Source organism: Paenibacillus sp. J31R98, assembly GCF_056269245.1.
On the sequence record NZ_JBWDNO010000002.1, the window covers coordinates 460,186 to 921,558 of the forward strand.

The 461,373-nt window shown below is 51.0% G+C and carries 466 protein-coding genes, 4 tRNA genes, 1 other RNA gene, 1 pseudogene, 1 riboswitch and 1 other annotated feature (2 of these 474 cut by a window edge); of the genes and pseudogenes, 57 read left to right on the forward strand and 415 right to left on the reverse strand.

The annotated features are described in order from the left end of the window. The 35 genes from AC0YNX_RS10540 to sucC form a co-directional block, all read right to left on the reverse strand. Nucleotides 1-239: the 5' end (the start) of a protein-glutamate methylesterase/protein-glutamine glutaminase gene (locus AC0YNX_RS10540; RefSeq protein ID WP_475815641.1), read on the reverse strand. 1,096 nt of this gene lie to the left of the window's left edge; the window shows 239 of its 1,335 coding nt (coding positions 1-239); it begins with the start codon at nt 237-239; its stop codon lies beyond the left edge, outside the window. A gap of 25 nt (nt 240-264) precedes the next feature. Next, a complete protein-coding gene (locus tag AC0YNX_RS10545) occupies nt 265-1,146 on the reverse strand; it encodes a MinD/ParA family protein (protein WP_475815642.1) in 882 nt (293 codons plus the stop codon). After that, nucleotides 1,136-2,566, reverse strand: coding sequence for a flagellar biosynthesis protein FlhF (gene flhF, locus AC0YNX_RS10550; protein ID WP_475815643.1), 1,431 nt, complete (start codon nt 2,564-2,566; stop codon nt 1,136-1,138). The genes AC0YNX_RS10545 and flhF overlap by 11 nt, the downstream gene beginning before the upstream one ends. After that, a complete protein-coding gene (gene flhA, locus AC0YNX_RS10555; RefSeq protein ID WP_475815644.1) occupies nt 2,563-4,596 on the reverse strand; it encodes a flagellar biosynthesis protein FlhA in 2,034 nt (677 codons plus the stop codon). Before flhA ends, flhF begins: the two co-directional genes overlap by 4 nt. A gap of 35 nt (nt 4,597-4,631) precedes the next feature. Then, nucleotides 4,632-5,723: a flagellar biosynthesis protein FlhB gene (gene flhB, locus AC0YNX_RS10560; protein ID WP_475815645.1), complete on the reverse strand. Its 1,092-nt coding sequence runs from the start codon at nt 5,721-5,723 to the stop codon at nt 4,632-4,634. Nucleotides 5,724-5,739: 16 nt separating this feature from the next. Next, nucleotides 5,740-6,528 carry a flagellar biosynthetic protein FliR gene (gene fliR, locus AC0YNX_RS10565; RefSeq protein ID WP_475815646.1) on the reverse strand — a complete coding sequence of 263 codons (789 nt, stop codon included), beginning with the start codon at nt 6,526-6,528 and terminating at the stop codon, nt 5,740-5,742. Between the two features lie 11 nt (nt 6,529-6,539). Beyond that, complete coding sequence (gene fliQ, locus AC0YNX_RS10570) at nt 6,540-6,809, reverse strand: flagellar biosynthesis protein FliQ (RefSeq protein WP_475815647.1); 270 nt, start codon at nt 6,807-6,809, stop codon at nt 6,540-6,542. 23 nt (nt 6,810-6,832) lie between these two features. Then, nucleotides 6,833-7,588, reverse strand: a complete 756-nt coding sequence (gene fliP, locus AC0YNX_RS10575; protein WP_475815648.1) for a flagellar type III secretion system pore protein FliP — start codon at nt 7,586-7,588, stop codon at nt 6,833-6,835. After that, nucleotides 7,585-8,199: a flagellar biosynthetic protein FliO gene (locus tag AC0YNX_RS10580; protein ID WP_475815649.1), complete on the reverse strand. Its 615-nt coding sequence runs from the start codon at nt 8,197-8,199 to the stop codon at nt 7,585-7,587. The genes fliP and AC0YNX_RS10580 overlap by 4 nt, the downstream gene beginning before the upstream one ends. 3 nt (nt 8,200-8,202) lie before the next feature. Further along, the gene (locus tag AC0YNX_RS10585; protein WP_126016358.1) at nt 8,203-8,565 is read right to left on the reverse strand and encodes a response regulator; all 363 of its coding nucleotides are present in this window, start codon (nt 8,563-8,565) and stop codon (nt 8,203-8,205) included. 21 nt (nt 8,566-8,586) lie between these two features. Further along, nucleotides 8,587-9,813: a flagellar motor switch phosphatase FliY gene (gene fliY, locus AC0YNX_RS10590; RefSeq protein WP_475815650.1), complete on the reverse strand. Its 1,227-nt coding sequence runs from the start codon at nt 9,811-9,813 to the stop codon at nt 8,587-8,589. Then, nucleotides 9,803-10,804, reverse strand: a complete 1,002-nt coding sequence (gene fliM, locus AC0YNX_RS10595) for a flagellar motor switch protein FliM (protein ID WP_475815651.1) — start codon at nt 10,802-10,804, stop codon at nt 9,803-9,805. The genes fliY and fliM overlap by 11 nt, the downstream gene beginning before the upstream one ends. Before the next feature lie 42 nt (nt 10,805-10,846). Beyond that, nucleotides 10,847-11,329 carry a flagellar basal body-associated FliL family protein gene (locus AC0YNX_RS10600; protein WP_475815652.1) on the reverse strand — a complete coding sequence of 161 codons (483 nt, stop codon included), beginning with the start codon at nt 11,327-11,329 and terminating at the stop codon, nt 10,847-10,849. Next, the gene (locus tag AC0YNX_RS10605; RefSeq protein ID WP_475815653.1) at nt 11,326-11,553 is read right to left on the reverse strand and encodes a flagellar FlbD family protein; all 228 of its coding nucleotides are present in this window, start codon (nt 11,551-11,553) and stop codon (nt 11,326-11,328) included. The genes AC0YNX_RS10600 and AC0YNX_RS10605 overlap by 4 nt, the downstream gene beginning before the upstream one ends. Nucleotides 11,554-11,608: 55 nt before the next feature. After that, entirely contained in the window at nt 11,609-12,436 is an 828-nt protein-coding gene (gene flgG / locus AC0YNX_RS10610; RefSeq protein WP_475815654.1) for a flagellar basal body rod protein FlgG, read from the reverse strand. 92 nt (nt 12,437-12,528) lie between these two features. Continuing rightward, complete coding sequence (locus AC0YNX_RS10615; RefSeq protein ID WP_475815655.1) at nt 12,529-12,906, reverse strand: TIGR02530 family flagellar biosynthesis protein; 378 nt, start codon at nt 12,904-12,906, stop codon at nt 12,529-12,531. Beyond that, nucleotides 12,899-13,354 (reverse strand): flagellar hook capping FlgD N-terminal domain-containing protein, encoded by a 456-nt coding sequence (locus AC0YNX_RS10620; RefSeq protein ID WP_475815656.1) that lies wholly within the window; start codon nt 13,352-13,354, stop codon nt 12,899-12,901. Before AC0YNX_RS10620 ends, AC0YNX_RS10615 begins: the two co-directional genes overlap by 8 nt. Before the next feature lie 54 nt (nt 13,355-13,408). Then, on the reverse strand, nt 13,409-14,905 hold the full coding sequence (locus AC0YNX_RS10625; RefSeq protein ID WP_475815657.1) for a flagellar hook-length control protein FliK: 1,497 nt from the start codon (nt 14,903-14,905) through the stop codon (nt 13,409-13,411). Between the two features lie 54 nt (nt 14,906-14,959). Then, nucleotides 14,960-15,856: a MotE family protein gene (locus tag AC0YNX_RS10630; RefSeq protein WP_475815658.1), complete on the reverse strand. Its 897-nt coding sequence runs from the start codon at nt 15,854-15,856 to the stop codon at nt 14,960-14,962. 61 nt (nt 15,857-15,917) lie between these two features. Next, entirely contained in the window at nt 15,918-16,364 is a 447-nt protein-coding gene (gene fliJ / locus AC0YNX_RS10635) for a flagellar export protein FliJ (RefSeq protein WP_475815659.1), read from the reverse strand. 16 nt (nt 16,365-16,380) lie between these two features. Next, nucleotides 16,381-17,706, reverse strand: a complete 1,326-nt coding sequence (fliI, locus tag AC0YNX_RS10640; RefSeq protein WP_475815660.1) for a flagellar protein export ATPase FliI — start codon at nt 17,704-17,706, stop codon at nt 16,381-16,383. Then, nucleotides 17,696-18,520, reverse strand: a complete 825-nt coding sequence (locus AC0YNX_RS10645; protein ID WP_475815661.1) for a FliH/SctL family protein — start codon at nt 18,518-18,520, stop codon at nt 17,696-17,698. Before AC0YNX_RS10645 ends, fliI begins: the two co-directional genes overlap by 11 nt. Beyond that, nucleotides 18,513-19,526 (reverse strand): flagellar motor switch protein FliG, encoded by a 1,014-nt coding sequence (gene fliG, locus AC0YNX_RS10650; RefSeq protein WP_475815662.1) that lies wholly within the window; start codon nt 19,524-19,526, stop codon nt 18,513-18,515. The genes AC0YNX_RS10645 and fliG overlap by 8 nt, the downstream gene beginning before the upstream one ends. An 11-nt stretch (nt 19,527-19,537) precedes the next feature. Next, entirely contained in the window at nt 19,538-21,106 is a 1,569-nt protein-coding gene (fliF, locus tag AC0YNX_RS10655) for a flagellar basal-body MS-ring/collar protein FliF (RefSeq protein WP_475815663.1), read from the reverse strand. Between the two features lie 34 nt (nt 21,107-21,140). Further along, nucleotides 21,141-21,455, reverse strand: a complete 315-nt coding sequence (gene fliE, locus AC0YNX_RS10660; RefSeq protein ID WP_475815664.1) for a flagellar hook-basal body complex protein FliE — start codon at nt 21,453-21,455, stop codon at nt 21,141-21,143. A 26-nt stretch (nt 21,456-21,481) separates the two neighbouring features. Then, nucleotides 21,482-21,934, reverse strand: coding sequence for a flagellar basal body rod protein FlgC (flgC, locus tag AC0YNX_RS10665; RefSeq protein WP_475815665.1), 453 nt, complete (start codon nt 21,932-21,934; stop codon nt 21,482-21,484). A gap of 3 nt (nt 21,935-21,937) precedes the next feature. Further along, a complete protein-coding gene (gene flgB, locus AC0YNX_RS10670) occupies nt 21,938-22,348 on the reverse strand; it encodes a flagellar basal body rod protein FlgB (RefSeq protein ID WP_475815666.1) in 411 nt (136 codons plus the stop codon). A gap of 247 nt (nt 22,349-22,595) precedes the next feature. After that, on the reverse strand, nt 22,596-23,369 hold the full coding sequence (gene codY / locus AC0YNX_RS10675; protein WP_475815667.1) for a GTP-sensing pleiotropic transcriptional regulator CodY: 774 nt from the start codon (nt 23,367-23,369) through the stop codon (nt 22,596-22,598). A gap of 33 nt (nt 23,370-23,402) precedes the next feature. Continuing rightward, nucleotides 23,403-24,809: an ATP-dependent protease ATPase subunit HslU gene (gene hslU / locus AC0YNX_RS10680; RefSeq protein WP_475815668.1), complete on the reverse strand. Its 1,407-nt coding sequence runs from the start codon at nt 24,807-24,809 to the stop codon at nt 23,403-23,405. A gap of 42 nt (nt 24,810-24,851) precedes the next feature. Beyond that, nucleotides 24,852-25,397, reverse strand: a complete 546-nt coding sequence (gene hslV / locus AC0YNX_RS10685; protein WP_475815669.1) for an ATP-dependent protease subunit HslV — start codon at nt 25,395-25,397, stop codon at nt 24,852-24,854. 162 nt (nt 25,398-25,559) lie between these two features. Then, on the reverse strand, nt 25,560-26,906 hold the full coding sequence (gene trmFO / locus AC0YNX_RS10690) for an FADH(2)-oxidizing methylenetetrahydrofolate--tRNA-(uracil(54)-C(5))-methyltransferase TrmFO (RefSeq protein WP_475815670.1): 1,347 nt from the start codon (nt 26,904-26,906) through the stop codon (nt 25,560-25,562). 109 nt (nt 26,907-27,015) lie between these two features. Further along, nucleotides 27,016-29,121 (reverse strand): type I DNA topoisomerase, encoded by a 2,106-nt coding sequence (topA, locus tag AC0YNX_RS10695; RefSeq protein WP_475815671.1) that lies wholly within the window; start codon nt 29,119-29,121, stop codon nt 27,016-27,018. 27 nt (nt 29,122-29,148) lie between these two features. Next, the gene (gene dprA / locus AC0YNX_RS10700) at nt 29,149-30,276 is read right to left on the reverse strand and encodes a DNA-processing protein DprA (RefSeq protein ID WP_475815672.1); all 1,128 of its coding nucleotides are present in this window, start codon (nt 30,274-30,276) and stop codon (nt 29,149-29,151) included. Nucleotides 30,277-30,451: 175 nt separating this feature from the next. Next, entirely contained in the window at nt 30,452-31,381 is a 930-nt protein-coding gene (gene sucD / locus AC0YNX_RS10705) for a succinate--CoA ligase subunit alpha (protein WP_126016317.1), read from the reverse strand. Between the two features lie 58 nt (nt 31,382-31,439). Then, nucleotides 31,440-32,600: an ADP-forming succinate--CoA ligase subunit beta gene (gene sucC / locus AC0YNX_RS10710; protein WP_126016315.1), complete on the reverse strand. Its 1,161-nt coding sequence runs from the start codon at nt 32,598-32,600 to the stop codon at nt 31,440-31,442. Nucleotides 32,601-32,947: 347 nt separating this feature from the next. Here sucC and AC0YNX_RS10715 point away from each other — a divergent pair, with 347 nt between their 5' ends. Both AC0YNX_RS10715 and AC0YNX_RS10720 read left to right on the forward strand, forming a co-directional pair. Further along, complete coding sequence (locus AC0YNX_RS10715) at nt 32,948-33,388, forward strand: DinB family protein (protein WP_475815673.1); 441 nt, start codon at nt 32,948-32,950, stop codon at nt 33,386-33,388. A 129-nt stretch (nt 33,389-33,517) separates the two neighbouring features. Continuing rightward, nucleotides 33,518-35,077, forward strand: coding sequence for a YifB family Mg chelatase-like AAA ATPase (locus tag AC0YNX_RS10720; protein WP_475815674.1), 1,560 nt, complete (start codon nt 33,518-33,520; stop codon nt 35,075-35,077). Between the two features lie 40 nt (nt 35,078-35,117). Here AC0YNX_RS10720 and AC0YNX_RS10725 read toward each other — a convergent pair whose 3' ends face one another. The 25 genes from AC0YNX_RS10725 to AC0YNX_RS10845 form a co-directional block, all read right to left on the reverse strand. After that, nucleotides 35,118-35,534: a YraN family protein gene (locus AC0YNX_RS10725; protein ID WP_475815675.1), complete on the reverse strand. Its 417-nt coding sequence runs from the start codon at nt 35,532-35,534 to the stop codon at nt 35,118-35,120. After that, on the reverse strand, nt 35,531-35,833 hold the full coding sequence (locus tag AC0YNX_RS10730) for an EscU/YscU/HrcU family type III secretion system export apparatus switch protein (RefSeq protein ID WP_475815676.1): 303 nt from the start codon (nt 35,831-35,833) through the stop codon (nt 35,531-35,533). Before AC0YNX_RS10730 ends, AC0YNX_RS10725 begins: the two co-directional genes overlap by 4 nt. Then, entirely contained in the window at nt 35,830-38,037 is a 2,208-nt protein-coding gene (locus tag AC0YNX_RS10735; protein WP_475815677.1) for a flagellar hook-length control protein FliK, read from the reverse strand. Before AC0YNX_RS10735 ends, AC0YNX_RS10730 begins: the two co-directional genes overlap by 4 nt. A gap of 173 nt (nt 38,038-38,210) precedes the next feature. Then, entirely contained in the window at nt 38,211-38,834 is a 624-nt protein-coding gene (locus AC0YNX_RS10740; protein WP_475816222.1) for a ribonuclease HII, read from the reverse strand. Nucleotides 38,835-38,922: 88 nt separating this feature from the next. After that, a complete protein-coding gene (gene ylqF, locus AC0YNX_RS10745) occupies nt 38,923-39,795 on the reverse strand; it encodes a ribosome biogenesis GTPase YlqF (protein ID WP_475815678.1) in 873 nt (290 codons plus the stop codon). 15 nt (nt 39,796-39,810) lie between these two features. Further along, nucleotides 39,811-40,500 carry a signal peptidase I gene (gene lepB / locus AC0YNX_RS10750; protein WP_475815679.1) on the reverse strand — a complete coding sequence of 230 codons (690 nt, stop codon included), beginning with the start codon at nt 40,498-40,500 and terminating at the stop codon, nt 39,811-39,813. A gap of 98 nt (nt 40,501-40,598) precedes the next feature. After that, a complete protein-coding gene (gene rplS / locus AC0YNX_RS10755) occupies nt 40,599-40,940 on the reverse strand; it encodes a 50S ribosomal protein L19 (protein ID WP_116187122.1) in 342 nt (113 codons plus the stop codon). Nucleotides 40,941-41,128: 188 nt separating this feature from the next. Beyond that, nucleotides 41,129-41,875, reverse strand: coding sequence for a tRNA (guanosine(37)-N1)-methyltransferase TrmD (gene trmD / locus AC0YNX_RS10760; RefSeq protein WP_475815680.1), 747 nt, complete (start codon nt 41,873-41,875; stop codon nt 41,129-41,131). A 4-nt stretch (nt 41,876-41,879) separates the two neighbouring features. Further along, a complete protein-coding gene (gene rimM / locus AC0YNX_RS10765) occupies nt 41,880-42,398 on the reverse strand; it encodes a ribosome maturation factor RimM (protein ID WP_475816223.1) in 519 nt (172 codons plus the stop codon). Between the two features lie 83 nt (nt 42,399-42,481). Beyond that, a complete protein-coding gene (locus AC0YNX_RS10770) occupies nt 42,482-42,712 on the reverse strand; it encodes a KH domain-containing protein (RefSeq protein ID WP_090574094.1) in 231 nt (76 codons plus the stop codon). A gap of 26 nt (nt 42,713-42,738) precedes the next feature. Beyond that, nucleotides 42,739-43,011: a 30S ribosomal protein S16 gene (rpsP, locus tag AC0YNX_RS10775; RefSeq protein WP_475815681.1), complete on the reverse strand. Its 273-nt coding sequence runs from the start codon at nt 43,009-43,011 to the stop codon at nt 42,739-42,741. A gap of 48 nt (nt 43,012-43,059) precedes the next feature. Continuing rightward, a complete protein-coding gene (gene ffh, locus AC0YNX_RS10780) occupies nt 43,060-44,433 on the reverse strand; it encodes a signal recognition particle protein (RefSeq protein ID WP_475815682.1) in 1,374 nt (457 codons plus the stop codon). A 22-nt stretch (nt 44,434-44,455) separates the two neighbouring features. After that, nucleotides 44,456-44,830, reverse strand: coding sequence for a YlxM family DNA-binding protein (ylxM, locus tag AC0YNX_RS10785; protein ID WP_475815683.1), 375 nt, complete (start codon nt 44,828-44,830; stop codon nt 44,456-44,458). Between the two features lie 121 nt (nt 44,831-44,951). After that, a complete protein-coding gene (gene ftsY / locus AC0YNX_RS10790; RefSeq protein WP_475815684.1) occupies nt 44,952-45,950 on the reverse strand; it encodes a signal recognition particle-docking protein FtsY in 999 nt (332 codons plus the stop codon). Between the two features lie 106 nt (nt 45,951-46,056). Then, the gene (smc, locus tag AC0YNX_RS10795) at nt 46,057-49,632 is read right to left on the reverse strand and encodes a chromosome segregation protein SMC (protein WP_475815685.1); all 3,576 of its coding nucleotides are present in this window, start codon (nt 49,630-49,632) and stop codon (nt 46,057-46,059) included. Nucleotides 49,633-49,772: 140 nt separating this feature from the next. After that, complete coding sequence (rnc, locus tag AC0YNX_RS10800) at nt 49,773-50,465, reverse strand: ribonuclease III (protein ID WP_475815686.1); 693 nt, start codon at nt 50,463-50,465, stop codon at nt 49,773-49,775. Beyond that, nucleotides 50,455-51,696 (reverse strand): beta-ketoacyl-ACP synthase II, encoded by a 1,242-nt coding sequence (fabF, locus tag AC0YNX_RS10805; RefSeq protein WP_475815687.1) that lies wholly within the window; start codon nt 51,694-51,696, stop codon nt 50,455-50,457. Before fabF ends, rnc begins: the two co-directional genes overlap by 11 nt. Nucleotides 51,697-51,833: 137 nt before the next feature. Then, the gene (gene acpP, locus AC0YNX_RS10810) at nt 51,834-52,070 is read right to left on the reverse strand and encodes an acyl carrier protein (RefSeq protein WP_090574087.1); all 237 of its coding nucleotides are present in this window, start codon (nt 52,068-52,070) and stop codon (nt 51,834-51,836) included. A gap of 83 nt (nt 52,071-52,153) precedes the next feature. Beyond that, nucleotides 52,154-52,906 (reverse strand): 3-oxoacyl-[acyl-carrier-protein] reductase, encoded by a 753-nt coding sequence (gene fabG / locus AC0YNX_RS10815; protein ID WP_475815688.1) that lies wholly within the window; start codon nt 52,904-52,906, stop codon nt 52,154-52,156. Between the two features lie 510 nt (nt 52,907-53,416). Then, nucleotides 53,417-54,343, reverse strand: a complete 927-nt coding sequence (gene fabD, locus AC0YNX_RS10820; RefSeq protein ID WP_475815689.1) for an ACP S-malonyltransferase — start codon at nt 54,341-54,343, stop codon at nt 53,417-53,419. A gap of 54 nt (nt 54,344-54,397) precedes the next feature. Next, nucleotides 54,398-55,384 (reverse strand): beta-ketoacyl-ACP synthase III, encoded by a 987-nt coding sequence (locus tag AC0YNX_RS10825; RefSeq protein ID WP_475815690.1) that lies wholly within the window; start codon nt 55,382-55,384, stop codon nt 54,398-54,400. Nucleotides 55,385-55,392: 8 nt separating this feature from the next. Beyond that, nucleotides 55,393-56,382, reverse strand: a complete 990-nt coding sequence (gene plsX, locus AC0YNX_RS10830; protein ID WP_475815691.1) for a phosphate acyltransferase PlsX — start codon at nt 56,380-56,382, stop codon at nt 55,393-55,395. Further along, nucleotides 56,366-56,983 carry a transcription factor FapR gene (fapR, locus tag AC0YNX_RS10835; protein ID WP_475815692.1) on the reverse strand — a complete coding sequence of 206 codons (618 nt, stop codon included), beginning with the start codon at nt 56,981-56,983 and terminating at the stop codon, nt 56,366-56,368. Before fapR ends, plsX begins: the two co-directional genes overlap by 17 nt. 226 nt (nt 56,984-57,209) lie before the next feature. Next, a complete protein-coding gene (gene rpmF / locus AC0YNX_RS10840; RefSeq protein ID WP_090574082.1) occupies nt 57,210-57,383 on the reverse strand; it encodes a 50S ribosomal protein L32 in 174 nt (57 codons plus the stop codon). Nucleotides 57,384-57,467: 84 nt separating this feature from the next. Beyond that, nucleotides 57,468-57,977: a YceD family protein gene (locus AC0YNX_RS10845; RefSeq protein WP_475815693.1), complete on the reverse strand. Its 510-nt coding sequence runs from the start codon at nt 57,975-57,977 to the stop codon at nt 57,468-57,470. Between the two features lie 161 nt (nt 57,978-58,138). On the opposite strand from AC0YNX_RS10845, the gene AC0YNX_RS10850 reads away from it, so the two are divergent. Together AC0YNX_RS10850 and AC0YNX_RS10855 are read left to right on the forward strand one after the other, a co-directional pair. Continuing rightward, nucleotides 58,139-59,386: a nucleotidyltransferase gene (locus AC0YNX_RS10850; RefSeq protein WP_475815694.1), complete on the forward strand. Its 1,248-nt coding sequence runs from the start codon at nt 58,139-58,141 to the stop codon at nt 59,384-59,386. A 131-nt stretch (nt 59,387-59,517) separates the two neighbouring features. Further along, the gene (locus AC0YNX_RS10855) at nt 59,518-60,717 is read left to right on the forward strand and encodes a nucleoside recognition domain-containing protein (RefSeq protein ID WP_475815695.1); all 1,200 of its coding nucleotides are present in this window, start codon (nt 59,518-59,520) and stop codon (nt 60,715-60,717) included. 17 nt (nt 60,718-60,734) lie between these two features. Here the strand turns inward: AC0YNX_RS10855 and coaD are convergent, their stop codons facing one another. Both coaD and rsmD read right to left on the reverse strand, forming a co-directional pair. Next, entirely contained in the window at nt 60,735-61,247 is a 513-nt protein-coding gene (gene coaD / locus AC0YNX_RS10860) for a pantetheine-phosphate adenylyltransferase (protein ID WP_475815696.1), read from the reverse strand. Nucleotides 61,248-61,276: 29 nt separating this feature from the next. Continuing rightward, nucleotides 61,277-61,876 carry a 16S rRNA (guanine(966)-N(2))-methyltransferase RsmD gene (rsmD, locus tag AC0YNX_RS10865; RefSeq protein ID WP_475815697.1) on the reverse strand — a complete coding sequence of 200 codons (600 nt, stop codon included), beginning with the start codon at nt 61,874-61,876 and terminating at the stop codon, nt 61,277-61,279. 184 nt (nt 61,877-62,060) lie between these two features. Between rsmD and rocF the strand changes: the two genes are divergently transcribed. Further along, on the forward strand, nt 62,061-62,969 hold the full coding sequence (rocF, locus tag AC0YNX_RS10870) for an arginase (RefSeq protein ID WP_475815698.1): 909 nt from the start codon (nt 62,061-62,063) through the stop codon (nt 62,967-62,969). Between the two features lie 60 nt (nt 62,970-63,029). On the opposite strand, the gene AC0YNX_RS10875 is transcribed toward rocF, so the two are convergent. From AC0YNX_RS10875 to allB, 12 genes are all read right to left on the reverse strand, one after another. Beyond that, nucleotides 63,030-63,995 (reverse strand): ABC transporter ATP-binding protein, encoded by a 966-nt coding sequence (locus AC0YNX_RS10875; RefSeq protein ID WP_475815699.1) that lies wholly within the window; start codon nt 63,993-63,995, stop codon nt 63,030-63,032. Continuing rightward, nucleotides 63,992-64,990, reverse strand: a complete 999-nt coding sequence (locus AC0YNX_RS10880; RefSeq protein ID WP_475815700.1) for an ABC transporter ATP-binding protein — start codon at nt 64,988-64,990, stop codon at nt 63,992-63,994. The genes AC0YNX_RS10875 and AC0YNX_RS10880 overlap by 4 nt, the downstream gene beginning before the upstream one ends. 21 nt (nt 64,991-65,011) lie before the next feature. Then, on the reverse strand, nt 65,012-65,959 hold the full coding sequence (locus tag AC0YNX_RS10885; RefSeq protein WP_475815701.1) for an ABC transporter permease: 948 nt from the start codon (nt 65,957-65,959) through the stop codon (nt 65,012-65,014). Then, nucleotides 65,956-66,891, reverse strand: a complete 936-nt coding sequence (locus AC0YNX_RS10890; RefSeq protein WP_475815702.1) for an ABC transporter permease — start codon at nt 66,889-66,891, stop codon at nt 65,956-65,958. The genes AC0YNX_RS10885 and AC0YNX_RS10890 overlap by 4 nt, the downstream gene beginning before the upstream one ends. 81 nt (nt 66,892-66,972) lie before the next feature. Continuing rightward, nucleotides 66,973-68,610 carry a peptide ABC transporter substrate-binding protein gene (locus tag AC0YNX_RS10895; protein WP_475815703.1) on the reverse strand — a complete coding sequence of 546 codons (1,638 nt, stop codon included), beginning with the start codon at nt 68,608-68,610 and terminating at the stop codon, nt 66,973-66,975. Between the two features lie 263 nt (nt 68,611-68,873). Next, entirely contained in the window at nt 68,874-70,016 is a 1,143-nt protein-coding gene (locus AC0YNX_RS10900; RefSeq protein ID WP_475815704.1) for a peptidylprolyl isomerase, read from the reverse strand. A 129-nt stretch (nt 70,017-70,145) separates the two neighbouring features. After that, nucleotides 70,146-70,835 carry an LrgB family protein gene (locus AC0YNX_RS10905; protein ID WP_475815705.1) on the reverse strand — a complete coding sequence of 230 codons (690 nt, stop codon included), beginning with the start codon at nt 70,833-70,835 and terminating at the stop codon, nt 70,146-70,148. Further along, entirely contained in the window at nt 70,813-71,187 is a 375-nt protein-coding gene (locus AC0YNX_RS10910; RefSeq protein ID WP_475815706.1) for a CidA/LrgA family protein, read from the reverse strand. Before AC0YNX_RS10910 ends, AC0YNX_RS10905 begins: the two co-directional genes overlap by 23 nt. A gap of 3 nt (nt 71,188-71,190) precedes the next feature. Continuing rightward, a complete protein-coding gene (locus AC0YNX_RS10915; protein WP_475815707.1) occupies nt 71,191-72,147 on the reverse strand; it encodes a D-2-hydroxyacid dehydrogenase in 957 nt (318 codons plus the stop codon). A 19-nt stretch (nt 72,148-72,166) separates the two neighbouring features. Beyond that, nucleotides 72,167-73,432 carry a M20/M25/M40 family metallo-hydrolase gene (locus tag AC0YNX_RS10920; protein WP_475815708.1) on the reverse strand — a complete coding sequence of 422 codons (1,266 nt, stop codon included), beginning with the start codon at nt 73,430-73,432 and terminating at the stop codon, nt 72,167-72,169. Between the two features lie 9 nt (nt 73,433-73,441). Further along, the gene (locus AC0YNX_RS10925) at nt 73,442-74,725 is read right to left on the reverse strand and encodes a M20 family metallo-hydrolase (protein ID WP_475815709.1); all 1,284 of its coding nucleotides are present in this window, start codon (nt 74,723-74,725) and stop codon (nt 73,442-73,444) included. Further along, nucleotides 74,722-76,119 carry an allantoinase AllB gene (gene allB / locus AC0YNX_RS10930; RefSeq protein WP_475815710.1) on the reverse strand — a complete coding sequence of 466 codons (1,398 nt, stop codon included), beginning with the start codon at nt 76,117-76,119 and terminating at the stop codon, nt 74,722-74,724. Before allB ends, AC0YNX_RS10925 begins: the two co-directional genes overlap by 4 nt. A gap of 523 nt (nt 76,120-76,642) precedes the next feature. On the opposite strand from allB, the gene AC0YNX_RS10935 reads away from it, so the two are divergent. From AC0YNX_RS10935 to AC0YNX_RS10945, 3 genes are read left to right on the forward strand one after another with little or no spacing between them, the layout of a single operon-like run. Beyond that, nucleotides 76,643-78,037, forward strand: coding sequence for a spore germination protein (locus AC0YNX_RS10935; protein ID WP_475815711.1), 1,395 nt, complete (start codon nt 76,643-76,645; stop codon nt 78,035-78,037). A gap of 1 nt (nt 78,038) precedes the next feature. After that, a complete protein-coding gene (locus tag AC0YNX_RS10940; protein WP_475815712.1) occupies nt 78,039-79,193 on the forward strand; it encodes a Ger(x)C family spore germination protein in 1,155 nt (384 codons plus the stop codon). 20 nt (nt 79,194-79,213) lie between these two features. Beyond that, complete coding sequence (locus AC0YNX_RS10945; protein WP_475816224.1) at nt 79,214-80,299, forward strand: GerAB/ArcD/ProY family transporter; 1,086 nt, start codon at nt 79,214-79,216, stop codon at nt 80,297-80,299. On the opposite strand, the gene AC0YNX_RS10950 is transcribed toward AC0YNX_RS10945, so the two are convergent. Next, the gene (locus AC0YNX_RS10950) at nt 80,287-81,060 is read right to left on the reverse strand and encodes a Crp/Fnr family transcriptional regulator (RefSeq protein ID WP_475815713.1); all 774 of its coding nucleotides are present in this window, start codon (nt 81,058-81,060) and stop codon (nt 80,287-80,289) included. The genes AC0YNX_RS10945 and AC0YNX_RS10950 overlap by 13 nt on opposite strands. A 25-nt stretch (nt 81,061-81,085) precedes the next feature. On the opposite strand from AC0YNX_RS10950, the gene AC0YNX_RS10955 reads away from it, so the two are divergent. Both AC0YNX_RS10955 and AC0YNX_RS10960 read left to right on the forward strand, forming a co-directional pair. After that, the gene (locus tag AC0YNX_RS10955; RefSeq protein WP_475815714.1) at nt 81,086-81,277 is read left to right on the forward strand and encodes a YgaP family membrane protein; all 192 of its coding nucleotides are present in this window, start codon (nt 81,086-81,088) and stop codon (nt 81,275-81,277) included. A 108-nt stretch (nt 81,278-81,385) separates the two neighbouring features. Then, complete coding sequence (locus AC0YNX_RS10960) at nt 81,386-82,249, forward strand: LysR family transcriptional regulator (protein ID WP_475815715.1); 864 nt, start codon at nt 81,386-81,388, stop codon at nt 82,247-82,249. Nucleotides 82,250-82,406: 157 nt separating this feature from the next. Here AC0YNX_RS10960 and AC0YNX_RS10965 read toward each other — a convergent pair whose 3' ends face one another. The 5 genes from AC0YNX_RS10965 to AC0YNX_RS10985 all read right to left on the reverse strand — a co-directional run bounded on the left by AC0YNX_RS10965 (nt 82,407) and on the right by AC0YNX_RS10985 (nt 86,867). Beyond that, complete coding sequence (locus AC0YNX_RS10965; protein ID WP_475815716.1) at nt 82,407-82,886, reverse strand: DinB family protein; 480 nt, start codon at nt 82,884-82,886, stop codon at nt 82,407-82,409. Nucleotides 82,887-82,940: 54 nt separating this feature from the next. Further along, on the reverse strand, nt 82,941-83,972 hold the full coding sequence (locus tag AC0YNX_RS10970) for an NADH:flavin oxidoreductase/NADH oxidase (RefSeq protein ID WP_475815717.1): 1,032 nt from the start codon (nt 83,970-83,972) through the stop codon (nt 82,941-82,943). A 210-nt stretch (nt 83,973-84,182) separates the two neighbouring features. Continuing rightward, nucleotides 84,183-84,578 (reverse strand): (R)-mandelonitrile lyase, encoded by a 396-nt coding sequence (locus tag AC0YNX_RS10975; protein WP_475815718.1) that lies wholly within the window; start codon nt 84,576-84,578, stop codon nt 84,183-84,185. Nucleotides 84,579-84,600: 22 nt separating this feature from the next. Continuing rightward, the gene (locus AC0YNX_RS10980; RefSeq protein WP_475815719.1) at nt 84,601-85,797 is read right to left on the reverse strand and encodes a sugar efflux transporter; all 1,197 of its coding nucleotides are present in this window, start codon (nt 85,795-85,797) and stop codon (nt 84,601-84,603) included. 176 nt (nt 85,798-85,973) lie between these two features. Continuing rightward, a complete protein-coding gene (locus AC0YNX_RS10985; RefSeq protein WP_475815720.1) occupies nt 85,974-86,867 on the reverse strand; it encodes an AraC family transcriptional regulator in 894 nt (297 codons plus the stop codon). A 203-nt stretch (nt 86,868-87,070) separates the two neighbouring features. On the opposite strand from AC0YNX_RS10985, the gene AC0YNX_RS10990 reads away from it, so the two are divergent. Next, nucleotides 87,071-87,922 carry an aldo/keto reductase gene (locus AC0YNX_RS10990; protein ID WP_475815721.1) on the forward strand — a complete coding sequence of 284 codons (852 nt, stop codon included), beginning with the start codon at nt 87,071-87,073 and terminating at the stop codon, nt 87,920-87,922. A 48-nt stretch (nt 87,923-87,970) separates the two neighbouring features. Here the strand turns inward: AC0YNX_RS10990 and AC0YNX_RS10995 are convergent, their stop codons facing one another. From AC0YNX_RS10995 to AC0YNX_RS11010, 4 genes are read right to left on the reverse strand one after another with little or no spacing between them, the layout of a single operon-like run. Further along, a complete protein-coding gene (locus AC0YNX_RS10995) occupies nt 87,971-89,278 on the reverse strand; it encodes a hypothetical protein (RefSeq protein ID WP_475815722.1) in 1,308 nt (435 codons plus the stop codon). Continuing rightward, the gene (locus tag AC0YNX_RS11000) at nt 89,275-90,081 is read right to left on the reverse strand and encodes an ABC transporter ATP-binding protein (protein ID WP_475815723.1); all 807 of its coding nucleotides are present in this window, start codon (nt 90,079-90,081) and stop codon (nt 89,275-89,277) included. The genes AC0YNX_RS10995 and AC0YNX_RS11000 overlap by 4 nt, the downstream gene beginning before the upstream one ends. Beyond that, complete coding sequence (locus tag AC0YNX_RS11005) at nt 90,074-91,087, reverse strand: FecCD family ABC transporter permease (protein ID WP_475815724.1); 1,014 nt, start codon at nt 91,085-91,087, stop codon at nt 90,074-90,076. The genes AC0YNX_RS11000 and AC0YNX_RS11005 overlap by 8 nt, the downstream gene beginning before the upstream one ends. Before the next feature lie 13 nt (nt 91,088-91,100). Next, nucleotides 91,101-92,399, reverse strand: a complete 1,299-nt coding sequence (locus tag AC0YNX_RS11010; protein WP_475815725.1) for an ABC transporter substrate-binding protein — start codon at nt 92,397-92,399, stop codon at nt 91,101-91,103. A gap of 78 nt (nt 92,400-92,477) precedes the next feature. Between AC0YNX_RS11010 and AC0YNX_RS11015 the strand changes: the two genes are divergently transcribed. Continuing rightward, nucleotides 92,478-93,338: a copper amine oxidase N-terminal domain-containing protein gene (locus AC0YNX_RS11015; protein ID WP_475815726.1), complete on the forward strand. Its 861-nt coding sequence runs from the start codon at nt 92,478-92,480 to the stop codon at nt 93,336-93,338. A gap of 34 nt (nt 93,339-93,372) precedes the next feature. Here AC0YNX_RS11015 and AC0YNX_RS11020 read toward each other — a convergent pair whose 3' ends face one another. The 8 genes from AC0YNX_RS11020 to AC0YNX_RS11055 all read right to left on the reverse strand — a co-directional run bounded on the left by AC0YNX_RS11020 (nt 93,373) and on the right by AC0YNX_RS11055 (nt 101,799). Beyond that, complete coding sequence (locus AC0YNX_RS11020) at nt 93,373-93,741, reverse strand: hypothetical protein (protein ID WP_475815727.1); 369 nt, start codon at nt 93,739-93,741, stop codon at nt 93,373-93,375. A 62-nt stretch (nt 93,742-93,803) separates the two neighbouring features. Then, nucleotides 93,804-95,192 carry an MATE family efflux transporter gene (locus tag AC0YNX_RS11025; protein ID WP_475815728.1) on the reverse strand — a complete coding sequence of 463 codons (1,389 nt, stop codon included), beginning with the start codon at nt 95,190-95,192 and terminating at the stop codon, nt 93,804-93,806. Nucleotides 95,193-95,248: 56 nt separating this feature from the next. Further along, the gene (locus tag AC0YNX_RS11030) at nt 95,249-97,267 is read right to left on the reverse strand and encodes a Na+/H+ antiporter (protein ID WP_475815729.1); all 2,019 of its coding nucleotides are present in this window, start codon (nt 97,265-97,267) and stop codon (nt 95,249-95,251) included. A 161-nt stretch (nt 97,268-97,428) separates the two neighbouring features. Beyond that, complete coding sequence (locus AC0YNX_RS11035; protein ID WP_475815730.1) at nt 97,429-97,782, reverse strand: GIY-YIG nuclease family protein; 354 nt, start codon at nt 97,780-97,782, stop codon at nt 97,429-97,431. A 35-nt stretch (nt 97,783-97,817) separates the two neighbouring features. Then, nucleotides 97,818-98,297, reverse strand: coding sequence for a DUF6530 family protein (locus AC0YNX_RS11040; protein WP_475815731.1), 480 nt, complete (start codon nt 98,295-98,297; stop codon nt 97,818-97,820). 185 nt (nt 98,298-98,482) lie between these two features. Then, the gene (locus AC0YNX_RS11045) at nt 98,483-100,390 is read right to left on the reverse strand and encodes an APC family permease (RefSeq protein WP_475815732.1); all 1,908 of its coding nucleotides are present in this window, start codon (nt 100,388-100,390) and stop codon (nt 98,483-98,485) included. 147 nt (nt 100,391-100,537) lie between these two features. Further along, nucleotides 100,538-101,284 carry a glycoside hydrolase family 73 protein gene (locus tag AC0YNX_RS11050; RefSeq protein ID WP_475815733.1) on the reverse strand — a complete coding sequence of 249 codons (747 nt, stop codon included), beginning with the start codon at nt 101,282-101,284 and terminating at the stop codon, nt 100,538-100,540. A gap of 185 nt (nt 101,285-101,469) precedes the next feature. After that, nucleotides 101,470-101,799 (reverse strand): hypothetical protein, encoded by a 330-nt coding sequence (locus AC0YNX_RS11055; protein ID WP_475815734.1) that lies wholly within the window; start codon nt 101,797-101,799, stop codon nt 101,470-101,472. Nucleotides 101,800-101,988: 189 nt separating this feature from the next. Between AC0YNX_RS11055 and AC0YNX_RS11060 the strand changes: the two genes are divergently transcribed. Further along, the gene (locus AC0YNX_RS11060; protein WP_475815735.1) at nt 101,989-102,738 is read left to right on the forward strand and encodes an MBL fold metallo-hydrolase; all 750 of its coding nucleotides are present in this window, start codon (nt 101,989-101,991) and stop codon (nt 102,736-102,738) included. A gap of 57 nt (nt 102,739-102,795) precedes the next feature. Here the strand turns inward: AC0YNX_RS11060 and AC0YNX_RS11065 are convergent, their stop codons facing one another. The 34 genes from AC0YNX_RS11065 to AC0YNX_RS11230 form a co-directional block, all read right to left on the reverse strand. After that, complete coding sequence (locus AC0YNX_RS11065; protein WP_475815736.1) at nt 102,796-103,263, reverse strand: Fur family transcriptional regulator; 468 nt, start codon at nt 103,261-103,263, stop codon at nt 102,796-102,798. A gap of 116 nt (nt 103,264-103,379) precedes the next feature. Continuing rightward, the gene (locus tag AC0YNX_RS11070) at nt 103,380-104,738 is read right to left on the reverse strand and encodes an FtsW/RodA/SpoVE family cell cycle protein (RefSeq protein WP_475815737.1); all 1,359 of its coding nucleotides are present in this window, start codon (nt 104,736-104,738) and stop codon (nt 103,380-103,382) included. Further along, the gene (locus AC0YNX_RS11075; protein WP_475815738.1) at nt 104,735-105,067 is read right to left on the reverse strand and encodes a PadR family transcriptional regulator; all 333 of its coding nucleotides are present in this window, start codon (nt 105,065-105,067) and stop codon (nt 104,735-104,737) included. The genes AC0YNX_RS11070 and AC0YNX_RS11075 overlap by 4 nt, the downstream gene beginning before the upstream one ends. A 112-nt stretch (nt 105,068-105,179) precedes the next feature. After that, nucleotides 105,180-105,890 (reverse strand): DnaD domain protein, encoded by a 711-nt coding sequence (locus tag AC0YNX_RS11080; RefSeq protein WP_475815739.1) that lies wholly within the window; start codon nt 105,888-105,890, stop codon nt 105,180-105,182. A gap of 30 nt (nt 105,891-105,920) precedes the next feature. After that, nucleotides 105,921-107,216 (reverse strand): asparagine--tRNA ligase, encoded by a 1,296-nt coding sequence (gene asnS / locus AC0YNX_RS11085; protein ID WP_475815740.1) that lies wholly within the window; start codon nt 107,214-107,216, stop codon nt 105,921-105,923. A 35-nt stretch (nt 107,217-107,251) separates the two neighbouring features. Beyond that, nucleotides 107,252-108,454: an acetate kinase gene (locus tag AC0YNX_RS11090; RefSeq protein WP_475815741.1), complete on the reverse strand. Its 1,203-nt coding sequence runs from the start codon at nt 108,452-108,454 to the stop codon at nt 107,252-107,254. Continuing rightward, complete coding sequence (locus AC0YNX_RS11095; protein ID WP_475815742.1) at nt 108,451-109,326, reverse strand: 3-hydroxyacyl-CoA dehydrogenase family protein; 876 nt, start codon at nt 109,324-109,326, stop codon at nt 108,451-108,453. Before AC0YNX_RS11095 ends, AC0YNX_RS11090 begins: the two co-directional genes overlap by 4 nt. A gap of 111 nt (nt 109,327-109,437) precedes the next feature. Next, complete coding sequence (pcp, locus tag AC0YNX_RS11100; protein ID WP_475815743.1) at nt 109,438-110,085, reverse strand: pyroglutamyl-peptidase I; 648 nt, start codon at nt 110,083-110,085, stop codon at nt 109,438-109,440. Nucleotides 110,086-110,185: 100 nt separating this feature from the next. Further along, entirely contained in the window at nt 110,186-111,676 is a 1,491-nt protein-coding gene (locus AC0YNX_RS11105) for a sulfatase (protein ID WP_475815744.1), read from the reverse strand. 60 nt (nt 111,677-111,736) lie between these two features. After that, nucleotides 111,737-112,708 (reverse strand): formylglycine-generating enzyme family protein, encoded by a 972-nt coding sequence (locus tag AC0YNX_RS11110; protein ID WP_475815745.1) that lies wholly within the window; start codon nt 112,706-112,708, stop codon nt 111,737-111,739. A gap of 47 nt (nt 112,709-112,755) precedes the next feature. Further along, nucleotides 112,756-114,150 carry a sulfatase gene (locus tag AC0YNX_RS11115; RefSeq protein ID WP_475815746.1) on the reverse strand — a complete coding sequence of 465 codons (1,395 nt, stop codon included), beginning with the start codon at nt 114,148-114,150 and terminating at the stop codon, nt 112,756-112,758. Nucleotides 114,151-114,220: 70 nt separating this feature from the next. Next, a complete protein-coding gene (locus AC0YNX_RS11120; RefSeq protein ID WP_475815747.1) occupies nt 114,221-115,147 on the reverse strand; it encodes a TauD/TfdA dioxygenase family protein in 927 nt (308 codons plus the stop codon). 49 nt (nt 115,148-115,196) lie between these two features. Continuing rightward, nucleotides 115,197-116,525, reverse strand: coding sequence for a sulfatase family protein (locus tag AC0YNX_RS11125; RefSeq protein ID WP_475815748.1), 1,329 nt, complete (start codon nt 116,523-116,525; stop codon nt 115,197-115,199). 22 nt (nt 116,526-116,547) lie between these two features. After that, nucleotides 116,548-118,155, reverse strand: coding sequence for an extracellular solute-binding protein (locus tag AC0YNX_RS11130; RefSeq protein WP_475815749.1), 1,608 nt, complete (start codon nt 118,153-118,155; stop codon nt 116,548-116,550). Between the two features lie 37 nt (nt 118,156-118,192). Then, the gene (locus AC0YNX_RS11135) at nt 118,193-119,059 is read right to left on the reverse strand and encodes a carbohydrate ABC transporter permease (protein ID WP_475815750.1); all 867 of its coding nucleotides are present in this window, start codon (nt 119,057-119,059) and stop codon (nt 118,193-118,195) included. A 15-nt stretch (nt 119,060-119,074) separates the two neighbouring features. Continuing rightward, nucleotides 119,075-120,049 carry an ABC transporter permease gene (locus AC0YNX_RS11140; RefSeq protein ID WP_475815751.1) on the reverse strand — a complete coding sequence of 325 codons (975 nt, stop codon included), beginning with the start codon at nt 120,047-120,049 and terminating at the stop codon, nt 119,075-119,077. Between the two features lie 329 nt (nt 120,050-120,378). Continuing rightward, the gene (locus AC0YNX_RS11145) at nt 120,379-121,875 is read right to left on the reverse strand and encodes an AAA family ATPase (protein WP_475815752.1); all 1,497 of its coding nucleotides are present in this window, start codon (nt 121,873-121,875) and stop codon (nt 120,379-120,381) included. Next, a complete protein-coding gene (locus tag AC0YNX_RS11150; protein WP_475815753.1) occupies nt 121,868-122,404 on the reverse strand; it encodes a hypothetical protein in 537 nt (178 codons plus the stop codon). The genes AC0YNX_RS11145 and AC0YNX_RS11150 overlap by 8 nt, the downstream gene beginning before the upstream one ends. 158 nt (nt 122,405-122,562) lie before the next feature. Beyond that, nucleotides 122,563-123,084 carry a cell wall elongation regulator TseB-like domain-containing protein gene (locus tag AC0YNX_RS11155; protein WP_475815754.1) on the reverse strand — a complete coding sequence of 174 codons (522 nt, stop codon included), beginning with the start codon at nt 123,082-123,084 and terminating at the stop codon, nt 122,563-122,565. Then, a complete protein-coding gene (locus tag AC0YNX_RS11160) occupies nt 123,084-124,385 on the reverse strand; it encodes an amidohydrolase family protein (RefSeq protein ID WP_475815755.1) in 1,302 nt (433 codons plus the stop codon). Before AC0YNX_RS11160 ends, AC0YNX_RS11155 begins: the two co-directional genes overlap by 1 nt. Continuing rightward, a complete protein-coding gene (locus AC0YNX_RS11165) occupies nt 124,366-125,025 on the reverse strand; it encodes a redox-sensing transcriptional repressor Rex (protein ID WP_475815756.1) in 660 nt (219 codons plus the stop codon). The genes AC0YNX_RS11160 and AC0YNX_RS11165 overlap by 20 nt, the downstream gene beginning before the upstream one ends. A 12-nt stretch (nt 125,026-125,037) precedes the next feature. Further along, nucleotides 125,038-127,980, reverse strand: a complete 2,943-nt coding sequence (gene dinG / locus AC0YNX_RS11170) for an ATP-dependent DNA helicase DinG (RefSeq protein WP_475815757.1) — start codon at nt 127,978-127,980, stop codon at nt 125,038-125,040. 25 nt (nt 127,981-128,005) lie between these two features. Beyond that, entirely contained in the window at nt 128,006-128,836 is an 831-nt protein-coding gene (locus tag AC0YNX_RS11175) for a hypothetical protein (protein ID WP_475815758.1), read from the reverse strand. A 134-nt stretch (nt 128,837-128,970) separates the two neighbouring features. After that, entirely contained in the window at nt 128,971-129,354 is a 384-nt protein-coding gene (gene panD / locus AC0YNX_RS11180) for an aspartate 1-decarboxylase (protein WP_475815759.1), read from the reverse strand. Next, nucleotides 129,269-130,237 (reverse strand): pantoate--beta-alanine ligase, encoded by a 969-nt coding sequence (gene panC, locus AC0YNX_RS11185; RefSeq protein WP_475815760.1) that lies wholly within the window; start codon nt 130,235-130,237, stop codon nt 129,269-129,271. Before panC ends, panD begins: the two co-directional genes overlap by 86 nt. Beyond that, nucleotides 130,234-131,169 carry a 3-methyl-2-oxobutanoate hydroxymethyltransferase gene (gene panB, locus AC0YNX_RS11190; protein WP_475815761.1) on the reverse strand — a complete coding sequence of 312 codons (936 nt, stop codon included), beginning with the start codon at nt 131,167-131,169 and terminating at the stop codon, nt 130,234-130,236. The genes panC and panB overlap by 4 nt, the downstream gene beginning before the upstream one ends. A gap of 366 nt (nt 131,170-131,535) precedes the next feature. After that, nucleotides 131,536-132,519, reverse strand: coding sequence for a biotin--[acetyl-CoA-carboxylase] ligase (locus AC0YNX_RS11195; protein ID WP_475815762.1), 984 nt, complete (start codon nt 132,517-132,519; stop codon nt 131,536-131,538). Continuing rightward, on the reverse strand, nt 132,516-133,958 hold the full coding sequence (locus tag AC0YNX_RS11200; protein ID WP_475815763.1) for a CCA tRNA nucleotidyltransferase: 1,443 nt from the start codon (nt 133,956-133,958) through the stop codon (nt 132,516-132,518). The genes AC0YNX_RS11195 and AC0YNX_RS11200 overlap by 4 nt, the downstream gene beginning before the upstream one ends. A 30-nt stretch (nt 133,959-133,988) precedes the next feature. Then, on the reverse strand, nt 133,989-135,149 hold the full coding sequence (gene bshA, locus AC0YNX_RS11205; protein WP_475815764.1) for an N-acetyl-alpha-D-glucosaminyl L-malate synthase BshA: 1,161 nt from the start codon (nt 135,147-135,149) through the stop codon (nt 133,989-133,991). 91 nt (nt 135,150-135,240) lie between these two features. Next, nucleotides 135,241-135,936, reverse strand: a complete 696-nt coding sequence (bshB1, locus tag AC0YNX_RS11210; protein ID WP_475815765.1) for a bacillithiol biosynthesis deacetylase BshB1 — start codon at nt 135,934-135,936, stop codon at nt 135,241-135,243. Continuing rightward, the gene (locus tag AC0YNX_RS11215; RefSeq protein ID WP_475816225.1) at nt 135,933-136,355 is read right to left on the reverse strand and encodes a methylglyoxal synthase; all 423 of its coding nucleotides are present in this window, start codon (nt 136,353-136,355) and stop codon (nt 135,933-135,935) included. Before AC0YNX_RS11215 ends, bshB1 begins: the two co-directional genes overlap by 4 nt. Nucleotides 136,356-136,418: 63 nt before the next feature. Further along, nucleotides 136,419-137,225: a 4-hydroxy-tetrahydrodipicolinate reductase gene (dapB, locus tag AC0YNX_RS11220; protein ID WP_475815766.1), complete on the reverse strand. Its 807-nt coding sequence runs from the start codon at nt 137,223-137,225 to the stop codon at nt 136,419-136,421. A gap of 5 nt (nt 137,226-137,230) precedes the next feature. Further along, nucleotides 137,231-137,776, reverse strand: a complete 546-nt coding sequence (locus AC0YNX_RS11225; RefSeq protein ID WP_475815767.1) for a tetratricopeptide repeat protein — start codon at nt 137,774-137,776, stop codon at nt 137,231-137,233. 54 nt (nt 137,777-137,830) lie between these two features. Beyond that, nucleotides 137,831-138,151, reverse strand: coding sequence for a nucleotide pyrophosphohydrolase (locus tag AC0YNX_RS11230; RefSeq protein ID WP_475816226.1), 321 nt, complete (start codon nt 138,149-138,151; stop codon nt 137,831-137,833). A gap of 270 nt (nt 138,152-138,421) precedes the next feature. On the opposite strand from AC0YNX_RS11230, the gene AC0YNX_RS11235 reads away from it, so the two are divergent. Beyond that, nucleotides 138,422-139,288, forward strand: a complete 867-nt coding sequence (locus AC0YNX_RS11235) for a YitT family protein (protein ID WP_475815768.1) — start codon at nt 138,422-138,424, stop codon at nt 139,286-139,288. Between the two features lie 40 nt (nt 139,289-139,328). Here the strand turns inward: AC0YNX_RS11235 and AC0YNX_RS11240 are convergent, their stop codons facing one another. The 57 genes from AC0YNX_RS11240 to AC0YNX_RS11520 form a co-directional block, all read right to left on the reverse strand. Beyond that, nucleotides 139,329-140,249: a sporulation protein YpjB gene (locus AC0YNX_RS11240; RefSeq protein ID WP_475815769.1), complete on the reverse strand. Its 921-nt coding sequence runs from the start codon at nt 140,247-140,249 to the stop codon at nt 139,329-139,331. A 42-nt stretch (nt 140,250-140,291) separates the two neighbouring features. After that, nucleotides 140,292-140,876: a DUF1405 domain-containing protein gene (locus tag AC0YNX_RS11245; protein ID WP_475816227.1), complete on the reverse strand. Its 585-nt coding sequence runs from the start codon at nt 140,874-140,876 to the stop codon at nt 140,292-140,294. Between the two features lie 126 nt (nt 140,877-141,002). Next, complete coding sequence (locus AC0YNX_RS11250; RefSeq protein WP_475815770.1) at nt 141,003-141,881, reverse strand: c-type cytochrome; 879 nt, start codon at nt 141,879-141,881, stop codon at nt 141,003-141,005. Between the two features lie 22 nt (nt 141,882-141,903). Further along, entirely contained in the window at nt 141,904-142,575 is a 672-nt protein-coding gene (gene qcrB / locus AC0YNX_RS11255; protein WP_090574015.1) for a menaquinol-cytochrome c reductase cytochrome b subunit, read from the reverse strand. 16 nt (nt 142,576-142,591) lie between these two features. Beyond that, complete coding sequence (locus AC0YNX_RS11260) at nt 142,592-143,122, reverse strand: Rieske (2Fe-2S) protein (protein WP_475815771.1); 531 nt, start codon at nt 143,120-143,122, stop codon at nt 142,592-142,594. Between the two features lie 256 nt (nt 143,123-143,378). Continuing rightward, the gene (locus tag AC0YNX_RS11265) at nt 143,379-143,804 is read right to left on the reverse strand and encodes a DUF2487 family protein (protein WP_475815772.1); all 426 of its coding nucleotides are present in this window, start codon (nt 143,802-143,804) and stop codon (nt 143,379-143,381) included. Nucleotides 143,805-143,989: 185 nt separating this feature from the next. Continuing rightward, nucleotides 143,990-144,172 (reverse strand): IDEAL domain-containing protein, encoded by a 183-nt coding sequence (locus tag AC0YNX_RS11270; protein ID WP_090574012.1) that lies wholly within the window; start codon nt 144,170-144,172, stop codon nt 143,990-143,992. 256 nt (nt 144,173-144,428) lie between these two features. Further along, nucleotides 144,429-145,670, reverse strand: coding sequence for a hypothetical protein (locus tag AC0YNX_RS11275; RefSeq protein WP_475815773.1), 1,242 nt, complete (start codon nt 145,668-145,670; stop codon nt 144,429-144,431). A 136-nt stretch (nt 145,671-145,806) separates the two neighbouring features. Beyond that, nucleotides 145,807-146,394 (reverse strand): histidine phosphatase family protein, encoded by a 588-nt coding sequence (locus tag AC0YNX_RS11280; protein ID WP_475815774.1) that lies wholly within the window; start codon nt 146,392-146,394, stop codon nt 145,807-145,809. Between the two features lie 54 nt (nt 146,395-146,448). Then, complete coding sequence (locus tag AC0YNX_RS11285) at nt 146,449-147,051, reverse strand: anti-sigma factor family protein (protein WP_475815775.1); 603 nt, start codon at nt 147,049-147,051, stop codon at nt 146,449-146,451. Continuing rightward, nucleotides 147,048-147,644 (reverse strand): RNA polymerase sigma factor, encoded by a 597-nt coding sequence (locus AC0YNX_RS11290; protein ID WP_475815776.1) that lies wholly within the window; start codon nt 147,642-147,644, stop codon nt 147,048-147,050. The genes AC0YNX_RS11285 and AC0YNX_RS11290 overlap by 4 nt, the downstream gene beginning before the upstream one ends. Before the next feature lie 463 nt (nt 147,645-148,107). Next, nucleotides 148,108-149,199, reverse strand: a complete 1,092-nt coding sequence (locus AC0YNX_RS11295) for a prephenate dehydrogenase (RefSeq protein WP_475815777.1) — start codon at nt 149,197-149,199, stop codon at nt 148,108-148,110. A gap of 4 nt (nt 149,200-149,203) precedes the next feature. Beyond that, complete coding sequence (hisC, locus tag AC0YNX_RS11300; RefSeq protein WP_475815778.1) at nt 149,204-150,301, reverse strand: histidinol-phosphate transaminase; 1,098 nt, start codon at nt 150,299-150,301, stop codon at nt 149,204-149,206. A 204-nt stretch (nt 150,302-150,505) separates the two neighbouring features. Further along, the gene (gene trpA, locus AC0YNX_RS11305) at nt 150,506-151,321 is read right to left on the reverse strand and encodes a tryptophan synthase subunit alpha (protein WP_475816228.1); all 816 of its coding nucleotides are present in this window, start codon (nt 151,319-151,321) and stop codon (nt 150,506-150,508) included. After that, entirely contained in the window at nt 151,317-152,525 is a 1,209-nt protein-coding gene (trpB, locus tag AC0YNX_RS11310) for a tryptophan synthase subunit beta (protein ID WP_475815779.1), read from the reverse strand. The genes trpA and trpB (AC0YNX_RS11310) overlap by 5 nt, the downstream gene beginning before the upstream one ends. Continuing rightward, on the reverse strand, nt 152,522-153,199 hold the full coding sequence (locus AC0YNX_RS11315; RefSeq protein ID WP_475815780.1) for a phosphoribosylanthranilate isomerase: 678 nt from the start codon (nt 153,197-153,199) through the stop codon (nt 152,522-152,524). The genes trpB (AC0YNX_RS11310) and AC0YNX_RS11315 overlap by 4 nt, the downstream gene beginning before the upstream one ends. Continuing rightward, on the reverse strand, nt 153,199-153,993 hold the full coding sequence (gene trpC / locus AC0YNX_RS11320) for an indole-3-glycerol phosphate synthase TrpC (protein WP_475815781.1): 795 nt from the start codon (nt 153,991-153,993) through the stop codon (nt 153,199-153,201). Before trpC ends, AC0YNX_RS11315 begins: the two co-directional genes overlap by 1 nt. After that, complete coding sequence (gene trpD, locus AC0YNX_RS11325; protein ID WP_475815782.1) at nt 153,983-155,035, reverse strand: anthranilate phosphoribosyltransferase; 1,053 nt, start codon at nt 155,033-155,035, stop codon at nt 153,983-153,985. The genes trpC and trpD overlap by 11 nt, the downstream gene beginning before the upstream one ends. Before the next feature lie 5 nt (nt 155,036-155,040). Continuing rightward, nucleotides 155,041-156,588: an anthranilate synthase component I gene (gene trpE, locus AC0YNX_RS11330; protein ID WP_475815783.1), complete on the reverse strand. Its 1,548-nt coding sequence runs from the start codon at nt 156,586-156,588 to the stop codon at nt 155,041-155,043. A gap of 370 nt (nt 156,589-156,958) precedes the next feature. After that, nucleotides 156,959-157,327, reverse strand: coding sequence for a chorismate mutase (gene aroH / locus AC0YNX_RS11335; RefSeq protein ID WP_475815784.1), 369 nt, complete (start codon nt 157,325-157,327; stop codon nt 156,959-156,961). A 2-nt stretch (nt 157,328-157,329) separates the two neighbouring features. Further along, nucleotides 157,330-158,436, reverse strand: coding sequence for a 3-dehydroquinate synthase (aroB, locus tag AC0YNX_RS11340; protein ID WP_475815785.1), 1,107 nt, complete (start codon nt 158,434-158,436; stop codon nt 157,330-157,332). Next, nucleotides 158,436-159,605 carry a chorismate synthase gene (gene aroC / locus AC0YNX_RS11345; protein WP_475815786.1) on the reverse strand — a complete coding sequence of 390 codons (1,170 nt, stop codon included), beginning with the start codon at nt 159,603-159,605 and terminating at the stop codon, nt 158,436-158,438. The genes aroB and aroC overlap by 1 nt, the downstream gene beginning before the upstream one ends. A 450-nt stretch (nt 159,606-160,055) precedes the next feature. After that, entirely contained in the window at nt 160,056-160,841 is a 786-nt protein-coding gene (locus AC0YNX_RS11350; protein ID WP_475815787.1) for a CheR family methyltransferase, read from the reverse strand. A gap of 44 nt (nt 160,842-160,885) precedes the next feature. Then, the gene (gene ndk, locus AC0YNX_RS11355) at nt 160,886-161,329 is read right to left on the reverse strand and encodes a nucleoside-diphosphate kinase (protein ID WP_475815788.1); all 444 of its coding nucleotides are present in this window, start codon (nt 161,327-161,329) and stop codon (nt 160,886-160,888) included. Nucleotides 161,330-161,351: 22 nt separating this feature from the next. Next, complete coding sequence (locus AC0YNX_RS11360; protein WP_475815789.1) at nt 161,352-162,326, reverse strand: polyprenyl synthetase family protein; 975 nt, start codon at nt 162,324-162,326, stop codon at nt 161,352-161,354. Further along, complete coding sequence (locus tag AC0YNX_RS11365) at nt 162,323-163,189, reverse strand: menaquinone biosynthetic enzyme MqnA/MqnD family protein (RefSeq protein ID WP_475815790.1); 867 nt, start codon at nt 163,187-163,189, stop codon at nt 162,323-162,325. The genes AC0YNX_RS11360 and AC0YNX_RS11365 overlap by 4 nt, the downstream gene beginning before the upstream one ends. Continuing rightward, nucleotides 163,179-163,805, reverse strand: a complete 627-nt coding sequence (locus AC0YNX_RS11370) for a UbiX family flavin prenyltransferase (RefSeq protein ID WP_475815791.1) — start codon at nt 163,803-163,805, stop codon at nt 163,179-163,181. The genes AC0YNX_RS11365 and AC0YNX_RS11370 overlap by 11 nt, the downstream gene beginning before the upstream one ends. After that, nucleotides 163,799-164,674 (reverse strand): UbiA-like polyprenyltransferase, encoded by an 876-nt coding sequence (locus AC0YNX_RS11375; protein WP_475815792.1) that lies wholly within the window; start codon nt 164,672-164,674, stop codon nt 163,799-163,801. The genes AC0YNX_RS11370 and AC0YNX_RS11375 overlap by 7 nt, the downstream gene beginning before the upstream one ends. After that, nucleotides 164,671-165,390 carry a demethylmenaquinone methyltransferase gene (locus AC0YNX_RS11380; RefSeq protein ID WP_475815793.1) on the reverse strand — a complete coding sequence of 240 codons (720 nt, stop codon included), beginning with the start codon at nt 165,388-165,390 and terminating at the stop codon, nt 164,671-164,673. Before AC0YNX_RS11380 ends, AC0YNX_RS11375 begins: the two co-directional genes overlap by 4 nt. Before the next feature lie 20 nt (nt 165,391-165,410). After that, nucleotides 165,411-166,250: a heptaprenyl diphosphate synthase component 1 gene (locus AC0YNX_RS11385; protein WP_475815794.1), complete on the reverse strand. Its 840-nt coding sequence runs from the start codon at nt 166,248-166,250 to the stop codon at nt 165,411-165,413. A gap of 106 nt (nt 166,251-166,356) precedes the next feature. Further along, a complete protein-coding gene (locus AC0YNX_RS11390; RefSeq protein WP_475815795.1) occupies nt 166,357-166,914 on the reverse strand; it encodes a hypothetical protein in 558 nt (185 codons plus the stop codon). Between the two features lie 77 nt (nt 166,915-166,991). Beyond that, a complete protein-coding gene (mtrB, locus tag AC0YNX_RS11395; RefSeq protein ID WP_475815796.1) occupies nt 166,992-167,219 on the reverse strand; it encodes a trp RNA-binding attenuation protein MtrB in 228 nt (75 codons plus the stop codon). A gap of 171 nt (nt 167,220-167,390) precedes the next feature. Further along, nucleotides 167,391-167,666: an HU family DNA-binding protein gene (locus tag AC0YNX_RS11400; RefSeq protein WP_090573988.1), complete on the reverse strand. Its 276-nt coding sequence runs from the start codon at nt 167,664-167,666 to the stop codon at nt 167,391-167,393. A gap of 275 nt (nt 167,667-167,941) precedes the next feature. Beyond that, on the reverse strand, nt 167,942-169,420 hold the full coding sequence (gene spoIVA, locus AC0YNX_RS11405; RefSeq protein ID WP_475815797.1) for a stage IV sporulation protein A: 1,479 nt from the start codon (nt 169,418-169,420) through the stop codon (nt 167,942-167,944). Nucleotides 169,421-169,931: 511 nt separating this feature from the next. Continuing rightward, the gene (locus tag AC0YNX_RS11410; protein ID WP_475815798.1) at nt 169,932-170,657 is read right to left on the reverse strand and encodes a hypothetical protein; all 726 of its coding nucleotides are present in this window, start codon (nt 170,655-170,657) and stop codon (nt 169,932-169,934) included. 29 nt (nt 170,658-170,686) lie between these two features. After that, nucleotides 170,687-171,034 carry a 2Fe-2S iron-sulfur cluster-binding protein gene (locus AC0YNX_RS11415; protein ID WP_178075105.1) on the reverse strand — a complete coding sequence of 116 codons (348 nt, stop codon included), beginning with the start codon at nt 171,032-171,034 and terminating at the stop codon, nt 170,687-170,689. A 40-nt stretch (nt 171,035-171,074) separates the two neighbouring features. After that, nucleotides 171,075-171,650 carry a nucleotidyltransferase domain-containing protein gene (locus AC0YNX_RS11420; protein ID WP_475815799.1) on the reverse strand — a complete coding sequence of 192 codons (576 nt, stop codon included), beginning with the start codon at nt 171,648-171,650 and terminating at the stop codon, nt 171,075-171,077. A 16-nt stretch (nt 171,651-171,666) separates the two neighbouring features. Continuing rightward, nucleotides 171,667-171,963 (reverse strand): 2Fe-2S iron-sulfur cluster-binding protein, encoded by a 297-nt coding sequence (locus AC0YNX_RS11425; protein ID WP_475815800.1) that lies wholly within the window; start codon nt 171,961-171,963, stop codon nt 171,667-171,669. 50 nt (nt 171,964-172,013) lie between these two features. Next, a complete protein-coding gene (locus AC0YNX_RS11430) occupies nt 172,014-172,193 on the reverse strand; it encodes a DUF2768 family protein (RefSeq protein WP_475815801.1) in 180 nt (59 codons plus the stop codon). Nucleotides 172,194-172,382: 189 nt separating this feature from the next. Continuing rightward, on the reverse strand, nt 172,383-172,667 hold the full coding sequence (locus AC0YNX_RS11435; protein ID WP_475815802.1) for a stage VI sporulation protein F: 285 nt from the start codon (nt 172,665-172,667) through the stop codon (nt 172,383-172,385). Between the two features lie 113 nt (nt 172,668-172,780). Then, a complete protein-coding gene (locus AC0YNX_RS11440) occupies nt 172,781-173,806 on the reverse strand; it encodes an NAD(P)H-dependent glycerol-3-phosphate dehydrogenase (RefSeq protein ID WP_475815803.1) in 1,026 nt (341 codons plus the stop codon). 9 nt (nt 173,807-173,815) lie between these two features. Next, nucleotides 173,816-174,412, reverse strand: coding sequence for a glycerol-3-phosphate 1-O-acyltransferase PlsY (gene plsY, locus AC0YNX_RS11445; protein WP_475815804.1), 597 nt, complete (start codon nt 174,410-174,412; stop codon nt 173,816-173,818). A gap of 78 nt (nt 174,413-174,490) precedes the next feature. Beyond that, nucleotides 174,491-175,813 carry a ribosome biogenesis GTPase Der gene (gene der, locus AC0YNX_RS11450; protein ID WP_475815805.1) on the reverse strand — a complete coding sequence of 441 codons (1,323 nt, stop codon included), beginning with the start codon at nt 175,811-175,813 and terminating at the stop codon, nt 174,491-174,493. Nucleotides 175,814-175,960: 147 nt separating this feature from the next. Next, complete coding sequence (locus tag AC0YNX_RS11455; RefSeq protein ID WP_475815806.1) at nt 175,961-176,140, reverse strand: capping complex subunit for YIEGIA; 180 nt, start codon at nt 176,138-176,140, stop codon at nt 175,961-175,963. Then, complete coding sequence (locus AC0YNX_RS11460; RefSeq protein ID WP_475815807.1) at nt 176,133-177,080, reverse strand: YIEGIA family protein; 948 nt, start codon at nt 177,078-177,080, stop codon at nt 176,133-176,135. The genes AC0YNX_RS11455 and AC0YNX_RS11460 overlap by 8 nt, the downstream gene beginning before the upstream one ends. Nucleotides 177,081-177,083: 3 nt before the next feature. Beyond that, nucleotides 177,084-177,710: a YphA family membrane protein gene (locus AC0YNX_RS11465; RefSeq protein ID WP_475815808.1), complete on the reverse strand. Its 627-nt coding sequence runs from the start codon at nt 177,708-177,710 to the stop codon at nt 177,084-177,086. 137 nt (nt 177,711-177,847) lie between these two features. Next, nucleotides 177,848-179,092, reverse strand: a complete 1,245-nt coding sequence (gene rpsA / locus AC0YNX_RS11470) for a 30S ribosomal protein S1 (RefSeq protein ID WP_475815809.1) — start codon at nt 179,090-179,092, stop codon at nt 177,848-177,850. Between the two features lie 117 nt (nt 179,093-179,209). Continuing rightward, a complete protein-coding gene (locus AC0YNX_RS11475) occupies nt 179,210-179,788 on the reverse strand; it encodes a lysophospholipid acyltransferase family protein (protein ID WP_475815810.1) in 579 nt (192 codons plus the stop codon). Nucleotides 179,789-179,791: 3 nt separating this feature from the next. After that, complete coding sequence (cmk, locus tag AC0YNX_RS11480; protein ID WP_475816229.1) at nt 179,792-180,487, reverse strand: (d)CMP kinase; 696 nt, start codon at nt 180,485-180,487, stop codon at nt 179,792-179,794. 125 nt (nt 180,488-180,612) lie between these two features. Further along, the gene (locus AC0YNX_RS11485) at nt 180,613-180,789 is read right to left on the reverse strand and encodes a hypothetical protein (protein ID WP_475815811.1); all 177 of its coding nucleotides are present in this window, start codon (nt 180,787-180,789) and stop codon (nt 180,613-180,615) included. 105 nt (nt 180,790-180,894) lie between these two features. Next, a complete protein-coding gene (locus AC0YNX_RS11490) occupies nt 180,895-181,548 on the reverse strand; it encodes a flagellar brake protein (RefSeq protein ID WP_475815812.1) in 654 nt (217 codons plus the stop codon). 119 nt (nt 181,549-181,667) lie between these two features. Next, entirely contained in the window at nt 181,668-183,002 is a 1,335-nt protein-coding gene (gene ypeB, locus AC0YNX_RS11495) for a germination protein YpeB (RefSeq protein ID WP_475815813.1), read from the reverse strand. A 104-nt stretch (nt 183,003-183,106) separates the two neighbouring features. Next, nucleotides 183,107-183,265: a hypothetical protein gene (locus AC0YNX_RS11500; RefSeq protein ID WP_177182557.1), complete on the reverse strand. Its 159-nt coding sequence runs from the start codon at nt 183,263-183,265 to the stop codon at nt 183,107-183,109. A gap of 50 nt (nt 183,266-183,315) precedes the next feature. Further along, nucleotides 183,316-184,011: a glutamic-type intramembrane protease PrsW gene (prsW, locus tag AC0YNX_RS11505; RefSeq protein ID WP_475816230.1), complete on the reverse strand. Its 696-nt coding sequence runs from the start codon at nt 184,009-184,011 to the stop codon at nt 183,316-183,318. An 85-nt stretch (nt 184,012-184,096) separates the two neighbouring features. Then, complete coding sequence (locus tag AC0YNX_RS11510) at nt 184,097-185,338, reverse strand: Glu/Leu/Phe/Val family dehydrogenase (protein WP_475815814.1); 1,242 nt, start codon at nt 185,336-185,338, stop codon at nt 184,097-184,099. A gap of 161 nt (nt 185,339-185,499) precedes the next feature. Next, a complete protein-coding gene (locus AC0YNX_RS11515) occupies nt 185,500-186,105 on the reverse strand; it encodes a genetic competence negative regulator (RefSeq protein WP_475815815.1) in 606 nt (201 codons plus the stop codon). A gap of 271 nt (nt 186,106-186,376) precedes the next feature. Then, nucleotides 186,377-186,715: a hypothetical protein gene (locus AC0YNX_RS11520; RefSeq protein WP_475815816.1), complete on the reverse strand. Its 339-nt coding sequence runs from the start codon at nt 186,713-186,715 to the stop codon at nt 186,377-186,379. Between the two features lie 182 nt (nt 186,716-186,897). Between AC0YNX_RS11520 and AC0YNX_RS11525 the strand changes: the two genes are divergently transcribed. Next, nucleotides 186,898-187,929 carry a polysaccharide deacetylase family protein gene (locus tag AC0YNX_RS11525; protein ID WP_475815817.1) on the forward strand — a complete coding sequence of 344 codons (1,032 nt, stop codon included), beginning with the start codon at nt 186,898-186,900 and terminating at the stop codon, nt 187,927-187,929. Here AC0YNX_RS11525 and AC0YNX_RS11530 read toward each other — a convergent pair. From AC0YNX_RS11530 to AC0YNX_RS11540, 3 genes are read right to left on the reverse strand one after another with little or no spacing between them, the layout of a single operon-like run. After that, nucleotides 187,895-188,740, reverse strand: coding sequence for a metallophosphoesterase (locus AC0YNX_RS11530; protein ID WP_475816231.1), 846 nt, complete (start codon nt 188,738-188,740; stop codon nt 187,895-187,897). The two genes, AC0YNX_RS11525 and AC0YNX_RS11530, sit on opposite strands and share 35 nt — an antisense overlap. Nucleotides 188,741-188,786: 46 nt before the next feature. Next, a complete protein-coding gene (locus AC0YNX_RS11535) occupies nt 188,787-189,026 on the reverse strand; it encodes a hypothetical protein (RefSeq protein ID WP_475815818.1) in 240 nt (79 codons plus the stop codon). Then, nucleotides 189,027-189,617: a lysostaphin resistance A-like protein gene (locus AC0YNX_RS11540; protein WP_475815819.1), complete on the reverse strand. Its 591-nt coding sequence runs from the start codon at nt 189,615-189,617 to the stop codon at nt 189,027-189,029. It lies immediately after the preceding gene. Nucleotides 189,618-189,775: 158 nt separating this feature from the next. On the opposite strand from AC0YNX_RS11540, the gene AC0YNX_RS11545 reads away from it, so the two are divergent. After that, a complete protein-coding gene (locus tag AC0YNX_RS11545) occupies nt 189,776-190,696 on the forward strand; it encodes a hypothetical protein (protein ID WP_475815820.1) in 921 nt (306 codons plus the stop codon). A gap of 16 nt (nt 190,697-190,712) precedes the next feature. Here AC0YNX_RS11545 and AC0YNX_RS11550 read toward each other — a convergent pair whose 3' ends face one another. Continuing rightward, the gene (locus AC0YNX_RS11550) at nt 190,713-191,039 is read right to left on the reverse strand and encodes a rhodanese-like domain-containing protein (protein ID WP_475815821.1); all 327 of its coding nucleotides are present in this window, start codon (nt 191,037-191,039) and stop codon (nt 190,713-190,715) included. Between the two features lie 278 nt (nt 191,040-191,317). On the opposite strand from AC0YNX_RS11550, the gene serA reads away from it, so the two are divergent. Then, complete coding sequence (gene serA, locus AC0YNX_RS11555; protein WP_475815822.1) at nt 191,318-192,910, forward strand: phosphoglycerate dehydrogenase; 1,593 nt, start codon at nt 191,318-191,320, stop codon at nt 192,908-192,910. Nucleotides 192,911-193,153: 243 nt separating this feature from the next. On the opposite strand, the gene AC0YNX_RS11560 is transcribed toward serA, so the two are convergent. From AC0YNX_RS11560 to ald, 33 genes are all read right to left on the reverse strand, one after another. Then, entirely contained in the window at nt 193,154-194,566 is a 1,413-nt protein-coding gene (locus AC0YNX_RS11560; RefSeq protein ID WP_475815823.1) for a HAMP domain-containing sensor histidine kinase, read from the reverse strand. Further along, nucleotides 194,567-195,283: a response regulator transcription factor gene (locus AC0YNX_RS11565; protein ID WP_475815824.1), complete on the reverse strand. Its 717-nt coding sequence runs from the start codon at nt 195,281-195,283 to the stop codon at nt 194,567-194,569. 51 nt (nt 195,284-195,334) lie between these two features. Next, nucleotides 195,335-196,594: a cytochrome c biogenesis protein CcsA gene (gene ccsA, locus AC0YNX_RS11570; RefSeq protein ID WP_475815825.1), complete on the reverse strand. Its 1,260-nt coding sequence runs from the start codon at nt 196,592-196,594 to the stop codon at nt 195,335-195,337. Further along, nucleotides 196,591-198,255, reverse strand: coding sequence for a cytochrome c biogenesis protein ResB (resB, locus tag AC0YNX_RS11575; protein WP_475815826.1), 1,665 nt, complete (start codon nt 198,253-198,255; stop codon nt 196,591-196,593). The genes ccsA and resB overlap by 4 nt, the downstream gene beginning before the upstream one ends. A gap of 21 nt (nt 198,256-198,276) precedes the next feature. Further along, entirely contained in the window at nt 198,277-198,807 is a 531-nt protein-coding gene (locus AC0YNX_RS11580; protein WP_475815827.1) for a redoxin domain-containing protein, read from the reverse strand. A 103-nt stretch (nt 198,808-198,910) separates the two neighbouring features. Continuing rightward, entirely contained in the window at nt 198,911-199,651 is a 741-nt protein-coding gene (locus AC0YNX_RS11585) for a pseudouridine synthase (protein ID WP_475815828.1), read from the reverse strand. A gap of 137 nt (nt 199,652-199,788) precedes the next feature. Beyond that, nucleotides 199,789-200,322, reverse strand: a complete 534-nt coding sequence (locus tag AC0YNX_RS11590) for a spore maturation protein (protein ID WP_475815829.1) — start codon at nt 200,320-200,322, stop codon at nt 199,789-199,791. Next, entirely contained in the window at nt 200,315-201,004 is a 690-nt protein-coding gene (locus tag AC0YNX_RS11595; protein WP_475815830.1) for a nucleoside recognition domain-containing protein, read from the reverse strand. Before AC0YNX_RS11595 ends, AC0YNX_RS11590 begins: the two co-directional genes overlap by 8 nt. Next, complete coding sequence (locus tag AC0YNX_RS11600) at nt 200,998-202,224, reverse strand: D-alanyl-D-alanine carboxypeptidase family protein (protein WP_475815831.1); 1,227 nt, start codon at nt 202,222-202,224, stop codon at nt 200,998-201,000. Before AC0YNX_RS11600 ends, AC0YNX_RS11595 begins: the two co-directional genes overlap by 7 nt. A 162-nt stretch (nt 202,225-202,386) precedes the next feature. Continuing rightward, nucleotides 202,387-202,842 (reverse strand): GerW family sporulation protein, encoded by a 456-nt coding sequence (gene ytfJ / locus AC0YNX_RS11605; RefSeq protein WP_475815832.1) that lies wholly within the window; start codon nt 202,840-202,842, stop codon nt 202,387-202,389. An 83-nt stretch (nt 202,843-202,925) separates the two neighbouring features. After that, nucleotides 202,926-203,621: a DUF2953 domain-containing protein gene (locus AC0YNX_RS11610; protein WP_475815833.1), complete on the reverse strand. Its 696-nt coding sequence runs from the start codon at nt 203,619-203,621 to the stop codon at nt 202,926-202,928. Nucleotides 203,622-203,685: 64 nt separating this feature from the next. Beyond that, nucleotides 203,686-204,342, reverse strand: a complete 657-nt coding sequence (scpB, locus tag AC0YNX_RS11615) for an SMC-Scp complex subunit ScpB (protein WP_475815834.1) — start codon at nt 204,340-204,342, stop codon at nt 203,686-203,688. After that, on the reverse strand, nt 204,311-205,093 hold the full coding sequence (locus tag AC0YNX_RS11620; RefSeq protein WP_475815835.1) for a segregation and condensation protein A: 783 nt from the start codon (nt 205,091-205,093) through the stop codon (nt 204,311-204,313). The genes scpB and AC0YNX_RS11620 overlap by 32 nt, the downstream gene beginning before the upstream one ends. 79 nt (nt 205,094-205,172) lie before the next feature. Beyond that, nucleotides 205,173-205,643 (reverse strand): 6,7-dimethyl-8-ribityllumazine synthase, encoded by a 471-nt coding sequence (gene ribH, locus AC0YNX_RS11625; protein ID WP_126016001.1) that lies wholly within the window; start codon nt 205,641-205,643, stop codon nt 205,173-205,175. 74 nt (nt 205,644-205,717) lie between these two features. Beyond that, entirely contained in the window at nt 205,718-206,941 is a 1,224-nt protein-coding gene (locus tag AC0YNX_RS11630; RefSeq protein WP_475815836.1) for a bifunctional 3,4-dihydroxy-2-butanone-4-phosphate synthase/GTP cyclohydrolase II, read from the reverse strand. A 20-nt stretch (nt 206,942-206,961) separates the two neighbouring features. Further along, on the reverse strand, nt 206,962-207,642 hold the full coding sequence (gene ribE / locus AC0YNX_RS11635) for a riboflavin synthase (RefSeq protein ID WP_475815837.1): 681 nt from the start codon (nt 207,640-207,642) through the stop codon (nt 206,962-206,964). Between the two features lie 47 nt (nt 207,643-207,689). Next, entirely contained in the window at nt 207,690-208,805 is a 1,116-nt protein-coding gene (gene ribD, locus AC0YNX_RS11640; RefSeq protein ID WP_475815838.1) for a bifunctional diaminohydroxyphosphoribosylaminopyrimidine deaminase/5-amino-6-(5-phosphoribosylamino)uracil reductase RibD, read from the reverse strand. Between the two features lie 152 nt (nt 208,806-208,957). Further along, nucleotides 208,958-209,166: riboswitch (FMN riboswitch) on the reverse strand. Between the two features lie 149 nt (nt 209,167-209,315). Further along, nucleotides 209,316-209,747: a peptidylprolyl isomerase gene (locus tag AC0YNX_RS11645; protein ID WP_475815839.1), complete on the reverse strand. Its 432-nt coding sequence runs from the start codon at nt 209,745-209,747 to the stop codon at nt 209,316-209,318. Between the two features lie 19 nt (nt 209,748-209,766). Then, nucleotides 209,767-211,098, reverse strand: a complete 1,332-nt coding sequence (lysA, locus tag AC0YNX_RS11650; RefSeq protein ID WP_475815840.1) for a diaminopimelate decarboxylase — start codon at nt 211,096-211,098, stop codon at nt 209,767-209,769. Nucleotides 211,099-211,234: 136 nt separating this feature from the next. Further along, nucleotides 211,235-212,944, reverse strand: a complete 1,710-nt coding sequence (locus tag AC0YNX_RS11655; RefSeq protein ID WP_475815841.1) for a spore germination protein — start codon at nt 212,942-212,944, stop codon at nt 211,235-211,237. Nucleotides 212,945-212,980: 36 nt separating this feature from the next. Then, nucleotides 212,981-213,427 carry a stage V sporulation protein AB gene (locus AC0YNX_RS11660; protein ID WP_475815842.1) on the reverse strand — a complete coding sequence of 149 codons (447 nt, stop codon included), beginning with the start codon at nt 213,425-213,427 and terminating at the stop codon, nt 212,981-212,983. Further along, on the reverse strand, nt 213,420-214,103 hold the full coding sequence (locus AC0YNX_RS11665) for a stage V sporulation protein AA (RefSeq protein ID WP_475815843.1): 684 nt from the start codon (nt 214,101-214,103) through the stop codon (nt 213,420-213,422). The genes AC0YNX_RS11660 and AC0YNX_RS11665 overlap by 8 nt, the downstream gene beginning before the upstream one ends. A gap of 135 nt (nt 214,104-214,238) precedes the next feature. Then, the gene (gene sigF / locus AC0YNX_RS11670; protein WP_475815844.1) at nt 214,239-214,994 is read right to left on the reverse strand and encodes an RNA polymerase sporulation sigma factor SigF; all 756 of its coding nucleotides are present in this window, start codon (nt 214,992-214,994) and stop codon (nt 214,239-214,241) included. A 20-nt stretch (nt 214,995-215,014) separates the two neighbouring features. Next, on the reverse strand, nt 215,015-215,461 hold the full coding sequence (gene spoIIAB, locus AC0YNX_RS11675) for an anti-sigma F factor (RefSeq protein WP_475815845.1): 447 nt from the start codon (nt 215,459-215,461) through the stop codon (nt 215,015-215,017). Beyond that, nucleotides 215,458-215,811: an anti-sigma F factor antagonist gene (gene spoIIAA / locus AC0YNX_RS11680; protein WP_090573937.1), complete on the reverse strand. Its 354-nt coding sequence runs from the start codon at nt 215,809-215,811 to the stop codon at nt 215,458-215,460. The genes spoIIAB and spoIIAA overlap by 4 nt, the downstream gene beginning before the upstream one ends. A gap of 178 nt (nt 215,812-215,989) precedes the next feature. Then, nucleotides 215,990-217,180 (reverse strand): D-alanyl-D-alanine carboxypeptidase family protein, encoded by a 1,191-nt coding sequence (locus AC0YNX_RS11685; RefSeq protein WP_475815846.1) that lies wholly within the window; start codon nt 217,178-217,180, stop codon nt 215,990-215,992. 662 nt (nt 217,181-217,842) lie between these two features. Next, on the reverse strand, nt 217,843-219,171 hold the full coding sequence (locus AC0YNX_RS11690; protein WP_475815847.1) for a pyrimidine-nucleoside phosphorylase: 1,329 nt from the start codon (nt 219,169-219,171) through the stop codon (nt 217,843-217,845). A gap of 47 nt (nt 219,172-219,218) precedes the next feature. After that, nucleotides 219,219-219,392 carry an aspartyl-phosphate phosphatase Spo0E family protein gene (locus AC0YNX_RS11695; protein ID WP_475815848.1) on the reverse strand — a complete coding sequence of 58 codons (174 nt, stop codon included), beginning with the start codon at nt 219,390-219,392 and terminating at the stop codon, nt 219,219-219,221. Between the two features lie 105 nt (nt 219,393-219,497). Next, on the reverse strand, nt 219,498-220,322 hold the full coding sequence (locus AC0YNX_RS11700; protein WP_475815849.1) for a purine-nucleoside phosphorylase: 825 nt from the start codon (nt 220,320-220,322) through the stop codon (nt 219,498-219,500). A 51-nt stretch (nt 220,323-220,373) separates the two neighbouring features. Continuing rightward, nucleotides 220,374-221,549 (reverse strand): phosphopentomutase, encoded by a 1,176-nt coding sequence (locus AC0YNX_RS11705; protein WP_475815850.1) that lies wholly within the window; start codon nt 221,547-221,549, stop codon nt 220,374-220,376. 24 nt (nt 221,550-221,573) lie between these two features. Beyond that, nucleotides 221,574-222,479 (reverse strand): site-specific tyrosine recombinase XerD, encoded by a 906-nt coding sequence (xerD, locus tag AC0YNX_RS11710; protein WP_475815851.1) that lies wholly within the window; start codon nt 222,477-222,479, stop codon nt 221,574-221,576. Nucleotides 222,480-222,590: 111 nt separating this feature from the next. Continuing rightward, nucleotides 222,591-222,824 (reverse strand): DUF4227 family protein, encoded by a 234-nt coding sequence (locus tag AC0YNX_RS11715; protein WP_475815852.1) that lies wholly within the window; start codon nt 222,822-222,824, stop codon nt 222,591-222,593. A 105-nt stretch (nt 222,825-222,929) separates the two neighbouring features. Beyond that, on the reverse strand, nt 222,930-224,072 hold the full coding sequence (gene ald, locus AC0YNX_RS11720; RefSeq protein ID WP_475815853.1) for an alanine dehydrogenase: 1,143 nt from the start codon (nt 224,070-224,072) through the stop codon (nt 222,930-222,932). Between the two features lie 264 nt (nt 224,073-224,336). On the opposite strand from ald, the gene AC0YNX_RS11725 reads away from it, so the two are divergent. Continuing rightward, nucleotides 224,337-225,605, forward strand: a complete 1,269-nt coding sequence (locus AC0YNX_RS11725; RefSeq protein WP_475816232.1) for a S8 family peptidase — start codon at nt 224,337-224,339, stop codon at nt 225,603-225,605. 105 nt (nt 225,606-225,710) lie between these two features. On the opposite strand, the gene fur is transcribed toward AC0YNX_RS11725, so the two are convergent. The 4 genes from fur to AC0YNX_RS11745 all read right to left on the reverse strand — a co-directional run bounded on the left by fur (nt 225,711) and on the right by AC0YNX_RS11745 (nt 229,161). After that, complete coding sequence (fur, locus tag AC0YNX_RS11730) at nt 225,711-226,181, reverse strand: ferric iron uptake transcriptional regulator (protein ID WP_475815854.1); 471 nt, start codon at nt 226,179-226,181, stop codon at nt 225,711-225,713. 98 nt (nt 226,182-226,279) lie between these two features. After that, entirely contained in the window at nt 226,280-226,924 is a 645-nt protein-coding gene (gene spoIIM / locus AC0YNX_RS11735; RefSeq protein WP_475815855.1) for a stage II sporulation protein M, read from the reverse strand. 471 nt (nt 226,925-227,395) lie between these two features. Beyond that, nucleotides 227,396-228,604: an endonuclease Q family protein gene (locus AC0YNX_RS11740; protein WP_475815856.1), complete on the reverse strand. Its 1,209-nt coding sequence runs from the start codon at nt 228,602-228,604 to the stop codon at nt 227,396-227,398. Beyond that, nucleotides 228,604-229,161: an NUDIX hydrolase gene (locus tag AC0YNX_RS11745; RefSeq protein WP_475815857.1), complete on the reverse strand. Its 558-nt coding sequence runs from the start codon at nt 229,159-229,161 to the stop codon at nt 228,604-228,606. The genes AC0YNX_RS11740 and AC0YNX_RS11745 overlap by 1 nt, the downstream gene beginning before the upstream one ends. A gap of 89 nt (nt 229,162-229,250) precedes the next feature. Between AC0YNX_RS11745 and mciZ the strand changes: the two genes are divergently transcribed. After that, nucleotides 229,251-229,409 carry a Z-ring formation inhibitor MciZ gene (gene mciZ / locus AC0YNX_RS11750; RefSeq protein ID WP_475815858.1) on the forward strand — a complete coding sequence of 53 codons (159 nt, stop codon included), beginning with the start codon at nt 229,251-229,253 and terminating at the stop codon, nt 229,407-229,409. Nucleotides 229,410-229,525: 116 nt separating this feature from the next. Here the strand turns inward: mciZ and AC0YNX_RS11755 are convergent, their stop codons facing one another. Next, nucleotides 229,526-230,659: a M20/M25/M40 family metallo-hydrolase gene (locus AC0YNX_RS11755; RefSeq protein ID WP_475815859.1), complete on the reverse strand. Its 1,134-nt coding sequence runs from the start codon at nt 230,657-230,659 to the stop codon at nt 229,526-229,528. Nucleotides 230,660-230,738: 79 nt separating this feature from the next. Between AC0YNX_RS11755 and prli42 the strand changes: the two genes are divergently transcribed. Then, on the forward strand, nt 230,739-230,837 hold the full coding sequence (gene prli42 / locus AC0YNX_RS11760; RefSeq protein WP_177182554.1) for a stressosome-associated protein Prli42: 99 nt from the start codon (nt 230,739-230,741) through the stop codon (nt 230,835-230,837). Here the strand turns inward: prli42 and lipB are convergent. The 5 genes from lipB to lpdA all read right to left on the reverse strand — a co-directional run bounded on the left by lipB (nt 230,805) and on the right by lpdA (nt 236,574). After that, nucleotides 230,805-231,530 (reverse strand): lipoyl(octanoyl) transferase LipB, encoded by a 726-nt coding sequence (gene lipB / locus AC0YNX_RS11765; RefSeq protein WP_475815860.1) that lies wholly within the window; start codon nt 231,528-231,530, stop codon nt 230,805-230,807. The genes prli42 and lipB overlap by 33 nt on opposite strands. A gap of 18 nt (nt 231,531-231,548) precedes the next feature. Further along, nucleotides 231,549-232,916, reverse strand: a complete 1,368-nt coding sequence (locus tag AC0YNX_RS11770) for a dihydrolipoamide acetyltransferase family protein (RefSeq protein ID WP_475816233.1) — start codon at nt 232,914-232,916, stop codon at nt 231,549-231,551. 52 nt (nt 232,917-232,968) lie between these two features. Next, on the reverse strand, nt 232,969-233,952 hold the full coding sequence (locus AC0YNX_RS11775) for an alpha-ketoacid dehydrogenase subunit beta (RefSeq protein WP_475815861.1): 984 nt from the start codon (nt 233,950-233,952) through the stop codon (nt 232,969-232,971). A gap of 1 nt (nt 233,953) precedes the next feature. Continuing rightward, nucleotides 233,954-234,988 carry a thiamine pyrophosphate-dependent dehydrogenase E1 component subunit alpha gene (locus tag AC0YNX_RS11780; RefSeq protein ID WP_475815862.1) on the reverse strand — a complete coding sequence of 345 codons (1,035 nt, stop codon included), beginning with the start codon at nt 234,986-234,988 and terminating at the stop codon, nt 233,954-233,956. Between the two features lie 158 nt (nt 234,989-235,146). Continuing rightward, nucleotides 235,147-236,574 carry a dihydrolipoyl dehydrogenase gene (lpdA, locus tag AC0YNX_RS11785; protein ID WP_475815863.1) on the reverse strand — a complete coding sequence of 476 codons (1,428 nt, stop codon included), beginning with the start codon at nt 236,572-236,574 and terminating at the stop codon, nt 235,147-235,149. 158 nt (nt 236,575-236,732) lie between these two features. On the opposite strand from lpdA, the gene AC0YNX_RS11790 reads away from it, so the two are divergent. Next, the gene (locus AC0YNX_RS11790; protein WP_475815864.1) at nt 236,733-237,029 is read left to right on the forward strand and encodes a DUF2627 domain-containing protein; all 297 of its coding nucleotides are present in this window, start codon (nt 236,733-236,735) and stop codon (nt 237,027-237,029) included. Nucleotides 237,030-237,080: 51 nt separating this feature from the next. Here the strand turns inward: AC0YNX_RS11790 and clpP are convergent, their stop codons facing one another. The 29 genes from clpP to AC0YNX_RS11935 form a co-directional block, all read right to left on the reverse strand. Next, a complete protein-coding gene (gene clpP, locus AC0YNX_RS11795) occupies nt 237,081-237,665 on the reverse strand; it encodes an ATP-dependent Clp endopeptidase proteolytic subunit ClpP (protein WP_475815865.1) in 585 nt (194 codons plus the stop codon). A gap of 23 nt (nt 237,666-237,688) precedes the next feature. Beyond that, entirely contained in the window at nt 237,689-238,366 is a 678-nt protein-coding gene (locus tag AC0YNX_RS11800; RefSeq protein WP_475815866.1) for an RNA polymerase sigma factor, read from the reverse strand. An 81-nt stretch (nt 238,367-238,447) separates the two neighbouring features. Then, complete coding sequence (locus AC0YNX_RS11805; protein WP_475815867.1) at nt 238,448-239,635, reverse strand: MFS transporter; 1,188 nt, start codon at nt 239,633-239,635, stop codon at nt 238,448-238,450. A 95-nt stretch (nt 239,636-239,730) separates the two neighbouring features. Then, entirely contained in the window at nt 239,731-240,546 is an 816-nt protein-coding gene (gene spo0A, locus AC0YNX_RS11810) for a sporulation transcription factor Spo0A (protein ID WP_475815868.1), read from the reverse strand. 226 nt (nt 240,547-240,772) lie between these two features. Then, on the reverse strand, nt 240,773-242,098 hold the full coding sequence (gene spoIVB / locus AC0YNX_RS11815) for a SpoIVB peptidase (protein ID WP_475816234.1): 1,326 nt from the start codon (nt 242,096-242,098) through the stop codon (nt 240,773-240,775). A gap of 123 nt (nt 242,099-242,221) precedes the next feature. Further along, complete coding sequence (gene recN / locus AC0YNX_RS11820) at nt 242,222-243,922, reverse strand: DNA repair protein RecN (protein WP_475815869.1); 1,701 nt, start codon at nt 243,920-243,922, stop codon at nt 242,222-242,224. Nucleotides 243,923-243,972: 50 nt separating this feature from the next. After that, nucleotides 243,973-244,422, reverse strand: coding sequence for a transcriptional regulator AhrC/ArgR (gene ahrC / locus AC0YNX_RS11825; RefSeq protein ID WP_475815870.1), 450 nt, complete (start codon nt 244,420-244,422; stop codon nt 243,973-243,975). A gap of 34 nt (nt 244,423-244,456) precedes the next feature. Further along, nucleotides 244,457-244,918, reverse strand: coding sequence for a hypothetical protein (locus tag AC0YNX_RS11830; RefSeq protein ID WP_475815871.1), 462 nt, complete (start codon nt 244,916-244,918; stop codon nt 244,457-244,459). Nucleotides 244,919-245,167: 249 nt separating this feature from the next. Further along, entirely contained in the window at nt 245,168-246,001 is an 834-nt protein-coding gene (locus AC0YNX_RS11835; RefSeq protein ID WP_475815872.1) for a TlyA family RNA methyltransferase, read from the reverse strand. A 15-nt stretch (nt 246,002-246,016) separates the two neighbouring features. Continuing rightward, nucleotides 246,017-247,915, reverse strand: coding sequence for a 1-deoxy-D-xylulose-5-phosphate synthase (gene dxs, locus AC0YNX_RS11840; protein WP_475815873.1), 1,899 nt, complete (start codon nt 247,913-247,915; stop codon nt 246,017-246,019). A 107-nt stretch (nt 247,916-248,022) separates the two neighbouring features. Further along, on the reverse strand, nt 248,023-248,934 hold the full coding sequence (locus AC0YNX_RS11845; protein ID WP_475815874.1) for a polyprenyl synthetase family protein: 912 nt from the start codon (nt 248,932-248,934) through the stop codon (nt 248,023-248,025). 12 nt (nt 248,935-248,946) lie between these two features. Beyond that, nucleotides 248,947-249,204, reverse strand: coding sequence for an exodeoxyribonuclease VII small subunit (xseB, locus tag AC0YNX_RS11850; RefSeq protein WP_475815875.1), 258 nt, complete (start codon nt 249,202-249,204; stop codon nt 248,947-248,949). Next, a complete protein-coding gene (xseA, locus tag AC0YNX_RS11855; protein WP_475815876.1) occupies nt 249,194-250,561 on the reverse strand; it encodes an exodeoxyribonuclease VII large subunit in 1,368 nt (455 codons plus the stop codon). Before xseA ends, xseB begins: the two co-directional genes overlap by 11 nt. A 10-nt stretch (nt 250,562-250,571) precedes the next feature. Further along, entirely contained in the window at nt 250,572-251,432 is an 861-nt protein-coding gene (gene folD / locus AC0YNX_RS11860) for a bifunctional methylenetetrahydrofolate dehydrogenase/methenyltetrahydrofolate cyclohydrolase FolD (RefSeq protein ID WP_475815877.1), read from the reverse strand. A 138-nt stretch (nt 251,433-251,570) separates the two neighbouring features. Continuing rightward, the gene (gene nusB / locus AC0YNX_RS11865) at nt 251,571-252,023 is read right to left on the reverse strand and encodes a transcription antitermination factor NusB (protein ID WP_475815878.1); all 453 of its coding nucleotides are present in this window, start codon (nt 252,021-252,023) and stop codon (nt 251,571-251,573) included. Between the two features lie 95 nt (nt 252,024-252,118). Continuing rightward, nucleotides 252,119-252,349: a DUF2273 domain-containing protein gene (locus AC0YNX_RS11870; protein WP_475815879.1), complete on the reverse strand. Its 231-nt coding sequence runs from the start codon at nt 252,347-252,349 to the stop codon at nt 252,119-252,121. Between the two features lie 11 nt (nt 252,350-252,360). Further along, the gene (amaP, locus tag AC0YNX_RS11875) at nt 252,361-252,924 is read right to left on the reverse strand and encodes an alkaline shock response membrane anchor protein AmaP (RefSeq protein ID WP_475815880.1); all 564 of its coding nucleotides are present in this window, start codon (nt 252,922-252,924) and stop codon (nt 252,361-252,363) included. A gap of 103 nt (nt 252,925-253,027) precedes the next feature. Further along, complete coding sequence (locus tag AC0YNX_RS11880) at nt 253,028-253,435, reverse strand: Asp23/Gls24 family envelope stress response protein (RefSeq protein ID WP_475815881.1); 408 nt, start codon at nt 253,433-253,435, stop codon at nt 253,028-253,030. Between the two features lie 141 nt (nt 253,436-253,576). Further along, entirely contained in the window at nt 253,577-254,935 is a 1,359-nt protein-coding gene (gene accC / locus AC0YNX_RS11885; protein ID WP_475815882.1) for an acetyl-CoA carboxylase biotin carboxylase subunit, read from the reverse strand. Nucleotides 254,936-254,989: 54 nt separating this feature from the next. Beyond that, on the reverse strand, nt 254,990-255,481 hold the full coding sequence (gene accB / locus AC0YNX_RS11890) for an acetyl-CoA carboxylase biotin carboxyl carrier protein (protein WP_475815883.1): 492 nt from the start codon (nt 255,479-255,481) through the stop codon (nt 254,990-254,992). Between the two features lie 209 nt (nt 255,482-255,690). Beyond that, nucleotides 255,691-256,419, reverse strand: coding sequence for a SpoIIIAH-like family protein (locus AC0YNX_RS11895; protein ID WP_475815884.1), 729 nt, complete (start codon nt 256,417-256,419; stop codon nt 255,691-255,693). A 38-nt stretch (nt 256,420-256,457) separates the two neighbouring features. Next, the gene (spoIIIAG, locus tag AC0YNX_RS11900; protein WP_475815885.1) at nt 256,458-257,105 is read right to left on the reverse strand and encodes a stage III sporulation protein AG; all 648 of its coding nucleotides are present in this window, start codon (nt 257,103-257,105) and stop codon (nt 256,458-256,460) included. Between the two features lie 15 nt (nt 257,106-257,120). Beyond that, nucleotides 257,121-257,864: a stage III sporulation protein AF gene (spoIIIAF, locus tag AC0YNX_RS11905; RefSeq protein WP_475815886.1), complete on the reverse strand. Its 744-nt coding sequence runs from the start codon at nt 257,862-257,864 to the stop codon at nt 257,121-257,123. 27 nt (nt 257,865-257,891) lie between these two features. Further along, a complete protein-coding gene (gene spoIIIAE, locus AC0YNX_RS11910) occupies nt 257,892-259,157 on the reverse strand; it encodes a stage III sporulation protein AE (protein ID WP_475815887.1) in 1,266 nt (421 codons plus the stop codon). 5 nt (nt 259,158-259,162) lie between these two features. Beyond that, entirely contained in the window at nt 259,163-259,558 is a 396-nt protein-coding gene (spoIIIAD, locus tag AC0YNX_RS11915; protein WP_475815888.1) for a stage III sporulation protein AD, read from the reverse strand. Nucleotides 259,559-259,589: 31 nt separating this feature from the next. Then, nucleotides 259,590-259,793, reverse strand: a complete 204-nt coding sequence (gene spoIIIAC, locus AC0YNX_RS11920; protein WP_090573842.1) for a stage III sporulation protein AC — start codon at nt 259,791-259,793, stop codon at nt 259,590-259,592. 15 nt (nt 259,794-259,808) lie between these two features. Beyond that, nucleotides 259,809-260,327, reverse strand: a complete 519-nt coding sequence (gene spoIIIAB / locus AC0YNX_RS11925; protein WP_475815889.1) for a stage III sporulation protein SpoIIIAB — start codon at nt 260,325-260,327, stop codon at nt 259,809-259,811. Then, nucleotides 260,320-261,330 carry a stage III sporulation protein AA gene (gene spoIIIAA / locus AC0YNX_RS11930; RefSeq protein ID WP_475815890.1) on the reverse strand — a complete coding sequence of 337 codons (1,011 nt, stop codon included), beginning with the start codon at nt 261,328-261,330 and terminating at the stop codon, nt 260,320-260,322. Before spoIIIAA ends, spoIIIAB begins: the two co-directional genes overlap by 8 nt. 132 nt (nt 261,331-261,462) lie before the next feature. Then, nucleotides 261,463-261,729, reverse strand: coding sequence for a YqhV family protein (locus AC0YNX_RS11935; protein ID WP_475815891.1), 267 nt, complete (start codon nt 261,727-261,729; stop codon nt 261,463-261,465). Between the two features lie 227 nt (nt 261,730-261,956). Here AC0YNX_RS11935 and comA point away from each other — a divergent pair, with 227 nt between their 5' ends. The 3 genes from comA (at nt 261,957) to AC0YNX_RS11950 (ending at nt 264,113) form a co-directional block, all read left to right on the forward strand. Further along, nucleotides 261,957-262,793: a phosphosulfolactate synthase gene (gene comA, locus AC0YNX_RS11940; RefSeq protein WP_475815892.1), complete on the forward strand. Its 837-nt coding sequence runs from the start codon at nt 261,957-261,959 to the stop codon at nt 262,791-262,793. Nucleotides 262,794-262,844: 51 nt separating this feature from the next. Continuing rightward, nucleotides 262,845-263,555 carry a 2-phosphosulfolactate phosphatase gene (locus tag AC0YNX_RS11945; protein ID WP_475815893.1) on the forward strand — a complete coding sequence of 237 codons (711 nt, stop codon included), beginning with the start codon at nt 262,845-262,847 and terminating at the stop codon, nt 263,553-263,555. A 96-nt stretch (nt 263,556-263,651) separates the two neighbouring features. Further along, nucleotides 263,652-264,113 carry a DUF441 domain-containing protein gene (locus AC0YNX_RS11950; RefSeq protein ID WP_475815894.1) on the forward strand — a complete coding sequence of 154 codons (462 nt, stop codon included), beginning with the start codon at nt 263,652-263,654 and terminating at the stop codon, nt 264,111-264,113. A gap of 364 nt (nt 264,114-264,477) precedes the next feature. Here AC0YNX_RS11950 and AC0YNX_RS11955 read toward each other — a convergent pair whose 3' ends face one another. The 5 genes from AC0YNX_RS11955 to AC0YNX_RS11975 all read right to left on the reverse strand — a co-directional run bounded on the left by AC0YNX_RS11955 (nt 264,478) and on the right by AC0YNX_RS11975 (nt 268,761). Beyond that, nucleotides 264,478-265,731, reverse strand: coding sequence for an aspartate kinase (locus AC0YNX_RS11955; RefSeq protein ID WP_475815895.1), 1,254 nt, complete (start codon nt 265,729-265,731; stop codon nt 264,478-264,480). A gap of 149 nt (nt 265,732-265,880) precedes the next feature. Continuing rightward, the gene (efp, locus tag AC0YNX_RS11960) at nt 265,881-266,438 is read right to left on the reverse strand and encodes an elongation factor P (protein ID WP_475815896.1); all 558 of its coding nucleotides are present in this window, start codon (nt 266,436-266,438) and stop codon (nt 265,881-265,883) included. Nucleotides 266,439-266,613: 175 nt separating this feature from the next. Further along, nucleotides 266,614-267,687: a M24 family metallopeptidase gene (locus AC0YNX_RS11965; protein WP_475815897.1), complete on the reverse strand. Its 1,074-nt coding sequence runs from the start codon at nt 267,685-267,687 to the stop codon at nt 266,614-266,616. Between the two features lie 20 nt (nt 267,688-267,707). Next, nucleotides 267,708-268,145: a type II 3-dehydroquinate dehydratase gene (aroQ, locus tag AC0YNX_RS11970; RefSeq protein ID WP_475815898.1), complete on the reverse strand. Its 438-nt coding sequence runs from the start codon at nt 268,143-268,145 to the stop codon at nt 267,708-267,710. A gap of 79 nt (nt 268,146-268,224) precedes the next feature. Beyond that, nucleotides 268,225-268,761, reverse strand: coding sequence for a YqhR family membrane protein (locus AC0YNX_RS11975; protein ID WP_475815899.1), 537 nt, complete (start codon nt 268,759-268,761; stop codon nt 268,225-268,227). Between the two features lie 267 nt (nt 268,762-269,028). Here AC0YNX_RS11975 and AC0YNX_RS11980 point away from each other — a divergent pair, with 267 nt between their 5' ends. Both AC0YNX_RS11980 and AC0YNX_RS11985 read left to right on the forward strand, forming a co-directional pair. Beyond that, complete coding sequence (locus AC0YNX_RS11980; RefSeq protein ID WP_475816235.1) at nt 269,029-269,937, forward strand: DUF1385 domain-containing protein; 909 nt, start codon at nt 269,029-269,031, stop codon at nt 269,935-269,937. Nucleotides 269,938-269,988: 51 nt separating this feature from the next. Then, nucleotides 269,989-270,279 carry a hypothetical protein gene (locus AC0YNX_RS11985; RefSeq protein WP_475815900.1) on the forward strand — a complete coding sequence of 97 codons (291 nt, stop codon included), beginning with the start codon at nt 269,989-269,991 and terminating at the stop codon, nt 270,277-270,279. 60 nt (nt 270,280-270,339) lie between these two features. Here AC0YNX_RS11985 and mntR read toward each other — a convergent pair whose 3' ends face one another. Then, the gene (gene mntR, locus AC0YNX_RS11990; protein WP_475815901.1) at nt 270,340-270,768 is read right to left on the reverse strand and encodes a transcriptional regulator MntR; all 429 of its coding nucleotides are present in this window, start codon (nt 270,766-270,768) and stop codon (nt 270,340-270,342) included. A 174-nt stretch (nt 270,769-270,942) separates the two neighbouring features. Here mntR and splB point away from each other — a divergent pair, with 174 nt between their 5' ends. After that, nucleotides 270,943-272,046 carry a spore photoproduct lyase gene (gene splB, locus AC0YNX_RS11995; RefSeq protein ID WP_475815902.1) on the forward strand — a complete coding sequence of 368 codons (1,104 nt, stop codon included), beginning with the start codon at nt 270,943-270,945 and terminating at the stop codon, nt 272,044-272,046. Between the two features lie 212 nt (nt 272,047-272,258). Here splB and AC0YNX_RS12000 read toward each other — a convergent pair whose 3' ends face one another. The 6 genes from AC0YNX_RS12000 to yidD form a co-directional block, all read right to left on the reverse strand. Then, on the reverse strand, nt 272,259-272,972 hold the full coding sequence (locus AC0YNX_RS12000) for a cytochrome c biogenesis CcdA family protein (protein ID WP_475815903.1): 714 nt from the start codon (nt 272,970-272,972) through the stop codon (nt 272,259-272,261). Between the two features lie 16 nt (nt 272,973-272,988). Continuing rightward, a complete protein-coding gene (locus AC0YNX_RS12005) occupies nt 272,989-273,795 on the reverse strand; it encodes a metal ABC transporter permease (RefSeq protein WP_475815904.1) in 807 nt (268 codons plus the stop codon). A gap of 3 nt (nt 273,796-273,798) precedes the next feature. Next, nucleotides 273,799-274,602: a metal ABC transporter ATP-binding protein gene (locus AC0YNX_RS12010; protein ID WP_475815905.1), complete on the reverse strand. Its 804-nt coding sequence runs from the start codon at nt 274,600-274,602 to the stop codon at nt 273,799-273,801. 17 nt (nt 274,603-274,619) lie between these two features. Further along, a complete protein-coding gene (locus AC0YNX_RS12015) occupies nt 274,620-275,567 on the reverse strand; it encodes a metal ABC transporter substrate-binding protein (RefSeq protein ID WP_475815906.1) in 948 nt (315 codons plus the stop codon). A gap of 126 nt (nt 275,568-275,693) precedes the next feature. Then, entirely contained in the window at nt 275,694-277,709 is a 2,016-nt protein-coding gene (gene metG, locus AC0YNX_RS12020; protein WP_475815907.1) for a methionine--tRNA ligase, read from the reverse strand. 384 nt (nt 277,710-278,093) lie between these two features. Continuing rightward, nucleotides 278,094-278,372: a membrane protein insertion efficiency factor YidD gene (gene yidD, locus AC0YNX_RS12025; RefSeq protein ID WP_475815908.1), complete on the reverse strand. Its 279-nt coding sequence runs from the start codon at nt 278,370-278,372 to the stop codon at nt 278,094-278,096. Nucleotides 278,373-278,614: 242 nt separating this feature from the next. On the opposite strand from yidD, the gene AC0YNX_RS12030 reads away from it, so the two are divergent. From AC0YNX_RS12030 to AC0YNX_RS12040, 3 genes are read left to right on the forward strand one after another with little or no spacing between them, the layout of a single operon-like run. After that, nucleotides 278,615-279,607 (forward strand): Gfo/Idh/MocA family protein, encoded by a 993-nt coding sequence (locus tag AC0YNX_RS12030; protein WP_475815909.1) that lies wholly within the window; start codon nt 278,615-278,617, stop codon nt 279,605-279,607. A gap of 33 nt (nt 279,608-279,640) precedes the next feature. Further along, a complete protein-coding gene (locus AC0YNX_RS12035) occupies nt 279,641-280,570 on the forward strand; it encodes an AraC family transcriptional regulator (protein WP_475815910.1) in 930 nt (309 codons plus the stop codon). 34 nt (nt 280,571-280,604) lie between these two features. Next, nucleotides 280,605-281,687: a Gfo/Idh/MocA family protein gene (locus AC0YNX_RS12040; protein ID WP_475815911.1), complete on the forward strand. Its 1,083-nt coding sequence runs from the start codon at nt 280,605-280,607 to the stop codon at nt 281,685-281,687. Between the two features lie 130 nt (nt 281,688-281,817). On the opposite strand, the gene AC0YNX_RS12045 is transcribed toward AC0YNX_RS12040, so the two are convergent. Both AC0YNX_RS12045 and AC0YNX_RS12050 read right to left on the reverse strand, forming a co-directional pair. Next, nucleotides 281,818-283,788, reverse strand: a complete 1,971-nt coding sequence (locus AC0YNX_RS12045; RefSeq protein WP_475815912.1) for a stalk domain-containing protein — start codon at nt 283,786-283,788, stop codon at nt 281,818-281,820. Between the two features lie 122 nt (nt 283,789-283,910). Beyond that, nucleotides 283,911-284,129, reverse strand: coding sequence for a hypothetical protein (locus AC0YNX_RS12050; protein WP_475815913.1), 219 nt, complete (start codon nt 284,127-284,129; stop codon nt 283,911-283,913). Between the two features lie 138 nt (nt 284,130-284,267). On the opposite strand from AC0YNX_RS12050, the gene AC0YNX_RS12055 reads away from it, so the two are divergent. Beyond that, complete coding sequence (locus AC0YNX_RS12055) at nt 284,268-284,921, forward strand: YktB family protein (RefSeq protein WP_475815914.1); 654 nt, start codon at nt 284,268-284,270, stop codon at nt 284,919-284,921. 65 nt (nt 284,922-284,986) lie between these two features. Here AC0YNX_RS12055 and AC0YNX_RS12060 read toward each other — a convergent pair whose 3' ends face one another. Next, a complete protein-coding gene (locus AC0YNX_RS12060) occupies nt 284,987-285,904 on the reverse strand; it encodes a helix-turn-helix domain-containing protein (RefSeq protein WP_475815915.1) in 918 nt (305 codons plus the stop codon). 165 nt (nt 285,905-286,069) lie between these two features. On the opposite strand from AC0YNX_RS12060, the gene AC0YNX_RS12065 reads away from it, so the two are divergent. Further along, a complete protein-coding gene (locus AC0YNX_RS12065; RefSeq protein ID WP_475815916.1) occupies nt 286,070-286,924 on the forward strand; it encodes a phytanoyl-CoA dioxygenase family protein in 855 nt (284 codons plus the stop codon). A 57-nt stretch (nt 286,925-286,981) separates the two neighbouring features. On the opposite strand, the gene AC0YNX_RS12070 is transcribed toward AC0YNX_RS12065, so the two are convergent. Beyond that, nucleotides 286,982-289,987, reverse strand: a complete 3,006-nt coding sequence (locus AC0YNX_RS12070) for an efflux RND transporter permease subunit (protein ID WP_475815917.1) — start codon at nt 289,985-289,987, stop codon at nt 286,982-286,984. Between the two features lie 243 nt (nt 289,988-290,230). Here AC0YNX_RS12070 and AC0YNX_RS12075 point away from each other — a divergent pair, with 243 nt between their 5' ends. The 3 genes from AC0YNX_RS12075 to AC0YNX_RS12085 all read left to right on the forward strand — a co-directional run bounded on the left by AC0YNX_RS12075 (nt 290,231) and on the right by AC0YNX_RS12085 (nt 292,716). Beyond that, nucleotides 290,231-290,962, forward strand: coding sequence for an ABC transporter ATP-binding protein (locus tag AC0YNX_RS12075; protein WP_475815918.1), 732 nt, complete (start codon nt 290,231-290,233; stop codon nt 290,960-290,962). After that, nucleotides 290,959-291,978 (forward strand): ABC transporter permease, encoded by a 1,020-nt coding sequence (locus AC0YNX_RS12080; RefSeq protein WP_475815919.1) that lies wholly within the window; start codon nt 290,959-290,961, stop codon nt 291,976-291,978. Before AC0YNX_RS12075 ends, AC0YNX_RS12080 begins: the two co-directional genes overlap by 4 nt. Before the next feature lie 66 nt (nt 291,979-292,044). Then, a complete protein-coding gene (locus tag AC0YNX_RS12085; protein ID WP_475815920.1) occupies nt 292,045-292,716 on the forward strand; it encodes a TetR/AcrR family transcriptional regulator in 672 nt (223 codons plus the stop codon). Nucleotides 292,717-292,804: 88 nt separating this feature from the next. On the opposite strand, the gene AC0YNX_RS12090 is transcribed toward AC0YNX_RS12085, so the two are convergent. Then, nucleotides 292,805-294,001 (reverse strand): MFS transporter, encoded by a 1,197-nt coding sequence (locus tag AC0YNX_RS12090; protein ID WP_475815921.1) that lies wholly within the window; start codon nt 293,999-294,001, stop codon nt 292,805-292,807. Nucleotides 294,002-294,019: 18 nt separating this feature from the next. Continuing rightward, the gene (locus AC0YNX_RS12095; protein WP_475815922.1) at nt 294,020-295,288 is read right to left on the reverse strand and encodes an MFS transporter; all 1,269 of its coding nucleotides are present in this window, start codon (nt 295,286-295,288) and stop codon (nt 294,020-294,022) included. A gap of 145 nt (nt 295,289-295,433) precedes the next feature. Here AC0YNX_RS12095 and AC0YNX_RS12100 point away from each other — a divergent pair, with 145 nt between their 5' ends. Together AC0YNX_RS12100 and AC0YNX_RS12105 are read left to right on the forward strand one after the other, a co-directional pair. Then, complete coding sequence (locus AC0YNX_RS12100) at nt 295,434-296,900, forward strand: aminotransferase class I/II-fold pyridoxal phosphate-dependent enzyme (RefSeq protein WP_475815923.1); 1,467 nt, start codon at nt 295,434-295,436, stop codon at nt 296,898-296,900. A gap of 146 nt (nt 296,901-297,046) precedes the next feature. Then, a complete protein-coding gene (locus tag AC0YNX_RS12105; protein WP_475815924.1) occupies nt 297,047-297,466 on the forward strand; it encodes a DUF1885 family protein in 420 nt (139 codons plus the stop codon). A 50-nt stretch (nt 297,467-297,516) separates the two neighbouring features. Here the strand turns inward: AC0YNX_RS12105 and AC0YNX_RS12110 are convergent, their stop codons facing one another. The 3 genes from AC0YNX_RS12110 to AC0YNX_RS12120 form a co-directional block, all read right to left on the reverse strand. After that, on the reverse strand, nt 297,517-297,819 hold the full coding sequence (locus tag AC0YNX_RS12110) for a DUF1292 domain-containing protein (RefSeq protein ID WP_126015829.1): 303 nt from the start codon (nt 297,817-297,819) through the stop codon (nt 297,517-297,519). A 121-nt stretch (nt 297,820-297,940) separates the two neighbouring features. Continuing rightward, nucleotides 297,941-298,504, reverse strand: coding sequence for a stalk domain-containing protein (locus AC0YNX_RS12115; protein WP_475815925.1), 564 nt, complete (start codon nt 298,502-298,504; stop codon nt 297,941-297,943). 162 nt (nt 298,505-298,666) lie between these two features. Continuing rightward, nucleotides 298,667-298,912, reverse strand: a complete 246-nt coding sequence (locus tag AC0YNX_RS12120) for a hypothetical protein (protein WP_475815926.1) — start codon at nt 298,910-298,912, stop codon at nt 298,667-298,669. A 120-nt stretch (nt 298,913-299,032) separates the two neighbouring features. Between AC0YNX_RS12120 and AC0YNX_RS12125 the strand changes: the two genes are divergently transcribed. After that, nucleotides 299,033-299,746 (forward strand): MBL fold metallo-hydrolase, encoded by a 714-nt coding sequence (locus AC0YNX_RS12125; RefSeq protein ID WP_475816236.1) that lies wholly within the window; start codon nt 299,033-299,035, stop codon nt 299,744-299,746. A 50-nt stretch (nt 299,747-299,796) separates the two neighbouring features. On the opposite strand, the gene AC0YNX_RS12130 is transcribed toward AC0YNX_RS12125, so the two are convergent. Both AC0YNX_RS12130 and AC0YNX_RS12135 read right to left on the reverse strand, forming a co-directional pair. Further along, on the reverse strand, nt 299,797-300,066 hold the full coding sequence (locus AC0YNX_RS12130) for a DUF3892 domain-containing protein (RefSeq protein ID WP_475815927.1): 270 nt from the start codon (nt 300,064-300,066) through the stop codon (nt 299,797-299,799). 411 nt (nt 300,067-300,477) lie between these two features. Continuing rightward, complete coding sequence (locus AC0YNX_RS12135) at nt 300,478-300,645, reverse strand: hypothetical protein (protein WP_475815928.1); 168 nt, start codon at nt 300,643-300,645, stop codon at nt 300,478-300,480. 146 nt (nt 300,646-300,791) lie between these two features. Between AC0YNX_RS12135 and AC0YNX_RS12140 the strand changes: the two genes are divergently transcribed. Together AC0YNX_RS12140 and AC0YNX_RS12145 are read left to right on the forward strand one after the other, a co-directional pair. Further along, a tRNA-Val gene (locus tag AC0YNX_RS12140) sits at nt 300,792-300,867 on the forward strand. A gap of 147 nt (nt 300,868-301,014) precedes the next feature. Then, nucleotides 301,015-301,269 carry a helix-turn-helix domain-containing protein gene (locus AC0YNX_RS12145; RefSeq protein ID WP_475815929.1) on the forward strand — a complete coding sequence of 85 codons (255 nt, stop codon included), beginning with the start codon at nt 301,015-301,017 and terminating at the stop codon, nt 301,267-301,269. 258 nt (nt 301,270-301,527) lie between these two features. Here the strand turns inward: AC0YNX_RS12145 and AC0YNX_RS12150 are convergent, their stop codons facing one another. The 3 genes from AC0YNX_RS12150 to AC0YNX_RS12160 all read right to left on the reverse strand — a co-directional run bounded on the left by AC0YNX_RS12150 (nt 301,528) and on the right by AC0YNX_RS12160 (nt 304,410). Beyond that, complete coding sequence (locus AC0YNX_RS12150) at nt 301,528-302,181, reverse strand: pentapeptide repeat-containing protein (protein ID WP_475815930.1); 654 nt, start codon at nt 302,179-302,181, stop codon at nt 301,528-301,530. Between the two features lie 286 nt (nt 302,182-302,467). Continuing rightward, entirely contained in the window at nt 302,468-303,691 is a 1,224-nt protein-coding gene (locus AC0YNX_RS12155) for an MFS transporter (protein WP_475815931.1), read from the reverse strand. An 80-nt stretch (nt 303,692-303,771) separates the two neighbouring features. Beyond that, nucleotides 303,772-304,410, reverse strand: a complete 639-nt coding sequence (locus AC0YNX_RS12160) for an N-acetyltransferase family protein (protein ID WP_475815932.1) — start codon at nt 304,408-304,410, stop codon at nt 303,772-303,774. A gap of 366 nt (nt 304,411-304,776) precedes the next feature. Between AC0YNX_RS12160 and AC0YNX_RS12165 the strand changes: the two are divergent. The 5 genes and pseudogenes from AC0YNX_RS12165 to AC0YNX_RS12185 all read left to right on the forward strand — a co-directional run. Beyond that, nucleotides 304,777-305,451 (forward strand): annotated as a pseudogene (locus AC0YNX_RS12165) (stalk domain-containing protein); the annotation flags it as partial. Nucleotides 305,452-305,547: 96 nt separating this feature from the next. After that, entirely contained in the window at nt 305,548-305,664 is a 117-nt protein-coding gene (locus AC0YNX_RS12170; protein WP_475816237.1) for an excalibur calcium-binding domain-containing protein, read from the forward strand. A 149-nt stretch (nt 305,665-305,813) separates the two neighbouring features. Continuing rightward, complete coding sequence (locus tag AC0YNX_RS12175) at nt 305,814-307,280, forward strand: spore germination protein (RefSeq protein WP_475815933.1); 1,467 nt, start codon at nt 305,814-305,816, stop codon at nt 307,278-307,280. Continuing rightward, nucleotides 307,277-308,449 (forward strand): Ger(x)C family spore germination protein, encoded by a 1,173-nt coding sequence (locus tag AC0YNX_RS12180; RefSeq protein WP_475815934.1) that lies wholly within the window; start codon nt 307,277-307,279, stop codon nt 308,447-308,449. The genes AC0YNX_RS12175 and AC0YNX_RS12180 overlap by 4 nt, the downstream gene beginning before the upstream one ends. Then, nucleotides 308,446-309,543 (forward strand): GerAB/ArcD/ProY family transporter, encoded by a 1,098-nt coding sequence (locus tag AC0YNX_RS12185; protein WP_475815935.1) that lies wholly within the window; start codon nt 308,446-308,448, stop codon nt 309,541-309,543. Before AC0YNX_RS12180 ends, AC0YNX_RS12185 begins: the two co-directional genes overlap by 4 nt. A 28-nt stretch (nt 309,544-309,571) precedes the next feature. Here the strand turns inward: AC0YNX_RS12185 and AC0YNX_RS12190 are convergent, their stop codons facing one another. Next, nucleotides 309,572-310,669: a C40 family peptidase gene (locus AC0YNX_RS12190; protein ID WP_475815936.1), complete on the reverse strand. Its 1,098-nt coding sequence runs from the start codon at nt 310,667-310,669 to the stop codon at nt 309,572-309,574. A 167-nt stretch (nt 310,670-310,836) separates the two neighbouring features. Between AC0YNX_RS12190 and AC0YNX_RS12195 the strand changes: the two genes are divergently transcribed. Both AC0YNX_RS12195 and AC0YNX_RS12200 read left to right on the forward strand, forming a co-directional pair. Beyond that, nucleotides 310,837-311,175 (forward strand): L,D-transpeptidase, encoded by a 339-nt coding sequence (locus AC0YNX_RS12195; RefSeq protein WP_475815937.1) that lies wholly within the window; start codon nt 310,837-310,839, stop codon nt 311,173-311,175. Between the two features lie 141 nt (nt 311,176-311,316). Beyond that, nucleotides 311,317-312,303, forward strand: a complete 987-nt coding sequence (locus AC0YNX_RS12200; RefSeq protein WP_475815938.1) for an S-layer homology domain-containing protein — start codon at nt 311,317-311,319, stop codon at nt 312,301-312,303. A gap of 71 nt (nt 312,304-312,374) precedes the next feature. Here the strand turns inward: AC0YNX_RS12200 and AC0YNX_RS12205 are convergent, their stop codons facing one another. From AC0YNX_RS12205 to lspA, 37 genes are all read right to left on the reverse strand, one after another. Continuing rightward, nucleotides 312,375-313,205 (reverse strand): SPL family radical SAM protein, encoded by an 831-nt coding sequence (locus AC0YNX_RS12205; protein ID WP_475815939.1) that lies wholly within the window; start codon nt 313,203-313,205, stop codon nt 312,375-312,377. Nucleotides 313,206-313,220: 15 nt separating this feature from the next. After that, nucleotides 313,221-313,919, reverse strand: a complete 699-nt coding sequence (locus AC0YNX_RS12210; protein ID WP_475815940.1) for a uracil-DNA glycosylase — start codon at nt 313,917-313,919, stop codon at nt 313,221-313,223. Between the two features lie 143 nt (nt 313,920-314,062). Next, nucleotides 314,063-315,226: a tryptophan synthase subunit beta gene (gene trpB, locus AC0YNX_RS12215; protein ID WP_475815941.1), complete on the reverse strand. Its 1,164-nt coding sequence runs from the start codon at nt 315,224-315,226 to the stop codon at nt 314,063-314,065. Nucleotides 315,227-315,331: 105 nt separating this feature from the next. Further along, entirely contained in the window at nt 315,332-316,222 is an 891-nt protein-coding gene (locus tag AC0YNX_RS12220; RefSeq protein WP_475815942.1) for a helix-turn-helix transcriptional regulator, read from the reverse strand. 18 nt (nt 316,223-316,240) lie between these two features. Further along, a complete protein-coding gene (locus AC0YNX_RS12225; protein WP_475815943.1) occupies nt 316,241-317,341 on the reverse strand; it encodes a LacI family DNA-binding transcriptional regulator in 1,101 nt (366 codons plus the stop codon). Continuing rightward, complete coding sequence (locus tag AC0YNX_RS12230; protein WP_475815944.1) at nt 317,341-317,835, reverse strand: hypothetical protein; 495 nt, start codon at nt 317,833-317,835, stop codon at nt 317,341-317,343. Before AC0YNX_RS12230 ends, AC0YNX_RS12225 begins: the two co-directional genes overlap by 1 nt. 5 nt (nt 317,836-317,840) lie before the next feature. Beyond that, nucleotides 317,841-318,152 (reverse strand): hypothetical protein, encoded by a 312-nt coding sequence (locus AC0YNX_RS12235; protein WP_475815945.1) that lies wholly within the window; start codon nt 318,150-318,152, stop codon nt 317,841-317,843. Further along, the gene (locus AC0YNX_RS12240) at nt 318,149-319,213 is read right to left on the reverse strand and encodes an ABC transporter ATP-binding protein (protein ID WP_475815946.1); all 1,065 of its coding nucleotides are present in this window, start codon (nt 319,211-319,213) and stop codon (nt 318,149-318,151) included. The genes AC0YNX_RS12235 and AC0YNX_RS12240 overlap by 4 nt, the downstream gene beginning before the upstream one ends. Next, entirely contained in the window at nt 319,210-320,286 is a 1,077-nt protein-coding gene (locus AC0YNX_RS12245) for an ABC transporter ATP-binding protein (protein WP_475815947.1), read from the reverse strand. The genes AC0YNX_RS12240 and AC0YNX_RS12245 overlap by 4 nt, the downstream gene beginning before the upstream one ends. A 14-nt stretch (nt 320,287-320,300) precedes the next feature. Then, entirely contained in the window at nt 320,301-321,467 is a 1,167-nt protein-coding gene (locus AC0YNX_RS12250) for an ABC transporter permease (RefSeq protein ID WP_475815948.1), read from the reverse strand. Next, on the reverse strand, nt 321,464-322,462 hold the full coding sequence (locus tag AC0YNX_RS12255) for an ABC transporter permease (protein WP_475815949.1): 999 nt from the start codon (nt 322,460-322,462) through the stop codon (nt 321,464-321,466). The genes AC0YNX_RS12250 and AC0YNX_RS12255 overlap by 4 nt, the downstream gene beginning before the upstream one ends. A gap of 89 nt (nt 322,463-322,551) precedes the next feature. Further along, nucleotides 322,552-324,588 (reverse strand): ABC transporter substrate-binding protein, encoded by a 2,037-nt coding sequence (locus tag AC0YNX_RS12260; protein WP_475815950.1) that lies wholly within the window; start codon nt 324,586-324,588, stop codon nt 322,552-322,554. Nucleotides 324,589-325,022: 434 nt separating this feature from the next. After that, the gene (locus AC0YNX_RS12265) at nt 325,023-326,048 is read right to left on the reverse strand and encodes a DUF402 domain-containing protein (RefSeq protein WP_475815951.1); all 1,026 of its coding nucleotides are present in this window, start codon (nt 326,046-326,048) and stop codon (nt 325,023-325,025) included. A 211-nt stretch (nt 326,049-326,259) separates the two neighbouring features. After that, nucleotides 326,260-327,684 carry a Kelch repeat-containing protein gene (locus AC0YNX_RS12270; RefSeq protein ID WP_475815952.1) on the reverse strand — a complete coding sequence of 475 codons (1,425 nt, stop codon included), beginning with the start codon at nt 327,682-327,684 and terminating at the stop codon, nt 326,260-326,262. A gap of 344 nt (nt 327,685-328,028) precedes the next feature. Beyond that, nucleotides 328,029-328,114: transfer RNA gene (locus AC0YNX_RS12275), tRNA-Leu, on the reverse strand. A 21-nt stretch (nt 328,115-328,135) separates the two neighbouring features. Beyond that, nucleotides 328,136-328,212 (reverse strand) — tRNA-Ile (locus AC0YNX_RS12280). Nucleotides 328,213-328,233: 21 nt separating this feature from the next. Further along, a tRNA-Met gene (locus AC0YNX_RS12285) sits at nt 328,234-328,310 on the reverse strand. 431 nt (nt 328,311-328,741) lie between these two features. Next, nucleotides 328,742-330,295, reverse strand: coding sequence for an ABC transporter substrate-binding protein (locus tag AC0YNX_RS12290; RefSeq protein ID WP_475815953.1), 1,554 nt, complete (start codon nt 330,293-330,295; stop codon nt 328,742-328,744). A gap of 6 nt (nt 330,296-330,301) precedes the next feature. Further along, the gene (locus AC0YNX_RS12295) at nt 330,302-331,207 is read right to left on the reverse strand and encodes an ABC transporter ATP-binding protein (protein ID WP_475815954.1); all 906 of its coding nucleotides are present in this window, start codon (nt 331,205-331,207) and stop codon (nt 330,302-330,304) included. A gap of 7 nt (nt 331,208-331,214) precedes the next feature. Further along, nucleotides 331,215-334,145, reverse strand: coding sequence for an ABC transporter permease (locus AC0YNX_RS12300; protein ID WP_475815955.1), 2,931 nt, complete (start codon nt 334,143-334,145; stop codon nt 331,215-331,217). Nucleotides 334,146-334,148: 3 nt separating this feature from the next. Further along, nucleotides 334,149-335,222 (reverse strand): efflux RND transporter periplasmic adaptor subunit, encoded by a 1,074-nt coding sequence (locus tag AC0YNX_RS12305; protein WP_475815956.1) that lies wholly within the window; start codon nt 335,220-335,222, stop codon nt 334,149-334,151. Next, the gene (locus tag AC0YNX_RS12310) at nt 335,188-335,865 is read right to left on the reverse strand and encodes an ABC transporter ATP-binding protein (RefSeq protein WP_475815957.1); all 678 of its coding nucleotides are present in this window, start codon (nt 335,863-335,865) and stop codon (nt 335,188-335,190) included. Before AC0YNX_RS12310 ends, AC0YNX_RS12305 begins: the two co-directional genes overlap by 35 nt. Nucleotides 335,866-335,989: 124 nt before the next feature. Further along, nucleotides 335,990-336,832, reverse strand: a complete 843-nt coding sequence (locus AC0YNX_RS12315; protein WP_475815958.1) for an ABC transporter permease — start codon at nt 336,830-336,832, stop codon at nt 335,990-335,992. Next, entirely contained in the window at nt 336,816-337,652 is an 837-nt protein-coding gene (locus AC0YNX_RS12320) for an ABC transporter permease (RefSeq protein ID WP_475815959.1), read from the reverse strand. Before AC0YNX_RS12320 ends, AC0YNX_RS12315 begins: the two co-directional genes overlap by 17 nt. Before the next feature lie 4 nt (nt 337,653-337,656). Then, entirely contained in the window at nt 337,657-338,652 is a 996-nt protein-coding gene (locus tag AC0YNX_RS12325; protein ID WP_475815960.1) for an ABC transporter ATP-binding protein, read from the reverse strand. Nucleotides 338,653-338,880: 228 nt separating this feature from the next. Continuing rightward, entirely contained in the window at nt 338,881-340,083 is a 1,203-nt protein-coding gene (locus AC0YNX_RS12330; RefSeq protein WP_475815961.1) for a DUF4097 family beta strand repeat-containing protein, read from the reverse strand. 15 nt (nt 340,084-340,098) lie between these two features. Further along, nucleotides 340,099-340,530, reverse strand: coding sequence for a DUF2089 family protein (locus AC0YNX_RS12335; protein ID WP_475815962.1), 432 nt, complete (start codon nt 340,528-340,530; stop codon nt 340,099-340,101). 455 nt (nt 340,531-340,985) lie between these two features. Further along, a complete protein-coding gene (gene pyrE / locus AC0YNX_RS12340; protein WP_475815963.1) occupies nt 340,986-341,630 on the reverse strand; it encodes an orotate phosphoribosyltransferase in 645 nt (214 codons plus the stop codon). Next, nucleotides 341,631-342,362, reverse strand: a complete 732-nt coding sequence (gene pyrF / locus AC0YNX_RS12345; protein WP_475815964.1) for an orotidine-5'-phosphate decarboxylase — start codon at nt 342,360-342,362, stop codon at nt 341,631-341,633. A gap of 94 nt (nt 342,363-342,456) precedes the next feature. After that, nucleotides 342,457-345,675, reverse strand: a complete 3,219-nt coding sequence (gene carB / locus AC0YNX_RS12350; RefSeq protein ID WP_475815965.1) for a carbamoyl-phosphate synthase large subunit — start codon at nt 345,673-345,675, stop codon at nt 342,457-342,459. Next, complete coding sequence (gene carA, locus AC0YNX_RS12355; RefSeq protein WP_475815966.1) at nt 345,662-346,807, reverse strand: glutamine-hydrolyzing carbamoyl-phosphate synthase small subunit; 1,146 nt, start codon at nt 346,805-346,807, stop codon at nt 345,662-345,664. The genes carB and carA overlap by 14 nt, the downstream gene beginning before the upstream one ends. A 95-nt stretch (nt 346,808-346,902) precedes the next feature. Continuing rightward, on the reverse strand, nt 346,903-348,192 hold the full coding sequence (locus AC0YNX_RS12360; protein WP_475815967.1) for a dihydroorotase: 1,290 nt from the start codon (nt 348,190-348,192) through the stop codon (nt 346,903-346,905). A 50-nt stretch (nt 348,193-348,242) separates the two neighbouring features. Further along, a complete protein-coding gene (locus AC0YNX_RS12365) occupies nt 348,243-349,148 on the reverse strand; it encodes an aspartate carbamoyltransferase catalytic subunit (RefSeq protein WP_475815968.1) in 906 nt (301 codons plus the stop codon). A gap of 18 nt (nt 349,149-349,166) precedes the next feature. After that, the gene (pyrR, locus tag AC0YNX_RS12370; protein ID WP_475815969.1) at nt 349,167-349,700 is read right to left on the reverse strand and encodes a bifunctional pyr operon transcriptional regulator/uracil phosphoribosyltransferase PyrR; all 534 of its coding nucleotides are present in this window, start codon (nt 349,698-349,700) and stop codon (nt 349,167-349,169) included. 306 nt (nt 349,701-350,006) lie between these two features. Continuing rightward, entirely contained in the window at nt 350,007-351,242 is a 1,236-nt protein-coding gene (locus AC0YNX_RS12375) for an LL-diaminopimelate aminotransferase (protein ID WP_475815970.1), read from the reverse strand. Between the two features lie 114 nt (nt 351,243-351,356). Next, on the reverse strand, nt 351,357-352,301 hold the full coding sequence (locus AC0YNX_RS12380; protein ID WP_475816238.1) for an RluA family pseudouridine synthase: 945 nt from the start codon (nt 352,299-352,301) through the stop codon (nt 351,357-351,359). Then, complete coding sequence (gene lspA / locus AC0YNX_RS12385; RefSeq protein ID WP_475815971.1) at nt 352,273-352,809, reverse strand: signal peptidase II; 537 nt, start codon at nt 352,807-352,809, stop codon at nt 352,273-352,275. Before lspA ends, AC0YNX_RS12380 begins: the two co-directional genes overlap by 29 nt. A gap of 192 nt (nt 352,810-353,001) precedes the next feature. Between lspA and AC0YNX_RS12390 the strand changes: the two genes are divergently transcribed. Next, complete coding sequence (locus tag AC0YNX_RS12390; RefSeq protein ID WP_475815972.1) at nt 353,002-353,727, forward strand: TraR/DksA C4-type zinc finger protein; 726 nt, start codon at nt 353,002-353,004, stop codon at nt 353,725-353,727. A 44-nt stretch (nt 353,728-353,771) separates the two neighbouring features. Here the strand turns inward: AC0YNX_RS12390 and AC0YNX_RS12395 are convergent, their stop codons facing one another. The 35 genes from AC0YNX_RS12395 to mraZ all read right to left on the reverse strand — a co-directional run bounded on the left by AC0YNX_RS12395 (nt 353,772) and on the right by mraZ (nt 391,630). Beyond that, a complete protein-coding gene (locus AC0YNX_RS12395) occupies nt 353,772-354,104 on the reverse strand; it encodes a DUF5665 domain-containing protein (RefSeq protein WP_475815973.1) in 333 nt (110 codons plus the stop codon). Nucleotides 354,105-354,229: 125 nt separating this feature from the next. Further along, nucleotides 354,230-357,325: an isoleucine--tRNA ligase gene (ileS, locus tag AC0YNX_RS12400; protein WP_475815974.1), complete on the reverse strand. Its 3,096-nt coding sequence runs from the start codon at nt 357,323-357,325 to the stop codon at nt 354,230-354,232. Between the two features lie 48 nt (nt 357,326-357,373). After that, nucleotides 357,374-357,646: a binding site (T-box leader), on the reverse strand. 65 nt (nt 357,647-357,711) lie between these two features. Then, complete coding sequence (locus AC0YNX_RS12405; RefSeq protein WP_475815975.1) at nt 357,712-358,212, reverse strand: DivIVA domain-containing protein; 501 nt, start codon at nt 358,210-358,212, stop codon at nt 357,712-357,714. A gap of 110 nt (nt 358,213-358,322) precedes the next feature. Next, entirely contained in the window at nt 358,323-359,105 is a 783-nt protein-coding gene (locus tag AC0YNX_RS12410) for a YlmH family RNA-binding protein (protein WP_475815976.1), read from the reverse strand. Beyond that, nucleotides 359,102-359,365, reverse strand: coding sequence for a YggT family protein (locus tag AC0YNX_RS12415; RefSeq protein ID WP_475815977.1), 264 nt, complete (start codon nt 359,363-359,365; stop codon nt 359,102-359,104). The genes AC0YNX_RS12410 and AC0YNX_RS12415 overlap by 4 nt, the downstream gene beginning before the upstream one ends. A gap of 7 nt (nt 359,366-359,372) precedes the next feature. Beyond that, on the reverse strand, nt 359,373-359,819 hold the full coding sequence (locus AC0YNX_RS12420; RefSeq protein ID WP_475815978.1) for a cell division protein SepF: 447 nt from the start codon (nt 359,817-359,819) through the stop codon (nt 359,373-359,375). 28 nt (nt 359,820-359,847) lie between these two features. Beyond that, a complete protein-coding gene (locus AC0YNX_RS12425; RefSeq protein WP_475815979.1) occupies nt 359,848-360,570 on the reverse strand; it encodes a YggS family pyridoxal phosphate-dependent enzyme in 723 nt (240 codons plus the stop codon). Further along, nucleotides 360,567-361,445 carry a peptidoglycan editing factor PgeF gene (pgeF, locus tag AC0YNX_RS12430; protein WP_475815980.1) on the reverse strand — a complete coding sequence of 293 codons (879 nt, stop codon included), beginning with the start codon at nt 361,443-361,445 and terminating at the stop codon, nt 360,567-360,569. Before pgeF ends, AC0YNX_RS12425 begins: the two co-directional genes overlap by 4 nt. 108 nt (nt 361,446-361,553) lie before the next feature. Further along, nucleotides 361,554-361,829 (reverse strand): YlmC/YmxH family sporulation protein, encoded by a 276-nt coding sequence (locus AC0YNX_RS12435; protein ID WP_090573746.1) that lies wholly within the window; start codon nt 361,827-361,829, stop codon nt 361,554-361,556. A gap of 159 nt (nt 361,830-361,988) precedes the next feature. Then, complete coding sequence (gene sigG / locus AC0YNX_RS12440) at nt 361,989-362,771, reverse strand: RNA polymerase sporulation sigma factor SigG (protein WP_090573745.1); 783 nt, start codon at nt 362,769-362,771, stop codon at nt 361,989-361,991. 155 nt (nt 362,772-362,926) lie between these two features. Further along, complete coding sequence (locus tag AC0YNX_RS12445; RefSeq protein ID WP_475815981.1) at nt 362,927-364,141, reverse strand: hypothetical protein; 1,215 nt, start codon at nt 364,139-364,141, stop codon at nt 362,927-362,929. A 14-nt stretch (nt 364,142-364,155) separates the two neighbouring features. After that, the gene (locus tag AC0YNX_RS12450; RefSeq protein ID WP_475815982.1) at nt 364,156-365,004 is read right to left on the reverse strand and encodes a hypothetical protein; all 849 of its coding nucleotides are present in this window, start codon (nt 365,002-365,004) and stop codon (nt 364,156-364,158) included. Beyond that, complete coding sequence (locus AC0YNX_RS12455) at nt 365,001-365,690, reverse strand: ABC transporter ATP-binding protein (protein WP_475815983.1); 690 nt, start codon at nt 365,688-365,690, stop codon at nt 365,001-365,003. Before AC0YNX_RS12455 ends, AC0YNX_RS12450 begins: the two co-directional genes overlap by 4 nt. After that, the gene (locus tag AC0YNX_RS12460) at nt 365,683-366,105 is read right to left on the reverse strand and encodes a GntR family transcriptional regulator (RefSeq protein WP_475815984.1); all 423 of its coding nucleotides are present in this window, start codon (nt 366,103-366,105) and stop codon (nt 365,683-365,685) included. Before AC0YNX_RS12460 ends, AC0YNX_RS12455 begins: the two co-directional genes overlap by 8 nt. A gap of 391 nt (nt 366,106-366,496) precedes the next feature. Next, nucleotides 366,497-367,351: a MetQ/NlpA family ABC transporter substrate-binding protein gene (locus AC0YNX_RS12465; protein ID WP_475815985.1), complete on the reverse strand. Its 855-nt coding sequence runs from the start codon at nt 367,349-367,351 to the stop codon at nt 366,497-366,499. A gap of 43 nt (nt 367,352-367,394) precedes the next feature. Beyond that, nucleotides 367,395-368,060, reverse strand: coding sequence for a methionine ABC transporter permease (locus AC0YNX_RS12470; RefSeq protein ID WP_475815986.1), 666 nt, complete (start codon nt 368,058-368,060; stop codon nt 367,395-367,397). Continuing rightward, nucleotides 368,057-369,061 (reverse strand): methionine ABC transporter ATP-binding protein, encoded by a 1,005-nt coding sequence (locus AC0YNX_RS12475; protein WP_475816239.1) that lies wholly within the window; start codon nt 369,059-369,061, stop codon nt 368,057-368,059. The genes AC0YNX_RS12470 and AC0YNX_RS12475 overlap by 4 nt, the downstream gene beginning before the upstream one ends. Before the next feature lie 257 nt (nt 369,062-369,318). Continuing rightward, complete coding sequence (gene sigE / locus AC0YNX_RS12480) at nt 369,319-370,041, reverse strand: RNA polymerase sporulation sigma factor SigE (RefSeq protein ID WP_090573739.1); 723 nt, start codon at nt 370,039-370,041, stop codon at nt 369,319-369,321. Next, nucleotides 370,020-371,024, reverse strand: coding sequence for a sigma-E processing peptidase SpoIIGA (gene spoIIGA / locus AC0YNX_RS12485; RefSeq protein WP_475815987.1), 1,005 nt, complete (start codon nt 371,022-371,024; stop codon nt 370,020-370,022). Before spoIIGA ends, sigE begins: the two co-directional genes overlap by 22 nt. A gap of 212 nt (nt 371,025-371,236) precedes the next feature. Next, complete coding sequence (gene ftsZ, locus AC0YNX_RS12490; RefSeq protein ID WP_475815988.1) at nt 371,237-372,367, reverse strand: cell division protein FtsZ; 1,131 nt, start codon at nt 372,365-372,367, stop codon at nt 371,237-371,239. Between the two features lie 17 nt (nt 372,368-372,384). After that, on the reverse strand, nt 372,385-373,629 hold the full coding sequence (ftsA, locus tag AC0YNX_RS12495; RefSeq protein WP_475815989.1) for a cell division protein FtsA: 1,245 nt from the start codon (nt 373,627-373,629) through the stop codon (nt 372,385-372,387). A 239-nt stretch (nt 373,630-373,868) separates the two neighbouring features. After that, nucleotides 373,869-374,633, reverse strand: a complete 765-nt coding sequence (locus AC0YNX_RS12500; RefSeq protein ID WP_475815990.1) for a cell division protein FtsQ/DivIB — start codon at nt 374,631-374,633, stop codon at nt 373,869-373,871. A 99-nt stretch (nt 374,634-374,732) separates the two neighbouring features. Next, complete coding sequence (gene murA, locus AC0YNX_RS12505) at nt 374,733-376,013, reverse strand: UDP-N-acetylglucosamine 1-carboxyvinyltransferase (protein WP_475815991.1); 1,281 nt, start codon at nt 376,011-376,013, stop codon at nt 374,733-374,735. A 15-nt stretch (nt 376,014-376,028) separates the two neighbouring features. After that, complete coding sequence (gene murB / locus AC0YNX_RS12510; RefSeq protein WP_475815992.1) at nt 376,029-376,934, reverse strand: UDP-N-acetylmuramate dehydrogenase; 906 nt, start codon at nt 376,932-376,934, stop codon at nt 376,029-376,031. A 211-nt stretch (nt 376,935-377,145) separates the two neighbouring features. Next, nucleotides 377,146-378,252, reverse strand: coding sequence for an undecaprenyldiphospho-muramoylpentapeptide beta-N-acetylglucosaminyltransferase (gene murG / locus AC0YNX_RS12515; protein WP_475815993.1), 1,107 nt, complete (start codon nt 378,250-378,252; stop codon nt 377,146-377,148). A gap of 8 nt (nt 378,253-378,260) precedes the next feature. Continuing rightward, nucleotides 378,261-379,358 carry a stage V sporulation protein E gene (gene spoVE / locus AC0YNX_RS12520; RefSeq protein ID WP_475815994.1) on the reverse strand — a complete coding sequence of 366 codons (1,098 nt, stop codon included), beginning with the start codon at nt 379,356-379,358 and terminating at the stop codon, nt 378,261-378,263. Between the two features lie 45 nt (nt 379,359-379,403). Then, nucleotides 379,404-380,840, reverse strand: coding sequence for a UDP-N-acetylmuramoyl-L-alanine--D-glutamate ligase (murD, locus tag AC0YNX_RS12525; protein ID WP_475815995.1), 1,437 nt, complete (start codon nt 380,838-380,840; stop codon nt 379,404-379,406). 479 nt (nt 380,841-381,319) lie between these two features. Continuing rightward, a complete protein-coding gene (mraY, locus tag AC0YNX_RS12530; protein ID WP_475815996.1) occupies nt 381,320-382,276 on the reverse strand; it encodes a phospho-N-acetylmuramoyl-pentapeptide-transferase in 957 nt (318 codons plus the stop codon). Between the two features lie 10 nt (nt 382,277-382,286). Beyond that, nucleotides 382,287-383,705 (reverse strand): UDP-N-acetylmuramoyl-tripeptide--D-alanyl-D-alanine ligase, encoded by a 1,419-nt coding sequence (locus AC0YNX_RS12535; protein WP_475815997.1) that lies wholly within the window; start codon nt 383,703-383,705, stop codon nt 382,287-382,289. Beyond that, nucleotides 383,705-385,189 (reverse strand): UDP-N-acetylmuramoyl-L-alanyl-D-glutamate--2,6-diaminopimelate ligase, encoded by a 1,485-nt coding sequence (locus AC0YNX_RS12540; RefSeq protein ID WP_475815998.1) that lies wholly within the window; start codon nt 385,187-385,189, stop codon nt 383,705-383,707. The genes AC0YNX_RS12535 and AC0YNX_RS12540 overlap by 1 nt, the downstream gene beginning before the upstream one ends. Before the next feature lie 105 nt (nt 385,190-385,294). Beyond that, nucleotides 385,295-387,241, reverse strand: a complete 1,947-nt coding sequence (locus AC0YNX_RS12545; protein WP_475815999.1) for a stage V sporulation protein D — start codon at nt 387,239-387,241, stop codon at nt 385,295-385,297. Between the two features lie 310 nt (nt 387,242-387,551). Beyond that, nucleotides 387,552-389,774, reverse strand: coding sequence for a penicillin-binding transpeptidase domain-containing protein (locus tag AC0YNX_RS12550; protein ID WP_475816000.1), 2,223 nt, complete (start codon nt 389,772-389,774; stop codon nt 387,552-387,554). A 10-nt stretch (nt 389,775-389,784) separates the two neighbouring features. Then, entirely contained in the window at nt 389,785-390,162 is a 378-nt protein-coding gene (locus AC0YNX_RS12555; protein WP_475816240.1) for an FtsL-like putative cell division protein, read from the reverse strand. Nucleotides 390,163-390,202: 40 nt separating this feature from the next. Further along, entirely contained in the window at nt 390,203-391,135 is a 933-nt protein-coding gene (gene rsmH, locus AC0YNX_RS12560) for a 16S rRNA (cytosine(1402)-N(4))-methyltransferase RsmH (RefSeq protein WP_475816001.1), read from the reverse strand. A 57-nt stretch (nt 391,136-391,192) separates the two neighbouring features. Continuing rightward, entirely contained in the window at nt 391,193-391,630 is a 438-nt protein-coding gene (gene mraZ / locus AC0YNX_RS12565) for a division/cell wall cluster transcriptional repressor MraZ (RefSeq protein ID WP_116187456.1), read from the reverse strand. A gap of 224 nt (nt 391,631-391,854) precedes the next feature. Between mraZ and AC0YNX_RS12570 the strand changes: the two genes are divergently transcribed. Further along, a complete protein-coding gene (locus AC0YNX_RS12570) occupies nt 391,855-392,106 on the forward strand; it encodes a hypothetical protein (RefSeq protein ID WP_475816002.1) in 252 nt (83 codons plus the stop codon). A gap of 83 nt (nt 392,107-392,189) precedes the next feature. Here AC0YNX_RS12570 and AC0YNX_RS12575 read toward each other — a convergent pair whose 3' ends face one another. From AC0YNX_RS12575 to AC0YNX_RS12600, 6 genes are all read right to left on the reverse strand, one after another. Next, the gene (locus tag AC0YNX_RS12575) at nt 392,190-393,254 is read right to left on the reverse strand and encodes a DUF4349 domain-containing protein (protein WP_475816003.1); all 1,065 of its coding nucleotides are present in this window, start codon (nt 393,252-393,254) and stop codon (nt 392,190-392,192) included. 133 nt (nt 393,255-393,387) lie between these two features. Further along, complete coding sequence (locus AC0YNX_RS12580; protein ID WP_475816004.1) at nt 393,388-394,656, reverse strand: adenosylhomocysteinase; 1,269 nt, start codon at nt 394,654-394,656, stop codon at nt 393,388-393,390. A 61-nt stretch (nt 394,657-394,717) separates the two neighbouring features. Then, the gene (bshC, locus tag AC0YNX_RS12585) at nt 394,718-396,370 is read right to left on the reverse strand and encodes a bacillithiol biosynthesis cysteine-adding enzyme BshC (protein ID WP_475816005.1); all 1,653 of its coding nucleotides are present in this window, start codon (nt 396,368-396,370) and stop codon (nt 394,718-394,720) included. A gap of 135 nt (nt 396,371-396,505) precedes the next feature. Next, nucleotides 396,506-396,901, reverse strand: coding sequence for a DUF3397 domain-containing protein (locus tag AC0YNX_RS12590; protein ID WP_475816006.1), 396 nt, complete (start codon nt 396,899-396,901; stop codon nt 396,506-396,508). A 30-nt stretch (nt 396,902-396,931) separates the two neighbouring features. Continuing rightward, nucleotides 396,932-397,894, reverse strand: coding sequence for a ketopantoate reductase family protein (locus AC0YNX_RS12595; RefSeq protein WP_475816241.1), 963 nt, complete (start codon nt 397,892-397,894; stop codon nt 396,932-396,934). Between the two features lie 140 nt (nt 397,895-398,034). Next, nucleotides 398,035-398,682 (reverse strand): RsfA family transcriptional regulator, encoded by a 648-nt coding sequence (locus AC0YNX_RS12600; RefSeq protein WP_475816007.1) that lies wholly within the window; start codon nt 398,680-398,682, stop codon nt 398,035-398,037. 272 nt (nt 398,683-398,954) lie between these two features. Here AC0YNX_RS12600 and AC0YNX_RS12605 point away from each other — a divergent pair, with 272 nt between their 5' ends. Then, nucleotides 398,955-399,191 (forward strand): DUF2626 domain-containing protein, encoded by a 237-nt coding sequence (locus tag AC0YNX_RS12605; protein WP_090573717.1) that lies wholly within the window; start codon nt 398,955-398,957, stop codon nt 399,189-399,191. Between the two features lie 98 nt (nt 399,192-399,289). Here the strand turns inward: AC0YNX_RS12605 and AC0YNX_RS12610 are convergent, their stop codons facing one another. Beyond that, complete coding sequence (locus AC0YNX_RS12610) at nt 399,290-400,480, reverse strand: class I SAM-dependent methyltransferase (protein WP_475816008.1); 1,191 nt, start codon at nt 400,478-400,480, stop codon at nt 399,290-399,292. A 123-nt stretch (nt 400,481-400,603) separates the two neighbouring features. Between AC0YNX_RS12610 and AC0YNX_RS12615 the strand changes: the two genes are divergently transcribed. After that, nucleotides 400,604-401,689 (forward strand): coiled-coil domain-containing protein, encoded by a 1,086-nt coding sequence (locus AC0YNX_RS12615; protein ID WP_475816009.1) that lies wholly within the window; start codon nt 400,604-400,606, stop codon nt 401,687-401,689. A gap of 4 nt (nt 401,690-401,693) precedes the next feature. Here AC0YNX_RS12615 and AC0YNX_RS12620 read toward each other — a convergent pair whose 3' ends face one another. Then, nucleotides 401,694-403,055: an ABC transporter substrate-binding protein gene (locus AC0YNX_RS12620; protein WP_475816010.1), complete on the reverse strand. Its 1,362-nt coding sequence runs from the start codon at nt 403,053-403,055 to the stop codon at nt 401,694-401,696. 173 nt (nt 403,056-403,228) lie between these two features. Here AC0YNX_RS12620 and AC0YNX_RS12625 point away from each other — a divergent pair, with 173 nt between their 5' ends. After that, nucleotides 403,229-403,744, forward strand: coding sequence for a hypothetical protein (locus AC0YNX_RS12625; protein WP_475816011.1), 516 nt, complete (start codon nt 403,229-403,231; stop codon nt 403,742-403,744). A 23-nt stretch (nt 403,745-403,767) separates the two neighbouring features. Here AC0YNX_RS12625 and AC0YNX_RS12630 read toward each other — a convergent pair whose 3' ends face one another. Then, nucleotides 403,768-405,099, reverse strand: coding sequence for a PhoH family protein (locus tag AC0YNX_RS12630; protein ID WP_475816012.1), 1,332 nt, complete (start codon nt 405,097-405,099; stop codon nt 403,768-403,770). A gap of 117 nt (nt 405,100-405,216) precedes the next feature. Between AC0YNX_RS12630 and AC0YNX_RS12635 the strand changes: the two genes are divergently transcribed. Then, complete coding sequence (locus AC0YNX_RS12635) at nt 405,217-405,765, forward strand: YhcN/YlaJ family sporulation lipoprotein (protein WP_475816013.1); 549 nt, start codon at nt 405,217-405,219, stop codon at nt 405,763-405,765. Nucleotides 405,766-405,836: 71 nt separating this feature from the next. Here the strand turns inward: AC0YNX_RS12635 and AC0YNX_RS12640 are convergent, their stop codons facing one another. From AC0YNX_RS12640 to AC0YNX_RS12670, 7 genes are all read right to left on the reverse strand, one after another. Further along, nucleotides 405,837-406,295, reverse strand: a complete 459-nt coding sequence (locus AC0YNX_RS12640) for a PNPOx family protein (protein WP_475816014.1) — start codon at nt 406,293-406,295, stop codon at nt 405,837-405,839. 82 nt (nt 406,296-406,377) lie between these two features. Beyond that, the gene (locus AC0YNX_RS12645; RefSeq protein ID WP_475816015.1) at nt 406,378-407,394 is read right to left on the reverse strand and encodes an LCP family protein; all 1,017 of its coding nucleotides are present in this window, start codon (nt 407,392-407,394) and stop codon (nt 406,378-406,380) included. A gap of 14 nt (nt 407,395-407,408) precedes the next feature. Continuing rightward, a complete protein-coding gene (locus tag AC0YNX_RS12650; RefSeq protein WP_475816016.1) occupies nt 407,409-407,681 on the reverse strand; it encodes a hypothetical protein in 273 nt (90 codons plus the stop codon). 2 nt (nt 407,682-407,683) lie between these two features. Beyond that, nucleotides 407,684-407,983, reverse strand: coding sequence for a YlaH-like family protein (locus AC0YNX_RS12655; RefSeq protein WP_475816017.1), 300 nt, complete (start codon nt 407,981-407,983; stop codon nt 407,684-407,686). A 188-nt stretch (nt 407,984-408,171) separates the two neighbouring features. Beyond that, the gene (typA, locus tag AC0YNX_RS12660; RefSeq protein WP_475816018.1) at nt 408,172-410,016 is read right to left on the reverse strand and encodes a translational GTPase TypA; all 1,845 of its coding nucleotides are present in this window, start codon (nt 410,014-410,016) and stop codon (nt 408,172-408,174) included. A gap of 79 nt (nt 410,017-410,095) precedes the next feature. Then, entirely contained in the window at nt 410,096-410,578 is a 483-nt protein-coding gene (locus tag AC0YNX_RS12665; protein WP_475816019.1) for a hypothetical protein, read from the reverse strand. 108 nt (nt 410,579-410,686) lie between these two features. Next, nucleotides 410,687-411,346, reverse strand: a complete 660-nt coding sequence (locus AC0YNX_RS12670) for a TerC family protein (RefSeq protein ID WP_475816020.1) — start codon at nt 411,344-411,346, stop codon at nt 410,687-410,689. Between the two features lie 141 nt (nt 411,347-411,487). Here AC0YNX_RS12670 and AC0YNX_RS12675 point away from each other — a divergent pair, with 141 nt between their 5' ends. Further along, nucleotides 411,488-412,189: a TerC family protein gene (locus tag AC0YNX_RS12675; RefSeq protein ID WP_475816021.1), complete on the forward strand. Its 702-nt coding sequence runs from the start codon at nt 411,488-411,490 to the stop codon at nt 412,187-412,189. 22 nt (nt 412,190-412,211) lie between these two features. Here AC0YNX_RS12675 and thiI read toward each other — a convergent pair whose 3' ends face one another. The 6 genes from thiI to AC0YNX_RS12705 all read right to left on the reverse strand — a co-directional run bounded on the left by thiI (nt 412,212) and on the right by AC0YNX_RS12705 (nt 417,160). Then, the gene (gene thiI, locus AC0YNX_RS12680) at nt 412,212-413,432 is read right to left on the reverse strand and encodes a tRNA uracil 4-sulfurtransferase ThiI (RefSeq protein WP_475816022.1); all 1,221 of its coding nucleotides are present in this window, start codon (nt 413,430-413,432) and stop codon (nt 412,212-412,214) included. A 10-nt stretch (nt 413,433-413,442) separates the two neighbouring features. Next, nucleotides 413,443-414,609 (reverse strand): cysteine desulfurase family protein, encoded by a 1,167-nt coding sequence (locus AC0YNX_RS12685; protein ID WP_475816023.1) that lies wholly within the window; start codon nt 414,607-414,609, stop codon nt 413,443-413,445. A 120-nt stretch (nt 414,610-414,729) separates the two neighbouring features. Next, complete coding sequence (locus AC0YNX_RS12690) at nt 414,730-415,443, reverse strand: lytic transglycosylase domain-containing protein (protein WP_475816024.1); 714 nt, start codon at nt 415,441-415,443, stop codon at nt 414,730-414,732. Nucleotides 415,444-415,961: 518 nt separating this feature from the next. After that, on the reverse strand, nt 415,962-416,387 hold the full coding sequence (locus AC0YNX_RS12695; protein WP_475816025.1) for a hypothetical protein: 426 nt from the start codon (nt 416,385-416,387) through the stop codon (nt 415,962-415,964). 6 nt (nt 416,388-416,393) lie between these two features. Further along, nucleotides 416,394-416,606, reverse strand: a complete 213-nt coding sequence (locus AC0YNX_RS12700; protein WP_475816026.1) for a DUF1540 domain-containing protein — start codon at nt 416,604-416,606, stop codon at nt 416,394-416,396. 53 nt (nt 416,607-416,659) lie between these two features. Continuing rightward, nucleotides 416,660-417,160, reverse strand: a complete 501-nt coding sequence (locus AC0YNX_RS12705) for a YpuI family protein (RefSeq protein WP_475816027.1) — start codon at nt 417,158-417,160, stop codon at nt 416,660-416,662. Nucleotides 417,161-417,330: 170 nt separating this feature from the next. Between AC0YNX_RS12705 and AC0YNX_RS12710 the strand changes: the two genes are divergently transcribed. Next, nucleotides 417,331-419,187 carry a S8 family peptidase gene (locus tag AC0YNX_RS12710; protein ID WP_475816028.1) on the forward strand — a complete coding sequence of 619 codons (1,857 nt, stop codon included), beginning with the start codon at nt 417,331-417,333 and terminating at the stop codon, nt 419,185-419,187. Nucleotides 419,188-419,268: 81 nt separating this feature from the next. On the opposite strand, the gene rnpB is transcribed toward AC0YNX_RS12710, so the two are convergent. The 20 genes from rnpB to yqfC all read right to left on the reverse strand — a co-directional run bounded on the left by rnpB (nt 419,269) and on the right by yqfC (nt 438,968). Then, nucleotides 419,269-419,662, reverse strand: an RNA gene (rnpB, locus tag AC0YNX_RS12715) — RNase P RNA component class A. A gap of 58 nt (nt 419,663-419,720) precedes the next feature. Continuing rightward, on the reverse strand, nt 419,721-420,842 hold the full coding sequence (locus tag AC0YNX_RS12720; RefSeq protein ID WP_475816029.1) for a Nif3-like dinuclear metal center hexameric protein: 1,122 nt from the start codon (nt 420,840-420,842) through the stop codon (nt 419,721-419,723). Next, nucleotides 420,806-421,597, reverse strand: coding sequence for a tRNA (adenine(22)-N(1))-methyltransferase (locus AC0YNX_RS12725; RefSeq protein ID WP_475816030.1), 792 nt, complete (start codon nt 421,595-421,597; stop codon nt 420,806-420,808). Before AC0YNX_RS12725 ends, AC0YNX_RS12720 begins: the two co-directional genes overlap by 37 nt. A gap of 1 nt (nt 421,598) precedes the next feature. Further along, nucleotides 421,599-422,426 (reverse strand): hypothetical protein, encoded by an 828-nt coding sequence (locus tag AC0YNX_RS12730; RefSeq protein ID WP_475816031.1) that lies wholly within the window; start codon nt 422,424-422,426, stop codon nt 421,599-421,601. Between the two features lie 117 nt (nt 422,427-422,543). Then, complete coding sequence (gene rpoD / locus AC0YNX_RS12735; RefSeq protein ID WP_116187488.1) at nt 422,544-423,671, reverse strand: RNA polymerase sigma factor RpoD; 1,128 nt, start codon at nt 423,669-423,671, stop codon at nt 422,544-422,546. Between the two features lie 18 nt (nt 423,672-423,689). Further along, complete coding sequence (gene dnaG, locus AC0YNX_RS12740; RefSeq protein ID WP_475816032.1) at nt 423,690-425,549, reverse strand: DNA primase; 1,860 nt, start codon at nt 425,547-425,549, stop codon at nt 423,690-423,692. A 41-nt stretch (nt 425,550-425,590) separates the two neighbouring features. Beyond that, a complete protein-coding gene (locus tag AC0YNX_RS12745) occupies nt 425,591-426,058 on the reverse strand; it encodes a YaiI/YqxD family protein (protein WP_475816033.1) in 468 nt (155 codons plus the stop codon). An 84-nt stretch (nt 426,059-426,142) separates the two neighbouring features. Next, nucleotides 426,143-426,961: a pyruvate, water dikinase regulatory protein gene (locus tag AC0YNX_RS12750; RefSeq protein WP_475816034.1), complete on the reverse strand. Its 819-nt coding sequence runs from the start codon at nt 426,959-426,961 to the stop codon at nt 426,143-426,145. A gap of 130 nt (nt 426,962-427,091) precedes the next feature. Beyond that, the gene (gene glyS, locus AC0YNX_RS12755) at nt 427,092-429,173 is read right to left on the reverse strand and encodes a glycine--tRNA ligase subunit beta (protein WP_475816035.1); all 2,082 of its coding nucleotides are present in this window, start codon (nt 429,171-429,173) and stop codon (nt 427,092-427,094) included. After that, a complete protein-coding gene (gene glyQ, locus AC0YNX_RS12760) occupies nt 429,166-430,053 on the reverse strand; it encodes a glycine--tRNA ligase subunit alpha (protein WP_116187493.1) in 888 nt (295 codons plus the stop codon). The genes glyS and glyQ overlap by 8 nt, the downstream gene beginning before the upstream one ends. Before the next feature lie 328 nt (nt 430,054-430,381). Further along, nucleotides 430,382-431,236, reverse strand: coding sequence for a DNA repair protein RecO (recO, locus tag AC0YNX_RS12765; RefSeq protein WP_475816036.1), 855 nt, complete (start codon nt 431,234-431,236; stop codon nt 430,382-430,384). 40 nt (nt 431,237-431,276) lie between these two features. Beyond that, nucleotides 431,277-431,429, reverse strand: coding sequence for a YqzL family protein (locus tag AC0YNX_RS12770; RefSeq protein ID WP_475816037.1), 153 nt, complete (start codon nt 431,427-431,429; stop codon nt 431,277-431,279). A 95-nt stretch (nt 431,430-431,524) separates the two neighbouring features. Then, nucleotides 431,525-432,463 carry a GTPase Era gene (gene era, locus AC0YNX_RS12775; RefSeq protein WP_475816038.1) on the reverse strand — a complete coding sequence of 313 codons (939 nt, stop codon included), beginning with the start codon at nt 432,461-432,463 and terminating at the stop codon, nt 431,525-431,527. 34 nt (nt 432,464-432,497) lie between these two features. Next, the gene (gene cdd, locus AC0YNX_RS12780; RefSeq protein ID WP_475816242.1) at nt 432,498-433,079 is read right to left on the reverse strand and encodes a cytidine deaminase; all 582 of its coding nucleotides are present in this window, start codon (nt 433,077-433,079) and stop codon (nt 432,498-432,500) included. Then, nucleotides 432,962-433,312 carry a diacylglycerol kinase family protein gene (locus AC0YNX_RS12785; RefSeq protein WP_475816039.1) on the reverse strand — a complete coding sequence of 117 codons (351 nt, stop codon included), beginning with the start codon at nt 433,310-433,312 and terminating at the stop codon, nt 432,962-432,964. Before AC0YNX_RS12785 ends, cdd begins: the two co-directional genes overlap by 118 nt. Continuing rightward, nucleotides 433,312-433,809, reverse strand: coding sequence for an rRNA maturation RNase YbeY (gene ybeY, locus AC0YNX_RS12790; protein WP_475816040.1), 498 nt, complete (start codon nt 433,807-433,809; stop codon nt 433,312-433,314). Before ybeY ends, AC0YNX_RS12785 begins: the two co-directional genes overlap by 1 nt. Beyond that, the gene (locus AC0YNX_RS12795) at nt 433,806-436,052 is read right to left on the reverse strand and encodes an HD family phosphohydrolase (protein ID WP_475816041.1); all 2,247 of its coding nucleotides are present in this window, start codon (nt 436,050-436,052) and stop codon (nt 433,806-433,808) included. Before AC0YNX_RS12795 ends, ybeY begins: the two co-directional genes overlap by 4 nt. A gap of 360 nt (nt 436,053-436,412) precedes the next feature. Continuing rightward, on the reverse strand, nt 436,413-437,384 hold the full coding sequence (locus AC0YNX_RS12800; RefSeq protein WP_475816042.1) for a PhoH family protein: 972 nt from the start codon (nt 437,382-437,384) through the stop codon (nt 436,413-436,415). Nucleotides 437,385-437,390: 6 nt separating this feature from the next. After that, nucleotides 437,391-438,593 carry a sporulation protein YqfD gene (yqfD, locus tag AC0YNX_RS12805; RefSeq protein ID WP_475816043.1) on the reverse strand — a complete coding sequence of 401 codons (1,203 nt, stop codon included), beginning with the start codon at nt 438,591-438,593 and terminating at the stop codon, nt 437,391-437,393. Nucleotides 438,594-438,689: 96 nt separating this feature from the next. Continuing rightward, nucleotides 438,690-438,968, reverse strand: coding sequence for a sporulation protein YqfC (gene yqfC, locus AC0YNX_RS12810; protein WP_090573678.1), 279 nt, complete (start codon nt 438,966-438,968; stop codon nt 438,690-438,692). 154 nt (nt 438,969-439,122) lie between these two features. Here yqfC and AC0YNX_RS12815 point away from each other — a divergent pair, with 154 nt between their 5' ends. Beyond that, entirely contained in the window at nt 439,123-439,422 is a 300-nt protein-coding gene (locus AC0YNX_RS12815) for a DUF5658 family protein (protein ID WP_475816044.1), read from the forward strand. A 52-nt stretch (nt 439,423-439,474) separates the two neighbouring features. Here AC0YNX_RS12815 and AC0YNX_RS12820 read toward each other — a convergent pair whose 3' ends face one another. The 10 genes from AC0YNX_RS12820 to AC0YNX_RS12865 form a co-directional block, all read right to left on the reverse strand. Next, nucleotides 439,475-440,008 carry a hypothetical protein gene (locus tag AC0YNX_RS12820; protein WP_475816045.1) on the reverse strand — a complete coding sequence of 178 codons (534 nt, stop codon included), beginning with the start codon at nt 440,006-440,008 and terminating at the stop codon, nt 439,475-439,477. A 39-nt stretch (nt 440,009-440,047) separates the two neighbouring features. Continuing rightward, the gene (gene floA / locus AC0YNX_RS12825; RefSeq protein WP_475816046.1) at nt 440,048-441,034 is read right to left on the reverse strand and encodes a flotillin-like protein FloA; all 987 of its coding nucleotides are present in this window, start codon (nt 441,032-441,034) and stop codon (nt 440,048-440,050) included. 21 nt (nt 441,035-441,055) lie between these two features. Next, complete coding sequence (locus AC0YNX_RS12830) at nt 441,056-442,411, reverse strand: NfeD family protein (RefSeq protein WP_475816047.1); 1,356 nt, start codon at nt 442,409-442,411, stop codon at nt 441,056-441,058. A 90-nt stretch (nt 442,412-442,501) separates the two neighbouring features. Further along, nucleotides 442,502-443,848, reverse strand: coding sequence for an MATE family efflux transporter (locus tag AC0YNX_RS12835; RefSeq protein WP_475816048.1), 1,347 nt, complete (start codon nt 443,846-443,848; stop codon nt 442,502-442,504). A gap of 123 nt (nt 443,849-443,971) precedes the next feature. Next, nucleotides 443,972-444,415, reverse strand: a complete 444-nt coding sequence (locus tag AC0YNX_RS12840; RefSeq protein ID WP_475816049.1) for a GatB/YqeY domain-containing protein — start codon at nt 444,413-444,415, stop codon at nt 443,972-443,974. A gap of 15 nt (nt 444,416-444,430) precedes the next feature. Beyond that, a complete protein-coding gene (gene rpsU, locus AC0YNX_RS12845; protein WP_090573672.1) occupies nt 444,431-444,604 on the reverse strand; it encodes a 30S ribosomal protein S21 in 174 nt (57 codons plus the stop codon). Between the two features lie 167 nt (nt 444,605-444,771). Continuing rightward, the gene (locus AC0YNX_RS12850) at nt 444,772-445,110 is read right to left on the reverse strand and encodes a histidine triad nucleotide-binding protein (protein WP_475816050.1); all 339 of its coding nucleotides are present in this window, start codon (nt 445,108-445,110) and stop codon (nt 444,772-444,774) included. A gap of 104 nt (nt 445,111-445,214) precedes the next feature. Further along, nucleotides 445,215-447,662, reverse strand: a complete 2,448-nt coding sequence (locus tag AC0YNX_RS12855; protein WP_475816051.1) for an EAL domain-containing protein — start codon at nt 447,660-447,662, stop codon at nt 445,215-445,217. Nucleotides 447,663-447,803: 141 nt separating this feature from the next. Continuing rightward, nucleotides 447,804-448,352 carry a hypothetical protein gene (locus AC0YNX_RS12860; RefSeq protein WP_475816052.1) on the reverse strand — a complete coding sequence of 183 codons (549 nt, stop codon included), beginning with the start codon at nt 448,350-448,352 and terminating at the stop codon, nt 447,804-447,806. A 180-nt stretch (nt 448,353-448,532) separates the two neighbouring features. Next, entirely contained in the window at nt 448,533-449,069 is a 537-nt protein-coding gene (locus AC0YNX_RS12865) for an HAD family hydrolase (protein WP_475816053.1), read from the reverse strand. Between the two features lie 242 nt (nt 449,070-449,311). On the opposite strand from AC0YNX_RS12865, the gene AC0YNX_RS12870 reads away from it, so the two are divergent. Continuing rightward, a complete protein-coding gene (locus AC0YNX_RS12870; protein ID WP_475816054.1) occupies nt 449,312-450,631 on the forward strand; it encodes an FAD-dependent oxidoreductase in 1,320 nt (439 codons plus the stop codon). 128 nt (nt 450,632-450,759) lie between these two features. Here the strand turns inward: AC0YNX_RS12870 and AC0YNX_RS12875 are convergent, their stop codons facing one another. The 5 genes from AC0YNX_RS12875 to addB all read right to left on the reverse strand — a co-directional run. Next, a complete protein-coding gene (locus AC0YNX_RS12875) occupies nt 450,760-451,371 on the reverse strand; it encodes a hypothetical protein (RefSeq protein ID WP_475816055.1) in 612 nt (203 codons plus the stop codon). A gap of 117 nt (nt 451,372-451,488) precedes the next feature. Next, complete coding sequence (locus tag AC0YNX_RS12880) at nt 451,489-455,151, reverse strand: AAA family ATPase (RefSeq protein ID WP_475816056.1); 3,663 nt, start codon at nt 455,149-455,151, stop codon at nt 451,489-451,491. Next, the gene (locus tag AC0YNX_RS12885; protein WP_475816057.1) at nt 455,148-456,374 is read right to left on the reverse strand and encodes an exonuclease SbcCD subunit D; all 1,227 of its coding nucleotides are present in this window, start codon (nt 456,372-456,374) and stop codon (nt 455,148-455,150) included. Before AC0YNX_RS12885 ends, AC0YNX_RS12880 begins: the two co-directional genes overlap by 4 nt. A gap of 20 nt (nt 456,375-456,394) precedes the next feature. Next, complete coding sequence (addA, locus tag AC0YNX_RS12890) at nt 456,395-460,636, reverse strand: helicase-exonuclease AddAB subunit AddA (RefSeq protein WP_475816058.1); 4,242 nt, start codon at nt 460,634-460,636, stop codon at nt 456,395-456,397. Beyond that, nucleotides 460,633-461,373 carry the final stretch of a helicase-exonuclease AddAB subunit AddB gene (gene addB / locus AC0YNX_RS12895; RefSeq protein ID WP_475816059.1) on the reverse strand. The gene runs 2,808 nt beyond the window's last position, so 741 of the gene's 3,549 nt are visible here — the last part of the coding sequence; its start codon lies beyond the right edge, outside the window — the gene reads right to left on this strand; it ends in the stop codon at nt 460,633-460,635. Before addB ends, addA begins: the two co-directional genes overlap by 4 nt.

The following is a 461,373-nucleotide window of genomic DNA, read 5'->3' on the forward strand; positions in this document are numbered from 1 at the left end:
ATCGGCGTTGGGCGGATGCGCATAATCCGTTCAAGAGCCTCAAGCCCGTTCATCTCTGGCATTTCGAGGTCCATCGTGATGACATCCGGTTGCTGAACACGAACGGCCTCAATCGCTTCCCTGCCATTGTTGGCTGTGCCAATAATCTCGAACTGCGGATCGAGCGCGATCAGATCAGAAAGAATTTTGCGCATAAACGCGGAATCATCAACCACAAGTACGCGTGATAAGGCAGTCATAGCTCCAGCCCTCCATTTCAAAGGATTATTTTGAGAGTCTAAACATTTTGTGTAGAAACCCTTTGACACCACTGCTGGCGATCCCTGAAGCACCTGAGACATCGGCAAATTGCTTGGCAATATCCATAATAGTCTTTGATGCAACTGAGCCTGGAAAAGCGATTGCGAATGGTACTTGCTTCTTTACCGCTTTCGACACATTCGGATCATCAGGCAAGTATCCGAGCACCGGCAGCTCGAGATTGAGGAATCGCTGGGCGACTAGACCCATCTTGTCCGCTGTTGCCTTCCCTTCCTTTGCGTCTGTCGCACGATTGACGATAAGCTTGAATTTCACATCATGCTCCATAGCGGTCACCATCTTAATGAGCGCATACGCATCTGTAATGGATGTAGGTTCAGGCGTTGTGACGATAATCGTCTCTTGAGCAGCGGTAATAAATTTGACCGTTTCCTTCGAGAGGCCTGCACCGGTGTCGAACAGAATCACGTCGTACTCACCATGCAGAAGTCCAATCTGTTCCGCGAAATAATCAAGCTGTTTCGAAGACAGATCAATCAGATCCTTAAAGCCTGAACCCCCAGCAATAAAATGAACTCCATGCGGGCCTTCCTGAATAATCTCCCAAATCGTCTTCTCCTGCTTGAGCAGATGATAGAGATTAAATGGAGAGGAAACGCCCATAAGCACATCTATGTTCGCCATCCCGATATCCGCGTCAAAAATTAATACTTTCTTACCGAGTTGCTGAAGCGCCAGAGAGAAGTTCAAACTGAAGTTGGACTTCCCAACACCGCCCTTCCCGCTCGTAACCGTTACGATTCGAGTCGCTCGTCCTTCTTCGCGCATCGCCGCATTGTTTCGAACCAAGTTTCTAAGCGCTTCTGCTTGATCGTTATTTATCATCCGAAGCCCCCAGCAATTGTTCGACATAGCTGGCTGCTTGGAATGGAGCGATGTCATCAGGAACCGTCTGGCCGTATGCGATATACGTCGGTTTCAAGCCGTGTTCAAGCACTAAGTTCAGAATCGCTCCACAAGCGTGCGTCTCATCTTGCTTCGTAAAGAGCACATGGTCAATGCCGTATTGGGCAAAATTGCTGGCAACCTTCGACATATCGCTAAACTTCCCTGTCAGGCTGAGAACCAAGTAAGTCATCGCATGACTGCTTGTTTGCAGCAAGCTATTCACTTCGGATACATAGAGCTCATTCCGGAAATTGCGTCCCGCCGTATCCATGAAGATGAGCTCGCGTTCTTCAAGTTGCTTGAACGCTCTAGTCACCTCAGCCGGAGAGAATACGACTTCAAGAGGCACATTGAGTATTGTTGCATATGTACGCAATTGATCAACTGCTGCAATCCGGTACGTATCGGATGTTATGAATCCGACTTTACGTCCGGCTTTCAATGTTTGCTCAGCGGCAAGCTTCGCAATTGATGTTGTTTTGCCGACGCCAGTCGGACCAACAAAATGAATGACCCGAGTGTCGCGACTAATTTGATTCGCTTCAAACTGGCTAAGCCAGCCAAGCAAGATTCGGCGCGCGCTGTCCCACACGAATGACGCATCTTCGACAGCTTTCACACCGTTTTCCTTCGTTTCATTCATCTTCTCTTCAATCTGTTCAATCAATTGCTCAATCCATTGCGGATCGACCTCCTGATCTTCCAGCCTGACTTGAAGCGCTTGAATGGAAGCCGGGCGCGTTTCCTGCTGCTGTTGTCGCGACATCCGCACGATCCACTGTTTCATGTCACGAATCTCGGCTAGCAGATCTTCTTCCGTCAGCAGTGGCTTACGAGGTTCTTGTTCAGCCACCACTGGAGGTGCAACAGCTGTTCGAGTAGCAATTACTGCTGATGGTTCGTTAAGAGTCGCCGTTCTTGCACCATACGCAGCGGCAGGTGATAGCCTCGGAATCTCAGGCAGTTCTTGCACCTCATGAGCCGTTGCTGCCGCTCTTGCCTGCTTCACTTCAGCCGCTTGGCTGAGCACTGCTTCAAATACCGATGCAACATCCGGTGAAGGCGCGGTGGGAACAACTGGTTTTGGCGGTTCTGATGGCATAGCAGCTGGTCTACTACCAGCCGCCGTAGTCTGCGTTCGAGTCGGAGGCTTTGCTTTCGAGCTCGTACCTGCGCCGCTGCCGCTACCAGTCTCTATAGCAGCGATGACTTCTGTCTTCTTCTTACCGAACATACCAAGAAATCCGCCTACGCGTATTTCTTTAGTGTTTAAAATTACGGCATCTACGCCCAGCTCACTTCGAATCATGGGAAGTGCCTCAGGTAAGGCATTAACGACATAGCGCTTTACCTTCATAGATTCACCACCCCAATGCTCTGTACTTCAATACTAGGTTCTAGCTCGCTGTACGAGAGAACCGGAATGTCCTGCATCGTGCGCTCAACAATTTGGCGTAGATACATCCGAATTGTCGGCGAAGCAAGTACAATCGGCTGATGGCCGGATTGAATCTGTTTGTTGACTTGTTCATTCAATTTCTGATAGATCGTCTGCGTCGACATCGGATCCATCGCTAGGTATGTACCTTGGTCAGAAGATTGAACCGATTCGGCAATCTTCTTCTCTAGCAGTGGTCCAACCGTAATGACACGCAACGTATCGCCATTATGAGAGAATTGCTGTGTAATCTGCCTGGATAACGCCTGCCTCACATATTCAGTCAGGATATCTGGATCTTTCGTATATGTACCGTGATCGGCGAGCGATTCGAAGATCGTTACCATATCGCGAATCGAGATTTTCTCACGAAGCAGCTTCGCAAGTACTTTCTGAATATCGCCGACATTCAGAATCGATGGGATCAGCTCATCCACAAGAGCTGGGTACGACTCGCGAACATTCTCGATAAGTGCTTTCGTTTCTTGACGTCCAATCAGCTCATGTGCATGGCGCTTGATAAGCTCTGTCAAATGGGTTGCCACGACTGACGGCGGATCGACTACTGTATAGCCAAGCAGCTCAGCGCGTTCTTTCGTTGCTTCATCAATCCAGAGAGCCGGTAAGCCAAATGCTGGCTCCATTGTCTCGATACCGATAATCGAATCGTCATCGAAACCTGGGCTCATCGCCAAGTAGTGATTCAGCAGCAGTTCGCCGCGTGCGACGGTATTGCCTTTAATCTTAATGACGTACTCATTCGGTTTGAGCTGTATATTGTCACGAATCCGGATAACCGGAACGACAAGACCTAGTTCAAGCGCACATTGCCTGCGAATCATGATGATCCGGTCAAGCAAATCACCGCCCTGCTGCGTATCAGCAAGCGGAATAAGTCCATATCCGAACTCGAATTCAATTGGATCGACCTGCAGGAGGCTAATAACACTCTCCGGGCTACGAACCTCTTCGATTTCTTGTTCTTCTTCAAGCATATCTTGCGCTTGCTGCTGCTTCGTCAGCGTAGATTGCATCCGGAAACCTGCGTAAACAATAATTGCTGCAAAAGGTAATGTTGCAATTGGCCCAATCGGTGTACCGACTCCAAGCAAAGTAATCGTTCCAGCTACAATATAAAGCAGCTTCGGATAACGGAATATTTGCGCTGTCAAATCATGTGCCAAGTTTCCTTCTGAAGCAGCGCGAGTTACGATAAAGCCTGTTGCAGTAGAGATAAGCAGCGCAGGAATTTGGCTAACGAGTCCGTCACCGATTGTGAGGATCGAGAAAGTGTTGAGCGATTCACTGAAGGAGAACCCATGCACAGCCATACCGATAATGAAACCACCAATTAGGTTGATGAAGAGGATAATAATGGAGGCGACTGCATCACCTTTAACGAATTTACTGGCACCATCCATTGAACCGTAGAAATCGGCTTCTTTCTCAATTTTCTGCCGGCGTTCTCTCGCGCCTTGTTCATTGATGAGACCCGCATTCAAATCCGCATCGATACTCATCTGTTTACCAGGCATCGCATCGAGTGTGAAACGAGCAGCTACCTCAGCAACACGCTCCGAGCCTTTCGTAATAACGATAAATTGCACGACAACAAGGATTAGGAATACGACGAATCCGATTGCGATCTGCCCACCGGCGACCCAGCTACCAAATGTATGTACAACTTTCCCTGCTTCGGCTTTAGACAAAATATTCCGCGTTGTCGATATATTAAGCGCGAGGCGGAATAGTGTCGTAATAAGGAGCAAGGTCGGAAAAATTGAAAATTGCAAAGCATCCTGCGTATTCATGGAAATAAGCAATACCATCAAAGCAATTGAAATATTGATGATCAAGAGCACGTCCATTAAAGCAGTTGGAATCGGAATGACCATCATAAGAACGATGCCGATGATCCCGATAAGTATGGTTAGATCTCTAGCCTTCATGACGTACCCCTCTCCACAGGTGACTTCGAATTCCGTTACTTCACTTTCTGCTTCAATTTATATACATATGCCAGTACTTCCGCCACAGCTTGGAAAAGATCGGCTGGAATCGTGTCACCAATTTCCGCCCGATCGTACAACGCTCTGGCAAGCGGCCTGTTTTCCATCATTATGACGCCATTCTCCTTCGCCACATCTTTAATCCGTAACGCTATGAAATCCATCCCTTTAGCGATTACGGTCGGAGCTTCCATCGTCGCCCCATCATACTTGAGCGCGATTGCGAAGTGAGTTGGGTTCGTGATAACTACGTCAGCTTTAGGTACTTCCTGCATCATACGCTGAATCGCTAATCTTCGCTGACGCTCTTTGATTTTACCTTTAATGAGCGGATCGCCCTCTGAATTCTTATGCTCATCTTTGATGTCTTGTTTGGACATACGTAAACTCTTCTCATGCTTATACCGCTTGTACATGTAATCAAAAATAGCTAATACGGCGAGAATGGCTCCAATCTCAATTCCGAGCTTTATTGTAACTCCTGCTACGAAACTAAAAATGCTTTCAATTGGAATACGTGCGAGATTCATAATTTGAGCTCTTTCGCTCCATAGTGCCTTATAAACAATGAGTCCGATCAAGAGCAGCTTCAATACATTTTTAATGAGCTCAATCAACGATTGCATGGTAACGAGATTCTTAAATCCACTGATCGGATTCAATTTGTCTAGCTTCATCTTGATCGGATCACTTGTGAACAGAATGCCAACCTGGGCATAATTTGCGATGAGAGCCACGACTATGGAAATAATGAAAATCGGTGCAAGAAGCATAAAGCTCTGCATCATAAGGTCAGTGAATAAAGAAACTACGTTGCTAGTAGTCACTTCCATTAACATTTTCTGCTCAAATAACAAGCCGAATAGTGATAATAGACGTGTTTTGTAATAACTACCTAAAGGGAAGAAGCTAATAAAGACAAATAAGAGAATAAGTGCTCCTGGTATTTCTTGACTCTTGGCAACTTGGCCCTTCTTGCGGGCATCATTCTCTTTCTTCGGTGTCGCTTTCTCCGTCTTTTCTTGCGAGAAGAGTTGTAGATCAAGCGTGAAACGGTATTTCAACATAATTCAGCCATCCTCCTTAAGCAGCAGGACTTTGTAGAATGGAGAAAAGCTTCTGCATCGCAGAGAACATCTGGTCAAAAATATGCTGGTAGAGCACAACCAGTCCCGGCATCAGTACACTTAACATAAGCAAGCCGACTAGAAGCTTAATCGGAATTCCGATAACAAAAACATTGTATTGCGGTGCTGTTCGGGCAAGAAAGCCGAGCCCTACATCGGTAAGAAACATCGCGACGACTAGGGGGGCTGACATTTGAAGCGCAAGCATGAAGGCTTGTACGACCATTGTCGTTAGAAACGTGGTAATGCTCCCTGATTGTACATGTGCAAACATCTCATTTGAGATCGGAATCCATTCGTAACTTTGAAGCATCGCCAGCAGCAGATAGTGATGCCCGTTAATAGTCAAGAACACCAATGTTGCAATCATACCCTTGAAGTTACCGAGCAGCGGCGCTGAAACACCTGTCATAGGATCCAGAACGTTCGCCATACTGAAGCCAATTTGCATATCAATGAAGCTGCCGGCCGTGTTCACGATTGTAAAAAATAAGTAAGCAGTGAAGCCAAGCAATACGCCAACGAGAATCTCGCGAATAATCGCCAGAATAAATTCCGCATCCGGCACAATCGTTTGCTTCAACCCATAGGTTAAAAAAACCAGTAATGATATAAGAAAGCAGAATCCCAATTTGAATGAATTTGGCACATTTCGAGTCGAAAAGATCGGCGCTACGACGAAAAAAGCGGTTATTCGACAAAAAATAAGCAAAAAAATAGGGAATCCTTGAAGAAATATCTCCATCGATCCACAGCCTATCCGATGTATTTATACAAGTTATTCAGCAGATTGTAAGTGAAATCGACCAGCGTGTTCAGTATCCATGGACCAAAAAGCAGGATAGACAGAAGAACTGCAGCCACTTTCGGTATAAAAGCAAGTGTTTGCTCTTGGATCTGCGTTGTCGCTTGAAAAATACTGATGACCAAACCGACTATGAGGCCTACCAGGAGCATCGGCGCACTGGCCTTAAGCACCGTATATACCGCCTGACCTGCTAAGGTGATGATGAAATCAGTACTCATACATATGCACTCCCTTGCAATTGCTAGCCGTTAAAGCTAAGCAGTAACGATTTGACGATTAGATACCAGCCATCTACGAGAACGAAAAGCAAGATTTTGAACGGAAGCGAAATCATTACAGGCGGCAACATCATCATCCCCATCGCCATAAGCGTACTGGCGACGACCATATCAATGACTAGGAACGGAATGAAGATCATGAATCCCATCTGAAATGACGTTCGAAGTTCACTAAGCGCATAAGCCGGAACCATCACCGTAATCGGCACATCCTCGTAAGACTTCGGCTTCTCCGTCTTCGTATATTTCAGGAAGAGCAGCAAGTCTTTCTCGCGCGTCTGATTCATCATGAATTTCTTGAGCGGAACCGCTGCTTTACTCAGCGCCTGTGTTTGTGTCAGTTCGCCTTTCAAGTAAGGCTGCAGTGCAACCTGATTCATCGTGCCCAAAGTTGGTGACATAATAAAGAAGGTAAGAAAAAGTGCTAGACCGACAAGCACTTGGTTCGGCGGCATCTGCTGCGTACCAAGGGATGTCCGAACAAATCCGAGTACAATTACAATTCGAGTAAAACTCGTCATTAGAACTAGAATGCCTGGCGCAACGCTTAGCACCGTAATAATCAGGAGCAATGACAATGCGCTCGATCCCGGTGCATCACTTCCGCTACCGCCGATGCTGACACTCACATTCGGTATCGGCTCAGCAAAGGCATGTGCATGAAAGAGTAAACCTAACAATTGAAATGCAAGAACTGTCCATACGATTTTTCTGTTCATTCATCCAACAACCGATCGTTTTGTTTTTGCTCGTGCAGTAGCTCTTCCACTTTCTGTTTCTGACCCGATTGCCGCTTCATGCCGTTGTTCAGCAGTTCCTTGAATGAAACTGCTTCTTGCCACGGCTCGCTCGTCGGCTCATCAGCCTTCTCGCTCTTGCGGAATCTGCTCAAGAAATCAGTAATCGTTGGCGAGCTCCATGCTCGTCCATTCTGCTGTTCGATTGCAGCGAGTACACTTTCAGCCACCTCAGGATCGTCGATCTTGTCGAGCAATGTGATGTCTTCACCAACACCGACGACATAGACTCTACCTGCCAGTTCAATAACTTGCACGGACTTGTTCTGCCCAAGCGGTATACCGCCTAAAGTGCGAAGCGCCCTGCTCGTTCCCCATCCGCGATTGCGGCTGGCCAGGAACTTGATAACAAGTAGTATGAGTCCAATGACGATCATCAGCGCGACGATAACCCAGACATAGTAACCAATGTTGGTTCCTATGACGACGGGTTTATCATCTTCAGCTGTCGGTTCTGCTGACGCGAGACTTGCTGCCATTAACCAGCCGGAGATGGTCAAGCCAGCAAGTCGGTATCTCTTTAAAGCTTCCATCGATTAACCCAGTGTTTTCTTGATCGCTTCAATTACGCGGTCAGCTTGGAACGGCTTAACGATGAAGTCCTTCGCACCTGCTTGAATCGCATCGATAACCATCGCTTGTTGACCCATCGCGGAGCACATAATAACTTTTGCGTTGCCGTCTAGTTTTTTGATTTCTTTCAAAGCTGCGATGCCGTCCATCTCAGGCATTGTAATATCCATCGTGATCAGGTCAGGCTTGAATTCTTTGAACTTCTCTACTGCTTGTGCGCCGTCTTGCGCTTCCCCTACTACTTCGTATCCGTTTTTCGTCAGTATGTCGCGAATCATCATTCTCATGAATGCAGCGTCGTCTACGACCAAAATGCGATTTGCCATCGTTGTGTGTCCCCCTAAGGATTATTGTAATTTTTGGATGCGATCCCATTGGCTAACAATATCTGTTACACGTACACCGAAATTCTCATCAATAACGACTACTTCGCCTTTAGCGATCAATTTGTTATTTACTAGAATGTCAACCGGTTCGCCTGCCAGCTTGTCCAGCTCAATGATTGAACCTTGAGACAACTCAAGAATATCTTTGATTTGCTTCTGAGTTCTTCCTAATTCTACTGTGACCTTAAGCGGTATGTCGAGCAATAAATTTAAATTTGAGTCCTCTGCTTGCACGTACGGCGCACCTTGGAAATTCGCGAATTGGACCGGTTGTACATTCACGTTCCGGTTAGCTGGCACTCCATAAGTTTGCGGCACATGCGGCGGCTGAGCGTACTCAGGCATCGGCGGCGGCATATAGGCTGCCGCGGGCGGCGCTACAGGAGCTGGCGGTGGTGCGTATGCCGGCTCTGGTGCAGGTGTCGGAGTATGTACAGGCGCTGCTGCAACGGCTGCAGGTGCCGGCGTGCTTACCGGCGCTGGCGTTGGCTCGGAAGTGCCTCCCATCAATGTGTCTACCATTTCTTTGGCGAACGAGATTGGGAGAAGCTGCATGATCGTCGAATCTATCAAATCACCGATAGTAAGACGGAACGAAATCTTAATAAAAGAGTCGTCCTTCGGTAACTGCTCCATCCCGTCCCCATTATTAACATCAAGAATGTCGATGCCTGGTGGCGAGATATTAACGAAGCGGTTGAAGATCGTCGACATGGAGGTAGCGGATGAGCCCATCATTTGGTTCATCGCTTCCTGTACAGCACTGATATGAATTTCGTTAAGCTCTGAACCGAGCAGCTTGCCTTCTCCGCCGAGCATCAAGTCCGCTATCGTTTGAGCATCCTTTGTCTTAATGACAAGGGAGTTGATACCTTGGAAGCCATCCACGTAGCTGACCGAAACGGCAACATGCGGTTTAGGGAACTCATTGTCAAGCTCGCTGCGCTTGATTAGCGATACTTGAGGCGTCGTAATGTCTACTTTCCGGCCCAGCAGTGTCGAGAGTGCAGTCGCTGCACTGCCGAATGTAATGTTGCCGATTTCACCTAACGCGTCTTGCTCAATCGGGCTCAGGCAATTGTTTAACTCTTTCTCACGGTCAAACGGCTCCGGCATATCGGGCTCGTCGGAAGATTGACGCAGCAAGGCATCAATTTCTTCTTGAGATAAGTAATCTTTACTCGTCATACTCTTCTTCCACTCCTTCGGTGAGAACTTCATCGATTTGAACGGCCAGACGATCCTTAACCGAACCTGGGCTGCCGATAAATTTCAGCTTATCCCCTACTTTAATATCAAGCCCTTGATCGATCGGTTTAGTAAGCGATATGACATCCCCGACCGAAAGCCCCAGAAACTCGCGAATCGAAATGCTGGATTGACCAAGCTCAGCTACGATAGGCAATTTTGCCTTGCTCACCCGCTGCTTAAGGACTTCCACTTCTTCAGGCGCCCTTGTCTTCTTCTGTGAAACAAACCAATGATGAACAGACAGACGCGGCATGATTGGTTCAATGACGACATGCGGAATACATAGGTTGATCATCCCCGTCGTATCACCGATTTTGGTGCTAAGTGAGATCAGTGCGATCGTTTCATTAGGCGATACAATCTGCATGAATTGCGGATTGGTCTCTAACGCTTCGAGCCTAGGTTGGATGTCCATGATGGTCTTCCATGCCTCTTGCAAGCTCTCAAATGCGCGGCTGAATATGCGTTCCATAATGTTCGTTTCAATTTCAGTCAGCGCACTTATCTTGGAAGGCGCCAGACCTTGTCCACCTAACAAACGATCGAGCATCGCATAAGCGACGTTCGGATGGACCTCGAGCACCATTCGACCTTCAAGTGGCTCTGCCTCAAAAATATTGAGGATCGTCATCTTCGGAATCGAGCGGATAAACTCATCGTATGGCAATTGCTCAACTTGAACTACGCTGATTTGGACAAATGTGCGAAGCTGCGCTGAGAAATAGGTGGTCAAGTATCGCGCGAAGTTTTCGTGTATCCGTGTCAAACTCCGGATATGATCCTTCGAGAAACGGACCGCACGTTTAAATTCGTAAAGACGAATTTTCTTCTGCGTCTCTTCCTTTTTCAGTTCTTCAGCATCCATCTCACCGGATGATAAAGCAGCAAGCAACGCGTCAATCTCGTTCTGCGACAGAACATCAACCAATTATCTCACCCCCTTCAAAGGAATGCGGTGTTCTTAAGATGATTACAGCTTCGTTACAATAAAGTTGGTAACTTCGACTTTGATTAACATGCCTTCCGGAAGCTCCGGATTGATCAAATTGAGCAACTTCGCGCAGAGCAAGTCTTTGCCTGCGGAACCGTTAATCTGTTCCGGCTTCATATCCGACAAAGTACGGATGATGATCGGTTTAATTTGAATTTCTTTAATTTTCTCGAAATCTTCTTTCGTCGATTTCTTATCTAGTTGAAAAGCAAGCCCGAGAACCGCGATATATTCTGGGTCCGAAAGATTGGTTTTGATATCCGTTATCTCGCTCGTTAGTTCAACGCGGTCATCTGCGGTAAGCTTCTTTGTTTCAACAGTGGCAGCGTTATTCGCAGCTTTATTAGCAGCGTTCTTGGTCTTGTCATCCCCCATAATCGAGTTGAGTAGGATAACAGCTACGATAGCGATAAGCGTGATAGCAAGCAGAATCGAGATTAGCCAGGGCAGCAATTTTTTCATTGTGATGGTCCCTCCGTTTGATCACTCTTTAAGGTCGCCGCATAGACGCCAATCGAGCGAAGATAAGACTGTATGGAGGAAATGACTTCGTTTGCTTTCTCCAACACCAGTATTTTTTTACCTGTCGTCAACGTAATTAAGGTATCAGGCGTTTCTTCTACCAGCTCAATAAGCAGCGCATTGATATGTATGGTCTTTCCATTCAGTCGCGTTACAGCGATCATGAGCTTCCTCCTTAACCTAGCAGGGAGGCGGGAAGCCTCCCTAGCGGTTATTTACCTAGTGCTTCAGGTTAACAACTTCTTGCAGAATCTCATCGGAAGTAGTGATGATCCGGGAGTTCGCTTGGAAGCCGCGCTGTGCAACAATCATCTCTGTAAATTCGGAAGTCAAGTCAACGTTCGACATTTCGAGCTGACCGGAGATAATCGCGCCCGTGCCTGCATCGGCGTCGTTCGCAGTTGTTAATGTAACTTCACCGTCAATGTTCGCATTCGGTGTCATACGGTACAGGTTACCGCCGATCTTCTCGAGACCGTTCGGGTTCGTTACTTTTACAACGCCAAGCTGAATCCCTGTGGAAGTGGCTGTACCGTCAGCGCCTACTGCGACAATCGAACCGTCTTGGGAAATCGTGAACGATTTCACTTCAGCCGGATCAAGCGTAATTGGACCGCCGTTGGAATCAAGTACGAACATGCCATCACCGTTCACGAGCTGCCCAGCTGCGTCCAGAGAGAAGTTACCTGCACGAGTCAGGTATGGCGCCTCTGCACCGTCGCCGGATGGGGATACCGCGAAGAATCCGTCACCATCAAGGCGAACGTCAGTCGGCACGTTGGTTGTCATTGCGCTACCAGGCGTATGTACAGTATCGATTGAAGCGATTGCTACACCAAGACCAACTTGCTTCGCATTCACGCCGCCTGTTGTTCCTTCTTCCGGACGCGTAACACCGGAAACCGTTTGGCTCAAAATATCTTTGAACATGACGCGTCCTGCTTTAAAGCCTACCGTATTTACGTTTGCGATATTGTTACCAATGACGTCCAGCTTTGTTTGAAAACCACGCATACCGGATACGCCAGAGTACATAGATCTTAACATCGAGTGGTCATCCTCCTTGTGTAATATTGCAGATGCATGGAGCCGCTTCCGTCATTCCACGGCTCTTCGGCTTCCTTATTAGGTCCAGCCGATTAATTCACAATGACTGCACTATCAATCTGAGTAAACACATTTCCTTGCAGCTTGTTGCCATCCAGGGCGGTGACGACCGTTCGCGTCGGTACATTAACAATCATCGCAATATCTTGATACACGACCAAAGAATCTTTGGCTCCCTTGGCAGCCGCTTGATCGATAGCACTCACGATCTTCGATAATGTCTCCGGTTTGAACGAAATACCGCGCTGAGCCATCCTTGTTTCCGCATGATGGCTAAACTTCAATACATTACGGTCCAGAACCTCTCGAAAGGACTCCGTATGTCCAGCCGTCTGTTCCTTCTGCGCTGCTTTGTGAATTTGAGCAGCAGGAGACAAGCTTAGATGGCCAATTTTCATGACATCACCCATTGGCAGCTTCACCGCCTTTGTCAGCGATAGAGACGATGTCATCGAGTTTGACATCCGTATTGCCAACTCTTGCATACTGAACTTTATCTTTGATGACAATTGAATCAACAGTGCCTGTTTGGGTAATCATATCTCCGGAATCGGAATAATCGTACCATTGCACGTCTTTGCCAATCATGCTGGAAGCCATGCCAAGGTTCTGGCGAAGGCCAGCCAATTGATCCGACATATTCACGAGCTGTTCAACTGAAGAGAACTGCGCCATTTGGGCGATAAAATCTTTATCCTCAAGCGGCTGCATCGGATCCTGATTCTGCAGTTGCGTTACAAGAATGCGCAGAAAGTCATCTTTGCCAAGTGACTTATCCTCTTCTTTCTTAGCTGCAGTTTGTACGTTGCTTTGACTGTAATAAGGCCACACGTTGGTAGTAGAAACACGATCGGACATTTTCTGTCACCTCCGTTCTATCCTGTTATGCGATATCCAGACGGTGTGTTTGATTTAAGCAATTGTATGTATACCTCGACCTAATCCCAAATCATGATCGACTGCCTGTTCAAGGGTAACCTCTTCCAGATCCGTATTAAAGTCAAGATCAGTTTCCTTGCTCGAACCACCACGTCCAGCATTACCTTGCTCTCTACCGTTTTGACCATGGCGGTCATGCTCTTGGAAGAAATTCGTTTGAGCTGCGGTCTGAGAAACTTCCAGCTTGTCGACTTGAAGCCCTTGGGATTGAAGCGTCGAACGAAGCTGTGCCATCTGGTTCTCCAGCATATCCTTCGCGGTTACGGTATCGGTCAAGAACTGTGCGGTTACGATGCCGCCATGAACGGAAATGTTCACATTCACTTGACCCAGATGTTCTGGATACAAAGTCAATTGCGCTTGCGATACACCGTTACCCGATGATACCTGGAATTGCTTGACTACGAGCCCTTGAATAGTTGTCGCGAATTGATTTACTGGAACCGGCTGCTGGATGACTTGCTTGGATGCAGCCATCTGTGATCGCTGCAAATCTTGATTCATCATGCCCGGTGGCGTAATCAGCGCGTTCAATTGCTGATCCGAATCTGCTTGTCGATTCTGCTCTTCAGCTTTCGGAACGACTTTCAGCAATCCTACATGAAGGAGCTGATGGGACATACGCTGAAGATGCGAGTTTGTCCCCACTGAAGCGGTTTGAACTGTTCGAATGGTGTCCACTTGTTCGCTGCCAGCATTTTCAGTCAGTGCTTGAATCGCTGCTTGCAGATCTGGTTTCGAACCATTAATGAGCTGTTCAGTCGCAATAAGCTGTTTGCTGATGAGTGCATTCTGATCACGTCCAGCCGCTCCTCCGTTCTTACTTTGCTGCAGCACTGTGCGCAAATCAGATAGAGCTTCTTGCAGACCAGACTTCAAAGCTGCGATTGCTTCAACGTTCGCATTCTTCACATCAGAACCATTAGTCGATTGCTCAGCAGCTTGACCTGCTACTGCTTGCGTCCCTGCGGCACTAAGCGCAGCAATAACCTCCAGCATTGTATCAGCTGTACCACCTTGATCACCAGTACTATCTGCTGGAAGGACATTTGTCAGATCGCCTTGTGCATCAGGTAACTGCTGATCAGCTACCGGCATGCCAGTCAGCAAGCTCATCAAGCTGTCCAATTGAAGAAGTGCGTCATTCAAGTTGCCTTCTGTTGTCGTTGAGGATAGTTGATCAGCATCTTTATCATCAAGCTGTTTCAAGAGTGAGTCGATTGCTGCCAGCAGATCATCCTTCGATAGATTGCCACCTAGCAACGATGCTAATAGATTCGCAGGAGCCTTCTGCGTAACTGCAGCGTCACCTGACGTCTCACCGCTTGCATTCGCCGCAGGATTACCTGCTAATGTGTTTGCAAGCGTTTGGACAAACGCTACGTTATCGCCACCTTTAGCAGCATTAGATGCAGCTGGCGATCCTGTCGGCGATGTGCTGACTGGTGCACTAGAAACGGACATTTGCATATTTTTTCACCTCCTTCACCCGAGGATCTCGAATGAATATTCGTATAGAAGTGATTACTTACCAACCATCAGCTTCGAAACGAGCTGCGCAGTAATATCTTTGTTGAGATTAGACATCTCCGCAATGATCGATGCACGAGATGCGTCTGTCACGGCATTCAAGATCCGCAGTACCTTGCTTGGACTGACATCCGCCATTTTGAGCAGCAGCTCCGCAGCCCGTTTTGGATCCATGTTCGAGAATGTTGTGTTCAGCTGCGTGTTGCTCAGAACGCTGCTCGGCTGTGTTGAAGTCGCTTCCTGCTTCTTCACTCTTGCTTGCAGTGCGGCAATTTGACGATCCTTAACTGTCTTTACATCTTTCAGCTCGATGGTAGCTTCTGCCGCTTTGGATGGTGTCATCTTCTCAAGAATCCGTACACGGTCATCCGGTTTCATTGCATCGAGAACCAACACAGTCTCAGCCATCTCCATACTCTCCAAGATTGGAGCCGCCTTGCTTGACGAGATCTTGCCATACATCGCTGCGAGTTCACTAATCTTGCTCTGATACTCGGCATCCTCTAGCTGCTTCTCGGCCCCGGCCTGCTTCAGCTGCTCTATCTCCGCCTGCAATGCCTTCACCTGCTGCGAGAGCTGCGACTTCTCATCCGTCGCTTTCGTCAGCGCGGCCCCTTTCGTAGCGACCATCGCTTTCAGCTCGGCGATCTTGGCATCGGAATTCTCTGCCTTGATCTTACCTTCATCTACGACTGTTCCTTCTTTAACAGCAGGCTCAGGCAGCACTTTATTCAAGATCGGAATCGAGCTCCCAATCTCAAGCGCCCTGTTACGTAGGTCGAAGTTGAATAGCGTAACTAGTACGCCTAGCAGAATAAGTGTGAAGAGAATCGGCGTAACGAAAAACATAAACCGTTCAAATCCGCTATATCCTTGCTTTTCCATTTCCATGTCTGCCAAAATAATTCCCTCCCTCGGGCGTCGCTCCCGATTCGCAAAGCAACATTAACGCCTATTGTGCAGCGTACATAAACCTTACGGTAGCGAGCTCATCAAGCTCGTTCTGTTCTCTTGCCATCATGTCGGCACGGAAACGATCGTGAGCATTTGACTTTGATTTCTGCCATACCTTCTCGTCCATCATCCGGTCGGATAACACTCGGCGGCCTGCCTCAACTGCAACTTCCGCTTTCTTGACATCTGCAAGCTTGCGAACAATTCTGCTGTCGAGATGTTCGATGTACTGCTGCATCGTAAGCAGCTCTGAGAGGCTCACCGCTTCATTCGAAGCGTTCTGTAACCGTTCAACCCAAGATGTCCTCTCTTCGCGAAGCTGCTTCAGCGACTGCTCCTCATTGTTAAGCTTGCCTATGACAACGGACAGCTGCCACTCGGCTTGCGATTTCTCGCTCGTCTTCAAGTCGACGATCTTCTGGTAGGCATATTGAAATCGAGCCATCTAACTAAGTCATCTCCTAGTTCATGTAGAAATCCCGGATTAATCGTTCTTTTGATTCCTCGTACCCGGCTTTTTCTGTCGTTTTTTGTCTGGTAAAAGCTTGAATGGTGTCAAAAAATTCGATAGATTGGTCAATTTTTTCATTTGACCCCCGTTGGTACGCCCCAATATTAATCAGATCTTCCGAATCTTTATATATAGACATGAGACGTTTGAGCTCATTCGCGGCATCCTGCTGCTCTTCCGGGACAATTTCCTTCATGACCCGGCTAATCGAAGCCAGGACGTCAATCGCTGGAAAATGACCTTTGTGCGCCAAAGCACGGCTAAGAACGATGTGTCCGTCAAGAATCCCTCGAACGGCGTCGGCAATCGGTTCGTTCATATCATCACCGTCAACAAGGACGGTGTAGAATGCTGTAATCGAACCTCGTTGTCCCGTACCGGCTCGTTCGAGCAGCTTCGGCAAGTTCGCGAATACCGAAGGCGTATAACCACGCGTTGCAGGCGGCTCGCCAATGGCAAGACCGACTTCACGCAACGCCATCGCATAACGTGTTACCGAATCCATCATAAGCATGACGTTAAGCCCGCGATCTCGGAAATACTCGGCAATCGTTGTGGCAATTAGCGCACCTTTGATTCGGATTAATGCTGGTTGGTCAGAAGTCGCTACGATCACGACTGATCTTGCAAGCCCTTCGGGACCTAGATCCTTCTCGATAAATTCGAGAACCTCGCGTCCGCGTTCGCCGATTAGGGCGATGACATTGACGTCAGCGGAAGTATTTCTAGCGACCATACCTAACAAGGTACTCTTACCGACACCAGAACCGGCGAAGATACCAATCCGTTGACCTTGGCCAACTGTAAGCAGACCGTCAATCGCACGAACTCCGATGCTGAGCGGATCTTTCACTCGCGGTCTTGCCAGCGGATTGCTTGGCGCATTATGAGTCGAATGATGCGGTAAGCGGGTCGGAAGATGCGAACCGTCAAGCGGTTGACCAAGCCCGTCCAGTACTTTGCCTAGTAATTCGGAACCTACTTGAACCGTTAACGGTTTGCCAGTTCCGACCACATCGCAGCCGGGGCCGATGGAAGTAAGCTCGCCAAGCGGCATTAGAATGACCTTGTTATCCCGAAAACCAACTACTTCCGCTTTAAGCGGTTTGGATGATTTGGCCGGATAGATCAAGCAAACGTCGCCGATGCTGGCATCCGGACCTTCAGATTCAACCGTCAAGCCAATAACTTGAGTTACCTTACCATTTACGCGAACCGGATCAATCGGGCGAAGATGTTCGATATAGCGATCAGCATTAAGTCTACTAGCTCTCATCGGATACCCCTCGTTCATCGGCCTGCAAGGCGAGTCCGATCAATTCTCGCTTGATTTCGGCGAGCTGTGTATCAATTCGAGCGTCAATGCTGCCGAATGAGGAGCGAATGACACAACCGAACTCTTTGACCGAAACATCGGGAACAATTTGAAGCTCGGCCTGTGAATCGATAACTAGTGACAGTTCTTCTCTTGCGGCTTGTACGAATGTCAGCTGCTGCGGAGAGACACAGAGTGTGATAACTCCTTGCTCACGCCGCCGCTCTAACGACTTCCGAATAATATCGAGCGACCAGTTTGGATCAATGGTCAGTTGCTTATTAATAATTTTCTCAGCAATCGCCGTACTCAGAGCTACTACGAATGGTTCAGCTTCTTGAATGATCTGTTCCTTCGTATCATAAGCGGAGTCTAGTATCGACCTTGCTTCTGTCAGCATGACTTCCCACTGAGCATAAACCTCTGAGGTAGCAGCGTCTCTGCCTTCTTGGAAGCCATGGCTGTAGCCATCCTGACGGATTTGTTCTTGCAATTGCTCATCCTGCAGTCGCCGCTCCAACCACCACTGGTCGATCTGGGCGTTTGCATCTTCATACATCGTCTCGATCTGTTCGCCTGTCTCTTGAATGCGCTGTTTAGCGAATTCTTCAGCGTCATCCAGGATTTGATCCCGAAGCGAAATGGTTTCTGCTGTTGGACCGACTGGAATGCTCGGCTCATCAGGTGAAGTTGCGGGTACGTACTTGTTGTACCATTCAAGCCGCTTTAAATCTTCGACGGAGATCACATGCGACGATTTATACAGCCTAGACAATGATATCATCTCCTCCGCCGCGGGCGATGATGATCTCGCCAGACTCTTCCAGTCTACGGATGGTTGCTACGATGCGAGTTTGAGCCTCTTCGACGTCACGCAGCCGGACAGGTCCCATGTATTCCATTTCTTCCTTGAACGTCTCTGCCATCCGTTTGGACATGTTGCGGAAGATGGCTTCGCGGACCTCTTCGCTCGCCACTTTAAGCGCAAGCTGCAAGTCGGCGTTCTCGATATCGCGGATAATACGCTGAATCGAACGGTTGTCGATGTTGACGATATCCTCGAAGACGAACATTCTTTTCTTGATTTCTTCTGCAAGCTCCGGATCTTGAATCTCGAGCGCATCGAGGATCGTACGTTCCGTACCGCGGTCGACACCATTCAATATTTGAACGATTGATTCAATACCGCCTGCAGTTGTGTAATCTTGAGTAACGGTTGCAGATAGCTTCTGTTCGAGAATGCGTTCAACCTGCGAAATAACTTCAGGCGACGTGCTGTCCATAAGCGCAATTCTTCGGGCAACTTCAGCCTGCTTCTCTTGCGGAAGTGACGATAGAATCTGCGATGACTGATCTGCTTGCAAATAAGAAAGGACGAGTGCAATCGTTTGTGAATTCTCGTTCTGAATGAAATTGAGAATTTGGCTTGCTTCGGCTTTGCGGGCAAAATCGAAAGGCCGCACTTGTAGCGTCGCGGTCAGACGACCGATAACTTCCATCGCCTTGGTTTCGCCGAGCGCTTTCTCCAAGATTTCACGAGCGTAAGTAATACCGCCTTGTGAAATATATTCTTGAGCAACACAAATTTGGTGAAACTCGCTCATAATGTTCTCTTTGTCCATATTGTCTACTTTGCGCACATTGGCGATTTCGAGCGTTAGCTGTTCAATTTCTTCTTCTCTAAGATGCTTGAAGATTTGAGCAGAAACTTCAGGACCAAGCGAGATTAATAATATTGCAGCTTTCTGACGGCCGCTGAATCCACCTTGATATTTTGCCATTCCGGCCACCTCTATTCATCCACCAGCCAAGTCCGAAGCAAATTGACAAATTCCTCGGGTTTGCGCTTGGCAAGTGTTTCAAGCTGTTTGCGTACTTGATTTTCATTTGTAACATTCTCGAGATCAATTGTCGGATATTCGACTTTGCCAGGCGTTTCAGCCATTTCTTGAACAAGCGCTGCTTGTCTGCGGCGTCTAACGACCATGTATCCAAGTCCACCGATAATCGCAAGAGCTGCAACTCCGATTGCTGTCAACCAGCCCTTCGAGAGTACTGCCGAAGAAGTTGCTCCACCGTTGTCGACGAATGTTTGAGCCATAATCGAAATCTTCTTCTGGATCAATGTGTCATTATTGACGTCTTGACCGGACTCAGCGAGTTGGGAGCGAATGATTGTCGATAGGAAATTGTTCATTTCCGTCTTCGCTTCAGCGCTCAAGGCGCTCTTCTCAACACCGACGCTGATAGACAAGTCTTTAATTACATAAGGTGCAGACTCGATCGAATTCAGTATCTTGTTGAAATCATAATTTGTCTTCTGGTTATTCTGCTCCGAGCTGCCGCCAGATGAATCAGTTGCCTGATAACCAGGAACATCTGTCTCGCCTGTACCAGCAACGCCGCCGGCGCCGCTGCTTGCACCAGTTGATGTACTACTCGTTGTTTCTTCACTGACAATAATACCGTTGTTATTGTTGTTCTCCAGCGGAGAAACGAGCTGTTGATCCGATTTCTTCTTATCGAAGTTAAAGGAGCTCGACACCGTTACAACCAGGTTGTTCATACCAACCATTGGCCCAAGCATTGTCTGTACCTTCTGCTTCAGATCATTCTCGAACTTGCGCTGAATTTGATAATGTTCGTCTAGCTGCTCACTTCCAAGGCCACTTCCGCCGATATTACTAGAAGGTAGCATTTCTCCTTCTGGGCTAGAGATCGTAATGTTCTCTGCCTTAATGTGCGGAATAGCTGTTTTCACAAGGTTGTAGTAACCATCGATTTCTTTCTGCTCCGGGCGATAACCAGGACGGAATGACATCGTGATAGATGCGGATGCTTCTTCCTTCTCTTCCGTCGTCATGAATGCCGATTCTTCCGGCAAATTCACGAGTACGTTGGAGCTCTTAACGCCTTGCATCACATTAAGAAGCTTCTGAATTTCGCCATTCAATGCATTGCGATATTGAATATCCATTACGCGGTCCGTTGGACCAAACATTGATCCGCTATCGTTAAATTGATCGAATCCGATCGTACCGTTACGGACAAGCCCCTGAGAACCCGCTTCAACTTTAACCTTCGCCGCATTTGCTGCTGGAACCAAAATCGTTTGGCCAGCATCCGCCAGCTTATAAGAAATCTTGTTCGTATCGAGGTATTCCATTACGGCCGCTGCATCAGTACTGTCCAATTCTTGAAACGCAACTTCATAGCTGACTCTTGAAAAGAGATATGTAAGCAATACTATTGTGAGAATCAGGATCCCCACCGAGGCTCCCAACCAAATTTTCTGTTTCTTCTCCATTGCATTCCAAAACCCAGCAACTTTCGCTCGGTATTGGGATATTTTCTCGTTCACGATTTCACCTCACCTATGTCTCTAACCACTGTCATTAGATTTGCATCCGCATGATTTCTTGGTAAGCCTCGATCACTTTATTGCGGATTTGCGACGTGAGTTGCAAGCCTAGCTCAGCTTGCTGTGAAGCAATCATGACTTGAGACACATCTACATTGCCAAGTATGTACTGATCATTCATCGTTTGTGCATTCTGTTCTTGTGTACTTACGCCGTCAATTGCATTTTTCAGAAAATCACCAAAGGATTGGGTCATTTCTGAAGGCGTCGTCTTATCCTTGATGCTGTTCGATTCAGGCAGTTTAACCGATTGGGTTTGGATCGGATTAAACGACATTGGGTTAATCAATGGAATCCCTCCGCTAATATCTCTGTTTATTTACCGATTTCAAGAGCTTTCACAAACATGCCTTTAGTCGCATTCAAAGCCGTTACGTTAGCCTCATAAGCACGCGATGCTGAGATCATATCAACCATTTCCTTCAGAACGTCGACGTTTGGCATCTTGACATAGCCGTTCTCATCAGCATCAGGATGGCTTGGATCGTACACAAGTTTATCAGGCGTCTGATCTTCAACAATCCGAGTCGCCTTCACACCAGCTGATGCATTTCCGGCTCCATTCATCTGTCCATTGAGAATATCTGCGAAATTTTGCGAAGTCGGTTGAAGAACAACCATCTTCCGTTTGTAAGGTTCATATTTGCCATTCACATATTGACCTCTTGTCGTCTCGGCATTCGCAATATTCGACGAAATGACATCCATCCGGAGCCGTTGGGCTGTAAGAGCCGATGCGCTAGCGTCAAATCCATTAGAAAGTCTCATGCTCTATGCTCTCCCTTCAATTCCGATGCGCATCATCTTGATGTCATGGTTAAGTTGCTGCACGTAATAGTTGTAACTCAATTGGTTCTTCGCGAGCAGCGACATTTCTCGATCAATATCGACATTGTTCACGTCATTGTTCATGACACTTGTTTCATCCGTAATCACTTTAGCCTCCGGGATCGAAGACGATTGCCCAATCGGGATATGCCGCGCATTCGTGCGCCGGCCGATAAATTGCGAATCTCCACTGCCCATGCTCTGTTCGAGCAGCGATTCAAAAAGGACCTCGGAGCGCTTGAATTTCGGCGTATCGACATTCGCTATATTGTTGGAAATAACGCGTTGACGCATCTCCGCCGCATTAATAGCGCCCTGTAATCGACTGAATTCCGGGCCATTCAACAAATTCACTGAAAAACCCCACTTTCCCATCTTGTGTAGTGTAATTATTCAACAGAATCACTCCCATTCCTTCTTTGTTCGACAAAGATTTATTAAAAATATGAGAGCTTTGTGTCGAAGGAAAACCGTCAAATTAATATTCCTCAACTTGCTAAATTATTACAATGAGAAAAAAGCCCTATCTTTGTCGAAGATAGGGCTTAAAACAGGGATTATTGTACTGGTTTTTGAATGATTTTGTAATATTTCTGCTCTTTTATGAATTTTTATTCTTTGCGAGCTCGGTCAAGAGTTGTGTATTCAGGATCCGAATATATGTCCCTTTCATGCCAAGTGAACGTGTCTCAATTACGCCGGCGCTCTCCAGTTTGCGGAGTGCGTTCACAATTACGGAACGCGTGATGCCGACGCGGTCCGCGATCTTGGATGCGACGAGAAGGCCTTCTTTGCCATCCAATTCTTCGAAGATATGCTCCACCGCTTCCAGCTCACTGAACGAAAGCGATCCAACGGCAACGGCTACAACTGCACGGCTTCGCGCTTCTTGCTCAATTTCCTCCGCACGCTCACGCAGAATCTCCATGCCAACGATCGTACTGCCGTATTCGGCCAGAATGAGCTCGTCGTCACCAAACGGCTCCGAGCTGCGCAGCAGAATAAGCGTACCAATGCGATCACGCCCACCGACAATAGGTACAACGGTCATTATGCCTTGTCCGGCCATCATCGAGAAGGATTCTTGAATGCCTTCGTCAGGCGTAACGTTAGTTACGGTTTCCTGCATGCTCATGAAACGTTCATTGCTCTCGAACGAGAAACGCAGTTCAGACGCTGGCAATGCGCGCAGCTGCTCGTGCTGGAACGGACCGACTGCAGCACATCCGAGCACTTTACCTTTGCGGCTAACAACAAACACATCAGCCTGTATCGTCGTGCAGAGCACCTCTGCCATCTCACGGAAATTGAGCGCCCCGCCAGCTGCACGCTGCAGCAGCCGGTTCAGCGTTCTTGTTTTTGCTAATAAAACCATTACTTTATGCCTCCTACTTTCCAATCCGATCCCTTACAGTATATATTGACTTAGATCGCGATTTTTCGCAATATTACCAAGCTTCTCGCGTACATATTCCGGAGTAATAACGAGCTCCTCAAGCGATAACTCTGGCGCTTCGAAGGACAGATCCTCCAACAGCTTCTCCAGTATCGTGTGAAGCCGGCGAGCACCGATATTCTCCGTATTCGTGTTGACTTCCGTGGCGATCGTCGCCAGTTCCTGAATCGACTCGTCCGAGAAAGTGATGGTAATGCCTTCTGTCTCAAGCAGCGCCGTGTACTGCTTCGTGAGCGCATTCTTCGGCTCCGTCAAGATCTTCACAAAGTCCTCTACGCTCAGGTTCGTAAGCTCAACACGGATCGGGAATCGCCCCTGTAGCTCCGGTATGAGATCAGACGGCTTCGCCATATGGAAGGCGCCTGCTGCGATGAATAAGACATAATCCGTTTTCACAGGACCATACTTGGTCATCACGGTAGACCCTTCAACAATCGGAAGGATATCGCGCTGCACGCCTTCTCTGGATACGTCAGGACCGGATCCGCGGGAGGAGCTGGCGATCTTATCAATTTCGTCTATAAAAATAATACCGGATTGTTCTGCACGCACAACCGATTCCGAAATCACGTCATCCATATCGATCAGCTTATTCGCTTCTTCTTGAATGAGCGCTTTGCGCGCTTCTTTCACGGCCAGCTTCCGTTTCTTCGAACGCTTCGGCATCAGCTGTCCGAACAGCTCTTGCATGTTCGCGCCCATTCCCATGCCTTCATTGCCTTGTCCTGCCAGCATATCGAGCATATTCGGGGAATTGTCCTCAACCTCGATCTCGATTGTTTCATTCTCAAGCTTGCCTGCTGCAAGCTGCTCCTTCACTTGCTTACGGCGTTCCAGAACCTGAGCACTCTCGACCGGCTCATCCTCGGAGTCATTCGCATTCGACTGGTTGCCGAACAGCATCTCTAACGGATTCTTCTGGGACTTTGGTTTCACTGTTGAAGGAACAAGCAGCGTAACAATGCGTTCATTCGCTAGCGCTTCCGCCTTATCCTTCACCTTCTCCGTCTTCTCCAACTTCACCATACGAATCGCCGTTTCAACAAGATCGCGCACCATCGACTCCACATCGCGGCCGACATAACCAACCTCGGTAAATTTGGTTGCCTCCACCTTCACGAAAGGCGCATTTACCAGCTTAGCCAGCCGTCTTGCAATCTCCGTTTTACCTACGCCTGTAGGCCCAATCATCAGGATATTCTTAGGTACGATTTCGTCACGCAACGCTTCATCAAGACGGTTTCGACGATAACGATTCCGCAATGCTACCGCGACTGACCTCTTCGCCTGCTTCTGGCCGACGATATATTTATCAAGCTCCGCAACGATCTGCTTCGGTGTCATTGCTTCATTTGCCATTATTAATCCCTCCAAATGAGTCCTTTCGTTCATAACAGGCAGTTAGCCGATTTCTTCTACTATAATATTGCGGTTTGTGAACACACAGATATCCGATGCGATTTCAAGCGCCGAACGAACCATATCTTTAGCCTCAAGCTGAGGGGCATGTTGCTTAACAGCACGTGCTGCCGCAAGCGCGAAGCTCCCGCCTGAGCCAATTGCAAGGATGCCGTCATCCGGTTCAATGATCTCGCCACCGCCGGAAATAAGCAGAAGCCCTGTCGCATCCATAACGATCATCATCGCTTCCAGCTTCCGCAGGATACGATCTGAACGCCAATCCTTCGCCAGCTCGACTGCCGCACGCTGCAAATTGCCGTGATGCTCCTCCAGCTTGCCTTCGAACTTCTCAAAAAGCGAGATCGCATCCGCAACGGAGCCTGCGAAACCAGCGATTACCTGCCCACGGTACAATCTACGGACCTTCTTCGCTGTATGCTTCATGACCATGCTATTGCCGAAAGTCACTTGGCCGTCACCGGCAATGGCGCCTTTGCCATTGTGGCGAACCGCACATATCGTGGTCGCATGAAATTGCATTTCCATTATTTATCAGCCTCGCTTTGGAAAAATATATTCTACAATTCATTTAACAATACTACTTCGTGAGAATAGCTTGAGTTTTGCAATAATTTCAAAATAAAAGTAAACAGCGGCGTAGAAAAATCGCTGCCGCTGCTGTCTACTTCAAGAGGTTATGATTTTCGATTACTCGTGTGCCGCGTCCTCAGCCGCATATCCAAGCTGTTCGACTTTAAACCGCGATAGCTGATCGAGTGCACGGTTCGCAATCGCTTCGTTCTTGTCCTTCTTGCTTCGCATCCGCTTCTCGAGCGGAGGAACCAAACCGAAGTTCGCATTCATCGGCTGGAAGTGCTTGAAATCCGCCGTCGTAATGTAGTGCGCCATACTGCCAAGCGTCGTATCTGCCGGAAGTACAACCGGCTCCAAGCCTCGAGCCAATCGGCCAGCATTGAGTCCAGCAAGGAGCCCGGAAGCTGCGGATTCAACATAGCCTTCAACGCCAGTCATTTGGCCAGCGAAGAACAGCGAATCACGGTTTATGGTTTGATAAGTCGGCCGCATCAACTTCGGCGAATTGATGAACGTATTGCGATGCATAACGCCGAATCGCACAAACTCTGCGTTCTCAAGACCAGGGATCAGCGAGAATACCCGCTTCTGCTCCCCCCACTTGAGGTGGGTCTGGAAGCCTACAAGGTTATAAAGCGTGCCCGCTGCGTTATCCTGACGGAGCTGAACAACGGCATACGGAAGCTTGCCCGTATGCGGGTTAATGAGGCCAACCGGCTTCATAGGCCCGTAAAGCGCGGTTTGCTTACCGCGGCTTGCCATAACTTCGATAGGCATACAGCCCTCGAAGTATTGCTCTTTCTCAAAATCCTTAATCTCCGCTTTCTCGGCCGTCGTCAATGCTTCATGGAAAATGTTGAATTCTTCTTCCGTCATTGGACAGTTCAGATAAGCAGCCTCGCCCTTATCATAACGGGATGCGAGGTATACCTTCGACATATCGATGGAGTCCTTCTCCACGATAGGAGCAGCCGCATCATAGAAGTAGAAATACTCTTGGCCGAGCAGCTCTTGAATCTGTGCGGACAGCTTGGGCGCCGTCAAAGGACCTGTAGCAATAATCACAATGCCATCCTTCGGAATCTCTGTCACTTCTTCCGTACGGACATCAATTAACGGATGCTCCTTCAGAATACGAGTGACGTCTTCCGAGAACCCATCACGGTCAACCGCGAGCGCACCGCCGGCTGGAACGGCGTTCCGGTCCGCGCAATCGAGAATGAGTGAATTCATTCTGCGCATTTCTTCTTTCAGAACGCCTACAGCGTTCGCCAGCCCATTCGCGCGCAAGCTGTTGCTGCACACGAGCTCTGCAAAGTTCTTCGTATGGTGAGCCGGCGTTTGAGTTTCCGGTCTCATTTCATAAAGAGTAACAGGTACTCCTTGCGATGCGATTTGCCAAGCAGCCTCGCTGCCTGCAAGCCCCGCTCCGATGACTGTTACACGTTGTATTTCTGACAATGCACTTACCATCCTTTCAAGGTAAAACCGCCCACGCTATCTTTTAGCAGCGCCACGCGTTATAAACCAAACCTATTTTTTATGCCTGCTGACATAGGGTTGGCCGGCGTTATAGTTCCGCCGGCTCCTGGTCTTCAATAACTTCTTCGCTATAGTCGCATTGCGTACAGAGAAGCTTCGCTCCGCTCTTATTGCGTTTCTCCACCATTACACTGTTGCATTGCGGACAAGGCTTGCTAACCGGCTTATCCCACGAGACGTAGTCACAGCCAGGATACTGATCACAGCCGTAGAAGTAACGGCCTTTCTTACTGCGGCGTTCGATAATCTTGCCTTCATGACATTTCGGACAAGTGACGCCGATATCCTTGACGATCGGCTTCGTATTCCGGCAGTCCGGGAATCCGGAGCAAGCCAGAAACTTGCCGAAACGCCCCATCTTGTAAACAAGGTGTCTTCCACACTTCTCGCACAGCTCATCGGAAATTTCGTCCTGCAGCTCAACTTCCTTCATCTCTTCTTCAGCGACTTCAAGCCGCTTCTCGAATGAAGTGTAGAAGTTAGCGAGTACTTTCACCCAGTCTTCCTTGCCGTCTTCCACATGGTCGAGATCATCTTCCATATGCGCCGTAAATTCTGCATCGAGAATTTCCGGGAAGAACTCTTCCATCATTTGAATCACGAGCTCACCGAGTTCGGTCGGAATAAACTTCTTCTCTTCTATCGCGACGTAACCGCGCTTCTGGATCGTCTCCAGTGTCGGCGCATACGTACTCGGCCTTCCGATACCGACTTCCTCCATCATCCGCACGAGGCGGGCTTCGGAGTAACGCGGCGGAGGCTGTGTAAAGTGCTGCTTCGGCTCAAGCGACTCTGTGCTTACAACATTACCGACTGCAAGAGGAGGCAAGAACTTCTCATCATCTGTTGTTGTACCGTCGTCATTGCCCTCTACATAGATTTTCATAAAGCCCGGGAATTTCACTTTAGAGCCGACAGCTCTGAATACCGCACTCGAACCTACTTTCAAATCTACCGTCATCGTATCGAGCACAGCCGATGACATTTGGCTTGCTACGAAACGATCCCAAACGAGCTTATACAGCCTGAACTGATCACGACTTAGAAACTCCTTCACCGACTCCGGATCACGGAATACGGAAGTAGGACGGACAGCTTCATGCGCATCCTGCGCATTGCTGTTCTTCTTCGTATATACACGCGGCTGCTCAGGAGCATATGGAGCGCCGTATTTCTCTTCAATATAATTCTTCGCTTCTTCCTGCGCGATCGTCGAAATTCGGGTCGAGTCCGTTCTCATATAAGTAATGAGACCGACTGTCCCTTCTTTGCCAAGATCAACGCCCTCATAGAGCTGCTGCGCGACCGACATTGTCTTAGACGCACGATAGCCGAGCTTACGAGCAGCTTCCTGCTGCAGAGAGCTTGTGATGAACGGCGCTGCTGGATTGCGCAGCCGTTCCTTCTCTTTCACTTCGCCGACAGTAAACGCCGAATCGCCCATCGCTTTCAAAACTTCTTGAACGTCCGCTTCGTTGCCAAGCTCGCGCTTCTCGCCATTGAGCGAATGATACTTCGCTTCGAATGTCGCGTTGCCATGCTTGAGCTGCGCCGTAATCGTCCAATATTCCTCAGGAACGAATGCTTCAATCTCATTCTCACGATCAATAATGAGCTTCACCGCAACGGATTGAACGCGACCTGCCGACAGCCCCTTCTTTACTTTCTTCCATAGAAGTGGACTAATCTTATATCCGACAAGCCGGTCCAGAATACGACGCGCTTGCTGCGCATTCACAAGGTCCATATTAATAGGACGCGGCGCTTTGAAAGCATCCTTCACCGCTTGCTTGGTAATCTCGTTAAACACAACCCGGCAAGCATCACTCTCGTTAATTTCGAGATAATGCGCCAAATGCCATGCGATCGCTTCACCCTCTCGATCAGGGTCAGCTGCGAGATATACTTTTTTTACTTTTTTGCTGGCATCCTTCAATTCCTTCAGGACGCTGCCTTTACCGCGAATCGTTATATATTTGGGGTTAAAATCATTTTCGACTTCAACGCCGATCTGGCTTTTCGGCAAATCACGGATATGCCCCATCGATGCTTTCACAATAAATTTGCTGCCGAGATATTTACCGATTGTTTTCGCTTTTGCCGGTGACTCGACAATGACAAGGGAATCTGCCATTGCTGCGCCCTCCTCTCCACTTACATGCTACATTACACTATATATGGAACCTGAATGCTGTTCAATCTTACGTTTTAAAGTTAAATTTATCAGAACTGAGTGCAAAAGTCCAAAAGGGAACGACGAAAGCTCATGAAGCTGGTCTACGGATCGCGGCTCATCGCACAAGAAACGATAGATAATCGCCTCATTCTCGCTCAGTTCGTTTACCACGTTGTCTGAAGAAACTCCCGCTTGTACGCTTGCTAGTGATTGTATTTGATCATATATCGGCAATCCGGCATATTCTTCAATAATATCTTCAAATGAAGAGACAAGCTTGGCGCCTTGACGGATCAAACCATTCGTGCCCGCACTCTTCGGTGAAGAGATTGGCCCTGGGACTGCAAACACATCCCGCGACATCTCCAGCGCTTGATCGGCCGTGATGAGCGAACCGCTACGCTCTGCCGCTTCGACAACGACGGTCCCGAGAGACAATGCGGCGATAATTCGATTGCGGAGTGGAAACAAGCCAGGATGAAAAGCCGTTCCGATTGGCACTTCAGAGAGAATAAGCCCATTCTTCGCAATGTCAGCGTAAAGCTGCCTGTTGTCAGCTGGATAGATCAACGTAACAGGAGTGCCTAGAATGGCGATCGTGCTTCCTGCGCCCTGTAATGCACCCTCATGAGCTAAAGCGTCAATCCCCCTTGCCATTCCGCTCACAACGGTCAAACCACGCTCAGAGAGCTTCCTAGCAAGCTCAGAAGCGGTCTTACGACCATAAGCAGTTGGTCCTCTTGAACCGACTACTGCAATTGAGGGCCTCTTCAGCAGTGTATCCTTACCTATCGCGTATAAAACCCATGGCGGCTGAGGTGATTCCTTTAACAATTCCGGATAGTCGTCATCCAGTCTCGTTATGACCTTAATGCCCAGCTCACTCATTCGTTCCTCTCTTGCTCTAACATTCACGCTTGAAAACGCATTCGATAAAGCGCGCGCCTGATCCACCTTTAACCCGACTGATGTCACCCACGCTTCAGGTGCATATCGCTCAAAAGCTTGCCATTCGCCGCTTTCGACAGCCTTTCTGATTGACTGCCACCCGATACCCGGTGTTTCATGTAAGGTAATTAACTGTTCTCTGCGCTTGCCAAGTTCCATGTTCATTACAGCTCCGCCCTCTCATGAGAAGGCTCGCATTCTTCTTTATTGTGCCTTTGCAGCAACGAGAATGCAAGCCGAATATGGTAAATAATGAAAAAAGCAACCTTTCGAAAGCCCTGGTGAGGGCCACTCGAAAGGTTGCTTACCTTTTCGTTATATGCAATTGGCATTACTCAGCTTAGTGAGTTTTGCACTTGTCGAGCATGCCGCGCTCTTCCAGGACGCTCACAAGCGTGGAGCCCATTTCGGAAGGCGTTGGAGCTACGCGAATACCGCATTTCTCAAGCGTTGCAATCTTCTCAGCAGCAGTACCTTTGCCACCGGAGATGATTGCGCCAGCATGGCCCATACGTTTGCCTGGAGGCGCTGTTGCGCCGCCGATGAAGCCAACAACCGGCTTCTTCATGTTCGCTTTAACCCACTCTGCCGCTTCTTCTTCCGCGGAGCCGCCGATTTCACCGATCATGATAACCGCGTATGTGTCCGGATCTTCATTGAACATGTTCAGAATGTCAATGAACTCGGAGCCTTTAACAGGGTCGCCGCCGATACCTACAGCAGAGGATTGACCAATGCCGCGAGTAGTCAGTTGATGAACCGCCTCATAAGTGAGCGTTCCACTACGGGAAACGACGCCTACATGGCCTTTTGTATGGATGTATCCCGGCATAATGCCGATTTTGCACTCGCCTGGCGTAATAACGCCCGGGCAGTTCGGTCCGATCAGGCGCGTTTTGCGACCTTCCATGTACCGTGTCACTTTAATCATGTCGATTACAGGAATACCTTCTGTAATACAGATAACGAGATCCAGTTCAGCATCGACAGCTTCCAAAATGGAGTCTGCAGCGAATGCCGGCGGTACGTAAATAACCGAAGCAGTTGCGCCAGTCTTAGCTACTGCATCAGCAACTGTATTGAATACAGGAAGGGATACTACCGTGCCGTTCTCAAGCGTAATGTCAACGTTCGTGCCGCCTTTGCCAGGTGTAACGCCGCCAACCATTTGAGTACCGTATTCCAAGGCGCCTTTCGCATGGAAAAGACCTGTTGCACCGGTAATACCTTGCGTAATGACTTTTGTATTTTTGTCTACCAAAATGCTCATCGAAACTCACATCCCCTAAATGAATTCGTATGCCGCGGAAAGTGCGACTTCAGATGTCTTACTTCACAAGCGCAACGATTTTTTGTGCACCGTCAGCCATCGAATCCGCAGCCACGATGTTCAGTCCGGATTCATTCAACATTTTCTTGCCGAGCTCTACGTTAGTGCCTTCCAGACGAACGACGAGCGGACGGTCAAGACCGAGCTCTTTCGCTGCCGAGATAACACCGTCTGCGATAATATCGCATTTCATAATGCCGCCGAAAATGTTAACGAAAATGCCCTTAACCTTCTCATCGGAGAGAATGATCTTGAACGCTTCCGTTACTTTTTCTTTCGTAGCACCGCCGCCTACGTCCAGGAAGTTCGCAGGGTCGCCGCCGTAGTACTTGATAATATCCATTGTCGCCATAGCAAGACCTGCGCCGTTAACCATGCAACCGATGTTGCCATCGAGCGCGATGTAGCTGAGGTCGAACTTGGACGCTTGAATTTCTTTCTCATCTTCTTCATCCAGGTCACGAAGCTCAAGAATGTCTTTGTGACGGTACAATGCGTTGGAATCGAAGTTCAGCTTGGCGTCAAGCGCCATTACGTTGCCGTCGCCAGTAACGACAAGCGGGTTGATCTCTGCAATCGAGCAGTCCTTCTCAACGAAAGCCGTGTACAAGGACAGCATGAATTTAGCCGCTTTGTTCACCAGCTCGTTAGGAATGTTAATGGAGTAAGCAAGCTTGCGCGCTTGGAATACTTGCAAACCAACCGCTGGATCAATTACTTCTTTGAAGATCTTCTCAGGCGTATGCTCAGCAACCTCTTCGATTTCTGTGCCGCCCTCTTCGGATGCCATCATTACGATGCGTCCAGTTACACGGTCAACAACAAGACCGATGTAGTACTCTTTCTTAATGTCGCAGCCTTGTTCGATCAAAAGGCGCTTAACCTCTTTGCCTTCTGGGCCTGTTTGGTGAGTGACAAGCACTTTACCAAGGATTTGGCTTGCGTATTCGCGAACCTCGTCCAAATTTTTGGCAACCTTAACGCCGCCCGCTTTACCGCGGCCGCCCGCATGGATTTGCGCTTTAACAACGACGACTGGCGTACCGAGTGCTTTCGCTGCTTCTACCGCTTCATCAACGGAGAATGCTACTTTACCTTCCGGCACCGCAACTCCGTATTGTTTCAGCAATTGTTTTCCTTGATACTCATGGATATTCATCTACGAAAATCCTCCTATCCGCAGTTAACTCCTACGTATGTACACAAAACCATAAGTATTGTAACACGTTTCGTCATAGCATTACTATTTTTTTAGCGCAAGATGCCATCTTTTTTGATATTAGTTTCATCTCAAATCGATATGAAAAGCGATGAAATTAAACTAAATATGATGTATGCATTGCTTTTGCACAAAAAAAGTCTCATGACGGATGGCAGTTCACGATTAGTATTACCTAACTTTTACAAAATATTGACTACGAACACAAGTTCGTATTACACTAAGCGTATCACATTCATTCTTGATTTGAGGAGTTGTTCTTATACATGCGCACGTTTTCAGAACTTATGATTACTTTCGAATCCATGATATCGTTCGCGGCATCGCTGCGCGATCTCACTGATAAGAGATGGTCTACCCCGCTCGCACTCGGCAAATGGTCGACACAGGAAGTGATGGCTCACATTATGTTATGGGACCGCCATTTCCTAAGCGAAGCGATAGCTCCAATCGCTGAAGGCGTATCATTAACGTACAAATCATGTAACTTTGATCAATTCAATCTGAATGCTTCAGCATATGCCAAGACAATCAGCCAAGAAGAGCTAATCACTTCAAGTATCGCAGTACGTGAAAATCTGGTTGCGAGGTTGAAATCATTAACTGAAGCACAGCAGACCGAGGTCTATTATGACGGAGACGGCAATCCGTTCACAATCCTAGTGTACTTGGAGGACTTTGTGGATCATGATGCGCACCATAGAGAGCAAATCGAGCAATTTATTTAATTGGAAAATTAAATCGAGTATTATTGACAATTTTTTCAACCTTGTACTATCATAAGTGAGAAGCAAGATATGATACGGACTCGTAAGGAAGCACCTTCATCCGACAACTCGGTGGAGGTGTTTTTTGTTATGTATACTCAAACTAGCAGTGGAAGCGTATATGGCGTGGAAGGCAGAATGATTGCCGTTGAAGTCGATATCGCTAGCGGGCTCCCGCAAGTAAATGTCGTTGGTCTTCCCGATCCCGCTGTACGCGAATCCGTCGAACGCGTGCGTGCTGCGATTAAGAACTGTGGATTCACGTTCCCGATGGAACGAATAACAGTAAACCTTGCTCCTGCTGACCTTCGCAAAGAAGGCACCGCGTTTGATCTGGCAATCGCAGTTGGCGTCTTAGTTGCGAGCGGGCAGCTCCATGAGGAACTGTTCCGAGGTATGATCGTACTTGGTGAACTTGCACTGAATGGAGAGGTTCGCGCGATTCCAGGCGTGCTTGCAATGGTTGAACAAGCGGGGCTCAGAGGCAACACGAAAGTATTGCTCCCTCATGCCAATGCTTCAGAAGCCGCCTGTATTGAAGGGCTGGAGCTGTACGCGGTCAACCATCTGTCGGAGTTGAAGGATGCAGATTCTGACAAGGAAGCATGGCGATCCATGAAATATCATCCCGACCATTCTCGCAGTGATCGAGGAAGCTTACTAGTCGAGAGTATTCATCAACAACATGGTGATTTCGGGGATGTTCTTGGACAGCACCACGCGAAGCGCGCGCTTCTGATCGCAGCGGTCGGCAAACACAATCTGCTGCTGTCAGGACCACCAGGCACAGGAAAGACAATGCTTGCCAAGCGGCTTCCTGGTATTATGCCTTCGCTTACAGAAGAAGAGTCGTTGCAGGTAACGAAGATCTATAGCGCCGCCGGTAAACTCCCTGGCGGTATCCCTTCATTAATGAAGGAACGCCAATTCCGAAGCCCGCACCACACCATATCTGCTGCAGGATTGATCGGCGGCGGCTCCATACCTCGTCCAGGTGAAGTGACGCTTGCACATCGCGGCGTCTTGTTTCTGGATGAGCTGCCTGAGTTTTCCCGTGCCGCACTCGAAGTGCTTCGCCAACCGCTAGAGGATCGCGAAGTGACGATAGCCAGGAGCCGCGCGGTGTTTCGGTTCCCGGCATATTTTCTGCTAGCGGCATCTATGAATCCGTGTCCGTGCGGCTATTACGGTCATGATTCGGAGGATCAACGCTGCAGTTGCAGCGAAGCATATCTCTCAAGGTACCGTGCCAAAATTTCCGGACCACTCCTTGATCGAATCGATATGCATATTGAAGTTCCCCGGCCGCCGGCGACAGCGGATTTGCAGATCGGCATGACTTCTACCCAGATGAAGGAGATTGTGTTTCAAGCTGTTAGTTACAGAGATTCACGTACAGAAGCTCTAGGAAGGCCGCTTGCCGATCTAGCTGGCGCTTCTTTGCGCAGGGCTGTTCACCTCACGCGAGAAGCCGAAGAATTGCTGCGACTTGCTTTCGACTCACTTGGCGTTAGCTTACGAGCACATGACCGGATATTGAAGCTTGCGAGAACCATCGCAGATCTGGAACAGTGTGAACGAGTGGACAGCCCGCATGTCGCTGAAGCGATAGGTTATCGTGGCTTGGATCGAAAGCTGCATGCACTGTAAAAATTAAGAAAGAGATGCCGTAGCGGGCATCTCTTATTTGTTAAAAAGCAGCTTCAATATGCTTCAGTTCAGTAATCTGATATGAGACAGGCTCGCCCAATGCCGGTACAGCCGTTATTGCAATGACATCGAATCTGACAGGTTGACCGTGCAGCTTCTGAAGCGAGAGATAAACCTCAGCTGTTGCCCGCACCTGATGCTGCTTACGGAAATCTACCGATTCCGCCGCTGTGCCGAAACGCCCGCCTTGTCTGCGAGTTCGCACTTCGATAATGACAATTGTGTCCGCTGTTTGAGCAACGATATCGAGCTCACCTGAGCGACAGCGCCAATTACGCGCTAAAACACGATAGCCCAGTTCGGTTATGAAGCGAGCAGCATGTTCCTCCCCGAACTTGCCAATCGTTTGTCGTGAATCAGGCTTCTTCGCAACACTTGACGGCCTTCTGTCGGTCACTTGTTGGCACCCGCCCTCTGATCGGAACGATAGACAAAAGACAGGATCTCAGCAACCAATGTATATAGCTCAGGAGGGACTTCTTGATCCAGATCGAGTTTCGAGAGCACTTCAACAAGCGACTTGTCCTGTTGAACCGGTACACCGTGCTCCGCTGCTTTCTCCATTATCGCTTCGGCGACTTTCCCTTGGCCTTTCGCAACGACGATAGGCGCATTCCGTTCACCTGGTTCATATTTAAGCGCAACCGCCTTCTTGTTCGGGAGAGGCTGTGGTGCCGCATTATTGTTCTCCCTCATACGCGGAAGTCCACTCCTTTATAAGGCTTCGCCGACCATTCTTGTCCATTGGACTGTGCAACCGGCGTCGTCCCGTCTGCCGCATTCATTCGAGCTGCCATCCTATCCGGCATCGGCGTCGCTTTCAGCGTAAGCAGCTGGTAGCCGTTTCTCTGCAGCGCTTCAGTCAATTCCGGTCTCGAGGACTCAGCTAGTTCTGCAGTCATGGGGTGATCGTTCCAAAGATTCACGCTCACGATCTTATCGACAACTTGCACATCAACAACGGTATCGCCTAAAGATTTCATCCGAAGATCAAAGAGCAGCCTGCAATTGTCCGCATCCAGCTCTCCTTTGCGGCCTCGGCGTGTTTGTATATGAACGGACGCAGTCTGATTGCCGTCAGCCCCCTTCATCGGGATGAACATCGTCACATGTGAGAAAAGCGAGCTCGTCTTCTCCGGCGTAAGCAGCAGCTGCTGGCCGGTAATATGCGATACCATCTGCTGCGCGGTATCTCGCAGCGCTTGCGGTACATCATCCGAGCTCGCTAATGTCATCAGCAGGCTCTTCATTGTTTCGGCAGCAGCATGTTTGACGCCTTCCTGTGGCAGGGTCGATCCCGGCACAGGAAGCTGATTCGCTTGCTGCTGTTGCTGCTGCAGCGCGCGTTCGATGACCGCGCTGCTTGCGCCGCCGCGAGCCGCTTCTTTGGCCGCGGCATCAGGTAGAGGCTGCTGCGTCTCTCGCGCAGCCTCCTGTTGTTGATGTGCCAGCTTCTGAGACGACTGAAGCTGATCATCTGCGGCGGAGGCGGCGAGCAGCCGTTCGTGGTCGACGCCGAGCCATTTCATCAGCTGCCCGACCCAGTTCTGTTGGGCGGCCGGCTGTGGGGTTTGCGTGCCCCCGGCGCCATGAGGCGAGGCTCCGGCGGCAACATCCGCGCTTCGCGCGGACACGCCCGCAGCAGCTTCGCCTGCTGCTCGCGCTGGCGCCGGCTTCGCTGCGTCGCCAGCCTCTAGCGCTTCGCGCATAAGCGCTGCGCCTTCGGCAAGCAGCGCTTGCAGCTTCGCTGCCGCTGCCTGCCCCGCTGCCTGCGGCGGCACTGCTCCTCCAACCCCTGCTTGCCCCGCTGCCTGCGGCGGCACTGCTCCTCCCGCCGCCGATTGCCCCGCTGCCTGCGGCGGCACTGCTCCACCTGCCGCTGCCTGCCCCGCTGCCTGCGGCGGCACTGCTCCACCCGCCGCTGCTTGCCCCGCTGCCTGCGGCGGCACTGCTCCTCCCGCCGCCGATTGCCCCGCTGCCTGCGGCGGCACTACTCCTCCTGCCGCCTGACTCGCGGCCTGCGGCGGCACTGCTCCTCCCGCCGCTTGCCCCGCTGCCTGCGGCGGCACTGCTCCACCTGCCGCCGCTTGCCCCGCTGCCTGCGGCGGCACTGCTCCAGCCCCCGCCTGCCCCGCTGCCTGCGGCGGCACTGCTCCCCCTGCCCCCGCCTGCCCCGCTGCCTGCGGCGGCACTGCTCCACCCGCCGCTTGCCCCGCCGCCTGACTCGCTGCCTGCGGCTGACCATTCCCTGCCGCTTCTGCCTTGACAGAGTTGCTCCAAGCGGCAAGCCCCTGCTCCAGCGAATCCAGCAGCACATGCGCTGGAGCGCCGGACTGCGTCTGCGCAAGCGCGCTAATCGTCGCGCTTGTCATTGGCAATCCACGCTTCGCCGCGAGTGCTGCCGCGTTCATCCAAGTCTTCGCATCCATACCTGGTGGCATCTCGGCAAGCGCTTGCTTGAACTGCCCTGCGATCTCTCGCGTAAGCGGAACGCCGCTCTGTTTCAGATCATTCACCAGCTGCGCGGTCCACTTCTGCTCTGGTAGCCCTGCTGCCTTCAGCCATTCCTTCATCGTCGCTTCCGACATCGCTGCTGTCTGCTGATCAACCTGCTTCAGCACGAGTGTCCCATCCATCGACTGCGGCTGCACCTGCAGCAAAGTCGATTGTCCAGGCTGAAGTGGCGTTTCCAGCTTCGCCTGTACTTGAGTTCCGTTAATTTGAATGATCCCTTCCTGATCATCCACCATCTTAACGAGTACCGCACGCACCACTTGGCCTACTTTCAGCTCCAGCGCTTTACCTTCCACAGGCTGCGAATCTCCGATCAAGCCTTTCATAAGCTGTCCTATTGATAGCGTCATTCGAATCGCATCCTTCCTGCACATGCCTTTTGCCATACGCGCAACTAAATCTATATTTCTATTATCGGTTTCCGGTAAGGCCATCTTAACCGCAGCCGAAATTTTGTCTTCATCCCCAGCTTCCCCTTACTCCTCCAAAACAAAAAAAGCCGCTGACTCCGATTATACCGAAATCAGCCGCTTAGGACATCAGCAGGCATTACTATTCATTAAAACAACAACTGCTGTTCCACTTCCTGCTCCGCAAACAGCTTACGGAGGAAGCTCTGCCTATGCATCGGGCTTGGTCCAAGCTCAAGCAGCTTCTCACGGTGCAGCTTCGTTGCATACCCTTTATGTATCGCAATGCCGTAATCCGGGTACAGATCATTCCACTCGCCTTGACAGAGTCGATCACGAGTCACTTTCGCCATAATCGAAGCTGCAGCGATTGACTGGCTCCTTGCATCGCCTTTAATAATCGCTTCCTGCGGCAAGTGAAGGTCTACCTTCTCCGCATCGACGAGCAAATACTCCGCTTGTACCGACAGCATCTGAACCGCCTGCTTCATCGCTAGTCGCGCAGCTTGCTTGATATTGATCGTATCCACGACAGATGCATCGACACACGCGACAGCCCATGCTTCCGCATGCTCCATGATGACATCGTACAGTTCATCGCGTTTCTTCTCTGTCAGCTTTTTTGAATCATCAATCCCTTCAAGCACAAGTCCTTCTGGCAAAATAACCGCTGCAGCGACCACGTCGCCGAATAAGCAGCCCCGGCCTACCTCATCAACCCCTGCAATATATCGAAAGCCTTGCGCCCATAACGGCTTCTCAAACTCCAGCATCCCCGGTTCCTCCGCTTCCCCACTCGCGTAATCCCATGAAATAATAAACGGCTCCCTCATACAATCAAGGCAGCCGTCCATGCAATTCCTATATCATATCTTCCGGTGATTCCAAAGTGATCCGTCCCAGGTTTCCTGCCCGGAGCTCACGCAGAATGATACCGGATGCTTTCTCCAGATCAACCCGACCGCCGCTCACGAGACAGCCGCGCTTGCGTCCGATATCTTCCATGACGCGCACAATCTCATCTGCATCGTCATAATCCTTCGGTGGCTGTGTCAAACCGAAACGCTCTGACATTGTATCCCAATAACGCTTCGTCAACTCTTTCACAGCGAAGAAAGCAACATCTTCAACATTGAGTACCTGCTCACGAATTGCACCAGTCATCGCCAGCTTCATGCCGACAAGCTGATCCTCGAACTTCGGCCATAAAATACCTGGCGTATCGAGCAGTTCCATCTCTGTGCCGACTTTAATCCACTGCTGACCCTTCGTCACGCCTGGACGATCGCCAGTTGCGGCGATAGCACGGCCTGCAAGCCGATTGATAAGCGTCGATTTGCCGACATTCGGAATGCCGACGATCAGTCCGCGTACCGCACGAGGCGTAATCCCCTTGGATATTTGGCGCGCAATCTTCGCATGAAGCAGCTGCTTCACTTTCACCGGAATTTCATTCACTCTTGTGCCTGTTGAAGCATCTATTGCAAGGCTTGTGTGCCCCAGATCTGCAAAATAAGCCATCCACTTGTCCGTCGTCCGGGCATCAGCCAAATCTGTCTTATTCAGCAAAATCAAGCGAGGCTTCCCTTTAAGAATGTCATCCACCATCGGGTTGCGGCTTGAGAGCGGTACTCTCGCATCAAGCAGCTCGATTGCAATATCAATCAGCTTGAGCTTAGCCTCAATTTCCCTCCGGGCCCTTGTCATATGGCCGGGAAACCAATGAATCGTCATATCGTTTTAGTCACCTCATCCATGTTTCACGAAGGAAATTTTCGCAGCTGGCCAGAAAATAATATCGGCTCTGCCGACGATCTCCTTGTCCGAAACAAAGCCGATTATCCGGCTGTCCTTACTGTTGCGGCGGTTGTCACCAAATGCGAGCACAGTACCCTCAGGCACAACATCAGTCGTAAAGTTCGCGTTCGGGAAGTTCCGATCCGTTCCTTCGTTATTAAAGATTTCGCCGTTAGCTTTGGCTTTCGCAATCGATTCTGCCAAGTAAGGCTCATCTACTTTCTTGCCGTTAATGTACAGGTTGTCGCCTTCATATTTCACTTTGTCACCTGGCACGCCAATGACGCGCTTAATGAAATCACGGCCTTCATCAGGCACGTGGAATACGATGACTTCGCCACGCTTTGGTTCTCTAATATCATAAATGATTTTATTCACGATTAACCGTTCACCGGTATAGAAGTTAGGCTCCATCGAAGGCCCGTCAACAATAAACGGAGCAAAGAGGAAATAGCGAATGACGAGAACGAGTATCGCTGCAATGGCGAGCGCTTTGACCCATTCCATTACTTCTTTCTGCGTACGGTTGCCTGAACGGCTGCTTGCAGCTACCGGGGTATCCGCACTTTCTTCAGCAGGTGTTACTGCATCTTGCTGCTGAACATCTTGTTCGTTTTCTTCCGTCCGGCGTTGTTGATCCACGCTATCCACCCTCTTCTATCATCGGAGTTAACTTTTTGAAAACATATGTAGAAAAACGAAAAGGGACTTGTTTGCGCAAGTCCCCCTCTTGACGTTCATTAGCGAATTTCTTTGATTCTCGCAGCTTTACCGCGAAGTTCGCGAAGATAGTACAGTTTCGCGCGGCGAACTTTACCACGACGAGCAACTTCGATCTTCTCGATCTTCGGCGAGTTCAGTGGGAAAGTTCTTTCCACACCAACGCCGTACGAGATTTTACGCACTGTGAAAGTAGCCGAGATACCGCCGCCGCGACGTTTGATAACAACGCCTTCGAACAACTGTACACGCTCACGCGAACCCTCGATAACTTTAACATGCACCTTCAATGTATCGCCTGGGCGAAAGTTAGGGATGTCAGTACGAAGATTTTCTTGCGCAATGATTTGCAAAAGATTCATTATGATTCACTCCTTCCACCATAGACGTTCTTATAAGCTACCCGAATCCTTCACTACAAACGAAACGGATCTTGGCTTTATAGCGGACCGTCCGAGTTAACAAAGCAACATCAGATACTATAACATATCCACACCTAGAACACAACACTACTTTCTAAAAGACTATCGAAGCACGCTAGAGGATTAGCTTATTGTTTATTGGCGCGTTCTTTAATAATTCCATCCAGCCACAGCCGTTCTTTCTTCGTCAGCTCAGCTGTTTCGAGCAGCTCCGGACGACGATCGAGCGTACGAAGAATGGACTGTTGACGCCGCCAAACCTCCACATTGGCATGATGTCCGGAGAGCAGCACTTCAGGCACTTCCCAATTGCGGAACATCGCTGGACGCGTATAGTGAGGATGCTCAAGCAGTCCCGTACTGAATGAATCGGTCACAGCAGAGTTCTCATTGCCAAGTGCGCCTGGAAGCAAACGAACGACGCTGTCAATCATTACCATCGCCGGAAGCTCGCCGCCTGTTAGCACATAATCACCAAGCGATATTTCATCGGTGACGAGATGCTGCCTAATACGCTCATCATAGCCCTCATAGTGGCCGCACACGAACACGAGATGCTCATGCTGCGACAGCTCCTCTGCCTTCTTCTGCGTGTAAGGCTCCCCTTGCGGGCAAAGCAGTATGACGCGGGGACTCTGTCCGCCTTCGGGCATAAGATCCTCTACAGCAGCGAAGAGCGGCTCAGGCTTCAGCACCATGCCTCCACCACCGCCATATGGATAATCATCAACCGTATTATGTTTATTATTCGCATAATCACGGAAGTTAATCGCGTTCAGGCTAACAATACCTTTGTCGCGCGCTTTGCCGAGAATGCTCGCACCGAATACGCCATGGAACATCTCGGGGAACAGCGTTAATACGTCAATACGCATAAGGCTAGATCAGCCCTTCCATCAGGTGTACTTGTACAGTCTTTGAGGCAATATTGACATCGAGCACGACATCGTCAATGACAGGAATGAGCACCTGTTTGCCCTTCTTCGGTTGCACGACCCATACATCGTTCGCACCTGGGGATAGAATTTCCGTAATGACGCCAAGCTCGGCGCCTTCATCCGTTACAACGGTACAGCCAATAATTTGGTGATGGTAATACTCGCCTTCTTCAAGCGCCACAAGATCTTCCTTGGACACCTTCAGCTCCCAGCCTTTGTACTTCTCTACTTCGTTAATGTCATCCCAGCCCTTGAACTTCACGATGTACATATTCTTGTGGAGCCTAGCGCTCAGAACTTCTACTTCTAATTTGCGCTTCGATTCCGGCTCAAGCAGTATCAGCACCGAGTTCGGTGCGAAGCGCTCCTCAGGAAAATCCGTCTGCGACACAATTTTCACTTCGCCGCGGATGCCATGTGTATTCACTAATTTACCGACAGATAACCACTGTTCCATTATTGTCTCCTGCCTTATTCGTAATATTAACATCGAAAAAGGGCTAGGATACGTACGTATCCTAACCCTGTCTCGATGTACGATCGCTATGAAATAATATCGACCATGACGCGCTTATGCGATTTGACGGCAGCCGATGTGACAACCGTCCGCAACGCTTTAGCTATCCGTCCCTGCTTGCCGATGACTTTCCCGACATCGTCAGGATTCACCGACAGCAGATAGACGGTGCCGCGATCGTCTTCTTTCACGTCGACACGCACGTCCTCCGGGTAATCCACTAAAGCCTTCGCTATGACAAGAATCAAATCTTTCATGACAATAGGCCCCCCGCATCGAGTAGTTATTTTTGAAGCTTAGATTCGTGAAGCTTAGTCATAACGCCTGCTTTGGAAAGCAAGTTACGAACTGTGTCAGAAGCTTGAGCTCCGCTTTGAAGCCATTTAAGAGCTTTCTCTTCATCGATGTTCACTTGAGCCGGTTGAGCAACCGGGTTATAAGTGCCGATTTCTTCAATGAAGCGACCGTCACGCGGCGAACGGGAGTCCGATACAACCACACGGTAGAAAGGTGCTTTGTGCGCACCGATACGTTTCAAACGAATACGTACTGCCATTTTGAAATTCACCTCCTTCAAAAAATATTCGTATGCTTATCTCCTTAATTAGAACGGAAACTTCATGCCTTTCGGCAGCATGTTCTTAAGACCTTTCATGCCACCCTTAGGACCTTTAGGACCCATCATCGAGGAGAACTGCTTCATCATCTTCTTCATATCTTCAAACTGCTTGATGAGGCGGTTAACTTCCGCAATGGAAGTGCCGCTTCCTGCAGCGATACGCTTGCGTCTGCTGTGATTCAGAAGTTCAGGCTTCTGCTTCTCAGCCTTCGTCATCGACTTCACAATCGCTTCAACGCGGCCAATCTGCTTCTCATCCACTTTGAAGTTCTTCATATCCTTCATTTTGCCCATGCCAGGCATCATGTCGAGCAGTTGATCCAGCGGTCCGAGCTTACGAACCTGTTCCATCTGTTCAAGGAAATCCTCGAACGTGAACTCAGCCGTGCGCATCTTGCGCTCCATCTCAGCCGCTTTCTCAGCGTCAATGGTTGAATGAGCTTTCTCGATCAGCGAGAGCATATCGCCCATGCCGAGAATTCGGGAAGCCATCCGCTCCGGATGGAAAGGCTCAAGCGGTTCAATCTTCTCGCCAGTCGCCGCGAACTTGATCGGACAACCGGTTACTGCTTTAACCGACAATGCAGCACCACCGCGAGTATCCCCATCAAGCTTCGTTAGAATAACACCAGTCAGCTCAAGTTGGCTATGGAAACTCTGTGCAACGTTGACAGCTTCTTGACCTGTCATCGCATCGACAACCAGGAGCACCTCATCCGGCTTCGTTACGTCATGAATCTGACGAATCTCAGCCATAAGCGCTTCATCAATATGAAGACGGCCCGCAGTATCGATGATGACATAATCATGTCCATTGTCCTTCGCGTGCTGGAGACCTGCGCGCGCTATGTCGACCGGCGATGTCTGATCGCCGAGCGTGAAGACCGGAACGCCGATCTGCTCGCCGAGCACTTGCAGCTGCTTGATCGCAGCAGGACGGTAAATATCGCCTGCAATCATAAGCGGCTTATGCTTGTCCTTGAGGAGCAGCTTCGCCAGCTTGGCACTGGATGTTGTTTTACCCGCACCTTGCAGACCAGCCATCAGAATGACAGTTGGCGGCTTATTCGACTTGGCTAGCTTCGATTGCGTGCCGCCCATCAGTTCTGTAAGCTCTTTGTTTACGATATCGACGACGACCATGCCTGGCGTGAAGCTCTTCATCACTTCCGCACCGATAGCCTGTTCCTTCACTTTCGCGATGAAATCCTTGACGACCTTGAAGTTAACATCGGCTTCCAATAAGGCGAGCCGTACCTCGCGCATCGCTTCGTTAACATCATCCTCGGACACTTTACCTTTGCCGCGCAGCTTGCCAAACACGTTCTGCAGCCTGCTGGACAATCCTTCAAATGCCATGATCGTCACCTCCTAGTTCTTACTATGTACCGCCATGTACTTCCTCGCGCAATCCCTTAGCGATGTCTTGAAGCTTCGTCCGAAGCTCATCATTCGGTCCCGCGATATCCGCGAGTGACTCCAGCTTGTTCAGCCAGTTCTCCGAGGCAGCGTGCTTGCGCAGCAAGCCAAGCTTGCTCTCGTAGCTCTCTAGAACCGCTCCGGCACGCTTCACATGCTCATACACGGCTTGCCTTGTAATATCGAACTCGGCTGCAATTTCACCGAGCGTATAATCATCATGGAAATAATATTTAAGAAAAGTTTGCTGCTTCTCAGTCAGCAGCTTCTCATAGAAGTCAAACAGCATATTAATACGATTCGTCTTCGCCAGGGCGTCAGATTCATGGATCATCATGCTTCCCACTCCTTTGCGTCAAGGCAATTACCTTTACACCAATTCCACGACGCCTATCATAGCGCATCTGAATATACGCTGTCAAGTAAAAAAGCTTGACGCCTTCGTCAGACCATCATGATTACGCTTGTTCCGTCTCTTCTTCTACACTTTGCAGCAGTCCACCGAACAGTGCGTGAACGAATTGCTCGGAATCAAATTCCTGCAGATCGTCCATTTTCTCTCCAAGGCCGACCAGCTTCACCGGTAGATCAAGTTCGTTGCGGATTGCGATGACGATACCGCCTTTTGCCGTACCATCGAGCTTCGTCAGTACGAGACCAGTTACGCCGCTCTTCTCGCCAAACAGCTTCGCTTGGCTAAGGGCATTCTGGCCCGTGGCTGCGTCCAGAACGAGCAATACTTCATGCGGTGCGCTTGGCACTTCACGCTGAATGACGCGGAAGATCTTGTTCAGCTCTTCCATCAAGTTATGCTTATTCTGCAAGCGGCCAGCCGTATCGCAGAGCAGTACATCAACGCCGCGCTGCTTCGCCGCATGAACCGCATCGTACATAACTGCCGCAGGGTCAGCGCCTGATTCCTGCTTGATCACGTCAACGCCAACACGCTTGCCCCATACCTCCAGCTGCTCAATCGCGCCTGCGCGGAATGTATCGCCTGCTGCAAGCAGAACGCTCTTGCCCTCGCTCTTGAACTTATGCGCAAGCTTGCCGATTGTCGTTGTCTTGCCGACTCCGTTAACGCCTACGAACAGAATGACTGTCATGCCTTGATCTGCCATGTGAAGCGCTGTTGAAGCATTGCCTTTAAGCAGATCAACAAGCTTCTCCGATAAGATCGGCTGCAACTCAGCGGCATTCTCGATTTTACGTTTCTTCACTTCTGCGCGTAAATCATCAATAAGTTCCATTACCGTGTTTACGCCGACATCCGCGCCAATTAGAATTTCTTCCAGCTCTTCATAGAACATCTCGTCAATCTTCTTGCGACGGGAGATCAAATCTTCGATCTTGCCCACGAACGCTGTCCGCGTCTTCGTTAGGCCTTCCTTGAACTTCGATGTGACCGCCTCGGTCTTCTGTGCAATGCTTTCCTTTAGCCGTTTAAAAAAACTCATTCGATGTCCTCCATCCCTTTACTTGCAAAAGCCGGGCTTCGGCGCATACAAGCTGCGGCCTAAGCTCCGGCTCTACAATACATACGTTCTTTGCTACATGCAGCAATTATGCAGATACCGCTTCTTCGTCCTCCAACCGGACTGAAACGAGCTTCGAAACGCCGCCTTCCTCCATCGTGACCCCATAGAGAACATCCGCTTCTTCCATCGTTCCTTTACGGTGTGTTACGACGATAAACTGCGTAAGTTCCGAGAATTCGCGCAAGTACTGCGCGAAACGCGCAACGTTCGCTTCATCAAGCGCGGCTTCAACTTCGTCGAGTACGCAGAATGGCACTGGTTTGACTTGCAGAATCGCAAATAGCAGCGCGATAGCAGTCAGTGCACGCTCGCCGCCGGAGAGGAGCTGCAGGTTCTGCAGCTTCTTGCCTGGAGGCTGGGCAACGATATCAATACCGCTATCGAGTACCCGATCCGGGTCGACCATGATAAGGTCAGCGCGCCCGCCGCCGAACAGCTTCGCGAATACGACAACGAAGTGGCCGCGAATCGCCTCGAACGTAGTGCGGAATCGCTTGCTCATCTCTTCGTCCATCTCGCGAATAACTTGATACAGCGTCGTCTTCGCTTCGATCAAGTCGTTCTTCTGATCGTTCAGGAACGTGTACCGCTCCTTCACGCGTTCGTACTCGTCAATCGCGCCGAGGTTGACTTCCCCTAGGATCGAAATACGACGCTTCAGATCACGGACTTCATTCTGAGCAGCCAACACATCTTCCGGAACCGGATAACGTTCCTTTGCCAGTTCGTAGCTGAGCTCATATTCCTCGCTAAGCTTGCGAAGCAAATTATCGAGCTCGACATCGAGACGATTGACCGCAATCTCGATCTGCCTGAGCTGATCTTCGATGCTGCGCAGCTGCATGCGCTGCTCCTTCGTCTCGCTCTCGCCCTGCTCAAGCTCGCGTGTAAGCTCTGCACGCTCAGCGCGTCTCAGATCTGTCTGCTCCGAGCAGGTATCCTTCTTCAGCTTCAAAGCGTTCAGCTGTTCAACCTGCTTCACGCTCTCTGCCGCATGCTGGGACGTCTCTTCCTCTTGACGTGCAAGCAAGTCGCGCAAGCCGGATAGTTCCTGCTTCGCTCGGCCAACATCCGAACGGATACGGGATGCCTGGTCCTCGAAGGACATTTTCTCCTGGTCCGTCTTGGCTAGAGCGATCTTCAGATCCGTCAACTGATCCTGCAGCTGTTCTTTGGCCGATTCTCCAGCTTTACGGCGCTCTTCAGCCACGCGAATCTCTTCTTGAAGTCGCGCTTCTTCCTTCGTCAGCACCACAAGGCGTTCTTCCGCTTCCTTCGCGGATTGGCTGAGTTGCTGCTGCTCCGACTTATGTCCGGCACTGTCCGCTTGGAACAGCTGCGCCTGATCATCCAGATGGCGCTGCTCATTATCAAGCTGCTGGAGCTCCGCACGCACGTGCTGCTCCTCGATTCGCACCTTCTCGCCTTGCGCGCGGAATTCATCGACGTTCTGATTCCGAATCGACTGCTCCTTGCGGAGGTCGCTGATCTTATCGCGAAGCTTCGTTATCTGCTCCCCTGTCGCTTTAATCTCTTCATCCAGTTGCTCGATCTGACGCGTACGTCCTAGCAAGTTGGCGCCTTTCTTTTGGATGCTACCACCCGTCATCGAACCGCCTGCATTCACGACATCGCCTTCGAGCGTAACGACACGGAACCGGTATTGGATTCTTGCTGCAATCCGGTTCGCATGTTCAAGCGTCTCGGAGATGAGCACGTTCCCGAGCAAATTCTCCGCAATCTGCGCATACTTGGCATCACATGAGACGAGCTCGGCTGCAATGCCGACGAACCCTTCCATGCCGGCAATTGTTCTGCGATCATGCTCCGGAATGCTCCGCCCGCGAATAACATCAAGCGGCAGGAACGTAGCTCGTCCAAGCTGACGGGACTTCAAGAACGCAATCGCCGCACGAGCGGACCGCTCATCGTTCATGACAACATGTTGTAGAGCGCCGCCAAGCGCTGTCTCAATTGCAACCTCAACCTTCTCCGGCACGCGGACCAGCTCCGCGACCGCACCGTGCACGCCTTCTACGCCACCAGATGTACGGCGGGACGATTTCAATATCTCACGGACGCCTTGCATGAAGCCGTCGAGGTCGTCTTGCATTTCTTTCATCGTATCCCGGCGGGAAGTGAGCGCTTCGAGCTTCTGCTCCCACTTGCGGATCGCGCCGCCAGCTTCCTCTAGCAGCTTCTGGCCGTTCTGCAGCTGCTCGGCTTCCGTAATATACTTGTTACGGAACTTGTTAATGTCAGCGAGCGTCGCTTCCAGCTTCTGCGTCAGCTCGGCACGTCTAGCCTTGAGCTTATCGTGCTGCTCCTGCCACTTCGTATGCTCATCGCCTAGCCGTTCCATCCGGCGCTGCAGCGCTTCTTCCTGCTGATTCGCATAACGAATTTCATTGCGAAGCTGAGCCATCGTGCTAAGCACATCAAGTAGCTCGCCCTTGAGCGATTCTTCTGCATCACCAGAGGTTGATGCAGCTGTACCTAGAAGCTGCGCTTCCTCCTGCGTCAGCTTATCCCGCAACGTGTTCAGATCGCTGTCCAGCGCAGCCGCCTTGCCGCGGAACTCCGCTTCTTCCTTCGTCAGCGCCTGAATCCGTTCGTTCTGTGCAGCCAGCGTCGCTTCGAGCTGCGCACGATTCTGCTCCAAGTTGCGCTTGCGCTCCTTGAGTACCTCGCCGTAGCCTTCGCATTTCTCATACTCTTCGCTATATTGCAGCATCGACTCGTGAAGACGGTCAAGCGTCTCTTCCAGCTCACGCAGCTTCAAGCGGTCCTTCTCGAGCACCGCGTCATGCTTGCTTACGACTGTGGAGAGCGCAAGCTGCTCTTCTTGCAGCTTTGCCATCTTCGCGTTCGATTCATTCCAGGATTTGTGTACGGTTTCTATGTTATGTACGTACATCGAAATTTCGGCGTGCTTGAGCTGATCACGCAGTTGCTTATACTGAATCGCTTTCTCCGATTGCACACGAAGCGGTTCAACCTGATCTTCGAGCTCCGTCACCAAATCGTGGATACGCAGCAGGTTCGTCTCGGTCTCATCCAGCTTCTTCTGTGCCTCGCGTTTACGCGACTTGTACTTCACAATGCCCGATGCTTCCTCGAAGATCCCGCGCCGATCCTCCGAACGCGTACTGAGAATCTCTTCGATCCGGCCTTGTCCGATAATGGAATACGCTTCCTTACCGATCCCCGTATCCATAAACAGTTCTGTTATATCTTTCAGTCGGCATGACTGCTTATTAATCAAATATTCGCTGTCTCCGCTTCGATGTACACGACGAGTGACCGTGACCTCGTTAAAATCAAGCGGCAACGCATTGTCGGAGTTATCCAGCGTGAGTGATACTTCGCCGAAGTTTACCGCTTTACGCGCATCGCTGCCCGCAAAAATTATATCTTCCATCTTGCCGCCGCGAAGACTCTTCGCGCTTTGTTCACCCAATACCCAGCGGATGCTATCGCTAATATTGCTCTTCCCGCTGCCGTTCGGACCAACAACAGCCGTAATACCGCGGACGAATTCCAGCTCCGTCTTATCGGCAAACGACTTAAACCCGGCTAATTCTATCCTTTTCAGGAACATCGCTTACCTTCACCTCAACGACTATTGTACCATACTTGCCGGAAAAGGACATGCGGAGCAACCTTTTCCAATTGCGAAAAAAAGCCCTTAAATGCAAAAAATCCGGTTACCAGAGGCACCAGAATTTTGGCTTAACCTTATTACTGAGCAAGCTTCCTCCAAGCTTCCGCTGCAGCCTGCTGCTCAGCCTCTTTCTTCGTCCTGCCGGCTCCTGAGCCGTAAGACGTCTCCCCGATGTACACTTCTACAACGAACTCACGGTCATGTGCCGGACCTCGTTCTTCCATGATCCGATATTCGATCGGGCCCATACTCGCATGCTGCGCTTTCTCTTGCAGCGTCGATTTGAAGTCCTTGACGAGCAAGCCGCCATCGCTGTCGATATGCGGGAACATATGGGTCGCAAGAAAAGCTCTGACGATCTCAAGTCCTTGATCCAAGTAAATCGCGCCGACGAACGCTTCGAACAAGTCAGCGAGCAATGCCTGCCGCTGCCTTCCTCCTAGCTGCTCCTCGCCGCGCCCAAGCAGGACATGCGATCCCAAATCCAGCATCTCTGCGAAACGTGCAAGTGAGGGCTCGCATACGATTGAAGCTCTCATTCGGGTTAACTGGCCTTCGGGCCTCTCTGGGAACGACCGGTATAGAAACTCCGATACGGTGAGCTGCAGAATCGCATCCCCCAGAAATTCAAGCCTCTCGTTATGCTCCATCGCGCTTTGCCGATGCTCATTCACATAAGAGGTATGGGTGAACGCCTGCTTCAGCAGGCGCACCGTACGAAATCGGAGCTGCAGACGCTGCTGCAGCTCTTCAAACTTATCATGCTTCATATTTTTTCATCACGATCGTAGCGTTATGACCGCCAAAACCGAACGAATTGGACAACGCGTATTTCACGTCTGCTTCTCTCGGTATATGAGGGACATAATCGAGATCGCATTCAGGATCTGGATTATCAAGGTTAATCGTCGGCGCAATGATGCCATTCTGAAGCGTAAGGCCAAGGATTACTGCCTCTACGCCGCCTGCAGCGCCAAGCAAGTGGCCTGTCATCGACTTCGTCGAACTGACTGCCAGCTTGTATGCGTGCTCTCCGAACGTCTTCTTGATTGCAGTCGTCTCAGACAAGTCACCAACTGGTGTTGATGTGCCGTGAGCATTGATATAGTCGATCTGAGTCGGCTCAACGCCACCATCACGGAGTGCCTTAACCATGCAACGCGCTGCGCCATCTGGGTCAGGCTCTGTCATGTGATGCGCATCGCCGCTCATGCCATAGCCGATGATCTCCGCATAGATATGAGCACCGCGTTGCTGCGCATGCTCAAGCGATTCCAGAATAAGTACACCGGAACCTTCGCCCATTACGAAACCATCGCGATCGATGTCGAATGGACGAGAAGCCTTAGCTGGCTCATCATTGCGTGTTGACATTGCGCGCATCGAACAGAAGCCTGCCATCCCCGTAGGACGGATTGTCGCTTCAGCACCGCCGCAGATCATAATGTCAGCATCGCCGCGCTGAATCATCTTGAACGAGTCGCCGATGGAGTGAGTACCCGTTGCACAAGCAGTTACCGCCGTGCTATTCGGGCCTTTCGCGCCTGTCGCCATCGACACTTGACCCGAAGCCATGTTCGCGATCATCATCGGGATGAAGAACGGGCTGACACGTTTAGGACCTTTCTCTAGCAAAATATTATGCTGGTCTTCCCACGTGCCCAGACCGCCGATACCTGAGCCGATCATAACGCCAATGCGCTCAGCATCGACATTGTTGCCGATATCAAGCGAAGCGTCCTTCACAGCCAGTTGGCTGGCTACAACAGCGAATTGAACGAAACGGTCCATGCGGCGCGCTTCTTTCTTGTCGATATTGTAATCCTCCGGATTGAAGTTCTTGATTTCAGCAGCAATTCGTGTCGGGTATTCGGAGAAGTCAAACGCATCAATAACGGAAACGCCGGACTTGCCCTCCATCAAATTGCCCCAAAACGTATTTAAATCGGAACCGAGCGAAGTCATAACTCCCATGCCCGTAACGACTACTCTCTGTTTCATTACGATTCACCTCTGATTGGAAACCCTATTGGTTAACGATATCTATAAAAACGCTAATGCGCTTACAGCTTTCATAATGGCTGATGCCTCGAATATGGAGAGAAGTCCCGCTTTGACGGGCGGGACTTATCAGTTCTTTACTTAGCTAGAGAAGATATGTAATTAACAACTTCCCCTACACTCGTAATTTTCTCTGCATCTTCATCAGAGATTTCCATATCGAACTCATCTTCCAGTTCCATGACGAGTTCTACGACATCAAGAGAGTCTGCTCCAAGATCTTCTTTAAACGAAGCCTCGAGAGACACTTCCGATTCATCTACGCCAAGGCGGTCGACAACGATGCGCTTTACACGATCATATACATCGGACATCCGGTTCACCTCCTCCATGGTATTATACGAGAATTGATTGCAAAATGCCATACTCCGCACTGCAATGCTATTTGGCTCGTTTTCTACATGTACATGCCGCCGTCTACGTGGATCGTTTGGCCTGTCATGTAAGCTGCTGAGCCGGATGCCAGGAACCGGACAGCTGCTGCAATATCTTCAGGATTGCCAAGCCTTGCGAGCGGAATATCCGCTGCAAGCTTCTCGCGCGTCTCCTGCGGCAGCTTGTCGGTCATATCCGTCTGAATGAAACCAGGCGCTACGCAGTTCACTGTAATCCCGCGGGAAGCCAGCTCGCGCGCTGAAGCCTTCGTCAGGCCGATAACGCCTGCCTTCGCTGCCACGTAGTTAGCCTGCCCCGGATTGCCGAGAACGCCGACAACGGAGGAAATATTAATGATGCGGCCTGAGCGCTGCTTCATCATTTGGCGAGTTACCGCTTTGATACCATTGAATACGCCTTTGAGATTCGTCTCAATGACTTGATCAAACTCTTCTTCTTTCATGCGCATGATTAGATTGTCACGCGTGATGCCCGCATTATTCACGAGAATGTCAATGGAGCCGAATGTCTCGACAACCTGCTTGACCATGCCGTCGAACTCATCAGTTTTACCGACGTTTGCTTTGAGCACGAGCGTGCGGCGGCCGAGTGCTTCGATAGCTTGAGCGGTCTCAGCTGCTGCTGCTTCGCTGCCGGAGTAGTTGATGGCAACGTCTGCGCCTGCTTCAGCGAGAGCGATGGCGATCGAGCGGCCTATGCCGCGGGATGCTCCCGTGACAAGGGCAACTTTACCAGAAAGATCAGCAAAATTCATATAAAAGCAGCCTCCTTTTTCTAAAGTACCCCCTAAATCCCCCTAACTAGGGGGACCCCAAGGTTCATTACCCTTCATTTGTCCCCCTCATAACTGGGGCCCCACCCGTAAAGCTCTAACGTCTGTGCTACAGAGAAGCGCTCGCGATTGTGGCTTTGGTGCTAGGCCTCACTTTCGTCCCTCGCGGGACACGCTTAACGTTTGGCGTTGTTTAGCTACCTGTTGTCCCTTACGGGACACATCGTAACGTAGCGCTTTACAGAGACGCGTGGTGAGATGGTGCGTGCTGATGCTCGCTTTCGTCCCTCACGGGACACGCTTTACGGTAGAACGGGTGGTCAGCCTGCGCCTTCGGCTGGCTTCTTGGCCGGCGGAATACCCCGCCAGCGTTAGTGTCGCCGCCTGCGCCGGCTTGTGCCTTGCGGCACCTAAAACATTGCGCTCCTGCGGCACAAAAACCAAGACCATGCTCCTGCGGCGCTAAAAGCTAAAAACCTAAAACACAAAAGCCTAAAGAGCTACTGCCTTCAGCGCTTCCAAGCTGTTGATCGAGATGATATTAACCGACTTGTCGATCTTCTTAATCAAGCCCGCTAACACAGTGCCTGATCCGATCTCTACAAACGTGTCTACGCCTTGCTCGATCAGATACTTAACGCTGTCTTCCCATTGAACTGGGGAATACACTTGCTCTGCGAGCAAGTTGCGGATTTCCTCTGCTGCTGTTACAGGCTTCGCCGTTACGTTCGCGATCACTGGGACCGCCGCGTTGTTCACTTGAACCGAAGCGAGAACCTCTGCGAGTTTCTCTGCTGCCGGTTTCATAAGAGAGGAGTGGAAGGGTCCACTCACTTCCAATGGAATAACGCGTTTCGCGCCGGCTTCTTTGCCGCGTTCGACTACGCCTTGAACACCTGCTGCTGTGCCGGATACTACGATCTGGCCCGGGCAGTTTACGTTTGCAAGCTCGACTGAGCCTACATCGGCAGAGACACTTGCGCAAAGAGCTGCGAGTGCTTCGCGCTCTGCGCCGAGAACAGCTGCCATTGCGCCTTGGCCGCTTGGCACCGCTTGCTCCATGAATTCGCCGCGAGCACGAACGGTGCGCACTGCGTCTTCAAAGGATAACGAGCCAGCTGCTACTAGAGCGCTGTATTCGCCAAGGCTATGGCCTGCGACGAAGTCCGGCTTGAGGCCGCGGTCCTTCAAAGCTTCCAGAAGAGCGATGCTTACAGTCAGCAACGCCGGCTGCGTGTTGGCCGTCTGCTTCAGCTTCTCTTCAGGACCGTTAAAGATAATATCGCTAAGCGCAAAGCCGAGTGCTTTGTCCGCCGCGTCAATGATCGCGCGCGAAGCATCTACAGCTTCATAAACATCTTTACCCATGCCAACGGCTTGTGCCCCTTGGCCTGGAAATACAAAAGCGATTTTGCTCAAACCATTGCACCTCCGAACGGACTAATATCGAACCCTATATAATGAAAGAATAAATTACCAAATGAGTACGGATGCGCCCCAAGTCAATCCGCCGCCGAAGCCGACCATAACCAGCTTATCGCCTTCCTTGACGCGGTTCTGCTCAACAGCTTCTGCCAATGCAATCGGAATGGATGCTGCCGACACATTGCCGTATTTATCAAGGTTAATCATACATTTGTCAGGTGACAGATCAAGTCGGTTGATTGCCGAATTGATGATACGAATATTCGCTTGGTGCGGAATCAGCAGATCGATCTCGCCTTTATCCATACCCGCCTTGCGAAGCGCTTCTTCAGCGGCATTGCCCATGATGCGAACCGCGAATTTGTACACTTCGTTGCCTGCCATATAGATGAAGTGATGTTTGTTCTCGATGCTCTCCGGCGAAGAAGGCATTCGCGAACCGCCTGCGCACACTTTCAATAGCTCGCCGCCTGCGCCGTCAGCGCCAAGCTCGAACGATTGGAAACCGCGGCCTTCCGGAACTTGACCAAGCACTACTGCGCCTGCGCCATCGCCGAACAGGATGCATGTGTTGCGATCCGTGTAATCTGTGATGCGGGACAAGGTCTCCGCGCCGACTACGAGCACATGCTTATACATGCCAGTTGCAATCATGTTCGAAGCTGTTGCCAGACCGTAGATGAAGCCCGAACATGCTGCGGACAAGTCGAACGCTGCCGACTTCTTCGCACCAAGCTTCTCCTGCAGCAAGCAAGCCGTCGACGGGAAGAACATATCCGGTGTAATCGTAGCTACAATGATCAGATCAAGATCCTCTGCGGTAATGCCAGCTGCTTTCAAAGCCGCTTGCGATGCATGCAGAGCAAGATCCGACGTCGCTTGCTCGGGAGCTGCAATCCGGCGCTCGCGCATGCCGGTCCGCGTCACGATCCACTCGTCGTTCGTCTCGACCATCTGTTCCAATTCCTGATTCGTCAAAATCCGCTCTGGCACATACTTGCCCGTGCCGAGAATGCCTACGGGATGTAGTTGCATAGTCCCACTCACTTCCTGCTAATTTCCGCTGCGATTGACGAAATTAAGTTGCTTTCGATTGCTAATTTCGCTTGCCGTACAGCATTTTTGACTGCTTTCACATCTGAAGAGCCGTGACATTTGACAACGAGGCCGTTAACGCCAAGCAGCGGCGCTCCGCCATGCTCTGTATAATCCATTTTGCCCCGAAGCTGCTTCATTTTCGGCAAGACGATTGCCGCCGCAAGCTTCGTCAGCAAGCTGCTCGTGAATACGCCGCGGATCGCCTTGAATAACGTCCCCGCCGTACCTTCCATCGCTTTCAGCATAATATTGCCGGCAAAACCGTCACAGATAAGGACGTCGCAATTGCGGAGCAGCACATCGCGCGCTTCCACATTGCCAATGAAATTAATCGGCGCCGATTCCAGCAGCTCGTAAGCCGCCTTCGTCAGCTCATTCCCTTTCATCGCCTCAGTACCGACATTAAGCAGTCCAACTCGGGGCTTCTCCATCCCGTTCATTTTGCTGCGATAGATACTTCCCATGATGGCGTACTGAAGCAAATGCTCCGGCTTCGCATCCATATTCGCACCAAGGTCCAGCGCGAGGCAACCTACATCATCCATCGTCGGCAGCATGGTCACAAGAGCTGGACGCTCCATGCCTTCCATACGTCCAACGACGAGCAGTCCTGTCGTCATGAGCGCGCCAGTATTGCCTGCAGAGAGCATCGCTTCCGCATGGCCTTCCCGCACGAGCTGTCCTGCCATAACCATGGAGGAATTTTTCTTCCGGCGAACAGCTTTTACCGGCTCATCTTCAGGCCCGATGACGTCATCCGCATGAACAATCTCAATATTGGAAGGCTTCTTCGCGCCAATATGCTTCTCAATCTGCGCCGTATCCCCGACAAGAATAATTCGGAGCTCCGGCCACTCCAGTGCTGCTTCGACTGCGCCTTGCACGATTAGTGAAGGGGCATGGTCGCCTCCCATCGCGTCAATTGCGATCCGCACCTTCCATTCCTCCCTCGATGACCGGCTCGCCTGCGGAACGGAAGATGACGAAATGGCCTTGAAACACCATCTCATCGCCTACGTAAGAGCAAACTTCAACCTTCGCCTTGCTGCGGCCGCCGGAGCCAGAACGCACGTATGCTTTCGCAATGCATTTCTCTCCAAGCTTAACGGAGCGAACGAACCTGATGTCTGCAGTTGCCGTGAGAGCAATCTCATCGTTAATTACTGCAACCGCGAGTGAGTTCGCTTGAGCAAAGACATGATGTCCGCGGGCAATGCCGGTTCTTGAAAATACATGTTCTTCTTTAATTTCAAATAGCGAGATGCCGCTGGAATCCAGCTGCAAATCCACAATATCCCCGATTATCTCGTGAAGCGGCAATGATCGGACAGGATCATACGAACGTTCCGCCATTAACTTCATTCGTTCCCGCAGCTCGGGAATGCCGAGCTCTAGCCGATCAAGCCGCACCGTTTGAATACTAACCTTCAGTTGACGCGTCAGCTCCTGATCCGTAATGAACGGATTGTCCTCAATCAAACTTATCAGCAGCTGGTGTCTTTGTTTCTTCGGAAGACGTTCGATGGTCCGCACCACCTTTGCCTAATGATCTAAGTATGTACCTCTGCTTATCTTCATACACCGTTACAATCAGCTATTATAACCAGGTACTAATAGTATATAGAAGAAAACGTCATCGCGCAATATTCAGTCGCCTAATTACGAATAAGGATGCTGGCTGGCGGCTGATTTTTATCAGTTGAAAGTAAGAATAAAAAAATAGCACTTCACCCTAGGATGAAGTACTATTATCAACTTAAAACTATTGCTTGATGATCTCTCTTGCTTTGTATGTTCCGCAAACTTTACACACACGGTGAGACAATTTCAACTCTCCGCATTGCTCACATTTCACCATACCTGGCACCGCCAGTTTGAAATGCGTGCGACGTTTGTCACGACGTGTTTTGGACGTTCTACGTTGTGGTACTGCCATGTTTCCCACCTCCTTAACAGAATTCGGCACAGATGCATGATTGTAATGCATCCTCGAGTATTAAGCAAGGATATCCTCCAGAGCTTAATCCCCTTTGTTAAAAAAATCTTTCAAGGCGGCGAGTCTTGGATCAATAGGATCTGTTTCACAACCGCAACTTTGCTCATTCAAGTTCTTGCCACAGGAGTGGCAAAGACCTTTGCAATCTTCTTTACAAAGCGGCACAAAAGGCAGCGCGAGCATAAGCATTTCTTCAAGAAATGGATCCAGCTCGAGCTTGTCTTCCTCCACTGGAATGATAGCTTCTTCTTCATCGCCAATTAGCTTCGACTCTGGCTTGAAACGCTCATGAAAAGGAACGACAACATGCGAGTGTGTCGACTCCAAACACCGTGAGCACGCAAGCTCAGCATCGGCGGACAGCTCACCCTCCACATGGGCAACACCGTCTTCACCCCATGTGGTCATGTTGACTGCCATCGGGCTCGTACTGATGATGTCTTTACGAACTTGCTTCAGCCATTCAGTGTCTAAGCTTTCTTGATAAGAAAGTTTCAGTCCCTTGGCTGCTAATTCTCGAACATTAATCTCCATACTATCACTCCAAACAAACAAAGTTTATTATATCGACTATTGAATCGTTTTGTCAACATTTTCACGGCATGATATTATAACAAAAGCAAAAACGATCAACACTTCAAAGAGAAAGAGCAAACCATTTTGTGCTTACATATCCTACTTTTGGAGGAAACACGATGCGGACAGTCGGGCTTATTGTCGAGTATAACCCATTTCATAACGGTCATCACTATCATTTGCAGCAATCGCTCAAAATAACGGACAGCGATGCGGTCATCGCCGTGATGAGCGGCCACTTCCTGCAGCGCGGGGAGCCGGCGTTGCTGAATAAATGGACGCGCGCCGAGATGGCGCTGCGCGGCGGCTGCGACGTTGTCATTGAGCTGCCCGTCGCCTATTCGACGCAGGCGGCGGAATGGTTCGGCTACGGCGCCGTGGCGCTGCTGGAAGCGACAGGCGTCGTGGACGCGCTCTGCTTCGGCAGCGAGGCCGGCGATATCTGGCCGCTGCGCCGGGTTGCCCAGCAGCTCGCGCATGAGCCCGCGGCATTTGAGGGGCTCATGGCGGATTGCCTCAGCGGCGGCGCGAGCTATCCGGCTGCATATAGCGAAGCCGTCCGCCGCTTCATGCTGGACGCGGGCGATGAGGAAGCCGCCGCGTTCCCGCTTGCACAGCCCAACAATACGCTTGGACTGCATTATTTGCTCGCGCTGGAGCGGCTAGGCAGCGCGATTGAGCCGTTCACGGTGCGCCGCGAGAAAGCCGGCTACTCGCAGACGAGCATCACCGATGCGCAGATCGCGAGTGCAACCGCGATTCGCGGCCTTGTCTTGGGCGATGCGGGAACCCCCGCAGACGCTGCGCCATATGTGCCCGCCTCAACGCTAGAGCTGCTGCTGCGCGACAATGCGCTCGGACGCGCCCAGAACAGCTGGGCACAGTATGAGTCGGCATTGTTCCATAAGCTCGTGAGCGAGCCTGCAGAAGCGCTTGAGCGGTATCATGAGATAAGCGAAGGGCTTGAATACCGGATCAAGCGGATGCTGCCCGAGCTAGAGGCACTTCGTTTCGAGTCGTTGCTGGACAAGCTGAAGACGAAGCGCTATACGCGCACGAAGCTGCAGCGCGCCTTGCTAGCCGTACTCCTTGGACACTCGAAGGAATTATTGTCTCGCGACAGGCTTCGCGACGGTGTTCAATACATACGCGTGCTCGGCTTTACGAAACGAGGTCAAGAGCTGCTGGGGCGAATGCGCAAGACTGCGAAGCTGCCGATCTTGACCAGCGCCGCACGAACACAGAAGGAAGATCCCTACTTGACGCTCGATGTCCAAGCGACTTCCATCTATGCCCTAGGATGGCCCGATGCATCGCCTCGCGATCTGTTCCGCGACTACTATGAGAAGCCCATAACGATTGGCTAGCTTAGCTGAATAGTTAGTTAGCGCTCAGCTTGGTCTAACTGGATGTAGACAAGCGTAACAATATAGTGGCTCTGTTTATGATGATTTGAGAGATAATCATCCCCCACTATATCTGCAATGGAGTGAGTTTTATGACGCGCACCATTATGTATGCTTGTTTATCTATCCTGCTCGTCGCTGCCATCATCACGCGCCCGGACGACGCTTTTCAAGCTTCCTTGCAGGGATTGACCATTTGGTGGAATATCGTATTCCCTGGACTTCTTCCCTTTCTCACTTTGCTTGAACTCATGCTCACTTTCGGCGCTGTCCACGCCCTCGGCGCACTGCTCCACCCGCTCATGCGGCGGCTATTCCGCCTGCCAGGCGAATCCGGTATCGCAGTGGCGCTCGGCTGGACAGGCGGCTTCCCGCTTGGCGCAGAAGCCGTCGCGTCCCTTCGCCGCAGCAAGCTTGTGACGATTGCTGAAGGCCAGCGTCTGCTTGCGCTATCGCATATGCCCAGTCCGCTGTTTATGCTGCTCGTCGTCGGCTCCGGCTTCCTTCAACGCCCGGAGCTAGGCGTCGTGATTGCAGCAGCTGTGTGGCTCTCGGCTTTACTGACTTCGTTCCTTGCAGCACATTTCTCCCCCGCCTCTTCATCCGCTCCCGTCAAAAAAGAACCGCCGCCGCCTTCCCTGCTGCTCCGCGCCTCTTCAGCGATGCAAGCAGCCAGCAAGCGCGACGGCCGCTCATTCGGCAAAGCGCTCGGCGACGCAGTCGTCGTCTCCGTCTACAAGCTAATGGCTATCGGCGGCTTCATGATCTTCGCAGCCGTTCTCGTTCGCCTCTTGCAGCCGCTCATGCCGGAGAGGATTCCTGCCTTCTTGCTTCCCGCATTTCTGGAGAGCCACATCGGTGTCTACGCCGCGGCGAAGACGAATTTCGCCGGCGGTATCCCGTGGATTGCCGCATGCTCCGCAGCTGTGCTGAGCTGGACCGGCCTCAGCGCTCTCCTGCAAGCCGGAAGCATGCTCACCGGATCCGGTTTATCGCTCGCACGACTTGCAGCGTCGCGGCTTGTACAGAGCCTGCTCGCCTTCTTCCTCACGCTGCTCGCCTGGAAGCCTGCCGGCAAGCTGATGCAAGCCATCATCCCTTCTGCTGCCCCTGCTTTTACGCAAACAGAAAAAACAGGCGCCGCCACGGCTGCTGCGATTCGCGCTAGCGATCTGCATTCCCTGTGGCCCTATACGCCTGTTATGCTTTTCAGCTTCTTCGTCGCCGTATCTGCTCTCGTCGTAATCTCCGCAGCACTAGCCGCAGTCTCGCGACCAAAAGCGACCCGTTAAGTCCGCCACGAGCGCCGTTATGGACGGTCCGTGTACTTCTTAACGAGCTCTTCCGCCACTACAGGAGGGACGAGATCCGTCACTTTCCCTTTGAAGCGCGCAATCTCTTTTACAATGCTTGAACTTAGGTACGAGTACTTCGGATTCGTCATCATGAAGATAGTCTCAATCTCGCCATCGAGCTGATGGTTCGTTGAAGCCATCTGCAGCTCATACTCGAAATCCGTAACCGATCGAATGCCTCTGACGATGACATGCGCGTCTTTGGATCGGATGAAATTGACGAGCAGATCGCGAAAGCTATCAATCGTCACATTCGGCAGATCCTTCGTCACTTCCGCAAGCAGCTCCTTGCGCTCCTCTACCGAGAAGAGAGGGTTCTTGCTTGTGTTGTTGAGCACCGCAACGATCAAATGATCGAATTGTTTGGCAGCGCGGCGGATGATATCCAAATGTCCGTTCGTAACCGGATCGAAGCTGCCCGGATATACAGCTACTTTCTGCCCGGGTAATCTCGTTGTTGCTGTCATGTTATTAGCCTCCATATGTACAGTTGGCTTTATTCGCCATCACTTTCTTCATTCTCTTCACTTTGCTGTTCTCCATCTTGCGAGTAACGGTAGATCGTCACTGCGGTATCGCCATATTGCGAACGTTTCATCTGAACGAAGCCTTCTATCGACTCCGGGTAGATGTGCTCGGCGTCATGCTCGACGACAATTTTCGCGCGAGGCGCCAGCAAGCTTCGCTCAGCCAGCTCTCCCATTAGCGCGTCCATCTCCTTCATCCGATACGGCGGATCCAGAAAAACAAGCTCGAACCGCAGACCGCGCTTCGCCAGCGCTTTCAACGCTCGCAGCGCTTCTGTCCGGTAAATCTCCGCGTTGTCCGCTACGCGCGCAGCTTGAACATTATGTTTGATCACTTCAATGCTGCCGCCGTCGAGATCTACGAAAACCCCGCGCTCCATCCCCCTGCTCAGCGACTCAATACCCAGTCCGCCGGTACCAGCGAACAGGTCGAGCACCATACCGCCATCGAAGAACGGACCGATCATGCTGAATATGGCTTCTTTTACTTTATCGGTGGTCGGTCTTGTATTCTTGCCCGGCACCGCTTTTAAAGACCGGCCTTTCGCCGATCCTGCAATTACTCTCAAAGCTGTTCAAAGCCCCTTTCATTCCGCTTGCCTAACTCTAAACTCTAAATCATATCGTAACACAATTTCTCGTTCGTGTTAAAGGATTCACATGCTCGTTTGTCATGACCTCCCATCTTGGCGCCTATATATAAGCAAACAGATCGCAAGCCTGCAGCTTCAGGCAAAAGGAGGGAAATCCCACATGAGCAAACATCGGCAGCCGGTCACTATCCTTCGCGTACCGTTCCATCACGGAGCGAGCCGTCCCGGTGCAGACGGCGGTCCGCAAGCTGTCCTGCAGGCCGGACTACTTGAAAAGCTCAAACTGCTAAAAAGGGCTGTTACGCTGCTTCCTCCACTCGAATGGCAGAAGCTATCGAAGGATCGCCGTTCCATGGAAAGGATGCGCAACTGGGGCCGCGTACAGACGATGAACGAGGACGTTGCCGAATTGGTCCTGGGTATTGCAAAGAGCGGCGCATTTCCGCTGACGATTGGCGGTGATCATAGTATCTCAATCGGTACGATCGCTGGTCTCACTCAGCATATTCAGCAGCTCGGAGTGATCTGGATCGATGCGCATGCCGATATGAACACGCCTAAGACAACGCCATCCGGCAATTTACATGGTATGGCGCTCGCAGCCAGTCTCGGCCTTGGCGACTCGCGCTTCACGAATTTGTGCGGCGCGAACCCGAAGCTGCAATCCAAGCGCGTCGTCCTCGTCGGCAGCCGTGAGCTGGATGAAGGCGAGAAGCGGAATATATACGCCAGCGGCATCAGCTGCTTTACCATGCATGACATTGACCGGATCGGCATGGCCCGTGTCATGGAACGCGCAATCGCGATTGCCTCATATGGCTCCGAAGGCATTCATGTCAGCTTCGACATCGATAGCGTCGACCCGGGTGAAGCACCGGGAACCGGGACTCCGGTCCGGGGCGGATTGAACTACCGCGAAGCGCATCTCGCGATGGAAATGCTGTATGATTGCGGGCGAGTCACCTCCGCCGATCTTGTAGAAGTGAACCCTTCGCTTGACCCAAGCGGGAGAACAGCCAGGCTAGCCGTCGAGCTCATCGGCTCTCTCCTCGGTGAACGCATCCTCTAAACACACAAAGAAGGACGTTTCGCGTATATTCGCGAGACGTCCTTCTCTTATTCATACGAATTATGCATAATGGCAAGCAGCCCAGTGATTAGGCTCAACTTCGCGGAAGAGCGGCACTTCATTCGCACATTTCTCTGTCGCAAACGGACAGCGTGTACGGAATTGACAGCCGCTTGGCGGGTTGATCGGGCTTGGCAGATCGCCAGTCAACACGATACGTTCTTTGGATTCTTCTACATCTGGATCCGGAACCGGAATCGCAGACATAAGCGCTTTGGTGTACGGGTGCTTCGGATTTGCATAGAGCTCTTCGCTTTCTGCAAGCTCGACCATTTTACCCAAGTACATAACCGCAACGCGGTCACTGATATGCTTAACCATCGCAAGGTCATGCGCAATGAAGAGGTACGTTAGACCCAAATCACGCTGCAAATCTTGCAGCAAGTTAACCACTTGTGCCTGAATGGATACGTCAAGCGCCGAGATCGGCTCGTCACAGACGATAAACTTCGGATTAACCGCAAGCGCGCGGGCAATCCCGATCCGCTGACGCTGACCGCCGGAGAACTCATGCGGGTAACGCGTTGCATGCTCCGAACGAAGACCTACACGGTCAAGCAGACGTTCTACTTGCATTTTGCGATCTTTCGAACCATTTGCAAGGCCATGAATATCAATCGGCTCCGCGATCAGGTCTTCAACCTTCCAGCGCGGGTTGAGCGATGCATATGGATCTTGGAAGATCATTTGCATTTCGCGGCGTAGCGCCTTCAGAGTCGAGCCTTTCGCTTTGACGATGTTCTGTCCTTTGAAGCTAACAGCGCCAGCCGTTGGCTCATACAAACGAAGAATCGTTCTGCCGGCAGTAGACTTACCGCAACCGGACTCACCAACCATACCGAGCGTCTCGCCTTCACGAATGCCGAAGGAAAGATCGTTAACCGCTTTTAGAAGCTTGCCATTGCCAACGTCAAAATATTTCTTCAGCTGATCGACTTCAACCAGCACTTCGTTGTTCGTTTTCATGCGCTCTCTCCCCCTTTAAGGGCCGAGTCATGCAGCCAGCATTTCGCAGTTTGCGTTTCGCTCAGTACATAAGCCTCTGGATCGTTATCTACGCAAATACGCATTGCTTCGTCACAACGCGCGCAGAATGCGCAGCCTTTAGGCGGCGAAGACATATCCGGCGGTGTTCCGATAATCGGAACAAGCGGCTCGTCCTTCTTCTGATCCAGACGCGGAAGCGAACGCAGCAGACCTCTTGTATATGGATGCTGCGGGTTTTTGAAGATTTCTTGCTTCGTACCTGTCTCAACAACTTTACCTGCATACATAACGACAACTCGGTCACACATATCCGCTACGATACCAAGGTCATGCGTGATCAGGATAATCGACGTCCCAGTCTTCTGTTGAAGTTCTTTCATCAGCGTCATGATCTGAGCTTGGATTGTAACGTCAAGCGCTGTTGTCGGCTCGTCCGCGATGAGAAGAGACGGGTTACATGCGAGCGCAATTGCGATCATAACGCGCTGGCGCATACCGCCAGAGAATTGATGCGGATATTGTTTCACACGCTCAGCAGCGTTCGGAATACCAACTAAGTTCAACAACTCAACTGCCCGATTCGTCGCTTCAGCAGAGTTCATATTCTGGTGCTTAAGCAGCACTTCAGTAATTTGACGACCTACTGTAAGCGTAGGGTTAAGAGATGTCATTGGGTCCTGGAAGATCATCCCGATCTCCTTACCACGGATGGACTCCATTTCTTTCTCTGTTTTTGCAAGCAAATCTTCGCCCTTAAACGTAATGGAGCCTTGTTTGTACTCGCCCGGAGGCGTTGGGATCAAACGAAGAATGGATTGAGCCGTTACGCTCTTGCCGCTGCCGGACTCGCCGACAATCGCAACAGACTCGCCGCGGTTAACTTCCAAGTTAACACCGCGAACGGCCTGAACCTCTCCACCGCGCACATGAAACGAGATGTGCAAATCAGAAATATTAAGAATCGGATTGCTCATAAGCTCACTTCCCAGCGCTGTTTATTTTTTCATCTTCGGATCGAATGCATCTTGCAGACCATCACCGAAAATATTGAATGCAATCATTGTGACACAAAGCAGCGATGCCGGGATCGCCATAATCCAAGGGTACAGCGTCCATGAAGACATTGCACCGCTGATTAATGAACCAAGGGATGCATCCGGCGATTGAACGCCTAGACCCAAGAAGCTCAAGAAGGCTTCCGTAAATATAGCAGACGGTACCGAAAGCGTTACAGTAACGATGATCGGTCCGAGTGTATTCGGAATTAAGTGACGGAACAGAATACGCGAGCCACTTGCGCCCATTGATTGCGCCGCAAGCACATATTCTTGGTTCTTCAGCTGGAGAATCTGACCGCGAACGATCCAGGACATCGTAATCCAGCCTGTAATCGACAATGCCATAATGATCGTGAACAAGCCGGATCCCATGACAACGCCTAGCAAAATAACGACGAGCATGTACGGAATCGCATACAGAACTTCTGCAAACTTGTTCATCGCATTACCGAGACGCTTGCCAGCAAAGCCCATGATACCGCCGTAAGCTACACCGATGATTAAGTCGATGAGCGCAGCTGTAAAACCAACGATAAGCGAGATTTGAACGCCGCGCCATGAACGCGTGAACATATCACGGCCGAGGTTATCTGTCCCGAACCAATGCTTCCAAGATGGTGGCGCATAGGTGTTGTCCAGATCGTTCGTATACGTATTATACGGAGAAAGCATCGGACAAACAATCGCCAAAATTATGATAACAATCAGGACATACATCCCGGTCATCGCATACTTGTTCTTGCGGAGTCGCGCCCAGCTTTCCTGGAAAGTCGAGCGGCTTTCTGCCGTGATAATCTCAGCTTCTTTATGACGCTGCGGAAGTTTCTCGAAGAGGGACTTCGCGTCTACGTCGTTTTGCTGAATATCTTTCAATTGAGTGCTCATTTCTTAACGACACCTCCGCTCATTTTGATACGCGGATCAATGATAATGTAAAGAATATCTGTCACGAAGCGTGCTGCCATTAGGATGACGGCATAGAAGATCGTGATACCCATGATGAGTGTGTAATCCCGGTTCGAAATACTTTCGACGAAATATGCACCCAATCCAGGCAAACCAAAGATCTGTTCGACAACAACGGAACCTGTGATAACGTTCGCTGTCATCGGTCCAAGATAAGTGACAACCGGCAAAATACCATTACGCAAACCGTGCTGCCACAGAACAGCATGAGGCGTAAGCCCTTTTGCTTTGGCAGTTCGAATATAGTCCGAGGTCAGTACCTCGAGCATGGTTGAGCGAGTCAGTCTCGCGATGAATGCAATTGGAAGCGTTGACAGCGCTAATACCGGAAGCACGTAATCGAGCGGTCCTTCCAGCCCTGCAACGGTAAAGATTTGGAATTTAACGCCTAAGAAATATTGAACCATCGCACCGACGACGAAGCTTGGAATCGATATCCCAAGAACCGCGATAAACATAAAGAAATTATCGATAAACTTCTTATGTCTTAGTGCAGACATCATACCGAGGTAAACCCCGATAATAACGGAAACGATTATCGCAATAATACCAACCTTGAAAGATGTTGAGAATGAATCTGTGATGATGCTTGTAACCGTACGATTCGAGCTCTTCATTGATTCGCCAAGATTAAATTGAAGCAAGTTCTTCATATAAATCAAATATTGATGCCAAACCGGCTTGTCCAAACCGTAATGTGCCATAATCTGCGCCTTAATTTCAGGCGGAATTGCTTTTTCTTGCGTGAAAGGGTCCCCTGGGACAGCCTTCATCAAGAAAAAGGTCGCGGTGGCTAGAATTAGCAGCGAAACGATTATGTTGAGAAACTTACCACCTATATACCGAGCCATCCCAAGCCCTCCCCAATCATAGAGAAGGGATATATATGGGAACCATATATATCCCTATACCCCTAATTTTTCTTGTTGCTATTATTTTTCAATCGTGATGTGGCTGTAGTCGATGTTACCGGAGTAGTCAACTACATAGTTCTTAACATAAGGCTTGATCAACTGCGACGAAGTGTAGTAGTACAGCGGCATGATCGCTTGGTTGTCACCGATAAGGATCTTCTCAGCTTTAGCCATTGCGTCTACACGTTTTTGTTGATCGTTTGTGGAGTAAGCTTCTTTAACGAGTGCATCGTAGTCTGCATTCTTGAAGCCGATATCGTTGTTACCGCCTTTGGAAGTGAACATGTCGATGAACGTCATTGGGTCGTTGTAGTCAGCGCCCCAACCAGCGCGTGCAACGTCATAGTTCAAGCTTTGACGGTTTTTCAGGAAGATCTTCCATTCTTGAACTTCAGTCTTAGCAGTGATGCCAAGGTTTTCTTTCCACATGTTCGCGATTGCTTCCGCTACTTCTTTGTGAAGACCTTCGTTGAATGTGAGCGTGAACTCAGGCATCGAAGTCAAGCCTTCTTCTTGAAGACCTTCAGCAAGCAATTTCTTCGCTTCTGTAACGTCTTCTTTGAAGTAATCGTCTTTCACTTCGGAACGGTACTCGCCGTTCACGCCGTGGATACCGCCGGATACGAAACCAAATGCTGGTGTTTGACCTGCTTTAGTTACTTTGTCGATAATCTTTTGACGATCAATTGCCATCGAGAGTGCCTTACGAACTTTTACGTTGTTGAAAGGTTTCTTCTCGTTATTGAAGTTGTAGTAGTAAGTGCTTGCGATCGGTTTGATTGAAAGCTCTGGGTTTTTCTCGTTGCGGAACTTCTCAAGCTGCTCGGATGGAATCGAACCAGTTGGTGCGCCTGTCCAGTCAAGCTTGCCTGTTTTGTACATGCTAAGTTCTGTATTAGGATCTTTAACCATCGAGAACTTAACGCTTGTCAGATGGATGTCTTTCTTATCCCAGTAGTTTTCGTTAGGTACGAGTTCCAGGGAGTCGCCGTGTTTCCACGTGGACATTTTGAAAGGACCATTGGAGATGTAATCTTTTGCTTCAGCAGCCCAGTTAGCGTTTGTTTGCGCCGACTTGTGAACTGGGTAAGCAGTGAAGAATGCTGTAATGTTCAAGAAGTATGGTGTTGGGTTCTCCAACTCAACTTCAAGTGTTGAATCGTCGATTGCTTTAACACCAACTTGAGCAGGATCACTAATGTGGTTAGGATTGTTCTCTTTGATGTTATAGTTTTGTGCATTTTTAATGTAGTAAAGCTGGTAAGCATAAGGTGCTGGTGGGTTTAGGCTTGGATCCAACGTACGTTTCCAAGAATATTCAAAGTCTTTAGCTGTAACAGGGTCACCATTCGACCACTTCGCATCTTTGCGCAGGTGGAATGTGTATTTCTTGCTGTCTGCAGAAACGTCCCATTTCTCAGCTACGCCTGGAACGATGTTGCCATCTTTATCCATACGCGTCAAACCTTCGAAAAGGCCGCTCAGCACAGTAAAGGATACTTGATCCTGTGCTTGTGCTACATCGAGACTAGGCGGTTCCGTTGTCAAGTTCATACGGAACGTCTGGTCGCTGCCAGATCCGCTCTTACCACAAGCTGACAATACGCCTGTGAAGACCAGGATGAGTGAAACAAGTACTAGCAATTTCTTCTTCATTACTTGAGCCCGCCTCCATGTATTTGTTTATTTTTTTAAACCCGAAGCCAATAATACAACGAATTTAAGCATTTGTAAAACATAATTTGAACACTTGTAAAGATTTACTATCCCCTTGTGTCAGATTAGTTAACACGAATGTGACTGGGAGCATGTTCTAACCGGCATGAGAAGATTCGTATTTACGTACATTGTGCCACAAAAGAAACAACCATCACCAAGCCAAATAATGGCTGGTGATGGTTGTTAGCAGTAAAAAGGGTTTATTTTGTGCTGTTGTTTGAACTGCCGTTTGTCGCTGCCTCAGGAGCTGCCGCTTCATCTTTTTTAAGCGTGTTTGTGATTTTGGATTTGGATTTCAAATCCTCGAGCCATGTCGGAGAAAGCTCCGATACTTTTTGGCGAATCAGCGTATCCTTAATATCCGCCTTCTTCTCGTCGAGAGTCGCTTCCTTAGCTGCTTTATGATCGAATACTTTAATGATATGGTAACCAAATTGCGTTTTCACCGGAGCGCTAGTCTCGCCAACTTTAAGCGCGAATGCCGCTTTTGCAAAGTCAGGATCCATCTTGTCTGCGCTGAAGTAACCGAGGTCGCCGCCAGCATCTTTGCTGCCTGGGTCCGTCGATTTCTCTTTTGCGATCGCCGCGAAATCGCCGCCGTCTTTCAACTGCTTCTCAATCGCATCTGCTTCTTCTTTTGTCGCGACAAGAATATGTGAAGCCTTCACTTGCTCAGGCTCGTTGAATGTCGCTTTATTCTCGTCATAATATTTCTTTACGTCGTCGTCTGTTACTTTAACTTGCGGCTCAACAAGCTTCGAAATACGAAGCTGCATAGGTGTTTGAGCTTTCAGATCATCAAGCGTCATCCCTGCTTGCTGAAGCGCGGCTTCGAAGTCCGCTTCTGTAGGGAACTGCTTCTTAATCTTAGCAATTTCTGCATCAACATCTTTATCGCTGATTACAATCCCTTTTTTATCCGCTTCTTGCTTCACGAGCTCATCTTGAATAAGGTTGTCCAACGTTTGCTGGCCGCCAACCTTCGCCATTGCATCAAACAGCTGATCCTTGGTAATCGCTACGCCATTAACCGAACCAACTGCTTCCTTGCCGCCGCTGCTGCCGAATGGCGACTTCACGAGGAATACGAGAAGAATAATCGCGAGTCCGATGGAGATGTACATCCATGCTCTGCCGCCGCTTGCCGCCGGCTTCGATTCCTGGCTCTTCAATTCTTCCTCTTCATCGTGTGCGTGCGCTTCAGCCGCTGCACTCACTTCATCACGGCTATCTTCAAGATCTTCGCGCGATTCTTCCGAGAAGACTCCCTCTTGCTCTTCTTTTGGGCTTGCCTCTAACTCTTCTTTCTTATCAAACTCTTTCTCTTTCTCTTTCTCGCTCAAAATTGAAGTCTCCCTTCCAACATTTGAAATCTGCCATAGCTTTACTGTGCCACTATAACAGAAATTTAGGCATTAAACCTTAAGACAAGATGAAATATGTAAAAATAGCTCGATAAATCACACTGCTTTCTATATCAACCAAGCATGAACGGGCAGCAATAACACAGGAGTAAACACGGTACATGCAGCCATCGAAAAGCCGCTCAGTCCGCCTTGTTCCTCCGATTCGGACAGCAGCCGCGCTGAACCTATGCCATGTGCAGCCGCTCCTATCGCAATCGACGCAGCGATCTTGTCATGAACACCACATAACCGCAGAAGTGGCGGTCCCGCCACACTGCCGATTAAGCCTGTCGTCACCGTAAGCGCCGCCGTCAACTCCGGCGAACCTCCTAGCCAGCGAGACAAATCAATGGCTACTGCTGCCGTTACGGATTTCGGAAGCGCCGAGTGAAGAAATGATTCCGAGCCTCCGAATAAAAGAACCGACAATGCGTTCACAAGCAACCCGAGCAAGCTCCCTACGAAAGCGCCAAGCAGCAGCGACGGCAGCAGATGACGCAGCCTCATTGCATGTTTATACAACGGCACCGCCATCGCGACTGTAGCAGGCCCCAGGAAGTAAGTCACCAAATCTCCGCCTATCCGATACGCTTCGTACGAAATACCGCCTAACTGCAGAACCATATACACCAGGATCGGCGCAGTGATTAAAGGATGCAGCCAGGTCCATCTTCGTTTCAAGAAAAGCGCTGCGCCATATGCCGCAATCGTAAGCGTAGTGCCGAATATCGGGTCAGCAATCAGACTGTCGTTCAACCTCTCGCGCCTCCTTTCGGCGGTGCGTGATAATAAACTGTGTCGCAAGACCGGTGGACAGCAATATGACAAGCGTGCCTGCCGTTAGAGAGACAACAGCTGCAAGCCATGAGTCGCCAAGTACCTTGGCAAAGGCAGTCACTCCTGCAAGGAGCGGCACGAAGAATAGCATCATATGCTTGGTCAGGAAAGTCGCACTCTCTTCCACCCACTCTAGTTTAATGACGCGCGTGAACAGAGCTGCTGCAAGCAACAGCAGCCCGAGTACATGTGACGGCAAAGGGATCCGTGCATAAGTATGCAGCAGCCATCCCAAACCATCAAAGCCCATAATGATACCGAATCCGCGCACGATCTAGTTCACCTGATTGCGAATATCAGCGTTCAGAAACCCACGCAGATTGTTCGCTGCAATTTCCACGAGGCGACTTCGCGCTTCTACTGTCGCCCACGCAATATGCGGCGTGATGATGCAGTTCGCCGCATGCAGCAGCGGATTATCCGCAGGCGGCGGCTCAACGCTCAGCACATCAAGACCCGCTCCGGCAATACGGCCGCTATTCAGTGCTTCAGCCAAGTCTGCCTCAACGACATGACCGCCTCTCGCGGTATTAATTAAGAAAGAAGAATGCTTCATGAGACTGAGCGTATCACTGTTCACGATCCCAGTCGTGTCCGGCGTTAGCGGACTGTGAAGCGAGACAACGTCTGCCGACCTGAACAGTTCTTCCAGCGGTACGAAACGAACCGCTTCAAGCCCTGGAATGAGCTTGACTGTCCGCGTATGCACGATAACTTGCATACCGAAAGCAAGCGCAGCTCTCGCCACTTGCTGGCCAATCTGTCCGAAGCCGATGAGGCCAAGCGTCTTGCCAGAAATCTCGCGCAGCGGGCTTAGCGTGAACGAGAAATCCGGACAGGATGCCCACTGTCCGCGATGAACAGCGTCGCTATGCGCACTAGCTTGAGAGGCGTGCGCGAGCAACAGCGCAAACACAAGCTGCACGACGGAATGCGTGCTATAATCCGGCACATTCGTGACGACGATGCCGCGCTTCGCAGCGGCGGCTGTATCCACGATATTGTAGCCCGTTGCGAGTACGCCGATATATCGGAGCTGCGGCAGCTTATTGATAGCCTCCGCAGATAATGGCGTCTTGTTCGTCAACACTACTTCGGCATCCGTTGCTCGTGCGACAATATCTTCTTTGGCTGTGCGCTCATAAACAACAAGCTCACCAAGAGCGCTCACTTCATCCCAATTCAAATCACCCGGATTCAGCGTATAACCGTCCAATACTACGATTTTCACTACTTATCAGCTCCTGTCCCTAACTTTTTCCATGCGATTCGATAAGTAGATCATACAGCATAAAGGACAGGATGCGAACCGCTAATGTCAAATCATGCAGCCGCACATGTTCATCCGCCCTGTGACCGTTTGCTTCTTCAAGCGTGCGAGGACCAGCGCCGAACATCACAGTTGGAACGCCAGCCTCTGTAAAATGCCTGGCATCCGCATAAAGCGGCACGCCAACCACCGGCATTTCCCCGCCACCCATGACTGCTGACCAGTTCGATCGCAGAGCACAAAGCAGCCGCTCCGTCCCTTCCACTTCAATGAAAGGACGCGCGAGCAGGACGCGGCGTATCTGTACTTCAATCTGCGGAATACGAGTAACCGTCCTCGTAATCAAATGGAGCAATTCTTGTTCCGCAAGCTCCGGGTTCTCCTCCGGAATAATGCGTCTATCCAGCCTGATCGCGCAACGATCAGGCACGACATTCGTGTTAATGCCACCTTGAATCAACCCGACTACAAGCGTAGGAGTCTCGATGCCAATGACAGACGAGCGCCGCTCAGCCAGTTCAGCACGATAATCATACAGTACCGACAACACTTGCGTCATCGCCTCGAGGGCATCAGCACCGGTATGCGGAATCGCCGCATGAGCGGAGCGCCCCTTTAACGTTATCTCCAGATGGAGGCAGCCATTATGCGAGGTGACGGCAGCGTGCGTGAAACCAGCGACAACGGCATAATCCGGCTTGATCATCCCTTGCCGGAGAAGCCGCTTCGGACCAAGCTCGCCGCCCGTTTCCTCGTCAAATGTAATGGCGAGCGCAAGTGTGCCGCCTGAATGCTGCGACTCCAACGCACCGCTATCCCGGAGTGCCATAACCGCATATGCGTACAGGGCAATATCGGATTTGGACACAGCCGCGCCGCGACCGAACAGCTTGCCAGCTTCAATCATGCCTCCATAAGGATCGCAGCTCCAACCGTCGCCAGGCGGCACGACATCGCCATGTGCGTTTAACACAATCGTCGGCCCTTGCCCCACGCCAATCCTCGCATGTGCAATGACATTGCTAACCGCGATCATCCCTGCCGCCTGAACCTCTTCGAGCGGAACCACATCCATCTTCGGCTCGAAACCTAGAGCCGACAGCTCATCGAAGACAAGCTCCGCAATTGGCTGACAATCTCCCTTTGGATTATCAGAAGGCTTCTGCACTAGACGCTGCAGAAGCGCTACCATATCGCTCTCATGCTTCTCAATCCATGACTCTAGCTTGTTGTAGGCTGCTTTCATATGGATAATCTACCCCCATTCCTCTTCATACGCGTCCAAGTATGCAAGCTCATATAGAAGATTAATTAGACATTCTATCCCCGTACCAAGCTCTGCAGGAGGGGTATATTCAAGCGGTGAATGGCTGATGCCGCCTCGGCTCGGAACGAATACCATTGCTGCTTTGCAATGCGCGGCAAACAGCTGCGCATCATGCCCCGCTCCGCTCGCCATCCGCTTCCAACGAATACCGCTGCGCGAGCAGCCCTGCTCGATTAGAAGCCTTAGCCCCGTGTTCATTCCAGCCGACGGTTCATTCATCCACAGCTCGACGGTTATTTCAACACCGAACCGGCGCGCTTCTTGTTTAGTTAACGCTACGGCTCGGTCGTAACACGCTAGAAGCCGCTCATCTGATGGATGGCGCATATCAATCGTAAACACAACTTTACCAGGGATGACATTGGACAAATTCGGTTCGACTTGCAGCGAGCCTACCGTGAATGTCAGCGGAGCCCCTGCCTCAGATGCCATAACATTCAACACTGTGATCATCGCAGCAGACGCATGCAGCGCATCACGGCGCATATGCATCGGGGTCGTTCCCGCGTGATTCGATTCGCCGACAACGGTAATCGTCGCACGCTTCTGACCGACAATCCTGTCTACAACCCCAATCGTAGCACCTCCTTCTTCCAACACCCCTCCTTGCTCAATATGAAGCTCCACGTACGCTTCAATATCACCTCTCAGTGCAGGTACAGGTGCTACACCGGTGCCAGCAAGCAGCTTATCTACTGCATATTTCATCGCATCCGAGAGAACAACACCCTCTGATTCAGATCGCATATTCGCTGCGTGCTTTAATGAATATTTTCCATGAATAGATCCAGATCCCCAGCAAGCAAGCGGAAACCGACTCCCTTCCTCCTCGCACAGCGATACGACTTCTACGGTTCGACGAGGCGCTCCATATCGTTTCTCCAGCTCGCGCAGCGCGATCACAGCCGCAATAATCCCATATGCGCCATCATATAAGCCGCCAGAAACGACTGTATCCACATGCGAACCCGTGACTATAGCTCGCAATTCAGGGATCGTTCCCCTAAGCCTTCCATACACATTTCCAACTTCATCTACCCGAACTTCGAGCGACTCGCGCGCCAACCGCTCCGCAATCCACAGCTGAGCACCAACCCATTCCTCCGTATACAGAAGCCTTGTAACTCCTCCACGAATCGTATCAACTCCGAACAACCCTAACTCACGAAGCCAACTTTCCGCTTCCTGCCCCAACCCCTCCGCATCATTCATCGCACAGCCCTCCAAGCAGTCCGCGATTCCCCCGTCGCTTTGATGAACTGTCCGATACGGTTCGCGGCAACTCCTTGGTCAGCAGAATATACGAGCTGACCCCTGCAGAAGGTCGCCATCGCTTTGCAGCCGACCTCCCGTCCCACGAATGGGCTGTGCGGATGCAAGTAGAGCAGATCTTCTTTTTCGATTGTATAGTTTTGCTTCAGATCGAATAGGGCGAAATCTGCATCCATGCCCACTTCGAGACGACCCTTACGACCGCTGAGACCGAAGCGCTCCGCAGGCTTTCCAGCGAGCAGTTCTGCCAGTAACGTAAGCGGAATGCCCCGCTTTAAATGCCCTTCGTCGATCATGAGCTCCATCCGATGCTGCGCGCCTGATATTCCGCCCCAAGCCGCGAAGAAATCATCGCCTTCCTTGAGGGATGACTCGCAAGGAGAATGGTCCGATGCAATCATATCGATCTCGCCGCGGATGAGCGCAGCCCATAACGCTTCATTATTCGAGCTCGTGCGCAGCGGAGGCGCGCATTTGGCAACCGGACCAAGCCGAGCCAGATCTTCCACAGTCAGCAGCAGCTGGTGCGTGCATACTTCTGCCGTGACATCCATGCCGCGATGGCGAGCCTCTGTAATCTTCGAGAGCGCTGCCGCACTGCTCACATGGACAAAATGAAGCTTGCATCCTGTTTGTTCCGCGTATGCAATCGCCCGTTCAACCGCAAGCACTTCCGCAATAATAGGTCTCGAAGCGGTATAGCTGAATGCATCCGTATAGCCGTCAGCTTGCGCAATGGAAGAGAGCCGCGAAACAAGATCATTATCCTCAGCATGCAGCGCAAGAATGCCCCCAAGCCGAGCAATTTCCTTCATCCCCTCAATCAGCACCGCTTCACTCGATTCACGAAAATCATCTTCAAGCGGCATGCCAGGCGAAGACATGAACGCTTTGAACCCAATGACTCCCGCTTCCGCAAGCTCATCAAGTCGATCCACAAATCCAGGCATCAGGCCGCCCCATAACGCGTAATCAACGGAAGATTTCCCTTCCGCTGCGCCAAGCTTCTGCACGAAGGCTGAAGCAGTAACAGTTGGCGGACGTCCATTAAGCGGCATATCGAAGTAAGTTGTCGTACCGCCTGCCGCCAGCGCTGCCGAGCCTGTCTCGAACCCTTCCCAATGCCCCATGCCCGGCTCATTGAAGTGAACATGCACATCGACACCGCCAGGCATCACGGTCAGTCCTGCCGCATCAATCACTGGGCAGTTGTCATTCACCAACCTTGCCTCGATAGCAGCGATTCGCCCCTCTAACACGCCGATGTCTCGCTTCGCCACGCCTTCCGGGGTAACTGCGACCGTATTTTGGATAATGAAGTCGTAAGCCGCCATGCCAACCGCCTCCATTTCGCTTTAATGTTAGTTTTATTAACATCATATAAGCGAAATGTCGGTTTGTCATCGGATTTTCACACTATTTTCTCACAATTCAGACTATAATTAACGCGGTCACGGTAACTTGTACCACCAACACCTAACTTGTGTGATCTAGAACGACAATCAGAATGGAATAAATTTATTCTGACGTATATTATCCCCTGATGTGGGCATTCTGAAGATATCGGCGTCGCGAGATGCCGTAGACAACCGCGGAGAAGACTTACGTTTCCCCATAAGCTCTTCGTCCGGTTTCTCCTCTCCCATGAAAGGGGCCCCCGAAAGGGGGCCCCGGATTTTTTTATCCGACAATATTTAAATTGAATCTATATGAGTTTCTCAGGTATAAGGCAGACTGTATCTCACTAATGATACAGCCTGCCTTTTTTTTATTTCTGGGAGGCTCTTCTTTCTGTTGCATAACAAAGTCACAATCCGCCCACCATAAACCATGAAATTGTTGGAAGGAGTGGCGGGTATGGCACAAACCGATACTGCCAGCGAAGTAAGTACAGATATTGCAGTTAACTTTACTACGCTGCAAGCAACTTTCCATCATTGTTCGGATTTCTCCTTGCGACCTTTACGGCTCTTGGACTCTCCAGGCGTTCTAATCGCTTATATCCAAGAGTTGACGGACACGGTCAAACTTGAAGCTATCATTACAGCCGCCGTCCAGAAGAGAGATATCGAGCTATTCACGAAATATGAAGCTCTCACCAGTATGACCGAGATCGTCGCCAAAATTTTGAATGGCTATACGGCCTTCTTCTTGGAAGGTTCGCAGCATGCCTATATTGCGAATTTAGTCGATTATGAACAGCGCAGCATTACTGAGCCTTCCAATGAATCGTCCATTCGGGGCCCGCGTGAAAGCTTTACGGAAGCGTTAAGCACGAATCTCAGCATGCTGCGCCGCAAAATTAGAAATCCAAAGCTGAAGTTCGAAACGCGCCAAGGCGGAACTTTATCGCACACCGAATACATTGTTGCGTATCTAGAGGATACGGTTGATTCGAAGCTGCTCGCCGAAATTAGAAAGCGCTTGGATGCCATCCATACGGATCGGTTGTTGGATTCAGGAGAGATCGAAGAGCTCATCGAGGACAAACCGTTCTCCCTGTTCCCGCAAGTGCAGAACACGGAACGACCGGATACGGTTGCAGCCTCCTTAATGGAGGGTCGCGTTGCAATCCTTGTTGACGGTTCTCCGACTGCGTTGCTGCTCCCAATGACGTTCTGGTCCGGTTTTCAAGCAGCAGAGGATCATTACGAACGCTTCGTCTATGTCACAACTGTACGGTTATTGCGCATCCTCCTTACGATTGCGTCTGGTCTTGTTCCTTCGATCTATGTAGCTTTGACAACTTTTCATCCGCAGATGATTCCACTGAACCTGATGATGAGCATAGCAGCAGCGCGTGAAGGACTCCCCTTCCCTACTGTTATCGAAACGCTGTTGATGGAGCTCATGTTTGAAGGCTTACGGGAAGCCGGACTTCGTTTGCCCAAAGCAATCGGCTCCGCGGTCAGTATCGTAGGCGCGCTCGTAATCGGTCAAGCTGCAGTTGAGGCCGGGTTTATATCCGCTCCGGTGGTGATGATTGTCGCGGGTACCGGCATCGCTTCTTTCGCGTTCCCGAGCTACAGCTTGGCGTTGCCTTTTCGAATATTGCGATTTCCTCTGCTGATTGCTGGAGGATTTCTCGGGTTGTATGGAATTGCCATCGGGGTCAGCGTTATCGTCGCCCATCTCGTAACACTCAAATCGTTCGGAGTGCCTTATTTAAAGCCAGTCGCGCCAATCGGGCCGCGAATGTGGAAAGACACGTTCGTTCGCATGCATAAACGGTTTGCCCAGGAGAGGAATTGACATGATGATGAAGAGTGTCATCACAGTCCTGTCTATCGTCTTGTTTACCTTTCTGCTAGCTGGCTGTTGGGACCGCAACGAGATTAATGAATATGCCTTTTGGATCGGTACGGCACTAGACCTAACCGATAACGGTCAAATAAAAAATAGTGCTCAAATAGCGGTGCCTTCTCAATTCATCAGCTCCAAAGGTCAAGGAACCGGCGGGCAACGCGCAAATATCGTTATTACTGAGACCGGTCCATCGATAATAAGCTCCATGCAGAAGCTCCAAGACAAACTACCTCGCAAAATCTTTCTCGGACACCGCAGAGCCGTGTTCATTGGCGAGAACTTGGCGCGCAAGGGACTAAACGATATTATGGACCAGTTTACACGCAATCCGGATACGCGCATGAGAACGGATATTTTCGTGGTCAATGGCGGAGAGGGTAAAGACGCATTGGAGATCAACAGCCCTTTCAACCAATTCTCTGCCATTGCAGCCGTTGATCAAGACCGTTATTGCCGGCTTGGAGATACTGCTTTACGCGATTTCTTGTTAGATGCGAATAGTGAGGGAATTCGCCCGTCGATGCCGATGATTGAAATCTCCCCATCTAATCAGAATGAGGTAAACAAAGTATTTTACGTAAGATCGGTGGCAATCTTCAATAAACACATGAAGATGGTCGGGGAGATTAGGGATACCGCTTCGCTCAACTTGTTCTGGATCAAGGGAGTCATGAAAGACCAATACTTGACGATTCAAACGGATGATGGCAGCTACTCCTTCTACGAATCAAATCTAAGACGAGCGATACGCACGACAATGGAAGGCAATAAACTCAAGGTCAATATTAAACTCGTCGGATCAGGCAGATTGCTTGAAAGCACGTCCAAGCTCGATATATCTCGTGACAACTTACTAAGGAGCATTGAACACAAGCTGAACGCTATCAAGAAACAAGAAATCGAATCAGATATCCAATCCATACAACGCAATTATGGGCAGGACGTCTTCGGTATTGGTGAAGCGGTCCACCGAGAACATCCCCTGCGATGGTCGGGAATGAAAGACCGTTGGGATGAGATCTTTCCCACGTTGGATGTAACTGTCGAAGTGGATTTGCATATCCAAAGCCTTGGGAAAGTCGGCAAACCCCTTCCGCTTTAGAGGAGACGATAGGTCTGAAAATATCGAATTGGCAGTTGTTTTGGATCATTCTTACGCTTGAAATTTCGATGAGCATGTGGCTGACCATATCGCCGGTCATCCAAACCGCGAAGCAGGATGCATGGTTATCGCTCATCGTGGCGGGTATTATCGGACTGGTAGTAACCTTAGTCATTATTAAGATCTGCCAGCAGCACCAATCGCAAAGCTTGATCGAGCTCAGTCAGACGTTATTCGGCAAATGGGTCGGCAAAGCGATAAGCGTTGTCTATGTCGGGACCTGGTACGCGGTTGCGTCCAATATCCTCCGTATCTTCGCCGAGTTCATTCAACAAACGCTATTCCATAATACGCCGTATTGGATCGTATCAGTATGTATGGTAGCAGCCATCACATTCATTACTTACATAGGGAGCATCGAAGCGATCGGCCGATTTAATGAGATGGCGGGACCACTGCTTCTGATTAGCATCGTGATTACATTGCTATTCAACGTGCCTAACCTGCATCCATCACTGCTCCTACCGGTCTATTACGATTCCGGGACCCCATCCATTCTGAAGGGGTCGCTGTCAAACGCGTCGTTCCTTGGCGAATCGATCCTTCTTATGATGTTGAACCCCTTCTTAGCTAAACCGCAACAAGCGCTGAGGCCAGTACTGTTAGCCATCCTCATTCCTTCCATGTTAACGGTATTGACAGCAGCCATGGTGGTCGCGACTTTCGGGAATGTAATTGGAGGGTCTATTTATTTCCCTTATTTCAGCATGGTCCGATTTATCAATATGCTCGGCTTCATCCAGAACATGGACGTATGGATCGTCTTCATCTGGATATTCAGTGTATATGTGAAGCTAGCCGTGTATCTATTTGTCAATAGCTATGGGACAGCTCAGTTACTCGGAATAAAGAAGTGGCGGCGAATGATCTTCTTCACATCTCCCGCTATCTTCGTCCTTTCCGTTCTTCCGAGGAATCTAATCGTTGCCTTGGATTTCAAGAATGAAGTATGGCTGGTCTATGTATTTCCCATTCTCATAGTAGGGATTCCGATCATTATGTTGATTACGGGAACAGTTCGCGGAAGACTTGCTCATTCGAGATAACGAGCAAGTGCATTTCGGTCTCGAATAATGATCATCCCTCTCGAAAGCTCGATGAGATTTTCCTTCTCGAGCTCTTTTAACGTTCTGCTTATCACTTCGCGCGCCGTCCCCAGTTCAACGGCCAATCGGTCATGCGTAATTGCCAAACTTTCGTGACTGCCTGATTGTTTGGCCATTCGCAATAGAAACTCCGAAATCCTCCCTCGAATAGATGTCAGATTGAGTCTATCCAGCAGATTCGACATATTCACTATGCGTTTGGCCAAAGAGAGAAAAATAAACCGACGGAAATTCTGATACCGGTCCATCCAATCCCGAAAAATGCCCACTGGAATCGCCAGCACCAAGCCGCTCGTTTCAACGCTCGCAGATGCTTCATATTCCGACTCGCCTAATATGCTTGCAGTCATCAATGGGCAACATTCACCGCCATGAATCCTGTACATCGTAATTTCTCTGCCGCTGGCACCAATTTTGTACATGCGGACCGTGCCGTCCAATATCATCATTGCGTACTCCAGAAACTGTCCTTCTTCAATAATGTAATTGGGCTCCATCTTCAAGACTTTAATCCCGTCTTGATTCCAATCCAGCTCCGTAATGTCCGCCAAGCTAGGAAATGATGCAATGATTAATGATAACTGCTCAGGCTGTATCAATTCGTTCAGCTCCTCTACCTCGATTTTTTGCAGCCGTTCTGTGATGAAGTCACGGAATCGCGATTCGCTTCTTGTTATGATAATCCCCGTTGGACCAAACAAAACTTCAATGGGAGCTGATCACGTCGTGAAAAATGTTGGCGGTGCAGATAAAACAATTCGAATCATTCTAGGTGTATTGCTTCTTACTTTGTTCTATTTTCCGGATGGATATTGGAAGTTGCTCGGTTTAGGCAGTCTCCCCTTCTTCATTACTGCATTTGCACAGCGTTGCGGAATCAATAAATTACTTGGCCGCAACACATGCAGAATTCGATAAGGTTATTAAGGATGTACTTGGACACACTACCATCATAATAATAAGCTGCGGGCTGTCTCATTTCCATTGATGCAGTCCGTTTCTATGTTTCAAAGGAGTGGCATCCAGATGAAAACGGAATCGTTAGAAGCCTTTCTCCAAACGGCGGAGCTGTGCAGTTTGACGAAGGCGAGCGAGATGCTGCATATTAGTCAGCCAGCGCTTAGCAAGCAAATCCGCGGCTTGGAGGATGAGCTCGGAACTCAATTATTGCTTCGTTCATCCACCGGCGTATCGTTAACGTCATCCGGGCAAATCTTGTTTGAACGAAGCAAACGGATCCTGGAGGAAGTGAGTGCCCTCAAGAGGGAGATCGCCCTTAACGACGGCACGAAGGTACAGCTGAATATCGGATCCTGGCCAAGCATAGCAACGGTTTACTTGCCTTCTCACATCGCGAGAAATAAGCAGAAGGACGTCCTTTCTGAATATAAGATCAGAGTGTTCTACAGTTATTATGATTTGTTGAAGAACTTAGAGAATGGGTCCATCGATGCCGCTTTATTTGATGACAGAGGCATATCTCATTCCTATTGCTCATCACCCGTGTTCACGGAGAAGTTCTTGCTATTCGTGAATCGACATCACCCCATCTTCGGCGGTCGGGAAGAAGTAACCTTCCAGGAGATTGAAGACGAACCTCTCGTGATGCTGCCTGAAGGATGCGATATTCGGATGCTGGTGGAGAATGCGTTCTCTGCAAGAGGAAAGAAGCTCCAAATCTCCTTCGAGATTGAGCTTGGGCAAAGCATTCTTGGCTTTATCGGGTCGAATCTGGGGATTGCCATTCTGCCTGAAATTTTCGTTGGCCAGACAAGCGGAGAGGTTACAGCCATTCCGATTTCGGATCTCAATCTCGTGCGGCAGATTTCGCTCCTTACACGCGAAGACGCTGTGGATCGACTATTGTTAGCGTTGTTCCATACATATTAATTCTGTCCTGCTTCATGCCACCACCCATTCCCAGAATTCCGCTTTTATTTTGGCTGGAATTCTCTTACCTTATTCAGGAAACAGCCAGAAGCGCTGCTCGCGGATCTCGGCAGCGCTTCTGGCTTGATAGGATGAATAAGTTCCCCGAGTTATTCCTTTATACGCTTAAGTCCACATAGAATGGCGGTGTTACGCCAAGCATACGGGCATATACGAATAGCTGTCCTTTATGATGCGCCTCATGGCCCACAAGACGGTGGAGAATCTCAATGACAGGTTCCGTCACTTTCAAGCCCTCAACCGTTGCGATCTGTTGCAGGTCCGATTCCGTAAAGGATGCCAGTCTGCGCTCATGTTCATCCGTTAACTGTTTCAGAAGCTCGCGAGCTTCGGTTAACGTCGCTGGAACCGGCGGAATTTTCATATCTCTCTTCTCAATTGCGGAGAAGAAGAAGTCCGGCGTCCAGGCAAGATGGTGGAGCAGTTCAATTGTAGTCATTCCGCCATCCCACGGGCGATAAGACCCGCTTGACTCAGGCATCAGCTCAACCAGTTCGAGCAGAGCATTACGGTTCATTTTCCAACGTTTCACCACTTGCTGTGCAGAAGTAAGCTCTTTAATCATTGTCGTTGTCATTATCATGACCTCCAATTGTTTAGTTGTTAGGTTATCTATACGAATGAATAGGAATTACTTCATTCCGAATCCAAGACCGTACACGCCTGGATATTGAATTTCTTTAGCTAGTTTGGCAGCAGCATCAAGTGTCCAATATGGGTTTCTTAACATACCGCGTCCAACAGCCACCAGCTCCGCATCTTCATTCCCAACGACAGCATTGGCAAGTGCAGCATCGTCCAACCGCCCAACGGCAATAACAGGCACGTTCAAGGCCTGTTTGATTTCTCTAGCCATCGGCACTTGATAAGCGACATGGGTTCCCGGCCTTCCGTGCGCAAGAATAGGTCCTTCCCCTCCGGAGCTGACATGGAACATATCGACTCCTGCGTCACGATAGGCTTTGGAGAAAGCGATGCTCTCTTCCAGACCATAGCCGCCATCGACATACTCTCTAGCGGAAATACGCATAATAAGAGGCATCGAGTCAGTAATAACGCTTTTTACCGCTTGAACGACTTCCCGGCCAAACAAAGTCAAATCTTGACCGTACTCGTCGGTACGTTTATTCGTATATGCCGACTGGAACTGATGAATGAGATAGCCATGAGCTCCATGTATTTCAATGGTATCGAAGCCTGCTTTAACGGCGCGCTCTGCTGCCAAACGAAATTTCTCTACCATTTGCTTTGCTTCTTCCGTGGTCAGCGCACGCGGCGTCTTCGATTTCTCGTCATAAGGTATTGCTGACGGCGCGACAGGAGTTTCAGCGTCTTCTGCTTTGCGTCCCGCATGGGCGATTTGAATGCCTGCCTTAGCTCCGTTCTGATGAATGGCATCGACGATGCGCTTCAAAGGTGCAATCTGATCGTCGGACCAAAGCCCAAGGTCATAGTCGGTAATCCGGCCATCGGGATCAATATCAGTCATCTCGATAATGATGAGACTTGCGCCTCCGATCGCGCGGCTGACATAGTGGTTATAATGCCAATCGTTTGCGATTCCATCCTTAGCCTTGACGGCATATTGGCACATCGGCGGCATAACGACCCTGTTCTTAAGCTCAAGACCTTTTATCTGAAACGGTGTAAACAAATGATCCACGGTATCTGCTCCTTACAATAAGTTAATCAGTGAGTAGACGGGAAGAACGGTTTGTTCCGCTTCCGTCTGTAGTATCTCACCGGCTCATTTAATTTAACACTTGGCCACCGCGAGCAGTACTACCGATAAGTTAGATGCCTATAACGGAAAGTTATTGCTACAACAAAGAGGCTCCCGCCAACAATCGCGGAAGCCCCTATTATCTCATGCTTATGACATGTACTCTTCGTCGCTTACTTTCTCCAGCCATTCAACCGTTTTCCCATCAAGCCGCTCTTGAATCGCGATATGGGTCATCGCTATAGTCGGCGATGCCCCATGCCAATGTTTCTCGCCTGGCGGGAACCAGACGACGTCACCGGGACTGATTTCTTCGATCGGCCCTCCTGCGCGCCTAACCCGTCCTTTGCCTGCGGTTACAATCAGCGTTTGGCCCAGAGGATGCGTATGCCATGCTGTCCGAGCCCCCGGCTCGAACGTAACGCTCGCTGCAACGACGCGCGCCGGATCAGCCGTTTCGATTAAGGGATCTAGCCGAACTGTGCCGGTAAAATAATCAGATGACCCTTTTCCCGAAGGTTGACTTCCAATTCTTCTGATTTCCATGATCTGAATTCCTCCATTTGAATTACGAATTAGTGTTGACCTGTGGGTGCGGCCGGATCCTCCACAGAATAACGAACGAAACAATAACAACAACCAGACTGACTGAGTAAACATCGCGAATCCCTACAAACTGTGCAACCATGCCGCCTCCTAGATTGCCAACCAATCTTCCAATAATGGTTCCGTTGTAATAGATCGCAGAGGACGTTCCCGGCGAGTTCGGCATTAGCTCTGTGAAATAGCTTAACCCATTGCCCATCACAATAGCTACAAACACCGCCTGTAATAGCTGTGCTCCGATAATCTGCCAGGAATCCATCGCGAAACTTAATATGATGTTGTACAGGATAGCAATAAAACAAGCGATAATCATCAATGTATGATTGGATACCTTCCTGCCCAAAGCGCCGAGAACCAGCATTATGGGAATTTCCAAACCCGCGCAGATGCTAACAACCAATCCGACATCTGTATGCGTACCATGAAGCTCGTTCACAATAAACAACGGCGTGATGATTCCATTAATCGCATTTACCGCGAAAAGCAGGATAAAAGCAAGTAATGGATACCAAATCCGCTTTCGGTTAATCGAAGGAACCGCTGTTCCACCTGTTCTCTTCTTCTGCGCCGCTCTTTTGCTTGGCAAATACAGAACGACAAGAGAAGCGATAACAAGAAAGATCGCAGATGTCACAAGAAAGAGCCCCTTATATCCAGCTACCCCTAAGATTATCGTTCCAACTAAAGGTCCGATCAAGAAACCTAGCGACACAAGAGAACGTAATGTAGACATCGCAAGCGTCTTGTCATCCGAATGACTTTCGTTTGCCGACTCTTGAGCATAAGCATAGATTTGAGGCATAGCCGCTGCTCCCAAACCACTAAAGAAGCTAACAATAATAAGTAAGATAATAAAATGATCAAACAGGACATACGAAGCATAGCCTGCTGCGGATGAAACTGTGGCCGTTATTATAATGAATTTCCGATTCAGATTACGGTCCGAATGCTTGCCAATGAGCGAATTTGCAAACACGCCGGTTAATGAACTTACAGCCGTGAATAAACCAAAGGATCCCGCACTCATTCCCAGTTCTTCCGTGCAATAGAGAGCTAAGTACGGCATCGTAATCGAAATCCCGAAGCCGACCAAGAGAACACAAATAACAAATAAACGATATCCTTTAATTTCAAACAATTTTCTCAATCGTGTATACAAAATGACTTCTCCTTCATATTCAGTTAGCCGACACCCATGCAGCCATACTAATTATGCGGGAAGTGCATCCGCGACCGTTATCTCATTCGTGTTGAATCATTGCCTAATCCTCTCAAGCACCTCCTAACAAAAAAGACAAGCCTGCAATGGCCTGCCTATTATTTCATCGTAACTTCCTATGCTTTCAAACGCTTTATATCTTGTCTTGGCGGATATCCGAACATCCTGGCGTACTCACGGCTGAACTGAGATGTACTTTCGTAACCGACTCTGTACGCTACTTCAGTGGCATCTGCAGACTCCGTTAGTAATAACCGCCGGGCTTCCTGCAGTCTCATTTGCTTCTGATATTGGATAGGACTCATGGCCGTTACTTCTTTAAAGTGACGATGAAACGTAGAGATACTCATGTTCGCGATTTCTGCAAGCTCCTCGATCCGGAAGGAATGCTCGTAATGGTTTACGATATGTTCGATGACATCGCGGATTTGGTTGATTGCGCTCTCCTCCATGACAAGCCCTTTCAAGATATCTCCGTTCTCGCCCTGTAACACCCTATATAGAATTTCTTTCGTAAATATCGGAGCAAGCACAGGAATCTCATTCGGATTATCTAACAACCTAGCCAATCTGAGAACTGCATCTAATAAAGAGGATTCGATCTGGCTGACATACATAGCACGTTTCGGATTTACTTTCGGTTCACCTAACAATTCCGATTGCTGTAATACCTCAATAATCTGACTGGGTTCAAATTCAAGCTTCAGACCCAAGTACGGTTTCTCGGGAGTAGCTTCAGTAATCTGAGTATTAACCGGCAAGTGTACGGAAGCAACAAGGTAATCGGCTGGGCTGTATTTGAAGCGATCCTGCGCTAACCACACCTCCTTAGCACCTTGTACAATCATACAGAAGGAAGGCTTATAGACGCCGTGGCTTGGCTCGCTCGTAGTAGACCGGCGCATGAAATACAAAGATGGAATCGCCGTCTTATGTACGCCGTCGCCAGCTGCATACCGATCAATGATATCGGTAAGTTCCTGCTGCTTGGTCATAATTAATTCAGACATTCATATCCTCCTCTTCCATCAGACTCTATAGCTCGATTATAATCCAAGACCGCATGGCATTTTAAGTGGCGTGAGAGGATTAGGCAATCATTCGAGACGATTAGGATAACGTTCCCTATGAGATGTAGAACATAATAAGTAAAGAACATGTTGGGATGCCCGAATAGCAGGTTATAACTTCGATCCGAACTGGAGGATGCAGTATGCAAAAAGTTATTCTAAATAATGGCGTTGAGATGCCGATTCTGGGTTTTGGTGTTTTTCAAATTCGGGATGAGCATGAATGCGAACAAAGCGTCTATGACGCTATTATGGCAGGCTACCGCTTGATTGATACTGCTGCCTCTTATCTCAACGAGGAAGCTGTCGGCAGAGCGATCAAACGTAGTGGTGTAGCCAGAGAAGAGTTATTCATCACCACGAAGCTTTGGGTTCAGGATACGGGATATGAGCGCACGAGGCTAGCATTCGAGAACTCATTGAAACGTCTGCAATTGGATTATTTGGATCTATACTTAATTCATCAGCCTTATGGAGATGTTTATGGCTCTTGGCGCGCCATGGAGGAATTGAATCGTGAGGGCAAGGTCCGCGCCATTGGCGTCAGCAACTTTCAAGAGGACCGCCTGATCGATTTGATCCTTCACAACGAAATAACTCCAGCTGTGAACCAGGTCGAAACACACCCATTCCATCAACAAATCGATAATTCCAAGTTTATGAAAGAGCATCAGGTTCAGATCGAATCTTGGGCGCCTTTTGCCGAGGGTAAGAATGATCTGTTTCAGAACGAGGTATTGGTCGCTATAGCTGATAAGCATAATAAAACCGTAGCTCAGGTCGTATTGCGATGGCTGACACAAAGAGACATCGTCGTTATTCCAAAGTCGGTTCGTAGAGACAGAATCATGGAGAACTTCAATATATTCGACTTTGAATTAGATCAATCAGACATGGAGTCGATTGCTTCGTTAGATACGAAACAGAGTCTGTTTTTCTCTCATCGCGATCCAGAAATGGTGAAATGGATTGGAACGCGTAAACTGGATATTTAAATGGAAAGAGGCTCCCGAGAGGGAGCCTCTTATTCTTTAACAGAATAGCTAATTTGCTTGTACCGCGGCAAAAGGAACAACGGCTCTGCGATATTTCATAAGCCCCACACAAATATCTCGAACAAGACATTCCTTGTACTCGCCATGGTCAGGATATCGCACCATATTGTCACCATTATGCACGAACACCTTGCCGCCGCTTCCATCTATTGTTGGATATTGCCATATATAATCGGCAGCGTGGTTGGCATGTGCAGCCCCTATGGATGTGAGACCCATCGCATATTCAGGTAATGGAGTAAATCCTCTTGCATACTGGCCAATAATGCCTTCCCATCCATCAAAGTCATCCGGCATATTCTTGAAAAACTCAAATGGATCGTTCTCGACTCTTACCTTGAGATTCGTAAAGGGTACAGGTGATACAGTCTGGAATGGCTTTAGAAATGGCAGCCAGCATACAGCGACTTCTATATTGAGTATAAGTTGTCCGCCGCTTCTAATATAGTCCATCATTCTATCCGTGTATTTCTGCATGTAGATTTGATCACTAATACTAGGAATATAGATAATGTCATAGCCCCACACCTCGTCTGGAATAGGACGAACACCAAAGTATTCGATTTGTCCACCAGTACCATCAAAGGTCTTAGATAGGAACGAAGGCTTATCCTCCGAGTTTATCCCCGTTGTCTGTAAATAAGCCACTTTAAACGGCTCTATCTGATTCCGATCAATGCCAAGCTCGTTATTAATCCAGGGGTAGAACTGCCCCAGCAGCTTCGTAGTTACCGGCATAAAGCGTTGGCCGTTATGATTATGAGGGTCCAGTGTTGTAATAAAAACTCTGCCTCCACCCTCTAAGTCCTGAAAATCAACGATGATGGCTTCATCCTTATCCTCTACCGCGAGCAAAGTTGTCCCGCTATGATTTCCCTTGATTGCACCATGCCAGTGCCAATGCAAGTGCTCTGGTTTTACATAATCATAGAAGGAATGCGTTAGCTGATCCGGAACGTATAGTTCGATCTTCCCCCCCGGCTTCGTCCACCATAGCCAATCCTTTGTTCTAGAATCGACACACTCGATGTTAACAACGTCTAACAGCTGATCCGCTTTATCAAACGTAAAAATCAATAGAAAGCCGCCGCTTCTGACATAATCGTTAAGCTGTTTTTTATGCGGAAGAATGTAGTCACTTGAACAACCGCAAGATAGAATCACTGCCCCAAACTGTTCGAGGTCAAAGCTCGGAAGGTCATCGGCATAAATGAATTGATCCACATAGTGCGCATAATCCCAGTAACTTATTAATTGCGAGCTTTTTCCGGTTGTAACATACGCAATTTTTGTCATCTTGTTACCTCTTCAGCAGTTTGTAGATCGATGGGCAATATCGTGGAATAGGATTTATCAGCCAAATCGTACGATAAGATTTCAGAATTGATGCCAAAGTAATGTCGTAAATTTGTTGTGTTCACGACATCCTCCGTTTTATCAAAAATATACCCGTCTTTTCCAAGGAGCAGCGTTGACTGTGCGATACGAAAAGCATGCTGAGGGAAATGAGTATTAATAATGATCGAGTATTCCCCTTGTTCATTTAACTCTTCGACAATATTCAATACTTTAAGCTGATTCCTCATATCAAGATGGGATTCAGGCTCGTCCATAATCAGGATTTGGGGCTTCTTGATAAGCGCTCTAGCAATCAACACCATTTGCAGCTCTCCGCCGCTCATGTTATTGCAATTTCGTTCACTAAGATGCTCAATCCCTAGCTTTCTTAATTGTTCATACGCTCTCTCGTAATCCTCTTTGGTAGGGAGCTTACCCATTTTCACATGAGGAGATAAGCCCATTACGGTCATTTCAAGGCCAGTAAATCCAAACGCCGCTCTCTTCGACTGCGGAACGTAGGCGACTAGTTTCCAGAACTTACTTGCAGACATGGTTTTAACCGATTCATCATTGATAGTGATATTGCCTGATTTATATTCTAGAAAGCCCAATAAGCATTTTAAAAAAGTCGTCTTTCCAATGCCGTTTGCTCCTAGAATGGCTAATGTTTCACCCTTCTTTACATGAAAGGATAAATCTTTGAATATCTCTCTTCGAGAGTTGGGGTACTGAAACTGAAGATTATCTACTCTAATCATCGAGCACTCCCCCTGTTCTTCTAAGCAGATAGATAAAGAATGGCACACCAAGAAGCGAACTCAGTATCGATAGCGGAATTTCTGAACCTGTTAAGGATCTAGCGAGTGTATCTGTAATGAGCACGAATATCGCCCCCATTATCATAGTGGCTGGTATGAGATGCTTATTATCTGTTCCGACGATCATCCGCGTAAAATGCGGTACAATAAGTCCTACGAAACTAATAACGCCAGCTATAGATACAGCCGCCGCTACGATGACCGTTGTGAAAAAAATAATAATGACACGCATTTTTTTAATATTTACACCTAAGGAAATCGCTTCATCTTCATCTAGTGAAAGTAGATTTAGCTGCCATCTGTATCTGTAGAGAAAGAACAGTGAAATCACAATACTTGGCATCGTTCTTAAGATCGTATCTTTCGATGCGCTGGCCAGTGAGCCCATAAGCCAGAAGGTGATCGCAGGAAGCTCATTTCTCGGATCCGCGAAGTACTTTAATAAGGAAACACCGGAGCCGAATACCGAGCTTGTTATGATTCCTGAAAGAACGAGCATGAGCACCGTAACGCGTCCACGCCTTCTAGCGATGATATAGGTCAAGTACATGGCTGCAAATCCAAAGAAAACAGCCAATGCTTGTGTACCCAGCGTTGTTCCAATGGTTACAATTCCAAGCGCTGCACCGAAGCTTGCTCCTGAGGACACGCCTAGAATCTCCTCACTTACAAGCGGATTCCCGAATATCGCCTGCAAAGACGCCCCAGCCACAGCTATACCCGCTCCTACAATCACTGCTAACAGCACACGAGGAATTCTAACTTCCTGTACGACTACTGGAACCGTCGGGTCAGAAATCGAATCTGGGTTAAAGAGTGCATTCAAAACATCAAGTGGAGCGATTGTGTATCTTCCGATACAAATCGCTGCCACCATGAAGACGAGCAAAGCAAGAATGGATATAAGATAAAACTTGTTTAGAAACTTACGTCTCTCTATGGTCATCCTGGGTTTCTCCTTATTGCATGAACAGATCGAAGTTTTTGCTGTTCTTGTTCTCCGCGACATTCAAGACGGAATCAATATCTTCTTCAGTTAGATCAATGTTGTATAGCAATTTATAATCCTCACGGACCTGTTTACGCATATCAAATCCCTTGAACTTGTCTGGATACGCTAATACCGAATAGAAGTACCAGTTGATTCCCGGATTATCAAGCAAAGAAGCTGTTGGGCTTTTGTACACTCTCTTCTCTTTCACCGCTCTTAAATTTTTCAGAACGGGATGCTTAAAGAAATAGTCCGGTGTAATATCCTTGGCCCATTCGCCGATAACGATCATATCCGGATCCCATTTGAGCAAGGTTTCTACATTGATATCCGCATCGATATCGGTTATTTTCCCCTTGGTAAAGGCCGCGTTTTCCACCTTATGTACTGGGGTATGAGGGAGTTCTGTTCCCCATACGTTGATTTGATTATCATTAATGGCACTTACAAAAACATGATCTTGACGCTCATTCTCGGTTAGATTATCAGTTACTTTAAGTACATCTTCTTTAGCTTTAGCCTGATGTGCAAAGACCTCATCCACGCGATCCTGCTTTCCTAGCGCCTTGCCGTATAAGGTATATCTCTCAACGTCATCATCGTAAGTACCCCAATTGACTGCGACAACATTAATGCCGGCATCCTCAAGCGGTTTAATTGCACCATCACCATGAGTAGTCCATTGATAAACAACATCAGGCGCCAGCTTCAGAATTTCCTCAACATTTGGCGCGCTTCCATCAGCCTGCATGATGTTATTATTCACTTTTAATATTTCCGGATATTTTTTTGCAACAGCGCCGCCTGCAATATTGGACTCTTGATCCCCTTTTCGCATACCTAAGAAAGGTTCAACCGATTGCGTTATAGAAAATATTTCTGTACCCTCGTTTGGAAACAGAACGAAATTTTTGGCGTATCCATTCTTAAGAACAACCTCTTTGCCTCTGCCGTCCACGATCGTTACAGGTTGATTGGCAGCATCTCCGGTTGAGCTTGTATTTGCACTTGTACTCTTACTTGTATCCCTCTGACCATTATCAGTGCTCTGACATCCTGCTATAATTAATGCTCCAATTCCAATACAACCAGTCAATACTAATTTCCTCATGACTTTCTTTCCTCCCACAATATCTCTCTTTTTAAACTCGAGAGCATCGTAGCACCATTGAGAATGATTGTCAATCTCAATGACTGGTAATTTTCCAAACCATTCTATTGCAGGACTCCCGTAGCATACTGCTCCAAAACTTAGTTCTTGACGCATTTTCTATCAAGCATAATAATAAATCAGGAACAGGAACCAGCATTCACCATACCAATAATGGAGACTATGAAGGAGATCATGATGAACAAGATTATTCATAAGACAATCATAGCCCTACTAGCATTGACTATGTTTTCATCCTTTCCGCATGCTCAAGCAGCTGGGCAACCACATATCCAAATTGAGATTAATGGTCATATGATTGCACAATCAGAATCAACTGGTTTTGCTAAAGTAGTATCTGGCCGTACGATGATCCCGCTTCGTTTAGCGGCTGAATCCATGGGATATCAGGTGACCTTGGATGACAACACACATATTGTCAAATTATCAAATGGCACTAAGACGATAACGCATCGAATTAATAGTACCTATGCGGTCATTGAAGACAGCGGAATTAAGGATATTGGCGTTCCCTCCTACGTCGATAGCAACTCAAGAGTGATGGTATCCATTCGCTTACTAGCTGAAGCCTTCGGCAATGATGTTCGTTTTAAACAAACAACCATGAATGGAACGCTAGTTAGTACTGCCGTCATTACGAGTCCAACTATTCCAACGGAAGAATCGGTATATGAAAGCATGATTGCTTTAAAGGACAAGTATCCCGAAGGTATGACCTGGACGAATGATAATTACTATAAATGGAATGGCGGCGTCTATAGTGGTGGCTATGGCTGTGTAGGGTTCGCTTTTATCTTAAGTGATGCGGCTTTCGGCAAGCTTCCGGCACGTAAACATACGGACTTTAGCAGCATTAAAGTTGGCGATATTGTGAGGATCAATAATGATACACATTCTGTGGTGATTCTAAGCATGAATGAGAAAGAAGTGACCGTGACAGAAGGGAACTATAATTCATCCATTCACTGGGGACGCAAAATCTCATTAGAGGATCTATCCAAAGGTGACTATATCATAACTAGATATCCGAAATGATAAGAAGAGGCTCCCATGCGGGAGCCTCTTCTTGTTACAGAACTGGACTTAGTGTCGGAATAAAAATAAGTTCCGACTGAGGAAGACGCTGATCCTCTGACAAATTGCCGAACTCGTCTATTCCTGTAACCGTGAACAACACATTGGACGTACTCGAGCTGAGTTGAACTTCATAAGCAACATTACCGCCAATATAAAAACTTCGAATATCAAAATGGTTCGCAGCTACTACAAATGAAGTCAAATAAGCGGTATAGAATACAGTTGAGTTAACGGAAGCAAAGATATGAACCGTTACCGTTGTGGAGCTGAATGGATCGAGATTTCTCGTGCTAAGAATGAGATTAGATGCAGCTGTACCAAACATTCTTGTATTCGTCACCGTTCCTGTTGAATAGGGCATCTCATTACACCTCTTTCTGAATAAGACATGCTCTATTCTATGAAAACAAAAACCATGAGTTACTAGATCACCCGATACCGCATCCATTTTCCACTCAAGTACCGGTAGGTGAAACAGATGAATCTGACAAACCAATCCGAGAACATGGCAATCCAAGTGCCGAAAACGCCCATATGAAAATGCTCCCCTAACAGGTAAGCAAGCACGACCCGGAATAGAAACATCGTCATCACGCCAATTGCCATCGGATACTTCGCATCTCCAGCAGCCCTGAAGGTAACGGGCAGCGTATAGGCAAATGGCCACAGGATGATGGCGACAACCCCATGCCACCAAGCAATCTGCCTTGTTAACTCCGCCGTAGCTTCTGAGAGGCCGTATATCTTCATTATGAGCGGAAGCAAGGCGATGATTAGCGAAATAAACACCAGTTGAGAGGCATAAACAATCACCATAATCTTCTTCGTGTAGTATTTGGCCTGTCCGTATTCCCCGGCGCCGATACATCTGGCAATGACAGCTGTCATCCCTAGATTAATCGCAACCCCCGGCAATACTTGAAATATCGCGAGAGAGCCTCCGATGGCATTCGCCGTAATCGCAGCCGTACCGAAAGTCGATACAAGACTTAGCACGATAATCCGTCCGATGAAGAACAAGCTGTTCTCAAGACCGAACGGAATGCCGATGCTCAGAATCTGCTTAATCATCCGCCAGTCGAACTTGTGCTTCAAGCTACGCTTCATATGCAACATATAATCAGGGTTCGTGACAACAACGATAAAGACAGCTGCCGCAACAATTCGCGACACCAGCGTCGCGATCGCGACGCCTTCCGTTCCCATATGAAACCCATACAGCAATATTGCACTGCCTGCCACATTGATCACATTCATGAGCAGCGCGACTTTCATCGAGATGACGGCGTTACCCGTAGTGCGAAAGATCGCTGCCCCTGCATTATAAATAGCTAGAAAAGGGATAGACACCGAAACGATCATTAGATACGTATCGGCGTGGCTTCGCACCTCATCGGATATCTGCCCAAACAACGTAAATAGAATGAAAGATTTCAGCGCATAGACGACAAGCATGATAACGACTGAGATTGCGCCGACGAACCAGAACATTTGCTGTGCGGATTCTCTAGCTTCCCTCACTTGTTTCGATCCGATATATTGACCAGCTATGACCGCACCGCCAGTTGCAAGCGCAGCAAATAAACTGATAAACAACGCCATGACAGACTCCACTAATGACACGCCCGACACTGCCGCCTCTCCCACGTAGGCCACCATGACCGATGAGATAATGCCGACCAGAAATTCCAGTCCCTGCTCGACGGTAAGCGGCAGGAACATCCTCAGCAGATCCCGGTTGGAGAACAAATAGCCTTTGCGGTTCACGGCAGCAGACGCGTTCTCGGTCTTGCTTAATGCGATAGGTTCCATCGTATTTTCCCCAAATCATCTTTAGTCGTTAAGATCCCGGTTATAGGGGCGATTCCTTACATAATCTCCGAAATCGCTGTTTCGCGATCGCGAATCGTCCCTCTTAGACCGCTGGCGAGCTCTCGCGTAATTTCTCCGCTTTCATACAACGACTGGACCATATCCCTCTCCGCTTGAATGGCAACCCAGTACATTTCTTTCTTCAGATCGTTCTGCTCCAGATCCTCCGAACCGCGCGAGCCTTGCAGAAGCGACAATCGGCCTAGCACCTGTTTGTATTGCGAAATCACATAGTTCGTTTCCTTCTCGATCTCCGGTCGTTTCTGCTCGCCTAACTCAGCTATCGCTGATTTGCACATACAGATTTTGAGCCCTTTCATCGCTTCACGTTCCTCATAATGATGCAAGTTTTTCTTACGGTTTCTCGCGAACAGCTTCTTCATAAACAGCTTGATGAGCACTCGCCCCATGCGGGAACGCTTCGTAAGCACAAGCTCCATCTGATCAAGCAGCTCCGTTACCTTCGCCGCTTGCACAGCATCGGCACTGCCATCCTTTACCATCTTTTCGATACATTTGCGTTCAGCAGCAATTGCCTTTAAACGAAGCTCTGTTTCTGTATCTCGGCATCTTGGCTGCCCTGAATCGTATGTATACGAGAGATACGACTCTTCTTGCACCCACTTCTGGTAATCGGTCATGACAGAGATAGCCGCGGCTTCATTCTCTGGCTTCTGTTCCGTCTTGAGTGTTTCTATTGCTGCTTGCAACACGCGAATCCGAGCTTGCTGCTCGAGCCGATTCTGCTCGGCAGGCGCTTCCTTCCTCTTCGCGAGCAGTGGCAGCAATGCGCTGGATACGACCAACGAAATCAAGATCACAATTGCAGCAATAAAGATCATCATGTCACGCTCAGGAAATGGCTGCCCGCTTCGAAGCACGTAAGGAATCGAGAACGCACCGGCAAGCGTGACAGCACCGCGAACGCCGCCAAGCGAGGTAAGCAGCAGCATTTTGTAATCGGGGATTTCCTGTCCTTGTTTCTGCTCCACGCCGAACAGCCGCTGATTGTGGGTGAAAATAAACGTCCAGACGAATCGCAACGCAACGAGCAGCAGAAAGATCAGAAAAGCATAGGTAAACACTTCCGTATTGTTGATGGAAGCATTGCGAAGCACGACGCTTGTCACATGCGGAATTTGCAAGCCAAGCAAAAGAAAGACAAGTCCATTCAGCACGTATAGCAGCACCGACCACGTATTATTTGAGACGATGTTCAGCCTAAGCATCGAGGAATCGACCCGGTCCCGTTCGATCGCATGCACAAGACCGCCAGCCACAGCAGCCAAAATGCCGGAAACACCGATCTCTTCTGCAATTAGATAGAGCAGGAACGGGGTCAGAATTTGAATCAGCATATGGAGTGTAACGTCCTCAAGTCCGCCTCTTCGCAGCATGACGCCAAACCACACGATGAATAAAGCCACAATGGCTCCTACCAGCAAGCCGCCGATCGCAATGACGAGAAAGCTGAAGATGGCATGCGTCATCGAGAAGACGCCTGTCACCGTAGCGGCAATCGCAAAGTTGAACGCGACAAGTCCAGAAGCGTCGTTCATCAGCGACTCGCCCTCTAGCAATCGAAGCAGCGTCTCCGGCATATGGATTCGTTTCGCAAGCGCACCCACAGCAACAGCGTCAGTCGGGGAGAGGATCGCTGCAAGCCCGAACGCCGCAGGAAGCGGAATCGTTGGAATGAGCCAGTGAATCGCATACCCAGCGACGAGCACCGTCACAAACACAAGCCCTACCGCAAGAAGCAGAATCGGCGCGCGAAGCCGCCACAGCTCTCTGCGAGGCGTATTTTTGCCATCATTATAGAGCAGAGGTGCGATAAACAGAATAAAGAAAAGCTCCGGCTCCATCTCCAGATGCACGCCAGACGGCAGCAAAGCGACAATCGCTCCAAGCGCAATCAAGATCAGAGGCTTAGGTATAGCGGGAATAAATCGGCTAATGACATGGGAGAACCCAACCAGGAGCAGCATAAGTAGGACTGCATGAAATAATTCCAAAGCACGGCAACTTCCTTTCCAGGTTACGGTGAGTAAACATCTTTATAAAGGATTTCCTAACCCGCCATAAAATTATATTTATACTAATACCAATTAATGGTTATGTAAACATACAAGATGGACGCTCGGGGTACAAAAAGCAAAAAAACGCCCTGAATGAATCATTCAGGACGGTTGTAGCCTCTATCTTCATAGGGCTGCAGCTTCTCAAGCCACAGCTTCTTCATCACTTTGAGTTCCCATTTGACATCCTTCACTTCCGAAGCATCTTTCTTCTCCAGTTCCTCGTAGCTGAATGCATCGGCACCAAGCTCCTTCCAATCCTTCTGCAGTTGAGCGTTTGCGAATCTGCCCATATCCAGCTGCATCTTAATCGTCATCCATTTGTTCTTTAAATTCGGATAGCTGTCGATGAACATCTTCCCGCTAACCGTATTCGTAATTTGAACGACGCCCATGAGCGTCTTGATTTCTTTATATTCTTCAAGCAGCTCTTTCCGTCTTTCCTTATCCATCTGTGATTGCTCCTTCCCGAACCAAACTTCAAACTTTAGTAACCCAATTCCTTCAGCATGCGCGACAGCGTCCGCAGCCGTTCCCCGATTAGCTCATCATCATCGCTCAGCGCCCCACTGAACAGCTTAATATCTTCGTTGATCTTGTCATTATCTGTGCATATCGCAACGGTCATAGCGTCACCTTGCAGACCGACTCGGTCAATAACAGGATTCTCCGGATCGTAGAAGTTCTCATAGCGATAGGCTTCGCGGAAGTGAGCGACCGATCGGCAGATGAGAATAGAGAGATCGAGCACTCGGTGCAGAGGAAGCTCCTCAGACTGCCTCGACCATTTCTCCCCCGTATATCGCCATACTTTCGCGGATATATCGACTTTCCCGCGGTCATTCCACTGCGCAAGACCTAACGAGAGGCCTTTCGCGTCTGTCTTGCCGGCAAGCCGTCCGTCGACTTGCTCGTAATTATCGGAAACGACGACTGGTTTATGTTTTAACGTTGTAGGTATCTTCATATTTGCACTTTCCTTTCACGCGATCGTTTATCAGTCATTCAGTTATTTAGTAAATTAGTAAATCAGTAAATTACTAAACGAGTATATCTCTAATTCCAGCTTCCGTCAATCAACGATCAACGACCGAATGCTGGCAACAACACAAAAAAGCACCAGCTGCGTGGTGCCTGAGATCTTACGACATCTTACTTCTGCAAATGATACGGAACTGTCGTAATGACGACGTCCTTATTGCGCAGAAACCAAGCGCGAATAAGCAGCGCGCTTTGGTTATGCAGCAGATTATGCCACCATTTCTTCGTCACGAATTGCGGCATGATGATATGAATGCTCGAAGGCTCGCACTCCGTCACCTCCAGCCGGTCGATGAACCGGCTAAGCGGTGCTAGAATGGAGCGGAATTCGCCCCGAAGCGTAACGAGCTTGCACGGGTCTCCCCACTCCTCCCATTTCTGCTTCATTTTGTCGACAGACTCATCATCGAACCCTACGTAGACGGCAACCGCACGGCTATCAAGGCTCTGGGCAAAAGAAACCGTGTTCAGCACAGCCCGATGTACACCGGACACGAGCACTATAGTCACAAGCTCATGCGGATGCGGCCGCGTCTCCTTCGGGTCGATTCGCAGCTCTTCTGCAATAATATCGTAATGGCGCTTCACCAACACCGAGAACGAGACTATCAGAGGCAGAATAATGAGCACGATCCATGCCCCTTCCAGAAACTTCGTAAACGCGACGACTACAGTAACTATCGCCGTGACGATGAAGCCGAACAGATTGATGGCGAGCTTAAGTTTCCACATACGCCCCTTCACCTTGAGCCAGCGCTTGCACAGCCCGATCTGAGCAATGGTGAAGGACAGGAAGACGCCAATGGCATAGAGCGGAATAAGGCTGTTTGTCTGAGCATGGAAGAGCGCAATCAGCAGTGCAGCAGCGCCTGCCAGGAACATAATGCCGTTCGAGTAGCCAAGCCGATCACCGCGATTCGTAAATGCACGTGGAAGAAAGCTGTCCAAGGCGACGATGGCGGATAACTGCGAGAAGCCGGTAAAGGTTGAATTCGCCGCCAGAATGAGCACGATGAACGTTGACCAAATAATGAGCTGATATACGATGCCATGACCGAAATACTGCTCCGCCAGCTGAGACAGCATCGTCTCGTCCTCGCTTATCTCCACGCCTTGCACATAGAGATGGTACGCGTATCCGAGCAGGGTAACTGCCGTTATTGTGCCAAGCGCAATGTATGTCTTGATTGCGCTACGCTGCTGCGGTTCCCGGAAGATCGGAACGGCGTTGGAGATGGTCTCAATGCCCGTCAGTGCGGAGCAAGCCGAGCTGAATGCCTTGAGAATGAGAAGAATCGTAATCCCTCCCGGTATCGTTCCGAAAGAAGGGGTTTGCGGCTGCACGAACCCATGCGAAAGCTCATCGATGAACCCGGCGCAAATGATCGTTATCATACTGCCCATGAAGACGAACGTCGGCCAAGCGAAGATCGTTGCCGATTCCGCCACGCCGCGCAAGTTCACAATAACGAGCAGCAGCACGCAGCATATTGCAAGCGAGCTGCTGTACGGCTTAATGACTGGATATGCGGAAGCGACGGCTTGAATCCCCGCTGATACGGACACGGCGACAGTCAGAATATAATCAACGAGCAGCGAGCTTGAAGCGACAAGGGCAGCCCAAGGCTTCTTGAAATTATCTTTGGCTATAGAGTACGCCCCGCCGCCGCTTGGATAGGCGATGATGCCCATTATGTAAGAGAGAATCAGAATAAACAACAGAATGACGGATGCTGCTGTAATCGGCAGAATGAACCATAGCGCTGATTTGCCTAGATGCTTAAGCTCTGTTAAGCCCGCTTCAGGACCATAAGCAACGGATGAATATAAATCGGCGGATAGAATAGGCAGCGCGATCATCCAGAACAGCTTGTTATGCTTCTCATGCAGCTCCCGCGAGCGCATCGGACGCCCAATGACGACTCTTTTGAACGTGCTGAAATTCACGACCGCGTACCACATCACGAACATGGCGATAACGACAAGAACAATCTCGATAAGTCGAATGTGATGGATCAAAGCTATGGTCCTCCTATTAGCACATTGTTGCCTTGTAGGATTCCCTGTTTCGGCTGGTTATACCATTAACATGGATGCAGATACGGCTCTGCACATAAGAAAGAGGTCCGCCCCCTTGTCCATGCGAACCTCCCCCTGCTCTATTCGTCAGATAAGCTTCTTCCGGTGCAGCACAGTCAGCAGCCGATAGAAATCATAGCTGCCACCGGCTGACGTATCGATTAGCTTGGCCTTGACCGCAGCGTCAACTGCGTCTTTCGCCCACGCCGGAACCGCATCCAATTGATCACGCGCCTGCATCTGCGCAGCCTCCGTTTGAAGCGCTGCTACTGCTGCCATTTGAACATTCAGCGCTGCGCTTAGCTGAGACACTTGATCCAGTAAGTCTTGAAAAGCTTTCTTCTCCTCTGCCGTCATCGGTTCATCGCCCCCATTCTTGCTGTCATATTGCGTTAACCCGCTCCCGTTAATAATCGCAATGATCTTCTTCGCATAGTCCGGATCCGTTGCATAACCGCATTCAAGCAGCATTTGCGCTTGCTCGAAGGGTCCCTTGGCCCCGCGGACCCGCGTATACCGACTGCGCGCAAATAGAAGATCTTGATCCTTGAAGAAGTTATATATACTGTCATAAGCGCGAAAAGTCGAAACGACTTCAACCCGTTTCCCGTTAATAACTTCCCACGTCTGCTTGCTCACGACAGCTCCCTTCCAATAGCCATTCGGAACACCGGAGCCAACCTTGTAGCCGCCTAAGTTGTTCCAATAGGGTATATTGCCGCCTGTCTCAAGCCAGCACTGCGCAAGCCGCACAGATGGATAGATTGGCGATCCTTCCAAGTAAAGCTGCCTGGCAATCGGGACTAATTTTGTAATAAAAGACGGTTTGTCCATCTTGTATCCACCTCCTCGAATGAACTTTATCATCAGCCGACTCAAGCTTCTCATCTACTTCTGTATATGCTAGAGTTCATAGATTGGATACGGCTCATGTGCAGAATTGCAAAAACCCGCCGCCGTGCATGGATCGCACAGCAAGCGGGTTTGCATTTTTCGTATGAATTTCATTGCGTTCAACATCAAGATTTCTCTCGGCTGCGGCCACGTAAACCAAGAAGACCTAGGAGACCGAATAAACCGAGCCAACTCGGATAGCGGCTTCGATGACTGTCCTCCTGCCCAAGAAATGTCGTTCGGAATGTCGACGATTCCGCCGAGCTGATGCCTGGCTGACGTTCAGTCACATCTGCTTCAGAATCGCTTGGCAAGGCGTGATTCAAGCCGGTCTTGGCACCGTACATATTCGTGTTGTATGTGCTTGAATTGCCAGCAGCGGGATTCGTTGTGAAGAGCATCAAGCAGACAAGCGCTGCCCCGGCGATAGATATGTATCGTAATTGCTTCCTCAAACCATATAGCACCTCCAGGAAAGCTGCATAAAGCATGTGTTCTTGGTGTCTCCTGAAGGGTTAATTTTATACCCCAATAATATATTATTGACAATATTAATGAAGTGTGATATAATAAAATATTTATTTGACTGCATAGAGTAACTTCGCTATTATTGTCGTTAGACTTAACAAGCGGAGGTTAGAAATATGCAAATACAATCGGGAATCGCCATGTTAGAAATAACGGCAACCATTATGGGACGTACCAATACGATCTGCCCGAGTGTCATCTGGAATGAGAACCATACTGTCCTCATTGACGCTGGTTATCCCGGACAAGCCATGCTTATCCAAGATGCGCTGCAGCATGAAGGCTTGCCGCTCGAACGACTCACCGACATCCTGATTACCCATCAGGATATTGACCATATCGGCAGCTTGTCTGCATTATGCGAGGCAAGCGCTGCCAAGGTTCAAGTATGGGCTTCTGCAATCGAGAAGCCATATATCCAAGGCGAGCGAATGCTCATTAAAGTGACGCAAGCGGGAATCGATCAAGCCGTTGCCTCATTGTCGAAGGAGATGCCCGAAGCTCAGAAGCAAGCATTCCGTTACGCGCTTGAGCATCCGCCGACAGGCCAAGTGAATCAGCTGATCGGATTCGGCGACAATGCGCAGCCGTTCGAGGGCATCACGGTTATTGATACGCCAGGACACACGCCGGGTCATGTCAGTCTCTACCATTCTCCAAGCCGCACCTTGATCGCTGCCGACGCGCTGATGATCATTGACGGGGAGCTGGCGCTAGGCCAGTTCAACTACGATCAAGCAGCTGCTGCGAGATCGTTGCAGCAATTTAGCACATATGATATCCGGCAAGTGATCTGTTACCATGGCGGGCTGTATCAGAGCGACGATGTGAATAGCCGTATTCAAGCACTCATTCAAGAATCATAACAACACAAACAAGGGAGCTTCGCCTCATGGCGAAACTCCCTTGTCTTCATTCATCTATTATTCCTTCTGGCACGCTTCACACACGCCATAAACTTCGAAGCGATGATTCATAATCTTGAACGAGCCCGGCAATTCAACCAATTGCTCCATCGGGCAATATTCGAACGTCAGCGTCTTCTCGCAGTTGATGCAAATCAAATGATGGTGATGATGAGACAGACAGCTCGTCCGAAACTTCAAACCACCCTCCATAAAATAAAACTGCTCCAACGCCCCCATCTCACTAAGCAGGCGCAAGTTGCGGTACACGGTATCGAAGCTAACGCTCGGATATGCTACCGTCATCTGATCGTAGACATCCTTTGGCGACAAGTAGCCTTCCGTGCGCGCGAATATCTCGGCCAGCTCTCGGCGCTGATCGGTAATGCGCCATCCGTTCTTCGTCATTACCTCGATCATCTGTTTCACGGGATCATCATTATGGTCGTGCTCATGCGAATGAGCGTGTGCATGCAGTTCTGACATCGCCTATCGTCCTTCCTTACCTTGCTTCAGCAAACATGTTCTTTCCACTAGTTTAGCATAAATCAAGGGTTCCTTGCGCATTTTCGAGCAAAAAGAAAGCTTCCTCTATCGTATCGTTAAACGTACAGGCCAGATTGCACGGAGATATCTTTGCGGCGATACATACCGAGCATATACCCGACAGCTGCCAATTCGATAATCGTAGTTGAACTCCAGTTGACAATAGGCAGCGTCAAACCGACGACAGGCAGCAAGCCCAGGCACATCAGCACGTTCCAAATGAGCTGTAAACAGATGATCGTGCCTAAGCTAATGAACAGACCACGGGAAATCCGATCTTTAATTCGCAGTCCAATGCGATACATCCGCACAATAAACAAGAGCACGAGCAGACCTGCACACCAGCCAAATACCCAGCCAAAGCTATAGATCAAATAAGAGAATACGAATTCACCTGTCCGATAGGGCAAGCGATCATTCGAAGCGTCGATGCCATGTCCCCATAACCCGGCGCTCCGTATCGCTTCTAAGGAACGTCCGGTGGTGAAATAAGCTTCCGAGTTCGGATGCAGGAAACCCGTATACCGCCAATATGCAATGCTATGGGTCATATCGTGTGTGATATACAAAAATAAGAACATGAGCAACACACCACAACATCCTACAACGATTAGTCTCCATTGTCGCGTGATGAGCAGGAGCATAGCAAGACTAAAACTATAAATAAGCAATGGAACGAGAGCTGGAGACTTGAAGTAGAGCATCATTGGTATGCCCATATAAAGCATGATTTGCTTACCTGTAATCCACCAGGATCTCCAGAGGCTCACTTGTAAAGGAGACTCCTTCTCTTGAAGAATCATACCTGCAACTGCGGTAATTAGGAGATATGGTGAGATGGAATAAACAGGGAACGCGATGTTTGCCGGTAACAGGAGCCATTGCTTCGACCCATTCATTTGTAACCCATACGTTAAGACCAACAGCATAATGCCGACCGTCCCCGCATAGAGCGGCTCTGCGAAGTGAAGGATTTTTCGATAATTGGCAAAATACATGCCGATCATCAAGGCTATGCCGATGCCTTCATACAGCAATTTGTGCTCAATCATACCGTCAACAAGTGATACTTTCACTGCGAATAACGTAACGAGTCCGAACAGAATCATGCCTGCCAAGAGTGCTATCATACCGTAATCTTTCTTCGGCTTATGCGCTTCATTGAACTGATTGCCAAGCAATTCAGCATCGCCCATCTGTATGATTGCCGCCTGAATAACTTGATCATTAGACTCCCCATCATGAACAGCTTTAGACTCGATAATGTCTAGTAAGTGGCTCATTAGCTCTTCCCGAATATCATTGTGTACTTCCTTCATGCGAATACGAGAACAGACCTGAGTTAGATACGCCTGCAGGAGCGGGTGCTCTTCCAGATTGGACATTGCTTCACGATTCGGATGATTCGGATTCATGCTTGTTCCTCCCCGATGACACGATTAACCGATAAGCTGAACAATGACCATTCCTGCTCTTTCTCCTTCAGCATCGCTTGGCCTTGCTTCGTAATTCGATAATACTTGCGTTTGCGGCCGCTTTCCTCAGCCCAGAATGACTCCACACACCGTTCCATCTCAAGCGAATGAAGGATCGGATACAGCGTCCCCTCCTTGAAAGAGAACACGCCATCGGACTTCCGTTCAATTTCCTTGATCATCTCGTAGCCGTACATTTCAGCCTTGCTAAGCAGCGATAAGATCAGGATAACGGTGCTGCCCTTCATCAGCTCTTTGTTTACTTTCATTCCACCCATCCTCCCATACCTCGTATATCTATGTATCGGATATCTATGTATCAGCATACAAGCTCACACTCAGATTTACAAGTCCTTCCATACAAAAAAACGGCCCGGGTCGTTAAGACCCGCGGCCGCCGCGAAACTTCTGCGTATGTGCTTTTGCTTCTTCTGTATTCGTCACCCTGTTCCGGCTCCACTCGAGAAGAATGCGGTCAATGTAGCGGAAGTGCAGCTTCCCTGCAAATACCGCCTCCTTCAGCGCGAAGCGGATCAGCTCGTCCGGATACCGGTCCTGATCGACCCAAGCGCTAATCGTCTCGCACTCCATCGGGGAGAGCGGACGGCCGAATTCTTGCTCGAACACGGAGAACAGATCCGACGATTGCGCAGCCATTGCCGAGTGAATGCCGCTGTTGCTGCGCTGCTTCTGCAGCTCACGCTCCACCTCGAACGCCTGCTTCGCTTCGTCCGCCAGCCATTCGGCGCAGCGGATGACGAAGCCGTTCCAGTTGTAGCGCTCTGTCTGCATGCCGCTCTCAGGGTCGATCTCATCATCAATGGCGAGCAGCCCTTCCTTCATGAGGCGGCTGAGCAGCTGATGCGCGGCCTTCGGCATTAAGCCAAGGCGCTCCGCAAGCTGCTCCGGCGTAGGAAAGTCCACACCTTCGAGCTGCCGGTACATCATCAGCTGCACCATCAGCATCATCTCGGTGTCGGATAAACCAACGCCGCGGTAAGCACGCAGCAGACCGGCAGGAACGACGACACCGCCGCCGTTCATTGCCGCCGCCATGCCTCTGGCGTAAGCTTTCCACATTTCATTTTTCACCGGTCTTTCGCCTCGCCTCTCTCTTGAAACTTATGGGTACAAGCGGTACAGCAAACGTGGGAACGGAATCGTCTCGCGAACATGTTCCAGACCGCAAATCCATGCTACCGTCCGCTCAAGGCCTAGCCCGAAGCCGGAATGCGGCACCGTGCCGTACTTGCGCAGGTCAAGATACCATTGGTACGCTTCCGTCGACAGCTCATGCTCTGCGAAGCGCTCTGCCAACAATTCCGGATCATCGATGCGCTGCGAGCCGCCGATGATTTCCCCGTAGCCCTCTGGCGCGATCATATCGGCGCAGAGCACAACTTCCGGACGGTTCGGGTCCGGCTTCATATAGAAAGCCTTGAACGATGCCGGGTAGTGCGTAATGAATACCGGACGATCGTGTGATTCCGCGATTGCAGTCTCATGCGGCGCACCGAAGTCTTCGCCCCACTGAATTTCTTGGCCTTGCTCTTGCAGGAACTTGATCGCATCATCATACGTGATGCGCGGGAACGGCGCCTGGATATTCTCCAGCTTGCTAATGTCACGACCGATCGTTTCAAGCTCCTTGCGGCAGTTCTTCACGACGTTCTGCACGACGAAGGAGACGAAGCGCTCTTGCACGCGCAGGTTCTCTTCGTGATCGACGAACGCCATCTCCGGCTCGATCATCCAGAATTCGATCAAGTGGCGGCGCGTCTTCGACTTCTCCGCACGGAAGGTCGGGCCGAACGAGTATACTTTGCCAAGCGCCATCGCCGCCGCTTCCATGTACAGCTGGCCGCTTTGCGTTAAATATGCATCTTCGTCAAAATATTTGGTATGGAACAGATTCGTCGTTCCTTCACAAGAAGAAGGCGTCAGAATCGGAGGATCGACGAGCGTAAAGCCGTTGTTGTCGAAGTACTGCTGAATCGAGCGGATAATCTCGGCGCGAATGACGAGCACTGCGCGCTGCTTCGGCGAACGGAGCCACAGATGACGACGGTCCATTAAGAAGTCGATGCCATGCTCCTTCGGCGTAATCGGATATTCCTGCGTGACTTGAATAATCTCGATGTCTTCAACCGTCAGCTCATAGCCGGACTGACTGCGCGGCTCCTCGCGCACGATGCCTTTCACATAAAGCGAGCTCTCCTGCGTCAATTCCTTCGCAGCAGCCCAAATTTCTTCCGATACTTCGCTCTTCACCACGACGCCCTGCACGTAGCCTGTGCCGTCACGCAGCTGGAGGAATTGGATTTTGCCGCTGGAACGTTTGTTGTTTACCCAGCATCCGATCCATACCGATTGACCGGCGTTATCCTTCAGCTGGCTAATAGTTGTTAATGTTTTCATTTCGATTCCGCCTTTTACAAGTATTCATGTCATCCCTAAGATGATTTCACAATTTCAAACGTATCTCTTGCGATGAGCAGCTCTTCATTCGTCGGCACGACGAGCACGCTCGTACGGGAGCCGTCCTTCGTAATGTAGCGCGCTTCTTTGGAACGCTCCAGGTTACGCTCTTCGTCGAACTCGATGCCAAGGAAGGTCAGCTTCTCGCATACCGCCTTGCGAACCGGCCAAGAATTCTCACCCACGCCTGCTGTGAAAATAACTGCATCAATGCCGTCCATTGCCGCCGCATAAGCGCCGATATACTTGCGCAGCCGGTAGGTGTACATCTCGAATGCCAGCTTCGCATGGCTGTCGCCTTCGTCCATCGCCTGAACAATCTCGCGCATGTCGCTGCTGATGCCGCTAATCGCGAGCAAGCCGCTATGCTTGTTCAGCATGGAGTTGACTTCGTTCAGCGTCAGCTCTTCCTTGTTCATCGTGAATGGCACGATTGCCGGATCAAGGTCGCCGCTGCGCGTGCCCATCATAAGCCCTTCGAGCGGCGTTAAGCCCATGCTCGTATCGAGCGTCTTGCCGTGCAGAATCGCTGCACAGCTGGCGCCGTTCCCGATATGGCATGTAACCAGCTTCAGCTCCTCGAGCGGTCTGCCGAGCACCTTCGCCGCTTGCTTGCTGACATAGTCATGCGATGTGCCGTGGAAGCCATACCGCCTAATCTTATGGCGACGATAGAGCACCATCGGAATCGGATAGAGGAAGGATTCCTTCGGCATCGACTGATGGAACGCCGTATCGAAGACGACGACTTGCGGCACGCCTGGCAAATTCAGCTCGACACCTGTAATGCCCATCATCGCAGGAGGATTATGAAGCGGCGCGAGGTCGAACAGACGTCTAATCTCTTGCTTCACCTCTTGGTTAACAAGCGTCGATTGCTTGAAGCTCTCCCCGCCGTGCACGACCCGATGACCAACTGCATTAATCTCGGAGATCGACTTTAGCACGCCATGCTCGCGGTGCGTCAGCATATCAATGACTTTGCGGACCGCTTCATTATGATCGAGAATTTCGCTCACGCGGTTCACTTCCACGCCGCCCGTAGGCTCATGCGTCAGAATCGAATCATCCATCCCGATACGCTCAACTCGGCCGACGGCGAGAACAGCCTCGGTCTCCATGTTATAAAGCTGATATTTTAACGAGGAACTCCCCGCATTCATCACAAGGATAATCATACACGGACTCCGTCCTTATCGTAGTTAAAGAAGCCTGCACCGCTCTTCACGCCGAGCTGCCCGCCGCGAACCATCTTCTTCAGAATGAACGATGGACGATACTTCAGCTCGCCGTATTCACGGAACATCCGTTCAAGCGCTGCGAGAACCGCATCCAATCCGAATCGGTCCGCCATCTCAAACGGTCCATGCTGGAACGAGTAGCCAATCCGCATTGCACTATCTATATCGTTAACCGATGCTACGCCTTCTTCAAGAACATGCATCGCTTCGTTGATGAATAGACAAATCAGTCGTGTCGTCACATAGCCAGGCGACTCGAATACCATGACGCCGTTCTTATGTATCGTGTTCTCGATAAAATTCTTCGTTTGGTTGAACGTCTCATCCGACGTCTTCAGGCCGCGCACAATTTCAACCAGATCCGTCTTGCTTACCGGGTAAACGAAGTGCATGCCAATAACCCGCTCGGGATGAGCAGTTACGCTTGCAAGCTCCGTTAAGCTCAGTGTTGACGTATTACTCGCCAAAATAACATCCGGCGCGCAAATAGCGTCCAATTCCTTGAAAATATCGAGCTTACGGTCCAAGTCCTCCGTAATGGTCTCGATGACGAGCTCGCACTCCGCCAGATCGCTCAGCTGCTCCACCTTATGAATCCGGTTCATCACAAGCTTCTTCTCTGCGGAAGTGAGCGCCCAACGCTCCATTTGCTTATCCAAGCTTTGCTCGATCATGCTGAGCGCTTGATTTAGTCTTTCTTCATCTTGTTCTACCATGTAGACGTCAAGCCCGTTGAAGGCGAGCATTTCGCATATGCCCTGACCCATCGTTCCGGCGCCGACGACGCCTGCTTTCCTTACTGCTGTCAACTTCCCACCTCCATAGTTCTGTAGTTATTATACCGTTTTTGAAAGAAAATAAGAAGGACTGGTCCCTAGGAGGCTATCGTATGGAAATCGGTTGGGAAGCCGAAGCGTCGGTTAAAACAATCGTCCTTCGGATGCTACAATATCGTGTTCCAGCTGTATGCTCGTCACAATGGCAATTTCGATCGCTCGTTCCATGTCATCCAGGCTCATGCTTGGAATATTCGGCCGTTCGGCGATTTGGGCGGGCAGGTAAGGAATATGAATGAAGCCGCCCCGGATGGCGGGATTCTCTGATTCGATGATATGCTGAAGTCCGTAGAAGAGATGATTGCATACGAATGTTCCCGCGCTGTACGAGACGGACGCAGGTATTCCAGCCTTGCGAATCGCTCCAGCTATGGCTTTTACAGGCAATGTAGACCAATAAGCCGCAGGTCCGCCTACAATAATCGGCTCATCAATCGGCTGATTCCCTTCATTGTCCGGAATGCGGGCATCGCTCAGATTGATCGCCACTCGTTCAATCGCAATATCGCTTCTGCCGCCGGCTTGACCGATACAGATAACCACATCAGGCTGCACTTCCCGAAGCAGCTGCCGAAGCTGATTCAATGACTGATGGAATACGGTAGGAAGCTGCCTGGCCTCCACTTCAACACCTGCGAGCTTCCTCTGGTGAAGTCGGTTGACCACTTCCCAAGATGGATTGATAGCTTCGCCTCCGAACGGATCGAAACCGGTAATCAGCACTTTCGTCATGGATCAATATCCCTCCAATGTTTGGAACTCCCATCACCTATCATAACAGCTATAAGCAATAAAACGGAGCCCGGGCAGCCCCGAACTCCGTTTCTATTACTTATTGGTTGCTGCGCACGGCAATCCCCAATCCCAATCGCTCAAATTGCTCTTTCGGCGCATCGTTCTCATGCATAAGCCCAATCATATGCTCGACCATCTTAGCCTCTACCTCAGGATCACTTAGTGACTCAGCCTGCTCAGGATCATGCTTCAAATCATATAAGAGCGTACCGAATTCGTGCAAATTGCCCCGCGTTTGAACCGGAATGCGAAGCGGCTTAATCTGCTTGGTGAAGGAGAAGGGCTCCGCTAACTCAAGCTGCTTCAATTCCTCGGGAGCGAAGCGGCTCCGCATGTGAGTCGGCATAAGCGTGTAATCGTACAGCGGCTGGTTGCTGCTCTCCGCTGCCGCTCGCATGTAGACGTAACGGGCATCCGTTACATTGACGTGCCCGCCGTGGATGCCGAACAACGCCGCCTCTCGAATGGGTACATCTGACTCGATCGTTTGGCGCAAAGGTTGGCCTTGCATATCCTTCGGCCGCTCAATGCCGAAATACTCGAGCAGCGTAGCCGGCAGGTCAATCATTTGCACAAGGCTCTGGCGTCGTTCGTTCCGGATGCCCGTCCGAGGATCCCATATGAATAGCGGCGTATGGGCGACTTCATTGTAGAAAGGCTGAACGCATTTCGCCCATTGCTCATGCTCTCCGAGCAAGAAGCCGTGATCTGTATTCACGATGAGCAACGTATCCTTCCAAAGGTCCAGCCGGTCCATCGTATCCAGCACTACGCCCAAGTAATGATCGCACATGGATAGCAGAGCGGCATATTCGAGCCGCATATGCCGTACATCCTCCGGCGTTTCCGTAACCGGACCGTAAATCGGCCAATCTGCTAACGGGCCTTCGTAGTCATGCGCATATCTCTCCTTAAACTCGACAGAGCTGTAGAACGGCTCATGCGGATCGAAGGTTTCGATCTGAAGATACCAGTTGTCCTCCAGATGATTGGATTCGATAAATTCAAGACCGCCCGCGAACGTGCGCGCTTGCGGAAATTGCTCTTGTTCCCGTATGTACGTTCGATTGATCCGGTCCTGGCGAACCATTCGCTTCGCAATCGGATGCAGATGATCGAAGCTCGGCCCATCCGGGTTCCTCACCTCGCCTTTCCACGGATCTCCCTCCTGTCCGCGAATAAGCTCGAACGAGTTGTATCTGGTATGATACGTCCCGCCGCCATCCTCCCAATAATGCTGATGATCCGTGACCAGATGCGTATAAATCCCAGCATCCCCAAGCAGCTCAATAGCGGAGTCGTCGAAAGGTTCAAGCGGACCCCAGCTTCGATGCAGAAAATTGTGCCGACCTGTATGCAGCTCCCTACGGGCAGGCATACAGGGCATGCTGCCGACATAACTGTTGTCGAACACAGTCGTCCGCTGCGCAAGCCGCTGAAAATTCGGGGTATGGATCCAATCCGGACCCCCGTAAGGGGATAGCATACGCCGGTTCAATGTATCGAACATGACCATAATGGCTTTCATCGTTATTTCACTCTCCCATGCCGGCCGCTTGTGGGCTGCCGGATAATTGTCACTCCTGTCTTAAGCATCGGCCGCGCAGCGGAACCCCAGATTTCCCGTCGAGCTATCAGGCGTATTGGAGCTGCGAGCAGCAACCCGATAACGGTTGCAGTAAGAGTTATGACACAAATAAGAGCCTCCTCGCATGACGCGGGAACTGCCGGTTCGCGCCCCTTTCGGATTCCTCGATCCTCCTGCAGCGGCAGGTACTCTGGTGAACCAGTCCGAACACCACTCCCATACGTTGCCTACGGTCTGGTAAAGTCCGTATCCGTTTGGAAGATAAGTTCGGACCGGTGCGGTCCCAACATAGCCGTCCGTAGCGTTGTTCTTATCGGGAAATTTCCCCTGCCAAATGTTGCAGCGATGCTCTCCGCCTGGCTTCAGCAGGTCGCCCCACGGATACCGTTTCTGCTCGAGGCCTCCCCTTGCCGCGTATTCCCATTCTGCCTCGGTAGGCAGCCTCTTGCCCGACCACTTGGCATACCGGTGCGCGTCATGCCACGAGATATGGATGACGGGATGATCCAGCCGGTCTTCTATAGAAGATCCGCCGCCTTCCGGACGATGCCAGCTCGCGCCATTCACCGCCAGCCACCACGGCAAGCCTGGAACCGGTCTTGAATCCAATTGGCGCTCCCGCTCCGGCACGAACAGATGAAACACATACGACCAGCCGAAGCGTTCTGCCTCGGTCACATAGCCCGTTCTTCTGACGAACTCGGCAAATTCAGCGTTGGTCACCGCACAGCTATCGATATAGAACGGACTAAGCTCTACCTCCCGAATGGGACCCTCTCCATCATCGGGGAATCCTTCCGCGTCCTCAGTCCCCATTAGAAAAGCTCCCCCGGGTAGATAGATCATGCTTTCCTTGGCGTCTTTCTCAAGATCCGGTTGAAGCTGAGCAGCAGCATGTTCTACTTGTGCGGATTGCGCCATGCTGCCTCGATTCATACTGCAGCACGATGGCCTACGTTCTGTTTCATTCATGGATGACTCGCTCCCTCCTGCCTGTACGAATGACGACGAGCGCAAGCTTAGCGGCTGAATGCCGGATTGCCTGTCGGGATTTTCGCTTCGATCCGCTCCCGCCACTCGCGAAGATTCCGGTGCATCTTCTCGGTTCGATCCGGCTCTTGCTCCGCGATATTGTGCTCTTCCGAGAGATCGGTTCTCAGGTTGTACAGCTCCAGCCTCCCATCCTCGAAGAATTCGATAAGCTTGTAGTCCCCATCCCTCACCGACGATCCCGGCGTTCCCCCTTGATTGCCATAATGCGGGTAGTGCCAGAATAAAGTGTCCCGGTCAAGACCCTCCGCTCCCTTCAGCAGTGGCACCAAACTAACGCCATCCTCATGCTGCTTCGGCTGCAAGGCGACTCCCGCTATCTCCAGCAGCGTCGGATAGAAGTCAGGACTGGTCACCGGAATCTCGCTGACGCTTCCCGGCTTCGCAACGCCATTCCAGCGGACGATGAGAGGCTCTCGAACACCGCCCTCGTACATCCAGCCTTTGCCTTCCTGAAGCGGACTGTTGCACGTCGGCGAACCTTCCGCCGTCGCCAAGCCGCCGTTGTCGGACGTGAACACGATCACCGTGTCGTCCAGCTGGCCTGTCTCTTCCAAGGCGTCAATCAATCGCCCGATGTTCCAATCGAGATTGTAGATCATCGCCGCGTAAGCAGGATCAGACTGAAGAATGCGCCTCTGTACGCGCAAATGCTTCTTGTGTTCGCAAGGGAAAGGCTCCCCTTCAACAAATGCTTCCAGCTGGTCCAAGCCTAGAGCTCTCGCTTTGGCTGCGAATCTCTCGGTGAGCTCTGAGCTAACCTCAATCGGAATATGTACCGCGTAATGCCACAAGTTCAGAAAGAATGGCGTCCCGTCATTTTGACGAATCAACCCAATCGCCTCGTCTGTAAGCCTGTCGGTCAAATATTCACCATCCGGTCCCTCCTCAAGCGTCTCAATGCCATAAGGGCTGAAGTAGCCATTCAGCGGCATTCCCCAACTGCAGCCGCCAATATTGACGTCAAAACCATGGTGTTCCGGGTAATGTTCTTGTCCGCCCAGATGCCATTTGCCCACATGCCAAGTCCGGTACCCGTTCTCTCTCAGCGCAGTTGCCACACTTTTCTCCTGAAGCGGAAGATGCCGTATATACGGCGCATCTATCAGTTTTCCAGCCGTCTGACCGCCGATCCAGTTGGTTACGCCGACATTCGCCGGATATTTCCCGCTCATGATGCTGGCACGAGTCGGCGAACAGACAGGAGCCGCGGCATAGGCGTCCGTAAACCGCATCCCCTCTGCAGCCAGCCGATCCAGATTCGGCGTTTCATAGTAGGTGCTGCCGTAACAGCCTAAGTCCTTCCAGCCCATGTCGTCGATTAATATGAACAGCAGATTCGGCTTTTTGTGCGAATTACTCATCCGTTTCCTCCTCTATCCTCCCAGTAATCGTGAAGAAAGCCCGCGTTAGCTCGCGGGCTCATAAGCTTTCTTAAAATGGCCTTTCGCCAACAATCGCCACTCGCTCCGCAACGCGGCGATTCGGGTAATAGTCCGAGTTCGCGTAATGCTGAGTAGCACGGTTATCCCAGAAGGCGATGGAGTTCGCTTCCCAGCGGAAGCGAACCTGGAACTCAGGCAATTGCGAATGGCGGAACAGGTACGAGAGGAGCTCTTCGCTCTCTTCTTGCTCCAGCGAGGCGATCCGGACGGTGAAGTTCGGATTGACGTACAGCGTTTTTCTCCCTGTTTCGGGATGGGTGCGCACGACCGGATGCTCGGCAGCCGGGAACTCCTCCTGTCGAATCTTCAATTCCTCGTCAGAGAGCCGTACGCCGAAGACGTGGGTAAAGTCATGAATCGCCGTTAGGCCGTCGATTCTCTCCTTTATCTCATCCGGCAAATTATCGTAGGCAGCAGCCTGGTCCGACCATAACGTCTCTCCGCCTAAAGCAGGTGCCTCCGTAACGCGCAGAACCGCTCCAAGCGCAGGCGTCAGCCGCCAGCTCACATCGGAGTGCCAGTTATTCTCATACCCGGCTTTTTTGTCATCCTTGGCGAAACGAACGACCTCATCCGATGTTCCTTGAGGCAGGAAAGGATGCGTCTCCAGTTCTCCCCATAGGCGGGCAAAGGCTTGCTGCTGCTCGCTCGTAATATCCTGATCACGGAAGAAAATCACTTTCCACTCCAGCAGCGCGCGATTCAATTCCTCTTGGAGCTCCGGCATTACAGGATTGCGAAGATCAACACCTTCGATTTCTGCACCGATAAGCGGTCCATAGGGTTTTACCTGAAACAGCGTGTACGGCTGCTCCTCAACACCTTCCGGCAGCCGGCGAATAATACGTGGACCTCCCTTAATGCCTCGGTCCGGAATTTGACGGGGACGTTCTTCGGATGCAATTGTATGGGTCATCGTTCATTCTCCTCACTTATCATTAAATGAATATTAGTCCAACTGAAACTTAATAACCTCTTGGCCATTCCCTGCCCTGCGCGGGCAGGATGACGGGAGACTTGCCTTCCACCTCGTGGATTCTCTTCAGCAGTTGTTCCCGAAGACGCGAAGCATTGTCCCGGTGTGCGGGAATACCAACGAGATTGAACAATTCATCTGGATCGGCAAACAAATCATACAAATATTCCTCTACGTAGACATCCGAGGCGGCATCCTTCCAGCCGTCCTTGTCTGGCGCGGTAACCGCATACTTCCAGCGGTCCGTGCGGATCGCCCGGCCGACATGGTCTTCGCTGATTTGAACGAATACCTCTTCCGGCCAATCTGCCTTCCCGCCGTGCAGCAGCGGAAGGATGGATCTTCCTTGCATCTCACGAGGAACTTCGATTCCCGCCGCATCAAGCAGCGTCGGGGGCAGATCGATCAAGCTGACAGGCTGCCCAATCTGACCGCCGCCCATAAATCCGGGACCTTGAATCGCGGTCGGCACCCGTATGGAGCTGTCGTGAGGCGAACGCTTATATTCTTGGTTTCTCGTCCGGAAATGGCAGCTATGATCCGACGTGTATAGGACGATGGTATTATCACTCAGAGATAAACTCTTCAAGGCGTCCAGCAGCCTTCCGAGCGCTTCATCGAGCCGTTTCACCATGCCGCAATAACCTGCGTAATGCCTGTGCGCCGTCCCGCCAAGCGCAGCAAGATCGGGAGGGAGCGGCGCACCGCGATAACGCTCCCTGTATCCGTCCGGCGCCGGGTAATTGTCGAGATGATTTTGCTGATGCGGCTCAATATAGGAGACGAAGAGATAGAACGGCTCCTCTTTGTTCTGATCGATATAGCGAATGGCAGCATCCGTCAGCGCATCCACGCGATAACCTGGCAGTTTAACCGCCCGATTCTCTTCGTCGTAGACAACAGTCCGATAGGAGTCTGAAGTATGCTCTAGGCCGTTTGCGGCAAGCCAGTATTCGTAACCGCCTCTCTGGTTTGCCGGTACGGGCTCTTCGCCCGCCAGATGCCATTTGCCGATATAGCCGGTTCGATAGCCCGCTCCGCGAAAGTGATGCGCTAAGGTTTGGGTTCCTTCAGGCAGCGCAATTCCGTTGTGGTAGCATCCGGTTGTCGTCGGATACAGGCCGGTCTGCATGGCGGAACGTGCTGGCCCGCAAACCGGCTGACAAGTAAAGGATTGATGCACATCGGTTCCCGCACGTGCCATGCGGTCGAAATTCGGCGTTAAATCGAGCGGATTGGCATGGACGCCGGTCGTATCCCATCGCTGCTGGTCGGTAAAAAACACAATGACATTCGGACGATCATTTCGTTTATTCATAGCGACCTATTCCATTCCTCCGTTATTTGCTTGCGCCTTCTTTCTTGTACTCTTCGTTAACCGCCTTCAGAATTTCATTGCCGCCTGCTTGGCGCCATTTCTCCCCGAGCTCGGCGACCCCTTTGTCGACGTCCAGCTTGCCCTTCAAGAGGTCCACGAAATATTGGTTATAGACTTCATTGACGGCTTTGCCGTATTCGATCTCAGCATCCGTCTTGCGGGTAATAAGGTTCGGTACGAAGTAGGATGAAGCGACTTTAACCGAGTCCTTGGCGCGATCAATATTCAGCTCTGTCTGCGGCAAGTAGTCTTCGTCGATCGGCCATGACACGTTCCCCCAAGCAAGCGGGTGAGCCCATCCATTCGGGGCAAATCCGTCTTTCTCGCGTTCCGCCTCATTGTAAGTAATTTTATCGCCTTGTTTCGTATAGTGAGTGCCTTCGATGCCGAGCTCCAGCAGGTCGCGGCCTTCCTTGGACAGCATGAACTCGATAAACTCCGCGGCTTTCTCCGGGTTCTTCGCCTTATTGGTGACAGCCGTGAACAATGCCGTCTTCGGACGAGTCGCCATGCCTTGCTTGCCATCTGGGCCAGTTGGCGGCGGCGCGTAACCGAGCACGCCATCCGGATTGACCTGCTTCAGACTTCCTTCAATTCGGCTCACGTGGCGGAACAAAGGACCATCCATCGAGCCTGCTTTGCCTTGGAAGAACTTCTGTTCCTTCGCCGGGCGGTCATACAAGATAAATTCGGGATCGATCAACTTCTCGTTGTACCATTTGTGAAGCTCCTCGATGCCAGCCTTGAAGGCCGGATGCTCGAAGCGTGGAATGATCTCTCCTTTATCGTTCAGGACATAGTCCGCATTAGGCAGACCGTACGCATATAGCACGAAATCAAACGCAGTCAAGGCGTCGCCGGGAACCGGCTTGTTCGTAATATAGCCGAAGGTGTCAGCCTTGCCGTTGCCGTCAGGGTCCTTATCCACAATGGCTTTCAGCGTATCTTCGAATTCATCCAATGTTTTCGGATACGTTAGACCCAGCTTATCCAGCCAGTCCTTGCGGAATTGAACGGTGTAATTCGACTTCTCCATGCCGCTTACGAAGGGATATCCGTAATATTTTCCGTCTACCGCTGTCCACTGCAAGCCATTGTCGAGCTTGGCTTTGATCGTCGGAAGCTTGTCAAAGTAATCGTTCAGCGGAAGCAGAATGCCTTCCTTGATCCACTGGGAAACAGAGGAAGAAGGATACTGTGTCGTCACAACGTCAGGAAGATCTCCGCTTGCAATCGCTACGTTAATCTTGTCGTATGAGAACTCCGGGGCAATCTTAATCGTCAGCTTAATGTTCAGCCGTTTGTTAATCTCTGCAATAATGCGATCGTTCGGTACAAGCGGCTTCGCCCCTTGGTCGCCTGTGGTCAGATAAACAAGCTCATACGGCTCTTCAGCCCCGGCCTTAGTGCCTGAATTGTTCTTGCTAGCTTCAGTTGCATTACCTGTATTCGTTGCGCCAGTTGCATTAGTCGCATCTGGTTCATTCGAGCAGCCTGTCGTTATGATTAATGCTGCTGCAACTGCCGAGACCACCCATTTTTTATTTAATTTCCCTCTCCAATGCATCATTTCTCTGCCTCCTGCTGGTTTTTTTATAGTGAAGGATTTACTCCTTGACCCCGCCGATTAAAACGCCCTTGATGAAATACTTCTGGAAAAACGGATAAATCAGCATGACCGGAATCGAAGCTGCCATGACCGTCGCCATCTTGATAGACGGCCCCAGTAGAAACAGACTGTCGCCGCCACCCGAGTATGAGGATTCGTTCTCGAACAGCATGCTGCGCAAGAACAGCTGCAACGGCTGAAGCTCCTTGTCGCTAATGAAGAAGATCGCGTTGAAGAATTCATTCCACCTTGTCACGGCATAGAACAGAGTGATGGTGGAAATGGCCGGCATCGATAACGGAATCACGATTTTGTACAGAATCCTCAGATCATTGCAGCCGTCGATTCGCGCTGCTTCAACCAAGCCGTCCGGCAGCGCGTTGAAGAAGTTTTTCATAATGATCAGGTTATACGTAGCCAGTGCGCTCGGAAAAATCAGCGCCCACACTGTATTCATCATGCCGAGGCTCTTGACCACCAGATAGGTCGGAATGATGCCTCCGCTGAACATCATCGTAAACACGAAGAGAAACATGATGACGCGGGATCCTTTCAGACCTGGTCTTGAGAGCGCGTAGGCTGCCGTAACCGTAAGGAACATACTGATCGCCGTACCCACAATCGTGACGAACATCGTCACTCCGTAAGAAGTCCATAGCTCGCTCATCGAGAATAAGTAGCGATAAGCCTCCAAGGTGATCTCTTTAGGGAATAAATGAATACTTGATCCGAGGTACTCCTCCAGCGGAATGACGGATACAACGAGCGTATCCCAGAATGGATAAACAGTAACGATAGCTACAATCGCCAAGAATGCAATATTGAACGAGTCGAACAGCTTTCCTGCTCTGCTTGTGTAATGCATAATCTACCTCCCGTATCAGTAAACACCTTGTTCTCCCAACCTCCGGGAAAGCCAATTTGCCAGAACAAGCAGCGCAAAATTAATCAAGGATTTAAACAAGCCAACCGCTGCCGCAAGACTGAACCTTCCATCTGTCAAGCCAATCCGGTACACGTAAGTGTCGATAATATCCGAAACACGGTATACACCGGGATGATAAAGCACGAAAATTTGCTCGAAACCTGCTTCCATAATGCCGCCCAGCCTAAGGATAAGGATAAGCACGATCGTGCTCCTGATCAGCGGAATCGTAAGGTACAGGAGCCGCTGGAAGCGGTTCGCTCCGTCGATGACCGCCGCTTCGTACAGATGCGGACTAATTCCGGCCAAAGCTGCTATGTAGATGATGGTGTTCCAGCCGAACTCCTTCCAGATCATCGAGAAGACAAGCGTGCTGCGGAAGTAAGCTTCTTCGCTTAGAAATCCAATCGGCGTGCCTCCGAACAGCTTAATCACGTTATTCACAACGCCGCTGTCCGTGGAGAGCAAGTTAATAAGAATGCCTCCAAGAATGACCCACGAGATAAAATGCGGCAGGTAAATGACCGTCTGTATCGTCTGCTTGAACACCCTTACCCTGACCTCGTTTAACAACAACGCAGCGATAATCGGGGCTGGAAATCCAAAGGCAAGCCGGTACAACGAGATGACGACGGTATTCTCGATAACCTGCCAAAATTTATCCTGCGAGAATAAGTACTGGAAATGCTTAAAGCCTGCCCAGTCGCTGCCCAGAATGCCTTTCGTAATGCTGAAATCCTTGAAAGCTACGACCGCTCCGTACATCGGGATGTAGTGAAAGATCAGGTAGTAAACGAGCGCAGGTACCAGCATGATATACAGGTAACGATTGAACCAGATATATCTGAGCAAAGTTGCTCTTCTGCGAACGTGCTTCAGAGGTCGAGCCGCCGCTTCTTTGAGCGCAGCCTCGCTTTTAACAAATTCCATGCTTGCATGCTCCCTTCCAAGAGAAATAAAAAAGACACAACAATGGATTCTTTTGTTGTGTCTCTGGGTAACCAGTCGACTTTTATTCATCTCAAGTACTTATCGTAATTCCCGGCCAGCTTTACTCGAACCTCTGGTCAACCAGACGAATTCCCATAAAAAAAGGAGACGCAGCGCCTCTATGGGGCACTGGTCTCCGGTGGTCCGGTAGATACTTAAATTATTCCGATGAGTTTACTGAGTTATCTTGTGACTCATATTATCATGGGAGTATTTAGCCGTCAACGGTTTTTTTGAAATGATTTACAGAATTGCATTTGTATCCTTGCTTAAGCCGCATCTGCAAGCAGCTCTCGGAAGCGATCGCCGCTTAGTGTTTCCTCGCTTGTCAGCACATCGAGCGAGGATGTGAACACTTCGCGATTGCTCTCAAGCAGCTCCTTCACACGGATCATCAGCTCGTCCAGAATGGAACGATTAATGGTCGCCCATTTGTCCGGCGTCATCATCGACTGATCAATGATGCCAAGCTCCGTAAGTCCGCACTCGACCATCGAGCGAACAATGTTCATCGCTTGATCGAAGTCGCCGCGCGAGCCTGTGCTCCGGTCGCCATAGAACATTTCTTCCGCTGCCGCGCCGCCGAGCGCAATCATAATTTGGCCTTCTAGAAACTCTTTCGTATACAAATACTTATCTTGTTGCGGATTATGACGCACATAGCCAAGCGCTTGACCGCGAGGAAGCAAGGCAACCTGCGACACGCTGCCAGGACGGACAAGCTCTGCCGCAATCGCATGGCCCAGCTCATGAAGGGCAACACGCTCACGCTCTTCATGCGTCGCTTCACGGTCTGTCCGCTCACCCATCATCACTTTGTCGATCGCCATCGACAGATGACGCTGGCTGATCGCCTCCGTGTCTTCACGCATCGCATAGATCGCTGCTTCGTTCATGACGCTCTCAAGCTGCGCGCCTGAGAAGCCGAATGACTCTTCTGCGATCTTATCGAGGTTCACTTCTGTAAGATCAAGCGGTTTATTCTTCGCATGAATATTAAGGATATGATTGCGGCCTTTCTTATCCGGCAAGTCTACCGAAATATGGCGGTCGAATCGACCAGGCCGCAGAAGCGCACTGTCGAGCATCTCTTTGCGGTTCGTTGCACCAATAAGCAGAATGCGCGGCGAATCAGACGTATGAATGCCGTCAAGTTCCGTAAGCAGCTGGTTCAACGTCTGATCATACTCGCGCTGTTGTCCGCCGTCACGCTTGCCGCCAATGACATCAATCTCGTCGATGAAGATAACGGCACTGCTTTTATTCTGCTTCGCTGCTTTCTGCCGAGCTTCCTTGAACAGGTCACGGATACGGCTTGCGCCGACACCGACATACATCTCAACGAACTCAGAGCCGGATGCGCCAAGGTAGATCGAATCCGTATATTGTGCCGCTGCCTTCGCAAGCAGCGTCTTGCCTGTTCCCGGAGGGCCGGTAAGCAGAATGCCTTTGAGCGGACGAATGCCGAACTTCGAGATCTGATCTACCTTCACGAGAAAATCAAGCGCTTCGACAAGCTCCTGCTTCGCACGCTCTTGCCCGCCGATCTGATCGAACGACATCGGCTTCGCAGGCCGCGTCTTCGTTCTGCGTTCCCCGCCAACCGTCGCCAAGTTTCCACGGGACCTTGCCATATAGAGCAAGCCGCCAACAATCGCGGCAAGCAGCACGATCGGGATCATATTCACACCTATAATAAACTGTAAAAATAAGAGAAAGACCGGCACGAAGCCGATCACGATTTCTTTCCCATACTGTTTAAACATTAGGCCACGCCCCCATCTTGTTCGGTGTGCGAGGTAGAACGACATACTTTACGGACGTATCGTCCTTCAGCGTAATATATACATTGGAATCATCCATCTCCGAAGTCGCCGTAACGGCTGGGTACTTCGCGTGGGCTTTCTCAATCGCTTGCGGGATCGATGCATATTCGCGGTGATCCATCGCCTGCGCAACATCGAACAGCATCGTCGACCATACGTCTTCTAGCTGCTTGGATGGCTTCGTATCGCCAATATTCAGCTTCAGGTCGCGATCGCCAATAATGCTTTCGCCCTCTGTCGCAATATGATCATATACATCGCGGATGTTCGCATCCCGGTCTAGCCTCATATCTATCGTAACGGTGTTCCGGTTAATAACAGGTGTCGATTCAACTACGCCAGGCGTTCCTGCAACGATTCGTTCAAGCGGCTTGACAGCTGCCACGCTGTGGTAGGTAAACCAGCCGCCAACTAACACACCAGCCGAAATAACAGCGGTCAGGACTGCAGGCATCAAACGGATTTTCATGGCAAAAAGCCCCCTTTGCTTCAACTGATTGCAATACTTTCGTCTATCACGAGCTGCTATACGAAAGTATATCACAACCTGTTTTACCAGGGGGCGTGTAATAATAGGGAACTATGGCTTAACTTGCTGACTCTGCTGTTTGCTTGCAGCAATGGCAATTAACGCGTCGGCAACTTATACGATACGACGAATGAGCCATCTCTGAATCGGTAAAATTCATAGAAATGCGTCGGCTGACCCGCTTGATTGCGTGAGTAGAATACTTCCCACACTGGCTCTCCGCCGAACAATCCGAGCTTGATATGCTCAACTATCGCATCCGGCTTGCTTTGCATGAAGCTATCCTTAACCTCTGCTTTCGTCTTGCCTTGATCTGCGCGCAGCGTTATGGATTCGTTCTTCTTCAGCCATACGTATGTCGTATCGTTGTTGTGGTCTTTGCCTATAACCACCCACACCGGCTCATCCCACACATAGTGATAAGAGCTATCCACGCTGCTCAGACTGGCAATATGCATCGCCTGGTCCTCTGCACCCCGCTCCTCGGCCCATACAGGCGACTGTACGGAGCGGTAATACACGTTAAGCGCAGCAAGAATCAGAATGATCGAGAGCGACACGAGCAGCACCCAGCGCCACGGCGTCATGTTTGACGGACGTTTCGATCGATTAGCGCGCATTAGCTGGATAACAGCCTTTCGAAGCAAGCTTGCGCTTCAGCACGGATATGCGCTTCGTCGAGGAATACGCAATCGCCGTCCTTCACGACTTGAACGCCATCTACCCATACATGCACAACGTCACGGCCAGAGCCTGAGTATACCAGGTGCGAGATGATTTCCGTCTGCGGATAGAAATGCGGCTGCTCAATATTGATGGCGATAAAGTCCGCTTTCATGCCTTCCTTCAGCATGCCGATTCGCTCTTCCTGCCAGATCGCGCGAGCGCCGTAAACCGTACCCAGCTTGAGCGCTTCCCAAGCGGGCACTGCTGTCGGATCGCCAGAGATGCCTTTGTGAATAAGCGCAGCCAGTCGAATCTCATCGAACAGATCAAGATTATTGTTGCTTGCAGCGCTGTCTGTACCAAGCGATACCGTAACGCCGGCTTTCAGCATGTCAGGCACGCGAGCAATACCGCTCGCCAGCTTCAGGTTGCTCGCCGGGTTGTGCGACACGCTTACGCCGCGCTCCGCAAGCAGCGCAATCTCTTCGTCCGTCAGGTGCACCGCATGCGCGACTAGGGACGGACGGGAGAAGAAGCCAAGCTTGTCCAGATGCTCGACTGGACGGCAGCCGTAATCATTGACGTTCTGCTGCACTTCTGCGGCAGATTCAGACATATGCGTATGAAGCGGCACATCCAGCTCATTCGCGGCATCTACGATACGCTTGATGTAATCTGGAGGGCATGTATACGGCGCGTGCGGGGACAGCATCGTGCGGATCCGTCCGTTAGCTCGGCCGTTCCAGTCCTGAACGAATTGCTTCGCTTCATTGAGCTTTGCTTCTTGAACATCCGGCGGACAGAGTCCAATTACGCCGCGTGTCAGCAGTCCGCGCATACCGGACTTCTCCACCACTTCAGCGACGATGTGCATGCGATCGTACATATCGACGAAAGTCGTCGTACCGGACTTCAACATCTCGGTAACGGCAAGCGCTGTTCCCCAGCGGCAGTCTTCATCGGTATATTTGCCTTCCATCGGCCACATCTTCTGCTCCAGCCATACTTGCAAATTCTCATCATCCGAATAACCGCGAAGCAGCGACATCGCCGCATGACCGTGCGTATTAATAAGGCCTGGCATGAACACAAGGCCTTCACCCTTGATGCGCTCTGCGCCTTCCGGTTCCGGATCCGGCGCCTGGTCGCTCAAATATAGAATCGTATCGCCTTCGATGACCATATGGCCTTTCAGCACAGGACGCTGCTCGTCCATCGTGACGAAGGTGCCGTTCTCAATCCACAATCGTTTCATCGTCTTCTTTGTCCCCTTCTTCGTCCAAATAATAAGCGAGGCTCATGAGCTCCGTTGTGAAATTCGCATAATGAATGCGCACGCGCTCTTGCACGCGCAGAATGGTTGGCGCGAAGTTCAATATGCCGTCAACGCCCGCTTCCACGAACTTATCCGCGACATTCTGCGCCTCGGGTGCAGGCACGGTAATGATGCCAATTCGGATATTCCGCTCCGCAATCGTCTCTTTGAGCTTCTCCATTGGAAGCACGGTAAGCCCATTAATCGACGCGCCAACCATCGAAGGATGAACGTCGAATACAGCCGTGATCTTCATATTATCTTTCAAATACGTATTATAATTGCACAGTGCTCTGCCAAGATTGCCGGCGCCGACCAGCCCTACGTTCAGCGGCTGGTCGAGCTTAAGAATCTGACGGATTTTCTCGATGAGATATGTCACATCATAGCCGATCCCTTTGCGGCCGAAATCGCCGAAATAAGCCAGATCTTTGCGGATTTGCGCAGGGTTCAGGTCCAGCTTGCTTCCAAGCTCCTGGGAAGATACTGTCTGCACATCACGCATATTAAGATCGTTCAGCACCTGCAAGTAAACCGGCAGCCTGCGAACGACCGCTTCGGATATTTTCATCGGCTTCATGGCGTAACCTCCCTAAATCCCCTCTTCACCTTTGGCAAGCCATTCCCGGATTCTTGGAACGATTTGATCCAGATGCATCGTCTCAATCTTCGGTCCTGGCAGCGAGTACAAGAAGTATTTTCCATAATACGTATCGATAATACGAGTATCGTAAATAAGTACGATTCCACGATCGTTCGCTGTCCGAACAAGCCGGCCGAAGCCTTGCTTGAACCGGATAACGGCTTGCGGAATAGACAGCTTCATGAATGGATTCTGATTCTGCTCCTGCAGCATCTCTGACTTCGCTTCGACAAGCGGATGATTCGGCGGTTGGAACGGCAATCGTACAATCGCCAGCGTCGTCAGCGCATCGCCGGGAATATCGACGCCTTCCCAGAAGCTGCTCGTACCAAGCAGCACCGATGCGTCCTGTTGGGTAAATCTTCTGGTTAGCTTGCTGCGGTTGCTGCTGTCTATCCCTTGACCAAGCACTTGAATGCCGTTTACGCTAAGCGCTTCTTTCAGCGGCTCATATACCTGCTTCAACATTCGATAAGATGTGAACAGGACGAGCATTCGGCCATTCGTCTCGATCGCGGTATCTGTTAAAGATTTCACAAGCATCTCGTTAAAAAGAGGATCGCCGGAAGCGCCCTTAAGCACCGGGAAATTACGCGGGATTATAACCAGCGCTTGCTCCCGATAATTGAATGGCGATGGCAGCTGAACGGTCTTTAGTTTGCCATCTCGTTCATCTGCGCTGAGGCCAAGCTGTTCGCATGCGTATTGGAACGACTTCTGCACGGATAGTGTCGCAGACGTCAGAATAACGCTCTTCTTCACTTCGAAGAAATACGTCCGAAGCTGGCTGCTCACATCTGCCGGAACAGAGTAGAGCTGAACGGACTTGGCACGAGAGTTGCTGTTTCCTTCCAGCCAATAAACCGTATCGGACTTGTCCGCTTTCATAAATTGGCGCAGGTCGTCCCTTGCTCTCGCCAAATCCTTAATCGTTCCGCTAAGGTCAGTGACGAGTGCTGCGATACCAGGGTCGTCCATCTCATCCTTGATCGCTGTGAATACTTTCTCAAGCGGCCGCACAATTTGACTCAAGTAGCCGTGAATGGCTTCTTCAATAAGCTGAGCGTCGGACCACGCTGCTGGAAGCTTTCCTCCTCGCAAGCGCAGTACATATTGGCCGGTTTCTGCTCCGCCGCTGTCAAGCGCAGCGCTCTTCGCCCCATTCGCATTGCCAGTACCGCCGAAGCCGGCTCCGCTGCCTGTTCCCATCATGGAGTAGAGCATTTCGAACAACCGATCCCATTCATCGCGCAAATCGCCGAATACCGGCACGACTTCATCAATTTCTTCGCGCCACTTCTGCGTCTTCTCAATGTTCTCGCTCGCTAATCTGCTCTTCAGATGAATGAGCTGACCGTTCCGAGCGTCTTTGCAAAGACGAAACACTGGATGCTGCACAGAGTAGTACGAAACTTGCGTACCTAGATGCTTGCCTGCTACTTCTTCCAAGTGATGGGCTTCATCAAGAATGAGATGCTCATATCCTGGCAGCAAGCGATGGTCGGCTCGAATGTCTGTGAACAGCATCGAATGATTCGTAATGACAACATCGGCGATATTCGCTTCCTGCTTCGCACGGTGATAATAACAGCGCTTGAACCAAGGACAGCTGCGGTTCAAGCAAGAATCTGTATCACTTGCGACCGTACCCCAGAAGTCAGCGCCGCGATTGCCGAAGTTAAGCTCCTCTTGATCGCCGTGCTGCGACTCGCTCAGCCATACGACCATTTGGGACGCGGTAATTCGATCTTCCGCAGGGGAAGTAAAGTCGCGCATATTCACTTTGCCTTCGAACTTGCGCAGGCACAAGTAATTGCCGCGTCCCTTGAAGACGGCGGCTTTGAACGGATATGGCATGACAGCCGCAAGGAGCGGAAGATCACGAGCCCGCAACTGCTCTTGCAAGTTAATCGTATGCGTGCTGACGACTATCTTCTTATTGTGCTGGACACCATAGTACATTGCTGGAATTAAATAGCCGAGCGATTTGCCTGTGCCAGTTCCTGCTTCGATGAGCAGATGACGCTCTTCATCAAGCGCGTCAATGACTTCCTGGAACATCATGTTCTGCGGCTCGCGCTCTTCATAACCCGGAATAATTGCGGCGATTTCCGCTTTGATATGAGCTAGAAATTGCGGGAAGGTCCAATCGGTAACCGATTGGTTATCATCATCTTTGCGCGGATGCTCTTCTTCCGTCCAATCGCCTGCTTTCATGGCGAACTGGCGGAAATAATGATACGCGTCAAGATCGATGGACGTTATCGATTCTTTGCGCTGAGCCACCAGTCCGACGAACCACCCAAGGTCGTCGATTTCATCGCCGAGCAAGCCAGCAAGCCGCTGCAGCGTAAGCAGCGGCAAGCTTTCAAGCTTGCGATAGCATTCGGCGAACAGTTCTGCTGTAGCAAGCGCATCGCTGTCCGCGCGGTGATGTGACTCATGCTCGATGCCGAACAGCTCTGTTACAGCGCCGAGCTGGTAAGTCGTCAAGGTCGGATATAGTACGCGAAGCAGATCAATTGTGTCTAGCCGTCTGCCGTCGAACGCCATATAGCCTGAGCGATCCAAGGCTGCATTCAGGAAACCGGCATCGAAGCTTACGTTGTGCGCGACTAGAACCGCATCATTGAGCAGCGGTATTAATTCGAGCAGCACCTCTTCGAGTTCAGGAGCATTCTGTACCATCGCTTCATCGATGCCAGTCAACTGTGTAATAAATGGCGGTATCGGAATCGTAGGCTTCACAAATGTGCTGTACGTTTGAATGACCGTCATTTGCTCATCCAGCAACACTAGACCAACCTGTATCATTTCATCGCTGGCGCTATGACCAGTCGTTTCCAAATCCAGTACGGCGTAATTCATCCGAATAAGTTTCCTCTCATCCAAACTAAAACTAAATCATACATCTAAATTAAAGCTGGCCGCTCCCAAAATATAACGATAAATGCCCGTTATGCTGTTCGCATGATTTCATATTGGACAGCGGATCTGTAAAGTTAGGATCGGCCTCATGCGCCCTCTCGAAATATCTGGTCGCCTGTTCCAAATTCATGCGAACCGCCTGGATACAGCCTAATGCGTTCAAGCCAAGCGCCTTCCACTTCGGATGCTCCGTCACTTCCACGAGCAGTGTGAAGTGGCGCTGCGCTTCATTCCATTCCTGCATATGCATATACGTCATCCCGAGGAACAGCCTTGCCAAGTTGTCATCCGGCGCCAGTCCGACCGCTTTCTCGAAGTGGACAGACGCTTCGCGGAACATAAACAGTTTGAAGTAACCTTGCCCCTTCGACATCGACTGGGACAAATCAATGGCTGCTTCGTCGTACCCTGCTGCAGTATGGTTGCCAGGCATGGTCGCAGCTGCACTCGAAGCGGAAGGCTGTGCTGCCGAAGCCATTGGTGGCTGCTTCATGCTGGCTGCTTGGCGCTTCAGAGTCGGGGGCGGCTGCGAAATAATCTTGGGATAGCCAGGCGCCTGCGGCGGAGCTGCATGTTCATTCTTTAATGCATGTGCTTGCGATTGCGATGGTGACTGAGCCTGCGCTACCTGCATCATATCGCGAAAATCAGCCATTTTTTCTTCAAACTGAAGCCATTGCTCAATGAAATTATCGCTGAACTGCTTAAGTGTCGCGAGCTGTTCATCCATCTGCTTGCGCTGCATGTCATCTGCACTTGGATAATGAATAATGATTTCTTGGAGCATTTCCTGCATTGTAGCAAATACGTGCTTGAACATAGTACGCACCCGCCTTCACGCCGTAGTGGTGGTGATAAAGAGTGAATTGTTATGCTCATTCTTTGCCCCGGCGCGTCTTTTCATACTCGTGCCCAAACGTTTCACAACGCTGGCATGAAGGCGGGCGGATGGGATTAAATAATTGTAGCGTGAATTTCCTCGCCAAGCACTTGAGACGGCTTATTCGCTGCATCAAGTATAACAACCTTTGGCTTATAATTTCGAGCTTGTTCTTCCGTCATCAGGCTGTATGCAATAATAATGACATTGTCTCCAGGTTGAACAAGACGCGCTGCAGCGCCATTCAAGCAGATGACACCTGAGCCGCGCGGACCAGTAATGACGTAAGTTTCCAGCCTTGCGCCGTTGTTGTTGTTCACAATTTGCACTTTCTCGTTTGGCAAAAGATCAGCAAGCTCCATCAAATCTTCATCAATGGTGATGCTGCCCACATAATTGAGGTTCGCCTCTGTCACTGTTGCTCTGTGCAGCTTCGATTTCATCATCGTTCTGAACATGTACGCCACCTCCTTGCAGTTCGAATATACGGTTATCGATTAATCGTGTGCCGCCAAATTTGACAGCAAGCGCAATAATAAGAGTACCTGATAATTGGGATAAGTCCTGTTGTGCATCAATAATAGATAAGGATGGATAAGTCAAAACTTCCGCATAATCGATCACCGCAAGCGGCGCTTTCTCAATAGAAGCCTTAATTTGTTTAGCAAGCTCTTGCGTCGACATTCCTGTCTCTTGAAGCCACAAGCCCGAATCACGCAACGTTTGAGACAAGACGACTGCCTGCTCACGCTGATCCTCGTTCAAGTAGACATTACGCGAACTCATCGCAAGTCCATCTGGTTCACGTACCGTCTCGCAGCGGACAATCTGCACGGGAATGTTCAGGTCGTGCACCATGGTTTCAATCACAGCAACCTGCTGCGCATCCTTCATCCCGAAGTACGCGCGATCCGGCTGGACGAGGTTGAACAGCTTGCTCACAACCGTACCTACTCCGTCAAAATGCCCTGGTCTCGAAGCGCCGCACAACCGGTCCGTCACATCGCTGATCAGCACCTTCGTCAGCGGCTTCGTCGGGTACATCTCCTGCACCGAAGGCATGAATAGAATATCGATCCCGTTCTTCTCTGCAATTGCCGCATCTCGCTCAATATCCCTTGGATATCGGTCAAAATCCTCATTCGGCCCGAATTGAAGCGGGTTAACGAATACGGACAAGACGTTGAATTCGCATTCTTCGCTCGCTCGTCGCATTAAGCTTGCATGCCCCTCATGCAGGAAGCCCATCGTCGGCACAAGTCCGATTCGGCCTTCAGGCGACTGCTTGCGCTGCTCAGCGAGGCGCTGTCGCAGTTCCCCAATCGTAGTACAGCGAATCATGATACGCTGCCTCCTTTGGCAGGCTGCTGCGCTTGCGATTGGGTTTGCTCGCTTGTCGCTGCTGCTGTGCTCGCGCTGCTTCCAGTGCTGCCGCTGCCGTAGAGATTGTGCAAGATCTCCTGCTCCATTGGGAACGCGTGCTCTTGCTGCGGGAATTCCCGCTCTTTGACGTCTTTGACATATGAGCCGATTGCATTACGAATCGTCGTGCCAATGTCCGCGTAGGTCTTCACCATGCGCTTAGGCAGATAAGGCGAAGCATATTGCAAAATATCATGATATACGAGCACTTGCCCGTCGCAGCCGCGTCCTGCGCCTATTCCAATGGTCGGAATCGATAGCGCCGACGTGATGGCTTCCGCGAGCGGCTCGGTTACAAGCTCGAGCACGATACAGAACGCGCCGGCCGCTTCAAGCGCCTTCGCGTCATTGATAAGCTGCCGCGCTTCGGCTTCATGCTTCCCTTGCACCTTGTAGCCGCCAAGCTGATGCACGGACTGCGGTGTGAGACCGATATGCCCCATAACCGGAATGCCGGCTCTGACACAAGCCGCCACTTCTTCCGTAATTTCCGCGCCGCCTTCCATCTTGACAGCATGCGCGCCGCCTTCTTGCAGCAGCCTTGCCGCATTGCGAAGCGTCGTTTCCTTGCCGTAATGATACGTCATGAACGGCAGGTCTGCGACGATAAATGTATGTGCAGCACCGCGAGCTACCGCTCGTGTGTGATAGACCATATCGTCCAGCGTAACTGGTATTGTCGTATCGTATCCGAGTACGACGTTGCCGAGCGAATCACCGACCAGAATGACATCAATGCCGGCTTCCTCGGCGAGCTTGGCTCCTGGGTAATCATAGGCGGTTAGCATGGAAATTGGCTCGCCGCTTTGCTTCATCTTCTTCAGCTTCGTAATAGTCAACGGTTGTTTCATTGCTCCGTCCTCCTTACAGATTGGATTTGGCGAACACCGAAGCGACTGATGCGAATGCCTACTTAAAGCTTTCGCGATCGCAAGGAGTCCTATGTGATCAACACAAAAAAACCTTCTAGCCGCCGCTAAAAAGGTTCCAATCCATAAAGGAACGTGTTGCTGCCATATATTCATATAGCTTCCTTCTGTCTCGGTCCCTACGGCTCAGAGCAGAATGCGTGACGCGAATGGACACAAGTTACATTGCCGCATGCTGAAAACCCCACTTGGTGGTGCAGTTCGCATAAGAGAAGCGATACCGCCCTTAAACGGAGCATGACTAGTAAGGCGAGTATATCAAAAAAATGGTTCGGCGTCTATGAACGCTTACCCCTGCTGAGGCACCTGTTCTGCTGAAAATATCGGGATAATTGTCCCATCTTCCTTCTGGGCCAGCAATGCGCCCTGATCGCTCAGACCAATCGGCGTAGCGGTGATTTCTCCGCCTGCGACAAGCAGCTTGCGCGGTTTATGAAGCGTAACTGACAGCGCCTCCCAGAGCGTCTTGATTGGAGCGAAGCCATCCTTCAAGTAGACGGCATACAGCTGCTGGAACTGCGCGAAGAACGCAGCGACAATCTCTGCCCGTTCCAATGTCCGTCCGAGCTCGATAGCAAGCGACGTCGCAATATCGTGCAGCTCTGGCGGATAATCATCGCGCATCAAGTTGACACTGATGCCGATGCCAGTGATGACGTAGCGAAGCCGTTCGTCTTCAGCGGTTGATTCGAGCAAGATGCCGCTGATCTTCTTGCCGCCGATAAGCAGGTCATTCGGCCACTTGATGCCGATATCGAGCGGTGCTGCCACGCTTCTTAACGCTCGGCAGAGCGCGACGGCGGTCAGCAGCGTGAGCTGCGGAGCGAATTGCAGCGGGATTCCCGGACGCAGCACATAGCTCATATAGATGCCTTTGCCCGATGGCGACACCCATTTGCGTCCCAATCGGCCTCGGCCGCTCGTCTGCTGCTCAGCGATGACAAGCGTTCCTTCAGGAGCTCCGTCTTCGGCTAGTCGCTGCACGATGTTCTGAGTCGAATCAACGGATTCGAACAGCTTGACGCTCTGTACAATCGTTGCGCCTTTGTCATGAAGCTGCTGCGTTACTTCGGACAGCGTCAGCTTCGAGGGGCGTCCAACCAGCTTGTAACCTAACCGGCGTGAAGCTTCGATCAAATATCCTTCCGACTCAAGCTTCTTGATATGCTTCCACACCGCCGTACGGCTAATTTGCAGTTCTTGGCTGAGCATCTCACCGGAAACATAGCCTTCCGACTGCTGCTCCAGCATTTGTAGAATTCGATTGTTCATAACGGCTCCTCATTGGCAGCTGCCCCTATCCCAAGCAGATGGGCAGCGTAATTAAGCAACGGCTGCTTCTCATTCGGCACCACGCCTAGCGCGGCAGCGAGCAGCAGCTCATTCATCGTTTGGCCAAGCCATGGCCCTGCCTTACGGTCCTTGTGTAGAGCCTGCACTTCGCTGCCTCTTACGGCCAAGTCTTTCAGTACAACGGCAGGGAGCTTGTCCATGCGAAGCTCTAGCTCATCTAATATTTCATTACTTTTTATCGTTAGCTCTGACTGCGACGAAGATGATGACAGCGGCACTAGCCCGGGTATCGCCCGCATGATGCGGAGCCATCCTCTTGCAGCCGCAATGCCATACTTGCCGACAATAAGCCGGACCCACTCGTCACTCCGCTGTTCATGTGACAATGACCATGTCCTTGTGATTGTACTTGTACTTGTACTTGTACTTGTACTTGTATCGCCGCCGTTAGTCAGCTTGCGATACAGTCCAATGACAGCCACAAGCTGCGCGCTGCGAACAGTCGCATATTTCAAGGAAGCGAACAGCTCCGCCCCTTGCTCTTCAGTGAAATTGAGCGCGATACAGAGCGCAGCCCACCGATCTTCCGGCTGCTCAAGCTCAATCAGCGCTCGTATCGCAGCCTGCTGCGTGGTTGTGCTAGGCTCTTCCGTTTGCCATGCACGCGAGCTGCTTATGCTTAGCTTGTCCGATCGATACTTCGCGGCAGCTGCAGCTAACGGCTCAGGCAGCTGCTCCTTCGTATACACGAGCAGCTCGCTAATGGCAAGCAGCGCCGCCGCTTGCTGCGGCCCGCTTCCGCCGACCATCTTGTCCAGCTCGAGCCCGATTCGCTCCATCGCAATATGCTGAAGCAGCCCGCGATGCCGCAATATCGCTCGCCAAGTGCCATGCGCAATCCGCAGCTTATATGCGGCTGCGAAGCGCACTGCTCTCACGATGCGCAGCGCATCCTCCTGCAGCCTCGCATCCGCATCGCCGACACAGCGGAGCACCCCGCGGCGCAAATCCGCGAGTCCGCCGAACGGATCAACGATGGTGCCATCCGCACGCATCGCCATGCTATTGATCGTGAAGTCTCTTCGCAGCAAATCCGCTTCAAGACTTGTCACGAACTGCACCTGCGCTGGGCGCCTGAACTGTTCATACGCAGACTCCGTCCGAAACGTCGTAATCTCGTATGTTTCTCCTTCATGAACGACGGTGACCGTACCGTGCTGCAGTCCTGTCGGGATCGTATGCGGGAATGCCTTGATCACTTCTTCCGGCGCCGCAGATGTCGCGATATCGACATCCTTCAGCTCCTTGCCGAGCAGTGTGTCACGAACACAGCCGCCGACGAACACGGTTTCAAAGCCGCGCTCCTCAAGCACATGCAATAGAGGGAGCGCCTTCGTCAGCGCAATACTCCATGACATCAGGCTCTCCCTCCTTTTTGACCAAACTTCTTATTCACAGACAGGGACCGGAATATCAGCTTCAATTCCGAGTACCTTGTAATAGATTTTCTCATATTCCGCAGTGATGAGATCATTGCAGAAATTGCGCCGCGCACGATTGAGGCAGGCCTCGCGGAACTGCGCGTACATCTCTTCGCTACGCAGCAGCTTGATTGCGTTATACGCCATATCGTCTGTATCGCCAATCGGCGATAGGAAGCCGGTTTCGGCATGCGTGACTAGCTCTGGAATGCCGCCAGCGATCGATCCAATCGTTGGCACGCCGCATGCCATCGCTTCCAGCGCAACGAGACCGAAGCTTTCCTTCTCTGAAGGAAGCAGCATAACGTCAGCGATAGAGATGACCTGTGCGACATCATCTTGTTTGCCAAGGAAATGAACGCGGTCTTGCAAGCCCAGTTGATTGATACGCATCTGCACTTTCGGCAGATCCGGTCCTTCACCCACGAGCAGCAGGCGGCTTGGCACTTCTTTGACGACTTTCGCGAATATATCAATGACATCATTCAGTCGTTTGACAGGGCGGAAGTTCGAGATATGCATCAGAATCTTCTCGTCCTTGCTCGCAAAATCGCTGCGCAGCGAGCTGCATTCACGCGGATAATACACCCTTTTATCGACAAAGTTATACGTCAGTTCAATCGGCTTATCAATGTCGAGCAGCTCGCGCGTTTCTTTAATCAGATCATTCGAAACAGCCGTAACCGCATCGCTCTTGTTAATGCCCATGCGGATAAGATCTTTCAGAGACTCATCCTGCGCTAGAACCGTAATATCTGTGCCGTGCAGAGTCGTAACGGTCCGCAGCCCTTCGCCGACCATCTGTTTCGCCAAATACGCGCATACCGCATGCGGAACCGCGTAATGGACATGAAGCAGATCAAGTTTCTGCATCTTCGCAACTTGAGCCATCTTGCTCGCTAATGACAGATCATAGGGCGGATAACGGAATACATAATAATCGTTAACTTCAACTTCATGATAAAATATATTTTTCTGGAATTGCCCCAAACGAAACGGCACGCTATGCGTAATAAAATGAATTTCGTGCCCCTTCTCAGCAAGAAGCTTCCCCAGCTCCGTTGCGACAACGCCGGAACCGCCTAATGTCGGATAACATGTAATGCCGATTTTTAAGCGTTTGGCCATGCTTCACACCCCCTGTTGTTACAACGCTACTGCCTATGTATATGCCAATGAAAAGGAAAAACAGCTTTACTTTCAAAAATAGAGCAGGCCTCTAAAATAAAGTTACCTCATGTGGGCGCCTAATTGCAAATCCTTCTCCATATCCGAAGCCTCTTGTCTGGCCAAGCAGCATATCTCTTGCCTCAACGCGCTGAATATAGCGGTCAGTCAGTGGAGTCTGCACACGGTCTTCACCTTCAGCAGGCGGCGCGAATTGCGAGCGGTATGCTTGCAAGGCGCGGATCTTCGTCTCCATATGCTCGCTAATGTCCGTAATCAAGCTGACATCGTTCTGGTCATTGATGTAATAGAAGTACAGATGCTCGACTTGCACCGCAGGCAGCTCCGGCAAGTAATTGCGAAGCTTCGCGTTGAAGACCGCCTCTTCGATCAGACGGCTGCAGATAACATGGTCCGGGTGACGGTCCGACCAGTATGGCGCGAAAACTAGACGCGGACGTACGCGTCGAATCTCGGTGACGATCGCAGCGAGCTGCTCGGATGAGCCTGTTAAGCCCCGATCCGGCAGTCTTAGTACGGAACGATCGGATAGACCAAGCACCGCGGAAGCTTCGGCGGCTTCCTGCCGCCTCGTCTCCACGGTGCCGTTCGAGGACATCTCCGCTTCCGTTAAGTCACATACCGCTACTTTATAGCCGGCTTGCACATGCTTGGCAATCGTACCGCCCATGCCAATCTCAACATCGTCGGGATGCGCGCCAAATGCTAATATATCCATCATGCTCATTCGTTTGCACCCGGCTTATATTTGTGGACGAGCTCCCGCCATGCAAAGTCGCCGCGCTGCAATGCGCGCACAAGCAGCTCGCCTGTTGCTACATTCGTCGCCACCGGAATGCCCTGCACATCGCAAAGGCGAAGCAGTGCAATAATGTCCGGTTCATGCGGCTGTGCCATCAAAGGATCACGCAAGAAAATAATAAGGTCCATTTCGTTCTGCGCGACAAGCGCGCCAATCTGTTGGTCGCCGCCAAGCGGCCCGGACATAAAGCGGTGGATGGACAGCTGAGTCTGCTCCATAATACGGGTACCCGTCGTACCTGTCGAATATAAAGTATGTCCTTGAAATACATGCTCATAAGCCGTGACGAAATTGACCATTTCGTCCTTCTTGCGATCGTGGGCAATAAACGCGATGTTCATTATGTCGCACCTCTCTCGTATCAGCGGTTTCTCTCTCTTTTAAACAGCTCGCCTAGCGGGATGCTGTTAGTCCATTAAATGCTCGAAGCCATAAATGAGTCCCGTATAAGTCATTACTTTCTTGCATGCAACGCTTACGCCAGGCATATATCCGGCACGCTCATACGAATCATGGCGAATCTTAAGTGTCTGGCCATATCCGCCGAACACGACTTCTTGCTGTGCGAATACGCCTGGCAAACGAACGCTATGTATACGGAATCCATTATAATAACCGCCGCGCGCACCTTCGATGATCTCTTCTTCCTTCGGATTGCCTTGGCGCAGTTCTTGACGTGTTGCAGAGATCAGCTCAGCCGTCTTAATTGACGTGCCTGAAGGCGCATCGAGCTTCTGATCGCCGTGATATTCGATAATTTCAACGTGAGGCATATATTTGGCAGCTTGCGCCGCGAATTGCATCATAAGAATGGCCCCAATCGAGAAGTTCGGTGCGATCAAGCCGCCGATTCCCTTCTCCTTGCACAGCTCGTCCAGCTCAGTGATCTGCTCCGGCGTTAAGCCCGTCGTACCGATAATTGGGCGTACGCCATGAGCGATTGCCGTTCTCGTATTGCCATATGCCGCGTGCGGGACCGTGAAATCAACAAGCACGTCTGCGTTCGCATCTGCAAGCGCCGCTTCAAGCTCTGCGCTTACTGTTACTCCGCATGGCTGGAGTCCGACCAACGTGCCTGCATCGATCGGACCAGCGGAAGGTGCTACCGCTGCAGCCAGAGTCAGCATTTCGTCTTGAAGTACCATCTTCACAACTTCCCGGCCCATTCGGCCGCTTGCTCCAATTACGGCAACGCGAATTTGATCATTTGACACAAGTTTCACCTGTTCCTTCTCCGTTTAGTTCGCCCACTCTTTGCGCGGAGCGTCCGGCTTCGGCGGTTCATATCTGCAAACAGCCTCCGGGCCGCAGAATGCTCCGGCTCCAGCCGAACGGCATCGCGCGCGCAAGCAGCCGCTTCATCGTAGCGGCTAAGCGTTGCGTAAGCTGCGCCAAGCATGAGCAGCGCTTCTATATTAAGTGGGTCCAGCCGCGAGGCTTCGTGCAGCAGCTCCAGCGCAACTTCGGTCCGCGCTGGACTGTTCGACAAGATGCCCTCCGCTTCAATAACGAGTGCTTTTGCTTTTACATTTTCCAGATGAAACTGGTATTCCATTTGTTCCGGATTGAGGCCTACAGCTTGCTCTGCAAGCGTTAGCGCCTTCTGCCATTTTCCACTGCGGGCGCATGTGATGGAGCACTTGTAATACGCCGCTCCATTCGTTGGTTCCAGTGCAATCGCCTCTTCGAAGTGCAGGATTGCCTGTTCAAAATCGCCGCTTAGGATGGCATCGTAAGCTTTCTTAATGCTGCTATCTCCGTCCACCCGCCCATCCTCCTTGTACACAGGTTGATGGTACAGCATATGTAAGGAGGCGTATTACGGTTCGACGTTTTTTCGTGTCCAGCGGTTCGCATCTCGAGTATTAAACTTACTCATTACGCGGTCATGCGCTTCTGCAAGATCAATGCCTAAAGAATTCGCGAAGCAAATTACGATAAATAGTATATCGCCGAGTTCCATCTCGATGGAGTTATCGGCTTCATCCGCTTTCTTGGGCTTCTCGCCATAGCGGTGATTCACTTCACGCGCAAGCTCGCCAACTTCTTCGCTCATTCTCGCAAGCATGGATAATGGGCTGAAGTAGCCTTCCTTAAACTGCGAAATATACTCGTCAACCTCGCGCTGCAAGTCTGCCATCGATTTCTGCGACAACGTGAAACATCCTTTCTGGACATTATATAATTTACATGCTTCATTTGTTCAAATTCATATAATGTCTCCGTGAAACGTAAGCTGTTGCCACCAGTCGACGGCGACAGCCGTTTACACTTGGACAACCAGTTACTCTTCCCATATGTTATATCAAAGCGCTTTTGAAAACAATGCTTTTGACAATCCCTGCAAAGAGACATACTATGTTATAGCCTTTATCATTTTGCCACCATTTGAAAGGAGTCATCACCTTAGATGAAAACAAACCTCTCACAGCTCATGCGCACGCTTCCGCTTGTTATGCTGGGGACTGCCATCTACGCGTTTGGCCTGCAATACTTCGTTATACCTAACCAACTCATGGAAGGCGGCGTGACAGGCGTTGCGATTCTGCTCAACTACGCGCTCGGCTGGCCATTATCCATCTCCACGCTCGTATTGAATATCCCATTGTACTTCCTCGGTTGGAAGGTCCTCGGACGATCACATACTGGCTATACGATTTTTGGATCGCTATCGCTATCGCTCTTCCTTGCTTTAATGGAGAAAATGATCTCTTCCGGTTGGATTGAGCCGTTCAAAACCTCTAACGATTACATACTTGCCGTACTGTATGCCGGGGTAACGCTTGGTGCCGGCCTTGGCATCGTCTTCCGCTACGGCGGTACGACAGGCGGTGTTGATATCATAGCCCGCATTGCCTCCAAGTTGAAGGGCTGGAGCATGGGACAATTCATCCTTGCAGCGGACATCGTCGTTATCGGACTCTCGTTATTGTATATCCCGAAGGAGAAGGTGCTGTACACGCTCGTTGCCGTCTTTATTGCGTCCAAGCTGATTGACTTCATCCAAGAAGGCGCGTATGCAGCGAAAGCCTTCTCCGTAGTGACCGATCACGGCGATGAGATGAGCAAACTCATTAATGAAACATTGGATCGAGGCGTAACGCTCTATCCGGCCAAAGGAGCATTCTCCGGACAACAAAAAGAGGTCGTCTACTGCGTCGTTGCCCGCCATGAAATCCGGCAGCTCAAAACGATTATACGCAGTATCGACCCTCGTGCTTTTATTATTATTAGCGATGTGCTTGAAGTGCTTGGTGAAGGCTTTAAGGAAGAATAGTCGTTGGAATGCCCGCATGCACGTCTCGTCTTGGCTTCGCTTACTTGAACTTGTTGCGGGATACCGGCTCACCTATATCTCGATGGATACTGTATTTGCGCCATCCTGCAAAGCCAAGCACCGCCATGACGAAAGCTGCAATGAACATCTCCACGATTTGACCACTGCTCCGCCGATATTCGCCGATTGTCGTTCCAGGCGGTATCGCTTCGGCTAATGCCGGTTGCCCGTCCGAGAGACGGAATAACCGGCTAGCCGCTGCATTAAGCCCTTCCAGTGCATATTGCACCTCTTGCGGCTTCACCGTTCCCCCATCCACTGCTGCAAAGATTCGCTCTGTGAACGTGATCTGATCTTTCAACGCTTGTATTTGACTCTCATCTCGCTGCATAAGCGCAGCTATTTCGAACCGATCCATATGATCGCGATAAATATCCAAGTTCACTTTAGCCGCCTCAATGCGGCCTTCGAGCTGGGATTGCCACGCAACCTTAATGCGGCTCTCATCATCCTTCAGCACGCCTTCATATTGCAGCCATAACGGCACTGTCGGGCGATAAAGCGCATCGCTTGCGAGCTTGAGCTTCGCTGCTTCGAGATACCACTGCTGGCTTGTCCCTTTCTCAGAGACCGCCTTCTTCAACTGCTTCACGGTCTGGTCGAACGCAGTCCAACCTGCTTCTGTGCCACTATGCCGGACAGCATCATAAGCGCTCAGTCCTTCGATCCGCTGCAGTATTGTATACACGACCTGCCGGTTCGCATCATTAGCTGCCGTGTACAGTTCATCTGTCAGCTGACTCAGCTTCGAGAGCGGACTACTGCCCTGCTTGTCCGTTGCCGAAGTCTCGACCGCGGGAGTTGGTGCTGCTGCTGCTGCAAGCGAAGCAAAGCCACCGATTGCCAATAATCCTATAATCACTGCGCTGCAGAGCAGCGCGAACAACGAAGATGCTCTCATGCTCATCCCTCCCCTATTCAATTTATGGGGGGATGTCCAATCTTAGACCTTCCGAAGCGATATAAACAGCCAAGTCAAAAGCAGACTTACGATGGAGAGACCCATCGTAAAGGATTGAATTGCGCCGAGATCATTCTCCAGCACATCCGGAAGCCATGGAAACACGAAGTAGGTATAATCAATCGTATCATTAAGAAGCAGCCACACGAGCGCCAGAAATGCAGCAAATCGGCCAAAAACGAAGAACCGAATGAACAGCAGCGCTTCTACGGCCATGCCGAGATGCGAAACCATGAGCATATAATGCTGCCATTCCAATGGATCGCCCTGCGCGCCGCCAGCCAAGATCATCGTAACCGCCCAGAATCCGTACTTAATAGAAGTAACGACACCTAGCGCTTCGATAATCGCGCGAAATCCAATATAAATCGGGGTCGGCTTCGAAAGGCGAGGGAAAAGCAGAAACAGCAGCGACAAAGTGAAAAACAAGCTTGCTGTCGGACTATCCGGCACGAAAATAACCTGCCATAGCGAATGATACGTAATCGTATATTCAATTTGCGAGCCATACCATATGTATCCGTATATCGTTCCTGCCGCGTTAACCCAGAACAGCGTCCACAGCATGAGCCGGCTCGTGAGCAGCTCCCGGCTAACCAATACACTTGCAGCGTTCACTTGCTACCAACCCCTTAAACAATTTGAAAAAAACCTGATCGCGAAGAACGATCAGGTTTTAGTTTATGCTATAAGTTATGCTTTTTTCTGCTTAGCCAGCCAAGTTGTCAGCTGATCGATTTCCTCAGGAGTCAGCTTATCCTTGAATGAAGGCATGTTGTTTTTACCGTTCGTTACGATATCAACAAGCTCTTCTTTCGAGAATTCATCACCGATTCCGTGGAACGATGGAATGCCTGCACTCTCATTCCCTTTGAGGTCCGCGCCGTGACATGCAACGCACTGCGCTTTCTTCGTAATTTCAACAGCAGGATCGTCTTTATCCACGAGCGGAACTTCCACAGCAGCTTGTTCGCCGCCACCGCCGGATTCAGCCGCTTTCTTAGCCGCTTCTTCTGCTTTCTCTTCACGAATGATATGCTCTGGAATCGTGTTCGTCAGCTTCAGCTCGTGCTCGTAGTGATCCCACGATTGTTTCGTCAGATAGAAGACAGAGATAAGCGACATGAACATCAGAATCGCCGTAATTGGACGTCTGTAGAAACGACGCTCTTTGCCAGTATCCAGGAATGGAGCCAGTAGAAGCGCGCCGAAAGCAATACCAGGAATACCGACCGTACCGAGAACGACGTAGTCCTTCGATACGTATTGCAATTTAAGGAATTGATACAGGAACAGGAAGTACCAGTCCGGCATCGGAATAAACGCAGCATTCGTAGGATCTGCAGGGTAACCAAGCGGAGCCGGCTCTGCAATCGTCAGAACTAGGAATCCGACGAGTACAACAACACCTACCATCCATTCTTTCAGCAAGAAGTTCGGAATGAATGCTTCCGACTTACCTGGGTAGGAAGAATAGTCAGGAGGGATAGACGGACCTGTCTTCGCTTTTTTACGAACCCGCGAATCACCAACGAATACGACTTTTTCGTTCGATTTGTGACCGTGTGCCATTCGCAATATGCCTCCCTTCGGCTTATAGTGGTCCCGAAATACCTTGCTTCCGGATCATAAAGAAGTGTGCCGCAAGAAGCGCAAGAAGCGCGCCTGGCAGGAAGAAGACGTGAATTGCGAAGAAACGAGTTAACGTTTCAGCGCCTACGATCTCTCCGCCTTGCATCAGTTCTTTGATATATGTACCGATATACGGCACGGATTCAGCGATTTGAATACCAACCTTCGTCGCGAAGTAGGCTTTGTTATCCCAAGGAAGGAGGTAGCCAGTGAAGCCAAGTCCGAGCATGATGAAGAAAATCAACATACCGACAACCCAGTTCATTTCGCGAGGTGCCTTATAGGAACCCGTAAAGAAAACGCGAAGCGTGTGCAGGAACATCATAACGATTACAAGACTTGCGCCCCAGTGGTGCATGCCGCGAACGATACCGCCGAATGCAACTTTGTGCTGAAGATAGTCAACCGACTTGTACGCGTTAATGATATCCGGAACGAAGTACATCGTCAGGAACATACCCGACAAAATTTGAATTACAGTGATGAAAAACGTCAATCCGCCAAAGCAATACACGAATGCGGAGAAGTGATGCGCAGGGTTAACGTGTTCCGGAACTTCGTGGTCCGCAACGTCCCTCCACATCGGCGTAATATCAAGACGTTCATCAATCCAGTTGTAGACACCTTTCATCATCTGAGCTTACGCCTCCTTATTTCACCCGTGTGTTTGCTTTAATCGGGCCAAGATAAACCCAATCATTCTCAATCTTCAAGTCATATTCGTCGAGAGGCTTCGGAGCTACAACCAAGTTTTTGCCGTCCTTCGTGTAGTGTGCTCCGTGGCACGGACAAACGTACTCGTTGTTCTTCTCCGTGTTCCAGCCAATTGTACAACCCAAGTGCTTACAGACTGGGGACAACGCGAATGCTTTACCGCTTTCATCCTTCGAAATCCAAGCCGTCAATTCCGGATCGCTGACATACCAGCCGTCCACCTGATGAATTTTGAACTTGAATTCTTGAGGTTCATTCGTAATTTTGTTAGCCTCAACTACTTTAATCCACGTTCCGCCTGCTTTCTTTTGCAGAATCGGATCAACCGCGAAACGGATCATCGGTAGTGACATGCCTGCAGCCATGAATGCGCCTGCGCCGCCAAGCGTGTACGACAAAAACTGCCGCCTTGAAATGCCACGTTTAGCCGTGCTATTCGCTTTATCCTGTTTTCCATGGTTACTCATCTTCTGTTCTACCCCCTTTGCTGAGCCATATCTTGTGTTCTGCCGGAGTAGGCAAAACAAACGTTGAACTTGGACATTACCTATAATAGCCTAGGTCATATAGAGCGTCAAGAATATGGCAGGCGATTTTGCTCATCTGTTCCAGAAGCGATCTTCATTTTGTTGTCATTTTGTCACATTTAACCTTGTCACTGGCTATGTTTTTCCCCAACCGCTGTCACCTTATGCGTATTCTGCCACGTATGGCTTCCTATACTTAAGCTCGTCCTAGCCAGAGCTGTCGAACGGCGTCGTTCACGCTTGCAGCAGCAGGCAATTCGCCTTGTTCATCCAGGCTGATTATAAGATCCGCGCCTGTCTCCGCTTGCGCCTCAGCGGTCGCTGGAATGTTCATGACAATGATCACGTATTTAAAGCCGACTTGACGCAGATTACCGGTCAATAATTGCAATTGCTTCACAAGCTCCGGCGACCATGCGCCATATTGGCAAGATGGATAAGTAACGATTCTCCCCTTGAACGGAATCTCGATCAGATCGAGGACATCCCGCAGACGTTCGAGCGCTGCCGTTGCTTCATGCGGCATCTCTGTTCCTTGCAGCCCGGTGACAGGCAGTACCGCCGTGTCCAGATAAGGGGCAAGCTCCGCCCAGCCGTCTGCGCTTAGTTCGCTAAATTTCATTATGTATTCACCAGTCCTTCTTTATGTAAACCTGTGCCAAATTGCAACACGCCTCTACCATCCTACCACAATTTCGGAACACAAAAAACAGCCTGCACCTCACGACCTTACGCGAAACTCGTCATTTCGCATACGGACGATCTGTACAGGCTTTTAGCCTAAGCGGATGTTCCTATCCGCTTCCATTATACGTATAGTGACTTCAGCTCGTCGGTCAAACGACGGAACGTATCCCGGTCGCCTGATGCAAGCGCCTCGTCAATGGCTTGATAAAGCTTATCCCTACGGAATTTGAGTACAGCTTCATCCAGCAACATTTCTGCAGCGAGCCCGAGCATCACTTCGTACGATACTTTCATTTTGTCCATAGGATACACCTCCACAACCGCGTTTAAGAGATCCTATAATCCTTCCTTAGGCGCCAATAGCTTTCCATCCGATCTGTGACGACTCCCGCAGGCGAATAAGTGAAAGCATATAGGTGGGTAACATCTGTCTGCTACCCTTCTAATACAAACCGGCTCTACGTTATCATATTCATCTTGCCAGCCACCGCTAAGGACGATGGCCCTCCTGGATGCACGAATGTGCTGCTGCCCAGGTATGACTGATCTGCTCTTCTTGTCAGCTGTTCAAGATAATCGCTTCATCATCTATGCTCAATCCCGCAACTATTGTTCGGCCAAGCGGCGTCATCCGAATAACTTGTCCATGCTCGCGGTGATCACCAATCCTCAGAAGTCCAAGATGCATCAACATGCTGATTAACCGCTGCTCGAGAATCGTTTCCGGCTGGTCGTAGTAGAACGGTTTAATGTAAGGTTTCAATGTACTGTACACCGTATCTGAACTGACCCAGCTTCTGCCGAGCTTATCGACCCAGTGCATGATTGCTCTTATGTTCGGAATCGGCCCCTTATACAGCCGCAGCCAAAACTGATACAGCTTGTCCGTAGGTTCAGCCGTGCGCAGCGCTTGCCGTTCCTTGCCCGCAGCTGTCAATTCGAGTCCGGTGCTTGTCTCCGTAATCCATCCTTTATAGTAGCAATAGTCGTAGAGGAGTGAGAGTCGGTTCGGATATTCCTTGATTCTTCTGCCATAGCCGAAGCGCCATTCTCCTTTACCGGGCAATTGCTCCTTCACCCCGAACAACTCCAATAGCTGCATGACGTTCCGCTTATACATGAAGCCTTCGCTTGTTAACGGAATTTCATTGAGGTGAACGTAAGTAAGCAGCTGGGCGACATCTTCGCCCATCAGCATCTGTTCGTCGCGATAAGCATGTGGTTCATCGCCCGCGTATACAACTTGGGAGACGAGTCTGCGCTCCATCGTTTCTTTGAATCTTTCCTTCAGGTCTGCAGGCACCTGGAACAAATATCGGTTGGGTCCGGCATAACCATTGAACAGCCAGCCGTACTGCTTGAATCTTGAGATCGTGTCGCGCGGCCCATCCTCTTGCACTTGCTTTTCCTTCGAAGCCCGGCTTTTGCTTGATAGTTTAGCAGGTTTGTTCTTTGCGGCTTCGGCTTTCTTAGAGACCGGTGCTGCTGCTTTGATTCCTTCATCCGAGCTTTGTTTCGCTTCTTCCGTAGAGCTTGCAAAGCGGCTCTGCTGCACGCGTGCGACCAGCTCTTCCAGGCTAAATGCATCCCTGGCATCAAATAAGAGCGAATTGATGAATCGCAGATCCTCCAGCTTCATCGCGCCAATCTGTGCTTCAAATACATCTCTTCGATTCACAGTCGACAGAATCGACTGGATGAGATCATTCTTCGAATTCCCGTTGCACTCACATTGATAGGTCGTCGCAATCCGGCTTAGCTGCCCAATATCCGCATAGCTAAGCATATCTGCTAAATTCATATACAGCCCTCCGTTCCAAGCGCCTGTCACAGGTTTACTACCATTATTGGAACATTGACGAAAAATATAACCTTTGGAATAAAAAAAGCCGCCAACCCTCTTAAATGAAGAGGATTGGCGGCTATACGTATAGTTGTCAACTCTGCAGCTGCTCCAGATGAAGCGTGCAGTTGTGAAGAAGCGGATTCCAGCTTGCATCGCTGCGTTCCATGATAGAGAAGGATAAATTGAGAATCGGCTTATCGGCAAGCTCCGTGCACATCGCCTTCAATAGCTGGGCAAGCAAGCTGCCATGCGTCACGACGAGAATGTTCCGATTCGGATTCGCGTTTGCCGTTTCTTCGACGAAAGCGATTGACCGATCGCGTACGGAATCATCGCCTTCTTGCCCGCAGTCGCATTTCTTCCAATCCGTGCCCCAGCGTTTCAGCCTCTCATCTTCTGTCGTTCCTTCCACCTCTCCATAGAACCGTTCCCGAAGCCTTGTATCAGGAGGAAGAAGTGGAATTTGGAGCGCCTTCGAAATAATAGATGCTGTCTCGATAGCTCTGGACAAATCGCTTGAGATGATGGCATCCCATTTCATCGATTCGTGCTGAAGCCGGTAGGCAAGCGCGTGGGCTTGACGAATGCCTTCATTATTGAGCGGGATATCGGTTTGGCCTTGTATTCTGCCAAGTGCATTCCAATCTGTCTTGCCGTGCCGAATCAGTCCGATCCTCAAGCTTACGCTCCCCTTTTCATGGCAGTTTAAATTGATATGTAAGTTGGTGAACTATTAATTTCGTGTTCGCGAGAACCAGTTAAGAATAAGCAGCGTCATAATGATACCGAGCAGTGACAACGCCACATAGTATTGCGGAACCGTTGGCACAATATTCAATACAATTGGATCGCTGATGCTTGCAACCGGTACGTCCGCGTAGAAGTCTGCGCTTATAACGGAACTGTCCGCAGCCGCATTCGCGGTCTCCAGTAAACCAGTCAGCTTGGCTACTTGTGCGGATGATGCATCGTTCGTTCCTGTTAGCAAGTAAAACAAGCCGCATACAAACATCGCCATGAAACAAGCAATGATTAACGTAACGTTTCTACGGAATGTCCTTGTGAACTGGTAACTCCGATTGGGCACAGGTATGTACCAGGATTGTTCATTATATATGCGGTCCATAACGCCATAGTTTACATGGTCAATCGGTCCGATATCGTCTGTATCTTCCGAGAAGACGCGAATCAATTGCTCGCTCTCTTCCCAAATTTGAAATTCTTCTCTGCATGCCGCACAGGTAAGGAGATGCTCATCGACGGACTTGCGTTCGATGTCGTCCTCCGGCAAATCCCAGTAGACGCCAAATAATTGCCCGACTTCAAGGCATTTCATCGCATTTTCATCCCCTCGTATTCCTCCAGCATCGGCGACTCTCCGAAATACGGTTCAAGCTGTACTTTTACACTGCTGCGCGCTCGAAACAGAAGCGATTTGACGGAGCTAACCGTCTGACCGAGAATGCTGGCAATCTCTTGATAATCCAGCTGGTCATACTCCCGTAAAATAAGCGCAGAACGCTGTTTCTCCGGCAGGCTGTTGATCGCTTCACGAACCATCGACATCCGTTCGTTCTGCAGCAGCCTGTGTTCCGGCACCGCATCAGGCGGAGCGATCGGAACGAATCCGACTTCATCAAAGGACACGCTGCCTGCTTTCTGTTTGCGCAGTTCGCTAAGTACCGTATTTCTTGCGATGGTGTACAGCCACGTAGAGAAGGAAGCGTCGACTTCCCGGAATGAATGCAGGCTGCGATATGCCTTGTAAAACGTCTCAGAGCATAGGTCCTCTGCCAACAATTCAAGCTTCGCACTCTTTAACATGTGGTAGATGAAGGCAAGGATTTTGCGTTGGTAGCGCCGCATCAATTCCGAATATAGCTGTATGTTTCCATCTTTGATTTCGCGTATAAGCTGGGAATCCGTCATCGCGGGCGACCCTCCTTGGCCTTAGGAGTGCTCCCGAATCGGTATAACATTGTACCGAGCCGAGAGTGAAAAGTTGCGCGATCCTAAACAAAAAATTAATTCATTATATAGATCACTAATAATTTCGCGAAATGAGTCCATAATCCTGCTTCTTTCGACATGATTGTCGTCCCCATTTTTTTACAATCAACACGGCAATTGTATCATGAAACCTTTTTTTAAAGGATAAATTTTTTTCAAAGCTTTGCTCCGCACATGTACCGTAGTCTTATTACCCACAACAATAAACGGATGAAACGATCGAAATGTTCCACTAAACGCAAAAAAAAGACCGCCTATAAAGGCGGCCCCGCAAATTCTGCGATGGATTTGGATAGGAGTGGAGAGAAACCATACTGTACCTTTATTATATGTATACGTTTTCATTCTGTCAATAAGCGTTTTCATTTTCGCAACATACATTTTAAAAATGAACCGAATAACCGATTTCACCCAACTTTTGGACAGCCTTGTCCAAGTCCTCCTGAGTTCGGAAACTGAGCCGCAGGACGCCTGGCACGTCTTCCCTGCTCTCAATAATCTGAACGTTGCTCAGATTGATTTTGTTGTTGCCTAGCTCAGTCGCCACTTTGCCGATAATGCCCGGATGATCCGGAACATCAATATAGCACTCGAAGATGGAATGGATCATTCCTTTACGGCGCTCCGGCAACGTGCTGCGGAATTGACCAGCCTTCTTGAACGCAGTCTCTATTCCTTCGCCGTCCTCGCTTTGCAGCATATCGATGAAAGCCGCCGTGCCCACTTGCCACTCTTGAAGCAGCTTGAGTAGGACGCCGCGGTTGTTCACCAGAATGTCGCGCCAAACAACCGGATCGCTAGAGGCGATACGCGTAATGTCGCGGAATCCTCCTGCCGCCAGCTGGCTGTACAGCGAGTTGTCATCGTTGTAGCCGCGCACAAGGTTCACAAGCGCCACCGCAATAATATGCGGCAGATGGCTGATAGCGCCGACGATCTCGTCATGCTCCTCAGGATGCACGTGAACGATATGCGCTTTTGTATAGCTGAGCAGCTCCGTCAACCGGTCTACATCATATTGCGATGTCGAAGGCTCTGGTGTCAGCACGTAGAAGGCATTCTCGAAAAGATACAAGGAAGCCGCTTCTACGCCCGAGCGCTCGGAGCCTGCCATCGGATGTCCTCCGATGAATACAGCATCTCCCAGCTTCGCATTGCGCGCCGATGCAGCGACGGAAGCCTTGGTGCTGCCTACATCCGTAATGATGCAGCCCGGCTTCAGATCAAGCTGGCTAAGCTCGTCTACGTATTGCGCTAGCGAGCCGACTGGCACGCATAGAAAAATAAAATCCGCGCCTTCAGCCGCCTCGCGAAGCGACGTCGTCGCATGATCGACGACGCCCCTCTCGAGGTACTTGGCCACGGATGATTCGCGTACGGAATGACCGACAACGGTTAAGCCCGGTTTGCCTTTGAAGCAAAGCGCGAGCGAGCCGCCGATCAGTCCGACGCCGAATATCGCGATTTTTGTCATGATGTTAACCTAGCACCGCCGCTTCCTGAAGTACTTCTTCCAAGGCGCGGATGAACGCTTCGTTCTGCTCGCGGCTGCCGACCGTAATCCGAATATGCGTCGGGTAGTAGGACCAACGCGCGCGGGAGATGATGCCTTTGCGCAGCAAACCGTCAAATACTTGCTGCGACGGGAGCTTCACATCTACCATAACGAAGTTGCCGTGCGCCTCGAAGTAGTTCAGGCCGAGTCGGTCGAATTGCTCGTACATGTACGCAATACCCTCGGCGTTGCGTGTCTTGCAGTTGTTCAAGAACTCCAGGTCAGCAAGCGATGCTTTCGCTGCAGCTTGTCCGAAACGGGATGTGTTGAACGGCTCGCGAACCTGATTGATGGAACGGATGACATCTTCGTGACCGACGCCGTAACCGATACGCAGCGAAGCGAGTCCGTACACTTTGGAGAAAGTACGCAGTACAATCACGTTCTTGAATTCAGGAAGAAGCGTAATGCCATCCGGATATTCCGCATCCAATACATACTCGAAGTAAGCTTCGTCCAGTACAACGAGTACATTCGAAGGGACTTGGCGAATGAACGCTTCAAGCTCCGTCGTGCGTACGATTGTACCTGTCGGGTTATTCGGGTTGCACACCCAGATAATCTTCGTGCGATCTGTTACTTTCGCCAGCATCGCATTCAGATCATGCGTTCCGTTGTTTAGCGGCACTTCAATAATCGTTGCGCCTTCAATCTCGCAGTTGTGCTTATATTGCGGGAATGTTTCATCCGCCATGATCGTCTCGTCGCCAGGCGTTAAGTAAGCGCGAGCCAGCATTAGAATGACTTCATCGGAGCCAGCGCCAAAAATAATCTGCTTCGACGTTACGCCAAGGTATTCTGCGAGGTCCTTCGTCAGATCAACGCTTCCGCCGTCTGGATATAGGCTGATATTATTGAGTTCATTCTGAATCGCCGTCTTGGCATGCTCGGAGCTGCCGAACGGATTCTCGTTGGAAGCAAGCTTAATGACTTCCTTGAGGCCAAGCTCTCTCTTTACTTCTTCAATCGGCTTACCAGGTTGGTACACTGGCAAATGCACAATACTTTTTTTAGGTTGCATGAATAATCACCTCATAAATAGTGGTGTAGATTAGGGAACAAACTTTATTTCAACATTGTCTCATAAGTTGCTGGCATTTAAAAGAGTACGTACGATATTTTCTTTCGCGCTTTTAAGCTTTCATGCGCAGAAGCATCTCTGCCAGCGTATAGAAAAGCCCTCTCGCTGCGTGATACGCCAGCAAGAGGGCTTCTTGGTATTCGTCTACGAGCGGCCGCTCAGCTCACTCACGAACTGGCGAATTTGATCCAGCCCTTCCTGCTTCGTATCAGGCGACTGGAGCAGCGGAACCACTTCTTCGATCTTGCGCACGATCGCGCTGCCGACGATAACGCCATCCGCTTGCTTGCTGAAGCGCTCAACCTGCTCGCGGTTCGAAATACCGAAGCCGACAGCGATTGGCGTTGTTGTCGCGCTGCGAACGGTCGCAAGGAACTCGTCGATGCCCTTGTGGAAGTCCGCACGCACGCCCGTTACGCCAAGCGACGATACGCAATAGACGAAGCCTCGAGCCTTCGCAGCAATACGTGTAACACGGTCATTCGAGGTCGGTGCAACGAGCGGAATGAGGTGGATGTCCGCATTCTCCGCCATTGCACGGAGCTCTGCATCCTCTTCAAGCGGCAAATCCGGAATGATCAATCCGCTGATCCCCTTGGTAATGATAAGGTCAAAGAAGCGCTCCAAACCGAACTGCAGAATCGGGTTGTAGTACGAGAACAGAATAAAGGGCAGCTTCACGCCAGCAGTTCTCGCTTGGTCGGCTACCTCGATTACGTCCGCCAATGAAACGCGGCCATTCGAGAGCGCCCGCTCCGATGCGCGTTGAATGACAGGACCGTCTGCGAGCGGGTCCGAGTAAGGAACACCGAGCTCGACCATATCTGAACCTGCTAGCTCAAGCGCCTTAATAATATCCACGGACGTTGCCAAGTCAGGGTCGCCAATCGTAACAAAAGGAATAAGTGCCGTACGGCCTTCCTCACGAAGCCGCTGGAATGCTGCATCAATTGCATTAATGGCCATTGCTTTCCCCTCCTCCGTTCAAGTAACCCATAATCGCCTGTACGTCTTTGTCACCGCGGCCGGAGAGGCAGACCACAACAATTTCTTCGCTGCTCAGCGTCGGAGCCAGCTTTACAACTTCCGCAATCGCATGCGCCGACTCGAGAGCTGGAATAATGCCTTCCGTACGGGACAACAGCTGCAGCGCGTCGAGCGCCTCCGCATCTGTAATCGGTACGTATTTCGCACGATCTGTATCCTTGAGATACGAATGCTCTGGACCGATACCTGGATAATCGAGACCTGCCGAGATGGAATGCGCCGGCAGCACTTGACCGTGGTCATCTTGCAGCACGTAACTAAGCGAGCCTTGGAATACGCCATGACGACCTTTCGTCATCGTCGCTGCATGCTCTTCTGTATCCACGCCGCGTCCGGCCGCTTCAACACCGAGCAGCTTCACGCTGGTATCTTTGATGAACGGATAGAACATGCCAATCGCGTTGCTGCCGCCGCCTACAGCTGCTACAACATAATCCGGCAGACGACCGGCTTCTTTCACGATTTGCTCTCTCGTCTCGTCCCCGATAATGCGCTGGAAGTCACGAACGATCATCGGATACGGATGCGGGCCGGTTGCCGAACCGAGAATGTAATACGTATCATCGACATGGCTGACCCAGTAGCGAAGCGTCTCATTACAAGCATCCTTCAGCGTGCGCGTACCGGAAGTGACCGGAACAACCTCTGCTCCCAGCAGCTGCATACGGAACACGTTCAGCTCTTGGCGCTTCATATCTTCCTCGCCCATAAACACTTTGCATTCGAGGCCGAGCAATGCCGCAACAGTCGCAGAAGCAACTCCGTGCTGTCCAGCGCCGGTTTCAGCGATAATCTTCGTTTTGCCCATCCTTTTCGCAAGAATGCCTTGCCCAATCGTGTTGTTGATCTTATGCGCGCCAGTATGGTTCAAATCTTCACGCTTCAAGTAGATTTGCGCGCCGCCAAGCTGTTCAGACAAGTGCTTCGCATGATATAGAGAAGTCGGACGACCGGAATATTTATGCAGCAATTCGCGGATTTCCGCGAGGAATTCTGGATCCTTCGAGTAGCGCTTGTACGCTTCCTCCAGCTCAAGCAGTGCGTTCATCAACGTTTCCGGTACATACCGACCGCCGAACTTGCCGAAACGGCCATTCAAATCTGGAACTTCGATCATACACCTTTCACCCTTTCCGCAAACATTCGAATTTTCTGAATATCTTTTACGCCATCTGTCTCAACACCACTGGACACATCCACTCCGCTCGGCGAATAGCTGCCCAGCAGCTCTCCGACATTATCCGGATGCAGACCGCCCGCTACATACAGCGGAACGCCGATTCGCGCAGCCGCTTCCGCATATCTGTCAATGACATGCCATGCGAAAGTCACGCCTGTGCCGCCACCGGCCGTATCAATGAGGAAGCCATCTACGACGCCGGCATAAGCCGCCAGACGAGCTGGTCCGTCAGATGCTGACTCTGCAGCTCCCTCGCTGTCTTCTGCCGTAACGGAGAACACCTTCCATACCTTCACTTTGAGGAGATTTCGTACCTCAGCGCACATTTCAGGCGTTTCTTCCCCGTGCAGCTGAACGACATCCAGCGGCGCCTCTGTGAGAATGGTGCGAAGCTCATCCAAAGTCGGATTCACGAAGACGCCAACTGATTCCGGAGCCAAACCAGTGGGCGTGCTAAGCTTCCTCACCTCGCTGATTAGTTGGCCTGCAAGAGCCGGCGACACTTGCCGCTTGCTCTTCGCGAAGACGAGGCCGATCTCGTCAACGGGCAATCCGTCCATCGCGCGTACAGTCTCGCTATCGCGCAAACCACATATTTTGACACGCGTCATTACACCTTCACCGGTCCCATCAAATGTTCGACGGCCGCACCAACATCCGGCTGACGCATGAAGTATTCGCCGATAAGCACGCCTCGAGCTCCAACCGATTGAACAAAATCAATATCAGACTGCGAGCTGAGGGAGCTCTCGCTGATAACCGTAATTCCTGGTGGAACAAGGCTAATCAACCGTTCCGTCGTCTTAATATCGGTCACGAATGTATGCAAATTGCGGTTATTAATACCGACAAGCGTCGCTTTATCCAGCTCTAGCACCGCTTCCATCTCTTGCTCGTCATGCACCTCCACCAGAACATCGAGGCCAATGGACTTCGCAATATCATAAAGCTCCGACAGCTCGGCAGGCTTCAATATTGCGGCAATGAGCAGAATCGCGTCTGCACCGATCAAACGAGCTTCATAGACTTGACGGTAGTCGATTGTGAAATCTTTGCGCAGCAGCGGCAGCTTGACCGCTTGAGATACTGCCGTTAAGTATGCGTTCTGACCTTGAAAATAATCAACGTCCGTCAGTACCGAAATGCAGTCTGCACCCGCTTCTTCGTAGATCCGCGCCAGCGTGGCGGGGTCAAAGTCCGCGCGGATGAGTCCTTTGGAAGGCGAAGCTTTCTTCACTTCTGCGATCAAGCCAAGGGGACGATTCCTTTTCTCCGTTACCGCGCGCTCGAAGCCTCTGCAAGCAGGCATCGCTGCGATTTGGCGTTCCACTGCAGACAAGTCGAACTGCGCTGCAAGAGCTTCTACTTCATTACGCTTAGTTGCTACGATTTTATCAAGAAACATGGCTCAACGCTCCTGTCGTTTCAATCAGCTGCTGCAGCTTCGCCGCTGCTTTGCCGGAATCAATGATGCTCTTAGCGACGGCCACACCGTCTTGCAAGGAATTTACTTTGCCGCCTACATAGATGCACGCGCCAGCATTCGCAAGCACGATATCGCGGTAAGCACCTTGCTCTTCTCCGCTGAAGATCGACCGGATAATACGTGCGTTCTCCGCCGCATCGCCTCCGATGATATCCGATAGCGAGCGGGTGGTAAGACCGAGCTCTTCCGGGGTAATGGTATATGTCCGCACATCGCCATTCAGCAGCTCCGAGAGCTGGGTCGGCGATGAGATACTAATTTCATCCAAGCCGTCATAGCTGCTTACAACCATCGCCTTGCTCAGGCCAAGCTCACCGAGCACCGCAGCGATTGTATCCGTCCGCGAGCGATCATAGATGCCGATCAGCTGACGATCTGCATTCGCAGGATTCGTAAGCGGGCCGAGCATATTGAAGATCGTGCGGAATCCAAGCTCCCGGCGCGGTGCAGCCGCATGCTTCAAGGACGGATGGTACAGCTGCGCGAACATGAAGCAGATGCCGATCGAATCCAAGCAGCGTGCCGCTTGCTCGGCTGTCAGCGTAATATTCACTCCAAGCGCTTCAAGCGTATCTGCGCTGCCGGATTTGCCTGACATCGCCCGGTTGCCGTGCTTAGCAACGCGGATGCCCGCTGCGGAAGCAATAATCGCCGAAGCTGTGGAAATATTGAACTTGTGCACGCCGGAGCCGCCTGTGCCGCAAGTATCGAGCAATCCGCCGCGTTCAGTGTGGACATGATGGGAATGCGCGCGCATCGCTTCGGCAAATCCCGTAATCTCATCCTTCGTCTCGCCTTTCATGCGGAGTGCAGTGGCGACGGAGCCAATCTGTGCGCCAGTAGCTTCGCCTCTCATGATAAGTTCCATTACGCCGCGCGCTTCCTCACGCGTCAAGCTCTTGCCGCCGACCAGCGTCGTCAATGCGCGCTGCATCGTAATCAATTCGCTCGTTACTGTCATACTCCTCACCCTTTCGCATCCGCATAATAGTCCATATTGATCATGTTCATGCCACGCTTCGGTTCCGTGAAGATGGCCTCAGCTGCGCGAACCGCTTTCAGCATCGCCATTGCTTTATTCACAGTTTCCATGTACTCATTCTCCGGTACGGAATCCCATACGATGCCGGCTCCAGCCTGTACGTAGGCTTTACCATTCTTGAAGATAAGCGTCCGAATCGTAATGCATGTATTCAAGCTGCCGCCGAAGCCGAGATAGCCGATTGCACCGGCATAAGCCCCGCGTGCTTCATTCTCAAGTTCTGCGATAATCTCCATCGCGCGAAGCTTCGGAGCGCCGGATACGGTGCCAGCCGGCATGCAAGAGACAAAAGCGTCGAAGAAGTCTTTGTCCTCCCGCAGCTTGCCGGAAACGTTGGACACGATATGCATAACGTGCGAGTAACGCTCTATCTCCATGTACGAATCGCAGCGTACGGAACCGAATTCAGATACGCGGCCGATGTCGTTACGTCCCAAGTCGACGAGCATCAGATGCTCTGCACGTTCCTTCTCGTCAGCGAGCAATTCTTTCTCGAGCGCAAGATCCTGCTCCGGCGTCTTGCCGCGTGGTCTTGTGCCAGCGATTGGGCGAGTCTCTACGCGTTCGCCGTCCACTTTCACGAGTGCTTCCGGCGAAGTGCCGACAATGACTTCATCATCCATTTTCAAGTAGTACATATAAGGCGATGGGTTCATTGTGCGCAGTACGCGGTACACATGGAGCGGATCGACTTCGGTTTCGATGCTGAAGCGCTGGGAGAGTACCACTTGGAAAATATCGCCTGAGCGAATGTATTCCTTGGACTTCTCAACGTTAGCGAGAAACTGCTCTTTGGTCAGGTTCGATTTCACATCGCCAAGCTCCGGATCAGCTGGTACACTGCCACCTGCAAGTGTCGCTTGCAGCGGCTGCTGCAGCCGTTCGATTGTCGACTCGATCTTGCTGACCGTCTGGTTGTAAACCGCTTCAATATCCCGATCCGTTGCTCCATGCGGGATATGTATGTTGCCAATCACTTGCAGCTGCTGTTTGAAATGATCGAAGACGATAACTTGATCGCAGAACATAAACTGCAAATCGTTCATATTCAAATCATCGACGCGGTGCGCAGGCAGCTTCTCATAATATTGAAGCAGATCGTAGCCGAAGAATCCGATCGCTCCGCCTGTAAAATGAGGAAGACCTGGGATCGATGGGCTACGGTAAGCGCGCAGCTGAGCTTTAAGCAGCTCGATCGGCTTGTCGCGAAGAATCGTTTCTTCACCATTCTTCTCAATAACCATCTCGCCGTTCTTGCCGCGGATCAGCATGAATGGGTCTGTTCCGATAAAGGAGTAACGCGCCCATTTCACGCCGCCCTCAACGCTCTCAAGCAAGAACGCGCGACGTTCTTTATAGAAGTGCTGGAAGATTCGAATTGGCGTTTCGGTATCTGCCATCACATTGCGTACAACTGGGATCAAATTATACGTGCCAGCTAACTTAATAATCTCTTGAAGCTCCTGATTCATCCTAATCTCTCCCCTGTAGGAAAAATAAAAAAACTCCTGCCGCAGCAGGAGTGTTCATGTCAGAAGATATTAATGAGCATTGATCCGAATGTAGAGAAATAACGGCAGCTGCCTGGGACACGCCTCAACCCCATCCGAAACGGAAATGGGTAGGGCAAAACAAGGCTAAATAGCTACAATCCAATCCTCTGGTCTACTCGTCTCAACTCTTACAAGCTCTAGGCTCAGCTCTGCTCATCTCTTCTAAAAAAACATCTCGTACTGCTCATCTCAAACTATGCTCTGCTCATTCTTCAAGTATGAAATCACTATACACTAGTGCAATCAGATCCGTCAATGCACTTTAAATGGCGTGCATACACTTATTCGCTTAAGCTTTGCTCAAGTCAGGACGCAGCGCTTTCGCGCCGCCTAAGTAAACATGCTCGATACTTTGTTGGGATTTATCAGTGTTAACAAGCACCATGAGACGAATGCACATCGCCAGGCTGCCCTTCACTGGTACTTCAAGCGCGCACATGAGCGGGACAAGCTCCCAGCCCGCCATCGCGCGGATCGCCCGTGCAGGGAATGTGGCGTCCAGATCTCCCGTTACCGTAACGAACACGCTCGCAATATCTTCAGGCGCTACTTGATTGGAACTTACGATAAGGTTAAGCAATTCTGCCGTTGCTTGCAGAATCGGCTGCTCCTCATTCACTTCAACTGTAATTGCTCCGCGGATTCCCCGAACACTCATCTTTACACGGCCTCCTGTTTCAATTGCTCTACGATCTCGCGAACGAGCGCAGATGACACCGATTTATTGATTTCCACGACGCCAATTGCAGTTGGGACGATGAACACCATCGTGCCTTCTTGGAATTTCTTGTCATGCATCATTGCACGCATAATTTCATCTGTATCCAGATGCTCAGGCAATCTCACCGGCAACCCTACCCGCGACAGCACACGCTTCGTCACATGATAGACCTCCTCGGGAGCGCCGAGCCTTACAGCCAGCTTGGCGGATCCAACCATGCCGATCGCAATCGCTTCGCCATGCAGCAGCTCATTGTAGCCAGCTACGGCTTCGAGCGCATGGCCGATCGTATGGCCAAGATTCAGAATGGCGCGCAGATCATTCTCGCGCTCATCCTTGGACACAACCGCTGCTTTCACGCTGCAGCCTTTGTACAGAGCATAGCCAAGCGCATCTGAATCTAGCGCAAGCAGCTTGCTAGCATTCTCGTCGCACCAGGTTACGAACTCTGCATCCCAGATCAATCCATGCTTCACAACCTCGGACAAGCCAGCTTTCACTTCTCTTTCCGGTAGCGTTTGCAAAGTAAGCAAGTCGTATAGAACGAGCTCCGGCTGATGGAATGCACCGATAATGTTCTTCGCAAGCGGATGGTTCACCGCTACTTTACCGCCGACGCTGCTATCATGCGCCAGAATGGTCGTAGGCACCTGAACGAACTTAATGCCGCGCATATAAGAAGCGGCAACGAATCCTGCCAAATCTCCGACAACACCGCCGCCAAGCGCGACAATGGTCGACTTCCGGTCAAGCCCGTGCTCAAGCGCGAGGCCAGTCAGTCGACCCAGCTCATTCAACGACTTCGACGTCTCTCCAGCCGGAACAATTGCGCTCTCCACCGTAAATCCAGCCGCTCGCAGCTCAGATTCCAAGTGAGCCAGTTGCCGCCCTGCCACATTAGTATCCGTAACGATCATTAGTGGCGACTTCTTGCTAATCCCGTGACGCTCGAACAGCTCCCCTGCCTTGTCAAGCAGTCCTTCCCCGATATAGATCGGGTAGGACCGCTCGCCAAGCTCGACGGTCAGCTCACGATGGCCGCTCATTAGTAGCTCTCCAGTTGCGCCAAGTAGTTGTTGTAGTTGGCTGTAATCTCTTCCATGGAATCGCCGCCGAATTTCTCAAGGAACGCCTTCGCTACTTCCCATGCAACGACATGTTCCATAACAACGCTCGCCGCTGGAACAGCGCAGCTGTCCGAACGTTCAACCTGCGCAGTGAACGGTTCTTTCGTATCGATATCAACGCTTTGCAGCGGTTTGTACAAAGTCGGGATCGGCTTCATTACGCCGCGAACCACGATTTGCTCACCGTTCGTCATGCCGCCCTCGAAGCCGCCCAAGCGGTTCGTTCTGCGGTGATAGCCGCGCTCCTCGGAGTACAGAATTTCATCATGCACTTGCGAGCCGCGGATCGTGCCTGCTTCGAAGCCAATGCCGATCTCGCAGCCTTTGAACGCATTGATGGATACAACCGCTTGCGCGATACGTCCATCCAGCTTGCGGTCATATTGCACATGGCTGCCAAGACCAATCGGCACGCCTTCTACGATACACTCGACGATGCCGCCGATGGAATCGCCTTCTGCTTTGATCTGATCGATATAAGCAGTCATCTTCTCTTCTGTTTCTTTATCAACAACGCGTACCGGCGACTCTTCCGTCAGACGGATAAGCTCTTCAAGCGGCAAATTGTTCGCAGGCGCTTCAATCTCGCCAATACGGATCACTTGTCCGCCGACTTTAATGCCGAACGCAGCCAAGAATTGTCTCGCTACCGCGCCGACTGCGACGCGGGCAGCGGTTTCGCGGGCGCTGGAGCGCTCCAGCACGTTACGCAGATCTTTCAAGTTATATTTCAACCCGCCGTTCAGGTCTGCATGACCTGGGCGCGGACGGTGCACGCGGCGCTTCTCTTCGTCGCTGCCTTCAATCGGCTCAATATTCATAACTGTCGTCCAGTGCTTCCAGTCATTGTTCTCAACGATCAGCGCGACTGGCGCTCCCGTTGTTTTACCGTGACGTACTCCACCGACGATGTTCGCGGTATCCTTCTCAATTTGCATCCGGCGGCCGCGGCCATGCCCTTTCTGTCTGCGATGCAATTGGAAATTCAATTCTTCGAAGTCCAGCTTCAGGTTGCTCGGCAAGCCTTCAATAATCGCCGTCAACTGTGGACCATGTGTCTCTCCTGCTGTCAAATAACGTAAACTCACAGTAAAGTCCTCCCTCATTTTGAACACCGCAAACGATGAATCCATCTATGTATGTTTGTCTTCCAAAATATCTTTTGCTCATTATAGTATAGCGTCGCCGGTTTGACAAGGAAATGAAAGCCCCCCAGAGCGTATAACTATGCATGCTCTCGCATGAAAAAAGCTGCCTGCCGCACCTTAGGCAGGTGTGACAGACAGCTCATTGCAGCTTATTCGTTAACCGTTAGCGGAATGCTGGTTCCGCAATAATTGCGGGTCCACGTTCAAATTAGGATCATTCATAAGACCTTTCATTTGAGTAGTATCGATTCCGAGAATTTGGGCGCATTCCTGGACAGTAATAAATCCACGCTTGTACGCCGTAATTACTTTTCGCTTGTCCATCTTGCACCTCCAATGCCATAACCGCCATTGCTTTAGTATTGGAGAAGATGGAAAACGATATACACGCTAAGCCTTGCGGCGATAGAAGAAAGTTTCAACCGACTCAAAATCATATTGCGACGGAGAGAAAATTTGCTCTGTGCTTCCCACGAACAGGAGGCCGCCTGGTTTAAGCGCTTTGGAGAACTTATGGTAAAGCAAGTGTTTCGCTTCTTCGGTAAAATAGATCATAACATTGCGGCAAACAATAATATCAAAGCCGGTGTCGAACGTATCATGAAGCAGATTCTGCTGTTTAAACGTAATAATCTTCTTCAGCTGAGCCGTGACCGCGAGCGAATCCTCGCCCTGCTTAACGAAATATTTGGACATATAATTGCGGGGTACATCACGTACAGAACGATCTTGGTACACGCCTTGCATAGCCTTCTGGAGAACAATATTATCAAGGTCCGTTGCGAGAATCGACGTTCGGTCATGCGCGCCGAGCTCAGCCATAATCATGGAGAGCGTATAAGGCTCTTCGCCCGTTGAGCAAGCAGCGCTCCATATCTTGACCCGGCTGCTTGTCTGCAGCGCTTCCGGGAGAAACTTCTTCTCCATCGCTTCCCATCTGCTTGGGTTGCGCCAGAATTCCGACACGTTGATCGTCATTCGGTCCAGAAACTCATTCATCAGCTTCTTGTCTTTCTCAAGCCCGTTCCAGTAAGCTGCAAACGTATCGAAGCCGTACTTCTGTCGCAAGGTCGTCAGCCGCCGCTTCATCTGGGCTTCCTTATACTGCGATAGATCGATTGCGGTCTTCTCTTTAATCTTCGTGATGAATAAGCCGAAGTCCTTATCTTCGAACATGCACGAACCCCCATTATGCCGATTCTTGTTGGCAAAGTGTCAATTTAAATCCACTGCTGAATGGTTTGGTTGTAATCAATAAGCTCATGCGGCGCAAAGAAAATACCGATCTCCCTTGCAGCGCTTTGCGGCGAGTCCGAGCCGTGAATAAGATTAAAATTCGTATGTACGGCGAAATCGGAGCGAATTGTGCCTGGAGCTGCTTCAAGGGCGTCCGTCTTGCCAATTATGGCACGCGTTAAACCGATGACGTTGTCACCTTGCCAAACCATTGCAAATACCGGCCCAGACGTCACAAATGCTACAAGCGGCGGATAAAAGGGCTTCCCGATGTGCTCTGCATAGTGGCGTTCAGCGAGCTCAGGTGTAATCATCATAAATTTGGCAGCGACAAGCTTTAGTCCTTTCCGCTCAAAGCGTGATACAATTTCTCCGATTAACCCCCGCTGTACGCCGTCTGGTTTAACCATTAGAAATGTTCTTTCCATCGAAATTCCCTCCTTGACGCAATTAGTAGTTTCGTTTTCCTACAAAATGGGCGATATCCGTTAAATTCTTCTTCGCCGGAATGTTTGGCAAACTGTTTAACGCTGCAATCGCTTTTTTGATATAACGAGTTGCCATCGCGTCAGCAGTATGTATGCCTGCACTCTTACGTATTATGTTCAACGCCCGCTTCGTTTCCCCTGCTCCATTCGACTCACGAATTTTAATAATTTCCGCGAGCAATTCCTCCGAATTTCCTGGTTCTTTCAGCGCAAGCAGAACCGGCAAAGTCATATTGCCTTGCTTGATATCCGAGCCCGGCGGTTTTCCAATCTGCTTCTCCGTGCCGAGCAGGTCCAGCAGGTCATCCCTAATCTGGAATGCCATTCCCATGTTATAGCCGAATCGGTACAAACAGTTCGAGGATTTGCGGTCCGCTCCAGCGGCAATGGCGCCAAGCTGGCAGCTAATCGCGATAAGCAGAGCGGTTTTACGGCGAATACGAAGCAAATAATTGCGCACGGTCTGATCCGTATTAAAGAAATCACGAATTTGCTCCATCTCGCCAATACACATCTGAACCATCGCATGCGATAAAATTTGATGAATTTGCGGGTTCGGAAGCTCGGTCGCGAGCGCGAGCGCTTTACCATAGATATAGTCGCCCGTGTACATCGCAATCCGGTTGTCCCACTTGGACTTCACGGTCAGCTGGCCGCGGCGCGTCTCCGCGTTGTCGATAACATCATCATGGACAAGAGAAGCCATATGTATAAGTTCAAGCGGCACGGCAACCTTCTGGAGCACATCCAGTCGGTAATCACCGAATTTCGCAGCAAGCAGCACGACAACCGGACGTATCCGTTTACCGCCCGCTTTGAGCAGATGCGTAGAGGCATCGCTAAGAAGGGCGTGATCACTCGTCACGCTGCTCGCTAGCTTAGCCTCAATGGCATCAAGATCGCTTTTCAGTTTGGCGTAAATATCAAGTAGTTTCATTTGTTCACCTTAAGGACGTTTTGGTCTTCAAAAAATTGCATCTGTACTTCATTAGGCAAGAGTCCCAGCTGATTCGCGTAATCAAAGTAAAGCGTGAGTCCCGCCTGTTCATTCGAACCGAAATCATAATGCAGCTCCTTGAAATAACGGCTCCAATATGCCGGTTCGCCTCCAAGCAGCGCACAAGCTTTCTCTATAAGCGGCGTCAGCTCTTGCAAACTCTTCTCCTTGCTAGCCATCAAAGCGCGATGGACATCAGCTACCGCTTCGGGATAAGCAGCTGCGATTTCACGGCGTACAGCCACGAGCGCGAACGTCATGCCGTAGCCTGTCCAATTGCGCCAAAGCTCACCGAGGTCGATCACTTTCAAGCCTCGCTTAGCATTCTCCCAAGAAGCATGAATCGCTGTATCTCCGATGAGAAGGGCGGCATCCGCTTCTTCTAGCATCTCATCCAGCTTCGGTTCCATTGTAATATAAGATGGCTCTGCATTGTAATAGAGCTTCATGAGTATTTTGAGTAAATTAATGCTTGTTGCTGAAGTCGTCGTTACCGCGATTCGTCCTCGCAGCACTTCCTCAAGCGGCTTCTTCAGAAACAGCAGTATCGAATTGACCCGTCCCTTAGCGCTGACTGATAAATCCGGCAGCAGCAAGTAGTTCTCCGCGTTCTCCGCATAGGCGAATGAGGACATTGAAGTAATGTCAATCTCGCCTTGGCGCAGCGCGCGGTTTAGCGCAGAAGGCACTCGCTTCTCGATCTTGAACCGATCTGGCGAGAGCTGTTCCTCCGCATAATGAAAAATAGGCCAAACGTTCGCATAGTCAATGCGACCGACGGTAATCGGGCGATTAATCCCCATGCTGTTCATCTCCCCATCTTCTGTACAAATCATGATCCAGCGGGAGCTGATCGAGCACTTTCCCAACTAGAAAATTCACCATATCGCCAATCGTTTGCGGTCCATAATAGAACGCCGGCATAGCCGGGATAATCTTAACCCCAAGCTTCGCCAGCGTAAGCATGTTCTCCAGATGAATCGCATGAAGCGGTGTTTCGCGGGGCACGATAATCAGCTTGCGCCCTTCCTTCAGCATAACATCCGCAGCGCGCGTCATCAAATCATCCGAGATACCATGCGCGATCGAAGCTAGTGTGCCCATCGAGCATGGCATGATGATCATGCCTTCTACCCGATACGAGCCACTTGCAATACTTGCGCCAATATCGGCATTCGGATGCAGCTTCAACCGCCTGCTCTCTACGAGCCCAGGAAATGCAGCCTCGATGGCTTGCTGACGCTTCGTCGTTTCCCAGCCGAGCTCTTCCTTCAGCACACGCCAGCCTGCTTCCGTGATAACCAGATGCACGTCCTGCTCTGCTTCCACAAGACTGCGAATGAGCTGGATGCCGTAGAGAGCGCCACTTGCTCCCGTAATGCCGACGACCCAGCGTTTGCGAGATGCTTCTGCTACCACTTATGAAGCACCACCAAATCAAGCAACGCGGAGACGAACAAGACGACGCTCAGCGTGCCGTTCATTGTGAAGAATGCCGTCTGGACGCGGCTCATATCGTCTGGCCGTACAATCATATGCTCATAGCAGAGCATACCAACCGAGACAAGCGCGCCGATTAAATACAACCAGCTAAGCGGCGTTAGCCAGAATAATGAGATGAATCCGATTGCCGTTAGCAAATGAAATCCGCGAGCAAGGCGCAGCGCCCCGGCTTGACCGAAGCGGGCAGGTATGGAATGAACGCCTTCCTTGCGGTCGAAATCGAAATCCTGACACGCATAAATAATATCAAAGCCGGCAAGCCAGCATACAACTGCGCCATACAGCACCAATGCGGAGGCTTCGAACTCGCCAGTAATGGCAACCCATCCGCCAAGCGGCGCGAGTCCGATCGTGAGGCCAAGCACAACATGGCACAACCACGTAAAACGTTTTGTATACGAGTAAAGCACAAGCAAGAAGACTGCAATCGGCATCAGCTTCATGCAGATCGGGTCAAGCTGCGATGCCGCAATGAACAGCACTGCGAACGAGACGGCGATAAACAATACAACCTCACCGACCTTCAACAACCCCGCTGGAATTGCCCGCTTCGCTGTGCGCGGGTTCTTCGCATCAATAACGCGGTCAATGACGCGATTGAGTCCCATCGCCGCGCTTCTTGCGCCGACCATCGCAAGGATGATCCAGCCGATTTCGGCCCAATGCGGAAGCCTGTTCTCGAGCATGACCGCTCCGAGCAGCGCACCCATGAAGGCAAACGGAAGCGCGAAGATGGTATGCTCAAATTTAATCATTTCGAGAATTATTTTCGTTTTGCGAATCATCCGTTGTCCGTTCCCTTCGTCCCCATGTGTAATGCCGCGACACCGAATACAAACGGATAAACGCGCACATTGGTCAGACCAATCTCACGGTACTTGGCCGCAAGCTGCTTCGAATCCGGGAACGTCTTCAACGATTCCGGCAGCCACTTGTACTGCTCATACTTCTTCGCTACAAGCTTGCCGATTGCAGGCATGACCTTCTCGAAGTAGAAATAATAAATGCCTTTGAACGGCTGCCACGTCGGCTTGGACATCTCCAGACAGACAACTTGTCCGCCCGGCTTCACGACGCGCATCATCTCACGAAGCACTTGCTCCAGATCCGGCACGTTGCGAAGACCGAAACCGATCGTCGCGTAGTCGAACCGATTATCTTCGAACGGCAGCGCCATCGCGTTGCCTTGTACGAGCGATATCTGATGATCAAGCCCTTCGCGCTTGACCTTCTGCTTGCCAACTTCAAGCATGTTCTGACTGAAGTCGAGACCGACTATGCCGCCGCTCACGCTTTCTCTTGCCAGCCCAATCGTCCAATCACAGGTGCCGCAGCACAGATCAATCGCTGTCGCGCCAGGTTTCATGTCCATCTTACGCATCGTAAATTTACGCCATGCTTTATGCCTGCCGAAGCTGATCAGATCGTTCATCAAGTCGTACTTCGGCGCAATGCTCTCAAATACGGCGTGCACATGTTCTTCTTTTGACTTGGATTGCACTAGTGTTCACCTTACTTTCTCTATTCAAAAGCCGAAGCTGCGGGCAATAGCGGCCGTAGAAACGACTCGCCGAGCTGCTGCAGCTCACGGGCAAGCTTATCAGATTCTAACTTGGATACAAGTGACTGTACGTGCTGCACGGACTGCTTCAGCTTCTCAGTTAGTTGCCCCTGAATGTCATACTTAGCAAGCAGTGACGAAGTGAATGCCGGCTCCATCGCTGAATCCGAAGTCAGCTTGCGCTTCTCTTCATCCGTACCGCTGTCCATGACATGCCAATAACCCCAGCTGCCTTCGAATGCTTCCGGCTTCTCGCTGCGGATCAGTTCGTCCATTACCACTTCACAACGGCCTACGCCGTGAAGCAGATCAGTCCAGATTAACGCCATCTTCTCATCCAGTACAGACGAGAATGCGTGGAACAGCTCGGTCTTAATACGCACATACTGCGATACATACTCTTCCGCAGTCAGCTTCAGCTGCTTCATACGCATATAGAAAGTGACCTTGAGCTTGTTGACTTCCGTAACACCATTGCTGATGCGGCGGATCATCTCCACCTGCCCTGCCTGCGCCAATAACTGATAGAAGCGGCTCGAGTAATAATCGCCTGCGAGCACCTTCAACTGCCGCGACCGCATCTCCTTCTCCTGAAGGCGGGCGGACTCGGAATCAATCATGTCATGCGTATCCATGCCAAACTGCACGAGTGATACGACAAGCGCATACAGCTCACTGTGCATCAGCGGTGTACGCTGATTGGCCAAAAATGTAAAGAGCAGCCGGATCCGCGATTCGGGAAATTCCGGCAGCTCCGTGTGTGCTTGAATCATATCGTATTCAATGTACTTATTAGCCATTTCAGGTATTCTATACGATTTCATTGTGGCCTAGCCTCCGAACAGTACAGCGAGAGTTGTTGCTGCTTTTTAATCTAATTATTATAGCACTATGTTAACCGTTATGCTACAACTGGGATACAGACAACCGCAGACGCTTTCGCCAATTTTCGTCATAAAACGATTCCTCGCCACTTAATTTTGACAGATCTGTGGACAGCCATGAATCTGTTTTTCTCACATCGGCCGCAGCGAGCAGCCGCAGCCTCGTCTCATCGCTTCCGACGCTCTGACGAACGGGTGTAACGAAGCGGACAAGCACTCGGCTCACATTATCGGTCTGAACAAAAGCAAGCTCAAGCAGCCGCTGCAAATCTGCCATCCATACCTCTTCAGCTTCCCCGTATCCATCCGTAGATAAGTCCACGGACAGCACCGAGCCCTTCCACGCAACACTCTTCACCTGAAGTGAGAGTCCGAGGCTTAGCATCGTGTCTACAATTACACCGGAACTCAGTCGTTTAATTGGAACGGGATGAAATACAGATACATCACCCTTGTTCTCTGAAGTGCGGTGTGCAATGAGCGGGAATACCGATATCAGCAGCGTAAGCGATAGTGTAATTGAACAAGCGATGACAAGTCTTCTCCATTGTGACGACCACCAAGAGGATCTATGTGGCATGACTGCTTCCGCCCTTCACGCATAGAATGTCCTTCTTCTCTTAGTGTACAAACTAAAAAAGCAGGCTATGCCTGCTTTTAACGTTCATCGTCCGTGTCGACGGTGCCATATTTGGTTAGCACGGTTGCTTTACCGCGAATCTTGATCGCGGACGTATGATTCGTGAACTGGCAAATGAGCACTTCGCCTCTATCAAGCTTCTCAGTATGATGAAACTTCGTATCTTGCCCGCGAGTCAAGCCAATCACCTGAACCCCTTGAGCCTTCGCTTTGATGACGATATACTCGCCGTTCATGTCCTCCATGTGCACAGCCTCCGTTTCATCAAGCTTCTTGTTTACCTTATGTATACGAGCAAGCAACAGTCTACTGGAATTGCATACCCTTGTCAATAGAGACAGGCGAGAGGGCCATCTGACGAAAAACGTCCGAATGCAGGATGCACTCGGACGTCATCAAACGGCGTTAACCGCTTCTTATTGGGAAACTTGATCCTTCAGAGATTTACCAGCTTTGAAAGATGGAATTTTGCTTGCCGGGATGTCGATCTCTTCACCCGTTTGCGGGTTACGACCTTTGCGCGCTTCGCGGCTCTTCACTTCGAAGTTACCGAAGCCCACCAATTGTACTTTATCCCCGCCTTGCAGCGATTCGGAGATGGCATCAAAAACGGCATCAACCGCTTTGGAAGCATCTTTCTTGGAAAGGTCAGTCAATTCGGCTACTTTCGCAATCAGTTCCGTTTTGTTCATTTCTTTCACCTCCCCTGACGGCAGTTCTTATGCACACCATTATCATCTTGTTTTACCGAAACCCGAAAAATTATACATGCAGGCTCTGGTGCAAAGAAATTCCGTTATGTGCAAATCCTGCATATTGAACCAATGAACAGATTTATAGTAATACAGTTAGCACGTAAATTTCAAGAGGCTGTAGGCGATTTCCTAGGCAATTCCTAGGTTTTTTATCATTTTTACCGCTTTCAAGGGCGAAAAAAAGACACGCCGCATGGCGTGCCTTCCTTCTTTTACAAGATTATGGCAATCAAACCGCCAGATCCTTCGTTGATGATTCGGCCAAGAGTTTCCTGCAATTTGTAGCGCGCGTTGTCCGGCATCATCGCGATTTTGCCCTGGATGCCTTCCCTTACGATCGAATGAAGCGACCTTCCGAAGATATCGGACTCCCAAATCTTGATCGGGTCGTTCTCGAAATCTTGCATTAAGTACCGGACGAGCTCCTCGCTTTGCTTCTCGGTTCCGATAATCGGCGCAAACTCGGACTCGACATCGACTCGAATCATATGGATAGACGGCGCAGTCGCTTTCAGGCGGACGCCGAAGCGCGAGCCTTGGCGGATGAGCTCCGGTTCATCAAGCGCCATCTCCGCAAGCGTAGGCGCTGCTATGCCGTAGCCAGTCGTCTTGACCATCTCGAGCGCTTCCGCGAACCGGTCATACTCCCGTTTCGCGTGCGAGAACTCCTGCATCAGCTGGAGCAGATGGTCTTTGCCGCGAATCTCAACGCCGACGACTTCCATCAAGATTTGGTCATACAATTCATCCGGCGCATAGAGATCAATCTCAGCGACCCCTTGCCCCATGTTCATGCCGCTCAGGCCTGCGCGCGCGATAAATTCGTATTCCATAAACTGCGACACAACGCGATCGACATCGCGCAGACGACGAATGTCCTTCACCGTATCGCGTACGGAATTCTCGTAGTTGCTGCGCAGCCAGTGGTTATCGTTCAGCACCATAACCCAGCTCGGAAGGTTCACGTTCACTTCATGCACAGGGAACTCATAGAGCACCTCGCGCAGAACGGACATGACTTCTTCTTCACCCATCGTTGCTACGCTAAGCGTAATGACCGGAATGTCATATTTCGCTTGAAGCTCATTGCGCAGCTGCAATGCCTCTTCGCTCTTCGGACGTGTGGAATTGACGATGAGCACGAATGGCTTGCCGACTTCCTTCAGCTCGCCTATTACCCGCTCCTCGGCTTCGATGTACGAGCTGCGCGGAATTTCTGCAATCGTTCCGTCAGTCGTGACGACGACCCCAAGCGTCGAGTGCTCCTGGATGACTTTGCGCGTGCCGATCTCAGCCGCTTCCTGGAATGGAATCGGCTCTTCGAACCACGGCGTCGTAATCATCCGAGGACCGTTCTCATCCTCGTATCCTTTGGCGCCGACAACGGCATAACCGACACAGTCAACGAGCCTGATATTGACATCAAGCCCCTCTGCCACCCGAAGCTGCACCGCTTGGTTCGGTACGAATTTCGGTTCGGTCGTCATTATTGTTTTGCCTGCGGCGCTTTGCGGTAATTCATCAATCGCTCTTACCCGATCGGCATCGTTCGTGATGTTAGGCAGCACAACCGTCTCCATGAACCGCTTGATGAAGGTTGATTTGCCTGTGCGGACCGCACCGACGACGCCGAGGTAAATATCCCCGCCGGTTCGTTCGGCAATGTCCTTGAAAATGTCCACTTTCTCCACTGAATATCCCCTCCCAATCGTAATTCGCCTGTACATGGACGTACCGTACTGCTGCGTTGCCTCCTGCTGTTCGTCGTCAGGTTTCGCCGCTTGCTCGCTCGTCTTGCCAGCGACGCAACTCGTACATGATTTTGGACTAGTAATAGCTTATTGCGTCCTCTTCCTAATTATGACGAATGCAGCAATGAAATCTTATAGATTTCCATAAGCCTTAACGGTTCCGGCCTTCCAAGATTGAGATATATGAGAGAAAGACGAAAGCTATGCCTTAATCGAATAAAGTTTCACTGTGAACAGTGGGAACTTTATTGCGATGAATCGAAATAAGTTTCGCTGCACAGCAGTGAAATCTTATTTGCGAGTAATCGAATAAAGTTTCGCTGTGAACATTGGGAACTTTATTGCGATGAATCGAATAAAGTTTCGCTGCACAGCAGTCAATTCTTTTTACGAGCTAATAAAAAAACTCCTGCCGAGTTAGGCAGGAGCATCAGATTAGTACGTGATTCGGTTATTTGGAAGCGGCTTGCGGCTCCCCATTCACCAGGTGGTAAACCGTTGATTTCACTGGGACAAAATCGGAATTACTGACAAGAATCTCGCGCAAATCCTCATTGGCGGCAGGCTGCTGGCTAGCTTTAGCCATAGCCTGCATGATGTCCGGGCCGTAATCAAGATAGACCATGCCTTTGGCATCCATCATCGGCGTAAGCGTGCTGCCGGAGAACATGCTGCGCAGATCCGGTTCTTTCTCATCCAGAGTCTTAAAGTCAATCGTAGAGAAACCTGGATACAGTTCAGTGCTTGCAGGCAGCTTGCCGCTATGCGCATCGCTATACGCTTTAATAGAAGCTTGCAGGTCATTCATCTGTTGATAGACCACGAGATTCATAAGTTTAACGGTAGGATCGATATCCTCGTTAATGATCAAATAATAGTAGCTGCCGCCTTTCTCATAGGCGGAGTCCGGCACGCTCGACATATACCCCATCCGCTGCAGCTTATCGAAATCGATTTTAAACTTCTCATATATCGGCGTGCTGGCTTCACTATTCTGCATAGGGAGCAAACCCGTATCTTTCTGATATTGGTCTATAACGGCTTGTACATTCATTATTGCGTCTTTCGGCGGCTTCTGATACTGGCCCAGCTCATCCTTTGGATACAGACAGCCGGACAGCATGACAGCCATACATAGCACTACAATAGCTGCAGCCGCGCTTCGAGTCCCTCTCATGGTGTGTTTATCCCCCTAGCCTCACTTAATTACCACAATTCATCTTCTTCCGCTTGACGCATCATCTGTTTCCGGACTGCTGCACGCAGCGGATCTTCCGGCACTTCTACAACGGTACGGCCGAACACTCTGGCCTGACAAGCGAGCCTTGTTCCCGAACGGTCAAGTCCTGCGAGCTTATGACGCTCATTGTCATTTAGCGGTGACAGTCCGGAAGAGCTGTTCGGAGCTGTCACTTTGCACATCAGGCATGCGGCCTTGCCGTCGCATCTCGTGCGTATCGGCACACCTGCCCGTCTTGCGGCTTCCAGCACTGTCGTCCCTGCACGTACAGTTGCACTGCGCCCGGAAGGGAGAAACGTAATCGTCACGTTCAACGTAATCTCCTCGCTTCCATATTCGTACTTACCCTTTCACTTACTGGATAAGTCGCTCAACAATCGCTATCGTCCTAGCCGATAGCTGATTACTGGAGGCAATATCATGCACTGCCTCCGCATGCTGATCCGGCTCTCGCCGAATCTCTGAAACAATAAGCGCAACGCGGTCCTCGCGTCCTCTCAGCACGTTGAACCATAGCTCGTGTCCCAGAGGAACAATACCGAGCTGATAGTCGCCTGCCTGAATGACGCTTTGGCGCGCAGCTAACGTATCTCGAACTTCAACCTTATAACAGTCTTCACCCGCTGTGACGACGAAGCCGCCGACAAGCTCGACTTGTATACCTTCAATCAGGTAATGGCTGAGCACCGAACGATAGATCGGGCTCACAGATTGTTGCTGTTCATCGATGGCGTAAGGCAGCAGCGCCTGATGGAGAGCTGCCGCATCCGCATCATCTGCGTATAGATCCAGGTCTCTGGGAAGTTTCTCAAGCTCCATTCCCCGCAGCAGCAGCCCTGTACTGCCGCCGATTAGCCACTTGGCCTCGATTCCTTCGGCCGCTTCGGCTATCTTCATAAGCGCACGGATGAATGGTGCAGCTTCGTTCATAACGATAGGTCCCTCCTCAGAAATAAGGCCGGTTCACAGCAACGATCGTGCCAGCTCCAGGCTTAATGATCGCCTGACAGCTCAATCGATAGCCTTCCTCCAGCTCATGAGGCTCAAGACGGTCCCACTCTTCATCCGTCACTTCTTCCAGAAATTCTGCGCCAGCTTCAATCTGGCAGCGGCATCTGGCACAAGTGCCCCTTGTGCATGAAAATGCAAAATCTACATTGTGCTTGATAGCCATATCAAGCAATGACATCCCTGACTCCGCTTCTACTGTTGCAAGCTTCGTACGGCCTTTCAATTCCAACATGTTAGAACTCGTCCCTTCCACTCCATAACTAGTAAGATCAAAGCTGCAAATTAAGCGATGGAGAACAGGCCGAGTAACCCGCCAATCACTAGTAACAGAAAGGCGGTCATGGAGAGAACAGCCCGCAATATGCCTTTCGTCTTCAGCCTTGCCAGCGAAATCATAACCGCTGCAATCGCCATTAAACCGATGCCTACAAAGGACACCCACATCTTCATCATTGGATCCATAATGCTTTACGACCACCTTGTGCGCCAATTATTCATATTATTATACCACTTGTACGGTTTACTCAGCTACTTTTGCTGTAAATTACGGGCATGTGCGCAGAAGGCTGTTGTATAGAAAAAAGGACTCCCGCAAGCAAGCGAGCCCGGCAGATGCCTACGGCCACGCGCTTCATGCGAAAGTCACTACCATTACTTCTTGAGCAGCATAATCTTCATAAGCGTTTCGAGATTGCCCATATTCATGCCGCTCTTCTTGACGGCTCCGACGATATCATTAACCGTTTTTTCCGTCACAGGCACTTTCGCCATCGCGGAGACGCTCATGATGAGCTTCCGAAGCTCTTCTTCACTTTGCATGGTATCTTCAGTCACGCCGCTGGCAAGCTTCTTCACGGCGCCTTCTGTGACCGGTTTGCCTGTCTTCTTGTTGACAGCGTTCAGAACATCTTTGGAAAGATCCTTCTTACCGCTCACCTTTTATTCCCTCCTCCAAGTTTTTACAGCGTTAGGTAAAAACTCGCAATCGCTAGCCACCTGCAGCGAGGTGCTCCTAGCATAATATGAGGAAGGGATTGCAATGGTGTAGGCTATACGCCTGCCATGTCTTCTGTCTCGTGTGTACGGCCGCGGGCCATCAGCGACTCAACCGCGCTGCGAGGCGTCTTGTTCTGGAAGAGCACGGCGAACAGCTGCTCCGTAATCGGCATCTCGACGCCGTAGTGATGCGCCAGCTCACGCGCTGCGCTAGTCGTGCGCACGCCTTCAACGACCATGCCCATCTTGCTTAGCACCTCGTCAAGCGAGAGTCCTTCCGCAAGCATGGAGCCCGCACGCCAATTTCGGCTGTGCTTGCTCGTACAGGTAACGACAAGATCGCCTACACCAGCTAGACCGGCGAAAGTAAGCGGACTTGCGCCCATTGCCGTGCCGAGGCGGCTGATCTCCGCCAAGCCGCGCGTCAGCAGCGCCGCCTTCGCATTGTCGCCGAAGCCGAGTCCGTCAGTAAGCCCTGCGCCGAGCGCGATGATGTTCTTGATGGCGCCGGCTACTTCTACGCCGATGACATCCTTATTCGTGTATACGCGGAAGTGACGCGTAATAAACGCATCCTGCGCCTTCTCCGCCGTTTCAATGCTGGCTGATGCTACGACGACCGTTGTCGGCAGGCGTCTAACCACTTCCTCAGCATGGCTCGGACCGGACAGTACAACGAGCCGCTCCAGCGGTACTTGCAGCTCTTCTGCAAGCACTGTCGTCATCCGCTTGTATGTAACCGATTCGAAGCCCTTCGTGGCATGGATGATGATCGCGTCAGGCTCCAAGAATGGCTGTGCCAGTCTTGCGACATCGCGCATCGCTGCGGACGGAGCTGCGAAGAGAACTAGCTCTGCTCCCGTTACGGCTTGCTTCATATCTGTCGTAGCCGAAATGCCATCTGGCAGAATGGCATCGTTCAAATACCGGCTATTCGTATGGCGTGTATTGATCTCATCGGCTTGCGCCTCGCCCCGTGTCCACAGCGCAACGTCATACTGGTTATCCGCCAGAACTGTGGCTAGAGCCGTTCCCCAGCTGCCTGCAACGAGCACAGCTACTTTACGTTTCGTCGACATAGAGACCTCCTACCCTTTTCTAGCGCCAAGCTTGTTCTCTTTACCTTGCAGCAGCTTAACAATATTCGTCCGGTGACGAACGAATGCGAGAATGCATACAATCAAGCCTGCCCACACATAGGACAACGGTTTATCGCTGACGTTCCAAATAAAGATTGGCACGAGCAGAGCAAATATAAGCGATCCTAGCGAAACAAAGCGTGTAATCGCGATAATAATAATCGCAACGATACCGGCAATAAGCGTCGGGATAAAAGCAAGCGTAGCCATCGCGCCTACCGTAGTCGCAATGCCTTTGCCGCCCTTGAAGCCGAACCATACCGGCCAGTTATGCCCGAAGATTGCCGCCAGCCCGCACAGCACTGGTCCCCAATCGCCGCCAGCCATGTAAAGACCGAGCAGCACCGCAACGACGCCTTTTGCAATATCAAGCAAGAACACTGTGATGCCTGGACCTTTGCCCAACACGCGAAGAGTGTTCGTCGCCCCTGCGTTGCCACTGCCATGCTGGCGAATGTCGATTCCTTTGACCCATTTTGCAATTAATATGCTGAATGATAGCGAACCAACTAAATAACTAATGAGAATCGCAAGGACTGTAAACACGAATAATCGCCTCTTTCTTCATAAATGCAGCAAACTGGTGCCCCGTGAACGGGACACCAGAGACGGCCGCAGCAATAATTAATCTTCGTCTGATTTCTTTCTTGTAAAGATGCGGACAGGCGTGCCTTCAAACTGGAAGGCTGCGCGAATCTTATTCTCGAGATAACGCTCATACGAGAAATGCATCATGTCCGGATCATTGGCAAAGAGCACGAACGTTGGCGGCTTCACGGCGACTTGTGTCGCGTAATTGATCCGCAAGCGTCTGCCTTTGTCCGATGGCGGCGGATTGATTGCAATCGCATCCGAGACGACATCGTTCAAGACATGCGTCGGAATGCGCAGCGCATGCTGCTCCGACACGTGCTGTACGACTGGCAGAAGCTTATGCAAGCGCTGCTTCGTCTTCGCCGAAAGGAATACAACAGGCGCGTAAGTCATGAACAAGAAGTGATCTCGAATCGTCTTCTCGAAGTTCTGCATCGTCTTGTCATCCTTCTCGACGACATCCCACTTGTTCACGACGAAGACCGCCGCTTTGCCTGCTTCGTGTGCGTAGCCGGCAATGTGCTTGTCCTGTTCAATAATACCTTCCTCACCGCTGATGAGTACGAGTGCGACATCCGCACGCTCGATCGCCTTCAAGGCACGCATGACGCTGTACTTCTCCGTCGATTCGTACACTTTACCGCGCTTACGCATACCTGCTGTATCAATAAGCACGTATTTCTGTCCATCACGCTCGAATGGCGTATCGATCGCATCGCGAGTCGTACCCGCTACGTTGCTGACAATGACGCGCTCTTCGCCGAGCAGCGCATTGACGAGCGACGATTTGCCGACATTCGGCCGCCCGATTAAGGCAACGCGAATAACATCGTCTTCATACTCGTCTTCTACTTCCTCCGGCAACTTCTCAACAGCTGCGTCGAGCAGATCGCCGATGCCCATGCCATGTGCACCAGAGATCGCAACCGGATCACCGAAGCCGAGGTTATAGAATTCATAAATATCGTCACGGCGGTTCAAGTTATCTACCTTGTTCACCGCTACTACGATCGGTTTGCGCGAGCGGAGCAGCATCTGTGCGACTTCATCGTCCGCATTCGTCAGCCCTGCTTTCGCATCAACCATAAAAATAATTACGTCCGCTTCTTCAACGGCAAGCTCCGCTTGCATGCGGACAGACTTCATAATTTCGTCTTCGCCGTCGATTTCGATACCGCCGGTATCGACAATGCTGAACGCACGGCCGTTCCATTCGCCGGAACCGTACAGGCGATCGCGGGTAACGCCAGGTTTATCTTCAACGATCGCGAGGCGATCGCCGATTACACGATTAAATATCGTAGACTTCCCCACGTTTGGCCGCCCAACAATGGCAATAATGGGTTTAGACATAGTTTCACTCCTCAAATTCACTTGCCGACTATGATGATGAGACTTAAGTGGCAACAACAACCAATTTGTTTAGTAAAGATTGGGTACCTCAAATACTCACGCCTACCATCATAGCAAAAAACAGCGGGAATGGCTAACATTTCATGATTAGTGATGACTGACGAGGATGAAACACCCGTTCTTCAAATCGTGAACGGCCGCATCTAATATTTTCTCAAGAAGGAATGCCGTCTGTTCGCGTTTCTCTTCGTCAGGCTCAACAAAGATTGGAGCGCCGCCGGCCACCTTCTCATGCTCCAACGTAACAATCGCTACAATTTTACCCATTCTGCCGTTCTCCTTCCTGCTTGTTCACGCTAGCCTCCGTCGGCATCCGCACCGCTGATTCCAGAATCGGCACCTTCTCTACGACCGCTTTCGCTTTCGACGGATCCAGCTCATGAGGCAGCAGGAAGATGGCAAGACGGCCATCTCGCATATCGAGCTTCGCAAGAGGGACGAGCGCAGGCTCCCCGTCATCCCGATGAACGCCAAGTATTGTGCACAGATCGAATAGAATCGCTTGCCGCTGGCCGAGATTGCTTAGCGTCGCCTTCCCGTTCGGGTTGAACGGCTTCAGAATAATACCGAGGCCGCGCTCTGCGATCAACTGCTGATTCACTTTAAGCCCGACGTTCATAATGTAGATATCGCCGACGAGCAAGTCCGGTCCGTTGACAACGACTGGAGCGATCTCCGCTTTCGCAATATGTGAGACAGACTTGCCCGATTTCAACTTATTGACGAGGAGCAGCGAGAGGACCCCCATAATGAGACCAAATGGCAGCCCGAGCGACAACGAAGCTAAGCTCGTGAGTAGCGCAGATAGAATGACGAGATAGTTGCGACCTTCGAATACCATCGCAATGCCTTCGATATAGGTAGACCCGCGTGAAACAAGCTCCATGCTGTCGATCTTCGTGAGCGTCTCCCGCTCCATGTTGCGTACATCTCGGAATTGCTGCGCCGCCAGCGTCAAGAACGTAATCGCCGTGAAATCTTTCTTATACATCGCAGGAACAGCTACAGCGCCAAGTGCTGCAGCGATGACGCCGAGTGCGATATGAATGATACGCCCATGCGGATACGTCGGATATTGCCGGTAGTCCGTTCGCAACATCGAGAGTCGTGCAGTGATGCCAAATGCAACACCGAGCAGAATGCCAAACAACACATGATGCGGATGGCCTGCTTTCAAGTCGGCCCATAGATGGTTAAGGTCAAACATCGGTTATGCACTCCCTCCTCTTTCCTCGCGCCTCTCCAGCATACGGAGCGTTTTCTCCTTCAGCCACTGCTTGACATTACCCGTCAACCTCGCCGCACAGAGTGCAATGACAAGGCCATCCCACCACGTCGCGGTACCGATAACTAGCGGTTTTATTACCCCGATCGGGCTCAGCAGATTACTACCTTCTGAGAGGACTGCTGCGATTACGGCAAGTACGAATTGAGTTTTAAACCGGTCTGCGAGAAGGCCTGCGAACAAGCCGGCAAGAAGCGGTCCGTCCCAACGAGGATGCAAGGCGATAAACACAGGGTCAATACCATAGATATAACGCATCCACATCCACATAAATCCGGTCAATAGAGCAGAGAACAGCACAAAGAGCATCCCGCCGAAATTCCGCATCGCAAGCAGCAGCGATGCTGCCAATGTAACTGCTAAGAGCCCGCTGCCAGTAATGCTGACTTCGCCGCCGATTGGCAGCTGAACGTAATGCAGCAGCAGCGCGAATAAGATAAAGTACACGATAGCCCGGTGCGGAATCCCATCCGCTACATGCTCCTTCCAACCAGTCATGTACAAAATAACCGCCATCGATAGCAGCCAGAACGCAATAAATCCATCATTCACGATTGGTTTCACCTCATTGCCCTATTATGCGCTGCAAATGGTGAACCTAATCCAGCGCAGGGGCAATCAGGCAGCGCATCCGCACAATAAAAAAGAGCTGCCCCAAAGGGACAGCTCTTTCAATGAACTTGTAACGATTATTTCAATTTGCTCAGCTTATCGCCGAAACGTTCAGCAAGCGTGAAGCTCATGCTCTCGTTGCTAAGCGAAACGTTCGGGTTGTTCAGCTCGACTTTAGGCTGGCGAGGTGCGCGCTCGCCACGATCGCTGCGCTCTCTCTCAGGACGAGCAGCTTGCTCAGGCGCTTCCTCAGTTTCTTTAATGCTGAGGGAAACACGCTTCTCAGCAGGGTTGAAATCAAGGATCTTCGCTTTCACTTCTTGACCTTCTTTAACAACTTCGTTCGGAGTTGCTACATGACGGTGTGCAAGTTGCGAAATGTGAACCAAGCCTTCAACGCCAGGCGCGATCTCAACGAATACGCCGAAGCTCACGATACGGCGAACTGTACCTGTTACGATATCGCCGATGTTGAATTGGCCGCCGGATTGCTCCCAAGGACCTGGTTGCGCTGCTTTGATGCTCAGGCTGATCTTGCCGTTAGCCGGATCAACTTTAAGTACTTTCACACGAACGGATTGGCCTTCTGCTACAACATCCTTCGGATGTGCAACGTGCTGCCAGGACAGCTCGGATACGTGAACGAGGCCATCGATGCCGCCGATATCAACGAATGCGCCGAACGGAGTCAAGCGTTGTACCGTACCATCAAGCTCTTGGCCAATTTGCAGGCCGCCGATGATGCTTTGTTTATTTTGTTCAAATTCTGCATCAAGCACTTCTTTCGCAGAAAGGATTACTTTGTTGTTTTCTCTGTCGATTTCTTTCACTTTCACGCGAAGCGTGCGTCCTTTGTAATCGCTGAAATCTTCTACGAAATGACGCTCCACCATGGAAGCTGGAATGAATCCGCGTACGCCAACATCGGCAACAAGACCGCCTTTTACTACGTCAGCGACAGATACTTCGAATACTTCGCCGGAATCGAAGCGTGTTTGCAGAGAATCCCAAGCGCTCTCGCTATCGATTGCTTTCTTGGAAAGTACGAGCTTTTCTTTGCCGTCGTCAATGCTAACGACTTTCAGTTGTACTTCTTGGCCAACTTGAACAGCATCTGCTGCGTTGCCAAGCTGTACGGAGGAAAGCTCGCGGAGGGGAATAACGCCGTCATATTTATATCCAAGGCTAACGAACACTTGGTTATCTTCGATTTTGACGATCGTACCATTAACAGTGTCCCCTTTTTTCAAGGACACGAAATTGTCCATCGCTTCTTGGCTTTCCTGGTTAACGGATTCTTGAACTTTTGTTTCTTCTGACATCGAAATTACCTCCTCAATTCATACCCCAACTTTATTTAAACGTGCGGCCTCAGAATGAATCACACCTTGCAGGCGCACAGTCTAAAACGCTAATAAAACTTCTTCGCTATCTTTGTCTTACCCTTCCTTCACCATCAAGCGAATTCTCGCCATGATCGTGTCGGTTACTCGTTCAAGCACATCAGATGAAGAATCATGAATAAAGGCCGTCATATCAATAGGCTTGCCATACTTAATGCGCATCTTACGGAATAAACGATAGCGACCGATAATGGCCACCGGGATTACGACAGCACCGCTTCGGAGCGCGATCATCGCGGCCCCTTTCTTGCCTGCACTGTTGTCGCCCGCGCTTCTTGTTCCTTCGGGGAAGATGCCCATCACATTGCCTTCCTTCAGAAGCGTGATCGCATTTCGGATAGCATCTTTGCTGACACCGCCCCGTTTGACCGGAAAGGCGCCAAGCGTTCTGATGAACTTGCCGAACAGCGGGACTTCGAAGAGCTCCGCCTTGGCCATATAGTGCACCTTGCGGTTCACTTTCGTGCCGACGGTTGGCGGATCAAGCAGACTGATATGATTGGAACAAAGAACGACTGGCCCTTCGGCAGGAATGTTCTCCAGCCCCGTCGCTTCAAATCTGAAACAGACGGCGTAGATGATGCGAAGCAGGCCTCGGCAGATGTTGTATATCATAGTTTACTTCGCCTCCACCGTTTTGGTTCGGCATAAGTCTAGAATAACTGTGACAACTTGGTCGATGGATAGCTCCGTACTGTCAACAACTACAGCATCCTTCGCGCAGGTTAGCGGAGATAGCTCTCTGCTCTCATCGCTCCGGTCTCGCTCGGCGATCTCCTTCTCCAATTGTTCAAGCGGTACAACTTCACTTCCGCTTAACTCTTGGAATCGGCGAAGCGCTCTTACTTGAACGCTGGCGATAAGAAACACCTTCACTTCCGCATTAGGGAGCACGTGTGAACCGATATCCCGTCCATCCATTACAATGCCCTTCAATGCTGCAAGCTGCCGCTGCATCTCAACGAGTTTAAATCGAACCGCTTCATGAGATGCAATCTCGGAGACTTGCAAGGTCACTTCCCGAGATCTGATCGCAGTCGTAATATCCTCGCCGTTCAAACGTACAAGCTGTCCGTCTGGCCCTGGCTCGAGCGCAATCTCAATTGTTGTCATGAGCTCTGACAGCCTTGCCGCGTCACTAGCCGGAATGCCGGCCTGGTTCGCAGCATATGCGACTGCCCTGTACATCGCGCCTGTATCTATGTAAACATATTCGAGTTGCTGCGCGACTTTCCGGGCGACGGTGCTCTTGCCTGCGCCTGCAGGACCGTCGATCGCCACATTAATGCGGCTGCTCAAGTTTCCCCCATCCATGCCCAACTTCTGTTAGCCTCCTTGACTGCTACCTTGCGCTAATCGCCATTAAAAAAGCAGGCTCTGCCTGCGATAGTGAAAATTATACCACAGCGCAAACCCAAGTGCAAAGAACGAGATGCTTGCTAGAAGGGGGTTCCCTCCAGCCGATCGACGCCCGTTACCCATAATCGAACCGCAGGAATTTGCAGTGCGAGCTGGCTTATGAGGATTGCGGCAAGCAGCATAATAATAATTAATTTAAGTACTTTCGTTACGTTATCTGTAATGCTCTCATACTGCCGCTGGGATCGGTAACTCATGAAAAAATAGCCTCCTCATCATTGAAGCGCTGCTTCTCGAGATTAAGGCTAGCTTTTCCACGCGTGGCAATCCTTATGCACTTTAGTTCTTGTACTATTTATGTACTATCTCTTGCGGAAATCCAGCTGTCGTTCGAAGCAATATCGAATGATGCGCTGTCTCTCGCTATCATTGATTTGCGAGAATTTCGCCATGACCTGATTCTTGCCACTCTCGAGCGGTTTGACGCGGACAACTTCCGCTTTGAACTGCGAATGATCAATCGAGCCGTTCCGGTAAGGCACAAGCAGCCAGCAATCCAGCTCCATCCCTTGCTTCACCGGCCACTTCCCATCAATGAGGAACGAAATCCCGCCGCCGCCAACATCGTCGGTCATTCCAAGAATACGGATCTGATTCGCCATCTTGACCGCGATTTCCAGATCAGCTGCAACTCGCAGGAAGTTTCGTCGCTGCACCTTCGTAATGGATTCGGCTTCCGGCTTGCGAATGCGAATCATCCTGACGCCATCTTCCTTAAAGCCTAGTACGTGGCTGTTAAAATAGTTCTTAACGCCTTCTTCGGTGACGAAGTAAGCGGATATTTCATCCCCAAGGAATAATCGTTTCAATCGTCCCGTCTTCTCCAAGATCGGTACTTCAATAAGTAATTCTTCTCCGTCAACATCAGCAATTCTGGACTTATACTCAACGGCAGCTTCCTCTTCATCGGAAGAAGCGACATGCAAGAATAGAAACTGGTTAATCTTAGGTAGCATCTTGGCTTCCCCCCTCCAATAGTTCGATTATAGCATAGGCTGTCGAAAATTGGGGAAGAGCCTCAAAATAAAGAAAGACGCGCATCCTTGCAGGAGCGCGCCTTTTGTCCTATATTTCGTTACTCCGGCATTTGCTCGATGGACTCCTCAACGCCGGTTTCCGCATTCACATAAATTTTGTACAATACGCGGTTGATATTGCCTACAAATTCATAGCAAAGCACTTCTTCGCCCAGATCATTATCAATTAACGCCATTTGCTCCTTCTTCACTTTGAACTCCGGATTCAGCACAGCGCGAGCTTCTGCGCTCATCAGCTTCGGCTTCGGCAAATTGCGCTTATGATGCTCGTAAACATAATCTGCAGCCTGCAGGCCAACCGCTTCGCCGTTGTCGAGCGCGATCTTGACCGTCAGCTTCTCCGGATAGATCAGCACGCCATTCTGATTCGTCACGCATGTGAACACCGCAGTAGAGTCATTCTTATCATACGTGATAGCTTTCATCTTCGGATATCCGTGTCTCGCTAGGAAATCAGCAGCCTTCTGCTTCGCTGTTTCAATCGAAACAATCGCTTTTCTAATATTGCGCGGATTCTCGTACCAGATCAGCTGTGCGCCGCGCTGAGTATAGTCAAGCTCTATCGGATTGTCTGCGCCGTTCTCTTTGTATGTAGCCGAATACGACTCATATTCCGTTCCTTTGCCATTCTCTACGACGCGTATGCCCTTCGGATCGTCCAGCTTCAGGAACTTCGCGGCAAGCCGTTTAATATCCTCAGGCGTATTCTTCTTGCCTGCAAGCATCTTCACCGTACGTTTCTCGTACATGCTGGCAACCGAAGGCCCCCAATTGATCTCCGGATATTCGCTTACTTTCTTATCCACAGTCTTGAAGCCATCGATAATCGTATTGTCCAGCGTTGATTTCTCAGTAGCAAGCGCAATCTCAACGTCCATCCAGCGCAGGTTGTTCGCGATAACTTTATCCTGCACGCCGTACAGCGATTTGGAGATGTCATCCGAGTCTTGGTATAACGTCTTTAGTGTCTTGAACTCAGCAGGAGACAGCGGAGTCTTACTAAGATCCCGCACTGACGTTTTATACGAGAAATTGGCGATTTTCGACAAAAACTCTTCCGTCTTGCTGAACGGCAACAGCGTAAGCGGCAGCTGGTTAATCTCGTTCTGAGCCTCGCTCGTCAGCCGCCATACATTCACAAGTCCTTTCCGGTGGAACGCTTGCGAGGTGCTGTTGACTGCCAGTGTGTTGCCAAGCTCCCTATGCAGCTGATCAACATGGTACGATAGATCATGAAATGCCCGCTGGTACTGGTTCTCCGCTTTAATCAAGATGGAGTTCTTCTCTTGGTGCTCTTGATAGCCCCAATAGATCGAACCGATGAAGAATAGCGTCATCACCGGAAAAAGCACAGCGCTCAATCGACGATACATATGGCAAAAGCTCCTTTCGTGTGCAAAACCTGGTGTTAGTTTGGTTTGCCGAAAGGAGCTTTATTCATGTTTGGGAAACATATCCTCTTCGTGGCTTGCGCCAGCTATAATGCGACCTCTTCCACGTCAAAATCATGGATGTTGTTGCATAGACACTGCTTGAAGCCAGTATCTATCTTGTCTTTCTCTCTGCGGCCGCGAAGCACGAACTTCTCTCCGCACAGATTGCACCGAATCGCCACTTTGACACGAGCCGAAATCATGGATACCTCCTGGGACATTTACGCTTTTTCCCTTATTATGGACGGAAATCCTAAAGCTTAATCTCTTCTTCGTGCCCGAGCATCCGAAACGGCGAGCCGGCGTTAGCCCGGTTCATCTTGCGAACGCCTTTAATCCATAGATAAATCATGAGCGGTACGATGAACCATACCCAATACGTCGTTCCTGAGCCCATAATCCAGTCATAGATGCCATGCTCCAGGAGCGGCACCGCAGCCGCAAAGATCAGGAATTGCAGCACCTTCGACTTCTCCACGAATTTCGCTTTGCCCAAATAGTAGCCCATCGTTACGCCAAACAAAGCATGCCCCGACACTGGTAACAGCGCGCGAATGATGAGCGAGCCGACTGTAGCTGGTTGGAACACCGCATAAAGGACATTCTCAACCGTCGCGAAGCCAAGCGAAATCGCTACGGCATAGACGATGCCATCGTAAGGTTCGTCAAATTCGGTATGATTAAAAATAATATGGTACAGCACGAACCATTTAACCAGCTCTTCCACGCCAGCCGAGATGCCGAACGAGAACAGGAACGAGCTGTCGCCAAGCCACAGCACGAGCCCTCTCTGCAGCACCATAATCGGCAGGACGATAAGGACGCCTAGCAGAAATACCCGAATAACCATATGAATCGGTTCCGCATCATAGCGATCCTTCAAGTAAAAATACGTAAGCAGCGAAATGCCCGGCGCAACCGCAGCCGTTAAAATGGAGAAGAGCAGCATAGATAGATTCACCTTCCGACGTAAAAACTTCTCGCGCAAACAGCATCCTGCTTATGAAGCAGCAAGCGGCGCGCGTCAGGATGTGTTATACCCAGCCGCGCAGCCGGACGGCTTCCGCCATTTTGCGCACGCCTACCATGTAGGCGGCAAGCCGCATATCCACTTTCTTCAGCATATGCAGCTCATATACACTATTAAAGCCACGGATCATCATGTCGCGCAGCTTGGAATCCACTTCAGCTTCAGACCAATAGTAGCCTTGATTGTTCTGTACCCACTCGAAATACGATACAATAACTCCGCCTGCGCTAGCAAGCACATCCGGCACGAGCAGGATGCCTCGTTCGGTAACGATGCGAGTCGCTTCGAGTGTCGTTGGGCCATTCGCAGCCTCAACTATGATTTTAGCACGAATTCGGTCCGCGTTGTCTGCCGTTATTTGGTTCTCGATCGCAGCAGGCACGAGCACGTCGCAATCGAGCGTCAGCAGCTCGTCATTTGAGATCGTATTCTTAAACAGATTCGTAATGGTCCCGAACGAATCGCGGCGATCCATCAAATCTTCAACATCGAGTCCTTGCTCATTATACAACGCGCCGTTCACATCGGAAATACCTATTACCTTGGCGCCTGCGTCATACATGAATTTAGCGAGATAGCTGCCGGCATTGCCAAAGCCTTGAATGACAATCCGCGAGCCTGGGAGCGGAATGCCCTTCTTCGCCATCGCTTCGTCAATCATAATGGCAACGCCCCTCGCTGTTGCGCTCTCGCGCCCCAAAGAACCGCCAAGCACGAGCGGCTTGCCGGTAATAAAGCCAGGCGAGTCAAATTCGCGGATCCGGCTGTACTCATCCATCATCCACGCCATAATCTGCGAGTTCGTCATTACGTCCGGCGCCGGAATATCCTTCGTCGGTCCTACGATTTGGCTAATCGCTCTAACGTAGCCGCGGCTTAGGCGTTCGAGCTCCCGGAAGGACATTTTGCGCGGATCACAAATAATGCCGCCTTTCCCGCCGCCATAGGGCAAATCGGCAATGCCGCACTTGATGCTCATCCAGATGGATAGCGCCTTCACTTCTATCTCATCGACATCCGGATGGAACCGGACGCCGCCTTTGGTCGGTCCGACCGAATCGTTATGCTGAGCCCGGTAGCCGACGAACACGCGCGTCTTGCCGTCGTCCATTCGTACCGGTATCCGCACCGTCATCAAGCGCATCGGCTCTTTCAATAACGCAATCATATCATCGCCATACCCAAGCTTGCGAAGCGCATCTTCAATGACCGTTTGCGTCGAGGTCAATACATTGCTATTCTCCATTCCATTCACAGGAATGTTCACCACCTTTTCCTTTGTAATATGAACGGCAAAAGGACAGGCTATGCGGTGACAGAATCAGACAAAAAAAGAGCACATAACAAACAAAAGCATCAGACCTACGGAAAAAACCGCAATCTGATGCTTTCATCGCATGGACTTGATTAGAAATGAGTGCAAATTTCGAGAACGGCTTTAGCAGGGACAATCACTTTACCGTATTCTTCAAGAACAGCGGTCGTAATTGACGTTGCCTCCCCGTACTCGGCTAGCAGCGCAATAATCGCATGGTAGCGCGGCAGCTCAAATCCAACTGGTTCGAAGGCAAGCATATATTTACCGTTGTAGGCGTATAGACGTCCATCTTCGATCAGCTCCGCAGCCTTCAGCTGCTTGCAGACCGAGATGACATCCTCGATGTCCCGAAACGCGTAAAGAACGATGTCGCTTTGTTCAAGCGTTACTTCCATCTCGTATACGTCTTCATCGTTCTCATCTTCATGGATGTGATCATCGTTCTTCCCGTTCACTTTGCCACGTGTCACGATGACGACCATTCCTTGAGCAGGCAGTGCGAACACTTCGACAGCAAGTGGTCCGCTGGCATCGAAACCGAGCTCACTGTAGGCTTGATCCATCATTTCACTGAATAGCTCGTGCACCTTCGGAATTTCGCGCCACATGTCTTCCTTCTGGATCCCCCGCTCCAGCAAGTCGTCGAACGTCAGGAATATACGTATTTTGTCTTGATTGAGCCGTTCGATTTTCATGATAGGATCCTCCTTTTCGAAAAGCATCTGCTTCGTTCTCGGAGCAAAAACTGTCTTCGAAAGCACACTGAACGCGAACGCGTATCTGTTATACACAGCGTATGAAGCAGCAGCTGTTTGAGTGATAAAATTGTGCTATGTAACTATGTTAGCATGTCTGTGGGTGGAATTCTACTCGCGGGCACAAAAAAAGAATCGCTGCCTTGTCAATTGTTTATACGCAATTGAAAGGCAAAACGATTCTCTTCACAGCACTTTATTTGAAATTTTTTTAATGAGGCTTAGCTGCTTCCGCTTTAATCTCATCGACTTGCTGCTTTACGCCTGGATCGCTATTTAGCAGCATCTCGATCTGGCTCCATGAATCCTTACCAGAACCGCTGCCTGCGGAGCCGCCTGTATGCTTTGGGACAGCATGCGACGCCTCTTGCGCAAACTGCCGGCTCATCATTGCTCCCATTGCTTTGCGCGTCACTCCGCGCGACATTCCACTAAACGCAGTACCTGCAGCGCTGCTTGCCCATGCGAACATACCGGGACGCTTTCTTGCCACATAAGCCGCGGCCGCCATACCAGCAAGACCTCCAATAAGAAAACCGGTTAATCTCACTCGTCAAACCTCCTTATGCTTGTGCTGCTGTAAGGCTCGCGTATAGCTTGCCCGGGGCAGGAACGTTCATTCCTGCACAAATAAAGGAAGTAGTAAAGTTCGTCGCAAAATCGAAATATGATACAATGAGGGCATTATTAAGGGAAGCGAAAGCAGCCATTGGCAACAGGAGGTATACTTACATGCCGAAACGACGTGCATACCAGTTCAGTCTCGTTACGATCGCGATGTTCCTTGCTTTGACCGGCTGCAGTTCCTCGGGAAACAATACGAAGACAGCAGTAAACAACCAAACGAACGAGGCAGCGGCTGATTCCGGATCGACGAATACGGAAACGAATTCGAACGCGAATAAGAATACGACTTCCGATGCGAATCAGAAGCCTGCGGACAACAGCTCAAGTGCCAACAATGCGAATCAGGGGGCGTCTACGAACCAAGGCAGTAATAGTCAAACGGGGAATTCGGCGTCGGACGAAGGGAATGCGAATACAACTCCTGCCAATGCGAACCAAACTGACACTCCGCCGGCAACCGAAGCACCTAAGAAACTGTACCGCATGAATAAGGTGTACAGCTTCGTTCCTATTGATAAGACAACGACCACGAACAAAGTCGTCTTGCTCACGTTTGATGACGGGCCGAAGGCTGACAAGACGGTTACAGCGCTGCTGGACACGTTAGATAAGCATAAAGCGAAGGCGATCTTCTTCGTGAACGGCTACCGGGTAAAGGCACATCCCCAGCTGCTCAAAAAAATAGCCGATCGCGGGCAGACGATCGGCAACCATTCTTGGGATCATATCGACTTGAAGAAAGAATCTCAAGCTTCCGTGAAGAAACAAATCGGCGACGTTCAGCAAATTGTGAAGGAGGTTACAGGCAAGGAGCCTGTCTTCTTCCGACCGCCGTTCGGCAACGGCAATGACTTCGTCAAGAGTGTCGTCCGCGATCATGGCATGCTCTACATGACGTGGTCGAACGGTTCGCTCGATTGGGACGCCAGCACGAAGGATAAGCCGGACAAAGTGATCGCGAACGTGCTCGATCAACTTCATCCGGGCGTCAATATCCTTATGCATGAGCTTCCGTGGACAACAGAAGCGCTCGATACGCTGCTAACGAAGCTCGAGGAGAAAGGCTACGGCTTCATCGATCCCGATACGATCGATCTCGAGCTTAGTTCTCCCCCTGCCGCGCAGACCGCAAAGTGATGCGGTGCAGCTCTGGCGGGGTCATAAACCGGATCGGCAATCCAGAAGTGCCGAATCCGCAACTTACGAACAACCGGGTCAGCTTAGCCCCGGTTGTTTGCTTTCTCGCAAACTCGAACCAGCCCCTCACGTAAGGCGAGTCACTCTTCCGCTTTAGGACAGGCCCCCTGAAAGGCAAGGCAATCTGACCGCCATGCGTGTGCCCTGCCAAGATGAGATCCACGGCTGCATCTTCAGGAAGCCTCGTAGCCAGAATCGGCGCATGCGCCAGCACAATGGTGCACAGCATGCCGCCATCTTCCGGCTCGCGAAGCGCTATCTGCAGCCGGTCCCGTCTTGTGCGCGGATCATCCACGCCGGTAAGCCGGATTCGGCTGCCATCCCGTTGCTCCAGCACAACCGATTCATTCACGAGCAGCCGGACGCGCTCCTCTGCGAGCATCACTTCGAGCTCCCTCATATCCCCATCATAATCATGATTCCCATAGACGAGATAGACCGGCGCGATGCGTGCAAGCTTCTGAATATTGCTGCGTGTGCGTTCAAGCGGCACATTCCGCTCTCTTAGATCGCCGCCGATCAGCACCAAATCCGCGCCTCCGGCTGCGATGCAGCTCTGTATCATTTTCTCGGGGATAATGCGGCGATGTATATCTGAGATGAATATAAGATTCGTACCATCGAATGATGCTGGAAGCCGCTCCAGCTCAGCGCTCTGCGTATCCAAGCGATACAGGTAAGACAGAATAACGAATAAGACAATGACAAGCAATCCAACAATAACTATTGCTGCAGCTGCAAACAGAAGCATCACAATCTTAGCTCTCCTTTCGATATAGTAGAGAACCGGTAAAGCATTATGAGTATTGACGGCCCCATAGGAGCAGTCCGATCATTAACAGTACAAACAGACCGATTACGAGACGGAAGAACCACTTCGTCATTTGCTGTTTATTGGATGGATGAGCCTCTCTGCGTGAAGGAAGCTCCATGTTCCCTTGTTCATCTGCTGACTGTGGTTTCGATGACTTCTTATTCTTGCTTCTAGCTGTATCCGGAACAGCATTTCGTCTGCCAAATTTCTCAACTCTGCTCATTTATGCCCTCCGAAAACGTATAACCAGGCCCATTATCAGATCAATCAAGAAATGCGCTGTTATAGGCGCCCATAAGGTACCGGTCTTAATATAGATCCAACCAAGCGCGTAGCTGATCGCGAAGACAAGGCCAGTTGGAATCCAGTGGCGAAGATAGCGTACATGGATGGTTGCGAAGATAATGCTCGTCCAATAGGGTCCGATATGATACTGCACGGCTCCGCGGAACAACGTCTCTTCACAGATCGCGACAACGAGCGATATGACAGCGATATGCCAGACCGGCCGATTGCCGAAAATCCGTTCGTTTACGCCGCCGTCATCGTTTGCTTCATCTGGTACAAACCTCGCAACAAGCAAATCTAACACGATAACAGCGGCGGCTAATCCGATTCCCCAGTACAGGTAGTGCAGATTGCTCACTGACGAGAATAAAAAGAATGGATTGCGATGCTGAAATAATAGCCAAATAAAACCGATAACTAAAGTAATCGCCTGTGTCGCGTACAAATTAATAAGCAGCATACGGTCATCCAGTTGGTCGATGCTTATGGTTTTCAGCTTTATATTTCGAATGTCGAATTTCTTCATGTTCAGCTCCTGGCATGGAAGGTTGATATTTCCTTTTCAAATCTTTTACCCTATACTTGTTTAGGACATCCGATTCATGTCGTTTGTGCTAGATTCGCAGGAAATCTATCAACCTCATTATACATATATATTTATTAATAGGACAAAGGGGATTCATAATGGAGAAACGACTCACACGTACTGAAATGATCTTTAGCCTCGGGTTCCTATTCATGCTCATTGTTGCTGTCGGCGCCTTCTTCTACGGCGTTCAGGTTGGATCAGACAAGACCGAAGCAAAGTTCGTCGAGAACACAAAGGGCTTATCTGGCAAAATCGTCAAGATCGGCAATTATCAGCAGCAAGACCTCGTATCTTTCTATCATACCGTATTTTTGCCATATCGTGAATTTCAAACTGAATGGTTCGATACGATGCGCAAGCTGTCCACCTCGCAAGTCAGCGATATCAGCTCTGCCCTGAAGGAGCTCGCGAGCATGGCGAACCAGAAATATAATGAAGCCGCGCAAGCAAGCGTCCCGAATAGCGCAGCACTGCTTCAATCGGCGCAGCTTGATCTGCTCAAGAGCCTCAAGATGTTCAGCGAGAATGCGCAGCGTGCAGCCGGCTCTTCCAAAGACATGGAAGCTGACGAGTTGCTCAAAACACTGAAGAAAGATCCTTATTATCTGGACGGCGTCAAATACGCATTGAGCGGGCAGCAGAATTACTACTCCGCCATGCAGAAGTGGGGCGCTTCCGTAGACCCGAACATCCCGAGCGACCCAACCGCTACTTCTACAATCAGCATCAAAGGCTGGAACGCGCTGCCTCTGACGATCAAGAATAAAATAATGGCCGATGAACTGAACTCGCGTAAGCTGCTTGCGCCATTCTATCCGCAAGATCTCACCGCACGCGTCGATCAATTCATCGGCTCGGGCCAAGCTGCTAATATGAATAAGAGGACGGTCACATCGGTTGTCGACCTGCTTATCCGTACAGATGCAGTTCGCCAAGGCGACTTTGCTGAGAGCAAGGCTGAACTTTACGGCAAGCAATTGCTTCCGCAGCTGCCTTTCTTCTTCCCAGAGAAATAATTACTTAGATAAAGCTTTAATCGTACTGAAAGCCTTCCAGAGAGGATACGGCAGCCATTCCGCCAAGAACATTGGTGAGGTTGCCGTATCCTCTTTCGCTTAAGTACCGGCAGACGGCAGCACTGCGTACACCATGCGCACAAATAATATAGACAGGCTTCTCTGCACTTATCCGCTCCGAGCTCTCCTCAAAGGCGGACAGCGGCATAAGCGTGCTTGAGTCGAGGTGGTAGTAGTTCCATTCTTCCAGCTCTCGCACGTCGATAATCTGATCTGCGGTCAGTTCACCCTTCTTGACCAGCTCCAGGAATGACTCCGGTTTCATATTGCTCCACTGCTCCACGTTCGTATACCCCTCCTCATTATTTGCGTAGATCATAACGAAATTTTCACAATTGAGCAAGTTTTAGTCATTGCTTTTATGGTTCTTCTTGCTATAAAATAGTAAACAATTATGCAGCCCTAGCTTCGACATTAATCCGGTTCAAACATTAGCTTGACGTGTGATCGTGTGAATTGACCCTCACCTAAGCTGCTGCGCTGTGCAATAGCTTATAGGACGAGGGTCTTTCACTTCCACTATACATCCATCATACAAACGCTTTAGGAGGCAAATCCAACATGTTTAAAGTATTGGTATCAGATCCAATCAGCGATTTAGGCATTCAGAAGCTTATGGATGCAGATGATGTCATTGTCGACAAAAAGCCTGGATTAAGTGAAGATGAGCTAGTTGCAATTATCGGTGAATATGACGCACTTCTCGTGCGCAGCCAGACACGGGTTACACCCCGTATTATGGAAGCCGGCAAAGCGCTCAAAGTTATCGGACGTGCAGGCGTCGGCGTAGACAATATCGATTTGGAAGCAGCTACCCAGCGCGGAATTATCGTTATTAACGCTCCAGACGGCAACACGATTACAACTTGTGAGCATACGTTCGCGATGATGATGTCGGTAGCCCGCCACATTCCGCAAGCTTACCACAAGACAGTAGGCGGAGAATGGGACCGCAAATCCTTCGTAGGCGTTGAGCTTCGCGGCAAGATCCTCGGCGTTCTCGGCATGGGCCGTATCGGCAGCGAGGTTGCTAAACGTGCGAAAGCGTTCGGCATGGATATTTGGGGCTACGACCCGTTCTTGACGGAAGAGCGTGCTGAGAAGATGGGCATTCGCCTCTCCAGCGTTGACGACATCGTGCGCAACGCAGACTTCATGACTGTTCATACGCCACTTACGCCGGAAACGCGTCACATGATTTCCCGCCCGCAATTCGAAGTGATGAAGAAGGGTATGCGCATCGTAAACTGCGCACGCGGCGGTATCATTGATGAGCACGCGCTTGTTGAAGCCGTGGATCAAGGCATCGTTGCAGGTGCGGCATTCGACGTATTCGAAGTTGAGCCTCCAGCAGCGGACCATCCGTTCCTGAAGCATCCGAAAATTATCGTAACTCCACATCTTGGCGCATCGACTATAGAAGCGCAGGAGAACGTTGCGATTGACGTATCGGAGCAAGTATTGAATATTCTTCGCGACCAGCCGTTCATGAATGCAGTGAACATGCCTCCAATTCCGGCAGACGTGCTGAACAAGCTGCAACCTTACTTCGCACTTGGCGAGAAGCTCGGTAGCTTCGTCTCCCAATTGATCGAAGGCGCAGTCGAAGAAATTACGGTTAGCTATGCAGGCGATCTTGCTGAAGTTGACACGCAGCCGCTGACGCGTTATGTTGTGCGCGGAGTGCTCTCGCACCACCTTGGCAAGGATCAAGTCAATGTCGTCAATTCGATGCATCTGGCAAAAGAACGTCACGTCAATGTCGTTGTTCAGAAGTCGCACGTCGCGCGTGACTTCACGAACTCGCTTACGGTCGTGCTTCGTTCCAAGACAGCAACTCGCCAAGTTACAGGCACGATGCTTACTGGCTACGGCCCGCGCATCGTTCAAATCGACCGCTTCCCAGTCGATGTTGCGCCAGAAGGCAACCTCATTCTGATCTCGCACAACGATAAGCCGGGTATCATCGGCAACGTTGGCACACTGCTTGGCAGCAACAACGTCAACATTGCAACGATGCAAGTAGGACGCGAGCTTGTAGGCGGCGCCGCAATTATGGTGCTGACAGTCGACAAGGGCGCATCCAAGGACATTATTGCAGAGCTTGTGAAACTGCCTGATCTGAATAAAGCGAAAGAAATTAACCTTCTGTAAAATAATCAGCGCCGCCCGTCTTCCGATGGGCGGCGCTTGTGTTTATTGGAGCCCTAGGCGGGCGACTACCCATGAAAATGTTTCACGACCAACAAGATTAGTCTACTTCCTTCAACAAGAACCGACTTTTTGCACAACTTTAGCTAATGCCGACAAACCGATTGAAGTCGACCACCATTCACCATCCGTCCAATCTCAAAGATCAAAAAAATGAGCCGTTCCCCATGGGAACGGCTCTGTTTCTTATTGAACGGGCAGCCGGATCGTAAATGTCGTCCCGACTCCAAGCGTACTCTCCGCCTTGATCGTGCCGCGGTGCGATTCAATGATGTTCTTCACGATCGCAAGCCCGAGCCCTGTGCCTCCGGCACCGCGCGTACGTGCTTTGTCCGCTTTGTAGAATCGCTCGAAGATGAACGGCAAGTCCTCATTCGGAATGCCCTCTCCTTGGTCCTTCACCTTCAACTCTACATATGGCTTATTGTCCACGAGAACATGTTTGGCGCGCAGTCCGATCTCGGCATGCTTCGCGGCGGTATGCCGGATTGCATTGTCGAGCAAATTCGTAAGCACCTGCTCTAGACGATCTTCATCCGCCTGCGCAATAACAAGCGGCTCATCAGACAGCTCATAGGTCAGCTGAATCTCCTGCTCCTTAGCCAGCACCTGGAACTTGCGATGCACGCGCCGCACGAGCACGGACAGATCAGTCGATTCCAGCTTCATCTCGATATGACCAGCTTCCATGCGGGCAAGATCGAGCAAGTCCTTCACGAGCCGTCCCATACGAAGCGACTCTTCGTAGATGACCTGCGCGAGCTCCTTGCGTTCTTCAGGCGAAGCCGCAATATCGTCGAGCAGCGCTTCGCTGTAGCCCTGTAGCATCGAGAGAGGCGTCCGTATCTCGTGCGAGACGTTCGCTACGAAATCTCGGCGGAGCTTCTCGAGCTTCGACTCCTCCGTTACGTTCCGCATAACGGCGACTGCTCCGCGTACGGTATCGTTCGACTTGAGCGGCGCCATAACAACCGACCATACGAAGCTCTGTACGTGGACTTTGTCCGATAAATCCTTGCCCTCTCGGAGAACTTTGCGATACAGCTCGAAGAGCGGTCCAGGCACCTGCGTCTGAGGACGATAATCTTCCGTCCACTCCAGCTCGTTCCACGTATCTACGATCTCTTGCCCGTGCGGGTTCGCCAGAATGACCTGGCCCTCTGCATCGAAGGTGACGACCGCATCAGCCATACTGCGGTGCACGCTCGCCAGATGCTCCTTCTCGTGATTCAGATCGCGGATGAGCGTATCCAGCTCAGAAGCCATGTGGTTGAACGTGTTCGCCAGATCGCCGATTTCGTCCGATGAACGAATCGGCACCCGCGTCCGGTATTCGCCTTGTGCGATCAGATCCGCCGCTTTCTTCATCTGCAGCAAGGGCTGCGTAATCTTCGTCGATAGGAAGAAGGCAAAGAACGTAGACAGCAGAAACCCTATAATAGACGTGTACACGAACAGCATCTTCACATCATGCGAATTCTTCTTGAATGCAAGATCGATATACTGCAACAGGAACATGCCCAGAATGAGCAGCACAACGGCAACGAGCGCAATAATCGTAATCCATAACTTGCCTACAACACTACGCCAAATCTTCACTTACTTCGGTACCTCAAGCTTATAGCCTACGCCCCAAACCGTTGTGATCATCATCGCCGCTTCCGGAGAAACTTTGTTCAGTTTCTCGCGCAGACGCTTCACGTGCGTGTCGACGGTACGAAGATCACCGAAAAATTCGTAGTTCCAGACGTCTTTCAGAAGCTCTTCACGCGAGAACACCTTGTCCGGGGAAATCGCGAGATAGTGCAGCAATTCATATTCTTTCGGCGTCAGGCTGACTTCCTGACCGCCCGCCATAACGCGATGCGCATCATGCTCGATAATGAGATGTGGGAATACGATGTTGTTGCTCGTGATCGCTTCCTTCGTCAGGAAGGCGGTTGCCGACGAGCGGCGAAGGATCGCTTTGACCCGGTAGATCACTTCGCGCGGACTGAACGGCTTCACGACATAATCGTCCGCACCGACTTCAAACCCTTGCACCCTATTCATCTCTTCGCCCTTTGCGGTCAGCATAATGACCGGTGTAGCCTTAATCTGGCGGAGTCTCGAGCACACTTCAACCCCGTCTATGCCTGGCAGCATGACGTCGAGCAGAATCAGATCAAAATCATTCGCCGTTGCGAGGCGGAGCGCAGTCTCGCCGTCTTCCGCTTCTTCAATGATGTACCCTTCCTTCTCCAGATACATCTTGAGCAGCCTGCGAATACGCTCTTCATCATCAACAACGAGTATACGGTGAAGTTCTTCTGACATGTCTCTCAAGTCTCCTCTCAAGTCTAAACTTTATACTACCGTTCAATGCTTCTAAACACCTGCATAGGAGTGCAAGCCGACAAGGACAAGGTTAACCCCGATCAGCGTGAACATGACAACGACGAAGCCGATAACCGCAAGCCAGGCCGACTTGGAGCCGTGCCAGCCGCGGGATAGGCGGAAGTGCAAGTAAGCTGTGTAATACAGCCATGTAATGAGCGCCCACACTTCTTTCGGGTCCCAGCCCCAGAAGCGCGACCAGGCAATATAGGCCCAGATCATCGCGAAAATCAGTGCGCCCAGCATAAAGATCGGATAACCAATCGCAATCGCGCGATAGCTGATTTCGTCAATATCATCAGCATCGATATCGCCAAGCAGCGGATTAATCGCAGCGCCAATCCGTTTGCGAAGCGCAAGGCGGATCAAGCCGTACAGAATCGTTCCGTTAATGATGGACCACGTAATCGTGTTCAGCTTGCGTGCTGCGTTGACGCCCTTCATCCAGTGCGGCGTCTCGAGCAGTGGTTCCTTCATGCCAAGGAATGTATCCATAGCAACCACTTGGCTGTTATAAGGCTTGAAGATCGGCGGAAGCGAGTACTCCACTGTCTCTGTCGTGGAATTCTCTACGCCCTTCTGGTCAATGGTGACGTTCTCCTGCGTGAACGACGCTTCATACCCAGCACCGCGGAAAGCAAATACGGAGCTGATGAACGCGATAATAATGATGATGACATACAGCGTGAATTCCACCCAGCGCTGCTCGCGTCTTGCTTTCTCGCTAGTTTGCTTGAAGTCGACCGTGCGGAGCAGGTACATAAGGCCGGCTGCAAAACCAACCGCGAAGAAGGCTTCACCTGTTGCGGCTGTTGTTACGTGAACTTTCAGCCAGATCGATTGCAGCGCCGGAATGAGCGGCTGCACTTCTTGCGGGAACACCGCTGCGAACGCAACGATGATAACGACGAGCGGCAATGTGAACAAGCCAAGCAGCGGCTTGCGGTAAATCGCGTTGACGATGATGAAGGCGAACATAATCGCCATCGCCAGGAACGTCATGAACTCGTACATGTTACTCGTCGGGATATGGCCACCACCCGCCCAACGTGTGAAGAAGAACGTCAGATGCGCAGCGAAGCCGAGCAGCGATACGAAGTATGCGATGCGCCCCCAGCGGCGCACATGCTCCTCTGGGCTGCGGTCGCTCCATTTGCGTCCGAGAGCGGTAATGCCATAAAACATAAAGCCAAAGCAGTATAGAAAGAATGCGACGATAAACGCGTCGCTGCTGAAATCAAGCAAACTCACGATCTGTTCCTCCCGTTATCGAGCGACTTCGGCTCTACGACGATGCCTATACCGCGCAGCGCGGAAGCGACCTCGGCACGCATGCCGTAATTATTCTTGTTCGTATGTGCGCCAAGCGTCACTTGTCCGTCATCGATACGAAGCCATATTCTCCGGTGATGCCAGTAAGAGCCGATGAGCAGGCCGAACATCGATATCCCTGCTCCGAACCAGATGTATGGCATCGCGCGGTCCGTACGGATATTCAGTGATGTCTCGACAGGAGCAAACTCTACGCCAGTCATAGCCGGCACTTTGATCTCAAATCGCTTGGCAAGCTCGCCGTTGATCATATCCTGGCTGAAGCGGACTTTATCGTTCTGCTTCGGAAAATACATATAAGGATCGCCTTCAGCTGCGAGGTCTGGTCCCTTCAGGACGAATACAAACGCAGGCGCATTCGGTTCGCGAGACTTCGTCGTCGGCTTGCCTTCTGCATCAAGGGCGAAGTCCATATAGGACTGCTTCAACTCAAGCGTATACGATCCGAGGTTGTACGTCAGCTGAGGGTCTTTCATATCCAGCTTGAACGGGCCGTACGTCTTGCCAGTTTTATGATCGATCAGCACCGGATTGACCGCCTTGAGCTTTGGCGTATCGTCGAATCCGAACTGATAAGCTTTCAATCCCTTATAAGAAAGCGGATCATTCACGACGATATTGTGCCGCACTACTTCTGTCAGCTGCGGATCTTTCGACGGATCATCGCAATCCGCGTCACAAGTATACAGCACTGCTCTCGTCTCATAGAGCTTCGCACGAGCTGTACCCTTGAGCTCCGCAGGCAATTCTGCATCCTTGTAATAGTCGATCGTGAATTTCTCGTTCTTGATATAGTACTTCGTGTCGGGGATCTGGACGGTCGAGCCTTCCGGTACCGTTACGTAGTTATCCATCGCCCAGCCTGGCAACGACCGGAGCAATACAGCGAGAAGGAAAACGATAAGTCCGATATGGTTGATATAAGGACCCCAGCGGCTGAACCGGTATTTCTCCGCGAGCAGCGCATTGCCTTCTTGGTGAACACGGTAATGCTTGCGCTTCAGTTGTTCGCCGAGGCTGCTTGTCCAAGCCTCTTCTGAGCTTTGGATCTCGCCAGTATATACCGTCTTCTGTCGGGTCAGGAAAGTGGCATGCTTGCGAATCTGCTGCTTATTCAGCGCCCTATAGAGCGGCAGTACCCGGTCAAGGCTGCAAATAACAAGCGAAGTGCCGATCATGACGAGCAGTAGGATAAACCACCACGACTCGTACGTATTCGAGAAGCCGAGCTTGTAGTACCACTCACCGATCCAGCCATACCTTTCTTCATAATAGGTGGAAGGATCAAACGAGATAAAGGCATTTTCCTGTGTAAAGATCGTTCCGATCATCGCGGCCAGCAGCGTAATGATAATGAGCCGGATCGCGACTTTAACCGACGAGAAGAACTTCCAGACGCGGTCAATCACATTCGGATTGGACTTCTGCGAGCGGCGGGCAATGCCGTCGTAACGCATTTCAAGCGGCTCATCGTTCTCCTGTTCACCGATTTCAAGTGGATAGCCGCAGCTTTCGCACAAGACGGTGCCAACCGGATTCTGGTGGCCGCACTCGCATTTCGTATTCTCAAAAGCTAACACTTGTAGCTACCTCCTTCATGGCTAGGACTTCAGCAGCTTCGTGATGCGCTCATCCATGTCCTTTTCCGCCATTGCACCGACGAAAACATCCATAATCGTTCCGTCTGGCTTCACAAAGAAGGTAGTGGGATACGATCTTAAACCGTATTTACGCTGTACATCATTTGCTTCGTTGCGCAGAATGGTGTAATTGATGTCGTATTGCTTCACGAAATTGTTTACAGCCATGCTGTCCTCACCTAAATTAATGCCAACCACTTCGAGCGGTTCCCCGCTATGCTTGTTGTACTGAGCGACTAAATCCGGCGTTTCTGTTACACAGCCCGGACAATATGTACCCCAGAAATTGATGACAAGCGCCTTCCCCTTATAGTCCGATAGCCGATGAGTCTTCCCGTCTGTGCCAAGAAGTGCAAACTCCGGTGGCTTGGACCCTTTGCGGGGAAGCTGTCCGTCCTTGGCTGCAAATAGCGAATTACCAATCGCATAACCGCCGAGCAGCAGGACGCCGAGGAAAATAACCAATTGAATCATTCTGCGGTTTTTTTTCATAACGTGCTCGTCTTCACCGCCTGTTCTTATGCTGCAAAATACTTCATTTGGGCTCTATTCATTATAACGAAAACTGGACGGCAATTGAGGTTGCCGCCGCTCGTTATTTTTGAATTTTATGTGTCTTGGTCGCCGATGAGCGCAGCTCCTGCACTTCCTTCGGCGTTAAATGGCGGAACTTGCCACGAGCCAGTCCGTGCAAGCCAAGCTCGCCAAAGCGTACCCTTCTCAGCAAGACGACAGGATGGTTAATGGCGTCGAACATCCGGCGTACCTGACGGTTACGACCTTCGTAGATCGTAATATTAATCGTCGCCTGATTCTTCTCTGTATTCACGTCGTGATATTCAACTTCTGCAGGCGCAGTCATTCCGTCCTCAAGCAGAATGCCCTGCTGCAGCCGCTCCAGCGCGGAGCCGTGCGGGATCCCCTTCACTGTTGCCCAATACGTCTTCGGCACGTGATGGCTCGGATGCGTCAGCAAATTGGCAAATTCGCCGTCATTGGTCAGCAGTAGCAGCCCTTCCGTATCGTAATCCAGCCGTCCGACCGGATAAACACGCTCTTTAATGCCCGGCAAGTAATCCTTAACCACCTTGCGGCCTTGCGGATCGCTTGCGCTTGTAATAACGCCCTTCGGCTTATGAAGCATTAGATAAAGCTTGCTCTCGCCCTTGATCTGGCGCCCTTTGACCGTAATGACATCCACGGCCGGATCTGCCTTCACGCCAAGCGTCGTGACCGGTTCACCGTTAACCTCGACAACACCGGACAAAATCAATTCCTCACATTTGCGGCGCGATGCGACTCCCGCCTGCGCTAAAATCTTCTGTAAACGTTCCAAATGATCTTCACCTCACCCACCATCATACCCTAAATGATACAAGGAAAGAAAGTGTACGTACGGCAAATAAGCCCTCGTCAGCGAAGAGCGCTTATTAGGCGTCGTTCCGCTCACTCAGGCTTACCCTATTGTTCCAATTATTGGAAGACAAAAAGACAAATGATAATTGCTGCGAAGAAGCCCACCAGATCGGAAAATAGTCCAACTTTAAGCGCATACTTGCTTCTGCGGATACCTACAGCGCCGAAATATACGGTTAACACATACAGCGTCGTATCCGTGCTGCCTTGAATCGTCGAGGCAATCCGCCCGATCATCGAATCGGGTCCATAGGTCTTGATCAGCTCGGTCGTGAAGGCGAGCGAGCCCGCTCCAGTAAGCGGGCGCAGCAGGCCGAGCGGCAGCACCTCACTTGGGATGCCAAGCCCGTCAAACAGCGGACGGATGAGCGACGCCATCATATCCATCGCTCCCGAAGCGCGGAACATGCTGATCGCGACCATCATGCCGACCAGATGCGGGATGATGTTGATGGCGGTACCGAAGCCATCCTTTGCACCTTCAATGAATGTTTCATAGACGGGTACTTTTTTGAATGCGGCATAAAGCGGGATGAAAACAATCATGAACGGGATCAGCCATGCTGAAATCGTCGTGATCCATTCATACAATGGCCTCACCCTTTCCTTGTCCTGCAGCGGCAGATCCAGGCGGCGCTTGCGGCATCGCATCACTATGAGGCTTTCCATAATGATCGGTCCATTTCGGCGGTTTATGCTTGTCTCGTTTGCGATACCATCGGTCAGCGAATATAGCGGCTGCGGTTGCGATTAAGGTTGCTGCAAGTGTGGTGCCGACGATTTCGGCGGGGTGTACTGAGCTGTAGGTCATTCGGATAGCAATAAGCGTAGTCGGTACGAGGGTTATACTTGATGTATTAAGCGCCAGCAGCGTACACATCGCTGCTGACGCGGTTTCTTTATCGGGATTCAGCTTCTGAAGCTCCTGCATCGCCTTGATGCCCATAGGCGTCGCTGCATTGCCGAGCCCCAGTATGTTGGCGCTCATGTTGCTCATAATGTAGCCAAGCGCCGGATGCCCTTTAGGAACATCTGGGAAGAGGAAGCGGACGACCGGTTGAAGCATGACCGCAATCTTGCGGAGCAGCCCGGCATCTTCGCCGATACGCATAAGCCCCATCCAGAACACCATGACGCTGATGAGGCCGAAACTGACTGTAACACCGCTCTTGGCGCCTTCAAACGCCGCTTCTGTCAATGCTTCCATCCTGCCATTAAAGATCGCGCAGACGAAGCTGACAGCTATGAAGAACAGCCAAATGTAGTTTACCATCTCGCCGCCTCCTTCCCTCCAAATAAGGTCGACAAGGTCGTTTTGAAAGCGTGCCAGAACGTATCTGATGAAAGCGAACCGAACGCTGCCGCGGACGAGCCGCCGCCGATTACCCACGAAGGCTTATCCGGAACTTGGATACGCTGGCTTTGCGAATCATAGACCGGTGTAGAGCCGATCTTCTTCTCACCAACGAACCAATCGATCGTCCCCCGCTCACCAAGCAAATAAGCCGTCGTCTTCTCGTTAATCAGGTTCAGCTTCGAGCGAAGCTGCTCCTTCTCTCCTTGTGCAAACGGATAGACGAGCGTCCGCCCGACTGCCAGTGGATATCCGTTGATCGGCTGCCCTTTATGAGCGACCTCGCTCAAATGATAATTGGCGAAGCCGAAATTCAGGAGCTTCTGATGATCATTCCAATCATCGCCATCATTTAATGTAACAGCGACAAGCTGCTGCCCATCGCGCGTTGCGGAGCTGACCAGGCAGCGAAGAGATTTCTTCGTATAGCCGGTCTTGACGCCGTCCGCTCCATCGTACATCGTGAGCATTTTATTCTTATTTTTCCACAGGTAGTTCCATTGATCGTTCGGATTCGGGGCAGTCTTGCTCTTCGTCTTCACGATTTCCTTGAATACGGGATTCTTCAGCGCATAGGCCGTCAGCTTCGCAAGATCATTCGCAGATGAATAATGCCCTTCCGCATCAAGTCCGCTCGGATTCATGAACTGCGAGTTCTCAAGCCCCAGCATCTGAGCCTTCTCGTTCATCATGAGAACGAACCCTTCCTCGGAGCCGCCGACATGCTCGGCAATCGCCGTCGCAGCATCGTTGCCGGACCTCAGCATGAGCCCATACAGCATATTCTGAAGCGTCATCTTCTCCCCGCGCTGCAAATAAATCGAGGAGCCCTCTTTGCCTGCCGCACGAATGCTTGTCTGTACCATATCGCTTAGATTGCCATGTTCAATCGCGACGATTGCCGTCATGATCTTCGTCAAGCTCGCGATGAGCATCGGCTTGTCCCCATTATGGCTGAATAGAATCCGTCCGGATTCAACATCAATGAGCGCCGCCCCTCTCGCGTGTGTGAACACCGTTCTATTCGGTCCTTCAGCTGCCGAAGCTGTACTCGTTGCCGCCAAAGGCAAGCCCGATAGGAAGATACAGCCGGCAGCGAACAAGCGAAGCAGACCGATGGTTATGCGGTTAAGCCTCATACAGTTCCTCCTAGTTTGCATCTGCATAGTCGCCTTACGTGAAACAGACATCCTTGTACAGTATATGAATGGGACATGAAATTATCCCAACCTGTCCATGCCCTTATCCGATTCTAAATAATAAAAAAAAGAAACCGCCCCTTGGGACGGTTCCTTCCTCCATTAATGGCCATCCATACTTTCAATGAGAACGGATTCCAATCCACTGTCGTTTTGCGACGAGTTCTTCTTGAACATGGTTTGAATTTTCTCGAACACCTGCGGCGCGGAATCAATCACTTTTTCCATAAGATGCGTCTGGTTATCGAGCGGTACAATGCGCACGCCTTGACTACCTACAACGAGGAAAGCAATTGGCGTAATGGAGACACCGCCGCCGCTACCGCCGCCAAATGGCAGCTGAACCTCTGCGTTATGCGAATCGCCCTTCGAACTATGCTCGTCGAAGCGTATGTCGCTGCCGCCTGCTACGAACCCGAAGCCAACTTTGCTTATTGGCATTATGACGCTGCCGTCAGGGGTCTGTACAGGATCGCCAACAATCGTGTTGACATCGACCATTTCTTTGATATTTTCCATTGCGGTTTGCATTAAGCCTTGAATTGGATGGTCAGTCATCGTAAGTTTCGTCCTCCTTGATCGAAGCGTTAATCTGCACCTTGCCGAATATAGCGTTCCCTCGCGCATGGCTCATTATGTAATCAGCCGCGCATCAGAATCCGCTGCAGACCCATGAATCCGCCTGGCACCTTCTGGGCTTTGCGCATCTTGATGATGAGACGTATCGCTGCAAAGATCGCATAACCAAACGTTAGCTCCGCTGTGAATTGGCCTTCTGTCTTGAAGTAAGAACGCTGATACACCGGATCGACCGACACCTTCGGCTCTGCCGTCAGCCGAATGAGCTGTGACAATACGCCAATCGCGGTTGTCTTCACCGACCAGATGAGACCTGTCAGCATAGCGGTCCACATGGCATCATCCACGCCTACCGTTGTCTGCCACTTCCATTCTGTCAACTTTACGTGAGAAAGGGTTTTTCGCACCCAGCCCATCATATCTTGCGTTTGTTTCAGCAGCAGCTGTGCCCGATCAATCGACTTCATAATGGTATGCGAATTAATATGTTTCATGAACGCATCGGAATCCGTCCCGCCTGCGTTCTCCGCCGTCATCTCTTGCTTGACCTCCACACTCGTCACCTTAAACTTAACGATCGGCAGCTGCCAGTGATAGTGGATGAGTCCAAACAGCGCACGAATGCGCAGCTCCGCATCATCATCGGTACCGATCCGCTGCATATGCCCACGAATGACAACCGGTGAAAGCGCAGCGATAAGCAGCAGCAAAAAAAAGAGACCTGCCCCGATCATCCATCCGAGCGGGTAGCCTAACATGGCGCTTCCCCCATTTCCCTTAATTGGTCGGATATAGTATGACCTTGCGGACAAATCTCATTCTTTAATCTTCATCTTCCTCATGCCGTGCGGCGCCAACTTCCAAATCAGACTCCAATTCAGGCATTGGCATATCTTCAATCGTCATCTGACGGCCTTCGAACCGTTCAAACAGCAGCTGCGTCTGCTCATCGAGCGAATCGTCTGGAAGCGATGAGGGCTCCGGAAGCGCGTCAAGGCCGGCAAGGCCAAAGTAATCAAGGAAAGACTTTGTCGTTCCGTACAGAATTGGACGTCCAATCTGCTCTGCGCGTCCTACCTCTTCAATCAAGTCCTTGTTGACGAGCGATGCAATCGCCCTGTCGCTCTTCACGCCGCGAATCTCCTCCATCTCAACCCTCGTAATCGGCTGACGGTAGGCGACAATCGACAGCACTTCGAGCGCTGCCTGCGACAAGCTCGAACGCGTTGGCGAATAAGCCATCCGTTCAAAATAAGCCGCATGCGCCGGATTCGTCGTCAACCGGTATGCCCCAGCAACGAAGGAGACTTGCACGCCGCGTTTCTTGCTCTTTAATTCCTTCGTGAGATCGCCAACCAAATCTCCCGTTATTACTGCATCCAGCTGAAGAATTTCGGCAAGCTGTTTCGTCGTGAGCCCCTCATCTCCAGCCATAAACAGCAGTCCCTCAATAATCGACCTCAGTTTCGAGAAGTCCATCTAGGGCCGCATCCCCTCTCCAGTGCACAACAATATCATCAAACAGGCTGTTCTGAAAACAGCGAATATGCTTCATCTTCATCAGCTCGAGGATAGCGAGGAACGTCACCACGATCTCGTGCCGGCTCATATCCTCGCGAATCAGCTTGGAGAAGCGGACCGTCTCGAACTCGCGCAGCACATCGACGATATCGCGAATCCGGTCTTTGACCGAAATTTCATCACGTTGTATCGTCGCAATGATATTTCGTCTCGTCGCCTTGCGAAGCGCCTTCTGGAAAGCTGCAATGAGATCGCCGACATTCAAGCCTTTTACCGGATTCTCGGGCACCACCTTCATGAAAGGCGTCAGATCCTCCGGTTCCTTCGTGTAGACAAGACTGCGTTCGAATTCCTGTTCCCTAAGCTGATCGGCGATTTGTTTATATTTGCGGTACTCCACCAACTTCGCGATGAGCTCATCACGAGGGTCCAGCCCTTCTTCAGGCCATTCCTCATATTGGTCATCATCAATGATCGGCGGCTTAGGCAGCAGCTGCTTGCTCTTGATGGAGAGCAGTGTTGCCGCCATGACGAGGAATTCGCTCGTAACCTCGAGCTCAAGCTCCTGCATCGCATTCAAATAGTCCATATATTGATCAGTAATCTCGCTGATGGACACCTCGTGAATGTCGATTTCCGCTTTATCAATCAGATGAAGAAGCAGATCAAGCGGGCCTTCGAACGATTCCAGTTTATACGTCACCGCCATGGCGAGTGCCAACTCCTAAACATAGGTGATTTGCTAATTGAACTGCCTTAAGTTCAACGAAATAGCTTGTATCAGCTTACTAGCCTTGAAGCACTTTCGTCAAATTCGCCATTTCGATTGCTGTAACAGCCGCTTCCCAGCCTTTGTTGCCAGCTTTTGTACCTGCACGCTCAATCGCTTGCTCGATCGAATCAACTGTCAGCACGCCGAAGATCGTCGGAATGCCTGTTTTGAGACCGATTGCCGCTACGCCCTTCGCCGCTTCGTTGCACACATAGTCAAAATGAGGAGTTGATCCCCGGATAACCGCGCCAAGGGTGATGACAGCATCATACTTGCCGCTCTCTGCCATCTTCTGCGCGATAAGCGGAATTTCGAATGCGCCTGGCACCCATGCTACATCTACTTCGCTATCTGCAGCGCCATGGCGCTTGAACGCATCAAGCGCGCCGCCAAGCAGCTTGCTAGAAATAAACTCATTGAAACGGCCAACTACGACACCGTAACGCAAACCTTCAGAAATTAAATGACCTTCGAATACATGTGGCATTATAGATTCATCCTCTCGTGTGTCCCTTATCTGTCGTGAAGGGCTTTACTGTTATTTGGGTTTATATGATTTAACTATTCGTTAATGACATCGTCAAACTTGAGCAGATGGCCGAGCTTTGCTTTCTTGGTGTGCAAGTAATTATTGTTGCTTTCGTTCGCATCCATCTGAATCGGAACACGCTCGACGACTTCAATACCGTAGCCTTCAAGGCCGCGAATCTTGCGCGGATTGTTCGTCATCAGGCGCATTTGGCGAACGCCGAGATCTTTCAAGATTTGAGCGCCAATGCCATACTCGCGCAGATCGGGAGCGAAGCCAAGTTTAATATTCGCATCAACCGTATCCAATCCCTGCTCCTGAAGCTGATATGCCTTCAATTTGTTAATAAGGCCAATTCCGCGTCCTTCTTGGCGCATATAGAGAAGCACGCCTTTGCCGGCTTCATCAATCTGGCGAAGCGCCGCTTCCAATTGTGGACCGCAATCGCAGCGGTGCGAGTGGAACACATCGCCGGTCAAGCACTCTGAGTGAACGCGGACAAGCGTTGGCTGCTCTGGATCGATATCGCCTTTGACAAGCGCGACATGCTCCTTATTATCCACTTCGTTCGTGTATGCAACCGCCCGGAATATCCCGAAGTCAGTCGGCATCTTCACATCGACGACGCGCTCTACGAGTTTCTCTTTCTCATTACGGTAATGGATCAGCTCTTGGATGGAGATGAGCTTGAGGCCATGCTTCGCTTTGAATTCGATCAAGTCAGGCAGCCGAGCCATCGTACCGTCTTCTTTGATGATCTCACAGATAACCGCAGCTGGTGTCGAGCCGCACATGCGTGCCAGATCAATTGCCGCTTCGGTATGACCAGCACGGCGCAGCACGCCGCCCTTCTTCGCAATAAGCGGGAAAATATGGCCAGGTCTGCGGAAGTCGTCAGCAGTCGTACGCGGATCGATTAATGCTTGAACCGTTTGCGAACGCTCAAACGCCGAGATGCCTGTCGAGGTCGAGACATGATCGACGGAGACCGTGAACGCCGTACCGTGATAGTCGGTGTTGCGCTGTACCATCGGCGGCAAATCCAGCTCCTCCGCCCGTTCTTGCGTGATTGGCACGCACACCAGCCCACGCGCTTCCGATATCATGAAGTTGATCACTTCCGGCGTCGCTTTGCTCGCCAGAGCGATCAAATCGCCTTCATTCTCACGGTCTTCGTCATCTACGACAATGACCGACTTGCCGAGTATCAAATCAGAGAGTGCTTCTTCAATCGTGTTAAATGCTTGCTTGCTCATTTCCCTCACACCCCTTATCGTTAGAAAAATCCGTTCTCAGCCAGGAACGCGGCCGTAATGCCGTTCTTTGCGGCCGGCTTGCTGCCTGCGTCCTGCGTGTCGCCGGCTCCCTTGAAATGGAGCAGATGATCGACGTACTTCCCAAGCACATCGCATTCGATATTAATGACGCTGCCCCCCTGCTTCCATTGAAGCGCGGTTTCGCGCAGCGTGTGCGGGATGATAGAGACCGAGAAACTATTATGATCCGCTCGAACGACGGTAAGGCTGATGCCATCAAGCGTAACTGAACCTTGCGGAATGACGTAGCGCATGAGCGCCGGATCATGCGGTCTGATCGTGTATACGACCGCGTTCACATCGTTCTCGCGGGAGACGACAGCACCTGTGCCATCCGCATGTCCTTGTACGATATGCCCGCCGAATCGGCCGCCCGCCTGCATCGCCCGCTCAAGATTCACCCGTTCGCCGGGACGCATATCTCTAAGGTTCGTATGGCGGTACGTCTGCGGCATCACATCGACGGTAAAAGCATTCGAGTTTAGCTCAGTCACCGTTAAGCAAACGCCATTAACGGAAATACTGTCGCCGATTGCTGCATCCGTAAGGATATGCGAAGCTTCAATGGCTAGCACCATCGCCTCGCCTTGCTTGTATGTCCGTTTCAGTGTACCGATTTCTTCAATAAGTCCTGTAAACATGTCGCGTTTCCCCCTCTCCCTTCGCTGTAGTTTGGGGTTTGTCAGCTTTAGCTGCGAGCTTCATAGGCTGGATAGCCGCTAAGCATGAAGTCTTGACCGACCCGCTCCACCTGCATATCCTTGAATGTTATCGCATCAGCCATGAGCTCGAAGCCTTGAAAATCAAATACGCCTGTCGCCTCGGCACCGCCGATCACCTTAGGAGCGATGAACAGCACCAGCTTATCGATGAGGCCTTGCTCAAGCATTGCCCCGTTCAGCTTGCCGCCGCCTTCGAGCAGAATCGAGCCGATCTCGCGCTCGCCAAGCTTCCGCATCGCTTCCTTCAGATCGACCCTGCCTCCGCTGCCGCATGCGATCACTTCAGCGCCAGCCGCTTCAAGTGCAGCCTGCCGCTCAGCGTCCGCACCATCAACAGTGAGCACGATGACCGGCGCAGTGCGGTCCTGGAGCAGCCGCGATTCAAGCGGCAAGCGCAGCTTCGAATCAACGACGATACGCGCCGGATGTACGGCTGGCACGCTTAGCCTTGTTGTCAGCTCCGGATCATCTGCCAGCGCAGTTTCCACGCCGACCATAATGCCCATGTGTTGGTGCCGGAGCGTATGCGTTACCGCCCTCGCTTCCGGCCCGCTCACATAGCGGCTGTCGCCTGTCTTCGCAGCGAGCTTGCCGTCCAGCGTCATTGCCGACTTCATCGTCACGAACGGAATCCGAGTCACAATGTACTTGTTGAACATCTCGTTCATACGCAGCGACTCTTCCTCGTGCAGCCCGACGACCACTTCAATGCCGGCTTCGCGCAACCTTGTTATGCCTCTGCCTGCCACCTGCGGATTCGGATCCGTACAGGCGACGACAACCCGCTTCGCCCGCGCTTCGATTAACCGCTCGCAGCATGGCGGCGTCCGCCCGTGATGACTGCACGGCTCCAGCGTGACATATACCGTCGCGCCTTCTGCCTGATCGCCCGCCATCCTAAGCGCATGCACTTCGGCGTGCCCTTCACCGCGGCGAAGGTGAGCGCCAAGCCCAACGATTCGGCCATCCTTGACGACAACACAGCCGACAATCGGATTAATATCTGTCTGACCTTTCGCTTTCTGCGCCATGTCTAAGGCAAGACGCATATACATCTCATCATTCAGCACTTCAATGGACATAACAAAAATCACCCCATGGCGAATAGCCAACGGGGTGATGGGTTTCAAGAAACATGAAAGGGACGAATTCGAAGACGCATTCAAACAAACTCAGCAACTATGTGAAAAAATGAACAAAGTTGGCGAGACATGAAAAAATGGAATTCGCGTAACGTCTCCTTCTCCCATCCAGACTATACTGTCGGTCCCGGATTTACACCAGGTCCACCGTTTTGCTTTGGACTACCTCCCCACAAAGGGTAGATCATCTGAAGCAACCCGGGTCACGGACTAACAAAGATTCTGGCTGCCACTCGTTTACGAATAGCACAGCCCTTTGATCACCGCCGGTTGGGAATTTCACCCGACCCCGAAGGAAAAAACGCAAATACTTTGAGGAAATGTTACCACTTACGCTTTGAAAAAGCAACTTGTTTTCACAAATGTGGGTTGAAGCACCTCTGCCTTGCTTCTCCGATCATAAAGAAAAACCCGCAGATGGCCATGTACGGCCATACTGCGGGCTATTCATTACGCGTCGAAAACTTCGACTTTTTCCATTTTGTCGCGGCCTTGGAGTGCATCAATATGCTCCATGCCTTGCGTCACTTTACCGAATACCGTGTGGCCGCCATCGAGATGCGGCTGTGGCGCGTACGTGATGTAGAACTGGCTGCCGCCTGTGTTACGGCCGGCATGTGCCATTGCTAATGCACCACGCTCATGTTTGTTCGGGTTGATCTCGCAATTAATTTGGTAGCCTGGGCCGCCTGTTCCTGTGCCGTTCGGGCAGCCGCCTTGAGCGACGAAACCAGGAATAACGCGATGGAATGTCAATCCGTTGTAGAAGCCAGAATTCGCAAGCTTCTCGAAGTTAGCTACCGTGTTTGGAGCATCCTGATCGTGAAGATCAATGTGGACTTCCGAACCGTTAGCCAGTGTAATCTTTGCTTTCTTTGCCATTGTGGAAAAGCCTCCTTGATTATTTAGCTGCAGACGCTTGCTGCATGCGTGCAGGGATAAGGTCGTTGCCGACGATATCATCCAGCGATTCGCGTTTTACAGCGAGGTCCGCTGCACCGTCTTTTACAAAGACAACTGCAGGGCGGCGAATGCGGTTATAGTTGCTCGCCATAGCATAATTGTACGCGCCTGTGCAGAATACAGCAAGTAAATCGCCGTTGTTCGCTTTAGGAAGCTCAATATCGATGATCAATTTGTCGCCGCTCTCGCAGCATTTGCCCGCAACTGTAACGTTTTCTTCAACTGGATCGTTCGCACGGTTCGCGAGAATTGCCTCGTATCTGGACTCATAGAGCGCTGGGCGCGGGTTGTCCGTCATACCGCCGTCAACCGCAATGTACTTACGTACGCCAGGGATATCTTTGCTTGTCCCCACCGTATACAACGTTGTACCTGCATCGCCGACCATGCTGCGGCCCGGTTCAACCCAAATCTCAGGAAGCGGGTAGCCTGCTGCCGAGAAGTTAGTCTTGATCGAATCCGTAATAGCTTTCACGTATTGCGAGATTGGCAGCGGAGTGTCGCCTTCCACGTAGCGGATACCGAAGCCGCCGCCAAGGTTGATAACGCGGAACAGAATGTTCAGTTCATCGCGTACTTGTACCGCGAAGCCGGCAACTTTATCAACCGCCATCACGAAGCCTTCAACTTCGAAGATCTGCGAGCCGATATGCGAGTGCACGCCAAGCAGCTCAAGGTTAGGCTGTGCAGCCGCTTCTTGAATGGCTTTGTACGCAGTGCCGTTGCCAACGTCGAAACCGAACTTGGAGTCTGTTTGGCCTGTGGAAATGTAGTCATGTGTATGTGCTTCTACGCCAGGCGTAATACGAAGCAGAATGTTTACTTTCTTGCCTTTGTCGCCCGCGAGAGCGTTCAGCAAGTAAAGCTCGTTGAAGTTGTCGACTACGAAGCAGCCGATGTTCGCGTCAAGCGCCATGTTAATTTCTTCAGGCGTCTTGTTGTTGCCATGGAAATGGATGCGTGCAGCAGGGAAGCCTGCTTTCAATGCTGTATAAAGCTCGCCGTCGGAAACGACATCAAGCGATAGATCTTCTTGTTCTGCAATCGAGCACATTGCCATGACGCTGAATGCTTTGCTTGCATATGCGACTTGGAATTTCAAGCCCGATGCGCGGAATGATTCTACATATTCGCGTGCACGTTGACGAACGAGAGCTTCGTCGACGATGTAAAGCGGTGTTCCGAATTGAGCCGCCAGTTCAGTTGTGTCACAACCGCCTATAACCAAATGACCTTGTGCGTTGATTTTGCTAGTACCGTGTAAATACATGTATTTCCCCTCCGAGTTCTCCTGGCTATACCCATAGTTAATGTTTGCACCATTTAACATCAGTATAGCGCATTCGCTCTATCCCCGAAATGGATAATTTCACATTTCATTTGCATTTTTTGCAGTGAGCCTCCGTTCACTGCTCCTCATTAGGCATTCGGTCACGCTGCTGCGGCTTCAAATAATTCGGCCTTGTACGGTTCGACAGCACCGGAACACGGATGAAAATGCTCATGAGCGCTTTGGCATCGAACGGAATAAAGGGCCACATGTACGGGCGGTTGAACGAGCGCATCAGCGACAAATAGATGACGAATAGCGTCGTAGCAATCATAAATCCCGGGACTTTGAAAAGTGCGACCGTCACAATGAGCAGCAGCCTGACGATCCGGTTGGCGAGTCCAAGCTCATAGCTCGGCGTAGCGAACATCCCTATTGCCGAGATCGCCATATAGAGCACAACCTCATTGACGAATAGCCCCGTCTTGACGGCAATATCGCCAATCAAGATTGCGGAGATCAAGGACATCGCAGTAACGAGCGGCGATGGCGTATGGATCGCGGCCATACGAAGCAAATCGACCCCGAACTCAGCGAGCAGGAACTGGGCAACCATAGGTATCTTGCCCGCCTCATGTGCTCCGATGAAGCTTAGTCCCGGCGGTTTGAGCTCCGGGCGCAGCGTGAACAGAAACCATAGCGGCAGGAGGAACAAGGACGCCATGATGCCAATAAAGCGAACCCAACGCAAATATGTGCCAATAAAAGGGGTCTGGCGGTTCTCCTCCGCATGCTGGATCAGATCAAAGAATGTCGCCGGCAGGATCATAACGCTCGGCGTCGTATCCACGAACAACGCGATATGGCCTTCCATTAAGTTAACCGCTACTGTATCGGGCCGTTCGGAATAACGGACTAGCGGATACGGATTCCAGCCGCGCTTCACCGTCGCTTCCTCCAGCTGCTTATCTGCGAGCGGAAGTCCATCCAGCTTGATCAGCCCTATTTTATCCTTGATCGACTTCAGCAACTCTTTATCAACGATGTCATCAATATATGCAATACAGATATCCGTTTGTGTACGGTCGCCGACCCGCATAATTTCGTAGCGGAGATGCTTGTCCCGCAGCCTGCGGCGCACTAAGGTGACGTTCGTCAGCATGGTCTCCACGAAGCCGTCGCGCGAACCGCGGACGACACGCTCAAGAGAAGGCTCCTCCGGATTACGGGCAGGGAATGTTTTGGCATCAATCAGAATCGCAGTCGATTCACCGTCAATGAACATGGCCGTACCGCCGGACATGACATTGGTCATCACATTATCCCAGTCCTGCTCCGCCACAACTTGAATCGCCGGGACATAAATATCGAAGAAGGAATGCAGCGCATCTGTGGATAGACTATCAGCATCCAGGAAGGTAAGACGCTTGAGAACCTCGGTCAGAATCGTGTCCTTCGCAAAGCCATTCATGAAGTAGAACGCGGTCCGCTTGTTTCCGAATGTCATCTCCCGCACGACGATATCGAAGCTAACTCTATATCCGACATCCTCCTCCAGCTTCGCGATGACATCATCAATGCTCGTCGGAATCGGCTTGACTTCTTTCTCTTGCTGCTTCTTCGGCTGTTTGTAGTGGCTAATAATCGGCTGCTCCGACTCATCGAATGGCGGTTCGGTGAACAGAATCTTACCTTGATCCTCTGCTCGATTCTCTACCACCTTCTCTGCACCCGCTCCTGGGCCCTCCGCTTTGTTCTCGCCATGCTCGTCATACCAGAATACGTGCACCGGCTTCTTGAACGGCTGGCCGGATTGGTCTTCCCCGTTCTTATCGCGATCAGTCATACGGTATCATCCTTTCATTGAAACGTTTCCTTCTGCTTACGATTCATCATCCAACCATTGAAACACGAGCCAATCAAACAGCGATCCGGTCACTTTCCCAAGCACCATCGCCATCACGAGACCGATCATATATCGGCTCAACCGCATCCGCTTCGCAAGAATCGGGAGCACATTCATCACCTCGGTCAGCGCGGCGCCGAGCATGCCGACGAATATGCCATCGAACGTTCCAATAACGGCAAGCGTCACTGTTCTTGGGAGCCATAGCCGCCATTCGAGAAAGTCAGCGAGCGACCAGAAGACAGCTCCGCTCATCACCGCGGTCTCGAACCAAATGGACTTGCGAAAAGCATAAGCAATCTGCGCGAGCCTTGGAATAATATCGAGCACAATCAAAAGCGCCACGAACGCGCTGCCGACGCCAAGCCCCCCGGCAAAGCCGAGCACAGCGACGAACAGATCGGCCGCGATCATCTTAACCATCGTCTATTCCCGCTTCCTGCTCTCGCTTATTCTGCTGCTGCTGTTGCGGCTCGCCCGGTTCGCTTTTCTTGCGCATCTCATCCGCGATGACGTAAGCGTTGACGTTCTCTTCATACATGTACAGCTCGACCTCTAGCGGATTCGGCTCTTCATTGAACCTTTTGCGGAACAAATGATTAAAGAACACCAGCATGCCAACGCCTATGCCGATCGAGTAAGGCACCTGGAACCATAACGGATGCTCGATCTTCCGGCCTGTAACCAGCTCTGTAATCCGGGTATGAACATCCTTCATATTGACATCTGTGTGAAAGTTCATGATCGCTAGCCCTGCCCCGAAGAACAGCAGCAGCCAAGCCAGCATGAGCACCCACAGGCGAGGCTTACGAGGCGCATCGGCGACAATGACGAGCACTTGCGGATCACCATACGAATCGACGACTGTCCCCGGTGCTGCGTCTCGGATCATCTTGACGATCTGGAGCAAATCGATAACGACCCGGTTGCCGTCCTGCTGCCGATGACGATGCAACACGAGCGATTCCATCTGCTTCTCAAGGGCGGAATCACTGGAAAATAAGCGGGCGGCCCGTCCGAGCGTCACATGCTCGCCTGGTCTGATTCCCACCCGTTTGCGCAGCCGCAAATAGAGACAGGATGGCTGGCCCTCATTCATCCACTCTCCCCCTTACTGTGTTCATTTCCTCGTTAGTATGATTAAAGGAGCGTCAGGATAATCAGAGCAAACGCAGCAAAAAAAGCCAAATCGCCCTTGATGGGCAACTTGGCTTTGGTTTGCATGCCGCAGCAGTCACTGCGCAATTTGGTTGCGAATGAGCTGCAATATTTTTTTCTCCAGCCGCGATACTTGCACTTGCGATATCCCGAGTCTTGCTGCGACCTCGGACTGGGTCTGATCACGGTAATAACGCAGGAAGACAATGAGCCGCTCCCGCTCCGACAAGCCGCCGATCGCCTCGTTCAGCGCGAGCTTATCGAACCAACGCTCCTGAGAGTCGTCAGCGATTTGATCCATCAGCGTAATCGGATCGCCGTCGTTCTCGAAAACGGTCTCGTGAATTGAAGTCGGCGGCTTATTCGCTTCCTGCGCGAAGACGACATCCTCCGGCGTAATGCCAAGCCGTTCCGCCACTTCTTTAATGGTCGGCAGTCTGCCAAGCACCTTGGACAGCTCGTCCTTCGTCTTGCGCACTTTATTCGCCGTTTCTTTCAGAGAGCGGCTGACTTTCAGCGTGCCATCGTCTCGCAGGAAGCGCTGGATCTCCCCGATAATCATCGGCACCGCATAGGTGGAGAACTTGACCTCATAGGACAAATCAAACTTATCGACTGACTTGAGCAGCCCGATGCAGCCGATCTGGAACAAATCCTCAGGCTCATAGCCTCGCCCCATAAACCGCTGGACGACGGACCACACGAGCCGGATATTGCATTGTACGAGCGTATCGCGCGACAGCGTATCTCCGGATTGACTAAGCGCTATTAACCGCTTTACTTCCGAATCATCCAAATAAGGCTGCGCCGTTTGTTTTATATTGACATCCATGCGGTCCAACCCCTATGCGCCTAATTAAAAAGCGCTTTTTTCGATTCGATGCGCTTCGTCATCGCAATGGACGTCCCATTGCCCGGCTGGCTGTGTACGTCGAAGCCGTCCATGAAGTTCTCCATAATGGTAAAGCCCATACCGGAGCGCTCCATCTCTGGCTTGGATGTATAGAGCGGCTGGCGCGCCAAGTCCAAATCTTCTATGCCGCGGCCTTGATCCTTGACGATAAGAGTTACCGTATCGCCATCAATCACACCTTCGATGGTAACCATGCCGCTTGGGTCGCTGTCGTAGCCATGGATGATCGCATTGGTTACCGCTTCGGAAATTGCTGTCTTCAGGTCGTTAAGTTCCTCCAGCGTCGGGTCCAGCTGGGAGACGAAAGCCGCTACTGCAACACGCGCAAACGCTTCATTCTCCGAACGGGCGGAGAACGTAAGTGTCATCTCATTTCTTCCGTTCATGAAACGACCTCCAAACTTGTGAGCGCGAGCCGCTCGTTATCGTGAATCGGCAATATTTTAAACAAACCTGACAGCTCGAACAGCCGGTGGACGCTTTGATTCACGTCACAGACGACCATCTTGCCGCCCTTGGCCTTCAGCTGTTTGTACCGGCCGAGAATGACGCCAAGTCCGGAGCTGTCCATAAACAGAAGTTCCTTCAAGCTCAGAATGACATGGGCGCTATTGCCGCGCAGAATCGCTTCCTCCATCTTGAACCGGACGACGTCCGCCGTATGATGGTCGAGCTCCCCACGCAGTCTGACAATGAGCACATTCCGGTAATGCTCCAATTCAACCTGCAGACTCATCTTGTTCACTCCTAATCTTAGTTTGCGTCGCATAGCGAGGATAGGTTAGTGTTGAACAAGCATTTCTACGTTTCGGCTGCCAATTCCTGCCCCCCGACAAAACTAGAAGAAGAGTGCTACGAGCAGACAAAATACGCTTAAACTCTGCAGATTTTGTATGCGAATGGTGCGATGTTGCTTAGGAGAACAGACTGCTGCAAGAACGTTTGAACAGCGTCCACCAGCCTGCCTTGTTCACGGACGCCGGTGAATCGACCGCAAACTCCGTCAGCACCTGATCGCCTTGGAAGACGATAAGCTTGCCGATCGGCTCATTGATCGTAACCGGCGCTTTGAGCGGATTCAGCTGCAGCTCGTAACGGATATCCTTCACGGAGCTGCCCTTCTTCAGCAGTACGCTGTAAGAATGCTTCGCTTTCAGCTCAATCGACGGCTGCACACCTTTTACAACTTGAACGTTACCCATCGTGTCGCCTTTTTTGAAGATTGTATGATTCATGTATTGAGCAAACGAGTAATCGAACATTTGAGACACTTCTGCATTGCGCGTCTTCGTGTTCGGCTCTCCCATAACGACGGCAATGACACGCAAATTGTCACGGCGTGCAGTCGCAGTGAGGCAGAATCTCGCTTCGTTCGTGAAGCCTGTCTTCAGACCGTCCGCACCTGAATAGAACCGTACCAGCTTGTTCGTATTCACGAGCCAGAATGGCTTCTCGCTCGACTTGCGGAGGTAATCCTGGTACATGCCTGTATACTTCGTAATTTCACTATGCTTGAGAAGCTCGCGCGACATGACGGCAATATCATGCGCAGACGAATAGTGCTCCGAGGCAGGCAAGCCATTGCAGTTGGCAAAATGGGTGTTCTTCAGCCCTAGCTCCTCTGCACGCTTGTTCATCATATCCACGAAAGCAGACTCCGTGCCTGCGATCTTCTCCGCCATTGCGACGGATGCGTCGTTGCCTGATGCGAGCGCGATGCCCTTCAACATCTCATCGACACTCATCTGCTCGCCCGGCTCGAGGAAAATCTGCGATCCGCCCATCGAAGCGGCATACTCGCTTGTCGCTACTTTATCCGTCAGCTTGATGCGGCCTTGATCGAGGGATTCCATGATGAGCAGCATCGTCATGACCTTCGTTATGCTCGCCGGCGGCAGTGCCGCATGGCTGTTCTTCTCATAAATAATCGTTCCGCTATCGGCATCCATTAGAATCGCCGATCGTGCGGACGGAGCCAAATCCGCGTTCGCGGACGGCGCCGCATTCGGTGCAGCCCCTTCTTTCGCCCAGCTTACTGCCGGTGCGGACAAAACCATCATCGCCGTTACGCTAATAACGAGCAGTTGCTTCCATTTGCTGTTCATTGGTTGTTCTCCTCCTGAATGGTAAGTCAAGCCGAGGCTCGGCTAAAATCTCCATTCCTATTGTGGACGAACAAAGGGGAAATTATTCCAGCGAGTTTGCTATAAAAGCGAAAACCTCTACGTTGAAGATAACCGCGCGGCTTTCGCATCGCAGTCGAATGTTCTTCCGATCGCTGTTGTACTTCGGAAACTCTTAACAATATTCAAATGTAATTTTCCAAGTACAAAGGCGACCGCTAACGCTTCTCCAGAATCATTCGACTGCTGCCGCCCCACGCTGGAATAATGAGATAAACAAAATGGCTATCCAGGCTGTATAGCCTGGATAGCCACTGGGTTCCCGAGGAAATGATTTTTACCCCAACTCGCAAGCTGCACGCGGACGCTAACGAACTCCAGAATGCTTATTTGCCACATTTGACTCGTTCTTGGAATGTAACAAACCGTAGAAACGCTAATTAGTTGAAATCAGCCACATTGGGCTGTCAAAGTAGTGAATAGCGTCTCTAGAGTTCGTTACATTATTATGATCGCTACTTCTGGACGAATAAGGTGTTTGCGGTTTGTTAGACGAGTAAGTAGCTGTCGCAGTCATCAGCAATAGACAATCAATAAAAAAAGACCAACCAGCACACGCTGGTTGGTCTTCAACTTCAAACAAACTAGAACCGCTGTACGCCGTTCTCCGTCACAACGGAGAGCAGCAATGGCGACGGCTTCACCGGCTCGCTTGAGAACGTGTAGGCGCTGCGAACCCGCTCCGCAACTTCGCTACTCGCAGCGTTCTCCTCGCGAACGTGCAGAAGCGCGAGCGTGTCGCCTTCGCTCACTTTGTCGCCGACCTTGCGCTTCATCGTAACGCCGACGGCGAAGTCGATGACCGACTCCTTCGTCGCGCGGCCTGCGCCGAGCAGCATCGCTGCGAGTCCAAGCTCTTCCGCTTGAATCGCCTGTACATAGCCGTCCTGCGCCGACTTCACTTCGAGGACAATCGGCGCCTGCGGCAACAGCGATGGATCATCCGCAACAGCCGGATTGCCTCCCTGCGCGGCAACGAACGACTTGAACTTCGCCAGTGCTGCGCCGGACTCCAGCTTCGTGCGAAGCAACGCTTCCGCCTCTTCGAGGCTGCTTGCCTCTCCGCCGAGCACAACCATATGCGAGCTTAGCGCGATACAGAGCGCCGTCAGATCTTCAGGACCGCGGCCATGCAGCGTATCGATCGCTTCCTGCACCTCAAGGGCATTGCCGATCGCATAGCCGAGCGGCTGATCCATATCGCTGATGAGCGCGGCTGTCTTGCGGCCTACTTCCGTGCCGATCTCAACCATCGCCCCAGCGAGCTTCTCGGAATCCTCCAGCGTCTTCATGAATGCGCCGCTGCCCGTCTTCACATCGAGCACAATTGCATCCGCGCCGGCTGCGATCTTCTTGCTCATGACTGAGCTCGCGATGAGCGGAATAGATTCCACCGTAGCGGTTACGTCACGCAGCGCGTACAGCTTCTTATCGGCAGGCGTCATGTTGCCGCTCTGGCCGATAATTGCCAGACCAATATCGTTCACCTGTGCGATAAACTCATCGCGAGTAAGCTCCGTGCGGAAGCCTTCCATTGCTTCCATTTTATCAATCGTACCGCCAGTATGACCGAGACCGCGGCCAGACATCTTCGCAACCGGAACGCCGCAAGACGCAACAAGCGGCCCAATAATGAGGCTTGTTTTATCGCCAACGCCGCCGGTGCTATGCTTGTCCACCTTAATGCCATGAATCGGTGACAGGTCCACCTGATCGCCCGACTCTGCCATCGCCATCGTCAGATATGCAGTCTCTTCTGCATTCATTCCGCGGAAATATACTGCCATCGCCCATGCCGAGAGCTGATAATCCGGGATCTCGCCTTTACTGTAACCTTCTATCAGGAAAGATAGCTCGTCCTTTGTTAGCACGCCGCCATTTCGTTTCTTTTGAATGATATCTACTGCACGCAAGCGTGAAGCCTCCTTAAGTCAAATCCGCATATGTACCTTTGCTTGCATTATCTCTGTGCTGCCACTCGCTTATACTTCTCCCGCTGCGCCTTTACAATCATCTGATCGAGCGCCTGACTAAGCGTAATGACATCGGGATGAAGAAAGGTTTCCTTGTCTAGCGCTGCTGCAACTAGCTTGCTGCGCAGTCGCTCAAGCCGCTGATACTGAAGATTTTCCATGTGAATCCCCGCTTATCTTATATAGATTCTCACGGACATTATACGACGATAAGAAAACAAAGAATGTCACATTGAGTCGAGGGCATTATTACAATTTTGTTACAATTAAATCAAAGTTACGACACCTTGCACGAGACCAAGGAACTGCGATTTCACTCGTTCCGTCGTCTCCATAACTTCATCATGCGAAAGCGGTTGGTCGAGAATGCCCGACGCCATGTTGCTAATGCACGAAATACCGAGCACTTCCATGCCGGAGTGTTTCGCCGCAATGACTTCAGAAACGGTCGACATCCCGACAGCATCTGCACCCAAAATCCGCATCATGCGGATTTCTGCTGGCGTTTCATAGGAAGGTCCGATGACCGCGATGTAAACGCCCTCTTGCAGAGAGAAGCCTTGTTCCTTTGCAACGCTGGCTGCCAGCTCGCGCATGCGTTTGCTGTATGGCTGGGACATATCCGGGAAACGAACGCCAAGCTCTGGATCATTCGGGCCAACGAGCGGATTGCGCCCTTGGAAATTAATATGATCGCTAATCAGCATCAGATCGCCTGGATTGTAGCTCGTATTGACGCCGCCTGCCGCATTCGTCACGATCAGCTTCGTTGCGCCGATTGCTTTCATAACGCGTACCGGGAACGCCGTCAAATCCGGACCGTAGCCTTCGTACAAATGGAATCGACCGCGCATAAGAACAACTGGACGGCCTGAGAGCGTGCCGATTAGAAGCTCGCCGGCATGGCCTTCAACTGTTGAAATTGGAAAATGCGGTATCTCGTGATACGGAATCGTTACCGGATTCTCAATATAGTCGCCAAGAATGCCAAGACCTGAGCCCATGATAAGGCCGACTTCGGGCTTGATTGAGATCTGGGCATTGATATAAGCTGCTGCTTCGTTAATATGAGTTGCTTTGATTGCTTCCATCGTAAGAAAGCCTCCTAGAAAAAGTAATGGGAAGTGCTTGGCTTGTCCCTCTTAGCGTAATTCCGCCAAGAAAGAGGTTCCGTTCGCTGGCGGCTTCACGTCGAAATTATCCGCAATCGTAGCGGCAACATCGGCGAAGGTCGAGCGAACGCCAAGCGAGCCAGGTTGCGTGAACGCTGGCGAGTACACGAGCAGCGGTACGTATTCTCTCGTATGATCCGTGCCCGCATAGGTCGGATCATTGCCGTGATCGGCAGTGATGACTAGCAAATCCTTCTCGCCGATTAGCTCTGCCAGCTTCGGCAGGCTGCGGTCGAACGCTTCGAGTGCGCCCGCATAGCCTTGCGGATCGCGGCGGTGCCCGAAGAGCGAGTCAAAGTCGACCAGGTTCGTGAAGAGCATCCCTTTGAAAGGACGGCCAAGTGCGGCAAGCGTCTTCTCGACGCCATCGTCGTTGCTCTTCGTCGGAAGCGCTTCGGTTACGCCTTCACTGCAGAAGATATCGTCAATCTTGCCGACTGCTATGACGTCTAGTCCGCTGTCCTTGAGCGTATTCAGTATCGTCGCTTCAGGAGGCTTCACGGCGTAGTCATGCCGATTCGGTGTTCTCTTGAACGCGCCTGGCTGACCGACATACGGCCTTGCAATGACGCGCCCGACGGCATAACGATCATCGAGCGTCAGCTCACGCGCAATTTCGCAGGCGCGGTACAGCTCTTCGAGTGGAATGATCTCTTCATGCGCAGCGATCTGGAATACGCTGTCCGCCGAAGTGTAGACGATCCACTTGCCCGTACGCATCTGCTCTTCGCCGAGCTCATCGAGAATTTCGGTGCCGCTTGCGGATTTGTTGCCCAGCACGCCGCGGCCTGTACGTTCTTCGAACGCCTGCAGCAGCTCCGCCGGAAATCCGTCCGTGAACGTACGGAATGGCACCGTAACTCGCAGCCCGGCTATCTCCCAGTGACCAGTCATCGTATCTTTACCTACAGATACTTCGGCCATCTTTCCATAATAGGACTTCGCTTCGCCCTCCGACTGCCAGCTGCCAAGCTCTGCAATGCGGTCAAGTCCCCAACTGCGCATATTCGGCAGCGCAAGCGCCGGCACTTCTCTCAGAATATGGCCAAGCGTATGGGAGCCCGCATCTCCGAAATCCGGAGCATCCGGCAGCTCGCCAATACCGACGCTGTCTAGCACTATTACGGCAATTCGATCAAATTTCATCGTTAGTATCACTCCGTGCTTTGTTTATTTCATTCTCGCCCGCGGATGCGCGAGGTTGTACACCTCTTTGATGCGCGGCTTCGTCAGCTGAACGTACACCTGGGTCGTGGAGATGTCAGCATGTCCAAGCATCTCCTGTACGGAACGCAAATCCGCCCCATTCTCAAGCAGGTGAGCAGCAAAAGAATGGCGCAGCGTATGCGGCGTAATGTCGCCGACGATACCAGCCTCCGCAGCGTATTTCTTAATTATTTTCCAGAAGCCCTGTCTCGTAATGCGCGCGCCTTGCAAATTCAGAAACAGCGCCTGCTCCGGCTCCGGCTTATCCTGCTTCAGCAGCTTGTCCCTAACAACGTTTATGTAAGCTTTCAACGCTTCCGCAGCAACAGCGCCTAATGGAACAATCCGCTCTTTGTCGGCAGCGCCCATACAACGAATGAAGCCGAGCGGCAAATTAATATGATCGCAATTTAACGAAATAAGTTCAGATACCCGGATCCCCGTTGCATACAGCACTTCGAGCATGGCTGAATCACGAATGCCGGCGTTGCAGCTGGTGTCAGGTGCCGTAAGCAGCTTCTCCACATCATCGATGGAGATAACCTTAGGCAACTTCTTCTCTGGCTTTGGCGTTTCCAGATGTATGGAGGGATCTGACTGCACATGACGCTCCGTGATCAAAAAATGAAAGAAAGCGCGAATAGACACCATGTGGCGAGACATCGTGGCAACCGCTCTCCCCTGCTGCTTCAATTGAAGCACATAGAGAGAAACATGGTGCTTTTGGATATCGGCTGCATGGGTCACGCCTTGTGTATGGACATATTCAATAAAATTCGACAAATCGCGTTCGTAGGAGTCTAATGTATTGCTGGATAGCCTCCGTCCTTCCCGTAAAAACTGAATAAATGTTCTCAGATGCGCTCTCATAGGTCGTTCCTTTCCCGGATCTACAGCTTAGCAGGTTATCCTGCTATATTCCACAATCGCTGCGAATCTCCTGCCAAAGGAAACCATTTTTGTCGAATATAATAATATTGTCTATTCCCCATACCAATAAAACAGCCGCAGCCTTTCATAAATACTGCTTCCATTATCCTGGTAATCATCGTTCTGAAACACTTTAAGCGCCTGCCCTTGCGGAACGCGGTACGGGTCCTGCGGCGCGATCCATACTGCAATAAACCGGCAACCGCCGTACATCGTAATTGTGAAAAAACAAAGAAGCAGCACGAACAAAATTCGTCTTAACCATCTGCGAACCGACACAACCATGCGCCCATGCTCCTCTCCGTGATACTCGTTAGGGAGTTGTCCTTTACAACACCTTATGAGCCCAGAGGTTGAAACATGCATAGCTGTGTTAGGCTGCAACGGGAGCTAGCTCAGCTTGTCAAAAGCAACGCTCTCGAGCAGCTGATCCATACTGATATATGGCATATTAACGGCTCCAGCGACTTGCGGGTGGGTAACACGCCCCTTGTAGGTGTTCACGCCTTTGCGCAGCGGTTCGTTGGCACGGACGGCATCCTCAAGCCCTTTGCCGGCAAGCTCAAGCGCATAAGGGATCGTCACATTCGTCAGAGCGAGCGTCGATGTGCGCGGAACCGCACCTGGCATGTTCGCCACAGCATAATGAAGCACCCCATGCTTCTCATATACCGGGTCTTTGTGCGTCGTCACACGGTCGATCGTCGCGATGGTACCGCCTTGGTCAACCGCAACGTCAACGATGACAGCGCCTTTCTTCATTGTTTTGACCATGTCTTCTGTGACCAAATGCGGCGCGCGGGCACCTGGAATAAGCACCGCTCCGATGAGCAAATCTGCTTTCTTCACCGCACTTGCAATGTTATATGGATTAGACATGAGCGTGCGAATACGGCCACTGAACACTTCATCTATATAACGCATCCGATCGGCGCTGCGCTCCAGAATGACGACGCTCGCTCCCATGCCAAGTGCAATTCGGGCTGCATTCGTACCCACAATACCTCCGCCGAGAATAATAACTTCCGCAGGCGGAACGCCTGGAACGCCACCAAGTAGAATACCGCGGCCGCCATAGAAGGCTTCGAGAAATTGGGAGCCGACCTGAACGGCCATCCGCCCTGCGACCTCGCTCATAGGAGTCAGAAGCGGCAAGCTGCCATTAGGCATCTGAATCGTTTCATAGGCAACTCCCGAAACGCCCTTCTCAACAAGCGCTTTAGTCAGCTCCGGCGCAGCGGCAAGATGCAAGTAGGTGAACAGCAGCAGCCCATCATGAAAATGACCGAATTCCTCCGGCAATGGCTCTTTCACCTTCATAATCATGTTCGCGCGCGACCAGACTTCTTTGACATCATCGATGATTGTTGCGCCTTCCGAGACATAAGCATCGTCCGTGAAGCTGCTGCCGACTCCTGCGCCTGCTTCCACCAGCACCTCGTGACCGGCAGCCTTCAACATTCCCGCTCCTGCCGGGGTCAGCGCAACCCGATACTCGCTTGACTTGATTTCTTTTGGAACTCCGATAATCATAAGCGCACTCCCTCTCCTACTCCTTGCTTCTTCATATGCAGGCAGAGGACGGGTTGACAGTCCTCCATGATACGTTTACCTTACATGCCTAAAAATATGTACGTAAGGTCAGCGTCTACCCATGCCCTTGTACGAATGACTCCATACATTAGGAGTAACGGTTATGCCATAGTTCCGCAAAATCGAGTTCAATTCCAAGTCCAGGTCCAGGTCCCAGTTGCAAGCAACGTCTACTGCCAAAAAGGAGGAGCATCTTTGCCAAATGTGGAACGGCTGCTGCTCAGCTGCTCAAAGAGCAAATCAACCGGGTATACGTCGCGCAAGCTAATCGGGTTCAAGCGTGACTCCGACTACAAACAGTGTGTAGAAGAGCTGTCTAAGTACGGTATCCGTCCGGTGAAAAGCATCCAGAAGAGCCGACTAATCTGCTGCCATTTGGACAGCCGCAGAACCGAACAGCTGAAGTCGCTCGCCCAGCATCCGAACATCAGCTATGTCGAGCCTGATTTCAAGATTCACGCGCATGGCTTTGTGCCAGCTGCGGGCAAGAGAAAGTCAGCACGCAAACAACCTTCCCCTTATATGCGTAAACGAGTGCAAACGAAGAGTGTTCGCATCAAAGGTCGGCGTTCCGCAACCTCATCAGACTCTAGCTCTACTCCGTGGAACCTCTCCCAGATTGGAGCATCGAAAGTATGGTCAACGACTCGCGGCAAAGGCGCGGGCATCGCGATCATTGATACCGGCATCGCAAAACACTCCGATCTGCGCATAACCGGAGGCGTGAATACGATGGGCGGATCTTCGTATTATGATGATAACGGGCACGGGACACATGTCGCTGGCATTGCCGCTGGCACTGGTTACTACAAGAGACCTGGCGTTGCACCGCGTGCGAGCTTATACGCGATCAAGGCGCTGGACGCGAATGGCGCGGGGTATGTATCCGACATCATTAAAGGGATTGACTGGTGTATTAAGAAGAACATCCCGATCATCAATATGAGCCTTGGGCTCGAAGGAGAAACAAGCAGCGCGCTGAAGGAAGCGGTACAGCGTGCGCGCAAGAGTGGTATCCTCATCGTTGCATCAGCAGGCAATAACGGCTCTGTTGGCGGCCGCATCGACCAACCTGCCAGGTATACAGATGCTCTTGCAGTAGCTGCCTCTACGCGCTATGGCAAGATCGCGAATTACAGCAGCCGCGGCTACGGCATTGACGTGACGGCGCCAGGCAGCTATATCAAATCGACCTGGCCAGGCGGCGGCTATCAAGTGCTCTCCGGCACAAGCATGTCGAGCCCCCACGTCGCTGGCGGAGCAGCGCTCTTGAAGTCGCTCCATCCGAGCATCACGCCGTATGGCATTGCGCAGCGGCTCCGCAATACGACGAAGAAGCTGTCGAGCTATGCCAAGCGTACGCAGGGCTACGGGTTGATTCAGCTCGACGATGCAGCAGCGGTTGCTGACAATGGAGCTAGTGCCGCTGCACGCACACGTTCCTTAAAACGACGTCGCCGTACAAAGTCATAGTAGATCCGCATAGAGTTGCGCAATACTAAAGAACAACACAAAAAACTCCCTTCGGGAGCAGTGCATGTTAGCATGAAACACCGCTAACTGCACTGCAGAAAGGAGTTATTGTTGTTCGGCTTTCGAACTGTCGTTCTTGCTCTTGCAGCTTGCGCACACGCCTTGGAAATCGAGGCGGTGATCCACAACGGTGAAGCCGTATTCCTTCTCAAGCCGTTCTTCAAGCGGTCCAAGCCAATCTTCTAAGATCTCGCTCATCGTTCCGCATTGTACACAGATGAGGTGATGATGATGGTGCTTATTGTTATCGGCTCTCAGGTCGTATCTTGCAACGCCATCGCCGAAATTCATCTTCTCTACGACATGAAGCTCGCTTAACAGTTCAAGTGTCCGATACACGGTCGCAAGGCCGATCTCAGGCGCTTTATCCTTAACGAGCATAAATACATCTTCAGCGCTGAGATGATCCTCTTCGTTCTCCAGAAGCACACGTACTGTCGCTTCACGCTGCGGGGTGAGCTTGTACCCCTGTGACTGGAGCTGCTGTTTCACTTTGTCAATCCGGGATTCTTCCATGGCTTCCCCTCCTACCACAACAACTAGTGCCATCACCGGAATCGGTTGCTTTCATTATAGGTGCTGGTCAGGAGCAAAGTCAATTTTTTTTAGAATGATTACAATCCAGCGCTCGTTCCTTGGACGAGAGGGGCAGCCCATTGCAGCAGCAGCGGGGTTAAATAGGACTCGATCATCGCAGCCCCGAGCAGAATGATGAGCATCATCGCAGTCTGTACGACATAGCGAATCAACGGCTGACCGAGGTTGCCAAATCGGCCAATCAGCCGATTCTTCACAATGTACAGCGTGAACGAAACTGCAGACACGCTCGCGATCAAGAATGCCGGGATCGCGATGAGGTTCGCCGGCGCAACGGATGCTAGCGAGAAGATAAGCCCTTTCCACGCGAACTGGCGCACGAGTGTGCCGACTGCAAAGCCGATAAGCACGCCTTTAAGGAAGTCTAGCGCCAGCACAAGCGGCATGCCGACAACAGTCAGACCGAGCACCCATACGAGCAGCAGCCACTTGGCGTGAAACCACGCCCGATCCCAGAACGACTCGGTGCCGCTAAGCATCGTACCATCCTGAATCCGACTGATAAACTGCTGCACGTCGACGGCAAGATCCTGCTGCTGGTCCAGCGTCAGCGCATTCACGAGCAAAGCCCCGAAGACGACGCCTACGATGAACAGAACGAATACAAAAATATATAAATTTAGCTGTTCTCTCATCATCGGCTGCATTGCGGAAGAGCGCATATCCCATACCTCCAAAAATAGCGAATGGTACAGTTTATGTACGAGCTGGGTTGTGTATGACAAGGGGACCCCAGCTCGCTACGGTACAGTCATTCCGATGATCACTCCCGTGGTCTTCGACCAAAGTCGTTCTCATTCGGAATGTCTGCGCCTTCGCTCGGCCCCCTTGCCATCCACCTTGGTGGTGGGGCAAAGAGAAAATGACTGCTTCGCCTGTTTTTAGCTGCATGCTCGTTGCTTGCAAGCGATGGGATGAGCGCTCCCGTGGTCTTCGACCAAAGTCGCTCTCATCCCATTCGCCTGCGGCGGACGCTCGGCATCCTCCACTTAAACATAAACCTAAACCTAAACCTAAACCTAAAACAGCCTCAACAACTGGAAAGATCCAGTTATTGAGGCTAAAACGGCGCATTAAACAGAAATAAATGTAAACATCCACTTATTTGAGCCAAGACCAACTAACCGAGCACCTTACTGCCCCGCACTCACCTTGCCATACCTACCCCCGCCGCCCGCTTCAAGCTGCAGCGTGCCGCGGCGGGCGCTGGCGATGATCGCTGCGGCTGGTTCGCCTGCGATCGACGCAATTGCAGCCTCCGGGACGTCGTGGATGATATTCATCTCCGTCCCGAATGCTTCGAGCAGCTTGCCCAGCTTCACTTTGCCAAGTCCCGGGATAAACTCCAGCGGGACTTGGTACACATAGCGCGGGCGATCTGCCGGCACCACAGGCTGCTCGCGGCCAGCCCGCTCCGCAAGTTCCAGGATGCGGTCGAACACGCCGCGAACCTGCTTCAAGCTGCCGCATTGCAAGCAGCGCTCGGCGTCCAGCCGCTCTTCCATGAGCGAGCCGCAATTGACGCAATAGGTGCGATGATACTTGCCGAGTACGGGATTAAGCCCGTAATTCGCTGTAATTGCCCGCCCTTCAGCCCCCTCAAGCGCGAGCTTTAGCTCGGCGAATGACGGCTCTCGCAGCAGCAGCTCATTGTATTCGCGACCGATTTTGGCAAGGGAATGGGCGTCGGAATTGGTCAAGAACGAATAGCTGTCGAGATCCGGAATATAGCCCGCCATCTCACTATCCGCACTCAGCCCAAGCTCCACTGCATCGACGAGTGCAGGGTCCAGTGTATCTCTAAGATGATCCGAACAGCTCCCAAACAGGCTCTTATGCGGCGTAAAAATATGCGCAGGGATGAACAAGCCCCCACGCACCTTCACTTCCTCCTGAAGCTCCCGACTTGGCACATACAGCCGCTGCGAGCTGAGCTGCACATTTTTCATACGCTTGCTCATCCACGCCGTAAACGACTGCATCGTTGCAAAATCCGGCATAAACGCAAGATGATGCGCCGTCCCAAAACCCGTATCGCGAACTTCAATCTCCGCACCAAGCAAAATTGTCGTGTCCCGGTACTTAATCCCGCCGCCGATAATTTCCGTCATCTCTCCGGAATCCAGCAGCGCCGCAATATCCCTCTGCACCCCAGGGGAATGGCAGTCAATGACGCCTAGAAGCTGAATTCCTTTGCGAACCGCCGCTTCGTGCGCAATGTTCCGGAAGGTCAAATCCCGGCTGCCGCTAATCTTCACCGGCTCGCCTCGCTCCGTGCGTCCGATATGCAAATGGAGGTCTGCAAAAAAACGCGTAAGCCCTCCACCTTCCTGCTTCATCATTAAATTTCTCCTGTCAGCCTATAGATGTGCCACGCGTAAACAGCTAGGATCGTCTTCGCGTCGCTTATGCGCTCTTCTCTAATATACTGCTGCGCCTGCTCGAAAGTAATCGCTTCAACCGCAAGGAACTCATCCTCATCCGGCGCGCTCTCGCCTTTCACAAGATCCTCAGCGATGTAGATATATAGCTTCTCATCCGCAAAGCCCGGCGATGTATAGAATGCGCTCAAGGGACGCAACTTGCCTGCACGATATCCCGTTTCTTCCTCCAGCTCGCGAGCAGCCGCAACCATCGGATCTTCACCGGCATCAAGCTTGCCCGCCGGAATTTCGATTTGGAACTTCTCCATCGGCTTGCGGTACTGCTCAACGACAAGCATTTTATCATCTATTAACGCCAGCACCGCCGCAGCGCCGGGATGTCTGACGATCTCGCGCGTAGCCGTTCCGCCATTAGGCAATTGGATCGTATCCACTTGCAGCGAAATGATTTTTCCCTCAAAAATCGGTTCTGTCTTCACGGTTACTTCACGGAATTGGTCTGTTTTCTCCAGCATTTTTTTATCGTCTCCTTCAGTTTGGTATGCATAAGGCAGGCAACTCTCTCATATCTATCTATCAAGTATAGCAAAAGGGGCGATAGATTATGAAACAATATGCAAAGCAGAACCAATTGGCACTTGTCGGCAAAGCTTGGGAAATTAAGCATCAGCTGAGGCTTCTGGCCAAATCCAGCTCCAAATCCGGGCTCATGGCGATTCAACCGAAACGCACGCTTCTTGAATACTTACAGTCCGCTCAATAAGCCGTGTCCGGCGAAAGAATCATCCATGCCATTCAAAGACAAAGGGGCTGCCTTGCTGTTAGAGCCGATCATCGTGATCGCCTCTGCGGCAGGTAACCCCTTTTTTATTATTCGAGTTAAGCTTTCTGTTCAGCAGCTTGCTCCACGATCGAAACAGCGAGCTCCGCTGTTTTCACAAGATCCGCTACTTTAATTTGCTCTTTCGTCGTATGGATATGCTCGTAGCCAATCGCCAAGTTCACCGTTGGAACGCCATGCCCGTTGAACACATTCGCATCGCTGCCTCCGCCGGAATGGAACAGCTTCGGTGTTCTGCCGATCTTTTCAATCGCCGCTTTTGCCAGTTCTACTACAGGATCGCCATCATTAAAGTTGAAAGAAGGATACATCAACTTAGCCTCAAACTCAGCTTTCGCGCCATACTCCGCTACAACCGCCTCAACAGCTTCACGCATCTGTTCGACTTGCTTATCAAGCTTCTCCATGACGATACTGCGCGCCTCTGCATCCAGCTTAACGTAGTCGCACACGATATTCGTCGCGCCACCGCCTTCGAAACGCCCGATATTCGCCGTCGTCTCGTGGTCGATCCGTCCAAGCTTCATGCGCGAAATCGCTTTGCCCGCCACTTGGATTGCGCTAATGCCGTCTTCCGGATTAACGCCGGCATGTGCGGATTTGCCATAGATCTTGATCGTGATTTTCATTTGGGAAGGGGCTGCTACGGCAATATCGCCGATTGGACCGTTCGAATCAAGCGCATAACCGAATTTCGCTTTCAGCTTTGAGCTGTCCAGTGCCGCTGCACCAACAAGCCCGCTCTCTTCGCCAACAGTAATAACCAGTTGAATGGCGCCATGGGGGATGTTGTTCTCCTTCAACACGCGAATCATCTCGAACATCGCTGCTAGTCCTGCTTTGTCATCGCTGCCGAGAATCGTCGTTCCGTCGCTTCTGATGTAACCATCCTCGTCCAGCTGCGGCTTAATGCTTTGGCCTGGCGTTACGGTGTCCATATGGGATGTGAAGAAAATAACCGGAGCATCCTCGCGGCCGTTCGCCGGAAGCATTGCAATCAAGTTGCCGGCGCCATGGCCTGTAATGCTCGCTGCGTTGTCCTCTTCTACCGACAAGCCCAGCTCTTTCAGCTTCTTCGTCAGCACATCGCAAATTTGGCGCTCATTCTTTGTTTCGCTGTCCACGCGGACAAGCTCCATAAATTCCTCGACAAGACGCTTCTCATTAATCATCGTCTTTCCTCCGTCCATCCTTTTCGTTTACAATACATAGTAACGTCCTTATTATTTTGCACGAAAGGAGCATGCTGACATGCGTTCCAATCCGCTTATTAAAGTATTCATCTGGGTTCTTATTGCGGCAATGCTGCTATCCACGCTACTCGTTGGTATCGGCTGGATGTTCGAATAGCCCGCCTGATGCTTCTTCCACCTCAAGCCCAAATTGCTTGCAGATAAAAGGTGTAAGCTCTAGCGCAGCCTGTTCAACACTCAGGTGAATGCCAGTCAAATCAGCGAATGAAGTGACGGCATACTCCTGAATTCCACAAGGGATGATGCCTCGAAATCCATCTTGCGCAATGCCTGCTTTCACATTGAGAGCAAAGCCATGACTCGTCACGAATCCGCGGCGAGTTCTGGCTTTATTAAATTTCACGCCGATTGCGGCAATCTTCTCATCGCGAACCCATACGCCTGTATATTCAGGTTTACGCCCGCCTTCAATGCCATATGTAGCCAACCACTCTATAATCGCCTGTTCCAGCTGTCTTAAATAGCCGTGCAAATCGAGATTCGCCCCATCGAGATAAAAGAGCGGGTAACCAACAAGCTGACCTGGCCCATGATACGTAATGTCTCCGCCACGGTCGATCTGAAAAACGCCGATGCCGCGCTTTGCCAATTCTTCCTCGGAATAAAGCAGATGCTCGGGATGCTTCTGCGAGCCGATCGTATACGTCGGCGGATGCTGAAGAAGGAGCAGCGTTTCACGGCGCTCCTCCTTGTCGATCTGTTTCACATAGCTTTTTTGCAAATCCCAAGCCTCGGCATATCCCATCATCGGAATATAGTGGACATCGAGCGCCTTCACGTTCGTTGTCATGTCTGCCTCAGCCTCTTTCTAATACAGCTTCGTGCTTTCCAGGTTGAAGCCTTCTAAATTTTCTTTCACACGCTGCAGGAATCGTCCGCAGATGACGCCGTCCAGAATACGGTGGTCGAGCGATAAGCAGATGTTCGCCATCGAACGAACCGCAATCATATCGTTGATGACGACAGGACGCTTCACGATGGATTCGCAAGTCACAATCGCTGCCTGCGGGTAGTTAATGATCGGGTACGACAGGATGGATCCGAACGAGCCGGTATTGTTCACCGTGAACGTGCCGCCTTCCATATCGGAGAGCGTTAGCTTGCCATCACGCGTCTTGCGCGCCAGCTCTTCAATCTCGCGAGCAAGCCCTGCGATGTTCTTCTGATCCGCGTTCTTGATGACTGGCACCTTCACCGCATCTTCCGTACCGACCGCCAGACCGATATGAATGTCGCGCTTGACGATGATCTTGTCGACCGCCCAGACGGAGTTCATAATCGGGAAATCCTTAATTGCATTCACGACCGCTTTCACCCAGAATGCTAGATACGTAAGGTTCACGCCTTCGCGCTTCTTGAAGTCATCCTTCAGCTTATTGCGGAGGCTGACAAGATCCGTAACGTCGACCTCCATCATCATCCAAGCATGAGGAATCTCGGTAACGCTCTGGCGCATATTACGCGCAATCGCATTGCGGACAGGGGTTACGTCGATAAAATATTCGCTGCGTCCCGGAACCTGCTGGCCTTCGATCTCTACTTTCGGAATACGCGGCGACTCAGACAGGTGAAGTCCCGTCGAACGCACCGGATCCTTCGATGTGTAGACCGGCTGCGGCGGATGCACAGGCGCGCTGCTCGCGCTTGATGTTGCTGGCGCGCTCGCTCCGCGACCGGACGCAACATAGGCAAGAACATCCTTGCGCGTAATCCTTCCGCCGATGCCTGTCCCTTGAATATGGGACAAGTTGATGCCATGCTCGGCTGCGAGCTGCTGAACCGCTGGCGAATAGCGATAACGCATGCTATCGTCGCCGCTTTCGGTCGCTCCCGATGCCGCGCCTTGAGCGCGCACCGCTGCTCGCTCGTTGCTGCCAACATTGCCTTGCGGCGCTGGCGCTGCAGCTTGTTGCGCCGAAGGAGCAGGAGCCGAAGCGGAATCGCCGGCTCCCTCTTCCTCCACTTCGATCAGACAAACCGGCGTACCGACAGGTACGGTCTCCCCGGCGCCGACTAATATTTGAACCAGCTTCCCTTGAATTGTCGAGGGCAGTTCTGCGTTAACTTTATCGGTGACAATTTCACAGATCGGCTCATACATGTCGATGACATCGCCCGGCTGCTTCAGCCATTTGTCAATCGTTGCGGAGACGAGCGATTCTGCGAGTTGCGGCATGACGACTTCCGTCACTTTCTTCAATCCGACCACTCCTTACAAAGCTTAAATTCTAGTAGAGCGCGAGTTTCTTCATCGCTTCTTTGACTTTATCTTTATTTAGCATAAAGAATTTCTCGCCTGGCGGGTTGATCGGCATTGCCGGAACGTCAGGACCGCAAAGGCGCATAATTGGCGCATCCAGCTCATAGAGCATCTCTTCCGCAATAATGGCAGAAACCTCTCCGCCGATGCCGCCGAATTTATTATCTTCATGAATGATAAGTACTTTGCCTGTACGGCGAGCAGCTTCAAGAATACCGTCCTTATCTAGCGGCTGCAGCGAACGAAGGTCAACTACATGCGCAGTAATGCCTTCTGCTTCAAGCTCCTCGGCTGCATCCATAATGAAGTGCAATGGCAAGCTGTAGCTGATTACAGTAATATCGTCACCCTCGCGAAGGACATTCGACTTGCCGATCGGCACGATATAATCGTCTTCCGGCACATCGCCCGAAACAAGCTTGTAGCATTTCTTATTTTCGAAGAAAATAACCGGATCCGGGTCGCGGACAGCCGCTTTCAAGAGGCCCTTCGCGTCGTATGCCGTGTAAGGAGCAACAATCTTCAGCCCCGGCGTTCCGAAGAATACCGACTCCGGGCATTGGGAGTGGTACAAGCCGCCAAAGATACCGCCGCCAATAGGTGCGCGGATAACGATCGGGCAGTCCCAGTCATTATTGGAGCGATAGCGGATCTTCGCCGCTTCGCTAATAATTTGGTTTGTTGCCGGGAACATGAAATCGGAATACTGCATTTCGGCGATCGGCTTCATGCCATACATCGCTGCACCGATTGCAACGCCCGCAATTGCAGATTCTGCAAGCGGCGTATCGAGCACGCGCTCTTCGCCGAACTGCGACAGCAGTCCTTTCGTCGTCGTGAACACGCCGCCCTTGTAGCCAACGTCTTCCCCAAGAACGAACACGTTCTCGTCACGTTCCATTTCTTCCTTCATTGCGAGGCGGATCGCATCAATATAATCCATTTTGGGCATGTTAGCGTCCTCCTTCGCCTTGTGAATCTTCGGCATACACATGTTTGAGGATATCTTCAGGCTCTGGGAAAGGCGCCTTGTCGCCGAATGCTGTTGCATCGTCAAGCGCAGCCTTTATCTCCTGCAGCATCACGGCTTCCTTCTCTTCATTCCAGATACCGCAATCGATCAAATATTGCTTAAATTTCGGAAGGCCGTCCTTGTCGCGGTGAGCGTCCACTTCTTCTTTGGTCCGATACGCCATATCCTCATCGGAAGTCGAGTGTGGAGATAGACGGTACATGACCGCTTCAACAAGTGTTGGTCCTTCGCCATTCGCTGCACGTCTACGCGCTTCTTTCATCACGCGGTAAACTTCCAACGGATCATTGCCGTCCACGGCTACGCCTGGGAAACCATATCCAAGCGCTCGGTCAGCGATTTTGCCGCTTATTTGCTTATGAATGGGAACCGAAATTGCATATTGATTATTCTCGCACATGAAGATAACCGGCAGCTTATGGACGCCAGCAAAGTTCGCTCCTTCATGGAAATCACCTTGGTTGCTGGAACCGTCGCCGAACGTAACGAAGGAAACAAAGTCCTTCTTCTTCATCTTCGCTGCCAGCGCGAAGCCGACTGCATGCGGAACCTGGGTCGTTACAGGACTAGATCCTGTTACAATCCGCAAGCGCTTGCTGCCAAAGTGCCCCGGCATCTGACGACCGCCGCTGTTGGGATCATCAATCTTAGAGAATAGGCACAGCATCAGCTCACGCAGCGTCATGCCGACAGACAAAACAAACGCGTAATCGCGATAATAAGGCAAATAGTAGTCTTGATCCCGGTCAAGAGCGAATGCTGCGCCAACCTGTGCAGCCTCTTGGCCGATACCGGATACATGGAACTTGATCTTCCCTGCACGTTGCAGAATCAGACAGCGCTCATCATACTTGCGGGCGGTATTCATAAGCTTATACATTTCAATGGCTTGCTCGTCCGTAAGGCCAAGTGCCGCATGTCTCGATTGCGTCACGGCGGATTCGGATTGTGTCATGAGGGATGCCCTCCTTTTAGCTGCTATTATAACCAGGTACTAAGACTTGACTATACCCATTATAACCGAGTTCCTCTGAAAAAGAAATGTTGGATCCACTGACTCATGTAAGCGATTTATTGTAAAAGGTGTTTACTATATAAAGATGCAGCAAGTGCCTAAAATGCGATTGATTTTCCATTAACAGCAAGCATTGCTTCACCAATAACTTCCGACAGCGTCGGATGCGGATGAATCACTTGTCCGACTTCCCATGGTGTTGCATTGAGCAACATCGCAAGCGAGGCTTCGGACAGAAGGTCTGTCGCGTGCGGACCGATAAGGTGAACGCCAAGTACATCGCTTGTCTTCGCATCTGCGATGACTTTCGCGAACCCTTCGGTTTCGCCCAGCACATGCGCCTTGCCAATCGCCTGGAACGGCACTTTGCCGACTTTAATATCATGTCCCTGTTTGCGTGCTTCGTCTTCGGTGAGACCGATCGAAGCAATCTCCGGTCGCGAATAAATCGCCCGCGGTATACGAGAATGATCCGGCGCTTGATCCTTGCCGCCGAGCATATGATCAACGGCTACAATCGCTTCATGAGCAGCTGCATGCGCCAGCTGAAGCCCGCCGTTCACATCGCCGATCGCATAGATATGCGGCTCATTCGTCTGGAAGAAGCTGTTCACGCGTATGACGCCTTTCTCAACGCGGACATCGGTATTCTCAAGACCGATTTCTTCGACATTCGCCTGCCTGCCAACAGATACAAGAAGACGCTCCGCATTCAGAATGACTGTGCCGTCAGCAGTATCAGCCGTAATGGAAGCTTGTCCATTACTATACGTATACGTCTCCAGCTTCAATTGAATGCCTGTTAGAATACGCACGCCGCGGCGGCGCAGCTGTTTCGTCAGCTCCGCAGAGCTCTCTACATCTTCGCCTGGCAACAAACGCGATGCGGCTTCAACGAGCGTGACTTCAATGCCGAAATCGATGAGCAAAGACGCCCACTCAACGCCGATGACGCCGCCGCCAATAATGAGCATCGAACTTGGCAGGTTGTCCATTTCGAGTGCTTCGTCACTTGTCATCAGTTGACCTGGAACCGGCTCCATACCGGGAAGTGTACGCGGACGAGAGCCTGTTGCGATGATGAGATGCGTCGGCACGATCGTTTCCATCTCGCCATCTTCAAACTCCACCGCAACGCTTCCGCTCTTAGGCGAGAAGATCGAAGGACCGATTACACGTCCACTACCTTTTATAACCGTAATCTCGTGTTTGCGCATCAAATATTGCAATCCTTTATACAATCCTTCAATCGTATTCTCTTTGCGCCGCTGCACCTTTGGAAAATCAATGCTAATCGCGCCTTCAGCTACAGCAATGCCATACGTGTCCGCATTGCGCAGTGTTGCATAAATTTCCGCGCTGTGCAGCAGCGATTTGCTTGGGATACACCCTTTATGTAAGCATGTGCCGCCGAGCTTCTCCCGCTCAACGATAATGACCTTCTTGCCCGCTTGCGCCGCTCGGATCGCGGCTGTATATCCTGCAATGCCTCCGCCAATAATGGCCAAATCGCATTGTAATGTCATGTTCGTTCCCCTCTCCAATTCACCTTGCTATACATTCCCTATTGTACCTTTTTCGCTCACTTTAGAAAACATCCCCTTACGAAATGGACAAGTCAGTGCGGAAAAAGGTATGATAATACCGTATCTGCTGCACGTGTACAGGGGGATTTTATTAACGTATGAGACAAGTCATTATTCGATTTATCGCTGTCCTATTGCTCGTTATTCCAGGACTTGGAGCCACATACGGCTTCCTGCTTATGAAGGATGCTGTATTTCATTATTTCTCATCTTTCGGGGATGAAACCACGACCGCGCGCCATTTTGAATGGTGGATGTTTCTAGGCGGACTTGTGCTGTTCTTAATCGGCGTAGCTTTCATCGGCGGCTGGACGTTCTATCGCGATCGCAAGCGCAACTATGTGTCGCCACGCTTCCGCCAGAAGCGGCCTCGTCCGCCTCGGCCAGGCGTATAATCATGCAAAAAAAGCGGGCACTCCTCTACAGGGAGTGCCCGCTTGCTCGTTCTAGCTAGCCGGTTCGATTACGCGGTCCACGATGCCGTAAGCGACTGCGTCCGATGCGCTCATGAACCGATCCCGGTCTGAATCGCGTTCGATTTGCTCCACGGACTGCCCAGTATGATCCGCAAGCAGCTTGTTAATCTTCTCGCGTGTCTTGAGAATCCAGCTCGCATGGATCTGAATATCAGATGCTTGCCCTCTTGCTCCTCCAAGCGGTTGATGGATCATAACTTCACTGTTCGGAAGCACGAACCGCTTCCCCTTCGCTCCACCAGCAAGCAGAATTGCGCCGAAGCTGGCAGCAAAACCGGTACATATCGTCGAGACATCCGGCTTGATGAATTGCATGGTGTCATAGATGGAGAAGCCGGCAGTGACAGAACCTCCTGGGCTATTGATGTACAGCTGGATGTCTTTATCCGGATCATCGGCAGCAAGGAATAACAGCTGAGCCACAATTGCATTCGCCATCTGATCCTCAATTTCTCCACTCACCATGACGATCCGGTCTTTAAGCAGCCGCGAATAAATATCATAGCTGCGCTCCCCGCGATTTGTTGATTCAATGACATACGGCATTAAATTCAATGCAATCATCCTCTCAGGCCCGTTTATGATGCCATCAGCATACTAACGGATGAGCTGATGCCCGAAGAGGTACGAAGCTGACCGATAGCCTGAACGGGGTCGATGAGCTGTTCTTCGGCGTTTGCGAGCACGATTAGCGCCTGCGGATCTGCTGAGCGGATTGCATTCACATACGCGTACAGCATGCTATCGCTGACCGGATTCTCAGCGCTGATCTGCGCTGCACCGCCTAGTTCCCGCTCCTTCAAGCGCGCAAATGCGGATCGCGCCCTGCTTAGCGCAGCTTTAACAGCACCTTCCGATGTAGACAATTTCGCAGCCACCTCTGCGCCTTTATAACCGAACAGCTCCTTCAGCAAGAACACAGTTCGCTGCAGCGGAGACAAGTGAGCGAGCAGCAGCCGTACTGCATATTCCATCTCATGCGAATCGCCATACAATCTTGTCAGAACAGCTTCATTATGCGCCAGTGCGCGTCTTGCGAGCTGTTTCCTGCGGTTATGGTCAACCGAGATATTCTTCGCAATTCGCAGCAAGTAGGCAGTTGGATTCGGATGCTCCATCTTTCCGTTCATGACCGGAAGGGCTCGCAGACATGTTTCCTGGACGATATCTTCTGCATCCCAGGTCGAATGCGTAAGCGATAAACAGTATCGGTACAGCACGAAGCGCATCTCATCCACTGTTGGCTTTGTTGTCATTTTTGGCACCTCCTCATCTGTTAGCTTGTGATGCATAACGTAAACGAACGAAGGAACGAAAAAGATACGCCTTACTAGAAATTATATTACAGTTGTAGTCTGTGTTTGTGTATTTCGACGGAACAAAGGACCAATGATCGCGAATAGCATAAATGCACTTCCGAGCATTATGAACATACTCTTCTCGGATATATATTGGATGCCATAGCCGCTGATGCTGGGACCGAGCAAACTTCCGACGCTGAAATGAATGGATGCAATCACGTTCGCGGACGGCAGCAGCTCGCGCGGAAGCAAGTCTGCCGCATAAGCCAGGCCGAGCGAGAAGAAAGATCCGATACAGCCGCCAATTAGAGCGAGCAACACGAATAGCAAAGGTGCATTATTCCCCGCCATCGGGACCATAAAGAACATAATGCCTGCTGCGAGCGCACTTGATATGAGAACCGGCTTACGTCCGATTCGATCACTGAGCATGCCAAGCGGGAACATGACGATCAGACTGCCGACTCCAAGCGCAGGAAGCAGCATGGAGATGACTTCTTTACTCAGATGGATGCGAAGTCCGTATAGCGGAAAATTACTGTTCATTGTCGCTTCCATCAAGCCGTACAGGATTGCCGGAAGCAAGGCGAACCAAGCGATCCGGTAGGTACGCAAATATCGATTCGATGAAGCAGCGAGCTTATCCGCTCTCTCCGGAAAGATCGAAGGCAACCTTGAAACAAATATCATAATGACGATAAATAAGGCCGTATTAAGCGCGAAGGGCAGCCACTTCCCGATGGAGATGAAGTTGATGCCCATTGGTCCGATACTGAAGCCGATTCCATATGCCATCCCATATAGCGAAATGTATCGCCCCCGGCTTGCAGGTGGACTGCTGCTTACAATCCAGAGCTGTGTACAGTAGTGAAGCGCACTGTCGCCTATGCCGACAGCAATTCGCAGAATAAACCAGATCCAGAGGGCGTGCATGAATGGGAACAGAATCGTCCCAACACCTGCGAGTATAATACCGAACATGATCCCGTATTTATACCCAATCTTACGGATTGGCTTCTCGATGAAGAACATTGTACTGAATGTGCCAATGTATAAGGCCATAGAATTTAGTCCATTGAGATCTGACGAGACGCCTCGCTGATCGAGCAGAATAGCAAGCAAAGGCAGCAGCAAACCTTGATTCAAGCCTGATACAAGTGTGACCGACAGCAAGATAATTAACCTCTTCAGCGAAGGAACAGGTGTGTTTACTGATGTTGTCAAAACAATCCTCCTAATAATACATCGAAATAAAAACGCCACATTCGCAGCTTGCACGAAAGTGGCGCTTCATCCGATTCGACTTATTCCTTATCCTTTCACGATACCTTATGCTCAATGCGCAGCTTGTCGGCAACCATAGCGATGAACTCGGAGTTCGTCGGCTTGGATTTGCTAATATTGATCGTGTAACCGAACAAGTGGCTGATGCTGTCGATGTTACCGCGAGTCCAAGCAACTTCAATCGCATGGCGAATGGCGCGTTCCACGCGAGAAGGCGTCGTCTTGAACTTCTCAGCAATGGCAGGATAAAGCGTCTTCGTAATGGCACCGAGAATTTCGATATTGTTATAAACCATTGTGATTGCTTCACGCAAATATTGATACCCTTTAATATGGGCAGGAACGCCGATCTCATGAATAATGCTCGTAATATTCGCGTCCAGGTTTTTGCCTTTCGCGATTGGCACAACGTTCGACTTCGATAATGCAGATGTCGCAGATGTGGATGTAAACGTCGAAGATACAGTTGGATTGCCAACGAGCTGACGGATTCGATTCGCGAGAATTTCCATGTCAAACGGTTTAAGTATGTAGTAGGAAGCTCCCAGCTGCACCGCTTTTTGTGTGATATTCTCTTGACCAAACGCTGTTAACATAATGATTTTAGGCATTTTAGTCAGGTTCAACTCGCGCAGACGTTCCAGAACACCGAGACCGTCGAGATGTGGCATAATGATGTCGAGAATAAGAACGTCAGGCACTTCATGAGCCTCTTCCAATAAACGAAGAACTTCCTCACCGTTATACGCGACACCGGAAACTTCCATATCATTTTGTTCAGAGATGTACTCTGATAGAAGGTTCGTAAATTCCCGATTGTCATCTGCCAACAAAACTTCAATTTTTTGCAAGGTATAGTCCTCCTTAGACTAAAATCCACACTTATGCAGTAACCGTCATTCTTTATACGGTCCTTGTGTTTGCCTGATTAACATTTTCGACACACCGGATAAAATTCCTTCTGTCGAATAATATTTTTCTTTATTTTTATTTTCAACTGTTTTATAATAAATAATTTATTACACAAAGCTTCACAATTCCTAACGATTCGACAAAAAACCAAAAAATCTTAAGGGGCTATGCCACCTTAAGATTTAAGCTTGCTGGTTTCAACAATACACCTGCATCTTGCAGCATCCACTCAATAAAGCATCCGTAGCCCGATGTTGGATCATTGACGAATACATGAGTAACAGCACCGATTAGTTTGCCATCTTGGATAATCGGGCTTCCCGACATCCCTTGCACAATCCCTCCGGTTTGCTCCAGCAAACGGCGATCCGTAATCTTAATGACCATTCCCTTGGTCGCAGGAGATTGCTGTTTCGTTACATGAACAATCTCAACATTAAACCGCTCAACCTTCTGCCCGTTTACAACAGTGAGCAACTGGGCTGGTCCTTCCTTCACTTCTTCAGCGAAAGCAACTGGAACCGATTGATCGTTATAGCTATGTGAAGGCAGCTCCTTCATTTTTCCAAAAATCCCGAATGACGTATTGCGCTCAATATTGCCAAGCACTTTGCTTTCCTTCACGAATTGCGCTCTCTTCTCTCCTGGCTCACCATTCTGACTTTTGTTAATTGAAGTTACGTTAGACTGAAGAATCTGCCCTTCGCCCACTTCAATTGGCGTCTGCGTATCCATGTCTGTAATTACATGTCCAAGCGCACCATACACGCCTTGATCGGGAGCATAGAACGTCAATGTGCCAACACCGGCTGCGGAGTCACGAATATACAGCCCTAATCGCCATGCGCGGTCCTCAGAATCAAATACCGGCAACAGCTTCGTATCAAATAACCGTGAACCCCGTTTGACTGTCAAATGAAGCGGCTGTTTAGAGTCACCTGCTTCCTCCGCCATTTCTGCTACCTTATGCACTTCATTTACATACTTGCCATTAATACGAACGATGAGATCCCCCAGTTGAATCTTTGCTTGCTCGCCTGGAGATACTTTAGTGCCCTTCGTATCAACTACCTGATGATGACCGACAACCATAATGCCTGCAGATTTCACTTTAACACCAATCGTTTGACCGCCCGGAATGACACGCAAATCCGGTACAACGTTTACTCGAACGGTTTTGAAGGGAATTTTGCCGAATAATTTCAATTTCATCGTTGTTTTGCCGCTTTGTGAAGATTGAATGGACAACGGCTTGTTCAAATTAATTGAAAGTGAACGATCAGTTGATCCGTTAACACGCAGCGTTTGCGAATCAACAGTCACTTGAGCATGTACAGGCATACCATAGTCTAATTGTTTCAACTGGCCGGAAAACAAACGAACTTCGTTCGGAAATGCGGCGAAATGTTGAATTGGAGAGGATAGACCAAGCATGCAAACGATGATAACGAGAAGTAGACCTAGCCACCGCTTCCGCTGATTGGCATTCAATGACTTCACGCTCCCTGTTGCAAAATCGCTTGACGAGAAAGGTGGTTCGCCATTTGCGTACCTTTAAGGTATCCCTGCCCCTAATGTTTTATGTCGCCAAAAACATTCCCTGATTCCCTTCCATTACGCTCCCTTTTGCCTTTCAGCCAAGTCAAGCATTTCTTGTGCATGATGGCGTGTTTTTTCCGTTACTTCCACGCCGCCGAGCATGCGCGCCAGCTCTTCAATTCGTGTTGCTGAACTCATCTCTGTTACCATTGTAGATGTACGATCTGCGACAATGATCTTCTTAATTTCATAATGATGATCTGCCATGCATGCCACCTGTGGCAGATGGGTGATCGAGAACACTTGGCACTGGTTGGACAAGCGCGACATCTTCTCAGCGATTGCTTGAGCAGCACGTCCGCTAACGCCAGTATCCACCTCGTCGAATATAAGAACAGGCACTTCATCAATTGCTGCGAAGATCGTCTTAAGCGCCAGCATAATACGCGACATCTCGCCGCCTGAGGCGATCTTGCTAATTGGCTTCATCGGTTCGCCTGGATTCGGCGCAAAAAGGAATGCAGCCTCGTCAATACCATTTGAATGCAGCTTGTAATGCTCTCCATCTTGCGTTTGCTGCAATTGCACATAGAACTTCGTGCGATCCATCTGAAGGCCGCGCAGCTCGCTCTCAATCGCTGCAGCAAGCTGATCCGCAGCTCTACGTCGCTGCTCGGATAACTTGACGCCAATCGTCAATGCTTCAGCAAACAACCGATCGCGCTCGACCTGCAACCGAGCAAGATGCTCATCGCGGTTCTCAATCTTGTCAGCTTCAGACTGAATGCCCGACAAATAGGACAGAATATCAGGGATCGTCTCCCCATATTTGCGTTTCAAGCTATTAATCATATCCAGACGGTCGTCAATGTATGCGAGACGTTCTGGATCAGAGTCAACGTTGTCCCGATAATCGCGCAGCTGATATACCGCATCCTCTAGCTGATAAAATGCGGTTTGCAGCTGCTCCAGCAGTGGATCAAGTACGAGCGGATCATAATCACGAATATCGCTAATCCGGCTTACAGCTCGGCTTACTGCATCAATGCCTTTGCCTCCATGAAGCAGGCTATAGGCTTCAGAAGCGGAATCTCTACGTTTCACCGCATACATTAGCTTCTGCTTCTCTTCAGCAAGCGATTCGTCTTCACTTGGATTTAAGCGTGCGGATGCAATCTCCTCGATCTGGAATCGGTATAGATCAAGCATCTGCATATTTTGCCTTGAAGTATCTTCAATATCCCTAAGGCTAGAACGAACTTTATCGAACTCACGGTATACCGCGCGATACGATTCCAAAGACGCTGCGACATCATCCCCAGCATAGGAATCAAGCCATTCTAAGTGCTTATCCGTACGCAGCAAAGACTGATGCTCATGCTGACCATGGATGTTGACGAGGCATTCCCCTGCTTCGCGAAGCATTGACAAGGTGACAATGTGTCCGTTTACGCGGCTGATGCTCTTGCCTTGCGCGGAGAGCTCGCGACGTACGACGAGTCCTTCCTCAGGCGAAGCATGAATTCCGAACGATTGAAGTGTATACCATACAGGATGTGTAGCAGGCAGCTCGAACATTGCCTCGATCTCGGCTTTGTCGCAGCCGTAACGAACCATCTCCGAAGCGCCACGCCCTCCAACAACAAGACTGAGCGCGTCAATCAGAATCGACTTCCCTGCTCCAGTCTCACCTGTCAGTACATGAAAACCATCGTGGAATTTTACTGAAACATATTCAATAACAGCTAAATTGCGTATCGACAACTCGCGAAGCATAGTTGTTCTCCTCCTCCAACGTTGTTCTTACCTTGGGCGAAGCATCAAGGTCAATTCATTAATCCGAGCAGCCTGTCCACTACTTCTTCGCTCAGCTGCTTCGTTCTGCAGATCAACAGGATCGTATCATCTCCGCAGATCGTCCCCATCACTTCAGACCATTCCATATTGTCGATCATCGCGCCGATCGCATTCGCGGTTCCCGGCAAACACTTCATGACAACAAGGTTGTCCGTAAAATCAATATGTAAGAAATGATCGGACAGCGTACGCTTCAGCTTGTGGATGGAATTGCTCCGTGTTTCTTGCGGGAGCGAATATTTATATCGGCCATCCTCGATCGGCACTTTGATTAGCTGCATCTCTTTAATATCGCGTGATACAGTCGCTTGCGTTACCGCAAGACCCGACGTCCTTAGCGTTTCGACCAGCTCGTCCTGTGTTTCAATGATTTGGCTTGTAATTAGTTCACGTATTTTCATTTGCCGAACGCTCTTCATGTATAGCCTCCTAAAGTTGGTTCAAGATTAACAGCTAGGTTCCGAATCGGAAGGTGATTTTACGGATTGTGAGCTCTTTGTGATCAACGAACAAAACGCCTTCACATTCTGGCAGTAGCAACGCATAAACGAGCAGCCTATCTCTTACCCCGCTGCCTGTCCAATCAATTGGCATCCGTTCGCGCGCTGTCTTCACAATATAATGTTTGCCATCTTTCTCCGCAATTAAATCGATGAACAGCCTGCTCTGCAGCATCGTGCCGTCAAGATCAATTGTGATTGGCACACGATATTTGCCATGTGTGACCTCGTATCCGGATTTCTCCAGAAACTGCACATTTACGTCATCATCCCGAACATCCTCTGCCTCGCTTAGAAGCAGCTTGGTGTTCATGCCTGGCGGTTCATGCAACCAACGGTAAAAGCTGCGATAAAGCCAGAAGATGATTAACGCGCCTGCAATTAACATGACAAGCCAGTCCCCGTAGTTTCCCATTCCAATGTTCCCCCCCAGCGTGAAAGAGTTACACTATTCATTTCGCGCTGAAGTGCTGATTTCCTCTCCATCTTCGCAGGATCGGCAATACCGAACATACGTTACCGAACACCTGTTACCAAACACTTGTTCGATTTCGTTCTTAGTGTATCAAATAATTGTCGATCTGCAAAGAGGGATTATGCAAAAATTTCGTAAAAAACAAAGAAAGCCTTTCACTTCAGCAGCTGCCAAAATGAAAGACCTTCCTTATTGTTTGGAATCCTGTGCGAACGTACCGGCTGCTTCTTTCACAAGTGCAGAGATCGCTTCCTCGCTCGGAGGAGCTGTACTGCTGCCTGGTTCCCACAGCCAGTGGGCAAGGAATTCAATATTGCCTTCGCCGCCGGTAATGGGCGAGAACGTTAAATGCTGCAAAGCGAATCCTTCCCCTGCTGCCATCGTCAGAACCTGTTGCAGCACTTCACGGTGGACACTTGGCTCACGAACGACACCCGACTTGCCGACCTTCTCTCGTCCAGCTTCGAACTGAGGCTTGATCAGAGCAACAACGCCCGCTCCACGCTCAATGAGTGTGCCTAAAGTCGGCAAAATCAACTTCAATGAAATAAACGATACATCAATGGTTGCGAATGTCGGCTGCGGCCCAGTCAAATCATCCGGCACCGTATAGCGGAAATTCGTACGCTCCATGACATTAACCCGCTCATCCTGACGAAGCGACCAGTCAAGCTGATTGTAGCCTACGTCAACCGCATAGACGTACGATGCGCCGTTCTGCAGTGCGCAGTCGGTGAACCCGCCTGTAGATGCGCCGATATCAATCATGACTGCTCCATCCAGGTTTAGCTCAAACTGTCGTATCGCTTTCTCCAGCTTCAAGCCGCCGCGACTGACATAAGGATGTACGGCGCCTTTCACAATGATATTCGCTGTGCGCGGCACCTTCATACCGCTCTTCTCGAGCCGTTCGCCGTCAACAAGCACAAGTCCCGCCATAAGCGCAGCTTTCGCCTTGACGCGGCTCTCGTAGAAGCCTTGTTCAACGAGTAAGACATCAATTCTTTCTTTTGCAATTGTCATCGGTTTCTCCTGCTCTTATACCTGGCCCGGAACGCGCTTGCGGACACGTGGCAGCAATGCTTTCAGCTCCGTTGCAACATGCTCAGCCGTCAATCCGATTTCCTGGCGCTGTTCTTTAATGGAACCGTGTTCCACGAAAATATCCGGCACACCCATAATGCGAACCGGAACGCCATGCTTGCCATGGAGCGAGTAGAACTCCAGAACCGCGCTGCCAAGGCCGCCAAGTTCGGAGCCTTCCTCAAGCACGAGCATATGCAGCCCTTCTTCCGCAATTTGCAGCAGCATCGCTTCATCCATCGGCTTAATGAATCGCGCATTCACGACGCGAACCTGCAACCCTTCGCGCTTTAGCAGCTCAGCTGCTTCCTCCGCAACTTGAAGCATCGGGCCGATAGCAGCGATAACAGCGGAATCGCCTTCGCGAACAACTTCCCAAGATCCGATCGGAATCGGTTTCATCTCTTTGTCGATCGTTACGCCGAGACCATTAATCCGCGGATAACGGATACCAATTGGTCCATCATTATAGTCAATCGCCGTCTTCATCATCCGGCGAAGCTCATTCTCATCCTTCGGCATCATAAGCGCCATATTCGGAATGTGACGCAGGAAGGCAATATCATATACACCTTGATGCGTCTCGCCATCCGGACCAACGAAGCCCGCGCGGTCAATCGCGAATACAACATTCGTGTTCTGACGGCAAATGTCATGCACCACTTGATCATACGCACGCTGCAGGAAGGTCGAATAGACTGCGTAAATCGGCTTCATGCCTTCCATCGCCATCGCTGCGCACATTGTCGCCGCATGCTGTTCCGCAATACCGACATCGATCATACGTTCCGGATACTTCTCCGCGAACTTGATCAAGCCAGAGCCGCCAGGCATTGCAGGTGTTACTGCAACAATACGCTTATCTTGTTCAGCCAGATCCATAAGGGCATCGCTGAACACATCTGTGTACATTGGAGGTCCAACAGCTTTAAGCACTTGTCCGGATTCTATCTTATATGGGGAAATTCCATGCCATTTAAACGAATCGGCTTCCGCCGGCGAATAGCCTTTGCCCTTGACCGTTATAACATGAACGAGCACTGGACCTTGCACACGGCTTGCTTGCTCGATCGTTTCCATCAATTGATGTAAATCGTGGCCGTCAACAGGCCCGAAATACGTAAATCCGAATTGCTCAAACAGAACTCCGTTCATGAGCAAATACTTCACGCTATCCTTCAACCGTTCAACAGTCTTAGCGAGCTTGCCGCCGATAGCCGGAATTTTGTTAAGCAGCTGATTGAGCTCTTCCTTCGCCTTCTGATAATGGCGGTCCGTTCTGATTTTGCCCAAATAATGATGCAGTGCCCCGACGTTCGGTGCGATCGACATCTCGTTGTCATTCAGAATAACCATCAAATTCTTCTTCTCATGACCGATATGGTTAAGCGCTTCAAGCGCCATACCGCCTGTAAGAGCGCCATCGCCAATAATGGCAACGACTTTGTTCCGCTCGCCCTTCAAATCACGGGCAAGTGCCATCCCCATCGCTGCGGACAGGGAAGTGCTGCTGTGGCCGGCTTCCCATACGTCATGCACGCTTTCCGTGCGTTTGACGAAGCCGCATAACCCTTTATATTGACGGAGCGTATCAAATTGATCTTTACGGCCCGTTAAAATTTTGTGAACGTAAGATTGATGACCCACGTCGAAAAGAAACTTATCTTTAGGACTGTCAAATAAGTAATGAAGCGCTATAGTAAGCTCGACGACACCCAAATTAGGCGCAAGATGTCCTCCAGTCTCCGACAGCTTCTCAATGAGGAACGCGCGGATCTCCGCTGCAAGCTGTTCCAACTGGGCTATGGAGAGGGATTTCAGGTCACCCGGCTCATGAATATGTTCCAGTAACACGATATTTCCTCGCTTTCACGGGTTATCATTGACCCCGTTGTCCATTAAACGTCAAATGTGGCTAAATTATATCATAGTTCACGCCGAAAGACCTAAGGTTTGTCAAATTAATGATCGCGATTCATCAAATAATCTGCAATGGCCATTAAATATTCCGGCTTCGCAAGCTTCGCGTCAACCAGCGCTTGCTTGGATTCCTCCGTCAACCGCTCAACAAGCGCCACGGACTTCTCCATGCCGAGCAAGAATGGATACGTCACCTTCTGCTGCTGCACATCGCTCTGCACCGGCTTGCCGAGCTTCGCTTCGTCCCCAATCAGATCCAGAATGTCGTCCTGGATTTGAAAAGCGAGACCAAGCTTCCTAGCGAACTGCTGGAGCGATTCCAGCTGCTGCTGCGTTGCTCCTCCAATTCTTGCGCCTGCCAGCACGGAGAACACAATCAAATCACTCGTCTTGTGCAGATGGATATACTCCAGTTCAGCAAGCGAGGTTACGCCCTGTTCACCGAGGATATCCGCTGCCTGACCGCCAACCATACCTGGAGCGCCTGCCAATCTGGCAAGATCAGAGACAATGGCGAGCGCGATCTCTGGCGGTGTTCCGAGCGCCGCAGTGCGGGTTATCGCATAGAAAGCATGTGTAAGCAGCCCGTCTCCGGCTAATATTGCCATCGCTTCGCCGTATACTTTATGATTGGTCAATTTGCCTCTTCGATAGTCATCGTTATCCATTGCAGGCAAATCATCGTGAATGAGCGAGTACGTATGAATCATCTCGATCGCGCAAGCAACCGGCATCGCTTGGCTGTGGGCAAGGCTGTCGCTTTGAACCGCCTCAGCCGCTGTCAGCACGAGAATGGGTCGCAGTCGCTTGCCTCCTGCTTCCAAGGAATACATCATCGACTCCCGTAGGGCCGGCGGAATATCCCATTCTTGCGGAATTGAATGATGCAGCGCCTCTTCGATTTCCAAGACGGAGCGATTCAAGTAGTCAGCAATCGAAACCGAAGTCTTCACTGTTAGTTCCCTCTATTCCTCGTTCGCCGCAGCAAACGGTTTTTTATGTAAGCCGTTCTCCGTTTCGATCAGCACTTCAATCTTTCGCTCGACATCCTCAAGTTTGGAGCCGCACAGCTGAGACAGCTTCATGCCTTCCTGAAACAACTCGATTGCCGTCTCAAGCGGAACATCGCCGCTCTCCAGTTTACTAACGATCGACTCGAGACGTTCCATCGCCGCTTCGAAGCTAATCGCCTGCTCTTCAATTACTTTATCTTTAGCCGCCATTTGCTTTCGCCTCCCCGTTTATTCCCCATACCTGGCATTCCAGCTGACCGTCTGCAACCTTCACTTTGAGCAGATCGCCGAGCTGCACGTCATTCACCGATTTAATGAGCCGCTTCTCCTGATCATCATAGACCAGGCTATAGCCTCTGGACATTACTTTAAGCGGGCTAAGCGCGTCAAGCTGCCTGATTGAAGCTAGAAGGTTCATCCGCTTTCCTTTCAATTCCGCAGCCATTGTCGACTGCAACCGATCTGATAAGCGCTCCAGTTGCTTCGCAGCAAGCGCGGCTTGCGTACCGGGATGCACTCTGGCTAGCGCACCGCTAAGTCTCTTGTATTTATCAATGTTTCTCTCCGCAAGGCGAAGCACCCTCATTTGCAGCCGTTCCTGTGCGCGGTCAAGCCGCTCGGCATGCTGCAATAAATACTTGCGTGGATTAATGAATAATGGCGCTCTGCGCAGTCGCGTTAACCGTTCCTTCCGGTTGTTCAGTGTCATCCGCAGGCTGCTCACAAGTCTTGACTCTGTCTGAGCCAGCTTCGATTTCAGCTCATGCACACTCGTAACGGCAAGCTCCGCTGCAGCCGTTGGGGTTGCCGCTCTAAGGTCAGCGACGAAATCGGCTATCGTAAAATCGGTCTCATGTCCCACCGCAGATATGACAGGTATCAATGAAGCAGCAATGCTTCTCGCAACCGACTCCTCGTTGAAGGCCCATAGCTCCTCAAGCGAGCCGCCGCCGCGGCCTATTATTAATACGTCGACTTCGGCTAAACGGTTCATTGTTTCGATCGCTTTTACAATCGAAGGCGCCGCGCCTGTCCCTTGCACAAGAACGGGAAAAAGCAGCACCGGCACAGAGGGGTGACGGCGCTGCAATGTAATGATAATATCTCGGACAGCTGCTCCGGTTGGAGACGTAATAATGCCGATTGCCTTCGGAAATTTCGGAATCGGCCGCTTGCGCGCACCGTCAAACAGGCCCTCGTCCTGAAGCTTCTTCTTCAACTGTTCATAGGCCAAATAGAGACTTCCGATACCGTCTGGCTGCATCGAAATGCAATAAAATTGATAATTGCCGTCACGCTCGTAGACCGAAATATTGCCGCGGGCAATTACTTTCGCCCCTTCCTTCGGGATGAAAGGCAGCCGTTGGTTGTAAGAGGAGAACATGATGCACTTCAGACGGCTGTCCTTGTCCTTGAGCGTGAAATACATATGACCGCTCGAATGATGCGTGAAATTCGAGATTTCCCCGCGAATCCACACATCGCCGAGCAGCTCGTCCGATTCCAGCTTCATTCCGATATAACGGTTAATTTCTTTTATCGAAAATATTCGCGTGCGATCCGCCATCTCCCGCTCCTCACTCCTGAATTGCGTGTTGTTGTTTCGCCGCTTTCAGCGTATTCTGCATAAGCATCGTAATCGTCATCGGTCCAACGCCGCCAGGAACCGGCGTCACATAACCCGCTGTTTCCAATACATCTTCATAATCAACGTCGCCAGCGAGCTTGCCTGTCTCAAGGCGGTTAATGCCAACGTCGATAACGACCGCGCCTGGCTTCACATATTTGCTGCCGATGGCATTGGCTTTGCCGATTGCAACGACCAAGATATCGGCTGTTCTTGCGATCTCTTCCATATTCGCTGTGCGCGAATGGCAGATCGTCACTGTCGCGTTCTCACGAAGCAACAGCATCGAAACCGGCTTGCCGACAATGTTACTGCGTCCAATAACGACGGCATGCTTGCCAGCAATGGAACCAATTGTCCGCTTAATCAATTCGATAACCCCAGCTGGCGTACATGGCAGCAAGCTGTCATCACCTATAACAAGATTACCTACGCTAACCGGATGGAAACCGTCTACGTCCTTCGCAGGGCTGATCGCATCAATGACTGCTTTCTCATCAATGTGCTTTGGCAGCGGCAGCTGGACGAGAATGCCGTGAATGGTCGCCTGATTGTTCAGTTTATCAATAAGCGCCAGTAACTCTTCCTCGGATGTGTCGCCGCTCAGACGATGAACCTCCGAATAGAAGCCGAGCTGCTGGCATGCCTTCTCTTTGCTGCCTACATAGACCTTCGACGCTGGATCTTCACCGACAAGCACGACAGCAAGTCCTGGCTGAATGCCATGCGCAGACAGCTTTGCGGTTTCTTCTCCAATTTCAATTCGGATGGCGTCCGAAATCGCTTTACCTTCAATACGCTGTGCAGTCATTTCGTAATCACTCCTGAACTCAAGTTATGAGGGTATAAGTAAAAGGGACTAAATTTTCTTATAGCCCCTTAAATCCTTTAATAAGGGATCTAAGGGGCTACGTAACGTAAACAACGATGCTTGTCAGACGCCTAATCGCTACGCCTTCGGCTTAAGTTCATCAAGCGCTTGGAGCAACCTGCCAAGAACGCCGTTGACGAACTTGCCGGACTCGTCCGTACCGAAATGCTTCGCGAGCTCAATGGCTTCGTTGATGACTGCTTTCGGCGGCACATCATCCCGGAACACGAGCTCGTAGCAGGCAAGGCGTAGAATTTGGCGATCTACACGAGACAACCGATCGACTTGCCAGCCCGTCAAATAATGCTGCAGCATATCATCAATCGCTGATTTGCGCTCAAGCACGCCTTGTACCATCTCGCGCACGTATTCATCGATGCGGTGAACGTCCGCTGCGTCCGCCTCGATCTCATTTTCTTCTTTTACTTCATCCACCAGCATGTCCACTGCGGACGCTGCTGTTGCTTCCTCGTTCATTTCCATATGGTACAAGCTCTGTACCACAATCTCCCGCGCTAACCTACGTTTCATGGGGCCTCCTGATTCATCACAATGGTCAAAATATGATCTCCTCCCTGCCCCGAACGAAGCCACTCAGGGTCCGGGGTACGGAGGAGATCATAGTATTATTTAAACGGCTTCCATCGTTCCATAAGCCACTCGCTAAGGCGCTGCCAAGGAAAGATAGGGCCACGTTGCTCGTCTTTCATTTTGCCGACGGTGTAGCCGATACAAAGGAGAAAGGCGAAGAAAAGCATATCCCAAAAACCTACAATAAAATAAAGAAGACCAAGAATGATACCTGTTGTTACACCGGTTATCCGTCCCCCGTAGGTTGTCCAGACTTCCTTCCACATCGGTATCACCTCTATTCTACGCGACTTTTAAAGTTCGCGGTTTGGATGATATTAGCTACGAATACAGACACGCCAGCTACAGGAATTCCTGTAATCTCTTCCACATGGGATTTGACGGCACGCTGTATCTCTTCCGTAAGAACCGGAATCGAGCTTTCACCATCAGCAATTGCGCGCAGAGACACTTCGATGCCTGCATCGCTAATTCGAATCCGCGCTTTCAGTTCTTTCACGCCGCGCTGCCTGCTTGCCGCCTTCAACGCCAGATTCTCGACCGTCTCAAGCGAAATTCGAATGTCGCCAAATTCCGTACGCTGGTCAATCGAAGGTGTCGATGCATTGCTCCGTCTGAGCGACACATAGAAGAAACGAAGGCTAATGAGGAATACAAGAGCGGAAACGATCAACACAGTCGCCTGCAGCCAGTCATAATCGCCGCTGTATAAATTATGTACGAGATTGCTTAGCCACTCTTCCGGAAACCAGTACATGCCTGCGCTGAACGCAATGACAGCTACCGCACCGATTGCCAAGCTGTATAAGAACAATAGTAACTTGTCCAGCACTCTGATCAACGCGAGATTCCTCCTTGGGGCGGACTAGATAAAACCCCCTAGCGCCGAGCGGCAAGCCCAACCACTAGGGGGTATGTCATCATTCATTTACGATCGCGGTTCTCTACTTTACTCGAGTAGCACTCTCATCTTCTTCTACTTTCTCCACTGTTTTGAAATGAACATCATGGATATGCACATTCACTTCGACAACATGGAGTCCCGTCATCATTTCGATAGAACGCTTCACATTCGTTTGAATATTAGCCGCAATCTCAGGGATACGATTACCGTATTCCACAATGATGGAGACATCGACTGCTGCCTCACGCTGCCCAACTTCAACCTTTACACCTTTGGACAAGTTTTTCCGGCCCAGAAGCTCAGCGATGCCGCCGGCGAATCCGCCGCTCATCCCTGCTACGCCTCTAACCTCAATTGTCGCAAGTCCAGCAATGATCTCAATCACTTCGGGTGCGATTTGAATAGTGCCCATGTCTGTTTTCTCATAGTCCGCTGCTAACGTACTCATGGTTATCCTACACCTCCCGTAAAGTTGCGTTTATCCGCCAGATTGGCTTTGATAGCTTATCCGCTTCTTATTCCTATACTATAGCATTCCGGAGGAATTATGACAAACCAGTCCAATTGTCATAACCGCGAAAAAACGCGATTATTCTACGGGATTGTTAACGTCGTTATCCTCGAGGAACTTGATATCGAAATTGCCTTTGAGGAATTTCGGATGATTGAGAAGCTTCATATGGAACGGAATCGTCGTCTTGATGCCATCAATTGCAAATTCGCCCAGCGCCCGCTTCATCCGAGCAATAGCATCTTCACGCGTTGCTCCCCAGACGATCAGCTTCGCGATCATTGAATCGTAATACGGGGAAATCGTGTAACCCGGATATGCGCCGCTGTCCACACGAACGCCCAAACCGCCCGGAGGCAGGTAGAACTGAATCGTGCCCGGCGAAGGCATAAAGCCGCGTTCCGAATCTTCCGCGTTAATACGGCATTCAATCGACCAGCCATTAATCTTCAAATCCTCTTGCTTGAAGGAAAGCTCGTTGCCTTCTGCTACGGAGATCATCTCTTTAATCAAATCAACGCCTGTAATCAATTCCGTTACAGGGTGCTCAACTTGAATACGAGTGTTCATCTCCATGAAGTAGAAGTTGCCGTCTGGTCCGAGCAGGAACTCAAGCGTTCCGGCACCGGAATAGTTAACGGCAAGTGCAGCACGTACAGCTGCCTGGCCCATACGCTCACGAAGCGCTGGACTTAGAACCGGACAAGGCGCTTCTTCAACAAGCTTCTGACGGCGGCGCTGCACAGAGCAATCGCGCTCGAACAAGTGAACGGCGTTGCCATGTTTATCAGCCATAATTTGAATTTCAACGTGCTTCATGCCCGTCAAATATTTCTCAAGGTAAACGCCAGCGTTGCCGAAAGCTTTCTGCGCTTCTTGCTGAGCCGTCGTAATTTGCGAAATAAGCGTTTCTTCGTCCTCTGCAATCCGGATGCCTTTGCCGCCTCCGCCTGCTGTTGCTTTAATAATAACCGGATAACCGATTTCTCGTGCGACGCGAACAGCATCGTCCATATCCTCAACGAGGCCATCGGAGCCAGGAATGATCGGTACATCGGCTTGCTTCATTGTCAATTTGGCAACCGCTTTATCACCCATTTTGCTGATAGCCTCAGGGGAAGGACCGATAAAGGTCACGTTGCAGGACTCGCAAATCTCTGCGAAATCCGCGTTCTCCGCCAAGAAGCCGTAGCCAGGGTGGATCGCATCGCAATCCGTTAACGTTGCGACACTCATAATGTTCGTCAAGTTCAAGTAGCTGTCCTTGGAAGCGACAGGACCAATGCAATATGCTTCGTCTGCCAGACGCACGTGAAGTGATTCACGGTCGGCTTCAGAGTACACAGCAACGGTTTGAATGCCGAGTTCGCGGCAAGCGCGAATGATGCGAACGGCAATCTCGCCACGATTTGCAATCAGAATTTTGTTGAATTTCATGGGTGAGCTCCTTTCGTGCATGCTATGTTCTTAGTGTCCTTTTCGCGTCAAGTGCTACTCCGGCTTAACAAGGAACAACGGCTGCCCGAATTCAATAAGCTGGCCATTCTCAACAAGTATCTCGACGATCTCGCCGCGAACTTCCGCTTCAAGCTCATTCATCAGCTTCATCGCTTCAAGAATACATACGATCGACTTCTCGTTAATGCGGTCGCCCACGTTTACGAAAGGCGCTTTATCTGGCGAAGACGCGCTGTAGAACGTTCCAACCATCGGCGATAAGATTTGGTGGTAGTTCTCATTCGCTGCTGCTGGTTGTGCTGGCGCTGGCGCGCTCTGTTGCCCGCTAGGAGCTGGTGCGTTCACCTGTGGCTGATAAGCCTGCGTATATGTAGGAACGACTGACGCGGCTTGTACATTCACCACTTCTGTTTTGCCTGGTTTACGAATCATCAGGCGTGCGCCATCGTTTTCAATTTCTAGTTCATGTACGGAAGTACCGTCAACCAGCTTGATCAATTCTTTAATCTCGCTCAGCTTAAACATCGTTTCACTCCTAAAAATGTAGTGCATCTTCAGGGAAGATGCTTCTTAGTAACCCTAATAGCGGGTAAGGTGTAATTTACCAAACCTGCACATACCAAAGCTCATTATAGCATAAACCACTCGGAACACGAACCCATTTTTTATACAAGCATTGATGGAAAAAAGCCCCATTGCTTATATCATTAGCAATGGGGCTCTCTCTTAGACCGTTACTTCACATATTGAATAGTGACTTGATCCGGCGATACGCCTAGCTGATTAATAACCATCGAGAGGATGCTTTCTGCTTGGCTTCTCTCAAGCTTGTCGCTTTGAACAACAACTTTGTAGTGCTCATTGTCATCCGTTACGACCGCTGCGTTGCTGAACTGCTTCGTCAATTCTTCTTCAAGACCAGTGACCTTCGTGCTCTTGTCTTCAAGCAGATTCAGCTGATCGACCGCTGCGCCAGCGGCTTTCTCATCCTGCTTCGTATCGGAGATTGTGCCGAGTAGCTTGTTGTACTCGTCATAGAACTTCTGGTCGCGCTTCTCTTGCATTTGGCTGAACACGCTCTCGCTGACTGCACCGGATTTCTCAAGCTGCTTGAGCGTTTCTTGATCCGCTGCTGCCGCTGCATCGTCTGCCGATTGGTTTGCAGACTGGTCTGCCGAGGCTGCGTTATCCTTCGCATCCTGCGTATTGTTAGCTGCTGCCGCGTCTGTGCTTGCTTTCGCTTCGTTATTGCCTGTCACTTCGGATACCGTAATACCGTTGTCTTCGTTTGTTTTACCGGCAGCCTCCGTTGCATTCGTTGCCGCTCCCTGCTCTTGCTTCGTGCCGTCAGTTACCATGTTGCTAGGTGTGCCTACATCCTCGGTGAACAAATAATAAGCCGACAAAATGACCATTAAGCTCAGCATGGATACAAGCCAAATCGTTTGCCTTTTGTTGTTCATTAATGAACAGCCTCCCTTTTCATTGACCCATTGTAGTTTTATTGATGTTTGCGGGGGATAACCGAGATTCGGTTTACCGCAACATTAAGGCCCTTCTCGACAGCGTCGACAATGAGCCGTCTTACCGTACCGTTCTCTGCGCCTTTCGCAACGATTAGCACGCCGCGAATTTTGGGTTGCAGCCTCTTCACAATGATCGGCGCTTTGTCGCCTGATGTATCGTAGAGCACCACTTGTCCTTCCTTCGTGAGGGAGGTGACGGTGCGTTTGCCGCCATTCTTGTCGCTCTCATTCGTAATTTGCTGCGATTCCTTCTCGTTCAGCTGAACGATAGATTCCTCAGTGGAGTCAACCGTAATCATTACATCCACCGTACCGACCCCAACGACCATCTCCAAAATCTCCTTCAGCCGATTCTCCAGCGAATGCTCAATGTCACCGAAAGGGCTTCCCGAACTGCTGCCATTCTTGAAAGCAGGATCGGTCGGCGGCGTACTAGAGGCTGTGGTTTGCTGATCAGAAGAAGGTACTTGGCGATAGGTGAGAAAAGAGTTCAAGATGACAAGCGCGACTCCGATCCCTCCGAGAATGAGCAGCCAGCGCAGCGTCTTCACCCGCTTCGGCCCTCCGCCTCCGCGACCGCCTCCAACTGTTGACTCCAGCGCATCCAGCCATTTGGCCAACATCGCTCTCCCCTTTCCCTACTGTGCTGATTCGGCATCCGCTTGCTGCTGCATCACTTCGATTCGTTTCGGGTTCACGCTCCAACCTTGACGGAGCACTTCCTTCACAGCATCAGCCACTTCACTGCTTGCCGGCTGCTCTTCCTGCGTGGCATTCCCAGTATCTACCGATTGATCAGTCATCGGCTGCACCGTCACTTCGATGGCCTCAACCTCGTCGACAGGTTTCACTTCATTCGCCGACTTGGAATCCCCCGTTGCCGTGGTGTTATCTCCCGGCTTAGACTCGGACTCCGGCTCTTGCTCCGCCAGTGTCACTATGACCGATTCTATTCGTGCTTGTTCTATATTGTCTGCGGTAGTCAGCTTCACGCCAATTCCCGCTACTTGCAAGCCTGTAGCTTCCGTTATGCTCTCTTTCATCGAAGAGCCTAGCCTCTGCTCCACCAGCGCCAGGGCAGATGCCTGCTGCTGATCCTGCAGCTTCTTCGCATCTTCTTGAATATCTTCGAGCGTCGGCATATGGAACTGATTCTCCTGCGTGGATTGAAACCAGTTATCCACCTGCTGGTCCAACCTAGCATTGAAGTCGCCTTGAAGCAGCCGAATAATTGGAGTTAAGATCGTCAGCAAGATGATTAATCCCGCGACGAGCCTTACATAGCGCTGCATCGCTTTGTTCGGCAGTAGCAGGTCGATAAAGCCTGCCAGCAGCACAACCGCGATAATTTGCTGAAGCCATACGGCAAGCCAGTTCAGCATGTGCATCCCTCCTGCTAATACCGCGCTTCACCTGATCATGACCGCCGCATTGCCTGCTGTCAGCACGATTGTGATGGCCAGGAAGAACATAAGTCCGACTGCAGCTAGGGCAGCAAAGACATAAACTAAGGTTTTGCCGATCGTCTGCAAGCAGGTCACGATTGGACTGTCGCCGAGCGGCTGCATGATAGCGGCAGATACGTTATAGATCAGTGCTAGCGTCATGATCTTCACGGCCGGGAATGCACAGAGGAACAAGATGATTACGACGCCCGCGATCCCGATCGCGTTCTTGACGAGCAGTGAAGCGGACATGACTGTATCAGCGGCATCGGAGAAGGTTCGTCCAATGACTGGCACGAAGTTGCCCGTAATGAACTTCGCCGTCCGCATCGTGACGCCGTCTGTGACCGAGCCTGTCGCTCCCTGCACCGATATAACGCCGAGAAACACGGTCAGCATAATGCCCATAAGCCCAACGCTGAAGTTCCGAAGCACATTCGCTAGCTGCGTTACTTTGAACTTATCCGACACGGCGCTTGCAATGTGAAGCACGGCCGAGAAGAACAGAAGCGGAAAGACGACGGTGTAGATGATCGAACCAACCGCGTTAATCATGAAGACAATGAGAGGATGCAGCACCGATACCGTAACGACGCTCCCCATCGTGGCGAGGAGAGTCAGCAGCAGCGGCACCATCGCAAGCATGAATTGAATCATTCCGGTGATGGCATCCTTCGCGTAGCCGATTGCGACGTTGAAGCTATTCACCGCCAGCACGATCATCACCATATAAGTGATGCTGTAAGCCACCTTGCTCACCGTATTGCGCTCGAAAGCCGTTTGCATCGTCTCCAGCATCATGCTGAATACGGTCAGAATAACGATCGTTACAAGAAGCTTGCCATTGTAAAGGATTTCGTGCAGCACGTACCTCAGCAAGCCGGAGATCACGGTCGTCAGCTTGAGTCCTTCGCCGCCCGGCATGACCATCTCCGCGAAGCTAGGCACTTTGTTCTCCGGGAAGAAGCCGCTGTATTCCTTCATCAGCTTGTTCCAGTAATCTTCAACCGCCTCCGTGTTCATGCCCTTCAGCTGTTGATCCGCAAGCGCTGCATTCACATCCGACGCATTATCATCTGTACCCGGCTGCGATGCTGCGGCCTGTTCCGACTGATCAAGCAGCTCACCTGGCTCAACTCCTGCTGCCATTGCCGCAACTGGCAGGAGCGCAAGCAGCGAGAACAGAACAAGGGCAACGAGCATCACATTACGGATCAACCACCGCCTCATTACGTTCAACTCCCTACCGGCAACAGGCCGAGCACTGTTTCTACGATGACGCTGATGATCGGCACCGCGAGTACGAGAATGAGTACTTTGCCGGCAAATTCAATCTTGGTCGCAATGCTCTCCTGCCCGGCATCGCGCACAATCTGCGAGCCAAATTCGGCAATATAGGCGATACCGATTATCTTGAGTATCGTCTTCAGGTAGATCGACGGGATGCCTGAGCGATCCGCGAGCTGCTCGAGCACGGTCAGTACGGTGTCGATTTTGCCAACGACATACAAGAAGATGAACAGGCCTGTAAAAGCACCAAGCAGAAAAGCGAACATCGGCTTCTGTTCCCGCAGAACCAGAACGAGTGCTGCCGCAACCAAACCTAATCCTACAATTTGGATGATTTCCAAACACCGTTCACCCGCCTAGCTGTAAAAGCTGTCATTGAAATAAGAAAGTCGTTTTTATTTCTTGGAAGAGTTCGCCCAGCAATCGCAAAATCATGAACAGCACGATGATAAATCCGACCAGCGTCGCCCAGTGCGCATATTCTTCCTTCCCGCTTTGCTTCAGAAGCGTATGGATCATTGCGGCAATAAAACCGATTCCGGCAATTTGAAAGATTGCTAACACATCAAAATTCATGCTTGCGGCACCCCACTAAAGAATCAAAATGACGACGAGTAGAGCAGTGAGTACGCCAAGACTCTTCCACATTTTTGCAAATCGCGAAGCATCTTCCCGCGCTAACTCTTCTTCTGCATGCAGCTGCTGCATCGCTAGCTTCAAATGTTTAATCTGATCATCCCTGTCACTGATGCCTAGCGTCGAGCCTAGCCGCATGAGCGCCGACTGCTCAGGAAGCCGCATTGCGGTGTTCGGCCAGATATCGGTTGCCGCCTGCTCCCAGCATTCGCGGAAGGTGAGCTCGGCCTGCTCGTCGAGTCTGCGCTTCACTTCGCGGAGCAAGCCTGAAGCCGGCTCCTGCACGACCGCGCTCGTTCGGCCGATCGCTTCAGGAAGCGGCGTGAAGCCGTACCCGATCTCCGTCTCGAGCCGCGTAAGCGCGTAGATCAGCTGGCGGATCTGATTCGGGCGCGAAGTGAAGCGCGAAGCTTGTACGAACCCGATCATCGTGCCTGCGAAGAGAATGAGCGCAGCCCCAATCAGCTTAACCACTCGCGCCGCCTCCCTTCACCGGTGTAGGCTCTCGCGCCGCCGGCGTTCGCCTTGCCGTGGCCGCCGGCAGCACCCTGCTCATGAGGCTTCCTCCGCTCCGGCGAAGCTCAACGACATACTGGAATGTTCCCGCTTCAAGCAGCTTACTGAGCAGCGGACGGCCCCTTGCGTCTTCCAGATCATTGGCATGCGCGGTTGCTATAACGGTCACGCCTGCGTGGCTGGCATCCAGAATGGCTAAGCCATCCTCTTCGCGGCCGATCTCATCGACAATAATAATTTCCGGTGACATAGAGCGAAGCATCATCATCATCCCTTCCGCTTTCGGGCAGGCATCCATGACATCTGTCCGTGGCCCGACATCGAACGTTGGAACACCTCTGACGCAGGCTGCGATTTCCGAGCGTTCATCAATGATGCCGACTTTGCGGCCAGGCCAGTCCGATGCGGCAGGAAGACCCCAGGCACCGCTGCTGACCGCCCTTGCCAGATCGCGCACCAGTGTTGTTTTCCCTTGCTGTGGAGGTGCGATAATCAGCGTCGATTGGAGCGTCTGGCGCCCATGATCCACGAGTTTCGGCAACAGACCTGCCGCCGCGCCAATCACTTCTCTGGCAATCCGCACATTGAATGCTGCGATATCGCGGATACCGCGGACATGGCCCTGCTCGAGAATCGTTCTGCCAGCCAGTCCAATTCGATGGCCGCCTGCGACTGTAATGTAGCCTCGGCGGAGCTCTTCCTCCATTGCGTAGAGCGAATGGCCCGTGACGCGCTCTTGCATTTTGCGGCATAATTCAGGGGCTGGCTTGTACGCTTCTTCGGGCTTCGCCAGCAGCTTTCCGGTCGCAGATACGAACCAGAAGCCTTGGCTCGTACTAATTTCAAGCGGCCGGCCTTCACGGATGCGGATTTCTTCGATGACATCTTGCATTCGTTCTGGAATGCGGCATAGCACATAGGCCAGCTCGGAAGGCAGCAAATGCAGCACTTTCTTCAGCATCGATCATCCCTCCCGGCAGCTTCTACGCTAGATTGCTAGAATCACATGATTGTCCAGCTTTGTATCCCATTCTATTCAATTAGGCCAAGCAATATGACAATTCTAGATGTCTATTAACGGTCTTGTGGAAGGCTACTTCCTCAGCACCCCTGTCAGAATGCACCCGACTCCGCATACAATCCACAGCATTTTGCCAAAAGACATTTTGTCCGAGAGTCCGACAAGCCCGATCGTCGTCGTGGAGATCAGCACAAGCGGCCCGACAAACGCCAGCGAGGAGTTGACAATGAGCGCCTTATCAATCTGATTGAGACGCAGCATAAGCAGTGCCGCCACAATTTCCAGTGAGCCGGAGAATATCCGGATTGTCGCCATGGTCAGTACGATTTTGTTAAGCATATCTATCTCCTTTCTTCCAAAGGATGCAAGATTCAAGTCGGTTTAATATCCAAGATGCCCGTTGTCCCTCTACTTCTTCTACTATTAGAACGGCTCTCTTCTAGCTTATGCGGACTTGCTATTCTTTCATTCTCACAATATTGGCTTTCGCATGAGCCGCTTCCAGCACACGATCTGGGCGCACTGCATATATTGCTGTGGATATGAAACGAATGCGAGGAGATAACATGAAATCAATTTCTGTGGCGGCTTGGCCTTCCGTACTAAGCGACCCAAGCGGCCAGCGGGAGCTGTCCAGCCGTACCGCGCTCGGGCGGGGCAAAACAATGGTGATTGACAAAGGGCTCGGACGCCATGCGTTCTCCGATCTTCTTGAAACGTCTTCAAGCTACATGGATTGCGTTAAATTTGGGTTCGGCACTGCGCCGCTCTATCCAACCGATCTTCTTCTGAGCAAAATTGAACAAGCGAAGCGCTGCAGTCTTACCGTCATGCCAGGAGGCACATTGCTGGAGTCCGCGGTGCAGCAGGATGTCGTGCCTGCGTTCTTCCGTACGATTTGCCGGCTTGGCTTCAATGGAATCGAAGTGTCTGATGGGACAATTGAGCTAAGCCGCAAGCTGCGCACAGAGCTCATTCGAGAAGGGGTTAAGAACGGACTTCGCGTCGTTTCGGAATATGGGAAGAAGCTGACAGGCTCGCTTGTAGATGTGCAGGAGCTCGTCGTTACCGCCGAAGCCGACTGGCATGCGGGTTCTGATATGGTCACGATTGAAGCGCGGGAATCCGGCGTTGGCGTTGGGTTATTTGATGCGAATGGGAACTGTGCGCAAAGCGTGCTGGAAACCGTGAGCCATTCCTTCGGCAGCGACGTTCGCCGCATCATGTGGGAAACACCGCTGAAACATCAGCAAGTGCTGCTGCTTCAAACATTCGGCTCCGACGTGAACCTCGGCAACATTCAGCCAGGCGAAGTGCTATCGCTCGAAACGATGCGGCGCGGGCTGCGCTCCGATACGTTCTGCTTCGGCGTGCATGTTGAGCCTTTTGTTTATATGATTTGATTTGGCTGGCCGTGCCTTAGCCAGTCTGTTTAGGAAGGAAGCGTAAAGGATATGCAAATTGAAGTCATCTCCAACGTTAATGAGGCGCAGTCCGAGCGGTTCGCTCATCGGACAGCAATCGTGATTGATGTGCTTCGCGCAACGAGCACGATTGTCGCTGCGTTATCCGCAGGCGCTGCAGGGATCGTTCCTGTGGAAACCGTGCTGGAAGCACGAGCGCTTCTATGCAATGGGCAGTTACTGGCGGGAGAACGATTCTGCCGCAAAATCCCCGGGTTCCACCTCGGCAACTCTCCCGAGGAGTTTACCGCTGAAGCGGTTCGAGGTCGCCGAGTCGTCTTAACGACGACGAACGGCACGCGGGCGCTGCATAAAGCAATGCGCGCCGACCACGTGCTGGCCGGATCGCTGAATAACGCTGCCGCTTGCGCGCGCACTGCGCTCGAGCTGCGCCGGGATTTGGTGCTGCTCTGCGCTGGCAGCCATGATGAATTCGCGCTGGAGGATGGCGTATGCGCTGGACTTATTATCAGCGAGCTGCAGACCATGTCCTCAGCTCCGCTCGAGATGAATGACCTTGGCGCGGCGATGCTCGGGCTCTATCGGAATAGTGCCGATAAACTCTATGATCTGATATCGGGGAGCGTAACGGGAAAACGCCTGATCAAATACGGCAATGGCCGAGATGTTGAACGGTGCAGCCAGGTGAATTGCAGCGTTATTGTACCGCGCATGCAAGGCGACATGCTCGTACATGGCTGAGTCTGATTAGACATATCGGGAAGGCTTGTTCCATACACTGGAAGTATGGAGCTCCTTTTGCGGAGCGACGACTACGAAAGAAGGAGTCGGGCAAGCATGAGCGGGGAAGTCGTTTTAGTTGTTCTCATTATTGTAGGCTTAATTGGTCGATCGCCGATTATTTCCACGGCGGCTTGCGTTCTCTTAATTGTGAAACTGATCCATCTCCAGCGCTTCCTGCCCACGATTGAGCGAAGAGGACTGGAGCTCGGACTGCTGTTTCTCACCTTCAGCGTGCTCGTGCCATTCGCTTCTGAGCGCATCACCACCAAAGATATGCTCAACGTCGTGACCTCCTGGCCCGGCATCCTCGCATTGACAGGAGGTGCCATCGCCACCTATGTCAACGGCAAAGGACTTGAGATGCTAAAGCTCGACCCTCAGCTTATCGTCGGCCTCGTCGTCGGCTCTATCTTCGGCATTGTGTTTCTGCGCGGCATTCCCGTTGGCCCCTTAATGGCAGCCGGTATCACCGCGATCTTGTTCAAATTGTTCTCGTTTATCGCCGGTCGATTCTAACGATGGAGTCGGCCTGATTAAAGAAGCTCCCGGGGGAGCTTCTTTTCGCGTTTAGGGGCAAGTTTCCGGCGATTCTGCCGATTTTCTGTCCAAGTAGTCCACCAAACCAGCTTCTTTCCTCGATTCTACCCCAGCATTCCAAGCATGTAGTGTACTGGCTACCTCTCTTTGGCTAATATCGCCCGGTTTTCCACCCATGTAGAGTACTGGCTAGTTCTCATTAGCTGACCCCTTCGTTTCAACTACACAAGGTGCTCACTTTCGCCCCATTCTCCTTTTTCCCCCTCTCCCCGTCACTACCCCACAACACAACAAAAAAGCAGCAGCACCCCAAGGCGCTGCTGCTCTAACTTAAATCTATATCCTATCGGCGATCTTGCGGGCCGCCTACGAATGCTTGCTCTGCTGTATCGAGGCCATACGCTGTATGCAGCGCGCGGACAACATCGTGAGTGTGCTCTGCGTCGATTACGACGGACAGGCGGATCTCGGAAGTCGTTACGAGCTTGATGCTGATGCCTTGCTCGTAGATCGCTGCGAACATTTTCGCTGCAACACCCGGGTTGCTGACCATGCCAGCGCCTACGATGGAAACCTTCACGAGGTTCTCCTCGGAAGTCACTTCACGGTAAGGCACTTCTGGACGGATGCGCTCTACAACTGCAATGGCTTTCTCTTTATCCGTCAGTGAAACAGTGAAAGCGAAGTCTGCTTTGCCGTCTTGCGTACCGCTTTGTACGATAATATCGACGTCAACGCCGCTCGATGCCAGCGCGCCGAATACTTTGGCCAGAACGCCAGGAATGTCTTCGACACCTAAGATACTAATACGTGCTACGTTTTTATCATATGCGATACCGCGAACGGCATTTCCTTGCTCCATGACTGCTTCCTCCTTGACACTCGTGCCTTCATTTTGCGTAAAGCTAGAACGTACAACAAGATTTACATTGTAATTTTTCGCATATTCAACCGCGCGAGGGTGCAGGACGGCTGCGCCAAGATTGGCCAGCTCCAGCATTTCATCGTACGTGATTTCGTCCAGTTTGCGCGCACACTTCACAACACGCGGATCGGTTGAGTAAATGCCGTCTACATCGGTATAGATCTCACACACGTCGGCTTTAAGCGCTGCCGCAAGTGCTACTGCTGTCGTATCGGAGCCACCACGACCTAGCGTCGTGATATCGCCTTCTTCTGTCGCGCCTTGGAAACCCGCTACGATAACGGCGTAACCATTGTCGAGCGCTGTGAAAATCCGATCAGGTTGAATGTCAGAAATACGTGCCTTGCCATGAACCGCTTCGGTTTGAATGCCAGCCTGCCAGCCTGTGTACGACTTGGATTTCAATCCAATCGCATCTATAGCCATCGAGAGCAACGCGATCGATATTTGCTCACCAACCGTTAACAGCATATCCATCTCACGTGCAGGCGGATTGGCATTAAGCAGCTTGGATTGATCAATTAAATCGTCCGTCGTGTCACCCATTGCCGAAACGACAACAACGACTTTATGGCCAGCCTCTTTATAATCGGCGATACGTCTTGCAACGCGCTGCATCCGCTCAGTTGAGCCAACGGAGCTGCCGCCGAATTTCATTACTATCAACGACACTGCTAATCCACTCCCAACGTTGTTCGATCTCTGTAGAGTATGAAGTTCTTTTCTAACACAAGATTATAACACAACAGTGAACTTTTGAATATCAACAGACAACAAAAAACCGCTCGGCACTAAGACCGGGCGGTTTCGTCTAAATTGAATTAAGCACGGGAAATGTACTTGCCATCGCGCGTGTCGATGAGAAGAACATCGCCTTCGTTGATGAACAGCGGAACTTGAACGTTCAGGCCTGTTTCAACAGTTGCGTTCTTCGTTGCGCCTTGCGCTGTGTTACCTTTAACGCCTGGCTCTGTTTCCGTAACTTTCAGATCAACGTTATTAGGCAATTGGATACCGATGATTTCATCGTTGTAGCTTGTGATGTTAACCGTCATGTTTTCTTTTAGGAAGTTGATTTCCCACTCCAATTGCTTCTTCTCCAGCGTGAACTGATCGTAGGATTCGTTATCCATGAACGAATACTCCGTACCCGAGTTGTACAGGTATTGTACGGCACGGTTCTCGATGTTCGCTTTGCCGATGTTCTCACCTGCACGGAACGTTCTTTCAACTGTGTTACCGTTACGCAGGTTTTTCAGCTTGGAACGAACGAATGCCGCGCCTTTGCCTGGCTTAACGTGTTGGAAATCAAGAACTGTGAAGATATCGCCGTCTATCTCAACGGTAAGACCTGTTTTAAAATCGTTAACTGAAACCACTGATGTTTCCTCCTGTAATAGGGAGTTTGCTGGAAGCAAACTCTCACTTTGATTGGTAATAGGGAGTTTGCTGGTAGCAACCTCTCACTTTAATTGGTAATAGGGAGTTTGCTTTAAGCGAACTCTCACATTAATTGCTAATCGGGAGTTTGACACTCGCCGCTTTTTATAAAACTCATTCCAAAATAAACAATGCCTTCGGAGATGAGGTTAATAACGAATTGCCGTTCTCGGTAATGACGATGTCATCCTCGATCCGCACGCCGCCGAATCCTGGCAAGTAGATGCCCGGCTCCACCGTAACGGTCATACCAGGCTCGAGCACAGTCGTTCCGCCGACTGACACTCGAGGCGCTTCGTGGATCTCCATTCCGAAGCCATGGCCTGTGCCGTGACCGAACTTGTCACCGTAGCCATACTTCGTAATGATATCACGTGCAAGTGCATCCGCTTCGCGGCCTGTCATACCAGGCTTAATACCGGCAAGAGCAGCCATCTGCGCTTCAAGCACGATCTCATAAATTTCGCGGTGCTTATCTGTCGGCTTGCCAACAACGATCGTTCTAGTCAGATCGGAGCAGTAACCTTTAAGAAGAGCGCCAAAGTCAAGCTTCACAAATTCATTATTGCCAATGATCCGATCACTTGCAACACCATGCGGCAGCGCAGAACGCTCGCCAGATGCAACAATCGTATCGAACGAAGACGACGTTGCGCCTCTGCTGCGCATGTACATCTCCATCTCGAGCGCAACCGCGCGCTCGCTGATGCCTGGCTTAATGAATCCAAGAATGTGCTGGAACGTCTCATCCGCAAGCGCGCACGCTTCGCGAATAACGGCAAGCTCCGCTTCATCCTTATAAAGCCGCAGCTGTTCAATTGCACCCGACACCGGTACGAGCTCAATCGAGCCAAGCGCACCTTTCCAGTCGGAGTAGCTGCTGAATACAACCTGATCCTGCTCAAAAGCAAGCTTGCGTACGCCTGCTTGTTCCGCAAGCTCCCGTACAGTCTCGATCCACTTAGGACCATGCTCCACCACGGTGAAATGAGAAGCTTGCTGTGGTGCTTGCGTCATATAACGGAAATCCGTAAGCAACCAAGCATCTGCTGCTGTAATGAGCAAATAACCTGAGGAACCAGTAAATCCGCTTATGTACCGACGATTAACGGCACTTGTCACGAGAATCGCGTCTGCCTGCAGGGCGGGCAGCTTCTCTCGCAATCCGGCTAAACGTTTCTGTGTCATAAGTATCACCCTTTTTCTTATTACTGCTTCAGCTGATTCACTAGTGCGTGAAGTCCAAGCACATAGCTTTGAGCGCCAAATCCAGCGATCTGTCCGACCGCAACCGGCGCGATGACTGAAACATGACGAAACGCTTCCCGCTTATGAATGTTCGATAAATGCACCTCAACGACAGGAATGCCGACGCTGCTGATCGCATCGCGTATCGCAATGCTATAGTGAGTGAACGCTCCAGGGTTAATTACGATTCCGTCAATCTGGCCATAAGCCTCATGAATCCGGTCGATAATAGCCCCTTCGTGATTGGATTGGAAGAACGAAATGTCCACGCCAATCGTTGTCGCCGTTTCCCGCAGCATCTCTTCAATCGCTGGTAACGTCATGGATCCGTAAACACCAGGCTCACGAATGCCAAGCATGTTTAAATTCGGTCCGTTTAGTACAAGTATTCGAGTCATGGAGCATCCTCCCAGCGCATAGATCATTAGACATTTTACCACAAAGACCCACGCTTTGAGAAGTGCTCGCCCCACCCGCTTATGCTATGCTTTTATTCGACGCCGAAGGCTCCCGCCCTGCCTCGTCCGTAAATTCAAAAACAATCGTATATCCAATGAATAATCCCCACAGCAGGAATAAGCAGCATTCGGTAATTAACGTCTGATAGCCAATTTGGTTATAGGGCTTCGTCATACTCATTGCAGGTCCAAACGTCATAAAGAGCAATGCCCACCAGAGAAGTCCATAGAGGATGCCTGGCCACGGACCTAACAGCCGCCCTAGCAGCAGCTTATAGATGAACGATGCAATGATCGAGAAGACAATGAACGCAGCAACTCCAGTAAGTTGCCCATACCACGTTCGCAGGAAGGCCGCCTTCATGAAGGGATCGAGTAGAAACCCCGGCATTACCTTTGTGAAGTTTATCGCAAAAAGAAGCCAATGAACGAGCCCCCAGAACAGCCCTGCAAAAAAGCCAAGCTTGATGCAAAACGCAGTCGGATTCGTGTGAGTGCTGCCGTCATAGTCGTTTTTTGTCCCGCTCTGCTGACCGTGAGTCTGTATTTTACGCAAAATAAGTTTCCTCCATTGCCTTAAAGTTGTGCATTGCTGTGATGGGTAGTAGTATGCGCAATCGAACCGCTCCCAAATCGCCATCCCTTCTCGAAATGAGGGAATCGATGGCGCTCGCAAATAGCCGCAGAATCAAGTACAATAGAAGAAGTAGGTAACGCATTCATAGCAATAATCTTATCTTATGTCTAACTAAAGGATGGTGATTCGCCCTTGTCTCAAAGCACTCAAAATATTTATGGCGGACAAGCCGTCATCGAAGGTGTAATGTTTGCCGGCCGTCACGCCAATGTCACTGCCGTACGGCGCAAAAATAATGAGATTATTTTTTACGAAGTACCTAGAACGACAAAGCCTTGGATTCAAAGGCTGAAGAAAATCCCCCTACTGCGAGGCGTCGTCGCCATACTCGAGTCGAGCGCGAAGGGCTCCCAGCATTTGAATTTCTCCATGGAATCCTATGCAGAGGACGAATTGTCGGATACGAGCACGGAATCCGAAGCCACTGCGTCGAAACCGGCTAAGAAAGAAGAGAAAAGCGGCTGGAGCCTCAGCATGATCGTTGGCGTCGCCGTTGCAGGTATATTGTCTTTTGCTTTCGGTAAGATTGTTTTCACAGTCGTTCCTGCTATTATTGAACAATTGCTCTTCCAGCACTCCTTCTCCAACCGGGTTGTTCACAACCTTATTGAAGGTGTTATCAAAATTCTGTTCTTGCTGTCATACTTATATATTATCTCGTTAACACCGCTCATTAAACGCCTGTTCCAATATCACGGCGCGGAGCATAAAGTAATAAGCGCCTATGAAGCGGGAGCGGAATTGACCGTCTCTAATGTTCAGAAGTTCACCCGGCTTCATTATCGCTGCGGAAGCAGCTTTATCGTCTTCTCCGTTCTTGTCGGCGTTATCGTCTATTCTTTCTTCCATTGGGATTCGCTCTGGGAACGGATTTACTTGCGACTCTTGCTACTCCCAGTCGTTCTAGGCGCATCCTATGAAGCGCTTCGCTTCACGAACGCGCTTCGCGATTTGCCTGTGCTTCGCTTCCTCGGCTATCCGGGCCTGTGGCTCCAGAAGCTGACGACGAAGGAACCTACGGATGACCAGGTGGCTGTATCGATCGCTTCCTTCAACCGGATGCTTGAGCTCGATCGCCAAGTGAGCAAGCCGTAAAGTAAACGTTTCATGTTTGAGTCTTAGATTCGGGAAGGAAGGGTGAGAACTATGCCTCGTAAAATGAGTCTGTTGTCCATCGTCATCCTTGTGCTCATCGTCATCGGCATCGTATCGCAAACGATCAGCAATCCCTATCAGCTTCTCATTCCGGTTGTTGTGTTCGGCGTCATCTATTTGCTTTATAAGTTCCCGCCAGGCGGCGCCAGAACGAAAGCAAAGCCGCGTTACAAGACGCAGTCCCGCAAAGAACAGCCAGCTAAGAGCAAGCAGCGCAAGCACATGCCTTTCCGCGTCATTGAAGGCGGCAAGGATGACGACAACTTACCTAAGTATCATTAACAACGCAATTAATAAGGGGCATCCTTCAGCCGTAGCTGAGGGATGCCCCTTTCGTATGATTTATAAGTTATCGCTATTCAGCTCGGCATGAATCGACCGGAATTCCTCCAGCCGCGCCGGCTCTCTGCGGAAGAACTCCACGAGCGTCTCGATGCAAGTAATCGAATCCCAGCTCAAGTGATGTTCAATGCCTTCGACGTCTTTATAGATATTCTCTTCCTGTACACCGATTACAGTAAGAAACGATTCCAGCAGATGATGGCGCTCAACAAGCCGCTTGCCCATCTTCTTCCCTTTGTTCGTGAGCACGAGCCCCCGATACTTCTCATAGATCAAATAATGATCTTTATCCAGCTTCTGGATCATCTTCGTTACCGAAGAGGGATGAACCTCAAGCCCTTCAGCGATATCTGATACACGGGCGTAGCCCTTCTCATCAATCAATTTATAAATTCGTTCCAAATAATCCTCCATACTCGGAGTAGGCATTTGCTCGTTCCTCCATTCACCGTCATCCCGTACGTTAGGATTGTTCGACTAGTGCTAAATTGTGCTAACCATCACTTTACTCTTAGTATTCTACACTGCCTTCTATAGGTGCCGCAACCTGTCCGACTGAACTTTCCATGTTTGATCCTGCGCTTACACCAGCAAACTAGAGGTATGTCCAATGATCCGAAGGAGGGAGCTTCCACCTTGAGCACCACCTTACTTGAAAGACCTGCGGCTCGGAAATCCGTTCATGATTCATTCATTCCAGAGCTTGTTTATTTTGAACCTTCCGCACTTGATTATCCAAAAGGACAACGCATTATGGAATGGGTCAAGTCGCTGGATATCCCCTACCGAATGACGACTTCCCATAACCGAATCACGAACCTGCCCGGCGAATCCGAATTGGAGCAATACAAAATCGCCAAGCGCACGCTTGTTGTTGGCATTCGCAAAACATTGAAGTTCGACACTTCGAAGCCATCGGCGGAATATGCCATACCGATCGCAACAGGCTGCATGGGGCATTGCCATTATTGCTACTTGCAGACGACACTCGGTGCAAAGCCTTATATACGGGTGTATGTGAATACCGATGAAATCATGCAAGCGGCAAAAGGGTACATCGACGAGCGTATCCCCGAGATTACCCGGTTCGAGGCAGCCTGTACCTCCGACCCCGTCGGGCTTGAGCCGATAACCGGCAGTTTGCAGGAGTTGATTACCTTCATGGCCGATCAAGAATACGGCCGTCTGCGGTTTGTGACGAAGTTTCATTATGTCGATTCACTGCTCGACATTAAGCATAATGGGCATACCCGCGTTCGCTTCAGCGTGAATGCCAAGTATGTAATCAAGAACTTCGAGCCTGCCACGTCACGCTTCGAGGACCGCATTGACGCTGCCGCCAAGATCGCCCGCGCAGGCTATCCGCTCGGCTTTATTATCGCGCCGATCATCTGGCACGATGGCTGGCAGGAAGGCTATGCCGAGCTGCTCTCTTCATTGGCGACGGCATTGCCGAAGGACGCGTCAACCGGGCTTACGTTCGAGCTTATTCAGCATCGCTTCACGAAGACAGCCAAGAATGTCATCGAGAAGCGATATCCTCGCACGAAGCTTGAGATGGATATTGAGAAGCGCAAGTACAAATGGGGCCGCTGGGGGCAAGGCAAGTATGTCTACCCCGATGAACAAGCAGAAGCGCTCCGGATGTTCATCTCGGAGCGCATCTTTGAGCATTTTGAGGATGCAAAAATTGAATACTTCACTTAAAGACTCCACTTAAAAGTTCAAGGGCATTCGCTTCAGTGAAAGTTGTGCCTGCGGCCGCTGTTGATTCGGTGTCCTTGTGATAAGACTTTAAGGTTAGGACACCTCATCAAAGGCGGCACGTAGACTCTCCGGTCACAAACTTTCACTTTCGCTCACTATTGAATAAGTTCCGTTAACATTAAGATCAAGACCAATGACGAAGAACAAGACTTTTAGAACTTCAACCACTCTGGAGTGATGGAGTTTAGCCAAATTGTGATCTGAGTCATCTTGTCGGTGAACAGAAGGACGCCCATAATGAGCATGCCTGCGCCGCCGATCTTCATCATAATGCTGGAATAGCGGACGATCCATCTCGTTGAGCCGATGAAGAAGGCCAGTACGAAGAATGGAATGGCGAAGCCAAGAGCGTAAGCCGTCGTCAGCTCAAACCATGTGCCCGGCTCCGATGCGGCCATGAGCAGAATGCTCGCCAGAATCGGACCGGTACATGGCGACCAGCCTGCCGAGAAGCCGATGCCGAAGATGAACGAGGCTAGATAGCCGGAGCGTTTCATTCTTAGCGGCATTTTGAACTCACGAAGCAATAACTTAGGTTGGATCAGCCCCATCAGGATGAAGCCCATTAGAATAATTAGGACAGCGGATAATTGCCTGATCAAATCTTGATATTTGGAGAACTGCTCAGCGAACGCATTCGTTCCATAGCCAAGCGTGTAATACACGATCGAGAAACCAAGAATAAAGAACAGCGTATGGCTCATCGTCCGCATTCGCACTTCGCGGCTGGGATTCTCGCTCTTCAAATCACTGACAGAGACGCCTGTTATGTACGACAAGTACGATGGATAGAGCGGCAAGCAGCAAGGGGAAACGAATGAAGCAATCCCCGCGCCGAACGCAGCCCAAACCGTTACATCAGACATGATGTCACCTTCACTTTCAACCTGCGCTAAGTCTCCGGCGAACCGAAAGCAGCAGCAGTAAAATTACAATTAAGAGCATGACGATGGTGCCGCCTGGCGCCAAGTTCCACACGCCCGCTGCGAGCAACCCGGCAATAACAGCCAACTCCGCAATGACAACAACAGTAATAACGGACTGCCTGAAGCTCCTGGCGATTACGAGGCTGCATGCAGCAGGAATTGTAAGTAGTGCCGACACAAGGAGCGCACCTACGATTTTGATAGAAACACTAATTACGAGTGCTGTAAGCACACTAATCATAAAGTTAAAGAAACGCGTTGGCAAGCCGCTAACAGCCGCGGCATCTTCATCGAACGTAAGCAGGAACAGCTCTTTGGCATGCAAGCCTACCGATAGCAGCACAACCACCGTCACGACTCCAATCAGAACCAAATCCGTCGTATCCAGCGTATAGATACTGCCGAACAAGTAACCGCTGACACTCACGTTGAAGCCTTTTCCCATCGTGAACAGAAGCGAAGCAAGCGCTACGCCGCCTGACATGATGATCGCAATCGACAGCTCCGCATATGTCTTATACGCTTTGCGCAGCTTCTCAATGGCGAATGTAGCCGCAAGCGCGAAGATGAGCCCCATCACGACCGGATATACACCGATCAAGAACCCCAGCGCAACGCCTGCAATCGAGACGTGCGCGAGCGTATCCCCGATCATCGAAAGTCTTCGCAAGACAAGAAACAGCCCCATGAGCGGAGCCGTAATCCCAATCAGAATGCCGCCGATCAGCGCCCTCTGAAAAAATTCCGTCGTAATAATATCCAAATCCTATACGCCCACTTTCCCTCGTTCCATCGAATGGCGCAGCTCTCGCAAGCTGTGCGTTAAATTCGTCTCCACGCAATCTTCCAGATCATGCGAGTGTTTCACATAGAACTTGATTTTGCCGGATTCCTGCTTCGGCTGCTCGCCGAGGTAAGACCGAATCATCTCCATATCATGCGACACCATCAGAAACGTAATATTATGATGCTGATGCATATGCTTGATGAGATGGAAGAAGCCTTCCTGCGTCTCCGAGTCGATGCCGACGGTCGGCTCATCGAGAATGAGCAGCGCCGGATTGTTGATTAGCGCCCGGGCGAGAAAAGCCCGCTGCTGCTGCCCGCCGGACAATTCTCCAATCCGCTTGCCCGCTAAATCCTCGATCTTCATCGCGTGAAGCGCCTCGTCGCACTTGATGCCGTCCGCCTTCGTCACGCGCTTGAACAGCTTGTTGCGGCTGTACAGACCGGAGAGAACAACCTCGCGGACGGTCGCTGGAAACAACGGATTGAACGAGTTTTTCTGTGGGACGTATCCGATCAAATTCCAGCTGCGGAACTGCTCGATCGGCTCGCCGAACAGCTTAACTGTACCGCTTGTTGGCGGCAGCAAGCCGACGATCATACGAAGCAGAGTCGTCTTGCCGGCTCCGTTCGATCCGATCAAACCGACAAAGTCCCGCTCCTGCACCGTGAAATTGACGTGATTGACAACCGGCTTCTGGTTATAAGCGAAAGATACATTTTCCAGCTCGATGATTGACTTGTGGCAGTTCAAGGATGTGGAATCTTGCTGTTTGTGGAGCATCCGTTTTTTCCTTCTTTCTATTGTAAGGCTTGGACTAGATTTTGCAAATTCGCTCTCATGAGAGAGAAGTAGTCTTCACCCTTCTTCTCCTGCTCCGGAGTCAGCCCTTCAAGCGGGTTCAGCACCATCGTGCTTACGCCTGCTTCATTCGCAAGCGTCTTCGCGAGTTCATCGGATACAAGCTCTTCGAAGAAAATATATTTGACACCGTTATCCTTCACGAACTTCGTAATGCGGAGCAAATCCTGCGCCTTCGGCTCTGCATCAGGCGACAACCCCATTATAGCCACTTGTTTCAGTCCATAATCCCTTGCGAGATAGCCGAACGCTTGATGGGATGTAACGATATCCTTACGAGTAGTCTTTGAAAGAGCGTCCGTATATTCCTGATCCAATACTTTAAGCTGCTGCTCGAGCTTGTCATAGTTTGCAGTATAAACATCTTTATGTGCGGGATCAGCTTTCAAGAAGTTCTTCAGCACCGTGTCAGCCATAATCATCATCGACTTCGGGCTCACCCATGTGTGCGGATCTACATGCTTCGCATCCGCGGAGTCTTCACCTTCTTCGGGATTACCGGAGATCTTGTTGATCCCTTGGCTTACTTCAACGGTAATCAGCTTCGAATCGCTAGGCAATCCTTGCAGAAAGTCATCCACCCAGCCTTCAAGTCCTGCTCCGTTATAGAGGAACAGCTGCGCTTTCGCGGCTGTATCCAGGTCGCGGCTCTTCGGACTCCAATCATGCGGCTCTACGCCAGCCGGAATCATATTAATTACATTCGCGCTCTCTCCACCTATCTGTTGAGCTAAAAAATAGAGTGGATAGAAACTTGTAACGACATTCGTTTTGCCTTCTACGAGTTTTCCTTTCCCGGAAGACGCGCAGCCGGTGAGCATAACAATGAAAAAAGCCAGCATCGCGGCTGACAGGGCGAATTTGCCTATAGAACGCTGAATAAACATGAACCTTAGCACCTCTATCTATCATATTGATAATCGTAAAGATTACAATTAGATTATATAGACTGAAAAATACAGTGTCAATATGAAACCGCCGGAGCATTAAGCCCCGGCGGCGTACGTTCATGCTTATTTCACAATTGCGCCATTCGGCATATCTTCAGGTACAGTTGCAAGCGTCAGCTGATCGCCGTGTGATGCGGCAAGGATCATGCCTTGCGACATTTCGCCGCGCAGCTTCACTGGCTTGAGGTTCACCACGCAGATCACCTTGCGTCCTACGAGCTGCTCCGGCGTATAGAACTTCGCGATGCCGGATACGACTTGGCGCTGCTCGAAGCCAAGGTCAAGTTGCAGCTTCAGCAGCTTGTCGGCTTTCGGTATCGGCTCTGCCGCCAGCACTTGCGCGACGCGAAGCTCCACCTTCATAAACTCGTCGATGGAGATTTCCTCCTTCGTCTCTGGAGCTGCTTGTGCTGCTGCAGGAGCCGCTGGCGCTGCCTCTGCTTGCTCTGCTGCCGGGGCAGCAGCCTCTGCCGCTTCTGCTGCCACAGCTGCGCCTCCGCCCATCGACACAGCGATGAACTCTGTCTCAAGCGGTACATCCAGACGCGGGAAGATCGGGTCGCCCTTCGTCACTTTCGTGCCGCCAGGCAATTGGCCGAACTGCTTCGTGCTTTCCCAAGCCGTCAGCGCGCCATCTTCAATGCCGAGCTGCTTCCGAATCTTCTGCGGCGCATTCGTGAGGAACGGTTGCAGCAGAATGGAGATAATGCGCAGCGATTCCGCCAGATGGTGCATAACGGAAGCGAGTTCTCCGCGTTTCTCTTCGCTCTTCGCAAGCGCCCAAGGCTGCGTTTCATCGATATATTTGTTCGTGCGGCTTACTAGTTGCCAGATCGAAGTGAGTGCTACGGAGAATTCCATCTTCTCCATTGCCGCTTCCACTTGCTCGATCGTGCTTGTAGCCAGCTTCGAGAGAGTCTCGTCGAATGCCGTAACATTGCCATCATACGCAGGAATATCTCCGCCGAAATACTTGTCGATCATCGCAACCGTACGGTTCAGCAGATTGCCAAGGTCGTTCGCCAGATCGAAGTTGATCCGCTCTACGAAGTTCTCTGGCGTGAACGTACCGTCAGCGCCGAACGGCACTTCGCGAAGAAGGTAATAACGCAGCGCATCCAGTCCGTAACGGTCGATCAGCGTAACCGGATCAACGACGTTGCCTTTGGACTTGGACATTTTGCCATCCTTCATGAGCAGCCAGCCATGCGCGAACACTTTCTTCGGCAGCGGCAGGCCAAGCGCCATCAGCATGATTGGCCAGTAGATCGTATGGAAGCGAACGATTTCTTTGCCCACCAGATGTACATCAGCTGGCCAGAATTGATCGTACTTGCTTGTATCGCCCGAACCGTAGCCAAGCGCCGTGATGTAGTTCGACAACGCGTCGATCCATACGTACACGACATGCTTCGGATCGCCCTTGACCTTCACGCCCCAATCGAACGTTGTACGGGAAACAGCAAGATCCTCAAGACCCGGCTTAATGAAGTTGTTGACCATCTCGTTCTTGCGGGATTCCGGCTGGATGAACTCCGGATTCTCCTCGTAGAACTGCAGCAGGCGATCCGCATATTTGCTCATCCGGAAGAAGTAGCTCTCTTCCTTGACGAGTTCAACCGGGCGTCCGCAATCCGGACAATGGCCGTTCACGAGCTGGCGCTCCAAGAAGAACGATTCGCATGGCGTACAATACAAGCCTTCGTAGTTTCCTTTATAGATGTCCCCTTGCTGAAGCAATTGATCGAAGATTTGCTCCACCACTTCTTTATGGCGGGGCTCCGTCGTGCGGATGAAGTCGTCGTTCGAGATATCGAGCTTCTTCCACAATTCCTTGATACCGACAACAATATCGTCAACGAACTGCTGCGGCGTCTGTCCCTTCTCTTGCGCCTTGCGCTCAATCTTCTGACCGTGCTCATCCGTACCGGTCAAATACCATACATCATAGCCGCGCAGACGCTTGTAGCGCGCCATTGCATCGCCGGCAACCGTCGTATACGCATGGCCGATATGCAGTTTATCGCTTGGATAATAGATCGGCGTCGTAATATAAAAGGCTGGTTTCTTCTCGCTCATTGGTCATTTCTCCTTAACTATTGTCTGTAAAAAAACAAAAAAAGCCTCATCCTCATATGGGACGAAAGCTTGTCGCTTACGCGGTACCACCCAATTTCCTCTCTCAAGAGCCGCTCGCCAGTCATGGCATAACGTCCCTAAGAAAGCTTCATTAGGTCCATCCGAAAATACGAATGAACGTTACGACCGTTAACGGTGTCAGCCGCCGCGCCCTTGCATCAGCCTGATGACGACTGACTGCTCGAACACGAATTCTCCGGGACCATTTTCCAAAAGCTGCGCCTTGCCGGTTTCCAGCTACCCCGGCTCTCTGGTAAGGCCATTACTTCTGTACTTATCCGTTCATCGAATGATGGTATTGGTAAATCGTTCTCTTGCGATCAACTATACCGAATCCTCCGCAGCGCTGTCAAGGGCGGCAGATGCCCGTCGCTGCTGCATTTCCTTGCGTGTCGGTGGGACAAAATCTACTCCCCCGGGATGAAACGGATGACAGCGGCTAATCCGTCTGACAGCAAGCCAGCTGCCCTTAAGCGGCCCATGCTTGTCGATCGCTTCGAGCGCGTACTCCGAGCAGGTAGGATAAAACCGGCATGTCGGCGGCTTAAGCGGCGATATAAACTTGCGATAAACATGAATCGGCGCTTTGATAACACGACGCATGACGGGTCACCTCCTCTCATAACTATAGTCGAAAATTCGGCATAACGCCAATTCATTAGAGCAGACTATGATCACACGACATCCTACTTGTCGCAATTTTGTAGTTTTTTTGTCATGGAAATGGATTATGAAGCGTTTTCTATTGTGTTACGGTATGGACATGTCGCATAATTAGAGAATGAAAAACTGTGATCACGCGACATGGGTCACGAAAAAACCGCTATTCTGGGAGGAATACATTAATGATTCGCGTAGCAATGCTTAGCTATTGGCATGTTCATGCCTGGGACTACACTCGTAACGTACAAGACAATCCAAACACAGAGATCGTAGCCGTATGGGATGAGATCCCTGCCCGCGGTCAAGCTGATGCAGAGAAGCTTGGCGTACCTTTCATCGCAGACCTTGACGAGCTTCTCGCTCGCACTGACATCGATGCAGTTGTTGTTGACACACCAACAAATATTCACCGTGATGTAATGGTTAAGGCTGCTCGCGCTGGCAAGCACATCTTCACTGAGAAGGTTGTAGCGCCTACAAACGCAGAAGTTAACGAAATTCTTGCTGCTATTAAGGAAGCAGGCGTGAAGTTCACTGTATCCCTGCCGCGCCTTAATGATAACTATACGCTTGCAGCTCAAGAAGTATTGGCTAAAGGCTACCTCGGCCAATTGACGCAAGCTCGCGTTCGCCTGTCCCACAATGGCGCAACTGCTGGCTGGTTGCCAGAGCACTTCTACAACCTGGAGCAATGCGGCGGCGGCGCGCTGATCGATCTTGGCTGCCACCCAATGTACCTTACTCGCCTGTTCCTAGGCATGCCGCAAAGCCTGAACGCGATTTATGGCTATGTAACTGGCAAGGATGTTGAAGATAACGCAGTAGCTACTCTTCGCTACGAGAATGGCGCATTCGGCGTCGTAGAAGCTGGCTTCGTGAACCCTAACTCGCCGTTCTGCTTCGAAGTACACGGCACAGAAGGCACAATGATCTACGGCTTCGAATCCGATGAAGTACTCGTTCGCAGCAGCCAATTGAAAGGCAACGAGTGGGTTAAGATCGAGAAACCGGATCACCGCGAAATCGCCTTCAACCAATTCGTAGGCCACATCTTGAACAACACAGAAGCGACTGAGAACGTTGGCCTTGCAGCTGACCTCACGAAGCTGATGGAAGCAGCGAACATCTCGAACAAAGAGCGTCGCGAAGTTACGATCGCTGAACTGAAGAACTAATAGATTTCATGATGAAGGAGAGGTGGTACATGCATGGCTAAACCGTTTGCTTACTCATTGATGGCTGAACGCGGCGACGCAATCGACAGGCTCGATATCCAGTTCCGCTGGGGCGGCTATGGCTTTCGCGTATTGCGATGCCACCTCGCCACCTTCTCTCCTGGCAAAATCGTACGGTTTCACAAGCACTCGGAGTATGAGTTTCATTTTATTCCTCGGGGCAAGGGAACCGTCATTATGGAAGACACCGTCTATCCTCTACACGAGGGTCTCTTCTACTTAACAGGACCGAACGTCCTGCATCAGCAAGAAGCGGACTCGCGGGAAGCGATGGATGAACTCTGTCTCCATATTGACATCGTACCGATTAAAGAAAGCGAGGAAGAAGCAGCCTGGGGCGACCCATGGGAGCGTCATGAAGCAGAAAGCTGCATGAATGCGCTCAATGGCTTGCCGCTACGACCGCATGTCGATCAATATAATGCGATGTCGTGGTTTCTAACCGCCTATCGTGCTTGGAACGAGGGACAACCAGGGGCATTCTCGACCATCAAGCAGGCCATTATACAAATCTTGCTGCGTGCATCACGCATGTCTTCAGAGCCTAGCCTCACCTTTGAGCCGCCGTCCCGCAATATGAACGAGCATCGGTTTCGGATTGCGACGCAATTCATTCACGATAACTACGCTCAGCCGTTAACGCTTCAGGAAGTTGCCGAGCGCATTCCGATCAGTGCCCGTCAACTACAGCGGATCTTCCGCGAGCAGGGCGAAGAATCATTCAGCGCTTATCTGGAGAATTATCGCCTGTCGCAGGTATGCTCCGCCATTATTGAAGGCCAGCATTCAATTGAGCATATTGCCCTTGAGCATGGGTTCGCCAGCAGTAATTATTTGTACTATGTGTTCAAGAAACGCTTCAACATGACACCTAGGCAGTTCCGCATCCAGCACACGTCTTAATCCAAGTCGACCATTTAAGAGGAGATGACTCAAATTGGCAAAGCCTATTCGCATTGGTATTATCGGTAGCGGCGGTATCGCCCACGCGCATGTTCGTCAGTACAAACAAATTGCAGACGTGGAAATCGTTGCCGTGGCAGACGTTATCCCAGGCAAAGCGCAACAATTCGTGGAATCGCTTTCACTTCCAGATGCACAAGCATTTGACAGCCATCGCGCAATGCTTGAGCTCGATCTTGACGGCGTCAGCATCTGTACGCCGAACGTGTCCCATCACGTGACGACTGTTGACGCGCTCCGCGCTGGCAAACAGGTATTGCTGGAGAAGCCTATGTCCGTTACGCTTGACGAAGCAGTCGACATGGTACAAGCTTCCAAGGAAACGGGCAAAATGCTTACAATCGGTTTCCAACCTCGCTATGACCCGAACATGAAGCTTGTTGGGGACATCGTTCAATCCGGCAAACTCGGCAAAGTGTACTATGTTGAAACAGGCGGCGGCCGCAGACGCGGTATGCCAGGCGGCACATTCATTAGCAAAGCGCTTGCAGGCGCTGGCGCAATGGCTGATATCGGCTGCTACTCGCTCGACATGGCACTCAATGCACTTGGCTACCCTCGTCCATTGACAGTTTCCGCATTCACGAGCAACCATTTCGGCACGAACCCGATCCATCATTCGCAAGCAAGCCAGTTTGAAGTAGAAGACTTCGGCGTAGCGCTCGTTCGCTTCGAGAATGATCTCGTGCTTCAATTCAAGATTTCGTGGGCAATGCATATGGATACGCTCGGCTCGACCATGTTCCTTGGCTCTGAGGCTGGCCTGAAAGTAAATCCTTTCGGCAAAGGCAACTGGTCTGGTGTATGGGACGGCAAAGTCGGCGACATCACGCTCTTCCATGACTTCATGGGTCAGCAAACTTCCACGCCGGTTCCAGGTATCGAACACAATAAAGATCTGTTCTTCGAAAAAGTGCGCGACTTCGTCGATGCGGTTCGCGAAGGACGTCCAGCACCAATTCCAGGCGAGCAAATCTTGATCCAACAAGCAATCATCGACGGTGTTCTCCGTTCGGCAGAACAACGCCGTGAAGTTGAAATCAAGCTGCCTTATTAATACTTATTGATCACATCCAGCAATTCATAGAGAAGGCCTTCATCAGCCGTTCTGCTCGAGCATATCGAGCAGAGCAATCGGCGATGAAGGCCTTTTTATCGTTACTAACATGCCTATTTCATTTACTAGATTACCAGCGTTCCCCAGGCAGCGGAAGGAACATCATAGCGAGCGGAAGATTGCTTCCGGCAGACAAAGTGAACACGATTTCAACCGATTCTTCGCTATCGCCTGTACGGTAGAGCACCGCCGCTTCCTTGTTATCTTTCAATATGCTGGAATTGGTTACAGGAACAACCTGCCCGTTAACCATAAAGGCGCCCGTGTAATAACCGCCTCTCGGATTAAGCGCGATAAGGGTATGCGGCGCTACATGCGGCAGACTCAGCCGATATAACACGCCGAAATTACCGATGTTGTATTCCAGGTTGCCTGTCGTATCGTCAATACCGTCCAAATACGTATCCATCGTCTTATCGCCAAGCTTGATATACTGCGCAGTATTGCCTAGTATATCCGGTATTTCGATCGAACGGTCAGCTTTATTGAACGTACCGCGAACATGTTTGCCGTCACGCGGCAGCTGCGACAAATTCGGCAGCTCTGTAAACACATTCTTATTCGATCCGACAACGACGATCTTGAACTGCAGTTCCTTATCGGCGTAAAGATCCGCATAGGTCGTAAGAACATCGAGCGGCTTCATTGCAATCTTGGACAGCTCGGGCAGCACTTCCTTCGTCTCTCCCGGCTTTATGGTCATCCATCTTGGTGATGGATTATTCACGAGAGATTGAAGGTAACGGATCGTCGACATCTTCGCCGTATTCTCTACATACGGGTCAGGTCCGCCAAGCCCGATCGAGCTTGTGCCCAGATTAACAGGTACGCTGTTATTGTTCGTTGCGAGCAGATACATTTTGACCGGATAATTGATTCGGCTTACATGATGGAACAAGAACCGCACTTGTCCTGTCAGCTGCGTCTGATACACGATGCCTTCTTGAAGCAGCGCTTCAGGGCTGTTGCTGCGGACCATCTGGGATTGCTCCGAGTGGAAGGTGTACGGCAATAAAGACATACCCAGCATGGCGCCGCTGTCAATTGGGAACTTCTCCCCAACTGGCGTGAACAACCTGTAGTACTCGTCCTTCGTATACAGCACTTCGCTCGTTACCGTTACCGTCTTCGTGACCGAGTGCACTAAGCCGTGCTTGTCCTCAACCTCAAGCGTTACCTGCTTATCGCCAGGTTCGAAGAACACTTTGTCATTCCCTGTCCATGTCCGGCGAACAATCGCATTCTCATCATCGGTACTCAAATCGGTGTAGAGCACTTCTTCGCCAATGCGGTAAGTCGCCTTCTCTGTCGTAAAGTTCGCTACTGGCGCTTGGTTTGCAGGCTTAACAGTAATCGTCACCGAGTACGGATCGCTCCAAATGCCGTTAATATCTTCAACCTGTCTAGTAATCGTATAAGTTCCTGGTTCAGGGAATACATCCATCCGTCCATTCCAGCGGTCTTCGACGAACGGTGCATCCGCGGGATTGTAAGAACGGTCAATATAACTGACTGTCGTTTGTCCCGCGTAAATCTCTGCAGGCTGCACGGCAAAGTTCGCTTTCGGCTGCTGCGGCAAGATGACCGTATTCCATGATAGGTTTATCGTCTTGCCTACTACCTCGATTGCGCTATCTGTCACGTTCCCCCATGAACGAAGCGGCACCATAAGTGAACCGTTCAAGATATAAGGGGCTCCAGTCAGCTTCACATTATAGCCATCTACATTCGCGACCGCACTGTTTAGCTTGAATTTCAACGTATGCAGCGCACCTGTTGCAATCGATTCTTTCGTCTGTGCATGATACGAAATCTTGTAACCATATTCCGCGGCCACCGAGGCGAATGGAATAAACGAAACTCCATTAATCGCCGTAACCGGCTGAGCTGTCTTGGTATATGAGCCATTATGCTTCATATTCTTGCTTCCAATTGTCAGTGTCAGCTTATCTGAATAACCAAGTGCCGACGCTGTTCCACCGGTAGCAACAAAAGGCATAACTAAGAATGATAGAATGAGCAACCACTTCAAAAATTTCATTATGCGTCTCCTTTTCCTCCACTGTTGCAGCTTTGTATGTCACAGTTAAACGCTGTTGACACTGAAAAAGTTGCGAAAGTTGACAAAGAGACACGTATTCGACACATCTGCTAGATGATTATTTATCCGTTAACTCGCATATTCACAAGGAAAAATGATGCCATGACGATGAACGAAATAATGGTGCAAAGCCCAATAATCACGCGGATTTTGCGCATTCGCGACAACTTCTGCTCGTCATTCTCGTGTCGCGCTTGCGAGACGGAACGATGAATAAATAAATAAACGATTGCTAGTGTTACAAAAACCATATTCGCAAGAAACCATAATTGCTGCCACATATTTGTTTGACCTCTCCTAACATCTGTTTCCTTGTACTAGAGATGACTCTAACGGAATCAGCGGCGGATTGCAAACATGTGCTATAATGGGGCAAATAAAGGTTTGTCTTGAACGCCGAAAGGAATGAATTTCGTACAATGACGACACAAGCTGCTACAGAACAGATCCGCACTTTCAACGGTTTTACAGCGGATGACTTTGACGTATTTGCCGTTCCAGGCCTTGAAGCGCGGATGGAGGCATTAATCGAACATATTCGCCCCAAGCTGAATGAGCTTGGCGAGCTGCTTTCTCCTTGGCTAACGGAACTGTGTGGAGAACCGATGTTCCCGCATGTTGCCAAACACGCGCGCAGAACGATTAATCCGCCGAACGATACGTGGATCGCTTTCGCGCCAGGCAAGCGCGGTTACAAAATGTTCCCGCATTTCCAAATCGGCCTGTTCGGCTCCCATCTATTCGTCCAATTCGCGATTATTTATGAATCAGACAATAAATCAGTGTTCGCTGATCATGCGCTCGCGCAAATGGATGACATTATGAAGCATATTCCTGCTGACTATGTGTGGTCAGGCAATCATATGGTCCCAGGCGGCGATACGCAAGGCGAGCTCGGCCGTGACGGGCTAGCGCCGCTGCTGCAGCGGCTCCGCTCGGTGAAAGCATCCGAGGCGCTCTGCGGCATTATCATCGACCGCAATGACCCTCTCCTGAAGGACGGCGAAGCTTTCCTCCTGAAAGTGAAAGAAACGTTCCAAACTGTACTCCCGCTCTACAAAATGTCTTTCTAATCCGAATAAGGGCTGCCTCTACCGACAATCAAGTCGATATGGGCAGCCCTTACTTATTCAACCGGTCATGGTGCCGATATTGTTCTCGCTCGTTCCCGGAATTGCTGCGGCGATTTCATCGTCCACCTTCGGAACTGACGGCTGAAGCTGCTTAGCGACGTGAAGCCAAGCTTGTCGCCAATCTCGCCTGCGGACGCATTCGAATGCAGAAGCAGCTCTTCCGCTGCCCGCTGCTTCATGAGGCTTAGGAAATGTTTTGGCGCGATGCCGTAGACTTTCTTGAACACTTCATTGCAGTGGCTGCGGCTTATGAAATGCTGCTGCGCGATTTCGTTAATCGTCACCGCTGAATAGACCGCTTCAAGCAGCTTCTGCTGAATCCCGTGCGCGAGCTCCACTTCAGCAGCATGCAGCTTCTTGCGACCGAGCTGCTGCCTCTCAGCGTTTCGCCTCTCATCATCAACAATCACCGTCTCAAGCGCGGTAACGACAATCTGCTGCACAGCCAGCATGAAGGTTTGCCTAGCAATCGAAGGCAGACGGTCAATGATTAATCTCCCACCTACCCGCTCACGGTGGGCCGTATCATTCAGTGCCAGCATCTCAAACAAACTAGCGATTAGTAATTGAAGCAGTTCCTTGCTATAGGGTAAATGGGCAAAATGCAGCTCCTTGAGCGCATTCGTCAGCTCCGCATCATCGATGCCAAAGTGCACCGAGAAATAGGCAAATGGCTGAGAGGATTCGTTAATGGTGCTATGCTTCACCCCCGGGCCGATGAATAGCCAATCTCCCTGATGCAGCACAACAGATTCGCCGTGAATCCATTCGTTAATTTGACCATAGGCGCAGTGCAGCAGCTCATAGCCGCTATGCTCGTGCAGCTGATAGGACCAGCCCGCCTCAACCTCTTGAAAGTGGCAGTCATACAGCGCGGTCAAACTTCTCATCGCATGAAACTGAAACGGGATGTTCGCCTCCATCTTCCCTCTCTCCTTCGTTTTGATCAACTCATATGCCGATTTTGCGCTCTCCTATCCTCATAGTAACGACAAAAGGTCAAATCGGAAAGCGTTTTCGCTAAAGCCCCTTCCGCATACTCCGCGCTACAATGAAGCTATCAAGTAAAGCGAAGGAGCGAAGCTCTCATGCAAGTGCGACTTTCCGATGAACAATTAACGTTCTATAGGCAGCATCACTATATCGTCCTGCGACAGGTTGTACCGCGGCAAGCGCTTGACCGTGCCGAGCATATCATTAGCAAATGGGTCGATGAGCTCGTCGACTCATGGTACGATCAGCAACTCATTACAGACAAGCGTAATGAGCTCGATTTCCAGCATCGGCTCGTAGAGCTATGGAGCGATGCCGGAAAGCCCAAATATGGCCGGAGTCCACGACGCGATCTCATTGGCGAGCCGATGTATCACTTTCTGAAGGAACCTGTGCTCGTCGATATTGCCAGCCAGCTGCTGAAAACGGAGGATGTCTCCGTTCACGGTATCTTCAACGCACGGCCAAAGCTTCCGGATCAGAAGTGGACGGATACCCCTTGGCATCAAGATGCGCAATATTATCGCGATGCTGAACATACGCATGTTGTCTCCATGTGGATGCCGCTGCAGCGCGTTACCGAGCATAACAGCTGCCTGCAAGTGGCGTCCGGATTCTTCGACACCACGCTGCTGCATGGCGAGATTGACGCCGAGACCGATTTTCTCGGCCTGAAACGCGAGGACGCAAGCAAGCTGACCGGCCTCTCCATCGAGATGGATCCCGGCGATGTGCTGTGCTTCACGCAGCTGCTCCCCCACCGCGCTCTGCCGAACCGCTCGGATGCTGTGCGCTGGTCGATGGACATTCGGTATGAAGCGACCGCTGTCGCCACAGAGAGCGGCATGAAGCAAGGCTTCATCGCACGTAGTCCGCATAATCCCCAGCTGGAAACGAGCTGTGAAGAGTGGCTTGCGAAGTGGGTATCTATCCCTGCAGGCAGCTATTAAAAAAAGCCTTACGGCCAATCCCCTGGGGGAATGCCGTAAGGCTTCTTTCATTTGCAATTAAGCTGCATGGCTAGCTGAAGCTGCTGCTCTGCGCTGGCGCTTCGATTTACGGAAGAAGAACAATTCGTAAATACAAGGTATGATCAGCAAAGTGAGCAATGTTGCTGCTGCCAGACCGCCGATTACGACGATCGCAAGGCTTTGCGATACGATGCTTCCGCTCTCGGAAGAGCCGAATACAAGCGGCAGCATCGCGGAGATTGTTGCGATGGCTGTCATCAGAATCGGACGAGCACGCGTTGTTGCAGCTTCGATCAGCGCTTCGCGGATCGTCATATGCTGCTCGTTCTGCTTCACGCGGTCGATGAGTACGATCGCGTTCGTTACGACGATACCGACAAGCATGAGTGCCCCGAATACCGCTGTAAAGTCAGGCGATACATTCGATACGATCAAGCCGACCACTGCGCCGATTGCTGCAAGCGGCAGCGAGCACAGAATAGCAAGCGGTGCACGCAATGTCTTGAACGTAACTACCATAATCAGGTAAACGATTCCGATAGCGACCAGCATGATGATGCCAAGGTCAGCGAAGTCGGATGATTGGTCTGCCGAAGCGCCGCCAACAGTAAACTTGACGCCTTCCGGTGCTTTCAACGCGTTCACTTTCTTCGTAATTTCAGCGCCGACAATCGACAATTGGCTTGGTTCGACGTCAGCTGTTACACGAACGTACGCCTTGCCGTCTTTGTGATAGAACGTGCTTGCTTGCTCGGACTTCACAATCTTAGCAACCGAGGATACCGGCGCTGGACCTGTTGCCGTCATAATCGTTAGCTTATTCAGATCAGCTTCTGTCTTCGGATCAGACATCGGCTGCAGAATGACGCTAGTCGTGCGGCCATCTACATTAACCGTACCAATCGGCATCGGGTTCAGCATGCCTTGCAGCTGCTGTGCCACTTCGCCGGCTTTGGATTTGAGCGGATCCATTTGGAACGTGTAAACCGGTTTCTTCTGCTCTTGGTTCGACTTTACTTTAATAACGTCTTTCACAGGCTTGATGGCTGCGATCACTTGATCAGCGCCCTTGGAAATCGCTTCAAGGTCATCGCCTGTTACGTCAATCGTAATCGTTGTCGAGCTGCTGCCGCCTGCGAAATCCATTGCGCCAGCATTCAAGTCAGCGCCTGGGAAATTCGGTCGCTCTGCTTTAATTGCATCAATCGTCTTGTTGGCGTCTGCGCCCGCTTTCATATCAACAAGGAACGTAACCAGGGTCGGTGAAGATACTTCACCGTATTTCGCGCCGTCCGAGCTGTTGCCGTTCTGCATCAGAGCCCAGTCAATGTCGTCGCGGCTGTTAATGATTTTCTCTAGCTTACGGCCTTCTTCTACAACTTTGTCATGCGGCGTTTCGCTTGGATACTCGAGCGTAATGTTCAAATTCTCAACACTTGAAGAGTCCAGCGCGCCTTTCGGCATCGCCATGTATGCGCCAATCGAACCGCCTAACAATAGAACTGCGACTACGAGCGGCACCCATTTGTGCTGCAAGTTCCAAGCCAGGAAGTTCGAGAAACGCTTGGAGCCTTCATGTTCCTTCATCTTCGTATTACGCAGCAGCACTGCGCTCAGAATTGGAACAACAGTCAGTGCAACGAGCAAGGAAGCCAGAAGCGAATACGTAACTGTCAGTGCAAAAGGAAGCAAGAACGCTTGGAGCGAGCCGCGAAGCAAGCCCATCGGCAGGAATACCGCTACCGTTACAAGTGTCGAAGAAGTGATGGCTGTTGCCACTTCCTTGGTTGCATCCATAATGAGCTGAACGGAGAATTGCTCTTTCTGCAAACGGCGGTAGATATTCTCGATAACGACGATACTGTCGTCGACAAGACGACCTACTGCAACGGCAACACCACCGAGTGTAATGATGTTCAGCGTAATGCCGGACATTTGCAGCAAATACAATGTAATACCAAGTGAAAGCGGGATCGATACAATCGTTACGAGCGTTGCACGCAAGTTACGCATGAACAGCAGGATAACGATAGTAGCGAACAACGCACCCATCAATACTTCGCGAAGCATTGAGTTTACAGAGTGAACAACTTGCTCGGATGTGCTCGAAAGCACTTTAATTTCTACGCCCTTCATATCTTTGTTCAGGCGGTCAACTTCTTCTTTCACGCCATCGCCGACTTTAACGGCATTGGCATCTGCGGTCTTGGAGATTGTAAGCATGAGCACATTCTTGCCATCGAGGCTGCTGATGCTCTCCAGTTGATTTTGCGGCTCAACCGTAGCGACATCGCCCAGTGTGACACCGTCAGCGACCGGCAGCTTGCGCAGCGTATCCAGATCGTTAATTGATGCTTCTACGTTAATGTTACCGGAAGCGCCATCGATTGTTTTCTCGCCGATGGATGCGGATGTGCCGCGGTTCTGCAGGACGCCCATCAGTGCTTGGAACGGTACGCCTTTGGCAGCGAGCTTATCCGGATCTGGCGTGACTGTAATGTTAGGAGTCGATTTGCCGCTGAGCGATACATCGCCTGCGCCGTCCACTTTCTTGAACGCGTTGATAATGTCCTTCTCCGCTTTCTCGCGGTCTGCTTCTTTGATACCGTCAAGATTGATGGATACCCAAGAAATTGGAATCATCGAAGTGTTGAACTGCACCACATAAGGTGTCATAACACGTTCAGGAAGCTGCACGGAGCGAACAGCTGCTTCTACTTCTGCCTTCGCATCCTTCATATTTGTTTTCGAGTCAAAAGAAAGATCGATCTTCGAGAAGCCATTACCGGATGACGAAGTCATCAAGCTCTTGCCTTTAACGAATTGCACCGCTTCTTCAATCTTCTCTGTTACTTCTGTTTCCATTGATTTGGCATCATAGCCTGGCCCAATCGCGGCAATTGTTACCATCGGATTGTCTGCTTCAGGCAGGAACTCCATCGGAAGCCGGTAATAACTGATGACCCCCATTACGAGTGCCATAAGCACTACTAGCTTCATTGCGGCTTTGTTATTGAAAGCCCATTTGGTAATCCATTGCATTGCTATTCTTTTCCCCTCTCCTATGGTTCTTCTCAGAACTCCTTGTTAAAGAATACCTAATTCACTAGTAATGTGTAAACGTCTCTAGACCAGTCTTTATCCCCGACCTAAGACGGAGGCGCGGATGCGTCTTGAGGCAAGAAGTGAGTGATTACTCACTTTACAGCTTTTGGAATTCAGAGTATGATTGTTGTGAGTAATCACTCATTTTACTACTATTCCATTCCAAGGATGTGTTGCGTCATGTCTGCATTACCAATCGTGGAAGTCCGTAACATTACGCGCCGCTTCGGCAGCAAGACCGTTCTCGACGATATCTCGTTTGGTGTTGAGCGCGGAGAACTTCTCGGTCTTCTCGGTCCATCAGGCTCAGGCAAAACAACGCTTATTAAGCTCATCACAGGCATCGATAAGGCAGATGGCGGCAGCGTCGTCATGCTCGGCGAGCAGATGCCGAAGCTGGCCATGCTGCAGCGATTCGGCTACATGGCACAGTCTGATGCGCTCTACAATGAGCTGACAGCCAAAGAGAATTTAACATTCTTCGGCTCCCTCTTCGGGCTCAAGAGCAAGCGGCTCACGACCCGCATTCAGGAGGCAATGGCAATCGTGGGCCTGCAGGACGATCTGAATAAGACGGTCTCCGCTTACTCCGGCGGGATGAAACGCCGATTGTCACTAGCGCTGGCGCTGCTTCATGAACCTGAGCTGCTCATTCTGGATGAGCCGACTGTCGGCATCGACCCCGTGCTCCGCCAATCTATCTGGCACGAGCTCGGTACAATGCGCGAACGCGGAACGACGATCATTTTGACAACACATGTCATGGACGAAGCTGAGAAATGCGATCGGCTCGGGTTGATCAGGGACGGCAAGCTGACCGCGATCGGCACGCCTGCCGAAATTAAGGAGAGAAGCGGCACTTCAACGATCGAAGAAGCGTTCATCGTCTACGGGGGAGGTGTCAGAGCATGAGAATCCGTGCATTAGCCATTCGCATAATCCGACAGTTTCTTCGCGATAAGCGGACACTTGCGCTGCTGTTCCTTGCTCCTCTGCTCATCCTTACATTAATGAAGCTTGTCTTTAACGGCAACTCTGTAGAGCCGAATATCGGCGTCGTCCAGATACCGAATGCAATCGTTGAGAGATTAGCGGATTCAGACGCGACCGTTACCAAGTTCGATGATTCGATAGCTGCGGAGGATGCTCTGAAGGCTGGTGATTTGGATGCGGTGCTCTCGCTTGCGGGCGGCAAGCCTGATATTACGCTTGAAGGCAGCGACCCATCCACGAGCAAAATGGTGCTGCTTCTCCTCCAGCGCACGATGAGCGCCGAAGCGCCTGGTGTCGCACCAGCTGTCACGTATTTGCACGGAGCTGCGGATATGGCTTCGTTTGACTATTTTGGCCCCGTGCTGATCGGCTTCTTCTCGTTCTTCTTCGTGTTCATGCTCGCAGGCGTCTCGTTCCTTCGCGAACGGACCAGCGGTACGTTGGAAAGACTGCTCGCAACGCCCATTCGAAGATTCGAAGTCGTGCTCGGCTATTTAACCGGCTTTGGCCTGTTCACGCTGCTGCAGGCCGCTCTTATCGCATGGTACGCCATTAATGTGCTCGGACTGTACATGGACGGCTCCATCTGGCTTGTGCTGCTGATGAATTTGCTGCTGTCGCTAACAGCGCTGACGCTTGGCACGCTGCTCTCCTCCTTTGCAAGCAACGAGTTTCAGATCATTCAATTCATCCCGCTCGTCGTTGTCCCGCAGGTGTTCTTCTCCGGTCTATTCAACCTGGAATCGATGACGCCATGGCTGCAGGAGCTGAGCCGCATTATGCCGCTCTATTACGGGGCGGATGCACTTAGAGGTATTATGATTCGAGGCGAGAGCTGGTCGGACATTCAAGTTGATATCTATGTTCTGCTGGGCTTCTCGATCATCTTCGCGCTGCTGAACGTCCTTGCTCTGAAGAAGCATCGCTCGATTTAACAAGTGCCCGGCGCATATGGTATGATCGTGGCTAGTATTGGGAACCGGGTTTAGAGGAGTTGAGAGATGATGACTGAAACGATGGAGCAATGGATGGAAGAGCTGCTGAAGAGTGAATCGGCTAGCGAGAAAATGACAGAGAAACAGGCGAAGATCTTGGCATCTGCAATTGAGGTGTTTGCCGAGAAAGGCTACGCCGCCTCTTCAACAAGCGAGATCGCGCAGCGCGCGGGAGTCGCCGAAGGCACGATCTTCCGCCATTATAAGACGAAGAAGGAGCTGCTCCTCTCCATCGTAGCACCTGCGATGACAAAGCTCATTGCACCGTTCGTCATTCGCGGCTTCGGCAAAGTGTTCGATTCGAACTACGATAGTTTCGACGCTGTGCTGCGGGCCATGATTGAGAATCGGATTGAGTTTATCGAGAAGCATCGCAGCATTCTGAAGATTCTCCTGCAGGAAATACCGTTCCATCCGGAGCTGAGAGTACATCTTCAGAAGGATATTCTCGCGAAGGTGCTCGAGCGTCTCGAGAAGATCGTCGTCAAATTCCAAGCACAAGGGCAAATGGTTGACCTGCCTTCGATGACAATCATCAGGCTGTGCATCTCCACCATTATGGGCTATATCGCCGTCCGCACCATCTATGGCGAACGTGAAGATGCCGTGTGGGACGATGCACAAGAGCGCGAAGAGACAATCAAGTTCATTATGCGCGGGCTTGGTTATTCAAGCTAGAAGCAATATAGCGCAAAACAACAAAACACCTGAATCAGCAGAAACGCCACTTGAGCGCCTGTTGATTCAGGTGTTTTTGATTGGTGGTTTATTCCGATATCGTTCTCGCCTTATGCAAAGGCGAATTGTCCAGCATGCGGAAGCGCAACAGCAGCGCGATTCCGGCTAGCGAGAGCAAGCCGCCTGCCACGTAAGGTAGCGTAATGTCCATTGAGAACAAGGAAGCTCCCACGAGCGGACCTATGATCCGGCCAAGGCTGTCCATTGAAGAGCTAAGCCCAGAGGCAACACCTTGTCCAACCGTCGTCTTCTGCGTAATCAAGGATGTCACGCATGGACGGATGAGCGCGTTCCCGATGCCGAAGATCGCAAGGTAGATCGTTGCCGTCGTCAAGCTGTGAGCTGTTACGAGAAGCAGGAAGCCGATGGCCGAGATGATCAGGCCAACCGCGATATACATCGGCTCTTGTCCTTTGCGAATGCGTCTGCGAACGACGCCGCCCTGGATAAGTGCTCCAACAAGTCCGCAGACAAGGAACATAACGCCGACTTGAAGCGGAGTTACATCGAAGCGCTTCATGCCGAACAATTGCAGCGTCGCTTCGAGGCCAGCAAGTGAGACCGAAACGATTAATGCTAGGACATACAAGTATTTAAGCGAGCCGGTGAACGCCTTCCAGCGGGACGGCTTCTTCTCGGTAGCTGCCGCTGCTCTCATCTCCGGAGATAGCGATTCCGGCATCTTCGTCACAGCAATCAGAAACGTAATGAGTGCTAGCGCAGCTGCCGCGAAGAACGGTGTATTCTGCGATACGAGACTTAATAGTCCGCCGAAGCCGGGGCCGATTGTGAAGCCAAGGCCGATCGACATGCCGACAAGTCCCATGCCCCTTGTCCGTTGGTCGGGCGGTGTTATATCTGCTACATATGCGACAATTACGGAAGTTACGGCTCCTGAGAACAGGCCGCCTAAGATGCGAGATGCATACATTATTGGAAGGCTGCCGTCTGCAATCCCGAACAACAAGAAGCTCGCAGCGAAACCGAGCACACCGATTAGAATGACTGGACGACGGCCGATACGGTCCGACAGTCCGCCCCAGAACGGAGACAGCACGAACGCGACCGCAGAATAGATCGATAACATCATGCCCGTATGGAACTCAACCGCTCCCGGACTTGCTTTTTTAATAAGCTCTGGCAAAACTGGAATAATAATCCCAAACCCAATAAAGGTCGTGATTAGCATCAGCATTACGACGCCAAGTCGTTTGTCTTTGTTCATTTTGTTCCCTCCACTCCATCATCGTACCACAACTGCCTTATGTCTTGTTATGAACAAATGAAGAACAAACAAGAGCAGCAGATCGACACCGCTGACGAGAAAAGGAGCATGCGGGCCCATCATATCCCATAGCTTGCCAGACATGATGCTGCCGAATACCGTTCCAAGCCCTTCAATGGTCAGGAAGAAGCCCCAGACTGCACCACGCTCCGCCTTCGGTATCGCCTGGGCGATTAACGCGTTCCAAGCTGGAATAATGCAGGCGTAGCCAAGTCCAACGAAGGCGATAATAACCATAACGAGCGGCAAATTCCGTGTATAACCTAAAACCGTCAACGATACGGCAGCAGTTAGAAAACCAACATGCAAGAACCATTTGGTCCCGAATTTATCGACCCATTTTCCGACAGGAATTAGACCAAGCACGATGACCGCGCCGCTACAGATCAGATATAAGCTGTACTGCTGCGGCGTGAGATGAAGCACAGTCCGTGCAAATTGGGTCAACACCGGTGTCAACAGCCCTAACGCGAAGTTCTGCATGAACATCGCCGGATAGAGCAGCTTGCTCGCATGCAGCGACTTACTTACTCTTGCGAAATAGCGGCGAACACGCACCATCCAAGGCAGATGCTTCTCTTCCGCGAGCTCAGATGAAGCGGCAATCGGGGCTTCGTCCCGATTCTCAAGCGCCATCGACTGCTTCCTGCCCGGCAGAAACCATGCGACAAGGACAACGACAACCATCATGACAAGCAATATTCGAAAGGCAGGCGTATAGGTATGTACGATGAAGAAATTAATCACGATCGGTCCGCAGCCAACGCCCGTGAGCCATGCCATGTAGACGACGCTCATGATCGTACCGCTGGATTCGTTGCCAGCTACGGTAGTCGCGCCATTGATTACGCATGGCCATAGCGGAGAAGTACCGACTCCAAGCAGCAGGCAAGCGACGACAACCCAGCCAAGACCGCTCGTGAACGAGACAATGACAACCGACAAGGTCGTGAACAATACGCCGAACAACATCACATAGCGGTAACCGATCCGGTCGATGACCCAGCCAAGCGGGCTGCGGAACGCGTTATCGCCTATATATTGAAGCGCGAGCGCCCAACCGACCGCATAGGCGGACAGATCGAGCTCTTGCCTCATATAAACAGGAAGAATCGAGACGAGCAGAGCCCCTTTCACGAATTCAACCAAATACATAATAATGAGCAGCTGGACGACAAATGGTGACGATAATACTTTTTTCCCTGCCCAGCCTTTAGCGATACTCATACTTGTTCCCCTTCCCTGCTTGCTTTGCATTATGACTTACGTTCAATTATTCTAAGCAAAAAAGTTACTTGCAATCCCCCCTAGTTTTGCTATACTGGGCTTTGTTTGTAAACACATTAATCACGAAAGGCTGGGATGAATGCTAATGGATCATACCCGGACCCCGCTGTTCAGCGCACTGCGCAAACATGCGGCTAATAACCCTGTTCAGTTCCACATTCCCGGACATAAAAAAGGTCTAGGAAGCGATGCCGAATTCCGCGAATTTATCGGTGACAACGCGTTGTCCATCGACCTTATAAATATTGCGCCGCTCGACGATTTGCATCAGCCGACTGGCGTTATCGAAGACGCCCAAAAATTGGCAGCCGATGCTTTCGGAGCTGATTATACCTTTTTTTCCGTACAAGGAACAAGCGGCGCCATCATTACGATGATTATGTCGGTCTGCAATCCGGGCGATAAAATCATTGTGCCGCGGAATGTTCACAAATCGGTCATGTCCGCGATTATTTTCGCTGGTGCCCGTCCCGTGTTCATCTCTCCTGCCCGCGATTCCAATCTCGGTATCGATCATGGCATCACGACAAAGTCCGTCAAACGCGCGCTTGACCGTCACCATGACGCGAAAGCGGTGCTCGTCATTAACCCGACGTATTACGGCATCTGCGCAGACTTGAAAGAAATCGTCGATCTCGTCCACAGCTACGATATTCCGGTTCTCGTGGACGAAGCGCATGGCGTGCTCATTCACTTCCATGAGAAGCTTCCTATGTCGGCGATGCAAGCAGGCGCAGACATGGCGGCAACGAGCGTGCATAAGCTTGGCGGTTCGATGACGCAGAGCTCGGTACTGAACGTACGCAGCGGTCGTATTAATCAACATCGCGTGCAGACGATCATGAGTATGTTGACGTCTACTTCAACTTCTTACATCTTGCTCGCTTCCTTGGACACAACTCGCCGCAACTTGGCGATTAACGGCCATGAGATTGCTGAGAAAGCGATTGAGCTTGCGCAGCATGCACGTACCGAGATTAACAAAGTGCCGGGCCTTTACTGTATCGGCGAAGAAATTCTCGGCGGCGAAGCGACGTATGATTACGATCCGACGAAGCTCACGATTCACGTCCGTCATCTCGGCATCACCGGATATGAGACGGAGAACTGGCTGCGCGACCATCACAACATTGAAGTTGAGATGAGCGATATGTACAACATCCTCGCCCTTGTCACACCGGGCGATACGTCTGATTCAGTCGGCACGCTGCTGCATGCGCTTCGCGACCTGGCAGAACAGCATAAAGTGAATGAAGCGAATGAATTGATCGTCAAGATTCCAGAGATTCCACATCTATCGCTCACGCCGCGCGAGGCATTCTATGCCGAGACGGAAGTCGTGCCGTTCAAGGAATCGGCTGGTCGGATCATCGCCGAATTCATCTACGTCTACCCGCCGGGCATTCCGATTCTGCTCCCGGGCGAGGTTATTTCCCAGACGAACATCGACTATATCGTCGATCACGTCGAAGTCGGCCTGCCGGTTAAAGGTCCGGAAGACCGCAGCATTCAATTTGTGAAGGTCATCGTAGAGGAAGAAGCGATTTCCTAATCTCTATAGCAGCATCAACGTTTGCCCCTGCTCTCTTTCTCACGAAGGAACGGCCGGGGCTTTCTTTTTGTCCGCTCCCTATTAGAACTGGCGGTTATTGTCAATCTTGCAGCGATAATGCTATGATGTGGAAGGAGGTGGGCATAATGAGTCAAAGCGCTTACATTAAATTTGTGCAAGGTTCTGCCGTGGATCAGCTCAGCCTTAACGATGTGAAGGAACGGCTCGGCCGTTACAAGGAACAAACCTCGCTTACCGGCCAGCAATTGGGCTGGGATTATACCGACGCCGCATTTCCTTATACCATTGAGACGAAGCCTGGCGAGGAGAATCGGTGGTTTTACTTGAAAGGAACGACTCCGCAATACAATTATATCTTGTTCGGTGTTGGCACTGAGAGCGCTGGCGATAGGGAGATCTCGCATGTCCAAGTGGTGCTTCCCGACTCTGCGACTCATGGCGACAAGTCGAAGGCTAATGAGCTGTGCAAATATTTTGCCAAGCATCTGGGGGCCGAATTAAAAATGTTTAACGGACGCACCATTTACTATAATCCGCGCAAATAAGAAAACTCCGAGGCCGCTAGGGCTTCGGAGTTTCTTTGTTCATGCTATACTTACGCTTGTTCGTTCTCGCGCTGCGCGATTTCTTCGTATAGCTTCGTTACGCGCTCCCACTCGGTATCGTCTTCGATACCAACAAGGAATGCTTCGCCGTCTTCTTCTTCAATACGGAAAATAATTCCGTCAGCCTCCGGATCGTTGCGGTCCAACAATACGGAGTATACTTGGTCTTCGGATTCAAACGTAAATACCATCACCATTTCACGCTCGACGCCTTCCTCGTCAGTGACTAGGAATACGTGCTCTTCGTGGTCATGATCATGGTTGCAATTCTCATCATGTACGTGATCGCTCATTGAAAGTAACCTCATTTCCATTCTTGATTTATTCATTTCGTATCGTAACATGTAAGCATCCTCAGGGTCAAACGAAAGCGCCGCAAACCTTAGAGGCTGCAGCGCTTTTGATCATTTCGTATTATTTGGCTGTGATCGTTTTCTCTGAGACAACCTTCCAATCGTCGGTGCCGGCTAATTTCATATAGAAGTGAATCGTATACTTGCCTGCTTTATCGAACGTATAGGTATAGTCGTCCGTCCGGTACCAGAAGTTATCCTTGTCGACAGAGACGCTCTTCGATTGAATCGTCTGCTCATCGCCCCCTGGATCTGCAATGGTCACCTTCACTGCTGAGATGTCTGTCATTAAGTTATCGATCTGAGCGAATACTTTAAACGTAATTTTGTTGCCCTTCGTTACGTTGCCGAAGATGTTCGAGTCCTGGAATAGGAACATATGAACGTTCGGCTTATAGATCGTTACCTTCTTCGCGTTGTCATCCCAATTGACGAGCGCTTGAAGCGTGCTCGCAACTTGCCTTGCCGATAAATAAGTCTTGCCATCTGTGAAAATACCCGCATCGTCAAGCTCGCTGCCATTCACGATAACACGCACTTTCTGAGAAACCGAATCCGCAAAGAGCATCGTTCCTCCCCACAGCGACAGGACAAGCGTCATAATGAGAAGCCTTCTGAACTTCATGGCTGCAAACCCTCCGTCCGTTAATCTGGATGTATGGTTATACTCACCAAGTCGTCCAAAGTTGCGCCAATTGAAAACATTTTTTCCTTACCATATCTTGTCAAACTATGGCGAAAACTGCGCTTGCCCGGGAAATAATCAGGGGGGCTATTCCCCCGCTCCCTATACGTACGTCCGAGTCAAAATGCAGGGTACACCCTTGCCCACAGCACCTGGCTGCTTCATGCTCTCGTAGTAGCGCATCCCTCTCGCACATGGCGTTTTGCACACGCTGCATGTGTCAGACAAGACGAGCTTCAGTACCGTTTGTTTGCGGTCCGAAGCGCTTTTCTTCTTCTTCTTTGATGCTTTTCCTTTACCGGCCATGTTATCCGCACCTGCCCATCTTAACAATCCGTTCATAGCCATCGTATGTGGGCGGATACGCCTATGTGCTTGACCAAGGTTTTCCTTTCCATTTTCATAAAGAAGTGATAAATTTGTAAGTAACCTACCCGCATATAGGAGGACAACCTCTTGGATATCCAAATGCTCGGCACGGGCAATGCGTTTGCGAAGTTGTACTTCAACACCAATGCGCTGATCTATACGGAGCAGCATACCCTTCTGCTTGATTGCGGCAACACGGCGTTGTTGTCTATGCACAAGCTGGGCAAATCAATCAATGACATTGATGCGATTCTCATAAGCCATATCCATGCTGACCATATCGGCGGCTTGGAAGAGCTGGCTTTCCAGATGAAGTTTATTTATAAGAGAAAACCGCTGTTGTTCATACCTGAGGCGCTTGTAACGCCGCTCTGGGAAAGTTCATTGAAGGGCGGACTGCTGCAGGATGAGGGCGGGTCGCTTGATGAGTATTTTGAAGTGAGACCGATAGTACCTGGAATCAACAATGAGCTTCTGCCAGGCTTTGCTGTCGAGCCGATTCAAACCGACCATATCCCGAACAAAATCAGCTATTCTTACTTCATTAACGAGTCGTTCTTCTACTCAGCCGATCTGAAGTTCAACCCCGAGCTGCTGCAACAGCTTGTTGATCGAGGCTGTAAGACGATCTTCCATGATTGCCAACTGCGGCCGCCAGGTGTCGTTCATACGACATTAGATGAACTCTCTTCGCTTCCAGTTCATATTAAAGAACGGGTCTGGCTCATGCACTATGAAGATATTAAGCCTGACTACGAGGACAAAGCTGGTATGATGCGCTTCGTCGAACAGCATGTTCGCTATACATTGTGAGAATAGCAAAAAGCCCGCTGATGAGCGGGCTTTTCTTATTATCGCTTATTTTAGAAGTTTGGCAGTTGATCGAGGTTATTCGATGGGTCACCGTCGGCATTGCCTCGGATATACGTATCGCCATCTTTGCCTTTGAACGTGTTTACGCCGGCAATCGCGCCGCTCTCTGCTTCCGCAAGTGCCTCCTCATAATTCAACACACGTCCTGCAGATGTTTGGAACGAGGTGAGATCACCATCGCCATTCTTCTGCACCGCAACGATTGTCTCTCGCTGCTCGCCAGCTGCTTCTCCGGATTGCTCCGGCATTCTCATGTACATGGGGATTCCTCCTTTTTGGCAAGATATTCTTGTAGGATGGCTAATTAGGCGCTTAATTATGCGGAGCTGCTGTATGCAGCGGATACAATAAAAAAATCCGGGATGCCCTGTTCGAGCATCGCCGGATATTAAGGCGTGTTATCTTCACGTAATGGAGGCTTCATTCGGCCCGTTTCTATTCTGCCTGACGGAGGCCCAATTACTCTTCCTTTATCGGATGAATCATAAACGTCGCTAAAAACAGAGGTCGAACTCGGCATGACGATTTCTGACTGTTTGTTCAAGCAACCTGTGCACACGAACAGGATTAGAACGGTGCTGCACAGCAAGATTGTCTTCACGTATACCACTCCCGAAAGGTGAGATGGGATTAGTATACCCGTGAAGCTAACTCAGCAAACATTTCCTCATTTACCGTCTGGTTGCTTTCGCTTCTGGAGGCAGCTTCCTCTTCCATACAAAGGCTTCATCGTAGGCCATCGTATCATTGATGACCATCTTGGCTACACATAAGCAAACCGCACCGACGATACCAAACAAACCAACCAACCATATAAATAAATGAGCAGCTTCCGCCACTAGACAATCCGCCTCCCCAAGGATAACCTCTTGGGTACACCTTATGCGGCCCTCTGTCGATTTAGACTAATTTTTTGTGAAAAGTGGTTGACATCTTTTTTGGCGTTTGCTATATTATTACTTGTCACTAACGAAGTACTTCACATGATCTGGTAGCTCAGCTGGGAGAGCACTATCTTGACAGGGTAGGGGTCACAGGTTCGAACCCTGTCCAGATCACCATAATTTAAACGTCGAAACTCCGCAGAAATGCTGGAGTTTTTCTTTTGATACAGGGTTTTTTAAAGTAATAGTACAGCGGCTTTTTAGAGGGCTTGTTGCAAATTTGTTGCAAATCTTTTATTGCTCGCAGAAAGGTGCATCCAAACGTTGAATGAAAGTAATGTCATGAAGCTCTATTTCACGGCTAATGAAGCCGCTGAATATCTAGGTGATAATGTGGAAAATGTACGTACTTTCTGCCGTCACAATATGATTCCCCACCAAAAAATTAAGGGTAAATACTACATTGCAAAATTAGACCTTGAAAGACTTTATCGTGAGCAGTATTCTCCTGATGCTGTAATTAGAAGTGAGCAACGGATTTCAGACTTCTGGAATAACTTATTGCCGCCTCGAAGTTGACTGATTTTTAAGCTATGCGAGTAAAAACAAATCGAAAACATCCATAAAAAAGAGCCGTCAGGGGTTATCCTGAGGCTTCTTTTTTTTACGCTTTTGCTTTGTAGTACGCATCTGTCAACTTAACTAGGTCAGGTGCAATCTTTAGTCCATAGTCAAACGATCTCTTCAATAAATTCTTCACCGTGTTCCAATTCGAATATGCCGCTCTTTGTTGTTCCCCTTGTAGTCCTAATAAGCAATTTCTGATTATTTTATAACTCATTCTTTAACAATGAGTCCAAATATTTTTGCAAATATATAAGCTTGTTCACGAGAAATAGTGCAACCTTGCAAATGATTCACATCCACACCTAATCCATTAAACTCACAATCACTTAAATCAATTCCGTTTAACTCTGTACCTGAAAATTGAGCCTGATCTATATTGGTACGATACAACTCAATTTTTTGTAATTTAGAAGAACTAAAATCCGTTTTGCACAGAAAACTATCTTGTATAATAACTTGCTTTGTGTTTGCAAATCTAAATGTTGCATAGTCGGCTATACAACTATCAAATAAAACATTCCTAAGTGTTACACTTGCTAAATTAATGCCAATCATTTTACATTCCTTGAATTCTGTTCTATGGATGATGGCATCGCTAAAATTCACATTAGACAGATCACATTTTTCAAATATAACATCTGTAAGTTCAACTCCTGTTAAGGTTGTTTCTGTAAATGTTACATTTTTAAAGATGACTTTATCAAAAGTAACTTTATTAGCCTCTTGATTTTCAACCACACAGTCGGTAATCATTCCCATTTCGAAAAAATCATTGGATTGTATTTCAAGCAGCTTAACTACAGGTAGTTCACTTAGAAATATTTTAGGGCTCTCTAATTTCATGTTTTTTTTCTTATTATTCATGTGCGAAATCTCCCTTTGATCTTGGCTAGACCTCAAAAATAGAACACTGGTTCTTATTGTATATGAAAGACATGGATCTGCATATATATGAACACTTCTACTGAGACTTTGATTTTAAATACCACAACAAAACTGCCCTTTAGGTATCAATAAGTGCAAAAAAAGCCCGACAGCGGTAGCTGTCGAGCCTCAGATTGATAATATCTATTAAGTTTTATAAAGTTCACTGTCGACCTTCCTGATTCCAATATGGATGTTTATACCATATTTATATTCCCTCTATTAATCAGCCCTTCACCCCATACTCATCTGTCTCCGAAGGCAACGTCCTTCCCGGAAGCCCGGGAAATCGAAGAGCAAACGGCATAATAATAACCGTGACCACCACGAGCGCGCCGATAGCTAGCACCCTCTCATCCAGAAGCAGCTGCACGAGCAGCGACAATACGATGCCGCCCAAATTACCGAACAGCAGCAGCAATCCCGTTACTGCGCCAGCAGTTCGCGGTTCTGCTTTGGCCTCTGCGAATGACAGGACAATGGGCAAGTCAGCCAGTAGAAGCAACCCTGCCAATGGAAGCAGAGTCATAAACAACCAGGTTGGCAAGCCTGTCGCGAGGAATACGAGCAGCACGATGCTAACCGCGAGCGATAGCGCGAGGATACGCCTTGCCCGATACCCGCGCATGGCGAAGTCCGGCAGGATCGCTGCACCGATAATGCCAGCCGCAGTCATGAGCCCTAGCCCCGTTCCGACCTGCACCGAGTTGAACCCGATTGCATCTGCGAGCACTTCAAGCCATGTCGCCAGCGTAATGAAAATCCCAAAGCCAGCAAACAGAAGCAGGCTAAACAAGCGTACCCACCGCTGCGTCCAAATCTCCCTAATCGTGCAAAGCATAGTTGCGGGTGCTTCATCCCCCGCCGCCACCACATAGAGAGGTGAATGCCGAAGCGCAAGCAGCAGCGCCACACAAGCGAATGCACTAATCAGAGCCTGTGTCCAAAGTACGGCAGGAAGTCCGCCCCATTCCATCAGGAAAGGCACCGTCACGTTGGAGATCATAACGCCGACGAACAGACTCGCCGTGCCGGTAGCAATTGCTATCGGACGCTTCGCTGGTGCCGCATAGAGCGTAGCCATTTTGTTAACCGCATTCAGCACTAAGGGCTGCCCTGCCGCAATCGCGATCTGTCCGACCAGTGAATAGTCATATCCGGGCACAACCCGAATTAACGCCCCAACCACGGTAAGTCCCGCTCCCCAAGCTAGCGCGCCTCGGAAACTACGATCTGCCGCGAAACCAAACGGTATAGATAACAGGACATAAATTAGAGGAAAAACGAGAGATAACCATCCCACGGCATCGACAGAGACGCCCCAATGATCAGCAGTATCGGTCGTGACAGGGGTAAACGTGACCCATAGCATCTGCGTGACAGCCGCAAGTGCGGCATAAGCGATAATGACAGACCAGCGCGAATCTGAGCTTCCTTTATTTGCTCCCATGGTTAGTATCCCTCTCTAGGAATTGATCTTGTCATTGAAACATTCCATTTCATTGTCAAAATTCCTGTAGAGGAAAATAATTATTTCGGCCTTGCACCCGAACCATCAGAAACATCACGATGCATTCGCAGCAAGGGTCCGCCAATGGAGCCCACTGTTCCAATAACGACGAATCCCGCTGATTCATAGAATGCTCTCGCATGATTGGCGGACACCTCGATACGCAATCCGAGATTCGCAATATCGGCGATTAACGCACTTGCAACACCTTGGCGCATACACTCAGGATCAGTAAACAAATCCTCTAGCTCGAGGAAGTCATCGACCGGACGAGCTGTTGCGAAGCCAACAACTCGCGCCCCGGCAACAGCAACATGCACAAACGGCAGCAACGCGTCATCCCACACAAGCCACTCGGGATGGGCGGCGATTAGGTCGTGGTCGGCTACGTTTGTCAGCGATGCTCGGCGATAGACATCGCGTAACGCCCAAACGTCGTCAGCGACTGCTCGCCGGATTTCCAGATCAGTCAATTTAGGCTGTGATATCTGCTCACCATCGTCAGACTGTTGAATCCACATCACTTCCTGCTTCAGGCTATCGATCCGATCTCGGATCAGATTGGAGAATACACTCATACTCTCGCCATCAACGATCGCTTTCTCCAAAGCTTTAATCTCTATGGAAAGAATAAATCTCTTCAGCTCAGCTATATTCATACGATCGATCGCTCCTCGTTTGGCAGCTTTTCCGCCGCAGCATACTGGATTATATACGCCCATATCAAATCTTAGTCTATCGAGCTTTCGCACCCGTTGTCCCTTTCTGGAAATTTGAATCAGTATTGGGACTAATCTTCCAAGTAAACCTAACATAATCGATTCTTGGCATGAGAAGGCTATGCTTGCAACGATAGTCAAAGGAGTGCTATTCCAACCATGCTAATGAAAATCATCCTTCTAGCGGCAATGTCCACTGCATTGAGCGGTTGTCTGCACAAGTCACAAGAAGCACCTAATCACATCAGTCAGCCAAATTCGGTCTCAACGAAGCGGATTATCGAAACTGTGGATCAGCCCCTAATTATGCAGGCGACGAGTACGGCGATTCGATTATTCGTGAATGGTAATCAAGCCACGACGTCCCCGAAGATAATCAGCGGCGCTACCTTTGTTCCCGTACGAGCCGCAGGTGAATTACTCAAGAAGACTGTGTCCTGGGAAGCAGCGACGAAAACCGTCTACATTAATGATAAGAATCAGTCGAACCCGAAGTCCACGAATCATGCTTTAAAATTAATTGTAAACGGGAAACAAGCGAGCACCACGCCAAAAGTAATCAATAGCACTACGTATGTACCTGTACGAGCAGCAGGTGAACTCCTTAAGCAATACGTGACCTGGGATGCCACAATAAGAGCGGTATACATTAATAACCAAGCTCATAGTAAGGTCATCTACTTCCCAGCGGCCCGTTATCCCCAAACTTCGGCTCATATCAAAAGTGCATTGAGTCGAGGTGAATCTCCAATCTGCACCATTGATCGAGGAGGAGCTGATCATAACCGGGAAGAGTCACTCAGCGGCATCCCCACGAAGGACGGCTACGATCGCGATGAATTCCCAATGGCAATGTGTACCGAAGGTGGAACCGGAGCGGATATTGCATACGTCAAGTCTTCGGACAATCGCGGTGCAGGCTCATGGGTTGGCAATCGCATGCATAGTTTCCCTGACGGTACACGTGTACTGATTATTATAGATACGAATACGGTTACCTCTTCTCCGGCAAAACCGATTCCGAAGCCGACGCCAAAACCAACAACGACACCGAAACCAGCTACTAAACCTAGCAATGTGTTTTACAAAAACTGCGCTGCCGTAAGAGCAGCTGGCAAAGCTCCGCTTCGTCAAGGCCAGCCGGGTTATAGCAGTAACCTCGACCGAGATCATGACGGGCTCGCTTGCGAGTGATTGTGTACCCCACTACGAGGCTTCCCACAAGTTCGATTAAAACTTAGGGGAAGCCTCTTTATGCTTTCCTTTAACTGCAATTCAGGATAAATCCAACACAAACGAGGAAACCTAACTGTTAATTCTTTCTAAAGGAGGAAGTCATCCTTTTGTCCACGACTACAGAACAGCTCAGCCCATCGTTGCAGAAGAATGAACTCCTGCTCAAAAATAAATTCAAGAATAGCTATGATATTGTCTTTCGTCGTGTACAAATGTTCGGCGAGCTTGGGGCGCTTCTTATCTATATAGATGGTTTGGTAGATGCCTCAGCGCTCGATAACGTCTTATTAAAGCCATGGATGTTCGGATCTACTTCCCATGAACGGGATGAACGCATCACGTTTGACCATATTCTGGAGCAGCTGTTCCCCGTTGCAAGTATTCAAGTAGCGGAAAGCATAATCGATCTCGAACGAGATATCTTGTCTGGCTGTGCAGCCCTGCTATTTGATGGATATGAGCAAGCTGTCATCGCTGACTTGCGGAGCTTCGAGCATCGAACCGTCGAAGAGCCCTCCACTGAAGTTACGATACAGGGTCCACGCGAAGGATTCACCGAAAGCTTGAATGTGAATACTGCTCTCGTTCGCAGGAAGATTCAGAGTACGGATTTAAAGATGGAGTCCATCACCATCGGCACTCTATCGAGGACGATGATTGTCATCGCCTACATCGACGGACTGGTGAATGAATCGGTCATTGACGAGGTGCGAGGGCGCATTCGCAAGATTCAGGTTGAAACGGTACTTAGCGGCAATGTGATTGAGGAGTTTATCGAAGATCATCCGTTTACGTTGTTCCCGCAGGTTCAGAAGACCGAGCGTCCGGATATCGTTGCCTCAAGCCTTGCAGAGCGGAAAGTCGCCATATTCGTCGACGGCACGCCACTTGTCCTTATCGCCCCTTGTACATTATGGACTGCATTCCAGTCGGCCGATGATTACTATGAACGTTTCATCTATGCGTCCCTAACCCGCTGGCTGCGTATGCTCTTGGTTTTCACATCTCTATTCCTGCCTTCGATCTATGTGGCCATAACGACGTTTCATCCTCAGCTAATCCCGACAAATTTGCTGCTCAGCATCGCCTCTGCTCGCGAAGGGGTTCCTTTTCCGGCTGTGATCGAAGCGCTGTTAATGGAGTTTCTGTTCGAGGGCTTGCGCGAAGCAGGTATACGAATGCCTCGTCAGACGGGTTCGGCCATCAGCATTGTCGGAGCGATCGTCATCGGACAAGCAGCCGTACAGGCGGGTATCGTAGGCGCCCCCATGGTGATTGTTGTGTCGGTAACCGGAATCGCATCGCTTACTACGCCGAGGTACAACATGGGCATCGCATTTCGCATGCTTCGGTTTCCGATGCTCATCTGCTCGGGCTTCTTCGGATTGTACGGTATTACGATGGCGACCTTATTCCTGCTTATTCATTTAACGAATCTGGAGTCGTTCGGAGTCCCTTATCTGAGTCCGGTTGCTCCAACGGAAAGCAGCAAATTAAGAGATATCTTCATTCGTGCTCCATGGTGGAAATTGCAGAGGCAGCAAGTCGGCAAACAAGGAGGCAAATCCAAATGAATCTTCGTATCGTTGCCATCTTCTGCACCGCTTGCTCCATGGTATTCCTAACTGGCTGCTGGGATCGGGAAGAGCTCTCCGATCGGGTATTCGATCTTGCGGCAGCGGCTGATTTGCAGCAGGACGGAACGATTCTGACCTCCGCTCAATTCTTTATCCCTTTCCGGGCAAACACGAGTGGCGGCACTTCGGCTGAGAAGCCGTTCTTTGTCGAGTCGGGCGGCGGGCGCAGCTACTTTGAGTCTATCCAAGTGATGCGACAGAAGCTTTCTCGTATCGTGACCCGTGGTCATCGGAGAAACTTTTACATCGGTGAAGATTTAGCCAAGAAAGGCGTACTAGACATGATGGATGCGTTCACGCGGGACCCGGGCAACCGGATTCGGATGGATATTTGGGTGGTCAAAGGCAATAAGGGCATGGAGGTGCTGAAGGTCCCCTACCCGCTGGAGACAATTCCATCCGTCGCTTCGGTCAAAATCCATCGAGCGGTCGGTGGTTCAACCGGCATATCCTATCTCGGCTTCTTACTCGCTGCGAATGAAGAAGGCAGCTGCCCTACGTTGCCTGCCGTTGATATCGTCCAAGGGGCTTCTCCGCAAAGAACAATCCGCTTCTATGGACGTGCATTATTTAACCGTGATTATCAGCTCGTCGGGTACTTGAATTTTATCGAAGCTTCTTATCGCCTGTGGATTCTTAATGGTCTTAAATACCTTGATATAGCGGAAATCTTCCCAGACCAAGGCGGTGGAATCGTTGGTATCCATATCACCCAATTCGGCAGCAAGCTGACGAGCAGTATTGCAAAAGGAAACAAGGTAAAAATGGAGATTGAGCTAACCGGCGGAGGGGATGTCGGCGAGAACGAGACGAAGCTGGACCTGAGCAAGCAAGAACAGCTGCAGCTCGTACAAGATCGAATCAATACGTTGACAAGTGAGCATGTTCTGGACATGGTCAAGAAGGTGCAGAAGCAATATGGCACCGACGTACTCGGCTTCAGCGCAGCGATCAATCGGCAGCATCCGCAGGCCTGGAAACAAATGAAGGGACAATGGGAGACGATATTTCCGAATGTGGAAGTAACGGTCCGCGTCCATTTGAAGTTAAAGCATATCGGTCTCGTCGGGCCGGCGCTAATTAGAGGCAAGGGGGAGAAAGGTTGAAGATCTCGGGTTATCAGCTATTCTGGCTCATCTACACGCTCGATTACGGGAAGACCGCCATATTCACCATCTCTCCCGCCATTCTAGCAGCCAAACAAGACGCTTGGATGTCTATCATTGTTGCAACATTGATCGGATTAATGACGACCTTTATAGCTGTGAAGATCAGCATGCTTCATCCAAAGCAAACGTTCATTCAATACTCGCAGACCATTCTGGGAAAATGGATTGGAACCCTCATTCTCATTCCGATTTTTCTCATGTGGATTTCGATCACGGGATTGATTCTAAGAGAATTCGCGGACTTCGTCTTCCTCGCCTTATTCAGCAAGACGCCGCTCTGGACAATCAGCATCATCATGCTTGCTGCCGTTGTTTACATCACGTCCACTGGCGGGCTTACCAGTATTGGGCGCTGCAGTGAAATTATCGGACCGATCAGCATCATCGGCAGCCTTCTCATTATTCTGCTTAGCATGAAGGATTGGGACTGGTTCAAGCTAATGCCCGTCTATTCCAATTCGGGCTTGCTGCCCATTATGAAAGGAAGCCTGTTTCCCGCCTCGTTCATTGCGGAATCCTTCATGGTCGTCATGCTGGTTGCCTTTATGCCTCAGCCCAAACGAGCGATGGCAGCATCCATGTTGGGCGTTGCAGCCGCTTCTGTGTCCATCCTGTTCATCACGGTCATCGTGATATTGGTCTTCGGTCCTCATTTGGCCGGGAATTTCGTATATCCCATCTACTCCGTCGTCACCTATATCTCCGTCATGGAGTTTATTCAGAACATTGATGTGATCATCGTCTTGTTATGGATCATCGGCATCTTCATCAAACTCGCCCTGTACTTCTTCGTGACTTGCTACGGAACATCGCAATTGCTTCGCTTTCCGAAATGGAAGAAGAGTATATGGCTCATCACGCCAATCGTATTCGCGATCTCGCTCGTGCCGAGAAATATTGATGATACGATCGATTTCGCTAACTTCTGGCGTGATTGGATCTTCCCCGTCAACCTGGTCGGCATCCCGATCTTGTTGTGGATTGTGGGGTCGATTCGCAAGAAATTCAGTGCACATGCAAAAACCGTATGAAGCGCGAAGCTCCATACGGTTTTTGTTGTTACAGCACTCTTCTTCCCCACATAATCCGATCTTCCCAATTGCCAATCAGCTTCGTTATGGTGACCCCTGGATCTCCATACGTCTGGAGCACCTGATCGTTGCCAATATAGAGCCCAACATGGCCGACAATATTATTTGTCTTGTAACGGCCCGGCGTATAGAAGAAAACAATATCGCCTGGGATAAGGTTTTTGGGTGAAACATACTTGCCCACGGTCGATTGTGAACGAGAGGAGCGCGGCAGGTCGACTCCAACATGCTTGAATATATGCTGGATGAACGAGGAGCAATCGAACTTGCGGCTCTCTGCGTAAGGCGATGCATTAAATTTATAATCCACGCCCATGTAACGCTTCCCATATGCGATAACCTGGTTTACCTTATCTTGATCGGCTGTGTTATTCCCGTTCTCGACATCATTGCCATTGTTTCCGGTGTTGTTTCCATTATTGTTGTCGTTGTTGCCGCTGTTTCCGTCATTGCCCGGACTTCCCCCGCCACCGCCGATGTAGTTCCCGTCTTCATCATAGTTGTCAGGATTATCGTAGTCCGCGTTATCATCGCCTATGCTCTCCGTCGACTGGGCTCGGAATTGATTCGATCCAGGAGGCGTATTTACAAGTTCATTCGTAGGCGGTTGATGTTTCTGCGTCTCGATGATGACCGTGCTGCTGCCGGAGTCCCATCGAACAGGCTGCTGGATTAACTGGGATAACGAACGAAGCTCCAGACAAACGTTGTTGTCGATCATTCGCGGCGCATCGCTCAGCAGAATCTGCTGATCGCCAACCTTAGCTTGCTTCGAGCCTACCTTAAACGTATAAACCGGATCTGCAAACCCCATCGAAGCGGCGTGGCTTTTCGGATTCTCATCATACCGGAACTGCATATACGTAGCCGCCCGCTCCGCAGGTATCCATACGCCGCCTTTCTCTTCCCAATGCCTCGTCTTAATTGTGGATGCTTGCCCTTGCGCCTTCAGATTTACGACTGAGCCTGCAGTGTCATTCTTGGTAACCGTGCCGCCGCCGCTGCCCGACGAACATGAAGAAAGCAGCAGTACTGCGCTTGCAAGCAGCATGGACTTCTTTAGCATCTATCGTTCCTCCCTCAGATGGTGATCAGCTAGTCGTGGATTGATTTTCCACATGGTCATGTAGTATCACCTCATCTGGAGCGAACTATGCGGCTAATCAATTGCCATTGCTGCCCATTCCACACCCGCGGCCCCTACATATGCTGACGGAAAGGGAGTGAACCAAGGTGCCTAATTACCGGATCATCGTCGATTTATCCGACCACCAGTTATATTTGCTCGATGGCAATATTGTCGTCAGAGGCTTCCCTGTCGGCATCGGCAAGATGGTGACCAGGACGCCAACGGGCGAATTCGAGATCATTAACAAACAAGAGAACCCCGGCGGGCCTTTCGGCGTGCTGTGGATGGGCTTGTCCAAGCCGCATTACGGCATCCATGGAACCAATGATCCCGGCTCGATCGGCAGGATGGTATCACATGGCTGCATCCGAATGTATAATGAGGATGTCCTGGCATTGTCAGCGCTCGTCCCTGTGCGTACGAGAGTGACCATTAGGCCGTGAACCCGCTCATCATTTCCGCACAATAGCACCTCAGGTTCACGCAACATTGTGACATGTTGGTGCGTCTACATAGTACAAAGGTCAAAATAATCTATATTCCCGAGGTGAAAGAATGTGAAGAAACCGCTACTCTTTATATCCATGCTTGTAGTGTTATTTCTTGCAATAACGCAGTCGGTGTGGGCATTCTCCGATACGAAGAATGATCCGAATGACGCGAAGCTCCAAGAGTTGCAGAAACGCGGCATTCTAAGCGGCACTGGAAGCAAGAATGATCAATTTAATCCAACCGGCAAGCTGACTTACGCGGCTGGTATTACAATGCTCGTGAAAGGACTTGGGCTTAACATTGATGATCTCCGCTTCTTCAAGAAGCCTGAAGTGTCCGACAGCTTCCCGCTAATGAAAGATGATGCTTGGTATGCGGACACGTTCATTATCGCGGCGTACAATTCTTTGGATCTGGCTCGTGATACGAACCCAGCCGCCAACATGACACGCGAGCAGTTCGCCCATCATCTGTACAAGGCGCTGCTACAGACAGGCAACTATGCTTTTGACGATATGGGCGTTGTGTTAAAGGATCAGGCAGATGTGAATCCGACTTATTTCGGCAGTATTCAAACACTGATCACGACGCATATTATTGGAATTGACGCGAGCCAGAAGTTTAATCCGAAAGCCGCGATTACGCGCAGCGAAGCCGCAGGCTGGCTCTTCAATACGATTAAGTTTGTGGAGGAGCAACCAACGATGCCAGTTGATCAGCCGGATCCGTCGCCTCTCTTTGACGTGAAGCTTACGACGACAGCTGTCAATAACGATGTCAATGCTGTAACAGTGTCCGCACAGGCACCAAACCCAGGCTACGGCGTTAAGATTTCTTCGATTTCCTTCGAGGGCGATCAAGCGATTATTTATGTAGAGCCGACTTACCCGGATAAGGACAAAATGTACCCGCAAGTAATTACCGAAGTGAAAGCAGTCACCTACGTGTCTTCTGCCTACAAGCCGGTTCTCGGCGTATCTGGCAATTCTGTCGGCGGCTCGACCGGCATTATCGGAGGAGGCGGCACTTCAGCCTCGGATTCCGATGGAACAGCGTCATCTCCTGCGGAGAATCAATAACAAGACGAAGAAAGACCCTTCCAGCGACCGAATCGTTCATCGGCTCGGTTCGCTGGAAGGGTCTTTCTTATTCAGGGCATGAAGCCTGCCTGCCCGAAGTAAACCGATCCTTCGGGCATATGCCGCTTCAGCTCATCAACGAAGCGGTCCGCTGTCTCAGGCGTGTAGAGCTCGCTAGACCCAAGCGCGCCATACCGCTCGGCCATCTTGAGCTGCGCCGAGCGTTTCCCGCCGCTGCCGTCGCCGCGGAAGAAGTCATCGACGACGACGCGCGTGACAGTACCTGCGAGCAGCGAAGGGAACGCTTCGCTGCAAGGCAGCAGCGGCGACACGGCCGCTTGCACGGCGATGCCTGCTTCGCGAAGCGTGCGAATCGCGCGCAGCCTAGCGGCGATCGGCGGTGCCGAAGGCGTTAGCTCTTTGCGGACGGCTTCGAGGTCCGTCTCCACCGTCATGCTGACGCGGACATGAGCGCCGAGTCGCTGAAGTAGATCAATATCCCGCTCGACAAGCGGGCTGCGCGTCTGGACGAGCACGAATGCCGGTGGCTCTACGACCATCACCTCAAGCACACGCCGCGTCACCTGCTCCTTGAATTCGGCAGGCTGGTAGGGGTCCGTCGCGGAGGACATGAAGACGGTCACTTCGCCTTTGGTCAGCGCTTTGTGCCATTCTTTGCGGAAGTGCGCTTCATCAAGCGGCTTGGCCTCCACCCACTCTCCCCACGGTTCGTTCCGAAACAAGGCAATGGGCATTCGCCTCACATAACAGTAAGAGCAGCCGAATACGCAGCCCGTATACGGATTCAGCGTGTAGCTATAGCCTGTCAAATAACCGGATGCCGGGTTAAGCAGGCGGATAGGCGATTTCTTCTTCGCACTCTCAGGCTTCCTATCAGCCATCTCTCTGTCGCCTCCTTATCTAGCTGCTTCAGCCTCAGCGATCTCCTTAATGGCCCAATCAATCTCAAGCATGCCAAGCTCGCGCAGATAACCGTTCGCACGCGAGAACGGTTTGCTTCCGAAGAACCCGCGCCGCGCGGCGAATGGACTCGGATGCGCCGAAGCAATCACGCGATGCCGGCTCGCATCAATTGAAGCTGCCTTCTCCTGGGCATGCTTGCCCCATAGAATGAATACAACCGGCAGCTCCCTCGCATTCAGTGCCGCAATGACGGCATCGGTGAACGTCTCCCAGCCGATGCCTTTATGCGATGCAGGCTCCCCTGCTCTCACCGTCAATACATTGTTGAGCATCAGCACCCCTTGCTTCGCCCAAGACTCCAGATAGCCATGCGCCGGAATTTCGCAGCCGAGATCGTCCTTCAGCTCTTTGTACATATTAAGCAGCGACGGCGGCGTCTTGACTCCATGTCTTACCGAGAAGCTCAGTCCGTGCGCCTGCCTTGGACCATGATACGGGTCTTGCCCGATAATGACGACACGGGTATCCGCATAAGGCGTGAACCGCAGCGCATTGAATACATCCGCCTGCTCCGGGTAGATCGTCTCCGATTCATATTGCTCCGTAAGCTGCAACATGAGCTGCGCGAAGTAAGGCTTCTGCGTCTCTTCCATCAGCACGGATGACCAGTCGTTCACAACATTCCAATGCATAGGGCCTCCTGAAATCATGAAATAAAAACCTCCCCTGCAGCCATTCTGACTTTCCATCAGAAAGAAGCAAAGGAGGTGATAATGAGAATAAGCCGAAGACTTCACTATGATTCTATCATGCCCATGTCAAAAGCACAAAGCAACTACTTATGCAGCATATGGAACACTTGCTCAACATCCTTATCGCCACGACCGGACAAGTTAATGATCAGAATCTTGTCCTTCGCGAGCGTAGGTGCAAGCTTCTTCGCATAGGCAACGGCGTGCGAGCTTTCGAGCGCCGGAATGATGCCTTCCGTCCGCGATAGCTCCTGGAACGCTTGAAGCACCTCTTCATTCGTTACGGTGACATACTCCGCACGACCGTTCACTTTCATATGGCTATGCTCCGGTCCGATACCCGGATAGTCCAGACCTGCGGCAATCGAATAAGTCTTCTTCGGATTGCCTTCCTCATCGAGCAGCACAAGACATTTGAACCCGTGCAGCATGCTTGGTACGCCTTCAGTTAGCGACGGAGCTTGATCCGGCTCAACGCCGATGAGACGAACGGACGGCTCGTCGATATAATGGGCGAACGCGCCGATTGCATTGCTGCCTCCGCCTACGCAAGCAAGCACCGCATCAGGCAGACGGCCTTCTTTTTCAAGAATTTGCCGCTTCGACTCTTCACTGATCACCGATTGGAAATGCTTCACCATCGTCGGGAACGGATGCGGTCCAACAGCTGAACCAAGCAGATAGAACGTATTGCGATAATTCGCGATGAGATCGTTCAAGGCTTCGTCGACAGCATCCTTCAGGCGTCCTTGGCCTTTCTCAACCGGAACAACCTTGGCACCGAGCAGTTCCATTCGGAACACATTCAGGGATTGACGGCGAGTGTCCTCTGCCCCCATGTAGATGATGCATTCCATGTCGAACATTGCACATGCCGTCGCCGTTGCAACTCCATGCTGACCTGCGCCTGTTTCCGCAATGACGCGCTTCGCGCCCATTCGTTTGGCAAGCAGAATTTGTCCGATTACATTATTGATCTTGTGCGCGCCCGTATGGTTCAGGTCCTCGCGTTTCAAATAAATTTTGGCGCCGCCCCAATTCTCGGTCAGCTGCTTCGCAAACGTAAGCGGATTCTCACGGCCTACATATTCGCGCAAGTAGTAGCGATATTCTTCATTGAATTCCGGGTCGTCCTTGTACTTCAGAAACTGAGTTTCCAGATGATCTAACACTTCCTGCAGTTCAGGTGGAACGAAGCTACCGCCAAACTCGCCAAAATATCCTCTTTCTGCCAACTCCTGATTCATCTGCTCCAGCCTCCATCGGATCAATTCGTCAACTTATGTAACCCTTTCCATTTTAAGGAGACATGTCCCTTTTTGTCAAAAGGAAGTTGGAGCAAGATGCGTAAATCAAGATTCAATCGCGCTGAAACAGCTTTCGGATGTCGGATTCTGCTTGAATTCGCTCGGCGATAGCCCTGTTGCTTTCTTGAAGCTGCTGCTGAAATAATGGATGCTCTTATAGCCGAGGCTTTCCGCGATTTGCTCCATTGGGAACGCTTTCAAAAGTGCTGACTTCGCTTGCCTGATCCGTTCAGCGATCAGATACTCTTTCGGGTTTTGCCCGACTTCCTGGTTGAACAAGCCGGTAAAATAACTGGGATGATACCCGCACAGCTCGGCAAGTTCACTCACCGACCAGTTCATGCCTGGATTGTCCCGAATCGCTGCAAGCGCAGGCTCAATCTTGCTTAACAGTGCACCCGTCTGCTCGCGAGCAAGCTGGCGGATCAACAGCATGAGAAGCTCCATCAGCAGCGCTCTCAGCAGGAATGGAGAGCCCGCTCCCTCGTCATGGTACTCCTTTACGATACGCATCATAATGGAGTCCAGCCCGACAGTCGAGAAATGATGCGGAAGCTGAACATCGCCTGTGCCGGGAACAAACATATTGCAGCTCACCGGCGGCGTATGCAGTGCCGAAGGATGTACGTCTTTGATCTGAAACGCGGGATGCAGCGGAATAGGCGATTCTTCGTGCCAGGAAAAGTGGAAGCTGAAGTATTCGGATCGTCTCTCTGTAAATAAGTAATGCGGACTGTTCGGCCCATAGAGCACGCTTTCTCCAGGACGTATGCGGTAGGATTGCTGTCCAAGCTTAAGCAGTGCCTCTCCGGAAATAATCGAGAATATTTGCCAATCGGGTATGGTCCTTGGTCCCCAGTGGTACCCCGCGCAGACCTGGTCGCGGCTTGCAAAATTCAATCTAGGCGTCAATTCCATCAAGTTGCTCATTTGCATGAACACAATCACCTCCAATCACTCCAACTTACCATACCTAACATCTGACGTGAACACTCCGTATGTACTACTTCTTGTTTCAGGAATCGACATGACCGAGTTCCGGTAGATTAACTTGCACGGCAGTAAAGCATACGGCTCATCGCGATCGCCGAGCAGCATTCTCACAGCCTGCCTGCCCATTTCGGCGAATGGCTGCACAACGCTATTCGGCGGCACAACCAAGTACGGTGACGAATCCACTTCACCCATGACAAACAGCGACAGATCCTCAGGTATACGGATCCCTGCTGACATCGCCCAGCCTAGAACAGCCAAGCCGGACGTGTAATCCGCAGCAAATACGGCACTACAAGGCGGGTGCTGCTTCATCCAGCCATCCAGCAAGCCTTGCACATCAGCTGCGTTCTCCGTTCGATATACGATCCATTCCGGATCGCTGACGAGGCCGTACTCGCGCAGAGCTTCCTCATATCCGCGCACCTTCTGCTCGTAATTCGATAAGCCCCGCTGCAAGCCGAACAACAGTACGCGGCGATGTCCTGCTGCCAGAAGCTGGCCGACCGCTCTGCGGGTTCCTTCCCGCGTGTCGGAATCGACCCATCTTCCTCCCGCTTCGCGGAATTCAGAACCTAATACGATGAACCTATCTCCAAGCTGAGCTGATTTCACTAATTTGGGGTAATCTTCCAAGCTTGGTGTAATAACAATTCGATGATTAAGGTCATCAAACCTTCCTATATCCTGCACATTGGTAAATTCGACTGGAACCTCATATAAACTCGCGGTCTCACGAATGCCTTCCATCATCTTGATGACAGAGTCATATACGCTAGCGTTAAAGCAGCAAAGCAGGACCGACAAGATCCGGGGAAGCTCCTCCCGGTCCCTCAGACCTGCGTCATCCTTGCTGACAAACGTTCCTCTGCCCTTCTCGGCGTACAGCCTGCCCTCAAGAATCAGCTCCTGAATGGCGCGATTGGCTGTCGCCCAGCTGCAGCCGTACTGCTCCGTCAGCCTCCACCTTCCTGGCAGCAAATCGCCAGGAAGCAGCTTCCCTGTATTTATGAGCTGCATAATCTCACGTTTAATGAGTAGATAATGCGGCACGTCTCCCATTATGTCCTCCTCGTGGAAGGCGGGTCATCTGTCAGTTCAGAGCTCGCAAACTTCCGCCTATTCGCCTTTCGGTAGAGAGCGTACAGCAATACGGCCAGCGCCGTCTCTAAGATAACCAGTAGTATCGAGCGGAGCGAGAGCTCCGCCGCACCGAACGGAAAGCGGATCGCTTGACTGCAGGCTAGGAGAGCTAGCAGCGGTGCGCATAACTGCATCATCCGGCCGCTCAGCATGCCGCCGATCGCGCTTTTGTAGAGGAGATTCTGCATGATAAAGACGGAAGCCAGCCATATAATGCCAAGGCCAATAAATGCGAATAATTTGACCGCATTCCACGACCACGTGCTGATGCCGCTTTCGGTTAGAATCAGGTCTACCACGCTTTGCAGTGACAGCCATAACCATAACCCAATCAGCGAGGGCACGAGGACGAGCAACCACGATAGAAAAGCAGCATTGGCTTTTCTTCTCTCCTGTCTTAGAAAAGGATCCATTCGCTTTATTCCTTTCTGCCTGCGTTTGCGAGCTTCAGCCTTGTCATCAGCAGATTGCGAGTCTCGTCGCTGTCTACCAGCCGCGTCTTGCGGACATAGGCTGCAAGCTTCTTCACCTGCTTCTCGATTTCAGCGGGAGACAGTGACCGTTCCGACCAGAGCTGCGGCAGCTTGCCTGTTTCCATAATCTCCTCCAGCAGCCTGTGCTTCTGCCCGATTAACCGGCCGACTGCGAAACGGATGATATAGACGGTACCAATCATGAAAGCCGTCATCGCCACAATGAAGAAGAGGATCGCTCCTGCAAGCGCGCTCATGATCGGAGAGCCCCTTGGAGAGTCAATTCATCCGCAAGGTGGCAGGCGACGAAATGCTCCTCGCCGACCTTCCTGAATTCCGGCTTTTGCAATCGGCATATATCTTGAGCATACGGGCAGCGCGGATGGAACAAGCAGCCTGCAGGCGGCTTCGCAGGGTTCGCGACCTCTCCTTGCAGCACGATTCGCTCGACCTTCCTGCGCGGATCAGGAACTGGTTTGGCGGACAGCAGCGCTTCGGTATAAGGATGACGAGGTCTGCTGAACATTTCTTCGGTTCTCCCAGTCTCTACCATCCTGCCGACGTACATCACGCCGACACGGTCAGAGATATGTTGAATGACCCCAAGATCGTGAGAGATAAACAAGTAGCTTAGACTGAGCCGCTTCTGCAAATCCTGCAGCAAATTCAATATTTGCGCCTGAACGGAAACGTCTAGCGCACTGACTGCTTCATCGCAGACGACGAACCTTGGATTCGTCGCCAGCGCGCGAGCGATACCGATCCGTTGACGCTGACCGCCGCTGAACGCATGCGGGTAACGATTCATATGGCGACTGTTCAGGCCTACCATATCAATGAGCTGACGCACGCGCTCCCGAAGCTCTTCGCCATGGGCAAGCCCGTTGCAGATCAACGGCTCTGCCACGATGTTCTGGACGGTCATCCGCGGATTAAGCGAGGAATAAGGATCCTGGAAGATAAGCTGCATGTCCTTGCGGAGTTTGCGCATCTCCTTATTATCCAGCTTGTTGAGGTCGCTATTGCGGCCATCGCGATCCTTGAACAGCGTAACCCCTTCGGTTGGCTCGATGGCCCGCAGCACGCAGCGGCCCAAGGTCGTCTTGCCGCAGCCGGATTCGCCGACAAGCCCGAACGTCTCGCCTTCGCGAATATAGAAGCTTACGTCATCCACTGCCTTGACGTAGCCTTCCGTGCGTTGGAGAAAGCCTTTCTTGATCGGAAAATATTTCTTCAGAGACTGTACGTTCACAATGACATTGCCATGTGCGGCTTCTCTGCCATTCGGTTGTCCAAGCTCGGCTTCTTGCACACTCATTGCCCTGCACCTCCAGCGCTTTGGTCCTCTGCAAACAGACACCGTACGAAATGATTGTCTTTCACTTTGATGAGCGGAATATCCGCAGCATCGCAGACGCCGGGCCGCGCTTTCGGACATCTGGAGAAGAACCCGCAGCCCGCAGGAAGGTTCATCGGGTACGGAACAGACCCTTCGATCGATTCCAGCCGTGAATTCCGATGGGCTACCGATGGAATGGAATTGAGCAGAGCCTTCGTATACGGATGCTGTGACCCGTAGAATAACGTGTCGACATCCGTGTACTCGACAACCTTGCCGAGATACATGACGGCCACTTCATCGGACATTTCCGCGATAACGCCAAGATCATGTGTAATGAAGACGACCGAGGTGTTAAACTTCTCCTTCAGCTCGTTGATCAGTTTCAGCACCTGCGCCTGAACGGTCACATCCAGAGCCGTCGTTGGTTCGTCCGCAATCAGAATTTTCGGATGCGAGGCAAGCGCCATCGCGATCATCGCACGCTGCCGCATACCGCCGGACAACTGGTGGGGATACTCATCGAGCCGCTGCTCCGGGTTCGACATTCCCACGTTAGTCAGCGTGTCTAGCGCGATCGTACGCGCCTCCTTCTTGTCCTTAGTTCGATGAAGCAGGATGGCCTCCATGATCTGGTCGCCGATCGTATGGATGGGCGAGAATGCTTTCATCGGCTCTTGGAAGATCATCGCGATCTCCCCGCCTCTGACCTCACGAATCTCTTTGCCATGCTCATCCAGCTTCACTAGATCGGTGACTTCCGATTGCGTTTGCTCGCCGCCTCGATTGCGTTTAAGGAGAATCTCGCCTGCTACCTTGCCCGGCTTTGGCACGATTCGGAGCAGCGCCTGCGAAGTAACGCTCTTGCCGCAGCCGCTCTCTCCTACTATGCCAAGCGTTTTCCCTTTGCGGATGATAAGATCCACGCCATCAACAGACTTAAGAATTCCTTCATCCAGATGAAAGTGTACCTGAAGGTCGGTGACCTGCAAGATGACGTCCGAATCCTCGATATGAGCGGCCAGAGGCCGTTTCGGCATATTGATACTCAATTCGCTCGGCCTCCTTATTTATAGGGATCGGCTGCGTCACGAAGCCCATCGCCCAAAAAGTTGAACATCAACACGGTAACGACGATCATTGCCGCAGGCCATAGCATCCATGGATGGTGGGCAAGCGTCTCGAGGTTCTGCGAGTTTTGAAGCAGTACGCCCCAGCTGACAACCGGCGGTGCAAGCCCGATTCCGAGGAAGCTGAGCGCCGTCTCGCCAAGAATCGTCGCTGGAATGGATAGCGTCACCGTAACGATCGTATAGCTGGCGAACGAAGGCAGCAGATGCTTGCGGATGATCCGCAGGTCGCTCGCGCCGGCGAGCCTTGCCGCCATCGTGAAGTCTTCCTCGCGCAAAGACAATATCTTACCCCTTACGACGCGAGCAAGCCCGGTCCAACCAATAATCGAGAAGATGATGATCATTCCAAAATAAATCTCGAGCGCTGACCAATCCCTTGGAAGCGCGCCAGATAACGCCATCCATAACGGAATCGTCGGAATACAGATGAGCAAGTCGATCGTTCGCTGCACGATCGTATCGGTCACGCCGCCGAGATAGCCGGATAGGCCGCCGAGCAGCAGTCCGAGAATCAATGTCAGCACGATGCCAAGCACCCCGAAGGAGAGTGAGATTCTTCCGCCGTACAGGATGCGGGAGAACATATCGCGCCCGAGATCATCCGTCCCGGAGAGAAACAAGGGAGCATTCTGGTCCTTCGTTCCGAACAGATGGATGTTGGTCTTAAACAACCCCCACATGCTGTATTCCGGACCTTTGACGAAGAAGTGAATGTAATATTTCTTCGACGTATCCGCCTGGAATGTGCGAAGGAACGTTTCTTCATTGATCTGCATTTTCATGTCATAGACGAATGGACGCAGGCTAAAGCCTGATTCTTTATCGTAGAAGTGAAGCCCCTGCGGAGGCGCATTCTTATAATCGGTATAACGGTCAAGCGGCAGATGCGGCGACAGAAACTCGCAGAACATCGCGGACATATAGAGCAGGATGAGAATGACGGCCGCGACCATCGCAACCTTGTGCTTCTTGAATTTCCACCACATCAGCTTCCACTGGGAAGCAACCTGATACGTATCGTCCGGCGGAGCGGTCTTCGAGAATCTTCCCAGACGGAACCATCTTCGCTTCTCTGCTTTTGACGGTACTGCGGTATTCAATCGACAACCCCCCCAAAACGAATACGCGGGTCAAGCCACGCGAGCAGAATATCGGAGATCAACGTCCCGATTACGGTCAGTACGCTAACAATGAGCAGGAAGCTGCCTGCGAGGTACATGTCCTGAAACATCAGCGCCCGAAGCAGAATCGGCCCGGTCGTCGGCAAATTCATAACGATGGACACAATGGCTTCGCCCGATATGAGCGCGGGAAGCGTCCAGCCGATGGTGCTGATGAGCGGATTCATCGCGAGACGGACCGGGTATTTGAACAGCAGCTTCGTGCTTTCCACCCCTTTGGCCCGAGCCGTAATGACATACTGCTTGGAGAGCTCGTCGAGCAGCATGCTTCTCATGACGCGAATGAGACCAGCCGTACCGGACATGCCGATGATGACAACGGGTAGAATAAGCCTCGGAAGCATATCCATGATCTTCGCCATGCTCCAAGGGGCATCCACATATTCTGGTGAGAACAAGCCGCTTAACGATACCCCCGTGTTGACGAATATGAAGTACAAGAGTACCAGTGCGACGAGGAAGCCAGGAACGGCAAGACCGATAAACCCGATGAATGTGAATACATAATCAAGGATGGAATACTGCCGCACTGCGGAATAGATGCCGATCGGAATGGCAATGACCCAGACGAATATGAGCGAGATGAACGAGATCAGTATCGTTAGCATCAATCTGCCGCCTAGAACTTCAGTGACTGGCTGATTCCATTGAAACGAGCGTCCAAGGTCGCCATGCAAAATAATATTTTTGATCCAGACCAGATACTGTACGATAAATGGCTCATCAAGCCCGTACTGGCGCTTCAGGTTAAGAATCATGCCGGCATCCACCTTAGTCCCGGACAATTCAAGCTGCTGAATATACGTGGATAGAAAATCGCCAGGCGGCAATTGGATGATGAAGAACACAATAATGCTTATCGCAATCAGTAGCGGGACTAATTGTAGAATCCGATAGCCGATGAAATTAAGCATGTGCTCCCCCCTCTCGAGAATTTATTGAACGGCAAAGCCCAGGCGGCAGACTTAGCTGCCATTTGTCCTGGGCGTTGCCGAGCTTCATCTTAATTGCCGAAAAACAATTGCTCGCCGGCGTAGTCAGTTGCAACTGCAAGTGCATCCTCGTTGCCAACATTGTGCAGCTTCGCGTTGACGATCAGCGGCTGCTTCACGTTCTCAAGCGGTACAATGAAGTAGTATTTCTCGCCAAGCGTCTTCTTGACTTCATTATCAACAATCGCTTTCGCTTCCTGCGGGTTAGCGACAGAGGCTTTGGCGATGCTTTTGTAGAATGCTGCAATTTCGTCCGGCGGCTTAATGCCTTTCTTGCCTCCGGAAGATTGATACAGATTCCAAGCCGGTGCCCAAATCCCTTGTCCCCAGTCACCGTAGTACCACATCGGATCGGCAGCCCAGATAATCGTGGCTTTCAATTCGTTCGCTTCATTGCGCTTGCCCCATAGCGTCGAGTCGATCTTCTTCATCGTCACATCCAGGCCAAGCTGCTTCCACATCTCAACGACGAGCTCGGTCATCGGCATAATATCCGGTGCTTGAGCGCCGACTTCGAACGGAATCGTGAATTTCTTGCCATCCGGTCCTGTACGGAAACCGTCGGAGCCTTTCACCATGCCCATCTCGTCAAGGAGCTTGTTAGCCTCGTCAACGTTGTACGTGGAATCCTGCCAGCTATTAGGCTCCGCGAAGCCGTAATAGATTGAATCGATGATTTCTTTACGGTCTATCGCTAAACTTAGCGCTTTGCGGAACCGCACATCGTTCACGACAGTTGCCCAGTTCTTGTCTTTGCTGCTCATGTTGAGGAAAATGTCTGTCGGCGATACGTGAAGGTTGCTGAGCAGTGCCTTGAAGCCTTTGTCTTGATTCTCGCGGTACAGCGGCATCTTGATCAGGGACGCCGATTCACGGGAGAAGTCGACTTCGCCTGCGATCGTCTTCAGCGTAACCATCTCGATATCTTGCACGAGCGTACTTTGGATCTTGTCGATGTATGGCAGTTGATTGCCTGCCGAGTCAACCTTGAAGTAGTATGGATTGCGTTCGAAGGTTGCCGTCGTATTCGTCTTCTTCGTCATCACCCAAGGGTAAAGCACCGGGAATCCGATCGACTTCGGATTCGTCAGCTCCCAGTTCGTGATGTCCTTCTCGTTGAACAAGTTCACCCATTCGCCCTTCTTGAATCCGGCTTTCTTGATTGCCGGCTCCAAGGTCTCAAGCGGTGTATATTTGGTGTGGAATTGCTTCAAGTAGTGAGATGGCTTGAGCAAATCCGAGTAACCGCGCCAGCCTTGAACCGCAAGGCTGAGCAAGAAGCCGCCGTAAGGTTGATCAAAGCTCAGCTTGAATGTGTATTCGTCGACGAACTCGTAGGTGAAAGGCTTGCCGTTCGGATCGCCCGCCGAGTTCATCCAAGCTGGGAAAATCGGCGTTAGGTCTTTATTGAACAGGACGTCCTCGATGGTGAATTTAACATCATCGATCGTTACCGGCTGGCCATCCGACCACTTCAGACCTTTCCGCATGTGGAACGTAAAGGATTTCTCGTCATCGCTCATTTCATAACCCTTCAGGACATTGCCCGTTACTTCCTTACCAAGAAGGCCCGGCGTGTTGAGCAGCGCCTCGTCGTTCATGATGAATACGTCCGCATCCCAGTCAACGACTGAGGTAACCGTGCGAAGCGTACCGCCGTATGTACCAATCTCATATTTCAGCAAGTTGCTAGGCAATTCGTTCGTAACCTTGAAGTCTTCCGGCAACCGATCCTTCAGTGGAGTTGCGAAACTCTCCAGCGTCGGCGATTGCTTGAATTCCGTCGGAATTGCCTCCTCGGTTGCAGGGGCTGTATCCTCCGCTGTAGCAGTATTCGAATCGTCCTGCTTCGTTTCGTTCGTCTTTGTATCTTCTGTCTTCGTATTGTTTGCCTTTGCATTCGTTCCAGCGTTATCGCTGCTTCCGGTGTTATTGGCAGCTCCAATATTGGAGCCCCCGCTTTCGCTCTGACACCCGGTTAAGGCAGCCAGCACAATCATCGTCCCGGCGAGCAGCAGCATGAACGGCTTCTTCATCCTTTTTCTCATCGTAAATCCTCCAACCCCGTAAAATTTGGTGTACCCTACCCTACAGCTAGCCATTTACAGCGACATTCGGCGTTTGGTAAGCGCTTACGAGAATTGCTGGCACAAGACCGATCCACGTATATATATAAGTTTGAACAAGCCTAGCGGACGGTCCTGAATACCGATACGATCGACGAATCCTCCCCTTTTTCAGAACTGCCCCCCGGGCACGTTCCCGATAAATTGCTTCAGCACTTGAGAAGCACTGAAACAATTTCGATCTCATCATACATAATTGGATTTTCATGTGTATTTAGAAAAAAAGAAGGTGAATTTTCGTTTTTTTTAGATTCCACTTATTACGACAAGCATTAGCATCGTTCGACACAAAAAAAACTCCTTCCTACCACTCCAGATTTGCAAGTGATGGGAAGGAGTTATTATTAAGCATAGGATCATGTGTTATCTTGCGGTATACATGGAATGAACCGTTCAATCGAACCGTCAAAAGGAAACTGCTTCAGCGCGATGCGTTCCTGCAAACGCTCGACCTCCTGCCTGACTCTAGCAATTAACTCTGGTGGGTACGCGAATTTGGCGGCATGGCTAACGAACTCATCCTCGTCAACGATTTGCCAGTTTCCCCGCCTATAGACAAGATCAATGTCCAGATCAACGAATGTGACCATACCGTCTTCCATCCGGGCCGGCTCGCTAATGTTGCAATAGTACTGGGCAAGCTTCCCATCGATAACATCTGCGCTAACCGTAAACCAAGAATCGAATGGGAAACATTCAATCGTCCAGTTCTCCACCGTAAACGTCTTGCCTTTCGTAAAATGCTTCAGCTTCCTTCCATAGTGCCCAAGTACGAAAATATGCGAGTCTGTTCGCTCAAGCAGCGTAGTCCGCCACTCATAGTGCGGGCGATCACCGTACTTCCGAGCTTGTATGGTAACGTTCACGGACAACCATTTCGCGGTTTCTTCGAGAATCGTGAGGTCGCGGACCAGCATGAATCTATGCGGGTCGTTCTCAATCTGCTTAGCTGCTGCAGCTCTCATCATCTCTAAGGCAGTGTTCATGGGCATCCATTCCACTTGCATGCCTAACTCGAGCTCTTCATGCGAGAGCGAAATGCTGGTCGAATGCTGCACGACTTTCCCCACATAGCAAGAGGAGTGCTGGAGGAAGCCATTGTAGGCTTTATGTTCCTCGATAACTCCAATCTCATGAATCACTTCCGCTGCGCAGCCTGTCTCTTCTTGAATCTCCCGAAGGAAAGCGCTCTGCGGATCTTCCCCTTCTTCAATGCCGCCTCCAGGAAGCTTGTAGAGCTGCACCTTCGTCATATGCATCATGGCTACTTTCCATTCGTCGTCGAATAGAACGCCTCTAGCGGCATAGCGGGAGACATCAGCCAATAATTTAGGCGTGCCGCCAGACCAATCGCTGTCTGTGAGTTTTCTTATTAAACGCATCTGTTTGTCCTCGCTTATCTATTATTACGGAACTTGTGCCATTCCTCTAAATTAGAACTAAATGCCTATAAGATACTGGTAGAGTATACCATGTCGAATATTGTATTGTTAGATAAAAAAACTCCTTCTCATCGAATTAGAGTGATGAGAAGGAGTTTTTAAACTATTGCGAATAACCACGAGTCAAAGTTCCCGGTCTGATTAGTAACAATTAATTGGTATATTCATCACTATCATAATTTGCAATCTTGTCGAAGATCACATATTCAGTGCGTGAAACGAATGGCCCCTTATTCCAAATTTTCTCAAATGCATATCGTTCTGGCCCCACTCCATCTGCTCGTGATGCACACCAGTTTTGGAATGCACTTAGTTGTTGATCAGTTAAATCGTATTGCTTCAATTGGCCATTTACTAAATATAAGGTTAGAACATAGTCACCGGTAATTACATTGTTTTCCGTAGACGAACTTACCTCATTTATAGTGGAATATTCATCAATATCAAAGTTTACGATTTTATCATATACTACAGACTCGGTTCGAATAGTAAACGGGCCTTTATTCCAAGGTTTATCGAAAGTGTAATTTGAAGGTCCTACATCTTCTGCTCGTGAATCATACCAACTCAGAAATTCATCTATTTGTTGAGTAGATAGATCATATTCTTTCTTTTGTCCTCCGACTAGGTAAAGCGTAAGTATCGCTCTTTCAGGGTGTAGTTCTTCGGAAGCTATTGTAGAAGTATCTTTCTTAGCGAGGTCCCCTGCAATGAATAGTTTGTTATTAATGACTCCGAAAAATGGCAAATTGCGTACTGAAGGAAGACTTAACTTACTTGTCCATGTATTATGATCAGGGTCATATGAATTAAGTGCTGTTGACTTGTTAGTTCCAATCAGAATTTCACCGTTCAAAATGACTGCAAATGCTCTGTCCCCAACACTTAAACTATTTGGAATTGAGGTCCATTGGTCAGATTCTTCATCGTATTTCTCAATTTTATCACTTACTGATCCACCAATTGAATAGATGGATCCTTTATATGTTATGGCTGCCGCACCAAATCTCGCGAAATTCAGATTTGCCTTCGTTGTCCAAGTGTCCGTAGCTGGATCATAGACCTCAACCTTGTTGGAAGGTACACCTACACCAGCAATAGCACCACCAATTACATAAATTTTATCGTTTAGAACTGTAACACTGGTTGCGAACCTTGCGGTAGGCATATTCTTTTTTGCTGTCCAAGTATCTGTCGATAGATCATATTCATATACCTTACTAACAGGCACTCCTGAACCGGCTGAAGTAGAACCGCCAAATGTATATATTTTCCCATTGTATACTGCCGCCTGTACACCTACGACAGCAATTGGATAATCAGCTTTTGCTACCCAAGTATCGGATGCAGAATCATATGCTTCAACTTTCTTGCCAACTGTTGCATTGTTAATATCTGACGCATAGGGTCTTCCTGCAATTGCAAATAACTTCCCATCAACAGTTGCACTTGCCCCGTATGCGTGTTCATAAAGCATATTCGCTTTTGATTCCCATGTGCCTTCAGCGTTTACAGGTATCGCAACTTGTAACAGAACCATCACAGAAACAAATAATAGCAATAGATTTCTCTTCATGATGTACCTCCAATTATGTAATGAAATTATCATACAAGTAATAACCAGTAATTATCAGTCTTGTAATATACAAAATTTCACATTATACTTTGTGGTTAAATAAACCATCAGCACAGAGCAGTAAATTTCATTCCCATAATACTATTTCCTTCAACGTTCATGACAAAAAACTCCTCCTCATCGCTTTTAATGGCAAGTGATGAAAAAGAGTAATTATCAAAACTTATGGAGTGTTCTGTGTACCAGTTTTTAATGCTTTAGGTACTCAGAACCTTTGGAATTACAAGCACCCAATCTCAACCAACAAAATAAAAAAACCTTGATTCATCAAGGTTTTCGTTGGATGCCGAGGACGGGAATCGAACCCGTACGGTGGTCACCCACCGCAGGATTTTAAGTCCTGTGCGTCTGCCAGTTCCGCCACCCCGGCATGATATGTATGATTGAGGAATGGTGGGCCCTGAGGGACTCGAACCCCCGACCAATCGGTTATGAGCCGACCGCTCTAACCAACTGAGCTAAGGGCCCTTACGATAATAATCGAAAGGTTGGTTGCGGGGGCAGGATTTGAACCTGCGGCCTTCGGGTTATGAGCCCGACGAGCTACCGAGCTGCTCCACCCCGCGATAACACCAATTCACTACAAACATTCAATGGCGACAAGAATTAATATACTATATGAGACAAGTATTAGTCAAGCCTTAATATTCTAAGGGAGGAATCGAACACCAAATCGGCCCTTGCGCGAACGAAACACCTCAATTTCTTGAGGACATTCATAACCGTACACCCACCAATCATTTTCCATCCTCTTCACTAAACAGCCCGCTTGAAATTTGGTCTCGTACAATTTCCCCCAATACACCCATTTCATGAGCCTCGCTCCTTTCTTCGCCGTTTTGATTAGGATACCCCAATTTCGGAAAATCAAGCATTCTCCCCCAAAACGAAAAACCGCACCGGCGCAAATGCACCGATGCGGTTCTGTAAACGAAGGAAGGCTTTTAAGCTAGCATAATTCCTTGTTCCATATTACTTATTCCTTATCCATTATCCTTTATCCCTTAACGCCGCCTGGATTCACATACACGTCTCCGCCTACTCCGCCGCCGTTACCCGGATCAAGCGGACCATTCGGATTATCCTTGATCTTCTGGAGCAAGGCGTCGCCTTTCGTCTGCCATTCCTTCAGAGCATCCTCGACCGATTTCTTGCCCTGGATAACGTCCTGGAAGAGCGGCTGCGCAAGATTCTGTACTTGGTACAGGTTCTGCTTGTCGCGATACAGTTTATCCAGCTCAACGTCTTGAGGCGGTATCGGCTTCAGCGCATAGAACGCGCCGATGTTGTAAGTCATTCCTTCTTTCGGCTTGAGGAACGACTTGCGGGATACCATCTCGTACGTGCTGCGCGACTTCAGCTTCGCCCATTCCTTGCTGTTGTTGAACTTGATGAAATCCCACGCATCATCAGGGTTTTGCGCCTTATTGTTAATCGCCATCAGGTTACTCAGATAGACATTGCCGCCGATGCCTGGAGCCTCCTGAAACTGTGGAACGGTTACAACATCCCAGTCGATCGTTGGCTTATCCGGATTTTTCGCTGCATAGTCTTTCAGCTTCGCCAGCTCGTTCACGTAGTCATAACCCGCAACAGTCATTGCTAGGCGACCATTAATGAACAGATCGCCATTGAAAGGATCATACACAGGTTTGCTCGTATCATCTATCGCCCGCGGTCCTCCACCTCCGTTATTGAGGTCTTCGCCCGTCGGGACGATTTTCTCCTTGTACAGGCCAGCCAGATCGTTCCATACTTTACGCCACTGCGGCTGATCTACGGTCATTTTCTCCGCTTTGTTATCGAAAATCTTCAGCTGCAACGGAGCTGCATAGCTCTGGGAATCATAGAACGGGTCTCCGCCCCAACGGTTGAACGAAATCCCGAACTTGCGCTCTTTGCCTTCACCCTTCGCAAGGCGCTTCGCCAGCGCAAGAACATCCGGCCATTCCATATTATCCGTTGGCAGTGTTACGCCAGCCTCTGTAAACAGCTTCTTATTATAGTAGAGCGCTGAACCGCTAAATGTCGGCGTGAGGGCGTACAAATATCCATCGCCAGCATCCTTGATTCCGTTAATAACCGTCGGGACGAAGTCATCGATATCGAACTCATCCTCTTGAATAATCGGATCAAGCTGCTTGAGCAGGTTATCCTGAACGGCACGCTTGAGATAACTGGACTCGAGAATAACGACGTCTGCCGGATTGCTGCCAGTCAGCATCTCTTTGATTTTCTCATAAGGGTCGGGCTGCTTCTTGTTCGGATCTGGCTGCTCAAATCTCTGATCGTCATAGTTGATAGCAGAGACAACTTCAATATCTATGTTTGGGTGCAACAGCTCGTAGCTGTCCGTAAACTGCTGACGCAAATACGGATCATTATCCGAGTTCGAATACATAAATCCAACCCGCAGCACATGCCGATCCGCATCGCTGTCTCCATCCCCTTTCGTACACGCCGCTAGCGTAGACGTGAGCATGAGCGCACTAACAGCTGCTGCTGCTGACCTCTTCAATACGACTCGCTTACGATTCTCTCTTCTCTCCATGTTCGTTTACCCCTCCAATGATTTAGGCGGTGAAATGATAATACGCTCCCCATCAAACTCCATCGACGCACGATCAGAAATCTGTAGCGCAGTTAAGTACGCTTTCGGGATCTGGAGCCTGCCCACGCGGTCTACGACAACATACTCTTCATGAATCGAGTGTATGCCACCTTCTCCTTCGCCAGCGCCGTGGCCTGCTCCATTCCCGAGCTGCTCTACGTCATCCAAATTCGGATTTCTCTTTACAAACTCCGTGCTCGTCAGTCCATCCCGAATCGCCACCACCCGGTCAACCTTGCTAGCAAGTGATAGATCATGGGTTACAATGACGACTGTAATGCCAAGCTCTCGGTTCAGCCTGCGAAAAATATCCATGATGAGCTCGCTCGTCACTGTATCTACCGAACCGGTCGGCTCATCCGCAAGCAGCAGCTTCGGTCGATTCGCGAGCGAGATCGCAATCGCAACCCTTTGCTGCTCACCGCCGGACAGCTGATGCAGCTTGTTATGCATCCGCTCCTTGAGACCAACCCATTCGAGCAGCTGCTTCGCGTACGCGCGGTCGAGCCTTGATGATAGCATCATCGGCATCTCGACATTCTCAAGCGCCGTCAAGTAGGGCAGCAGGTTGCGAGCGTTGCTCTGCCAGATGAAGCCAACCGTATCGCGTTTATACTCCACTAACTGCTCCTCTGAAATCTTAAGCAAATCCCATGGCCCGACATGAACTTGACCCGCTGACGGACGATCCAGGCCACCGAGAATATTGAGCAGCGTCGACTTCCCGCTTCCGCTGTTGCCGATGATCGCCATCATCTCGCCGTCTCGCACATGAAGATTGAGACCTTGAAGCGCGACGACCTCGAGATCGTCTGATTTATAAATCTTTACAAGTCCTTCGCATGTAATCATATTTCAGCTACCGCTCCTCCCCCATCTTCACCGCTTGATGAACTCGCAATCTGCGGATGTGAATAAGCAATAACAGCGCGCCCATCAGCATCATACAACCGACGACGATATACAGCTGCGTCGTGTCCTTCGCATCGAACACAACCCGGAATGGCGGAACGGAGTTCGCCACATTATCGGTCGTTTGCAGGAAAGGCAGGAACAGCAAGCTCGTAATCTTGCCAATGATAATGCCAAGTCCGATAGACAGCCCGGCTGTAAACAGCTGTTCGAGCAATAGCATGCCTGTCAGCTGCTTGCGCGAGAGCCCCATCGCTCTCAGTACGCCGAACTGAACGATACGTCCAGACAGGTTGAAGAACCAGAAGAGCAGGTAACCAACCAGCGACACGATGATCGAGACGAGGAAACCAAGACTTAGAATACCGAACACACCGCCCCGAGTTGGATGCTTGGACTCCGCAGCGAGCTCGATCCGAACATCCTGTACGTTCGCGAGTTCAATGCCTTTGCTCTCGAGCTCCTTCATAATCGGTCCTGTTAGCGCGCCTGGCTTCATTTTGAGCCACACGTCATAAGGAATCATTGGCACTTGATCGTAGATGTAATCGAGATTCGCGATCAGGAATGGCGATTGATCCGGATACTGACTCGGCCAATACGGGACGATGCCGACGACGACGAAATCAATCATGCCGTCCGGCAAGCCTACTGATATTGGTGACCCTAGCTTCAGCTGATACTTCTCTGCGACCTTCGTAGGGATAATAGCTGCATGCTCGTAAAGCCCTAAATTCTTCAAATAGTTGTACGGATGAGCCGGATACAGGTCATTGCGGAACCATGCCACTTTGGCAAAATCGACATTATCGATCCCCATCAATGTACCTTGGCCGATGGACTTGTCAGCGACCACGATGTTGGCTTTCGTCTGCAACACGCGAGCGGCTGCTTCAACGCCTTTCAACGTACGGAATATCTCGAAAGGAGGTTCAGAATAGATAATTTTTGTCGGAACAAGCGTACCGCCCTCACCGGAGCCCGAACCGCCAGAGCCGCCTGAACCACCTCCGCTTTCTCCTCCATCTCCACCGCCTGAACCTCCACTACCACTACCGTTTCCTTCACTGCCTCCGCCTTGAGAGCCCGAGCCGCCGCCAGAATTCTGCACCTCTGCACTGCCCTCCCAGACCGTCTGCATCACGACATCCGTTCCGTACTTGTAGAGCGTTCGCTCCGTAGAGTTCAGATCAATCGTTCGCGCAGCCGAAGCGTTATAGACGCCAAGACCGAGAGTTAGGATGAGCAAAATCATAAGCGGATAATAGCCTCTCGATGAACGGGAAAGCTGGGATAGCGTTAGGAATAATGGAACTGGCAGCACCCTGCGACCTAGCCAATTGAACAGCTTAAGCAGCCATGGAAATACGCGCAGGAAGAAGAGTCCCATTGCGAAGATCGAGAGCGCTGGCACGAAGAACAGAAACGGCTGCACGTTCAGCTGATCCGTCGTCAAATTGCTCTTGAACGAGATCATCTGCCTTTCGTTGAATAAGTACCAGCCATATGCCGACACAGCGAGGAGCAGCACATCGCCATACCAACGCTGCCATAACGGCTTGCGATCTGAGCGGGCAAGCTGCTTCTTGTAATCGACGATAGACGCCTTCGCATAGATGATGGCGGGAATAATCGTCGCGAGCAGCGCTAGCATAACTGCCAAGGCGCCAGCCAGAATTGCCTCTGTCGAGAATCCAACCGGAAGCGACTTCCGATTCACGAATTCGAGGAATCCATTGGCTGAGCCGATGCTCTTCGCCATAAACCAGCCGAGCAGCGGACCGATGATCAGGGCGATGATGCCCAGCAGCAGCCCTTCCACGAAGTAGATTCGGAAGATCTGCCGCGTTCCTGCGCCCCGGCTCCGCAGCACCGCAATATCGCTGCGCTGCTTATCGAGCGCTTGCCGCGCGTTCATCGCGATGAAGTAGAACACCATCGCGAGCATCGGAGCTGCCAGCGTGAACAGCAGCAGCTGCAGCTGCAAGCTCTGCTTCTTGAACTCGCCTAGCAGCTTCGCGAACGAGATCTCGACTCGCGTATCCTTAAGCCGCTGGTAGAGTTCAATATTAAGCCGATCCAGCGTCTTCCCTAGTGGCGATAGCTGGCTCGTTTGAATGTTCTTCAGATCGAATACATAGAACCAGTTCGCGGTATGTACCGGAACTTTGCGATCATTAAGCAGTCCTTGCTGGAACGCTTTCTCCCCGATCTGCAGCGTGCTCATCATGCCTTCCAGCCCTTGATACCAGTAGGGATCGGTATCGCTCAATGGCTTGTAAGCACCGACGATCTTCACCCGAAGCATCAGATTAAGACCGCTATAGATCGGATACTCAAACACGTCGCCGATATGCATGTCGCTTCGGTACATGGCTTCTTCCATCATGACCGCTTCGACCGTATCATCCGATCCGATCGAGTCTGTATACCAGCGCCCCTGGGTTAGCTGGGCCTTCTTATCGAGACCGGACATCGCCATCAGCGCCATCGTTCGCACGCGGCTTGCATCGACTTTCGCCGGATCTTCCGGCGTGAGCTCCGCGCTTCGGATCGAATAGCTCTGCACGTAGGTGCCGAACGGGAATCCGATCTCCTTCGGAACATCCTCCCGCACGAATCGGCTAACCTCGGTGAGCGCCTTCGTATCCGTATTTCCCTTTGTCTCCTGGTAACGCATTAAGAGAGACCCTGCCGGCAGCCCTCCGCTCTCATCTTTCAGAGACTGCGCAACGACCCGCTTCAGCGCGCCGTCCGCATACATCGGGATGCTCGTTGCGAAAGCGACGGCAATAATTAACCCGACCAGCGAGCTTAACGTGAGCCATCTGGTATTCCACATTTTCCGTAATAGAAATCGAAATAACGGCATCCCCATACGTTAACGCCCTACGACTTTCTGCCCCGGCTTCAGCCCTTGCAGAATCTCAACCTGCGTAGCCGTCGTTTGGCCGACCTCTACGTCAACCTCGCGTTTACCTTGCTCATCCACCACCTGCACATACGTACGCGAACCAATGGTGCGGAGCGCTGACGGCGGGATTACAATCGCATTTTCCTTGCGGTTCATAATGATCGAGACCGACAGCGGAGTGCCGCGTGTTGCACTCTTCGGCATGCTAGCGAGCTTCACCGTGAGAAAATCCTCCGGACGTTCCGGACGCTGTGCGCCATTGCCGCCGCCACCTTGACCGCCGTTACTGTCGTCCTCCTTCTGAACCGGAAGCTGTGCAACGGTTCCTTTGATCTCGCCAGCGTTGTTGATGTCCACGACAACCGGCATGCCGACGGATACGCCTTTCAGCTCCTCTGTCGTCATGACCGCTGCCGCCGTCAACTGGCTCGTATCAGCAATAATGCAGACTGGATCATAGGCTTTGATCAGATCGCCCTTCATCACGTTCAGTGCAACGACTGTCCCCGTGAATGGAGCGGTAAGTGATGCCTTATCAATCTCCAATTGCGAATCAACAAGCGCTTGACGCTTCTCTTCGAAAGCGATCTTGGCAAGCTCGAACTCGGTCGGGTCCATCTCATCCTTCTTGCGCAGCGTGTCCTTCATCTGCACTTGATCGCGAGAAAACTGCAATTTATCGGTGCGCAGCTGCTTGCGCATATCATCGACGTCGAGAGAACCAATCACCTGGCCCTTGGTCACCTTCTGGCCTGGCTTGATGTTGAGCTCCTTCAATCTTTTACCGTCGAGCGTGAAATATAGCGTCTCTTCCTTCAGCGAAATCATCTTACCAATTGCGGTCTTCTTCGTTTCAATTGTCGCGGTCGTTACTTCATATTCCGGCTTCTTCGAAATTTGCGGAGGCGCTATTTCTGGCAGCACTTCCTCATTACTTTCATCCGGCAGCAGCGAGCAGCCTGTCGTCATTAGGAGCGAGGCACCTATGACAATAGCAACCGCTGCCTTACTGGAACGAACCGTCAACCATTTCGTAAACATGATCGGCAACCTCCAGAATCGTGGGATCGTGTGTAGTCATACAGATTGTCACTTGTTCAGTCTCGATAATCGTCTGGAAGAGCGACATCACTTGCGCAGACATTTGGGAATCGAGCTCCGCAGTCGGCTCATCGGCGAGCAGCAAACTCGGCTTATGGGCAATCGCTTTCGCAATGGCGACGCGCTGCTGCTCTCCGCCGGATAACTCAAACGGCCGATGGTGCATGCGCTTCGACAGCCCGACGAGATCAAGGCACTGCTCGACCCGTGCCTTCCAAGTACTGCTCGGCACGCCAGCCATTCGCAAGCTAAGCTCGACATTCTCGTAGGCGGACAGCAGCGGCATGAGCGCAAATGCTTGAAAAATAAAGCCGATCTCCTTGCGCCGCACCTTCGTCCTCTCATCGTCACTCATCGTGTGGAAGGGGAGCTGCTTGAACGTAATTTGACCTTTGGAAGGTGTATCCAGGCCCCCGATTAAATTAAGCAGCGTTGTTTTCCCAGAGCCCGAGCGTCCGCGAAGCATAACAAGCTGCTGCGGTCTTAGTTCCATCTCTATGCCTTTCAATACGTGCAGTGGCTGACCACCAACTTGAAATGTGCGCCATACGGATTCTGCTTTGAGCAGAGGCTCTGTTATCATTCTTTATCTAACCCCCTCTCCGATTAGAAAACTCTAATCTAGCTATCATTCAGACGTATCTAACCTCCTTAAGGTTACACGTTTAGGCGACTGAATTTGATAAAATTTTCATTAAGAACCAAACTTACCCCCGAAGCGTGATGGCATTGCCGGACGAGTACTTTTTCATGCCTCGATGGAAGAAGAGAATGCCTATTGCCAAGAAGCCAATCGTGATTGAGACTGCCTCTAGCACGAATACCACATCGAAATCCCGCAGCAGTCCGATTGGCAGATAACTAATGAAGCCTGCCGGAATAATGGAGAACAGCAGCGCCTTCGCCAAGCCGCGAAAGATATCGGAAGGATACGTAGATAGCGCTAGAAAGCTGTTGAATACTTGATTCGCGATGCCATCCGAATTTCCTACATAGAAGGAGAAGCAGCCTGCAATAATCGTTACCGCCATAATTAATAGGCCACTAATGAGCATGGCAGCCATGAATAAGAGCGCGCCGCGCAGTGTATGATCGCCAACCCATGCGTAGACAACAAGGCCAAACAAGAAGTCACCGACAGCGGTGACCGACATCCGGCTCGCTAGCACATGCAGAAGCACAGGCTTGGGCTGCGACAAGTAAACGTCCAGCTGTCCGCCGGAGACGATCGGAGCGATCCGGTTGAAGTTGCCGAATAACATATTCGCCCAGCCGAAGCCTCCTGCCCCAATCGCCCATAGCATCATCACATCACTTAGTTCCCAGCCGTTCACGACTTGAAACCGTCCGAAGAACAAGCTCCAGAAGAACAGCCACATGAAATTATTAATGAACATCATCCCAGCGAGCATGAAGAAGCTCAGCCTATATTCCATCGCTGATGCAAGATTCACTTTCCAGCAGGTAAGCACGAATCTCACCGTTCCCCAGCTGCTTCCTCTCCCGTGACGACTCTGCTCATACTCTCTCGTATTATCCGCCATTGACATGCAATTTTGCCACTCCTCTCCGATAGATCACCGTCACTGCTGCTGCAAGCGCGGCAATCCATGCCGCTTGGATGCCGATCTGCTGCACCACGGATACCCCGCCATAATTCACAGCTGTCCGAGCCGGAAAATACAGCATCGCCTGGAACGGCATCCACGCGCATATCCGCTGCAGCCACTCCGGCATTAGATCAAGCGGGAGCAGCATGCCGCCGACGGTAAATTGCAGCTTGTGCAGAACGAACTCCATCCCCCTCGTCTCCTCCACCCAGAACGCGCATAGCGCGACAATCATATTGAGCAGAAAAGCAACTGTAATCGCTCCGAGCGTTAATGCGAACAATCCTGCCCAGCCAAGCCCGAATGTCGGCGGTCCGGCGAACGTCCATGCAATGATGCTGCCAACCGCAAGGTGGATGAAGAAGCGGAAGATCGCTTCCGCCATATAAGAGGAATAATGATAGCCGACATATGAGAACGGTCTGATCAGTCTGATCGCGATGTCGCCGTTCTTCACTTCGTTCTCAATAATCCCGCATAGCGAAGGAACCGCCATCGTAATTGCTTCTGTGAAGACGAGATACCAGATGATCTGCTTCAACGTATATCCGTCGATCACCTTCGTGCTGTCTCCCCCGTATGCAGCGCCCCAGAGCTGGACGAAGACGAACAGAATGAGCAGAAGGAAGCTCGATCGCATAATAAAATCCGTCTTGTACGCCAGCTGCTGCCGCCAGGTAATCCGCGCAACAGCTGCTGCCTTCAGTCCCTTTAAGGACCAGGTGGTGAACAAGGGCTGACTGCTTTCGTTAACCTTCATGGCACTAACCCCCCGATCCATAAATATGTGAAATGATCTCTTCCATTGGCGGGTCTTCGACGGTCACATCTTCTAATCGGAACTGGCCGATCAGGCTGCCAAGCACTGTCTCGATCTCGGTCAATTGCAGGTCAACCGCAAGCTTCACCCGTCTGCCCTCTACCTTAATGACTTCCGTACCAATCATCGTAGGAAGCATCGCCGGGTTGAAGCCGTTTGCCAAGGTGAGCGAGATGATTTTGCGGCTGAGCACCTCCCGCTTGATTCGATCCACAGGCGCATCGAGCAGGATACCGCCATGGTGAATAACGACTGCCCGCGAGCACAGTTCCTCGACATCGCCGGCATCATGGGACGTCAGGAACACTGTCGTCCCTTCCTCCTTGTTCACCTCGCGAATGAGTTCGCGAATGCGCTGCTTCACCACAACGTCGAGGCCGATCGTTGGCTCATCGAGGAAGAGCAGCTGCGGCCGGTGCAGGAAGGAAACCGCAATTTCGCAGCGCATCCGCTCACCGAGCGACAACTTGCGAACCGGAATGTTCAAATACGGTCCGAGCTCGAACCGCTCGATAAGGTCATTTCGGCGCGCGGCGTATTCGCTGCGGTCCAGCTCATAGATGCGGCTGATCAGATCGAAGGTGTCAATCGGCGGAAGGTGATACCACAGCTGCGATTTCTGTCCGAACACCGCGCCGATGCGATAGGCCAGCTTCGCCCGCTCGCGCCAAGGCGTCAGCCCGAGCACCTCTGCTTCGCCGGATGACGGATGCAGAATACCCGTCAACATCTTGATCGTCGTTGATTTGCCCGCCCCGTTCGGACCGAGGAAGGCTACCATCTCGCCGCGCTGAACGGTCAGATCGATGCTCTTCACTGCGATTTTCTCCTCCCACTCCGGCTTGATCAGCGAGCGGAGACTGCCGGTTAATCCTGCGCGTTTCTGTTTGACCGTGAATCTTTTGCTAAGCGCATGTGTCTGAAGTGCTACCATTGCCATCTTGTTACTCCCCCTGTCTGCTTCTCGTACTCCGGCGCTGTGTCACGCGAATAACACAAAAAAGACCTCCTGCGAGCGCCGCCTGTCAAATTGAGGCGGAACTTGCCGAAGGTCTTTTATCCCTACGGTGTAGCTTGACTATCGTCGTTAGCTCGGTTTCGCTCGGTTCGCCCAATCGCGGATCCCTAGAAACCCTTCCGTTTAATGTAACATATTAGCATCCAATTTTTAGGATGGCAACAGATTTTTTACAGGGATTGTCTCCACTTGAATTGCACCGTTATACGTCGTTACTTGAAGGCGGTGGCAATCTTCGTCATCTTGGCGAAAAGCAATCGTCTGGTTATCGCCTTCACCTTGCAAATCCGCGAAAGTTTCCCCATTAAGTATGCAGCGTGCTCTTCCTCTGTTGAACTTAAACTCGCCGTTCAGACCGATCACGCCTTCCTCGTAGACAATGTTGACTGCGCCGTTATGGGTCTCTGCTGTCAGCTCAGACATCACTTCGCCATTAAACGTCTCCTTACGCTGACCCGTTTCTCCGCTTCTTCGAACATAGACGCTAACCGCCCCGTTCTGCGACTTGCATTCCATCTGTTCGAAAGTAGCGTCTGCGTCAATATTCCCGTTCTGCGTATGAAGCTCGACCTCTTCCGCGATAAGATCAAACAGTTTGATCTTACCGTTAACCGTATGGCACGTAAGCGCTTCGAACTTGCCGCTGACTTGAATCTTGCCGTTCGTCGTCTTCAATTCAGCCGATTCCATCAGCCCGGACTCAAGCTTAATCGAACCATTCATCGACGTCGATTTCAGATTTTCAAGCTTCATGTCGTGCATTTTAATGGAACCGTTATTCGTTGTAAGCTCAGCAGTTTCGGACAGAAGACCGTGGATTTTGATCGTACCGTTCATCGTTGCCGCTCTGAATTGCTCAAAGCTCTGCTCTACAGGAACATGGATGGCGATAACGATCTCATTCTCTAATTCACGATCACGATGATTGTCCGATGGCTTGATCGACAGTACGTATTGATCCTCGCTATGATTTACGAGTACAGACTGATGTAGCCATTCGTTCAGCGCTCGCTCACTCCAGCCATTGTGCTCTTTGAAGCTCACCTTAATTTCTGTGTGCGACTTATCCCAAGTTTGATACTGAATCGAACCCTCATGCGCAGTAAATTCCATCCGCTCGATTCCGGATGCATCGAAGCTGCTTGTCCACTCTGCAGCTTGTCCACGTTGAGCCAGCTCTTGTTCATTTTCTTGTTCTTGTTCCTGTTCTGCCTGATGCTCTAACGTAGGCGCAGCCTGAGCTTGCGGCGCCGTTTGTGCCTGCTCCAAAGCTTCCAACAGTGCCAAGCCTTGCTCAGCAGTAATTTTACCTTCCTCAATCATTCGAATGACCATTGTACGTTCTTCATTCATCGCTTTACTCTCCTCCTATTTTGGACTCGCGCCGATTAGTTTCAAAGCTTCTTCTACCGTGATTGTGCCTTCATCGAGCTTCGACAAAATTTGTTTCCGCTGCGAATCATCTACAACATCTTGCGTGTTTGTGGATGGCACAGCTTGTACTGCAGGCGCTGCTTCCGGCTCAGATTGGAATCCGAGCGTGTCCACAACTTGATCAAGCCGGTTCCTAACCGTTGGGTACGAGATACCAAGCTCCTTCTCCATCTCTCGGATGTTGCCGCGTACCTTCAAGAACACTTCGACAAAATGCAGCTGCTCCCCATTCAGTGAGGCTAGTCTAGTCGATTCAAAATTCCCTCTAATCACTGTCGTGCAGTGGTCGCACTTCAGCTCCTGAATCGTCAACTTGCTCTCGCATACCGGGCATTGCTGCGGCGGGGGATATTTCAGAAGTATCACTCCTTATGAAAGTGTGAATTCAATTGTTCAAGTTCTACATTGACTATATTAAAGTATTTAATGAATAAATTCAATATCTAAGTTTAATATTTTAATATATGTGTTAAATAAGGTTTGAAGCTTAAAGATCACTTTGAATAAGAAGTGCTTTTTATATTCCTGCTAAGCTGCCCTCTGACCGTCGTTCTATCCCCTAACGGAACGTAAACACCTTATTCGGCCGAAATTAACTCTTCGACAAGTGTAACGGAACCCAGAAGCGCTATTCACCACTTTTGCAGCCAAAAGTAACTGTTTCCTACAGAATAACGTTTGTGAGTACCGTTACATCGCAAAAATGACCGATTTCGTCCAAATAGCGACTCTGGAGGCCGTTAGCGGCGATATCAACTGTGTCAGCTCAATAAAAAAAAGACCTGAAGCTTCAATATCAGCTTCAGGTCTTCCTGCGTAACTTATACGCCGAACGCTTGCGGGTTCTCGCGCCACGATTGCAGCAGCGCTACGTCACTGTTCTGTACGATGCCCTTCTCAGCTGCAACCTCGATGAGCGCCGAGTAGTTCGACAATGTCGCGAGCGGAATGCTTTCTTGCTCGAATGCCGCAACGGCTTGCGGGAATTGGTAGGTGAAGATCGCCACGACGCCTTGCACTTCGCAGCCAGCTTCGCGAACTGCTACAGCTGCCTTGAGCGAGCTGCCGCCAGTGGAGATTAGATCCTCGATCAATACAACCTTCTGCCCCGGCTTGTAATGACCTTCGATTTGGTTCGTCTTGCCATGACCCTTCGCCTTGTCACGAACATACAGCATCGGCAGGTTCAGCTTCTGCGCGACCCATGCCGCGTGCGGGATGCCGCCTGTTGCGATGCCGGCTACCGCTTCGCAATCCGGGAATTGCTCGCGAATAACTGTCGCGAAGCCTTCCGCGATCAGCTCGCGGATTTCCGGGTAGGACATCGTCAGACGGTTATCGCAATAAATCGGGGATTTCATCCCGCTTGTCCAAGTGAAAGGCTCGTTCGGACGAAGCGCTACAGCGTTGATGCTAAGCAGTCCGCTTGCGATTTCGCGTGGCAATTGTTGTAGTGTTGTTGTCAACTAAATCAGCTCCTCGATGATGGATTGTAATGCTGCGCGCGGGTCGGCAGCTGCTGTTATAGGACGGCCGATAACCATGTAATCCGTGCCGGCTTCGATTGCTTGGCGCGGCGTCATAATGCGTGACTGGTCGTTCACATCTGCGCCTGCCGGACGAATGCCAGGCGTGATCGTGCGGAAATCAGCACCGCAAGCCGCTTTGATCAGTTCCACTTCCTGCGGGGAAGCAACGACGCCGCCAAGACCAGCTTGCTTCGTCAATTGCGCGTAACGCACAACTGCATCCTGCACGGAACCGCTTATGCCAATCTCATCGTTCAGCACCGCCACGCTTGTGCTTGTTAGCTGCGTTACTGCGATGACGAGCGGGCGCTGCAGAGACGGATCAGCTGCAAGAGCTGTCTCCACGCCTTCCATAGCAGCCTTCATCATATCAATACCGCCAGCCGCATGAACATTGAACACGTCAACGCCAAGCTTCGTGATGCTGTTCGCGCCGCCTTTAACCGTATTCGGGATGTCGTGCATCTTCAGGTCGAGGAATACTTTGTAGCCACGTTCCTTCAAGCTTCTCACGAAGCTCGGGCCTGCTGCGTAGTACAGCTGCATGCCGACTTTCATGTAACATGGAATTCCTTCAAGGCTGTTCACCAGCGCTTCCGCCGCAGCTGCATCAGGATAATCCAGCGCAACCATAATGCGGCCAGCCGCTTGCTCTCTCGTTAGACTCATTTCCGCTCCACCTTCCCGTGTTCTTCGCTATACATGCATGGCGAAAGCCTGCTTGGAGGCAGGCTTTCGCGGCCACTAAAGGCCTTCATCTCTATTATTTCTGAGCCAATACTGGCATTGGACGCGAAGCGAAGTTAATCGCTTCGAGCATGTTCAGCAATGCGCGTACAGTATCAAGCGATGTCATACATACAACGCCGTTCTCTACTGCTTCACGGCGGATACGGAATCCGTCACGCTCAGGTGTCTTGCCCTTCGTCAAAGTGTTCACGACGAAGTGCGCTTGGTTCTCGCGAATCAGATCTAGAATGTTCGGCGATCCTTCGCTGAGCTTGTTCACGCGTTGTACGCGCAGGCCAGCTTCTTCAAGCGCTGTCGCTGTACCGCCAGTTGCAACAATGTTGTAACCGAGTTCGTAGAAGCCGCGCAGAATCTCGATCGCTTCCGGCTTGTCTTTATCCGATACTGTAGCGATGATCGAGCCAGTTGGCGGGATGCGCATGCCTGCACCAACCAGACCTTTGTACAATGCTTTCGCATAATGATAGTCACGACCCATTACTTCGCCCGTCGATTTCATCTCCGGCGTCAGTGTTGGGTCAACGCGGCGCAGCTTCGCGAACGAGAAGACCGGCACTTTAACCGATACATACTCATCTTCCGGCCACAGGCCGCTCTCGTAACCAAGGCTCGAGAGCTTCGTGCCGAGAATCGCTTGCGTTGCCAGGTTCGCCATCGGGATGTTCGTAACTTTGCTCAGGAACGGAACCGTACGCGAGGAACGTGGGTTAACCTCGATCACGTACACTTCATCCTGGAAGATAACGAACTGGATGTTCACGAGACCGATGACATTCAAGCCGCGTGCGATTTTGTCCGTAATCTCAACCATCTTCTGCTGCAGTTCCTTCGAGATCGACTGCGGCGGGTATACCGCGATCGAGTCGCCGGAGTGAACGCCTGCACGCTCGACGTGCTCCATGATACCTGGGATCAGAACCGTCTCGCCATCGCAGATTGCGTCAACTTCCGCTTCTTTACCAAGCATGTAGCGGTCGATCAGAACCGGATGCTCTGGGTTGATTTTTACAGCTTGAACCATGTATGTCAGCAATTCTTCGTCGGAGTATACGATCTCCATTGCGCGTCCGCCAAGGACGTACGACGGACGAACAAGCACCGGATAACCAAGGCCTTCTGCAGCTTCAACCGCTTCGTCAACGGACGTTACTGTTTTGCCCTTCGGTTGCTTAATGTTCAGCTCGTTCAGAAGCGCTTCGAATTTCTTGCGATCTTCGGCAGCGTCGATGCTCTCAAGGCTCGAGCCAAGGATACGTACGCCTGCCTTAGTCAGTGGAGCAGCAAGATTGATCGCTGTTTGACCACCGAATTGCACGATAACGCCGATTGGATTCTCTTGCTCGATGACGTTCATCACATCTTCGAAGAAGAGCGGCTCGAAGTATAGACGGTCGGATGTACTAAAGTCAGTCGAAACTGTCTCTGGGTTGTTGTTGATAATAACCGCTTCATAGCCTGCCTTCTGAATCGCCCATACTGCGTGTACCGTCGAGTAGTCGAACTCGATACCTTGACCGATACGGATTGGACCGGAACCAAGCACAAGTACTTTCTCCTTGGTTGTTTCCGTTACTTCGTTCTCTACCTCGTATGTCGAGTAGTAGTAAGGCGTTGTCGCTTCGAATTCAGCTGCGCAAGTATCAACCATTTTGTAAACTGGCTTGAGTCCTTGCTCAAGGCGGTATTTGCGAATATCATACTCATCGATCATCGTCGTGTGGTTACCTTCGCGGCGAATATCCGCAATGGAACGATCCGAGAAGCCTTTGCGCTTCGCAGCGTACAGTTGCTCTTTGCTCAGTACGGATGCAGCACGAAGCTCTGCTTCGAATGCTACGATGCCTTCGATCTTGTCAAGGAACCACCAGTCGATCTTCGTCAGGTCTTGAATATCTTGCAGCGCGTAACCGCGGCGGAACGCTTCCGCTACGAGGAACATGCGCTCGTCATCCGGTTTCTGCAGGCGCGTTTGAAGCACTTCGTCGCTCAGCTCAACTGCGTCTTTCAAGTGGAAACGGTGCGTGCCGATCTCGAGGGAACGTACTGCTTTGTGCATCGATTCCTCGAATGTACGGCCGATCGCCATAACCTCGCCTGTTGCTTTCATCTGCGTGCCCAGTTTACGGTTCGCACTTGTGAATTTATCGAACGGCCAGCGTGGAATCTTCGATACGATGTAGTCCAGCGTTGGCTCGAACATTGCATAGGTTTGACCCGTAACCGGGTTCACGAGCTCATCTAGTGTATAACCAACTGCGATCTTCGCAGCCATCTTCGCGATTGGGTAGCCAGTCGCCTTCGATGCGAGCGCCGAGGAACGGCTTACACGCGGGTTAACTTCGATGACGTAGTATTGGTAGCTGTATGGATCAAGCGCGAACTGTACGTTACAGCCGCCTTCGATGCTCAGCGCACGGATGATCTTCAGCGATGCCGAACGAAGCATTTGGTACTCGCGATCGGAAAGCGTTTGGCTTGGTGCTACAACGATAGAATCGCCTGTGTGTACGCCAACGGGGTCGAAGTTCTCCATGTTACAAACGACGATACAGTTGTCGTTCGCGTCACGCATAACCTCGTATTCAACTTCCTTCATGCCTGCGATCGACTTCTCGATCAAGCACTGGTTAATCGGGCTGTAACGAATACCAGAAGCAACTGTTTCAAGCAATTCGGTTTCGTTCGCACAGATACCGCCGCCTGTACCGCCCAGTGTGTATGCCGGACGAACGATGATTGGGTAGCCGATTTCATTAGCAAAATCAACCGCTTCCTGCACTGTCGTTACGATTACCGAATCCGGTACCGGCTGCTCCAACTCACGCATCAGATCGCGGAACAAGTCGCGGTCTTCCGCTTTCTCGATTGCAGTCAGCTGCGTACCGAGCAATTGTACGTTCTCGCTCTCCAGTACGCCTGCACGTGCCAGCGCAACCGCCATGTTCAGGCCAGTTTGTCCGCCCAGTGTCGGCAGCAAGCCATCAGGACGCTCTTGACGGATGATCTGCGTTACGAATTCTAGCGTGATTGGCTCGATGTATACTTTATCAGCCATGTTCGTGTCAGTCATGATTGTTGCCGGGTTGCTGTTGATAAGTACAACCTCGTAGCCTTCTTCTTTGAGCGCTTGGCAAGCTTGCGTACCAGCGTAGTCAAACTCAGCTGCTTGCCCGATGACGATTGGGCCGGATCCGATAACGAGAATTTTTTTCAGCTTATTATTTCTGGGCATATTGCAGCTCTCCTCTCAATGATGCAGCAAGCTCAGCTTGACGCGGTTTTTGCGGGTTGTTCTTCTTATGGTCACGGATCATGTCCAGGAATTCATCGAACAGGTAGCTCGAATCGTAAGGTCCTGGCGCTGCTTCCGGGTGATATTGAACCGAGAATGCCGGGAATTCCGAGTGCTTGAGGCCTTCGATTGTCCGGTCATTGTTGTTGATATGCGATACTTCCAGCTTCGTGCCTGCAACCGACTCTTCAACAACAGTGTAGCCATGGTTCTGGCTCGTGATGTAGCAGCGGCCTGTAGCCAGTTCCTTCACAGGATGGTTGCCGCCGCGGTGGCCGAACTTCAGCTTCGCTGTGTCAGCGCCGCAAGCGAGTGCGAACAATTGGTGTCCAAGGCAGATACCGAAGATCGGGTATTCGCCGAGCAGTTCTTGAATCATCTTAACAGCGTGCGGTACATCTTTCGGGTCGCCAGGGCCGTTGGACAACTGAATGCCGTCCGGGTTCAGGCGGCGGATTTGATCTGCTGTTGTGTCATGAGGTACAACGACAACGTCGCAGCCGCGTTTCGTCAGCTCGCGCAGAATTCCGCTCTTCGCGCCGTAGTCAACAAGCACGATACGCTCGCGGTCGCCAGGGCTCGAGAAGATGCTCTTCGTCGATGTGCGTGCAACTTGATCGCGCATAAGCGGCGAGATGTTCAGACGCTCTGCAAGCTCTTCTACACGCTCAGCACCTGTCGAGAGAATGCCTTTCATCGTACCGAAGTGACGAAGCTTACGAGTCAGCATCCGTGTATCAATATCGCTAATTCCGATAATGCCGTATTCTTTCAGCAGGCGGTCAAGCGTATATTCCGCTCTCCAGTTGCTTGGCACTGGCTCGTGACGACGAACGACAAACCCGTGAATATAAGGGCGAACCGCTTCAAAGTCATCGCGCGTAATGCCATAGTTACCGATCAGCGGATAGGTCATTGTCACGATCTGTCCGCAGTAGGACGGATCAGAAAGCACCTCTTGGTAGCCTGTAATCCCGGTATTAAATACGACCTCACCCGTGGATTGTCCCTCAGCGCCAAAGCCGAGTCCTGTAAACAGTGTGCCGTCTTCCAACAACAATCTAGCTTGCATCCGTATCACTCCTAAAAGTTATTGCGAATCTTCCCATCCTGCACTTGAAGCATCCGCTCTCGTTATCGAATCATGATCTCTATATTTCGCTATTCTTACAGTTCCGACCAAACGACGTTCCCATTCACGATTGTTGCAACTGGCCAGCCATGCAGCTTCCAACCGCCGAACGGAGTGTTCTTGCCCTTCGAAGCGAAGCTCTCCGGATTCACTTCACGCTCGTTCTCCAGATCGACAATCGTGAGGTCAGCCGGTGCTCCTGCTTGCAGGAGGCCGCTCTTGAGGCCAAACACGCGAGCCGGATCTTCAGTCATACGTTTCAAAAGGAAGCCGAGCGTCCATTTGCCTGTGCGAACGAACTTCGTATACATAAGCGGGAATGCCGTTTCGAAGCCTGTGATGCCGAATGGCGCGAGTAACATACCCTTAGCCTTCTCTTCTTGGCTGTGCGGCGCATGGTCAGTTACGATCATGTCGAGCGTACCGTCTTCCAAGCCTTCAATAACTGCCTGCACGTCGCGAGGCGAGCGTAGCGGCGGGTTCATTTTCCAATTTGCATCCATGCTTGGAATGTCTTCATCCGAGAGGATCAAGTGATGCGGACAAACTTCAGCAGTCACTTTAATGCCGATCTGCTTCGCCATCCGGATCAACCGTACGGACTGCTCTGTGCTCACGTGGCAGACGTGATAGTGAACGCCTGTCGCTTCCGCAAGGAGGATATCACGTCCAACGTGGATCGCTTCGGACTCGTTCGGAATACCCTTCAGGCCGTTCTCACGAGCGAACTTGCCATCCGTCACTGCCGCGCCGACGACGAGAGAATCGTCTTCACAGTGCGCGATAACCGGCATGTTCATCGAAGCTGCCAGGTTCATCGCATCTTTCATCATTTGCGCGTTCTGTACGCCAACACCATCGTCTGTAAAGCCGATTGCGCCAGCTTCCTTCAGCGCCGCGAAGTCAGTCAGCTCACGGCCGAGCTCGTTCTTCGTAATCGCCGCGTAAGGCAAAACGTTGACGATGCCTGCTGTTGCTGCCTTATCCAATATGTAACGCACGGTTTCTGGTGTGTCCGTTACTGGGCGCGTGTTCGGCATACATGCGATCGTTGTGAAGCCACCGCGTGCTGCCGAGCGAGTACCGCTCGCGATATCTTCTTTATATTCAAAGCCTGGTTCACGCAAGTGGACATGCATATCAACGAAGCCTGCAGAGATCAACTTTCCATTCGCATCAATCGTATCGTGGCCAGCCGTGTCCGGCGCGCCTTCCGATGCATCTTGAATAGCTGCAATGAGACCATTCTCAACACGTACATGCTTGCGTACCGCTTCGCCTGTCTGTTCGTCCCATACGAGACCGTTAAGTATCCATAATGCCATAATCGGTTCGTTCTCCTTTATGTTTGCTATATTTGGTTAACCCGCCCGTATTAGGCTAGTGCCCGTTCAATAACGGCCATCCGAATCGGCACGCCGTTCTCCATCTGCGGGAAAATGCGTGATTGCGGACTTTCGATTACCGCATCGTCGATCTCAACGCCTCGGTTAATCGGTGCCGGATGCATGATGATCGCATGCGGCGCGATTGTCGCTGCACGCTCTTCTGTTAAACCGAACTGTTCGCGGTATGCCTCTGCTGGTCCCATCATGCCGCCTTCATGACGTTCAAGCTGCACGCGCAGCATCATGACGACGTCCGAGCGCAGCGCTTCTTCCATGGTGACATAGGTTGCATTCAGCTCCGGCGCCCGCAGATTGTCAGGCGAGCAGAACCGCACGTTCGCGCCAAACTTCTGCAGTGCGTACAAGTTCGAGCGAGCCACTCGGCTATGAAGAACATCGCCGATAATCGTGACTGTCAGCCCTTTCAGCTCTCCGAACTGCTTGCGCATCGTATACAGATCAAGCAATCCTTGTGTCGGATGCTCATTGTTGCCGTCACCTGCGTTGATGAGCGGCACTTTGATCTTCTCGCTAAGCTCCGCTAGCACGCCATTGGGCTTTAGCCGGATGATCCCTGCGTCGATGCCCATCGACTCCAGCGTGCGGACCGTATCATAAATGGATTCACCCTTCTGAACACTGGAGACGGCTGCCGAGAAGTTCAACACTTGTGCGCCAAGCCGTTTCTCCGCCACTTCGAAGGAGAACCTCGTTCTTGTACTATTCTCAAAAAACATATTCGCTACAAATTTTTCATGCAGCACCGGATTTAGCTTGTTCGAGCTTGCTTCCCAATATGCCGCCCGATCAAGAATTGAAGTAATTTCTTCTTTGCTAAGTTCCTTCAGTCCGAGCAAGCTTCGCTGTTTAATCAATGTTGCTGTTGTTGTCATGTCCAAAGCTTCCTCCTTCTAATGGATGATTGTTACTTGTTCGTTCTCGTCCACTTCCTGGAGCGACACTTCAATTTGTTCAAGCTTCGAGGTCGGAACGTTCTTGCCGACATAGTCAGGTCTGATCGGCAGCTCGCGATTGCCTCTGTCTACGAGCACCGCCAGTTGAATCAGCTGCGGTCTGCCGCAATCCATCAGAGCGTCCATCGCTGCGCGTATGGTCCGTCCGGTGTAGAGCACATCGTCGAACAGGATGACTCGTTTGTCCTTCACGTTCACAGAAGCTGAATTACCAATGGAGGCTTTCGAGATCCCGGCTTCCCGATCGTCGCGGTAAGAGGTGATGTCGAGCTCCTGCACTTCTACCGGCGCACCTTCGATCTCGCAAATCTGTTCGGCTACTCGTCTAGCCAAGTAAATGCCTCTTGTCCGAATCCCTACAAGGACGCAATTGTCGATGCCCTTGTTCTTCTCGACAATTTCGTGGGCAATTCGAGTTAAAGCGCGCCGTATAGCCGCTTCGTCCATAATGATGCGATGCTGTTCATCCATCTGGATCCATTCCCTCCCGGCTTGTTCTTCACCGAATAGCTGCTTTCAACTTCTGGCTGGGCACAAAAAAACTCCTTGCGAGAGTTCGCAAGGAGTTAACTGTTTACGCCGGTGATCAACTATAGGATGTAAGGCAAGCCCCGCTGATGCGTACACACGCAAGCGGATAGGATTGTCCTGCTATAAGTTGAATCAGCGAATCACGTTACCTTGCCAGCCTCTCTGGACTGAATTAAAGGTACTGCTGTTCATTAGAAGAATTATCTCATGTCGAAACATGCATGTCAAGATTGTTTTCTTCTTCGATTACAGCGACAATTTCGTGATCCGTTCAACCGCTTTTTCCGTATTCTCGCGGCTTCCGAAAGCCGTCAAGCGGAAGTAGCCTTGGCCTGCTTGACCGAAGCCAACGCCAGGTGTTCCGACAATGTTCGCTTCCGACAGAAGCTTGTCGAAGAATGCCCATGAATCAAGTCCGTTTGGCGTCTTCAACCAGATGTAAGGCGCGTTCACGCCGCCGAATACTTCAAGCCCAAGTGAAGAGAGACCTTCACGGATAATGCCTGCATTCGTCATGTAGTAGTCGATGATGGAAGCGATTTGAGCTTTGCCCTCTGGCGAGTAGATCGCCGATGCGCCGCGTTGCGTTACATAAGATACGCCGTTGAACTTCGTTGTGTGGCGGCGGTTCCACAGATCGTTAACGAGAAGTACGTTGCCGTCTGCATCTTTCGCTTTCAGCTCGCGAGGTACTACCGTGTATGCGCAGCGCACGCCTGTGAAGCCGGCTGTCTTCGAGAAGCTGCGGAATTCGATCGCAACTTCCTTCGCGCCTTCAATCTCATAGATGCTGCGTGGAACGTCAGCTTCTTGGATGAATGCTTCGTACGCGGAATCGTACAAGATGATGCAGTCGTTCGCTTTGGCGAAATCAACCCAGCGCTTCAGCTCTTCCTTCGACAGCGTCATGCCCGTCGGATTGTTCGGGTAGCAAAGGTAGATCAGATCTACTTTGCGGTCAGGCAAGCTTGGCGTGAAGTTGTTGGAAGCATCACACTTAAGGTAAACGATGTTCTCGTATTGGTTGGTTTCTTTGTTGAACTTACCGGAACGACCCGCCATTACGTTCGTATCCACATAAACCGGGTAAACCGGATCTTGTACAGCGACAACCGCGTTCTCACTGAAGATCTCTTGAATATTACCAACGTCGCACTTGGAGCCATCGCTTACGAATACTTCGTTCGTGCCGATGTCGATGCCGCGCGCTTTGTAGTCGTTATTGATAATATCGTTGATCAAGAAGTCATAACCTTGCTCCGGGCCATAGCCGCGGAATGTGCCTGGATTCGAGAGCTCATCTACAGCTGCGTGCATCGCTTTCGTAATCGCGTCTGGAAGGCCGCGTGTTACATCGCCGATACCGAGGCTAATAATTTGCGCGTTCGGGTTATCCTGGATGAACTTCGTACGGCGTTTCGCGATTTCGGAGAACAGGTAGCTGCCTTGCAGCTGTGTATAGTTTTGATTAATTTGCGTCATGGATCTTCCTCACCCTTCGTTTCACTTATTCCAATTTGAATCCATCATAGCGTATCGGGTGTGTTTAGCCACATAAAGTAAATGGCGAAAAGTTTGCACTAATCTACAGTCCAGTTAGCGCTGACGCAGAATCATCAATTCATGCTCCATATCCGGCGGAATCGGCGCTTCAAATTCCATGTATTCCCCTGTGCGCGGATGAACGAATCCCAGCACCGCCGCATGCAGCGCCTGCCCCTTGAGGCCGATCGTCTTATTCCGTCCGTAGAGCGGATCGCCGGCAAGCGGATGTTCGATATACTTCATATGAACACGGATCTGATGCGTGCGTCCTGTCTCGAGCTTCAGCTCAAGCAGCGTATAATCGCCGAAACGTTCAACCACTTGAAAATGGGTAACAGCATGTTTACTGCCTTTGTGGATGACAGTGTACAGCTTCCGGTCCCTCGGATCTCTTCCGATAGGTGCATCAACCGTTCCGTGCTCATGCGGCATGTTGCCATGAACGAGCGCGAGATACTTACGGGTAACGCTATGCTCCTTGAGCTGTGCCGCGAGTGATGCATGCGCAAGGTCATTCTTCGCCGCCATTAGCAAGCCTGAAGTATCTTTGTCGATACGATGCACAATACCCGGCCGCATCACTCCGTTAATGCCCGATAGGTCTTTGCAATGGTACATAAGCGCATTCACAAGCGTGCCGGAGTAATGACCCACCGCAGGATGAACAACCATGCCGCGCGGCTTGTTGATGACAATGACGTCACTGTCCTCATAGACGACGTCAAGCGGAATCGGCTGCGCTTCAATGACCGCTTCTTCCGGTTCAGGAATAATAACCGTGACCTGATCAGCCACGGCTAGTTTATAATTCGCTTTGACGGCTCGTCCATTCACGAGAACAGCTCCGCTCTTGATCCATTCCTGCACCTGTGTGCGGGATACGGTTCCTTCTTCGATGCTTTCCGTCACATATTTATCAAGACGCTCGCCAGCATCGCTCTCATCTACAGCGAAAGCCATCGGCTCTTCATTGAATAAACTGTTGTCCTTGTCCATTAAGTTCATCTTGTCCATTTCGTTCTTGTCTGTCATTCGAATCTCCGTTCTCATTCTTCGAAGTAATAAATGCATCCAGCAGGATCAGGACGACACCGACAAAAATACCGGAGTCTGCCAAGTTAAAGATCGGGAATACATAGCTGCCGAATGTGAATTGCAGAAAATCAACCACTTCACCATATAGAGCGCGCTCCAAGAAGTTGCCAAGTGCGCCGCCAAGTACCATGCCAAGTCCCGACAGAAGCAATACTTTGCCAGTGTTACGAATTCTGGTTATGTACCACACGATGCCGATAATTACGATTATTGTAATGGCAACGAAAAAAATCCGCTGATTCTGCAAAATGCTGAATGCCGCACCTTTGTTCCGTACGGAAGTAATGACGAAGAAATCGCCGATTACTTGCTTTTGCTCGCCTAGCGCTACGCTGTGTTCAATCCATTTTTTGCTCAAATAGTCCACTACGAATACGAATACCGCCAGCCAATAATAGTAGAATTTCACAGCATATGCCCCCTTGTCCCCAACATTGTAGCATACGAAGGCTATTGCAGACTAGAGGCGCGGTCAACGCCCCTTTTGCCAGTGTATCCATGAATGCCCGTCTCTAAAAATGGCGCAAAGTGCAGAAACTATCGTCACGAAGCAGCAACTGCAAATCACCATCAAGCTAAGACGAAAAGAGGGCTTGCACAGATGACGAACCCGAACTTAACGAATACACAGCTCCGCAATTTGCGCAGCAGCCTTGTCGTGGAGAAAGCCGCCATAGAGCAGCGTATGGCCAGCAGCGATCATTACGGATTAGCCAATTCATACAAAGATTCTACAGGCGATTTGTCCTCCTATGACAACCACCCTGCCGATGCGGCAACAGAGACCTACGAACGCGGCAAAGATATTGCGCTGCACGAGCAGGAGGAGCTTCACTTGAACCGCATTAACGCAGCGCTGGGGGCCATGGACAACGGCACTTACGGCAAGTGCAGCACTTGCGGCGAGCAGATACCGCATGCGCGGCTGCAGGCACTGCCTGATACGCTCTATTGCGCGGCGCATTCTCCGCGCCAGGATATCTCAGAGCATCGGCCAGTCGAAGAGGAGTTTCTTTATCCGCCATTCGGCAGAACGAGCATGGATGACCATGAAGACGGCTATAACGGCTATAACGGCTTCGATGGCGAAGACGCTTGGCAAATTGTCGAGTCTTATGGCAACTCCGATTCTCCAGCCATGTCGGAGAACGCTAATGTGCAGCGTTATGACGAAGTCGGCATCGAAGCCGATGAGGCCGACGGCTATGTTGAGACGCTGGAGAGCTTCCTAGCCACTGACATTACTGGCAAGCATGTCAGCGTCGTGCGCAATAAAGAATATTACAGCTACATGGAGCATGAAGAAGGCGATCATACGCTGGAATAACAGCAATCGGATCGCCAGAAGTTTGACCATTGGGTCTGTTACTGTCAGTAAGTTTTGCCTTCGAGCTGATGCTGAACAATGCGAACAATATCAGCTATGTAGTCGCCGATAATCGGCAAGTTAAGCGCGCCGAGCAGCTGCAGCACGTACAGAATCGTCGCGGCAAAGAAGGTGAATCCGATCGCGATGCCTACGCCGCGCGCTGTGCCGCCAAGCAGGTTGCGCCACATGAGCGAGAACGGACGATTCAGCAGCAAGACGTAATCGGCTATTTGTGACCGCTCCATCTCGATTACGACTTTCTGCAGCCGCTTCTCCAGCGCGTCAAGTGAATGGCGAACACTCTTCAGATCCTGTTCATGATTATCTTCCGACATGGATACATCCCTCCCCAGGGTGCAACACAAACAAAGCCCATGCACGGTATGCGGCGAGCGGCAAAAGCTGCTCGCCCGCAAGCTGATGTGCATGGGCGTTCGTGTTGTTTGCTGCTATGAGGTTACTATACCCTCACAACTGAAATTCCAATCTCGCGGTCGCCAAGCGATACGCGTTCCATATCTTCAGACTTCGCATATTCCACGCTCTTCAGCAGGACGTTCTCGAACAGTACAGCTTCGAATGCCGTAAGTGCTGCTTGCAGCTCTGCATCTGCATCAAGAACGAGATGAACACGCAGCTCGATTGGCAGATCCAGCTTCTTCCGCGTATCTTGAACGGCACGAATGACTTCGCGCACAAGCCCCTCTTGCTCCAGCTCAGGCGTAATATCCGTATTGATCGCAACAGTCAGCTGATAGCCGGAAGCCGATGCATAACCCGTTTTCGCCTGCTTCTCTACCAGCAGCTCATCTAGCGTAATGTCGAAGCTCTCGCCTTCCGCAGAAGTGAAGCTCAGTACACCAGCCTTCACGATCTCGCTCGTTTGCTGAGCCGTCAACGACTTCAAGTAGCCTTGGATCGGTCCAACATGCTTGCCGTACTTCTTGCCCGCTACTTTCAAGTTCAGCTTGAACGTGAAGTCAACGAAGCCACTGTCGCCGCTTGCGATTGTGATTGCCTTAACGTTGATCTCATCCTTGATAACATCTTCGTACGGCGCAAGATCGAACTCATTATCAAGCGCAACGATCAGCTCGGAGAGCGGCTGACGCGTCTTGATGCCTGTTTCGTTACGAACGTTGCGAGCCAGCTCAACGATCTGTCTTGCTGTTTCCATATCGCGTTCAAGCTTCTCGTCGATTGCCGCTTCATCTGCCTTCGGATAATCCGCCAGATGAACGCTGCTGCCGTCGCCAAGGTTAGTGTACACATCTTCAGCAAGAAGTGGTGCGAACGGAGCGATCAGACGGGAAAGCGTCAGTAACACGGAACGAAGCGTGCCGTAAGCGTCCAGCTTATCGTCAGTTAAGCCGCTGCCCCAGAAACGGTCGCGCGAACGGCGGATGTACCAGTTGCTCATCTCGTCGACGAATCCTTCAATGGCTTTCGCTGCATTCAAGAAGTCATAATTCGCAAGGCTCTTATTCACTTGAACGACAAGGCTGTTCAGGCGGGATACGATCCAGCGATCCAATTGATTGTCGGATACGCGGACCGGCTGAGCAGCAGGATCGTAACCATCAATGGAAGCATAGAGCGCGAAGAACGCATGCGTGTTCACGATCGTGTCGATTACTTTCGATTTCGCTTCGCCTACGATGCCGCGGGAGAAGCGTTTGCTGTTCCATGGCGCGCTGTCCGCAAGAAGCGCCCAACGGAATGCGTCTGTTCCGTACTCATTGATGATTTCCCACGGGTCGATAACGTTGCCCTTGGACTTCGACATCTTCTGGCCGTTCTCATCGAGAATATGGCCTGTCGAGATAACTGCTTTGTACGGAGCTTTACCGTTATAGAGCGTCGATACGGCCAGCAAGCTGAAGAACCAGCCGCGCGTTTGGTCGATCCCTTCGCAGATCATGTCCGCCGGATACTGCTCAGCGAACGTTTGCTCATTCTCGAATGGATGGTGATATTGCGCGAATGGCATCGAACCGCTGTCGAACCACACGTCGATGACTTCAGACGTTCTCGTCATCACGCCGCCTTCGCAGTGTGGGCAGTGCAGCTTGACTTCGTCCACGTACGGTTTATGAAGCTCGATGTCTTCCGAGATTGGCGATACCGAACGCTTCACTAGATCCGCTCTGCTGCCTGGCGAATGTTGCTCGCCGCAGCTGTCGCAGATCCAAACGTTCAGCGGCGTTCCCCAGTATCGGTTACGGCTGATGTTCCAATCAACGAGATCCTCCAGGAATTTGCCGAAGCGGCCTTCACGGAGGTGGCCCGGATACCATTCCACGCCGCTGTTGTTCGCGATGAGCTGATCCTTCACAGCCGTTGTCTCGATGAACCAGCTGTCTGTTGCATAGTAGATCAGTGGTGTCTTGCAGCGCCAGCAGAACGGGTAGCTGTGCTCATAACGTTCTTTGGAGAAGAGCAATCCGCGTTCGCTGAGCATTTTCACGATATCGACATCGCATTCTTTAACGAAACGTCCAGCCAAATCGGTTACGAGCTCCACATAACGGCCAGCATTGTCGACAACGTTCAGGAAGCTTACACCATTCGCACGGGCAACCTTGTAGTCATCATCACCATGCGCAGGCGCGATATGAACGATACCCGTACCGCTTGAATCGCTGACGAAATCGCCTGGGATGATAAAGTGACCATTCTCGACTTCTGCATATTTGAACGGCGGCTGGTATTTCTTGCCGAGCAGCTCTTCGCCTCTCAGCGTCTCCCCAACCTCGTACTCGCCTTTAAATACGCTCTCTACAAGCGCTTTAGCCACGATGAAGACTTCTCCGCCTTGAGCGACACGTACGTATTCCAGGTTCGGGTTAACCGCAAGCGCCACGTTTGCCGGAAGCGTCCAAGGCGTTGTCGTCCACGCAAGCACGGACTCGTTCGAGTCCACAAGCTTGAACTTCGCCGTTGCACTAAGATCCTTCACATCTTCGTAACCTTGCGCCACTTCATGGGAGCTAAGTGTCGTCTGGCAGCAAGGGCAGTACGGGCTTACGCGGTGACCGCGGTACAGCAGCCCTTTGCCATGAATCGTCGAGAGGAGCTGCCATACGCTCTCGATATAGTTATTATTCAGCGTGATGTACGGATCGTCCATATTGGTCCAGTACCCAATCGCTTCGGTCAATTCACGCCATTGACGCTCGTACTCGAATACGCTGTTCTTGCACTTGTTAATGAACGCTTCAACGCCGTAGTTCTCGATTTCTTGCTTGCCCGAGATGCCGAGTTGCTTCTCAACGCCTAGCTCAACCGGCAGACCGTGCGTATCCCAGCCTGCTTTGCGCACAACACGATAGCCGTCCATCGTCTTGTAACGTCCGATGAAGTCCTTGATGACTCGGCCAAGCATGTGCCCGATGTGCGGCGCACCATTCGCTGTCGGCGGTCCCTCATAGAATACGAAATTCGGCTTGCCTTCCCGATTCACGATGGACTGCTTGAACGTATCTTCTGTTCTCCATTTGGCTAGAACACGCATATCGCGGTTTCTCGCCTTCTCTTTCACGTCGACGCGCTGCATACTTCATACCCCTTCCTTTTTAGAAAAAATAAAAAAAGCCCCGCCCCTGTAAGGGACGAGACTTGTGCTCGCGTTACCACCCTAATTCCAAACTAAGCAAAATAAACGCCTGCTCGCTTGGCACCTTCGTCACGGATGCATGCATCCGAGTTCCTTGTAACGGTGGACTTCCGGCTGACGCTTACTGCTTATGGCATCCATAAGGTTCTGCATCGCTTCTCGGAGATGATATTCCGCAAGTAGTAGCACACCGGCTTTCAGCGTAGACCGGCTCTCTGGGGAGCTAATAGTTTGCGTACTCGTTCTCGTCAACGAAATACATATAAAATGATTATTACCATTTATACGCCATTCCAAACCAATTGTCAAACCTAAACCAAACTTTCTTAGAACCCGCGACTGATTTCCGCAGATATCGTGGAAGGCGGTCCTTCAAGCGAATCCCAGCTATCATGGCTGAGCAGCTCAAGCTGCGCTTCCACGAGCGTACGGAATCTTGCGCGATAGATCGAAGCCTGTTTCTTCAGCTCCTCGACCTCAAGCGCGACTTTACGGGACTTGTTCAGCGATTCATTAATGATGCGGTCCGCATTCTTCTCCGCTTCCTTCACGATCAGCTGAGCTTCCTTCTTCGCGTTGCCGCGCACTTCATCAGCCGCTTCTTGCGCGACGATAATCGTCTTGCTAAGCGTCTCTTCAATGTTTGCAAAGTGGTTCAACTTCTCTTGCAGGGTAAGTGCCTGGTTCTGGATCTCTTTGTTCTCGCGAATGAGCGCTTCATAGTCTTTAATGACTTGATCGAGAAACTCATTCACTTCATCCTCGTCGTATCCGCGAAGACGTCTGCCGAATTCTTTGTTATGTATGTCCAATGGCGTGAGCGGCATTGGGGCACCTCCTGAGTGTTATCGAAGGGGAAAAAACGTAAGGACGTTTAATCCTTCCAGAATAAGTATACTTCTCAATTCGACAAGTGAAGTCATTTTCCTGCAATCGATTAGATAAATTTGCCGATTTTGACTCTTACTCTGCCTTTTTTCGAAACTCCTTCAACAACTAGCACCTTGAAACGCCCGAGACCCTGCATCGAAACGACGTCGCCTTCCTTCAGTGGAGTGGATGGATCCTCCTCCACTCGCCAATTCACCCGGCATCTGCCTGCGCGAATGGGATCAACGATCTTCGTCCGGCTAATCCGGTGCACGTCGCTTGCGATACCGTCAAGACGCAAAGAAGCCACCGACAGGTTCATCTCTTCCATGGCAGACACAGCCGGCTGCAGCTTCGCAAGCGGCAAAATTTCCGTCAGGACATGAACGCGGTGGACTTGTCTAAGATGAATATTTATATACTCGGCGATCTCCTCCAAGACAAGACAATGGCATTTGTCTTCATGGATATGCAAATCACCGATTCGATCCCGCTTAATGCCGAGTCCGAGCAAGGCTCCTAGATAGTCGCCGTGATCGAGCTCCAGATGCCCCTTCGTATCGCCGGATACTTCAATCAACGCGATACCTTCCGGCTCATCGTCTAGATAGCGATAGTCTGGCGCGATAATGGCTCGTCTGCGCTCAGCGCCTTCAGAACCACCGAACAGCTTGATCTGCACTGCCGGATTCCGGTTCACAAGCGAAGTTACAATCTCCGCTTGTCTCGGATCAAGAAAATCAGTCTTCTTTAATTCGTGGAAATTCGCAGCCCGCTCCACCCATTCTTCTGCGCGGTCAACGAAAACCCGCTCATCGGGATGAAAGTGAACATAGATTTCGTTCTTCATACAATCATGTCAATAACGGAAATCAAACCAAGCGCGACGAAACGAAGCGCGAACAACGCTACGATCGGCGAGATGTCGATTACGCCGCCAATGGAAGGAATAAATCGGCGGAATGGAGCTAAATACGGCTCAACAAGCTTACTCAGCAGTTGGCCGATAAAGCTTTCGCGCAAGCTAGGCAGCCACGATAGCAGGACGTACGCGATAATCATATACGTGTAAATTTGGGATAGCGTTAATATTAGGCTTGCAATGTCCAACTTACGGTCACCTCATTTTTTTGTAGTCTTGCTCATCGACCAGCATTTCGGATATCGCACCTTGAATCTCCACCGTATCCGGTGTGCAAAGAAAAATATTCGAACCCACCTTAGATATGCCGCCGTTCAGCGCATAGATCGTTCCGCTTAGGAAATCAACAATACGCACCGCCTGATCGGAGCGCACGCGCTGCAAATTGACAACGACTGAGCGGTGCGAACGCAGGTGGTCGGCAATTTCTTGCGCTTCCTCGTAGGAACGCGGCTCATTCAGGATGACGCGGACATTCTTCTGAGAATGGATGCTGACGATATTATTACCCTTTGCAGTTTGTTTACGTGCTTCGAATGGAGAAGTTTCAACTTCTTGTTCTTCTTGATTATCAATTCGCTCACGTTCAACGACTTCTTCTTCGTCCTGCAAGCCGAGAAAATTCATGAACTTATTCATCATTTCAGATCGACCTCTTTCTTATAGGTTACTAGCTCTTCCCAACAAGCACCGTTCCAAGTCTAAGCCACGTTGCGCCTTCCTCGACTGCGACCTCGAAGTCACCGGACATGCCCATCGACAACCCCTTAATTGGCTTGTTCAGCACGGAGCTTTGATTCAATTCATCTCTAAGCTGCCGTAATCCCCGAAATACGGGACGAGACTGCTCGCCATCGCTGTCAAACGGTGCCATCGTCATCAAACCGACTGGTTCAATGTGCGAGTATGATGCCAGCTCTCTCGCGAAGTTCCCGAGTTCCTCCGGTTGCAAACCATGCTTGCTGTCTTCCCCCGAAACGTTCACCTGAATAAAGCAAGGTACGACAATACCCAGCTGCTCCGCGCGGCGATCAATTGCCTGTGCGAGCGATAGCCGGTCCAATGAGTGTATGTATGTGAATTTCCCGACGACATCTTTCACTTTATTCGTTTGCAGTGATCCGATAAAATGCCATACAGCTTGTCCAGCCGGCGAGTTGTCTGTACTGCCGTCCCAATTCGTACCTGTAATTGCATTCCACTTGTCCGAAGCATCCTGCCAGCGGTTCTCGCCTAAATGAACGATGCCCGCTCCCAGAACATGCTGCGTCTGCTCGATACCAACATACTTGGTAACCGCAATTCGTTCAATCTCCGAGCGCTCTCTGCCGCTTCTGGCGCAAGCCTCAGCAAGCCGCTGCTCTACATCATCAATTCGTTGCAATAGGGTCACGCTTCAAAATCTCCTTCTCTCATGCCGATCCAGCTAGCCATTCTTCCGGTCGAGCCGCCTTCCATTCGATGCGAGTAGAAGACATTCGTGGAACAGCCGGTGCACCACTCTGAACATTCGATATGACTCGGCAAAATTCCTGCTTTTATCATAATCTGTCGGTTCAATTCTTTCAAGTTTATCCTAGCTTTGCCTGTTGTGGTCGGTTGTACCAGCTCGGCTTCATCCAGCTGAAGCTCCTGAATAATGGGTTTTACCCGATCTAGGACAACATCATTGACCTCATAGCAGCAGATTCCGATGGACGGTCCGATCGCTCCGCGAATCGACCCAGGCTCAGAGCCGAAATTCGCCGCCATCGCTTCAACCGTCTTCCTGGCAATTTCAAGCACAGTTCCTTTCCAGCCGGCATGCGCCAGCGCGATTACTTCCTTCTGCGGATCGTAGAAGTAAAGCGGCACACAATCGGCATAGAACGAGGTTAAGAGCACATTCTTCTCATTCGTAACCAGCGCGTCTGTATCCTGAATCGCGTCAGCACGGCTGTCCTTGCCCTTGCCGCGGTCCTCTGAACGCACGACATGAACATGGTTGCCATGCACTTGCTCTCCACAGGTCCAGGCATCGAACGTCCAGCCTAGCGCTTCCGCTATGAGCTCGCGATTGCGAATGACATGCTCATCTGCATCCCCGACATGCAGCCCGCAATTGAGCGATTGCCATGGGGTTTCGCTTACCCCGCCGCTCCGTCCTGTAAAACCTGCCGTTAATCCTGCGAATCCGTTCGTCCAGTCAGACAATAAAAAAAGCGAAGGCGTCTTCGCTGTATGTTCATTTTGCACATCACTCAATTGTATAAACGGTTCCCTATTCATATCTTCACCTCAAATTCCAGTTTACCACGCAAGCAGCCCTCCTTGCGAGCGCTGCGGCTCATCAGGAAGGCTGTCGCCATCACTTCTTTATAGCGAACGTGGATGGCGTTAACGCACTTGCACATCGTCCTCTTCCGCTCGGTACACCTTCGCATCATCGATACGCACAAGGACGACATCGGTTCCGATCTTCACAATATTCCGCCAAGGGATGATGACATCGGTACCGCCGCCGAACAAACCGAAGAAACGGGAATAATTCGGCACGACGATGGAATCGATCCGCCCCTGTCGCAAATCCAATTCCAAATCGCTAACTTGCCCAAGCTTGCGGCCGTCCACAATATTAATAACGTCTTTCGTTTGAAAATCCGAAATTTTCATATTCACCGTTCACCACGCTTCCAATTGGGCTGTTGCTCCTGCAATCGCTTCTGTTATTACTATATGTGCCTAATGGGCAAAATGTCCTGCTTGGCAGTAATTAAGCCTTCGAAGCACGCAAAAAAACGGCGCAGTGCGCCGTTCTCGGATTAAGGTCTATTAAGTTTTAACATGCTTCTGCATCTGCTGTATCGCTGACTTCTCCAGACGGGACACTTGTGCTTGCGAAATGCCGATCTCATCGGCGACTTCCATTTGCGTCTTCCCTTCGAAGAACCGCATAGACAGAATCATTTTTTCTCGTTCATTCAGCTTGTGCATCGCTTCTCTCAGAGCAATTTCCTCGATCCACGATACATCCTTGTTTTTATCGTCGCTAATTTGGTCCATCACATAGATGGGATCTCCCCCATCATGATAAATCGGTTCGAACAATGATACCGGGTCTTGAATGGCATCGAGCGCAAAGACGACATCCTCTTTCGGAACGTTCAGCGCTTCGGAAATCTCAAAAATCGTCGGCTCCCTTGAGTTTTTGTTAGTTAAGCTGTCGCGTACCTGAAGCGCCTTATACGCAATATCCCGCAAGCTGCGCGAGACGCGAATCGGGTTGTTATCCCTTAAGTAGCGGCGGATTTCACCGATAATCATCGGAACAGCATAGGTCGAAAACTTAACATTCTGACTGAGATCGAAATTGTCGATTGCTTTCATGAGGCCGATGCAGCCGACTTGGAATAAATCGTCGACGAATTCCCCACGGTTGTTAAACCGTTGAATCACACTAAGCACGAGTCTCAAGTTGCCATTGACTAATTTCTCTCTTGCTGCCCACTCATTCTGTGTTTGCAATGCGGTAAATAGCTCGCGCATTTCCGCATTCGTGAGGACGGGCAGTTTCGCGGTATCCACTCCACAAATCTCGACTTTGTTTCGGGTCAACGTGATTACCTCCCAAGGAGAAACATTAATGTTCAGTATCTCCTCGGCACCCCAATTTATTCCCGATTCGACAAGAAGAAACACGAACCGAGCTATGCACAAATGGATAAAAAAAACAAGCCCCGGGCGGATTGCCGGAGACTTGCGCTAAGCAGTTATTTGTTCAGATACAACCCGTACACACGAAGCTCTTTCATCAACTCCGTACGTTTGTCACCTTGCTCATTAATATCAACCGAACCTGTGTAAACCACTTTGCCTTGCTTCAGATCTGCAATGACGACTTTTGCAGTATCTCCCTCCGGACTTACCATGTATAGACGATCACCATATACATTCACAGTCAATGAAGGGATATTCGGGATTTCGAATGAGCGCTCTGATTTGTCCGAAATGCTGTATATTTTCACATTCGAACCCGCTTCTTTACCTGAAAGTTCGATAATCGAATCCCCCGAGACATACACCTGTGATGCAGATTGAGCGGAATCTGAGTTACTCGTCGAAGTGAATGCAGGCACTGCAGTAGACTTGCCTGATGCAAGATCATATGTGAAGAGAACCTGCTCTGAGCTTTGCAATAGCTCATTCCCATCTTTATCCTTCGCAAGCTTCTGCGTCGTCTGTTGATATACAAACAATTCCGTTGGCGCAGAAATTTGGGATGATTGAATCAAATTATTCGTAACGATTCTTCCGTCATCTAACCGTTTGTCGGCTAACAGTACACGATCATCAGTGATGCTTTTCTTGTTCAAATCAATCGTGTAGGCATGAATCTCCTGCGTCGGTTCGTTCTGCTGGTTACTATTCGGTTTTTTCAAATTGTAGGTGATGACCGTCATCGTTTGACCTTTCACCTGTACATCTGAGGTAGATATCCAGTTGTACTTCTCTTGCCCAGGGATGGAAGCAGTGAAATTTATTTTATCATTCGTCTTTAAGTCCAATACGGATGCGCTTAACCGATAATTCCGGTTATCAAAGTCATTGCCGCCATTAATATCGGCATATGCGAGCACCTGCTGATCTTGATAGAAACCATTATACGTTTTCTTGCCGCGCATAAAGTTTTTGTGATCTTTCATCATTTGCTGCAAATCGGAATTGAATTTGAATATTTCATTCGAGAGGAACGTATCAAAGAAGGACTTCTCTTGGAAATACTCGCTGCCTTTCTCGTTGATATCAAGCGACCCATATTTCTTGCTATCGCCCTGAAGAACCAGAGATGCAGCCTCTTTGTCGTCACCGGAAACGGTCAGTAGTTTGTATTCGGGAAAGCTTCTTGCTGCTGCCGTCACATAGTATGTGCCAACACTTCCTAAGATGAAGACGACGAGCATGATGGAGAACCAATAGCGTTTCATTCGTTGTTAACCTCCTATACCGAAATCTTCTTATTCATTAAGAAGAAGCTAATCGCTAGTGACATGGCGCCGATGAGTACCGCGATGATGAGCTCGATCGTGAAGAGCTCTGCCGGATACAGATAATCATAGCCGTCCCGGTTCGTAATTAAGATTGGCGCGCACATAAGCAATATGGCAAGGCCAATATAGATTAGTCCTGCAAGAATGCCCTTGAACCGGTAGCTGCGCTCTAGCAGAATCGCTGTGAACAAGATCATTACAATCACTGCACCACTGCCATACCACAAAATAAATTCCATAAAGCTGGCCGGGATCAGGATACTTAGCAGGGAGTGACTTTGAATAATCGTCATGAGTGACTCCGTACCTACCCTCAAAGCGGGGTCGATAACTGATTTATATAGGCTGTTCTCAAGCGGCAGGATAAGCAGTTGGAAGGAAATGAGCCCTAGCACGAACAGCAAGATGGCACTAAGTTTAGCCAAGTACACGTTCCGCCTTTCCGTAGGGAGCATGAGCAACCGGTAAATAAACATATTCTTGCCTGTCCATTCCCTGTACCAAATTAAGAAGATATACAGGGCCAAGGCACCGATGCAAAGCGCGATCGGAGCGAGAAACCAAAGGTTCGCTTTACTCATCAAACCAGCAAAGCTAATGATATCGTTCGGGTTCGCCGCCGCATATTTCGCATACGTGTCTGTCGTCGGACCCAATCGGTCCTGAATATTGGTCATATACTTGCTGCTTTCGTAATAAATGCCGAAGCCCTGCATGAGCAGCGTCAATGCAAAGAGCGATAAATATAGCTTCCAGAAACGCGTTACCTCCAAATGGAGAAGTTTCAAATAACGATTCATCCGTGGTACACCTCTCTCATGACATCCATAACCGACTTGCCTTGTTCCATCCTCATATCTTCACAGTTAAACTGAAGCTTCACAAGCCCGTTATCCAGCAGTACGACATCGTCGATCAAATGCTCGATATCGTTAATCTCATGCGTCGTAATAATAACGCCTCGATCTTCAACAAGCTTGCTCGTGAATACGGAGGCAATCTGCTCCCGGCTGAAGATGTCGATGCCAGAGAACGGTTCATCCATCAGTACGTAATCTACATCAAGCGACAGGCCGTGCAGCAGGTTCAACTTCGCTGTATTCCCTTTGGACAACTCCGAGATGCGATCTGTCCGCTTCAGCTTGAAGAATGTGAGCATCTCTTCTGCGCGCTCCTCGTTCCAGCTCGCATAGAAATCCTTCATGAATTGCATGCTATCCCCAACCGTCATGTTCGGAGGCATCGTAATATTGTCAGGCACATAAGCGACATGCTCGTAAATATGTTTGCCGATAGACATGCCGTCAATGAGAATGCTGCCGCCGTCGATTGGCGTAAGTCCCATGATCGCCTTCAATACGGTTGATTTGCCTACCCCGTTGATGCCGATTAAACAGGTGATCTTTCCTTTATCTGCAGTAAACGATACGTCTTGAAGCACTTTTTTGCGACCATACCGTTTGCGAACCGATTTCAACTCAATCATGCTTGCCCTCCTCCTTGGAAGCTTGGATATAGGTGCTCTCCACTTTGTTCTTCACAATAGCAAGCAGTTCATCAACGGGCACTTGAATCTTAGCTATAGATAGCACGAAAGCATCGACTGCATCCGTGATGAGTTCATTCCGAATGAGACTTAATACTTGCTCGTCCGTTGTAATGCGGCTTGGTGAATTCCCCTCCGTAACGATCAATGCCTGCTCCTCCATTTCTTTGTAAGCCTTCTGAGCCGTGTTCGGGTTAATCTTCAGCTTACCTGCAATTTCTCGTCGTGACGGAATGATCTGGCCCTTCTCGAGCCGTCCCGTCGCGATCTCTTCTTTGAAATGCCTGACTACTTGAAGGTAGACAGGGTCGCGGCTATTGAACTTCAACTCCGCGCCGCCTTCTCCAGCTTGCATACGCTCCAACTCCGTCTTGTTAAGTGTGTGTACTACTTAGTTCATACACTTCATACGTGTACTATACCCGTAATACACTATGCTGTCAACCGTTCGTTCCGAGAAAACACATTCCGACTTCTTTAACGGATCTCAGAAGCGTTATCGCGGCAATTGTGGCGGTTTGGAAAATGTAACGGAACAGATAGACCTTATTGCCAGCAATCGAGCCCATTTCAGAGCAAAATCGGGGTGATAGCTTCTCTGTGTTCCGTTAGTGGGACAGGAACGAGAAGAGAAGGCGAATAAGCTCTGTACGATCCGTTAGAGCGGTCGCGCTACAACCAAAACAAAAGAAGAGCCATCTCGACGTAGTTGAAATCACTACTCTCGAGACGGCTCTTCATGTTCATTATTTAAAGGCTGGTACAATCGCGCCTTTGTATTTGTCTTCGATAAACGTCTTCACTTCTGGCGATTGTAGTGCTTCCGCCAATGCTTTGATCGCTTCGGAATCTTTGTTGTCCGGACGGGCAACAAGGATATTCACGTAAGGGGAATCAGCGCCTTCGATGAACAAAGCATCCTTCGTCGGTACAAGGCCCGCTTCCAGTGCATAGTTCGTGTTGATCAGCGCAAGATCTACTTCATCCAGAACGCGAGGCAGTGTTGCTGCTTCAACTTCTGTAATATCGAGCTTCTTCGGATTGTCCACGATGTCATTCACCGTGCCGGAGATACCAACGCCGTCTTTCAGCTTGATCAGGTTGTTCTTCTCGAGGAGTGCCAGAGCACGGCCGCCGTTAGACGGGTCGTTCGGGATAACAACCTTCGCGCCATCTTTCAGCTCGTCAATCGACTTGATTTTCTTCGAATAGCCGCCGAACGGTTCGATATGAACGCCTGCAACGCTTACGAGATCATAGCCTTTATCTTTATTGAATTGATCGAGGTAAGGAAGGTGCTGGAAGAAGTTGGCATCCAGTTGCTTCTCATACAGCTGCGTGTTTGGTTGTACGTAATCGTTAAACTCAACGACTTCCAGGTTGATGCCTTTTTCTTTCAAAGCAGGCTTAATGAAGTTTAGAATTTCTGCGTGCGGAACCGGCGTAGCGCCTACTTTCAGCGTTACTTCCTCTTTCTTGCCATTATCGCTGCCTGCAGCTTGGTTGTTCGCTGTGTTACTCGCATCGTTGTTCTTGCTGCCGCAAGCGGACAATGCAACGACAATGACGAGGAGCAGCAGCGCTAGACTTGCTTTCTTCATCTTTCATTCCTCTTTTCTGTATGTCTCTCTCTATGTTGAACCCTTACTTCCGGCTAAATCGGCGAACAAGATAGTCGCCTACCATCTGCAGGAGCTGAACCAAAATAATAAGGAGCACGACGGTTACGATCATTACGTCTGTCTGGAACCGCTGATAACCGTGACGGAGCGCCAAGTCACCTAAGCCTCCGCCGCCAATTACGCCGGACATCGCTGTGTAGGATACCAGCGTAACCGCCGTGATGGTGATAGACGCGAGCAAGCCCGGTCTTGCTTCCAGCAGCAGCACTCGACGGACGATATCCCACCTGGAAGCACCCATAGCCTGTGCTGCTTCAATAACGCCGCGATCCACTTCGCGGAGTGCAGTCTCGACGAGACGCGCGAAGAATGGCGCTGCCGCAATGACAAGCGGAGGGATTGTCCCCTTCACGCCTAGCGTTGTGCCTGTAATCATCTTCGTCATCGGCATAATCATAATCATGAGAATGACGAAAGGCACCGAGCGGAGCACGTTCACCACAACCGATAGCAAACCGTAGACGATAGGCTGCTGGAGCAGCTGTCTACGCGAAGTCAGGAATAGAATTACACCAAGAATTAAGCCGAGAATGATTGTGAAGAGTAGCGACACGCCTAACATGACAAGCGTATCCTTCGTTGCCTTCCATATCTCTTCCGGAATGATATTGCTCTGCTTCAGCATCATGTCAGATCACCTACTTCCAATCCTTTGCCGCGCAGATCCGCTATGACTTTCTCGATGTCTGCATCTTCGCCGATAAACTCAATGACGAGCTGGCCGTAAGGCGTGTTTTTCATCCGGGAAACCGTACCTTGCAGAATTGTGAATTGAACCGATGTTTCTTTTACCGCGTTGAACAGAAGCGGTTCATACGTGATATCGCCGACGTAGTTCACCTTGATCAGACGGCCGCTGCGCGTCGCAATCAGCTCTCTCGGATCGAAGGAATCCGCAATTTGGCTTACAAAGTCTTTGGTCACACGATGCTGTGGCTTCAGAAATACATCGAGCACATCGCCCATCTCAACCACTTCACCGCCGTCAATGACAGCAACACGGTCACAGATTGAACGAATGACATGCATCTCGTGCGTGATGAGCAGAATCGTAATACCAAGCTTCTGGTTAATGTCCACGAGCAGTGACAAGATCGAATTCGTCGTCTGTGGGTCTAGCGCGGAAGTCGCTTCGTCACACAGGAGCACATCCGGGTTGCTCGCAAGCGCCCGCGCGATGCCGACACGCTGCTTCTGCCCGCCGGAGAGCTGCGCCGGATACTTGTCTCCGTGCTGCTCCAAGCCAACAAGCGCAAGCAGCTCGTCCACTCGTTGCTTCATGTCTGCCTTCGATAATTTTGCTAGCTTGAGCGGGAACGCAATGTTATCACGCACCGTTGCCATCGAAAGCAAATTGAAATGCTGAAATATCATGCCGATTGCACGGCGCTGCTGTTGCAGCTGCGTCGTAGACAGCTCTGTCAGCTCCACATCGCCTACCTTAACCGAGCCAGTTGTCGGCCGCTCCAGCAAATTCACACAACGCAGCAGCGTGCTTTTGCCTGCGCCGGAGTGTCCAATGATGCCGAAAATTTCACCTTTATCTATCGTAATGTTTACGTTACGTATCGCTTCTACTGCTGTAGAGCCGCTGCCGTAAGACTTGCTTATGTCTCGAAGCTCAATCAGTTTTATTACCTCCTGCCGCCCATTCATCCGTGTAATGGTAGAATTCCCTGCATATGCTGTTCTCAACCTATTTGAACTAACCTGCAAACAAGCAAAAACGCCTTCTGCCTTCTATCCAGGCGAAGCCGTTTTGTGTGAAGAACAAATTGCATTATAAACAAAATCGCTACGCTATGTCACTGGAATAAATTGTTTCTGGACATAAAAAAAGCCCACATTGCCCGTTTCTCGGGGGCTGTGGGCTTTTTGTTCACGATTTAGACCATTTTATTAAACTCTTTGCGCAGTCGTTTGATAATTCTTTTCTCTAGCCTTGAGATATACGACTGAGAGATGCCGAGCAGGTCTGCAACATCCTTCTGGGTCTTCTCATCCCCATCCGCAAGCCCGAAGCGAAGCTCCATAATGATGCGTTCCCGCTCCGTCAGCTTGTCGAGTGCCTTGTGGAGAAGCTTGCGATCCACCTGCTCCTCGATGTTGCGATAGATCGTATCATTCTCCGTTCCTAGTACATCGGAGAGCAGCAGCTCGTTGCCGTCCCAGTCGATGTTCAGCGGTTCATCGAACGACACTTCCGTGCGCGTCTTGCTGTTGCGCCGCAGATACATCAGAATCTCATTCTCAATGCAGCGGGATGCGTAAGTCGCCAGCTTGATCTTCTTCTCCGGATCAAACGTATTGACCGCTTTAATAAGGCCGATTGCGCCGATTGAAACCAAATCTTCGATATGGATGCCTGTATTCTCAAACTTCCGAGCGATATAAACGACTAGCCGCAAATTGCGTTCGATGAGCATCGCGCGGATCGCTGAATCTCCAGTGGGCAGCTTCTCCAGCAAGTACTCTTCTTCTTCGCGGGTGAGCGGTGGAGGCAGCGCTTCGCTTCCGCCAATATAATAAATTTCCTCGCTTTTTAATCCGAATAAAAATAAAACGCGATAATAGTATAACTGAAGGATCAGTTTCCATTTGACGAGCATGCTGCTCCATCCCTTCCCGAAGTACTATGGATTGATTCGACCGTGACGCTTCGATGTTGAAGAAGTGACGGATGGATAATCGCCTGATAGGTGCCGTCATGTGCCAGCTTGCCGGCATCTAGGCCAATAAGCACTTTCTTAGATTCGAATAATTCCCCTTCCCGGTCTATCGTTACAAGATCCGGTTTAATCGCAAGCATGAATTGCGCGCCTCGGTTGACACCGCGGTAAGGCACTAGCCTCAGCCGATCACGCCATATGAAAGGCTCCTCATCGGTCATGCTCGCGAGTAGTTTATCGACCTGCGCTTCCCGAATTTGACGAATCCAGGATGCAGGCAGCACATCCTGCCACACTGCGGTTTCCATCACCATCACAGGCGTACGCGTCAGCGGTTCGTACAGCTGATTGCCTGTGTCGATGAGCCCGGTGCAGGTATGCTCCACACCATCAACTCTTACCTTCACCTCCGCAAGATGAGTAGTGACCAGATCGCGTTCCTTACGCTGCGTCATCACAGAACGGTAAATGTAATAGCCGACACCGACAAGACAGAAGACAAAGAGCATGGATGATTTGAGCATAAAACTTGGTTTTCCATCTACGGAGACAACCGTTTGCCACAGCTTATTCGAGCTGTTCATAAACAAGTAATGCGCGCCTAGGACAGCCCCTGCTGCTGCGAAGTTAACGCCGTAGAAGGCACCTACATTGCGTACAAAATGCTGAACGCTTCCAAATCCGAACGCCGTGAGCAGCATAGCAACCGAAAGTGCAATCTTGATGACAATCGTAAACAGAAACGAAAGTGGCGGGAAAACAATTAGAATGGCGTACAACGCGCCGAGTATCGCTGCAAGCAGCACACGCCACCACTTCGCCCGAATGCTTCGCACCCAAGCGGTCAGTAGCAAATTCGAGCCGTCAATGAGCAGGTTGACCATGAATAATACGTCGATATAAACAGCATCCAGCGTATTCACCTTCCTGCAGCATTTCGTTTAACGCTCCAGCTCTACGGCACTCCATAGCGAGGATATGCGGCTTGTGTCTAGTATAGTTAAATCCTATTACAATGTCTGTCTAAACATGCCGTCAGGAGCGATCTTTTTTTGTCGATGACGCACCTAAACCAAGCACAAAAAAGACTCACATTCGTAGATGAACGAATGTGAGCCTAGTTGTATTCACGTTATTAACGATCGTTGCGGCGGTTGCGCAGGAACGCCGGGATATCCAGCTGATCGCTCGATACCGTGCTGCCAAATGGCTTCGGACCTGAGTTCGGTGCCGATTGGCGAGGCGCTTCATTGCTGCCACTGTTTGTTTCAGCTGGCTGTGCAGCACCAGGGCGGCGAACAGTAGGTGCAGCCGTATTCTCAAAGCCTGTTGCGATAACAGTAACTTTGATCTCTTCTTTCATGCTCTCGTCAATCTGCGCACCGAAAATCATATTTACTTCCGGATCAGCTGCAGACATTACGATCTCGGCTGCTTCATTCACTTCGTATAGTGATAGATTGTTGCCGCCGGTAATATTCATAATGATACCGCGTGCGCCGTCGATGGAAGCTTCCAGCAACGGGCTTTGAATCGCCTTGCGCGCAGCTTCGGATGCACGATTCTCGCCAGTTGCAAGACCGATACCCATGAGTGCGGAACCGCGCTCTGTCATGATCGTCTTCACATCTGCAAAGTCGAGGTTGATAAGACCAGGTGTAGCGATCAAGTCGGAAATACCTTGCACCGCTTGCTTGAGCACATTATCCGCTTCGCGGAACGCTTCCAGCATCGGCGTCTTCTTGTCAACGATTTCAAGCAAACGCTCGTTCGGAATGACAATTAACGTATCTACTTTTTCTTTGAGCGCTTCGATGCCAGCCTCAGCTTGAACAGAACGTTTGCGTCCTTCAAACATGAAGGGACGAGTAACAACGCCAACTGTAAGTGCGCCGCCTTCGCGTGCGATTTCTGCAATGACTGGCGCAGCGCCTGTACCTGTACCGCCGCCCATACCCGCAGTAACGAACACCATGTCCGCGCCTCTGAGTGTATTCATCACCGAATCACGCGACTCTTCAGCCGCTTTCTTGCCTACTTCCGGATTTGCGCCGGCGCCAAGACCGCGCGTCAGCTTATCGCCGATTTGCAGCTTCTGCTCCGACTTTGCAAGGTGCAATGCTTGTGCATCCGTATTCACAGTAATAAATTCTACGCCTCTAACGCCATTCTCAATCATTCGGTTGACGGCATTGCTGCCACCTCCGCCTACACCGATGACCTTGATTTTGGCCATAGACTCATTCTCGAAATCAAATTCCAACATCCTTACATATCCCCCGATCAAATAAATTCACTAAACATCGTTTTTAGTCGTTCGAATAGACCAGGCTTTGAGGGCGAACTCGGTGAACTCGCCTTCCGGCTAACGCTCTTCTTGGGGGCGGAGACGGAACGGCCTCGCATATACTTCGAAACATATTGGATCATCCCTACACCGCTAGTGAAAGCGGGATCGCGTACGCCGATATAATCCGGAACCGCAATACGTACTGTTGACTCCAGCTCATGCTGGGCAAGCGCTAGCGTTCCCGGCATTGTAACCGTTCCGCCTGTCAGCACATATCCGTTCACTTTGTCAGCGTAGCCAAGCCGGCGAACCTCTTGGCGAATCAAGTGGAAGATCTCTTGCATGCGTGGTTCAATAATGTTCGCAAGATCGACTTGTGAGAATTCCTTCTCAACATTGCTTCCCATGCGCATCACTTTAAACTTCTGATCTTCGGCTGCATCATCAATCATGGCACAGCCAAATTTCTGCTTAATCTTCTCCGCTTGATCGGTTTGCGTGCGAAGGCCGTAGGAAATATCGCTTGTGACATACTCTCCGCCAACTGGCAGCGTTGATGTTGCGACGATACCGCCTTGTTCAAAAATTGCAATAGTACTTGAGCCAGCGCCAATGTCGGCAAGGACAGTACCCATCATTTTCTCATCTTTGGTCAATGCCATCTGACCGGATGCCAGTGACATAAGTATGATTCCGGCAATATGCAAGTTTGCTTTCTCTACACACCGGGCTAAGTTATGTATCGCGGTTTTGGCCCCGGTCACTAAAGTGGCTTCGACTTCTAGCCTAACGCCAATCATGCCTCTAGGATCAGTTATACCTTCAAGTCCGTCAACCAAGTGCTGCTTAGGTACCAGATTAATAATTTCTCTCTCCGGAGGCAGCGCAACTACTTTAGCCGCCTGCAACACGCGTTCAATATCTTCTTCGCCGATTTCACGATCTTCATTCGAAATGGCTACAACGCCGTGATTCGTCTGCAAGCCGATATGATTGCCTTGAATCCCTACGTAAACTTCAGATATTTGAATACCGACCATCCGCTCGGCATGATCCACTGCATTACGAATGGATTGCACCGTTTGGTCGATGTCGACGATTGCTCCTTTGCGAATTCCCTCTGAGTCGGCAGATCCAACTCCAATAATATTAATGACTCCGTTATTCACTTCGCCAATAATAGCACGAACCTTGGATGTACCGATGTCCAAACTAACGATGATGTCATTGCTGCTCACCCACTGGCACCTCCGTTTCAGCAATAATAGGGTCTTAACTCCTTCAAAACAATGCATGCTGCGAGCTACATCTCTAGTACATTCAACGCAGTATCCATTATCCCTCTTTTTTCTACAATTTTTTCAAGATTTATTGTGTATCCATCCCATGCGCTGGCATGTTTTGGCTAATGGAGTATCGAAAAAATGCAAAAGGGGCCAATAAAGCTGCATAAAAGAAATTCTATCATTCTTTCAAGCTATTGAGTAGTCTCTTTTTGGGAAATACCTTGATTTTCTGCGTCTTCCGGGGTGAAAGAAGCGTATTTGTCCGCAAGCAGCATCGTAACAAGACCAGGCGGCTGAATTTCGATGACGGCATTCAGTGTTGGAATCTTATCTGGAAGCAAAGAGACTGCTGTAATGACCTCGAAGCGCGTTCTTGTGTAAATCTTAATGCGGTCTGGATAGGACGGCGATGGCGACGGCTTGATCTCGGAAAAGTCAGTTATGGAATCTTCTGGAATCTTAGCTAGCGTCTTGCATAATTCAGCTAGAACAGGATCACCATCCTTCCATCCGGATAGAATCGGCTTGTCGACAATGCTGTCGGAACCTGCTGCTATGCTCGTGCCATTCGCCAGCATCGCGGTCAGTTCGCTATTTTTCGATAGGGTATAAGCGACCGTCTTGAACTCTTTCACTTTAATCGTCACGCTGCCCGGGAACGACTTCGTTACTTTCACCTCTTCGATCTGCTTCAGCTGACGAATTCTTGTTTCGATCTTGCCTGCCGTCGTGCCGAAGAACTCGTCGCCTGCTGCGATGCCACCCGCCTTCCGAATCGTATCTGCTGACAGGAAATGCTGGCCTTCAACCGTTACAGTTGAAACTTTGCTGATGGATGAATTAAAGAAGAGTACGCCTAAGATTACGATAAAAAGTAAAAAGAGCACCGCTAACAGCTTCTTGCCGCCTCTGCGCCGCTTCTCTGGCTCCCGCAGCACGGGCATCTTCTCTTGCATGGCTTGTCCCCTCTTTGTATAAATGTGAGGGCGGCATCCAGCCTAATCAAACAGGCAAGTAGCCGTCCACACACATGCTGTATCTAGTTGACGTGATCGTTATGGTACGATTGGGTTGCTTTCCACAGGAGAATAGCGGGTGATTCGGGCACCTAACCGGCCCAGCATCGACTCAATTCGGTCATAGCCGCGATCGATATGATGCACCTGCTCAACGACCGTTTTTCCTTGTGCAGCAAGCCCTGCAATGACGAGCGCCGCGCCAGCGCGCAAATCTGTCGCTTCTACGGTAGCGCCGTACAGTCTGGAGACGCCGCGGATAAACGCGGAGCTAAGGTCGACGCGAATATCGGCTCCCATTCGCGAGAGCTCATCGACATGCTTGAACCTTCCCTCGAAAATCGTCTCCTTCATCACACTTACCCCATCGGCAAGTGCAAGAAGCACCATTATCTGAGATTGCATATCTGTTGGAAAGGCAGGATACGGCGATGTCACGATGCGGTCGACCGCTTTAGGCCGCGCCGCTGCGCCTACTTTGATTATATCACCGTCTACTGCTATTTGAACACCTGTGCGTCTAAGCACATGGATGAGTGAGGTTAAATGCGAAGGACATGTATTAAGCAGCGTCACTTGACCGCGTGTTGCAGCGGCTGCAACCATAATCGTTCCGGTTACGATCCGATCCGGAATGACCTGATAGCGGCAAGGCGTCAGCTTCTCTACCCCTTCAATCGTAATCGTATCGGTGCCCGCCCCTATGATTTTGGCACCCATGCTGTTCAAGAAGTTCTGCAAATCTTGAATTTCCGGCTCTCTGGCAGCGTTGCTGAGCGTTGTTAGCCCTTCAGCAAGCACTGCGGCCATCATAATGTTCTCCGTAGCTCCGACGCTCGGGAGATCGAGGTGAATCTCCGCACCTTTCAGCCGTTTCGCATAACATGTAATGCGGCTGTCTTGTTCAACGATCTGCGCGCCTAATGCTTCCAGCCCGCTTAGGTGCAGATCGATCTTCCTCTCTCCGATCGCGCAGCCGCCTGGCTGATAAATCGTTACTTCGCCAAATCTTGCCAGCAACGGTCCCATTAGAAAAATGGATGACCGCATCTGACGCATAAGTGCTTCAGGAATGTGGGAAGAATGCAAGTTTGTCGTGTCGAGCTGGACTGTTTCGTCCTCATGTTCCGCCCGGCAGCCAAGCTCTCGCAAAATGTTAAGCATGACGTCAATATCTAGCAGTTTGGGTACATGCTCGATCGTGACGACTCCTTCTACCAGCATACTTGCAGCTAAAATCGGCAAAGCGGCATTTTTCGCGCCTTGGATAACAATGGTTCCTGAGAGTGGTTTCCCGCCTTCAATCACCAATTTGTCCAATTTATCACCTCCGAGTTACCGCTCACCCACTACGTACACTTCCGCCACCAGTTCGACTCCAAAATTTTGCCGAACGGTACTTTGAATGGTTGACATGAGGGTGAGGACGTCTTCAGCTGTCGCTTGCCCGGTGTTGACAATGAAATTGGCGTGTAGGGTCGAGATTTCCGCTCCGCCTTGGCGCAGTCCTTTCAATCCAGAAGCTTCAATGAGCCTTGCGGCAAAATCATTCGGTGGATTGCGGAACACGCTGCCCGCGCAGGCAAGCTGCAACGGTTGAGTAAGCAAGCGACGCTGTTTATAAGCGCTCGTAGTGGCCGTAATCGCTTTACGGTCACCTTGCCCAAGCTCAAACACGGCTCCGATAACGATCCCCGGACGTTCATGAAGACAGGAATGACGATAGGAAAACTCCATCTGATCGGCTTCGAACCGAACCAATTCCCCTGTTTCCAGCACAATGTCAGCTGATTTGAAGATACGTGACACATCCGACCCGTGAGCGCCAGCATTCATGTACACCGCTCCGCCTACCGAAGCTGGAATTCCCCCCGCGAATTCAAGTCCGGTGAGACCTTCCCTAGCTGACAATACGGACAGCTTGATCAGGGAATATGCGGCGCCTGCATGAATGAACGTGCCATCAAATCGTGCATAGTCGAATCCTTCTCCCAGTTGAACGACGACGCCTCGGATTCCTTTGTCGCTAATCAGTAAGTTGGAACCACGACCAAGATTGGTCCACTGTACTCCATGTTTATGGAGCAAACGGATAACAGCTACAAGCTGCTCTTCCGTTTCTGGAATAATAAGTACATCTGCCGGTCCGCCGATCTTCCATGTCGTATATTCTGCAAGCGGCTTATTATAAGAGACACTTCCGGCGTCAATTCGTTGTAGTTCCGCCAAAAACTGCTCCATCTGCGTAAACCTCCTTCTGCGTTAGCGCGATTGTCCTCTATACGGCATTCGTTCATTCAACCAGGTGACCCGCTTCTGACGGCATGCAGTGCTGTAATGCAGTGCTGCGCTGCTTCAGATGGTGAGCCCGCCGGGTGTCGGTCACGATTATGCAATATACTATGCCTACCCGTATAGGAGTGTGACAATCGCCCAATTGACAGGCACATGTTCATCCTGCCGTTAATTTTTTTAGTTCGTTCACAATGAGCGATGCCGATTCCGGCATGCCTAATGTACGCGCAGCGGCGCTCATCGCCTGCTGCTCTTCCATACTATTCATAATGTGGGCGATCCGCGTAAGCAGCAGCGAACCGCTCAGCTCGCGTTCAAGGATCATTTCTGCCGCGCCTACGTCGACCAAGCTCCTCGCATTCGCTTCCTGGTGATTGTTCGTCACATTCGGCGATGGGATTAGGATGGATGGAACGCCAAGCGCGGTCAGCTCTGCAAGCGACGATGCTCCGGACCTGCCTACAACGAGGCTCGCAACGGCAAGCACCTCTGCCATGTGATGCAAATAAGGAATCACCTGAAGGTTGGACGGTTGAGATGGCATCGCTGCCTTCAATCTGCTCATCGTCCCTTCGTAATAGCTCTCTCCGGTTACAAACACAAAATGGACATCTGGCAGCCGCAACAGCTGCGGTGCCAAGTCCACCATGACGTCGTTTATCGCTTTTGCCCCGCGGCTGCCGCCGACCAGCAGCACAATCTTGCTGCCGGCAGGTACGCCAAGCCTTGAGTAGCCATTCTCTTTGTCCCCGCGGACGACATTCGTCGCACAAGGATTTCCGGTATAGAGCGTGTTCTTCGCCTTGCTGAACGCCGATAATGCGTCTTTGAAGCTGACCGCTACACAGTCCGCATAACGGGATAGGAATTGATTCGTGAGCCCTGCGACCGCATTCTGTTCATGAATGAGTGTCGGGATACCAAGCTTGGCCGCGGCATAGATGACGGGGCCGCATACGTAGCCGCCGGTGCCGACGACGACATCCGGCTTGAATTTGCGGAGCAGCTGTTTGGACCGCTGCACGCCTTTGAGAAACCGTATAATCGTCTTCACATTCTCGAAGGAAAGCTTCCGTCTGAAGCCTGTTATTTCAACCGGCTCGAATGCAATGCCTTGCGCGGGAACGATCCGGCTCTCAAGGCCATTCGGCGATCCGATGTACAGAATCTGCGAACCCGGCTCCTCTTCTTCCACCTGCTTGCCGATTGCAAGCGCAGGATAGATGTGGCCGCCTGTTCCGCCGCCGGTCAATACGATACGCATCTGTTAAGTCACCTCGAGTAACGGGATATATTGAGCAAAATACCGAGCGCGGTCAGGAGCAGCGTAAGCGACGAGCCGCCATAGCTGACGAGCGGCAGCGTAATGCCGGTTACGGGCAGCATCCCGATAACAACGCCAATATTGATAAATACTTGTACGGCTACGATTCCGATAATACCTACCGCGAGCAAGCTGCCGAACGTGTCAGGCGCTGCGATAGCTGTGCGCATGCCTCTCCAGAGCAGAATAGCGAACAGCGTAATGATCGCTGCTCCGCCAATGAAACCTAACTCTTCGGAGAGTATCGAGAAAATAAAGTCTGTCTGCGGCTCCGGCAAGTAGTTGAACTTCTGCCGGCTCATGCCAAGGCCAAGGCCGACCAGACCGCCAGGCCCAATCGCGTAGAGCGATTGGATGGATTGATAGCCCGCACCGAGCGGATCTGCCCACGGATCGAGGAAGGCTGTGATCCGCTGCAGCCGGTATGGAGCAGCAAGAATAAGGCCGACGAGACCGACAACGCCGACAAGGGCAAGCGAGCCAAGGTGCGCCATCCGTGCTCCGGCCGTGTAGATGACCAGCAGTGAAGCGCCAATCATAACTGCGCCTGTACCAAGGTCAGGCTGCAACATGATCATCCCGAAGGCAAGGCCGAGGATGCCGAGCGGCGGCAGCAAGCCCTTGGTGAACTGCGTCACCGCCTGTTGCTTCTCGCCAAGCAGCTTGGCCAGAAAAATAACCATAGCGAGTTTCATGAATTCCGACGGCTGAATGCCGAACGAGCTGATGCCGAGCCAGCTGCGCGCACCGCCGCGCACAACTCCGATGCCCGGGATTAGGACGATGAGCAGCAAGCCGAAGCATACGAAGAGCCCGAGCTTTGCCCATTTGCGCCAAATCCAATAATCCGCATTCATGGTGACGAGCATGGCGCCGATTCCAAGCGCGGCAAATAACATTTGCCTTTTCACATAGTAGAACTTGTCCCCAAATTCATGGAATGCGAGCACCGCACTCGCACTGTACACCATTACAAGACCAATGGTGAGAATAAGCACGATCGAAATAATCATCCACATATCCGGGGCGGACCTGGCTTTTGCCATAGGGCGAACACCTCTTGCAAGCTTAAGTAGGGACAAGCCCCCTACTTACAAGTTATGCGCCGATTGCTTAAAAATGCTCCCCCGCTGCTCATACGATTTGAACATATCCCAGCTTGCGCAAGCAGGCGAGAGCAGCACGGTGTCACCTGGCTCCGCAAGCGCTGCTGCTTCGCGGACTGCCAGTGTCAACGTGCTCTCGGCGTCCTCCACAGGTTCGACGACTTTAATCTTCGTTAAACCTGCGAGCTCCGCGACATGAGCGATTTTGTGACGAGTTTCGCCAATCGCCACGACCGCCTTCACCTGACTGCGGAAATGCGGCAGCAGCTCCATGTAATCGGAGCCGCGGTCGAGTCCGCCAGCGATGAGTACGACGCCGCTTGTGAAGGAGTGCAGCGCGATAATCGTCGATACGCCGTTCGTCGATTTGGAATTGTTGTAGTACTTCACGCCGCCGCGTTCGCAGACGTACTCCAAGCGATGCTCTACGCCGTGGAACGTGCGCAGCGGTTCAAGGAGCTGTTCAATGCTTGCGCCTGCTGTAAGGCATGCTGCAATGGCTGCAAGCGCGTTAGCTGTGTTGTGGCGGCCTGGCAGGCCAAGCTCGCTCACTGGCAGCACCTCGTGCGTTACGCCCTGCTCATCGCGGTATACGATGATGCGCGGCAAATTGTCCGCTAGCGCCGCGAGGTCTGCCGGATATGGCGGCGAGACGTAGAGGCCGTATGTAAGCTCCTGCGTTGTCGAGAACGGGAGCAGCTTCGATTGGATCGTGCCAGATTTGATTAGCTCTTGGCAAACCGGATCGTCTGCGTTGAGAATAGCGGTGTCCGCTGCTGTCTGGTTCGCAAACAGCTTCGCTTTGGATGCGACATAGTCTTCCATGCCGCCATGGTAATCGAGATGCGTCTCAACGACGTTGAGCAGCATGGCAATCCGCGGCTGGAACTCGCATGTGCCTTTCAGCTGGAAGCTGCTCAGCTCTGCGACGATCCAATCTGTCGGCTGCGCCGTCTGCGCAGCTTCACAGAGTGGCGTGCCAATATTACCAGCGACGATTGGATTAAGGCCCGCTGCTTCAAGCAGCTCGCCGATCCATGTTGTCGTTGTTGTTTTGCCATTGGAGCCTGTGATGCCAATGATCGGCGCTGGCGAGAGCAAGTAAGCGACCTCTACCTCGGTCACTACTTCAATACCCAATTCTAGCGCTCGCTTAACAGGCGGGGATGTATACGGGATGCCCGGGTTCTTCACCACTAGAGCTGTTTGCTCCGTAATCAGCCCTTCCGGATGACTGCCGCATATAACAGAAACACCCAAAGCGTCCAGCTCGTCCGCTTCGGGAGATAAATGGCGTTCCTTCATATCGTTGACGGTGACGTTCGCGCCAAGCTTGTGGAACAGCTTCGCGACGCTTACGCCAGACCTAGCAAGACCTAAGACAACTACGGGTTGATCCTTGTATAAGGATGGGTGTTTCAAGATGTGTTCACTCCCTTTGAAATTGCAATCCCCTAGCGAGGGTCATCCCCCTAAATCCCCCTTGGAAAGGGGGACCCCGAGGGTTTACCAACATTCTGGACTCCCGGAATTAGGTAACGTCCGAGTTACAGAGGCGCTCCTATTGGCGTTTGGCGGAGATGCTCGAAGTCCCTTGCGGGACTGACTAAACGATTGGCGCGCCCGTGCTACCTGGACTTCGTCATGACGAACGTCCGGGCTGCAGAGGCGCGTTATACGATTCGGATGGCGAATGGATCGCTTTCGTCCCTCGCGGGACACGCTTCCTGTTCGCGCTTGAAAGTTAGTTGGTCGGCGGCTTGCGCCGCCTTGTCCCTGCGGGACTTTTACAAGCATGGCCCCTGCGGGACCACTACAACCGTCGGCAGTTGCACTGCCTTGTCCCTGCGGGACTTTTACAAGCATGGCCCCTGCGAGACCACCACAACCGTCGGCGTCTACTAACGGCCCAGGAGCAAGCCGATCACTGCAAGCACAATCCCCACAGCCCAGAACGATGTAACAACCTTCCACTCCGACCAGCCGGACAGCTCAAAATGATGATGAATCGGACTCATTTTGAAGATCCGCTTGCCTCTCAGCTTAAACGAACCAACCTGCAGAATTACGGACAACATCTCCACAACGAACACGCCGCCGATAATTACAAGCAGAATCTCTGTCTTCGTCAGGATCGCCACAGCCGCCATGCCGCCGCCTATACCGAGAGAGCCCGTATCGCCCATGAACACTTTCGCCGGATGAGCGTTGAATACGAGGAAGCCCAGCATCGCGCCGATCATCGTTGCCGAGAAGATCGCCGATTCATGCTCGCTCGCATGAAGGGCGAGAATCGCGAACGCCGCGAAAGCGACTGCGCCTGTACCCGCCAGCAAGCCGTCTACGCCATCTGTGAAGTTGACCGCATTGGTCGTAGCGAACAGCATAATGACGACAAACACATAGTAGAACCAGCCGAAATCCAGATCAAACGACGTACCTGGAATGCTAATAACCGTGCTGTGATGCATCTGATGAAGCAATATACATATAATAACGGAAAATAACAGCTGACCGACCAGCTTCTGCATCGCTGTCAGGCCAAGCGACCGTTTAAATACGATTTTGATATAATCATCCAAAAATCCGACAAGCCCAAAGCCGAGCGATGCAATGAGCAGCACCCAGAATTCCGACGTCTTATCGGAGAATTTCAGGAATGCCAGCAGCGCGGCGAGCATAATAATAATGCCGCCCATCGTAGGCGTGCCTGTTTTCTTCAAATGGCTTTGCGGGCCGTCTGTACGGATCTGTTGACCAAACTTCAGCCGTCTCAGCAGCGGGATGAACAAAGGTCCGAACAAAATCGCAAGCATGAAAGAAGCGCCGATAGACAGTAGAATGACCTTTACGTCCATGATTTCACCCCTACACGCTTTGCAAACTATGGACGATTTCTTCCATGCGCATGCCGCGTGACCCTTTCACCAATACGAGATCCTCCGGCGCCACTCGCGCGCGGAGCCACTGTGCAAGTTCATTTTTATCTTCGAACGCACACACTTGCTTTTCCCCCTGAAGAGCTATTTTTCCCTCAAATTGCTTCGCAGCCTCTGATGCCGTGTGCTGCGACAGCGGGCCGTATGTAAGTACGGCATCCACTTTATCCGGCGTCACATAGGCGCCGATCTCACCGTGCATGGCAGCTTCGTCCGGTCCGAGCTCCAGCATATCGCCGAGTACGAGCCACTTCTGTCTGTAGCCGGATAAGCTGGCAAGCAGGTCAATCGCAGCGCGGACGGCAGTCGGATTCGAGTTGTATGCATCGTTAAGCATCATTGCTCCATTATACGCACGAACAGGTTCAATGCGCATGCCGGTCAGCTTCAGCCCATGAATGCCATCGCGGATGACCTCATCTTGCACGCCAAGCTTCTTGGCTGCTGCGATAGCTGCCAAGACATTAGATACATTATGAGCGCCGGCAACCGGGAGTGCAATACGCTGAAGCCCATTTTGGCCCTTCACGTCAAAAGTCGAAGAAAACGCATTGCCGGCAACCGTTTCAGCTGTCCACTGATTGTCGCTGCCAAGCCCAAACGTCTGAACTTCTACGCCTTCAGGGAGCGCCGTCTTCGCTAGTCCCTCATGTAGCAGCGGCTCATCGCCGTTAACGAGCAGCAGACCGCCTTTGCGCAAGCCTGCGACAATTTCCAGCTTCGCTTTGGCAATGCCTGCCCGCGAACCAAGCTGCTGCATATGCGCATCGCCAATATTCGTAATAATTGCGACATCCGGCTTAGCCAGACGAGTAAGCAGGTCAATCTCGCCGAACTCGCTCATTCCCATCTCCAGCACAACCGCGTCAACATCCTCGCTCAGATCGAGCAGAGTGAGCGGCAAGCCGATATGATTATTATAGTTGCCGTCTGTCTTATGCACGCGCATAGCGCCGGTAAGCACAGCAGCGACCATATCTTTCGTTGAAGTTTTGCCATTGCTGCCCGTTACGCCAACGACGCGCAGATTCAGCGCATCTCGATATGAAGCGGCAAGCGTCTGCAATGCCACGGTCGTATCGTCGACAAGCACAACCGGTACATTCGCAAGCGCGTCCGGAAGCTCCTTATCCCGCTGCCACAACGTGCCGACAGCCCCGTTCTCAAGCCCGGACACGACAAAATCATGCCCGTCGAAGTTCTCGCCCTTGATCGGAACAAACAGCTGGCCAGGCGTTACTTTGCGCGAATTGATCGTAACGCCGCTGACTGCCGGATCTCCGGCATTATTATGATGAATCGTTCCGCCGCACATGACGGCAATCTCGCTTATCGTTCTTCTAATCACTATGAAAGACTCCTTATCGCTTCTTTAGCCACTTCGCGGTCGTCGAAATCATACTTGACGCCGCCGATATCTTGATAGGTTTCATGGCCTTTCCCCGCAATTAATACTACATCGTCAGGACCAGCCATTTCAACCGCTTTTTGTATCGCAGTCCGCCTATCTGCCAACAGTTCGTAGCGATTGCTGGCAACTTTGTCCTTCATGAGGCCCGCTTCGACATCAGACAGGATACGCAGAGGGTTCTCGGTCCGCGGATTATCGGATGTGATGAAGCAATAATCTGCATACCGTGCAGCAATTTGCCCCATGAGCGGACGCTTCGTCCGATCGCGGTCGCCGCCGCAGCCAAACACGCAGATAATACGTCCTACTGCGAACTCTTTGACAGCAGTAAGCACGTTCTCAAGCCCGTCCGGCGTATGTGCGTAATCGACGATGACCGCGAACGGCTGTCCTTCTTGCACCGCTTCGACCCTGCCCGGTACGCCGGGGAGAGACTCAAGGCTCTGCTTGATTTGCAGCAATGGAATGCCTTCAATTAAGGCCGCACTAATCGCGCAAAGCGCGTTATAGACATTATATTTGCCCGCCATACGAAGCGTAATATCGGCGGAGCCTGCGAATGTATCGACGTGGAACGAGGTGCCGTGCGCTGTAATGCGGACTGCGCTTGCCTTAACGTCAGCGTCATGGTCAAGACCATACGTGATGACTTCCGCTGCCGTTACGCTCGCATACTTCGGCGATGCATCATCATCTGCATTGAGCACGGCGTAGAGCCGTTCCTCCGGTGCTGCGCCGAACTCATTGCCAAGCCGCGAGAATAGAAGGCTCTTCGCCGCTGCGTACTTCTCCATCGTTTGATGATAATCGAGATGATCCTGCGTCAAATTCGTAAAAATCGCGGTACGATACCGGCTTCCTTTGACTCTCCCTTGCTCCAGCGCGTGCGAGGACACTTCCATCACGCAGTAATTGCAGCCGCTCTCCACCATAGCTGCCAGCGAGCGCTGCAGCTCCAGCGCCTCGGGTGTCGTTCCATTCATGGGATACGTGTTGCCTGCATATCGCATCTCCACTGTTCCAATCACTCCCGGTGAGTGACCCGCATCGGTCAAAATCCGTTCAATCAAGTAGGTCGTGGTCGTTTTGCCATTTGTGCCGGTTACCCCGATCAGCTTCAGTTGTTTGCTGGGCTGACCGTAATAATGGTCGGCGATGACCGCCATCGCATGGCGGCTGTCCTTCACAACAATTTGCGGGATTGGCAAGTCGAGCAGCCGCTCGACGACAAGCGCCGAAGCTCCCCGCTCCAGCGCCTGTGCCGCAAACTGATGACCATCCACTTTATGCCCCCGCAAGCAGATGAACAGCGCACCTGCCGTAACCTCGCGGGAATCCCTCTCTACACTGCTGATTTCCGCTGAACCGTCTCCGCTTAACACAGCGGTAAGCAACAAAGCGGCCAATTGTTCCACTCGCATATCTCAGTCGTCCCCTCCCATGAGCAGATCAAGCTGAGTGCGGCCCATAATCGAAGCAGCCTCACGCGTTCTTCCTTACGCAGCCTACTTCTCTATCTATACTCATTATGGTGATGGAACATTGCTTTCGTCATTGTCTTTTGCCAAATAAATCCGAATGGTTGACCCGCGATCAACACGCGTTCCCGGAGCTGGCGACTGCCGGATAACCGTATCTCCGCTGCCTGCGGACGACAGGTTGAAGTTCATATTGAGATCCTCGTAGATATCTGAAACCGTCTTGCCTACCAGATTCGGCACTTCTACAATAGGCGTCTCGCCGTATTTGTACTCTTTGCTGATCTGTTGCTTTCTAGGGGCAACTCCCATATAAGGAAGCGCATCTTCCAAGATATTATGGACGATCGGCGCTGCAACGACGCCCCCGAATTGAATACCCTGCGGGTTATCAACGGCGATATAGACGACGATCTTCGGATCATCCGCCGGTGCGAAGCCGACGAACGAAACGATGTGCTCATTCGGCGAATAACGGCCGTTCACAACCTTTTGCGCCGTACCCGTCTTGCCTCCTACACGGTAGCCGTCGATGAACGCGTTGCGCCCTGTTCCTTTGGCGACGACGCTCTCAAGCGCTTCCCGCACCTGCTTGCTCGTATCCTCGGAGATGACCTTGCGGACCACTTCCGGTTCTACTTTGCTAACGGTCTCCCCCGTCTCGGGGTTGATGAATGCTTTGGCAACATGGGGCTTATACAAGGTACCCCCATTAATCGCGGCTGAAACAGCGGCAATCTGTTGAATTGGCGTAACGGATACGCCTTGACCGAAGGCTGTTGTCGCAAGCTCGACCGGTCCGACCTGACTCATTTTGAACATGATGCCGTTCTCTTCGCCGTTCAGATCGATGCCTGTCTTCTTACCGAAGCCGAAGTTCTTAATATAATCAAAAAGCTTCTCTTTGCCAAGTCTGTTGCCGAGTGCAACGAAGCCCGGGTTACAGGAGTTCTGCACCACTTCAAGGAAGGTCTGGCTGCCATGGCCGCCTTTCTTCCAGCAGCGCAGCCGAGCCCCGCCAATCTCCACAGCGCCGGGATCGAAGAAATGGTCTGTCTTCAAGTTCACTTTGCCCTCTTCGAGCGCTGCCGCGAGCGTGATGATCTTAAACGTGGAACCAGGCTCGTACGTCATCCAGATCGGCAGATTGCGGTTGTACACCTGCGGGTCGACCTCGCGGTACTTATCCGGCTCATAGGTTGGTCTGCTTGCCATGCCCAAAATCTCACCGTTGGTCGGGTCCATCGCGATTGCGATGATATCATCCGCCTGGAACTTGACCATGGCCTGGTCGAGCTCGCGTTCCATAATCGTTTGAATTTGCTTATCGATGGTCAGCTCCATATTAAGGCCGTCCTTCGGCTTCAAATACGTGTCTGACGAACCCGCAATCTGATCGCCTTTGTTATCCGACAGGTACGAAATATTGCCGTTGATGCCTTTGAGCTGATTGTTATATTTGGCTTCGAGGCCGGTTAAGCCTTGATTATCAATTCCCGTGAATCCAAGCACGTGGGAAGCCATGCTGCCCATTGGATAATACCGTTTGTTGTCTTCTGCCACTACGATGCCAGGCAGATTCAAATCCCGGATTTCCTGCGCCTTCTCCGGTGTAATCTTCCGTCCGCCAGGCTGAATCTTAACGACAGATTGCCGCTTCTTGATGGTCGCAAAGATCGAATCTTCCGTCATTCCAAGCACGCTGGACAGCTTCTCCGCTGTCGTCTTCGCATCTTCGATTTGCGCGGGGATCGCCATAATCGTCGGCGAGCTAATGTTATACGCAAGCATGGAACCGTTTCGGTCCAAAATCTCGCCCCGCTTCGCCTGGAACGGAATTTCTCGCCGCCAGGAATCCTCCGCCATCTTCGCCAGCTCACTACCCTTGTACAACTGCACATAGCCGAGTCTCGCCGCCAGCGAACCGAATGCGAGAACACCAATGAGAAGCGCCACAAACAGCCGGCGCCTGAGCGTTACGCGTGATACTTTCATAAATTGCATCCCCTCCGAATAGCTCGCTCGGTACGGACAGTACCGGGTGAGCTATTCGACGTTAAACCTTTGCACATTCTCGCTTCACACGTCCATCTAGGGTGGTCACTCCCGTTGTGTTTCACACAAAAGTCGTTCCCATTCGAGATGGACGGCGCTGCGCTTTGTGCAAAAAAACATCGCGTCGCTCAACCGGATAGACCACACCTCGCTTCGGCAGAAACAGCAAAGCAGGCCCTTGTCCGACCGTTCCTAATCCAAGCCTATTCGCAGAAAAAGAGGGTTAGAACAAGCTAACCCTCCTCACGTCTTACCTGCTTTTATTGTCTCCGGCTCCTTTAGATGCGTTGTCGCCAGAATCATCCGTGGACGATTGCTGCTCGATCTGCTCTTTCGGAGGAGACAGCGTAAGCTTCAGCTGCTTAACGCCTTTTTGATTAACCAAGGTTTGTGATGTGACGAAGCCTTCGCCTGTGGTCGTACACTTGATCTGCAGTACGGAGCACATCTCCAGAGCATCGCGAAGTGATAAGCCGATCATGTTAGGAACCGGCAGCTTGGAGCGATCCTCCGTTAACACGTAAATTTTCTGCAGTGGGCTTACAGGCGTGCCCGCCTTCGGAATTTGCTTGAGGACGGTCTGTCCTTTGCCGACAGTTTCGTACACCAGATTCTTCGCTTTCAGCTTGTCCCCCGCTTCTCGGACACTCACATTCTGAACATTCGGAACTTCTACGGTCTGCTCCTTATTCGACTCGTCGCTTGCTGTCTGAATCGGCGTTACCGGATCTACACCCATATGGCGGAGGCTTTGCGACACGATTTGCTTGAAGAGCGGCGCCATTACCACACCACCGGATGCCATACGGTCGTTAGGTTCGTCCATAACGAGATAGAGCACGATCTTCGGATTGCCAACTGGGGCAAAGCCAATAAAAGAGATGACGTATTTGTCTTCGGAATATTTGCCGTTAATAACCTTCTGCGCCGTACCTGTCTTACCCGCAACGCGATAGCCCTCGATATATGCTCTGCGGCCTGTACCAATCTTCTGGTCAGATACGACTTGCTCCAAATATTCATCAACCTGAGTCGCCGTCTTCTCCGAAATAACTTGACGCACGACCTGAGGCTTGATAACCTGCACTTTCTTCGTGACGGGATCTTCGATTTCTTTCACGAGGTGAGGAACAAGCAGCTTACCGCCATTCGCTACGGCCGCAACGGCAGCTACTTGCTGAATCGGCGTTACTTGAACTCTACCTTGACCGAATGCTGCTGTCGCAACCTCAGTCGGGTAGTTCGGATTGAAGCTGATGTCACCTTTGATTTCGCCTGGCAGCTCAATTCCCGTCTTCTGGTTGAAGCCGAACTTCAGGATATAATCCATCAGCTTGTCTGCCTTGAGACGCTCGTACCCTAGCTTGACGAAGGCAACGTTACTTGAGCGCTTCAGCCCTTCCAGGAACGTAATGTCTCCCCATCCGTTGCGCTCAATATCGTGGATTTGTCCGCCGGGTAATTTGATTTTACCAGACTTGTATGTCTCGTTCGGATTGAACATACCTTCCTGAACGGCCCCGGAGAGCGTAACAATCTTAAACGTAGAACCTGGCTCGTACAACGATTTAATCGAATGATCATAAAAGTTCTCTTGCGGTACGGTCCAGTACGAATTCGGATTGAAATCCGGCATATTCGCCATCCCGAGAATCTCCATCGTTTGCGGGTCGGCGGCAATTGCCGTTATGCTCTTCGGCTTATACTTGTTATACGTCTCTTTCAGCGCTTCTTCGATGTAATGCTGAATATCGGTATCGATCGTCAGCTTTACGTTCTTGCCATCAACCGAAGGCGTGAAGTTCACAGTCCCATTGTCCAGTATGACGCCGTTGCCGTCGCGCTCATACTTGATATGGCCATCCACACCGCTAAGCTCCTTATCTAGCGATGCTTCCAGTCCCATGATCGCATTGCCGTCCTTATCCTCATAACCGATGACATGTGAAGCCAGATCACCCTTCGGATAAAACCGCTTCTTCTGATCTATCAAATAAATGCCAACATCATTCTGTCCGGTCTGTTTCTCCAAGTCGTCACGGAACTTCTTGATTCGGTCAGCGACCGACTTGTCGATCTTCCAGCCTTCCTTCCGCACCTCGCGCTGCTTGTAGTACTCGCCATTCTTCTGCTTCTCGTCGAGGAGTTGGTGCAACGAACTCTTCGACTTGCCAAGCACGACATTTAATTTATTCACGATCACGTCTTCCAGCTTTAGCGTATGGATGACTTGCGGATTAAGAGCGACCGTATATGCAGAAACATCCATAGCAAGCACATTGCCATTCCGATCCGTAATCTCGCCTCGAACTGGAACAAGTGTCTCAGACCTTGACCAAACCTCTCTTGCTTTCTCCGCCCAGAAGTCTGCTTTCACAACCTGGACCCAATAGATACGACCAACAAGGGAAACAAAAAGGAGGGTGATAAACCCTCCGATTAGCAGCGTCCGTAATTTTATTCGTTTAGTCATCGCCGATCACCTATTTCTGTGCGCTTGTAAGCGGGATGGTTATCTTGTCGTCACTTTGAGACAATCCGCTGTCCTTAGCTTTTCTCATGATGCTCTCCGGATCATTCAGCTTCTCATACTGCGACTTCAAATCTGCCATCTCTACGACAAGCTCATCGTGCTTCTTCGTCAGCTCCTTAACCTGCAGCTCCATCTGGTAGATTTGGGCATAACGGAAAATGATAACGCCGGCCACAACGACACATACGAGGATCGTAAACATGTACAACAGCTTCTCTTGTACCGGCAGCGACTTGCGACGAACGACGACCTTCTTGGTCTCACGAAACTGCGGCTGCTGTTTCGGATCCGTTTTGCGCTTCGGCTGGAGCGCAAGGTTCCCATTCACATAAGCCAATCCTATATCCTCCTTAATCGGTTGCTGAACCTTAAAGTTTCTCTGCTATTCTCAGTTTTGCCGATCGCGCTCTCTTATTCTGCTCAAGCTCAGCTTCGCTTGGCACAATTGGCTTGCGATTGACAAGCTTCAGCTTGCCTCCGCCGCTGCATACGCACATCGGAAAATCGGGTGGACAGGTGCATCTTTCAACAAATTTCGCAAACAACTGCTTGCAAATCCGATCTTCCAAGGAGTGAAACGTAATTACTGACGCTCTGCCTCCGGAATTTAGTACGTCGATCGTCTGTGCAAGGCCCTCTTCCTCAGCGCCCAATTCGTCATTAACTGCAATACGCAAAGCTTGAAACGTACGCTTCGCAGGATGCGGCCCTGTTCTTCTGGCAGCAGCAGGGATTGCAGTCTTAATAATGTCGACCAGCTCGCCGGTTGTTGCGATCGGCTTCGACTCTCTTGCAGCTATAATTTTGCGTGCGATGGAACGCGCGAAACGCTCTTCGCCATAATCCGTGATGATACGAGAGATTTCTCGTTCTTCCCATGTATTTACAATATCATCAGCTGTCAGCATGCCGTCTTGATCCATCCGCATATCGAGCGGCGCATCATGATTGTAGCTGAATCCACGCTCGCCCTCGTCTAACTGCGGGCTGGAAACGCCTAGATCAAACAAAACTCCGTCAACACCAGCAATGCCTAAATCACGCAGCACATGAGCCAAGTAGCGGAAGTTGCTCTTCACAAGTGTAACCCGGTCCATATATGCCGCCAGTCTTACTCTTGCATTGTCAAGCGCCCAGTCATCCTGATCAAGCGCGATTAAACGGCCGCTTGGTCCAAGCTTGGATGCAATCAACTCGCTGTGCCCAGCCCCCCCAAGCGTACAATCCACATAAATGCCATCTGGTCTGATGGCGAGTCCATCAACCGCTTCCTCCCTTAGCACCGTTATATGTTGAAACATGCTGTATACCTCCCGGCTCTAGGGACGCCGCAATCTTTCCTTCTAACGACGAACGAGCTAAAAATTAAAATCAAAATCAACCAACTTCTCTGCAATTTCGTTGAACGTCTCTTCTGACTGTTTGAAGTAGCCTTCCCAGATCGGTTTGCTCCAAATCTCCACCCGGTTCGATACGCCAAGCACGATACAATCCTTATCGAGCTTCGCATATTCACAGAGCGTATTCGGTAAGTTTACCCTTCCCTGTTTGTCGAGCTCACATTCCGTAGCCCCGGAGAAGAAAAACCGGGAGAATGCACGAGCGTCCGACTTCATCATCGGCAGCGACTTCAGTTTCTGTTCCAGCAAGCTCCACTCACTCTCAGGATAGACGAACAAACAGTTATCCAATCCTCTCGTGACAACAAAGCGCTCGCCAAGCTGTTCGCGGAATTTGGCGGGGATAATAATGCGGCCTTTCTCATCAATGCTATGTTGGTATTCTCCCATAAACATATGACCGCTCCACCTCTTCCCCCAAAACCACCACTTGGCCCCACTTTCCACCACTTAGCTTGAACTATTCGCCACTCAAATGGATATTCCTGCTTCTTTAGCAGGATTTAAAAAAATATTTCACGGGATTAACCTTGTTACAATTTTGAAACCTTTTAGTACTTTGGTTCGTGTACACTGGATATGTAAATGCTGGATGAATCATTCATAGAGGGGGTCAGCCCATGGCTGGCGACACTACCTTAGTTGATAAAATAGTACTGCTGCGCACCGTTGAACCGCTTGTTTTCCAGGTTTCGCTCTATTTGCTGGGTGATTCCAATGAGGCTGAAGCTGCAGCCAAGGAAGCTCTGCTATACCTTTATAGCTGCCCCACTTTCAGCACTGCGAAAGCTGAAGACCGCATGACAATTGCGAAGCGGAGCGCGATGGCTGCTGCCGTAACGCGTTCGATGTGTAAGCGCAAACAGGCTTGAACGCGAAGAAGAGCTGCTCCGTCAGCCGTGTAGGGCTGAAGGTGCAGCTCTTCTTTGATCGAACTAAGTGTTCTTAATCGACGTTAATTATTATCTTTCTCTTCTTTGTTTTCCTCCAATAGAACCACTTCCGTTGCTGATTGCTTTGGCGCAATAACAGCTGGCTGCTTGCGACGATGGTTTCTATACACCAGATAAAGCGGAATTCCGATGATGACGAGAACAATAAGCACTGGAATGGCCCCTGCAATGAAGACAACAAGCCCTTGGAAGAATGCTTTGATGACATCCATACTACCGCTCATCGCATCTTCTATCCGCTGTACAAACTTCGGAACTTCCTTCTGCGCCTGAGGCTCTGGCACAAGCACCTGATACAACCTCAGGTCAATCGTCGAGTACGCCACGTTGTTGTCCAAGTATTGAATGCGTCCCTTGATCCGTTCAATCTCTGTCTGTACATCGCCAAGCTGCTTGGAGATCTCCAGCAGATCCGTCGTCTTCGTTGCTTTCTCCATGAAAGAGAGCAGCCTTGCCTCAACCACTTTACGTGCTTTAAGACGAGCCTCCATGTCTACATACTCCGACGTAACATCCGTTCCTTGCGCGCTGCTCTCGAAGTTGACATGCTTGATCTTCTCAAGCTCGGTAATGAAGCTGTCGAAGCCGGAAGCCGGCACTTTCACCGTATACGTGCCGCCCAGCTCGGAGGTCGTCTTCTTATCGGCGAATTTCAGCAAGTAGCCGCCGGAGAGATGGATCAAGTTGCGAAGCGACGTCTGTGCCTTATCGAAATTATCCACTTCCATGTTCACATTCGCTTTGTAGATGATTTTCCGGTCGGCGCCTTCCTCAGGCGCAGTGGTCTCTCCACTTCCCTCCACCGCACCTACTTCACCGGATACGGTCGCTGAACCCTCTTCCGGAGCTGCCATTTCTGACTGTTGCTCGACAGCTCCATTAGACGTCGCAGACGTATCCATCGCCGCATCATTAGAAGTAGCCAAAGCCTTCATATTGGCGTTCCCGCTGTCCATACTTGCAGACGCTGTGTTATTGTTGCTGCTTGCCGAGCAACCGGCTAGCATTCCCACCAGCATTGCAACAATTCCGAGTAACACCAGCCATTTCATTCTCTGTCTATACATAGCATGACCCCCGTTATTTGGTATTTGTCTGCCTATCTACCAAACGCCAGAGCCCTTACATATGTTGCAGTTCTGACACAAAAAAAAGAACGCATGGACGCTCACGCATCCATACGTTCTCATGTATATCAGATTAATGCTCTTGCCAGCTATCGAGATATGCCTTCTGCTCGTCAGAGAGCTTGTCGATGCCCGTGCCAATTGCTTCAAGCTTATAGCGCGCAACCTGCTCATCGAGCTCATAAGGAACATTGACAACTTTCTTGCCGATTTCTTTGTAGTTGTCGTTCACATATTTCAGCGACATCGCTTGCAGCGCGAATGTCATATCCATAATCTCTGCTGGATGACCGTCGCCTGCTGCGAGGTTGACCAAGCGGCCCTCTGCGAGCAGGTAGATGCTGCGTCCATCCTTCAATTGATACTCCTCGATATTGCGGCGCACGACGCGCTTGTTATTCGACATCGCTTCGAGCTCCGGCTTATTCACTTCGACGTCGAAGTGGCCTGCGTTCGACAGAATCGCGCCATCCTTCATCACTTCATAGTGCTCGCCGCGAATAACGTCGCGATTGCCTGTTACTGTTACGAAGAAGTCGCCGTGCTTCGCTGCTTCTTTCATTGGGAGCACTGTGAAGCCATCCATGTATGCTTCAACAGCACGGATCGCGTCGATCTCGGTTACGATAACTTGCGCGCCAAGACCTTTTGCACGCATCGCTACACCTTTACCACACCAGCCATAGCCGACAACAACGACTGTTTTGCCTGCAACCACAAGATTCGTCGTCCGGTTAATGCCGTCCCATACGGATTGGCCTGTTCCGTAACGGTTATCGAACAAGTATTTACAGAACGCATCGTTCACGGCAACCATCGGGAAGCTGAGCGAACCGTCCTTCTCCATCGCTTTCAAGCGAAGAATGCCTGTTGTTGTTTCTTCCGCACCACCGCGAATGTTCTCCTTCAAGTCAGGACGCTCCGCGTGAAGAATAGACACGAAATCGCCGCCATCATCAATAATAAGATCCGGCTTTGTTTCGAGTGCTTTCACAAGCAGCGACTTGTACTCTTCCGGCTCTGGATTGTACTTCGCGAATACGGTAATGCCATCCTCAACAAGCGCCGCACATACATCGTCTTGCGTCGAGAGCGGGTTGCTGCCCGTAATTGTTACTTCAGCGCCGCCAGCTTGAACGACTTTCGCCAAATATGCAGTTTTGGCTTCCAAGTGAAGCGAGATTGCAACTTTGAGCCCTTTGAACGGCTGCTCTTTCTCGAACTGCTCACGGATACGGTTCAGCACCGGCATATGCGCAGCTACCCAATCAATCTTCAAATGGCCTTCAGGCGCAAGCGCCATATCTTTAACAATACTGTTCTGTTTCGCGTTTACTGTCATGGTCGAAATCAGCATCCTTTCATTCATGCATTAATGTTATCATTCCATAGTCGGCAGGCACTTACAGATAGATCATCCAGTGTCCGCCCTGGCTGCTATATGGCGCTTCCAGCAACTTGTCTATCCAGGATAAACCATAACGGTTCCAGAAGTCTGTCATGTTAAGCACGCGCTCCTGCGGCTTGCCATCCGGCCATAGCGACACTGCCGCCCAATCCATCTGGCTGAGCGCGGTATCAAACCGGCGTGCATGCGCATCCTTCGTTCTCGCTTCCATATAAGCGAGCTCGCGTTCGATACGCTGCAGATTCGTTTCCGACAGATCGTGCAGCCCCCGCTGAATTCCGGCAGCCATATCCTTCACTGGCTGGTAGACCGCCTTGAACTGCGCCTTCACTGCAGCGAATTGCGCTTCGATGCCCAGCTCATCCCGCTCCTTCAGCCAAGCCTCTCGGCGGTCTGCATAGCGGTACGCGATATCGTCGAACGTTAGCTCGAACTTCGCCATATACTTCTCCGTTGTTCGCTCCACAAGCGTATAGGACATCCGAGGAACGACAATTGGCATTTCCATTCCTAATACGTGAAAAGCACTCCCCGTCAGCGCCCAGTATGCAATCTCGCCCGGACCGAGCACAACAGCGAGAACCGGCAGCACATAGTCCTGCATAATCGGTCTTGTCAGTACATTGTTGCTGAGCTGCTGCGGCTTGTTTCTAGCCATGTCCAGCAGCTCTGCGGAGGACCATGTCTTCGTCGATTTGCGATTGCGGAAGCCGCCCTCTTCTTTATGAAGCAGCACCCGCTCGCCTTCATCGAACATAAACAGGTTCGCGCTGCCCGGCGTCACATCGGCCGAAAGCTTATAGCCGAGCTCTTGCACAGCGTTCGCTGCGCTTATATAAGCCGCTTCAAGCTCATCTCCGCGAGCAATCATCTGCTCGAACATCGGCGCTTCGAGCGCGCGAATGCCCGGATCATCGGCATCGAGCAGCACCAAGCCGTACTTGCCGAAGAGCAGACTCATCGTTGCGGCGAACAGATCGCTTAGCGATTCAGCGCCCTCTGCCGCTTGCTTCAGCTGCTGCAGCATATCTGGCTTAAACTCCGTATCCGGCAGTTCCGCGCTCAGACGCTGCAAGGCATCAACCCATGCCTCCGGTGCGAGCATCGTCTTGCTTACCGACGTTCTAACGCCGCTCGGCCGCTTAATGGAGATGCGTCCCAGCTTCGGCGACTCGATCTCACCCTTGCTGCTGCCGCTTCGCACGAATGCATGGTTCGCTTCATCCCAATCATGATCCTCGCCAGCGATCCAGAACACGGGTACGACCGGCGTTCCTAGCTTGCTTGCCGCTTCTCTCGCAGCGGCAATGACTGTCACCGCTTTATGTATAACAAGAAGCGGACCTGTCCACAATCCCGCCTGCTGGCCGGTTACGACGACTGGCGCGCCTGCTCGAATAGCGCTAATGCTTGCTTGTACGGCAGGCTGGTTATTCATGACAGCATTATAGCGGGCTAGCGCTTCTGCGAGACCATCAGCCGATATGCGCTTGTCTGTATGGCCATTCAGCCAGTTCAGACGCTTCTCCCAGTGTGCAGGTTCAGCAGCATGGCTGCCGAACAACGCTTCGACGCCTGGATTACTTCTCTTTATATATGCTTCGGTAATTGGCTGACCGAAAGGCAGCTGTGCAAGCTCAAATTTCATGGACAGTCTCTACCTTTCATCCACGATCTATAGTTCTAGTAATGAATGCAGTTTTTCTCATTCATTGTACACAACGCAAAGCAGACCGTCAAAAAAAAACGCCCCCCATTGTCGGGAGACGTTTGTAAATAAGCACTAAGCCATAAACAAGCTTTTGCCAAGCCCAATAAACATAAGAATAATATAGCAGAACGCCATTACGAAGAACCCAAGGCGCCAGATCGCCCGCATAATCCGGCGATAATCGACGTTGCCTCTCGAGCGATATTGGGCGTTGCCCAGCAATCCACCGCCAAGCAACAGCACGAGCATTATGCCGTAAAGCCCGAAATTACTATTAAATATGCGGTTAAACAGCACCGCCACGCAACCGATTAGCAGCGCTGTCGTCACATCCATTGCAATTCGGAACGCCTGCTTGCGGTCGCCGGTATAGGCCGCATAGCCGAAATAAACGAGAACAAAAGGTATAATCGGAAGAACGGCCAAAAATGCATAGATGTGCTTAATGCTCTCCCAAATCCACAGCATTCTTAGTTCGCCCCTCTCATTAATAAATAATTACGAATTGGGTTGAAGCGCCTTGATCATGGCCACAACCGCATCATTCATCGGTGAAGGTAAGCCTTGCTTCCTCGCTAGCGCAACGATGCCTCCATTGATCCAATCCACTTCGGTGATTCGGTCTCCCAGCACATCGCGCAGCATGGACGATTCGTTACGCGCAGTCGCTTCGCAGATCTGGAGCACACGCTGCCAGCTGTCGCCTTCGCTTGCCATCCCGGATGCGAGCAGAATGCTCTCGCTCTCCCTATGCAGTGCCTCCATGAATCGGATGCGCTGCGGATCAAGCGGCAGATCGCCGTTTCGCACGCTGAATATCGCTGTAAGCGGGTTAATAACCGCATTGACGAGCAATTTATGGTAAACATGGTTCTCCATCTCATTCGACAGAATCAGTTCAATTCCTGCACCTTGCATCGTTTTTAGCAACAATTTTTGAGGTTTGCTCGTTTTTTCGCCACTTTTCGGCCAGTTCCCGAGCATGATGTTGCCTCTCCCCGTGTGATGCACCGTGTGCCCATCCGTTCGCAGCGCTCCCTCTGTCGTGACGGCAGCATACAGCGGCACTTGCGGTATCGCCGTGCGCAGCTTGTCCATATGCCCGATCCCGTTCTGCAGTGTTACGATTGGCGCGTGATTGCGACTTGCCAGCGCAGCCAGTTGAGTAAGCATGGTTTCATCGAGATGGGCCTGCTTCACCGCGAGCCAGATCCAATCATAATGCTCATGCCCATCGCTCTGACCCGGCTCCACTTGAACAGTTGCTGAGTAGACACGCAAAGAAGCCGCTTTAACTGGAATACGGCTCGTGAGATTCTCGGCTTCAACCAGAACAATGCCTTCGTTATTTAACAGTTCCGCTTGCTCGTCCGAATGCGTAAGGATCCGTATATCCACACCCGCGCGTGAAAGCCTTGCGCCATAGAGCAGCCCCAGCGCGCCAGCGCCGACAATAATCATTTTCACCTGCGGCAACCTCTTCTCTCTATCCACTTCAAGTGCTATGTATAGCTACATCGTACCAGATGCAAACTAAAAAATCTCGCCGCTCCTTATGCAGGGTCGGTGAGATTTTTAAGAACTGCCTTCATTCAGGCGCACTATTCAATTCGTTCCAGGTTGCCATTCGCATCCATTTTGAAGCGCGGCTTTGCATCGTCTTCTTCCGTCAGCACCGTTAACCGGCGAGCACGGTCCATAATTTGAATCAATGTTTTGTAATCATCATTGACTGCGCGGTAATCGGACTGCGCATTGTTCACTTCATGAGACAACCGCTCATTCAACTCACGCAGGGTAAACAGCTCTTCGTCTTTCTCGCGCAGATCGCGTTCAAGCGTCTTGATTTGACGGTTAAGCTCTTGGTAAGTCCCTTTCCATTGACGCAGAAACCGGATAACGGTATCGATAGATAGCGATTCTTCCGTCAACGGGTCGTTCTTGTACGCACGCTCGTCGGTGTCGATCAAATTAATGGAGGACACATGCGGTGTAGCGACGTACGTCTGTTTCTTCATATAATTCCGCTTCTGGCGCTGCTGCTTTGCAATTTGTATCGCATCTTCATAGCGTTTGCGGACACAGCTGTTCCAGCGAAATCCGCAGGCGGCCGAGGTTCGGCCAATACGCTCTCCTACTTCTTCAAACGCGGCTAGCTGCGTACTACCTTCACGAATATGCCGCAGCGTTACCTCGGCCAGGATGAGATCGTCATCTGGACTCCAGGCATCTTGTCTGACTGCTGTCATGCAACCAAAACCTCCTAACATTAGGCGCTTACTTTATCTCTATGCCCTTGGTAGAGTTCATAGAATCTATCGGATACTAATTTGTATATCCATTTTTTTAAAGGCTCATACATGTTTTTTCACAAATTGAAGCAAACTTGTATCAGAGGGGCTTAGGAGACGAAAAAGTTTGCCAATTCGTCACGTTTGAAACAGTTTACACTTGTTACCTTAAACGTTATAATGGGCAATAGAAAAATGGACTAGAGACTAACGAGAAGGGGGATGAAATCATGGCACGCATGTTCCGAGTGCTCGGCTTCTGGACGCTTGTAATCGCGCTTATGGCGTTTGCAGGTCATATGACCGAGATGTCACTCTTGTTCTTTATTCAAACCGCTGTGTTTGTCCTGTTAGGCTATTTGAACTTTTCTGAAAGAACCTATATGCTGATGTTCTGGGGATATATGTTTATCGCGTTCGTCGGCTTCACGTATTGGACCGTTTTTGTAATGGGGAACCCATTCTAATAAAGCGGCACATCAATTACCGGCCAATAGCCAAAAGGCTGTTTCGAGGAGACAAGTTCTCCAGCGAAACAGCCTTTTTGAATGCCAATGTATTCAGCTTATTTGCGAAGCATCAGCACTTTGAACGATTCGCTCATCCCGTCACTAAGCAGCAGCTGGCGAATTGCACGGTTGCGCCTTGCCGCCTCGCTGAACGGATTCATGCCGTCATGCGACGCGAGATCCTGCAGCAGCCCATGATCAATAAGAAACTGCTTCTGCGTATCGTAATAATGGACTTGCCAGCCGGAGGCTTCCGCAGCGGATCTGCAAGCGGTAAAGTTGACATGCGCCGTAATATCCTGCTCGCCTGGCGCGAGAAAAGGCCGATCGTATGCGACATGATCCTTATAACAGAGCAGCGTTCCGTGCATCCGGTGCGGCGCAGTCAACTCCGCTGCCTCGTGGCCGTAGTCGACAAGCAGCAGCGCACCCTGTGCAATTAGCTCGCTTAATTGGGCAATCCACTGCTCCGCCGCAAGATTCACCTCCATAATCTGCCCTTCCCGAAGCTCAATTCCGTCACGCTCCAGAACGGTCAGGATCCGTTCATCCGTTAGCGGCAATCGCACATACTCGAATGCCTCTCCACCTTCCGCTGCGTCAGTTGCGGCAACGCCTAGCTCCCATACTCGACCGTTCTTCTGCTGCACGCGATTAACCGGAAAAGCATCAAGCAGCTCATTCGCCACGACGATGGTATAGTCATCATTCTCCTGCCTATTCGTCAATGCCATTCTCGCTTCAGCCGGAGACATGAAAGCGACGATAACATTCTCTCCTATCCGCTCCTGAAGAGGCTGCGTGCGGTAACGCGCTTCATCTAGATGGACCGGATTGCTATCCACGACAACATATCGGAGCCTCGTCAGCCAAGGCAGAGAAGCATCAAGCCATGCCGTAAGCATCTGCTTTGACAATACTCCTGTACCCGCTCCCCACTCCACAATTGTCAGACGTGGATGCTGATCCTCGCTTTCAATCAGCTTGGCAATGCAGCTCGCAAGCTTCTCTCCCATTAACGAGCCGATCTGCGAGCTTGTGTAGAAATCGCCGTCCTTGCCAACCCGAACTTGGCCTGACTTGTAATAACCGTCCATCTCGTCATAGAGACACCGATCCATATAATCGCGAAACGTGATACAGCGCACTTCTTCGCCTGTTTCAGCCAGCTGAGATTTCCAGCCATAACGCTCGCTTTGCTCTATCGCTCTATGTATGGAAGCGGTCAAGCGCTTCGATTGGTTCATCCAGGGCAGCCTCCAAATCAAGGACAAAATTACAGCTTCAAGATATAATAGATTCGTTCGCAGCATATAGTAGTGCATGCGGGCAAGCACCCATAAAGACGTATTCGGAAAGGGGAGCCTTGCGTGAAAGGAAAGAACCGCCGCCGGAGCGCTGCCATTGTCATCGGCCTGCTGGCCTGCTGGCTGACAATCTTCCCCGTGTTCGCGGACCCGGCAGCTCCCAAGGATGAAGACATTAGACGCATCCTCGAGAAGAGTCTCTCCGTCGTCGAAATCGACAAAGAAATAACACGGATTCAGCAGGAGCAGCAGACGATTACAGCTCAGCTAACAACTTCGAAGGTCAAGCTCTCCGAGCAGGAGCAAACGATAGAGAAGCAGCGCGAGAATGCAGGCAAAGTGCTCCGCGCCTATTATACCGGAGAGCGTGATTTCCTGCTCACGGCTATCTTTAACACAGACAACCTATCCGAACTGTTTACACTGCTGGACTATTTCGATCTTATTTTCTCATCCGACAAGCTTACCTTGAACACGTACACAAAGCAATATCGAGAGCTCAAGCAAAGCATCAGCAAGCTCGATACGAAGTCGAAGGAGCTTACTGAGGTAGAGACAAGGCTGAAGACGCAGCGGGATCGCGTTGTCGCTCTGCAGAACGAAGTCAATTCCGAGCTTAGCGGCCGCTCTGATGCGGACAAGCTGCGTACGCTTATCAATGAATTCACGAACTACTGGCAAGATACCGGAATCGTCGAGGTAAGGCGATACTTCAATGCCCTCTCCAAAGCGATGGGCAAGATGCCGGAATGGATTCAGAAAGATAAAGACATGCTGTCTATCGACGGCTTTAATTACACGCTTACCGTGCCGGAAGCGAAGCTCAACAGCTTCCTCCGCGAACAGAACCCGATCTTCGACAACTTCTCCTTCGTGTTTCAACAGGACAAAGTCATCGTATCCGGCAAACGCGCGGATATGTCTATCGAGCTGGACGGCCACTATACACTGGAGAAGAACGGTGCGATTCTGTTCCATGTCGATGCGCTGATCTTCAATGGCCTGGCACTCCCCGACACAACGAGACAGCAGCTGGAACGCGAATTCGATCTTGGCTTCAACCCGTCGAAGATGGTCCCTTTCCTAAAGACCACCTCCGTAACGACCGGAGATGGACAATTAGTGGTTAAGCTTGGAATTAGTCTCTAAAAGCTTAATTCGTGTCTAATGGCTTGTGAAGCGGCGCCTCGGCGCCGTTTTCTTCTGGCTCCATATTCCACTGCGCAATAAAATGCGATGCAACCGCTTTACTGAACGGCTGCGCATTGCCGCCAAGCTGTACGCACAATTGCGAGAATCGAATCCACCGCTCATGCCAAGCCGGATCCGATGTCGCTTGCGAGCTCTGCCCAAGCAAGTTTACGAGAAAATGAGGCGGACGATCCGTAATGAGGCTGTACTCATACTCCATCGTCATCGCAGAGATGCGTGATGGAAGCCGCTTCATTCGCTTATATCGATCAAGCTGTTCGCTTGTCATCGTCATTTCGTTAATATATTCTCTGGCTTCGGCCAGCTTCTCTGTCTCCGCCATAAGGACGAAGCTTCGGCCATTGGTCCGAACGAGCGGCCCGTTCTGCGAGCTGACCATCAGCTGGCTTCGTTGGTCGTTCGATAACGATTGATAGACGGACCAAGGCATAATGGCAGACAACAGCTTGCCAGCGCGAAAAGCATCCATAAGCTGCGATGTCTGATGCACCGGATCAAGCCGATAGATATGCCCTTCCTGTTCTGCGGTGTACTGAAGCTGCTGCTTCTCGCTGAGATTGAATGCGGACAAGTCGCCTGCCGGCTCTCCATTCTCCCTGAACATGCCTAGCCATGCGATCATCTGCTTCGCATCCGCCGTGTTCAGATTAAACGGGCTTATTCCTATCGGCTCGGACTGAGCGGATTGCAGCTGAGCAAGCTCCTCCAGCACAGAACGGAGAGCTTGCAAATTAACAGGCGGCGAAGAAAGCCCGCCGGACTTCAGCAGCTCCTTCTGCCACACAACAAGCAGCGGATCACAATCAAGCGGTACTCCCCATAAGGAACCGTTCCACTTGACAACGCTTGTGAGCGCTTCCAGTTGGTCTGCGGCAGCGTCACCTGTGACGACTTCATCCGCCGGAATAAGGAATCCCTGAACGGCGAATTCCCGGACCCGATCATTATCGAGCAGCATCAAATCGAAGGGCTCGTCCGCCTCCGACGCCTGCTTGCGGGCTTCATCGGCATCCTTGCCGCGAATATTCGTCATATTGATGCTGATCTGCGGATGACTCCGCTCGAACAACTGATTCTGCTTCTTCCAATATTCATATTCATCCGTATCCATCGATACGGCAATCGATAACGTTGTCTTGTTTGCATCGTCATGGCCGTCAATCACTTGCGGCTTGCTCGCCCATGGGATGCCGTCATTGGCCGGCGTCACCGGCGAACCTGGCTTGCCGAACATGGGTACAAGCAGTGCCATACAGATGGTAAACACGCTAAGCACGAGCATGACATATCTTCTCCGTGACACCTTGTCCCTCCTTGTTCAGCGCCTATGTGAGCTAGCAATATTGTAGCAAGAAAGCGCTTTTTTGTCGCCTCTCTTTTGCTCGTTGCACCATCCGTCTCGTTGCGTCTTCGCATGAAATGCCATAAGATTACTTTCAGTTACGTTTAACGCCAATTAAGGAGAGAAGAAACAGGATGCAGAAGGTCTATAGTGTTGAAATGCAGCTTCCGGAGGACAAGCAGCCCGGCTACTATGCGCAAATTGTGAAAGGCATCGCCGATCTTGTCACCTTGGTCGACCGTGACAAGACGATGCTGTTCGTACACAGCCCTGAAGATGCCGATGCGATTGTCGCATTCACGGCCAAGTATAAGGTGGAATGCGAATGCGGTACTTGGCTCCTCCTTGATGAGCCGGGCTGGCGCCCTAACCCTCAGTTGTTCACAGACTACGGCATCCTTACACGCTCGGACAACCGCTTGCTCGATCTGCAGCTTGCTGCTATTGTCAGCTTCTCGGAACCATCAGCTACGGAGCAGAATTCTACGGTTTCCGAGCTCGCTGCCGCGCTTGAACAGGCAAGAGAGCACGCGCTTGCCGAGCTGCCAAGCGAAGACGGCCGATGGCTCATCGCCGTCGACCGTCATCAGGCCCCGCTTATGGAAGGCATCGCACGCGCTTACCGCTGCCTTGCTGAACTAATCCTGTAACGCCTGCCCTTCGTTAGGTTACATTACAGCAAGTCAGCCGCCAGCTGAGCCAGCTTGGAGCGTTCGCCCTTCTCTAGCGTCATATGACCGCTGACGCTCTCTTGCTTGAACCGTTCCACGATATGCGTGAGACCGTTGCTGATCGAATCGAGATACGGATGGTCGATCTGCTCCGGATCGCCCATCAGTACGATTTTGCTGCCTTCGCCGACGCGTGATACGATCGTCTTCACTTCGTGCCGCGTTAGGTTTTGCGCCTCGTCGATTATGATGAACTGCCCCGGAATGGAACGGCCCCGAATGTAGGTCAGCGCCTCGACCTGGATGCTGCCGAGCCCCATTAATATTTTATCAATGTCGCCCGACTTCTTCGTATCGAATAGGTACTCCAAATTATCATAAATCGGCTGCATCCACGGACGCAGCTTCTCATCCTTCTCGCCTGGTAAATATCCGATATCTTTGCCCATCGGAACGACGGGTCTTGCAATGAGCAGCTTCTTGTATTTATGCTCATCTTCGACCTTCATCAGCCCGGCTGCGAGCGCAAGCAGCGTCTTGCCAGTGCCTGCCTTGCCCGTTAGCGTCACGAGCGGGATATCATCGCTAAGCAGCAGCTCCAGCGCCATACGCTGCTGGGCGTTGCGCGCCGTTATCCCCCATACCGGATCGTTGCTTAAGTAGAGCGGCTCGAGCCTTGCACCGTCCTGACTCACCTTGAGCAGCGCTGACTTCGAGGTCCCCATCTCATCGCGCAGAATGACAAACTCATTCGGATGCAGCCTCGTGCCTAGAAGCAGATTTTTGATGGTGAGGAACCGATAGGTGTAAAATTCGTCAATGACCGATGGATGTACCTTCAGCGTTAAATACCCTGCATATACATCCGAAGGCGCAACGACCTGATCAGATAAGTAATCCTGCGCTTCAAGCCCCAGTACATCCGCCTTTATTCGTACAAGCACGTCTTTACTGACGATAATGACCGGACGCACGTTACCCTTCTCTACTTCCTCCAAATGATAATTGAGTGCGACGGCTAGAATCCGATTGTCATTGGACATCTCGCCGAACATCTCCTGTACCCGTATAAAACTCCGATGATTCAATTCAACCTTCAGAACGCCCCCGTTATCGAGTCCAATCCCTTCGTGCAAATGGCCAATCATCCGCATCTGATCAAGCAGCCGCGACACATGTCTTGCATTGCGGCCAAGCTCGTCAGCAAGCCTTTTCTTTGAGTCGATTTCTTCCAACACCACCGCGGGAATAATGACCTCGTTGTCATCGAATGCGAAGATTGCTTGCGGATCATGTAAAAGTACATTGGTGTCGAGCACGAATATTTTTTTCAATCGTGAGCCCTCCTGGCGTTGGAAATTATCATTCAAAGGCATACATAGCGCTACCGGCATTAAGGCAAACTATACTGGAACAATAGAGTGCGAATACAGAAAGGTTAGGTGGCGAATATGAGCAAGTGGCTGGTGTCCGCTATAATCCTTTGTTTGCTGGCAACAGGTTGTAACACTGTCGCCCGCAACGAGACATCACCCTCTCCACAGAATGATAATCGTGTACGTGCACAACAGAGCGCTCCACAGAAGAAGCAAATTAGCAGTCCGAAGCAGGTTGCAGCTCATCTGGAATCATTAGCGCGCGGCGTTCCCGGCGTTAAAGCTGCTCATTGTGTCGTATTTAAAAATACGGCGGTTGTCGGTATCGACGTAGCTGGCAATCTGGATCGTTCTCGTGTAGGAACGATCAAATATGCCGTTGCGGAAGCGTTCCGTAAAGACCCCTATGGCATTGACGCCATCGTTACCGCCGATATGGATCTATCGACTCGGCTGAAGGAAGTGCAAGCCGATATGAAACGAGGCAGGCCATTTGCCGGCTTCGCCGAAGAGATGGCCGACATTATCGGTCGGATTGTACCGCAGCTGCCTCGTGATGTGCAGCCGATGAAGATGGATGAGCCTAATAAGGCGAATCAGAAAGGCTCTCACCACAAGCTCTAAGGCTGCCCTCACACGAGAACCACCGTTTCTGAGAACCCGTATAAGAACACAAAAAGCCTAGTGATTAGTCACTAGGCTTCTCTCATGGCAGCAAACACCTGTCCATCCAGCTTGTCTGCAGCTCTTTGGTTATACGTTTTCTCATCTTCAGATCTTGCGGACAAGCGCACGCCATCACGCATCGCATCGCAAATGGAAGCGATTTCGCTCGTGTGGTTTACATGCTTGTCAGGCAGCTCACGCAGTGCCTTTGGTACAAGCCCTGCTGTGCCGTAGATCGTTTGAACGGTTCTCGGCGCAAACACAGCTATGCTTACAACATACGGCGAAGCCATGTTCATTGTAGGACGGGAGTATCCGCCGAGTTCCACAGAGCGCAGGGTACGGTTGACCGCATGAACCCGCGATATATCGCTCGAGGTCAGATAATCGTCGCTCGCATCAAGCGTATACGGAAGAACGAATGGCGCTTTTACAATCGGTAGGCCATACAACAGCTCGTCAGTAAGTACGGTGACGGATTCGGACATCCGCATACCCTCCTTGCCTACAGTGTCGACATGTCTGCTTCGGTAGTTACATTATAGCATAGGAGGGGCTGTACTACCACCGTCATTCAGCTAGTTTTGCCTGCAGCGCCGCTTTGGCTTCTTGCAGCTTCACTTCGTTTAGTCTGACATACGGGCTCTTCCACTCGCCTTCAAGCGGAATAAAGGTAATGTTACTGCGGCTAATCCCGAAGTATGTGGAGATCATGTTCTCCACTTCGCCTGTCGGAATGTCCATGCGCATGTTGTTGCCAACCGCTTTAATAACTCCCGCGATCTTCGTAACGCTGGAGAATGACTTCAGCTTATCCGCAATTTCTCCAAGCACTTGGCTTTCGCGCTTGTTGCGATCAAAGTCGCTCGACATGTTCGTGCCGTCATTCGATTTACGATATCTTACGAAATCAAGCGCATCATCGCCTTTCAGCGTCTGATGGCCCTTCTTCAAGTCGATATTCGTGCCGTCAGCATTATCGACATAACGCATATCCATATCAACGTCGACGTCAACGCCGCCAAGCGCATCTACGACATCAACGAAACCTTGGAAGTTGATTGTTGCCGTGTAATCAACAGGGATATCGAAGAACTTGCCGAACATGGTACGCATATCTTGTTTGGCTTGCTTCTCTGCTTCCTTTTTCTCCAGACCGTCTTCATGAAGACCATTAGAGATGAACCTCGCGTAATACGCGTTCGCTTTACGGCTCTTGTACCCAGACAACTCGATCTTCGAATCACGCGGAATGGACACAACGACAGCCGACTTCGACTTCGGATTGAACGATGCGACCATCATCACGTCCGTGTTCAAGCTCCCTGTTTCTTTGCGGGTATCAATGCCAAGCAGCATAATGGTCACCGGCTTCACTTTGACCGACTGGTCTTTCGGGATAACGATAGCCGGATCGGCGTCCGTTGTTATATCACCGAGCGCATCCTTCGACACCTTGTAAATATACGTTAGATAACCTGCCACCCCAACGAGGAGTACCAGAAATACGACCATGATCCGGCGAAGTACATATTTGCCCTTGCCCTGCTTGCTTTTCTGCCCAGACTTAGCTGATCTGCTGTTCATGACTTCCACCTTCGTCAATTGTATTTCGGGTTTTCATTAATATCGTGGAGAAGCTGTTCACCGGATTCACGGGGAATCATCTGGAGCTTAGACTTGCCATCCTTGTCATACCGAAGATGAATCATCGTATCATCGACCTTATGTATATGCAGGTTCTCAACTTGATGATCTTCCGTCAAAATTTGCAAAAAAAAGTCACGCGTGTCGGCAGCAGCATGATCATCCGGTCTTGCATCCGCTACAATTTGAATTTGCAGCCAATTGAACAAGGCATCCTCAAGTCGCAAAATTAAGCCCCTCCCGGATCAGAACCGTTACGCTTGCCATTGCCTTTGATCTTATCATACAGCTGTCTTCCGCGAAGCAGCGCCATCATGAACACCGCAACGGACATGCACTGAATGATCGGCAGCTTGTCGAACTGCAGCACGAACAGAACGAATGAGCCGAGTGCCATTACGAGATGCACCAGTATTTCTTTCAGTATCGGCAAGCGGCTGACACGAAATACCGCGTTAAAAATATAAATCGTAAGCGCTAAAATAATTAAATACGTCAAAATAGGATGACTGTGAAACCAGCTCTGCATGATAGATTAACCTCCGGTCGACTTGAAAAAAGCGGCATGTCTTAATGACGCAAACGGCAGGGCTACAATGGCATCTTATCCGTTATTCACCGGAAGAAGAAGTCATTGTTACCCTGCCTGAACGTCATGCTTGCCGCTCTCGGCAAGGATTATTTAATTAAACAGCACTAGACTGAACTCGAACTCGATTATACTTGTGCAGCTGCAGCAGTCTTACGTTGCTTCTCCGCACGCTCACGCTCGCTCTTGTTAAGGATCTTCTTACGAAGACGGATCGACTTCGGCGTTACTTCGCAATACTCGTCGTCGTTCAAATACTCAAGCGCTTGTTCAAGGGAGAACAACACTGGCGTTTTCAAACGTACCGTATCATCTTTACCTGCAGAACGGATGTTTGTCAGAGCCTTCTCCTTACAGATATTGACGATGATATCGTTATCGCGGTTGTGTTCACCGACGACCATACCTTCGTATACATCAGCACCTGGCTCCAAGAAGAGCAAGCCGCGATCTTCAACACCTTGCATGCCATAGAACGTCGATACGCCGTTCTCGCTGGAGATCAACACGCCTTGGTGACGCCCGCCAACCGATGCGCCTGCAAGCGGACCGTAGCTATCGAACGCATTGTTCATGATGCCGTAACCGCGAGTCAGTGTCAGGAAGTTCGTACGGTAACCGATCAAACCGCGCGCAGGAATAATGAATTCAATACGCACTTGGCCATTACCATGGTTAATCATGTTGACCATTTCCGCTTTGCGCGATCCAAGGCTCTCCATGACTGCGCCCATGCTTTCTTCCGGCACGTCAATGAGAAGACGCTCATAAGGCTCGCATTTCACGCCATCTACTTCTTTGATGATAACTTCCGGTTTGGATACCTGAAGCTCAAAGCCTTCACGACGCATATTCTCGATCAAGATACCAAGGTGAAGCTCACCACGACCGGAAACGACGAACGCATCCGGGCTATCTGTTTCGTCAACGCGCAATGCAACGTCTGTCTCGAGCTCATTAAACAGACGCTCACGAATTTTACGGGATGTTACCCATTTACCTTCGCGGCCCGCGAATGGACTGTTGTTAACGAGGAATGTCATTTGCAGAGTCGGCTCGTCGATCTTCAGAACCGGCAATGCTTCAGGCTTCTGCGGATCAGCAATTGTCTCACCAATATTGATTTCACGGATACCCGCGATTGCAACGATATCTCCTGCGCCTGCTTCTTCAACCTCAACACGCTTCAAGCCTTGGAAGCCGAAGAGCTTCTCGATGCGCGCTTGTTTCGTTACGCCTTCACGGTTAATAACAGCGACCGTTTGACCTTGGCGGATTACACCACGGTTTACACGACCAACGGCGATACGGCCGAGGTACTCATTATAATCAAGAAGCGTTACGAGGAATTGCAATGGATCCTCTACGCTCTCTGTTGGCGAAGGAATTTGCTCAATGATCGTCTCGTACAGCGCCTGCATGTTCTCGTCTTGCTTATCAACGTTCAAGCTGGCAGTACCCATAAGGGCTGAAGCATAAACAACCGGGAAATCCAGTTGATCATCGTTCGCGCCTAGCTCGATGAACAGATCAAGCACTTCGTCGACGACTTGCTCAGGGCTTGCGTTTGGACGGTCGATTTTGTTCAAAACAACGATTGGCGTCAGGTTGCTCTCGAGCGCTTTACGCAATACGAATTTCGTTTGCGGCATGCAGCCTTCGAAGGCATCAACGACAAGAAGAACGCCGTCTACCATCTTCATGATCCGTTCAACTTCTCCGCCGAAGTCGGCGTGTCCTGGTGTATCTACGATGTTGATAAGGTAATCTTTGTAGTTAACTGCTGTGTTCTTAGCCAAGATGGTGATACCGCGTTCGCGTTCCAGATCATTGGAGTCCATTGCGCGTTCTTGAACTGTTTCGTTGTCGCGGTAAGTACCGGATTGTTGAAGCAGTTTGTCGACTAGCGTTGTTTTACCATGGTCTACGTGAGCGATGATGGCGATATTTCTGATGTTCTCTCTTGCTTGCATTACGAGTATCCACTCCACTTTTTTATATTTAGTTTGCTGTCTCTAACGCTTACATCAAACATGTTAAACAATTGCACTACTACCAGCGCGCTTTGCGCCCTACAACCAGCCATGCACCGACTGCCAGGAACACTGCCGCAATCAAGTACATACCCCAGCCCCAGACAAGCATAATAACAAAGAAGGAGGCTGCAGCTAACAGCAGGATCATTGCGAGCGTGCGCGGGAATTTCGGATGATACGTGTCGAACAAATGATACTCATATAATCCTACTGCGACCGAGACAATAAAGATAGGCCACAAATACTGCATATTGCTCCATCCAAATGCAATGCAGAAGAATAACAAGAAAGCATTAATTGTCAAAATCGCACCAGGTATAAGCACGAAAGGCGGAAGCAACCGTCCAAAAAACAGCACATGCAGCAATATACCGGGGATTAACAAAAATAGCGGCCAGAAGTTCGTCCCGATGAACGAGAAAAAGCCGATCTTTCCGAGTAAGATTACAGCACCGGCGATCAGAAAAAGAAGACCGACGGTGTATTGATTCCTGGACATGCCAATGATCCTTCTTTCTCTTGGGCACTTTTAACATTACTAGTGTAATGGAACACAAGGCAAAAAACCAGTGTAAGCTGAATAATTTACTCAAATATATAGTTTACCTTATCTTTTAATTCGCAGCAATGCCACAATTATGACAAACGGAATGGACAACACCGGAATCGCTTTTGTCAAAACTTCGAGGCTTCCGCTGAGCCAAGTATGGATCGCCGGGTCGTGAACAAGCATCTCACCGGCCGCAAAACCGAGCAATCCGCCGCCTATGTAAACGAATGACGGAAATTTGCGCAATAAGGTACTTAATAACTGGCTTCCCCATATTATCATCGGAATGCTAAGGGCAATACCGAGCAGAATAAGGACGGGCTCTCCCTCAGCCACCGCAGCGATGGCAAGCACATTATCCAGGCTCATTATAAAGTCTGCGATGACAATCGTACGTACGGCGCTCGAGAGGGACGTTACCTTGCGCATCATGTGGAATTGCTCGGCGTGGCTTGAAGCGTCAGTGACCAGCTTAACTGCAATCATGAAGAGCAGCAGGCTTCCAGCTGCCTGTAGATAGGGCACTTGCAGCAGCGTGAGCGCTACTAAAGTAAGGACACATCGCAGCCCAACAGCTGCAATCGCGCCCCACATCACTGCTTTTCGCCTCTGGGCATGTGGAAGCTGCTGACTCGCAAGAGCTATAACAACGGCATTATCGCCGCTTAGCAGCACATTGATAAACATAATCTGGATAAAAATGATCAAACTGTCCATTGCTCTACCGCCTCCCTGGAATGCTCCCATTTATGAACGGTATGTCCCAATTGGACAGGTTATGTTTTTTTTGAATCCTTTTTTTGATACGACCGTATAATCGAGAAACATCAAAGCTCGCCCGAGAGGAGGAAAGGATTTATGGACATCTTATCACTGGAATTTCTATCTGCACTTATTACGATCGTCTTCATTGACCTTATACTCGCAGGTGATAATGCCATAGTCATTGGCCTTGCCGCTCGCAAGCTGCCTAAAGAGCAGCAGAAAAAAGCCGTCATATGGGGTACCGTCGGAGCCGTTGGTATCCGCGCGATCGCCACGATACTGGTCGTATACTTACTGAACGTCCCATGGCTGATGCTCGCAGGAGGGATATTGCTGCTGTGGATCGCATATAAACTGCTTGTCGACAACGAAGCTCATGACAACGTCACAGCAGGTAACACGCTCTGGCAGTCCGTACGCACGATCATTATAGCGGATGCAGCAATGGGACTGGATAACGTAATTGCAGTTGCAGGCGCCGCACATGGCAGCGTGATGCTCGTCTTGCTCGGACTAATCATCAGCATTCCGATTGTGGTATGGGGAAGCACACTGTTTATCAAATTGATAAACAAAATTCCATGGATCGTGTATGTTGGCTCTGGCGTACTTGCCTATACAGCTGCCAAGATGATCACGCACGAAATGAAGCTGAAGACATTCTTCAAAGAAAATCCAGCATTCGAATGGTCGTTCTTGATTCTTCTGGTCATCGTCATTATTGTCGCAGGACTCTGGAAGAACGCATCGCGAAACAAAGCCAGCAGCATGGAAAAAAGCAGGGGAACCCACTAGGGTCCCTGCTTTTTTTATTTATCTAGAACCAACTATCCTCGCCAACCGTTTCGGCAGCATTCGGCTTCTCCGGTGAAATCCTCATCACTTCGGTTGTTGCAACAGCCTCCGCAATCATCTCTTGGAGATTTGCAATCGATTCCTCGCACTGCTCGACTAGAGCAAGATTCGGATTCGTGCTTGGCGACTTTGGTACGAATAATGTGCAGCAATCTTCATAGGGCAAGATCGATGTCTCGAACGTGTCAATCTGACGCGCAATTCGAATAATCTCATTCTTGTCCATCGTCAGCAGCGGTCTCAGAAGCGGCAGCTCCGTTGTCCGGCCGATAACATTCATGCTGCTGAGCGTCTGGCTCGCCACTTGCCCCAAGCTGTCGCCTGAAACGATGCCGAGGGCATCGACTTTCTCGGCAAGCATGGTTGCAATGCGAAGCATCGAACGGCGCATAAGGGTAATGATAAGCGGGTCTCGATCGGTCTGTGCGAGCGCTGTTTGGATATCCGTGAATGAGACCAGATGAAGCTTGATGGGTACGCCGCTGTAGTGCGATAGTCTCCGAACGAGATCGATCACCTTCTCCTTCGCCTTCTCGCTTGTGAACGGGTAGCTGTGGAAATGCACCGCTTCCAGCTCCAGACCCTGCCTCATCGCCATATAGCCTGCTACAGGGCTGTCAATGCCGCCTGAGAGCAGCAACACCGCCTTGCCGTTCGTTCCATAGGGGTAGCCGCCAGCCGCCGGTACAACCTCGCTGAACACGTACGTGCCTTCCGGCTGAATTTCGATGCGCAGCTCGACCTCAGGCTCACGAACGTTCACTCTAAGCCCAGGGAATGCTCTAAGCACATGCCCGCCTACCAAATGGTTGAGCTCTTGGGTATCATGCGGGAACTTCTTGTCCACTCGCTTAACAGCGACCTTGAAAGTTGCCGGTTGCTTCGGGAGCGACTGCATAACTTCAACTGCTGTCCTTTGGATCTCCTCGAGATCGCTCACGATTTTACGAATCGGACTAAAGGATGCGATGCCAAAAATATCTTTCAGCCTCTCTGCGATTTCAGCATAGGGCTCTCCATTCAACTCCAAATAAATACGGCCGAATGCTTGTTGAACATGGATAGCCGGATAGGATGCGATAGCTCGCTTCACGTGCAGCAGCATCCGTTTCTCAAACTTGCCACGGTTCTTTCCTTTAATCGTATATTCGCCAAAACGGATTAAGATCATATCCGGATTCATTGTGCCTTCGTCACTCCTTCCGCTCGAGCGGTTTTAACTTTTGAACGACCATTCGAAGCATCCGGCATAGCCATTCCAGCTCGGCAGCGCCATGCTCATCGCCGAAGCTGATCCGAATGCCGCTTGCAGCACGTTCTCTTGACGCCCCCATTGCGAGCAGCACTCTGCTTGGATCGTCGGACTTCGAAGAACAAGCGGACTTCGTGGATGCCAAGATGCGATGCTTCTCGAGCATATGCACAATCACTTCCGGCTTCATGCCGGGGTATGAGAAATTAACGATATTCGGAGCTGAGACGCCTGCTGTATGGTCTGCGCTGCCGTTCACAATAAGCTCCGGGATCTCTGCGATGCAAGCCAGCAGCCGCTCCCTGAGGACGTACATTCGCTCTGCCCGCTCAGGCTGGCTCTCAACCGCCATCCGGAATGCTTTGGTTGCTGCTACGATGCCTGCGACGTTCTCGGTGCCGGGGCGCTGTCCGCGCTCCTGACTGCCTCCATGGGAGAGCGGCTCCAGCATGACGCCGTCGCGCACATACAGAAGTCCAACACCGCGCGGCCCGTTCACTTTATGGGCAGACGCCGAGAACAGGTCAATGCCGCAGCTTCGCAAATCTAGCGGGACCTTGCCCACGCTCTGAACACCATCAACGTGAAATAGAGTCGTTCTGCGCTGCTTCAGCAGTGCGCCAATCTCTCTGATCGGCTGAATCGCACCAGTCTCATTGTTGATATGCATCACGGAGACAAGAATGGTCTCATCGGTTATCGCTTGTTCAAGCTTGTCCACTTGGACAACGCCATCTGAATCAACGGGAACAATCGTTACCGTGAAGCCTTCCCGCTCGAGCGCGAGGCACGTATCGTAAACCGATGGATGTTCGATCGCGGTCGTTATAATATGCTTGCCCCGCTTGCTGTAAGCACGGGCAGCTCCTGTTATCGCAAGGTTGTTGCTCTCGGTTCCGCCGGAGGTGAAGATCCAATCCTTCGGATCTGTACCCTTAAAGACCGCCGATGCGATGACCGATCTGGCTCGCTCAAGCAAGTTGCCCGCTTCATGCCCGCTTCTATGCAGCGAGGACGGATTCGCATAATGCTTCGCCATCACTTCCGCCATCGCCTTGATGACGTCTTCATGCGGCGGCGTCGACGCGGCGTGGTCAAAATAATACATGGTTCAAGCTTCCTCTCCTGCTGAACAAATGAAAAAGATCAACGGAAGAGAGGCTAGGCTTGCTTCGAGATGAGCCAGCTTTTCTCCGTGATCTTTGTATTGTTTCCTGAATTAGCAAATCTAAGTGGTAGTACTGTATTTGTCCGTCGCGTTCAATACCTTCGATACGTACCGCTGTGTTTCCTTCGGAAGCAGATGCGCAAGATCCTCAAAATTCGCAGCCCCAGTAATCCCCGAGCGATCTACTCGGCCCGGACCTGCATTGTATGCAGCGAGTGCTGTCTGTACGTTCCCATCGTACTTATTAAGCAGATAAGACAGGAAACGCGTACCGCCCTCAATGTTCTGCTGCGGATCAAAGGAATTGCTGACGCCAAGACCGCGAGCTGTACCATCCATCAGCTGCATAAGTCCTTTCGCCCCTACGGAAGATTCTGCGTTCGGGTTGAACGACGATTCTGTATGTATAACGCCTTTAACTAGCGCAGGATCAATGCCATATTTGGAAGCAGCCGCATTAATCATTGCTTCATAGTCAGTAGGTGTACTGCTTGTGGAATCGTTGTCGACGTCATCCGTGTTTGTGATCATCGGTGCAAGACCGCCGAGTGCGCCAAGCGAAAGTGATCCAAGGGCTGAGGAGTTGTCTCCGTTCAAGTCCCCTGTCGTCATACCAGCGCCGCCAGTCATATATTGCTGAAGCAGCGTATCAAACATAGACGAGCCGTCTGGTCCGGTTGTAGCTGACAGTACGTTGTCATTTCCGTTCAAATCCAAGCTGGGCATGAGCTGCAGCTGGAGCAGCGATTTCATAATGCGCGGATCAATGCTCATGATGTACCTCCATGAATCTAGTGAGTTCGACAATAGTTATCACCATTTTACATCTTTTTCACTAGAATCGCCAGTAAGACATTAGTCCTATAGCAGATAGGGTGGACTGGATCGACGGGTACGTTCCTGTTGCTAACTGACTAACTGAACTCGTGCTTGCTCTGCGTTAGATGCTCACGCTCGCCACAAAGAGGGAATTTTCCGTGAGAGAGGCTTTTTCCGCTCTCATGAGCCTGAGAGAGGTTTTTCCGCTATCATGAGCCTGTTTGAGCTTTTTTGCTGGCTGAGAGAGGCTTTTCACGCTCTCGGACAAAATGCCGAGGCACGTGAGAACCAATTTCCTCCTGAGAGCACATATATGTTCTCCCAGCCCCCAGTCAGCAAATTTCCCGGCCGAGAGAACGTATACGTTCTCTCAAACTTACCAATCGCTAGTTCGGCGCTATCTCACTCACCGACTCACCCTCAACAACAAAAAAAATGGTGACTCAGCCCAAGCTGCATCACCATTTTCTTCACTACGTTATTGCATAATAAATGGGAACGAGGACCAAGTAAGCTGCAGCTGCGATGAAGCCGAGCGTAATCGACCATACGCCGAGCCCTCTCGCACCTTGCCGGTAAGCAATAAAGCCAAGAACAATTGCAGTTGCGCCAAGCAGGACCGGCCATACAATCCAGGAGAGAATTGCGATAATGAACCCTGCCCATCCGGTTGCCCGGCCGGCTGATTTGGTTTCTCGCACAGCCTCGTTTGTCAGCCTTACCCGCTCAGTGCTGGGATAGCGGTCCTGATTGGGATAGATGGTGTTGACGGAACGCGGCACAGCGATTTCAGCTGCATATTCTTCGTTATACGCATTCATGTCTGGGTGGTACAAAGGATTCGTTGATGTGTCATCATGCGGACTGTGCAAATTATGCCCTTCCGATTCACGCTCCATCCACGCTCACCCCTTCGGTTTAAACGTATGACAGCATGTCGATGCACTCGACTTCGCGGAATCATGATGCTCTCCGCCAAAGCCTTCCTGAGCAAACTCAGCACCAAAATGAGCAGTTGCGTGGCTATCGATGTCGACTTCGATTTTGCTCGCACCACACTGGTTTCCGTCTTTCCAGAATGAACAGTTGGCCACACTGCAGCTTACGCCCTTCGGCATAAAAATCACCCCCGGTATCAAGTTGCCCGCACCGGGGGTGTAATATGCTTTCCTTATTTTTGACCCTGCATACGGCGCTGAGTCATATAGTCGCTTTCGTAGTACGAAAGATCATCACGAAGCTCTTCGAAAATTTTGGAGATCGTAAGTACGATATCACGAGCTGCACGAATCGGCTTCTTGCGGAAACGAATCGCGTCTTGTCCAGTGTAAGCGTAACGTCCATCTTCGGAATAACATTCGTTCTTCGGATAAAAGAATGCATTAACGCATTGATGATACACGTCATATAGTCCACGCTCTGCAAAATCCGTATCGAAATTAGGACGGCGCAGCGCTACACCAAGTTTCTCATACGCAACTTCAGAGAACACAAGCATATGGCGTAGATCAGCCAACAAACCTTTATAGAAAAGCTCGGAATCGTTTCCTTGATCTTCTGAAGTTAGTTGAGGAAGCGCATACTGGTTCAGAAACGTCTCCAAATGGCCGACCGCAAGTTTTAATTTTTCTCGTGTGGATTCGCTAATCGCTTTTACGTTAGTCGAAGGCATTATGGTAGATCCCCTTTCATCATCGCAAACAATCTAAAATCATGAACATCGTACCACAAAATGAGAACAGATGGTACTGCCTTCTGTCGCAAGACAGTCGTATATTTTCCCTCAAGCTTCGTTACTCTAAGACATACAGTGTGCTGCAAGCTACTCAAGGAGGAATTACGATGACGCGACGGAAGTGGATCGGCTTGTTTGCCGTATTGGCAGCTCTTGCCCTGCTCATTCCGCTAACCCCATGGTTCAGCGGTCCAGATAAGGCAACCAAGGAGGAGAAGTCCGAGCTTCGAACGATGTCTGTCCATAAAGAAAAACAGATGAAGCTCCTAACGGTGCAGCGGGACATGGAAGCGACTGCTCTGCTGTGCAGATCGGAATGCGCAAAAAATTTCCAAAAGCTGATTAAACACGAAGCGTCTCATACAACGAATCAAGCCCATCTCAAGCATCTGATGAGCATGCACAAACAGATGATCTATGTATGGTGGCGCCATCAAGGGCAATCTATATCAGAAGGGACTAAGCCGAAGCAAACAGAGCTTGTTAAGCCGCTTGCACTCGCTCGCGAGCATGTCCTTCGTGGACAGGCTTATGCTTCCGCACCGATCCAGACGAACGGCCATCGTTACATGGTCATTGGCGAGCCGGATGCGCGAGACAAAGGCGATGGAATTGTCGGCATTCTGCTCCAAGATATCGTGACCCATGTTGAAAGCCATCAGCGGCGCAATATGAGGCTCGTTCCTTATCCTGCGGAAGGCAAGTATAAGATCGAATCCGTAAAGCCGAACTCAACGGTCGACATTACGGTGAAGACAGGTGAAGATAACGGCAATGCCAGCCACTATCATCAGAACGAAGTTGTTGTTAAATTCCGTCAGGAGCCGTCGGTGGACGACCTCGCTCGTATTAAGCTCGACATTACAGCACTGTCCGTGAAGAAGCTCGGCTATACGTATGTGTTCCGTTCGCGTGCTATGGAAGCCGATGACATGATCCGGTATTTCAACAATACGTGGCATGTCGTTTATGCTGAGCCGCATTATCTATACATGACGAACGATGTTAAAACTTCGAGCAGCTCCGGCATTATTCCGAACGATGCGCTCTACTCGGAATACCAATGGAATTTGCCGGTCATTGAGACTGAGAAAGGCTGGAATGTATCCAAAGGAAGCAACAGCGTTCTTATCGGCGTTCTGGATACCGGCGTGCAGTTGGATCATCCGGACTTGAAAGGCAAGCTTGCGAAAGGAACCAATCTTGTCTCCTCCGATGCACCGCCAGATGACGATGTAGGGCATGGCACGCACGTCTCCGGCATTATCGCAGCAGCTGTAAATAACGGAGAAGGTGTTGCAGGTCTAACCTGGTATAACAAAGTTCTTCCGGTCAAAGTTCTCGATAACAGCGGAGCAGGCTCCACATATACCGTCGCGGAAGGCGTAATCTGGGCAACGGATCATGGCGCCAAAGTCATCAACATGAGCCTTGGCAATTACGCAGAAGCGGCATTCCTGCACGATGCGATCAAGTATGCGTATGATCATGACGTCGTGCTCATCGCAGCAAGCGGCAATGACAATACGGAGCGGCCAGGCTATCCTGCAGCCTACCCGGAAGTCTTCGCAGTCGCTTCAACGAACTCGGACGGAACTAGATCGCCGTTCTCCAACTACGGCGATTATATCGACGTTGCTGCTCCGGGCATGAGCATCGCCAGCACGTACCCAGGCAGCCAATATGCGGCGCTCTCCGGCACTTCAATGGCCAGCCCGCATGTCGCAGCGCTCGCGGGGCTTATCCGCTCCATCAATCCAGACCTCACGAACGTCGAGGTGATGGATATCATGCGCAAGTCAGCCAAGGATCTCGGCAACAAAGGCAAGGACAAATATTTTGGCTACGGGCAAATTGATATTGTCCGCGCTCTGGAAGCTGCCAAGCAATCCAAGCTGTCGCTGCAGCAATTCCCTGCTCTGGTAGAACGTAGGCTCGCTCAGATCGCGAGCCAGTACGAATAGCGAATAGCAGCACGAACGAAGAACCGGAACAAACAACGAAATAACCCGCAAGGCATAATGCCTTGCGGGTTATTTGAGCTTGTGGAAAGCTTGCCGTAAGCCGGGTTCTGTACTTCGCGTGGTCAAACGGGGGCTACCCTCCCACTTATGAAGCGACAATCATCTATCTAGGCCAATCATTGCTAATCGGCTCAAGCGACACACCCGAACGCGCCCCGGGCAAGGGCATATACGTTCTCTCGGTCTTGCTCCAGATGGGGTTTACCAGCACCATTGTCACCAATGGTCCTCGTGGTCTCTTACACCACGGTTCCACCCTTGCCTGTGCTTAGCTTTGCAGCTGAGCCATCGGCGGTCCATTTCTGTGGCACTATCCTTCGGCTCGCGCCGACTGGACGTTATCCAGCATCTTCGCCCTACGGAGCCCGGACTTTCCTCTCGCGGCAAAGCCGCCAGCGATTGTCTGTCAAACTTTCCGTGTACAACACAGTATACTAAGAACGAGGCAAAAGCTCAAGCTTGAAACTTTTCCTCTATAGGAATTGAAAAGGTTCTGTGTTCAGCGTTGACGCAATCGCTTCAGTCGCGTATTTGCGTTGCTGCAATTCGCCCTGCAACCAATCCGCAAGCCGCGGCTTCATCAGCTTCTCGATGTTGTGGCCCGGATCAATGATCGCAAGGCCAGCTTGCGCCGCATCATGCGCCGTATGATAGTCGATATCGCCTGTTACAAGCACATCTGCGCCAGCAAATAAAGCATGGCGCACGTATCGGCTGCCAGAGCCGCCAAGCACCGCTATTTTGCGCACATCCCGGTTCAAATCGCCAACGACACGCAGCGCAGGCACATCGAACGCTACCTTCGCTTTCTCCGCGAGCTCGCGAAGTTTCACAGAGGCTGCGAGCTTCCCTACTCGGCCTAGACCAAAGACACGGCCCTTCAACTCAACCGGATACAGGTCATAAGCAACTTCTTCGTACGGATGCGCCTTCAGCATCGCTTGAACGACTTTACGGTGTACGCTCTGCGGTACAACCGTTTCGATGCGCACTTCCTCTACCCGCTCCAGCTTGCCTTGCTCGCCGATAAAGGGCTGAGCGCTGTCTCCAGGCTTGAAGGTGCCTATTCCGTCAATGTTGAAGCTACACTGGCTGTAGCCGCCGATTCGGCCTGCCCCAGCGTTCCAAATCGCTTGCAGCACCTGCTCATGATGGCTCTTCGGCACGAAGACGACAAGCTTATACAGCTTGTCCGTATGTACATCCTCAAGCGATGCACGGCCTTCTGTCGGAATGCCAAGCATATCCGCCATCCAATCATTGATACCGCCATCTGCGACGTCCAGGTTCGTATGTGCGATGTAGACGGCAATATCGTTCTTGATCAGCTTCTCATACAGCTTGCCTGTTGGAGTCGAAGTATCAAGCTTCGCTAGCGGACGATAAATAATCGCATGATGCGCGATGATGAGCTGAGCGCCAATGGCAATCGCCTCATCGACAACCTCATCCGTCACGTCGAGTGCAACCAGCACTTTGCTGACTTCCTTTTGCAAGGTGCCAAGCTGCAAGCCGATCTTGTCATTCTCCATCGCGATATGCTTCGGTGCGAGCTGTTCTAGGAGCTGGATAACGGTTTGGCCGTTCGCAAACATGACAGCACCTCCTGAATGGTATCCATCTCTTGCTTCAACTGAGCCTGCTTGTCACGGGATTCGGCAAGATCCGACTGTTCCATCTGTTTGGAAATCCGCGCAAGCTTGCCATGCTCGTGCTGCCACTTGTTATGCAGCAGTTCTTCGTTGCTGCGCAGCAAGTACGGTCCCATCCGGTACAGCCACTCATGCTTGGCCTCTTCGGACAGCTTAGCCGCTAAGAACCCGGCGTTATAGACATCCTCTACAGACTTGCCTGCTACACTATGAGCACTATGCAGCGCATGAAGGACTTCATAAATGCGTCCATCTTCTTCGAGTATCGTTTCGTTCTGCAGCACATAACCATGTGCCGTAAGCCATTTGCGCACAATTTCTTCTCCGACATTCGGTTGCAGCACGAGCTCTTTAACGCCTTCGAGCTTGCCTGCCTTCCGGCCTGTCTCCAGAATTTCAGCCATTAGCGCGCCGCCCATACCGGCTATCGTCACCGTATCGGCTTCACCCGGAGCTAACACAGCTAGCCCGTCGCCTTGGCGGACATCAATTGCTTTCGTAAGTCCAGCCTCGGCAGTTTGACGCTTGGCCGCTTGGAAAGGCCCCGTATTCAGCTCGCCTGCGATGGCAGACGGGCATTTTCCGCTTTGCAGCAAATAAACCGGAAGCAGCGCATGATCCGAGCCGATGTCGGCAACACGCGAACCCGTAGCAACATAATCAGCAATTTGCTGCAATCGTTTAGACAATTTAATCATTTTAAGCAACCCACGCAATCCATTGTTTTCGAAGCGAGAATAATGCAGCGCCTCCCGCTATAATTTTGACCATAAGCTGTAGTTGTAACCCGACATGCTCCTTCAAGAAGACCGCGGAATAAAGCTCTGGCATGAACCAAGCCAGTGCCGCAGCGACGAACAGTATCGACGCAACAGGTCTTGTCCATCTGTGGAAGAACCAGCTGCACCAGCCAAAGACGAAGGAGGCAGGCAGCCAGTATAGCTGAATTTCGAACCAGCGCGGCGAAGCCGTATTGTTCGACAGCAGCCACGCGTAGACGAGGAATGACGCCATCCAGCCGCATAAGTGGAGCAGCGGGATACGAGCCCCGATGCCGAATGCGATCCAGCAGATCGAACATAAACCGAGGAGTCCTGCCTTCCAACCCCAAGCAAGAAGCTCATGCAGCTGCAGCATATACAAGCCCGCACCGAGCATCAGCAACATGCCTGCACCAACCAATCCAAGCCCTACAGACTCATTGCGTTCACGATATTTCTGCCCGATGGAGAGCAGTACGAGTACGCCAGTAATCGACAGTGCAATTTGCAATAGCGGATGAAATTCGTTAAAATAAAGAACAACAAAACAAATTAAGGAAAATATTCCAAATGTAAGAAGCCACTGTTTCACCGTTGCCGCTTTCACGACAACTGCCGCTCTACCTGCGAAAGTAGCCGGAGATCGAGCCTGTCCTTCATCCAAATACAAGTTGAGCAGAAAGTCGCAATATTGATCCGGAAGCAGTTTGCTGCGCTGCCAATGCTCAATTTCTTTTACGATTGTTTTGCGGCGTTCTTGATCCATATCGTCCAGAAATCCTCTCTCATGATGGTATATGTAGACGGTGTGAAAGTGACTTCAGCCAATAAGGCTGACTGATGGAAAAAAGACCTCGCTGCCTTAGCAGAAAGGTCCCTTCATTTATTCAAGAAAATCTTTCAAACGTTTGCTTCTGGACGGGTGGCGAAGCTTACGGAGTGCCTTCGCTTCGATTTGACGAATCCGTTCACGGGTAACGCCAAACACTTTGCCTACTTCCTCCAGTGTACGAGTACGACCATCATCAAGACCGAAGCGGAGTCTCAGCACGTTCTCTTCACGCTCCGTGAGCGTATCCAGCACGTCCTCCAACTGCTCCTTCAAGAGCTCATACGCAGCAGCATCTGCTGGCGCAAGTGCCTCTTGATCCTCAATGAAATCACCCAAATGCGAATCGTCTTCTTCCCCGATTGGAGTTTCGAGCGATACCGGCTCTTGTGCGATCTTCATAATCTCGCGTACTTTCTCTGTGCTCAGGTCCATCTCAGCCGCAATTTCTTCTGGGCTTGGCTCGCGGCCTAGCTCTTGCAGCAATTGACGGGATACACGAACGAGCTTATTAATCGTCTCCACCATATGAACAGGGATCCGAATAGTACGAGCTTGGTCAGCAATTGCGCGCGTAATCGCTTGTCTGATCCACCAAGTTGCATACGTACTGAACTTGTAGCCTTTGGTATGATCGAACTTCTCAACTGCTTTGATAAGACCCATATTGCCTTCTTGGATAAGATCGAGAAACAGCATTCCTCGTCCAACATAACGTTTCGCAATACTAACGACCAGCCGCAGGTTTGCTTCAGCGAGTCTGCGCTTCGCTTCTTCATCACCGTTCTCGATCCGTTTGGCCAGTTCCACCTCATCATCAGCCGACAACAGCGGCACACGTCCGATTTCTTTCAAATACATGCGAACCGGATCGTTGATTTTGATGCCAGGCGGTAGTGCCAAATCATCATCGAAATTGAAGTCGTCTTGCTCGCGCTCCTGTTCATCACGATTGCCCATCGGATGATCATCGTCGTTCTCATTTACCACTTCAATGCCGATATCATCGAGCTGCTCGAAGAACTCATCGATTTGTTCCGGATCCTGATCAAACGGGGACAGTTTCTCCATGATCTCTTTGTACGTTAAGGAGGATCTTTTCTTCCCATGTTCAATCAGCTGTTCCTTGACGAGTTCCAGCTTTTGTTCAGTATCCAGTTCAGTATGTTGATCATTCGCCATATTCCGACTCCCTCCTCCCTAGAAACGATCATCCTGCCGACCTTTTAGCTGTCTCTCTAGGGCGATAATCTCACTTGCAATTTGTGCCGCTTTCAACATGTCCCCGGAACGTTCCGCTCGTACCATAGTTTCCTTCAACTGATCAATTTCCCGAAACTTTGGCACTTTCCTAATTTCATTCACATAATCGGCGAGCAGATGCTCATCGAATGGAATGTCGTCATCCATCATCAGAATGGAAGCGGCTGTCCGTTCAAGGCGGTCATCCTGGAGCGATGCGATAAACCGGCTTACATCCGGATCATGTCCTTGGGCGTAATAAGCATATAAGTAAGCAGCAAGCGCTGCGTGATCCTCTACATTAAAAGCTTCTCCAAGCTTTTGATGTACCGTATTCGCGATATCCGAGTCCTGCAGCATCTGGGCTAAAAGCTTGCGCTCAGCTACTTGATACGCAGGTAAAACGGGCGGCGCTGAGGACGTACGACGGTTCTCACGGTTTTCATTCCTACCATTATTCCACGAATTATCGTTATTATCCCTTGGCGGTTTCATTTTTTGCAGCTGCTGCCGCCTCTCGAAGGCATCCTGCTTTAATGAATCCAGAGACATATCGAACTCTCGGGACAGCTCCTTTAAATAAAACTCCCGCTCGGTAGGAGAATCGAGAGCAGCAATAATGCCAACAGCCTCGAGCAAGTAGTCTTTCTGTCCTTCTTCTTCTAGGAGTATATGGTTTTTCTTCGCATATAGTAGTCTAAATTTTGTAGCAGACACGGGATGTTCAATCGTTTCACGCATGAATGCAAGAGCACCATGTTTCTCGATAAATTCATCCGGGTCCATGCCTTTAGGCAGCATCGCGATCTGAACGCGCATTCCGGCTCGCTCCAAAATCGGAATGGACTTCAGCGCTGCTGCTTGTCCAGCGTTGTCACCGTCATAACAAAGCACGGCTTCATCAGCATTGCGCCCCAGTAGTGAAGCATGCTCGTCTGTCAGTGCCGTCCCCATGGAAGCAACGCCGTTCTCGACCCCAGCGCTCCATGCTTTAATGACATCCATGTACCCTTCGAACAATATAACGCGCCGATTCTTACGCATCGACACGCGGGCATAATGGAAGTTGTACAAATTGCGGCTCTTGTTGAATAGCATGGTCTCCGGGGAGTTCAAATATTTAGGCTGACCTTCACCTAGCATCCTGCCGGCCATCGCGATTACTTTACCGTCACGGTTCCAGATCGGAAACATAACCCGGTCGCGGAATCGGTCAATGTAGCCGCTTCTGTCCTGCTTGCCAATGAGAAGCCCACCCTTCTCCATGAGCGCGAGATTGTATTCCCGCTTCTCCAGAAACCGGGCTAAAGTGTCCCATTCAGGAGGAGCATAACCGATCATATAATGATCAATCTGCTTGTCCGTCACACCGCGTGAGCGTAAATACTGCAGCGCTGGCTGTCCGTGCGTCGTGTTCATGAGCAAATAATGATATAACTTCGCCGCCAGCTCATGCGCTCCAATCAGCGTGTCGCGGTCGCCGCCGTCTTCCGTATTCGTACGTTCCGCTGCGCCTGACCACGTGATTGGAATTCCCGCTTCTTCCGCCATGATGCGAACCGCTTCGGGGAAAGAATATTCTTCGATTTCCTCGATAAACTTGATCGCATTGCCGCCTTTGCCGCACCCGTAGCAGTAGAAGATACCTTTCTCCGGAGTTACGGTAAATGACGGGGATTTCTCTGAATGAAACGGGCATAACCCCTTCATGTATTTCCCGTGCTTCGAGAGGTGAACGTACTTTCCGACCGTTTCTACAATATCGTGGTGCTTAAGCACCGCTTCAATGACAGAATCCGGTATTTTCCCGTAAGCCATACACCTTCACCTTCATCCTAATTGACAAGTAATACTATTCGCTACAGCTTGTCATTTTCCTTCCGGGTCTGCAAAACTTTTGTCAGCTTTTGCTGAAACCTTGCGCGATCTTCATTGCTCATCGCTTTCGGGCCTTTCGTTCGCATTCCGCCCCGACGGGCTTTGGCTAGTTCATGCCTGCGCTCCATCAAGTAATCAATGTTGCTGTCATCATACTCTTGCCCGCGCGGAGACAGCGCTATTGCGCCTTTGGCCAGCACAATCGTCGCAAGCCCGAAGTCCTGCGTGACCACGATATCGCCTCGTGAGATATGGTTTGCAATATACAGATCAACAGACTGGTCGCTCCGGTCAACCTGCATAATCGCGACACCCGCTTCCTGCTGAAGCCGATGATCGTGCGAAGCAACCATCAATACCGGAACATCGAAACTTCGAGCTGTTTCGACAATTTCCCGTTTGACCGGGCATGCATCCGCATCGACCACAATTGTAGGAAAAGCTTTCATTTTCGCTGCATCACCGCATCTTATTGGAACTACCGTACTATTATATACGGCAAATAACCAAAAAATCCTGCACAAAAACACACATCAGTTCGATTCAATATACTCCAGGATGAGGCTAGCTGTTTCTTCAACCGCCCGATGCGAAACGTCGATCACCAAACAACCGATGCGATCGGTAATCTTCTTCGCATATTCGATCTCCCGCTCAATTCGCGCCGTTGTTGCATAGGCTGCGCTATCGGGAAGACCGAGCGCCTTCAGTCGTTCCTTGCGAATGCCGTTCAGATAACTCACGTCAATCGTTAGGCCGACGACCTTCTCTCTCGGAATTTGGAACAGTTCGTCCGGCGGCTGAAGCTCCGGCATAAGCGGTACGTTCGCGACTTTGAACTGCTTGTGCGCGAGGTACATCGACAATGGCGTCTTGGACGTTCGAGATACGCCGACCAGCACGATGTCCGCTTTTAGAATGCCCGTCGTATCCCGCATATCATCATATTTGACGGCAAACTCAACCGCATCGACCTTGCGGAAGTAATTCTCGTCAAGCACATGATTGAGCCCTGGCTCCTGTCTGGATTTGCGCTTCGTCTTCTCTTCCAGGCTCGTTATGAGCGAGCCAAGCAGATCAATGGCCGTCACTTGATGTTGCAAAGCCAGCTCCACCATCCGAACCCGTAAAGCGGGAAGCACGAGCGTATAAAGGATGATTGCACTGTGCTCCTTGGCTAGCAGGATAAATCGCATGAGCGACGCCTCATCATGGACGAACGGCGCCCTGCGAATATCTGCATTAAGGGGATGAAACTGGGCAACCGCCGCCCTGACGACAAGCTCCCCCGTATCACCGGCAGAGTCGGAAACGACGTAAATAATGACATCAGGCTGCGTTTCGGCTGCCATTTGGTTCACCCTCCTTGGGATTAAAATGTGGCTTCTTTTTTTTGCGGAAAAAGGCTACTTCATGAGAAAAATGCCGTGCATCTTTCCTGGGAAGAACTGAAGGTAGCCTCTTTTCCTTACGGAAAAAGGCTTACCAAACCAGTTTAGACAAATCCGCCACTTTCAACACGCTGCCCGCAATAGCGGACAAAGTTGCCAGACGGTTCGCACGAACTGCCTCGTCCTCAGCCATAACCATAACTTTGTCAAAGTAGTTGTTGATCGGCGTTTTCAGACTAGCCAGCTTCTCAATTGCTTCTGCTGCACGGCCTTGCGTAACAAGTGCGGCAATGTCGGCTTGCACCGCTTCCCAAGCGCTGTACAAGGCTGACTCAACGTCTTCCGCGAACAGCATCGCGTTTACTTCCGCCGATGTCGCTTTGGACGCCAGGTTGCATACGCGGTTGAGCGCATCCACAACGCCTTTGAACTCATCGCGACGATCGCCTGCTGCACAAGCTGTAACTGCTGCTGCGCGATCAACGGTCTGGCTCAGATCATTAAAGCCCACTGCCATTACGGCATCAACGACATCGTAACGAACGTTCTGCTCAGTGAGTACATTCTTCACGCGAAGCAAGAAGAACTCATACAAGTCTTTACGCACCTCTGCGCGATCGCGTTTCATCGTACCCGCTGCATGTACATCAATTGCTAGATCGAACAATGTTTCGAGCGGCAGCTTGAGGCCGTGCGCCAATACGATTTGTACGATACCTGCCGCTTGACGGCGCAGTGCGTAAGGATCCTGCGAGCCTGTAGGAATAATGCCGATCGAGAAACAGCCAACGATAGTGTCGATCTTGTCTGCGAGGCTGACAATAGCGCCGACTACGGATGCCGGAGCGCGGTCACCTGCAAAGCGTGGCTGGTAATGCTCGTTGATTGCTTTAGCTACCGCTTCTCTCTCGCCTGCTTTACGCGCATAATCTTCGCCCATGATGCCTTGCAGCTCAGGGAACTCGTAAACCATTTGTGTAACAAGGTCGAACTTGCAAATTGCCGCTGTGCGAGCGACATCGTCTGCCGCTTGAGCATCCAATTGCAGCGCATTCGCCAGCTTGCCTGCCGTGTTCACGATACGGCGCACTTTATCGGCAACCGTGCCGAGCTCTTCATGGTAAACGATCGTTTCGAGCTTCTTAAGCGCATCGGTAATTGCCAGCTTCTGATCTTCTGCATAGAAGAACTTCGCATCGGATAGACGTGCGCGAAGCACTTTCTCATTACCTTTGGCAACGGACTCAATCGAAGTACGATCGCCATTACGAACCGTAACGAAATAAGGCAGCAGCTTGCCTTCCTTATCAAGGACCGGGAAGTAGCGCTGATGCTCGCGCATCGAAGTAATCAGCACTTCCTGCGGAATGTTCAAGAATGCCGGATCGAACGAACCGAATAGAACGTTCGGATATTCAACGAGGAAGACCACTTCTTCGAGCAGATCTTCTTTAATGTCGATGTGCCAGCCCTTCTCGGCTGCCAGCGATTTGATTTGCTCGACGATCAGCGCTTCACGCTCTGCCACATCCGCAATAACTTGCTGCTCTCTCAGGCGCTCCACATAAGCTGAAGGCTCGGATACAACTGTCTCACTGCCAAGGAAACGATGGCCGCGTGTTGTCTTGCCGCTTTGAACTGCCGTAATTTCGAACGGAACGACCTCTTCGCCGAACAGAGCAACGAGCCAGCGAATTGGACGAACGAAACGCAGATCATAAGCGCCCCAACGCATATTTTTCGGGAACGACATGGATGTAATGAGTGCAGGCAGCCCTTCCGGCAGCACATCGCTCGTTACTGTACCGATACTGCTCTTGTTGGCATACACGTACTCAACGCCGGCAAGCTCTTTGAAGAAGAAGTCTTCCGGAGAGACGCCTTGACTGCGTGCGAAACCAAGCGCCGCTTTGCTCCATTCGCCTTGCTCATCAAGCGCGATTTTACGAGAAGGGCCTTTCACTTCCTCGTTCACATCGGCTTGCTTCTCTTCCACATCACGCACCAGAACCGCGATACGGCGAGGAGTTGCATAAGCCTCAACAGCGCCATGGCTGATTCGGGCAGAATCCAGCCATTTGACCGTCTTCTCTTTCAATTGATTCATCGCTCCGCGCACGAATCGCGCCGGTACCTCTTCAAGTCCGATCTCAAGCAGCAAATCTTTAGCCATTGACGTTCACTCCTTTCTTCAGCAACGGGAAGCCAAGACGCTCACGCTCTTCCAAATAAGTAGCCGCACAAGCACGGGCGAGGTTACGGACACGCATAATGTAGCCTGTACGCTCCGTTACGCTGATTGCGCCGCGCGCATCCAGCAGGTTGAATGTATGGGAGCATTTCAGAACATAATCATACGCCGGGAAAACAAGCTTATGCTCCATGGTCTTCTTTGCTTCTTCTTCATACATGTTAAACAGCGAGAACAGCATCGCTGTATCGGAGGTTTCAAACGTATATTTCGAATGCTCAAACTCAGGCTGCAGGAACACGTCGCCATAGGTTACGCCGTCTACCCACTCCAGATCGAACACATTTTCTTTCTCTTGAATGTACGAAGCAAGGCGCTCCATACCGTACGTAATCTCAACGGCAACCGGATTCGCGTCAATACCGCCGACTTGTTGGAAGTACGTAAATTGCGTGATTTCCATGCCGTTCAACCATACTTCCCAGCCGAGACCCCAAGCGCCGAGCGTCGGCGATTCCCAGTTATCTTCAACGAAACGAATGTCGTGGTGAAGCGGATCAACGCCAAGACGCTTCAAGCTCTCAAGATACAATTCTTGAATGTTGTCCGGCGACGGCTTCAGAATAACCTGGAATTGGTGATGCTGATACAGACGGTTAGGGTTCTCGCCATAACGGCCGTCTGCTGGACGACGGGAAGGCTCAACATAAGCCACGTTCCAAGGCTCAGGACCGATGGAACGCAGGAAAGTCATCGGGTTCATCGTGCCCGCGCCTTTCTCCGTATCATACGGCTGAACGAGAATGCAATTTTGCTCTGCCCAGAACTGCTGCAGCGTCAAAATCATGTTTTGAAAATTCATTTCATTCATCTCCTTAAGTTGTAGTACCGGCCATTCCAAGTGCGTGGCATATAAAAAAGCCCTCGCCCACTATGTCCGGAAAATCAGACATAGGGACGAGAGCTATCATCTCCCGCGGTTCCACCCTACTTGGTTCTCAAGATATGCGATCCTGAAAACCCGCTTTTAAGAAAGCTGCAAGAACTCCGGAGCGCCCTTCACCGAATACGTCCGTCCAGGCTCCCACTACCCCCGGCTCGCTTTACTGACGACTGTAAACAGTTACTTTCTCCTTCAACGTTCCTATTTCATAATAACATATCATAACATTGCCAATAAGGTGTGTCAATTATTCTGCGTCGCCCTCTTTAGGATCTAAAGTATCACGAGATACATTTGCCTCGCCCTCGCTAGCTTCTTCGTCCGCTTCACGCTTAGGCTGCCGGCGAACCGGCACCGTCAAATCAAAGCGCTCCATCTGATCCAGGAACGAACGCGATTTCAATTGCAGCGCCAGATGCGTATCCATAAGCGTGCGCATAACGAGCTTAAGCTGTTTCTTCGTTTCATCTCGCACCGTAATGTTCCCAAGCCTGCGCAGATCGAGCTGACGGAACAGCCTAAGCAGCTTGAGCGCGCCTTCGCTAAGCTCCATTGCACTCGGATCCTTATATCGGCATCTGCTGCACAGAATGCCTCCGGCTCTCGCACTTAGCGCCATTCGGCCCTCAGCATTGCCGCAAGACATGCAAGCGGTAAAATCCGGGGCATAGCCTGCCGCTTCAAGAATCTTCAACTCGAAGAGCTGGATCGTAATCGCAACATCCTTGCCTTCAACAAATGCGGTCAAGCATGCTTTCAGCTGTTCGTAGATATAGGCGCTCGCATCTTCTTCCTGAAGCGCCCTGTCTACCAATTCGACCGCATAAGAAGAGTAGGCGGTTAGCTCCAATTGCTCACGCAAAACATGGTGAGATTCAATAATCTCACCATGCGTCAACGTGCCTAAGCCGCTATTTCGGAAAAATAAATATTCGCCGTACGTAAACAGCTGTGCAAGCGATCCATGACGACTCTTTACTTTTTTGGCGCCACGCACGACAATACCGATTTTGCCGTGCGTTCTCGTAAAGAGCGTAATGATCTTATTGCCTTCTCCATAGTCCGTACTGCGGATGACAATGCCTTCGACGCGATATTGCATAATCGCTTTTCCCCCGGGCCTCCCGCCTTACAGCGATCGGTTATAACATGCTCTCGGTCTCGATTGCAGCCTCTCCATCTTCCTCGCTGCTGGCAGAGTCAGCAACAGCTGCCTGCTCCTCTATCTCCTTATAAAGCATAAAAGCTTCCACATCCCCGGTCAGCGCAAAATACTTCCACGAAAAATTTCGCATTCGTATTCATCCTTTCCGCATGAGAATGTTGCTCATGAATTAGGATGCGATAAAGGGAGTAAGCCTATGCCTTACAATTTTTAACTAAAATGCGCTTAGTCGTGTCGGAAGCCGAGATCCTTCAGTACGCGATCTTGATTGCGCCAGTCCTTCTTGACTTTCACCCACAGCTCGAGGAATACGCGCGAGCCGAGCAGCGTCTCGATGTCACGGCGCGCTTCTTTGCCGACCTGCTTCAGCAGTGCGCCTTGCTTGCCGATAACGATGCCTTTCTGCGAATCACGCTCGACGTAGATGACAGCCCCGATATAGACAACTCCATTCTCTTGCACGCGCATATCCTCAATTGCGACAGCAATGGAGTGTGGAATTTCTTCACGAGTGAGATGCAGAATTTTCTCGCGGACAAGTTCGGCACAGACGAACTGCTCCGGATGGTCAGTCACTTGATCCGCTGGATAATACTGAGGTCCTTCCGGCAAATAGCCGCTCAACACGTTCAACAGCGTGTTCACATTGCTTCCCTGAAGCGCGGAGATCGGAATGATCTCTGCAAAGTCATACAAATCCTTATATTGCACGATGAGCGGCAGCAGCGCTTCCGGCTCGATCTTGTCCATCTTGTTCATGATGAGGAACACCGGCGTCTTCACTTTCTTGAGCGCTTCGATTATGAAGCGGTCACCGCCGCCGAGCCCTTCGGATGCGTCAATTAGAAACAGCGCTGCATCCACTTCGCCAAGCGTGTTGACAGCCGACTTCACCATGAAGTCTCCAAGCTTGGACGTCGGTTTGTGAATACCAGGCGTATCTAGGAACACGATTTGCGAATTGTTGGTCGTGTAGACGCCGTGAATTTTGTTGCGCGTCGTTTGCGGCTTGTCCGACATTATGGCGATTTTCTGCCCGATGACTTCGTTAATAAGCGTCGATTTGCCTACGTTCGGTCTGCCGACAATAGCGACGAAGCCGGAATGAAACTTTTGTTTGGATCCTTTTGATCCAGATCCTGATCCTGTTGTTGATGAGCTCATAGGTTGTCCGTTAATCCCCTTCCAGATGCGGCGGTTATACTTCCTTCGTTAGCGAATCTGACGAGAATGCGCCCGGCAGTAATTCCGCAACGGTGGAGACACGCCAATCTCCCTTTACATTCCCCATAATGACAGGCATGTCTGGCGGGCATAGCTCCACTAGCACCTGTCTGCATACGCCGCAAGGCGTAATCGGTGCCTCTGTGTCGCCGACTACTGCGATCGCTTCGAACGAGCGCGCTTGATGTCCATCCGCAATAGCGCGGTACAACGCGGTGCGCTCTGCGCAGTTCGTTGGGCTGTATGCTGCGTTCTCTACGTTGCAGCCCATATGGACGCCGCCTTCGGAGTCAAGCAGCGCTGCGCCGACTTGAAAGTTCGAATACGGCACGTACGCACGCTTCATTGCCTCCAAAGCTTGCTGAAGCAGCTGCTGCCACTCCGCAGATAACTCGTTCATTGTATTATTCATCGAGTATCGATTTACTCTCCTTCTCCCTAAGGACGTAGATGCGGTACAAATACGATTAAGCCTATAATAACAGCTGCAATCGCCAAGATAAGCACCGCTCCAGCAGCCGTATCCTTCGCAGCTTTCGCAAGCCGATGCTGCGATGGGCTTGTCAAGTCAACGACATGCTCAATAGCGGTGTTCACAAGCTCTGCTGACATGACCGCAGCTTGCACCAGTATGATGATCAGCCATTCGGTCCGCGATAGATGCGCGATGAGCCCCGCCACATTGACGATAATGGCCGCTGCAACATGAATGCGCATATTCGCCTGCGTGCGAATACCTGCTCCAATTCCTGCAAACGCAAAGGAAAAACTGCGGAGCAGCCTGCGCATTAGCGAGTGAGGCCGACTTGGCGCAATGCCGCTTCTTGCTTCTCTGTCATGACCGCTTCGCTTGCCTCATCCTGATGATCGTAGCCGATCAGATGAAGGAACCCGTGCACGAACAGGAAGCCAAGCTCACGCTCCAAGGAATGTCCGTATTCTTCACTTTGTAGTTTAGCCCGTTCAGCCGAAATAATAATGTCGCCAAGCATGCCTTCAAACGGGATATTCTCGTTCTCGTCTTCCACTTCATAGATAATTTCCAGCTCTTCGTCCGTCTCTTCTTGCATCGCGAACGACAAGACGTCAGTAGGCCGGTCAATATTCCGATACTCGCGGTTCAACTGGTGAATTTCTTCATCATCGACGAAGGTCAGCGTCACTTCGCCTTCAGTCAGCCCCTCGGCCTCTGCCGCAAGCTGCAGCACCTTATCGAGCACGCCGATAAAGTCTTCGGAAATTTCGATTTTATCTTGATCGTTGATCCATCCTAATTGCAAGCTCATGCCAGCCGCTCCTTTTGTTTAACGTCTTCCGGATATTCAATGCGTGAATGGAAGATGCCGATGACGGTTTCTTTCAGCGTCTGTGCAATCTTCTCAAGCTCCTTCAGTGTAATATCGCATTCGTTAAATTGATCGTCGTCCAGCCGGCTCTTAATGATCTTGTTAATCATGGATTCAACCTGCTCCACTGTTGGACTGCGAAGGCTGCGAACTGCCGCTTCGACACAGTCTGCAATGCCGACAATTGCCGCTTCCTTCGACTGCGCCTTCGGGCCCGGATATCGGAAGTCATCTTCGGTGAAATCCGGCTCGATGCCCGCTTCCTCCGCCAATTTATACGCTTTGTGATAGAAATACTTCAGGAATGTCGTACCGTGATGCTGCTCGGCTATGTCTCTGATCGGCTTCGGCAGCTTGTGCGCGCGAAGCATCTCGACTCCGTCTCTAGCATGCGCAATAATGATCGATTTGCTCAGTTTCGGCTCAATCGAATCATGCGGGTTCTCGATATTCGTCTGGTTCTCAATGAAATAACTCGGTCTCTTCGTCTTCCCGATATCGTGATAGAACGAACCGACGCGGCATAACAAGCCGTTCGCGCCGATCGCCTCTGCCGCAGCCTCTGACAAATTGCCAACCATCACGCTGTGGTGATACGTTCCCGGCGTCTCCGTCAGCAGCTTGCGCAGCAGCGGATGGTTCGGACTCGACAGCTCGACAAGCTTCAGAGCAGACAATATGCCGAAAGTCACTTCGAAGAACGGCATTAATCCGACAACAAGAATCGCCGTCAACAATCCGCTTGCAAAAGCAAACGCCACTGTCATGATCATTTCATTCTTGTCCGACATCTCTCCTAGCAGCAGTATCGCCAATACGGAGGCCGAACCAAACAAGCTGACCATAATGCCTGCCTTCAGTATCGTCGAACGCTGGCTAGCCCGGTGAATGGCAAAGATCGCCGCGAACGAGATGACCGCAGTCGTGAAGCCATAATTGAAATCGAAAATACGACCAGAATCCATGTTAAAGATAACGCTGCCCATAATCGCAAACAAGAAGGAACTTACGACTGCAAGCTGAATATCGAGCAGCAGCACAATCAGCATCGCTCCCATCGCTGTAGGAGCCAAATAACCGACATAGGGCATCGTCTGCGTCTGCGTTAAATCAATAATTTGCATCGCAACGATATTGAGCACATAGATCAATAGCAGCATAACGAGCTGCGTATTGCTGTACTTGGTCCGCGTGCCGCCGGATAAGCCAGCCGCCTTCTCCAAGTAGCTGTAGATCACAATCGTGAACAAAATAGATAAAAGCAACAAACCAAGCTGCGGCCAGTATGTCTTCTTCGTCTGAAGCAGTCCAATGGAAGATAGGCGATCGTACATCTCTTTGGAAACGGTCTCGCCTTTATGAACAATAATATCGCCTTGCTTGATGACAACAGGCGGCGTGTTCTCTTTGGCAGCGACTCTAGCATCGTTCGTCGCTTGTTTGTCCAAGAACTTGTTCGGCATAAGGGCATACCGAGCGAGCTCCTGCACAATTTCCCTCGTCTTGCGCTCACTAAGCGAGCTGGCATTGACGAGCTCCGCAACTTTCGTACGAGCGGTCTCCGCTTCGCGAAGAGAATCGCCCATTAGCTTATGTACAATGGATACAGCGACCTGCTGCATGTCACCGATCTGAATCGGCGACAGCGATGGCAGCTTATAATACGTTTCTTCGGGAATCCGATAAGCTTGCGCTTTGACGGCAGCAGCCATCTCTTCGAGCAGCGTATCGTTGTACGTGCCATTGCCTTTGTTGTTCCGAACGAACTGATCCACATAATCGGTGTACAGCTGAGGAATTTCGGTGCGGTAAATCGACACCTTATTCTCGAGCGTCACTTGATCGTCCTGGTTCAATTGCTCCATCCGGGCAAAAATTTGCTCGAGCAGCACCTCGCTCCGCAGCGCGACGATGGAATAGATCGGCTCCACCTGCTCGGCAGCTTGCTCCTGCGCTTGCAGGGTCGCCTTCTCATCCTTAATCTCCATCGGCGCTTCGATGTCGCGATCGCTTGGCTTGCCAAGCTCAATGTTGTATGTCTCCGGGAGCACATGAGGTGCTAAAGAAAAATAAAACAACAAAACAAACAGAAGCATTAGCACCCATCTTACAGCGGCGCTGTGCTTCCATCCATTCCATCCTGATGGCTTGGATTCATCCAGGCTGGTTCCTTGATTCACCATCTTATTTATCCTCCCAAACCTAGAACAATCCCCCAAAAAGCTGCGCGGACATCCCCCTAAATCCCCCTTAAAAAGGGGGACCCCAGGGACTCCCGTCCCTGGACCCGGAAGAACCGAGCCTACGACTGGGCCGTCTTCGACCATACTTCGACGTAGGCTCGTTTTCGTCCGCTGGCGCGGACACACTTTCATGCGGCGTTCTTACGCCACGTGGTGCCTGATTAAGGTGGAAGAATGCTACTTTTTGTCGATATCAGTAACATTCGTGGTGGGAATCGCTTTTGTGACCTTCGGTCACAAGGCTAACTTTGAGTGGGTGGCTTGCGACCACATTTTATAGGCTTGCACCTACAAAATAGACTAAACCTGCTTCTCTGCATCCACATTGTATGCTGTGATAATCTTCTGGACAAGCGAGTGTCTTACGACATCTTGCTCGGTGAAGATGATAAACCCGATCTCAGGAATATCGGCAAGGATGCGCTGTGCTTCTATAAGCCCCGAACGCTTGCCGCGCGGCAAGTCAATTTGGGTAACGTCGCCGGTAATGACCATCTTCGAGCCAAAACCAAGCCGCGTCAGGAACATTTTCATCTGCTCCGGTGTCGTATTCTGTGCCTCGTCCAAAATAATAAATGAATCCTCGAGCGTCCGTCCCCGCATATAAGCGAGCGGCGCTACCTCGATAAGTCCGCGTTCAAATGCTTTGGTCGTTTGATCCGGGCCGAGCACGTCATGCAGCGCGTCGTACAGCGGTCTTAGATACGGATCTACCTTCTCTTGCAGATCGCCTGGCAGGAATCCCAGGTTCTCGCCTGCCTCGACTGCTGGCCTTGTAAGAACGATCCGTTTGACGGAGCCTTCCTTCAGCGCAGCTACCGCGAGCACAACCGCGAGATACGTTTTTCCCGTTCCGGCTGGGCCGATTCCGAATACGATGTCCATCCGTTTGATCGTCTTGACATAGTGGCGTTGACCAATCGTTTTTACCCGGATCGGTTTGCCGCGAAACGTTGTCGTAATTTCGGCCTTGAACAAATCTAGCAGCTGATCTGCCTGCAACGTACGCGAGAGGTCGAGCGCATACATAATATCGCGTTCAGACGGCGTGTAGCCGCCGCGCACGAGCTGCTGCAGCACGGAATAGAGCTGTTCGATAGAATCCACCTCGGCGCTAGGACCCGAGATTGAAATTTCCGCTTCACGAGAAGAGATGTCTGCTGACGTTTGCTTCTGAACTAACCGTAAATACTTATCCTGCGGGCCAAACAACGCTAGGCCTTCCGCTGCGTTTGCAAGTGGAATCTTGGCTACTTTGAATTCATTTTGCAAAAATACTCAATCCCCTTGCATCTGAACTATCGGTCTCTCTTTCGCGATCGATTGATCCACCTCAAAAAGCACTTTCATATAAACTTTACCATTGTCCGTCTTTTCATGCAAAATGTTTTCGCCAAGCACCTGTGCATCAGGGCCGACTTTAGCCAGTACATCCGCCTTCGCCATCTCGAGTCCTTCGGCTTTGGCCTCCTCAACACTGACCGTTTGCGTTTGGAGTACAACCTCATAGATCGTCTCTTTCATTCTTCCAAACGGCATCTTCATCGTCCGCCACGCGGCCTGCTCCTCCTGCTTCACGCTCTCGTACATCGCAAAAGGACTGCCGCCATATCCGCTCACCTTCATCGCCCGACCTGCGACAACGGCGTACCAAACCACTTTCTTCTCGCCCGTATATACTTTCGTCTGCCGGGTTAACGGCGAAACAATGTCATATTCATGCCAAACAATTCCCTTCACGAAGCCTTTCGCGACGACGGCCTTGGCATTGTTCTCGTCTCCAAGCATACCTGAGATGAGCACATCTCCTTGCTTTACGCGCATATTGCGTTTCACGACAGGCCTGCCGGTCTCAGCCATCACCTTCGTCACCACCGCATCCGTCGAAGCGACGAGATGGCGCGGGTTCATCGGCGTCTTCCTATCCGGCACCGAAGACTCAACGACTTGAATCGTGATGCGCGTGCCATGCTTCTGAACGCCGACCCAAGCCGCTCCAGGGAGCTTCTGCGCCATTTTCTTCGACAATACGTTCACATCTTCAAGCCGGAATGACCATTGGAACGGATAGAGCCCCTCCTGCTTGGCGACCTGCATGATTTGCTCCTCCGAGAGGCGATCATTGCCCTTCACGTCGATGGACCAGATGAGTGAGGAGAGCAAGTACATTCCGATGAAGAATAGAATAAGTCCTGCTGCAAAAAAAACACGCTTCTGCGCACGCCGCACCCAGAACGGAAGCCCTTGACGCGACGTCACGTGGATCCGGCAGCCTGTCTCTTTCAGGATCGAGCGAAGCTGGAAGAAATCCGTCACAAGCATATAGCAGTCAAGCTCCCCCTTGCTTGTCCGCCTAATGGACCAAAGCGACAGCCCTTTGGATAGCGCAGAGTTCACCAGCCTCTCTGATGCTTCTCCGCGCACTCGGACTGTAATATAGCCGCGGAGCCACTGCATCCACGTTGCATTCGTCGCACTCATTATTCAAGCCCCCTAACGGTTGTTCTGTCCTTGCTGCTTGTCCAGCACGCGACCAGGAAGCCTTGCTTCCACCTGAAGCGCTGCTCCCCACCCGCATTACTCGCGTACTTCTATATTTTTAATAAAACCTTCGATGACGACTTCTTCAGTCCAGATCGTACGGATAACGAGATCACTGCCCGTCACCTCGATTTCGCCTTTGCTAAGCGCGAGACGCAGCTTATCGCTTGAGAAATGCAGCACGCCGCGATGATTCTCAATGTAAAGTTGGCGGTCGCCGATCATGGTTAGCCGAGGCAAATCCATCACGACATCCTGCGGCAAATCGAGCAGATCGGCAGCCATTTTACGAAGTTTGCGATTTAAACGGCTCATGCCGGCAGAGGCCCCCTTCCCGTACTGTACCAAAATATGCGCGAAGCGCTGGAAATATGAGAGTTCAACTGCTCCTTCGGTTGTACGTTTTTGTATTTATGATACAATTTGTATATAATGAAACAAAATGTATCATGAGTTGAGGTGACAACGGTTGCGGATCGTCTTACTTACATTCATACTCCTTGCTAGCGCAAGCGATGCTGTCTTAACAGACCTTGGTCTGCGTGCTGGAATTATTCAAGAAGCCAACCCATTTATGGACTGGCTCTATCACCAGAGCACCCTAGCCTTCTTCCTCTTCAAAGTTATGCTTCCACTGCTCCTTCTGTTCCTCATCCCGCGCAAAGTAACCCATCTTCTGAGAAGTCTGATGGTCATCACCTGCGTGCTTTACGTATGCGTACTTGGCATGCACGGTATGTGGATCGTGACGTCTTACTATCAAATTTGAACGCGCAAAAAAAACACCACGCTCTATATGCGTGGTGCTTCTGTTTGAATACTTACATCCGCCGAAGCGATCGCTTCGAGCGCGGAGGACCGAGCACCTCCGCCATCACGAAGGCGCGGCGCAGCTCCTCGCCCTGCGGCATGCGGAACGCGGCACTGCCGCCTTGTGCACGCTGAGGTGATTGAACTGCCGGCTGATGCTTGACAGCTGCAGGCGATCGCAGCAGCGGTGAGTCATACTCGAACTCCGACTCCGTTTGCGATGGAATCATGTCTCCTCGCGGCTTCATCTGCGTCTTATATACCGGCGCGGGCGCAGGCACTGGCGCTTGCGGAGGGATCGCTGCACGCTGCTTCACAGGCCGCACTGGTCGCTCTTCGCGGCGCGACGTCTGCTGAGTGCCCGTCTCGTGCGCCTGGCCTTGAGGCCGCCCCTCCTGCCGCCTAGACTGCTCGCCACCGAAGGTCGGCATCCGATTCGGTGAATTTTGTTTGCCTCTTGCCTTGTTTATCATCGTCAGCAGAAATCCGATGAAGATGACAACGACATAAATGTTCGAGAAGAGGAGTTCAATTAGTGATCTCACTCAGACACCTCCTCCACAAGATTACGATAGAGATATGGGCTATTCATTCTTCTCCGGAGTAGTGCCGCCTCCGATAGAATTACGCATGGATGTATCAGCTTCAAGGTTCTTTAAGTTCATATAATCGAGTACGCCGATCTTGCCGGTCTTCAGCGCTTCAGCCATTGCCAGCGGCACTTGCGACTCGGATTCAACCACTCGCGCTCTCATCTCGATCACGCGTGCTTTCATCTCCTGCTCCTGAGCGACCGCCATCGCGCGGCGCTCCTCCGCCTTCGCTTGCGCGATCCGCTTATCCGCCTCAGCCTGCTCGGTCTGCAAGTGCGCACCAATGTTCTTGCCAATGTCAACGTCGGCAATATCAATAGACAGAATCTCAAACGCCGTACCCGCATCAAGCCCTTTGCCAAGCACCGTGCGGGAGATCAGATCCGGATTCTCAAGTACGTCCTTATGCGAATCCGAGGAACCGACTGTCGTAACGATACCTTCGCCGACACGGGCAATGATTGTCTCTTCGCCAGCACCGCCGACGAGGCGATCAATGTTCGCGCGAACCGTTACGCGCGCTTTAACTTTCACTTCAATCCCGTTCTTAGCGACAGCCGCTACAATTGGCGTCTCGATGACGCGCGGATTAACGCTCATCTGTACGGCCTGCAGCACGTCACGCCCTGCAAGGTCAATCGCTGCAGCGCGTTCAAATTCCAATTCAATATTCGCACGTTGTGCGGCAATCAAGGAGTTGACAACGCGGTCTACGTTACCGCCCGCGAGAAAATGACTCTCCAGCTGATTAATCGTCAGCCCAAGACCTGCTTTGGTCGCTTTAATGAGCGGATTGACGATCCGGCTTGGTACGACGCGGCGAAGCCGCATGGCTACAAGCGTAATAATGCCGACGCGAACGCCGGATGCTAGTGCCGAAATCCATAGCATAATCGGGAAGAAGCTAAGGAACACCGATACTGCAATGACAGCTAGCACCGCGACAATGACAATCGTTACTGTTGGATCCAATTCCATAACTTTAATCCCTCCACTTGTTTATTGAACATCCATTTCCTGTTCGACGACGACGCGAGTACCCTCAACTTTGATAACAACGACTCTTGCTCCTGCCGGTATGAACTCGCCTGCGGTAACGACATCGACGCGCTTATCGTCGATCTTAACGGTACCAGCCGGGCGCAGCGGCGTTATCGTCGTCCCTTTCATGCCGAGGTACGACGACTTGCTAGCCGTTGATACATAGCCTTCCTCAGTCGTCAAAGCGTCTTTAAGAATGAACTTGTTCCAAACACCTCGGTGCGCGAACCTCTTCGCGACTACGAATACAATAATACCCGCAACCACAAGTGCAATGAGGAGAGACAAACCCGCAGACTTCGGATTTGGAGCAGCCATCAGCACACCTGCGACTAACGATGCCGCGCCTAGAACACCAAGGATGCCGAAGCTCGGAATGAATATCTCCGAGACGAGCAGCAGTATCCCGATGACGAACAGAACGACATCTTCAAGCCCTGCGAATCCGGCGATGTAATGGCCGAAGAAGTAGAGCGTGAATGCAATGAGACCGCCGATGCCGGGTAAGCCGAAGCCAGGCACCATGAGCTCAATTGCGATGCCTGCAATGCCAAGAATGAGCAGCAGCGTCATGACCGCCGGCGTCGTCAGAAACTGAGCTATCCGCTCCATAACGCTCGCTTGGAAGTTCACGACGTTCGGCTGGGACAGCTTCAAGCCGTCCAGCGCTTCCTGTACGGTTGCCGCCGTATACTCGGCATAGCCGACTTTCACCGCATCAGCAGCAGATAGCGTAAGGACATCGCCTTTCTCCTTCGTCCTGCCAAGCTCCTTCAGCTCCAGCTCCAAATTCGTGTTGACCATAGCAGCCGCAATATTCGGGTCACGCCCGTTCAGCAGCGCCGCTGACTTCATCTCCTCCGTCCAGAAGGAAACGGTCTTCGGATTCGTAATCAGCGTTCCGCTCTCATCCACGACTGCTGCAGCACCCATTGTACTGCCAGGCTGCATGACGATCTGCTTCGCATTCAGCGCGATATAGGTACCTGCCGATACCGCCTTGCCCTGGATGTAAACGGTCGTCGGCACGCTGCTCGTTCGAATAAGCTCGCCAATGTTAAGCGCATTGTCCACCAGCCCGCCAAGCGTGTTCAGCACGAGCAGCACACGCGTCGCTTTCGCATCCTCCGCTTCTTTGTACGCCCGCTCCAGGAAGCGCTCCAGACTCGGATCAACCGTATCCTTCGCCTCCACCACATAGACGGTTGACCCAAGCTCATCAGCAGCGACAGCCGCTGGTACAACAGCAAACAACGAGCAGAGCAGCGCCGCAGCAATCGGCAGCAGGACAAGCATACGCAATCTTTGGATCATTCGCATGATTAGCCCCCTTATTGAATAACAAACGACTTCACATTCGTCTATGCTACATCTACGTCCTAGACCGCAAGGCGTTTCGTTTTATCAGTGAGATGCTTCCTTCAGACGCACTGCTGTCCAGTCCGTACGGTAAAACCGAATCATAACCGCGATCCCAAATATGGTCAGGAACGTATACAGCGCCAGCCACGCCCCCATGCTGCCCCAATGGAATACGAAGATAAAGATATATGCGAGCGGGACAAAGACGAACCAGCTGACGATAAACGATACGCGCAGAAGGAAGGTCGTATCGCCGATGCCGCGCAGACCGCCAGCGAAGAAATTCAGCAATCCGTCGAACAGCTGCAAATAAGCAGATATCTTGATGAGATACGCCGCCAGCTCGTATACTTCTTTGTCATTCGTATAAAGATGTGTGATTTCATTGGCAAATATGAGTTCAACCGTGCCAAGCACAATGAGGAAGATCGAGCCGAGAATCGCGGTATCCGTGCCGGCGCGGCGGCCAAGCAGCGGCGTTCCTTTACCAACGTACTGCCCGACTAGAATCGTCGCGGTCGAGCCGAAGGCGAATGCAGGCATGAAGCCGAAGGACATAATGCTGAGCGCCACTTCGTTCGCTGCAAGCGCTTTGTCGCTAAGCCGGGCAACGAATGCGGTAAAGATATACATGGATAAGCTAAGCGAGAACTCTTGAACGCCAAGCTTGCCGCTCTCGATCGAGATGAGCTTGGTCTCCAGCCAGCTGAGCGAGAATGCAATCCGGCTGCGTGTCTGATACTTCTTGTGCAGCAAGAAGAAGAATATGAAACCACAGATAAGCGTCTGCATCGCTTCGCCGAAGATTACAGCGATACCTGCTCCGGTTAGGCCGAGCTCCGGGAAGCCCCATTCCCCAAACGTAAGCGTATACGTGAGTAGAATAATTGGCACATTCGTGATTAGCGATACGACCATCGACATCTTCGTAGCGCCTATGCCGCGCAAGAAGCCATGGAAGGCAAAGTTAATGATGCCGAACGCCATTCCGTAGAACCGCAGCTCCAGATAAAAGTCCCCTGTGCTGACAAGTTCTTTGGACCCTCCGGTCCACCTGAGTATATCGCCCGCGCCGATCCAGCCGACGAGCGCGATAACGAGAGCGAACGCGATGCACATATACAAAGCGATGTACGTACGCTGGATGCCTTTGCGCATATCGCCTGCCCCGTTATTTTGTGCAACAAGGTAATTAACGGTATGCCCGATGCCTGAGAATAGGGCGAATGCGTTATACATAATGATGTTGGAAACGCCTACAATTGCAATGATAAGTGCGCCTAGCTGTCCGACAATAATGAGATTGATCGTACCTGTCACCGTCATGCTGGCGAATGAAACGAGCGACGGGATGGCAAGTACTAAGATTTCTTTCCAATTACGTAGCATTGTGCATGAAGCCTCGTTTCTTTAGGTTAGCACTAATTGTGGGCTAATATGCGCAAATGGTCAATACGATATAACGAAAAAACACCCCCCGCTAGGCGGGGAGTGTTTGGCTGTCAGCCTATGTTATTGCAGAAATTGCTGCACAAATGTGTTTACTAGTTTACCGTCAGCCCGCCCTTTTGTTTTAGGCAAAAGTGCACTCATGACTTTCCCCATGTCGGCTTTGGAAGAAGCACCGGTCTCCTGGATGGTCTGCTGAACAATCAACTTGATCTCTTCTTCGGTCAGCTGCTGAGGCAGGTATACACTAATAATTTCAATTTCTGCTGCGACGTCTTTTACAAGATCATCGCGGCCGGCTTTCTCAAATTCTTGGAGGGAATCTTTACGTTGTTTGATCTCCCGACTTAAGATATCAAGCACTTCAGCGTCTTCAAGCGGACGTTTCAGCTCGATCTCCTGATTCTTGACAGATGAGCGAATCATCCGAATTGTCTGGAGCTTGAACTTCTCTTGGCTCTTCATCGCTTGCTTCATATCGTCGTTCAATCGTTCGCTAAGGTTCATTGTGGAAGGATCCTCCTAAAACTTTCTCTTACGCGCAGCCTCGGACTTCAACTTACGCTTTACGCTAGGCTTTTCGTAATGCTTGCGTTTCTTCACCTCGGCCAATACGCCATCCTTTGCGATGGTACGTTTGAAGCGGCGGAGTGCAGCATCGATCGTCTCGTTTTTGCGAACTTTTGTTTCAGACACCAGTTTTCCCTCCCTCCGAATCAGACCGTCCAGTAAAAAAAGTTAACACGGATCATCAAATTTAATTATATGTTATGAGGAAAGGCAGTGTCAACTTAAATGGACAAGCTATTTTTATACAGGAGCCTAAACCGCTTTCCATCCCCGGGAAAGAAGCAGCAAAAATCTTAACCCAGTCCCTTTAATTTCTCCCCACCAAGGAGGTGAATATGCAGGTGGTAAACAATTTGTCCACCATCAGAATTGCAGTTATTTACCAGTCGATAACCGGATTCAGCGACGCCTAGCTCCGCAGCAACATGACGGGCGGCCCGAAGCAGCTCAGCCATAAGCGCATCGTCTGCGTCTGTCACATCATTCATCGTAGCGATATGCTTCTTCGGGATGAGAAGAATATGTACCGGCGCTGCAGGCTGAATGTCGTGGAATGCGAGGACGTGCTCATTCTCATACACTTTTTTGGATGGAATGCTGCCTTCGATAATTTTACAAAAAATACAATCCATTCTCTTCTCCTCCTTCACCTCAATTTACGCGAAAACATCTACTCCCCATCATATCGAAAAAATATGGACAAGTCCAACTCGGGAGATCTGCCGCAGAGCGAATATTATTCACTTCTTGATTGCAGTGGCTGCAGCGTTCTGCCTCTTAGGAACATCGCTTCCACATTGCTTGCGGATAGCGGCCTGCTGTAATAATAGCCTTGAATTTCACTGCAATTGTTGTCCACCAGAATATCGAGCTGTTCCTTCGTCTCGATGCCTTCAGCGATGACATCCATGTTCAAATGCTTCGCCATGGAAATAATCGTCGCTACAATCGCTTTGTCGTTCACATTCTCGGTAATGTCACGAATAAACGAACGGTCGATCTTCAGCTTATGAATAGGCAGAAGCTTAAGATAGCTAAGTGAGCTGTATCCGGTTCCGAAGTCATCCAGACTAATGCGAATGCCGGACTCCGACAGTTCATTCAGAATGCTGCTGGATACTTTCGGATCCATCATCATGCTCTCTGTAATCTCGAGCTCCAGATAGCGGGATTCAAGTCCTGTTTCTTCCAAAATGTCTTTAATATACGTCGTCAAATTCGCCTGATGGAATTGCTGGGAAGACAGGTTGACCGAAACCGTGATGAGCGGTCCTCCCGCGTCATGCCATGCCTTCATTTGCCTGCAAGCTTCACGCAGCACCCAAGTGCCTAATTCGTAAATCATCGCGGTTTCTTCCGCAATCGGTATGAATACGCTTGGCGACAGGACTCCTTTCGTCGGATGCTGCCAGCGGACAAGCGCTTCGACGCCGATAATCTGATTGGTTTCCGCATCGGCTTGCGGCTGATAATCAAGGAATAGCTGGCCTGTCGCCAGCGCTTGCCTTAAATCGCCTTCCAGCTCGATTTTCTCTTGCAATAGCGCATGCAGTTCTTTGGTGTAGTACTGATAGCCGTTCTTCCCGTTCTTCTTCACTTCATACATGGCGGTATCCGCATTTTTCAATAATTGCACCGCATCCGCTCCATGTTCGGGATAAACTGCGATCCCGATGCTCGTCGTGACGTAGAAATCATTCTCTTTCAATCGATAAGGCACAGCAACAACCTTAATGATCCGCTCCGTAATCTGCGTGATCTCTTCGTATCCATAACTGCCGTCGCATAGCAGCGTGAATTCGTCGCCGCCCATGCGAGAGAGCGTCATGTCATACTCGCTGATGCAATCTTGAATGCGCCTGCTCACTTCCTGCAAGAACATGTCTCCATACGTATGCCCGAGCGAATCATTGATTAACTTGAAGCGGTCCATGTCCATGACCATAACGAAAAACCGCCCGCTTCCGCTCTCAATCATTTGGGCTAGCCTCTGATTGAACCAACGCCGATTAGGCAAGCTTGTCAGCTCATCGTGAAACGCCAGATGCTGAATCTTCTCCTTCGCCGCCTTCTCCTCCGTCACGTCCTTGGCGATCACATAACTGCCTACGATTTGCCCGTTCACGTTTACCGGAACATTCACGACATTAATATCTACGCGATGGCCAAGCTGATGGATAATGGCGGATGGATAGTTCTGCATCTCTCCGTTTAACGACTTATTGACCATTTCTCGCGTACGCTCTAATTCGTCTTCTGCAACGAAAGGCAGCATGCTGCTGAGCGAATTGCCGCGGAACCAGTTTCCAGGAAGGCCAGTCAGTACTGTAATCGCCACATTGTAGTCGATAATCTTCAGGTCTCTGTCAATGGAGATGATGCCATCCTGATTGTTCTCGAACAACGATTTGTACCAACGTTCATTCTGATATATCTGCGAATCCTTCTTGGATAAGCGATTGGAGATATAAATGCCGAATATCGACAGTCCCAATGTGAACAGCGTTGCGCCTACGATGAGATAGGGCAGGAACGTCTGGTCCAGCACGACGCCTTTCACGACCTCTGATTCCGCAAGCATTTCAAACTGAGCGGCATGCATGCCAGTGTAGTGCATACCTGCCACGGCAGCTCCCATAATGAGGCTGCTAACAAGCTTTACCCAAATCTTATTCCGAGCCTTGCCTTGATGCAGGAAGAATGCAAGCCACAACGCTGCATTCGAAGCAATAAACGCAATTAATATCGACAATGAGAAATAGAACGGATCATAGGTAATATTAATTTGCATGGCTGCCATCCCGGTATAATGCATGACCGAGATTCCTGTTGCGAGCAGCAGCCCGCCTGCGATCAAGCGCGGAATCGTCAGCTTGCTCTGGCCGACAATAATGAGCGCGACAAACGCTGCCGCAATGACGACGACCACGGAGAAGATAACCTTCTCCAAATTATAAGCAACGGAAGTACTAAGCGAGAATGCGAGCATGCCGACAAAATGCATGGACCATACGCCAAGTCCCATCCCGACTGCGCCGAAAGCAACCCACCCCCAGCGCTGCATTCCTCTCGACGTACTAATCCTCCCGATCAAATCTAGCACTGTATACGAGGCGACAGTCGCAACCAAATAAGAAAATAAGACCAACATCAGGTCGTAAGAGCCCTGCAAATGATGATGCACCAATGTCCCTCTTTCATGAATGAGATGAACTTCATCTTCATCATAAACGAATTTATGACAATTTTCAGCAAAAATAATGCCAGATGATGCTAATGAACTACATTTAAAAAAGCCGACGCAAGGTCGGCTTTTGTACTCGGATTAATAGTATGGCAGTAGCGATAATCCAAGCAGCGTCGTCAGCGGGAATACTTGCCGAACGAACCGTCTGCGCGGGAAGAACGGGTATGGATAGATGGGGAAGAATGGTGGTTGCGGGAAGAACGCGCGTTGTTCCACATTGCCGCCGCAAGGCACAGCCAAGCATACGTATTCATCGTCGATATGTTCAACAATGCCATCGCAGCACCAGCCGTCATGTGTGTGCACAAGTACGTAACGGTGCATATGCTCGTGGCATTTTTGTTTCATTTCATGATGTTGGTGCTTTACTTGCTTTTGCATGACCATCGGCTTGTTCTCATGCTTCGTTTCACCTTTTGAAGCATTTCCGCCCTTGGATGCGTTTGAACCTTTGGATACGTTTGATCCTTTGGATGCGTTTGAACCTTTGGACGCGTTATCACTCGCACCTTTTAATCCATTCCAGCCTTTCGATATGTTCCAGCCCTTGGAAGCATTCGACTTTTTGGAAGGCATCGTCTGATTAGGCGCTTTCCCGACTGGGGAAGTCGTAACCTTCTTTTCCATGCTGTTCATGACCTCCTTCATTCTATTAACCATGATATTCGCCCGTGGGCAAATGGCGCCTGTTGACGCGTAAAATAGGCGCTTATCCATGATCCATCCATAGAGGACCGTTGGAGGAGAATTGCAACAATCAAAAGACCCATGCGCATTGGCATGGGTCCCTCATGATTCAGATCAGATCTAGTTAAACACAAGCTCGCGATTTAACTGTTCAACCAACTCAAGCAGCTCGAGAGGCTCGCTAATGGTATAGACTGGCTTCTCCGTTTCATCTGCAGGAGTATGGGGATAGCGTGTCGTCCAGCTTTGAAACACACTCGTAATGCCAAGCGCGTTAGCTCCCTTTACGTCACGGCTCAAATTGTTGCCAACCATAATAATGCGAGAGCAATCGGACTCACTAAGGTCCAGCGCCCCGATCGCCGCCTTGAACATGCGAGGACTTGGCTTGCTCGCTTTGATCGTTTCGGAGTAGATCATCGTCGTAAAATATTCATACAAGTCATTCTGCTTAAATACATTCTTAAACGACTGCGCATCACCATCAGCTACGAGCGCGAGCGTATATCCTCTCTCGAAGAGCGTCTTCACCATCACGTCCGCTCCCGGGATCACATTGGCGCTTACAACTATCCCCTCTTCATCTCTGACTTCGGTGGATTCATCAATAATCGTGTCTCCGCTGTCCAGAAAAATAATTAGTTTCTTGTTATCCATCGTTAATCTTCCTCGCTTTCCTTATTCTGGGATGATGAGTGCTAGATTTATATCAGTTCAATAAATGGTAGCAAATTCCTCCCTTACACGTGCGAACAAAAATCGACACAAGTAGAAGCGGCAGCCGCCCCTTTCGCAAAGGGAATCTATGCCGATTTGATCAGACTATCAGCCATTAATGAGATGGATTGGCATTTTGGTCATGCGTATAATTGGGGTAGACATGAGGGGAGAGTTCGAAAATGAGAGTGGCCATTATCGGTGGCGGTCTAGCGGGCTTGACCGCAGCTGCTTACTTGTCAGAGCAGCCCGGCATCCGGGGTGTTCTATTCGAGCGGAGTCCGCAGCTTGGCGGACGGGCATTTACGTATGAGAAGGCCGGCTTCACGCTTAACTACGGCGCGCATGCCATCTACGGTCTGGACAGGCACACATTATCCGACATGGAGCGCGAGCTGGAGCTACAATTCAGCAGCAAGCAAGTTGACAAACGAAAGGTTATGTACGAGAAAGGCGAGCATCTGACGCCGGCTCCGATGGACTTCGTAAACCTTGTGAAGACTGATATATTAACACCTCTGCAGAAGGTTCGTTTTGTCGGCGAAATTACGGCTATCATCGCAAACATTCATCAAATCAAACACTACGATACGCTTAGTGATTATTTGGCAGAGTCCGGCGCAGCCGAGGATGTAAAAGAGCTGTGGGAGCATCTCGTATGCAGCAACTTCTTCATTACGCCAGAGGATGCAAGGCGCGTTCCTGGAGCCGTTATCAGCGACTATTATCATAACTTATTTCTCTCGCATCGCCCGGTTAACTATGTGCTGGGCAGCTGGGCCGTCATTACGAATCAGCTAAGAGACAAGATTGAGCAGTCTGATCGGTGGTCCATCGCTCTGCAAGAAGGCGTTGACGGCATCCGGTACGAGCAAGGCAAATACTGGCTCAAGACGAAGGCTCGCGAGGAAGAATTCGACCGTGTCGTGTTTGCGATGCCGGTTCAGCAGGTGACGAAGCTGCTCCGCGGAACGCCATGGGAGCCTTTCCTAGCTCCGTACGAGTTCAACACAGCAACAGAGGTTATGGTTTATGATATCGGACTAAGCCACGTCGTAGCGCGTCCGTTCAGTTATATTAGCGATATGAACCACAAACTGTTCATCTCCGATGTTTCGGCGACCGACCATACGCTCGTTCCTGAAGGCGGTCAACTGCTCCAAGGGATCGCCTACCTGAGCGACGAGAGCAATGGCGGCGAAACCGACCGCAAAGCCTATCTGGATGAGAAAACGCAGCAGATGGAGTCGCTGTTCGACCGTCATTATCCAGGCTGGCGCGAAGCTGTTGCCGTTAAGCGCGTGTCGAAGAAAGCGATGGTGCAGAGCGTGAAGAACGTCGCTGGCAACCGTCTGCTGCCAAATCGAATTGAAAGCATGCCGTTCTTCTTCTGCGGCGACGGCTGCGAGGGCAAGGGCGAGTTAGCTGAGCGCGCATTCTCGAGCGGTCGCAAAGCGGCGTCGCTGCTCATTGAGGATATGAAGAAATTGGTGAATCAATAGAGTGTTTGAAGCCCTTCCCTTTTATCTGGGAAGGGCACTCACTAGCCCAGCTAGATCAGCTTTTACCAAACAAAAAAAAGAGGTTGTTCCCTCCTTTAGTCTTGCGACTTGGATGAGGGAACAGCCTCTTATTTGCTCAGGTTCAAAACAGGTGAATCATGCAACGTTTGCTGCAGTTTCTCGGCCATCTCGACCCAATCTTTATCGGCCAGAATGGTCAATGCATTCGTCTCGGACCATGTATCGTGATCGAACGGCTGCATGGTCTCACTGCAGGCTTGATACGTCTTAATTAGAAATTGCAAGAAATCAATCTCATTCGCCTTTAAAGGGCCTTCATGATTACCAAGGTTTGTAAGCCTCGTTTGCGCTTGTTTCATGAATGCTGCGGCGTCCCGTTTGTCTTCTTGAAATGGCTGACCATTCGAAACTTCCGCTTCCTTGATAAACTGAATCACTTGCGGAGCTGTTTGAAAAGCTGCAAGCATCTTGCTCTTATCCGCAAGTCGCGTTGAAACGTCTTGCTTGTCCAGCATATGCTGTGCCGTATCTATAACCAGCTTGAAGTGTGCCTTCGCTTCATTGCCAGACTGAATTATTGTGTTTCCGCGTGCTGCTCGCGTGTCTTGATCGTTCTGAATCTTCTTCGTATACAGCACGACGTTGCCCATTAAGCTCATCGTCAGAATAAGAAGAATGACAGGGGTAAAGATCGGGCGTTTCTTCTGTTGCTCTTGCACGTTTAGGTCCTCCAAGCGTATAACCGCGTTATTTCGATAATCTCCCTACTAAGTTAGCCTTTTCGGAAACGGTTTGCAAGGCTGCTTGCAGGCAAAAATGCAATGTTAACAGAACCGTCACATCGTTTCAAGCGCAACCGTACTGCCTCGTCCAGCTGGTTCCGAAGGCGTTACGATCAACCGTCTAGGCAGTCTCGCGCGAAGCTCTGGCACGTGGCTGATGACACCAACCGTCAACGTCTCATTATGAAGCCGCTCAAGCGCCGTAATGACCGTATCGAGCAGCTCCGGATCGAGCGTACCAAAGCCTTCGTCGAGGAAGAAGAACTGCAGCGGGTATTTGCCGCGCAGCTGGATTTGTCCGGAGAGCGCTAGCGCTAGCGCCAGCGAAGCGAGGAAGGTCTCGCCTCCAGACAAGGTCGATACGGGCCGGCGAATGCCGCCTCCCGCATCATCGCGGATAACGAAACCTCCGCCGGAATCAACTTCCAGTGCATAGCGGCGCTTCGTCAAGAAGCCAAGCCTCTCGGAAGCCGCTCTGCAGACCTGTACAAGCTGCTCCTCAGCCACGTATTCCACAAACGCGTTGCCGCGGAATACCGTTTGGAGCGACTTCAACCTCCCCGTAAGCTGTTCGCTATGGGTGCGCTTCGCTTCGAGCGCATTCCAACGCTCTTGCTTCTGCTTCAGCTCTTCGTGATCCCGTTCAGCTTTGGCAGACAACCCAAGCTGCAGCTCGTTCTCTTGACGGCAGCGTGCAAGCTGCTGGACAGCTGCTTCCCACTCTTCATCGGTCTGACTGCGTCCGCCAAGCTGGTCGCGCAGCAGCTCGATCTGAGCGGCGATTTGGTTACTTGCTTCATGGAACTCCGCAGCTTGCTCGGATAGCTTGCTCTGCTCCGCGAAGCGCGGCTGCAACGCCGCTACCTCTTCGCCGCTATCAAACGGCGAACGTGCGAGCTGCTCCTCCCACTCGGCACCTGCTTCCTCATGTCTGCTTCGTGCAGAGCGCTCTGCTTCCTGCTCTCGGCTCTGGGTCAGCAGCGCATCCTGAAGAGCTGCCTGTGCAGCTTCATGGCGCTCCGTCAGCTGTTTCAGCGAGCTGCGCAGAGCAGATAATTCCTGTTCAGCCGCTGCAATCAATTGCGCTGCTGGGACACCATCTGTCATCGTGCGCAGCTGCTCTTGCTTCTCCAGAAGCTGCTGCTGCTGGCCAGCAAGTTTCTCGGCTAGCGTAGCGGCTTCCAGCTCAGCAGATTGCGCCTGCTTCATGCTCTCTTGCATGGCGAGTGTCTTCTCCTCAATGTAGCTGACACTCTTCTCCAGTCTCGACCGCAGCTCTTCCGAGCTGTTCTCACGGCTTGCAAGCTGCTCAAGCAGCTCTTCAGCATGCTCAGGTGCAAGTTCATCCCCGAACAACTGCTGCCACTTCGTACGTCCCTCTGCCAGCTGGGAATCTGCTTGCTGACGCTGCTCCGAAGCGCGACTCGAGAGAGCAAATTGCGTACGGAGCTCACTTGCAGCTTGCTCGTGCTTACGCACAGCTTCGGCATGCCGATTGCGGCTGCTTGTAAAGCCTCGCTCTGCCGCCTGCAGCCAAGCTTCCTGCACAGCGATCTGTTCGGACAGAGCGGCGAGTGCCTGCTGCGTTGCAAGCAACGCCTCGCCCGAGGACAGGGTTGCAGCAAATAAAGGTGAAACAGCTAAAGACTCCCCTTTAACATGTGAATCTGCTGCCGAGACGCGGCTGGGATCTACCGCTGCGGATAGTACGGACTCCTCTTCGATACTACCCACTGCATCAGCAAAGAGGTCCACTTGCTCCACCTCGTTCGAGTAGAAATCAGCGGAGATTTGTGAATTTGAATCAACGGAGCTAACAGCCTCCGAATCAGAAAGCGCTGCCGTTGCCGCTGCTTCGCTCATCGGTGCAAACAGGGTCCAACCTCCTTGGGTTTCAGCCACCCCATCCTGGCGGATAGCTTCTATGAGACGCTCGCGCGCGGATTCCGCTTTCGTTCCCAGCGGTGTCAGCCGCAGCTGTGCCATCTGAACGTGCTGCTGCACCTGTTCCCATGCCAATACAAGGCTCGCTCTTGCATCCGCTTCCCCTTGCGGCGCTCGATCATGTACGCCGTGATGCGTGCAGGAACCGCATACCGGGCAGGCTTCGCCATCGACAAGCCCTGCCGCCAATTGGGCAGCAAGCGCTTGACGCTCCTGTTCGCGCTGCTCGGCGCGTGTTCGCTCGATCCATTTGGGCAGCATGCTGCCCATTGCGGTCAAGTGACTGCCGATCTCCGACAATTCTGCACAGACGGGCACCAGCTGCTCCAGCTGGCTTCGAACATCTGCCTCCGCCTGTTCCATATCCGTACGAGCCGTCCCGCGAACACCCGTCGCGAGCTCTAGTTGCTGCGAAGCACCATCGCTCTCACGCTGCGCCGCAGTCGACGCAGCGAGCAAATGCTGATGCTGCTGCAGCTGCTTGCCGAGCTTCGCGCGCTTCTCGCGATCGGCGGCGGTCAGCTCGATTCCCTTCAGCTCCTGGCGCAGCTCCGCCTGCTTCGCCGTGGCGCGGCTGAGCTGCTCCTGCGCTTTGGCCGCCTCCGCGCCAAAGCTGTCGTGCCGCTGTGCCGCCGCGCGAGCGCGCAGCTCTCCTTCGGCAGCGTGCTTCGCAAGCGCGGCGGCTTCGCCCTCCAGCCGCTGCGCTTCCGCAAGCTGGCCGAGCCGCAGCGCGAGGCGCGGCTCGCCAGCCGCGGCCTCGGCGGCCGCCGCCGTCCACGCGGCAGCTGCGGCCGTGGCCGCTTCCTGCCGGGCAGCATGCGCCTGCCCGGCTGCTTCGCGGCGCGCCGCTGCAGCGCGCAGCGCCGCGGCGGCGTTGCCTGCGGCAGCGAGCGCGGGCGCGAGCCGCTCCGCCGCCGCGAGGCGCGCAAGCTCGCGCTCGAGCGCCGCAATGCGCGGCGCCTCGGCGAGCAGCTCCGCTTGCCGCGCCTCCTTGCTGCGCAGCGCGGTTAAGCGCTCGCGCACATGCAGCTGCTCCGCGTGCAGCCTCTCCGCATCCGCGAGCGCTGCGCGCGCCGCTGCCGCAGCAGCTGCCGCTTCGCGGTAACGCGCCTCAGCGGCTTCCACCGCTTCGGCAGAGGCGTCGCCGAGGCCATGCTGCTCGGCCGCCGCCTCATTCAGCGCGGCTTCCGCCGCTTTCATGCGCTGATTCAGCTTCAGCGCCAAACCATCGCCGAACCGCTCCAGCCGGAACAACCGCTGCAGCATCGACCGGCGATCCTTGCCCGTCAGCGACAGAAACTCCGCGAACTTCCCTTGTGGAAGAACGACGGCGCGCGTGAAATCTTGCATATTAAGCCCAATATGCGCTTCGACGCAGCGCGTCACATCCGCAAGCTTGTCCGCGATGACAACGTCGCCCGCTTCTGTCAATTCCACGAATCGGCTGATCGTGTTGCTCACGGTCACATCGCCGCTCCGTTTAAACTGCCGCTCGACGCGGTACTGTTTCTTCTCGCCAGCGCCAGCCAGCTCGAATGTAAAAGCAACGGAGAGCGTCTTCTCCGCCTGATTCATAATGCCTTGCGTGCCGTTCGCCGCACGCTCGACTTTGCCGTAGAGCGCAAGCGTCACCGCATCAAGAATACTGGACTTGCCGCTTCCCGTCGGTCCGAATATGCCGAACACGCCTGCTTCGGTCAGCCGTTCAAAATCTACTTCTTGCGTCTCCCGGTAACTCTGCAAACCGCTTAATCGCAGCAATATGGGTTTCATGCGCCTTCCCCTCCTACCTGCTGCTCTAGCCCTTCCTCCGATGAGGACATCAGCGTATCGTTCTCATCCTCTGCGATAAGCTCGAGGAATAATTGCACCGTCTCCGCATCCGGCTCGCCACCGCCTGTTTGACGGGAGAAGAAACGGCGGAACAGCTCTTCGGCAGGAAGTTGCTCGCGAGTACGGTGATCCGCTTCGAGCGCCTCTGCCTGTTCCGGATAGACAGGACGGATATGGATAAGCCCTTCATGAAGCTTGCGCAGCTGCTGTACATGCTGCAAGGTCATTGCCTCGGTCATCCATACATCGAGGTCAATCCAAGCACGCGAGTCACGCCCTTCTTCAATCCAGCTGTATACCTCGCTAATTCCGCCTTTAGCAGACCATCTCACAAGCGGCCTGCCGGAACTTAACAGAATCTCCTGCGGCACGATAAGCTTGCCTGGCTCCGCGTCAAACACCGTTACCGACTTCGCTTGTCCCGCTTCCGAGAAACTGTAAGCAAGCGGCGATCCGCTGTAGCGCATTGTCTCGTCTCCTGCTACCCGCTGAGGACGATGCAAATGCCCAAGAGCCACATATTGCGCCCCAATTTGCAGCGCAGACGGATCAACCGTATACGCGCCGCCAATTTGAATCGGACGCTCGGAGTCAGTCTCCAGACCGCCAAGCACATAGATATGACTCATCGCCAAGTTCACCGTATCCGGCCGGAACGCAGCGCCTAGCTGCGCCATCAGCCGTCCAACCCGCTCCGAATAAGCGGAGCGGAGCGCGCCTTCATCCGTCGCTTCGCTTAACAATTCGCGAAGGCGCGATTCCGATGGATAAGGCAGCGCCGCAATGATGGCCTGCTCACCGGTTCTCGCAACGTCGATGACCATCGGATCAGCTGTAGGCATACCAATGAGTTGAATGCCGCTCCTTGCCGCAAGCGGAGCTGAAGCCGACACCCGTTCCGGATGATCGTGATTGCCCGCTATGACCGCAATCGTTCTTTTGCCGCCATCTGCCAGCCTTGCTACCGCCTCGTAAAACAGCTGCTCCGCTGCTGCCGGCGGATTGACAGAATCATAGACATCCCCTGCGAGCATGACGAGATCAATCTGTTCGTCCTTTACAAGCTGAGCCAGCTCATCGACAAAAGCCTCCTGCTCCTCTAATCGGCTGCGGCCTTCAAGCGAACGCCCGAAATGCCAGTCTGCCGTATGCAGTATCCGCATCGCCAGTTTCCTTCCCCTCGTTAAAACAATTTTACTGCTTGTCCCCCATCGAAGAAGAACACATAACATTCGTCTATTTTCCGGCCAATGACAGTCTCAATCGCTTCTGCATACAGCGTCAGCTGGAATCGGTGGCGCTCAGCTGCCTGCTCCCACTGCTTCATCTGTATCCGATCTGTTTTATAATCAAGCAGCACCAACCCCTGCTCATCTTCGAACAAACAGTCAATTACCCCTTGGATCAGAATCGGCTCTTCATCTAGCGACTTGTCCCACCCCGGGTATACCCGCGAAGCCGGGAATGTGCAGCTGAATGGCGTCTCTCGCCGAACCCACTGTGCTTCAAGCAGCCGCTTGCCAACCCCACTCTGGAAAAATGCCGCCGAACCCGCGATATCAACCGCTTCCGCTTGCTGCTTCGACAGCATCGACTGCTCCCTCAACCGGTTAACAGTCTCGCGCACCGTTTCTTCAGACACTGCATCCGTGATCGGGATGTGCTGCATGACCAAGTGACTCACCGTTCCCCGCTCCGCAGCAGTCAGCGAAGCTTCTTCCATGAACTTCGGACGGCGCAGACGGAATGTATACTCGCCTCCGCCTGACTTGGTCGCTGAAGCTTCAAACTTCCTTCCAGCTTCGTTGAGCGGCTTCGCTTCGTGGACAAGACTAGCTGCTTCTTCATCGAAGAAAAGCTCTACCTGACCTTCATCCTCCGCCATCGCAAACAGATCTAGCTGAACGACTTCGCCAGTTTGCTCTTCCAGCTCTTCAATCTCTACTTCATGTTCTTCAAGCTCTTCCCCTTCAATCTCCTCGCCGATATCCGCCAAGCTCGCTGTTTCTGCTGCTTCAGCTGCCTCCGCAATTTCCGGCAGCAACAGCACGTCTTCATCCGCGCCGAACTCGGCATGCAGCCGCTTCATCTCGGTTACGGAGCTTTTCGCGGCCGTTGTCGTAGCTGCCGAGTACGGATAACGCCAACTCAGCCTTCTATCAATCTCGCTTGCAGCTTCATCTGACATGGGCAGCGGAACAAGAGATTGAACAGCCTGCATCCGCTGGGCGAAAGCTGCCATCTCTTCGGTATCCTCTACAGTACCAGCAGCAGCTTCAAGCCCTAACACGGAAGCCGGGACGACCCCAGTCTTCCAATCTTTAAATGCACGCACGCGGCTAAGCTCATCCTCGATTACCGGCTGTTCCAATGCTTCCGCAGCATCAACTTCAACGCTCGCTAGTGAATCAAGCGCAGAATTCAGCTCAGAGTCTGCTTGCTCCACCACAATCGGAAAGCCTGCCTCCATCGCAAGCGGTCCGAGCCAATCGATAAACTTGGATGCTCCGGCAATGCGGAAGTCAGGCAACTGACCTTCACGATCAAGCGCAGAAGACCAGCGCTGCAGCTGCTTCTCGGCATCGGCAACGGTGCCGACGAGGAACATTTTCTCCTTCGGCCTTGTCAGCGCCACGTACAGAATTCGCATTTCCTCGGCAAGTGTCTCCATGCCAAGCCGCTGGCGAATCGCCAAATACGGCAGCGTCGGATAGCTTACGCGCAGTTCTGTATCAACATAGCGCGGCCCGAATCCAAGCTGCTTGTGCATGAGGAACGGACTGGTCAGATCGCGTTTGTTAAATTGCTTGCCGAGCCCGGCAGCAAATACGACAGGGAACTCAAGTCCCTTACTCTTATGAATGGACATGATGCGAACGACATCTTCCTGTTCGCCCAGCGCCCTAGCTGTGCCAAGGTCGCCGCCGCTCTCTCGCATCCGGTCAATAAACCGAAGGAACCGGAATAAGCCGCGCAATGTCGTCGCTTCGTATTGACGAGTGCGGTCATGCAGCGCGCGTAAGTTCGCTTGACGTTGCAAGCCGCCCGTCATCCCGCCGACGAGATCGTAATAGCCGGTTTCGCGGTAAATGCGCCATAGCAGATCAGCGAGCGCTCCTTGCCGCGCTTCCTCCCGCCATTCTTCAAGCGAAGCGAGGAATCGGACAAGCTTTCGCTGTGTCTCTTCCGGAATTGTCGGATCATCTGCCGCTAGACGAACTGCCTCGTAATAAGCAACTCGCCCGCCAGCTATGCGGATGAGCGCAAGCTCTTCGCCTGTTAATCCGACAAGCGGTGAGCGAAGCGTCCCCGCAAGCGGAATGTCTTGATACGGATTGTCAATAACACGAAGCAGCGACAGCATCGTCTCCACTTCAGTCGCTTCGAAGTAACCGCTGCTCAGCTCCGCATAAGCCGGAATCCCGTGCTGCTGAAGCTCCTCGATTATCGTCGGCGCCCACTGCTTGTCTGCCCGCAGCAGGATAACAATATCGCGCCAAGCAAGCGGACGTTTCCGTCCTTTTTTGCCATCGTAAACCTGGAATGGCTCCTCGATTGCAGCGCCAACGCTTGCCTGCAATCCTTTCAATCTAAGAATCTGGCTCGCAATCCATCGTGCCTCAAGCTGCACCGTCTGCAAGTCTTCAGCCGGCTCCGCATCAGAGCTGCCTTCGCTCTCACTCTCACTGCTCTCATCCGGTTCGATGTCCGCTTGGCTAGAACCTTTGCCGCCTTTATCGAGTATCGCGAACTCGACCGCATATCGCTCTGGTGCTCCGCCATCACTCGCAGGCGGGTAGGACGCGCCGCACACGAGCTCTGCCCGCTCGTCATAGTCCATCTCTGCTGCTTTCTCGCGCATGATAGCCCGGAACACATTGTTGACGCCGTCAACTACCTCTTGCCGGCTGCGGAAGTTACGAGCCAAATCGATCCGAACACCGTATTCATCATCAGCGTTAATGTCAGCTCCGCCATCATTAACCGTCGCTTCTGACATATCGTCCGAAGTTAAATAAGTTTTATATTTGCGCAGGAACAAACCCGGCTCCGCCAAACGGAACCGATAGATACTTTGCTTCACGTCGCCAACCATGAATCGGTTGCCTTTGCCCGGCCTTGCAATTAAGGAAACAATCGCTTCCTGCACCATGTTCGTATCCTGGTACTCATCGAGCAGTACCTCTTGGAATTGCTGCTGGTATTCGATCGCCGCTGCCGAAGGGACCATCTGAGCTGGCGTAGATGAGCTGTCTCGCAATATCCGCAAACAATAATGCTCCATATCCCCAAAGTCGATAAGCCCTTTCTCAAGCTTGGCAGCTTCGAAACGGCTGCCGAATTCGTCAGCGAGGCCGGCGAGCGTCTCCATAAGCGGAGCCATCTCTCCAAGCTCAGCAGCGAACTGCTCCGGCGTGCGGGTGAACAGCTCATCGGTCATATCCGAGATAAGCTTCTTCACGGAATCACGAAGCTCCTTTGCCTGCTCCTGCAGCCCTTTGTCACATGCATCCCCACGCTGGCTCTTAAGCTTGCTGAAGCTTGCCGTAGTGAACGCTTCATGCCATGTCTCCCACGGCTCATGGTTCACCTTGCGCTGTAGCGCATGAATGACGTTCAGATCATCCTGGAACGTTTCGGCGTATGCATCTGGTCCTGCCGGCAGCCGCGTAATGTCCATCGCTTGTTCGAGCAGGCTCTGCGCCCCTTGCAGCGACATATTGACAGCAGCCGCAATGCTCTGCACCCACTCGGTACGTCCAAGCTCTTCAGCATCTCTCACGCGGAATGCTGCTGCCGTATCCTGCAGCCAAGCTTTGGGCCAAGGATGGCTTTGCGAGAAGTTGTAGAGCTTCATGACAAGTGCATACAACGGCTCATCGCCGCGCTCTCCGCCGAATCGCTCAACCAGCTCATAGAAGGCTTGTCCTTCTTCACTATCTATTGCTTCGTAGTGCTCTTCGAACAACGCATCAAGCACGTCCATCCGCAGCAATTCCGCTTCCGTCTCGTTTGCTATGCGAAAGCCCGGATCAAGCCCTATCAACGAATAGTAGCGACGGATTACATCAAGACAGAAGGAATGAAGCGTCGTAATGGACGCTCGCCCCATCAGTGCAAGCTGCCTGCGAAGATGATCGGAGCCCGGATTCTTGTCGAGCTCCTTCTCAAGCGCGATTCGTATCCGCTCTTTCATTTCGGCAGCAGCCGCTTTGGTGAAGGTTGCGACGAGCAGTCTGTCGACATCGGTATCGGCTGAGATTTTGCGGATAATCCGTTCGACGAGGACTGCAGTCTTGCCGGAGCCTGCAGCCGCAGCAACCAGAATGTTGCTGCCGCTCGTTACAATGGCTCGCCATTGATCATCCGTCCATGTGCTGCCTATCGGCTTCGGCGGTATTGAAGCTATCGCTGACGTCGTCATTGTTCATGCTCCTCCTTCTTATGTTGATTCGGCTGCTCGTCCGCAGCATGATCCTCGTCGTCTCCTGACGCGAGAAGCTCCCACACTTCGTCTTTGCCCGGCTTGTTCAGCTTCGTATAGCAGTTGCCTTCGATCAATGGATCGAAATGACAGACTGGCTTATAGGCACAGAATTGGCATGGCGTCTTCCCTCCAAGCCGGTAAGGCGCGATTGATACGTCGCCGCCCGCGATTCGCTCGCCAATTCGGCGCAGCGTTCCTCGCACCGACTTACGCAGCGTTCCCCACTGCTCATCGGACACGACAGAGGAGCTGCTGTAGAAGCCTCCGTCGCGCTTCAGCGCAAGCGGAAGCAGCTCGGAATACCCGGTAGCTAACGTGTTATCCATCATTCGGACCGTTTCTTCATCTGCGAGCACAAGCCCCTTCAGCTTGAATCGCTTCAATATCTCCGTTTGCGCTTTCGCTGGCAGCATGCCGTTGGATGAAGAGAGCATCGGATTATGCACATGGAAGTACAACGCGCCGGCCGCCTTCGCCGGCTGACCCAGCCACTCCGGCGCATGCGTCAGAAGGACGTCCAAATACGTCAGCATTTGGAGCGCCATCCCGTAAGCTACCTCCTCAAGCCGAAGCTGCTTGGCGCTGGACTTGTAGTCGATGACGCGCAGCAGAAGACCGTCTGTCGTCTGTGCCGCATCTACACGGTCAATCCGGCCGACCATCTCAAGCGTTCT

What these genes read in the sequence shown, in the direction of transcription:
- AC0YNX_RS11475 (WP_475815810.1), bottom strand. Translation starts at nt 179,788, where the DNA reads ATGATATACAACATCTGCCGAGGCCTGCTTCGCATCATCTACGCCGTC.
- ybeY (WP_475816040.1), bottom strand. Translation starts at nt 433,809, where the DNA reads ATGAGCTTGCAATTAGGATGGATCAACGATCAAGATAAAATCGAAATT.
- AC0YNX_RS12225 (WP_475815943.1), bottom strand. Translation starts at nt 317,341, where the DNA reads ATGGGAGACGTGCCGCATTATCTACTCATTAAACGTGAGATTATGCAG.
- recN (WP_475815869.1), bottom strand. Translation starts at nt 243,922, where the DNA reads ATGCTTCGCGAGTTGTCGATACGCAATTTAGCTGTTATTGAATATGTT.
- ftsZ (WP_475815988.1), bottom strand. Translation starts at nt 372,367, where the DNA reads ATGTTGGAATTTGATTTCGAGAATGAGTCTATGGCCAAAATCAAGGTC.
- AC0YNX_RS10850 (WP_475815694.1), top strand. Translation starts at nt 58,139, where the DNA reads ATGCGGACAGTCGGGCTTATTGTCGAGTATAACCCATTTCATAACGGT.
- fliR (WP_475815646.1), bottom strand. Translation starts at nt 6,528, where the DNA reads ATGGAGATATTTCTTCAAGGATTCCCTATTTTTTTGCTTATTTTTTGT.
- AC0YNX_RS12850 (WP_475816050.1), bottom strand. Translation starts at nt 445,110, where the DNA reads ATGGATTGTATTTTTTGTAAAATTATCGAAGGCAGCATTCCATCCAAA.
- AC0YNX_RS10895 (WP_475815703.1), bottom strand. Translation starts at nt 68,610, where the DNA reads ATGAAGAAGAAATTGCTAGTACTTGTTTCACTCATCCTGGTCTTCACA.
- AC0YNX_RS11945 (WP_475815893.1), top strand. Translation starts at nt 262,845, where the DNA reads ATGCAAATTGAAGTCATCTCCAACGTTAATGAGGCGCAGTCCGAGCGG.
- AC0YNX_RS11230 (WP_475816226.1), bottom strand. Translation starts at nt 138,151, where the DNA reads ATGGCAGACTTGCAGCGCGAGGTTGACGAGTATATTTCGCAGTTTAAG.
- AC0YNX_RS12690 (WP_475816024.1), bottom strand. Translation starts at nt 415,443, where the DNA reads ATGAGCATTGATCCGCGCATTATGAAATCGCTGCTCCAGCTGCAGCTC.
- AC0YNX_RS10920 (WP_475815708.1), bottom strand. Translation starts at nt 73,432, where the DNA reads ATGAAAGCAGCCTACAACAAGCTAGAGTCATGGATTGAGAAGCATGAG.
- AC0YNX_RS12745 (WP_475816033.1), bottom strand. Translation starts at nt 426,058, where the DNA reads ATGAAAGCTTTTCCTACAATTGTGGTCGATGCGGATGCATGCCCGGTC.
- scpB (WP_475815834.1), bottom strand. Translation starts at nt 204,342, where the DNA reads ATGGACTTCTCGAAACTGAGGTCGATTATTGAGGGACTGCTGTTTATG.
- AC0YNX_RS11150 (WP_475815753.1), bottom strand. Translation starts at nt 122,404, where the DNA reads ATGAAAATCCGTTTGATGCCTGCAGTCCTGACCGCTGTTATTTCGGCT.
- ald (WP_475815853.1), bottom strand. Translation starts at nt 224,072, where the DNA reads ATGATTATCGGAGTTCCAAAAGAAATCAAGTCAAGCGAGTATCGGGTT.
- AC0YNX_RS12830 (WP_475816047.1), bottom strand. Translation starts at nt 442,411, where the DNA reads ATGATCCAAAGATTGCGTATGCTTGTCCTGCTGCCGATTGCTGCGGCG.
- qcrB (WP_090574015.1), bottom strand. Translation starts at nt 142,575, where the DNA reads ATGATGAAAGGTGTCTACAACTGGATTGATGAACGTCTTGATATTACG.
- AC0YNX_RS11005 (WP_475815724.1), bottom strand. Translation starts at nt 91,087, where the DNA reads ATGACCATAGAGAGACGTAAGTTTCTAAACAAGTTTTATCTTATATCC.
- AC0YNX_RS12545 (WP_475815999.1), bottom strand. Translation starts at nt 387,241, where the DNA reads ATGAAAGTATCACGCGTAACGCTCAGGCGCCGGCTGTTTGTGGCGCTT.
- AC0YNX_RS12665 (WP_475816019.1), bottom strand. Translation starts at nt 410,578, where the DNA reads ATGTCCAGGAATCAATACACCGTCGGTCTTCTTTTTCTGATCGCCGGT.
- AC0YNX_RS11800 (WP_475815866.1), bottom strand. Translation starts at nt 238,366, where the DNA reads ATGACAACAAAGCCAACAGTGGATGAGATGCGCTTCGTGCTGTACCGA.
- AC0YNX_RS11065 (WP_475815736.1), bottom strand. Translation starts at nt 103,263, where the DNA reads ATGTCAGAACTGCATGCACACGCTCATTCGCATGAGCACGACCATAAT.
- AC0YNX_RS12010 (WP_475815905.1), bottom strand. Translation starts at nt 274,602, where the DNA reads ATGCTCCACAAACAGCAAGATTCCACATCCTTGAACTGCCACAAGTCA.
- AC0YNX_RS11250 (WP_475815770.1), bottom strand. Translation starts at nt 141,881, where the DNA reads ATGGCACACGGTCACAAATCGAACGAAAAAGTCGTATTCGTTGGTGAT.
- AC0YNX_RS12160 (WP_475815932.1), bottom strand. Translation starts at nt 304,410, where the DNA reads ATGAATATAGCTGAGCTGAAGAGATTTATTCTTTCCATAGAGATTAAA.
- AC0YNX_RS12785 (WP_475816039.1), bottom strand. Translation starts at nt 433,312, where the DNA reads ATGCGCAGGCTGCTCCGCAGTTTTTCCTTTGCGTTTGCAGGAATTGGA.
- AC0YNX_RS11145 (WP_475815752.1), bottom strand. Translation starts at nt 121,875, where the DNA reads ATGTTTAAACAGTATGGGAAAGAAATCGTGATCGGCTTCGTGCCGGTC.
- spoIIM (WP_475815855.1), bottom strand. Translation starts at nt 226,924, where the DNA reads ATGCGCTCTTCCGCAATGCAGCCGATGATGAGAGAACAGCTAAATTTA.
- AC0YNX_RS11025 (WP_475815728.1), bottom strand. Translation starts at nt 95,192, where the DNA reads ATGGAACCTATCGCATTAAGCAAGACCGAGAACGCGTCTGCTGCCGTG.
- addA (WP_475816058.1), bottom strand. Translation starts at nt 460,636, where the DNA reads ATGACGACGTCAGCGATAGCTTCAATACCGCCGAAGCCGATAGGCAGC.
- AC0YNX_RS11685 (WP_475815846.1), bottom strand. Translation starts at nt 217,180, where the DNA reads ATGAACAGCAAATGGAAGCAACTGCTCGTTATTAGCGTAACGGCGATG.
- AC0YNX_RS12610 (WP_475816008.1), bottom strand. Translation starts at nt 400,480, where the DNA reads ATGAACCAATCGAAGCGCTTGACCGCTTCCATACATAGAGCGATAGAG.
- hslV (WP_475815669.1), bottom strand. Translation starts at nt 25,397, where the DNA reads ATGGAAATGCAATTTCATGCGACCACGATATGTGCGGTTCGCCACAAT.
- AC0YNX_RS11770 (WP_475816233.1), bottom strand. Translation starts at nt 232,916, where the DNA reads ATGCCGCAACTCGCAGAATCGCTCGTCTCCGCAACGATTGACAAATGG.
- cmk (WP_475816229.1), bottom strand. Translation starts at nt 180,487, where the DNA reads ATGGATGGGGGAAACTTGAGCAGCCGCATTAATGTGGCGATCGACGGT.
- AC0YNX_RS10875 (WP_475815699.1), bottom strand. Translation starts at nt 63,995, where the DNA reads ATGAAAACGAACAACGAAGTGCTGGTTGAAGTCGATCAGCTGAAGAAA.
- AC0YNX_RS11400 (WP_090573988.1), bottom strand. Translation starts at nt 167,666, where the DNA reads ATGAACAAAACGGAACTGATTGCGAAAGTAGCCGAATTGACTGACCTT.
- AC0YNX_RS11705 (WP_475815850.1), bottom strand. Translation starts at nt 221,549, where the DNA reads ATGAAATTTGATCGAATTGCCGTAATAGTGCTAGACAGCGTCGGTATT.
- AC0YNX_RS11120 (WP_475815747.1), bottom strand. Translation starts at nt 115,147, where the DNA reads ATGACCCATACAATTGCATCCGAAGAACGTCCCCGTCAAATTCCGGAC.
- AC0YNX_RS12470 (WP_475815986.1), bottom strand. Translation starts at nt 368,060, where the DNA reads ATGATGCTGAAGCAGAGCAATATCATTCCGGAAGAGATATGGAAGGCA.
- comA (WP_475815892.1), top strand. Translation starts at nt 261,957, where the DNA reads ATGAAATCAATTTCTGTGGCGGCTTGGCCTTCCGTACTAAGCGACCCA.
- AC0YNX_RS11195 (WP_475815762.1), bottom strand. Translation starts at nt 132,519, where the DNA reads ATGAACAATCGAATTCTACAAATGCTGGAGCAGCAGTCGGAAGGCTAT.
- AC0YNX_RS11110 (WP_475815745.1), bottom strand. Translation starts at nt 112,708, where the DNA reads ATGAATGAAACAGAACGTAGGCCATCGTGCTGCAGTATGAATCGAGGC.
- AC0YNX_RS11510 (WP_475815814.1), bottom strand. Translation starts at nt 185,338, where the DNA reads ATGGAGAATAGCAATGTATTGACCTCGACGCAAACGGTCATTGAAGAT.
- AC0YNX_RS10580 (WP_475815649.1), bottom strand. Translation starts at nt 8,199, where the DNA reads ATGGAAGCTTTAAAGAGATACCGACTTGCTGGCTTGACCATCTCCGGC.
- AC0YNX_RS12575 (WP_475816003.1), bottom strand. Translation starts at nt 393,254, where the DNA reads ATGTATAGACAGAGAATGAAATGGCTGGTGTTACTCGGAATTGTTGCA.
- AC0YNX_RS10600 (WP_475815652.1), bottom strand. Translation starts at nt 11,329, where the DNA reads ATGAAAAAATTGCTGCCCTGGCTAATCTCGATTCTGCTTGCTATCACG.
- AC0YNX_RS11985 (WP_475815900.1), top strand. Translation starts at nt 269,989, where the DNA reads ATGCCTCGTAAAATGAGTCTGTTGTCCATCGTCATCCTTGTGCTCATC.
- AC0YNX_RS12360 (WP_475815967.1), bottom strand. Translation starts at nt 348,192, where the DNA reads ATGGCATTATGGATACTTAACGGTCTCGTATGGGACGAACAGACAGGC.
- fliI (WP_475815660.1), bottom strand. Translation starts at nt 17,706, where the DNA reads ATGAGAGCTAGTAGACTTAATGCTGATCGCTATATCGAACATCTTCGC.
- AC0YNX_RS11540 (WP_475815819.1), bottom strand. Translation starts at nt 189,617, where the DNA reads ATGAAGAAATTCGACATTCGAAATATAAAGCTGAAAACCATAAGCATC.
- AC0YNX_RS12375 (WP_475815970.1), bottom strand. Translation starts at nt 351,242, where the DNA reads ATGACGCAAATTAATCAAAACTATACACAGCTGCAAGGCAGCTACCTG.
- AC0YNX_RS10845 (WP_475815693.1), bottom strand. Translation starts at nt 57,977, where the DNA reads ATGGAGATTAATGTTCGAGAATTAGCAGCCAAGGGACTGAAACTTTCT.
- AC0YNX_RS12860 (WP_475816052.1), bottom strand. Translation starts at nt 448,352, where the DNA reads ATGGAAAAGAAGGTTACGACTTCCCCAGTCGGGAAAGCGCCTAATCAG.
- AC0YNX_RS11835 (WP_475815872.1), bottom strand. Translation starts at nt 246,001, where the DNA reads ATGACAATTGCAAAAGAAAGAATTGATGTCTTACTCGTTGAACAAGGC.
- mtrB (WP_475815796.1), bottom strand. Translation starts at nt 167,219, where the DNA reads ATGGAGGACATGAACGGCGAGTATATCGTCATCAAAGCGAAGGCTCAA.
- AC0YNX_RS10625 (WP_475815657.1), bottom strand. Translation starts at nt 14,905, where the DNA reads ATGCAAATGTCCGTTTCTAGTGCACCAGTCAGCACATCGCCGACAGGA.
- AC0YNX_RS11580 (WP_475815827.1), bottom strand. Translation starts at nt 198,807, where the DNA reads ATGAAAAAAAACCGCAGAATGATTCAATTGGTTATTTTCCTCGGCGTC.
- era (WP_475816038.1), bottom strand. Translation starts at nt 432,463, where the DNA reads ATGAGCTCATCAACAACAGGATCAGGATCTGGATCAAAAGGATCCAAA.
- ileS (WP_475815974.1), bottom strand. Translation starts at nt 357,325, where the DNA reads ATGCAGCGCGTCGACGTGAAAGAGAAGGCGAGAAACCGCGATATGCGT.
- AC0YNX_RS11530 (WP_475816231.1), bottom strand. Translation starts at nt 188,740, where the DNA reads ATGCTTCTGTTTGCAGCTGCAGCAATAGTTATTGTTGGATTGCTTGTC.
- AC0YNX_RS12205 (WP_475815939.1), bottom strand. Translation starts at nt 313,205, where the DNA reads ATGGCTGATAGGAAGCCTGAGAGTGCGAAGAAGAAATCGCCTATCCGC.
- AC0YNX_RS11455 (WP_475815806.1), bottom strand. Translation starts at nt 176,140, where the DNA reads ATGGGTAAAATTGTAGCGATTGTTACGTTGGAGCATGAGAAGGTGGCC.
- AC0YNX_RS12235 (WP_475815945.1), bottom strand. Translation starts at nt 318,152, where the DNA reads ATGAGCGCGCTTGCAGGAGCGATCCTCTTCTTCATTGTGGCGATGACG.
- AC0YNX_RS11485 (WP_475815811.1), bottom strand. Translation starts at nt 180,789, where the DNA reads ATGAGTTACCGATCCCAGCGGCAGTATGAGAGCATTACAGATAACGTA.
- AC0YNX_RS11595 (WP_475815830.1), bottom strand. Translation starts at nt 201,004, where the DNA reads ATGGTAAACTACATTTGGCTGTTCTTCATAGCTGTCAGCTTCGTCTGC.
- AC0YNX_RS11240 (WP_475815769.1), bottom strand. Translation starts at nt 140,249, where the DNA reads ATGAGAGCATCTTCGTTGTTCGCGCTGCTCTGCAGCGCAGTGATTATA.
- AC0YNX_RS11165 (WP_475815756.1), bottom strand. Translation starts at nt 125,025, where the DNA reads ATGAAGCCGATGAAAATATCCGAAGCGGTCGTTCGCAGGCTGCCGGTT.
- AC0YNX_RS12100 (WP_475815923.1), top strand. Translation starts at nt 295,434, where the DNA reads ATGGATCATACCCGGACCCCGCTGTTCAGCGCACTGCGCAAACATGCG.
- AC0YNX_RS11365 (WP_475815790.1), bottom strand. Translation starts at nt 163,189, where the DNA reads ATGGGGATTAATCGCCCGATTACCGTCGGTCGCATTGACTATGCGAAC.
- murB (WP_475815992.1), bottom strand. Translation starts at nt 376,934, where the DNA reads ATGGAGCAGTTTTTGGCGGAACTACAACGAATTGACGCCGGAAGTGTC.
- AC0YNX_RS10990 (WP_475815721.1), top strand. Translation starts at nt 87,071, where the DNA reads ATGCAAAAAGTTATTCTAAATAATGGCGTTGAGATGCCGATTCTGGGT.
- prli42 (WP_177182554.1), top strand. Translation starts at nt 230,739, where the DNA reads ATGCGTTCCAATCCGCTTATTAAAGTATTCATCTGGGTTCTTATTGCG.
- AC0YNX_RS12155 (WP_475815931.1), bottom strand. Translation starts at nt 303,691, where the DNA reads ATGGGAGCAAATAAAGGAAGCTCAGATTCGCGCTGGTCTGTCATTATC.
- AC0YNX_RS11460 (WP_475815807.1), bottom strand. Translation starts at nt 177,080, where the DNA reads ATGTTTGACCTTAACCATCTATGGGCCGACTTGAAAGCAGGCCATCCG.
- panB (WP_475815761.1), bottom strand. Translation starts at nt 131,169, where the DNA reads ATGAAACAACCGTTGACTATTACGAAGCTGAAGAAGATGAAGCAAAGC.
- AC0YNX_RS11515 (WP_475815815.1), bottom strand. Translation starts at nt 186,105, where the DNA reads ATGAAAATCGAACGGCTCAATCAAGACAAAATACGTATATTCCTGACG.
- AC0YNX_RS10545 (WP_475815642.1), bottom strand. Translation starts at nt 1,146, where the DNA reads ATGATAAATAACGATCAAGCAGAAGCGCTTAGAAACTTGGTTCGAAAC.
- AC0YNX_RS10720 (WP_475815674.1), top strand. Translation starts at nt 33,518, where the DNA reads ATGTATACTCAAACTAGCAGTGGAAGCGTATATGGCGTGGAAGGCAGA.
- aroH (WP_475815784.1), bottom strand. Translation starts at nt 157,327, where the DNA reads ATGAGTGTTCGGGGAATCCGCGGAGCAATTACAGTTGAAGTGAATGAG.
- ftsY (WP_475815684.1), bottom strand. Translation starts at nt 45,950, where the DNA reads ATGAGTTTTTTTAAACGGCTAAAGGAAAGCATTGCACAGAAGACCGAG.
- AC0YNX_RS11535 (WP_475815818.1), bottom strand. Translation starts at nt 189,026, where the DNA reads ATGAGCAGAGTTGAGAAATTTGGCAGACGAAATGCTGTTCCGGATACA.
- glyQ (WP_116187493.1), bottom strand. Translation starts at nt 430,053, where the DNA reads ATGAATTTTCAAAACATGATTTTGACGCTGCAGCAGTTCTGGGCAGAG.
- AC0YNX_RS12065 (WP_475815916.1), top strand. Translation starts at nt 286,070, where the DNA reads ATGCAAGTGCGACTTTCCGATGAACAATTAACGTTCTATAGGCAGCAT.
- AC0YNX_RS10935 (WP_475815711.1), top strand. Translation starts at nt 76,643, where the DNA reads ATGGCACAAACCGATACTGCCAGCGAAGTAAGTACAGATATTGCAGTT.
- AC0YNX_RS11430 (WP_475815801.1), bottom strand. Translation starts at nt 172,193, where the DNA reads ATGGATCCAATGATGAAGATGTGGGTGTCCTTTGTAGGCATCGGTTTA.
- AC0YNX_RS11275 (WP_475815773.1), bottom strand. Translation starts at nt 145,670, where the DNA reads ATGAATTTAGCAGATATGCTTAGCTATGCGGATATTGGGCAGCTAAGC.
- aroB (WP_475815785.1), bottom strand. Translation starts at nt 158,436, where the DNA reads ATGAGCGGCCATCGTGAGCTGACCGTCGAGCTTGGCGAGCGGTCCTAC.
- AC0YNX_RS12685 (WP_475816023.1), bottom strand. Translation starts at nt 414,609, where the DNA reads ATGTATTATTTTGACCACGCCGCGTCGACGCCGCCGCATGAAGACGTC.
- lpdA (WP_475815863.1), bottom strand. Translation starts at nt 236,574, where the DNA reads ATGACATTACAATGCGATTTGGCCATTATTGGCGGAGGCATTGCAGGA.
- mntR (WP_475815901.1), bottom strand. Translation starts at nt 270,768, where the DNA reads ATGCCTACTCCGAGTATGGAGGATTATTTGGAACGAATTTATAAATTG.
- spoIIAA (WP_090573937.1), bottom strand. Translation starts at nt 215,811, where the DNA reads ATGAGTCTGCAGGTTGAATTGGAGCATTACCGGAATGTGCTCATTGTC.
- acpP (WP_090574087.1), bottom strand. Translation starts at nt 52,070, where the DNA reads ATGTCCGATGTATATGATCGTGTAAAGCGCATCGTTGTCGACCGCCTT.
- AC0YNX_RS12200 (WP_475815938.1), top strand. Translation starts at nt 311,317, where the DNA reads ATGCTTGTAGTGTTATTTCTTGCAATAACGCAGTCGGTGTGGGCATTC.
- AC0YNX_RS11140 (WP_475815751.1), bottom strand. Translation starts at nt 120,049, where the DNA reads ATGGAATTTGTTAAAAGCGAGGCTGCGCTCAAAGAAGCGGCGGCTCGA.
- ribD (WP_475815838.1), bottom strand. Translation starts at nt 208,805, where the DNA reads ATGTCCATTGAAGTGCTGAATGATGAGATGTATATGCGTCTTGCCTTA.
- AC0YNX_RS11290 (WP_475815776.1), bottom strand. Translation starts at nt 147,644, where the DNA reads ATGACGGATTCCCAGCTTATACGCGAAATCAAAGATGGAAACATACAG.
- AC0YNX_RS11130 (WP_475815749.1), bottom strand. Translation starts at nt 118,155, where the DNA reads ATGATGCATTGGAGAGGGAAATTAAATAAAAAATGGGTGGTCTCGGCA.
- AC0YNX_RS11980 (WP_475816235.1), top strand. Translation starts at nt 269,029, where the DNA reads ATGTTTGCCGGCCGTCACGCCAATGTCACTGCCGTACGGCGCAAAAAT.
- AC0YNX_RS11620 (WP_475815835.1), bottom strand. Translation starts at nt 205,093, where the DNA reads ATGGCGGTGACGTATAAACTGGAATCGTTCGAAGGCCCGCTTGATCTG.
- rpmF (WP_090574082.1), bottom strand. Translation starts at nt 57,383, where the DNA reads ATGGCAGTACCACAACGTAGAACGTCCAAAACACGTCGTGACAAACGT.
- AC0YNX_RS12605 (WP_090573717.1), top strand. Translation starts at nt 398,955, where the DNA reads ATGGCACGCATGTTCCGAGTGCTCGGCTTCTGGACGCTTGTAATCGCG.
- fliJ (WP_475815659.1), bottom strand. Translation starts at nt 16,364, where the DNA reads ATGGCTCGATTTCAATATGCCTACCAGAAGATCGTCGACTTGAAGACG.
- ahrC (WP_475815870.1), bottom strand. Translation starts at nt 244,422, where the DNA reads ATGAAGAGCGTTCGGCAAATGAAAATACGTGAACTAATTACAAGCCAA.
- flgC (WP_475815665.1), bottom strand. Translation starts at nt 21,934, where the DNA reads ATGAGACTTTCTAATGGATTTGACGCTAGCGCATCGGCTCTTACAGCC.
- metG (WP_475815907.1), bottom strand. Translation starts at nt 277,709, where the DNA reads ATGAGCGAGAAGAAACCAGCCTTTTATATTACGACGCCGATCTATTAT.
- aroQ (WP_475815898.1), bottom strand. Translation starts at nt 268,145, where the DNA reads ATGACTCGAATACTTGTACTAAACGGACCGAATTTAAACATGCTTGGC.
- AC0YNX_RS12405 (WP_475815975.1), bottom strand. Translation starts at nt 358,212, where the DNA reads ATGCCGCTCACGCCATTGGACATACATAACAAAGAATTCGGCAGACGT.
- AC0YNX_RS12750 (WP_475816034.1), bottom strand. Translation starts at nt 426,961, where the DNA reads ATGGCAGCCGAAACGCAGCCTGATGTCATTATTTACGTCGTTTCCGAC.
- AC0YNX_RS11630 (WP_475815836.1), bottom strand. Translation starts at nt 206,941, where the DNA reads ATGAGCAAGCAAGCATTTAACACGATTGAAGAAGCACTCTCTGATTTG.
- AC0YNX_RS11040 (WP_475815731.1), bottom strand. Translation starts at nt 98,297, where the DNA reads ATGAAGATACCTACAACGTTAAAACATAAACCAGTCGTCGTTTCCGAT.
- AC0YNX_RS10985 (WP_475815720.1), bottom strand. Translation starts at nt 86,867, where the DNA reads ATGTCTGAATTAATTATGACCAAGCAGCAGGAACTTACCGATATCATT.
- AC0YNX_RS10975 (WP_475815718.1), bottom strand. Translation starts at nt 84,578, where the DNA reads ATGGAAATCAGAAGAATTGGAAGTCAACCTTCGGGAAAAGGGTCATCT.
- AC0YNX_RS12290 (WP_475815953.1), bottom strand. Translation starts at nt 330,295, where the DNA reads ATGGAGAGAAGAGAGAATCGTAAGCGAGTCGTATTGAAGAGGTCAGCA.
- spoVE (WP_475815994.1), bottom strand. Translation starts at nt 379,358, where the DNA reads ATGGCAAAAGCCAGGTCCGCCCCGGATATGTGGATGATTATTTCGATC.
- AC0YNX_RS12395 (WP_475815973.1), bottom strand. Translation starts at nt 354,104, where the DNA reads ATGTCGGAAGATAATCATGAACAGGATCTGAAGAGTGTTCGCCATTCA.
- panC (WP_475815760.1), bottom strand. Translation starts at nt 130,237, where the DNA reads ATGATTCGCTGTACTACGATTGGGGAACTGCGACAGCGCCTCGCTGAG.
- AC0YNX_RS11700 (WP_475815849.1), bottom strand. Translation starts at nt 220,322, where the DNA reads ATGGAAGCAATCAAAGCAACTCATATTAACGAAGCAGCAGCTTATATC.
- AC0YNX_RS12540 (WP_475815998.1), bottom strand. Translation starts at nt 385,189, where the DNA reads ATGCGAGTGGAACAATTGGCCGCTTTGTTGCTTACCGCTGTGTTAAGC.
- rplS (WP_116187122.1), bottom strand. Translation starts at nt 40,940, where the DNA reads ATGAATCTTTTGCAAATCATTGCGCAAGAAAATCTTCGTACTGACATC.
- AC0YNX_RS11000 (WP_475815723.1), bottom strand. Translation starts at nt 90,081, where the DNA reads ATGATTAGAGTAGATAATCTTCAGTTTCAGTACCCCAACTCTCGAAGA.
- panD (WP_475815759.1), bottom strand. Translation starts at nt 129,354, where the DNA reads ATGTTCAGAACGATGATGAAATCGAAGCTGCACAGAGCAACAGTGACA.
- sigF (WP_475815844.1), bottom strand. Translation starts at nt 214,994, where the DNA reads ATGGATGTCAATATAAAACAAACGGCGCAGCCTTATTTGGATGATTCG.
- AC0YNX_RS12105 (WP_475815924.1), top strand. Translation starts at nt 297,047, where the DNA reads ATGAGTCAAAGCGCTTACATTAAATTTGTGCAAGGTTCTGCCGTGGAT.
- AC0YNX_RS10855 (WP_475815695.1), top strand. Translation starts at nt 59,518, where the DNA reads ATGACGCGCACCATTATGTATGCTTGTTTATCTATCCTGCTCGTCGCT.
- AC0YNX_RS12120 (WP_475815926.1), bottom strand. Translation starts at nt 298,912, where the DNA reads ATGGCTATGAACGGATTGTTAAGATGGGCAGGTGCGGATAACATGGCC.
- topA (WP_475815671.1), bottom strand. Translation starts at nt 29,121, where the DNA reads ATGGCAGATTCCCTTGTCATTGTCGAGTCACCGGCAAAAGCGAAAACA.
- AC0YNX_RS11775 (WP_475815861.1), bottom strand. Translation starts at nt 233,952, where the DNA reads ATGCCCAAAATGGATTATATTGATGCGATCCGCCTCGCAATGAAGGAA.
- AC0YNX_RS12015 (WP_475815906.1), bottom strand. Translation starts at nt 275,567, where the DNA reads ATGTTTATTCAGCGTTCTATAGGCAAATTCGCCCTGTCAGCCGCGATG.
- AC0YNX_RS10585 (WP_126016358.1), bottom strand. Translation starts at nt 8,565, where the DNA reads ATGGCAAATCGCATTTTGGTCGTAGACGACGCTGCATTCATGAGAATG.
- AC0YNX_RS11360 (WP_475815789.1), bottom strand. Translation starts at nt 162,326, where the DNA reads ATGAAACTACTTGATATTTACGCCAAACTGAAAAGCGATCTTGATGCC.
- splB (WP_475815902.1), top strand. Translation starts at nt 270,943, where the DNA reads ATGTCCAATGATCCGAAGGAGGGAGCTTCCACCTTGAGCACCACCTTA.
- ribE (WP_475815837.1), bottom strand. Translation starts at nt 207,642, where the DNA reads ATGTTTACAGGACTTATTGAAGAAATCGGTACACTGAAACGGACATAC.
- ypeB (WP_475815813.1), bottom strand. Translation starts at nt 183,002, where the DNA reads ATGTATCGTCGATTGAGCGCTGTGCTTTTTCCGGTGATGACGCTATTC.
- AC0YNX_RS11270 (WP_090574012.1), bottom strand. Translation starts at nt 144,172, where the DNA reads ATGGACAAAATGAAAGTATCGTACGAAGTGATGCTCGGGCTCGCTGCA.
- flgG (WP_475815654.1), bottom strand. Translation starts at nt 12,436, where the DNA reads ATGTTAAGATCTATGTACTCTGGCGTATCCGGTATGCGTGGTTTTCAA.
- AC0YNX_RS12265 (WP_475815951.1), bottom strand. Translation starts at nt 326,048, where the DNA reads ATGCGTTTAATAAGAAAACTCACAGACAGCGATTGGTCTGGCGGCACG.
- AC0YNX_RS12880 (WP_475816056.1), bottom strand. Translation starts at nt 455,151, where the DNA reads ATGAAACCCATATTGCTGCGATTAAGCGGTTTGCAGAGTTACCGGGAG.
- AC0YNX_RS12725 (WP_475816030.1), bottom strand. Translation starts at nt 421,597, where the DNA reads ATGATTAAATTGTCTAAACGATTGCAGCAAATTGCTGATTATGTTGCT.
- AC0YNX_RS11050 (WP_475815733.1), bottom strand. Translation starts at nt 101,284, where the DNA reads ATGGACAAACCGTCTTTTATTACAAAATTAGTCCCGATTGCCAGGCAG.
- AC0YNX_RS11075 (WP_475815738.1), bottom strand. Translation starts at nt 105,067, where the DNA reads ATGAAAGTAAACAAAGAGCTGATGAAGGGCAGCACCGTTATCCTGATC.
- AC0YNX_RS12150 (WP_475815930.1), bottom strand. Translation starts at nt 302,181, where the DNA reads ATGAATAATAAGAAAAAAAACATGAAATTAGAGAGCCCTAAAATATTT.
- AC0YNX_RS12330 (WP_475815961.1), bottom strand. Translation starts at nt 340,083, where the DNA reads ATGAATGAAGAACGTACAATGGTCATTCGAATGATTGAGGAAGGTAAA.
- AC0YNX_RS12550 (WP_475816000.1), bottom strand. Translation starts at nt 389,774, where the DNA reads ATGACTAAACGAATAAAATTACGGACGCTGCTAATCGGAGGGTTTATC.
- AC0YNX_RS12795 (WP_475816041.1), bottom strand. Translation starts at nt 436,052, where the DNA reads ATGGTGAATCAAGGAACCAGCCTGGATGAATCCAAGCCATCAGGATGG.
- AC0YNX_RS12390 (WP_475815972.1), top strand. Translation starts at nt 353,002, where the DNA reads ATGACGAACCCGAACTTAACGAATACACAGCTCCGCAATTTGCGCAGC.
- AC0YNX_RS12835 (WP_475816048.1), bottom strand. Translation starts at nt 443,848, where the DNA reads ATGCTACGTAATTGGAAAGAAATCTTAGTACTTGCCATCCCGTCGCTC.
- AC0YNX_RS11375 (WP_475815792.1), bottom strand. Translation starts at nt 164,674, where the DNA reads ATGATTCGCAAAACGAAAATAATTCTCGAAATGATTAAATTTGAGCAT.
- glyS (WP_475816035.1), bottom strand. Translation starts at nt 429,173, where the DNA reads ATGGCTAAAGATTTGCTGCTTGAGATCGGACTTGAAGAGGTACCGGCG.
- AC0YNX_RS11745 (WP_475815857.1), bottom strand. Translation starts at nt 229,161, where the DNA reads ATGCTGGAGAAAACAGACCAATTCCGTGAAGTAACCGTGAAGACAGAA.
- AC0YNX_RS11545 (WP_475815820.1), top strand. Translation starts at nt 189,776, where the DNA reads ATGGAGAAACGACTCACACGTACTGAAATGATCTTTAGCCTCGGGTTC.
- AC0YNX_RS11425 (WP_475815800.1), bottom strand. Translation starts at nt 171,963, where the DNA reads ATGTTGGAATTGAAAGGCCGTACGAAGCTTGCAACAGTAGAAGCGGAG.
- nusB (WP_475815878.1), bottom strand. Translation starts at nt 252,023, where the DNA reads ATGAAACGTAGGTTAGCGCGGGAGATTGTGGTACAGAGCTTGTACCAT.
- bshA (WP_475815764.1), bottom strand. Translation starts at nt 135,149, where the DNA reads ATGGCCAAACGCTTAAAAATCGGCATTACATGTTATCCGACATTAGGC.
- AC0YNX_RS12465 (WP_475815985.1), bottom strand. Translation starts at nt 367,351, where the DNA reads ATGAAGAAAGCAAGTCTAGCGCTGCTGCTCCTCGTCATTGTCGTTGCA.
- hslU (WP_475815668.1), bottom strand. Translation starts at nt 24,809, where the DNA reads ATGGCAAATGAAGCAATGACACCGAAGCAGATCGTTGCGGAGCTTGAT.
- pyrF (WP_475815964.1), bottom strand. Translation starts at nt 342,362, where the DNA reads ATGAGTCTAACGAGAGAGCAAGCGGCTGGCCGCATTATGGTTGCGCTG.
- AC0YNX_RS10620 (WP_475815656.1), bottom strand. Translation starts at nt 13,354, where the DNA reads ATGTCCGATCGTGTTTCTACTACCAACGTGTGGCCTTATTACAGTCAA.
- accB (WP_475815883.1), bottom strand. Translation starts at nt 255,481, where the DNA reads ATGTTTAAGCTGAGCGAGATTAAAGAATTGATCAAGCTGGTTGACGGT.
- AC0YNX_RS12460 (WP_475815984.1), bottom strand. Translation starts at nt 366,105, where the DNA reads ATGCAAGCTGGAGAAGGCGGCGCGGAGTTGAAGTTCAATAGCCGCGAC.
- flhF (WP_475815643.1), bottom strand. Translation starts at nt 2,566, where the DNA reads ATGAAGGTAAAGCGCTATGTCGTTAATGCCTTACCTGAGGCACTTCCC.
- ylqF (WP_475815678.1), bottom strand. Translation starts at nt 39,795, where the DNA reads ATGACGATTCATTGGTTTCCCGGCCATATGACAAGGGCCCGGAGGGAA.
- AC0YNX_RS11655 (WP_475815841.1), bottom strand. Translation starts at nt 212,944, where the DNA reads ATGACTGATCGCGATAAGAACGGGGAAGACCAATCCGGCCAGCCGTTC.
- AC0YNX_RS11565 (WP_475815824.1), bottom strand. Translation starts at nt 195,283, where the DNA reads ATGTCAGAAGAACTTCACCGTATACTCGTTGTTGATGATGAAGAGCGT.
- AC0YNX_RS12435 (WP_090573746.1), bottom strand. Translation starts at nt 361,829, where the DNA reads ATGAAAATTTCGGATTTTCAAACGAAAGACGTTATTAATATTGTGGAC.
- trmD (WP_475815680.1), bottom strand. Translation starts at nt 41,875, where the DNA reads ATGCGTATTGACGTATTAACGCTGTTCCCCGAGATGTTCCATGGCGTA.
- AC0YNX_RS11600 (WP_475815831.1), bottom strand. Translation starts at nt 202,224, where the DNA reads ATGAGGCTTAACCGCATAACCATCGGTCTGCTTCGCTTGTTCGCTGCC.
- AC0YNX_RS11950 (WP_475815894.1), top strand. Translation starts at nt 263,652, where the DNA reads ATGAGCGGGGAAGTCGTTTTAGTTGTTCTCATTATTGTAGGCTTAATT.
- AC0YNX_RS12590 (WP_475816006.1), bottom strand. Translation starts at nt 396,901, where the DNA reads ATGCTGTGGATTTGGGAGAGCATTAAGCACATCTATGCATTTTTGGCC.
- rpsP (WP_475815681.1), bottom strand. Translation starts at nt 43,011, where the DNA reads ATGGCAGTACGTATTCGTTTGAAACGTATCGGTGCGCACAAAGCACCT.
- spoIIIAE (WP_475815887.1), bottom strand. Translation starts at nt 259,157, where the DNA reads ATGAGGCGGTGGTTGATCCGTAATGTGATGCTCGTTGCCCTTGTTCTG.
- AC0YNX_RS12695 (WP_475816025.1), bottom strand. Translation starts at nt 416,387, where the DNA reads ATGGAGCGTGAATCGGAAGGGCATAATTTGCACAGTCCGCATGATGAC.
- AC0YNX_RS12640 (WP_475816014.1), bottom strand. Translation starts at nt 406,295, where the DNA reads ATGTCCGAATCCGTCACCGTACTTACTGACGAGCTGTTGTATGGCCTA.
- AC0YNX_RS12220 (WP_475815942.1), bottom strand. Translation starts at nt 316,222, where the DNA reads ATGCAAATGAGCAACTTGATGGAATTGACGCCTAGATTGAATTTTGCA.
- accC (WP_475815882.1), bottom strand. Translation starts at nt 254,935, where the DNA reads ATGAAATTCAACAAAATTCTGATTGCAAATCGTGGCGAGATTGCCGTT.
- AC0YNX_RS11755 (WP_475815859.1), bottom strand. Translation starts at nt 230,659, where the DNA reads ATGATTAATGAGAAGCGTCTTGTCGAGGAATTTATGGAGCTTGTCCGC.
- carA (WP_475815966.1), bottom strand. Translation starts at nt 346,807, where the DNA reads ATGCAAGCTAGATTGTTGTTGGAAGACGGCACACTGTTTACAGGACTC.
- recO (WP_475816036.1), bottom strand. Translation starts at nt 431,236, where the DNA reads ATGCAATATCGCGTCGAAGGCATTGTCATCCGCAGTACGGACTATGGA.
- AC0YNX_RS12085 (WP_475815920.1), top strand. Translation starts at nt 292,045, where the DNA reads ATGATGACTGAAACGATGGAGCAATGGATGGAAGAGCTGCTGAAGAGT.
- AC0YNX_RS12080 (WP_475815919.1), top strand. Translation starts at nt 290,959, where the DNA reads ATGAGAATCCGTGCATTAGCCATTCGCATAATCCGACAGTTTCTTCGC.
- AC0YNX_RS11880 (WP_475815881.1), bottom strand. Translation starts at nt 253,435, where the DNA reads ATGAGTACGTTAGCAGCGGACTATGAGAAAACAGACATGGGCACTATT.
- AC0YNX_RS12055 (WP_475815914.1), top strand. Translation starts at nt 284,268, where the DNA reads ATGACGACACAAGCTGCTACAGAACAGATCCGCACTTTCAACGGTTTT.
- rnc (WP_475815686.1), bottom strand. Translation starts at nt 50,465, where the DNA reads ATGAAGCATGATAAGTTTGAAGAGCTGCAGCAGCGTCTGCAGCTCCGA.
- AC0YNX_RS12675 (WP_475816021.1), top strand. Translation starts at nt 411,488, where the DNA reads ATGGACATCTTATCACTGGAATTTCTATCTGCACTTATTACGATCGTC.
- AC0YNX_RS12315 (WP_475815958.1), bottom strand. Translation starts at nt 336,832, where the DNA reads ATGTCAATGGCGGATAATACGAGAGAGTATGAGCAGAGTCGTCACGGG.
- AC0YNX_RS12730 (WP_475816031.1), bottom strand. Translation starts at nt 422,426, where the DNA reads ATGGATCAAGAACGCCGCAAAACAATCGTAAAAGAAATTGAGCATTGG.
- xseA (WP_475815876.1), bottom strand. Translation starts at nt 250,561, where the DNA reads ATGGCGGATCGCACGCGAATATTTTCGATAAAAGAAATTAACCGTTAT.
- AC0YNX_RS10880 (WP_475815700.1), bottom strand. Translation starts at nt 64,990, where the DNA reads ATGAGCAATCCGATTCTTAATATTTCTGATTTGCACATCTCGTTTCAT.
- trpB (WP_475815779.1), bottom strand. Translation starts at nt 152,525, where the DNA reads ATGATCGAAGTTCCAGATTTGAATGGCCGTTTCGGCAAGTTCGGCGGT.
- AC0YNX_RS11200 (WP_475815763.1), bottom strand. Translation starts at nt 133,958, where the DNA reads ATGTCATGGAGTATTGCGCTGACGAAGGCGCTCCCTCTATTGCATGTG.
- AC0YNX_RS12705 (WP_475816027.1), bottom strand. Translation starts at nt 417,160, where the DNA reads ATGCCTTCGACTAACGTAAAAGCGATTAGCGAATCCACACGAGAAAAA.
- spoIIIAG (WP_475815885.1), bottom strand. Translation starts at nt 257,105, where the DNA reads ATGTTGGCCAAATGGCTGGATGCGCTGGAGTCAACAGTTGGAGGCGGT.
- AC0YNX_RS12110 (WP_126015829.1), bottom strand. Translation starts at nt 297,819, where the DNA reads ATGAGCGATCACGTACATGATGAGAATTGCAACCATGATCATGACCAC.
- AC0YNX_RS12580 (WP_475816004.1), bottom strand. Translation starts at nt 394,656, where the DNA reads ATGACAGTAAACGCGAAACAGAACAGTATTGTTAAAGATATGGCGCTT.
- carB (WP_475815965.1), bottom strand. Translation starts at nt 345,675, where the DNA reads ATGCCCAGAAATAATAAGCTGAAAAAAATTCTCGTTATCGGATCCGGC.
- AC0YNX_RS12770 (WP_475816037.1), bottom strand. Translation starts at nt 431,429, where the DNA reads ATGCGAAATTTTTCGTGGAAGTATTTTGCGCTGACCGGGGATGTGGAA.
- spoIIIAA (WP_475815890.1), bottom strand. Translation starts at nt 261,330, where the DNA reads ATGCTGAAGAAAGTGCTGCATTTGCTGCCTTCCGAGCTGGCCTATGTG.
- AC0YNX_RS12455 (WP_475815983.1), bottom strand. Translation starts at nt 365,690, where the DNA reads ATGATTGAGTTGAAATCGGTTCGCAAACGGTATGGTCGCAAAAAAGTG.
- hisC (WP_475815778.1), bottom strand. Translation starts at nt 150,301, where the DNA reads ATGCAACCTAAAAAAAGTATTGTGCATTTGCCAGTGTACCAACCTGGT.
- AC0YNX_RS10615 (WP_475815655.1), bottom strand. Translation starts at nt 12,906, where the DNA reads ATGGGTGATGTCATGAAAATTGGCCATCTAAGCTTGTCTCCTGCTGCT.
- AC0YNX_RS12035 (WP_475815910.1), top strand. Translation starts at nt 279,641, where the DNA reads ATGGCTAAACCGTTTGCTTACTCATTGATGGCTGAACGCGGCGACGCA.
- AC0YNX_RS10730 (WP_475815676.1), bottom strand. Translation starts at nt 35,833, where the DNA reads ATGAGGGAGAACAATAATGCGGCACCACAGCCTCTCCCGAACAAGAAG.
- AC0YNX_RS12050 (WP_475815913.1), bottom strand. Translation starts at nt 284,129, where the DNA reads ATGTGGCAGCAATTATGGTTTCTTGCGAATATGGTTTTTGTAACACTA.
- yidD (WP_475815908.1), bottom strand. Translation starts at nt 278,372, where the DNA reads ATGCGTCGTGTTATCAAAGCGCCGATTCATGTTTATCGCAAGTTTATA.
- AC0YNX_RS12625 (WP_475816011.1), top strand. Translation starts at nt 403,229, where the DNA reads ATGCAGAAGGTCTATAGTGTTGAAATGCAGCTTCCGGAGGACAAGCAG.
- AC0YNX_RS11135 (WP_475815750.1), bottom strand. Translation starts at nt 119,059, where the DNA reads ATGCATTACACAAGCAGAGCAGGAAAGCTGTTCGACTCGTTCAATATT.
- AC0YNX_RS11410 (WP_475815798.1), bottom strand. Translation starts at nt 170,657, where the DNA reads ATGAGAGGGACTCGAAGCGCGGCTGCAGCTATTGTAGTGCTATGTATG.
- fabG (WP_475815688.1), bottom strand. Translation starts at nt 52,906, where the DNA reads ATGAATTTTGCTGATCTTTCTGGTAAAGTTGCCCTTGTCACGGGAGCA.
- AC0YNX_RS12000 (WP_475815903.1), bottom strand. Translation starts at nt 272,972, where the DNA reads ATGTCTGATGTAACGGTTTGGGCTGCGTTCGGCGCGGGGATTGCTTCA.
- AC0YNX_RS10965 (WP_475815716.1), bottom strand. Translation starts at nt 82,886, where the DNA reads ATGACAACGACAATGATTAAAGAGCTTACTTCTGCACAGCAAGTGGTG.
- AC0YNX_RS12365 (WP_475815968.1), bottom strand. Translation starts at nt 349,148, where the DNA reads ATGACAACAACAGCAACATTGATTAAACAGCGAAGCTTGCTCGGACTG.
- AC0YNX_RS11780 (WP_475815862.1), bottom strand. Translation starts at nt 234,988, where the DNA reads ATGACACAATCCGAATCCGCCGTGACGCAATCGAGACATGCGGCACTT.
- sucD (WP_126016317.1), bottom strand. Translation starts at nt 31,381, where the DNA reads ATGAGCATTTTGGTAGACAAAAATACAAAAGTCATTACGCAAGGTATT.
- xseB (WP_475815875.1), bottom strand. Translation starts at nt 249,204, where the DNA reads ATGGCGGCTAAAGATAAAGTAATTGAAGAGCAGGCGATTAGCTTCGAA.
- lipB (WP_475815860.1), bottom strand. Translation starts at nt 231,530, where the DNA reads ATGACAACGAACGTGAAGGCGCTCGATGTCCACTATATTCCGATGATG.
- AC0YNX_RS11895 (WP_475815884.1), bottom strand. Translation starts at nt 256,419, where the DNA reads ATGAACAACAAAAGGCAAACGATTTGGCTTGTATCCATGCTGAGCTTA.
- AC0YNX_RS11015 (WP_475815726.1), top strand. Translation starts at nt 92,478, where the DNA reads ATGATGAACAAGATTATTCATAAGACAATCATAGCCCTACTAGCATTG.
- AC0YNX_RS12130 (WP_475815927.1), bottom strand. Translation starts at nt 300,066, where the DNA reads ATGTACATGAGAATGCCGGAGCAATCCGGAGAAGCAGCTGGCGAGCAG.
- yqfD (WP_475816043.1), bottom strand. Translation starts at nt 438,593, where the DNA reads ATGAGTGCGACGAATGCAACGTGGATGCAGTGGCTCCGCGGCTATATT.
- AC0YNX_RS12420 (WP_475815978.1), bottom strand. Translation starts at nt 359,819, where the DNA reads ATGATGAATAAGTTCATGAATTTTCTCGGCTTGCAGGACGAAGAAGAA.
- fur (WP_475815854.1), bottom strand. Translation starts at nt 226,181, where the DNA reads ATGGAAGAATCCCGGATTGACAAAGTGAAACAGCAGCTCCAGTCACAG.
- smc (WP_475815685.1), bottom strand. Translation starts at nt 49,632, where the DNA reads ATGTTCCTGAAAAGGATAGAATTAGCCGGGTTTAAGTCGTTTGCCGAT.
- allB (WP_475815710.1), bottom strand. Translation starts at nt 76,119, where the DNA reads ATGGCGGCTTACGACTTCATTATCCAAAATACGGTCGCAGTTACCCCG.
- murG (WP_475815993.1), bottom strand. Translation starts at nt 378,252, where the DNA reads ATGCGTATCGTATTGACCGGCGGCGGAACAGGCGGCCACATCTATCCT.
- AC0YNX_RS11125 (WP_475815748.1), bottom strand. Translation starts at nt 116,525, where the DNA reads ATGAATAAACGAAATGATCGTCCGAATGTCATTGTGTTTTTTACCGAC.
- AC0YNX_RS10940 (WP_475815712.1), top strand. Translation starts at nt 78,039, where the DNA reads ATGATGATGAAGAGTGTCATCACAGTCCTGTCTATCGTCTTGTTTACC.
- AC0YNX_RS11285 (WP_475815775.1), bottom strand. Translation starts at nt 147,051, where the DNA reads ATGAAATGCCTTGAAGTCGGGCAATTATTTGGCGTCTACTGGGATTTG.
- trpD (WP_475815782.1), bottom strand. Translation starts at nt 155,035, where the DNA reads ATGACAGTAACGAGCGAATTGATTACGATGCAGCGCGCATTGACGACG.
- AC0YNX_RS11665 (WP_475815843.1), bottom strand. Translation starts at nt 214,103, where the DNA reads ATGAATGAGGGCCAGCCATCCTGTCTCTATTTGCGGCTGCGCAAACGG.
- AC0YNX_RS11160 (WP_475815755.1), bottom strand. Translation starts at nt 124,385, where the DNA reads ATGAAACGATTGTGGATTGAGAACGGCACCTTCGTCACGATGGACGAG.
- AC0YNX_RS12450 (WP_475815982.1), bottom strand. Translation starts at nt 365,004, where the DNA reads ATGAATCGTTATTTGAAACTTCTCCATTTGGAGGTAACGCGTTTCTGG.
- AC0YNX_RS10770 (WP_090574094.1), bottom strand. Translation starts at nt 42,712, where the DNA reads ATGAAAGATTTGATTCTTGTCATAGCGAAGGCTTTAGTGGATTACCCG.
- xerD (WP_475815851.1), bottom strand. Translation starts at nt 222,479, where the DNA reads ATGAGAGCGCATCTGAGAACATTTATTCAGTTTTTACGGGAAGGACGG.
- AC0YNX_RS11115 (WP_475815746.1), bottom strand. Translation starts at nt 114,150, where the DNA reads ATGAGTAATTCGCACAAAAAGCCGAATCTGCTGTTCATATTAATCGAC.
- AC0YNX_RS11500 (WP_177182557.1), bottom strand. Translation starts at nt 183,265, where the DNA reads ATGATTTCGGCTCGTGTCAAAGTGGCGATTCGGTGCAATCTGTGCGGA.
- AC0YNX_RS12670 (WP_475816020.1), bottom strand. Translation starts at nt 411,346, where the DNA reads ATGGACAGTTTGATCATTTTTATCCAGATTATGTTTATCAATGTGCTG.
- asnS (WP_475815740.1), bottom strand. Translation starts at nt 107,216, where the DNA reads ATGAAAACATTAACAACTATTAGCCAGCTGAAGGATAACGCCGGTCAA.
- AC0YNX_RS11090 (WP_475815741.1), bottom strand. Translation starts at nt 108,454, where the DNA reads ATGATTATCCTTGTGATGAATGCGGGGAGTTCCTCGTTAAAATATCAG.
- folD (WP_475815877.1), bottom strand. Translation starts at nt 251,432, where the DNA reads ATGACTGCACAGCGTATTGAAGGTAAAGCGATTTCGGACGCCATCCGA.
- AC0YNX_RS11440 (WP_475815803.1), bottom strand. Translation starts at nt 173,806, where the DNA reads ATGTCGACGAAACGTAAAGTAGCTGTGCTCGTTGCAGGCAGCTGGGGA.
- ytfJ (WP_475815832.1), bottom strand. Translation starts at nt 202,842, where the DNA reads ATGACTGACCATCCAATTCAAGGCTTAATGCAAACCGCAATGGAAAAT.
- AC0YNX_RS10825 (WP_475815690.1), bottom strand. Translation starts at nt 55,384, where the DNA reads ATGCAACTACATCCCGTAGGCATTCTCGGCACGGGCAAGTATGTGCCA.
- ffh (WP_475815682.1), bottom strand. Translation starts at nt 44,433, where the DNA reads ATGGCATTTGAAGGATTGTCCAGCAGGCTGCAGAACGTGTTTGGCAAG.
- AC0YNX_RS11740 (WP_475815856.1), bottom strand. Translation starts at nt 228,604, where the DNA reads ATGATGAAGCAGGAAGGTGGAGGGCTTACGCGTTTTTTTGCAGACCTC.
- AC0YNX_RS12500 (WP_475815990.1), bottom strand. Translation starts at nt 374,633, where the DNA reads ATGCAAGAGAAGATGCCCGTGCTGCGGGAGCCAGAGAAGCGGCGCAGA.
- AC0YNX_RS12240 (WP_475815946.1), bottom strand. Translation starts at nt 319,213, where the DNA reads ATGAGTGTGCAAGAAGCCGAGCTTGGACAACCGAATGGCAGAGAAGCC.
- AC0YNX_RS12645 (WP_475816015.1), bottom strand. Translation starts at nt 407,394, where the DNA reads ATGAACAGCAGATCAGCTAAGTCTGGGCAGAAAAGCAAGCAGGGCAAG.
- AC0YNX_RS12300 (WP_475815955.1), bottom strand. Translation starts at nt 334,145, where the DNA reads ATGGGGATGCCGTTATTTCGATTTCTATTACGGAAAATGTGGAATACC.
- coaD (WP_475815696.1), bottom strand. Translation starts at nt 61,247, where the DNA reads ATGACAGCAACAACGAGATTACCCGGGCAGAAAGTAGCTGTATATCCG.
- prsW (WP_475816230.1), bottom strand. Translation starts at nt 184,011, where the DNA reads ATGCTGCTCTTCTCCATTTTAACGGCTGCGGTTGCGCCGGGCATTTCG.
- AC0YNX_RS10960 (WP_475815715.1), top strand. Translation starts at nt 81,386, where the DNA reads ATGAAAACGGAATCGTTAGAAGCCTTTCTCCAAACGGCGGAGCTGTGC.
- serA (WP_475815822.1), top strand. Translation starts at nt 191,318, where the DNA reads ATGTTTAAAGTATTGGTATCAGATCCAATCAGCGATTTAGGCATTCAG.
- AC0YNX_RS12655 (WP_475816017.1), bottom strand. Translation starts at nt 407,983, where the DNA reads ATGCAGAGCTGGTTTCACAGTCATCCTATTTTGACGTATTTAATTATT.
- AC0YNX_RS12320 (WP_475815959.1), bottom strand. Translation starts at nt 337,652, where the DNA reads ATGAAGGTTAACGAAAGCAGTCAGCCCTTGTTCACCACCTGGTCCTTA.
- AC0YNX_RS10885 (WP_475815701.1), bottom strand. Translation starts at nt 65,959, where the DNA reads ATGAGCACTCAATTGAAAGATATTCAGCAAAACGACGTAGACGCGAAG.
- trpE (WP_475815783.1), bottom strand. Translation starts at nt 156,588, where the DNA reads ATGAATCAGGAGCTTCAAGAGATTATTAAGTTAGCTGGCACGTATAAT.
- AC0YNX_RS11420 (WP_475815799.1), bottom strand. Translation starts at nt 171,650, where the DNA reads ATGAACGAAGCTGCACCATTCATCCGTGCGCTTATGAAGATAGCCGAA.
- AC0YNX_RS12255 (WP_475815949.1), bottom strand. Translation starts at nt 322,462, where the DNA reads ATGCTTAATTTCATCGGCTATCGGATTCTACAATTAGTCCCGCTACTG.
- AC0YNX_RS11645 (WP_475815839.1), bottom strand. Translation starts at nt 209,747, where the DNA reads ATGGCAAAGAAAGCAAAGATTACACTGGCTAACGGTTCGGAAGTCCAC.
- fliY (WP_475815650.1), bottom strand. Translation starts at nt 9,813, where the DNA reads ATGACGAGTAAAGATTACTTATCTCAAGAAGAAATTGATGCCTTGCTG.
- AC0YNX_RS12870 (WP_475816054.1), top strand. Translation starts at nt 449,312, where the DNA reads ATGAGAGTGGCCATTATCGGTGGCGGTCTAGCGGGCTTGACCGCAGCT.
- AC0YNX_RS11695 (WP_475815848.1), bottom strand. Translation starts at nt 219,392, where the DNA reads ATGGAAAATCTTCAGTATCAGCGGCTTGAGCGACTGCGCAGCAAGCTA.
- pgeF (WP_475815980.1), bottom strand. Translation starts at nt 361,445, where the DNA reads ATGAATAGGGAACCGTTTATACAATTGAGTGATGTGCAAAATGAACAT.
- AC0YNX_RS12030 (WP_475815909.1), top strand. Translation starts at nt 278,615, where the DNA reads ATGATTCGCGTAGCAATGCTTAGCTATTGGCATGTTCATGCCTGGGAC.
- AC0YNX_RS12115 (WP_475815925.1), bottom strand. Translation starts at nt 298,504, where the DNA reads ATGAAGTTCAGAAGGCTTCTCATTATGACGCTTGTCCTGTCGCTGTGG.
- AC0YNX_RS11175 (WP_475815758.1), bottom strand. Translation starts at nt 128,836, where the DNA reads ATGTTCAAGCACGTATTTGCTACAATGCAGGAAATGCTCCAAGAAATC.
- AC0YNX_RS12095 (WP_475815922.1), bottom strand. Translation starts at nt 295,288, where the DNA reads ATGAGTATCGCTAAAGGCTGGGCAGGGAAAAAAGTATTATCGTCACCA.
- AC0YNX_RS11070 (WP_475815737.1), bottom strand. Translation starts at nt 104,738, where the DNA reads ATGAATCCGAATCATCCGAATCGTGAAGCAATGTCCAATCTGGAAGAG.
- rocF (WP_475815698.1), top strand. Translation starts at nt 62,061, where the DNA reads ATGAGCAAACATCGGCAGCCGGTCACTATCCTTCGCGTACCGTTCCAT.
- floA (WP_475816046.1), bottom strand. Translation starts at nt 441,034, where the DNA reads ATGGAATTGGATCCAACAGTAACGATTGTCATTGTCGCGGTGCTAGCT.
- AC0YNX_RS12060 (WP_475815915.1), bottom strand. Translation starts at nt 285,904, where the DNA reads ATGGAGGCGAACATCCCGTTTCAGTTTCATGCGATGAGAAGTTTGACC.
- AC0YNX_RS11965 (WP_475815897.1), bottom strand. Translation starts at nt 267,687, where the DNA reads ATGACACAGAAACGTTTAGCCGGATTGCGAGAGAAGCTGCCCGCCCTG.
- AC0YNX_RS10995 (WP_475815722.1), bottom strand. Translation starts at nt 89,278, where the DNA reads ATGACAAAAATTGCGTATGTTACAACCGGAAAAAGCTCGCAATTAATA.
- AC0YNX_RS11350 (WP_475815787.1), bottom strand. Translation starts at nt 160,841, where the DNA reads ATGTTCGAAGATAAGGACTTCGGCTTATTCATCACGAAGATTAAAGAG.
- AC0YNX_RS11245 (WP_475816227.1), bottom strand. Translation starts at nt 140,876, where the DNA reads ATGCTGTGGACGCTGTTCTGGGTTAACGCGGCAGGAACGATATACGGA.
- AC0YNX_RS11935 (WP_475815891.1), bottom strand. Translation starts at nt 261,729, where the DNA reads ATGCTTAACAAAATCGTACTGACCATGGCGACAATCCGGATATTCTCC.
- AC0YNX_RS12180 (WP_475815934.1), top strand. Translation starts at nt 307,277, where the DNA reads ATGAATCTTCGTATCGTTGCCATCTTCTGCACCGCTTGCTCCATGGTA.
- AC0YNX_RS12270 (WP_475815952.1), bottom strand. Translation starts at nt 327,684, where the DNA reads ATGAAGAGAAATCTATTGCTATTATTTGTTTCTGTGATGGTTCTGTTA.
- AC0YNX_RS11010 (WP_475815725.1), bottom strand. Translation starts at nt 92,399, where the DNA reads ATGCGTCAAGAACTAAGTTTTGGAGCAGTATGCTACGGGAGTCCTGCA.
- sucC (WP_126016315.1), bottom strand. Translation starts at nt 32,600, where the DNA reads ATGAATATCCATGAGTATCAAGGAAAACAATTGCTGAAACAATACGGA.
- AC0YNX_RS12125 (WP_475816236.1), top strand. Translation starts at nt 299,033, where the DNA reads ATGCTCGGCACGGGCAATGCGTTTGCGAAGTTGTACTTCAACACCAAT.
- ribH (WP_126016001.1), bottom strand. Translation starts at nt 205,643, where the DNA reads ATGCCACATGTATTCGAAGGTCATTTAATTTCTGAAGGTTTGCGTTAC.
- ylxM (WP_475815683.1), bottom strand. Translation starts at nt 44,830, where the DNA reads ATGATGATCCATGAATCTGACGCCCTGGCGAAGACGAATCGTATTAAT.
- AC0YNX_RS12075 (WP_475815918.1), top strand. Translation starts at nt 290,231, where the DNA reads ATGTCTGCATTACCAATCGTGGAAGTCCGTAACATTACGCGCCGCTTC.
- bshB1 (WP_475815765.1), bottom strand. Translation starts at nt 135,936, where the DNA reads ATGAGCATGATGGATATATTAGCATTTGGCGCGCATCCCGACGATGTT.
- fliP (WP_475815648.1), bottom strand. Translation starts at nt 7,588, where the DNA reads ATGAACAGAAAAATCGTATGGACAGTTCTTGCATTTCAATTGTTAGGT.
- AC0YNX_RS11715 (WP_475815852.1), bottom strand. Translation starts at nt 222,824, where the DNA reads ATGGTTGTGTCGGTTCGCAGATGGTTAAGACGAATTTTGTTCGTGCTG.
- dnaG (WP_475816032.1), bottom strand. Translation starts at nt 425,549, where the DNA reads ATGGCTTACGGGAAAATACCGGATTCTGTCATTGAAGCGGTGCTTAAG.
- AC0YNX_RS12595 (WP_475816241.1), bottom strand. Translation starts at nt 397,894, where the DNA reads ATGATTATTGTCGGCGCTGGCGCGCTGGGGCTGCTCTATGGCGCAAGG.
- AC0YNX_RS12410 (WP_475815976.1), bottom strand. Translation starts at nt 359,105, where the DNA reads ATGAAGAACGAAATCTATGTTCACTTTCATCCCGATGAGCGGGTTTTC.
- AC0YNX_RS12230 (WP_475815944.1), bottom strand. Translation starts at nt 317,835, where the DNA reads ATGGATCCTTTTCTAAGACAGGAGAGAAGAAAAGCCAATGCTGCTTTT.
- rpoD (WP_116187488.1), bottom strand. Translation starts at nt 423,671, where the DNA reads ATGGCGAATGATCAACATACTGAACTGGATACTGAACAAAAGCTGGAA.
- AC0YNX_RS12260 (WP_475815950.1), bottom strand. Translation starts at nt 324,588, where the DNA reads ATGAGAAAAAGGATGAAGAAGCCGTTCATGCTGCTGCTCGCCGGGACG.
- flhB (WP_475815645.1), bottom strand. Translation starts at nt 5,723, where the DNA reads ATGTTGAAATACCGTTTCACGCTTGATCTACAACTCTTCTCGCAAGAA.
- yqfC (WP_090573678.1), bottom strand. Translation starts at nt 438,968, where the DNA reads ATGAGCCGTTTAAATCGCAAACTTCGTAAAATGGCTGCCGATCTGCTC.
- AC0YNX_RS11525 (WP_475815817.1), top strand. Translation starts at nt 186,898, where the DNA reads ATGCCGAAACGACGTGCATACCAGTTCAGTCTCGTTACGATCGCGATG.
- rpsA (WP_475815809.1), bottom strand. Translation starts at nt 179,092, where the DNA reads ATGTCAGAAGAAACAAAAGTTCAAGAATCCGTTAACCAGGAAAGCCAA.
- AC0YNX_RS11295 (WP_475815777.1), bottom strand. Translation starts at nt 149,199, where the DNA reads ATGACAAAAATCGCGATATTCGGCGTCGGACTGATCGGCGGCTCGCTC.
- AC0YNX_RS11105 (WP_475815744.1), bottom strand. Translation starts at nt 111,676, where the DNA reads ATGAAAGCCATTATGGTCATGTTCGATACATTGAACCGGCGTATGCTA.
- AC0YNX_RS12070 (WP_475815917.1), bottom strand. Translation starts at nt 289,987, where the DNA reads ATGCAATGGATTACCAAATGGGCTTTCAATAACAAAGCCGCAATGAAG.
- AC0YNX_RS12305 (WP_475815956.1), bottom strand. Translation starts at nt 335,222, where the DNA reads ATGTTTACGAAATGGTTGACGGTTCGTTCCAGTAAGGCAGCGGTTGCT.
- AC0YNX_RS12635 (WP_475816013.1), top strand. Translation starts at nt 405,217, where the DNA reads ATGAGCAAGTGGCTGGTGTCCGCTATAATCCTTTGTTTGCTGGCAACA.
- sigE (WP_090573739.1), bottom strand. Translation starts at nt 370,041, where the DNA reads ATGCTCGTCAAATGGAAACTGATCCTTCAGTTATACTATTATCGCGTT.
- trpC (WP_475815781.1), bottom strand. Translation starts at nt 153,993, where the DNA reads ATGTTTCTTGATAAAATCGTAGCAACTAAGCGTAATGAAGTAGAAGCT.
- AC0YNX_RS12700 (WP_475816026.1), bottom strand. Translation starts at nt 416,606, where the DNA reads ATGCCGAAGGGCGTAAGCTGCAGTGTGGCCAACTGTTCATTCTGGAAA.
- AC0YNX_RS12885 (WP_475816057.1), bottom strand. Translation starts at nt 456,374, where the DNA reads ATGCGGATACTGCATACGGCAGACTGGCATTTCGGGCGTTCGCTTGAA.
- AC0YNX_RS11020 (WP_475815727.1), bottom strand. Translation starts at nt 93,741, where the DNA reads ATGCCCTATTCAACAGGAACGGTGACGAATACAAGAATGTTTGGTACA.
- codY (WP_475815667.1), bottom strand. Translation starts at nt 23,369, where the DNA reads ATGGTTTTATTAGCAAAAACAAGAACGCTGAACCGGCTGCTGCAGCGT.
- AC0YNX_RS10735 (WP_475815677.1), bottom strand. Translation starts at nt 38,037, where the DNA reads ATGGCAAAAGGCATGTGCAGGAAGGATGCGATTCGAATGACGCTATCA.
- AC0YNX_RS12720 (WP_475816029.1), bottom strand. Translation starts at nt 420,842, where the DNA reads ATGTTTGCGAACGGCCAAACCGTTATCCAGCTCCTAGAACAGCTCGCA.
- spoIIIAC (WP_090573842.1), bottom strand. Translation starts at nt 259,793, where the DNA reads ATGAATTTTGATGTGTTAGCAATCTTTCAAATTGCCGGAATCGGTTTT.
- AC0YNX_RS11155 (WP_475815754.1), bottom strand. Translation starts at nt 123,084, where the DNA reads ATGCGCGCTAATCGATCGAAACGTCCGTCAAACATGACGCCGTGGCGC.
- AC0YNX_RS12380 (WP_475816238.1), bottom strand. Translation starts at nt 352,301, where the DNA reads ATGGACAAGGACAACAGTTTATTCAATGAAGAGCCGATGGCTTTCGCT.
- spoIIAB (WP_475815845.1), bottom strand. Translation starts at nt 215,461, where the DNA reads ATGAACGGAAGAAATGAGATGACACTTACGTTCTCCGCCCGTTCGGAG.
- AC0YNX_RS12710 (WP_475816028.1), top strand. Translation starts at nt 417,331, where the DNA reads ATGACGCGACGGAAGTGGATCGGCTTGTTTGCCGTATTGGCAGCTCTT.
- AC0YNX_RS11610 (WP_475815833.1), bottom strand. Translation starts at nt 203,621, where the DNA reads ATGTTAGGCTACCCGCTCGGATGGATGATCGGGGCAGGTCTCTTTTTT.
- spoIIIAF (WP_475815886.1), bottom strand. Translation starts at nt 257,864, where the DNA reads ATGCTGAACTGGCTTGCCGTATGGCTTCAGCAAATTATCGCGGTTGTG.
- AC0YNX_RS12865 (WP_475816053.1), bottom strand. Translation starts at nt 449,069, where the DNA reads ATGGATAACAAGAAACTAATTATTTTTCTGGACAGCGGAGACACGATT.
- AC0YNX_RS11235 (WP_475815768.1), top strand. Translation starts at nt 138,422, where the DNA reads ATGAAAACAAACCTCTCACAGCTCATGCGCACGCTTCCGCTTGTTATG.
- AC0YNX_RS12295 (WP_475815954.1), bottom strand. Translation starts at nt 331,207, where the DNA reads ATGATTACATGCGAAGGACTTGTAAAGATTTATAAATCAGACGATCTC.
- AC0YNX_RS12210 (WP_475815940.1), bottom strand. Translation starts at nt 313,919, where the DNA reads ATGCATTGGAATGTTGTGAACGACTGGTCATCCGTGCTGATGGAAGAG.
- AC0YNX_RS12045 (WP_475815912.1), bottom strand. Translation starts at nt 283,788, where the DNA reads ATGAAATTTTTGAAGTGGTTGCTCATTCTATCATTCTTAGTTATGCCT.
- rsmH (WP_475816001.1), bottom strand. Translation starts at nt 391,135, where the DNA reads ATGTTTCAACATATAACGGTGCTAAGGGAGGAAGCGGTTGATGGACTC.
- ndk (WP_475815788.1), bottom strand. Translation starts at nt 161,329, where the DNA reads ATGGAAAGAACATTTCTAATGGTTAAACCAGACGGCGTACAGCGGGGG.
- AC0YNX_RS12310 (WP_475815957.1), bottom strand. Translation starts at nt 335,865, where the DNA reads ATGATAACAGAGCCTCTGCTCAAAGCAGAATCCGTATGGCGCACATTT.
- AC0YNX_RS12325 (WP_475815960.1), bottom strand. Translation starts at nt 338,652, where the DNA reads ATGGCAATGGTAGCACTTCAGACACATGCGCTTAGCAAAAGATTCACG.
- bshC (WP_475816005.1), bottom strand. Translation starts at nt 396,370, where the DNA reads ATGAAATTTGAGCTTGCACAGCTGCCTTTCGGTCAGCCAATTACCGAA.
- thiI (WP_475816022.1), bottom strand. Translation starts at nt 413,432, where the DNA reads ATGAATCCGGATATGATCTTAATCCGTTTTGGCGAATATACGATTAAA.
- AC0YNX_RS11260 (WP_475815771.1), bottom strand. Translation starts at nt 143,122, where the DNA reads ATGAGTAACCATGGAAAACAGGATAAAGCGAATAGCACGGCTAAACGT.
- AC0YNX_RS10630 (WP_475815658.1), bottom strand. Translation starts at nt 15,856, where the DNA reads ATGGAAATGGAAAAGCAAGGATATAGCGGATTTGAACGGTTTATGTTT.
- fliG (WP_475815662.1), bottom strand. Translation starts at nt 19,526, where the DNA reads ATGGCAAAATATCAAGGTGGATTCAGCGGCCGTCAGAAAGCTGCAATA.
- AC0YNX_RS11315 (WP_475815780.1), bottom strand. Translation starts at nt 153,199, where the DNA reads ATGACGCGTGTCAAAATATGTGGTTTGCGCGATAGCGAGACTGTACGC.
- fliQ (WP_475815647.1), bottom strand. Translation starts at nt 6,809, where the DNA reads ATGAGTACTGATTTCATCATCACCTTAGCAGGTCAGGCGGTATATACG.
- AC0YNX_RS10715 (WP_475815673.1), top strand. Translation starts at nt 32,948, where the DNA reads ATGATTACTTTCGAATCCATGATATCGTTCGCGGCATCGCTGCGCGAT.
- AC0YNX_RS12445 (WP_475815981.1), bottom strand. Translation starts at nt 364,141, where the DNA reads ATGAAACGCTATTGGTTCTCCATCATGCTCGTCGTCTTCATCTTAGGA.
- AC0YNX_RS11265 (WP_475815772.1), bottom strand. Translation starts at nt 143,804, where the DNA reads ATGAAATTTAGCGAACTAAGCGCAGACGGCTGGGCGGAGCTTGCCCCT.
- mraZ (WP_116187456.1), bottom strand. Translation starts at nt 391,630, where the DNA reads ATGTTTATGGGAGAATACCAACATAGCATTGATGAGAAAGGCCGCATT.
- AC0YNX_RS11060 (WP_475815735.1), top strand. Translation starts at nt 101,989, where the DNA reads ATGCAAATACAATCGGGAATCGCCATGTTAGAAATAACGGCAACCATT.
- typA (WP_475816018.1), bottom strand. Translation starts at nt 410,016, where the DNA reads ATGCAAGCAAGAGAGAACATCAGAAATATCGCCATCATCGCTCACGTA.
- AC0YNX_RS12090 (WP_475815921.1), bottom strand. Translation starts at nt 294,001, where the DNA reads ATGAACAAAGACAAACGACTTGGCGTCGTAATGCTGATGCTAATCACG.
- trpB (WP_475815941.1), bottom strand. Translation starts at nt 315,226, where the DNA reads ATGAATCAGGAGTTGGCAGAAAGAGGATATTTTGGCGAGTTTGGCGGT.
- AC0YNX_RS11490 (WP_475815812.1), bottom strand. Translation starts at nt 181,548, where the DNA reads ATGCTACCTAAGATTAACCAGTTTCTATTCTTGCATGTCGCTTCTTCC.
- pyrR (WP_475815969.1), bottom strand. Translation starts at nt 349,700, where the DNA reads ATGGATGAACAGCATCGCATCATTATGGACGAAGCGGCTATACGGCGC.
- AC0YNX_RS11385 (WP_475815794.1), bottom strand. Translation starts at nt 166,250, where the DNA reads ATGGCTAATAAGTACATTGAATACGATATGATTCAAGCACACACGGAG.
- AC0YNX_RS10740 (WP_475816222.1), bottom strand. Translation starts at nt 38,834, where the DNA reads ATGCTGGAGTTTGAGAAGCCGTTATGGGCGCAAGGCTTTCGATATATT.
- lysA (WP_475815840.1), bottom strand. Translation starts at nt 211,098, where the DNA reads ATGTATTTACACGGTACTAGCAAAATCAACGCACAAGGTCATTTGGTT.
- mraY (WP_475815996.1), bottom strand. Translation starts at nt 382,276, where the DNA reads ATGGACGTAAAGGTCATTCTACTGTCTATCGGCGCTTCTTTCATGCTT.
- der (WP_475815805.1), bottom strand. Translation starts at nt 175,813, where the DNA reads ATGTCTAAACCCATTATTGCCATTGTTGGGCGGCCAAACGTGGGGAAG.
- flhA (WP_475815644.1), bottom strand. Translation starts at nt 4,596, where the DNA reads ATGAAGGCTAGAGATCTAACCATACTTATCGGGATCATCGGCATCGTT.
- AC0YNX_RS11035 (WP_475815730.1), bottom strand. Translation starts at nt 97,782, where the DNA reads ATGGATAAGGAAAGACGGAAAGAGCTGCTTGAAGAATATAAAGAAATC.
- AC0YNX_RS12600 (WP_475816007.1), bottom strand. Translation starts at nt 398,682, where the DNA reads ATGACAGCAGTCAGACAAGATGCCTGGAGTCCAGATGACGATCTCATC.
- AC0YNX_RS11660 (WP_475815842.1), bottom strand. Translation starts at nt 213,427, where the DNA reads ATGGTTAAGATGATCGCGGCCGATCTGTTCGTCGCTGTGCTCGGCTTT.
- dprA (WP_475815672.1), bottom strand. Translation starts at nt 30,276, where the DNA reads ATGAACATGGAACTTGGCAAGCGCAGAGAACAGTTAATTACCTTACAT.
- AC0YNX_RS10925 (WP_475815709.1), bottom strand. Translation starts at nt 74,725, where the DNA reads ATGAATGATGCGGAGGGGTTGGGGCAGGAAGCGGAAAGTTGGCTTCGT.
- mciZ (WP_475815858.1), top strand. Translation starts at nt 229,251, where the DNA reads ATGAAACAATATGCAAAGCAGAACCAATTGGCACTTGTCGGCAAAGCT.
- AC0YNX_RS12840 (WP_475816049.1), bottom strand. Translation starts at nt 444,415, where the DNA reads ATGAACCTTAGCGAACGATTGAACGACGATATGAAGCAAGCGATGAAG.
- AC0YNX_RS11390 (WP_475815795.1), bottom strand. Translation starts at nt 166,914, where the DNA reads ATGCCACATAGATCCTCTTGGTGGTCGTCACAATGGAGAAGACTTGTC.
- AC0YNX_RS12570 (WP_475816002.1), top strand. Translation starts at nt 391,855, where the DNA reads ATGGCTGGCGACACTACCTTAGTTGATAAAATAGTACTGCTGCGCACC.
- AC0YNX_RS10605 (WP_475815653.1), bottom strand. Translation starts at nt 11,553, where the DNA reads ATGATCGCTGTAACGCGACTGAATGGAAAGACCATACATATCAATGCG.
- AC0YNX_RS10890 (WP_475815702.1), bottom strand. Translation starts at nt 66,891, where the DNA reads ATGGCTCGGTATATAGGTGGTAAGTTTCTCAACATAATCGTTTCGCTG.
- AC0YNX_RS11870 (WP_475815879.1), bottom strand. Translation starts at nt 252,349, where the DNA reads ATGTGGAAGGAAGTCTGGACAACCTACGGGGGACGGATAACCGGTGTA.
- AC0YNX_RS11790 (WP_475815864.1), top strand. Translation starts at nt 236,733, where the DNA reads ATGAGACAAGTCATTATTCGATTTATCGCTGTCCTATTGCTCGTTATT.
- AC0YNX_RS12190 (WP_475815936.1), bottom strand. Translation starts at nt 310,669, where the DNA reads ATGCTAAAGAAGTCCATGCTGCTTGCAAGCGCAGTACTGCTGCTTTCT.
- fabF (WP_475815687.1), bottom strand. Translation starts at nt 51,696, where the DNA reads ATGAAACAGAGAGTAGTCGTTACGGGCATGGGAGTTATGACTTCGCTC.
- AC0YNX_RS11830 (WP_475815871.1), bottom strand. Translation starts at nt 244,918, where the DNA reads ATGGGAAACTACGGGGACTGGCTTGTCATGTTAATTGCAGGCGCGTTA.
- pcp (WP_475815743.1), bottom strand. Translation starts at nt 110,085, where the DNA reads ATGACGAAAGTGCTGATTACCGGTTTCGATCCGTTCGGAGGCGAAGCT.